408 protein-coding genes, 9 tRNA genes, 1 other RNA gene and 2 pseudogenes (2 of these 420 running past the window's edge) are annotated in these 456,055 nt (G+C 63.9%); 241 read left to right on the forward strand and 179 right to left on the reverse strand.

What is annotated here, in order from left to right; translation table 11 throughout:
- Positions 1-1,165, forward strand: partial view of a UbiA family prenyltransferase gene (locus ACOCG7_RS17985; protein ID WP_073427507.1) — the 3' portion only. 257 nt of this gene lie to the left of the window's left edge; 1,165 of the gene's 1,422 nt are visible here — the last part of the coding sequence; the start codon falls outside the window, past its left edge; it ends in the stop codon at positions 1,163-1,165.
- 69 nt (positions 1,166-1,234) lie between these two features.
- Here the strand turns inward: ACOCG7_RS17985 and ACOCG7_RS17990 are convergent, their stop codons facing one another.
- Positions 1,235-2,179: an NAD-dependent epimerase/dehydratase family protein gene (locus ACOCG7_RS17990; RefSeq protein WP_114162185.1), complete on the reverse strand. Its 945-nt coding sequence runs from the start codon at positions 2,177-2,179 to the stop codon at positions 1,235-1,237.
- A gap of 22 nt (positions 2,180-2,201) precedes the next feature.
- Entirely contained in the window at positions 2,202-2,573 is a 372-nt protein-coding gene (locus ACOCG7_RS17995; protein WP_167449647.1) for an SMR family transporter, read from the reverse strand.
- A gap of 1,123 nt (positions 2,574-3,696) precedes the next feature.
- Between ACOCG7_RS17995 and ACOCG7_RS18000 the strand changes: the two genes are divergently transcribed.
- The 4 genes from ACOCG7_RS18000 (at position 3,697) to ACOCG7_RS18015 (ending at position 9,354) form a co-directional block, all read left to right on the forward strand.
- Positions 3,697-5,262, forward strand: a complete 1,566-nt coding sequence (locus ACOCG7_RS18000) for a hypothetical protein (protein ID WP_114162186.1) — start codon at positions 3,697-3,699, stop codon at positions 5,260-5,262.
- Between the two features lie 749 nt (positions 5,263-6,011).
- The gene (locus ACOCG7_RS18005) at positions 6,012-7,517 is read left to right on the forward strand and encodes a tyrosinase family protein (RefSeq protein ID WP_208645238.1); all 1,506 of its coding nucleotides are present in this window, start codon (positions 6,012-6,014) and stop codon (positions 7,515-7,517) included.
- 243 nt (positions 7,518-7,760) lie between these two features.
- Positions 7,761-8,642 carry an ATP-grasp fold amidoligase family protein gene (locus ACOCG7_RS18010; RefSeq protein WP_073427691.1) on the forward strand — a complete coding sequence of 294 codons (882 nt, stop codon included), beginning with the start codon at positions 7,761-7,763 and terminating at the stop codon, positions 8,640-8,642.
- Positions 8,643-8,850: 208 nt separating this feature from the next.
- A complete protein-coding gene (locus ACOCG7_RS18015) occupies positions 8,851-9,354 on the forward strand; it encodes a M48 family metallopeptidase (RefSeq protein ID WP_083084216.1) in 504 nt (167 codons plus the stop codon).
- Between the two features lie 35 nt (positions 9,355-9,389).
- Here the strand turns inward: ACOCG7_RS18015 and ACOCG7_RS18020 are convergent, their stop codons facing one another.
- On the reverse strand, positions 9,390-11,705 hold the full coding sequence (locus ACOCG7_RS18020; RefSeq protein WP_114162187.1) for an FdhF/YdeP family oxidoreductase: 2,316 nt from the start codon (positions 11,703-11,705) through the stop codon (positions 9,390-9,392).
- Between the two features lie 170 nt (positions 11,706-11,875).
- On the opposite strand from ACOCG7_RS18020, the gene ACOCG7_RS18025 reads away from it, so the two are divergent.
- Positions 11,876-13,318 (forward strand): PLP-dependent aminotransferase family protein, encoded by a 1,443-nt coding sequence (locus ACOCG7_RS18025; RefSeq protein ID WP_073427513.1) that lies wholly within the window; start codon positions 11,876-11,878, stop codon positions 13,316-13,318.
- Positions 13,319-13,340: 22 nt separating this feature from the next.
- Positions 13,341-13,658 carry a transcriptional regulator gene (locus tag ACOCG7_RS18030; RefSeq protein WP_083083328.1) on the forward strand — a complete coding sequence of 106 codons (318 nt, stop codon included), beginning with the start codon at positions 13,341-13,343 and terminating at the stop codon, positions 13,656-13,658.
- Between the two features lie 82 nt (positions 13,659-13,740).
- Here ACOCG7_RS18030 and ACOCG7_RS18035 read toward each other — a convergent pair whose 3' ends face one another.
- Entirely contained in the window at positions 13,741-14,490 is a 750-nt protein-coding gene (locus ACOCG7_RS18035; protein WP_114162188.1) for an SDR family oxidoreductase, read from the reverse strand.
- A gap of 266 nt (positions 14,491-14,756) precedes the next feature.
- Here ACOCG7_RS18035 and ACOCG7_RS18040 point away from each other — a divergent pair, with 266 nt between their 5' ends.
- A complete protein-coding gene (locus ACOCG7_RS18040) occupies positions 14,757-15,899 on the forward strand; it encodes a BMP family ABC transporter substrate-binding protein (protein ID WP_114162189.1) in 1,143 nt (380 codons plus the stop codon).
- 47 nt (positions 15,900-15,946) lie between these two features.
- Positions 15,947-16,489: a nucleoside deaminase gene (locus tag ACOCG7_RS18045; protein WP_208645239.1), complete on the forward strand. Its 543-nt coding sequence runs from the start codon at positions 15,947-15,949 to the stop codon at positions 16,487-16,489.
- A 94-nt stretch (positions 16,490-16,583) separates the two neighbouring features.
- Here the strand turns inward: ACOCG7_RS18045 and ACOCG7_RS18050 are convergent, their stop codons facing one another.
- Positions 16,584-17,177 (reverse strand): lysozyme inhibitor LprI family protein, encoded by a 594-nt coding sequence (locus ACOCG7_RS18050; RefSeq protein WP_114163463.1) that lies wholly within the window; start codon positions 17,175-17,177, stop codon positions 16,584-16,586.
- Positions 17,178-17,394: 217 nt separating this feature from the next.
- Here ACOCG7_RS18050 and ACOCG7_RS18055 point away from each other — a divergent pair, with 217 nt between their 5' ends.
- The 7 genes from ACOCG7_RS18055 to ACOCG7_RS18085 all read left to right on the forward strand — a co-directional run bounded on the left by ACOCG7_RS18055 (position 17,395) and on the right by ACOCG7_RS18085 (position 24,399).
- Positions 17,395-18,201 carry an SH3 domain-containing protein gene (locus ACOCG7_RS18055; protein ID WP_114162190.1) on the forward strand — a complete coding sequence of 269 codons (807 nt, stop codon included), beginning with the start codon at positions 17,395-17,397 and terminating at the stop codon, positions 18,199-18,201.
- Between the two features lie 183 nt (positions 18,202-18,384).
- A complete protein-coding gene (locus ACOCG7_RS18060) occupies positions 18,385-20,694 on the forward strand; it encodes a putative bifunctional diguanylate cyclase/phosphodiesterase (RefSeq protein WP_114162191.1) in 2,310 nt (769 codons plus the stop codon).
- A 224-nt stretch (positions 20,695-20,918) separates the two neighbouring features.
- A complete protein-coding gene (locus tag ACOCG7_RS18065) occupies positions 20,919-21,107 on the forward strand; it encodes a hypothetical protein (RefSeq protein WP_073427696.1) in 189 nt (62 codons plus the stop codon).
- A gap of 137 nt (positions 21,108-21,244) precedes the next feature.
- Positions 21,245-22,645 (forward strand): FAD-containing oxidoreductase, encoded by a 1,401-nt coding sequence (locus tag ACOCG7_RS18070; RefSeq protein WP_114162192.1) that lies wholly within the window; start codon positions 21,245-21,247, stop codon positions 22,643-22,645.
- 58 nt (positions 22,646-22,703) lie between these two features.
- Positions 22,704-23,054 carry a cupin domain-containing protein gene (locus tag ACOCG7_RS18075; protein ID WP_114162193.1) on the forward strand — a complete coding sequence of 117 codons (351 nt, stop codon included), beginning with the start codon at positions 22,704-22,706 and terminating at the stop codon, positions 23,052-23,054.
- A gap of 184 nt (positions 23,055-23,238) precedes the next feature.
- Complete coding sequence (locus tag ACOCG7_RS18080) at positions 23,239-23,814, forward strand: TMEM175 family protein (protein WP_114162194.1); 576 nt, start codon at positions 23,239-23,241, stop codon at positions 23,812-23,814.
- A gap of 96 nt (positions 23,815-23,910) precedes the next feature.
- Positions 23,911-24,399, forward strand: a complete 489-nt coding sequence (locus ACOCG7_RS18085; protein ID WP_114162195.1) for a metallophosphoesterase family protein — start codon at positions 23,911-23,913, stop codon at positions 24,397-24,399.
- A gap of 76 nt (positions 24,400-24,475) precedes the next feature.
- On the opposite strand, the gene proP is transcribed toward ACOCG7_RS18085, so the two are convergent.
- Complete coding sequence (gene proP, locus ACOCG7_RS18090; RefSeq protein ID WP_421380489.1) at positions 24,476-25,978, reverse strand: glycine betaine/L-proline transporter ProP; 1,503 nt, start codon at positions 25,976-25,978, stop codon at positions 24,476-24,478.
- A 647-nt stretch (positions 25,979-26,625) separates the two neighbouring features.
- On the opposite strand from proP, the gene ACOCG7_RS18095 reads away from it, so the two are divergent.
- Positions 26,626-26,928, forward strand: a complete 303-nt coding sequence (locus tag ACOCG7_RS18095) for a DUF1330 domain-containing protein (protein WP_083083335.1) — start codon at positions 26,626-26,628, stop codon at positions 26,926-26,928.
- 83 nt (positions 26,929-27,011) lie between these two features.
- Here ACOCG7_RS18095 and ACOCG7_RS18100 read toward each other — a convergent pair whose 3' ends face one another.
- Both ACOCG7_RS18100 and argA read right to left on the reverse strand, forming a co-directional pair.
- Positions 27,012-27,287 carry an oxidative damage protection protein gene (locus ACOCG7_RS18100; RefSeq protein ID WP_073427523.1) on the reverse strand — a complete coding sequence of 92 codons (276 nt, stop codon included), beginning with the start codon at positions 27,285-27,287 and terminating at the stop codon, positions 27,012-27,014.
- A gap of 56 nt (positions 27,288-27,343) precedes the next feature.
- The gene (gene argA, locus ACOCG7_RS18105) at positions 27,344-28,732 is read right to left on the reverse strand and encodes an amino-acid N-acetyltransferase (RefSeq protein ID WP_073427524.1); all 1,389 of its coding nucleotides are present in this window, start codon (positions 28,730-28,732) and stop codon (positions 27,344-27,346) included.
- Between the two features lie 23 nt (positions 28,733-28,755).
- Between argA and hrpA the strand changes: the two genes are divergently transcribed.
- The gene (gene hrpA / locus ACOCG7_RS18110; RefSeq protein ID WP_114162196.1) at positions 28,756-32,958 is read left to right on the forward strand and encodes an ATP-dependent RNA helicase HrpA; all 4,203 of its coding nucleotides are present in this window, start codon (positions 28,756-28,758) and stop codon (positions 32,956-32,958) included.
- Between the two features lie 198 nt (positions 32,959-33,156).
- Here the strand turns inward: hrpA and ACOCG7_RS18115 are convergent, their stop codons facing one another.
- Positions 33,157-36,087, reverse strand: a complete 2,931-nt coding sequence (locus ACOCG7_RS18115; RefSeq protein WP_244219981.1) for a YadA family autotransporter adhesin — start codon at positions 36,085-36,087, stop codon at positions 33,157-33,159.
- On the opposite strand from ACOCG7_RS18115, the gene ACOCG7_RS18120 reads away from it, so the two are divergent.
- From ACOCG7_RS18120 to ACOCG7_RS18140, 5 genes are all read left to right on the forward strand, one after another.
- Positions 36,071-36,259 carry a hypothetical protein gene (locus ACOCG7_RS18120; RefSeq protein ID WP_244219982.1) on the forward strand — a complete coding sequence of 63 codons (189 nt, stop codon included), beginning with the start codon at positions 36,071-36,073 and terminating at the stop codon, positions 36,257-36,259. The two genes, ACOCG7_RS18115 and ACOCG7_RS18120, sit on opposite strands and share 17 nt — an antisense overlap.
- A 515-nt stretch (positions 36,260-36,774) precedes the next feature.
- Entirely contained in the window at positions 36,775-37,794 is a 1,020-nt protein-coding gene (locus ACOCG7_RS18125) for a beta-propeller fold lactonase family protein (protein WP_073427527.1), read from the forward strand.
- 33 nt (positions 37,795-37,827) lie between these two features.
- A complete protein-coding gene (locus ACOCG7_RS18130; RefSeq protein ID WP_114162198.1) occupies positions 37,828-38,826 on the forward strand; it encodes a sterol desaturase family protein in 999 nt (332 codons plus the stop codon).
- Positions 38,827-39,040: 214 nt separating this feature from the next.
- Positions 39,041-39,874 carry an EI24 domain-containing protein gene (locus ACOCG7_RS18135; protein ID WP_073427529.1) on the forward strand — a complete coding sequence of 278 codons (834 nt, stop codon included), beginning with the start codon at positions 39,041-39,043 and terminating at the stop codon, positions 39,872-39,874.
- Between the two features lie 30 nt (positions 39,875-39,904).
- Positions 39,905-40,735: a competence/damage-inducible protein A gene (locus ACOCG7_RS18140; protein ID WP_073427530.1), complete on the forward strand. Its 831-nt coding sequence runs from the start codon at positions 39,905-39,907 to the stop codon at positions 40,733-40,735.
- A 219-nt stretch (positions 40,736-40,954) separates the two neighbouring features.
- On the opposite strand, the gene ACOCG7_RS18145 is transcribed toward ACOCG7_RS18140, so the two are convergent.
- Entirely contained in the window at positions 40,955-41,419 is a 465-nt protein-coding gene (locus tag ACOCG7_RS18145) for a rhodanese-like domain-containing protein (RefSeq protein ID WP_073427531.1), read from the reverse strand.
- A 438-nt stretch (positions 41,420-41,857) separates the two neighbouring features.
- Here ACOCG7_RS18145 and glnA point away from each other — a divergent pair, with 438 nt between their 5' ends.
- The 4 genes from glnA (at position 41,858) to ACOCG7_RS18165 (ending at position 48,506) form a co-directional block, all read left to right on the forward strand.
- On the forward strand, positions 41,858-43,273 hold the full coding sequence (gene glnA, locus ACOCG7_RS18150; protein ID WP_073427532.1) for a type I glutamate--ammonia ligase: 1,416 nt from the start codon (positions 41,858-41,860) through the stop codon (positions 43,271-43,273).
- A gap of 235 nt (positions 43,274-43,508) precedes the next feature.
- Positions 43,509-44,651, forward strand: a complete 1,143-nt coding sequence (gene glnL / locus ACOCG7_RS18155) for a nitrogen regulation protein NR(II) (protein WP_073427533.1) — start codon at positions 43,509-43,511, stop codon at positions 44,649-44,651.
- A 34-nt stretch (positions 44,652-44,685) separates the two neighbouring features.
- Positions 44,686-46,200, forward strand: coding sequence for a nitrogen regulation protein NR(I) (gene ntrC, locus ACOCG7_RS18160; protein ID WP_073427534.1), 1,515 nt, complete (start codon positions 44,686-44,688; stop codon positions 46,198-46,200).
- Positions 46,201-46,367: 167 nt separating this feature from the next.
- On the forward strand, positions 46,368-48,506 hold the full coding sequence (locus ACOCG7_RS18165; RefSeq protein ID WP_073427535.1) for a prolyl oligopeptidase family serine peptidase: 2,139 nt from the start codon (positions 46,368-46,370) through the stop codon (positions 48,504-48,506).
- Between the two features lie 54 nt (positions 48,507-48,560).
- Here ACOCG7_RS18165 and xth read toward each other — a convergent pair whose 3' ends face one another.
- A complete protein-coding gene (xth, locus tag ACOCG7_RS18170; RefSeq protein ID WP_073427699.1) occupies positions 48,561-49,337 on the reverse strand; it encodes an exodeoxyribonuclease III in 777 nt (258 codons plus the stop codon).
- Positions 49,338-49,524: 187 nt separating this feature from the next.
- On the opposite strand from xth, the gene ACOCG7_RS18175 reads away from it, so the two are divergent.
- Together ACOCG7_RS18175 and ACOCG7_RS18180 are read left to right on the forward strand one after the other, a co-directional pair.
- Positions 49,525-49,812, forward strand: coding sequence for a hypothetical protein (locus ACOCG7_RS18175; protein WP_073427536.1), 288 nt, complete (start codon positions 49,525-49,527; stop codon positions 49,810-49,812).
- A gap of 89 nt (positions 49,813-49,901) precedes the next feature.
- Positions 49,902-49,978: transfer RNA gene (locus ACOCG7_RS18180), tRNA-Met, on the forward strand.
- A gap of 98 nt (positions 49,979-50,076) precedes the next feature.
- Here ACOCG7_RS18180 and ACOCG7_RS18185 read toward each other — a convergent pair.
- The gene (locus tag ACOCG7_RS18185) at positions 50,077-50,775 is read right to left on the reverse strand and encodes an aspartate/glutamate racemase family protein (protein WP_244744345.1); all 699 of its coding nucleotides are present in this window, start codon (positions 50,773-50,775) and stop codon (positions 50,077-50,079) included.
- A 209-nt stretch (positions 50,776-50,984) separates the two neighbouring features.
- Here ACOCG7_RS18185 and ACOCG7_RS18190 point away from each other — a divergent pair, with 209 nt between their 5' ends.
- A complete protein-coding gene (locus tag ACOCG7_RS18190; RefSeq protein WP_310119956.1) occupies positions 50,985-52,277 on the forward strand; it encodes an amidohydrolase family protein in 1,293 nt (430 codons plus the stop codon).
- Between the two features lie 124 nt (positions 52,278-52,401).
- Here the strand turns inward: ACOCG7_RS18190 and ACOCG7_RS18195 are convergent, their stop codons facing one another.
- The 4 genes from ACOCG7_RS18195 to fixL all read right to left on the reverse strand — a co-directional run bounded on the left by ACOCG7_RS18195 (position 52,402) and on the right by fixL (position 59,243).
- Complete coding sequence (locus ACOCG7_RS18195) at positions 52,402-54,510, reverse strand: M3 family metallopeptidase (RefSeq protein ID WP_421379338.1); 2,109 nt, start codon at positions 54,508-54,510, stop codon at positions 52,402-52,404.
- 210 nt (positions 54,511-54,720) lie between these two features.
- Positions 54,721-55,581: a bifunctional methylenetetrahydrofolate dehydrogenase/methenyltetrahydrofolate cyclohydrolase FolD gene (folD, locus tag ACOCG7_RS18200; protein ID WP_073427540.1), complete on the reverse strand. Its 861-nt coding sequence runs from the start codon at positions 55,579-55,581 to the stop codon at positions 54,721-54,723.
- 504 nt (positions 55,582-56,085) lie between these two features.
- Entirely contained in the window at positions 56,086-56,730 is a 645-nt protein-coding gene (fixJ, locus tag ACOCG7_RS18205) for an oxygen response regulator transcription factor FixJ (protein ID WP_073427541.1), read from the reverse strand.
- Positions 56,727-59,243: an oxygen sensor histidine kinase FixL gene (fixL, locus tag ACOCG7_RS18210; protein ID WP_073427542.1), complete on the reverse strand. Its 2,517-nt coding sequence runs from the start codon at positions 59,241-59,243 to the stop codon at positions 56,727-56,729. The genes fixJ and fixL overlap by 4 nt, the downstream gene beginning before the upstream one ends.
- Before the next feature lie 275 nt (positions 59,244-59,518).
- Here fixL and aceE point away from each other — a divergent pair, with 275 nt between their 5' ends.
- The 3 genes from aceE (at position 59,519) to lpdA (ending at position 66,007) form a co-directional block, all read left to right on the forward strand.
- Positions 59,519-62,215, forward strand: a complete 2,697-nt coding sequence (aceE, locus tag ACOCG7_RS18215) for a pyruvate dehydrogenase (acetyl-transferring), homodimeric type (RefSeq protein WP_114162202.1) — start codon at positions 59,519-59,521, stop codon at positions 62,213-62,215.
- A gap of 84 nt (positions 62,216-62,299) precedes the next feature.
- Entirely contained in the window at positions 62,300-63,931 is a 1,632-nt protein-coding gene (aceF, locus tag ACOCG7_RS18220) for a dihydrolipoyllysine-residue acetyltransferase (RefSeq protein ID WP_244744343.1), read from the forward strand.
- A gap of 297 nt (positions 63,932-64,228) precedes the next feature.
- A complete protein-coding gene (gene lpdA / locus ACOCG7_RS18225) occupies positions 64,229-66,007 on the forward strand; it encodes a dihydrolipoyl dehydrogenase (protein WP_244744342.1) in 1,779 nt (592 codons plus the stop codon).
- 321 nt (positions 66,008-66,328) lie between these two features.
- Here lpdA and ACOCG7_RS18230 read toward each other — a convergent pair whose 3' ends face one another.
- Positions 66,329-66,904 (reverse strand): phasin family protein, encoded by a 576-nt coding sequence (locus ACOCG7_RS18230; protein ID WP_083083351.1) that lies wholly within the window; start codon positions 66,902-66,904, stop codon positions 66,329-66,331.
- A 712-nt stretch (positions 66,905-67,616) separates the two neighbouring features.
- Between ACOCG7_RS18230 and pbpG the strand changes: the two genes are divergently transcribed.
- A complete protein-coding gene (gene pbpG, locus ACOCG7_RS18235; RefSeq protein ID WP_114162206.1) occupies positions 67,617-68,795 on the forward strand; it encodes a D-alanyl-D-alanine endopeptidase in 1,179 nt (392 codons plus the stop codon).
- Between the two features lie 102 nt (positions 68,796-68,897).
- Here the strand turns inward: pbpG and ACOCG7_RS18240 are convergent, their stop codons facing one another.
- The gene (locus tag ACOCG7_RS18240) at positions 68,898-69,701 is read right to left on the reverse strand and encodes an IclR family transcriptional regulator (protein ID WP_073427548.1); all 804 of its coding nucleotides are present in this window, start codon (positions 69,699-69,701) and stop codon (positions 68,898-68,900) included.
- 180 nt (positions 69,702-69,881) lie between these two features.
- Here ACOCG7_RS18240 and ACOCG7_RS18245 point away from each other — a divergent pair, with 180 nt between their 5' ends.
- Both ACOCG7_RS18245 and ACOCG7_RS18250 read left to right on the forward strand, forming a co-directional pair.
- Entirely contained in the window at positions 69,882-70,604 is a 723-nt protein-coding gene (locus tag ACOCG7_RS18245) for a (Fe-S)-binding protein (RefSeq protein ID WP_114162207.1), read from the forward strand.
- Between the two features lie 81 nt (positions 70,605-70,685).
- Positions 70,686-72,101 (forward strand): lactate utilization protein B, encoded by a 1,416-nt coding sequence (locus ACOCG7_RS18250; RefSeq protein ID WP_244744341.1) that lies wholly within the window; start codon positions 70,686-70,688, stop codon positions 72,099-72,101.
- A 180-nt stretch (positions 72,102-72,281) separates the two neighbouring features.
- Here the strand turns inward: ACOCG7_RS18250 and ACOCG7_RS18255 are convergent, their stop codons facing one another.
- On the reverse strand, positions 72,282-72,782 hold the full coding sequence (locus ACOCG7_RS18255) for a hypothetical protein (protein ID WP_073427551.1): 501 nt from the start codon (positions 72,780-72,782) through the stop codon (positions 72,282-72,284).
- 268 nt (positions 72,783-73,050) lie between these two features.
- Between ACOCG7_RS18255 and ACOCG7_RS18260 the strand changes: the two genes are divergently transcribed.
- From ACOCG7_RS18260 to iscX, 10 genes are all read left to right on the forward strand, one after another.
- Positions 73,051-73,290 (forward strand): hypothetical protein, encoded by a 240-nt coding sequence (locus ACOCG7_RS18260; RefSeq protein ID WP_073427552.1) that lies wholly within the window; start codon positions 73,051-73,053, stop codon positions 73,288-73,290.
- A gap of 174 nt (positions 73,291-73,464) precedes the next feature.
- The gene (locus tag ACOCG7_RS18265) at positions 73,465-73,962 is read left to right on the forward strand and encodes a low molecular weight protein-tyrosine-phosphatase (protein WP_073427553.1); all 498 of its coding nucleotides are present in this window, start codon (positions 73,465-73,467) and stop codon (positions 73,960-73,962) included.
- A 131-nt stretch (positions 73,963-74,093) separates the two neighbouring features.
- Positions 74,094-74,624, forward strand: a complete 531-nt coding sequence (iscR, locus tag ACOCG7_RS18270) for a Fe-S cluster assembly transcriptional regulator IscR (RefSeq protein WP_073427554.1) — start codon at positions 74,094-74,096, stop codon at positions 74,622-74,624.
- 94 nt (positions 74,625-74,718) lie between these two features.
- Complete coding sequence (locus ACOCG7_RS18275) at positions 74,719-75,942, forward strand: IscS subfamily cysteine desulfurase (RefSeq protein WP_073427555.1); 1,224 nt, start codon at positions 74,719-74,721, stop codon at positions 75,940-75,942.
- 64 nt (positions 75,943-76,006) lie between these two features.
- Complete coding sequence (gene iscU, locus ACOCG7_RS18280; protein WP_073427556.1) at positions 76,007-76,423, forward strand: Fe-S cluster assembly scaffold IscU; 417 nt, start codon at positions 76,007-76,009, stop codon at positions 76,421-76,423.
- 166 nt (positions 76,424-76,589) lie between these two features.
- The gene (iscA, locus tag ACOCG7_RS18285; protein ID WP_073427557.1) at positions 76,590-76,913 is read left to right on the forward strand and encodes an iron-sulfur cluster assembly protein IscA; all 324 of its coding nucleotides are present in this window, start codon (positions 76,590-76,592) and stop codon (positions 76,911-76,913) included.
- A gap of 115 nt (positions 76,914-77,028) precedes the next feature.
- The gene (gene hscB / locus ACOCG7_RS18290; protein WP_073427558.1) at positions 77,029-77,556 is read left to right on the forward strand and encodes a Fe-S protein assembly co-chaperone HscB; all 528 of its coding nucleotides are present in this window, start codon (positions 77,029-77,031) and stop codon (positions 77,554-77,556) included.
- A 111-nt stretch (positions 77,557-77,667) separates the two neighbouring features.
- Positions 77,668-79,539, forward strand: a complete 1,872-nt coding sequence (hscA, locus tag ACOCG7_RS18295) for a Fe-S protein assembly chaperone HscA (protein WP_073427559.1) — start codon at positions 77,668-77,670, stop codon at positions 79,537-79,539.
- A gap of 142 nt (positions 79,540-79,681) precedes the next feature.
- Positions 79,682-80,023, forward strand: coding sequence for an ISC system 2Fe-2S type ferredoxin (fdx, locus tag ACOCG7_RS18300; RefSeq protein ID WP_073427560.1), 342 nt, complete (start codon positions 79,682-79,684; stop codon positions 80,021-80,023).
- 15 nt (positions 80,024-80,038) lie between these two features.
- Positions 80,039-80,236 carry a Fe-S cluster assembly protein IscX gene (gene iscX, locus ACOCG7_RS18305; protein ID WP_007181290.1) on the forward strand — a complete coding sequence of 66 codons (198 nt, stop codon included), beginning with the start codon at positions 80,039-80,041 and terminating at the stop codon, positions 80,234-80,236.
- A gap of 130 nt (positions 80,237-80,366) precedes the next feature.
- Here the strand turns inward: iscX and ACOCG7_RS18310 are convergent, their stop codons facing one another.
- The 5 genes from ACOCG7_RS18310 to ACOCG7_RS18330 form a co-directional block, all read right to left on the reverse strand.
- Positions 80,367-81,116, reverse strand: a complete 750-nt coding sequence (locus ACOCG7_RS18310) for a glycine zipper 2TM domain-containing protein (RefSeq protein ID WP_114162213.1) — start codon at positions 81,114-81,116, stop codon at positions 80,367-80,369.
- Positions 81,117-81,442: 326 nt separating this feature from the next.
- On the reverse strand, positions 81,443-82,999 hold the full coding sequence (lysS, locus tag ACOCG7_RS18315; RefSeq protein ID WP_235004813.1) for a lysine--tRNA ligase: 1,557 nt from the start codon (positions 82,997-82,999) through the stop codon (positions 81,443-81,445).
- A gap of 124 nt (positions 83,000-83,123) precedes the next feature.
- Positions 83,124-84,228 (reverse strand): peptide chain release factor 2 gene (prfB, locus tag ACOCG7_RS18320; protein ID WP_114162214.1). Its coding sequence is split into 2 segments (ribosomal slippage): positions 83,124-84,146 and positions 84,148-84,228, totalling 1,104 coding nucleotides; the frame shifts between segments, so codons are not numbered across the junction.
- A gap of 146 nt (positions 84,229-84,374) precedes the next feature.
- Positions 84,375-86,081: a single-stranded-DNA-specific exonuclease RecJ gene (gene recJ / locus ACOCG7_RS18325; protein WP_073427562.1), complete on the reverse strand. Its 1,707-nt coding sequence runs from the start codon at positions 86,079-86,081 to the stop codon at positions 84,375-84,377.
- Between the two features lie 28 nt (positions 86,082-86,109).
- A complete protein-coding gene (locus tag ACOCG7_RS18330) occupies positions 86,110-87,240 on the reverse strand; it encodes a regulator (protein ID WP_244744340.1) in 1,131 nt (376 codons plus the stop codon).
- Between the two features lie 52 nt (positions 87,241-87,292).
- On the opposite strand from ACOCG7_RS18330, the gene ACOCG7_RS18335 reads away from it, so the two are divergent.
- From ACOCG7_RS18335 to ftsB, 10 genes are all read left to right on the forward strand, one after another.
- The gene (locus ACOCG7_RS18335) at positions 87,293-87,640 is read left to right on the forward strand and encodes a hypothetical protein (RefSeq protein ID WP_073427564.1); all 348 of its coding nucleotides are present in this window, start codon (positions 87,293-87,295) and stop codon (positions 87,638-87,640) included.
- Between the two features lie 320 nt (positions 87,641-87,960).
- On the forward strand, positions 87,961-89,214 hold the full coding sequence (locus tag ACOCG7_RS18340) for a lipoprotein-releasing ABC transporter permease subunit (RefSeq protein ID WP_073427565.1): 1,254 nt from the start codon (positions 87,961-87,963) through the stop codon (positions 89,212-89,214).
- The gene (lolD, locus tag ACOCG7_RS18345; RefSeq protein ID WP_073427566.1) at positions 89,207-89,950 is read left to right on the forward strand and encodes a lipoprotein-releasing ABC transporter ATP-binding protein LolD; all 744 of its coding nucleotides are present in this window, start codon (positions 89,207-89,209) and stop codon (positions 89,948-89,950) included. The genes ACOCG7_RS18340 and lolD overlap by 8 nt, the downstream gene beginning before the upstream one ends.
- 105 nt (positions 89,951-90,055) lie before the next feature.
- Complete coding sequence (locus tag ACOCG7_RS18350) at positions 90,056-90,844, forward strand: TatD family hydrolase (protein WP_073427567.1); 789 nt, start codon at positions 90,056-90,058, stop codon at positions 90,842-90,844.
- A 114-nt stretch (positions 90,845-90,958) separates the two neighbouring features.
- Complete coding sequence (locus ACOCG7_RS18355) at positions 90,959-93,892, forward strand: DNA internalization-related competence protein ComEC/Rec2 (RefSeq protein WP_244744338.1); 2,934 nt, start codon at positions 90,959-90,961, stop codon at positions 93,890-93,892.
- A gap of 125 nt (positions 93,893-94,017) precedes the next feature.
- Positions 94,018-94,815, forward strand: coding sequence for an alpha/beta fold hydrolase (locus ACOCG7_RS18360; RefSeq protein ID WP_073427568.1), 798 nt, complete (start codon positions 94,018-94,020; stop codon positions 94,813-94,815).
- Positions 94,816-95,064: 249 nt separating this feature from the next.
- Positions 95,065-96,738, forward strand: a complete 1,674-nt coding sequence (locus tag ACOCG7_RS18365; protein WP_073427569.1) for a CTP synthase — start codon at positions 95,065-95,067, stop codon at positions 96,736-96,738.
- Positions 96,735-97,589 carry a 3-deoxy-8-phosphooctulonate synthase gene (kdsA, locus tag ACOCG7_RS18370; protein ID WP_073427570.1) on the forward strand — a complete coding sequence of 285 codons (855 nt, stop codon included), beginning with the start codon at positions 96,735-96,737 and terminating at the stop codon, positions 97,587-97,589. The genes ACOCG7_RS18365 and kdsA overlap by 4 nt, the downstream gene beginning before the upstream one ends.
- 172 nt (positions 97,590-97,761) lie before the next feature.
- Entirely contained in the window at positions 97,762-99,045 is a 1,284-nt protein-coding gene (gene eno / locus ACOCG7_RS18375) for a phosphopyruvate hydratase (protein WP_073427571.1), read from the forward strand.
- 118 nt (positions 99,046-99,163) lie between these two features.
- Entirely contained in the window at positions 99,164-99,595 is a 432-nt protein-coding gene (ftsB, locus tag ACOCG7_RS18380) for a cell division protein FtsB (protein ID WP_073427572.1), read from the forward strand.
- 113 nt (positions 99,596-99,708) lie between these two features.
- On the opposite strand, the gene ACOCG7_RS18385 is transcribed toward ftsB, so the two are convergent.
- From ACOCG7_RS18385 to ACOCG7_RS18395, 3 genes are all read right to left on the reverse strand, one after another.
- Positions 99,709-100,089, reverse strand: coding sequence for a hypothetical protein (locus ACOCG7_RS18385; RefSeq protein ID WP_073427573.1), 381 nt, complete (start codon positions 100,087-100,089; stop codon positions 99,709-99,711).
- A gap of 188 nt (positions 100,090-100,277) precedes the next feature.
- Positions 100,278-101,228: an Hsp33 family molecular chaperone HslO gene (gene hslO, locus ACOCG7_RS18390; protein ID WP_073427574.1), complete on the reverse strand. Its 951-nt coding sequence runs from the start codon at positions 101,226-101,228 to the stop codon at positions 100,278-100,280.
- Between the two features lie 63 nt (positions 101,229-101,291).
- A complete protein-coding gene (locus tag ACOCG7_RS18395; protein WP_083083368.1) occupies positions 101,292-101,816 on the reverse strand; it encodes a gamma carbonic anhydrase family protein in 525 nt (174 codons plus the stop codon).
- Between the two features lie 344 nt (positions 101,817-102,160).
- On the opposite strand from ACOCG7_RS18395, the gene ACOCG7_RS18400 reads away from it, so the two are divergent.
- The 10 genes from ACOCG7_RS18400 to ACOCG7_RS18445 all read left to right on the forward strand — a co-directional run bounded on the left by ACOCG7_RS18400 (position 102,161) and on the right by ACOCG7_RS18445 (position 111,311).
- Positions 102,161-103,054 (forward strand): ferritin-like domain-containing protein, encoded by an 894-nt coding sequence (locus ACOCG7_RS18400; protein WP_073427576.1) that lies wholly within the window; start codon positions 102,161-102,163, stop codon positions 103,052-103,054.
- A gap of 86 nt (positions 103,055-103,140) precedes the next feature.
- Entirely contained in the window at positions 103,141-104,025 is an 885-nt protein-coding gene (locus ACOCG7_RS18405; protein WP_244744336.1) for an alpha/beta fold hydrolase, read from the forward strand.
- Between the two features lie 103 nt (positions 104,026-104,128).
- The gene (locus ACOCG7_RS18410) at positions 104,129-104,959 is read left to right on the forward strand and encodes a 3',5'-nucleoside bisphosphate phosphatase (RefSeq protein WP_073427578.1); all 831 of its coding nucleotides are present in this window, start codon (positions 104,129-104,131) and stop codon (positions 104,957-104,959) included.
- 154 nt (positions 104,960-105,113) lie between these two features.
- Positions 105,114-105,749, forward strand: coding sequence for an L-threonylcarbamoyladenylate synthase (locus ACOCG7_RS18415; RefSeq protein WP_073427579.1), 636 nt, complete (start codon positions 105,114-105,116; stop codon positions 105,747-105,749).
- Between the two features lie 47 nt (positions 105,750-105,796).
- Positions 105,797-106,459, forward strand: coding sequence for a site-2 protease family protein (locus ACOCG7_RS18420; protein WP_083083371.1), 663 nt, complete (start codon positions 105,797-105,799; stop codon positions 106,457-106,459).
- Positions 106,460-106,465: 6 nt separating this feature from the next.
- Complete coding sequence (locus tag ACOCG7_RS18425) at positions 106,466-107,668, forward strand: tryptophan--tRNA ligase (RefSeq protein WP_073427581.1); 1,203 nt, start codon at positions 106,466-106,468, stop codon at positions 107,666-107,668.
- Between the two features lie 16 nt (positions 107,669-107,684).
- Positions 107,685-108,290 (forward strand): class I SAM-dependent methyltransferase, encoded by a 606-nt coding sequence (locus ACOCG7_RS18430; protein WP_114163466.1) that lies wholly within the window; start codon positions 107,685-107,687, stop codon positions 108,288-108,290.
- Between the two features lie 43 nt (positions 108,291-108,333).
- Positions 108,334-109,260: a 4-hydroxy-tetrahydrodipicolinate synthase gene (gene dapA, locus ACOCG7_RS18435; RefSeq protein ID WP_073427582.1), complete on the forward strand. Its 927-nt coding sequence runs from the start codon at positions 108,334-108,336 to the stop codon at positions 109,258-109,260.
- 130 nt (positions 109,261-109,390) lie between these two features.
- Positions 109,391-110,530 carry an outer membrane protein assembly factor BamC gene (gene bamC, locus ACOCG7_RS18440; protein ID WP_073427583.1) on the forward strand — a complete coding sequence of 380 codons (1,140 nt, stop codon included), beginning with the start codon at positions 109,391-109,393 and terminating at the stop codon, positions 110,528-110,530.
- Between the two features lie 7 nt (positions 110,531-110,537).
- Complete coding sequence (locus tag ACOCG7_RS18445) at positions 110,538-111,311, forward strand: MBL fold metallo-hydrolase (RefSeq protein ID WP_073427584.1); 774 nt, start codon at positions 110,538-110,540, stop codon at positions 111,309-111,311.
- 109 nt (positions 111,312-111,420) lie between these two features.
- On the opposite strand, the gene ACOCG7_RS18450 is transcribed toward ACOCG7_RS18445, so the two are convergent.
- Positions 111,421-112,119 (reverse strand): Bax inhibitor-1/YccA family protein, encoded by a 699-nt coding sequence (locus ACOCG7_RS18450; protein ID WP_073427585.1) that lies wholly within the window; start codon positions 112,117-112,119, stop codon positions 111,421-111,423.
- A gap of 295 nt (positions 112,120-112,414) precedes the next feature.
- On the opposite strand from ACOCG7_RS18450, the gene ndk reads away from it, so the two are divergent.
- The 17 genes from ndk (at position 112,415) to ACOCG7_RS18535 (ending at position 131,801) form a co-directional block, all read left to right on the forward strand.
- Positions 112,415-112,840: a nucleoside-diphosphate kinase gene (gene ndk / locus ACOCG7_RS18455; RefSeq protein ID WP_006051306.1), complete on the forward strand. Its 426-nt coding sequence runs from the start codon at positions 112,415-112,417 to the stop codon at positions 112,838-112,840.
- 162 nt (positions 112,841-113,002) lie between these two features.
- Entirely contained in the window at positions 113,003-114,154 is a 1,152-nt protein-coding gene (rlmN, locus tag ACOCG7_RS18460) for a 23S rRNA (adenine(2503)-C(2))-methyltransferase RlmN (RefSeq protein WP_073427703.1), read from the forward strand.
- A gap of 216 nt (positions 114,155-114,370) precedes the next feature.
- Entirely contained in the window at positions 114,371-115,480 is a 1,110-nt protein-coding gene (locus ACOCG7_RS18465) for a helix-turn-helix domain-containing protein (protein ID WP_073427587.1), read from the forward strand.
- An 86-nt stretch (positions 115,481-115,566) separates the two neighbouring features.
- Complete coding sequence (gene ispG, locus ACOCG7_RS18470) at positions 115,567-116,898, forward strand: flavodoxin-dependent (E)-4-hydroxy-3-methylbut-2-enyl-diphosphate synthase (RefSeq protein ID WP_244744333.1); 1,332 nt, start codon at positions 115,567-115,569, stop codon at positions 116,896-116,898.
- A 20-nt stretch (positions 116,899-116,918) separates the two neighbouring features.
- The gene (gene hisS / locus ACOCG7_RS18475) at positions 116,919-118,259 is read left to right on the forward strand and encodes a histidine--tRNA ligase (protein WP_073427589.1); all 1,341 of its coding nucleotides are present in this window, start codon (positions 116,919-116,921) and stop codon (positions 118,257-118,259) included.
- 64 nt (positions 118,260-118,323) lie between these two features.
- Positions 118,324-118,953 (forward strand): YfgM family protein, encoded by a 630-nt coding sequence (locus tag ACOCG7_RS18480; protein WP_073427590.1) that lies wholly within the window; start codon positions 118,324-118,326, stop codon positions 118,951-118,953.
- Positions 118,954-119,028: 75 nt separating this feature from the next.
- A complete protein-coding gene (bamB, locus tag ACOCG7_RS18485) occupies positions 119,029-120,174 on the forward strand; it encodes an outer membrane protein assembly factor BamB (RefSeq protein WP_244744331.1) in 1,146 nt (381 codons plus the stop codon).
- Between the two features lie 422 nt (positions 120,175-120,596).
- The gene (gene der / locus ACOCG7_RS18490) at positions 120,597-121,934 is read left to right on the forward strand and encodes a ribosome biogenesis GTPase Der (protein WP_083083376.1); all 1,338 of its coding nucleotides are present in this window, start codon (positions 120,597-120,599) and stop codon (positions 121,932-121,934) included.
- A gap of 143 nt (positions 121,935-122,077) precedes the next feature.
- Entirely contained in the window at positions 122,078-122,314 is a 237-nt protein-coding gene (gene hfq / locus ACOCG7_RS18495) for an RNA chaperone Hfq (protein ID WP_006051315.1), read from the forward strand.
- 30 nt (positions 122,315-122,344) lie between these two features.
- Positions 122,345-123,568 carry a GTPase HflX gene (hflX, locus tag ACOCG7_RS18500; protein ID WP_176035720.1) on the forward strand — a complete coding sequence of 408 codons (1,224 nt, stop codon included), beginning with the start codon at positions 122,345-122,347 and terminating at the stop codon, positions 123,566-123,568.
- Positions 123,569-123,617: 49 nt separating this feature from the next.
- Positions 123,618-124,982 carry an FtsH protease activity modulator HflK gene (gene hflK / locus ACOCG7_RS18505; RefSeq protein ID WP_073427594.1) on the forward strand — a complete coding sequence of 455 codons (1,365 nt, stop codon included), beginning with the start codon at positions 123,618-123,620 and terminating at the stop codon, positions 124,980-124,982.
- A gap of 12 nt (positions 124,983-124,994) precedes the next feature.
- On the forward strand, positions 124,995-125,897 hold the full coding sequence (gene hflC / locus ACOCG7_RS18510) for a protease modulator HflC (protein ID WP_244744329.1): 903 nt from the start codon (positions 124,995-124,997) through the stop codon (positions 125,895-125,897).
- A gap of 44 nt (positions 125,898-125,941) precedes the next feature.
- Positions 125,942-126,133 (forward strand): DUF2065 domain-containing protein, encoded by a 192-nt coding sequence (locus tag ACOCG7_RS18515; protein ID WP_007181354.1) that lies wholly within the window; start codon positions 125,942-125,944, stop codon positions 126,131-126,133.
- Positions 126,134-126,333: 200 nt separating this feature from the next.
- Complete coding sequence (locus ACOCG7_RS18520) at positions 126,334-127,485, forward strand: ATP phosphoribosyltransferase regulatory subunit (protein WP_073427596.1); 1,152 nt, start codon at positions 126,334-126,336, stop codon at positions 127,483-127,485.
- A gap of 202 nt (positions 127,486-127,687) precedes the next feature.
- Entirely contained in the window at positions 127,688-129,034 is a 1,347-nt protein-coding gene (locus ACOCG7_RS18525; protein WP_073427597.1) for an adenylosuccinate synthase, read from the forward strand.
- Between the two features lie 3 nt (positions 129,035-129,037).
- Positions 129,038-129,628 (forward strand): phosphoribosyltransferase, encoded by a 591-nt coding sequence (locus ACOCG7_RS18530; protein ID WP_073427598.1) that lies wholly within the window; start codon positions 129,038-129,040, stop codon positions 129,626-129,628.
- Between the two features lie 286 nt (positions 129,629-129,914).
- Complete coding sequence (locus ACOCG7_RS18535) at positions 129,915-131,801, forward strand: potassium transporter Kup (protein WP_073427599.1); 1,887 nt, start codon at positions 129,915-129,917, stop codon at positions 131,799-131,801.
- A 201-nt stretch (positions 131,802-132,002) separates the two neighbouring features.
- On the opposite strand, the gene ACOCG7_RS18540 is transcribed toward ACOCG7_RS18535, so the two are convergent.
- A complete protein-coding gene (locus tag ACOCG7_RS18540; RefSeq protein WP_114162227.1) occupies positions 132,003-134,354 on the reverse strand; it encodes a Tex family protein in 2,352 nt (783 codons plus the stop codon).
- Positions 134,355-134,526: 172 nt separating this feature from the next.
- Positions 134,527-134,775: a hypothetical protein gene (locus ACOCG7_RS18545; protein WP_244744328.1), complete on the reverse strand. Its 249-nt coding sequence runs from the start codon at positions 134,773-134,775 to the stop codon at positions 134,527-134,529.
- On the opposite strand from ACOCG7_RS18545, the gene ACOCG7_RS18550 reads away from it, so the two are divergent.
- The 3 genes from ACOCG7_RS18550 (at position 134,774) to ACOCG7_RS18560 (ending at position 138,349) form a co-directional block, all read left to right on the forward strand.
- Complete coding sequence (locus ACOCG7_RS18550) at positions 134,774-135,661, forward strand: hypothetical protein (protein WP_235004808.1); 888 nt, start codon at positions 134,774-134,776, stop codon at positions 135,659-135,661. The genes ACOCG7_RS18545 and ACOCG7_RS18550 overlap by 2 nt on opposite strands.
- A 128-nt stretch (positions 135,662-135,789) precedes the next feature.
- Complete coding sequence (locus ACOCG7_RS18555) at positions 135,790-136,008, forward strand: DUF465 domain-containing protein (protein WP_073427603.1); 219 nt, start codon at positions 135,790-135,792, stop codon at positions 136,006-136,008.
- A 64-nt stretch (positions 136,009-136,072) separates the two neighbouring features.
- The gene (locus ACOCG7_RS18560) at positions 136,073-138,349 is read left to right on the forward strand and encodes an ATP-dependent DNA helicase (RefSeq protein ID WP_073427604.1); all 2,277 of its coding nucleotides are present in this window, start codon (positions 136,073-136,075) and stop codon (positions 138,347-138,349) included.
- Positions 138,350-138,503: 154 nt separating this feature from the next.
- On the opposite strand, the gene ACOCG7_RS18565 is transcribed toward ACOCG7_RS18560, so the two are convergent.
- Together ACOCG7_RS18565 and ACOCG7_RS18570 are read right to left on the reverse strand one after the other, a co-directional pair.
- A complete protein-coding gene (locus ACOCG7_RS18565) occupies positions 138,504-138,764 on the reverse strand; it encodes a hypothetical protein (RefSeq protein ID WP_073427605.1) in 261 nt (86 codons plus the stop codon).
- Positions 138,765-138,996: 232 nt separating this feature from the next.
- The gene (locus ACOCG7_RS18570; protein WP_073427606.1) at positions 138,997-140,247 is read right to left on the reverse strand and encodes a cupin domain-containing protein; all 1,251 of its coding nucleotides are present in this window, start codon (positions 140,245-140,247) and stop codon (positions 138,997-138,999) included.
- 32 nt (positions 140,248-140,279) lie between these two features.
- Between ACOCG7_RS18570 and ACOCG7_RS18575 the strand changes: the two genes are divergently transcribed.
- Complete coding sequence (locus tag ACOCG7_RS18575) at positions 140,280-140,822, forward strand: FKBP-type peptidyl-prolyl cis-trans isomerase (RefSeq protein ID WP_073427607.1); 543 nt, start codon at positions 140,280-140,282, stop codon at positions 140,820-140,822.
- Here ACOCG7_RS18575 and ACOCG7_RS18580 read toward each other — a convergent pair.
- The 4 genes from ACOCG7_RS18580 to ACOCG7_RS18595 all read right to left on the reverse strand — a co-directional run bounded on the left by ACOCG7_RS18580 (position 140,802) and on the right by ACOCG7_RS18595 (position 147,361).
- On the reverse strand, positions 140,802-142,178 hold the full coding sequence (locus ACOCG7_RS18580) for a hypothetical protein (RefSeq protein WP_176035724.1): 1,377 nt from the start codon (positions 142,176-142,178) through the stop codon (positions 140,802-140,804). The genes ACOCG7_RS18575 and ACOCG7_RS18580 overlap by 21 nt on opposite strands.
- A complete protein-coding gene (gene mutS, locus ACOCG7_RS18585; RefSeq protein ID WP_073427609.1) occupies positions 142,165-144,852 on the reverse strand; it encodes a DNA mismatch repair protein MutS in 2,688 nt (895 codons plus the stop codon). The genes ACOCG7_RS18580 and mutS overlap by 14 nt, the downstream gene beginning before the upstream one ends.
- A gap of 165 nt (positions 144,853-145,017) precedes the next feature.
- Positions 145,018-146,316: a lysophospholipid transporter LplT gene (gene lplT, locus ACOCG7_RS18590; protein ID WP_073427704.1), complete on the reverse strand. Its 1,299-nt coding sequence runs from the start codon at positions 146,314-146,316 to the stop codon at positions 145,018-145,020.
- A 241-nt stretch (positions 146,317-146,557) separates the two neighbouring features.
- Positions 146,558-147,361, reverse strand: a complete 804-nt coding sequence (locus ACOCG7_RS18595; RefSeq protein ID WP_073427610.1) for an inositol monophosphatase family protein — start codon at positions 147,359-147,361, stop codon at positions 146,558-146,560.
- 398 nt (positions 147,362-147,759) lie between these two features.
- Between ACOCG7_RS18595 and ACOCG7_RS18600 the strand changes: the two genes are divergently transcribed.
- Both ACOCG7_RS18600 and cysE read left to right on the forward strand, forming a co-directional pair.
- Positions 147,760-148,596 (forward strand): RNA methyltransferase, encoded by an 837-nt coding sequence (locus tag ACOCG7_RS18600; RefSeq protein ID WP_244744326.1) that lies wholly within the window; start codon positions 147,760-147,762, stop codon positions 148,594-148,596.
- A gap of 277 nt (positions 148,597-148,873) precedes the next feature.
- Positions 148,874-149,719: a serine O-acetyltransferase gene (gene cysE, locus ACOCG7_RS18605; protein ID WP_244744324.1), complete on the forward strand. Its 846-nt coding sequence runs from the start codon at positions 148,874-148,876 to the stop codon at positions 149,717-149,719.
- Positions 149,720-149,829: 110 nt separating this feature from the next.
- Here the strand turns inward: cysE and ACOCG7_RS18610 are convergent, their stop codons facing one another.
- From ACOCG7_RS18610 to ACOCG7_RS18625, 4 genes are all read right to left on the reverse strand, one after another.
- A complete protein-coding gene (locus ACOCG7_RS18610) occupies positions 149,830-150,627 on the reverse strand; it encodes a UDP-2,3-diacylglucosamine diphosphatase (protein ID WP_073427612.1) in 798 nt (265 codons plus the stop codon).
- A gap of 57 nt (positions 150,628-150,684) precedes the next feature.
- Positions 150,685-151,179 carry a peptidylprolyl isomerase gene (locus tag ACOCG7_RS18615; RefSeq protein ID WP_020065568.1) on the reverse strand — a complete coding sequence of 165 codons (495 nt, stop codon included), beginning with the start codon at positions 151,177-151,179 and terminating at the stop codon, positions 150,685-150,687.
- A 197-nt stretch (positions 151,180-151,376) separates the two neighbouring features.
- Positions 151,377-151,958, reverse strand: coding sequence for a peptidylprolyl isomerase (locus tag ACOCG7_RS18620; RefSeq protein WP_073427613.1), 582 nt, complete (start codon positions 151,956-151,958; stop codon positions 151,377-151,379).
- A 48-nt stretch (positions 151,959-152,006) separates the two neighbouring features.
- Entirely contained in the window at positions 152,007-152,738 is a 732-nt protein-coding gene (locus ACOCG7_RS18625) for a tetratricopeptide repeat protein (protein WP_244744323.1), read from the reverse strand.
- Positions 152,739-153,019: 281 nt separating this feature from the next.
- Here ACOCG7_RS18625 and cysS point away from each other — a divergent pair, with 281 nt between their 5' ends.
- The 6 genes from cysS (at position 153,020) to ACOCG7_RS18655 (ending at position 160,027) form a co-directional block, all read left to right on the forward strand.
- Positions 153,020-154,417: a cysteine--tRNA ligase gene (gene cysS / locus ACOCG7_RS18630; protein WP_244745031.1), complete on the forward strand. Its 1,398-nt coding sequence runs from the start codon at positions 153,020-153,022 to the stop codon at positions 154,415-154,417.
- A 47-nt stretch (positions 154,418-154,464) separates the two neighbouring features.
- Positions 154,465-155,523 carry an endonuclease III domain-containing protein gene (locus tag ACOCG7_RS18635; protein WP_244744322.1) on the forward strand — a complete coding sequence of 353 codons (1,059 nt, stop codon included), beginning with the start codon at positions 154,465-154,467 and terminating at the stop codon, positions 155,521-155,523.
- 123 nt (positions 155,524-155,646) lie between these two features.
- A complete protein-coding gene (locus tag ACOCG7_RS18640) occupies positions 155,647-156,618 on the forward strand; it encodes an acetyl-CoA carboxylase carboxyltransferase subunit alpha (RefSeq protein WP_007181378.1) in 972 nt (323 codons plus the stop codon).
- Positions 156,619-156,659: 41 nt separating this feature from the next.
- The gene (gene tilS / locus ACOCG7_RS18645; RefSeq protein ID WP_244744321.1) at positions 156,660-158,114 is read left to right on the forward strand and encodes a tRNA lysidine(34) synthetase TilS; all 1,455 of its coding nucleotides are present in this window, start codon (positions 156,660-156,662) and stop codon (positions 158,112-158,114) included.
- Between the two features lie 376 nt (positions 158,115-158,490).
- A complete protein-coding gene (locus ACOCG7_RS18650) occupies positions 158,491-159,741 on the forward strand; it encodes an aspartate kinase (RefSeq protein WP_073427618.1) in 1,251 nt (416 codons plus the stop codon).
- Positions 159,742-159,933: 192 nt separating this feature from the next.
- Positions 159,934-160,027: transfer RNA gene (locus ACOCG7_RS18655), tRNA-Ser, on the forward strand.
- Positions 160,028-160,372: 345 nt separating this feature from the next.
- On the opposite strand, the gene ACOCG7_RS18660 is transcribed toward ACOCG7_RS18655, so the two are convergent.
- The 4 genes from ACOCG7_RS18660 to ACOCG7_RS18675 all read right to left on the reverse strand — a co-directional run bounded on the left by ACOCG7_RS18660 (position 160,373) and on the right by ACOCG7_RS18675 (position 163,184).
- Positions 160,373-160,771 (reverse strand): CopM family metallochaperone, encoded by a 399-nt coding sequence (locus ACOCG7_RS18660; protein ID WP_342346025.1) that lies wholly within the window; start codon positions 160,769-160,771, stop codon positions 160,373-160,375.
- 53 nt (positions 160,772-160,824) lie between these two features.
- The gene (locus ACOCG7_RS18665; protein ID WP_073427706.1) at positions 160,825-161,022 is read right to left on the reverse strand and encodes a heavy-metal-associated domain-containing protein; all 198 of its coding nucleotides are present in this window, start codon (positions 161,020-161,022) and stop codon (positions 160,825-160,827) included.
- An 81-nt stretch (positions 161,023-161,103) separates the two neighbouring features.
- A complete protein-coding gene (locus ACOCG7_RS18670) occupies positions 161,104-162,516 on the reverse strand; it encodes a heavy metal sensor histidine kinase (protein WP_421379407.1) in 1,413 nt (470 codons plus the stop codon).
- On the reverse strand, positions 162,513-163,184 hold the full coding sequence (locus ACOCG7_RS18675) for a heavy metal response regulator transcription factor (protein WP_073427619.1): 672 nt from the start codon (positions 163,182-163,184) through the stop codon (positions 162,513-162,515). The genes ACOCG7_RS18670 and ACOCG7_RS18675 overlap by 4 nt, the downstream gene beginning before the upstream one ends.
- 303 nt (positions 163,185-163,487) lie before the next feature.
- Here ACOCG7_RS18675 and ACOCG7_RS18680 point away from each other — a divergent pair, with 303 nt between their 5' ends.
- From ACOCG7_RS18680 to ACOCG7_RS18730, 11 genes are all read left to right on the forward strand, one after another.
- Positions 163,488-163,898, forward strand: coding sequence for a hypothetical protein (locus ACOCG7_RS18680; RefSeq protein WP_244744320.1), 411 nt, complete (start codon positions 163,488-163,490; stop codon positions 163,896-163,898).
- A gap of 88 nt (positions 163,899-163,986) precedes the next feature.
- Positions 163,987-164,337, forward strand: a complete 351-nt coding sequence (locus ACOCG7_RS18685) for a hypothetical protein (RefSeq protein WP_244744319.1) — start codon at positions 163,987-163,989, stop codon at positions 164,335-164,337.
- On the forward strand, positions 164,334-165,785 hold the full coding sequence (locus tag ACOCG7_RS18690; protein WP_244744317.1) for a TolC family protein: 1,452 nt from the start codon (positions 164,334-164,336) through the stop codon (positions 165,783-165,785). Before ACOCG7_RS18685 ends, ACOCG7_RS18690 begins: the two co-directional genes overlap by 4 nt.
- A gap of 1 nt (position 165,786) precedes the next feature.
- Positions 165,787-167,082, forward strand: coding sequence for a copper oxidase (locus ACOCG7_RS18695; RefSeq protein WP_083083390.1), 1,296 nt, complete (start codon positions 165,787-165,789; stop codon positions 167,080-167,082).
- Positions 167,083-167,146: 64 nt separating this feature from the next.
- Positions 167,147-167,497, forward strand: a complete 351-nt coding sequence (locus ACOCG7_RS18700) for a copper-binding protein (RefSeq protein WP_073427624.1) — start codon at positions 167,147-167,149, stop codon at positions 167,495-167,497.
- A gap of 63 nt (positions 167,498-167,560) precedes the next feature.
- Positions 167,561-167,935, forward strand: coding sequence for a copper homeostasis periplasmic binding protein CopC (gene copC / locus ACOCG7_RS18705; RefSeq protein WP_083084234.1), 375 nt, complete (start codon positions 167,561-167,563; stop codon positions 167,933-167,935).
- The gene (locus ACOCG7_RS18710; RefSeq protein WP_073427625.1) at positions 167,935-168,876 is read left to right on the forward strand and encodes a copper resistance D family protein; all 942 of its coding nucleotides are present in this window, start codon (positions 167,935-167,937) and stop codon (positions 168,874-168,876) included. The genes copC and ACOCG7_RS18710 overlap by 1 nt, the downstream gene beginning before the upstream one ends.
- A gap of 335 nt (positions 168,877-169,211) precedes the next feature.
- The gene (locus ACOCG7_RS18715) at positions 169,212-169,559 is read left to right on the forward strand and encodes a DUF4148 domain-containing protein (RefSeq protein WP_073427626.1); all 348 of its coding nucleotides are present in this window, start codon (positions 169,212-169,214) and stop codon (positions 169,557-169,559) included.
- Positions 169,560-169,764: 205 nt separating this feature from the next.
- Positions 169,765-170,394, forward strand: a complete 630-nt coding sequence (locus ACOCG7_RS18720) for a LemA family protein (RefSeq protein WP_073427627.1) — start codon at positions 169,765-169,767, stop codon at positions 170,392-170,394.
- Positions 170,391-171,251, forward strand: coding sequence for a TPM domain-containing protein (locus ACOCG7_RS18725; protein WP_244219984.1), 861 nt, complete (start codon positions 170,391-170,393; stop codon positions 171,249-171,251). The genes ACOCG7_RS18720 and ACOCG7_RS18725 overlap by 4 nt, the downstream gene beginning before the upstream one ends.
- A 1-nt stretch (position 171,252) precedes the next feature.
- Entirely contained in the window at positions 171,253-171,750 is a 498-nt protein-coding gene (locus tag ACOCG7_RS18730) for a TPM domain-containing protein (protein ID WP_244744316.1), read from the forward strand.
- Between the two features lie 72 nt (positions 171,751-171,822).
- Here ACOCG7_RS18730 and ACOCG7_RS18735 read toward each other — a convergent pair whose 3' ends face one another.
- From ACOCG7_RS18735 to hyfB, 7 genes are read right to left on the reverse strand one after another with little or no spacing between them, the layout of a single operon-like run.
- Positions 171,823-172,155, reverse strand: a complete 333-nt coding sequence (locus ACOCG7_RS18735; protein ID WP_073427629.1) for a hypothetical protein — start codon at positions 172,153-172,155, stop codon at positions 171,823-171,825.
- 55 nt (positions 172,156-172,210) lie between these two features.
- Positions 172,211-172,738: an NADH-quinone oxidoreductase subunit B family protein gene (locus tag ACOCG7_RS18740; protein ID WP_244744315.1), complete on the reverse strand. Its 528-nt coding sequence runs from the start codon at positions 172,736-172,738 to the stop codon at positions 172,211-172,213.
- Positions 172,738-174,300 (reverse strand): NADH-quinone oxidoreductase subunit C, encoded by a 1,563-nt coding sequence (locus ACOCG7_RS18745; RefSeq protein WP_421379417.1) that lies wholly within the window; start codon positions 174,298-174,300, stop codon positions 172,738-172,740. Before ACOCG7_RS18745 ends, ACOCG7_RS18740 begins: the two co-directional genes overlap by 1 nt.
- Before the next feature lie 4 nt (positions 174,301-174,304).
- Positions 174,305-175,765, reverse strand: coding sequence for a hydrogenase 4 subunit F (locus tag ACOCG7_RS18750; RefSeq protein WP_244744313.1), 1,461 nt, complete (start codon positions 175,763-175,765; stop codon positions 174,305-174,307).
- Positions 175,758-176,417: a formate hydrogenlyase gene (locus ACOCG7_RS18755; protein WP_083083396.1), complete on the reverse strand. Its 660-nt coding sequence runs from the start codon at positions 176,415-176,417 to the stop codon at positions 175,758-175,760. Before ACOCG7_RS18755 ends, ACOCG7_RS18750 begins: the two co-directional genes overlap by 8 nt.
- Positions 176,417-177,367, reverse strand: a complete 951-nt coding sequence (locus ACOCG7_RS18760) for a respiratory chain complex I subunit 1 family protein (protein ID WP_073427634.1) — start codon at positions 177,365-177,367, stop codon at positions 176,417-176,419. Before ACOCG7_RS18760 ends, ACOCG7_RS18755 begins: the two co-directional genes overlap by 1 nt.
- Positions 177,364-179,385, reverse strand: a complete 2,022-nt coding sequence (hyfB, locus tag ACOCG7_RS18765; RefSeq protein WP_244744312.1) for a hydrogenase 4 subunit B — start codon at positions 179,383-179,385, stop codon at positions 177,364-177,366. Before hyfB ends, ACOCG7_RS18760 begins: the two co-directional genes overlap by 4 nt.
- 418 nt (positions 179,386-179,803) lie before the next feature.
- Here hyfB and ACOCG7_RS18770 point away from each other — a divergent pair, with 418 nt between their 5' ends.
- The 7 genes from ACOCG7_RS18770 to ACOCG7_RS18800 all read left to right on the forward strand — a co-directional run bounded on the left by ACOCG7_RS18770 (position 179,804) and on the right by ACOCG7_RS18800 (position 183,612).
- Positions 179,804-180,565, forward strand: a complete 762-nt coding sequence (locus ACOCG7_RS18770) for a YoaK family protein (protein ID WP_083083399.1) — start codon at positions 179,804-179,806, stop codon at positions 180,563-180,565.
- A gap of 216 nt (positions 180,566-180,781) precedes the next feature.
- Entirely contained in the window at positions 180,782-181,228 is a 447-nt protein-coding gene (locus ACOCG7_RS18775; RefSeq protein WP_073427711.1) for a hypothetical protein, read from the forward strand.
- 73 nt (positions 181,229-181,301) lie between these two features.
- Positions 181,302-181,565, forward strand: a complete 264-nt coding sequence (locus tag ACOCG7_RS18780; protein WP_073427637.1) for an HPr family phosphocarrier protein — start codon at positions 181,302-181,304, stop codon at positions 181,563-181,565.
- Between the two features lie 66 nt (positions 181,566-181,631).
- Entirely contained in the window at positions 181,632-182,399 is a 768-nt protein-coding gene (locus ACOCG7_RS18785; protein ID WP_090518702.1) for a fused MFS/spermidine synthase, read from the forward strand.
- Between the two features lie 82 nt (positions 182,400-182,481).
- Positions 182,482-182,709: a hypothetical protein gene (locus tag ACOCG7_RS18790; RefSeq protein WP_073427639.1), complete on the forward strand. Its 228-nt coding sequence runs from the start codon at positions 182,482-182,484 to the stop codon at positions 182,707-182,709.
- Between the two features lie 177 nt (positions 182,710-182,886).
- Positions 182,887-183,084 carry a ribbon-helix-helix protein, CopG family gene (locus ACOCG7_RS18795; protein WP_073427640.1) on the forward strand — a complete coding sequence of 66 codons (198 nt, stop codon included), beginning with the start codon at positions 182,887-182,889 and terminating at the stop codon, positions 183,082-183,084.
- 183 nt (positions 183,085-183,267) lie between these two features.
- Positions 183,268-183,612 carry a hypothetical protein gene (locus ACOCG7_RS18800; protein ID WP_073427641.1) on the forward strand — a complete coding sequence of 115 codons (345 nt, stop codon included), beginning with the start codon at positions 183,268-183,270 and terminating at the stop codon, positions 183,610-183,612.
- Positions 183,613-183,738: 126 nt separating this feature from the next.
- On the opposite strand, the gene fabI is transcribed toward ACOCG7_RS18800, so the two are convergent.
- Positions 183,739-184,530 (reverse strand): enoyl-ACP reductase FabI, encoded by a 792-nt coding sequence (gene fabI / locus ACOCG7_RS18805; RefSeq protein ID WP_073427642.1) that lies wholly within the window; start codon positions 184,528-184,530, stop codon positions 183,739-183,741.
- 126 nt (positions 184,531-184,656) lie between these two features.
- Between fabI and ACOCG7_RS18810 the strand changes: the two genes are divergently transcribed.
- The 5 genes from ACOCG7_RS18810 to ACOCG7_RS18830 all read left to right on the forward strand — a co-directional run bounded on the left by ACOCG7_RS18810 (position 184,657) and on the right by ACOCG7_RS18830 (position 191,266).
- On the forward strand, positions 184,657-186,633 hold the full coding sequence (locus ACOCG7_RS18810) for an extracellular solute-binding protein (protein WP_244744310.1): 1,977 nt from the start codon (positions 184,657-184,659) through the stop codon (positions 186,631-186,633).
- 56 nt (positions 186,634-186,689) lie between these two features.
- The gene (locus tag ACOCG7_RS18815) at positions 186,690-187,727 is read left to right on the forward strand and encodes a microcin C ABC transporter permease YejB (protein WP_073427643.1); all 1,038 of its coding nucleotides are present in this window, start codon (positions 186,690-186,692) and stop codon (positions 187,725-187,727) included.
- Positions 187,727-188,833, forward strand: a complete 1,107-nt coding sequence (locus tag ACOCG7_RS18820) for an ABC transporter permease (protein WP_244744308.1) — start codon at positions 187,727-187,729, stop codon at positions 188,831-188,833. Before ACOCG7_RS18815 ends, ACOCG7_RS18820 begins: the two co-directional genes overlap by 1 nt.
- Positions 188,830-190,464, forward strand: coding sequence for an ABC transporter ATP-binding protein (locus tag ACOCG7_RS18825; protein WP_244744306.1), 1,635 nt, complete (start codon positions 188,830-188,832; stop codon positions 190,462-190,464). Before ACOCG7_RS18820 ends, ACOCG7_RS18825 begins: the two co-directional genes overlap by 4 nt.
- A gap of 136 nt (positions 190,465-190,600) precedes the next feature.
- A complete protein-coding gene (locus ACOCG7_RS18830) occupies positions 190,601-191,266 on the forward strand; it encodes a C40 family peptidase (protein ID WP_073427646.1) in 666 nt (221 codons plus the stop codon).
- A 186-nt stretch (positions 191,267-191,452) separates the two neighbouring features.
- On the opposite strand, the gene ACOCG7_RS18835 is transcribed toward ACOCG7_RS18830, so the two are convergent.
- Positions 191,453-192,400, reverse strand: coding sequence for a patatin-like phospholipase family protein (locus ACOCG7_RS18835; RefSeq protein WP_244744305.1), 948 nt, complete (start codon positions 192,398-192,400; stop codon positions 191,453-191,455).
- Positions 192,401-192,826: 426 nt separating this feature from the next.
- On the opposite strand from ACOCG7_RS18835, the gene gltX reads away from it, so the two are divergent.
- Both gltX and ACOCG7_RS18845 read left to right on the forward strand, forming a co-directional pair.
- Positions 192,827-194,236: a glutamate--tRNA ligase gene (gltX, locus tag ACOCG7_RS18840; RefSeq protein WP_083083405.1), complete on the forward strand. Its 1,410-nt coding sequence runs from the start codon at positions 192,827-192,829 to the stop codon at positions 194,234-194,236.
- 123 nt (positions 194,237-194,359) lie between these two features.
- A tRNA-Ala gene (locus ACOCG7_RS18845) sits at positions 194,360-194,435 on the forward strand.
- 304 nt (positions 194,436-194,739) lie between these two features.
- Here ACOCG7_RS18845 and ACOCG7_RS18850 read toward each other — a convergent pair.
- From ACOCG7_RS18850 to ACOCG7_RS18920, 15 genes are all read right to left on the reverse strand, one after another.
- Positions 194,740-195,954 carry a M24 family metallopeptidase gene (locus ACOCG7_RS18850; RefSeq protein WP_421380495.1) on the reverse strand — a complete coding sequence of 405 codons (1,215 nt, stop codon included), beginning with the start codon at positions 195,952-195,954 and terminating at the stop codon, positions 194,740-194,742.
- A 95-nt stretch (positions 195,955-196,049) separates the two neighbouring features.
- Positions 196,050-197,204 (reverse strand): hybrid-cluster NAD(P)-dependent oxidoreductase, encoded by a 1,155-nt coding sequence (locus tag ACOCG7_RS18855; protein ID WP_244744303.1) that lies wholly within the window; start codon positions 197,202-197,204, stop codon positions 196,050-196,052.
- A 14-nt stretch (positions 197,205-197,218) separates the two neighbouring features.
- Positions 197,219-198,475: an aromatic ring-hydroxylating oxygenase subunit alpha gene (locus ACOCG7_RS18860; RefSeq protein WP_244744302.1), complete on the reverse strand. Its 1,257-nt coding sequence runs from the start codon at positions 198,473-198,475 to the stop codon at positions 197,219-197,221.
- Between the two features lie 108 nt (positions 198,476-198,583).
- Entirely contained in the window at positions 198,584-199,543 is a 960-nt protein-coding gene (locus ACOCG7_RS18865) for a LysR substrate-binding domain-containing protein (RefSeq protein WP_244744301.1), read from the reverse strand.
- Between the two features lie 128 nt (positions 199,544-199,671).
- The gene (locus tag ACOCG7_RS18870; protein WP_244744300.1) at positions 199,672-200,091 is read right to left on the reverse strand and encodes a cupin domain-containing protein; all 420 of its coding nucleotides are present in this window, start codon (positions 200,089-200,091) and stop codon (positions 199,672-199,674) included.
- A 116-nt stretch (positions 200,092-200,207) separates the two neighbouring features.
- On the reverse strand, positions 200,208-201,236 hold the full coding sequence (locus tag ACOCG7_RS18875) for a GlxA family transcriptional regulator (protein WP_244744298.1): 1,029 nt from the start codon (positions 201,234-201,236) through the stop codon (positions 200,208-200,210).
- A gap of 113 nt (positions 201,237-201,349) precedes the next feature.
- Positions 201,350-202,351, reverse strand: a complete 1,002-nt coding sequence (locus ACOCG7_RS18880; RefSeq protein ID WP_073427714.1) for a LysR substrate-binding domain-containing protein — start codon at positions 202,349-202,351, stop codon at positions 201,350-201,352.
- 212 nt (positions 202,352-202,563) lie between these two features.
- Complete coding sequence (locus ACOCG7_RS18885) at positions 202,564-203,334, reverse strand: pyrroline-5-carboxylate reductase (protein ID WP_244744296.1); 771 nt, start codon at positions 203,332-203,334, stop codon at positions 202,564-202,566.
- A gap of 105 nt (positions 203,335-203,439) precedes the next feature.
- Entirely contained in the window at positions 203,440-204,933 is a 1,494-nt protein-coding gene (locus ACOCG7_RS18890; protein ID WP_244744294.1) for an aldehyde dehydrogenase, read from the reverse strand.
- A 17-nt stretch (positions 204,934-204,950) separates the two neighbouring features.
- Positions 204,951-206,282, reverse strand: a complete 1,332-nt coding sequence (locus ACOCG7_RS18895) for an NAD(P)/FAD-dependent oxidoreductase (RefSeq protein ID WP_244744292.1) — start codon at positions 206,280-206,282, stop codon at positions 204,951-204,953.
- Between the two features lie 4 nt (positions 206,283-206,286).
- Positions 206,287-207,174: a dihydrodipicolinate synthase family protein gene (locus ACOCG7_RS18900; RefSeq protein WP_073427657.1), complete on the reverse strand. Its 888-nt coding sequence runs from the start codon at positions 207,172-207,174 to the stop codon at positions 206,287-206,289.
- Between the two features lie 78 nt (positions 207,175-207,252).
- Positions 207,253-208,548 carry a serine hydroxymethyltransferase gene (glyA, locus tag ACOCG7_RS18905; RefSeq protein WP_114162261.1) on the reverse strand — a complete coding sequence of 432 codons (1,296 nt, stop codon included), beginning with the start codon at positions 208,546-208,548 and terminating at the stop codon, positions 207,253-207,255.
- Between the two features lie 91 nt (positions 208,549-208,639).
- Positions 208,640-209,521 (reverse strand): glycine betaine ABC transporter substrate-binding protein, encoded by an 882-nt coding sequence (locus tag ACOCG7_RS18910; RefSeq protein ID WP_244744288.1) that lies wholly within the window; start codon positions 209,519-209,521, stop codon positions 208,640-208,642.
- Between the two features lie 144 nt (positions 209,522-209,665).
- Positions 209,666-210,559 (reverse strand): ABC transporter permease, encoded by an 894-nt coding sequence (locus ACOCG7_RS18915; RefSeq protein ID WP_083083417.1) that lies wholly within the window; start codon positions 210,557-210,559, stop codon positions 209,666-209,668.
- Positions 210,556-211,845, reverse strand: a complete 1,290-nt coding sequence (locus tag ACOCG7_RS18920; protein WP_244744285.1) for a quaternary amine ABC transporter ATP-binding protein — start codon at positions 211,843-211,845, stop codon at positions 210,556-210,558. Before ACOCG7_RS18920 ends, ACOCG7_RS18915 begins: the two co-directional genes overlap by 4 nt.
- 92 nt (positions 211,846-211,937) lie before the next feature.
- Here ACOCG7_RS18920 and ACOCG7_RS18925 point away from each other — a divergent pair, with 92 nt between their 5' ends.
- Entirely contained in the window at positions 211,938-212,177 is a 240-nt protein-coding gene (locus ACOCG7_RS18925; protein WP_152035334.1) for a hypothetical protein, read from the forward strand.
- 163 nt (positions 212,178-212,340) lie between these two features.
- Here the strand turns inward: ACOCG7_RS18925 and ACOCG7_RS18930 are convergent, their stop codons facing one another.
- Positions 212,341-212,979 carry an FMN-binding negative transcriptional regulator gene (locus ACOCG7_RS18930; protein WP_073427662.1) on the reverse strand — a complete coding sequence of 213 codons (639 nt, stop codon included), beginning with the start codon at positions 212,977-212,979 and terminating at the stop codon, positions 212,341-212,343.
- A 125-nt stretch (positions 212,980-213,104) separates the two neighbouring features.
- Here ACOCG7_RS18930 and ACOCG7_RS18935 point away from each other — a divergent pair, with 125 nt between their 5' ends.
- Positions 213,105-214,652, forward strand: a complete 1,548-nt coding sequence (locus tag ACOCG7_RS18935; protein ID WP_421379442.1) for a PLP-dependent aminotransferase family protein — start codon at positions 213,105-213,107, stop codon at positions 214,650-214,652.
- Between the two features lie 112 nt (positions 214,653-214,764).
- Here ACOCG7_RS18935 and ACOCG7_RS18940 read toward each other — a convergent pair whose 3' ends face one another.
- From ACOCG7_RS18940 to ACOCG7_RS18960, 5 genes are all read right to left on the reverse strand, one after another.
- Entirely contained in the window at positions 214,765-215,085 is a 321-nt protein-coding gene (locus tag ACOCG7_RS18940; RefSeq protein WP_073427715.1) for a pyrimidine/purine nucleoside phosphorylase, read from the reverse strand.
- A 97-nt stretch (positions 215,086-215,182) separates the two neighbouring features.
- On the reverse strand, positions 215,183-215,887 hold the full coding sequence (locus ACOCG7_RS18945) for a hypothetical protein (protein WP_244744281.1): 705 nt from the start codon (positions 215,885-215,887) through the stop codon (positions 215,183-215,185).
- 171 nt (positions 215,888-216,058) lie between these two features.
- Positions 216,059-217,303 (reverse strand): MFS transporter, encoded by a 1,245-nt coding sequence (locus ACOCG7_RS18950; protein ID WP_073427664.1) that lies wholly within the window; start codon positions 217,301-217,303, stop codon positions 216,059-216,061.
- Positions 217,304-217,456: 153 nt separating this feature from the next.
- The gene (locus ACOCG7_RS18955) at positions 217,457-218,386 is read right to left on the reverse strand and encodes a 3-keto-5-aminohexanoate cleavage protein (protein ID WP_073427665.1); all 930 of its coding nucleotides are present in this window, start codon (positions 218,384-218,386) and stop codon (positions 217,457-217,459) included.
- Positions 218,383-218,952 (reverse strand): cupin domain-containing protein, encoded by a 570-nt coding sequence (locus ACOCG7_RS18960; protein ID WP_244744279.1) that lies wholly within the window; start codon positions 218,950-218,952, stop codon positions 218,383-218,385. The genes ACOCG7_RS18955 and ACOCG7_RS18960 overlap by 4 nt, the downstream gene beginning before the upstream one ends.
- Positions 218,953-219,117: 165 nt before the next feature.
- Here ACOCG7_RS18960 and ACOCG7_RS18965 point away from each other — a divergent pair, with 165 nt between their 5' ends.
- Genes ACOCG7_RS18965 through ACOCG7_RS18975 form a run of 3 tightly spaced genes read left to right on the forward strand, consistent with a single transcriptional unit; the run spans position 219,118 to position 221,439 of the window.
- Positions 219,118-219,978 (forward strand): ABC transporter substrate-binding protein, encoded by an 861-nt coding sequence (locus ACOCG7_RS18965; RefSeq protein ID WP_421379449.1) that lies wholly within the window; start codon positions 219,118-219,120, stop codon positions 219,976-219,978.
- Positions 219,975-220,970: a fumarylacetoacetate hydrolase family protein gene (locus ACOCG7_RS18970; RefSeq protein ID WP_421379452.1), complete on the forward strand. Its 996-nt coding sequence runs from the start codon at positions 219,975-219,977 to the stop codon at positions 220,968-220,970. Before ACOCG7_RS18965 ends, ACOCG7_RS18970 begins: the two co-directional genes overlap by 4 nt.
- Positions 220,963-221,439 (forward strand): PaaI family thioesterase, encoded by a 477-nt coding sequence (locus ACOCG7_RS18975; protein WP_244744273.1) that lies wholly within the window; start codon positions 220,963-220,965, stop codon positions 221,437-221,439. Before ACOCG7_RS18970 ends, ACOCG7_RS18975 begins: the two co-directional genes overlap by 8 nt.
- Positions 221,440-221,441: 2 nt before the next feature.
- Here the strand turns inward: ACOCG7_RS18975 and ACOCG7_RS18980 are convergent, their stop codons facing one another.
- Complete coding sequence (locus tag ACOCG7_RS18980) at positions 221,442-222,374, reverse strand: LysR family transcriptional regulator (protein ID WP_073427670.1); 933 nt, start codon at positions 222,372-222,374, stop codon at positions 221,442-221,444.
- 109 nt (positions 222,375-222,483) lie between these two features.
- On the opposite strand from ACOCG7_RS18980, the gene ACOCG7_RS18985 reads away from it, so the two are divergent.
- From ACOCG7_RS18985 to ACOCG7_RS18995, 3 genes are read left to right on the forward strand one after another with little or no spacing between them, the layout of a single operon-like run.
- Complete coding sequence (locus ACOCG7_RS18985) at positions 222,484-223,536, forward strand: aromatic ring-hydroxylating dioxygenase subunit alpha (RefSeq protein WP_244744272.1); 1,053 nt, start codon at positions 222,484-222,486, stop codon at positions 223,534-223,536.
- Positions 223,533-224,483 carry a PDR/VanB family oxidoreductase gene (locus ACOCG7_RS18990; protein ID WP_244744269.1) on the forward strand — a complete coding sequence of 317 codons (951 nt, stop codon included), beginning with the start codon at positions 223,533-223,535 and terminating at the stop codon, positions 224,481-224,483. The genes ACOCG7_RS18985 and ACOCG7_RS18990 overlap by 4 nt, the downstream gene beginning before the upstream one ends.
- Positions 224,484-224,486: 3 nt before the next feature.
- Positions 224,487-225,674: an MFS transporter gene (locus tag ACOCG7_RS18995; RefSeq protein ID WP_244744267.1), complete on the forward strand. Its 1,188-nt coding sequence runs from the start codon at positions 224,487-224,489 to the stop codon at positions 225,672-225,674.
- A gap of 104 nt (positions 225,675-225,778) precedes the next feature.
- Here the strand turns inward: ACOCG7_RS18995 and ACOCG7_RS19000 are convergent, their stop codons facing one another.
- The 3 genes from ACOCG7_RS19000 to ACOCG7_RS19010 all read right to left on the reverse strand — a co-directional run bounded on the left by ACOCG7_RS19000 (position 225,779) and on the right by ACOCG7_RS19010 (position 228,149).
- Positions 225,779-226,678 (reverse strand): SphA family protein, encoded by a 900-nt coding sequence (locus tag ACOCG7_RS19000; RefSeq protein WP_244744265.1) that lies wholly within the window; start codon positions 226,676-226,678, stop codon positions 225,779-225,781.
- A gap of 127 nt (positions 226,679-226,805) precedes the next feature.
- Positions 226,806-227,174 carry a Rieske (2Fe-2S) protein gene (locus ACOCG7_RS19005; RefSeq protein ID WP_244744263.1) on the reverse strand — a complete coding sequence of 123 codons (369 nt, stop codon included), beginning with the start codon at positions 227,172-227,174 and terminating at the stop codon, positions 226,806-226,808.
- A 24-nt stretch (positions 227,175-227,198) separates the two neighbouring features.
- Entirely contained in the window at positions 227,199-228,149 is a 951-nt protein-coding gene (locus ACOCG7_RS19010) for a VOC family protein (protein ID WP_421379460.1), read from the reverse strand.
- 249 nt (positions 228,150-228,398) lie between these two features.
- On the opposite strand from ACOCG7_RS19010, the gene ACOCG7_RS19015 reads away from it, so the two are divergent.
- The gene (locus ACOCG7_RS19015) at positions 228,399-229,397 is read left to right on the forward strand and encodes a fumarylacetoacetate hydrolase family protein (protein WP_083083431.1); all 999 of its coding nucleotides are present in this window, start codon (positions 228,399-228,401) and stop codon (positions 229,395-229,397) included.
- A gap of 29 nt (positions 229,398-229,426) precedes the next feature.
- Here ACOCG7_RS19015 and ACOCG7_RS19020 read toward each other — a convergent pair.
- Positions 229,427-230,238, reverse strand: a protein-coding gene (locus ACOCG7_RS19020) for an IS5 family transposase (protein WP_114161924.1) whose coding sequence is annotated in 2 segments (ribosomal slippage) — positions 229,427-229,899 and positions 229,899-230,238 — 813 coding nt in all. Because the reading frame shifts where the segments join, the coding sequence is not laid out codon by codon here.
- Between the two features lie 114 nt (positions 230,239-230,352).
- Here ACOCG7_RS19020 and ACOCG7_RS19025 point away from each other — a divergent pair.
- The 5 genes from ACOCG7_RS19025 (at position 230,353) to ACOCG7_RS19045 (ending at position 236,005) form a co-directional block, all read left to right on the forward strand.
- Positions 230,353-231,486: an FAD-dependent monooxygenase gene (locus ACOCG7_RS19025; protein WP_244744259.1), complete on the forward strand. Its 1,134-nt coding sequence runs from the start codon at positions 230,353-230,355 to the stop codon at positions 231,484-231,486.
- Between the two features lie 104 nt (positions 231,487-231,590).
- Entirely contained in the window at positions 231,591-232,595 is a 1,005-nt protein-coding gene (locus ACOCG7_RS19030) for an ornithine cyclodeaminase family protein (RefSeq protein WP_244744258.1), read from the forward strand.
- A gap of 52 nt (positions 232,596-232,647) precedes the next feature.
- A complete protein-coding gene (locus ACOCG7_RS19035; protein WP_244744257.1) occupies positions 232,648-233,658 on the forward strand; it encodes a dihydrodipicolinate synthase family protein in 1,011 nt (336 codons plus the stop codon).
- 11 nt (positions 233,659-233,669) lie between these two features.
- Positions 233,670-235,139 (forward strand): NAD-dependent succinate-semialdehyde dehydrogenase, encoded by a 1,470-nt coding sequence (locus tag ACOCG7_RS19040; RefSeq protein ID WP_280519490.1) that lies wholly within the window; start codon positions 233,670-233,672, stop codon positions 235,137-235,139.
- Positions 235,140-235,312: 173 nt separating this feature from the next.
- Entirely contained in the window at positions 235,313-236,005 is a 693-nt protein-coding gene (locus ACOCG7_RS19045; protein WP_073427681.1) for a TetR/AcrR family transcriptional regulator, read from the forward strand.
- A gap of 124 nt (positions 236,006-236,129) precedes the next feature.
- Here the strand turns inward: ACOCG7_RS19045 and ACOCG7_RS19050 are convergent, their stop codons facing one another.
- Positions 236,130-238,340 (reverse strand): xanthine dehydrogenase family protein molybdopterin-binding subunit, encoded by a 2,211-nt coding sequence (locus ACOCG7_RS19050; RefSeq protein ID WP_244744255.1) that lies wholly within the window; start codon positions 238,338-238,340, stop codon positions 236,130-236,132.
- 2 nt (positions 238,341-238,342) lie between these two features.
- Positions 238,343-238,804, reverse strand: a complete 462-nt coding sequence (locus tag ACOCG7_RS19055) for a (2Fe-2S)-binding protein (protein WP_006046916.1) — start codon at positions 238,802-238,804, stop codon at positions 238,343-238,345.
- A gap of 185 nt (positions 238,805-238,989) precedes the next feature.
- Between ACOCG7_RS19055 and ACOCG7_RS19060 the strand changes: the two genes are divergently transcribed.
- Positions 238,990-239,934, forward strand: a complete 945-nt coding sequence (locus tag ACOCG7_RS19060; protein WP_073427683.1) for an AraC family transcriptional regulator — start codon at positions 238,990-238,992, stop codon at positions 239,932-239,934.
- Positions 239,935-240,069: 135 nt separating this feature from the next.
- Here the strand turns inward: ACOCG7_RS19060 and ACOCG7_RS19065 are convergent.
- Together ACOCG7_RS19065 and ACOCG7_RS19070 are read right to left on the reverse strand one after the other, a co-directional pair.
- Positions 240,070-240,156 (reverse strand) — tRNA-Leu (locus ACOCG7_RS19065).
- 186 nt (positions 240,157-240,342) lie between these two features.
- Positions 240,343-240,429: transfer RNA gene (locus ACOCG7_RS19070), tRNA-Leu, on the reverse strand.
- A gap of 303 nt (positions 240,430-240,732) precedes the next feature.
- On the opposite strand from ACOCG7_RS19070, the gene rnr reads away from it, so the two are divergent.
- The 7 genes from rnr (at position 240,733) to ACOCG7_RS19105 (ending at position 247,719) form a co-directional block, all read left to right on the forward strand.
- Complete coding sequence (rnr, locus tag ACOCG7_RS19075; RefSeq protein WP_244744240.1) at positions 240,733-243,234, forward strand: ribonuclease R; 2,502 nt, start codon at positions 240,733-240,735, stop codon at positions 243,232-243,234.
- 159 nt (positions 243,235-243,393) lie between these two features.
- Positions 243,394-244,137 (forward strand): 23S rRNA (guanosine(2251)-2'-O)-methyltransferase RlmB, encoded by a 744-nt coding sequence (gene rlmB / locus ACOCG7_RS19080; protein WP_083083567.1) that lies wholly within the window; start codon positions 243,394-243,396, stop codon positions 244,135-244,137.
- 65 nt (positions 244,138-244,202) lie between these two features.
- Positions 244,203-244,898, forward strand: coding sequence for a ribose-5-phosphate isomerase RpiA (gene rpiA / locus ACOCG7_RS19085; protein ID WP_073426876.1), 696 nt, complete (start codon positions 244,203-244,205; stop codon positions 244,896-244,898).
- Between the two features lie 129 nt (positions 244,899-245,027).
- Positions 245,028-245,357 carry a hypothetical protein gene (locus ACOCG7_RS19090; RefSeq protein ID WP_244744239.1) on the forward strand — a complete coding sequence of 110 codons (330 nt, stop codon included), beginning with the start codon at positions 245,028-245,030 and terminating at the stop codon, positions 245,355-245,357.
- 189 nt (positions 245,358-245,546) lie between these two features.
- Complete coding sequence (locus ACOCG7_RS19095) at positions 245,547-246,761, forward strand: glycosyltransferase (RefSeq protein ID WP_244744237.1); 1,215 nt, start codon at positions 245,547-245,549, stop codon at positions 246,759-246,761.
- 239 nt (positions 246,762-247,000) lie between these two features.
- The gene (locus ACOCG7_RS19100; RefSeq protein ID WP_244744235.1) at positions 247,001-247,300 is read left to right on the forward strand and encodes a type II toxin-antitoxin system HigB family toxin; all 300 of its coding nucleotides are present in this window, start codon (positions 247,001-247,003) and stop codon (positions 247,298-247,300) included.
- Positions 247,297-247,719, forward strand: coding sequence for a helix-turn-helix domain-containing protein (locus ACOCG7_RS19105; RefSeq protein ID WP_073426872.1), 423 nt, complete (start codon positions 247,297-247,299; stop codon positions 247,717-247,719). The genes ACOCG7_RS19100 and ACOCG7_RS19105 overlap by 4 nt, the downstream gene beginning before the upstream one ends.
- A 213-nt stretch (positions 247,720-247,932) precedes the next feature.
- Here the strand turns inward: ACOCG7_RS19105 and ACOCG7_RS19110 are convergent, their stop codons facing one another.
- The 3 genes from ACOCG7_RS19110 to ACOCG7_RS19120 form a co-directional block, all read right to left on the reverse strand.
- On the reverse strand, positions 247,933-248,886 hold the full coding sequence (locus tag ACOCG7_RS19110; protein ID WP_244744233.1) for a glycosyltransferase family 2 protein: 954 nt from the start codon (positions 248,884-248,886) through the stop codon (positions 247,933-247,935).
- A gap of 166 nt (positions 248,887-249,052) precedes the next feature.
- Positions 249,053-249,787 (reverse strand): Crp/Fnr family transcriptional regulator, encoded by a 735-nt coding sequence (locus tag ACOCG7_RS19115; protein WP_073426870.1) that lies wholly within the window; start codon positions 249,785-249,787, stop codon positions 249,053-249,055.
- 1,003 nt (positions 249,788-250,790) lie between these two features.
- Entirely contained in the window at positions 250,791-251,783 is a 993-nt protein-coding gene (locus tag ACOCG7_RS19120) for a DUF1839 family protein (RefSeq protein ID WP_244745021.1), read from the reverse strand.
- A 415-nt stretch (positions 251,784-252,198) separates the two neighbouring features.
- Between ACOCG7_RS19120 and ACOCG7_RS19125 the strand changes: the two genes are divergently transcribed.
- The 4 genes from ACOCG7_RS19125 (at position 252,199) to lepB (ending at position 255,825) form a co-directional block, all read left to right on the forward strand.
- Positions 252,199-252,732, forward strand: coding sequence for a GNAT family N-acetyltransferase (locus ACOCG7_RS19125; RefSeq protein WP_244744232.1), 534 nt, complete (start codon positions 252,199-252,201; stop codon positions 252,730-252,732).
- 408 nt (positions 252,733-253,140) lie between these two features.
- Positions 253,141-253,860, forward strand: a complete 720-nt coding sequence (locus ACOCG7_RS19130) for a FadR/GntR family transcriptional regulator (RefSeq protein ID WP_073426867.1) — start codon at positions 253,141-253,143, stop codon at positions 253,858-253,860.
- Between the two features lie 139 nt (positions 253,861-253,999).
- Positions 254,000-254,998, forward strand: a complete 999-nt coding sequence (locus ACOCG7_RS19135; protein ID WP_244744231.1) for a Gfo/Idh/MocA family protein — start codon at positions 254,000-254,002, stop codon at positions 254,996-254,998.
- 128 nt (positions 254,999-255,126) lie between these two features.
- A complete protein-coding gene (lepB, locus tag ACOCG7_RS19140) occupies positions 255,127-255,825 on the forward strand; it encodes a signal peptidase I (protein WP_244745019.1) in 699 nt (232 codons plus the stop codon).
- A 38-nt stretch (positions 255,826-255,863) separates the two neighbouring features.
- Here lepB and ACOCG7_RS19145 read toward each other — a convergent pair whose 3' ends face one another.
- From ACOCG7_RS19145 to ACOCG7_RS19175, 7 genes are all read right to left on the reverse strand, one after another.
- Positions 255,864-256,523: an amino acid ABC transporter permease gene (locus ACOCG7_RS19145; protein ID WP_244744230.1), complete on the reverse strand. Its 660-nt coding sequence runs from the start codon at positions 256,521-256,523 to the stop codon at positions 255,864-255,866.
- Positions 256,524-256,705: 182 nt separating this feature from the next.
- Positions 256,706-257,509 (reverse strand): cystine ABC transporter substrate-binding protein, encoded by an 804-nt coding sequence (locus ACOCG7_RS19150; protein ID WP_073426864.1) that lies wholly within the window; start codon positions 257,507-257,509, stop codon positions 256,706-256,708.
- A gap of 92 nt (positions 257,510-257,601) precedes the next feature.
- The gene (locus tag ACOCG7_RS19155; RefSeq protein WP_073426863.1) at positions 257,602-258,627 is read right to left on the reverse strand and encodes a quinone-dependent dihydroorotate dehydrogenase; all 1,026 of its coding nucleotides are present in this window, start codon (positions 258,625-258,627) and stop codon (positions 257,602-257,604) included.
- Positions 258,628-258,830: 203 nt separating this feature from the next.
- Positions 258,831-259,655: an arginyltransferase gene (locus tag ACOCG7_RS19160; RefSeq protein WP_244744228.1), complete on the reverse strand. Its 825-nt coding sequence runs from the start codon at positions 259,653-259,655 to the stop codon at positions 258,831-258,833.
- Between the two features lie 114 nt (positions 259,656-259,769).
- The gene (aat, locus tag ACOCG7_RS19165; protein WP_244744227.1) at positions 259,770-260,507 is read right to left on the reverse strand and encodes a leucyl/phenylalanyl-tRNA--protein transferase; all 738 of its coding nucleotides are present in this window, start codon (positions 260,505-260,507) and stop codon (positions 259,770-259,772) included.
- Positions 260,508-260,516: 9 nt separating this feature from the next.
- Positions 260,517-261,062, reverse strand: coding sequence for an NUDIX hydrolase (locus ACOCG7_RS19170; RefSeq protein WP_244744226.1), 546 nt, complete (start codon positions 261,060-261,062; stop codon positions 260,517-260,519).
- Positions 261,063-261,267: 205 nt separating this feature from the next.
- A tRNA-Met gene (locus ACOCG7_RS19175) sits at positions 261,268-261,344 on the reverse strand.
- 250 nt (positions 261,345-261,594) lie between these two features.
- Here ACOCG7_RS19175 and ACOCG7_RS19180 point away from each other — a divergent pair.
- Positions 261,595-262,092, forward strand: coding sequence for a heme-degrading domain-containing protein (locus ACOCG7_RS19180; protein WP_083083573.1), 498 nt, complete (start codon positions 261,595-261,597; stop codon positions 262,090-262,092).
- Positions 262,093-262,102: 10 nt separating this feature from the next.
- Positions 262,103-262,435, forward strand: coding sequence for a DMT family transporter (locus ACOCG7_RS19185; protein ID WP_374709854.1), 333 nt, complete (start codon positions 262,103-262,105; stop codon positions 262,433-262,435).
- A gap of 38 nt (positions 262,436-262,473) precedes the next feature.
- On the opposite strand, the gene ACOCG7_RS19190 is transcribed toward ACOCG7_RS19185, so the two are convergent.
- Both ACOCG7_RS19190 and ACOCG7_RS19195 read right to left on the reverse strand, forming a co-directional pair.
- Complete coding sequence (locus tag ACOCG7_RS19190; protein WP_073426857.1) at positions 262,474-262,872, reverse strand: hypothetical protein; 399 nt, start codon at positions 262,870-262,872, stop codon at positions 262,474-262,476.
- A 113-nt stretch (positions 262,873-262,985) separates the two neighbouring features.
- Complete coding sequence (locus ACOCG7_RS19195) at positions 262,986-263,171, reverse strand: hypothetical protein (protein WP_347143150.1); 186 nt, start codon at positions 263,169-263,171, stop codon at positions 262,986-262,988.
- A gap of 266 nt (positions 263,172-263,437) precedes the next feature.
- On the opposite strand from ACOCG7_RS19195, the gene ACOCG7_RS19200 reads away from it, so the two are divergent.
- The 3 genes from ACOCG7_RS19200 (at position 263,438) to ACOCG7_RS19210 (ending at position 265,602) form a co-directional block, all read left to right on the forward strand.
- Positions 263,438-263,740, forward strand: a complete 303-nt coding sequence (locus ACOCG7_RS19200) for a hypothetical protein (RefSeq protein WP_244744224.1) — start codon at positions 263,438-263,440, stop codon at positions 263,738-263,740.
- 140 nt (positions 263,741-263,880) lie between these two features.
- The gene (locus ACOCG7_RS19205) at positions 263,881-264,165 is read left to right on the forward strand and encodes a DUF1488 domain-containing protein (RefSeq protein ID WP_073426947.1); all 285 of its coding nucleotides are present in this window, start codon (positions 263,881-263,883) and stop codon (positions 264,163-264,165) included.
- Positions 264,166-264,459: 294 nt separating this feature from the next.
- Positions 264,460-265,602: an enoyl-CoA hydratase/isomerase family protein gene (locus tag ACOCG7_RS19210; RefSeq protein WP_244744223.1), complete on the forward strand. Its 1,143-nt coding sequence runs from the start codon at positions 264,460-264,462 to the stop codon at positions 265,600-265,602.
- 56 nt (positions 265,603-265,658) lie between these two features.
- Here ACOCG7_RS19210 and ACOCG7_RS19215 read toward each other — a convergent pair whose 3' ends face one another.
- Positions 265,659-266,084: a hypothetical protein gene (locus ACOCG7_RS19215; RefSeq protein WP_073426853.1), complete on the reverse strand. Its 426-nt coding sequence runs from the start codon at positions 266,082-266,084 to the stop codon at positions 265,659-265,661.
- Between the two features lie 157 nt (positions 266,085-266,241).
- Positions 266,242-266,409, reverse strand: a complete 168-nt coding sequence (locus tag ACOCG7_RS19220) for a hypothetical protein (RefSeq protein WP_159442539.1) — start codon at positions 266,407-266,409, stop codon at positions 266,242-266,244.
- Positions 266,410-266,610: 201 nt separating this feature from the next.
- On the opposite strand from ACOCG7_RS19220, the gene ssuD reads away from it, so the two are divergent.
- Genes ssuD through ACOCG7_RS19240 form a run of 4 tightly spaced genes read left to right on the forward strand, consistent with a single transcriptional unit; the run spans position 266,611 to position 269,981 of the window.
- Positions 266,611-267,771, forward strand: coding sequence for an FMNH2-dependent alkanesulfonate monooxygenase (ssuD, locus tag ACOCG7_RS19225; RefSeq protein WP_073426852.1), 1,161 nt, complete (start codon positions 266,611-266,613; stop codon positions 267,769-267,771).
- A 56-nt stretch (positions 267,772-267,827) separates the two neighbouring features.
- Entirely contained in the window at positions 267,828-268,712 is an 885-nt protein-coding gene (ssuC, locus tag ACOCG7_RS19230) for an aliphatic sulfonate ABC transporter permease SsuC (RefSeq protein WP_073426851.1), read from the forward strand.
- On the forward strand, positions 268,709-269,719 hold the full coding sequence (locus ACOCG7_RS19235) for an ATP-binding cassette domain-containing protein (RefSeq protein WP_244744222.1): 1,011 nt from the start codon (positions 268,709-268,711) through the stop codon (positions 269,717-269,719). The genes ssuC and ACOCG7_RS19235 overlap by 4 nt, the downstream gene beginning before the upstream one ends.
- Positions 269,720-269,765: 46 nt before the next feature.
- Complete coding sequence (locus ACOCG7_RS19240; protein ID WP_073426849.1) at positions 269,766-269,981, forward strand: TOBE domain-containing protein; 216 nt, start codon at positions 269,766-269,768, stop codon at positions 269,979-269,981.
- Positions 269,982-270,017: 36 nt separating this feature from the next.
- Here the strand turns inward: ACOCG7_RS19240 and ACOCG7_RS19245 are convergent, their stop codons facing one another.
- Entirely contained in the window at positions 270,018-270,281 is a 264-nt protein-coding gene (locus ACOCG7_RS19245) for a hypothetical protein (protein WP_244744221.1), read from the reverse strand.
- 283 nt (positions 270,282-270,564) lie between these two features.
- Between ACOCG7_RS19245 and ACOCG7_RS19250 the strand changes: the two genes are divergently transcribed.
- From ACOCG7_RS19250 to ACOCG7_RS19260, 3 genes are all read left to right on the forward strand, one after another.
- Positions 270,565-270,762 (forward strand): hypothetical protein, encoded by a 198-nt coding sequence (locus ACOCG7_RS19250; protein ID WP_073426848.1) that lies wholly within the window; start codon positions 270,565-270,567, stop codon positions 270,760-270,762.
- 108 nt (positions 270,763-270,870) lie between these two features.
- The gene (locus ACOCG7_RS19255; RefSeq protein ID WP_244744220.1) at positions 270,871-271,113 is read left to right on the forward strand and encodes a DUF6566 family protein; all 243 of its coding nucleotides are present in this window, start codon (positions 270,871-270,873) and stop codon (positions 271,111-271,113) included.
- Positions 271,114-271,184: 71 nt separating this feature from the next.
- The gene (locus tag ACOCG7_RS19260; protein WP_073426846.1) at positions 271,185-271,538 is read left to right on the forward strand and encodes a glyoxalase superfamily protein; all 354 of its coding nucleotides are present in this window, start codon (positions 271,185-271,187) and stop codon (positions 271,536-271,538) included.
- A 159-nt stretch (positions 271,539-271,697) separates the two neighbouring features.
- Here ACOCG7_RS19260 and ACOCG7_RS19265 read toward each other — a convergent pair whose 3' ends face one another.
- Complete coding sequence (locus ACOCG7_RS19265) at positions 271,698-271,964, reverse strand: hypothetical protein (RefSeq protein WP_073426845.1); 267 nt, start codon at positions 271,962-271,964, stop codon at positions 271,698-271,700.
- 582 nt (positions 271,965-272,546) lie between these two features.
- Between ACOCG7_RS19265 and ACOCG7_RS19270 the strand changes: the two genes are divergently transcribed.
- Positions 272,547-273,587 (forward strand): methyltransferase domain-containing protein, encoded by a 1,041-nt coding sequence (locus ACOCG7_RS19270; protein WP_244744217.1) that lies wholly within the window; start codon positions 272,547-272,549, stop codon positions 273,585-273,587.
- 142 nt (positions 273,588-273,729) lie between these two features.
- Here ACOCG7_RS19270 and ACOCG7_RS19275 read toward each other — a convergent pair.
- The 4 genes from ACOCG7_RS19275 to ACOCG7_RS19290 all read right to left on the reverse strand — a co-directional run bounded on the left by ACOCG7_RS19275 (position 273,730) and on the right by ACOCG7_RS19290 (position 275,815).
- Positions 273,730-273,805 (reverse strand) — tRNA-His (locus tag ACOCG7_RS19275).
- Positions 273,806-273,894: 89 nt separating this feature from the next.
- Entirely contained in the window at positions 273,895-274,896 is a 1,002-nt protein-coding gene (gene dusA, locus ACOCG7_RS19280; protein ID WP_083083579.1) for a tRNA dihydrouridine(20/20a) synthase DusA, read from the reverse strand.
- Positions 274,897-275,014: 118 nt separating this feature from the next.
- Complete coding sequence (locus ACOCG7_RS19285) at positions 275,015-275,347, reverse strand: hypothetical protein (protein WP_073426842.1); 333 nt, start codon at positions 275,345-275,347, stop codon at positions 275,015-275,017.
- 255 nt (positions 275,348-275,602) lie between these two features.
- On the reverse strand, positions 275,603-275,815 hold the full coding sequence (locus tag ACOCG7_RS19290) for a DUF3820 family protein (protein WP_027798895.1): 213 nt from the start codon (positions 275,813-275,815) through the stop codon (positions 275,603-275,605).
- A gap of 152 nt (positions 275,816-275,967) precedes the next feature.
- On the opposite strand from ACOCG7_RS19290, the gene ACOCG7_RS19295 reads away from it, so the two are divergent.
- Entirely contained in the window at positions 275,968-277,020 is a 1,053-nt protein-coding gene (locus tag ACOCG7_RS19295) for an NADP(H)-dependent aldo-keto reductase (RefSeq protein ID WP_073426841.1), read from the forward strand.
- Positions 277,021-277,504: 484 nt separating this feature from the next.
- Positions 277,505-277,927 (forward strand): hypothetical protein, encoded by a 423-nt coding sequence (locus ACOCG7_RS19300; protein ID WP_073426840.1) that lies wholly within the window; start codon positions 277,505-277,507, stop codon positions 277,925-277,927.
- A gap of 66 nt (positions 277,928-277,993) precedes the next feature.
- Here the strand turns inward: ACOCG7_RS19300 and ACOCG7_RS19305 are convergent, their stop codons facing one another.
- Positions 277,994-278,827, reverse strand: coding sequence for an ABC transporter permease (locus ACOCG7_RS19305; protein ID WP_083083581.1), 834 nt, complete (start codon positions 278,825-278,827; stop codon positions 277,994-277,996).
- Positions 278,828-278,875: 48 nt separating this feature from the next.
- Positions 278,876-279,790: a nodulation factor ABC transporter ATP-binding protein NodI gene (nodI, locus tag ACOCG7_RS19310; protein ID WP_073426838.1), complete on the reverse strand. Its 915-nt coding sequence runs from the start codon at positions 279,788-279,790 to the stop codon at positions 278,876-278,878.
- Positions 279,791-280,066: 276 nt separating this feature from the next.
- Between nodI and ACOCG7_RS19315 the strand changes: the two genes are divergently transcribed.
- Positions 280,067-280,531, forward strand: coding sequence for a universal stress protein (locus tag ACOCG7_RS19315; RefSeq protein WP_073426945.1), 465 nt, complete (start codon positions 280,067-280,069; stop codon positions 280,529-280,531).
- A gap of 93 nt (positions 280,532-280,624) precedes the next feature.
- Here the strand turns inward: ACOCG7_RS19315 and ACOCG7_RS19320 are convergent, their stop codons facing one another.
- From ACOCG7_RS19320 to lexA, 3 genes are all read right to left on the reverse strand, one after another.
- Positions 280,625-281,281 (reverse strand): DUF2939 domain-containing protein, encoded by a 657-nt coding sequence (locus ACOCG7_RS19320; RefSeq protein WP_073426837.1) that lies wholly within the window; start codon positions 281,279-281,281, stop codon positions 280,625-280,627.
- 87 nt (positions 281,282-281,368) lie between these two features.
- Positions 281,369-281,713, reverse strand: a complete 345-nt coding sequence (locus ACOCG7_RS19325; RefSeq protein ID WP_073426836.1) for a hypothetical protein — start codon at positions 281,711-281,713, stop codon at positions 281,369-281,371.
- A 63-nt stretch (positions 281,714-281,776) separates the two neighbouring features.
- Positions 281,777-282,427, reverse strand: coding sequence for a transcriptional repressor LexA (lexA, locus tag ACOCG7_RS19330; RefSeq protein ID WP_073426835.1), 651 nt, complete (start codon positions 282,425-282,427; stop codon positions 281,777-281,779).
- A gap of 332 nt (positions 282,428-282,759) precedes the next feature.
- On the opposite strand from lexA, the gene ACOCG7_RS19335 reads away from it, so the two are divergent.
- From ACOCG7_RS19335 to ACOCG7_RS19360, 6 genes are all read left to right on the forward strand, one after another.
- Positions 282,760-283,800, forward strand: coding sequence for a sulfate ABC transporter substrate-binding protein (locus ACOCG7_RS19335; RefSeq protein WP_244744216.1), 1,041 nt, complete (start codon positions 282,760-282,762; stop codon positions 283,798-283,800).
- A 138-nt stretch (positions 283,801-283,938) separates the two neighbouring features.
- The gene (gene cysT, locus ACOCG7_RS19340; protein ID WP_073426833.1) at positions 283,939-284,835 is read left to right on the forward strand and encodes a sulfate ABC transporter permease subunit CysT; all 897 of its coding nucleotides are present in this window, start codon (positions 283,939-283,941) and stop codon (positions 284,833-284,835) included.
- Complete coding sequence (gene cysW, locus ACOCG7_RS19345) at positions 284,832-285,935, forward strand: sulfate ABC transporter permease subunit CysW (protein ID WP_244744215.1); 1,104 nt, start codon at positions 284,832-284,834, stop codon at positions 285,933-285,935. Before cysT ends, cysW begins: the two co-directional genes overlap by 4 nt.
- Positions 285,935-286,993: a sulfate/molybdate ABC transporter ATP-binding protein gene (locus ACOCG7_RS19350; protein ID WP_073426832.1), complete on the forward strand. Its 1,059-nt coding sequence runs from the start codon at positions 285,935-285,937 to the stop codon at positions 286,991-286,993. Before cysW ends, ACOCG7_RS19350 begins: the two co-directional genes overlap by 1 nt.
- Before the next feature lie 94 nt (positions 286,994-287,087).
- Positions 287,088-288,014, forward strand: a complete 927-nt coding sequence (locus ACOCG7_RS19355) for a CysB family HTH-type transcriptional regulator (protein ID WP_073426831.1) — start codon at positions 287,088-287,090, stop codon at positions 288,012-288,014.
- A gap of 156 nt (positions 288,015-288,170) precedes the next feature.
- On the forward strand, positions 288,171-289,214 hold the full coding sequence (locus ACOCG7_RS19360; RefSeq protein ID WP_073426943.1) for an asparaginase: 1,044 nt from the start codon (positions 288,171-288,173) through the stop codon (positions 289,212-289,214).
- A gap of 145 nt (positions 289,215-289,359) precedes the next feature.
- Here the strand turns inward: ACOCG7_RS19360 and lysM are convergent, their stop codons facing one another.
- From lysM to gcl, 4 genes are all read right to left on the reverse strand, one after another.
- Entirely contained in the window at positions 289,360-289,848 is a 489-nt protein-coding gene (gene lysM, locus ACOCG7_RS19365; protein WP_073426830.1) for a peptidoglycan-binding protein LysM, read from the reverse strand.
- A 544-nt stretch (positions 289,849-290,392) separates the two neighbouring features.
- Positions 290,393-291,301, reverse strand: a complete 909-nt coding sequence (locus tag ACOCG7_RS19370; protein WP_073426829.1) for a 2-hydroxy-3-oxopropionate reductase — start codon at positions 291,299-291,301, stop codon at positions 290,393-290,395.
- Positions 291,302-291,373: 72 nt separating this feature from the next.
- Entirely contained in the window at positions 291,374-292,183 is an 810-nt protein-coding gene (gene hyi, locus ACOCG7_RS19375) for a hydroxypyruvate isomerase (RefSeq protein WP_244744214.1), read from the reverse strand.
- Between the two features lie 106 nt (positions 292,184-292,289).
- Entirely contained in the window at positions 292,290-294,065 is a 1,776-nt protein-coding gene (gcl, locus tag ACOCG7_RS19380; protein WP_244744213.1) for a glyoxylate carboligase, read from the reverse strand.
- Between the two features lie 184 nt (positions 294,066-294,249).
- Between gcl and ACOCG7_RS19385 the strand changes: the two genes are divergently transcribed.
- From ACOCG7_RS19385 to ACOCG7_RS19420, 8 genes are all read left to right on the forward strand, one after another.
- Positions 294,250-295,164: a LysR family transcriptional regulator gene (locus tag ACOCG7_RS19385; protein WP_244744211.1), complete on the forward strand. Its 915-nt coding sequence runs from the start codon at positions 294,250-294,252 to the stop codon at positions 295,162-295,164.
- Positions 295,165-295,344: 180 nt separating this feature from the next.
- Positions 295,345-295,719: a 30S ribosomal protein S6 gene (rpsF, locus tag ACOCG7_RS19390; protein WP_073426825.1), complete on the forward strand. Its 375-nt coding sequence runs from the start codon at positions 295,345-295,347 to the stop codon at positions 295,717-295,719.
- Positions 295,720-295,769: 50 nt separating this feature from the next.
- A complete protein-coding gene (gene priB, locus ACOCG7_RS19395; RefSeq protein WP_073426824.1) occupies positions 295,770-296,069 on the forward strand; it encodes a primosomal replication protein N in 300 nt (99 codons plus the stop codon).
- A gap of 2 nt (positions 296,070-296,071) precedes the next feature.
- The gene (rpsR, locus tag ACOCG7_RS19400) at positions 296,072-296,347 is read left to right on the forward strand and encodes a 30S ribosomal protein S18 (RefSeq protein WP_073426823.1); all 276 of its coding nucleotides are present in this window, start codon (positions 296,072-296,074) and stop codon (positions 296,345-296,347) included.
- Between the two features lie 27 nt (positions 296,348-296,374).
- Positions 296,375-296,827, forward strand: a complete 453-nt coding sequence (gene rplI / locus ACOCG7_RS19405; protein ID WP_073426822.1) for a 50S ribosomal protein L9 — start codon at positions 296,375-296,377, stop codon at positions 296,825-296,827.
- A gap of 157 nt (positions 296,828-296,984) precedes the next feature.
- Positions 296,985-298,370 carry a replicative DNA helicase gene (locus ACOCG7_RS19410; protein WP_073426821.1) on the forward strand — a complete coding sequence of 462 codons (1,386 nt, stop codon included), beginning with the start codon at positions 296,985-296,987 and terminating at the stop codon, positions 298,368-298,370.
- 130 nt (positions 298,371-298,500) lie between these two features.
- Positions 298,501-299,127, forward strand: coding sequence for a DUF47 domain-containing protein (locus ACOCG7_RS19415; protein ID WP_073426820.1), 627 nt, complete (start codon positions 298,501-298,503; stop codon positions 299,125-299,127).
- The gene (locus ACOCG7_RS19420; RefSeq protein ID WP_073426819.1) at positions 299,127-300,137 is read left to right on the forward strand and encodes an inorganic phosphate transporter; all 1,011 of its coding nucleotides are present in this window, start codon (positions 299,127-299,129) and stop codon (positions 300,135-300,137) included. Before ACOCG7_RS19415 ends, ACOCG7_RS19420 begins: the two co-directional genes overlap by 1 nt.
- A 60-nt stretch (positions 300,138-300,197) precedes the next feature.
- Here the strand turns inward: ACOCG7_RS19420 and ACOCG7_RS19425 are convergent, their stop codons facing one another.
- The 12 genes from ACOCG7_RS19425 to ACOCG7_RS19480 form a co-directional block, all read right to left on the reverse strand.
- Positions 300,198-301,004 (reverse strand): SDR family oxidoreductase, encoded by an 807-nt coding sequence (locus ACOCG7_RS19425; RefSeq protein ID WP_073426818.1) that lies wholly within the window; start codon positions 301,002-301,004, stop codon positions 300,198-300,200.
- Positions 301,005-301,150: 146 nt separating this feature from the next.
- Positions 301,151-302,329, reverse strand: a complete 1,179-nt coding sequence (locus ACOCG7_RS19430) for an NlpC/P60 family protein (protein WP_073426817.1) — start codon at positions 302,327-302,329, stop codon at positions 301,151-301,153.
- A gap of 204 nt (positions 302,330-302,533) precedes the next feature.
- On the reverse strand, positions 302,534-304,399 hold the full coding sequence (locus ACOCG7_RS19435) for a PhoH family protein (protein WP_244744209.1): 1,866 nt from the start codon (positions 304,397-304,399) through the stop codon (positions 302,534-302,536).
- A gap of 338 nt (positions 304,400-304,737) precedes the next feature.
- Positions 304,738-305,199: a peroxiredoxin gene (locus tag ACOCG7_RS19440; protein ID WP_073426815.1), complete on the reverse strand. Its 462-nt coding sequence runs from the start codon at positions 305,197-305,199 to the stop codon at positions 304,738-304,740.
- Positions 305,200-305,349: 150 nt separating this feature from the next.
- Positions 305,350-306,246: a polysaccharide deacetylase family protein gene (locus tag ACOCG7_RS19445; RefSeq protein ID WP_073426814.1), complete on the reverse strand. Its 897-nt coding sequence runs from the start codon at positions 306,244-306,246 to the stop codon at positions 305,350-305,352.
- 9 nt (positions 306,247-306,255) lie between these two features.
- Complete coding sequence (locus tag ACOCG7_RS19450; protein ID WP_073426813.1) at positions 306,256-307,320, reverse strand: bifunctional UDP-4-keto-pentose/UDP-xylose synthase; 1,065 nt, start codon at positions 307,318-307,320, stop codon at positions 306,256-306,258.
- The gene (locus ACOCG7_RS19455) at positions 307,317-308,252 is read right to left on the reverse strand and encodes a formyltransferase (protein ID WP_083083589.1); all 936 of its coding nucleotides are present in this window, start codon (positions 308,250-308,252) and stop codon (positions 307,317-307,319) included. The genes ACOCG7_RS19450 and ACOCG7_RS19455 overlap by 4 nt, the downstream gene beginning before the upstream one ends.
- On the reverse strand, positions 308,249-309,289 hold the full coding sequence (locus tag ACOCG7_RS19460; protein ID WP_073426811.1) for a glycosyltransferase: 1,041 nt from the start codon (positions 309,287-309,289) through the stop codon (positions 308,249-308,251). The genes ACOCG7_RS19455 and ACOCG7_RS19460 overlap by 4 nt, the downstream gene beginning before the upstream one ends.
- 6 nt (positions 309,290-309,295) lie before the next feature.
- Complete coding sequence (locus tag ACOCG7_RS19465; RefSeq protein ID WP_073426810.1) at positions 309,296-310,447, reverse strand: DegT/DnrJ/EryC1/StrS family aminotransferase; 1,152 nt, start codon at positions 310,445-310,447, stop codon at positions 309,296-309,298.
- A gap of 225 nt (positions 310,448-310,672) precedes the next feature.
- Complete coding sequence (locus ACOCG7_RS19470) at positions 310,673-311,044, reverse strand: SMR family transporter (protein ID WP_073426809.1); 372 nt, start codon at positions 311,042-311,044, stop codon at positions 310,673-310,675.
- A 25-nt stretch (positions 311,045-311,069) separates the two neighbouring features.
- Positions 311,070-312,818: a glycosyltransferase family 39 protein gene (locus tag ACOCG7_RS19475; RefSeq protein WP_083083590.1), complete on the reverse strand. Its 1,749-nt coding sequence runs from the start codon at positions 312,816-312,818 to the stop codon at positions 311,070-311,072.
- 400 nt (positions 312,819-313,218) lie between these two features.
- Positions 313,219-313,593 carry an Mth938-like domain-containing protein gene (locus ACOCG7_RS19480; RefSeq protein ID WP_083083591.1) on the reverse strand — a complete coding sequence of 125 codons (375 nt, stop codon included), beginning with the start codon at positions 313,591-313,593 and terminating at the stop codon, positions 313,219-313,221.
- A gap of 517 nt (positions 313,594-314,110) precedes the next feature.
- Between ACOCG7_RS19480 and ACOCG7_RS19485 the strand changes: the two genes are divergently transcribed.
- From ACOCG7_RS19485 to moaE, 6 genes are all read left to right on the forward strand, one after another.
- Positions 314,111-315,358, forward strand: coding sequence for a pyridoxal phosphate-dependent aminotransferase (locus ACOCG7_RS19485; protein WP_073426806.1), 1,248 nt, complete (start codon positions 314,111-314,113; stop codon positions 315,356-315,358).
- A gap of 74 nt (positions 315,359-315,432) precedes the next feature.
- Positions 315,433-316,764: a homoserine dehydrogenase gene (locus ACOCG7_RS19490; RefSeq protein ID WP_073426805.1), complete on the forward strand. Its 1,332-nt coding sequence runs from the start codon at positions 315,433-315,435 to the stop codon at positions 316,762-316,764.
- An 8-nt stretch (positions 316,765-316,772) separates the two neighbouring features.
- Positions 316,773-318,224 (forward strand): threonine synthase, encoded by a 1,452-nt coding sequence (thrC, locus tag ACOCG7_RS19495; protein WP_073426804.1) that lies wholly within the window; start codon positions 316,773-316,775, stop codon positions 318,222-318,224.
- A gap of 179 nt (positions 318,225-318,403) precedes the next feature.
- On the forward strand, positions 318,404-319,741 hold the full coding sequence (locus ACOCG7_RS19500; RefSeq protein ID WP_235004785.1) for a molybdopterin molybdotransferase MoeA: 1,338 nt from the start codon (positions 318,404-318,406) through the stop codon (positions 319,739-319,741).
- Positions 319,742-319,767: 26 nt separating this feature from the next.
- The gene (moaD, locus tag ACOCG7_RS19505) at positions 319,768-320,025 is read left to right on the forward strand and encodes a molybdopterin converting factor subunit 1 (RefSeq protein ID WP_073426803.1); all 258 of its coding nucleotides are present in this window, start codon (positions 319,768-319,770) and stop codon (positions 320,023-320,025) included.
- Positions 320,026-320,061: 36 nt separating this feature from the next.
- Positions 320,062-320,538, forward strand: a complete 477-nt coding sequence (gene moaE, locus ACOCG7_RS19510) for a molybdopterin synthase catalytic subunit MoaE (protein WP_073426802.1) — start codon at positions 320,062-320,064, stop codon at positions 320,536-320,538.
- An 18-nt stretch (positions 320,539-320,556) separates the two neighbouring features.
- Here the strand turns inward: moaE and ACOCG7_RS19515 are convergent, their stop codons facing one another.
- Complete coding sequence (locus ACOCG7_RS19515; protein ID WP_073426941.1) at positions 320,557-321,120, reverse strand: group III truncated hemoglobin; 564 nt, start codon at positions 321,118-321,120, stop codon at positions 320,557-320,559.
- 302 nt (positions 321,121-321,422) lie between these two features.
- Between ACOCG7_RS19515 and ACOCG7_RS19520 the strand changes: the two genes are divergently transcribed.
- Together ACOCG7_RS19520 and clpB are read left to right on the forward strand one after the other, a co-directional pair.
- Positions 321,423-321,923, forward strand: a complete 501-nt coding sequence (locus ACOCG7_RS19520) for an Rrf2 family transcriptional regulator (RefSeq protein ID WP_073426801.1) — start codon at positions 321,423-321,425, stop codon at positions 321,921-321,923.
- Between the two features lie 121 nt (positions 321,924-322,044).
- Positions 322,045-324,642 (forward strand): ATP-dependent chaperone ClpB, encoded by a 2,598-nt coding sequence (clpB, locus tag ACOCG7_RS19525; protein ID WP_073426800.1) that lies wholly within the window; start codon positions 322,045-322,047, stop codon positions 324,640-324,642.
- Between the two features lie 186 nt (positions 324,643-324,828).
- Here the strand turns inward: clpB and ACOCG7_RS19530 are convergent, their stop codons facing one another.
- Positions 324,829-325,419, reverse strand: coding sequence for a YidB family protein (locus ACOCG7_RS19530; protein WP_374709855.1), 591 nt, complete (start codon positions 325,417-325,419; stop codon positions 324,829-324,831).
- Positions 325,341-325,922, reverse strand: coding sequence for a ComEA family DNA-binding protein (locus ACOCG7_RS19535; protein ID WP_244744203.1), 582 nt, complete (start codon positions 325,920-325,922; stop codon positions 325,341-325,343). Before ACOCG7_RS19535 ends, ACOCG7_RS19530 begins: the two co-directional genes overlap by 79 nt.
- 301 nt (positions 325,923-326,223) lie before the next feature.
- On the opposite strand from ACOCG7_RS19535, the gene ACOCG7_RS19540 reads away from it, so the two are divergent.
- On the forward strand, positions 326,224-326,754 hold the full coding sequence (locus ACOCG7_RS19540) for a MerR family transcriptional regulator (protein ID WP_073426797.1): 531 nt from the start codon (positions 326,224-326,226) through the stop codon (positions 326,752-326,754).
- Positions 326,673-327,116 carry a carboxymuconolactone decarboxylase family protein gene (locus tag ACOCG7_RS19545; RefSeq protein ID WP_073426796.1) on the forward strand — a complete coding sequence of 148 codons (444 nt, stop codon included), beginning with the start codon at positions 326,673-326,675 and terminating at the stop codon, positions 327,114-327,116. The genes ACOCG7_RS19540 and ACOCG7_RS19545 overlap by 82 nt, the downstream gene beginning before the upstream one ends.
- 152 nt (positions 327,117-327,268) lie before the next feature.
- On the opposite strand, the gene ACOCG7_RS19550 is transcribed toward ACOCG7_RS19545, so the two are convergent.
- From ACOCG7_RS19550 to trxA, 8 genes are all read right to left on the reverse strand, one after another.
- Positions 327,269-328,606, reverse strand: coding sequence for an MATE family efflux transporter (locus ACOCG7_RS19550; RefSeq protein ID WP_073426795.1), 1,338 nt, complete (start codon positions 328,604-328,606; stop codon positions 327,269-327,271).
- Positions 328,607-328,608: 2 nt separating this feature from the next.
- Complete coding sequence (locus ACOCG7_RS19555) at positions 328,609-330,366, reverse strand: ArnT family glycosyltransferase (protein ID WP_073426794.1); 1,758 nt, start codon at positions 330,364-330,366, stop codon at positions 328,609-328,611.
- A gap of 289 nt (positions 330,367-330,655) precedes the next feature.
- Positions 330,656-330,922: a type B 50S ribosomal protein L31 gene (locus ACOCG7_RS19560; RefSeq protein ID WP_073426793.1), complete on the reverse strand. Its 267-nt coding sequence runs from the start codon at positions 330,920-330,922 to the stop codon at positions 330,656-330,658.
- A gap of 164 nt (positions 330,923-331,086) precedes the next feature.
- On the reverse strand, positions 331,087-331,920 hold the full coding sequence (locus tag ACOCG7_RS19565; RefSeq protein WP_073426792.1) for a M90 family metallopeptidase: 834 nt from the start codon (positions 331,918-331,920) through the stop codon (positions 331,087-331,089).
- 14 nt (positions 331,921-331,934) lie between these two features.
- Complete coding sequence (locus ACOCG7_RS19570; protein ID WP_073426791.1) at positions 331,935-333,491, reverse strand: MFS transporter; 1,557 nt, start codon at positions 333,489-333,491, stop codon at positions 331,935-331,937.
- A complete protein-coding gene (locus ACOCG7_RS19575) occupies positions 333,488-334,015 on the reverse strand; it encodes a MerR family transcriptional regulator (protein ID WP_073426790.1) in 528 nt (175 codons plus the stop codon). The genes ACOCG7_RS19570 and ACOCG7_RS19575 overlap by 4 nt, the downstream gene beginning before the upstream one ends.
- 175 nt (positions 334,016-334,190) lie before the next feature.
- The gene (gene rho, locus ACOCG7_RS19580; RefSeq protein ID WP_006048863.1) at positions 334,191-335,459 is read right to left on the reverse strand and encodes a transcription termination factor Rho; all 1,269 of its coding nucleotides are present in this window, start codon (positions 335,457-335,459) and stop codon (positions 334,191-334,193) included.
- 237 nt (positions 335,460-335,696) lie between these two features.
- A complete protein-coding gene (trxA, locus tag ACOCG7_RS19585; protein WP_006048864.1) occupies positions 335,697-336,023 on the reverse strand; it encodes a thioredoxin TrxA in 327 nt (108 codons plus the stop codon).
- A 446-nt stretch (positions 336,024-336,469) separates the two neighbouring features.
- Between trxA and ffs the strand changes: the two genes are divergently transcribed.
- From ffs to ACOCG7_RS19625, 8 genes are all read left to right on the forward strand, one after another.
- An RNA gene (gene ffs / locus ACOCG7_RS19590) (signal recognition particle sRNA small type) lies at positions 336,470-336,568 on the forward strand.
- A gap of 218 nt (positions 336,569-336,786) precedes the next feature.
- Positions 336,787-339,747 (forward strand): DNA polymerase III subunit gamma/tau, encoded by a 2,961-nt coding sequence (gene dnaX, locus ACOCG7_RS19595; RefSeq protein WP_073426789.1) that lies wholly within the window; start codon positions 336,787-336,789, stop codon positions 339,745-339,747.
- A 79-nt stretch (positions 339,748-339,826) separates the two neighbouring features.
- Positions 339,827-340,153, forward strand: coding sequence for a YbaB/EbfC family nucleoid-associated protein (locus ACOCG7_RS19600; RefSeq protein WP_006048866.1), 327 nt, complete (start codon positions 339,827-339,829; stop codon positions 340,151-340,153).
- 268 nt (positions 340,154-340,421) lie between these two features.
- On the forward strand, positions 340,422-341,018 hold the full coding sequence (gene recR / locus ACOCG7_RS19605; protein ID WP_073426788.1) for a recombination mediator RecR: 597 nt from the start codon (positions 340,422-340,424) through the stop codon (positions 341,016-341,018).
- Positions 341,019-341,118: 100 nt separating this feature from the next.
- Positions 341,119-342,378, forward strand: coding sequence for a CaiB/BaiF CoA transferase family protein (locus tag ACOCG7_RS19610; protein ID WP_073426787.1), 1,260 nt, complete (start codon positions 341,119-341,121; stop codon positions 342,376-342,378).
- Between the two features lie 158 nt (positions 342,379-342,536).
- Positions 342,537-343,577, forward strand: a complete 1,041-nt coding sequence (locus tag ACOCG7_RS19615) for an ABC transporter substrate-binding protein (protein ID WP_073426786.1) — start codon at positions 342,537-342,539, stop codon at positions 343,575-343,577.
- A gap of 109 nt (positions 343,578-343,686) precedes the next feature.
- Entirely contained in the window at positions 343,687-344,499 is an 813-nt protein-coding gene (locus ACOCG7_RS19620) for an ABC transporter ATP-binding protein (RefSeq protein ID WP_073426785.1), read from the forward strand.
- 91 nt (positions 344,500-344,590) lie between these two features.
- A complete protein-coding gene (locus tag ACOCG7_RS19625; protein ID WP_073426784.1) occupies positions 344,591-345,415 on the forward strand; it encodes an ABC transporter permease in 825 nt (274 codons plus the stop codon).
- A 176-nt stretch (positions 345,416-345,591) separates the two neighbouring features.
- On the opposite strand, the gene ACOCG7_RS19630 is transcribed toward ACOCG7_RS19625, so the two are convergent.
- Positions 345,592-346,566, reverse strand: a complete 975-nt coding sequence (locus ACOCG7_RS19630; RefSeq protein WP_073426783.1) for an NADPH:quinone oxidoreductase family protein — start codon at positions 346,564-346,566, stop codon at positions 345,592-345,594.
- A gap of 248 nt (positions 346,567-346,814) precedes the next feature.
- Between ACOCG7_RS19630 and surE the strand changes: the two genes are divergently transcribed.
- From surE to rlmD, 6 genes are all read left to right on the forward strand, one after another.
- Entirely contained in the window at positions 346,815-347,573 is a 759-nt protein-coding gene (surE, locus tag ACOCG7_RS19635; RefSeq protein WP_073426782.1) for a 5'/3'-nucleotidase SurE, read from the forward strand.
- A complete protein-coding gene (locus tag ACOCG7_RS19640) occupies positions 347,570-348,703 on the forward strand; it encodes a protein-L-isoaspartate(D-aspartate) O-methyltransferase (protein ID WP_073426781.1) in 1,134 nt (377 codons plus the stop codon). The genes surE and ACOCG7_RS19640 overlap by 4 nt, the downstream gene beginning before the upstream one ends.
- 5 nt (positions 348,704-348,708) lie before the next feature.
- Positions 348,709-349,632: a peptidoglycan DD-metalloendopeptidase family protein gene (locus ACOCG7_RS19645; protein WP_073426780.1), complete on the forward strand. Its 924-nt coding sequence runs from the start codon at positions 348,709-348,711 to the stop codon at positions 349,630-349,632.
- A 12-nt stretch (positions 349,633-349,644) separates the two neighbouring features.
- A complete protein-coding gene (gene rpoS, locus ACOCG7_RS19650) occupies positions 349,645-350,727 on the forward strand; it encodes an RNA polymerase sigma factor RpoS (protein WP_073426779.1) in 1,083 nt (360 codons plus the stop codon).
- 4 nt (positions 350,728-350,731) lie between these two features.
- Positions 350,732-351,508, forward strand: coding sequence for a 3'-5' exonuclease (locus tag ACOCG7_RS19655; protein ID WP_073426778.1), 777 nt, complete (start codon positions 350,732-350,734; stop codon positions 351,506-351,508).
- 170 nt (positions 351,509-351,678) lie between these two features.
- Positions 351,679-353,109, forward strand: a complete 1,431-nt coding sequence (gene rlmD, locus ACOCG7_RS19660; RefSeq protein WP_244744196.1) for a 23S rRNA (uracil(1939)-C(5))-methyltransferase RlmD — start codon at positions 351,679-351,681, stop codon at positions 353,107-353,109.
- Between the two features lie 126 nt (positions 353,110-353,235).
- On the opposite strand, the gene ACOCG7_RS19665 is transcribed toward rlmD, so the two are convergent.
- Entirely contained in the window at positions 353,236-354,096 is an 861-nt protein-coding gene (locus ACOCG7_RS19665) for an outer membrane protein assembly factor BamD (protein ID WP_073426776.1), read from the reverse strand.
- 38 nt (positions 354,097-354,134) lie between these two features.
- Between ACOCG7_RS19665 and ACOCG7_RS19670 the strand changes: the two genes are divergently transcribed.
- The 11 genes from ACOCG7_RS19670 (at position 354,135) to ACOCG7_RS19720 (ending at position 367,717) form a co-directional block, all read left to right on the forward strand.
- Positions 354,135-355,397, forward strand: a complete 1,263-nt coding sequence (locus ACOCG7_RS19670) for an RluA family pseudouridine synthase (RefSeq protein WP_073426775.1) — start codon at positions 354,135-354,137, stop codon at positions 355,395-355,397.
- Positions 355,394-356,251, forward strand: a complete 858-nt coding sequence (pgeF, locus tag ACOCG7_RS19675) for a peptidoglycan editing factor PgeF (RefSeq protein ID WP_073426774.1) — start codon at positions 355,394-355,396, stop codon at positions 356,249-356,251. The genes ACOCG7_RS19670 and pgeF overlap by 4 nt, the downstream gene beginning before the upstream one ends.
- A 698-nt stretch (positions 356,252-356,949) precedes the next feature.
- Complete coding sequence (gene phaC, locus ACOCG7_RS19680; protein WP_073426773.1) at positions 356,950-358,749, forward strand: class I poly(R)-hydroxyalkanoic acid synthase; 1,800 nt, start codon at positions 356,950-356,952, stop codon at positions 358,747-358,749.
- A 146-nt stretch (positions 358,750-358,895) separates the two neighbouring features.
- Positions 358,896-360,077: an acetyl-CoA C-acetyltransferase gene (locus tag ACOCG7_RS19685; RefSeq protein ID WP_073426940.1), complete on the forward strand. Its 1,182-nt coding sequence runs from the start codon at positions 358,896-358,898 to the stop codon at positions 360,075-360,077.
- A gap of 222 nt (positions 360,078-360,299) precedes the next feature.
- Positions 360,300-361,040: a 3-ketoacyl-ACP reductase gene (locus tag ACOCG7_RS19690; protein WP_073426772.1), complete on the forward strand. Its 741-nt coding sequence runs from the start codon at positions 360,300-360,302 to the stop codon at positions 361,038-361,040.
- A 133-nt stretch (positions 361,041-361,173) separates the two neighbouring features.
- Positions 361,174-361,791: a polyhydroxyalkanoate synthesis repressor PhaR gene (gene phaR / locus ACOCG7_RS19695; protein ID WP_073426771.1), complete on the forward strand. Its 618-nt coding sequence runs from the start codon at positions 361,174-361,176 to the stop codon at positions 361,789-361,791.
- 228 nt (positions 361,792-362,019) lie between these two features.
- Positions 362,020-363,411 (forward strand): 30S ribosomal protein S12 methylthiotransferase RimO, encoded by a 1,392-nt coding sequence (gene rimO, locus ACOCG7_RS19700; RefSeq protein WP_073426770.1) that lies wholly within the window; start codon positions 362,020-362,022, stop codon positions 363,409-363,411.
- A 3-nt stretch (positions 363,412-363,414) separates the two neighbouring features.
- A complete protein-coding gene (locus ACOCG7_RS19705) occupies positions 363,415-364,362 on the forward strand; it encodes a sugar kinase (protein ID WP_073426769.1) in 948 nt (315 codons plus the stop codon).
- A gap of 67 nt (positions 364,363-364,429) precedes the next feature.
- Positions 364,430-365,614 carry a beta-ketothiolase BktB gene (bktB, locus tag ACOCG7_RS19710; protein WP_073426768.1) on the forward strand — a complete coding sequence of 395 codons (1,185 nt, stop codon included), beginning with the start codon at positions 364,430-364,432 and terminating at the stop codon, positions 365,612-365,614.
- An 82-nt stretch (positions 365,615-365,696) separates the two neighbouring features.
- On the forward strand, positions 365,697-366,389 hold the full coding sequence (locus ACOCG7_RS19715; protein ID WP_073426767.1) for a hypothetical protein: 693 nt from the start codon (positions 365,697-365,699) through the stop codon (positions 366,387-366,389).
- A gap of 143 nt (positions 366,390-366,532) precedes the next feature.
- Positions 366,533-367,717: a cystathionine beta-lyase gene (locus tag ACOCG7_RS19720; protein WP_073426766.1), complete on the forward strand. Its 1,185-nt coding sequence runs from the start codon at positions 366,533-366,535 to the stop codon at positions 367,715-367,717.
- A 248-nt stretch (positions 367,718-367,965) separates the two neighbouring features.
- Here the strand turns inward: ACOCG7_RS19720 and serB are convergent, their stop codons facing one another.
- Positions 367,966-368,805 carry a phosphoserine phosphatase SerB gene (gene serB / locus ACOCG7_RS19725; protein ID WP_073426765.1) on the reverse strand — a complete coding sequence of 280 codons (840 nt, stop codon included), beginning with the start codon at positions 368,803-368,805 and terminating at the stop codon, positions 367,966-367,968.
- Between the two features lie 361 nt (positions 368,806-369,166).
- On the opposite strand from serB, the gene ACOCG7_RS19730 reads away from it, so the two are divergent.
- From ACOCG7_RS19730 to ACOCG7_RS19745, 4 genes are all read left to right on the forward strand, one after another.
- On the forward strand, positions 369,167-370,420 hold the full coding sequence (locus ACOCG7_RS19730) for a cytochrome P450 (protein WP_073426763.1): 1,254 nt from the start codon (positions 369,167-369,169) through the stop codon (positions 370,418-370,420).
- Positions 370,421-370,550: 130 nt separating this feature from the next.
- Positions 370,551-371,564, forward strand: coding sequence for a Ku protein (locus tag ACOCG7_RS19735; protein WP_421379554.1), 1,014 nt, complete (start codon positions 370,551-370,553; stop codon positions 371,562-371,564).
- A gap of 142 nt (positions 371,565-371,706) precedes the next feature.
- Entirely contained in the window at positions 371,707-374,601 is a 2,895-nt protein-coding gene (gene ligD / locus ACOCG7_RS19740; RefSeq protein ID WP_421379557.1) for a non-homologous end-joining DNA ligase, read from the forward strand.
- Between the two features lie 43 nt (positions 374,602-374,644).
- On the forward strand, positions 374,645-374,947 hold the full coding sequence (locus ACOCG7_RS19745; RefSeq protein ID WP_083083621.1) for a hypothetical protein: 303 nt from the start codon (positions 374,645-374,647) through the stop codon (positions 374,945-374,947).
- Positions 374,948-374,987: 40 nt separating this feature from the next.
- Here ACOCG7_RS19745 and ACOCG7_RS19750 read toward each other — a convergent pair whose 3' ends face one another.
- A complete protein-coding gene (locus ACOCG7_RS19750; RefSeq protein WP_347143595.1) occupies positions 374,988-375,953 on the reverse strand; it encodes a LysR family transcriptional regulator in 966 nt (321 codons plus the stop codon).
- A 145-nt stretch (positions 375,954-376,098) separates the two neighbouring features.
- On the opposite strand from ACOCG7_RS19750, the gene ACOCG7_RS19755 reads away from it, so the two are divergent.
- Together ACOCG7_RS19755 and ACOCG7_RS19760 are read left to right on the forward strand one after the other, a co-directional pair.
- Positions 376,099-377,115 carry a zinc-binding alcohol dehydrogenase family protein gene (locus ACOCG7_RS19755; RefSeq protein ID WP_347143594.1) on the forward strand — a complete coding sequence of 339 codons (1,017 nt, stop codon included), beginning with the start codon at positions 376,099-376,101 and terminating at the stop codon, positions 377,113-377,115.
- Positions 377,116-377,375: 260 nt separating this feature from the next.
- On the forward strand, positions 377,376-377,924 hold the full coding sequence (locus tag ACOCG7_RS19760) for a DUF6013 family protein (RefSeq protein ID WP_073426757.1): 549 nt from the start codon (positions 377,376-377,378) through the stop codon (positions 377,922-377,924).
- A gap of 25 nt (positions 377,925-377,949) precedes the next feature.
- On the opposite strand, the gene ACOCG7_RS19765 is transcribed toward ACOCG7_RS19760, so the two are convergent.
- Positions 377,950-378,756: an ABC transporter permease gene (locus ACOCG7_RS19765; protein ID WP_073426756.1), complete on the reverse strand. Its 807-nt coding sequence runs from the start codon at positions 378,754-378,756 to the stop codon at positions 377,950-377,952.
- Positions 378,753-379,463, reverse strand: a complete 711-nt coding sequence (locus ACOCG7_RS19770) for an ABC transporter ATP-binding protein (protein ID WP_073426755.1) — start codon at positions 379,461-379,463, stop codon at positions 378,753-378,755. The genes ACOCG7_RS19765 and ACOCG7_RS19770 overlap by 4 nt, the downstream gene beginning before the upstream one ends.
- 101 nt (positions 379,464-379,564) lie before the next feature.
- On the opposite strand from ACOCG7_RS19770, the gene ACOCG7_RS19775 reads away from it, so the two are divergent.
- Positions 379,565-382,087 (forward strand): AsmA family protein, encoded by a 2,523-nt coding sequence (locus ACOCG7_RS19775; RefSeq protein ID WP_347143593.1) that lies wholly within the window; start codon positions 379,565-379,567, stop codon positions 382,085-382,087.
- A gap of 111 nt (positions 382,088-382,198) precedes the next feature.
- On the opposite strand, the gene ACOCG7_RS19780 is transcribed toward ACOCG7_RS19775, so the two are convergent.
- On the reverse strand, positions 382,199-382,690 hold the full coding sequence (locus ACOCG7_RS19780) for a hypothetical protein (RefSeq protein ID WP_073426753.1): 492 nt from the start codon (positions 382,688-382,690) through the stop codon (positions 382,199-382,201).
- A 374-nt stretch (positions 382,691-383,064) separates the two neighbouring features.
- Here ACOCG7_RS19780 and ACOCG7_RS19785 point away from each other — a divergent pair, with 374 nt between their 5' ends.
- From ACOCG7_RS19785 to ACOCG7_RS19795, 3 genes are all read left to right on the forward strand, one after another.
- Complete coding sequence (locus ACOCG7_RS19785) at positions 383,065-384,675, forward strand: sensor histidine kinase (RefSeq protein ID WP_310119639.1); 1,611 nt, start codon at positions 383,065-383,067, stop codon at positions 384,673-384,675.
- Between the two features lie 78 nt (positions 384,676-384,753).
- Entirely contained in the window at positions 384,754-385,269 is a 516-nt protein-coding gene (locus ACOCG7_RS19790) for a response regulator (protein WP_073426751.1), read from the forward strand.
- A 109-nt stretch (positions 385,270-385,378) separates the two neighbouring features.
- Positions 385,379-387,352, forward strand: a complete 1,974-nt coding sequence (locus tag ACOCG7_RS19795) for a hybrid sensor histidine kinase/response regulator (RefSeq protein ID WP_073426750.1) — start codon at positions 385,379-385,381, stop codon at positions 387,350-387,352.
- A gap of 109 nt (positions 387,353-387,461) precedes the next feature.
- On the opposite strand, the gene mscL is transcribed toward ACOCG7_RS19795, so the two are convergent.
- The 4 genes from mscL to mfd all read right to left on the reverse strand — a co-directional run bounded on the left by mscL (position 387,462) and on the right by mfd (position 393,961).
- Positions 387,462-387,908, reverse strand: a complete 447-nt coding sequence (gene mscL / locus ACOCG7_RS19800) for a large conductance mechanosensitive channel protein MscL (protein WP_073426749.1) — start codon at positions 387,906-387,908, stop codon at positions 387,462-387,464.
- 89 nt (positions 387,909-387,997) lie between these two features.
- A complete protein-coding gene (locus tag ACOCG7_RS19805) occupies positions 387,998-389,032 on the reverse strand; it encodes a threonine ammonia-lyase (RefSeq protein WP_073426748.1) in 1,035 nt (344 codons plus the stop codon).
- A gap of 56 nt (positions 389,033-389,088) precedes the next feature.
- Positions 389,089-390,327, reverse strand: a complete 1,239-nt coding sequence (gene argE, locus ACOCG7_RS19810; RefSeq protein WP_073426939.1) for an acetylornithine deacetylase — start codon at positions 390,325-390,327, stop codon at positions 389,089-389,091.
- A gap of 151 nt (positions 390,328-390,478) precedes the next feature.
- Positions 390,479-393,961 carry a transcription-repair coupling factor gene (mfd, locus tag ACOCG7_RS19815; protein WP_421379568.1) on the reverse strand — a complete coding sequence of 1,161 codons (3,483 nt, stop codon included), beginning with the start codon at positions 393,959-393,961 and terminating at the stop codon, positions 390,479-390,481.
- A gap of 121 nt (positions 393,962-394,082) precedes the next feature.
- On the opposite strand from mfd, the gene ispD reads away from it, so the two are divergent.
- On the forward strand, positions 394,083-394,799 hold the full coding sequence (gene ispD, locus ACOCG7_RS19820; protein WP_421379571.1) for a 2-C-methyl-D-erythritol 4-phosphate cytidylyltransferase: 717 nt from the start codon (positions 394,083-394,085) through the stop codon (positions 394,797-394,799).
- 39 nt (positions 394,800-394,838) lie between these two features.
- Positions 394,839-395,318 (forward strand): 2-C-methyl-D-erythritol 2,4-cyclodiphosphate synthase, encoded by a 480-nt coding sequence (gene ispF, locus ACOCG7_RS19825; RefSeq protein ID WP_421379574.1) that lies wholly within the window; start codon positions 394,839-394,841, stop codon positions 395,316-395,318.
- Positions 395,319-395,393: 75 nt separating this feature from the next.
- On the opposite strand, the gene ACOCG7_RS19830 is transcribed toward ispF, so the two are convergent.
- The 4 genes from ACOCG7_RS19830 to ompR form a co-directional block, all read right to left on the reverse strand.
- On the reverse strand, positions 395,394-395,912 hold the full coding sequence (locus ACOCG7_RS19830) for a carboxymuconolactone decarboxylase family protein (protein WP_006048914.1): 519 nt from the start codon (positions 395,910-395,912) through the stop codon (positions 395,394-395,396).
- Positions 395,913-395,986: 74 nt separating this feature from the next.
- The gene (locus tag ACOCG7_RS19835; protein WP_073426744.1) at positions 395,987-396,535 is read right to left on the reverse strand and encodes a peroxiredoxin; all 549 of its coding nucleotides are present in this window, start codon (positions 396,533-396,535) and stop codon (positions 395,987-395,989) included.
- Between the two features lie 192 nt (positions 396,536-396,727).
- Positions 396,728-398,077 carry an ATP-binding protein gene (locus ACOCG7_RS19840; RefSeq protein WP_073426743.1) on the reverse strand — a complete coding sequence of 450 codons (1,350 nt, stop codon included), beginning with the start codon at positions 398,075-398,077 and terminating at the stop codon, positions 396,728-396,730.
- An 88-nt stretch (positions 398,078-398,165) separates the two neighbouring features.
- Positions 398,166-398,900, reverse strand: coding sequence for a two-component system response regulator OmpR (gene ompR / locus ACOCG7_RS19845; RefSeq protein ID WP_006048917.1), 735 nt, complete (start codon positions 398,898-398,900; stop codon positions 398,166-398,168).
- 226 nt (positions 398,901-399,126) lie between these two features.
- On the opposite strand from ompR, the gene ACOCG7_RS19850 reads away from it, so the two are divergent.
- From ACOCG7_RS19850 to ACOCG7_RS19860, 3 genes are all read left to right on the forward strand, one after another.
- Positions 399,127-399,456, forward strand: coding sequence for a hypothetical protein (locus ACOCG7_RS19850; RefSeq protein ID WP_073426742.1), 330 nt, complete (start codon positions 399,127-399,129; stop codon positions 399,454-399,456).
- Between the two features lie 198 nt (positions 399,457-399,654).
- Positions 399,655-401,295, forward strand: a complete 1,641-nt coding sequence (locus ACOCG7_RS19855) for a DUF1800 domain-containing protein (RefSeq protein WP_421379581.1) — start codon at positions 399,655-399,657, stop codon at positions 401,293-401,295.
- 71 nt (positions 401,296-401,366) lie between these two features.
- Positions 401,367-402,611, forward strand: coding sequence for a DUF1501 domain-containing protein (locus ACOCG7_RS19860; RefSeq protein WP_421379583.1), 1,245 nt, complete (start codon positions 401,367-401,369; stop codon positions 402,609-402,611).
- Positions 402,612-402,665: 54 nt separating this feature from the next.
- Here the strand turns inward: ACOCG7_RS19860 and ACOCG7_RS19865 are convergent, their stop codons facing one another.
- Positions 402,666-403,490, reverse strand: a complete 825-nt coding sequence (locus ACOCG7_RS19865) for a squalene/phytoene synthase family protein (RefSeq protein ID WP_114162364.1) — start codon at positions 403,488-403,490, stop codon at positions 402,666-402,668.
- 229 nt (positions 403,491-403,719) lie between these two features.
- Between ACOCG7_RS19865 and ACOCG7_RS19870 the strand changes: the two genes are divergently transcribed.
- A tRNA-Leu gene (locus ACOCG7_RS19870) sits at positions 403,720-403,806 on the forward strand.
- A gap of 86 nt (positions 403,807-403,892) precedes the next feature.
- On the opposite strand, the gene ACOCG7_RS19875 is transcribed toward ACOCG7_RS19870, so the two are convergent.
- A complete protein-coding gene (locus tag ACOCG7_RS19875; RefSeq protein WP_083083635.1) occupies positions 403,893-404,174 on the reverse strand; it encodes a hypothetical protein in 282 nt (93 codons plus the stop codon).
- A gap of 450 nt (positions 404,175-404,624) precedes the next feature.
- Between ACOCG7_RS19875 and ACOCG7_RS19880 the strand changes: the two genes are divergently transcribed.
- Positions 404,625-406,100, forward strand: coding sequence for a DUF3999 domain-containing protein (locus ACOCG7_RS19880; RefSeq protein ID WP_114162365.1), 1,476 nt, complete (start codon positions 404,625-404,627; stop codon positions 406,098-406,100).
- 195 nt (positions 406,101-406,295) lie between these two features.
- Here the strand turns inward: ACOCG7_RS19880 and ACOCG7_RS19885 are convergent, their stop codons facing one another.
- The gene (locus ACOCG7_RS19885) at positions 406,296-406,748 is read right to left on the reverse strand and encodes a MarR family winged helix-turn-helix transcriptional regulator (RefSeq protein ID WP_083083637.1); all 453 of its coding nucleotides are present in this window, start codon (positions 406,746-406,748) and stop codon (positions 406,296-406,298) included.
- 107 nt (positions 406,749-406,855) lie between these two features.
- Entirely contained in the window at positions 406,856-408,001 is a 1,146-nt protein-coding gene (locus ACOCG7_RS19890; protein WP_421379588.1) for a glycerate kinase, read from the reverse strand.
- 454 nt (positions 408,002-408,455) lie between these two features.
- Between ACOCG7_RS19890 and tig the strand changes: the two genes are divergently transcribed.
- From tig to hemN, 9 genes are all read left to right on the forward strand, one after another.
- Entirely contained in the window at positions 408,456-409,802 is a 1,347-nt protein-coding gene (gene tig / locus ACOCG7_RS19895) for a trigger factor (protein WP_083083639.1), read from the forward strand.
- A gap of 202 nt (positions 409,803-410,004) precedes the next feature.
- Positions 410,005-410,658: an ATP-dependent Clp endopeptidase proteolytic subunit ClpP gene (gene clpP, locus ACOCG7_RS19900; RefSeq protein WP_007182010.1), complete on the forward strand. Its 654-nt coding sequence runs from the start codon at positions 410,005-410,007 to the stop codon at positions 410,656-410,658.
- Between the two features lie 183 nt (positions 410,659-410,841).
- Entirely contained in the window at positions 410,842-412,113 is a 1,272-nt protein-coding gene (gene clpX / locus ACOCG7_RS19905) for an ATP-dependent Clp protease ATP-binding subunit ClpX (protein ID WP_020065906.1), read from the forward strand.
- Between the two features lie 198 nt (positions 412,114-412,311).
- On the forward strand, positions 412,312-414,735 hold the full coding sequence (gene lon / locus ACOCG7_RS19910; protein WP_073426734.1) for an endopeptidase La: 2,424 nt from the start codon (positions 412,312-412,314) through the stop codon (positions 414,733-414,735).
- Between the two features lie 345 nt (positions 414,736-415,080).
- The gene (locus ACOCG7_RS19915) at positions 415,081-415,353 is read left to right on the forward strand and encodes an HU family DNA-binding protein (RefSeq protein WP_027796408.1); all 273 of its coding nucleotides are present in this window, start codon (positions 415,081-415,083) and stop codon (positions 415,351-415,353) included.
- A gap of 62 nt (positions 415,354-415,415) precedes the next feature.
- Positions 415,416-415,491: transfer RNA gene (locus ACOCG7_RS19920), tRNA-Val, on the forward strand.
- A 363-nt stretch (positions 415,492-415,854) separates the two neighbouring features.
- A complete protein-coding gene (locus ACOCG7_RS19925) occupies positions 415,855-416,454 on the forward strand; it encodes a uracil-DNA glycosylase family protein (protein WP_421379596.1) in 600 nt (199 codons plus the stop codon).
- A 54-nt stretch (positions 416,455-416,508) separates the two neighbouring features.
- Positions 416,509-416,904 (forward strand): DUF488 domain-containing protein, encoded by a 396-nt coding sequence (locus ACOCG7_RS19930; protein ID WP_421379599.1) that lies wholly within the window; start codon positions 416,509-416,511, stop codon positions 416,902-416,904.
- 250 nt (positions 416,905-417,154) lie between these two features.
- A complete protein-coding gene (gene hemN, locus ACOCG7_RS19935; RefSeq protein ID WP_421379602.1) occupies positions 417,155-418,630 on the forward strand; it encodes an oxygen-independent coproporphyrinogen III oxidase in 1,476 nt (491 codons plus the stop codon).
- Positions 418,631-418,690: 60 nt separating this feature from the next.
- On the opposite strand, the gene ACOCG7_RS19940 is transcribed toward hemN, so the two are convergent.
- The 12 genes and pseudogenes from ACOCG7_RS19940 to ACOCG7_RS19995 form a co-directional block, all read right to left on the reverse strand.
- Positions 418,691-418,894, reverse strand: coding sequence for a hypothetical protein (locus tag ACOCG7_RS19940; RefSeq protein ID WP_114162370.1), 204 nt, complete (start codon positions 418,892-418,894; stop codon positions 418,691-418,693).
- Positions 418,895-419,098: 204 nt separating this feature from the next.
- Positions 419,099-420,300 (reverse strand): annotated as a pseudogene (locus ACOCG7_RS19945) (NnrS family protein).
- Between the two features lie 267 nt (positions 420,301-420,567).
- The gene (locus ACOCG7_RS19950; RefSeq protein ID WP_421379605.1) at positions 420,568-421,239 is read right to left on the reverse strand and encodes a response regulator; all 672 of its coding nucleotides are present in this window, start codon (positions 421,237-421,239) and stop codon (positions 420,568-420,570) included.
- Positions 421,236-423,110 (reverse strand): type IV pili methyl-accepting chemotaxis transducer N-terminal domain-containing protein, encoded by a 1,875-nt coding sequence (locus tag ACOCG7_RS19955; protein ID WP_421379608.1) that lies wholly within the window; start codon positions 423,108-423,110, stop codon positions 421,236-421,238. The genes ACOCG7_RS19950 and ACOCG7_RS19955 overlap by 4 nt, the downstream gene beginning before the upstream one ends.
- A gap of 218 nt (positions 423,111-423,328) precedes the next feature.
- The gene (locus ACOCG7_RS19960) at positions 423,329-423,730 is read right to left on the reverse strand and encodes a SirB2 family protein (RefSeq protein WP_421379611.1); all 402 of its coding nucleotides are present in this window, start codon (positions 423,728-423,730) and stop codon (positions 423,329-423,331) included.
- Positions 423,731-423,802: 72 nt separating this feature from the next.
- Positions 423,803-424,582, reverse strand: a complete 780-nt coding sequence (locus ACOCG7_RS19965) for a peptidylprolyl isomerase (RefSeq protein ID WP_421379614.1) — start codon at positions 424,580-424,582, stop codon at positions 423,803-423,805.
- Positions 424,583-424,601: 19 nt separating this feature from the next.
- The gene (gene narI / locus ACOCG7_RS19970) at positions 424,602-425,330 is read right to left on the reverse strand and encodes a respiratory nitrate reductase subunit gamma (RefSeq protein ID WP_421379617.1); all 729 of its coding nucleotides are present in this window, start codon (positions 425,328-425,330) and stop codon (positions 424,602-424,604) included.
- Positions 425,327-426,061: a nitrate reductase molybdenum cofactor assembly chaperone gene (narJ, locus tag ACOCG7_RS19975; RefSeq protein WP_421379620.1), complete on the reverse strand. Its 735-nt coding sequence runs from the start codon at positions 426,059-426,061 to the stop codon at positions 425,327-425,329. Before narJ ends, narI begins: the two co-directional genes overlap by 4 nt.
- Positions 426,062-426,064: 3 nt before the next feature.
- A complete protein-coding gene (gene narH, locus ACOCG7_RS19980; protein ID WP_421379623.1) occupies positions 426,065-427,588 on the reverse strand; it encodes a nitrate reductase subunit beta in 1,524 nt (507 codons plus the stop codon).
- Positions 427,589-427,616: 28 nt separating this feature from the next.
- Positions 427,617-431,423: a nitrate reductase subunit alpha gene (locus tag ACOCG7_RS19985; protein ID WP_421379626.1), complete on the reverse strand. Its 3,807-nt coding sequence runs from the start codon at positions 431,421-431,423 to the stop codon at positions 427,617-427,619.
- Positions 431,424-431,439: 16 nt separating this feature from the next.
- Complete coding sequence (locus ACOCG7_RS19990) at positions 431,440-432,849, reverse strand: NarK family nitrate/nitrite MFS transporter (RefSeq protein WP_310128885.1); 1,410 nt, start codon at positions 432,847-432,849, stop codon at positions 431,440-431,442.
- Complete coding sequence (locus tag ACOCG7_RS19995; RefSeq protein ID WP_073426721.1) at positions 432,846-433,031, reverse strand: hypothetical protein; 186 nt, start codon at positions 433,029-433,031, stop codon at positions 432,846-432,848. The genes ACOCG7_RS19990 and ACOCG7_RS19995 overlap by 4 nt, the downstream gene beginning before the upstream one ends.
- 283 nt (positions 433,032-433,314) lie before the next feature.
- On the opposite strand from ACOCG7_RS19995, the gene ACOCG7_RS20000 reads away from it, so the two are divergent.
- Positions 433,315-434,229 (forward strand): LysR family transcriptional regulator, encoded by a 915-nt coding sequence (locus ACOCG7_RS20000; protein ID WP_073426720.1) that lies wholly within the window; start codon positions 433,315-433,317, stop codon positions 434,227-434,229.
- 47 nt (positions 434,230-434,276) lie between these two features.
- On the opposite strand, the gene mdcH is transcribed toward ACOCG7_RS20000, so the two are convergent.
- The 8 genes from mdcH to mdcA all read right to left on the reverse strand — a co-directional run bounded on the left by mdcH (position 434,277) and on the right by mdcA (position 441,110).
- Entirely contained in the window at positions 434,277-435,209 is a 933-nt protein-coding gene (gene mdcH, locus ACOCG7_RS20005) for a malonate decarboxylase subunit epsilon (RefSeq protein ID WP_421379631.1), read from the reverse strand.
- A gap of 61 nt (positions 435,210-435,270) precedes the next feature.
- Positions 435,271-436,038, reverse strand: a complete 768-nt coding sequence (gene madM, locus ACOCG7_RS20010) for a malonate transporter subunit MadM (protein ID WP_073426718.1) — start codon at positions 436,036-436,038, stop codon at positions 435,271-435,273.
- A 14-nt stretch (positions 436,039-436,052) separates the two neighbouring features.
- The gene (gene madL, locus ACOCG7_RS20015) at positions 436,053-436,448 is read right to left on the reverse strand and encodes a malonate transporter subunit MadL (RefSeq protein ID WP_073426717.1); all 396 of its coding nucleotides are present in this window, start codon (positions 436,446-436,448) and stop codon (positions 436,053-436,055) included.
- An 82-nt stretch (positions 436,449-436,530) separates the two neighbouring features.
- A complete protein-coding gene (gene mdcE, locus ACOCG7_RS20020; protein ID WP_083083653.1) occupies positions 436,531-437,352 on the reverse strand; it encodes a biotin-independent malonate decarboxylase subunit gamma in 822 nt (273 codons plus the stop codon).
- Complete coding sequence (locus ACOCG7_RS20025) at positions 437,349-438,200, reverse strand: biotin-independent malonate decarboxylase subunit beta (protein ID WP_421379638.1); 852 nt, start codon at positions 438,198-438,200, stop codon at positions 437,349-437,351. Before ACOCG7_RS20025 ends, mdcE begins: the two co-directional genes overlap by 4 nt.
- A 5-nt stretch (positions 438,201-438,205) precedes the next feature.
- Positions 438,206-438,514 carry a malonate decarboxylase subunit delta gene (locus tag ACOCG7_RS20030; RefSeq protein ID WP_073426714.1) on the reverse strand — a complete coding sequence of 103 codons (309 nt, stop codon included), beginning with the start codon at positions 438,512-438,514 and terminating at the stop codon, positions 438,206-438,208.
- Between the two features lie 8 nt (positions 438,515-438,522).
- On the reverse strand, positions 438,523-439,449 hold the full coding sequence (locus ACOCG7_RS20035) for a triphosphoribosyl-dephospho-CoA synthase (RefSeq protein ID WP_421379641.1): 927 nt from the start codon (positions 439,447-439,449) through the stop codon (positions 438,523-438,525).
- On the reverse strand, positions 439,449-441,110 hold the full coding sequence (mdcA, locus tag ACOCG7_RS20040; protein ID WP_083083655.1) for a malonate decarboxylase subunit alpha: 1,662 nt from the start codon (positions 441,108-441,110) through the stop codon (positions 439,449-439,451). The genes ACOCG7_RS20035 and mdcA overlap by 1 nt, the downstream gene beginning before the upstream one ends.
- Positions 441,111-441,528: 418 nt before the next feature.
- Between mdcA and ACOCG7_RS20045 the strand changes: the two are divergent.
- Positions 441,529-443,106 (forward strand): annotated as a pseudogene (locus tag ACOCG7_RS20045) (methyl-accepting chemotaxis protein); the annotation flags it as partial.
- 103 nt (positions 443,107-443,209) lie between these two features.
- Here ACOCG7_RS20045 and ACOCG7_RS20050 read toward each other — a convergent pair.
- From ACOCG7_RS20050 to ACOCG7_RS20070, 5 genes are all read right to left on the reverse strand, one after another.
- Positions 443,210-444,208: a transketolase family protein gene (locus ACOCG7_RS20050; RefSeq protein ID WP_114162384.1), complete on the reverse strand. Its 999-nt coding sequence runs from the start codon at positions 444,206-444,208 to the stop codon at positions 443,210-443,212.
- Positions 444,205-445,050, reverse strand: coding sequence for a transketolase (locus ACOCG7_RS20055; protein WP_421379645.1), 846 nt, complete (start codon positions 445,048-445,050; stop codon positions 444,205-444,207). The genes ACOCG7_RS20050 and ACOCG7_RS20055 overlap by 4 nt, the downstream gene beginning before the upstream one ends.
- A gap of 36 nt (positions 445,051-445,086) precedes the next feature.
- Positions 445,087-446,415, reverse strand: a complete 1,329-nt coding sequence (locus tag ACOCG7_RS20060) for an MFS transporter (protein ID WP_073426709.1) — start codon at positions 446,413-446,415, stop codon at positions 445,087-445,089.
- A 183-nt stretch (positions 446,416-446,598) separates the two neighbouring features.
- The gene (locus tag ACOCG7_RS20065) at positions 446,599-447,348 is read right to left on the reverse strand and encodes an SDR family NAD(P)-dependent oxidoreductase (RefSeq protein ID WP_421379649.1); all 750 of its coding nucleotides are present in this window, start codon (positions 447,346-447,348) and stop codon (positions 446,599-446,601) included.
- A 140-nt stretch (positions 447,349-447,488) separates the two neighbouring features.
- Positions 447,489-448,388: a LysR substrate-binding domain-containing protein gene (locus tag ACOCG7_RS20070; protein ID WP_310119569.1), complete on the reverse strand. Its 900-nt coding sequence runs from the start codon at positions 448,386-448,388 to the stop codon at positions 447,489-447,491.
- A gap of 1,114 nt (positions 448,389-449,502) precedes the next feature.
- Between ACOCG7_RS20070 and ACOCG7_RS20075 the strand changes: the two genes are divergently transcribed.
- Positions 449,503-452,364, forward strand: coding sequence for a polysaccharide deacetylase family protein (locus ACOCG7_RS20075; protein ID WP_421379653.1), 2,862 nt, complete (start codon positions 449,503-449,505; stop codon positions 452,362-452,364).
- Positions 452,354-456,055 carry the 5' portion of a tetratricopeptide repeat protein gene (locus tag ACOCG7_RS20080; RefSeq protein WP_421379656.1) on the forward strand. 501 nt of this gene lie beyond the right edge of the window, so the window shows 3,702 of its 4,203 coding nt (coding positions 1-3,702); the start codon lies at positions 452,354-452,356; its stop codon lies beyond the right edge, outside the window. The genes ACOCG7_RS20075 and ACOCG7_RS20080 overlap by 11 nt, the downstream gene beginning before the upstream one ends.

The raw sequence follows: 456,055 nt of genomic DNA on the forward strand, positions 1-456,055 counted from the left end.
CTATCTATGCACGGCGGGTGACCAGCGATTTGCCGAACAGATCGCCTCGCATTTCGGATTCTTCAAAGGCGTGATGGCAAGCGACGAGTCGCGCAATCTCTCCGGCACGAACAAGGCGGGAGCCTTGCTGGCGCGATTCGGTGTGCAGGGCTTCGACTACTGCGGCAATGCTCGCGCCGATGTGCCGGTCTGGAAGCAGGCGCGCAGGGCGATTGTCGTGGGAAACAGGCATATGCAGGCGGCGGCGCAGAAAGTGAATCAGACAACCGTCTTCTTCGAAAGCAAGCGTTCTTTCTTGCGGCTCGCGCTCAGGGAAATGCGCGTTTATCAATGGGTGAAGAACCTGCTGATCTTCGTGCCACTTCTCGCGTCCCATCGCTTCACAAATATCGACACGCTGATCGCAGAGGGCGTGGCGTTCCTTTCGTTCTGTTTTTGCGCGTCGTCCGTGTATCTGTTAAACGATATGCTCGACCTCGATGCGGACAGGCGTCATAGCCGCAAGTGCAAGCGCCCGTTCGCTTCCGGTGAATTGTCGCTGGTCTCCGGCATCTTTCTGATGTTCATCCTGCTGGCAGGATCGGCAAGCCTTGCAGTCATGCTGCCGCAGTCGTTTCAGTTCGTGCTGGCGTGCTATGTCGTCACAACGCTCGCGTATTCGTTTCGCCTGAAGCGCGTGATGCTGGTGGACGTATTCGTGCTCGCGGCGCTTTATACCACCCGTATCGTGGCTGGCGGCGCGGCCGGCGGCGTTGTGCTGTCCGACTGGTTGATCATGTTCTCGGTGATGATCTTTCTCAGCCTCGCGATGGTCAAGCGCTACACCGAACTCGACAAAACGCAGCGGGACGGCAAGGCTTCGGCGGCAGGCCGGGGGTACTTAACCGACGACATGAGCATCGTGCGCTCATTCGGAACGGCAGCCGGCTACGTCGCGGTGCTGGTGCTGGCGCTCTATATGAACTCGGCCGACGTCAAGGTGCTGTATCAGCATCCGCACAGGCTCTGGGTTCTCTTTTGTCTGCTTCTGTATTGGATCAGCCGCATCTGGATGGTGGCGTTCCGCGGGCAGATGCACGATGACCCGATCGTCTTCGCGATCAAGAACCGCGCGAGCCTGTTCGTCATTGCACTGTGCGTGCTGACTGTGCTGGCCGCGATGTGAAGAAGAGGAAAGGGCGTTCCGGAGCGCCTATTCGCGTCTCCGGGGTCTTCGCGTTGTTCTGGCGTGCCACTATTCCGAGCGGGAAAGTCCCGGCCGCGCGGCTGCGCTGCGATTGATGTGGACGGCGATATCCCTTGCGATTCTTGCATTCGAAAACTGCGGGCGCCAGCCAATAGCAAGCGACTCGTCGATCGAGAGGACGTGCTGGAGTTCGAGCATCAGCAACTGTTCGCGCGCGAGCAGCCTGTAACCGGAAAGAGACGATATCCACTTCACGGGAAGCAATGGAATCGCGATTTTTCGCACATGCCGCACGCCAAGCTCCGCTGAGATCTCGTCGATCCACTGGCGAATCGACAGCGGGTCTGGATCGGCGGCATTGAAAAAACCGGCGGCACGCGTTTCCGCGACGCGATAGATCAGGCTCGCCACGTCGAGGACGTGCACCATGTGGATTTTGTGGTTGCCGTGACCGGGAAATGCAACGAGACCGAACTTCGTCATCATGTTGACGAAGCCTCGGAACAGGCCCTCTCTTCCTTCGCCGCCAATGATGCAGGGAATGATCGTGGCCGCCCCCGGCATGGTGTCGACGAACGCCTGGGCAGCCATCTTCGAGCGGCTGTACACGCCTTCGCCACCCATTCTGCTGTGTATGTCGTACTGGTCCTGTCCGGTTTGGCGGTACATCATGCTCGTGCCGACGTGAATGAAATGCGATCCCTGGAAGCGATAGCGCTCGCAAAGGTTCTTCGCCGCCAGCACGTTGTTCCGTTCAAAGAACGACTTTCTGAAGAGAAGGGGGACGCCCTTGGTAACGTATTGAACCGCCGCGCAATTGACCACCACATCGACGTTCGGCAGCGAAGCGGTGAAGGCGGCATCGGCGAGATCGCCTGGCAAGTCGACTGGGCCGGTCCTGTCGGTGGTGGTCACGTCATGAGCGCGCGCCTTGAATTGCTTGACGCACTCGCTACCGAGAAAGCCCGCTGCGCCGGTGATCAGTACTCGCATGATGCGACTCCCTGTTCGATCCTTACGATTTCACAACCAGATAGACACCGACGATGATGACGGCGATGCCCAACAATTTCTGCGCCGACAGATATTCTCCGAACAGATACCACGCGGCTATCGCGTTCACCACGTATCCGATCGACAGCATCGGATACGCTACGCTCACCGGAACCTTGGACAGCGCCACGATCCAGATCGCAACGCTCAGTACGTAGCATGCCAGCCCCGCCATGATGTGAGGCTCGAATCCCACTCTGAAGAGCGCTGAAACGGCTGTTTGGCGACTGAATCCAAAGGCTCCCAGCGCATTGGTTCCCGCTTTCAGCCAGAGTTGCGCCATTGCATTCAGCAGGACGCCGGTCACGATCAGAACAAAGCTCGCAATGCTCACTTATCCTCCGGGAATGGATGCCAGAAATCGCGAGAGATCTCGCCATCCTGTTCGATCAGAAGAAAGACGGAAACGGCGAGCGTGAAGTGAGACCATGATACGTGGCTAATAACGCGGCGCGCGGCATAAATTCCGCATTCACGGCCAAACGTATCGAATAGCGCGGCGCGTGGTTCGTCAAGGGAGTGCCACTTGTGGAAGATGTCCGCTGAACACGATGTGTTGGCGGATTCGACCGAGGCTCGCCGAGAAACGCATTCAACACTGGCGTCAGTACATTGAATGTAATGACAAACGCAGCCGATAGGTCAGTGAAAAAGAGAACATTCTATTTTCAACTTAGCCATATTGCAAAATGGCCCATTACATATCGCCGATTTCGATCTATTTAAAACAACTCGTTGGAATAGGAATGTCTTGTTGCAACCACGGCTGTCTACTCCGGTCGAGTGAGTACAACTTGCCCGGTTGCGCATCGCGCATGGGGAGGCGACCGCGCGGCGGAAGGGTGGCCTCGCTTCGACGAGTGCGCGCCGCCTACCCGGCGGAAAAATAAAGCCCCGTTCCAATAGGGTCGAAGTGCCAATTGAGCGCATCAGTCCTCTGATGATCATAAGAAAGTAGGAATTTTCGCTGCGTCTCAAATTGTTCGAAAGATTCCTGCTTTCTGGCGGAAAAAAACTATTTCCACTGTAATTCAAACCGCATTCCGGGTACGATTTACTCCGTCGCGCCGCATTTGTGAATAACTTACCGAACAGATCCCACGTCGGTCGTCCTTCCGGTGAAACGTTTGCGCCACGCGCGGCTCGCGGTTTGAGCAGCAGATCAATACCGTGTCAGGTCGTCTCCATCGTTTGCACAAGAGATAGTGGACGTGCGGGTAGGCTCGCCCGGAGGATCGGCGACGCTCGCGCGGCGGATTACTGCGTCTCTTCAAACGTCTTTGTCGACCACTAATCAAGCATCAGATTTGTGCGCGCATGCGCAGGACTTTCTTCGCCCTTAGCGTTCCGAGTTAATGGGCGGCGAGTCTTGACGCATCTACTCAATTCGAAAACTCCAGAAAGTTAATACTTGGATTTTTTATCGGGAATTTTCTCGACAGCGGAAATTATTTGACATGGTGAAACGACGTCAATTCATTGGTTGCCTAACGGCTCTTGGTGGCAGTTATCTTTTGAGCGCCTGTGGCGGCGGTTCGGAAGACGGCAACAGCACGGATCAATCAGCCGTCAATAAAGCAACGGCACACGCGGGCACCCCCTCGGCCAGCGGCACCGCAATTCCCCCTGCAAGTTCCATTACCGACAACTCGGGCGCCGTGTGGACGCTGGCGAATGGCTCGGTGTATCGAAACGGCGCGAAAGCCGGCAACACCTACAACGTCGCATTGGTGCTGTACTACAGCGGCGGTGTGTATCACCAGGGCTCCGGCGGCCAGTTCTATTCATGGACCGGCTCGACATGGGTAACGTGCAACGACCCGCGTATGGGCGGCACTTCAGCGGAGGGTACGACGCTCCCTACGTCGCCGTACATTATCGACAAGACGGCCGCGGTCTGGACCCTCGTGAATGGCGTCATTTACAGGAACGGCGCGACCGTGGGCAACACCTACAATGTGTCGCTGGTGCTCTGGTACGGCGGCAAGATCTGGCATCAGGGTTCAGGCGGCCAGTTCTACGTGAACGTGGACGTGCGCAACGTCAAGGCCCAATGGCTGCCGTGCAGCGACCCACGTATCGCCGTTGCTCCCGCGACAGGTTCCTTCTACGGAATGAACGGGCACTGGGATTACACGTACACGCCTACTCAACTGGTCTCGATGTTGAAAGACATGGGCTGTACGACCTATCGCGTCGGCTGCACGGACGACCCGAACCAGATCAATGCCGTCGTCAAAATCGCGCAAGCCTTCCAGTCAGCCGGACTCAAGCTGCTCGTGCTGATCCAGCAAGGTGTGTACGACTCCAGCGGTGCGGTGTTTTCTGGCGAGTCGGCGGCTTATACCCGCGCTTTCGCTTGTGCCAGGACTGTCGCAAACGCAATGAAACCGTACGGCGTGACCATGTACGAATGCGGAAACGAACTGACCCGGCAGAACGCCACGGTCATGAACTTCTCCTACGCGGGTTCGTTGGCGATGGACTTCAACAATACGAACTGGCCCGCCATGCGCGGCGCCATGCGCGGCATGATCGACGGCGTGAAGTCGGTTCAGTCCACGGCGAAGTGCGGTATCAATTTCTGCGTTGCCGATATTGGCGCGGCCGACGCTTTGTGGGAAGGCATGCAACCCGACGGCACGGGCGGTCATCCGAAGGTGCGTTGGGATATCACCACCTGGCACAATTACGATGCGTATGGGGACATTTTCAGAATCGGCTCCGACGGAAACGGCCCCACCTTCGACCTTCCGACGTATTGCAAGGCCCGATATGGCGTGCCTTTCATGATTACCGAATGGAATACCGGCCCGGACCAAAGCGAGTCCTTCCGCGCGAACTACATCACCACGCAATTGGGCGAGTTTTATCAAGCGAGAAAGACGCACAACATTCAGTCCGTGATGTACTACGTGCTGGATAGCGGGAACACGACCTACGGCATTATGATCAACACGGTTCCAATAACCGAGCCGTACAATGCGTTCAAGACCTTCACGGCGGGCCACCCGGACAACTGATCGACGGGTTGTTCATTCGTGACGAAAGACCGGGTCTCCTGCTTCGCGCGGAGACCCGGTTGCGTCGTTTACAGCGTACTCGAGACGCCACTCAACCAGGCGCTCGACCGCGAGCCGCGGTTGTCGAGTCGCGGCCAATGCGAATACCGTCATTCGCAAACCTGTCGCTGTCTTGTCGCTGTCTTGTCGCTGTGAAGCGTCAAAAGCAAGTGCTAAAGAGACGGTCGGCAGGTTGCGGCTTCCTTGAACGGCCCAGCTATCTGGTCTGCCTTGCATCGTCTCGATGCTGCCCGCTCCCGCGCCAGCCCTTCTCTCTCGGCACTCAAAAGCGCTCTGCACACGGAGCTGTTCCGGTCGTCGAACGCACGGCGTTGACAGCCCATACGTCCACCATGCGTCCACCATTTTCGGCCATGCTGTCCAAAACTGCGGATGTAAATTCCTTACGATTTTTTTCAGTCTCCGTTAGGCTTGCTGTGCAGAGACGAGGATCGCGAAAGGCGGCGCTGCCGCACTTTTGCAAAATTATTAATTGAATCCGATTGGCTTGAGGAAGACCGAGGCCGGAGCAAATCCGGCCACGCCAATTGCCTGAACGCCCGCGTTAGAACACGCGAGCGCCGGCGCCAGCTATTGCCATACTGGCAAGCGATATCTCACGACAGCGCAGACCCGTCGCCAAAGATGTGTCCGCGGGACGACACGCAGCCAATGCAAATGCATTGTTGCCGCCATTAAATGGAGGAGTCATGCCGTACGCTACGATAAAGCGCAGAACTTTTCTCGGCGCCGCCGCCACTGCCATGACATGGGCGTCGTTTCCGTTTTTGGCAAGAGCGTCGACTACGTTAGTGATTCGTATCGAATGGCAGCAATTCAAGACGACGCCTCACTATGCTTCATTTCTTAACGCGGTGCGTATCATGCTGGCCAACCCGAACGCGGCCGATCCGAATTCATGGCAGTACTGGACCAACGTTCATATGAACTACTGTCCGCATCGGCAGCCATATTTCCTTGCCTGGCATCGCGGATACCTGTACTACCTGGAGCGTCAGATCAGACTGATTTCGGGTGACAGCGATTTCACGCTGCCGTACTGGGACTGGTTCACCAACCCGAACGTGCCGGCGGAATTCACCGATACGGCAAGCGGTAATCCGCTTTATTGTCCTCGACTCAATACGAACGTCTATAACGCGCTCGACCTGTCGCCTTTCTCGTCGTCGGTCGTGAACTTCCAGCGCGGCACGGCCAATTCATTTGAAGAGAAGTTCGAGACGGCACCGCACAATCCGGTGCACAACATCATCGGCAATTCGATGGCTACCATGCAATCGCCTCGTGATCCGATTTTTTACCTGCACCATGCGAACGTCGACAGGCTTTGGCACGCGTGGGCGCTGCCGGACGGAAGAACCATGCCGGCGCCGACCGATCCGTATTGGGCCGGGACCTTCACTTACGCTTCCGCCTTGACGATCAACAAGGAGCAAACGTACTCTCCGCGTTCCCGGCTCGGCTATGACTACGCCAACACGGCGAGACCCACCACCTTGCCGCCGCAAACACAGGTGGGCCGAATCATTCGGGTGCAGGCGCAAACGACCGACCTTCGAGCACGCCCGCCCGTCGTCAGCTTCTCCCTAAGCTCGGCGCGTGATATTACCTCTGGGCGGCATTCGATCGGCGGCGTCACCGGCGTTGCGCTGAACGAGGCATCCATCACCGTTCGGATTCTGGGAGAGGCCGCCTCGATTAAACCCGTTCAGGACTTGCTTTCGGCGACCGCTGCGTCTTACGACGCGGCCGCGCAAGGCCTGATTGCCCCTTCGACAACGACCGCCACGACGTCCGGGAAATATCGTTCGGTGAAGGTCGTATTCGACGACATCAAACTGACGGCTCGAGGTGCGGCGGGGGGCTATTTCTACAACGTGTACCTCAACCTTCCCGACAACTTCGGCGATAAGGCGGTGCGCGCTCAGCACTTCATCGGCACGCTGGGTCCCTTTGAAATTTCCGGTGCCGCGCATCATGGAGCGGTGACTTTGGACTATCCCGCTACCGCGGCGCTGTTGAAGGCCGTGGATCAAATCTCCCGAGAGTTCTTCATCTCTCTCGTCCGTGTCAATGGTGCGAACGCGCCGAAAGGAACGGTTATCCAGGTGGGCGAGTTACGGATCGAGTTGACTACCGAGCCGGCGTACATCGTGTCGCCGGTTGCTCCTCCCGGCTCCGGCGTGCCTTATTAGGCCGGTCGACAGCGCCGCGCGGTTTGAGGACCATGTATAGGCCTTCCGTGGCGCGTGCTTGCCAGTCAACGCATTGAATACGTTTCGAGTTGTGATCGTTCGCCTGTCAACGCAATAGTCGACGTCTGTGATAACTCAACGATTAAGGAGGCTTCTGTGTCACGTCCAAGAAGAGTCTTTCAAGCGGAAACCGCGTTTCAGGTAAGCCATGCCCTCAATGCACCATTCGGGAGGGGAGAGAGCATTGGCGGGACACCTGTCGGCCTCGAAAGGCGGATAAAAGAGCATGCCAAGGATTTGCTGCCGGATTTTCTCTTCCTGCTACTTTTGCATCGCAAAGAGGTGGGCCGCTTTCCCAATCTCATCAAGCCGAGAACATTCAATGAACGCATTCTCAGGCGAAACCTGCAGCCCGATCCTCGATTTGCGCCGTTGACGGACAAGCTGGCCGTGCGCGACTACGTGGGCCGGATTCTGGGAGAAGAATTTCTCGTTCCTTTAATTGCCGCGCCCACCAGGTTCACGCGCGCGGACTTCGATTCCCTTCCAGACTCGTTTGTCATGAAGGCGAATCACGGCAGCACGTTCGTCGAGATCGTCCGCGACAAATCACGAGAGAGTTTCGAGCGGCTTCACCAGTTGGCCGTCCGGTGGCTATCGACCGATTTTTACAAGGTGGCGCGCGAGCGCCATTACCGGGACATCGAACCGGGGCTATTCTTCGAGACGCTCCTGCTCGATCGAAACGGTCAGGTTCCCGCCGACTACAAGGTGCATTGCTTTCGTCGAAGTGCGGGGCGACCGGTCATGTACATCGTGAAAATCAGCGACCGGTTTGGACCGCTGCCGCGTGGCGATGTGTATGACGCGGACTGGAACCATCTCGACGTAACGATTGGCGAGTACGCGCGCGGCACCACGCCGAGCGCTCCGCCTGATAACCTGGACGCGATACTCGAGGCCGCCGCGAAGCTATCCAACGGCTTCGATTACGTTCGGGTCGATCTTTATGCACCGGACAATGCGCTGTACTTTGGCGAGCTCACGTTTACGCCTGGCGCGGGCGTCGTACCCATGTTTCCCGACCGCGTCGATTTCGAATGGGGCGAACTGCTTATGGAATGAAAGTACGTTTCTCTTGAAACGCGAGGGAGGGGCGAGGGCTCCTGGTTGCCGTTACAGTTGCCCGAGCCTCGACTTCGCGAAGCAACGCCGAACGGTGAGGCCAATGCGTTTAGAATGCGGATCAGCAAAGAGACGGTGTCGTTTCGAATCCACTACCGACACCGATCGCCGCTGCCCCGAAACGCAAAGACCAGGCAAAATGACCGGACTGTCTCACCTGAAATATCTAACCGGCTACCCTCCGGCGCTGCAGGAAAAAGTCAGGAAGCTGATAGCCGACGCGCAACTGGGCCCGTACCTCGCTGAGCGATACCCGAACACACACGACGTGCAAACAGACCGGGCGCTCTACGCCTATTGCGCGGACCTGAAACGCGAACATCTGCGCAGCGCGGAGCAAATCGACAAAGTCACCTACGACAGCAAGCTCGACGTCGTGCGTCACGCATTGGGCCTGCACACCAGCATCTCGCGCGTGCAAGGCGGCAAGCTGAAGGCGAAAAAGGAAATCCGCATTGCCTCGCTGTTCAAATCCGCTGCGCCGGAATTCCTGAAGATGATCGTCGTGCACGAACTCGCTCATCTGAAAGAGAGCGACCACAACAAAGCCTTTTATCGACTGTGCGAGTTCATGCAGCCGGGCTACCACCAGATCGAATTCGATCTGCGCCTCTATCTCACGCATCGGGAACTGACGAAAAACCCGGCCTGACCACACGTGAAGCGTCAAGCATCAAGCCTGAAGCATCAAGCAGCCAGCGCGTCAGCTTCCGCAGCCTTCAGCAAGACCGGAATCGACTTCGAAGTCGGCGTCCCGGCGCCATCCGCCACTGAGGAAAGCGGCACGAGCGGATTCGTCTCAGGATAGTAAGCGCCGAGACATCCGCGCGGAATGTCGTATTCCACGAGCAGAAACCCCTTTACATGACGTTCGATTCCGTCGGCCCATACGCTCGTGATATCCACGCGCTGCCCGGCGGCGAAGCCCAGCATCGCGAGATCTTCCTTGTTGGCGAACAACACGCGCCGTTGGCCGTATACGCCGCGATAGCGGTCGTCGAGGCCGTAAATGGTGGTGTTGTACTGATCGTGCGAACGCGTCGTCATCAAGGTCATCAGGCGCTCGCCGTGCTCTTCGCGCGCGCGATGTATCGGCGTGTCGAGCGCGATCGCGTGCACGATGAACTGGGCCTTGCCGCTCGGCGTTTTCCAGATCCGCTCGCGTGACGCGACACCCAGGTGGAATCCGCCTGGATGCTTCAACCGCTCGTTGTAATTCTCGAAGCCCTCGATCACCTTCGCGACGCCGTCGCGGATCAGCGAGTAATCGGCCGCGTGCGCGAGCCAGTCCACCTTGTCGCTGCCGAGCGTCGCATGCGCCATGCGCGCGACGATTGCAATCTCCGACAGCAGATTGTCCGAGGCCGGCTTGTTCATGCCGTAAGAGATATGCACCATGCTCATCGAATCCTCGACGCTCACGCCTTGCGGCACGCCATTCTGCAAGTCGATCTCAGTGCGCCCGAGTGTCGGCAGAATCAGCGCGTCACGTCCGTGCACGAGGTGGCTGCGGTTCAGTTTGGTCGTGATGTGCACGGTCAGGTCGCACGAGCGCATGGCTTCCCAGGTACGCGGCGTGTCCGGCGTCGCGATCGAAAAATTGCCGCCGAGACCGATGAACACCTTCACCTTGCCGTCGAGCATCGCCTGAATCGTATTGACGACGTCGAGTCCATGTTCGCGCGGCGGCTCGAAACCGTAGACCTCGCCGAGCCGGTCGAGAAACGCGTCGGTCGGTTTTTCCTCGATGCCGACGGTGCGGTCGCCTTGCACATTCGAATGCCCGCGCACCGGGCACAAACCCGCGCCGCGCCGGCCGATATTGCCGCGCATCATCATCAGGTTCGACAGCAACTGCACGGTCGGCACCGAGTTCTTGTGCTGCGTGAGGCCCATGCCCCAAGTGGAAATCACCGCGCGGCCCTTCACGTAGATGTCGGCGAGCTTCAGCACGTCCTCGAACGGCACGCCGGATTCGGCGACGATGGTGTCCCAGTTCTCCGCCCGCAGGTCGTCAGCGAACGCGTCGAAACCCACCGTGTGTTCGGCGATGAAGCCGACGTCCAGCACCCGCTCGAGGCCTGACGCCAGCGCCTCGTCGTCGAGTTCGATCACGCGCTTGGCGACGCCTTTGAGCAGCGCGAAATCGCCGCCGACTTTCGGCCGGATGAACACGGAGCTGATTTTCGTGCTGCCCATCGTGATCATTTCGACCGGATGCTGCGGACTCGCGAAACGTTCGAGGCCGCGCTCCTTGAGCGGATTGATCGACACGATGGTCGCGCCGCGCTTCGCGCATTCACGCAGTTCGCCGAGCATGCGCGGATGGTTGGTCGCCGGATTCTGGCCGAAGATCAGCAGCGTGTCGGCGTGTTCGAAGTCGTCGAGCGTGACCGTGCCCTTGCCGATGCCGACCGTATGCGGCAAGCCGCGGCTGGTCGCTTCGTGGCACATGTTCGAGCAATCGGGGAAATTGTTGGTGCCGTACATGCGCACGAACAACTGATACAGGAACGCGGCTTCGTTGCTGGCGCGGCCCGAGGTATAGAAGGCGGCGCGGTCGGGATCGTCGAGGCGCTCCAGGTGGCGGGCGATCAGGTCGAAGGCTTCGTCCCAGCCGATCGGCACGTAGCGGTCGCGCAGCGCGTCGTAGACGAGCGGGTCGGTCAGACGGCCATGCTGTTCCAGTTCGAAGTCCGACTGCGCCATCAGTTGCTCGACCGTGTGTGCCTCAAAGAACGCCGGCGTCACGCGCTTGCTGGTCGCCTCGGCGGCCACGGCCTTCACGCCGTTCTCGCAGAATTCGAAGGTGGACGCGTGCTCCCGATCCGGCCACGCGCAGCCGGGGCAGTCGAAGCCGTCGGGCTGATTCTGTTTGAACAGCGTGCGGTAATTGCCGCCCGTGACCTTTTCCTTGATCAGATTGATCGCGACATATTTGAGCGCGCCCCAGCCTGCGGCGGGGTGCGTGTACGGTTCGATGCGAGCTTCGGGTTTCTTCATGATGGTTGCCGCGGATACGCTTTGACGAGGCTTTTAAGCCGATACCTGCAAGCCTACTGTGTTCCAAAAGCAGCGCAGCATACAGAAAAATGGAAAGCCGAGGGATACAGTTGTCTGCGTTTTGTCATAGACTGGCGCCTCAACTCACGCTTTCCGTTTGAGCCAGGTCCTTGAAACTCTACGAAAAACTCGCCGACGACATGACCGAAGCCGTGCGCCGTGGCGTGTTCGCGGCGGGCGAGCGGATTTTGTCGGTGCGGCAGGCGAGCCAGCAGCACGGCGTGAGCATCAAGACCGTGCTGCGCGCGTATGCGTTGCTCGAAAGCCGTGGGGTGGTCGAGAGCCGTCCGCAGTCCGGCTATTTCGTGCGCGACGCCGCGGCGAGAGCGGCCAGGGCGGCGGCGCTCGATGAGCCGCGCCTGAGCGGCAAGCCGGCAGCCGAGACCGCGCCCGTGGCCGCCGAGGTCGACGTCAGCCGGCTGGTGCTGTCGACCCTGCGCAGCATCCGCGCGCACGACGCCGTGCCGCTCGGCTCGCCTTATCCCGACCCGTCGCTGTTCCCGTGGCGGCGCATCAATCAGTATGCGAACGCGATCGCCCGGCGTAGCGCGAGCTGGAATCTGATCGACGATCTGCCGCCCGGCAATCCCGAACTGATCCGGCAGATCGCGCGCCGCTACGCCGAGAACGGCGTGCCGGTCGATCCCGGCGAAATCGTCATCACGCTGGGCGCGACGGAGGCGATCAACCTCAGCTTGCAGGCGGTCGCCAAACCCGGCGATACGGTGGCGGTCGAATCGCCGACCTATTACGCGATGCTGCACGCCATCGAGCGCCTCGGCATGCGCGCGATCGAGGTGGCGACGCATCCCGCACACGGCATCGACATCGAGGCGCTGGCTCAGGTGATCGCGACGCAGACGATCGCCGCCTGCATGGTCATGCCCAACTTTCAGAATCCGCTCGGCTTCCAGATGCCGGACGCGCGCAAGCGGCAACTGGTCGACCTGCTCGCCGCGCACGAGATTCCCGTCATCGAGAACGACGTTTATCAGGAACTCTATTTCGGCGACGCCCGGCCTTCGACGCTGAAGAACTTCGACACAAAGGGACTGGTGTTGCATTGCGCGTCGTTTTCGAAGAGCCTGACCGCGTCGTACCGGATCGGCTGGGCGATGCCGGGGCGCTACCGCGCGCAGGTCGAGAAACTCAAGTTTCTCAATACGCTGACCACGCCCTCGGTGCCGCAAGTCGCGGTGGCCGATTATCTGAAGCAGGGCGGCTACGACCGTCATCTGCGGCACGTGCGCAAGGTTTACCGGCAGCAGGCGAGCATCATGACGGCGATGGTGCGGCGGTTTTTCCCGGTCGGCACGCGCATGTCGGCGCCGCAAGGCGGCTACGTGCTATGGGTGGAGTTGCCCGAACGCGTCGATTCGATGCGGCTTTACCAGGCGGCGCTCGCGCGCGGCATCACGGTCGGGCCGGGCATGATGTTTTCGACGCGCGACGATTTTCGCCATTTCATCCGGCTCAATTACAGCTATCCGTGGACGGCGCAGACCGAGGCGGCATTGAAGACGCTGGGCGAACTGGTGGCGCGCATGGCTTGAAAGCAGAGAACGAGGAGACACGATGGAAGAAAGCGAAAACGATGAACTCGATCCGGTGCTGGTCGCCGTGCTGGCGCAACTGTGGCGCGCGCACCGGGAAACGCCCGGCGGCGCATGGTCGCTCGCCAGATTGTCGAAGCAGGCGGCCGTGCCGATGAGCGGCTTGCGCCGGCAGTTGACCGCCCTGGTCGATGGCGGTCTGGTGGATACCACCTTCAACGAGGAAGGCACGGGCACGGCGCGCTTGAGCGAACTCGGCGCGGGCCTGTGCGCCGAACTGTTCGGCGATGGCGAAGCGCCGGACGAGGATCAGGCCGACCCGGCGCCACGGCTTCACTAAGCGCTCGGGCGGCCTGAGCCGCGCCGCCACCGGCAGGCATCGCATATCGACCCTGCCGGGGCCGCCCGCGCCGTGCGCCGCCTTAAAGCTGACTCATGCCGCCATCGGCGATGATTTCCGTGCCGACGATGAACGCCGATTCCGGCGCCGCCAGATGCAGCACGGTCGAGGCGATTTCCTCCGGCGTGCCGAAGCGGCCGACCGGCACCTGGCTGAGAATCTGCGCGGCGGTGGCTTCGAGCGCGGCGGCGTCGAGACCGAGCTTGCCGTAAAGCGGCGTCTGCACCGGCCCTGGGCTCACCACGTTCACGCGCACGCCTTGCGGCAGCAATTCCGCCGACAGCGTCTTCGCGAGCGAAATCACCGCGGCCTTGCTCGCCGCATACACCGACGATCCCGGCATGCCGATATGCGCATTGATCGAGCCGTTGATGACGATCGAGGCGCCGCGATTGAGCAGGGGCAGCAGCGCCTGAATCTGGAAATAGGCGCCCTTCACGTTGGTGTTGAACATCGCATCCCAGAAGGCTTCCTCGACATCGGGGAAGGACGCGAAGTTCGCGGTGCCCGCGTTCACGAACACCGCGTCGAGCCGGATGCCGGCGGCGCCGATCGCGGCGGCCAGTTCATGGGCCGCGGCAACGGAGCCGGCGTCGTTGCGTACGGCCACGGCGTTCGCGCCGAGCGCGGCTTTCGCGGTGTCGAGCGCATCGGCATCGCGCCCGGTGATGACGACGCGTGCGCCTTCGTCGGCGAAGGCCCTGGCGGCCGCGAAGCCGATGCCGCTGCTGCCGCCGGTGACGAGGATCGATTTACCTTGGAAGCGAGTCATTTGATTTCTCCGAAAGAGTGGAAACGGGTTGATGTACGGATAGTGCGCTTCGGGCGGGCGCTTGCCGTACCACTTTGCCGATGTACCCGTTCGACGGAATCGAACGTGTTTGCCCGCGATCAGCATACGCGCCCGGTTATGGCCGGAATAACGAATAAAAATTTTGCCGCTGAAATTGACCTTCGAATATGGCCCCCTATGCTGGAGCCTTGCGCGAGAAGTCCCGCGCGCGGTGGCAGGCACGTTCAAACATCTTCGGAGAATCCATGAAAACAAAGCTGGCGCGGGTGCTGCATCGTTCATTGCGCATCAAAACCATTCGATCCGTTCTTGCCGCGACCGTCGCCGCGACCGTCGGCGCGACCTTGGTCCTCGGCGCCGCGACGGCGGCCGCCGCGACCGCGCAGCCGCTCGGCATCGCCTTCGTCTATCTCGGCAATCCGGGCGATGCCGGCTGGACCTATGCGCATGAACAGGGCGTGAAGGAAGTCGAGGCGAAGTTCGGCGACAAGATCAAGGTGACGCGCGTGGAGAACGTGCCGGAGTCGGCGGATTCGGAGCGCGTGTTTCGCGATCTGGCGTCCAAGGGCAACAGGATCGTGGTGGGCTCGAGCTTCGGCTTCCAGGACTTCGAGCTGAAGGTCGCGAAGGACTTCCCGGACACGCTGTTCGAACACGCGACCGGCTACAAGAAAGCGGCCAACTTCGCCACCTACGACGTGCGCACCTATCAGAGCGCGTATCTCGCCGGTCTCGTCGCCGGCTATACGACCAGGTCGAACACGCTCGGCTTTGTCGGCTCGGTGCCGGTGCCGGAAGTGGTGCGCAACATCAACGCGTTCACGATGGGCGCACGCTCGGTCAACCCGAAGGCGCGCGTGAAGGTGGTCTGGATCAATAGCTGGTTCGATCCGGGCCTCGAAAAGCAGGCCGCGGAAACGTTGATCGGCCAGGGCGCCGACGTGCTGATCCAGAACACCGATTCCACCGCGACGATGCAGACCGCCGAGCAGAAGAAGGTGCATGCGTTCGGCTGGGACTCCAACATGAAGAAGTTCGGTCCGAACGCGCAACTGGGTGCCTGCGTGAGCAACTGGGGCGTGTACTACAGCTATCTGGTGCAGCAGGTGATGGCGGGCACGTGGAACAACGCGCCGGTGTGGTGGGGGCTGAAGGAGAAAGCGATCGACCTCGCGGACATCAACACCGAGGCGGTTTCGCCGGTCGCGCAAAAGGCGTTGAGCCAGAAGCGCGAGGAGATCATCTCCGGCAAGTTCAATCCGTTCGCCGGGCCGATCGCGGATCAGTCGGGCACGGTGAAGGTCGCCGCCGGCAAGTCGCTGAGCGATGCCGAACTGCTGCGTTTGAACTGGTTCGTGCAGGGCGTGGACGGCTCGCTGCCGAAGTAACCGCTCGATCGGCCAGCCAAACCAACCCTCTTCAACGGAGATCGCCCGTGAGCCTGAGCGTCTCGACCGGGGCCGCCGCAACGGCGGCCGAGTATCCGCCGCAGGGTTTGCCGCCCACGCACGAGCAGATCGTGCGGCATCTGCGGCATGCGAGCCGGGTGGCCGAGCGGGCGACGTTGCTCGGCCACCATCCGTTCGGCGCGGTGCTGATCGGCCCGGACCAGGAAACCGTGTTGATGGAGCAGGGCAATGTCGACACGGTGAATCACGCCGAGTCGGTGCTGGCTCGCGTGGCGGCGTTGAATTTCACGCCGGCGTACCTGTGGAGTTGCACGTTGTACACGTCGGTCGAGCCGTGCTGCATGTGCGCCGGAACGATGTATTGGGCCAACATCGGCCGGGTGGTGTTCGGCATGACCGAGAAGCGGCTGCTCGATGCGACCGGCGATCATGCCGAGAATCCGACCATGAGCGTCGATTGCCGGTATGTCTTCGATCATTGCCAGAAGCGGGTCGAGGTGATCGGGCCGGTGGCCGAGGTGGAAGGCGAAGTGATGGAGGTTCAGCGCCGGTTCTGGAACGGCAGATAGCGGTTCCTCTTCGGCTTCAACCGCGGTTGGGTTAGCCGTGCCTGCCGTGCGGGCATGGTTGCAGGGCAAGCAGGCACCAGCACGCTATCTCGGCTTATTGCGCGGCTCCATCGCGCATCTGCGTTCGCGTTTGCGTTTGCGTTTCTATCGGCGAGAGCATCGCCACGCCGCAAAACCAGTCGCCGCCGTGCGGCTTGTACTGCCACTGGCCGGTCTTCTCCCGGAGCAAGGTCGGGCACGGCTCGTTCACCACGATCCCAGGACTTGCCGCCGTGCATTGAAGCATCGCGGTTTCGGTCGGTTGCGCGGCCGGCATCGGCGGTTTGCGCCGGGTGCCCGGTTCGGCGGGTGCGGCCGGCGTTCCCGTCCGCATGCTTTCGAGCAGCCGCCGCAGTTCCTCGATGCGCGTCGAATACCACGTCCCCAGACAATCCGCATCGCGGCAATTCGCTTCCCGCCACGTCCACTTGCTGTCGCTGTCGGTGCGAAAGGCCCGCCGGTCGACGATTCCGCGCCGCGCTTTCCAGTACAGTTGCCCCAAGGTGTCGTCGAGCTTCGAGAGCGCGGGATCGTTGCATATCATTTTCTCGGTGAGCGAGCGCCCCTTGTTGCAGTCGAAACTGGTGGCGTCGGCGTGCGGATGCGTGAGCGTCAGCACGGCGATAAGAAGCGGGCGGAAGATTTTCATGGCGGTCCCGGTGTTGCATGGTTGTTTCATGCAATGGATGATCGGCCGGGACGCCTCGATGCAGAGGCCCGAAAAACGCATGACTTCGGATGAGTGGTTACCAAATCTTGCGCCGTGGGGGCGGCGCGCCTGGGTCTGTCTCAACGGGAACAGCACCGGGACAGCACCGGGGCACAGAGCGGGCCGCGCGAGCGCGGTCCGCAAAACGGGAGCAAGAATGAAACAACACCTCGTTCGATGTATCTGCATGGCGGCCGGTTTGCTGGCGCTGCCGGCCGCGGTCTGCGCGCAGTCGCAGGCCTATACCAACGGCCCGGTCAACGTGCGCGCCGGCCCCGCGCCGGATTACCCGATCGTGACGCAGTTGCCAGGCGGCGTGCCGGTGAGCGTGATGGGCTGCCTCAGCAACTACGAATGGTGCGACGTCGCCGCGCCGAACCTGCGCGGCTGGGTGTATGCGGCGCGGCTCAGTTATCCGTATCAGGGCAGCAATGTGCCGCTGATCAATTACGGCCTGGTGATCGGCCTGCCGATCGTGACGTTCTCGATCGGCAGCTACTGGGGCAATTATTATCGCGGCCGGCCGTGGTACGGCCAGCAATCGCGCTGGGTGCATCATCCGCCGCCGCCGCCGCCTCGACCGGGCGCCGGACGGCCACCGGGCTGGCGTCCGTCGGGCGGGCCGCCGCCGGGACATTCAGGTGGGCGTCCGCCGGGAGATCGGCCACCGGGGCACGTGGGCGGGCGTCCGTCTGGAGATCGGCCACATGGGAACGTAGGCGGGCGTCCGCCGGGCGGCTCGCCGCAAGGGCATGGGGTCGGGCGTCCATCCGCAGATCGGCCACAGGGGAATGCGGGTGGCCGTCCGCCGAGCGGCCAGCCAAGGGAGCAAGCTGGCGGACGACATCAGGCCGAGCCATCGGGCAACCGGGGCGGCGGGGGCGGGCGTCCACAAGGCGGTCCGCCGCCGGGCGGCGCGAACCGGCCGCCCGGCGGCGGCAACAGCGGGAACGGCCGGCAATAACAGCAACGGCGGGGCCGGCTGGCGCTCCAGAAGCGCGCCAGCCATCCGGGCCGCCTCATGCGTCCCGCTCCGCCGTCGGCCTCCCTCGTCGTATGCATCGGGGATTAAAAGTGCACGCGGCTCGCGTAAACCCGGATGCGCCGCCTACACTGAAATGCCGATGTTCGGTTAGGGGGCGTACATATGAGCTGGAAAGCGACATCAGAGAACGCGATGGGAGCGACGCCCGAAGGCGCCTGCCATCGGCCGGATCTGGCCGAGGAGGTGTTGGCGTCCGAGCGCAGCGTGTTGCGGCTCATCACCCGCAACACGCCGCTGCCGGAATTGCTGGAAGAAGTCTGCCGCCGCGCGGAAGCGCTGCTCGGCGGAGGTGCGTCCTGTTCGATCCTTCTGCTGGACGCGGACGGCCGGCACGCGCGAGTGGGCGGCGCGCCGTCGCTGCCGGCGCAGTTCAACGCGGCGATCGACGGCGTCGAGATCGGCCCGCAAGTGGGCTCGTGCGGCACCGCGATGTTCGAACGGCGTCTGGTGGTCGCCGAAGACATCGAAACCGATCCGCTGTGGGCGAACTACCGGCATCTCGCCTTGCCGCTCGGTTTGCGGGCGTGCTGGTCGGTGCCGTTCGAGAACGACGCCGGCGTCGTGCTGGGCGCATTCGCGGTCTATCACCGCACGCCGCGCCGTCCGAGTGTGGAGGAAGAGGCGGTGCTGCGCGACATCGGCCGCAGCGTCGGCCTCGCCGTCCATCACGACACGATGGCGCGGCGCCTCGCGCACAGCGAGGAACATCACCGGATGGTGGTCGATCATCTGAACGAGGGCATCGTCGTGCAGTCGCGCTCGGGCCTGGTGCTGGCTTGCAATCCGAGCGCGCAGCGCATTCTGCGCACCGGTCCGCAGATCGTCGGGCGCAGTATCCGAACCGCGATGGTGCGCGCCTATCACGAGGACGGCTCGCTGGTGAGCGAGGCCGAGCGCCCGACCGTGCAGGTGCTGGCGACCGGCAAGCCGATGCTCGGCGTCACGATCGGGGTGGAACTGGTCGACGGCGATGTCGTCTGGATCACGGAGAACATCGTGCCGATCGTCAAGCCGGGCGAGAGCGAGCCCGGCTCGGTGCTGATTTCCTTCACCGACATCGGGCCGGTGCGCGAGGCGCAACGGCAGCTCAAGTTTCTCGCCACCCGCGATCCGCTCACCGGGCTATACAACCGCGCCTATCTGACCGAGCGCATGCGCGATCTGTTCGAGCCGGGCGGGTCGGCAGGCACGGGCGAGCTTGCGAGCGTGGCGGTGCTGTTCGTCGATCTCGACGGCTTCAAGAAAGTCAACGATACGGCGGGCCACGAAGCCGGCGACGCGCTGCTATGCAGCGTGGCGCAGCGGCTCTCGGCCTGTATCGGCCGCGACGACACGCTCGCGCGCGTGGGCGGCGACGAGTTCGTGATCGTGATCAGCGCTTATGAGAATAGCGGCCAGCTAATCGGCTTCGCGCACCGCATTCTCGACATGATCGCGGTGCCGTTCGCGGTGGCGGGCAACGAGTACTACCTGGGCGCTTCCATCGGCATCAGCCTGTTTCCCGAGGACGGCCAGGACGTGGCCACGCTGATGCGCAATGCCGATTCGGCGATGTACCACGCGAAGCAGCGCGGCCGCAACAACTTCCAGTTCTTCACCGCGGAGCTGAATCAGCACCTGCAACGCCGCTTCATGATCGAGCAGTCGTTGCGGCGCGCGCTCGCCGCCGACGAACTGAGCCTCGTGTATCAGCCGATCGTCGACAGTCATGACGGCGGCACGATCGGCGCGGAAGCGCTGCTGCGCTGGTACAACAGCGAACTCGGCAACGTCTCGCCGGTGGAATTCATTCCGGTGGCCGAGGACTCGGGTCTGATCGTCGAGATCGGCGACTGGGTGCTGACGCGCGCCTGCGAGCAGGTCGCGCAATGGCGGCGCACGCTGGCGCCGGATCTGATCGTCGCGGTGAATCTGTCGCCGCGGCAGTTCAACGACGGTCTGGTGGCGCGGATCGAGCGCTGCCTCGCGCGCTCCGGGCTCGAACCGGCGGCGCTGGAACTGGAAATCACCGAACGTCTTTTGATGAGCGACACCGATACGGTCCTGCCCATGCTGAACGCGTTGACCGCGCTCGGCGTGCGCATTTCCGTCGACGACTTCGGCACCGGCTATTCGTCGCTGTCGTATCTGAAGCGGTTTCCGCTGCATAACCTGAAGATCGACCGTTCGTTCGTCGCGGGCTTGCCGGATCATCGCGACTCCATTGCGATTACCCAGGCGGTGGTGGCGATGGCGCATTCGCTCGGCATGAACGTGACGGCGGAAGGCGTGGAGACAGCGGAGCAGGCGGCGTTCTTGCGGGCGATCAAGTGCGACAAGCAGCAGGGGTACTTCTATAGCCGGCCGGTCGGCGCGAATGCTTACGCCCGCAGCCTGTGCGACGCGCAGGCGCGGCTGGTCAACGTGTCATGAGCGCGTAGGCGGCTCGCGCCGCTATCCCGCTTGCGCGGGCGCACGTGGGCAGGCGCTGGGCAGGCGCAAGCCGCTTCCCGGCACGGAGCGCCGATTGTTCAGTTTCCCAAACAAGTGCCTTCGCGTTCGCGGTATTTATCCGCGACGTCGTTCTCCCTAGAATCCTCCCATCGAAATGGAAGTTGAGCGCGGCGCCACGGCGGTCCCGTGCGATGGGAGCCGTCATGCCAGCCTTGATCAAAAACCAGCTTTACCGGCCATCGGTGGTCTTGCCGATGGTCGCCCTCATGCAAGTCATGGTGTCGCAAGACTTCAATCTCGGCCAGGTCGGCTGGGTCATGGCGGCGCGCGGCGCGCGGGCCGCGCTGCAACGCTCGCGCGAATTGATCTGCGCCGCGCATTGCCACGCCTGAGCGCGGCGACAGGAGAATCGCGCAGTGCCGGTTCGCGGCGCAAAAACGAAAACGCGGTAAAGTGGTAAAGCGGTGACGCGACTTCAGGCGCTGGGCGTAAGATGCTACGACCTGCATCCAGCCTCTGGAGAGTTGCCATGCCACAGCACTTCGACGCAGTTGTGATCGGCACGGGACAAGGCGGCGCGCCGCTCGCCGTGCGTCTCGGTCAAAGCGGCCGCAAAACCGCGGTCATCGAACGCGCGGCCTTCGGTGGAACGTGCGTGAACGTGGGCTGCACGCCGACCAAATCCTATGTGGCCAGCGCCCGCGCGGCGCACGTGGCGCGCCACGCGTCGGAACTGGGCGTGCAGGTGAGCGGGGCGGTTAGCGTCGATCTGGCGGCGGTGAAAGCGCGCAAGGACCGGATCATCGGACAGTCGCGCGACGGCGTCGAGACATGGCTGCGCGGCGCGCACAACGTGACGGTCTTCAACGGCCACGCGCGTTTCACCGGCGCGCATGCGCTTTCCATCAGCGGGCCGGACGGTGCGCTGCTCCACGAACTCAACGCCGACGAAATCTTCGTCAACACCGGCACGCGCGCGGTCGTGCCGCCGCTCGAAGGCATCGAGCGGATTCGTTACTACACCAACTCCAGTCTGCTTGAGCTGACGGAATTGCCGAGTCATCTGGTGATCGTCGGCGCGAGCTATATCGCGCTCGAATTCGCGCAGATCTTCCGGCGCTTCGGTAGCCGCGTGACGGTGCTGGTGCGCGGCGAGCGCGTGCTCACGCGCGAGGATGCCGATCTCGCCGAATCCGTGCAGAAGGTGCTGGCGCGCGAAGGCGTCGAGTTTCGGTTCGGCGTGCAGCCTTCGCGGGTCGAGCCGCATCCGCATCGCGCGAACGAGGTGTGCATCGGCTTCGAGCAGAACGTTCCCGCGCTCGAGGCGTCGCATCTGCTGTTCGCCACCGGCCGCGAGCCGAATACCGACGACCTCGGCCTCGCCGCCGCCGGCATCGCGACGGATAAGCACGGCACGATTCCCGTCGACGGCCAGTTGCGCACCAGCGTGCCGGGCGTGTGGGCCATCGGCGACGCGAACGGGCGCGGCGCGTTCACGCATACGTCCTACGACGACTATCAGATCGTGGCGGCCAATCTGCTCGACGGCGGCGCGCGCAGCGTCGACACGCGGATCATGGCGTACGCGGTGTTCGTCGATCCGCCGCTCGCGCGCGTCGGGCTCTCGGAGGCCGACGTGCGCAAGTCGGGCCGCGACGCGTTGATCGCCACCCTGCCGATGTCGCGCGTCGGCCGCGCCCGCGAACGCGGCGAGACCGACGGCTTCATGAAGGTGCTGGTCGACGCGCAAAGCAAGCGGATTCTCGGTGCGGCGATTCACGGCATTGAAGGCGACGAAGCGATTCACACCTTCATCGACATCATGACGGCGGGCGCGCCGTATCCGACCTTGCAGTACGCCATGCACATTCATCCGACCATCAGCGAACTGGTGCCGACCTTGCTCGACGGACTGAAGCCGATGAAGTGAGCGGCGAGTGTGATCGACGAGCACCATCGACCAACAACACCAGCAGCGAGTCCATGCGATGAAACGCGCAATCCGCAGCGGCAATCTGTTCGACCACGGTGAGCCGGCAAGCTCGGACGAACGAGTCGACGCGCTCGTCGAGCGCGGCGGGGTGACCGTCGAGCGGATCGTATCGACCGGGCAGGCCAGCCCGCCGGGCTTCTGGTACGACAGCCCGCGCGCCGAATGGGTCGTGCTGCTGAGCGGCGCGGCCGCGCTCGAATTCGAGGGCGAACCGCGGCCGCATCCGATGAAGCCCGGCGACCACGTGCTGATCGAAGCGCATTGCCGGCATCGGGTCGCATGGACGAGCGAGACGGAGCCGAGCGTGTGGCTTGCGGTGTATTACCCGGACGGCGCCGCGGATTGAGCGTTGTTGCTTGCGCCGTAGATATGCGTTGTCGGTCGAGAGTCGGCGCGCATGTGTGCAAGCGGTTTGAACCCGCATCGACAAAGCGGCGCGGCATCGCCGATAATCGGCGGCGGCGCGAGCCGTCCGCGGGACGCGGGCGACGCTGTGCGCCCAACCGCATTCATCATCAGGAAACCGACCGATGGGCAAGGGACGCATCGAAGCCTTCAGCGATGGTGTGATCGCCATCATCATCACGATCATGGTGCTCGAACTGAAGGTGCCGGAAGGCCACGATCTCGCCGCGCTGCGCCCCATGCTGCCGGTGTTCTGCGCATACGTGCTGAGCTTCATCTACGTGGGCATCTACTGGAACAATCATCACCACATGTTCCATGCGGTGCAGCGGGTCAATGGCGCGGTGTTGTGGGCCAATCTCCATCTGCTGTTCTGGTTGTCGCTGATGCCGGCCGTCACGCATTGGATCGGCGAGAGCCATCTGGCCTCGTGGCCGACCGCGATGTACGGCGTCGTGCTGTGCATGTCGGCGATCGCCTATTTCATTCTCACGCGCGTGCTGATCCGCGAGCATGGCGGGGACTCGACGCTTGCCAAGGCGGTCGGCAGCGATTTCAAGGGCAAGGTCTCGGTGGCCATCAATCTGGTGGGCATCGCGCTCGCATTCGTCGTGCCGTGGGTCTCGGCGGCGCTCTATACGTTGGTCGCGGCGTGGTGGCTGGTGCCCGACCGGCGTATCGAGCACGTGCTGGAAGCGTAAGCGTGTTGCTGGCGCTCAAGCTCGCACTGGTGCCGGCAGTTTCCAACTGCGAAGCCGTAGCGAACACAACAGAGCCACGTAACTGATACTTGCGTCATGACTGCCCGCACAAAAAACGCTTCCTCCACCCGCGTCGGCCTCATCTCCGACACGCACAACCTCGTGCGTCCCGAAGCGCTGCGCTATCTCGCCGGCTGCGACGCGATCATCCACGCGGGCGACATCTGCAATCCGGCAGTGCTCGAGGCGCTCGTGAAGATCGCGCCGGTCACGGCCGTGCGCGGCAACAACGACATCGGCGAGTGGGCCGCATCGCTGCCGACGCACGCCAGGCTCGCCGTCCAGCAAGTGACCATTCTCGTCGCGCACGACATCACCGATGTGCTTGCCGATCCGCACAGCGAGGGCATCGGCGTGGTGGTCACCGGTCACTCGCACAAGCCGTCGGTCAGCGAACGCGACGGTGTGCTGTTCGTCAATCCCGGCAGCGCCGGCCCACGGCGCTTCAAGCTGCCGGTTTCGGCCGGCATGTTGATCGTCGATGGCGCGCACGCGACGGCGCGATTCGATTCCCTGCTGACATAAAAAAACGGGCCGGCAAACTTGCCGACCCGTTCTGACACATCAGTTCTCAACTACCGCGCTAGCGCGCAACCCGGCATCACGCGCGCGCCGTCGCCGCCGCTGCATAACTTTCGTCCATCTCCGCGGCTTCACGCTCGCCGCGCAGCACCGCATGCGCTTCCGCATGCGTGGCCACGCACTGGCCCGAGCCGAGGAGGGGCTTGCGCGCCGTTTCGCGCAGCGCGATCACCGAGACGATGCCGATCAGCGACGCGCCCATCAGGTAGTACGCGGGCATCATCAGATTGCCGGTGCTGTCGACCAGCCAAGCGGCGACGAGCGGCGTCGTGCCGCCGAACAGCGACACCGAAATGTTGAAGCCGATCGCGAGCGCGCCGTAGCGGATTTTGGTCGGGAACAGCGCCGGCAGCGCCGACGGCATCACGCCGGTAAAGCACGACAGCAGCACGCCGAGAATCATCAGGCCGCCGAACACCGGCAGCACCGTGCCCATGCGGATCAACAGCAGCGCGGGAATCGACAGCGCGAACAGCCCCACGCAACCGAACAGCATGACCGGCTTGCGGCCGATCGCGTCGGACAGACGGCCGGCGGCGAGCGTCATCGGCATCATCAGCACCATCGCGAGCAGCACGAGGAAGAGACCGTGCGTTTCGTTGAAGTGCAGCGTGGCCGACAGATAGCTCGGCAGATACGACAGCGCCATGTAATCGGTCACGTTGAAGATCAGCACGAGGCCCACGCACAGCAGAAGCGGCTTCCATTGCTGCGCGAGCAGCTCGCGAAACGATTGCTTCGGCAGCGACTTGTCCTCGGCTTCGCGTTGCTCCGCCTGCTTTTTGAACGCGGGCGTTTCCTCCAGCTTCATCCGGATGTACAGACCCACCAGACCCAGCGGACCCGCGATCAGGAACGGCACGCGCCAGCCCCACGACAGCAGCGCTTCGTTCGACAGCGCCGCGGTCAGCACGGCAACCGTCCCCGCGCCGAGCACGTAGCCGATCAGCGTGCCGAACTCCAGGAAGCTGCCCATGAAGCCGCGCCGCTTGTCCGTCGAGAATTCGGCGATGAAGGTGGCTGCGCCGCCGTATTCGCCGCCGGTCGAGAAGCCCTGCACGAGGCGCGCGACCAGCAACAGCACCGGCGCGAAAATGCCGATCGTCGCGTAGCTCGGAATCAGGCCGATCGCGAAGGTGCCGAGCGCCATCATGATCATGGTCATCGCCAGCACGCGCTGACGGCCGATGCGGTCGCCCAGCGGCCCGAACACCATGCCGCCGACCGGCCGCACGAGAAACGCCGCGGCGAACGTGCCGAAGGTGGCGATCAACTGCGCGGACGAACTCGACGACGGGAAGAACACCTTGCCGAGCGTGACGGCGATGTAGCTGTACACGCCGAAATCGAACCATTCCATCGCGTTGCCGAGCGCCGTTGCGCCGACGGCCCGCTTGAGGAGTGATTTGTCGACGACGGTGATGTCGTCCAGAGAGAGGCGTTGTTCTTCTTTGTGGTGTCGCCAGAAGCCGTTGCTGGAAGCGGTCAAGGTTAAAACTCCGATGACTGCGACGAAACTCATGATGCGCATGAACGTTCCGCCACGGTTGCTGGAAAAGTGCGTTTCACGAAACCCGCGATGGCGTATGCCTCGTCGCAAGGAACGAAGAAGCGGGGCGCAAAAACACAACGCCCGTGCCTCGCGGATGATTCGCGAAAAACACTCGTCTGGATCGTGCTGACTGTTGCACCTGCGTGGCCGTGGAAGGGGGGCAGGTGCATGAGGACGCTGGGTTGGCCGAAAGCTGGCCCAGGCGCCGCTGGAAGGCTTGAAACGAAAAAGGCCGGTGCTTTATTCGCCGCTGGGGAAACGCGAGGGAACCTCAGGCAGGAAAACGACCGACAAGCCTTCTTGTATAAAAACTGTTCGATTTCAACATGGCACACGCACTGCGCGCCACAATGAAAAGAAACGTTAATGAGGTGAAATGCTGTTGGAACGATGAACATGATAGCACGATGACAGAGGATCGCGCAAACCTTGGGCTCGCGGGGCGTCGAGCGAGGGCGTTCGGGAAGCCGGCGGCGCGGACCGCTGGTTGGTTCCGTAGTGAGATGGAGTGGGGGAAAACTGCGACAGGGTAAAGCTAAAAATGACTGCTGTCCTTGCCGACTACAATGGATGGGTCACAGTCGGCGGTGGGACGACACCGCGAAAAGGATTGCGCCATGACCGCCTATCTGATTGCCGATGTCGATGTCACCAACCCCGCCGTTTTCGAAGAGTACAAACGAGAAGTGCCCGCTACCGAGGCGCGCTATGGCGGCAAATATCTGGGCCGTGGCGGACTGACGAAAATTCTCGAAGGCGATTGGCAGCCGCATCGTCTCGTCATCATCGAGTTTCCGGATATGGCTTCGTTGATGGCTTGGTATGAGTCGCCCGAGTACGCCCCTCTCAAGGCGATCCGCGAAACATGCGCGAGGACGCGGATCATCGCGCTGGAAGGGACTGCGGCCGTCCCGTCGTAGCAACGTCGCCGCCGGCACAAAAAAATCCGCGCACGCGGCGCGGATTTTTCAGCGGCGCAAAAACGCCGGCAAAACGCGAAAACTCACTCCGCCGAGGGCGGCACATAACCCTGCGCCGTATCCGCGCCTTCTCCGAAAAAGAACTTTTCGGTCTGCTTCATCAGATACTGGCGCGCGCGCGGATCGGCCATGTTCAGCCGGTTTTCATTGATCAGCATGGTTTGCTGCTTCAACCACGCCTGCCAGGCTTCCTTCGAGATGCTTTCGTAGATCCGCTTGCCGAGTTCGCCCGGCAGCGGCGGGAAATCGAGACCTTCGGCTTCCTTGCCGAGCTTCGCGCATTGAACCATACGAGTCATGCTGTGCTTCTCCTGTAATCGAATGTGGGGCGGGCAGGCGCTGTATATGGGGCCGTTCAGAGCTGTTTCATCAGCACGAGCGATTTGCGCTGCCAGTTATAGAGTCTGCGGCGGTCTTCGGGCAGGTCGTCGACGGTCACCTTGACGAAGCCGCGCTTGAGGAACCAGTGCTCGGTGCGCGTGGTGAGCACGAAAATGCGCGTGAGGCCGCGCGCCCGCGCGCGTTGCTCGATGCGCTTCAGGAGCCGCTCGCCGTCGCCGGTGCCTTGTGCCTCGGGCGCAACCGTCAGGCACGCCATTTCGCCGATGCGCTCCTGCGTGTACGGATACAGCGCCGCGCAGCCGAACAGCACGCCATCGTGCTCGATCACCGAGAAATGGTCGATGTCGCGTTCGATCTGGTGACGTCCGCGCCGCACCAGCGTGCCGTCCGATTCCAGCGGCTCGATCAGCGCGAGAATGCCGCCGACGTCGTCCGGCGTGGCTTCGCGCAGGCTTTCGAGGTTCTCGTACGAGATCATCGTGCCCACGCCGTCGTGCAGGAACAGTTCGAGCAGCAGGCTGCCGTCGAGCGCGTACGGGATGATGTGCGCGCGCGCCACGCCGCCGCGGCAGGCGCGAATCGAATGCTTCAGATAAAAGCCCGCGTCGCCGGTGACTTCGCCGCTTTCATGCAGCTTGTAGGCGTCGTCGAGCGACAGTTCGCGGATCAGTTCGGCGCCTTCCTCGCCGGCTTGCATCAGGCCCGGCGTTTCGGTCAGGAACACGATCTTGTCGGCGCGCAGCGCGATCGCGGCGGCCGACGCGACGTCTTCCATCGCCAGGTTGAAGGCCTCGCCGGTAGGCGAGAAGCCGAGCGGCGAGAGCAGCACCAGCTTGCGGCTCGCGAGCGAATGGCGGATCGAATCCGCGTCGATCTTGCGCACCACGCCGGTGTGGGCGAAATCGACGCCGTCCAGAATGCCGACCGGCCGCGCCGTCACGAAGTTGCCCGACACCACGCTGATGTGCGCGTGCGCCATCGGCGTGTTCGGCAAGCCCTGGCTGATCGCGGCCTCGATGTCCAGACGTACTTCGCCGGCCGCTTCTTTCGCCGATTCGAGCGCGCGCGCGTCGGTGATGCGCATGCCGTGCGAAAATTCAGACTCCACTCCGTGCAAACTCATCTGCTCTTCGACCTGCGGTCGCGAGCCGTGCACCAGAACGATCTGGATGCCCATGGCCTGCAGCAGCGCGATGTCGGACACGAGCGCATTCAGGAGCCCCTGATGCACCACCTCGCCACCGAAACCGACGACGAACGTCTTGTTTCGGAACGCGTGGATATACGGGGCGACGGAGCGCATCCAGTCGACGAATTGCGCATGCTGTGCGAGGTTTTCCGTTGCTCCGGCGGGGGCCGGAGCGCTCGCGGGCGCGGGGACGAGGTCGGTTTGGGAATTCATGCCGGGGATTATAATGCGCCCCCATGTCGAATGTACCCAAAAGTCCCGCTGCGGCGAACGAGAATGCGGCGCCGGCCGCCGATCAGATGAATGCCGGCGACGCGAAGCGTAGCGATGCGCCGCCCACGCCAAAACCGGCGCGCGAGCCGCGGCGTGCGACGGAAGGCGCGCCGGTGTCGGCGCAGAAAAGCAAGCCGCCGCGCGAGCCACGTGCGCCGCGCGCTCAGCGTATCGTCGAACCCAACCCGATTCCGCCGATCACCTTCCCCGAGGCGCTGCCGGTCTCCGCCCGCCGCGACGAGATCGCCAAGGCCATCGCGCGGAATCAGGTGGTGATCGTCTCCGGCGAGACCGGCTCCGGCAAAACCACCCAGTTGCCGAAGATCTGCCTCGCGTTGGGGCGCGGTCTGGGCGCGGGCGGCGCCGGTCTGATCGGCCACACGCAGCCGCGCCGGATCGCCGCGTCGGCGACGGGCCGCCGCATTGCCGAGGAACTCGGCACGCCGTTCGGCGAAGTGGTCGGCTACAAGGTGCGCTTCACGGACAACCTGTCGCCGGGCGCGTCGGTCAAGCTGATGACCGACGGCATTCTGCTCGCCGAAACGCAAACCGACCCGCTGCTCAAGGCGTATGACACGCTGATCATCGACGAAGCGCACGAGCGCAGCCTGAACATCGATTTTCTGCTCGGCTATCTGAAGGAAATCCTCGTCAGGCGCCCGGATCTGAAGCTGATCGTGACCTCGGCCACCATCGACGCGGACCGCTTCGCGCGCCACTTCGGCAGCGAGGAGAAGCTCGCGCCGGTGATCGAAGTGAGCGGGCGTCTGTATCCGGTCGAGGTGCGCTATCGGCCGGTGGCGGAAGACAGCCCGGCGGTGAAGGCGGCGGAAGGCACGTCCCCGGCGCCGTCGTCGCGCGAATCGCGTGACAGGCCGAAAACTCAACGGGAATTTGGCAAGGACCGCGATCGCGATCTGATGGAAGCGATCGTCGACGCCGTCGACGAACTCTGCCGCGAAGGCCCCGGCGACGTGCTGGTGTTCCTGCCCGGCGAGCGCGAAATCCGCGACGCCGCCGAGGCGCTGCGCAAGCACCATCCGCCGCACACCGAAATCCTGCCGCTGTTCGCGCGGCTTTCCGCCGCCGAACAGGAGCGCGTGTTCCGCACCTCGAACGCGCGCCGCATCGTGCTCGCCACCAACGTCGCCGAAACCTCGCTGACGGTGCCGGGCATTCGCTATGTGGTCGACTCCGGCCTCGCGCGCGTGAAGCGCTACTCGTATCGCAACAAGGTCGAGCAGTTGCAGGTCGAGTCGATTTCGCAGGCCGCCGCCAATCAGCGGGCCGGGCGCTGCGGCCGCGTTGCGGACGGCATCTGCATTCGGCTGTACGAGGAAAGCGATTATCAGGGCCGCGTGCGCTTCACCGATCCGGAGATTTTGCGTTCGTCGCTGGCCTCGGTGATTCTGCGGATGAAGTCGCTGCATCTCACGGCGATCGAAACCTTCCCGTTCATCGAACCGCCGCCGGGCCGCGCGATCGCCGACGGTTATCAACTGCTCAATGAACTGGGCGCGGTCGATGACGATAACGACCTCACGCCGCTCGGCCGCGAACTCGCGCGCTTGCCGCTCGATCCGCGCGTGGGCCGGATGATTCTGGCCGCGCGCGATCAGCAGGCGTTGAAGGAAGTGCTGATCATCGCGAGCGCGCTGTCCGTGCAGGACCCGCGCGACCGGCCCATCGAGGCGCAGGAGCAAGCCGACCAGGCGCATCGCCGGTTCGCCGACGAACGCTCCGAATTCCTGCAGTGGCTGAAAATCTGGAACTGGTTCGAGGAAGCGATCGCGCACAAGAAGTCGAACCGGCAGTTGCAGGACGAGTGCCGCAAGAACTTCCTGTCGCAACTGCGGCTGCGCGAATGGCGCGACGTGCATTCGCAACTATTGACGGTGGTGCGCGAGCACGGCTGGCGTCTGAACGAAGCGGAGGCGACCTTCGAGCAGATCCACCTTGCGCTGCTGACCGGCCTGCTCGGCAACATCGGCCTGAAAGCCGACGACGAACCGTATTACCTCGGCGCGCGCGGCATCAAGTTTTACTTGTGGCCGGGCTCGGCGCTGGTGAAGAAGGCGGGCAAGTGGGCGATGGCCGCCGAACTGGTCGAGACGAGCCGTTTGTACGCGCGCTGCATCGCGAAGATCGAGCCCGAATGGATCGAGAAGATCGGCGCGCATCTGCTGAAGAAATCGCTCTCCGAGCCGCATTGGGAGAAGCGCGCGGCGCAGGTGTCGGCGTTCGAGCGGGCGGTGCTGTACGGGCTGCCGATCTATCACCGGCGGCGCGTGAGCTTCGGCAAGCAGGACCCGGCGCGCGCGCGGGAGCTGTTCATTCGCGGCGCGCTGGTCGAAGGCGAGTTCGATACGAAGCTCGCGTTCTTCGCGCACAACCGCAAGCTGCTCGCCGACATCGAGCAACTGGAGCACAAGTCGCGCCGTCAGGACGTGCTGGTCGACGACGAACTGATTTTCGCCTTCTACGATCAGGCGTTGCCGAAGGGCATTTACACCGGCGCGTCGTTCGAGCGCTGGTATCGCGACGAGGTGAAAAAGAGCGGCCAGCCTGAAGAGAAGCTGCGCCTGCTGTATCTGTCGCGCGACGATCTGATGCGGCATGAAGCCGCCGGCGTGACGACCGATCTGTTCCCGAAGCGCATGACGATGGCGGGCGTCGAGATGACGCTCACCTATCACTTCGAGCCGGGTTCGCCGCGCGACGGCGTGACGCTCGCGGTGCCGCTCTACGCGCTGAACCAGGTCGACGCACGGCGCTGCGAGTGGCTCGTGCCGGGCATGCTGAAGGAGAAGACGCAACTGCTGCTGAAGTCCTTGCCGCAGAAGCTGCGCCGTCATTGCGTGCCGGTGCCGGAGTACGCGGCGGGTTTCGTCGAACGGCACGGCGGGCCGCGCTTCGGCGCGGGCGGTTTGCTCGAATCGCTGATCGCGGATATTCGCGAGCAGACCCAGGTCGCGATGAAGCAGTCGGACTTCAAACTGGAAACGCTGCCGCCGCATCTGTTCATGAACTTCAAGGTTATCGACGAACATGGGCGGCAGCTCGCGATGGGACGCAATCTGTCGCAACTGCGCGCCGAACTCGGCGGGCAGGCGCAGCAGCATTTTCAGAAGATCGCGTCGAGCGCGGCCGGGGCGGCGTTGGCGGGGGCGGGCGGTGGCGGTGTCGCGAGCGCTTCGCCGGTAGCCGCTTCCGCAGGCGCCGCCGGTTCGCCGGGCGGCGGCGCACAGCGAGGCAAGGGCGCGGCGGTGAGCGGTCCCCAAACCGCGCAGCCTGGCGGCGCGCAAGGCACCGCGCTCTACGAAAAACTGACGACGTGGAATTTCGGCAAGCTCCCCGAGTTGCTCGAGATTCGCCGTGGCGGGCAGACCCTGTTCGGCTATCCCGCGCTGGTGGATCGCGGCGCGCACTGCGACGTCGAGGTGTTCGATTCGCCGGACGAAGCCGCGCGGATTCATCGCGCGGGTTTGCGGCGTCTGTTCGCGTTGCAGTTGAAGGAGCCGATCAAGTATCTGGAAAAGAATCTGCCTGGCTTGCGTGAGATGGCGATGCTGTTCATGCCGCGCGGCACCCAGGAGGAGTTGCGCGATCAGCTGATCGACACCGCGCTCGACCGCGCCTGTCTGCAAGAGCCGCTGCCTGACGACGACGTGAGTTTTCATACGCGCCGCGACGAGGGCCGCAGCCGGCTCACCTTATTGGCGCAGGAAATTTCGCGGCTAGTGGGGCAGATCCTTGGTGAATATGCGGGCGTGACCAAGAAACTGGTGCAGGCGAAGTCGTTCACGGCCGCGCACGCCGACATGCTGAATCAGCTCGATGGACTGATCGGCAAGCGCTTCGTGGTCGATACGCCGTATCCGCAGTTGGCGCATTTTCCGCGCTATCTGAAGGGGATCGCGCTGCGCGTCGACAAACTGAAGGCCGATCCCGCGCGCGAGGCCCGGCAGTTCGCCGAGTTTCAGCCGTTGTGGCAGAACTATCAGCGCGCGGTCGCGCAACGCGGCGGCGTGCTGGACCCGCGCTTGTCGGAGTTCCGCTGGCTGTTGGAGGAGCTGCGCGTTTCCCTGTTCGCGCAGGAGTTGCGCACGCCGATGCCGGTTTCGGTGAAGCGTCTGTACAAAGTGTGGGAGTCGATGCAGCGCTGATGGGGCGGCTCGCAGTCGCTCGATGCGGGCGGCTTGCGAGTATGCCGCCAGGCTTTGGCTTAAAAAACGCGCGATGGCGCTCCTTTTGAGAACGACATCGCGCGAAGGGCGCGAGGCTTGTTGTTGCGCGCCCGGGACGACAACGCTTAAACCGTCGCGATGACCGGCTCGATGCGAGCCGGCCCCGCGAATTCAGGCTTACCAGTGCATGCCGGCGCCGATCGCCGCGCCGAACTGGCCGCGCGAGTCGGTCGTGCCTTGCACCTTGTAGACCCACTTGCCCGTTTCCGACAGTTGCGAGACGCCGAGGGCCAACGCCGACTGGCCGGCATACGTGCCGCCCGCCATCGCGACCATGCCGCGACCCGGCAAGACCGCCTGCGGCAAGCCGGCCATCGCCATGGCGGACGCCGTGCCGCCGTACGAATCACGGCGGGCGGAGCGGATCTGGTCGTCGGTATAGCGGTTCGCCTGGCTGAGGGCGCCGCCGACGCTCTGCTGCAACTGATTGACGTTGACCGCGTCGGTGCCTTGCACGCCGGCTGCGACGTTGGTGATCTGACGCTCCTGCCCGGCCGCGCCGACCGATACCGTATTTGCCCGGTCCGCGACCGAACCCTGGCCTAACGCGACCGAGTTCTCGGCGCTGGCGTTGGCGCCCGCGCCGACAGCAGTGGCGTTAGTGGCGCTGGCGTTGGCGGTCGCGCCCAAGGCGGTGGCGTTGGTCGCGCTCGCGACGGCGTTTGCGCCGATCGCGACCGCGTTCGCGGCGGTGGCCTGCGCGCTCGCGCCCGACGCCAGTGAATGCGCGCCCGACGACACGGCGCCTTCGGCATCGCGATCGCCTTCCGCGCTGAAGAACGGATTGGCCGCGTTGATCACGACGTGGTTGACGATGTCGCTGACAGCGCCGCTGATGGCCGTATTCAACTGGCTGACGTTGACCGCGTCGGTGGCGTCCACGCCGTTCGCGACGTTGTGGATGACGGTGCCGCCGGCCGACGCATCGCCGAGCGTGATGCTGCTGTTGTCGACGCTGCCGTCCTCGTTCGTGTCGTACATGACGGCGCCGTCGAGCTTCGCCGTGGTGGCGGCGCCCTGATCGCTGACCGCTTTCAACTGGGCGACGTTGACCGCGTCGGTGTCGGCCGTGCCGGCCGCGACGTTGGCGATCTGGCGTTCGTTGCCGGCGGAACCGACGGAGACGGTGTTGGCGCGGTCGGCGACGGAGCCCTGGCCCAGTGCGACGGCGTTGACGGCGTTGGCGCTCGCCTGATTGCCGAATGCGGCGGCATTCTCAGCCGTGGCGCTCGCCTGGTAGCCGAACGCGGCTGTGTTGGTTGCCGCAGCGCTCGCCTGATAGCCGAATGCCGTCGAGCCTTCCTCCTGAGCCGTAGCGAGGCCGCCGACCGCCGTGCTGAAATCGCCGCTTGCCGCTGAGCCCGTGCCCGCGGCCAAGCTGGCTTGACCCGACGCCAGCGCGCCGCTGCCCATGGCGACCGCCTGCTCGCCGCTAGCGGAGGCGTCGTCGGTGCCGTCATTGGCGCCATTCGCCTTGAAATAGCGAGACGCGTTCTCGCTCGCCGCCTGCAACTGGCTGACGTTGACCGCATCGGTGGCATCCACGCCTGCCGCCACGTTGCGGATGACGGTGCCGCCGCTTGACGGATCGCCGAGCGTGATGCTGTTCCTGTTGATGCTGGTTCCGTCGGTGTCGTACATGACGGCGCCCTCGAGCTTCGCGGCGGTGGCGGCGCCTTCGTCGCTGACCGCTTTCAACTGGGCGACGTTGACCGCGTCGGTGTCGGCCGTGCCGGCCGCGACGTTGGCGATCTGGCGTTCGTTGCCGGCGCTGCCCACGGAGACCGTATTGACCCGGTCGGCGATGGAGCCCTGGCCGATGGCGACGGAGTTGTCGGCGCTGGCGCTCGCCATGTAGCCCAGTGCGACGCCGCCGGCGCCGATAACGCTCGAATACGCGCCGAGCGCGGTCGCGCCGTTGCTGTCGGCGAAGGACGACGCGCCGATCGACGTGGAGCCCGCGGTATTGGCGACGGCGCTTGCGCCGAGCGCGGTCGAACCCACGCCGCCAGCAGTGGCGCTCATGCCGACTGCGACCGCGTTCTCAGCCGTCGCAGCCGCGCTGACGCCTGCCGCGACCGCATTCGTGCCGTTCGCGACGGCGTCGTCAGAACCGGTGGCCGTGCCGTCTGCCTTGAAATAGTGCAGCGTGCCATTTTGCGCGACGGCCTCGACTTTGCCGTCGACCGCCTTCAACTGGCTGACGTTGACGGCATCGGTCCCCGCCGTGCCCGCCGCGACGTTCGTTAAGCGGCGCTCGTTCGCCGCCGAACCGATGGACACCTCGGCGATCGCCTTGGGGGCCTCGATGTCCGTCGCGCCGTTGCCGGTCGGTTGGTAACCGGGCAGAGCGGGGTCCGCCGTCGTGGTGGACCTGGCGCCCAATGCGACACTATCGATGGAGGTGGCCGTGGCCATGTAGCCGATCGCGACGGCTGAGTTCGCGATGGCCGCGGCCGCGGCGCCAAAAGCGCTCGCATAGCCGCCACGCGCTAGCGCGCCCGCACCCAATGCCATTGAGCCCGCACTGCCGACGTCCACGCTGGCCTCATACCCGATCGCGACGGCAAAGTTGGATGCGGCGTTCGCCGATCTGCCGCCGGCGAACGCGGCGGAGCCCGTGGTATGCGCTCCAAAGCCGAGTGCCGTGGACATATCGCCCATTGCCTCCGACGTGGCGCCCACGGCGACGGAACCCTTGCCCGTCGCTCTGGCGTGCGTACCCGTTGCGATTGAATTTTCTTGCACGGTAAGTGCCTGGAAGCCAGTCGCAATCGAGCCGCTGCCCCCGGCGATAGCCTCCGCGCCTATTGCAATCGTGGCGTCGTCGAGCGCTTGCGCAGTGAGACCTGCCGCCAGTGAGCGGGTGCCGTCTGCGCTCGCCCCGATACCTGCCGCCAGCGCGCCGGTTTTGGTCGCGCTCGCGTCCGTATCGGTGGCCGGATCGTTCGGGCTGGCCGTGAAGTAGATCGTCGCATGCGCCGCCGATGCCGCGCCCGCCAACGCTGCCGCGACCAGCACCGCTTGCGCGATGCGCTTCCTGCGCATGGCCGCGGTTCGCTTTTCGCCCGATATCGCAGGTTCCGGCGCCGCCAGCCGCGTGTGGGGTGCTTCACAGCAAACCAATGGGTTCTTCCTGTTCATCTTTTACGAGTCTCCGGGTATTGCTTGCGTGGACGGCGCATGGGCGCGTGTTAATGGAGAAGACTTCATCACCTGAATAAATCGTGCAAAAAATAACCCGCGGACCTTGGCTTTCATGAGTCAGCGTCTTCGGCGTTTTTTGCGTGCACGAAACACCCGCGTCACGCTCATTCGTCCACAGGGATTGGCTGTGTGGGCGATGTAGCGGCGGGATTGTCCAATCTGGCGCTGCGCAAGCGATGTCAGGTAAATCTGAAATTGGCCCGGAAAAATCGCTTTATATTGATGCCTCTTAACTTGAAAAATCTAAAATAGAGGAAATAAGGAATTGAAGAAATTATTCTTATAAATGGATTATTTTATTTGGATATTTCTTGAGTTGTATGAGCAAATCAAGACTCGACGTTTCAGCCGCGGATCCATTTTCCGCGCGTCGCAAGGAGCACGAACCCGCTGCGCCAGGCCGTTCGAGGCGCGATCATCGGAGTCAATCGCGCCCCTGTTTTTTCGCGCGCTGGATACCCGATCCACGTCAACCGCTGGCCGCGGCAAACGTTCTACAATGACAGCCGTTCTCCGAAGTGAGTTTTCATGCGCAAATTTTTCCTTCCCGGCTTGACTGCCACGTTCGCCGCGGGCGCGGCGCTGGTTGCCGCCGCAGGCCTGTTTTCCCCGGCGGCTCACGCCAACAACGTGATCGTGCTCAATTCCGGCGAAGCCACGCTGAGCCTCATCGACGAGACCAGCCGCCAGGTCGTCGGCACGGTGCCCACCGGCAAGGAACCGCATCACCTGATGGTCACGCCGGACAGTTCATCGCTGATCGTCGCCAATTCGGTATCGAACAATCTGATGTTCGTCGATCCGAAGTCGGGCCAGGTGCAGCGCTGGGTCGAAAACATCGAGGATCCTTATCAGATCGGTTTTTCGCCCGACCGCAAATGGCTCGTCACCACCGGGCTGCGTCTGGACAGGCTCGACATCTATCACTACGACAACCAGAACAAACAGATGACGCTGGCGTCGCGCCTGCCGCTCGCGGTCATGCCGAGCCACATGGCGTTCACCAACGACAGCAAGACCGTGTTCGTCACGCTGCAGGTCTCGGGCGAACTGGCCGCGATCGATCTGGCCACGCAAACCGTCAAATGGAAGATGAAGGTCGGCAAGGTGCCGGCCGGGCTATGGATGACGCCGGGCGAGAAGTACCTGCTGATCGGCATGACCGGCGCGGATTACGTCGCGGTGGTGGACTGGCGCAACCAGAAGATCGTCAAGACCATCCAGACGGGCAAGGGCGCGCACAACTTCCGGTCGCTGGCCGACGGCAAGCACGTCGCGGTGTCGAACCGGGTTGCGAGCACGATCAGCATTCTCGACGAGGACACGCTCACGAACGTCGGCGACATTGGCGGTTTGCTGCCTGGACCGGACGACATGGAGCTTTCCGCCGACAAACGCTATCTGTGGGTGACGTTCCGCTTCGCGAAGCACGTCGGCGTGATCGACCTGACCACGCGCAAGCTGGTCCAGACGATTGCCGTCGGCCGTTCGCCGCACGGCATCTATTTCTTCAATCGCGCGCCGGTCACGGCGCCGAACGGCGCCTGAACAGCCGCTAGAATGAAGTAACCGGCCAGCACCATGTTCCATCTCATCTTCTCTTCGCTCGACAGCTTCGTCTCCGCCGTGCAGACGCTGCTGTACGTCGACGTGGTGCAGCCGCTGCTGTTCCGCTTCGATCTGATGGATTACGACGAAGACACTTACGACAGCCTGTACTGGCTGATCGTGGGCGTGTTCGAGGTGCTGGCCATGTACGCGGTGCTGCGGCCGCTCGAGGCGCTGCGGCCGGTGGAGCAGTGGCAAAACCGCAAGGCGGTGCGCGTCGACGTGATCTATACGTGGATCGCCAAGCTCGGCATTCTCAACCTGTTCTTTTTCTTCGCGCTGCAGCCGCTTTTCGACAACGTGCAGGCCTGGTTGCGGCTGCACAACATCGCGAATATCGAATTCGACAATCTGTGGCCCGGCGTCACCACGCAGCCGCTCGTCACGTTCGTCATGTACCTGCTCGCGCTCGACTTCGCGGGTTACTGGTATCACCGCTGGCAGCACCGGGTCGGCGTGTGGTGGGAACTGCACGCGGTGCATCACAGCCAGCAGCAGATGTCGCTGTGGGCCGACGACCGCAATCATCTGCTCGACGATCTGCTGCAGGCGTCGTTCTTTGCGATGATCGCGCTGGTGATCGGCGTGCCGCCGTCGCAATTCGTCGTGCTGGTCGCCATCACGAATCTCGCGCAGAGCGTGCAGCACGCGAATATCCGCCTGTATTTCGGCTGGCTCGGCGAGCGCCTGCTGGTGAGTCCGACTTTCCATCGCCGTCACCATGCGATGGGTTATGGCCATGAAGGGCTGAAATACGGTTGCAACTTCGGGGTGCTGTTCCCCTGGTGGGACATGCTGTTTCGCAGCGCCTCGTGGAGCCGCGACATGGAGCCGACCGGCATCGCCGATCAACTCGACGGCCGCCGCTATGGCGACGGATTCTGGGCGCAGCACTGGCTCGCGTTCGTGCGAATCGCCAGGCGTCTTTCGTCGAAACGCGGCACCGAAGGCGGTGACGCCGCCGCCGTTTGAGCCCCACGCGATTCGAGCCCGATTCGAGCCCGATCTTCGCCCGATTCCCGCCTGATTACTCCTGCGTCACTCCTTCATCACCCGCCGCCGGTTTCCCCGGCGGCGCATCACGTGGTTTATCCTGTCCACGTTTGCGCGCGCTGCAACGCTGTTCTGACCGGCTCGTCGCGCGCTTCCTTTTATCCCATCGTTTGGTTTACCGGCACTGGCACGCATGAATGATCTGTTGCGCTCGTTCGGACGCGCGCTTACAAGCGCGCTCCACCCGCGCATGCTCTGGCTGACCTTCATGCCGTTTTTCGCGGCCACGGTCGGCTGGGGCGTGATCCTGTGGTTTTCCTGGCAGACGCTGATCGGCGCGACCCGCACCTGGCTCGCGAGCTGGTCGTTCACGGCCACGCTCTATCAACTGTTCGACTGGCTCGGCTTTGCGTCGCTGCATGCGGCGATCGCGCCGTTCATCGTGATCGCGATGGCGATTCCGCTGATCGTCGTCACCGTGCTGCTGCTGATCGCCACGCTGTCGATGCCGGCGGTCATCCGTTTCCTGTCGACGCGGCAATTCACCGGCCTCGAAATGCGCCGCGGCGGAACGTGGTACGGTAGCCTCGGCCATGCGTTGTGGACCACCCTGGTCTGTCTGGTGCTGCTGATCGTCACGTTGCCGCTCTGGCTGGTGCCGCCGTTCTTCGCGCTGATTCCGCCGCTGCTGTGGGGCTGGCTGACCTATCGCGTGATGACTTACGACGCGCTTGCGCTGCACGCCACGCGCGACGAGCGTCGCGCACTGGTGCGGCGCTTCCGCCTGCCGCTGCTGCTGATCGGCATCGCCAGCGGTCTGATGGGCTCGCTGCCCACGCTGCTGTGGGTGTCGTCGGTATGGCTGATCGTGCTGTTCCCGGTAATCACCGCGGTGACGATCTGGATCTACGCGTTCATCCTCGTGTTCTCGGCGTTGTGGTTCGGCTACTACTGTCTGCGCGCGCTGCAACGCATGCGCGCGGAAGAGCACGGCGGCGCGCGGCAGACGGCGCCGGTTCCTTATTGATGAATTACTGACTAAGCGAAAGAGGCGGCAATGGCATTTGGCGTCATCATCATCGGCGATGAAATCCTGTCGGGCAGGCGCGTCGACAAGCATCTGCCGAAGGTCATCGAATTGCTGGGCGCGCGCGGACTGTCGCTCGGCTGGGCGGAATATATCGGCGACGATCCCGAGCGCATCACGGCGACGCTGCGGCGCACGTTCGCGTCGGGCGACGTCGTGTTCTCCACGGGCGGCATCGGCGCCACCCCGGACGATCACACTCGCCAGTGCGCGGCGGCCGCGCTCGGCGTGCCGCTTCAATTGCATCCGGAAGCGGCGCGGCTGATCCAGGAGCGCATCCGCGATATGTATCCGGCGACCGCGGCAACGCCGCTCGATCTGGAAACGCCGGAAAACCTGCATCGCCTGAACATGGGCACCTATCCGCAGGGCGCTTCGATCATTCCGAACGGCTACAACAAGATTCCGGGTTTTTCGATCGGCCAGCATCACTTCGTGCCGGGTTTCCCGGTGATGGCGTGGCCGATGATCGAGTGGGTGCTGGATACGCAGTACGCGCATTTGCATCACGCCATGCCGCACGCGGAAAAATCACTGCTGGTGTTCGAGTTGCCGGAATCGCGTGTGACGCCGTTGATGGAGAAGATCGAACGGGATTTTCCGGGCGTGCGGGTGTTCAGCCTGCCGAGCGTGGGCGACGCCGAACGCGGCGGCGTGTATGCGCGGCATCACATCGATCTGGGTGTGAAGGGCGAGCCGGAAGCCGTCGCGGCGGCGTTCGTCAAACTGCGCGAAGGGGTGCATCTGCTGGGCGGCGACATCGTCGAATTGGACGCGGCCGCGGCCAAACCGCGCGATTGATTCGCGGGCTACGCGAGCGAGTTTTTTTCGGCGCTCGTGAGGCCGTGCGGGCACTCTCTCGCCGGCTGTGCTTCATTGTGTAGTCGCCGCATCATCGGCCTGTCACACTCAGCGCCGACGATGCGTTTCAGGCAGGCGTGCGCGCATGCCAATGGCAACCGGCAACCGGCAACGGTCGGCCAACGGGTCAGCCAACCGCGCCAACCGCGCCGTCCGCGATCATGCGCCGATCCACGGCAAGCCGCGAAAACACCAGCCCGACACCGTCTTCCGATGCCCCTGGCCGTCCTTGTCGCCTTCGAAGCCTTCGAGCAGGTCGTACGCCTGGGTGAAGCCGGCCTGGGCCGCGGCGATCGCGGCGAGCTTCGAGCGCGCGGCGCTGCGGCACAGGAAGAGCACCGGCGTATCCGGCGAGGCGACCTGTTTCAACTGATCGAGGAATTCCTGGTTCGGCACCGCGCCCGGATAGCGCGTCCATTCCACGTGCGCGTATTGCCCGTCGCCGACAACCGGCCGACCGACCCAATCGAGTTCGGCGCGCGTGCGCACATCGACGAGACGCGCGCGCGGATCGAGTTGCAGCAGTTCGAACGCCTCGGCCGGCGAGATCGCGCCCGCGTAGGGCAACTGGTTTTCGCCGCGACGCTTTTCCGCCTGGGCGTATAGCTGTTCAAGCGTGCTCATGAGCGTGTCTCTCTCTTGGACCAAATAACCATTCTAGCGCGCAGCGCGAAGCGGAGAGGATCGGCGGGCGCCAGAAACCTTGGGAGTCGCCGCGCAAGTGTAATGTTCTCTAATGGTGCAAAATCTAGAAAATGCACCAAAATAGGTATAACGGCAAGGTCGCAGTTAGGTCATGCACGTTTTCGGTGCCATGCCCGAATCGCCGATTTCGGGGCTGCATGCCATTCGGTGCGCGCATTCCCCGCAAACGCGCGCGCACAATGGGTCTGCGCCGGCTTGGCGCATGCATGGCACAGAAGCTGCTTCATTGCTTCCGATCGACTTGTCCCACAGGCTCGAATGTCCGCCTCGACGAAACCAGGGGTGGACGCGCCGGGACGGGTCAGCTAGATTGGGCGGCGGCTGAACCCGCCGAATTCGTTAATCAGGAGATAGGTTATGAGTAAATCCGTGGCCGACGTCGTGCAACTCGTCAAAGACGAAGACGTCAAGTTTGTCGACTTTCGTTTCACCGACACGCGCGGCAAGGAGCAACACGTTTCGGTGCCGGTGTCGGCATTCGATGAAGACAAGTTCGAAAGCGGCCATGCGTTTGACGGTTCGTCGATTGCCGGTTGGAAGGGCATCGAAGCATCGGATATGTTGCTGGTCCCGGACGCGAACACGGCCTTCATCGACCCGTTCTATGAAGAATCCACCCTCGTGCTGACCTGCGACGTCGTCGAACCGGCGGACGGCAAGGGCTACGAGCGCGACCCGCGCTCGCTCGCCAAGCGCGCTGAAGCCTATCTGAAGAGCACGGGCCTGGGCGACACGGCATTCTTCGGTCCGGAACCGGAATTCTTCATTTTCGACTCGGTCCAGTGGAACACGGATCAGTCGGGCTGCTTCATCAAGATCGGTTCGGAAGAAGCACCGTGGTCGTCGGCGAAGGAATTCGAAGGCGGCAACACCGGCCACCGTCCGGGCACGAAGGGCGGCTATTTCCCGGTCGCTCCGGTCGACACGTTCCAGGACATCCGTTCGGAAATGTGCCTGCTGCTCGAACAGATCGGCATTCCGGTCGAAGTGCATCACCACGAAGTCGCGGGCCAGGGCCAGAATGAAATCGGCACCAAGTTCTCGACGCTGGTGCAACGCGCCGACTGGCTGCAGCAGATGAAGTACATCATCCACAACGTCGCGCACACGTACGGCAAGACGGCTACGTTCATGCCGAAGCCGGTGGTCGGCGATAACGGTTCGGGCATGCACGTTCACCAGTCGATCTGGAAGGACGGCACGAACCTGTTCGCGGGCAACGGTTACGCGGGTCTGTCGGAATTCGCGCTGTTCTACATCGGCGGCATCATCAAGCATGCTCGCGCGCTGAACGCGATCACGAACCCGTCGACGAACTCGTACAAGCGCCTCGTGCCGCACTTCGAGGCGCCGGTGAAGCTGGCTTACTCGGCTCGCAACCGTTCGGCGTCGATCCGCATTCCGCACGTGTCGAATCCGAAGGGCCGCCGTATCGAAACGCGCTTCCCGGATCCGATGGCGAATCCGTACCTGTGCTTCTCCGCGCTGATGATGGCGGGTCTGGACGGCGTGCAGAACAAGATTCATCCGGGCGAAGCTGCCGACAAGAACCTGTACGACCTGCCGCCGGAAGAGGATGCAAAGATCCCGACCGTGTGTGCCGGCCTCGACCAGGCGCTGGACGCACTCGACGCGGACCGCGAATTCCTGACGCGCGGCGGCGTGTTCACGGATTCGATGCTCGACGCGTACATCGAACTGAAGACGGGCGAGCTGCAACGCTATCGTCAGTCGGTGCACCCGATCGAATTCGAAATGTACTACTCGCTGTAAGCGGCAATGGCGCTTCGCCCTTCAAACGGCGAAGCGCTTTGCCCGACGCTCGCGATCGGTCACGAAGGGACGGCGGCGCCGTCCCTTTTTCGTTGGATCGAGCGCAACGTTTGCGATCCGCGTAGGCGACGTTCGCGACATGCGCGTAGGCGACATGCGCGAGCCGCGGGCACCGGGCGACACAAAACGCGCTACACCTGATTTATCACCATCTCCTATCGGCCGGACTGCAAAGATGGTTCTCAAGAATCTGATCAAGGCAAGGAAAGGGCAGGAGCAAACGCTGTCGGACGACGCTCTCCTCGTGAGTTCCGGTTTGCTGCCCGGCTTCGAGGCGTTGCCGACAGTCGTGCTGGTGCTCGAAAAGCGCACGCTGCGTGTCGTGTTCGCGAACCCGTCGGCCGAATCGATGCTGGAGCTTTCGCGCCGGCAACTCACGCAGATGGCGTGGCCGGACATCTTCTCGAATGCGGACGAACTGCTCGCGACCATCTCCGCGATCGCCGCCCACCGTTTTCACGCGACGCATCTCGACGCCGTGCTCGAGCGTCCCGGTCACGAGCCGCTGCACGTGCATGCGATCGTCGGCTTTCTGGAAACGGCGCAGGACTACGTGCTGCTCGAACTGTTCGAGAACGAGCGGCATCTGCGCACCGACCGCGAGGAGCGCATCAACGACCTCACGGCGGTCAACAAGCAACTGATCCGCAATCTCGCGCACGAGATCAAGAATCCGCTCGGCGGGATTCGCGGCGCGGCGCAACTGCTCGAGTTCGAACTCGGCGAGCGTCAGCGCGACGAGTTGCGCGAGTACACGCAGGTCATCATCAAGGAATCGGACCGCTTGCAGACGCTGGTCGACCGCCTGCTCGAACCGCACCGTCATCCGCATATCGTCGGCGACGTGAATATTCACGAGGTGTGCGAGCGCGTGCGCCAGGTGATTCTCGCGGAGTTTCCGCGCGGCCTCACGATCGAACGCGATTACGACGTGAGCGTGCCCGATTTGCGCGGCGACAAGGAGCAATTGATTCAGGCGCTGCTGAACATCGTGCGCAATGCGGCCGAGGCGCTGCGTGAGCGCATCTCGCAAGGCGACGCGCGCATCGAATTGCGCACCCGCATTGCGCGCAAGATCACGGTGTCGAAACGTTTATGTAAGCTGGCACTGGACTTGCATATCATCGACAACGGCCCAGGCATTCCCGAGGAGATCCGTGACCGCATCTTTTATCCGCTCGTGTCGGGGCGCGAGGACGGCAGCGGTCTCGGTCTGACGCTCGCGCAGACCTTCGTGCAACAACACGACGGACTGATCGAAGTGGAAAGCCGCCCGGGCCACACCGAGTTTCAGATTGTGCTGCCGCTCGACTGCTAAACCAAACGCATCTCAAGAATTCTGACCGACCCATATGAAGCCGATCTGGATAGTAGACGACGATCAATCGATTCGCTGGGTGCTCGAAAAAGCGCTCGCCCGCGAAAACTTCGCGACACGCAGCTTCGCGAACGTGCGTGAGGCGTCGGCCGCGCTCGATCACGACAGCCCGCAAGTGCTGGTGTCCGACATCAGGATGCCAGGCGGCTCCGGCCTCGAATTGCTGCAAACCGTGCGTGACAAGGTGCCGGGCTTGCCCGTCATCATCATGACGGCGTTCTCGGATCTGGATAGCGCGGTCGCCGCATTTCAGGGCGGCGCGTTCGAGTACCTCGCCAAACCGTTCGACGTCGACAAGGCCGTCGAACTGATCCGCCGCGCCGTCGACGAAAGCATGCGCGGCGAACAGACGTGGGACGACCGCGTCGCCGATGCACCGGAAATGCTCGGCCAGGCGCCGGCGATGCAGGATATGTTCCGCGCGATCGGCCGCTTGTCGCATTCCGCCGCCACCGTGCTCATTACCGGCGAATCAGGCACCGGGAAGGAACTGGTCGCGCGTGCGTTGCACCGACATAGCCCACGCTCGAACGGTCCCTTCATTGCCTTGAACACCGCCGCGATTCCGAAGGACTTGCTGGAATCCGAACTGTTCGGCCATGAGCGCGGCGCGTTCACCGGCGCGCAGGCCATGCGCCAGGGGCGCTTCGAGCAGGCCGAGAACGGCACGCTGTTTCTCGATGAAATCGGCGACATGCCGTTCGATCTGCAAACGCGCCTGTTGCGCGTACTGTCGGACGGGCAGTTCTATCGCGTCGGCGGCCACAATCCGTTGCGGGCCAACGTGCGCGTGATCGCGGCGACGCACCAGAATCTCGAATCGCGCGTGCGCCAGGGCCTGTTCCGCGAGGACTTGTATCACCGGCTCAATGTGATCCGCTTGCGTTTGCCTGCGCTGCGCGAGCGCAGCGAGGACATTCCGCTGCTCACGCGTCACTTCCTGCAAAAGAGTGCGCGCGATCTGGGCGTCGAGCCCAAGCGCGTGTCCGAAGACGCGCTGGCGTATCTCGCGTCGCTGCCGTTTCCGGGCAACGTGCGTCAGTTGGAGAACCTCGCCAACTGGCTGACGGTGATGGCGCCCGCGCAGACCATCGAGATCAAGGACTTGCCGCCCGACCTCGGTCCCGCGCAAGCCGGCGTGAGCGATCTCGCGGGCGGCGGCGGAGTGCTCGGTAATGGCGAAGCCGGCCTCGCGGCGACGGCGCCGATCAACGGCGCGAGCGCTTCGGCGCAACCGGCCGCGGCCGGCGGCTTGCCGGTCGCGACGCCTGTGAGCGCCTGGGAAGGCGGTCTGCGTACCGAAGTCGCGCGCCTGTTGCGCGAGAACTCGGCCGACGTCATGGACGAACTCGCGCGCCGTTTCGAAGCGGCGGTGATTCGCGAGGCGCTGGATTTCACGCGTGGCCGCAAGGTGGAAGCGGCCGAGCGTCTGGGCATCGGCCGCAATACGATTACGCGCAAGATTCAGGAGCTCAATCTCGAGCCTTGAGGTTCGTGCTGAGGTTCGTGCTTGAAGTTGGCGTGATGTGACGCGGAGCGGTTCGGGTATCGCTCCGTCGTTCGCGGCTTCATCCATGTCGGCGCTGGCGAGCATCGTCAAAGGCGCTTCGCTTCTCGCAGGGCATAATCAACGCTGTTTTCATTCGACAGCCGACGATGCCCGCTTCTCCCGCTACTCGCGGCCCCTTTCTCTGGCCGCTTTCTCCCGATTCCTTTCTGTCGCTCGAAGCGCTCGACGATCCCGCCGCGCTCGCGTGGGTCGACGCGCAGAATGTCCGCACGCGCGCCGCGTGGTGCAGCGGTGCGCAATTCGAGTCGCTCAGGCAACAGCTCGCCGACGCTTATCTGCCGCGCGAGCGTCCGGTCATTCCCGATCGCTGGAAGGATTGGGCCTACGATCTCTGGCAGGACGAGCGCAATCCGAAGGGCATCTGGCGGCGCACCACATGGGCCGCATGGCGCAGCGGCGCGCCCGTGTGGCAGACCCTGCTCGACTTCGACGCGCTCGGCGCGGCGGAAGGCACGCCGTGGGTATGCGTGGAACTCGACATTCTTTACCCGGATGGCGATCGCGCGCTGGTGACGCTGTCGCCGGGCGGCTCGGACGCATTGGTGGTGCGCGAATTCGATATCGACGCCCAACGTTTCGTCGACGACGGCTTCGTGATCGCGAAGGCCGGCAAGCACACCGCGTCGTGGATCGACCGCGATACGTTGTACGTCGGTTGGGACAATGGCCGCAAGACGCTCACGCGCTCAGGCTACCCGCGTGAAGTGCGCCGCTGGACGCGAGGCACGGCGCTGGCCGACGCGCCGGTGGTGTTCAAAGGCGCGTTCGGCGACATCGGCGTCGAAGCGCACTACGATCCGGTCGAACAGCGGCATACGGTGGTGAGCAGCGTCGACTTCTTCGATTCGCACACGTATTACCTCGAGAGCGCCGCGGCTGCCGCCGATGCCTGGCGCCGTTACGACGTGCCCTCGCATGTCGCGGTGAGCGGTTGGCAGGGCTGGCTGCTGCTGGAGCCGCGCCTCGATTGGCATTGCAACGGCGCGCATTACGCGGGCGGCGCGTTGCTGGCGATTCGCGAAGCGGCGTTCCTGCGCGGCGAGCGCGACGTCACGCCGCTTTTCATGCCGACACCGCGAACCTCGGTGTGCGAGTGGACGCATACGCGCAACCATCTGATCGTGTCGTATCTCGAGGATGTGCGAAACCAGACCTTGCTGTGGACGCCCGCGCGAGATGCCGATCAAGAAGGTTGGCATTGGCGGCGGCGCGTCTTTCCGTCGCGCGACGACGCGCAAGCCGAAGTCTCGCCGGTCGAGCCGACGTTGAACGACGAAGTGTTCGTCGATACCGACGACTATCTGCAACCGCCGGCGTACTGGCTCACCGACCTCGCCCGCGACGATCTGACCGGTTGGGAATTGCTCGATCGCTGGCCGACGCAATTCGACGCAACGCCGTTCGCAGTGACGCGCGCGCATGCGGTGTCCGCTGACGGCACGCGCGTGCCGTACACCGTGATCGGGCCGCGCGTCATGCAAGAAGCGTCGCAAGAGGCCACGTCAGAGCGCGCACGGCAACACGCGCGGCCATGCCTGCTCAACGGCTACGGCGGCTTCGCGATTCCCTTGCTGCCGAGCTATCTGACGGGACAGGGCATCGGCTGGCTCGCGCGCGGCGGCGTCTACGTGGTCGCGCATATCCGCGGCGGCGGCGAATTCGGCACGGAGTGGCACACGGCGGCGCAGGGCGAGCATCGGCAGCGTTCGTTCGACGATTTCATCGCGGTGGCCGAGGCGCTCATCAGCACCGGCGTGACGAGTGCCGCGCAACTCGGCATTCAGGGCGGCAGCAACGGCGGTTTGCTGGTGGCCGCGTGCATGGTGCAGCGCCCCGAGCTGTTCGGCGCGGTGGTATGCGAGGTGCCCTTGCTCGACATGAGCCGCTATCACCTGCTGCATGCGGGTGCCTCGTGGATCGACGAATACGGCGATCCCGATGACCCCGACGAAGCGCGCGTGCTGGCCGCTTACTCACCGTATCACCGGGTGAGCGCGGGCGTCGGGTATCCACCTGTATTGTTGACCACCTCGACCGCCGACGACCGTGTGCATCCGGCACACGCGCGCAAGATGGCCGCGCGCATGCAGGCGCTGGGCGCGGACAAGGTCTGGTATCGGGAGAACACGGAAGGCGGGCACGGCGGTTCCGATGAACTGGAGCAGGCCGAGCACGATGCGATGGTGTTCGAGTTTTTGTGGCGCTGTTTAGGCGCTCCCGCTTGAGCGCGACGCGGGTCTGAAAGAGGCCGTTCCAGGGTCTCGCATCGGGCGGCGAGATCAGCCGATTTGCGCGACGACCGGCGCGTGGTCCGACGGCTGATCCCATTTGCGCGGCACCTTGTCGACGTCGCACGACGAGCATGCCTCGGCCAGCGCTTTCGACAGCAGAATATGGTCGATGCGCAGCCCCGCGTTGCGGCGAAACGCGAGCATCCGGTAGTCCCACCACGAGTAGATCTTCTCCGGCTGTTCGAACTGGCGGAACGCGTCGACGAGGCCGAGGCTGATCAGCCGAACGAACTCCGCGCGTTCTTCGGGCGACACCAGATTCTGGCCTTCCCACGCTTTTGGATCGTGCACGTCGCGATCTTCAGGTGCGATGTTGTAGTCGCCGAGCAGCGCGAGTTTCGGATGCAGTGCCATTTCGCTCGCGATCCAGTCGTGCAGCGCGGCGAGCCAGCGCAGCTTGTACGCGAACTTCTCGGTGCCCGGCGCCTGGCCGTTCGGGAAGTACGCGGAGACGACGCGCACGCCTTCGATGGTCGCGGCGATCACGCGTTGCTGCGGATCCTCGAAACCGGGAATGTTCCGCACGATGCTGTCTTCGTCGACGTTCAGCCCCTCGCGCACCAGGATGCCGACGCCGTTATACGTTTTCTGGCCGGCGAACCAGCTCCGATAGCCTTTTTCCGCGAGCTCGGCGCGCGGGAATTTTTCGTCGGGCAGCTTCAGTTCCTGGAGGCACAGCACGTCGGTATGGCTGGTTTCGAGCCAGTCGATGACATGTTGCTGGCGGACTTTGAGGGAGTTGACGTTCCAGGTGGCGATTTTCATGAAATTCTCACGTTCTTGCTGGGCCATTCGGGTTATTCCGGTAGCCCGCATCTTATCGTGCGCGATGGGCGTCCGTGAAAATTGCCGTCGCCGCTGTCGAGCCTAACGGCGGAAAATAAAAGCGTGGAGCGGGCAGGGCGCAGCGTATAGTGGGATCACAATTCGCGCTCACGCATCGGGAGACATCATGGCCGAACTCTATCCAGCCCTCTATAAGAATTTCGAAGTGCATCCGCTGGTGTTTTCGCGGGCGTTCGACAAATTCGACGGCCACAAGCGTCACGCCGAAGGTTACGACGTCGCGGTGCGCGTCTGCCGGCCGGGCGCGATCAGCGGCTCGAAAGCGAGCCGCGTATTTCGTCTCGTGCTGCCGGCCACATTCTCCGATTTCGGTGTCGCCAAACGCAGCGCGAGCCAGTACGGTGCCGACATTATCGACGGCAAGGTGGAAGGCGCCACGGTGCAGGATCTTTGAACGGCTTCGTGCATGCACGCGTCGTTTGAAATAAGTCCGGTGATTGTTTGACGTCTTGCGAGCATCTCTATACAATCCGTTTTCTCTGACGCGGGGTGGAGCAGTCTGGCAGCTCGTCGGGCTCATAACCCGAAGGTCGTAGGTTCAAATCCTACCCCCGCAACCAAGCATTGTTGAAAGCCCGTTGGCGCAAGCCAAACGGGCTTTTTAACTGGTGGCGTCGGTTCTTCATGCAGTGGCATGCCGATTCCTACATGCCGCCATTCACTTCACCTCGACCGCCCATTCAACCGCCGCTTGCGCATGCAACGCGGTCGTATCGAACACCGGCAGCACGGAATCTTCCGGCTTGATCAGCAACGTAATTTCGGTGCAGCCGAGAATCACCGCTTGCGCCCCGCGCGCGGCGAGGTCTTCGATCACACGCTGATACACCTCACGCGAATCGCCAGTGATCTTGCCGTGACACAGCTCGTCATAAATGATGCGGTGCACGTATGCGCGTCCGGCTTCGTCGGGAACCAGCGTGTCGAGTCCATGGCGCTCGCGCAAGCGGCCGGTGTAAAACGTCTGCTCCATCGTATAGCGTGTGCCGAGCAAACCCACTCGCTCGATGCCCGCGGCGCGCAGTGCCTCGCCGGTCGGATCGGCAATGTGGAGAAACGGCACCTCGATCGCCTGCTCGATCGATTCATACACGCGATGCATTGTGTTTGTCGCCAGCATCACGAGATCGGCGCCGCCTCGTTCGAGCCGGCGCGCGGCATCGGCCATCTGCTCGCCGAGCGCGCTCCAGTCGCCGGCGCGCTGGAGCGCTTCGACCGGCGCGAAGTCGACAGTGAGCATCAGGCTGCGAGCGTTGTGGTGGCCGCCGAGGCGCGCCTTCGCGTGGCGGTTGAGCAGCTTGTAGTATTCGGCGGACGATTCCCAGCTCATCCCGCCGATCACACCGATCGTTTTCATCTGCGTGCTCCGTGATTGGATGCATCACGTATGCGTGGACGCGAGGCATCGGCCGTTCGAAAAGCGGAGTATAGGCGGGCACCGGGCGCGCAGCCGGTACGGATTCGCCGCCGCGCGCCGGTACGGCGGTCTCGCTAAAACGCGCGCAAACGGTTTCTGACGCCGATAGAATCGCTATCAGTCAACGAGCGGTCAACAGGGAGCGATACATGGATCTGATCATCCGCCGCGCGATGCTGCCGCGAGGCGCCGCGCCGCAACACACGCAACCGGTCGACATCGGCATCGACGCGGGCCGCATCGTTGCCGTCGAACCGAATCTGGCCGCGAGCGCGCGCGAGGAACTCGACGCCGCCGGCTCCCTCGTCACGCCGCCGTTCGTCGATCCGCATTTCCACATGGATGCGACGCTGTCATACGGCTTGCCGCGCGTGAACGCATCGGGCACCTTGCTGGAAGGCATCGCGCTGTGGGGCGAGCTGAAGCCGGACCTGACGCAAGAGGCGTTGATCGAACGCGCGCTGCAGTACTGCGACTGGGCCGTCGCGCGCGGGCTGCTGGCGATCCGCAGTCACGTGGACGTGTGCGATCCGCGTCTGCTCGCGGTCGAGGCGCTCGTCGAAGTGAAACGCCGTGTCGCGCCGTATCTCGACCTGCAACTGGTGGCCTTTCCGCAAGACGGCGTCTTGCGCAGTGCCGGCGCGTTCGAGAACCTCAAGCGCTCGATTGCGATGGGCGTGGACGTGGTCGGCGGGATTCCGCATTTCGAGCGCACGATGGCCGACGGCGCGCAGTCCGTGCGCATGCTGTGCGAATACGCGGCGGAGCAGGGCTTGCGCGTCGACATGCATTGCGACGAATCGGACGACCCGCTGTCGCGTCACATCGAAACGCTCGCGGCCGAAACGCATCGGCTCGGCTTGCAAGGGCGCGTCACCGGTTCGCATCTCACCTCGATGCATTCAATGGACAACTACTACGTGAGCAAGCTGTTGCCGCTGATCCGCGAAGCGGGTGTCCATGCGATCGCGAACCCGCTGATCAACATCACGTTGCAGGGCCGCAGCGACACCTATCCGAAACGGCGCGGCATGACCCGTGTGCCGGAGATGATGGCGGCGGGCATCAACGTGGCGTTCGGCCACGACTGCGTGATGGATCCGTGGTACAGCCTCGGCTCGGGGGACATGCTCGAAGTCGCGCACATGGGCCTGCACGTCGCGCAGATGACGGGCGTCGACGGCATGCAGGCGTGTTTCGATGCGGTCACGGTGAACGCCGCGCGGATTCTCGGGCTGGAAGGCTATGGCGTAGCGCCGGGCTGCGCGGCCAATCTCGTGCTGCTCGACGCGCGCGATCCGGTCGAAGCGATCCGTCTGCGGGCGGCACGCCTTGCCGTGGTGAGCCGCGGCAAGGTGGTGAGCCGGGCGCCCGCCGCGCGCGCCGCGTTGTCACTGGCGGGGCGTCCTTCGGAAGTGGACTTCAAGCTGCATCGGGGTTAGCCCCGCCGCACAACGCAACGCAGGCGCTGCCGGCGCGCACGAAAAAGCCGGTGCTTGCTCACGCAAGTCACCGGCTTTCTTATCGGTGCAACGCCAACGCGCCGACGGATACTTCAACGCAAGATCAATGCGCCGCAGCGGGCGTCATGCCGTTGTGCCGCAACAAGGCGTCGATGCTCGGCTCGCGGCCGCGGAACGCCTTGAACGATTCCATCGCCGGACGGCTGCCGCCCACTTCGAGAATCTCCTTGCGATAGCGCATGCCCGTTGCCTGATCGAGCACGCTGCCGCTCGTGGCTTGCGCCGCTTCCTCGAACGCGGCGTAGGCATCGGCGGACAACACTTCGGCCCACTTGTAGCTGTAGTAGCCCGCTGCATAACCGCCCGCGAAAATGTGGCTGAACGTATTCGGCCAACGCGAGAACGGCGCTTGCGGCACGACATGAAAACGCTCGTTGATCTCGCTCGCGAGTTCGGTGGCGTTCTTCGTGCCGGCCGCGTCGAAACCGGTATGCAGTTGCATGTCGAACATCGAGAACACGATCTGCCGCAGCGTGCCGAGACCGCTCTGGAAATTCTTCGCGGCGAGCATCTTGTCGAATAGCTCGCGCGGCAGCGGCCTGGCCGTCTCGACGTGCGAAGTCATGTCGCTCAGCACGTCCCACTCCCAGCAGAAGTTCTCCATGAATTGCGACGGCAGTTCGACCGCGTCCCACTCGACGCCGTTGATGCCCGACACGCCCAGTTCATCGACACGCGTGAGCATGTGATGCAGACCGTGGCCGAATTCGTGGAACAGCGTGATGACTTCGTCGTGCGTGAAGCAGGCGGGCTTGCCGCCGACCGGCGCCGAGAAGTTGCAGGTCAGATACGCAACCGGCGTTTGCACGCCGCCGTGCGCGTGCTTGTGACGCCCGCGCGCGTCGTCCATCCATGCGCCGCCGCGTTTGCCTTCGCGTGCGTACAGGTCGAGGTAGAACTGCGCGACGAGGCCGCCGTCCTGATTCTCGACGCGGAAAAAGCGCACGTCGGGATGCCATACGGCCGCTTCGTCGCGACGGATGCGCACGCCGAACAGCGTTTCCGTGACCTTGAAAAGACCCTTGAACACGGTGTCTTCGGGGAAGTACTGTTTGACTTCGTTTTCCGAAAACGAATAGCGCTTCTGACGCAGGCGTTCTGCCGCAAACGTCATGTCCCACGGTTGCAGTTCGGTCATGCCGAGTTCGTTGGCGGCGAATTCGCGCAACTCTTTCCAGTCCTGTTCGGCATGCGGGCGAGCGCGCACGGCGAGGTCTTCGAGGAAGGCCATCACCTGCGCGGGCGATTCGGCCATTTTCGGCGCGAGCGAGACCTCGGCGAAGTTGTTGTAGCCGAGCATGCGCGCTTCTTCCGCGCGCAGTTGCAGCTGTTCGGCTAGCACGGCGGTGTTGTCCCACTCGGGCTTGCCGTTGCCGTATTGCGGACCGAGTTCGGAGGCGCGCGTCACGTAGGCGCGATACACCGCCTCGCGCATCGCGCGATTTTCCGAGTACTGCATCACCGGAAAGTACGAGGGGAAGTGCAGCGTGAATTTGTAGCCGGTTTTGCCTTCGCGTTCGGCGGCTTCCTTCGCGGCTTCGATCACGTCTTCCGGCAGACCGGCCAGTTGCGCTTCATCGCCAGCCTCGACGACGTAGGCATACGCGTTGGTCGCATCGAGCACATGATCGGAAAACGCCTTCGAGAGCGCCGCCTGGCGCTCCTGCAATTCGGCGAAGCGCGGCTTCTGATCTTCCGGCAATTCCGCGCCGGACAAACGGAAATCGCGCAGCGCATTGCCGAGGATTTTCTTGCGCTCGCCGGTGAGCGAGACGAAATCGCTGCTAGCGTGCAACGCCTTGTACTTCTCGTACAGCGCGAGATTCTGTCCGACGCTCGACCAGAATTCCGTGACGCGTGGCAGGTTTTCTCCGTACACCGCGCGCAGTTCCGGCGTATCGGCGACGGCGTTCAAATGGCCCACCACGCTCCATGCGCGCGACAGCGGTTCGGTGGCGCGTTCGACCGGCTCGACCACGTCGGCCCACGAGGCGGGGGTGATCGGTTGGGCGGCGCGCTCGACGGCGGCGGCCGCGTCGGCGAGCAGCACATCGAGGGCGGGCGTCACGTGTTCGGGGCGGATTTCGCCAAAGCGCGGCAGATCGGAGAAATCGAGGAGCGGATTGTCGTGATTCGAGGCGGTAGTGGACATGAGGCTTCCTGTCTGACGCGGGTGAACGGGGTAATCGGGGCGCTTCGACGGGCGCGCGACGACGCTCCGATAAGCGCCCCGATAAGACCGGATAAAGACATTATTGGGGCAGGACACGCCGATTCCAATCCGTCGGCAGACAAATTATCAGATGTCGCGGTTCCTCGCGCGCGAGGAGTGTGGGCGGCGCAACGCGCCGTTGGGGCTTGATTACGCCGTTGCGGCCGCTTCGCGCTCGGCGGCTTCGATCGTGTTGACGAGCAGCATCGTGATGGTCATCGGGCCGACGCCGCCCGGTACCGGCGTGATGTAGCCGGCCACTTCCTTGACGCCCGCGAAGTCGACGTCGCCGCACAGCTTGCCGGCTTCGTCGCGATTCATGCCGACGTCGATCACCGCGGCGCCCGGCTTCACCATCTCGGCGGTGAGAATGTTGCGCAGCCCGGTGGCGGCGACCACCACGTCGGCGTTGCGCGTGTGCGCGGCCAGATCGCGCGTCTTGCTGTGGCAGATCGTGACGGTCGCGCCGGCTTCGAGCAGCAGCAGCGCCATCGGCTTGCCGACGATGTTCGAGCGGCCGATCACAACAGCATTGGCGCCCTGCAGCGGAATCTGGTAAGCGGCCAGCATCTTCATCACGCCATACGGCGTGCACGGGCGGAACAGCGGCTGGCCGGTCAGCAGCGCGCCGGCATTGGCGACGTGAAAGCCGTCGACGTCCTTCTCGGGCGCGATCGCCTCGATCACCTTATGGCTGTCGATATGCGGCGGCAGCGGCAATTGCACCAGAATGCCGTGGATGCGCGGATCGCGGTTCAGTTCGTCGATGCGCGCGAGCAGATCGGCTTCGGGCAAGTCGGCCGGATAGCGGTCGAACGACGAGCCGAGACCGTTGTCGTGGCACGCCTTCACCTTGTTGCGCACATACACTTCGCTGGCCGGATTCGCGCCCACCAGCACCACCGCGAGGCCCGGCTGATGGCCGCGGGCGGTGAGGGCGGCGGCGCGCGCGGCGACGTCGGCGCGCAGGGTCTTGGAAAGGGCTAGGCCGTCGATCAGTTTGGCAGTCATGGTCGGTCGAGATGGGCAGTTTGGAAAGCGGGCGGGGCGCGTACGTCGATGGCGCTTTTCAACCGGAACGGGTCGGCACGTGAAAAGCGCGCGGCGCGAATCGGCGATAAGCAGCGCTGCAAAGTCCGACATTATACCGACCCGCATGACGAGCCACAGGGCGATTCCGGCTCGCGCGAGAGCGCCGCCCTTCCCGTGGCACGGCCGTTGCGTGCGAGGACGAGCGCTGCGCCGATATCCGCGTTGAGCGGCGGCACGGACGCGCGCCGCACTGCTCGCCCGTGCGGCGGGATGGAGCGCGATGGGAGCGATCGGCGAGTGTGCGCAAACGGGCCAACGAGCAACACACGGCCAAGGCGTACCCGGAATCAACGAGCCGCTCGGGCAAAGGCAGAGGGAAAACAGAAGGAAACAGAAGGGAAACGGGGGCGAAGCGGGCCGGACTCGTCGACAGTCCGGCCGTTGAAACTCGAAAACGCCTGGCGGGGAGGCCGCCTGTCGCGCTTATTGTGCTTGCTGCGGCTTGTTCGACAACGCCAGTCGCAGCAGATCCGCGACGGTGTTGACGTTGAGTTTTTCCATGATGTTCGCGCGGTGCGCCTCGACCGTCTTGATGCTGATGCCGAGGTCGTCGGCGATCTGCTTGTTCAGGCGGCCGGCGATGATGCGCTCCAGCACCTGATGCTCGCGCGCGGTCAGCTTGCCCAGCCGTTCGGCGGCGGCGCGCTGTTGCTGCACGCTGGTGCTTTCGCTGCGCGCCTTGTCGAGCATGCGCTCGACCAGCTTGCGCAACTCGGCTTCGTCGAACGGTTTTTCGATGAAGTCCATCGCGCCTTTCTTCATCGTCGAGACCGCCATCGGCACGTCGCCATGGCCCGTCACGAAGATGATCGGCAGCGAGGCGTTGTCGGCGATCAGGCGTTCCTGCAACTCGAGTCCGCTCATGCCGGACATCCGCACGTCGAGAATCAGGCACGCGATCTGGCCGGGGTGCTGATGCGGCTGCCAGGCGTCGATGAACTGCTCGGCGCTGGAGAAGCATTGCACGCGGTAGCCGTTCGCCTCCAGCAGCCAGCGCAGCGAATCTCGCACGGCCTCGTCGTCGTCGACGACAAAGACTGTTTCCTGTGTGGTGACTGGGCTGTTCATAGCTCTCCCGTAACGGTTTGTGGTGTCGGCGCCTGTGACCCGCCGTTGCTCGGGCCGTCAGGCTCTCCAATGGGCAGACTGCAATGGAACGTGGCGCCCGTGATGTGGCCGTCGGACTCGACGTTGTTCACCACCCACAGACGGCCGCGATGCGATTCAATAATCGAACGGCAAATGTTCAACCCCATGCCCATACCGTCGGACTTGGTGCTGTAAAACGGTTCAAACAGACGCTCGGCCGTTGCTTCGTCGACACCCGGCCCCTGGTCGACCACGCTGATTCTGACAAAGCCGCCTTCCAGCCGCACGACCACGCGAATCACCGGATCGACGGCGTCGGGGCGTGCCTCGTGCATGGCTTCGGCGCCGTTCTTCAGCAGGTTGACCAGCACCTGCTCGATCAGCACTGGATCGACGTAGATCACCGGCAGGCGCGAACGCAAATCCGTGACGATGCGAATGCGGCGCTTCCTCGCCTCGAGTTCGGCCAGACCCACGGCATCCGCGACGATATCGGCCACGCGCGTGGCCTGCCGCTTCGGCTCGCTGCGTTTGACGAACTCGCGAATGCGCTTGATGATCATGCCCGCCCGCACCGCCTGCTGCGCGGTTTTTTCAAGCACGGGCAAGAGATTATCAGGCGTCGTTCGACCGGATTTAACCAGTGCAACGGTTCCCGAGCAATAGTTATTGATCGCGGCGAGCGGCTGGTTCAGTTCGTGCGCGAGCGAGGAGGCCATTTCGCCCATCGTCATCAGACGGCTGGTGAACTGCAGCTTCTCGTCCTGCTGGCGCGACAGTTCCTGAGCCTGCTTGCGCGTGGTGATGTCGGTCGCGATCTGCATCTGCGCGAGATGGCCGTCCACCCACTGAATGTACTGGCGGCGCACCTCGAACCATTTCTGGATGCTTTGCACGTAGATTTCCTGCGCGTCGGCGGTGCTTTCGGTCAGCGCCGCGGCGGGCAGACCGGCATAGGTGTCCACCATGTCGATCGAATCGGACGACGCCTGCGAGCTATCGAAGCCGCCGCCCGCCAATTCCAGATGACCGTCCGGGCGAATGCCGAAGAGATGCCGGTAGTAGCGGTTGGCGAACAGCAGTTCGGCCTCGTCGGCGGCCAGCACGGACACCGCGGCGTCGAGGCTTTCCAGGACCGTGGTGAAGCGCTCGTGCGCGGCGGCGAGTTCCTCGCGCGCGCGCTTCGGTTCGGTGATGTCGGTCATCGACGACATCCAGCCGGTTTGACGGCCCGAACTGTCGATCAGCGGCGACACGTACAGGCGCGCATGGAACAGCGAACCGTCCTTGCGGCGCACCCGCAGTTCGAAACCCGAGGAGGGCGCCTTGCCGCGCAGCGTCATGTCGAGCTGGCGCTGCATTTCCGGATACGCGTCGCGCGGCCAGTAGGCGAACGGCGCGGTCTTGCCGACCAGATCGCTTTCGTCCCAGCCGGTCATGCGGCAAAACGCCGGATTGACGTGAGTAATGCGGCCATGCATGTCGAGCACGCGCATGCCGATCAGCACCGAGTTTTCCATCGCACGGCGAAAGAAGGCTTCGGCGTACAGCGCCTGCTGCGCTTCGAAACGTTGCCGCGTGTGTTTCCACAGGCTCCACAAACTCCACAGCACGAAGCACGACAGGCCCGCCACCAGCCAGACCAGCGTGTTGTTGGTGAAGTTGGTCATCTGCGGGAACGCGTACACGCGCACCGAGACGCCCTGGCCCGGCGGATCGAGCGGCAGATCGTAGAACATGTCGCGCGGCAGGCGCGGGCGGGTCGACGTGGTGGTCAACTCGCGGTTGTTCACGTCGATGATCGAGATCTTGTACTTGGCGGACAGCTCAGGCGGAATGTCGTGCTTCAGGATGCCTTCCACCGAAAACACGGCGGCGACGGTGCCGAGAAACTCGCGGTCGCGGAACACCGGCGTTTGCAGCGTGATGTAGCCGTTGCCCAGGTCGTCGTAGATCAACGGCGAGTACACCTGGCGGCGCGTGCTGCGCGCCTCGGCAAACGCGGCTTTCACGGCCTCGTCCATCTGCGAGTCGTTCGGCTTGGCGAGGCGCTGGCCGAACACCGGCAGCGCGGTATTGGGCCAGCGCGGCTGCTGCTGGCTCGTGTACCAGTTCATGTAGAGGATCTCGGGATGCCCCTGCATGATGTCCGTGGTGGACACCTGGAACGAATGCGGGTCGCCGTGGCCGGCGACGAGGTCGCGCGCGAGCGCCTGGATCTGTTCCTGCGCGCCGGTCATGGAAAGGCGGATCTGCTGCTGCGCCCATGCGACGTTACGGTAAAGCGTGTCTTCCTGCTGCTGTTGCTCGCGCCGGTTCAAACTCCACAGAATCAGGCTCATGACGACCAGAAAAACGAGGATCGACAGAAGCGGCGTGAGCAAATAGGAATTCGACCACCATGGTCCATGGTGCCAGCGGGAGGACGGCGTCGAATCCGCCGAATGACCGGCGGTGCGCGCCGAGCGTGCGAAAAGCCGTTCGGTCAACATGCGTGGCATTGTAGCGCAGCGCGTCGCTCGTAAATGGCGCAAAAAAGCGCGGAAACTCACGTTAATCGGAGCAAACTAGCCGGCGTATCCGTCGATCGGCAGTCAAATCAGGTTGCGCCGCAGCAATTTTCCGCATTGTGAGAATCGATCTCGCAATTCGAAAATTTTGTTGCGCGGACGTCGGGACCCTTATTACAATCGGCCGAAGCTGCCGCGGCCGTGCTTCGTCCGCGTCGTCTGTCCAAAGAGCGTTCCTCTATATCCAGGAGACGAGCATGTCCGCTGTACCCGACGAAGTCATGAAATATGTCGCCGCCGAAAAAGACGACGATCCCCAGGAAACCGGCGAATGGCTTGAAGCGCTGGATGGCGTGATTTCTGCTGTGGGCCCCGATCGCGCTCACTACCTGATCGAAAAGCAAATCGAATTCGCCCGTGTGCACGGCGAACATCTGCCGTTCTCGGCGAACACTCCCTACATCAATACGATTCCTGTCTCGCGTCAGGCGCCGATTCCGGGCGACCAGGATCTCGAACACCGCATTCGCTCGTACACGCGCTGGAACGCCATCGCCATGGTATTGCGCGCGGGCAAGGACACGAACGTCGGCGGCCACATCGCATCGTTCGCGTCGGCGGCCACGCTGTATGACGTCGGCTACAACCACTTCTGGCATGCGCCGTCGGCCGAGCATGGCGGCGACCTCGTGTTCGTGCAGGGCCATTCGTCGCCGGGCGTGTACTCGCGCGCGTTCCTGCTCGGCCGTCTGACCGAAAACCAGCTCGACAACTTCCGCCAGGAAGTGGGCGGCGAGGGCATCTCGTCGTATCCGCACCCGTGGCTGATGCCCGACTTCTGGCAATTCCCGACCGTCTCGATGGGTCTCGGCCCGATCATGGCGATCTATCAGGCGCGCTTCATGAAGTACATGCAGGCGCGCGGCATCGCGAAAACCGAGGGCCGCAAGGTCTGGGCTTTCCTCGGCGACGGCGAGACGGATGAACCGGAATCGCTCGGTGCGATCGGCATGGCCGGCCGCGAACGGCTCGACAACCTCGTGTTCGTGATCAACTGCAACCTGCAGCGCCTCGACGGTCCGGTGCGCGGTAACGGCAAGATCATCCAGGAACTCGAGAGCGAATTCCGCGGCGCGGGCTGGAACGTCATCAAGGTGATCTGGGGCAGCCGCTGGGACGCGCTGTTCCAACGCGACAAGTCGGGCGCGCTGATGCGCCGCATGATGGAAGTCGTCGACGGCGAATATCAGACGTACAAGTCGGAGTCGGGCGCGTTCGTTCGCGAGCACTTCTTCAACACGCCGGAATTGAAGGCGCTGGTCGCCGACTGGTCCGACGAGGACATCTGGAATCTGAACCGCGGCGGCCACGATCCGCACAAGATCTACGCGGCGTTCTCGGAAGCCACGAACGCCAAGGGCCAGCCGACCGTGATCCTCGCCAAGACGATCAAGGGCTACGGCATGGGCGAAGCCGGTCAGGCGATGAACATCACCCACCAGCAGAAGAAGATGCAGGTGGATCAGTTGAAGAAATTCCGCGACCAGTTCCGTCTGCCGATCTCCGACGAAGACCTCGTCAACGTGCCGTACCTGAAGTTCGAGGAAGGCTCGAAGGAACTCGAGTACATGCGCGCCCGCCGTCAGGATCTCGGCGGTTATCTGCCGGCGCGTCGCCAGAAGGCCGAATCGCTGCCGGTGCCGGAACTGTCGGTATTCGAGCCGCTGTTGAAGGGCACGGGCGAAGGCCGCGAGATTTCCACGACGATGGCGTTCGTGCGGATTCTCAATATCCTGTTGAAGGACAAGGCGCTCGGCAAGCGCATCGTGCCGATCGTGCCGGACGAGTCGCGTACCTTCGGCATGGAAGGTCTGTTCCGCCAGATCGGCATCTGGAATCAGGACGGCCAGAAGTACGTGCCGGAAGATTCCGACCAGCTTATGTTTTACCGTGAGTCGGAAACCGGTCAGATCCTGCAGGAAGGCATCAACGAAGCCGGCGGCATGTCCGACTGGATCGCGGCCGCGACGTCGTACTCGACGCACGGCGAGATCATGATCCCGTTCTACATCTTCTACTCGATGTTCGGTTTCCAGCGCATCGGCGACCTCGCATGGGCCGCGGGCGACATGCGCTCGCGCGGCTTCCTGCTGGGCGGCACGGCTGGCCGCACGACGTTGAACGGCGAGGGTCTGCAACACGAAGACGGCCATTCGCTGCTGTGGGCCGCCTCGGTGCCGAACTGCATCAGCTATGACCCGACGTTCGGTTACGAACTCGCCGTCATCATGCAGGACGGTCTGCGCCGCATGGTCGCGGATCAGGAAGACGTGTACTACTACGTCACGGTGATGAACGAGAACTACGAGCACCCGGCGATGCCGCAGGGCGAATCGGTAGCGGCCGACATCATCAAGGGCATGTACTCCTTCCGCAAGGCGGAGGCCGACAAGAAGGCGCCGCGCGTGCAGTTGATGGGCGCGGGCACAATCTTCAACGAAGTGATCGCCGCCGCCGACCTGCTGAAGAACGACTGGGGCGTTGCCGCCGATCTGTGGAGCGTGCCGAGCTTCACCGAACTCGCGCGCGAAGGCCATGAAGTGCAGCGTTGGAACCTGCTGCATCCCACCGAAGAGAAGAAGCTCTCGCACGTCGAGAAGCTCCTGAAGGACACGCAAGGTCCGGTCATCGCCTCCACCGACTACGTGCGGGCGCTCACCGAGCAGATTCGCGCGTTCGTGCCGCAGAAATTCGTCGTGCTGGGCACGGATGGCTATGGCCGTTCGGACACGCGTGAAAAGCTGCGCCACTTCTTCGAAGTCGACCGCTACTGGGTCACGGTTGCCGCGTTGAATGCACTGGCAGACGAAGGCACGATCGAACGCAAGGTCGTCGCCGAGGCGCTCAAGAAATACAACCTTGATCCCGCCAAACCCAACCCGATGACCGTCTAAGGCATCATTCCCCGTGTGCCACGGCGTGCGCGCCTGCCCTGATCGACAGGGCGGGGCGCGTGCGCGGCCCAGGAGACACTAACAATGAGTCAAGCGATCGAAGTCAAGGTGCCGGATATCGGCGATTACAAGGACATCCCTGTGATCGAGGTGCTGGTGAAGGCGGGTGATACCGTCGAGAAAGAGCAATCGCTCGTTACGCTGGAGTCCGACAAGGCGACGATGGACGTGCCGAGTTCGGCTGCGGGCGTCGTGAAGGAAGTGAAGGTCAAGGTTGGCGACAACGTGTCGGAAGGTTCGTTGATCGTCGTGCTGAATGGCGCGGGTGCCGGTGCTTCGGCTGCCGCACCGGCCGCCGCGCCTGCACCGGCTCCCGCCGCGGCTCCGGCGCCTGCCCCGGCGGGCGGCGGTCTGCAAGAAGTGAAAGTGCCGGATATCGGCGACTACAAAGACATTCCCGTGATCGAAGTCGCGGTGAAGGTCGGCGATCGCGTCGAGAAAGAGCAGTCGCTCGTGACGCTCGAATCCGACAAGGCGACCATGGACGTGCCGAGCTCGGCCGCCGGCGTCGTCAAGGAAGTGAAGGTCAAGGTCGGCGATACGGTGTCGGAAGGCTCGGTGATCGTCGTGGTGGAAGCGGAAGGCGGCGCGGCTGCGCCGCCGCCCGCCGCCAAACCGGCAGCCGTCGAGAAGCCGTCGGATGCGCCGGTCGCGCCGTCGCCGGCTCCCGCTTCGCCGTCGGCGCTCGCTCAGGCCCCGCTGATTCCGGCCGGCGAAGGCGGGGCGCGTCATCCGAGCCATGCCTCGCCGTCCGTGCGCAAGTTCGCGCGCGAACTCGGCGCCGATGTGACGCAAGTGCAGGGCACGGGTCCGAAGGGCCGCATCACGCAAGCCGACGTCACCTCGTTCATCAAGGGGGTGATGACCGGCCAGCGCGCGGCGCCGGCGGGCGCGGCAGCGCCTGCGGCGGCAGGCGGCGGCGAGTTGAATCTGCTGCCGTGGCCGAAGGTCGACTTCACGAAGTTCGGCCCGATCGATCCGAAGCCGCTGTCGCGCATCAAGAAGATTTCGGGCGCGAATCTGCATCGCAACTGGGTCATGATTCCGCACGTCACGAACAACGACGAGGCGGACATCACCGAACTCGAAGCGCTGCGCGTGCAGTTGAACAAGGAAAACGAAAAGGCCGGCGTGAAGATCACGATGCTGGCGTTCGTGATCAAGGCCGTGGTTTCCGCGCTGAAGAAATTCCCGACGTTCAACGCGAGCCTCGACGGCGATAACCTCGTGTTCAAGCAGTACTACCACGTGGGTTTTGCCGCGGATACGCCGAACGGTCTGGTCGTTCCGGTGATTCGTGATGCGGACAAGAAGGGTCTCGTCGAGATCGCGAAGGAGATGACCGATCTGTCGAAGGCGGCGCGCGAAGGCAAGCTCAAGCCGGATCAGATGCAAGGCGGCTGCTTCTCGATTTCGTCCCTTGGGGGGATCGGCGGGACGAACTTTACGCCGATCATCAATGCGCCTGAAGTCGCCATTCTCGGTTTGTCGCGTGGCGCGATGAAGCCGGTTTGGGACGGCAAAGCGTTTGTGCCGCGGCTCATTTTGCCGATGTCTTTGTCGTATGACCATCGGGTTATCGATGGGGCGGAGGCGGCGCGGTTCAATGCTTATCTTGGGTCGATTCTTGCCGATTTTCGGCGTGTGATTCTTTGATCTTGTGATGGTTGTCCGCGGCGCGGATGGCTTTGTTTAGGTGGTTATCCGCGTCTCTCTGTTGAACCTGTTTTTCTTGTGGTCTATTGGCGTCGCCCTGTGCGGGGCGGCACCTACTTTTCTTTGTACCCCAAGGGCACTTCCTTCGGGGCGTCTTCCAAAGAAAAGTAGGCAAAAGAAAGGCGCGTCCTTGGGCGGAAGGCAAAGGCTGATTCTGCTCAGGGCGCTGCTAGCTTTCGGGCTGCAGACAGGCGGTTTAGCGAGCTTCATCACCGATCAATAAAAGAAGGGGACACTATGAGTCTCGTCGAAGTAAAAGTGCCGGATATCGGTGACTTCAAGGACGTCGATGTCATTGAAGTCAATATCAAAGCGGGCGATGTCATCGAGAACGAACAGGCGCTGATGACGCTCGAGTCCGATAAGGCCTCGATCGAAGTGCCGAGCGATACTGCCGGCACCGTCAAGGAAGTGCGCGTCAAAGCCGGCGACAAAGTCTCGCAAGGCTCGATCATCGCGCTCGTCGAAACGTCCGCGGACGCGGCTCCGGCCAAGGATGCACCGAAGGCTCCGGCAAGCGAACCGGCCAAAGCACCGGCTCCGGCCGCCACGGCGCCCAAGGCCGCCGCGCCCGCTCCGCAGGCCGGTAGCTTCTCCGGCAACGCCGACATCGAGTGCGACATGCTCGTGCTCGGCTCGGGCCCCGGCGGCTATTCGGCTGCATTCCGCTCGGCCGATCTCGGCATGAAGACGGTGCTCGTCGAGCGTTATTCGACGCTGGGCGGCGTTTGTCTGAACGTCGGCTGCATTCCGTCGAAGGCGCTGCTGCATACCGCGCTCGTCATCGACGAAGCCGAAGCGCTCGGCGCACACGGCATCACGTTCGGCAAGCCGCAAATCGATCTCGACAAACTGCGCGACTTCAAGTCGGGCGTCGTCAAGAAGCTCACCGGCGGTCTCGCCGGCATGGCGAAAATGCGCAAGGTCGACGTCGTGACGGGTACCGGCGCGTTCGTCGATCCACATCACATGGAAGTGCAGACCGAAAGCGGCAAGAAGGTCGTCAAGTTCAAGCAGGCGATCATCGCCGCAGGCTCCGAAGCGGTGAAGCTGCCGTTCATTCCGGAAGACCCGCGAGTGGTCGATTCGACCGGCGCGCTGGAATTGCGTCAGATTCCGCAGCGCATGCTGGTGATCGGCGGCGGCATCATCGGCCTCGAAATGGCGACGGTGTATGCGACGCTCGGCGCGCAGATCGACGTGGTCGAAATGCTCGACGGTCTGATGGCCGGTGCCGACCGTGATCTGGTCAAGGTCTGGGAGAAGTACAACAGCAAGCGTTTCGCCAACGTCATGCTGAAGACCAAAACCACCGCGGCCGAAGCGAAAGACGACGGCATCTACGTCTCGTTCGAGGGCGAAAAGGCCCCGGCCGAAGCGCAACGCTACGATCTCGTGCTGGTCGCCGTCGGCCGTACGCCGAACGGCAAGAGGATCGGTGCCGACAAGGCCGGCGTTGCCGTGACGGACCGTGGCTTCATCGAGGTCGACAAGCAGATGCGCACCAACGTGCCGCACATCTTTGCGATCGGCGATATCGTCGGTCAGCCGATGCTCGCGCACAAGGCCGTGCATGAAGCGCACGTCGCCGCTGAAGTCGCGCACGGCGAGAAGGCGTACTTCGACGCGTTGCAGATTCCGTCGGTGGCGTACACCGATCCGGAAGTGGCTTGGGCCGGCAAGACGGAAGACCAGTTGAAGGCCGAAGGCGTCAAGTACGGCAAGGCGGTGTTCCCGTGGGCCGCTTCAGGCCGCGCGATCGCCAACGGCCGCGACGAAGGCTTCACGAAACTGCTGTTCGACGAGGAAACGCATCGCGTGATCGGCGGCGGCATCGTCGGTCTGAACGCGGGCGACCTGATCAGCGAAGTGTGTCTCGCGGTAGAAATGGGCGCGGATGCAACGGATATCGGCAAGACGATTCATCCGCATCCGACGCTCGGCGAATCGATCGGGATGGCCGCCGAATTGTACGAAGGCGTCTGCACCGATTTGCCGCCGCAGAAAAAGAAGTAATGCTGTCGAGCCCGCGCGTTTTCAGACGGGCTCTATAAAAAAACGGCGCGCCCCGCGAAGGGCGCGCCGTTTTTTTTCGCGGCGGGCTGGATGTAGCGTTCGCCGTGCAAGACGGTGGAAACGAACAAACGGCCGCGCGTGTCAGGCATCAACTCAGGAAAAAAATCCCGGCCTTTCGCCGGGCAAACGATACGTTATTCAACGTATCGGAGCGTTCGGCCAATCGAGGCGGGCGAGCGGCAACCGCTCGACGCTGTTGCCTGGAGTAGCGCCGGCCCAACGGGTGAGCTGGACCGGCGTGATGGCGATGCCTGATGAAACTTAAACTGCCTTCTTGGCCGACGAGCGCGATGCTTGCGCAGCGGCTTGCGAAGCTGCCTTCGATGCGGCCGTGGCGGCAGCATTGAAGTTGCTTTCGGCGATTTCGACGGCTTGCTTGGTCGCCTTGTGGACCGTTTCGTACGTGGTGTTGGCGGCAGTGATAGCCGACTTCATCACGGCGACAGCGGTTTCCGAACCAGCCGGCGCATTCTTCGCGACGTTTTCGACGAGCGACTGCACCTTGCGGTTTTGCTCTTCGAATTGCGCTTCAGCGACGCGGGCGAATTCACCTTGGGTTGCCGAGACGATTTCATACACGTGGCGGCCATACGACAGCGCCTTTTCAGCCACCGGCTGTGCAAGGCTTGCTTGCAGGGCCAGCAATTCCTGCGCGTCTTTCACCGACAGCGCGCGTTGAGCATTTTCCTGGCTTTCCGCGAGCGTCGATTTCACGACTTGCAGGTTCAGCTCAACCAGCTTTTCGACGCCTTCGAATGCCTTGGTCGTAAGGCCGAACAGCGTTTCAAAGTTGGCTTTCTGGGCGGCGGCGAATTGCTCAGGGGTCAGCAGAGTCATGGTTTACGCTCCTGGATTGCGGTCTGTCTGTGCGGACCGCATTGGGTTGGTGGCGAGACGTTAGATCGTCTGCCTGGACCGCGATGTTTTGTGCATCGCAGCAATGGTTGCTATTTTAGGATGCCTGTCACGAATGTCAAGCACTTTTTGTGCGTCGCACAATCTTAAGAAGTTGCTGATAAAACAAGAACTTATGCGCGAAGCATGGCCGCAGTATGACCAGGTCGATTTGACATTTGCACCCCACTGGTGCCAGTCGAAATCGGTAATGATTGCCGCGTCACGGGGCTTTTCGTGGTTTCGTCCATCCGACGTAAACCAGAAGGTCTCATGGAACGTTAATGCTTGGTGCTAGTCGAATGCGCGTTGGCGTCTCCAGCAAGCGTTTAACAGCTTGTCGCAAGATCCGGCGTTGTTCCCTTGCGTTTCGCAGAAGCGTTGTGCATCGGCGCTGTGACCGTACTTCCCCTATTAAGGTTGTTTCCGCGTTTGCCGTTATGCTGTAAGAAGCATCCCTTTCCGTGGATGGCGGCAACGGCGAAGCAACGCGTCGGCGATCGTTTTTTTCGATCGAGGCGTGGCACTTATTTGTGTTTTGGCGATCGGATCTTACAAGCCGGTTTAAGGACCGCGTATAAGTGCTTCAAATTGCTAATTTTTCGTTGTTTTACTACACTTGCGGAAACCTCTCGCCGCTCCCTACCGAACACCCATGAAAACCGACATGTTTTCGTCGCTAAAAGTGATCCGCGGCGCGGCCCGCAGCACCGCTCTGTCGGTGGCCGTCTCCATGGTCATCACGGCGGCGTTCGCCGCGCCTGTGAGCGCTTTTGCCGCCACGCCTGCTGCAACCGCAAAAACATCCAAACAAGCCAAAACGGCCAAAAAGCCGGCAGCCGCCAAGGTGTCGAGCAAGTCGTCGAAGGCCGGCAAAGGCGCGACCGTCAAGGCCGTTGCCGCCGACGACGACACGCCGCGCGCAAGCGTCAAGCGTAAGCGCGTAACGTACACGTCGAATGGTCGCCACCATTCGGCGGTGCGCCGCGTCGCCTATGAGCCGCGTCAGCCGACGGTCGGCCAGGCTTTTGGTCTGCACGAAACGCCGGACGCGTTGATGCTGCGCTCGAGCGTCGCCTACGTGATCGATCAGAACACCGGCGAACCGCTCTTCGACAAGAACTCGCGCGCCGTGGTGCCGATTGCGTCGATCACCAAGCTGATGACCGCGATGGTGGTCCTGGATTCGAAAGAGTCCATGAGCGACCAGCTGGAAGTCACCGACGAAGACCGCGACTACGAGAAAAACACCGGCTCGCGCCTGTCGGTGGGTTCGGTGCTCTCGCGTGAAGACATGCTGCATATCGCGCTGATGGCGTCGGAAAACCGCGCGGCCGCAGCGCTGTCGCGTTATTTCCCCGGCGGCCGCCCGGCGTTTCTTGCGGCAATGAACGCGAAGGCGAGGCAACTCGGCATGACCGACACGCACTTCGAGAACGCCACGGGTTTGACAAGCCAGAATGTGTCGAGCGCGCGCGACCTGGTGAAGATGGTCAACGCGGCGTATCAGTATCCGCTGATCCGCAAGTTCTCGACCGATCACAGCTACGAGGTCTACACCGGCAAGCGTTCGCTCGCGTACAACAGCACGAATGCGCTGGTGCGCAATCCGACGTGGGACATTGGTCTGCAAAAGACCGGTTTCATCAATGAGGCGGGTGAGTGCCTCGTCATGCAGGCGACCATTCATGGCCGTCCGATGGTCCTCGTGCTGCTCGACTCGTCGGGCAAATACTCGCGCTTCGCGGACGCCACGCGTCTGCGCACATGGCTGGATAACGGCGGCGACCAGCCGCGCATCACGAGCGCGGACGCCGGCGGCGCCGGCACCTGAAATGCTTCCTTCGGCGGCCGGTTTGCACACTGGCGCCTCCAACGAAAAAGCCTCGCACTTGCGAGGCTTTTTTGTGCGGCAGCGACTTAAGCTGCCGACGGCTTACGCGTGGCTATGCGTATGATCTTGCGAGGCTTGCGGCCGGTAGCCGAGCGACTCCGAAATCATCAGCGCCGTTTGACTGAGCTGGCCGAGCCACGAGTCCTGCAAACGGTCGGCCGGTGCCGACAGCGACAGACCCGCGACCAGCTTGCCGGTGTCGTCGTAAATGCCGGCGGCGATGCAGCGCACGCCCAATTCCAGTTCCTCGTTATCGCGCGCGCAGGCCTGCTGACGCACGTGCGAAAGCTCGCGCTCCAGCTTGGTCAGGTCGGTGATGCTGTTTTGCGTGTGACCCGACAAACCCGTGCGGGTGGCGTAGGCGCGAACGCGGGTGGATTCGTCGGCGGCGAGAAACAGCTTGCCCACCGACGTGAGATGCAAAGGCGCCCGCCCGCCGATGGCCCGCACCACCTGCATGCCGGAGCGTTCCGAATAGGCGCGTTCGATATAGACGATCTCGTCACCCTGGCGTACCGACAGATTCACTGTCTGGCCCGTCTGACGATGCAGTTCGCGCATCGGCGTGAGCGCCGCGTCGCGCACCGACAGGCGTGCCTTCACCAGATTGCCCAGTTCGAGCAGGCGCATGCCGAGACGGTAGGTGCCGGGATCCGACCGGTCGACCAGCCGGCACATCACCATGTCGTTCAGGATGCGGTGCGCGGTGGACGGATGCAGCTCCGTGCGGATGGCGAGTTCTTTCAGGCTGACCGGGTCGCTATGCGCAGCGAGTGCGTCGAGCAAGCGCATCATGCGTTCGATCACCTGGATCGAAGTTTTGGGATCCGGGTTCGTATCGCTCATGGGAGGAATCGGTTGACGCGTCAAACAGCGGAAAACTGATTGTATCTCGTATCGTGAAAAAAGCGAACGCGGTTCGAAGCGCTATTCCAAATTAACGTGGCACGCGTCCTATGCCTTCCGGCCGTTGGTATTGTGCGCCAAACGGCGGATAATCAGGGACGTTTTCCCGAAGGAGGGCTCATGCGAGTCGGATTGTTCGTCACCTGCCTGATCGACCTGATGCGTCCGGAGATCGGTTTTTCGGTCATCAAGCTGATCGAGGGCGCCGGTTTCGAGGTGGTGGTGCCTCCCGCGCAAACCTGCTGCGGGCAGCCCGCATACAACTCCGGCGAACGGCGCATCGCGCGCGACCTCGCGGAGAAAGCGCTGCGTGAGTTCGAACAGTTCGACTACGTCGTGGTGCCGTCCGGCTCGTGCGGCGGCATGATCCGCGCGCACTACGGCGATCTCTTTGCCGACGATCCCGAATTGATGAACCGCTTCGGCCGCTTGCGGCCGAGAGTGTTCGAGCTGACCGATTTCCTCGTCAACGTGGCCAGGGTGCAATTGCAGCCCGGCGAATTCGCGGGGCAGGTGACTTATCACGATTCCTGTTCGGGATTGCGTGAGCTCGGCGTCAAGACGCAGCCGCGCGCGCTGCTCGCGCAAGTGGGCGTGGCGGTGACCGAAATGAAGGGCTGCGAGCACTGCTGCGGTTTCGGCGGCACCTTCGCGGTCAAGTACGGCGATATTTCCACGGCGATCGTCGACGAAAAATGCGCGAACATCAGCGCGAGCGGCGCGGGCGCGGTGGTGCTGGGCGACCTCGGCTGCATGCTCAATATCGAAGGGCGGTTGCGGCGCACCGGCGACACCACGACGCGGGTGTTGCACATCGCGCAGGTGCTCGCCGGCGACGCGTGAAGGCGTGCCGCGTTTCATTCAGCGCGCTTCATTTCGAACGTCTCATCCGAATGCCCGATTCCGAATAAGCACAAGGCCGCCATGCAAGTCCAATCGATGCAGTTCAAGGCTCGCGCGGGTCAGAAACTCGCCGACCAGCGTCTGCAGCAGAACCTCACCAAGCTGTCGACCAAATTCGTGTCGGCCCGCGCCGCGGCCATGACCGCCATCGACTTTCCCGCCACCCGCGCGGCGTTGAAGGAGCGCCGCGATCGCGCGCTGGAAAACCTCGATGTGTGGCTGGAAACGTTCGAACGCGAGGCGACCCGGCGCCGCGTCACGGTGCTGTTCGCCGAGACGACCCAGGAAGCCGCCCGGCTCGTCGGCGACATCGCGCGCCGGCATGACGTGAAGAAGGTGATCAAGACCAAGTCGATGGTCACCGAGGAAATGCGCCTGAACGAGGTGCTCGGTCAGATGGGCGTGCAGTCGATCGAAACCGATCTGGGCGAATACATTCTGCAGATCAACGACAACGAGCCGCCGAGCCACATCATCGCGCCGGTCGTCCATAAGGATAAGGACGAGATCGCCGATCTGTTCGCGAAGACCCACAACCGGCCGCGCCTCACCGAAATCACCGATATGACGCGGGAAGCGCGCGAAGTACTGCGTCCGCATTTCCTGTCGGCGGACATGGGCGTGACGGGCGGCAACTTCGTGGTGGCGGAAACCGGCTCGGTCGTGCTCGTCACGAACGAGGGCAACGAGGGCATGTGCACGGTGATGCCGCGCGTGCATGTCGCCGTCACGGGTATCGAGAAGGTGCTGCCCACGCTCGAAGACCTCGCGACGGCGATGCGTCTGCTGCCGCGCTCGGCGACGGGCCAGGCGACATCGAACTATTTTTCGGTGCTGACCGGGCCGCGCGGCGAGGCGGATCAGGATGGTCCCGAGCATATGTACGTCGTGCTGGTCGACGGCGGGCGCACGGGGCTCATAGGCGGCGATTTCCAGGAGATGCTGCGCTGTATCCGCTGCGGCGCGTGCATGAACCATTGCCCGGTCTATCAGAAGGTGGGCGGCCATGCATACGGTTGGGTGTATCCCGGCCCGATGGGTTCGGTCCTGACACCGAGCTACGTCGGCATCGACAAGGCGCTGGATTTGCCGCAGGCAGCGACCTTATGCGGCGAATGCAATAGCGTGTGCCCGGTGGGAATTCCCTTATCCGATCTGTTGCGCAAGCTGCGTGAGAAGCAGGTGGAGCGGCGTCTGCGGCCGTGGAAGGAGCGTGCGGGGCTGGCGGTGTGGGGTTTCCTCGCGCTGCATCCGGACGCTTATGCGCTCTTCACCAAGGTGGCCGTGCGCGTGCTGGAGCGGATGGGCGGGAAAACTCGTTCGATTGCGAGGCTGCCGTTAGGCGGTGCGGGCTGGACCCATACCCGCGAGATGCCGGCGCCGGTGGGGCGCACCTTCAGGGAGTTGTATGCCGCGCAGCGCAGCCACATCGGCTGAGTAGGCGGCGCGATCTTGTTGCCGAGGGAGCGGCTGTCAGCCGCGAGTCGGCGTCGCTCTCTTGCGACCGGCGCCGTTGGCCCGGCTTTGCTCGCGGCCGGGCGCGGCGCGCGATGCGCCGCTGTGTCGAGCGGAGCGGCCACTGTCGCTCAAGCACGACCGCAGGATTCGTCGGGTGGATCAATGGTCGGTCATTCCACCGGACTGGCGGCCAGGCACGCCCCTGATCACCGGCGCGGCACCCCGTCCGCCGCCGTTGCCAGCCTGTTGCGGAGGTGGAGGCGGAGGACTACCGGCTCCAGGGCGTGCCGCATTCGATCCGCTCGGCCCACCCGGTCCGGCGACAGCGCCTTGTGGCGGCGGCCCGCCGCGAGCCCCTCCGCCGTTCGGCTGACCACGCCCCCCGCCGTTATCGCCGCGGTAGCCGTCGCGGTAACCGTTGTAGGGTCGACCGCGATCGGGATAGCCGCGGTAGCCTCCCCAGTAGCCGGGTCCGTCGTAATACGCCGGGCCATAGTAATTGCCGTAGCCCATGTACACGCTGGTCTGCGGCGCGCCATAGGCGTAGCCGTCATAGCCGCTATAGCCATTGCCGTACATCGGCGTGCCGTCCGGATATACCGCGCAGCCGCTCAGCAACGCAGCGGTGGCGAGACCTACGATTGAAGCAATGCGTTTCATCTGATGGACCGGTGCGAAAGTTTCATGTCTATGAGACCGCTATTATCGCGATACGTCATGCGAGCTTTGTATGCGTTTGTAAGGATTTCTTTTTTGTGCCAACCCGCGCGCGGAGGCGGTGCGCGGAATCCGTCAATTCACTGTTCCATTCATAGCAACGCTGTATCTCGCGCCAGCCGGTTTTTCTCGATTGCGAATTTCTATAGGATTCGAGATGGGAATAGTGAATCACGAGTTCACGCGCCCCTCAATCGGAAGAAACAACATCATGAAAAAGACAATATCGGTGTACTGGCCGCTCGCCATCGTTGTGCCGCTTGCCGCGGCCGCCTATCTGCATATTTGCGGCGATGCCGCTTCGCGCGCCCCGCAGGCGCCGCTCGCTGCCGATCAATTGACCGCGGAACTCGCGCGCGCTGTTTCATACGGCATGGTCGGCGATGCGTCGACGCTGCCGGCAAAGCCGATACGCGCCGTCGCCGCGACGCCGCTCGCCGAAGCGTCCTGAGCGCGACATCTGACGCGATCGAATAAAACAGCAACATGCCGCGCGCTGCGGCGGTAGAAGCAGCGCCTGGCCGAGGCGGCGGGGCGCCCGGCGAGATTCCGCGCGCCTTTGTATAATCGCGGCACCGTTCGCCAACCGTCGTTTCCTGCGCGTCGAAGCGCCTGAAAGTCTCTAATGAAAACCGTGTCCATCTGCTTCGTCTGCCTCGGGAACATCTGCCGTTCACCGACCGCGGAAGGTGTGATGCGCCACCTCGTTGGCGAAGCCAGGCTCGCGGAGCGCATTCTGATCGATTCGGCCGGCACCGGCGACTGGCACATCGGCGCGCCGCCCGACGACCGTGCGCGACATGCGGCCGGCCGGCGCGGTTACAAATTGGAAGCGCTGCGCGGACGCCAGATCACCCCGGCCGATTTCGAGCGCTTCGATCTGCTGATCGCGATGGACGACAAGAACGTCGCGGCCTTGCGTCGGATCTGCCCGCCGGAGCAGCGCGACAAGATCCGACTGCTGATGGAATTCGTCCCCGAGACGGACAGCCGTTGGAGCGGCACGCGCGAAGTCGCCGATCCCTATTTCGGTGGCGCGGACGGTTTCGAGCAAGTGCTGGATCAATGCGAAGCGGCGTGCCGCGGGCTGATCGCGGCGTTGCGTCCCCAGTTGACGGCCTAGTCCTGCGGGGAGCCGCGCCGGACGCATCCAGCAATTAAGCAAATGACCCAAATCGCGACAGGGATACTTGACTAATTCACTCATGTATTTATACTTGACCAAACTTGTCGAGAATTGCGGTTCCCACACATATGAGACTCACCACGAAAGGCCGTTTCGCCGTCACGGCGATGATTGACCTGGCACTGCGCCAGGAGCAGGGCCCGGTGACGCTTGCGGGTATCAGCCAGCGCCAACATATCTCCCTGTCGTATCTCGAGCAGCTGTTTGGCAAGCTGCGTCGCCATGAAATCGTCGAGTCCGTGCGCGGACCGGGCGGCGGCTACAATCTGGCCCGTCGCGCTGAAGACGTGACCGTGGCCGACATCATCATCGCGGTCGACGAGCCGCTCGATGCCACCCAATGCGGTGGCAAGGGCTCGTGCGAAGGCACCAAACAGCACGACGGCCATTGCATGACGCATGAACTGTGGTCGACGCTGAATCAGAAAATGGTCGAGTACCTGGATTCCGTCTCTCTCAAGGATCTGGTCGACCAGCAGCGTGCGCGCGAAGGCGTGCCAACCGTGTTGCGCGACCGGCGCAACGAGGCGCCGGCGGTCGAGCCCGTTCGCGCGGCGCCGAAAGGGCCCAATTCCGTTTTCAACATGGCCGGTTCCTAGGCGCGGTAGCGCGCGGTGTGGCGCGGTGTGAAGCATCACCGCAGCCGGATCGAGAATCCAGAAGCCAGAGCATATGACGTCCCCGGAGCGATACATGAACAACGACATTCCCCACCTGCCCATTTACATGGACTACAGCGCCACGACCCCGGTCGACCCGCGCGTGGTGGACAAGATGATTCCGTACCTGCGCGAGCAGTTCGGCAACCCCGCCTCGCGCAGCCACTCGTATGGCTGGACCGCGGAGCGCGCGGTCGAGGAAGCGCGCGAGAACGTGGCCGCGCTGGTGAACGCCGATCCGCGCGAGATCATCTGGACCTCGGGCGCGACGGAATCGGACAACCTCGCGATCAAGGGCGCCGCGCACTTCTACAAGAGCAAGGGCAAGCACATCGTCACGGTGAAGACCGAGCACAAGGCCGTGCTCGATACCTGCCGCGAACTCGAGCGCGAAGGCTTCGAAGTCACGTATCTGGATGTGAAGGACGACGGTCTGATCGACCTCGACGTGTTCAAGGCCGCGCTGCGTCCGGACACGATCCTTGTGTCGGTGATGTCGGTGAACAACGAGATCGGCGTGATCCAGGACATCGAGGCGATCGGTGAAATCTGCCGTGAAAAAGGCATCATTTTCCACGTCGACGCCGCGCAAGCCACCGGCAAGATCGACATCGATCTGCAAAAGCTGAAGGTCGACCTGATGTCGTTCTCGGCGCACAAGACCTATGGCCCGAAGGGCATCGGCGCGCTGTACGTGCGCCGCAAGCCGCGTATCCGTATCGAGGCGCAAATGCACGGCGGCGGTCACGAGCGCGGCATGCGTTCGGGCACGCTGGCCACGCACCAGATCGTCGGCATGGGCGAGGCGTTCCGTATCGCGCGCGAAGAGATGGCGACGGAGAACGAGCGCATTCGCATGCTGCGCGATCGTCTGTTGCGCGGCCTGTCGGAATTGGAAGAAGTGTATGTGAACGGCGACATGGAAAAGCGTGTGCCACACAACCTGAACATCAGCTTCAATTTCGTCGAAGGCGAATCGCTGATCATGGCGGTAAAGGACGTCGCGGTGTCGTCGGGCTCGGCTTGCACGTCGGCTTCGCTGGAACCGTCGTACGTGCTGCGCGCATTGGGCCGCAACGACGAACTCGCGCACAGCTCGATCCGCTTCACGGTGGGCCGCTTCACGACCGAGCAGGACGTCGACTATGTAATCAACCTGCTGAAGACCAAGATTTCGAAGCTGCGCGATCTGTCGCCGCTGTGGGAAATGCACCAGGACGGGATCGACATCTCGACCATCCAGTGGGCAGCGCACTGACGCGCCGGTTTGTGAACGTCGAATTCATCGAATTGCAGGTTGAAACGAATCAAGGAGTGTGATCATGGCTTATAGCGACAAGGTACTGGACCACTATGAAAACCCGCGCAACGTCGGTTCCTTCGCGAAGGACGACGATGCGGTCGGCACCGGCATGGTCGGCGCGCCGGCCTGCGGCGACGTGATGAAGCTGCAGATTCGCGTCGGCGCGGACGGCGTCATCGAAGACGCGAAGTTCAAGACGTATGGCTGCGGTTCGGCGATTGCGTCGAGCTCGCTCGTCACCGAATGGGTGAAGGGCAAGACGCTCGATCAAGCCATGTCGATCAAGAACACGCAGATCGCTGAAGAACTCGCGCTGCCGCCGGTGAAGATCCACTGCTCGATCCTCGCGGAAGACGCGATCAAGGCAGCGGTCGCCGACTACAAGCAACGCCACGGCGTTGCTGCGGTTGTCGAGGGCGACAAGCAAACCGCGTAAGCGGGCGTCGGGATTCGAAGTGAGCCGGAAGCGGCGGCGCAACGAACGCGCCGCCCGGCATGAGCGATATTTGATGCAGGCAGGGTGGCAGCGCGAGGAATTACCGCGGCGATAAGCCCGAGTGACGAAACGCGGACTGCCCGCACACTGCGCAATGAGAAACGCAATGGCAATTACGTTGACCGAAAAGGCAGCACAGCACGTCCAGAAGTATCTGATCCGCCGCGGTAAAGGCGTCGGGCTGCGCCTCGGCGTGCGTACCACCGGGTGCTCCGGCCTCGCCTACAAGCTTGAGTACGTGGACGAACTCGCGCCCGAAGACCAGGTGTTCGAATGCAACGGCGTGAAGATCATTGTCGACCCCAAGAGCCTCGCCTATATCGACGGCACTGAACTCGACTTCGCGCGCGAAGGATTGAACGAAGGCTTCAAGTTCAACAATCCGAACGTGAAGGACGAATGCGGTTGCGGCGAGTCGTTCCGGGTATAAACCGGAACACTTCCGCGTGCGGCGGACAAAAGGCGGCGCGGGCCGCCTTTTTAGTTTCATCCGCGTTTTTAGACGGCACTCTTGTGCGCTTTCCTGAACGGACCTCTTCTATCCGATGGCCTCGCTGAACGACAGCCACTTCGACCTGTTCGGTCTGCCGGCGCAATTCGCGCTCGACGCAACGACGCTCGATCACGCCTACCGCACCGTGCAGGCCCAGGTGCATCCCGACCGCTTCGCGGCGGCCGGCGACGCGCAAAAGCGCATCGCCATGCAGTGGGCGACGCGCACCAACGAGGCGTATCAGACGCTGCGCGATCCGCTCAAGCGCGCTACTTACCTGCTGCATCTGCGCGGCATCGACGTCGGCGCGGAGAACAATACGGCGATGGAGCCGTCGTTCCTGATGCAGCAGATGGAGTGGCGCGAAGGCATCGAGGACGCGGCCGCGGCGAAAAACGTCGACGCGCTCGACGCCCTGCTGACCGAACTGCGCGACGAAGAGCGCATGCGTTTCACCAAGCTCGGCGCATTGCTCGACAGCGGCGCGAATCAGGCGGCGGGCGAGGCGGTGCGGCAGTTGATGTTCATCGAGCGGGTAGCGTCGGAAATCGACGCGCAGATCGAGCGGCTCGAACACTAGCGATCCGGGCGCGAGCCAACGCCGCGCCAGAACGCAGCCGGAACAGCCATAGCTTTATATCCAGCAACGCGAAAATTCAGGACGGGGCGAAGCGGCCCCGAGAAGATCCAGATGGCCTTACTGCAAATCTCCGAACCCGGCATGGCGCCGGCGCCTCATCAGCGGCGCCTGGCGGTCGGTATCGACCTCGGCACCACCAATTCCCTCGTCGCCGCCGTGCGCAGCGGCGTGCCCGACGTGCTGCCCGACGACGACGGCCATGTGCTGCTGCCGTCGGTGGTGCGTTACCTCGAAAAGGGCGGTCGCCGCATCGGCCGGGCGGCCAAGGCTGAAGCGGCCACCGACCCGCGCAACACGATCGTGTCGGTCAAGCGCTTCATGGGCCGGGGCAAGGCGGAAGTCGAGGGCGCCGAGAACGCGCCCTACGATTTCATCGACGCCCCAGGCATGGTGCAGATCCGTACCGTCGACGGCGTGAAAAGCCCGGTGGAAGTGTCGGCGGAAATTCTCGCCACGCTGCGCCAGCGCGCCGAGGACACGCTCGGCGACGAACTGGTCGGCGCGGTCATCACGGTGCCCGCTTACTTCGATGAGGCGCAGCGCCAGGCGACCAAGGACGCCGCTCGCCTCGCGGGCCTGAACGTGCTGCGTCTGCTGAACGAGCCGACGGCGGCCGCGATCGCCTACGGCCTCGACAACGGCTCCGAAGGCCTGTACGCGGTGTACGACCTCGGCGGCGGCACCTTCGACCTGTCGATTCTGAAGCTCACGAAGGGCGTGTTCGAAGTGCTCGCGGCGGGCGGCGATTCCGCGCTCGGCGGCGACGATTTCGATCACATGTTGTATCGCCATGTGCTGGAGCAGGCGGGCATTGCCCCGCAAACGCTCGCGCCTGAAGACGTTCGCCTGCTGCTCGACAGCGTGCGCGTGACCAAGGAGGCGTTGTCGGACGCGCCGAGTGCAAAGCTACAGGCGACGCTCTCGAACGGCGCCCGGATCGATCTGACGATCGAGGAAGCCACTTTCGAGGCCATCACGCAGGCGCTGGTGCAGCGCACGCTCGGGCCCACGAAGAAAGCGCTGCGCGACGCCAGGGTCACGACGAAGGACATCAAGGGCGTCGTGCTGGTCGGCGGCGCGACGCGCATGCCGGTGATCCGCCGCGCGGTCGAGTCGTTTTTCGGCCAGCCGCCGCTCATCAATCTCGACCCGGATCAGGTCGTCGCGCTCGGCGCGGCGATCCAGGCCGATCTGCTCGCGGGCAACCGCGGCGCGGACGGCGACGACTGGCTGCTGCTCGACGTGATCCCGCTGTCGCTCGGCGTGGAGACGATGGGCGGTCTGACCGAGAAGATCATCCCGCGCAATTCGACCATTCCGGTCGCGCGCGCGCAGGATTTCACGACCTTCAAGGACGGCCAGACGGCGATGGCGATCCACGTCGTGCAAGGCGAGCGCGAGCTCGTCAGCGATTGCCGCTCGCTCGCGCGTTTCGAGCTGCGCGGCATTCCGCCGATGGCGGCCGGCGCGGCGCGCATCCGCGTCACGTATCAGGTCGACGCCGACGGTCTGCTGTCCGTGTTCGCACGCGAGCTGGCCTCGGGCGTGGAAGCGTCGGTGGTGGTGAAGCCGTCCTACGGTCTCGCCGACGACGACATCGCCAGAATGCTCGAAGACAGTTTCTCGACCGCCGAAGTCGACATGCGCGCCCGCGCGCTGCGCGAGGCGCAGGTCGAAGCGCGGCGTCTCGTGGAAGCGACCGACGCGGCGCTCGCCGCCGACGCCGAATTGCTCGACGACAGCGAACGCGCCGAACTCGACGCGCTGTTGAACGCGCTGCGCAACGTCGAGCAAAGCGACGACGTCGACGCGATCGAAGCCGCGACGAAAACGCTCGCCGAGGGCACTGACGAATTCGCCGCGCGCCGCATGAACAAGGGCATTCGCCGCGCGCTCGCCGGCCGCAAGCTCGACGAGATCTGAGTCGCGCCGGCGGCACGCGGGCCGCGAAGCCCGCTAACCCAAACCGAAGCGCGCCGCGCGGACTTAAAAAGTCCGCGTGCCGCCAGTAAAATGGTACGTAGGCTGTTGCGCCGACCGTGCCTCAGACCCAAACGGAAAATGTATGCCTCAAATCGTTGTGCTGCCTCACGTCGAACTGTGCCCGGAAGGCGCGGTGATCGATGCCGTGCCCGGCAAGAGCATCTGCGACAACCTGCTCGATAACGGCATCGAAATCGAGCATGCTTGCGAGAAGTCGTGCGCGTGCACGACCTGTCACGTGATCGTGCGTGAGGGTTTCGCCGCCTTGACGCCGTCCGAGGAAGACGAGGACGATCTGTTGGACAAGGCGTGGGGGCTCGAGCCGGCCTCGCGTCTGTCGTGCCAGGCGATCGTGCCTGAAGAGCAGGATCTGGTTGTCGAAATCCCGCGCTACTCGATCAATCACGCGAAGGAAAACCACTAACAGGAGGATGCAGCCATGAAGTGGACCGATACGCAAGACATCGCGATGGCCCTGACTGACAAGCACCAGGACATCGACCCGCAGCAGGTGCGCTTCACCGACTTGCACCGCTGGGTCACCGAACTGGAGGGGTTCGACGACGATCCCAACCGGTCGAACGAGAAGATCCTCGAAGCGATTCAGGCTGCATGGATTGAAGACGCGGATTACTGAGTTTTCGCCGCCGTCGCGCGATGACTGGCGCGGCGGCCGCGGCAAGGAAAAAGGCGATTCCATCATCGGAATCGCCTTTTTTAAAGCCTGCCTGCCGCAATATCGCAGCCCCACAGGCTGCCGCCAACGCTCAGCCCGCCACGAGCGTGCCGTTTTCAACGCGCACACGCTGACCTTGCTGGAACGGCGGGGCTTCATTGTACGTAAAGTAGCGCGTCTTGCCGTTTTCCATCCGCACTCGCACCGAATAGGAAGTCGTGCTGCGGATGTGCTTTTCGACCGAGTTGCCCGCGAGACCGCCGCCCAGCGCGCCGAGCAAGGTCATCGCGGTACGGCCGTTGCCGCTGCCGAACTGATTGCCGACCACGCCGCCGGCCACCGCGCCGCCGACCGCGCCGATACCGGTGCCGTGGCCTTCCTGACGCACCGCCGAAATAGCGACCACCGTGCCGCACGTGGAGCAGTAAGCCGAGCGCGGCTGCTGCTGCTGTTGCGCATATTGCGGCGCCGCCTGCGCTTGTTGCTGCTGCGCGTACTGTTGCTGGGCGGGCGCCGGAGCAGGGGCGCGTTGCGGCTGCTGTTCAGCCTGTTGTTGAGCGGCTTGCTGAGCGTTCTGCGGCGCGCCTTGTTGCGCTGACTGTTGCGCTGACTGCTGCGCCGATGGATTCGCCGGTGCGGCAGAGTCGATTACGTTCGGCTGCGTCGCCACCTGGGCGGTTTGCGTCTGGTCGGTTTGCGCGCCGTTGCTCGAGGCTTTGGGAAAGAGCCCTGTCATGGCCGCTGTCGCCACGAGACTGGCAATGATGACCGCGCCCGCGGCTGTCGCGACGAGCGGATGGATACGGCGTGGTTGCGTGGATTTGGAATCTGGACTGTCCATACTGGCCTCCGTCTTAAGCAGAGTCGACTGTTATTGAGACTGAGTGTCGGGGCAAATCGATCCCGCGAGGGTTTCAATTTGTAACATGTTGGAGGCAATCATCCCGGACTGACTGCATCGAAGCTCGCGCTGCGCGGCAGGGTGTGCGGATTCCTTCAAGGCTCGCAACAGTTGCTGAGAACACGGCGTGGTCGTCGGGGCGGGCCTTTTACCGATGGTTACAACCATCAACGGCGGCCTACCGGCTTTTTGCGCGCCGCAAGAAAAACGCCCGGCGTCAGTTCAATCGAGCCGGGCGTTGCACTTGATGCAAGGCCGCGCAACGATCAATCCTCGCGGCGCAGATGCGGAAACAGAATCACGTCGCGGATGCTCGGGCTGTCGGTCAGCATCATCACCAGGCGGTCGATGCCGATGCCGCAACCGCCGGCCGGCGGCATGCCGTATTCGAGTGCGCGGATGTAGTCGGCGTCGTAGAACATCGCTTCTTCGTCGCCGGCCTCTTTCTGGTCGACCTGCTTCTTGAAGCGGGCGGCCTGGTCTTCCGGATCGTTCAGTTCCGAGAAGCCATTGGCGATCTCACGGCCCGTGATGAACAGCTCGAAACGCTCGGTGATGCCGGGCACCTTGTCCGACGCGCGCGCGAGGGGCGACACCTCGACCGGGTAGTCGATGATGTACGTCGGCTCCCACAATTGCGACTCGGCGGTTTCCTCGAACAGCGCCAGTTGCAGCGAACCCACGCCGGCATTGAGGAACTGCGGCTGCGACGCGTCCACGCCGAACTTCTTCAACTCGGTACGCAGGAATGCGCTGTCGGCGAGTTGCTCGTTCGTGTATTGCGGCGCGTACTTCTGGATCGCCTGCGTGATCGTCAGCCGGTGGAACGGCTTGGCGAGATCGAGCTCGCGGCCCTGATAGGTGATCGTGGCGGTGCCCAATGCGTCGATCGCCGCCTGGCGGATCAACTGCTCGGTGAAGTCCATCACCCACGTGTAATCGGTGTACGCCGCGTAGAACTCGATCATCGTGAATTCCGGATTGTGGCGCACCGAGACGCCCTCGTTGCGGAAATTCCGGTTGATCTCGAACACGCGCTCGAAGCCGCCGACCACCAGCCGCTTCAGATACAGTTCGGGCGCGATGCGCAGGAACATCTGCATGTCGAGCGCGTTGTGGTGCGTGGTGAACGGCTTGGCCGCCGCGCCGCCCGGAATCGGGTGCAGCATCGGCGTTTCGACTTCCATGAAATCCGCGTCGGCCATGAACTTGCGGATCGACGAGATCGCCTTGGTGCGTGCGACGAACGTCTTGCGCGTTTCCGGCGTGACGATCAGGTCGACGTAGCGCTGGCGGTACTTCATCTCCTGATCCGACAGACCGTGGAATTTGTCCGGCAGCGGACGCAGCGACTTCGACAGCAGACGCAGGTTCGTGCAACGCACCGAGAGCTCGCCCTTGTTGGTGCGGAACAGCACGCCGCGCGCCGCGACGATGTCGCCCATGTCCCACTTCTTGAAGGCGTCGTACGTTTCCTGGCCGACGTCGGCCGGCGTGATGAAGAACTGGATCTGACCCGAACCGTCGCGCACGGTGGCGAAGCTCGCCTTGCCCATCACGCGCTTGAGCATCATGCGGCCGGCGATCGCGACTTCGAGCGGGTTGGCCTCGAGCGCTTCCTTGTCCGCGTGCTCGTACTGCGATTGCAGATCGTCCGCGTGATGCGTGGGACGGAAGTCGTTCGGATAGGCGACGCCGTGCTCGCGCAGTTCGCGCAGCTTTTCGCGGCGCTCGGCGATGATCTTGTTGTCGTCCAACTCGGGCACGACGTTCGGTTGGGCCGCATTAGGCTGCGCCACATTACGCTGGGTCGATTCGGTCATGATGATCTGGTATTCGGTGGCCCGCATCGGATGAATCTCGCGCGGGTGGCCTGCGAGTACGTCGACGAACAGGCGTTAAAAAGATGCGGCGCGGCAATGCGATGCATGCCGCGCCGGTTGCGCTTTAGACGCCCTGTTTCAGGCTGGCGCTGATGAACGGATCGAGGTCGCCGTCGAGCACGCTCTTGGTATTGCTGATTTCGACGTTGGTGCGCAGATCCTTGATACGGCTGTTGTCCAGCACGTACGAGCGGATCTGATGACCCCAGCCCACATCGGTCTTGCCGGCTTCGAGCTTGTCCTGCTCGGCCTGACGCTTGCGGATTTCCGCTTCGTACAGGCGCGATTTCAGCATGGCCATGGCTTCGGCGCGGTTGCGGTGCTGCGAACGGTCGTTCTGGCACTGCACGACGATGCCCGACGGCATGTGCGTGATACGCACCGCGGAGTCGGTCTTGTTGATGTGCTGACCGCCCGCGCCGGACGCGCGGTAGGTGTCGATGCGCAGATCGGCCGGATTGATGTCGACTTCGATCGAATCGTCGACTTCCGGGTACACGAACACGGACGAGAACGACGTATGACGCCCGCCCGACGAATCGAACGGCGACTTGCGCACGAGGCGGTGCACGCCGGTTTCGGTGCGCAGAAAGCCATACGCGTATTCGCCTTCGATCTTGATGGTCGCGTTCTTGATGCCCGCGACGTCGCCCTCGGTCTGTTCCAGCACTTCGGTCTTGAAGCCCTTGCGCTCGCAGTAGCGCAGGTACTGGCGCAGCAGCATCGACGCCCAGTCGCACGCTTCGGTGCCGCCGGCGCCGGCCTGAATGTCGAGGAAGGCGTTGTTCGGGTCGGCCGGATTCGCGAACATCCGGCGGAATTCCATGTCGGCGACGCGCTGTTCGAGCCCTTGCGCGTCCGTTTCGCAGGCGATCAGGGTTTCATCGTCGCCTTCCTCGCGGGCCATGTCGAACAGGTCCTGGGCGTCGCGCAGGTCGTTGTCGAGCGAGGTGAGTTTGCCGACCACGTCGTCGAGCAGTTTCTTTTCCCGGCCAAGGGCCTGGGCGTGCTTCGAGTCGTTCCAGACGTCCGGGTCTTCGAGTTCCCGGTTGACTTCGATCAGGCGACGAGACTTGTCGTCGTAGTCAAAGATACCCCCGTAGGTCGGCCGCGCGCGTGCGCAGGTCCGCCAGAGAGGCTTCGATCGCGTTGAGACGTTCCGCTTCCATGTCGATCTTTTGTGGCTTCGTAAAAAGGGGAAATTATAGCCGATCGGCGCGCCGCGCCGGGCGCTCGCGCGCGATCCGGCGCGCGTTCCGGGTTGATTTTGCAGTGGTTTTGGCGCCGCCGCGCATGCCGGTCGAGCGCCGCGCGACTAGCTTGCCGCGTGCTCGACGATCAATTGCACCCGCGACACGCCGTTCCATGTGTCGCTCGCGAGGCGATAGGCGACGGTGGTGCGCGCGGGCAGCGTGTCGGTGTGGTTGAACCAGATCGCGTTGAAGCGCTGGCGGCCGCGCACGAGTTGCAGCTTCAGATGCTTGTCCTTCACCAGCGCCTGGGACGCGATGTCGAATTCGCCGGAAAACACCGGCGCCGGGAAGCCCTGGCCCCACACGGCGGCGTCGAGCATTTCGACGAATTGCGGCGTGAAGTAGGCGTCCTCGAGTTCGCCGTCGGTCTCGATGGTGCGCGACAGCGCCTCCTCGGAGAGCCATTCGCGGCCGACCGCCTCGAACGCGGCGGTGAAACGCGGCACGTCGGCGGCGGCGAGCGTCAGGCCCGCGGCCATCGCGTGGCCGCCGAACTTGACGATCAGGCCGGGCTCGCGCTTCGAGATCAGATCGAGCGCGTCGCGCAGATGAAAGCCCGCGATCGAACGGCCCGAGCCCTTGACGAGCTGGCCGCTGTCGTCGGCGAGCGCGAACGTGAACGAGGGGCGGTGGAATTTTTCCTTCAGGCGCCCGGCGACGATGCCGATCACGCCCTGGTGCCACGCCGGATTGAACAGCGTGATGGTGGTCGCGCCGTCGGGGTCGATCGTGGAAAGATCGTCGAGCGCCTGCTGCTGCATGCCGGCTTCGATCTCGCGGCGTTCGCGGTTCATCGCGTCCAGTTGCTGCGCGAGGTCCCATGCGCGGCCGATGTCGTCGGTGGTCAGGCATTCGATGCCGAGCGACATGTCGGACAGACGGCCGGCCGCATTCAGCCGCGGGCCGAGCGCAAAGCCCAGATCGAAACCCGACGCGCTGCGCGCGTCGCGCGCGGCGGCGCGAAAGAGGGCGGCGATGCCCGGCTGCATCTTGCCTTTGCGGATGCGCTGCAAGCCTTGCGCGACCAGCACGCGGTTATTGCCGTCGAGCTTGACGACGTCCGCGACCGTGCCGAGCGCGACCAGATCGAGCAGGCCGTCCAGACGCGGCTCGGGATGCAGGTCGTTGAACGCGCCGCGGCGGCGCAATTCGGCGCGCAACGCCAGCAGCACGTAAAACATCACGCCGACGCCCGCGATGCACTTGCTCGGAAACGTGCAGCCCGGCTGATTGGGATTGACGATCGCGCGGGCCGCGGGCAGTTCGTCGCCGGGCAGATGGTGATCGGTGACGAGCACATCGATGCCGAGCGCGTTGGCCGCCTCCACGCCGTCGACGCTGGCGATGCCGTTGTCGACCGTGATCAGCAGATCCGGCTTGCCGGACGCGTTCCTCGCGGCCAGCGCGACGATCTCGGGCGTGAGGCCGTAACCGTATTCGAAGCGGTTCGGCACCAGATAGTCGATCCGGCCGCCGAACATGCGCAGGCCGCGCACCGCGACCGCGCACGCGGTGGCGCCGTCGCAGTCGTAGTCGGCGACCACCAGCATGCGGCGCTTGCCCTCGATCGCGTCGGCGAGCAGCGCGGCGGCGTCCTCGCAGCCCTTGAGTCCGGCGGGCGCCACGAGGCGCGCGAGACCGGTTTCGATTTCGTCCGGCATGCACACGCCGCGCGCGGCGTACAGGCGCGCGAGCACCGGATGCAGGCCGTGACGGATGAGAATTTCGGCGTCGACGGGAGACGAGGCGCGCGTAACGATTCGAGTCATTCGGAAAGGCCGTGGATCAGGCGATCAATCATTCGATGAAAAGCGAGGCGAGCACGCGCCGCCGCCAGAATTTGCGCAGGTCGCCGCGCGTGACCGAGAGCGTCACCGAGCCGGTGTCGCCGCACAAGGTCAGGCCGAGTTCGCCGAGCCGGCCGGATTGCAGCGCGTCGAGCGCCGGTTCGAACCAGTCGCTTTGCAACGCGGCGAAGGCGTCGTTCCAGCGCGCCCAGTCCTGCTGGATGTACGGCGCGGAGAACGGATCGAGTTCGACCAGCGTGGTGGGTTCGGCGTTGCTCGCGGCATGGCTCGTGCTCCCCAACGTGCCGTTGACGGCGGCGGACAGCGCGCCGAACGAAGCCGGCGGCGCGTCGGTCTGCACACCGGCGGTCATCGCGAGACCGCGTGTCGCGGCCGCGTCGGAGAACACCCGCGCGAACGGACTGCGCACCGGTTGCGCCGCGCCTTGCGCATGAAACCAGATCGAGTTGACGGCCGGCAGGCCGCGCGCCTCGCGCGCTTCATTGACCGGATGCTCGAACCACGCCATCTGCACTTCGTTTTGCAGCTTCATCCACGCGCGCGAGCGCTCGCCGGAATGCGCCTCGTGCGGCAGCCAGATTTCGATGTTGCGGCCGCTCGCGCGCAACGGCGACGCGCCCGCCAGCGTGCCGAAGCCTTCGCCGGACAAATACCAGCGCGTGGGTTTGGGCGCCTCGATGCGCACGCCGAGTTCCTCGATCAGCGGCCGGGCGACCGCGAGCAGCGCGCCGGCTTCTTCATCGGACAACTCCAGCGAGGCGGGATCGATCAGCACCAGATGGTCATGCGCGATCCGCACATGCACCGGTTGTACGCACGCCCACGTCGCGTTGCCGGGCTCGCCGCCGTCGGCGCGCAGCATGTAGGGCGCAAGCGGCGCCTCGTCGGCGGCGGCCGCGCCGCTCGGCAGTGCGCCGAACTGGCGCGCCACCCACCGTTCATGCGGCAGCGTGCGCTGAAAGTCCTCGCCGATCACCCGTTCGACCAGCGTGGCGCGCGCAATCAGCCGGTCGAGGGCCGGGCTCTGGATGTCATGTAAGGCGGTGGAGGCGTCCGCGGCGGCGGGCAGCGCGAAGGGCAGGAGGAGATGAAGGCGGTCGGAGTGCATGATGCTGCGCATTGTAGGGCAAAGAGTGCGACTATTCAGACCAAACGCGGACCCGACACGAACCATGCCGCGGACCGTATCGACACTTTCCGGCGCCATGCGAGGGCCGCGCCGATACCAGCAAGCCGCGCGCGGCGGCACCGCGCACATGACGCAGGAGACCGGCATGTCGCGTGAACTGAAAACCGAGCAGGAACTGCTCGCACTCGTCGTCAAGGCGCTCGATGCCAATCCGGCCACGGCCGGTTGGATTCCGACCGGCTTTCACGAGACCGTCGAGGACGAAACCGGCTGCAACTGGGACATCACTCACCTGCATCGCGACCGCAAGGACGCCGAGCTGCGCGACGCGGCGGCGAATCAGGCGGCCGCGCTCATCAATGATCTGAGGGGGCGCTACAACCTGAGTTAGCGTGCGCGGCGGCGTCGCGGGGGGGCGGCGGGGGGCCGCCGCCGGCGAGCGTCCCGCTCGCAAGCCGTTTGCGCGAATCGGCGGCATTGTATGGCAAACTTCGCGCTTGATTGGCGGCGGTGCGGCGTCGGTGGGCGGGCGTCGGAGGCGCGAGCTTTGCCCGGACGCCGGAACGTCATACCGGAACCATCGCGGGTGCCGCGACACCAATGATCACGGCGCTCATGCCGCAAGCATGACCGTCGTCATATCGCGGCTGGCCGCCGTCATCGCGCAGCAAAACGCTCAAGAGCAGCCGAAGAACGCAGAAAAGGATTCGCTTGAAATTTCCCTACGAATGGCAGATTGGCTGGCGCTACACCCGCGCCGGCAAACGCACGACCGGCAACGGCTTCATTTCCTTCATCGCGCTCGTTTCGATGTCGGGCATCGCGCTTGGCGTCGCGGCGCTGATCGTCGTGTTGTCCGTGATGAACGGTTTCCAGAAAGAGGTGCGTGACCGCATGCTGTCGGTGCTCGCGCACGTCGAGATCTTTTCGCCGACCGGCTCGATGCCCAACTGGCAATTGACCGCCCAGGAAGCTCGCCAGAACAAGGAAGTGATCGGCGCGGCGCCTTATGTCGAGGCGCAGGCGCTGCTCACGCGCCAGGACGCCGTGAGCGGCGTGGCGCTGCGCGGCGTCGAACCCACGCTCGAGCCGCAGGTGTCCGACATCGGCCGCGAGATGAAGGGCGGCAAGCTGACCGACCTCGTGCCGGGCGACTTCGGCATCGTGCTGGGCGCGGACCTCGCCACCAATCTCGGCGTGCAGGTCAACGACAAGATCACGCTGGTCGCGCCCGAAGGCACGATCACGCCGGCCGGCATGCTGCCGCGCCTGAAGCAGTTCACGGTGGTGGGCATCTTCGAGTCGGGGCATTACGAATACGACAGCACGCTCGCGCTGATCAACATCAAGGACGCGCAGGCGCTGTTCCGCCTGCCCGCGCCGACCGGCGTGCGGCTGCGCCTGACCGACATGCAGCGCGCGCCGGAAGTCGCGCATCAACTCGCGCGCAGTCTGTCCGGCGACCTGTACATCCGCGACTGGACCCAGCAGAACAAGACCTGGTTCTCGGCGGTGCAGATCGAAAAACGCATGATGTTCATCATCCTCACGCTGATCATCGCGGTGGCGGCGTTCAACCTCGTGTCGTCGCTGGTGATGACGGTGACCAACAAGCAGGCCGACATCGCGATTCTGCGCACGCTCGGCGCGCAGCCAGGTTCGATCATGAAGATCTTCGTGGTGCAGGGCGTGACGATCGGCTTCGTCGGCACGGCAACCGGCGTCGCGCTCGGCTGCCTGATCGCGTGGAGCATTCCGTGGCTGGTGCCGATGATCGAGCATCTGATCGGCGTGCAGTTCCTGCCGCCGTCGGTGTATTTCATCAGCGAACTGCCGTCCGAGCTGATTCCGGCCGACGTCGCGCGCATCGGCATCATCGCCTTCGCGATGTCGGCGCTGGCGACGCTTTACCCGAGCTGGCGCGGTGCGAAAGTCCGTCCCGCGGAGGCGCTGCGCTATGAATGACCGTTCCGCTACGTTACCCATGACCTCTCAGGAAAGCGCGCCGCATCCCTACGTGCTGGAAGCAACCGGCATTTCCAAGTCGTTCGTGCAGGGCGGGCTGAACGTGCAGGTGCTCAACAACGCCGAACTGAGCGTGCGGCGCGGCGAGAAACTCGCGATCGTCGGCGCGTCGGGTTCGGGCAAGAGCACGCTGCTGCATGTGCTCGGCGGCCTCGACGATCCGAGCGCCGGCCACGTCTCGGTGATGGGCAAGCCGTTCACCCGGCTCTCCGAGCGCGAACGCAACGACCTGCGCAATCGCGCGCTCGGCTTCGTGTATCAGTTCCACCATCTGCTGCCGGAGTTTTCCGCGCTCGACAACGTCGCGATGCCGCTGCGGATTCGCCGCATGACCACCGAGGCGTCGCGCCGCGAAGCGCTCACGGTGCTGGAGCGCGTCGGCATGGGGCATCGCGCGAAGCATCGTCCGGGCGAGCTGTCGGGCGGCGAGCGCCAGCGGGTGGCGATCGCGCGCGCGCTGGTCACGAAGCCCGCGTGCGTGCTGGCGGATGAGCCGACCGGCAATCTCGACGGCAGCACCGCCGACATCGTGTTCAACCTGATGCTCGAACTGTCGCAAACGCTCGACACCAGTTTCGTGATCGTCACGCATGATCCTGAATTGGCCGGACGTTGCGACCGCATCATGCGCCTGCGCGACGGCGTGCTTCACGAAGAGCCGCCGGTGCCGGTGTGATCGCCGTGAAGGCGCTGATCGATGATGGGATCGATGCGGGGATCGATGCGGGGATCGATGCCCCGCGCAACGTGAGCTGATACCCCACCACTAGCAAGGCACGCCATGTGGATCGATACGCACTGCCATCTCGACGCTTCCGAATTCGACGCCGACCGCGACCAGGTCGCGGCGGCGGCGCGCGATGCGGGTGTGGGGCGCATCGTGATTCCGGCGATCGGCCGCGAGAACTTCGCGACGGTGCGTGAACTGGCGCACCGGGTCGACGGCGGCGCCTACGCGCTCGGCATTCATCCGCTTTTCACGCCGTCCGCGCAGGAGCGCGATCTCGAACTGCTGCGCATGGAAATCGAGGCGAGTCTCGACGACCCGCGCTTCGTCGGCATCGGCGAGATCGGCCTGGATTATTTCGTCGAGGGTCTCGACGACGCGCGCCAGCAATTCTTCTATAACGGCCAACTGCAACTCGCGCGCGAATTCGATCTGCCGGTGATCTGCCACGTGCGTAAGTCACAGGACCAGGTGATCAAGGGGCTGCGGCGGCATCAGGTTCACCGCGGCATCGCGCATGCGTTCAACGGCAGTTTTCAGCAGGCTCAGGCGTATATCGACCAGGGCATGCATCTCGGCTTCGGCGGCAATCTGACTTTCGAGCGGGCGCGGCAGATTCGCCGCCTCGCCGAGCAATTGCCGTTCGACGCGCTGGTCGTCGAGACCGACGCGCCGGACATCGCGCCTTCCTGGATGTACAAGCAGCGCAACACGCCGGAGCAGATTCCGGGCATCGGCGCGGGCCTCGCGCAACTGCGCGGCATGACCGCGGACGAAGCCGCCCTAGGCACAACGGCTAACGCGCTCGCCGCACTGCCGCGGCTCGCGCTTTCCTCTGCATAATCGAACTCGATGGTTTGAGTCATTCGCGCCGGGCGCCGCTCACGCCCGGCGGGCTCGTCGACGCTTGCGCGCCGAGCGTCGCGTCGTCGTCCGGCGCCGGTTGGCGGAGGGCGAATGCGGGCATGGTGGTGCGGGTTTGCGTTGGGCGTGATGGGGTTGCAGCGGCAGGCCGCGTTGCCGGATTGGCACGAGTGGTGGATGCTCGCGTTGCTCGGCGGCGGCGCGCTAGTAGTGGCGGCTTGGGGATGGCGGGGTGGGTCGTCGGGCGGGGCGCGCGGCGAGGAGGCTGGTGTTGCGCATGACGGTTTGATTCCGGCAAGGGCTGTGGGTGTGGGTGTGGGTGCGGGAATGGGTGTGGATGTGGTCGCGGCTATGAACGTGGTCACGACTGCGGATGTGGCCACGACTGCGGATGTGTCCACGACTACGAATGCGGCCTCGGCTACGCATGTGTTCACGGCTACGAATGCAGCGTCGGCCCCGCATGTGGCTACGGCTACAAATGCGCCTACGGCTACAAATGCAGCCACGGCAATCCATGCGCCCACGGCTGTAAACACTGCCACCGCTGCCAACACGGCTGCGTCCGCGTCTACGCTCGGGCACCCGCTGCGGTTCAGCACACCCATTCGTTCGTTCATCGGCTGGAGCGGCCTGTGGTGTGCCGCCTTCTGCTCGGGCTTCGGCTACGCGGCCTGGCGCGCGGAAGCACGGCTCGCGGTGAGCTTGCCGGTCGCCTGGGAAGGCCGCCATATCGACGTGATCGGCACGATCAAGGGTTTGCCGTCGCGCGGCGAGAAAGGCGCGCGCTTCCTGTTCCAGGTCGAATCGGCCGATGCGCCTATCGCCGCTTTCCCGCGCGTAATTCAACTGTCGTGGATCGCCGACGATGCGCCGGCGCCTTTACTCGAACCGGGCGAGCGCTGGCGCTTGACGGTGCGGCTCAAACGGCCGCACGGCAACGCGAACTTCGGCGTGCGCGATGCCGAAGCGAACCTGCTTGCCCGCAACGTGCGCGCCACCGGCTATGTGAGCGCACCCGCGCATGCCATGCGCTTGCCGGGCCATGCGCGCGGCGTGAGCGTGACCGTCGACCGCTGGCGCGCCGCGTTGCGGGCGCGCATCGACAAAGTGCTCGCCGACGCGCCGCATCGCGGCATCGTGGTGGCGCTCGCCATCGGCGCACAGGATGAGATCAGCGACGCCGACTGGCTGCTGATGCGCGGCACCGGCACGAGTCATCTGGTGGCGATCTCGGGTTTGCACATCGGTATCGTCGCGGGTCTGACGGGCTGGCTGACGGGCGCGTTGTGGCGGCGCTCGGGGTTCATCGGCCGCAACTGGCCGTTGTATCTGCCCGCGCAGGTCGTCGCGGTGACGGGCGGCGCCATGTTCGCCGCGCTGCACGCGGCGCTGGCCGGCTTCAACGTGCCGGCGCAGCGCGCGCTGTGGATGGCGAGTGTCGTCGCGCTGGCGTTTGTCAGCGGCCGCAACCTCGCGCGTTCGATGGTGCTGGCGTGGGCGCTAGGGCTGGTGCTGCTGGTCGATCCGTGGGCGGTGGTGTCGGCGGGGTTCTGGTTGTCGTTCTGCGCCGTGGCGGCGATTCTGTTCGCGATGTCGGGCCGGCCCCGCGTGCGGGATCACGAGCAACGCCGCGCCGAAGAGCGCGAGGGCGGCGAGGCGGCGACCCGGTGCGCGCGTCTGCGCGTCGGCCCGCGCCGCTGGATTCGCGCTTGCGGCGAACGGCTGCGCGACGCCGCCCATGTTCAGTTCGCGGTGACGATCGCGCTCGCGCCGCTCACGGTCTACTGGTTCTCGCAGATTCCGCTGATCGGTCCGCTCGCGAACGCCTTCGCGATTCCGTGGGTGAGCCTGCTCGTCACGCCGGTTGTTCTGGCCGGCATCGCGCTGCCGGCACCGTTCGATGCCTACGCGTTCGGCGCCGCGCACGCGTTGCTCGATCCGCTGGCCGCGGGTTTGCGGATGCTGTCCGGCCCTGCGTGGACACTGTGGCGGCTGCCGCAACCGGACGCGTGGGCGCTGGGCGCGGCGGCGCTTGGCGTGCTCTGGTGCCTGGCGCCGCGCGGCTGGCCGCTGCGCTGGGCTGCGCCGCTCACCTGGCTGCCGCTTGTGCTGCCGGCGCCTTCGGGGCCGCCGCACGGCAGCTTCCGTCTGACCGCGCTGGACGTCGGACAGGGTAGCTCGGTGCTGATCGAGACGGCGCATCACACGCTGCTGTTCGATGCGGGCCCCGGTCCGGAATCGACTCACGCGGGCGAGCGCGTCGTCGTGCCGTTCCTGCAGGCGCATGGCGTGACGGCGCTCGACACGCTGATCGTCAGTCACGCCGATTCGGATCATTCGGGCGGCGCGCCCGCGGTGCTGGACGCGATCGAGGTGCGTCAGATGGTGGCGGCGTTGGCGCCGGAGAATCCGCTGTGGTCGAACGCGCGAGAACGCGGCGCCGAGACGCTGGGTTGCGCGGCGGGGCAGCGCTGGCAGTGGGACGGCGTCGAGTTCGCGATGCTCTGGCCGAATGCCGGGCCGCTGCAAGGCAAACCGAACGCGCATTCCTGCGTGCTGCGCGTGAGGACCGCGCTGGCCGAAGCGGGCTCGTCAGCCGGGCCGGTGCAAACGGACCGGTCGCGCATGGCGGCGCTGCTGGCAGCGGATATCGAGGCGCCGGGCGAACGCGTCCTGCTCGCGCGCGATCGCGGGGCGCTGCGTGCGCAGGTGCTGGTGGTGCCGCATCACGGCAGCAAGACCTCGTCGACTGAGCCGTTCCTCGACTCTATCGATCCGCTCATCGCGCTATTTCAGGTAGGCTATCGCAACCGTTTTCATCATCCGAACGTGGGTGTGTTCGAGCGCTACAAGGCGCGGCGCATCGAGCTGGGGCGCAGCGATACGGACGGCGCGGTGCGGGTCGAGGTCAACCCGGATCGCGCGCCGGACGCCGGAGCCGAAGCCGGCGCGCCGATGAGCGGCGCCGCGTTGACGCTCGAGCGCTATCGCGACACGCAGCGCCGCTACTGGATGGATCGCTGACGGATCGCCGGCCGCACGAAAGAGAAGAAGCGCGGGAGCAACGCGAACAAACACAGAACAAACATGCCGCCAGGCCGCAAGCCGCAAGAAGCCCGCGCGCGAAAACAGAACGGAGAGAGCCACAGTTGAAAAACATCATTCACTTCTCGCATGCGAATGGCTTTCCGGCGTCGACCTACCGGACGATCTTCGCCGAACTCGCCGACGACTACGAACTGCGCTCGATCGAGCGCATCGGCCACGACACCCGCTATCCGGTGACTCAGGACTGGCCGCATCTGGTCGAGCAGCTGCTCGACGACATCGGCCGTTCGTACGAGCAACCGGTGTGGCTGGTGGGGCATTCGCTCGGCGGCTATCTGTCGTTGATGGCCGCGCTCAAGAAGCCGCAGTGGGTGAGGGGCGTGGTGATGCTGGATTCGCCGGTGATCGCCGGCTGGCGCAGCAGCATGCTGCGCGTGTCGCAATGGACCGGGCTCGACGAGCGCCTGTCGCCCGCGGCCGCCACCCGCGCGCGCCGCACGCATTGGGCGAGCCGCGACGAAGCGTGGCGGCACTTCCATTCGAAGCCGGCATTCGCGCGTTGGGACGAGCGCATGCTGTCCGATTACATCGACTTCGGCATTCCGCAAACCTCGCCGGACGGCTCGCGTTCGCTGGCGTTCGACCGCCGCACCGAGTATCAGATCTACCGGACCTTGCCGCACACGCTCGGCGCGCGGCTCGCGCGCGGCGCGCCGGTGCCGGTGGGGTTCATCGCCGGCACGCGTTCGAAGGAAATCCGCCAGGCCGGTCTCGATGCAACCCGCCGCGCGACCGGCAGTCATCTGGAATGGATCGAGGGCAGCCATCTCTATCCGATGGAAAAGCCGATCGAAACCGCGCGCGCGGTGCAGCGAATGTTGCGTGAGCTGGAGCGGTGATTTGACGCTGTAGGCGGGTTGGCCGGCGCATGGAGATACCGTTGCGATGCCGGGCGATGACAGTGAGGTTAGCTCCGCGACTGACGAGCCCAACGCGCCTCGCGCTTCATATCGCCGTGAAACGGTGCAAGATCGGCGCGCGCCGATTGCCGCCGCCGCGGCCTCCCTGGTCGTGCAGGCCGCTCGGATTTTGCTGGGGTTGGGGCCCTGCTTTACGGTATAATCCGTTTTTCCCGCGAGCATCCAGCGATGACCAAATATGTTTTCGTCACCGGCGGCGTAGTATCTTCCCTCGGCAAGGGTATTGCCGCCGCTTCCCTCGCCGCGATCCTCGAATCGCGCGGTCTCAAAGTCACCCTCCTCAAGCTCGATCCCTACATCAACGTCGACCCCGGCACGATGAGCCCGTTTCAGCACGGCGAAGTGTTCGTGACGGAAGACGGAGCGGAGACCGACCTCGACCTCGGCCACTATGAGCGCTTCATCAGCACGAAGATGCGCAAGGCCAACAACTTCACCACGGGCCAGATCTACGAATCGGTGATCCGCAAGGAACGCCGCGGCGATTATCTCGGCAAGACGGTGCAGGTCATCCCGCACATCACGAATGAAATCCAGGCGTTCATCGAACGCGGCGCGGCTTCCGCGACGTGCGGCGAGCCGGACGTCGCGATCGTCGAAGTGGGCGGCACCGTGGGCGACATCGAATCGCTGCCGTTCCTCGAGGCCGCGCGTCAAATGAGCCTGCGCATGGGCCGCAACAGCGCGTGCTTCGTGCACCTCACGCTGGTGCCGTGGGTCGCCACCGCCGGCGAACTGAAAACCAAGCCCACGCAACACAGCGTGCAGAAGCTGCGTGAAATCGGCATCTCGCCGCACGTGCTGCTGTGCCGCGCCGACCGCCGCATTCCAGACGACGAACGCGCGAAGATCTCGATGTTCTCGAACGTGCCCGAAGACGCGGTGATTTCCGTGTGGGACGCGGACAGCATTTACAAGATTCCGCAGATGCTGCACGACCAGGGTCTGGACGCGATCATTTGCGAGGAACTCAAGCTCACGCCGAAGCCGGCCGATCTGTCCATGTGGTCGAGGCTCGTCGAGAAGCTCGAGAATCCGCAGCACGAAGTCACGATCGGCATGGTCGGTAAGTACGTCGATCTGACCGAGTCGTACAAGTCGCTGATCGAAGCGCTGCGCCATGCGTCGATGCATACGGCGACCCGCGTGAACATCGAATACATCGATTCGGAAGAGATCGAGACGAAGGGCGTCGAAAGCCTCAGGCATCTCGACGCGGTGCTCGTGCCGGGCGGCTTCGGCCGTCGCGGCACCGAGGGCAAGATCGCCGCGATCCGCTATGCGCGCGAAGCCAAGGTGCCGTATCTCGGCATCTGCCTCGGCATGCAACTGGCCGTGATCGAATTCGCCCGCGACGTGGTGGGTCTGAAGGGTGCGAACAGCACCGAGTTCGACCAGGAAACCGAAAACCGCGTGGTCGCGCTGATCACCGAGTGGTACGACCGCGAAGGCCGCGTCGAAAAGCGTACCGAGGAATCGGACCTGGGCGGCACGATGCGCCTCGGTTCGCAACGTTGCCCGATCAAGCCCGGCACGATGGCCGAAGAGATCTACGGCAAGGACGTGAACGAGCGTCACCGTCATCGCTACGAGGTCAATAACCGCTTCGTGCCCCAGCTCGAAGCCGGCGGCCTTGTTATCAGCGCCCGCACGCCGAGTGAAGATCTGCCGGAAATGATGGAATTGCCGCGCGGCATGCACCCGTGGTTCGTCGGCGTGCAGTTCCACCCGGAATTCACCTCCACGCCGCGTGACGGCCATCCGCTCTTCAAGTCGTTCGTGGAAGCGGCGCTCGCGCATCAGCAGTCGCGCGTGGAAAAGGAAGTCGGAGAGCAAGCATGAAACTGGGCGATTTCGAAATTGGGCTCGACAAGCCGTTTTTCCTGATCGCGGGCACCTGTGTCGTCGAATCCGAACAGATGACGATCGACACGGCCGGCCGCCTCAAGGAAATCTGCGCGAAGCTGAACATTCCGTTCATCTACAAATCGTCGTACGACAAGGCCAATCGCAGCAGCGGCAAGTCGTTCCGCGGCTTGGGCATGGACGAAGGCCTGCGTATCCTGTCCGAAGTGAAGCGCCAGCTTGGTCTGCCCGTGCTCACCGACGTTCACGCCGAGCACGAGATCGAGCAGGTCGCGTCGGTGGTCGATGTGTTGCAAACGCCGGCTTTTCTGTGCCGTCAAACGGACTTCATCCATGCTTGCGCGCGCTCGGGCAAACCGGTCAACATCAAGAAAGGCCAGTTCCTCGCGCCGCACGACATGAAGAACGTGATCGACAAGGCGCGCGACGCGGCGCGTGAAGCGGGCCTCTCCGAAGACCGCTTCATGGCGTGCGAACGCGGCGTGTCGTTCGGCTATAACAATCTGGTGTCGGACATGCGCTCGCTCGCGATCATGCGCGAAACCAACGCGCCGATCGTGTTCGACGCCACCCACTCGGTGCAATTGCCGGGCGGGCAGGGCACGAGCTCGGGCGGTCAGCGCGAATTCGTGCCGGTGCTGGCGCGTGCCGCGGTGGCGGTGGGCGTGTCGGGGCTCTTCATGGAGACGCATCCCAAGCCTTCGGAAGCCAAATCGGACGGCCCGAACGCCGTGCCGCTGCACCGCATGGCCGAATTGCTGGAAACGCTTGTCACGCTCGACCAGGCCGTCAAGCGCGCGCCGTTCCTCGAAAGCGATTTCAACTGATTCAGCATGCGCGGCGTGTCATGCCTCGCGTGCATGATCTGCCCGTCGGCACGCGGCACATGCACGCAATGGTCGTCGAACGTATCGGTGCGCGAGTTGTCTGCCGGGGAGACCGGCCTGCGCCAGATACAGTGTCACAGTAAAGAATTCAACGTCATTTCTTGAGGAAACCATGAGTGCTATCGTAGATATCATCGGTCGAGAGATTCTCGATTCGCGAGGCAACCCCACCGTCGAATGCGACGTGCTGCTCGAGTCGGGCACGATGGGCCGCGCCGCGGTGCCGTCGGGCGCTTCCACGGGTTCGCGTGAAGCCATCGAACTGCGCGACGGCGAAACCGGCCGTTATAGCGGCAAGGGTGTGCTGAAGGCCGTCGAGCACATCAACACCGAAATCTCCGAAGCGATCATGGGCCTCGACGCTTCCGAGCAGGCTTTCCTCGACAAGACACTGCTGGAACTCGACGGCACGGACAACAAATCGCGCCTCGGGGCGAACGCGATGCTGGCCGTTTCGATGGCCGTCGCGAAGGCCGCCGCCGAAGAAGCCGGCCTGCCGCTGTACCGCTACTTCGGCGGTTCGGGCGCGATGCAACTGCCGGTGCCGATGATGAACATCGTCAACGGCGGCGCGCACGCGAACAACAGCCTGGACATCCAGGAATTCATGATCGTGCCGGTCAGCCAGCCGACTTTCCGCGAAGCGCTGCGCTGCGGCGCCGAAGTGTTCCACGCACTGAAGAAGATCCTGAGCGACCGCGGCATGAGCACGGCAGTCGGCGATGAAGGCGGCTTCGCGCCGAACTTCGGCAGCAACGACGAATGCCTGTCCACCATCCTGCAAGCTATCGAGAAAGCGGGCTACCGTGCCGGCGAAGACGTGCTGCTCGCGCTCGACTGCGCGGCAAGCGAGTTCTATCACGACGGCAAGTACCAGTTGGCCGGCGAAGGCCTGCAACTGTCGTCGGCGGAATTCACCGACTACCTCGCCACGCTCGCGGATAAATTCCCGATCGTGTCGATCGAAGACGGCATGCACGAAAGCGACTGGGCCGGCTGGAAGCTGCTGACCGACAAGCTCGGCAAGAAGATCCAACTGGTGGGCGACGACCTGTTCGTCACCAACACGCGCATCCTGAAGGAAGGCATCGAGAAGGGCATCGCCAACTCGATCCTGATCAAGATCAACCAGATCGGCACGCTCACGGAAACGTTCGCGGCGATCGAAATGGCGAAGCGCGCAGGCTACACGGCCGTGATCTCGCACCGTTCGGGCGAAACCGAAGATTCGACTATCGCGGATATCGCAGTCGGCCTGAATGCCGGCCAGATCAAGACCGGTTCGCTGTCGCGCTCGGACCGTATCTCGAAGTACAACCAGTTGCTGCGTATCGAAGAAGACCTCGGCGATATCGCCAGCTATCCGGGCAAGTCGGCGTTCTACAATCTGCGCTAAATGACTGCAGGTAGCCAAACTGATTGCGCTAACCGATGAGCCGGTTATCCTTCGTTCCTGATTGACCTCGCCGCCCTGCGTATAGCGCAGGGCGGCGCGTATTTATTGTGCTTACTTCATGCGGCTTGTCACTGCTGTCCTGATCGTTCTACTGGTATTGATCCAGTACCCGCTCTGGTGGGGGCACGGCGGCTGGTTGCGCGTGCACGAGTTGCAGCAGCAACTGGCGCAGCAACAGCAGAAGAACGTCGATGCGAAGCTGCGCAACGAGCGTATTCAGGGAGAAGTGCAAGATTTGCAGAACGGCACGGCCGCGGTGGAAGAGCGGGCGCGCTACGAAATGGGCATGGTCAAGGACAGCGAGGTGTTCGTGCAGTTCGTCTCGCCGAATGCGCCGTTGCCGACCGCGAACACACCTTCAGTGACGACTTCCACGCGTGGTGAGATGTCGAGCGCACCGCTGCATATGGTGCCCAATCCGGAATCTCGCGCCAGGCCGGATAGAAAGCGCGGGAGCAAGACCGCGAAAGAGAAGACGGCCCCGCACTGAGCCGTGGCACCGGGTTGTCGCGCTCAGTCGTCGTATCGAGCCGTCGTCACTCGAACCCGCCCGCAACGCACCGCGATTGACTCTTCGCATTGCCTCGTTGCATTGGACTCGTCTTACCAGCCCCAGTACGGCCCGTAACCGACGCCGACACCCGTTCCCCAGCCGTGCCCCCACCCACCGCCGTAATAGCTGCCGTACACGCTGACGGGCGGCGAGTAATAACGCGACCACGCCTGCGCGGCGTTTTCCGCGGCAATGGCCTGGTTCTGCTCGGCCATCACCTGTTGATCGATGGCGTCATAGCGTTGACGCTCTTCCTGCGTAAGCGGCTGGGCGTTGTTGCCCATGCCTGACTGGTCGGCGGGCAAGCGGCTATAAATTGGCGAGGGGCCTGGTGGGTCCATCACGCAGCCGGCTAGCGCAACGCTGCCGCCAATAACCGCCAATACGGCACAGGTGCGCGCCGAACGTATCAACGAAGTGAGGTGGTTCATGTTCGATCTCCGCCGGTCGGATGCCTAAGCAAAACATGCGGGCGTGGCCGCCAATGACACGACGCAATGATCAAAGATACCGCGCCGCCCGAGCCTTGAAAAGACAGCGGACGGCGCGGTAGTTTGCTGCCGTGGACAAGTGACACGCGTTGCCGTGGGGCGGGCGTCACGCCCGCGCCGGTGGGCGTTCAATGCCGTTGTTCGGTGGCCGGCGTCACTCCTTGCGAGAGGGCATTCGCGACGAAAAGTTGCGCCACGTCGACCGGGTCGAATTCGTAGCGCTGGTTGCAGAATTCGCAATGGATCTCCACATGACCGCGCTCTTCGATCACGCCATCCACTTCCTCGCGGCCCAGCATCTTGAGCATCGCGCCGACTTTTTCACGCGAACAGGAGCATTCGAAGCGCGCCGTGGCCGGCTCGAAATGCTGGACGTTTTCCTGCCAGAAGAGGCGACGGAACACCGTTTCCGGCTCTTCCTTCAGCAACTCGTCTTGCGACAGCGTGCCGCCCAGCGTGCAGACGCGTTCCCACGTATCGGCGTCCAGTTCGCCCGGATGCGGAACGATGCCGCCGTCGCCCGGCAGCTTTTGCAGCAGCATGCCGACCGCGCGCTCGGTGTTCGCGGCGAGCCACAGGCGCGTGTCGAGCTGTTCCGAGTGATGCATGTAATGTTCGAGCACTTCGGCCATCGACTTGAGCGGTCCGTCCACGCCCGACAGCGGCACGATGCTTTGATACGGCTGCTGGCCCGGCTGCTTGTCGCGCGGGTCCAACGTAATCACGCAGCGGCCGTGGCCGCCTGCGTTGACCAGTTCGATCAGCGACGTGGCGTCGCCGATCGCGTCGCCCGCTTCGCCGGACAGCTTCGCGGTGGCGCGCATCGACAGATCGGAACTGCACTGCACCACCAGCATTCTGGCCGGGCCGTCGCCGAAAATCTGCATGATGAGCGTGCCGTCGAACTTCAGATTCGCCGACAGCAGCGCGCACGCGGCCATCATCTCGCCGAGAATCGTCCGCACGGGCGCCGGGTACTCGCGCCGCGTCAGCACTTCCTGCCACGTATTGCGCAGCGAAACGATCTCGCCGCGCACCGGCGCCGCGCTGAACATGAATTTTTGCAACTGGTCGCTCACAACTTTTCCTCGGTCGAATGACGCGGCCTAATGCCGCGCCGTGCGCGCCCGCGCTCCGGCTGTTTAGCCGATACGCACGAGCTGCGCCTTGAAATACTCGCGGCGTTCGGCATAGCTTGCCGTGCCGCGCTGCATATTGGCGATATCCGTCTCGCTCAGTTCGCGCACCACTTTGGCGGGCGCGCCGAGAATCAGCGAATTGTCGGGAAACACCTTGCCTTCCGTGACGATGGCGCCCGCTCCGACCAGACAGTTGCGGCCGATCACCGCGCCATTCAAGACCACCGCCTGAATTCCGATCAGCGAGCCTTCCTTGATCGTGCAGCCATGCAGCATGACCTGGTGGCCGACGGTCACGTTCGCCTCGATCTTCAGCGGAAAGCCGGGGTCGGTGTGCAGCACCGCGTTTTCCTGCACGTTGCTGCCCGCGCCGATGGTGATCGGCTCGTTGTCGCCGCGAATCGTCGCGCCGAACCACACGCTCGAATTTTCCCCGAGCGTCACGTTGCCGATGATGTTCGCCGAATCCGCGACGAACACGCTTTCGTGGATGGTCGGGGCGGCTTCGCCAAGCTTGTAAATCGTCACAGTGTCTCCTCTTGATCGGTCGCCATGCGCGGTGCGGCGGGCTGAAAGCTGCCTGAATCGGCGCGTGTCGCCAACGCAACGAGCGCGTCGGATGGTCGAATCGAGTATTGTAAACGGTTGTGTGATTCGGGTGCCTGGCGAGGCGGGCAGGGAAGTGCGAGGGTCACAGGCCGTGTCTTCCTGTTGTGCGCCACTGTTACGCGTGTCGCCGGTTGTGTCCGTGAGCCAGCGTTTTGGACCTCGCCTTGGATCCCGGATTTGGCTTTCCTTCGCTCCTTTCCGGGTCCCGCTGTCATCCTCTCCACCGCAGTCCAACTGCCGTTCCCTTTGCCGATCCGCTTGCCATGATTCGCGCCGCTCCGTCCGCTTCCTCCATGCCGCTCGCCTCCAACGCCGCGAACCGGGCTCGATGCGCACGCACGGCGGCGCTCGCCGCATTGCGCGAAACCGATCCAGTCGCGAAGACGGCCGCCACCCGTGCGCTGTACGCCGCCGTGCTCGACGGCAGCCTCGCATGCTCGCCGGACCTCGAACTCGAAGAGCCGGCGGGCCTGCCGGGCCGTCCGGAGCGGCCCGAACTGGTCGAGCCGCGCAAGCTGGGGCGACGCAGCATGCAATCGCCGCAAGGGCGCGCCGTTCTGCTGCACGCGCTCGCGCACATCGAATTCAACGCGATCAACCTCGCGCTCGACGCCGTGTGGCGCTTCGCGGGCATGCCCGCCGACTTCTACGCGGACTGGCTCAAGGTCGCCGCAGAGGAGGCGTATCACTTCTCGCTGCTCGTCGCGCGCCTCGCGGAATACGACCACGTTTACGGCGATTTCCCCGCGCACGATGGCCTGTGGGACATGTGCGAGCGCACGCGTGGCGACGTGCTGGCGCGCATGGCGCTGGTGCCGCGCACGCTGGAAGCGCGCGGCCTCGACGCCTCGCCGCCGATCCGCGCGCGGCTGCAACAAGCGGGCGATCAGGCGTCCGCGGCGATTCTCGACGTGATCCTGCGCGACGAAATCGGCCACGTACTGATCGGCAATCGCTGGTTCCGTTACTTGTGCGACCAGGGTGGCCTCGATCCGCACGCGACTTACACGCGTCTCGCCGACCAGTATCACGCACCGAAACTACGTGGCCCGTTCAATTTCGAGGCGCGCCGCGACGCAGGGTTCGATGAAGCGGAACTGGCCGCGCTGGCGGGCCTCGACGCTCCCGCGCCTGTTGCGCCCGCAGAGGACGACTGACGGAGCGACCCGTTCCCCAATCGGCAGACGCCGCGCCGGCTATCTCGCTATAATCGAACGACCATTCTTTTCCGGGTGCGCCGTTCATGACTCTCTCCCAATCCGAATTCATCGCCGTGCGCGGCATCCGTCTGCATGTGCGGCGCTGGGGCAGTCCGCGTGCGCCCATGCTGTTCATGCTGCACGGCTGGATGGACGTGGCGGCGTCCTTCCAGTTCGTCGTCGATGCGCTCGGCGGCGACTGGCAGGTGATCGCGCCGGACATGCGCGGCTTCGGCCTGTCCAACTGGCCGGTGGCGGAGCATGGCGGCGGCAACTACTGGATTCCGGACTATCTGGCCGATCTGGACGCATTGCTCGACCACTATGCGCCAACCGGCGAAGTGAATCTGGTCGGCCACAGCATGGGCGCGAACATCGCGTGCATCTATGCGGGCGTGCGGCCGGAGCGGGTGCGGCGCGTGATCGACCTCGAAGGCTTCGGCCTCGCACCGTCGCACCCGGCGCAAGCGCCTGGCCGGCTGCGTCACTGGCTCGACGAGTTGCGCGATCCGCCACATTTGAAGCGCTACGCGTCGCTCGACGAGGTCGCCGGGCGGCTGATCAAGACCAACCCGCGGCTCGATCCGCGGCGCGCGCGGTTTCTCGCGCAGCACTGGTCGAAGCCGGACGCCGAAGGGCGCTTCATGCTGCTCGCCGATCCGGCGCACAAGCTGCGCGGCCCGACGCTGTATCGCCTCGACGAAGTCATGGCCGTCTGGCGCAAGGTCAGTGCCAAAGTGCTGCACGTTGAAGCCGCCAACTCGCCAACGCTCGCGCAGATCGCCGGCGACATTCCGCTCGACGAGTTCAAGGCGCGCTTTCAGGCTTTCCCGGACTGGCGCGAGAAGATCATCGACGAAGCGGGGCACATGGTGCATCACGACCAGCCGGAGCAGGTGGCTGCGCTGATCGAAGGGTTTTGCGCGTAGACGCCTCCAAAAATCCGGGGGATGAGGCACGGCGGCGCGAGATAGCTCCGCGTTCACTTACTGCGTTGCAGTAAAATGAGCGCTGAACTTTTTCAAGACACTGATGAACGCCGACCTCCACTGCCACTCCACTGTCTCCGACGGCCAGTTCGCGCCGGCCGACGTCGCGCGCCGCGCGCACGCGGGCGGTGTGACGCTGTGGGCCTTGACCGACCACGACGAACTGGGCGGCCAGCAAGAGGCGCGCAGCGCGGCGGAAGCGCTCGGCATGGGCTACCTGAGCGGTGTGGAAATTTCGGTTACGTGGGCCTCGCGCACGGTGCATATCGTCGGGCTCGGCATCGATCCCACCAGTTCGGTTCTGATCGACGGTCTCGCGCGCACCCGCAACGGCCGCGCCGCGCGTGCCGAGGCGATCGGCGAACAGTTGGCCACGCTCGGCATTCCCGACGCCTACCAGGGCGCGCTCAAGTACGTGTCGAATCCGGACATGATTTCGCGCACGCATTTCGCGCGCTTCATGGTCGAAAACGGCTACGCCAGTTCCACGCAAGACGTGTTCACCCGTATTCTCGGCGACGGCAAGCCCGGCTATGTGCCGCATCGCTGGGCCAAACTGGCCGACGCGGTGGGCTGGATTCGGGCCGCGGGCGGCGAGGCGGTCATTGCGCACCCGGGCCGCTACGACTATTCGCCGGTCGAATTCGACGCGTTTTTCGCCGAATTCATCGATCTGGGCGGCAAGGCGATCGAGGTGGTGACGGGCAGTCATACGCCCGATCAATACCGCGAATATGCGGATGTCGCGCGCCGTTTCGGCTTCGAGGCGTCGCGCGGCTCCGATTTCCACGCACCCGGCGAAGGCCGCGTCGACCTCGGCACGCTGCCGCCGCTGCCTTCCGATCTCAAGCCCGTCTGGGAACGCTGGCTGTGATCGCGCGCCGTGCCGCGGCGGCACGATACGCGCGAAAGCCGGCCGCCCCTGGCGCGTGCTTTCGTCCGCTTGTTCGTCCGCTTCTCTGTCCGCTTCTCTGTCTGCTTCGCATCCGGTTTCCGTTCGCAGTCATCCGTAGCCATGGTTAGTCATCATGTCCCAATACTTTCGGCTTCATCCTGACAACCCGCAGCCGCGGCTCGTCAAGCAGGCCGTGCAGATCATCAACGATGGCGGCGTGGTCGCGTTGCCGACGGATTCGAGCTACGCGCTCGCCTGCCATCTCGACGACAAGAACGCGGTCGAACGCCTGCGGCGCATTCGCGGGCTCGACGAAAAGCAGTTGCTGTCGCTGCTGGTGCGCGACCTCTCGGAGCTGGCGAATTTCGCGATGGTCGACAACCGGCAGTACCGGCTGATCAAATCGGTGACGCCGGGTCCCTACGTGTTCGTCTTGCAGGCCACCAAGGAAGTGCCGCGGCGCCTGTCGCATCCGTCGCGCAAGACCATCGGCCTGCGGGTGCCCGAGCACGCGATCACGCTGGCGATTCTCGAGGAGCTCGGCCAGCCGCTGCTCGGCTCCACGCTGATCATGCCGGGCGAAACGCAGCCGCTGAACGACCCGGAGGACATTCGCGCGCGGCTGGAAAAACAACTGGATCTGGTAATCGACGGCGGCCCGTGCGTGTGCGAACCGTCCACGGTGATCGATCTGAGCGGCGCCGAACCGGTGCTGGTGCGAGCCGGGCGCGGTTCTCTCGCGCCATTCGGTCTCGAAGAAACGGCATGAACGAAAGCGGACAGACGCACGCAACCGCGTTGTTACAATAGCGAGATATGGATTCTTCCCTGATACAGACCATTGCGGTGTACGCGCTGCCGGTGATTTTCGCGATCACGCTGCACGAAGCCGCCCATGGTTACGTCGCGCGCTGGCTCGGCGACAATACCGCGTACGTGCTCGGCCGCGTCTCCATCAATCCGATGCGGCACATCGACCCGCTCGGCACGATCGCGATTCCCCTGCTGTTGTACTTTGCCACCAGTGGCGCCTTCATGTTCGGTTACGCGAAGCCCGTGCCGGTCGCCTTCGGCAACTTGCGCAATCCGCGCTGGGGCAGCCTGTGGGTGGCGGCGGCGGGTCCAGGATGCAATTTCGTGCAGGCGCTGATCTGGGGCCTGTTCGGCGTCGCGCTCGCGGTGCTGAGCGTCGAGGAGCCGTTTCTCACGCGCATGGCGGGCGCGGGCGTCGGCGTGAACCTCGTGCTCGGCGTGCTCAACCTGTTTCCGCTGCCGCCGCTCGACGGCGGCCGGGTGCTGATGGCGCTGTTGCCGCCGCGGCAATCGATCGCGCTGTCGCGCCTCGAGCCCTACGGTTTTTTCATCGTGATGGCGCTGGTGATGACGGGCACGCTGACGCGTTACTGGTTGAGCCCGCTCGTCACGATCGGCTACGCTGCGATTACCGCAATTCTGACTCCACTCGTTTCGCTTTTTTAAATAACCATGTTCCCAGACCGTATCTTCTCCGGCATGCGGCCCACCGGGTCACTGCACCTCGGCCACTATCACGGCGTGCTGAAAAACTGGGTGCGGCTGCAGTCCGAATACCCGTGTTTCTTCTGCGTGGTCGACTGGCACGCGCTGACGACGCACTACGAAACGCCCGAAGTGATCGAAAAGAACGTCTGGGACGTGCTGATCGACTGGCTCGCCTCCGGCATCGATCCGGCGCAGGCCACGCTGTTCATCCAGAGCAAGGTGCCCGAGCACGCGGAACTGGCGCTGCTGCTCGGCATGAGCACGCCGCTCGGCTGGCTCGAACGCGTGCCGACCTACAAGGAGCAGATGGAGAAGCTGAAGGACAAGGACCTGTCCACTTACGGCTTCCTCGGCTATCCGGTGCTGATGGCGGCGGACATTCTGCTGTACCGCGGCTCGCTCGTGCCGGTCGGTGAAGATCAGGTGCCGCACGTCGAAATGACGCGTGAAATCGCGCGCCGTTTCAACTACCTGTACGGCCGTGAGCCGGGCTTCGAGGAAAAGGCCAGCGAAGCGGCGAAGAAGCTCGGCGGCAAGCGCGCGAAGCTGTATCACGAGTTGCGCAATGCCTACCAGCAGGAAGGCGACGACGAAGCGCTCGAACAGGCGCGCGCGATGTTGCAGGAGTCGCAGAGTCTGTCGATGAACGACCGCGAGCGGCTGTTCGGCTACCTCGAAGGGTCGCGCAAGATCATCCTCGTCGAGCCGCAGGCCATGCTCACGGAGGCGTCGCGCATGCCGGGTCTCGACGGCCAGAAAATGTCGAAGTCATACGGCAATACGATCGGCCTGCGCGAAGACGCGGAAACGATCACGAAAAAAGTCCGCACCATGCCGACCGACCCGGCGCGCGTGCGCCGCACCGATCCGGGCGACCCGGACAAATGCCCGGTGTGGCAACTGCACCAGGTCTACACGGACGAAGCCACGCACGAGTGGGTGCAGAAGGGCTGCCGGACGGCCGGCATCGGTTGTCTCGAGTGCAAGCAGCCGGTGATCGAAGGCATCCTGCGCGAACAGCAGCCCATGCTCGAACGCGCGCAGAAGTACATGGACGATCCGTCGCTGTTGCGCGCGATCGTCGCCGACGGCTGCGACAAGGCCCGCAAGTTCGCCACCGAAACGATGCGCGACGTGCGGGAAGCGATGGGTCTGTCATACAACTGAGCGGCGGGTGCAAGCGATGAATACGCCGGCCGTCTCGCCGCCATCGCACGGAAACGGCGAGCCGTCGCAGTGGGTGCGCCATTGGGCGCACCTGGTCGCGGCGGGCGGCGCCGTGCTGGACGTGGCATCGGGAGCCGGGCGGCATGCGCGCTTTTTTGCGTCGCGGGGTCATCCGGTGACGGCAATCGACCGCGACGCAGTGGCGCTCGACACGATGCGCGACGAGCCGCTCATCACGACGTTCGCCGCCGACCTCGAGGGCGCCGCATGGCCTTTGTCGGACGACGCGAAGTTCGCCGCTGTCGTCGTGACGAACTACCTGCATCGGCCGCTTTTTCCGCAGCTTCTGAACTTGCTCGTGCCCGGCGGCGTACTGGTTTACGAGACCTTCGCGCAAGGAAACGAAAGCATCGGCAAGCCCTCTAATCCCGCGTTCCTGCTCGCGCCCGGAGAACTGCTCGATGTGGTCCGGGGCCGCCTGCGGGTGGTCGCGTTTCAAGATGGTTTTCTCGCGCAGCCGCGTCCGGCTTACGTCCAGCGGATTTGCGCAATTCTCGAAGCGGAGCGCTCAGTCGACACCGCGCAGGCGGCACCCCCGCCTTGTTACGAGTTGGCTGGCTAATCCGCTACAATCGCGGTTTACCTGATCAAATTCATGGCGTTTCATGACTAACGGCAACCAGAGCGGCAATACAGGCAGCAACGACGGGGTCCGGATTCGCGGCAGCATTCCCGCCATCATCACCCCCATGCTTGAAGACGGCAGCCTCGATCTGCCGGCGTTTCGCAAACTGATCGACTGGCATATCGCGGAGGGCACGAATGCGCTGGTCGTGGTCGGCACGAGCGGCGAATCGGCCACGCTATCGGTCGAGGAACACGTGCTGATGGTCAAGACGGCGGTCGAGCACACGGCGGGCCGGATTCCGGTGATCGCGGGCTCGGGCGGCAATTCCACCACCGAGGCGATCGAACTCACGCAGCAGGCGAGGGAAGTGGGCGCGGACGCCACGCTGCAAGTCGTGCCGTACTACAACAAGCCGACCCAGGAAGGCATCTATCGCCACTTCACGAAGATCGCGGAAACCGTCGATCTGCCGGTCATCCTGTACAACGTGCCCGGCCGCACCGTTGCGGACATGAGCAACGAAACCATCCTGCGTTGCGCGCAGGTGCCGGGCATCATTGGCGTGAAGGAAGCGACCGGCAACATCGATCGCGCCGCGCATCTGATCAAGTCGGCGCCCGCGCACTTCGGCATCTACAGCGGCGACGATCCCACCGCGATCGCGTTGATGCTGCTCGGCGGCCACGGCAATATTTCGGTCACCGCGAACGTCGCGCCGCGCGCGATGAGCGAACTGTGCAAGGCCGCGCTTGCCGCGGACGCCAGGACCGCCCGAGAGATTCATCTCAAACTCCTGTCGCTGCATAAGAACCTGTTCATCGAATCGAATCCGATTCCCGCGAAATGGGCGTTGCAGCAACTGGGTCGTGTGCAGGGCGGAATCCGCCTGCCGCTCACGCCGCTCGACGCGCAATACCACGAAGCGGTACGCGGCGCGCTGCGCGAAGCGGGCCTGCTGGGCTAAGCGGACCCACCGCGGCACCCATCAGCGCTAACGAAAGCCTGCCACCGGCATCCCCTTAACCGACGTCGATCCAGCCCACGTTCCCGGCACACAGAACCAGGCACCGCGTTCCAGCATCACGAAGGACCTCATGAAACGTTCCGCACTTTCCCTCCACGCAACCCGCATGGCGGCGCTGGCGCTTGCCCTCACGACGCTCGCCGGCTGTGACACGCTGAACGACTGGTTCGCTTCCGACCGCGTCAACTACAAGGGCGCGGGCAGCGCGCCGCCGCTCGCCGTTCCGGGCGACCTCACCACCACGCCGACCGATCAGCGCTATGTCGCGCCGCCCGCCAATCTGGCACTGGGCGGTGCCACGAAACGCGCGATCACCGCGGCGGGCAACGCCACCGAAGGGCAACCCACCGCGCAAGACCCGTTCGGCATGCACATCGAGCGCGACGGCGACCGCCGCTGGCTGGTGGTCGACGGCCGCTCGCCGGAACAACTGTGGTCGCAGTTGCAGGAGTTCTGGCAGGAAAACGGCTTCGCGCTGAAAACCGACGCGCCGGCCACCGGCATCCTGGTGACCGACTGGGCTGAAAATCGCGCCAATATTCCGGACGACTGGTTCCGCCGCACGGTGGGCAAGGTCATCGACTTCGCGTATTCGTCGGGCACCCGCGACAGCTTCCGCACGCTCGTGTCGCGCGGTGCGTCCGACACCACGGACATCTCGATCACGCATAGCGCGATGGAAGAAATGCTGACGGGCCAGGACAAGACGTCGTCTCGCTGGGAAGAGCGTCCGCGTGATCCGGCGCTGGAGGCGCTGTTCCTCACCAAGCTGATGCAGAAATTCGGCCTGACCGAAGCGCAATCGAAGCAACTGCTGACCGATGCGCGTCCGGCTACCGCGCCGGCCAAAATCGACAAGACCGCGGGCGCGTCGACGCTCGATCTGCAGGAATCGTTCGACCGTGCATGGCTGCGTGTGGGCCTTGCGCTCGACCGCACCAACTTCACCGTCGACAACCGCGACCGCGCAAAGGGGATCTACTACGTGCGTTACGCGGATTCGATGCAGGAACTGAAGAAGGAGGGGCTGTTCGGCAAGCTGTTCTACAGCGGCAGTTCGTCGAAGAAGCCGGGTCAGGAATTCCTCGTCAATGTGCGCTCCAAGGGCGACAGCGTGACGCAGGTCGCGGTGCTGGACGCGAACGGACAAGTGGACAACTCGTCCGACGCGCAACGCATCGTGACGCTGCTGCACGCGCAACTGAATTAAGCGGGCCGTGAGGTTCGCGAGTCTTGGCAGCGGCAGTGAAGGGAATGCGTTGCTGGTCGAAGCGCGCAGCGGCGCCACAACCACGCGCGTGTTGCTCGACTGCGGCTTCTCGGCCAAGGAAGTCGAGCGGCGTTTGGCGCGGCTCGGCGCGAGCGCTGAGGCCCTCGACGCCATTCTCATCACGCACGAACACAGCGACCACATCGGCAGCGCGCTGACACTGGCGCGCAAGTGGTCGATTCCGCTGTACATGAGCTGGGGCACCGCCCGCGCAGTGGGCGCGGACGAAGCCGATGTCGACCTGCAGGTGCTGTGGGGCGACGAGGCGGTGGCAATCGGCGACCTCGGGATCCTCCCTTACACCGTTCCGCACGACGCCCGGGAGCCGCTGCAATATGTGTTCTCGAACGGCGCCAGCCGGCTCGGCGTGCTGACCGATGTCGGCACTTCGACGCCGCATATCAGTTCGGTGCTGAGCGGCTGCGACGCGCTAGTGCTCGAGTGTAATCACGATCTGCGAATGCTGGCGGGCAGCCGCTATCCGCAATCGCTGAAGGCGCGAATCGGCGGCAATCACGGGCATTTGAACAACGACGCGGCGGCGGAGATTCTGGCGTCGCTCGACCGGTCGCGCTTGCGTCACCTGGTAGCCGCGCATCTGAGCCAGCAAAACAACTTGCCGGAACTGGCACAAGCCGCGATGGCGGGTGTGCTGGGCTCGGAGCCCGCCGAAGTGGTGGTGGCTTCGCAGGACGAAGGCTTTGCGTGGCTGAGTCTGTGACGCGCATCTGAGCCGCGTGCGGACGCTGCATTGAAAAAGCCCATAACGATCGCTCGTTATGGGCTTTTTTCCAAGGCGGGCGTTTTGGGCGCCGCGCCTCGAATCATCTTTAGTTGCGGTTGCCGCCGAAAATACCAAGCAGCGCCAGCAGGTTGACGAACACGTTGTAAAGATCCAGGTAGATCGCGAGCGCAGCGGTGATGTAGTTCGTTTCACCACCGTTCACGACGCGCTGCACGTCGAACAGCATGTAGGCCGAGAAGATCACGATGGCCATGACCGAAACCGTCAGCATCAAGGCCGGCAGATGCAGGAACACGTTCGCGACCGAAGCGAGCAGCAGCACGATCACGCCCATGAAGAGCCACTTGCCGAGACCCGAGAAGTCGCGCTTGCTGACCGTGGCGATCGTTGCCATCGAGGCAAAGATCACACCAGTGCCACCAAAGGCGAGCATGATCAGCGACGGCCCATTCGAGAAACCGAGCACGAAGCCGAGGATGCGCGACAGCATCAGGCCCATGAAGAACGTGAAGCCGAGCAGCACAAAGACGCCGACAGCGCTGTCTTTGGTCTTCTCGATGGCGAACATGAAGCCGAAGGCGATCGCGAAGAACGCCAGCATGCTCATGGCGGGGCTGGTGGCGGCGAACAGCGAGAAACCGGTAGCGAGGCCAACCCACGCGCCCAGCACTGTCGGAATCATGGACAGCGCCAGCAGCCAGTAGGTGTTCCGTAGCACGCGGTTACGCGTTTCGACTGTGCTGACCGCGCCAGTGCGGCCAAAGCTATACGGATGTTCGTTCATGGTCTCTCCTTACGTCAGAAGCGTGTTGCGTAGTGGTTGTACAGCGGGTGTACCGAATCGTGCAGTGCCTGCCGGATTTTGCCGCCGGTCGCGCGGTGTTCATTCCTAAGATTGGCGCGGTGGCGAGGAGTTTCAATGGCCTCGAAATCTCCAACAAGGCCTACGCTATCAGCATTCCGGAACTCCTGCTTGAAGCCTTTCAATGCTGTAAGGGTTCAATCGCAATCATACATGGGAACATGCTACAATAGCGGATTCATTTGAATCTGTAACCTCTTAATTTTTTGGAGTTTTTATGGCGATCGAACGCACTTTGTCGATTATCAAGCCGGACGCAGTGGCCAAGAACGTGATCGGCCAGATCTACAGCCGTTTCGAAAACGCAGGCCTGAAGATCGTGGCTTCGCGCATGGTCCACCTGTCGCGCGCCGACGCGGAGAAGTTCTACGCTGTGCACGCCGCACGCCCGTTCTTCAAGGATCTGGTCGAGTTCATGATCTCGGGTCCGGTGGTCGTGCAAGTGTTGGAAGGCGAAAACGCCGTCCTGAAGCATCGTGATCTGATGGGCGCGACCGACCCGAAGAAGGCGGAAAAGGGCACGATCCGTGCTGACTTCGCCGACAGCATCGACGCTAACGCGGTGCACGGTTCGGACGCCGCTGAAACGGCTGCGGTCGAGATCGCGTTCTTCTTCCCGCAAGTGAACGTCTATTCGCGTTGATGCAGATTTGCGCCGTGCGATCCGTGCAGCCGGTCTGGATTAATCGCACGAATCGCCTGGCAAAGTAGTAAGGTAAAAGCAGCAGGAATGGGCGCGAACGGCATTGCGTTCATGCAGCTTGTTGCATGAACGCAGTCTCGCACTGAAATGGCAGGATTCGACATGACGAGCAGTCCCACCGTCAACCTTCTCGACCTAGACGCCCAAGGGCTTGTCGCCTATTGCGACAGTCTGGGCGAGAAGCCGTTTCGCGCCAAACAATTGCAGCGCTGGATTCACCAGTACAACGCAGCCGATTTCGACGGCATGACCGATCTGGCGAAGTCCTTGCGCGAAAAGCTCAAGGGGCGCGCCACGATCTCGATGCCGGGCATCGTCAGCGACCACATTTCGACCGACGGCACACGCAAGTGGCTGATCGACGTCGGCAACAGCAATGCGGTCGAAACCGTTTTCATCCCCGAGGAAACGCGCGGTACGCTGTGCGTGTCGTCGCAAGCGGGGTGCGCGGTCAATTGCCGTTTCTGTTCGACCGGCAAACAGGGGTTCTCCCGCAATCTCACCACCGGCGAAATCATCGGCCAGTTGCGCATGGCTGAATTTGCGCTGCGCGCGTCGCGCGGCACGGCAGGCGGCCGGGCCACGGGCGGCGACGGCAAGGGCGAGCGCGTCGTCACGAACGTCGTGATGATGGGCATGGGCGAGCCGTTGCTCAATTACGACGCGGTGGTGCCCGCCATGCGCCTGATGCTCGACGACAACGCATACGGCCTGTCGCGTCGGCGCGTCACGTTGTCGACCTCGGGCGTGGTGCCGATGATGGACCGTCTCGGCGCCGATCTGCCGGTCGCGCTCGCGGTCTCGCTGCATGCGCCTAGCGATCCGCTGCGCGACATGCTGGTGCCGCTCAACAAGAAGTATCCGCTGCGCGAACTGATGGCGGCTTGCCAGCGCTATCTGAAAGTCGCGCCGCGCGATTTCATTACGTTTGAATATTGCATGCTCGACGGCGTGAACGACAGCGAGGCGCAAGCACGCGAACTGCTGGCCGTGACGCGCGACGTGCCGTGCAAATTCAACCTGATTCCGTTCAATCCGTTCCCGGAGTCGGGCCTCATCCGCTCGAAGCCGGAACAGATCAAGCGGTTTGCACAAGTGTTGATGGACGCGGGCGTCGTCACCACGGTGCGTAAGACACGCGGCGATGATATCGACGCTGCCTGCGGTCAGTTGGCCGGTGCGGTGAAAGATCGCACGCGTCTTGCTGAGCGCACCGGGAAGGCAGCAAAGGTCATCGAGGTTCGCGCCGTGTAATCGTGTCGGCGGGCAGGGCGCCGGCGCTCAGTGGAAAGTTCCACGAGTGCGCGAAAGTCCTGATCGTCAGTCACGGTTGAAAAGAAAGTTTGCAGAAGCGATCGGAAGCGGCACATGGGGCCGCACATTTTGTTATAAACGGTCTGCGATTCGGGCGAGAGGCTTTAGCCCGTCCGGGCGCACAAGTGAAAAAGAATCGACGCTAAAGGATTTGGGATGAGTGAGCCGCAGCACCCGCAGCCGCACGACACAGACATGAACGAAGCCCATCCGGCGCCGGTCGCTCGGACGGTGGCACAGCCTGCGGTGCAACCGGGCCTGGATTCGTTGGCGGCGGTGGGCGCGCGCTTGACCCAGTTGCGCGAATCGAAAGGCTGGACGATCGAAGATGTATCGGCGCGTCTGAAAGTGTCCGCTGCCAAACTGCGCGCGCTCGAATCGGGTGACATCAGCCATCTGCCGGATACGACCTTCGCGCTCGGCGTGGTGCGCAGCTACGCGAAGATGCTCGGCGCCGATCCCACGCCATTTACGCAGGTTTTGCGCCGCGAGAAAGGCGTGCCTGCGCCGGATCTGTCGATGCCGGCGTCGTCTGGCAAGGATTTGCCGCGCGGCCGGGTGTCGTTATCGCTCGGCGGTGGCGGGCAAAAGAGCCGCTCGTGGCTGTGGGGCGTGGCGGCGGTGGTCGTCGCGGTGATTGCGCTCGCCATGTGGCATACCAATGGGGGCGATTCGTCGGCGTGGCTCGCGCGCTTGAAGGCCAGCGCGAACGGCGCCGCCGGTGGCGTGACCGGTGCATCGGGCGCGGTGGCGCAAGGCCAGCCGGCGGGTTCGGAGGCAACGGCGGAAGAGCCTGCAGTCGCGCCGCAAACGCAGGTCGCGGCGGAGAGCGCTGCGTCGGCCACGCCGATGCCCGCGCCGCTGACAACCGGCACGACGGCGTCTTCCGTGCCGCCCGTTACGGCAACAGCGGCGCCGCCAAAGGTGGCTTCGCAGGCTCAAGCGGCGGTTGCGCCGAGCGCAAGCGCACCGGCCGCGGCCGTCGCGAGCGCGTCGATGGCAGCGGCGGTGCCTGCGGGCGCTGCGCTAGTCGCGCTGCGCGTGACGCAAGACAGTTGGTTCAGCGTGCGCGGCCAGGATGGCAAGGAAGTATTCTCTGGCATCGTGCGTGCGGGCGACAGGAAGGAAGTGACGGGCGTGCCCCCTTTCAAGGTCACGGTCGGCAACAAGGCGGGTCTTGAGTCGTTGACACTCGACGGTCAGCCGGTCGATCCGTCGAAGTACGCGGCGGCCAAGGGAAATGTGGCGCGTTTCGCGCTGCCTTGACAGATACGGTATACGCCGCGGCCAACAGGCCTGCGGCGCTTTTTCAATTCAGGCGCGACGTCTTTTGCGTGGCGCATGCGGCGTAAATGGGTCTTTCGATGCAATCCGAAGCTCAATCCCAATCCAGTAGCAAGATAGTTTCGAACGAGCCGGTGTTCGGCGGCCAGGCGGCGCGGCGCAAGTCGCACGCGGTGGACGTCCGTTGGGGCGGCCAGCTCGTCACGATCGGCGGCGATGCGCCGGTGCGTATCCAGTCGATGACCAATACGGACACCGCTGACGCTATCGGCACCGCGATCCAGATCAAGGAGCTGGCGCAAGCCGGTTCCGAACTGGTGCGCATCACCGTGAACACGCCGGAAGCAGCTGCGGCCGTGCCGGCCGTGCGCGAGCAGCTCGACCGCATGGGCGTGTCCGTGCCGCTCGTCGGCGATTTTCACTACAACGGTCATTTGCTGCTGCGCGATTACCCGGCGTGCGCGGAGTCGCTGTCGAAATACCGTATCAATCCGGGCAACGTCGGTCACGGCGCGAAACGCGATACGCAGTTCGCGCAGATGATCGAAGCGGCGGTGAAGTACGACAAGCCGGTGCGTATCGGCGTCAACTGGGGCAGTCTCGATCAGGACCTGCTCGCGAAGATGATGGACGAAAACGCCGCGCGCTCCACGCCGTGGGAAGCGCAGAGCGTGATGTACGAAGCGCTGATCCAGTCGGCGATCGGTTCCGCCGAGCGCGCGGTCGAACTCGGTCTCGCGCGCAACAAGATCATTCTGTCGTGCAAGGTCAGCGGCGTGCAGGATCTGATCGCCGTGTACCGCGAACTCGCGCGCCGTTGCGAATTCGCACTGCATCTCGGCCTGACCGAAGCGGGCATGGGTTCGAAAGGCATCGTGGCGTCGACGGCGGCGTTGTCCGTGTTGCTGCAGCAAGGCATCGGCGACACGATCCGCATTTCGCTGACGCCTGAACCGGGCGCGTCGCGCACGGGCGAAGTGATCGTCGGCCAGGAAATTTTGCAGACAATGGGACTGCGTTCGTTCACGCCGATGGTGATCGCGTGCCCCGGTTGCGGCCGGACCACGAGCACGCTGTTCCAGGAATTGGCGTCGCAAATCCAGACGTATCTGCGCACGCAGATGCCGGTGTGGCGCGACCAATATCCTGGCGTCGAAAAGATGCACGTCGCGGTGATGGGCTGCATCGTCAACGGACCGGGCGAATCGAAGCAGGCGAACATCGGCATCAGTTTGCCGGGGTCGGGCGAAAATCCGGCCGCGCCGGTGTTCATCGACGGCGAGAAGGTCAAGACGCTGCGCGGCGAGAACATCGCGCAAGAATTCCAGCAAATCGTGAGTGACTACGTCGAGCGCCGCTACGGTCGTGTCGAAGCAGGTCGCGCCGAAGCACTCAATTAAACATCGTCGAACGAATACAGATGACTGAACAGAAGAAAAAGCTCGACAAGCTGTCGGGCGTGAAGGGTATGAACGACATCCTTCCGCAGGAAGCCGGGCTGTGGGAATTTTTCGAAACGACCGTCAAATCGTTGCTGCGTTCGTACGGATATCAGAATATCCGTACCCCGATCATCGAGCATACGCAGTTGTTCAAGCGCGGTATCGGTGAAGTGACCGACATCGTCGAAAAGGAGATGTACAGCTTTACCGACGCATTGAACGGCGAAAATCTGACAATGCGCCCGGAGAACACCGCGGCGGTCGTACGCGCGGCGATCGAACACAACATGCTGTACGACGGGCCGAAGCGTCTGTGGTACATCGGCCCGATGTTCCGTCACGAGCGTCCGCAGCGCGGCCGCTATCGCCAGTTCCACCAGGTAGGCGTGGAAGCCTTGGGCTTTGCCGGTCCGGACGCCGACGCCGAAATCATCATGATGTGCCAACGCCTGTGGGACGACCTCGGCCTGATGGGCATCAAGCTCGAAATCAATTCGCTGGGTCTCGCCGAAGAACGCGCCGCACATCGCGTTGAATTGATCGCGTACCTCGAAAAGCACATGAACGTGCTGGACGAAGACGCGAAGCGCCGTCTCTATACGAACCCGCTGCGCGTGCTGGACACGAAGAATCCGGCCCTGCAGGAAGTCGCTCGGAACGCGCCGAAGCTGATCGATTTTCTCGGCGAGGAATCGCGCGCGCACTTCGAAGGTCTGCAGCGCATTCTGAAGGCGAACAACATTCCGTTCACGATCAATCCGCGTCTCGTGCGCGGTCTCGATTATTACAATCTGACCGTGTTCGAATGGGTCACCGACAAACTCGGCGCACAAGGCACCGTGGCGGCGGGCGGCCGTTATGATCCGCTGATCGAACAGCTCGGCGGCAAGGCGACGGCCGCGTGCGGCTGGGCGATGGGTATCGAGCGCATTCTCGAATTGCTGAAGGAAGAAGACCTCGTGCCGGAAGACGAAGGTTGCGACGTGTACGTGGTCCATCAGGGCGACGCGGCACGCGAGCAGGCCTTCATCATCGCCGAGCGTCTGCGCGATACGGGTCTCGACGTGATCCTGCATTGCAGCGCCGACGGTCAAACGGCCAGCTTCAAATCGCAGATGAAGCGTGCCGACGCGAGCGGCGCGGCCTTCGCTGTAGTGCTCGGCGAAGACGAGATCGCCAACGGCACGGTCGGCGTGAAACCGCTGCGCGATACCAATGCTAGCGGCGGTAAAAACGAGCAACATAACGTGCCGGCCGAAGACTTGACCGAATTTCTAATCAATGCGATGGTTGCAACCGCCGAAGACGGCGACGACTGATCGCGATGTCGTTGGGCCCTGGCTCGACACGCACACGTTTCAAGAAAGAGGAAATCGCCGGGCGATGAGTTACCACGACGAACAAGAATCGATTGAAGGTCTGAAAGCATGGTGGGCGCAGTGGGGCAATGCAACCACCTGGATCGTGCTGGTGGCGCTGGTTGCCGCAGCCGGCTGGAACGGCTGGAATTTCTGGCAGCGGCGCCAGGCGGCGGAAGCAGCGGTGCTGTATGACCAGGTGCAGCAAGCCGTGGCGTCGGGCGACAAGGCGAAGATCACGCGCGTCGCCGCCGACATGGAAGACAAGTTCAGCCGCACCGCGTATGCGCAGATGACCGCGCTGGGCGCCGCCAAGGCGCTGTACGCAGCGGGCGACCAGGCGGCTGCGAAAGCGCAACTGCAATGGGTAGTCGATCATGCGAAGGACGAGGAGTTCAAGCAGATCGCCAAGCTGCGTCTCGCTTCGCTCCTGCTCGACGAGAAGGCTTACGACCAGGGTCTCGCGTTGCTCGCCGAACCGCAGTCCGACGCCTTCAAGGGCATCGTGGCGAACGGCCGCGGTGACCTGCTCGCGGCGCAAGGCAAGCGCGACGATGCGCGTGCCGCCTACAAGCTCGCGCTCGACTCGTTGTCGAAAACCGATAGCTCGGCACGTCAGTTGATTCAGTTCAAGCTGGACGCGCTGGGCGGCTGAACGCCGCGTGCAGCGCGCCGCATGCAACGACCAACCGGTCTCCTTTAATTAATCTCCTGAATGCTTCGTCCACCGATGAATCTGCTGAAACGTTACGCTGTGCCCGTTGTCTGTGCGATGACCGTTCTCGTCATGGCGGCTTGCTCATCCACGAAAGACGAGCGCCGCGAGCCGACGCCGCTCACCGAGTTCAAACCCGTGCTCGACGTGCAGCAAGTCTGGAAGACGAGCGTCGGCAAGGCGGGCCGTTACCTGTTCTCGCCGGTCGGGGTGGGCGGTGCGGTGTACGCGGCGGGCGCCAACGGCTCCGTGGCGAAGATCGACGCGCAAACCGGTAAGGACATCTGGCGCGTCAAGCTGCGCGACGATCTCTCGGCGGGTGTGGGCAGCGACGGCACGCTCACCGCGGTGGGCGGACTCAAGGGCGATGTCTACGTGCTCGGCGCGGACGGCAAGCAATTGTGGACCGCGAAGGCGCCGGGCGAAATCATCTCGCCGCCGCTCGTCGGCAATGGGCTCGTCGTCGTGCGCACGGTCGACGGGCAGATCGTCGCGTTCAACGCGCAAACCGGCGAACAGAAGTGGAATTACCGCAACCGCGCGGTGCCGCTCAATCTGCGCGTGTCGTCGGGCATGACCTTCGCGGGCGACGCAGCCGTGCTGGCCGGTTTCCCCGGCGGCGCTTTCGCCGCGATCAACCTGCAGTCGGGCGACAATTACTGGCAGACGCCGGTGTCGTATCCGAAGGGTGTGACGGAGGTCGAGCGTATCAATGACGTGACCGGTCCGCCCACGCTGGTCGGTTCGCAAACTTGCGCGGTGACCTTTCAAGGCCAGATCGGCTGCTTCGACGCGAACTCGGGCCGCGCGGTGTGGGAAAAGGCGTTCTCGAGCACGAGCGGCCTGGCGCAGGATGACCGCGCCGTGGTCGCGCCCGACGACTGGTCGGTGGTGTCGGCGTTCGACGTCAACAACGGCAACCCGCTGTGGAAGAACGACAAGCTGAAAAACCGCGACCTTGGCGTGCCTTTCCTGTTGGGCCATGCGGCGGTGATGGGCGACTACCAGGGCTACGTGCACTTCCTGTCGCGCGACGACGGCACACTCGTGGCGCGTGCGAAGACCGACGGCAGTCGAATTACCGCCGCGCCGGTACTGGCCGGCGAAACGCTGGTGGTGCAGACGCACGACGGCGATCTGTACGGCTACCGTCCGCGCTGATCGCACAGGTTCGGCGTCAAGCGTGCGGGCCGGCTTTGCCGGCCGCACGCGTTTTTAGTGTGTAGCGGAGTCAGTAAAAAATATTCCGCCGGACTGGCTGGTCCGGCAAGTCGGATGAGAACGGCCTACTGGCCATCGGTGGCTGCTTGCGGCGCCACTTTCGGCGCGATCTTCGTCAATCGGTAGAGAATCGTATTCGAACCGACATGCGAGCCGCCGAGCAGGAAAGACTGAACCTGGCGGCCTGATTGGCGCTGCCCATACAGCCAAACCCCCGTCCACCCGGGTGCGCATATTGAGAGCGCAGCCGGAGCTGGTCGAATTCGTGATAATTTTCGTCAAACGCTGCCGTGTAGCGGCCGCATGGCGTCGCTACGCGGGCGGTCGATTTCGATCCCGCGTTTCACCGTGAACAACATCTGATGAAACCCGTTATTGCCCTGGTTGGGCGCCCCAATGTGGGGAAATCCACGCTGTTCAACCGTCTCACGCGCACGCGCGATGCACTGGTTGCCGACCTGCCCGGTCTCACTCGCGATCGCCATTACGGCGAAGGGCGCGCCGGCGATCGGCCGTATCTGGTCGTCGATACCGGCGGCTTCGAGCCGGTCGCGAAAGACGGCATCCTGCACGAGATGGCGCGTCAAACGCGTCAGGCGGTCGAGGAATCGGACGTCGTGGTGTTCATCGTCGACGGCCGCAACGGTCTCGCGCCACAAGACAAATCGATCGCCGACTATCTGCGTAAGACCGGCCGGCCGATTTTCCTCGTCGTCAACAAGGCGGAGGGGATGAAGTACAGCACCGTCGCCGCCGACTTCTACGAACTCGGTCTCGGCGACCCGCGCGCGATTTCCGCCGCGCACGGCGACGGCGTGACGGAAATGATCAACGAGGCGCTCGGCGTCGCGTACGCCGGCCAGCCGGAAGAGGGCGACGAAGAGAAGGCGGCGCGCGGCGTGAAGATCGCAATCGTCGGCCGGCCGAACGTCGGCAAGTCGACCTTGATCAACGCGCTGGTTGGCGAGGAACGCGTGATCGCGTTCGACATGCCGGGCACCACGCGCGATTCGATCTACGTTGATTTCGAACGGCAGGGCAAGCCGTACACGCTGATCGACACGGCCGGTTTGCGTCGCCGCGGCAAGGTGTTCGAAGCGATCGAGAAATTTTCGGTGGTGAAAACGCTGCAGTCGATCTCGGACGCCAACGTCGTGATCCTGTTGCTCGACGCTCGCCAGGATATCTCGGAGCAGGACGCGCACATCGCCGGCTTCGTGGTGGAGCAGGGCCGCGCGCTGGTGGTGGGCGTGAACAAGTGGGACGGTCTCGATCCGCATGTGCGCGACCGCACCAAGGCGGACCTCGAGCGCAAACTAAAATTTCTCGACTTCGCCAAGTTCCATTTCATTTCCGCCGCGGAGAAAACCGGAATCGGCCCGCTGATGCGTTCGGTCGACGACGCCTACGCCGCTGCGATGGCCAAGCTGCCGACGCCGAAGCTCACGCGCGCGCTGATCGATGCAGTCGAATTCCAGCAGCCGCGCCGGCGCGGTCCGGTGCGTCCGAAATTACGTTATGCGCACCAGGGTGGGCAGAATCCGCCGATCATCGTGATTCATGGCAATGCACTCGATGCGATCACCGACACGTACAAACGCTACCTCGAAAACCGCTTCCGCGAAACTTTCAAGCTGACCGGGACTCCATTGCGAATAGAGTTCAGATCATCGACGAACCCTTACGCGGACAAAGGCTGAAACCCGCGTGCATGCTGGCTTTGGCCGCATGGCCAGGTCCCTCGCGCAAAAACGAAAATCGGCTATAGTGTAGCGGTTGACGGCGGATCTCTTTTTCCTTCGTCGTCAATTCAGTCAACCTGCAAAAAAACACGGAGTTTGCTATGAGCAACAAAGGGCAATTGTTACAAGACCCGTTTTTGAACGCACTGCGTAAAGAGCATGTGCCGGTGTCGATCTACTTGGTCAACGGCATCAAGCTTCAAGGGAACATCGAATCGTTCGACCAGTACGTCGTGTTGCTCAGGAATACGGTCACCCAGATGGTCTACAAGCACGCAATTTCTACTGTCGTGCCTGCCCGTCCGGTGAACTTCCACCCGGATTCCGAACAGTCCTAACCCCCGTCGCGGCCGGCGTAGCGTCGCCCGTTGGCGATTACTCCCGGCCGCCTCATTTTGATACCCTCCAATTTGATCAATGCAGCGCTTGTCGGCATCGACTTCGGTAAGATCGATTTCGAAGCCAGTCTCGAAGAACTCAGCCTGCTCGCGCAAAGCGCGGGCGCGAATCCCCTAGTCACCCTCACCGGGCGCCGGGCCAGTCCCGACGCCAAGATGTTCGTCGGCAGCGGCAAGGCCGAGGAACTGCGTCTCGCGTGTGAGGCGAACGACATCGAACTCGTCATTTTCAATCACGCTCTGGCACCTGCGCAGCAGCGCAATCTGGAGCAGGCGCTTAACCGGCGCGTGGTCGATCGCACGAGTCTCATCCTCGACATTTTCGCGCAACGCGCGCGCAGCCACGAAGGCAAGTTGCAGGTGGAACTCGCGCAACTGCAGTACCTGTCGACTCGGCTGATCCGCGCGTGGACTCACCTCGAACGTCAGAAAGGCGGTATCGGTTTGCGCGGCCCCGGCGAGACGCAGCTCGAAACCGATCGCCGCTTGATCGGCGAGCGCATCAAGGCGCTCAAGACGCGGCTCGAAAAATTGCGCCGTCAGCACGGCACGCAGCGCCGCCAGCGCTCGCGCAACCAGACCATGTCGGTCTCGCTGGTCGGCTACACGAACGCGGGCAAATCCACGCTGTTCAATGCGCTGACCAAAGCCCAGGCGTATGCCGCCGACCAACTGTTCGCCACGCTGGATACCACGTCGCGGCGTGTCTATCTCGGCGATGAAGCGGGACAGGTGGTGGTGTCCGATACGGTCGGCTTCATCCGCGAATTGCCTCACCAACTGGTGGCCGCGTTCCGCGCCACGCTCGAGGAAACCATTCACGCCGACTTGCTGCTGCACGTGGTCGACGCATCGAGCGCGGTGCGCCTCGACCAGATCGACCAGGTGAACGAGGTATTGCACGCAATCGGTGCGGACACCATCCGGCAAGTGCTGGTGTTCAACAAGATCGACTCGGTGCCGGAGTTGGCGGCCCGTGGCGAGGCGGTCGAGCGCGACGAGTATGGTAATATTTCGCGCGTCTTTTTGAGCGCGCGCACGGGGCAAGGTCTGGATACATTGCGCGCAGCCATCGCCGAAATCGCTACTGCCGAACCTCTTCCAGATCTTCCCGACGCCCAGGTCGATCTGTCGGAAGAAGACCGGTCGGCAGCACCGCGCGACGACCGCAAGGTCCCAGAACTCGGGCACTGACCCGTTCCAATTGCATTGACCCGCTGTCTACTCTGGTGAACGAACACAGGTGAACGATTACAACGAGCGGAGTATCTGGCTGCGCATGCGCGCCATGCTTTCACTGAACGATCCGCGCTGGGGCCGGGGCGACGGTAACGGCAATGGCGAGCGCCAACGGCCCAATGAACCCAGGCGTCCGCAGAATGGCAAGGACGGTGAAGGCCCGCCCGATCTCGACGAGATGTGGCGCGATTTCAACCGCCGTTTGAGCCGCATGTTCGGCCGCAAGGGCGGCGGTGCGGGCGGTGGCCGTTCCGACAACGGACGTGGCGCGCGCATCGGCGTCGGTATCGTGATCGGCGTGCTGATTGCGATCTATCTGGGCAGCGGCGTATTCGTCGTGCAGGACGGCCAGGCCGCCGTCGTGATGCAGTTCGGCAAATATCGCTATACCGCGGGCCAGGGCGTGCATTGGCGTCTGCCGTATCCGTTCGAGGCGCATGATCTCGTCAATATCGGCCAGATCCGCCAGGTGGAAGTGGGCCGCAACAACGTCGTGCGTCTCGCGAACGTGAAGGATGCGTCCATGCTCACGCATGACGCGGACATCGTGGACGTGCGCTTCGCCGTCCAGTATCAGGTGAAGAAGCCAACCGACTATCTGTTTCGCAGCGCCGATCCGGACCAGAGCGTGATGCAGGCCGCGCAGGCGGCGGTGCGCGGCATTGTCGGATCGCGAAGCACCAACGATATTCTCTATCAGGATCGCGAAGCGATCCGCCAGCAACTGGTGGCCGCGATCCAGCGATCCCTGGATGAATACCAGTCCGGCCTCGCCGTCACCGGTGTGACGATCCAGGGCGTGCAGGCGCCGGATCAGGTGCAGGCGGCTTTCGACGACGCCGCCAAAGTCCGCCAGGAAAACGAGCGTGCGAAGCGCGAAGCAGAGGCTTATGCCGCGGATCTCCTGCCGCGCGCGCAGGCGGACGTGGCCCGCCAGATCGACGAAGCGAAAGCGTATAGCGACAAGACAGTGGCCCAGGCCCAGGGCGACGCCGAGCGCTTCAAGCAGGTCTACGCGCAGTACTCGAAAGCGCCCGCGGTGATTCGCGAGCGCATGTACCTGGAAACCATGCAGCAAATCTATTCGAATACGACCAAGGTATTTGTGGACAGCAAGAGCGGCAACAACGTGTTGTATCTGCCGCTCGACAAGCTGGTCGAGCAGACCCGTCAGCGCGTTGCCGACGCCGCAGCCGCATCGGGCGCCACCGCCACGCCGCCAGCGCCGGGTAGTGCCGCCGCACCATCCACCGCCGCTTCCGCGCCCGCCGCGGTTGCGACGCCGGCGAGCCAGGCCGGGGCCGGCAGCGATCCATTGCGTTCACGCGACTCCTTCCGCAGCCGTACGCGCGAAGACGACGTTCAATAAGGAGCGCACCACATGAACAAGATTATTGCGCTCGTGGTTGCGGTCGTGATCGTGCTGCTCGCCGCTTCGTCGATGGTGTTCGTTGTCGATCAGCGGCATATGGCGGTGTTGTCGTCGCGTGGCGACAGCGCGCCCACGTTGCTCGGACCGGGGCTGCACGTCAAACTGCCGCCGCCGCTGCAAACGCTCACGCTGGTCGATAACCGCGTCCAGTCGCTCGATGCGCCGGACGAAGACCGCTTCGTCACGTCGGACAAAACCGATCTGCTGGCCAATCCGGTCGTCAAATACCGCGTGACCGATCCGCTGAAGCTGATCGCCGAAACGAAGGGCGACGTGCAGAGCTTGCCGGACCGGCTCGCGCTGGTGTCGCGCAGCGCGCTCGGCGATGCTTTCGCCAAATACACCCTCGCCGAGGCGCTGGCCAAACAGCGGGCCGTTGCCGACGAAGCACGCGGCGCGATGGAAAAGGCCGCGGCATCGCTCGGCGTCTCGGTGATCGACGTGCAGCTGACGCGCGTCGATTTCCCGGCGTCGATGGCCGACGCGGTCTACAAGCGGATGATCGCCGCGCGCCAGGAGCTTGCCGCCGACGAACGTACGAAGGGCGCCGCCGAGGCCGGCCAGATCAAGGCCGATGCAATCGTCAAGCAGCAGGCGATTCTTGCGGACGGCTACCGTCAGGCGCAGACGATCAAGGGCGAGGGCGATGCGAAGGCGGCTGAAATCGCCGCCGCCGCGTACGGCAGCGACCCGCAGTTCTACCAGTTCTATCAAAGCATGCAGGCATACCGGAACACCTTCAAGCCAGGCGACGTGATCGTGGTCGACCCGAGCAGCGAGTTCTTCCGCTTCATGCGTGGCCCGACCGGCGCCGCGGCCCCGGACGCTTCCGCGGCTGCGCGCAAACCCTGATAACCGGAACGCCGCGGCATCCGCATCGCGGCCTTTTCATTCGCATGGATATAGCCGGCTCGTTACTGCTCGCGATCGCATTGATGCTGATTATCGAGGGAATGTTTCCGTTCGTTTTTCCGAGCGCCTGGCGTGACACGTTCCGTAAAATAGCGGAACGGCCGCCGCATCAGATCCGCGTCGGCGGACTGATCGTGATGGTGCTCGGGCTGATTCTGCTGTTCATCGTGACCTGAGGCACGCCGCGCTGACGGCGCGGCGCGGCGCCAGTCGCAATCGACGCGTGTTGGCCGCAGAGGGTGATGCTGGTCCCCGTGGGTCTCTTCCGGGGTTCTCCGACGTCCTCGATAACCGCCAGAATCGAGCCGCCGTCCGCCATTCATACTCACTTACCGGCGCACCCATCCGCCGTGTTCAACGTCGTAGGACTGCATCGATGTCGATTTGGTTACTTCCCGAGAATATCGCCGACGTGCTGCCGTCGGAAGCCCGCAAGATCGAAGAGTTGCGGCGCCATTTGCTGGACCGTTTCCGCTCGTACGGCTACGAGATGGTCATGCCGCCGTTGCTCGAGTACATCGAGTCGCTGCTCACCGGCGGCGGCCACGATCTGGATCTGCGCACCTTCAAGCTCGTCGATCAGCTCTCCGGGCGCACCCTCGGCCTGCGGGCCGACATCACGCCGCAGGTCGCGCGTATCGATGCGCACTTGCTGAACCGTCAGGGCGTGACGCGTCTGTGTTACGCGGGCAATGTGGCGCATACGCGTCCGCGCGGCTTGCACGCCACGCGTGAGCAGATCCAGATCGGCGCTGAAATCTACGGTCATGCCGGTCTCGAGGCGGACCTGGAAATCCAGCAGCTGATGCTCGACGCGCTGCGGCTCGCCGGCCTCGCGAAAGTTCGGCTCGACCTGTGCCACGCCGGCGTACTCGCTGCGCTGATCGACGCCGAACCCGCCGCGGCCGAACTGGGCCAGTCGCTCTACGACGCCTTGGCAGGCAAGGACGTGCCGCGTCTGGTCGAATTGACCGCCGGTCTCACGCCGGTCACACGCGACGCATTGCGCGCGTTGCCCACGCTGTACGGCGACGCCTCGGTGCTCGAAGAGGCTCGTGCCCGTTTGCCGAACGCGCCGGCCATCGCTCGCGCGCTCGACGACCTCGCGTTCCTCGCAAGCCAGGTGACGGGCGCTGAAGTGATGATCGACCTGGCCGATCTGCGCGGCTACGCGTACCACAGCGGCGTGATGTTCTCGGCGTATGTCGACGGCGTGCCGAACGCGGTGGCGCGCGGCGGCCGTTACGACCACGTAGGCCTGGCCTACGGCCGCGCGCGCGCGGCAACCGGCTTTTCGCTCGACCTGCGCGAAGTCGCGCGCATCTCGCCGGTCGAAGCCCGTAGCAGCGCGATTCTCGCGCCGTGGCAGCACGACGACGCATTGCGAGTGAGTGTCGCCGCGCTGCGCGATGCCGGCGAAGTGGTGATTCAGGCGCTGCCCGGCCACGAGCACGATCTGGACGAATTCGCGTTCGACCGCGTGCTGGTCGAGCGCAACGGCGCATGGGTCGTCGAGCCGCGCGCGTAAGCGTTCAGGTCGAAATGTCCAAAGGGTATCTTCATCGCATTTCCGAAGGCGTCCGTAGCTTCACCGGACCCGGCGCGGCCTGGGGCCGCGTTACCTTCGGCACACTCACCCATGACGTGCATACCGTTGAGCGGAAACGGAAAAATTCGGAAGGTTCCGCGAAGATAGGTAGAATACGTTTTTAACCAGCTTACGAAACAACATGTCTGCCAGCGCAGTGAATGTGAACCCCGGGCGCAACGTCGTCGTCGTGGGGACCCAGTGGGGTGATGAAGGCAAGGGCAAGATCGTCGACTGGCTGACGGACCACGCTCAAGGCGTCGTTCGCTTCCAGGGCGGTCACAATGCCGGCCACACGCTCATCATCGGCGGCAAGAAAACCATCTTGCGTCTGATTCCGTCGGGCATCATGCATCCCGGCGTCGCGTGTTACATCGGCAATGGCGTCGTGTTGTCGCCGGAAGCGTTGTTCAAGGAAATCGGCGAACTCGAAGCCGCCGGCGTCGACGTTCAGAAGCGCCTGTTCATTTCCGAAGCCGCCACCCTGATTCTGCCGTACCACATTGCCATCGACCAGGGCCGCGAAGCGCGCCGTGGCGCGAGCAAGATCGGCACCACCGGCCGCGGCATCGGCCCGGCTTACGAAGACAAGGTGGCGCGCCGCGGCTTACGCGTGCAGGACCTGTTCGAGCCGGAAGCTTTCGCCGAACGTCTGCGTGAAAACCTCGACTACCATAATTTCGTACTCACGCAATACCTGGGCGTCGCCGCTGTCGACTTCCAGCAAACGCTCGATACGATGCTGGGTTATGCCGACCGTCTGAAGCCGATGGTCACCGACGTGTCGCGCCGTCTATACGACGAAAACGCGGCCGGCAACAACCTGCTGTTCGAAGGCGCGCAAGGCACGCTGCTCGACATCGACCACGGCACCTATCCGTTCGTCACATCGAGCAACTGCGTGGCGGGTGCAGCCACCGCAGGCGCGGGCGTGGGTCCGCAAAAGCTCAACTACATTCTCGGCATCACCAAGGCATATTGCACGCGCGTCGGTTCGGGCCCGTTCCCGAGCGAGCTGTACGACGCGGACAACGCCGCCCGTCAGGAAGCGATCGGCCTCGAACTCGCCACCGTCGGCAAGGAATTCGGTTCGGTCACCGGCCGTCCGCGCCGCACCGGCTGGCTCGACGTCGCCGCGCTGCGCCGCTCGATCCAGATCAACGGCGTGTCGGGCCTGTGCATGACCAAGCTCGACGTGCTCGACGGCGTCGACGAAGTGAAGCTGTGCGTCGGCTACACGGTCGACGGCAAGCACGTCGATCTGCTGCCGCGTGGCGCATCCGAAGTCGCGCGCTGTGAGCCGATATACGAAACCTTCGCGGGCTGGAAGGAAAGCACGGTCGGCATCAAGGAGTGGGACAAGCTGCCCGCCAATGCGCGTGCGTACCTCTCGCGCGTGCAGGAAGTCGCAGGCATTCCGATCGACATGGTGTCGACCGGCCCGGATCGCGACGAGACCATTCTGTTGCGTCATCCGTTCAAGGCTTAAGCCATGGTGCAGGGTGTACCCATGATTGCGATGAAAGATCCGCGCAACGACGACAAGAACCTGTGGGTCGGCTGGGACGAGTATCACCGGCTGATCGAACTGCTGGCGCTCGCCGTGCACGAGTCGGGCTGGAAGTTCGACAAGATCCTGTGCCTCGCGCGCGGCGGTTTGCGTGTCGGCGATCAGCTCTCGCGCATCTACGATCTGCCGCTCGCGATTCTCGCCACCAGCTCGTACCGCGAAGCGGCCGGCACGGAGCAGGGCGAACTCGACATCGCGCAATACATCACGATGACGCGCGGCGAGTTGCACGGCAACGTGCTGCTGGTCGACGACCTCGTGGACTCGGGCGTGACGCTGGCGCGCGTGCAGCAGCATCTGAAGGAACGTTACCCGGCTATCACCTCGGTGCGCTCGGCGGTGCTCTGGTACAAGGGCTGCTCGAAAGTAAAGCCCGACTATCACGTGCAGTATCTGCCCACCAATCCGTGGATTCATCAACCGTTCGAGGAGTGGGACACGGTTCGTCCGCACAACCTCGGCGCGTGGATCAAGCGCGGCACGGCGCAAGCACAGGAGTCGCCGGAGGCGTGATGCGCACTTCGGCGTCGTACCTGTCGGGTCGCACCCAGAAAACGGAGTCCGGTTGGGCTCCGTTTTTTTGTGCGCGCCGTGCGCATATCACCGCGTGGCGCCTCGCCAACGGCACAATGCCACACACTGCGGACCATACGCCTCGGGCGGCAGACGCACCCATATCGCAGTGCTACACTGCGCGGACCATCCACGTGGTGTATCCACAACAAGCCGGGCGGCATCGGGCGAGCAGTTTAGAATAGCGCTCGTTTTTTCCGCTCAGGGAACGGATTTCCACACGTTTATGACAGATACCAATCACGTGCACAAACAGCCTCTGCCTTCGCTCGCGATTGCAGCGATCGGAGTGGTGTTCGGCGACATCGGCACGAGCCCGCTGTATGCGCTGAAAGAGGCGTTCAGCCCGTCACACGGTATTCCTCTCACCGAGCAATCGATCCTCGGCGTGATATCGCTGATGTTCTGGGCGATCGTGATCGTCGTCGGCGTGAAGTACGTGTGGTTCGTGATGCGTGCCGACAACAACGGCGAAGGCGGCGTGCTCGCCCTGATGGCACTGGCGCTACGCTCGCTCGAAGATAAATCGAAAATGGCCGGCTTGCTGATGATGCTCGGCATCTTCGGCGCCTGCATGTTCTACGGCGACGCGGTGATCACGCCGGCGATTTCGGTGATATCGGCGGTGGAGGGCCTCGAAATCGCCGCGCCTAATCTGTCGCATCTGGTGGTGCCGCTCACCATCGTGATCCTCGTGCTGCTGTTCTGGATCCAGCGGCACGGCACGGCGATGGTCGGGCGCCTGTTCGGCCCGATCATGCTGGTATGGTTCGCGGTGCTCGCGGTGCTCGGTATCTGGCACATCACGCAGTCTCCGAACGTGATTCGCGCACTGAACCCGTACTATGCGTACACGTTCATGGCCACGCACGTGTTGCAGGCTTATGTCGTGCTCGGCTCCGTCGTGCTGGTGCTGACCGGCGCGGAGGCGCTGTACGCCGACATGGGCCATTTCGGCGCGAAGCCGATCCGCATGGCCTGGTATGCGCTCGTGATGCCGTCGCTGGTGCTCAACTATTTCGGTCAGGGTGCGTTGCTGATGCATGACCCCAAGGCCATCGAAAACCCATTCTTTTTGCTCGCACCGGATTGGGGCGTGCTGCCGCTCGTCGTGCTGTCCACGGTGGCGACCGTGATCGCGTCGCAAGCGGTGATTTCCGGCGCGTATTCGTTGACGAGCCAGGCGATCCAGCTTGGCTACGTGCCGCGGATGAAGATCCTGCACACGTCGGAACTGGCGATCGGTCAGATCTACGTGCCGGTGGTGAACTGGATGCTGCTGTTCATCATCTTGTGCATCGTGATTGCGTTCAAGAGTTCGGATAATCTTGCCGCCGCATACGGTATTGCGGTGACGGCGACAATGGTGATCACGACCATCCTCGCGTGCGTCGTGATGGTGAACGTGTGGAACTGGAACAAGTTCCTCGTGGCGTTGATCATCGGCGTGTTCATGGTGATCGATCTAGGCTTTTTCGGCGCCAATCTGCTGAAGGTCGAGGAGGGCGGCTGGCTGCCGCTCGGTATCGGCGCGTTGCTGTTCTTCCTGCTGATGACCTGGTTCAAGGGCAGGATGATCGTCAAGGAACGCACGGCCGCCGACGGCATTCCTCTCATGCCGTTCCTGCAAGGTCTGCTCGCGCACCCGCCGCACCGCGTTTCGGGCACGGCAATCTATCTGACCGGCAGCGATACGCTCGTGCCCGTGAGCTTGCTGCACAACCTGAAGCACAACAAGGTGCTGCACGAACGCACCATCTTCCTCACGTTCGTCACGCGCGACATTCCGTACGTGAACGACGCCGAGCGCGTGACCGTCAAGGACATCGACGGCGGTCTGTATCTCGTGAAGGCCGCGTACGGCTTCAATGAAACGCCGGATGTGAAGGCCGTGCTGCTCGAGGTGGGTCGCACGCACGACATGACCTTCGAGATGATGGACACGTCGTTCTTCCTCGCGCGCGAAACCGTGGTGCCGACGCAATTGCCGGGCATGTCGGTATGGCGCGAACGGGTGTTCGCATGGATGCATCAGAACGCCGCGAAGCCGACCGACTTCTTCAGTATTCCGGCCAATCGGGTGGTGGAGTTGGGGACGAAGATCGAGATCTGACGGCGGCGCTGCCGCTGAATGTTGAGCGCCTTTATGCCGAAGGCGCGCGCAACAAAAAGCCCACGCATTTGCGTGGGCTTTTTGTTGGAGGGTCGGGTTCGTGGCGCGGCTCATCGCCTTGTCGCGCCAACGCTCAACGCATGACGCTCAGCGCGTGAACGCATTCAGCGCATGAGCGAATCACGCACCGAACGCGCGAACTTACTTCTGCTTGAGCTTGGCGAAAGCCGCGGCCATTGCGCCGCCCGTTTCCGGCTCGCGCGAGCGCGGCTGTTGCGCGCCGCGCCCGCCGCCACCCGATCGGCCAGGGCCGCCGCGGTCCTGCTGGGCACCGCTACCGCCGCGCGGCGCCGCGGCTGCGCCGAACTCGTCGGCGAGACGCATGGTGAGTGCAATCCGCTGGCGCTTCACGTCCACCTCGAGCACCTTCACCTTGACGATCTGCCCGGCCTTGACGACTTCATGCGGGTCCTTGATGAACTTGGTCGACATGGCCGATACGTGCACGAGACCGTCCTGATGCACGCCCACGTCGACGAACGCGCCGAAGGCCGCCACGTTCGTCACGACGCCTTCGAGCACCATGCCCGGCGTCAGATCGCTGACCTTCTCGACGCCTTCGCGGAACGTCGCGGTCTTGAACTCGGGACGCGGGTCGCGGCCCGGCTTTTCGAGTTCGAGCAGAATGTCGCGCACGGTCGGCAACCCGAAGCGGTCGTCGACGAATTCGCTCGGCGACAGGCCGCGCAGCGCTTCGCGATTGCCCAGCACTTCACCAACGTGCTTGTTGATTTTCGCGAGCATGCGTTCGACGACCGGATACGCTTCCGGGTGCACCGACGAGCGATCGAGCGGATTTTCGCCGTTGTTGATGCGCAGGAAGCCTGCCGCTTGCTCGAAGGTCTTGTCGCCCAAACGCGGCACCTTACGCAGATGTTCGCGCGACGGAAACGGACCGTTCGCGTCGCGATAGTCGACGATATTGCGAGCCAGCGTCGCATTCAAACCCGACACGCGGGCAAGCAGGGCGACGGAGGCGGTGTTCGCATCCACGCCGACCGCGTTCACGCAATCCTCGACCACCGCGTCGAGCGAGCGGGCCAGTTCGCGCTGGTTCACGTCGTGTTGATACTGGCCGACGCCGATCGCCTTCGGCTCGATCTTGACCAGTTCCGCGAGCGGATCCTGCAGACGGCGTGCAATCGACACCGCGCCGCGCAGCGACACGTCCATGTCGGGGAATTCCTTCGCCGCCAGTTCGGAGGCCGAGTACACCGATGCGCCGGCTTCGGACACGACGATCTTCTGCAACTTGAACTCCGGATGACGCGCGATCAGTTCGCTCGCGAGCTTGTCCGTTTCACGCGATGCCGTGCCGTTGCCGATGCTGATCAACTCGGCCTGCGTCTGCGCGCAGATGCGCGCGAGTTTCGCGATCGAGCCGTCCCAATCGCGGCGCGGCTCGTGCGGGTAGATCGTGTCGGTGGCGAGCACCTTGCCGGTGCGGTCGACCACCGCCACCTTCACGCCGGTACGCAGGCCAGGATCGAGACCGATCACGGCCTTGGGTCCAGCGGGCGCGGCCAGCAGCAAATCCTTCAGATTGCGCGCGAACACGCGAATCGCCTCGTGCTCGGCTTCATCGCGCAGATTGGTCAGCAGTTCGTTCTCGAGGTGCGGCTGCACCTTGACGCGCCAGCACCAGCGGCACACGTCGGAGAGCCACTTGTCGGCCGGACGGTTCTGATTGGCGATGCCGAAGTGGCGCGCGATCAGCGCCTCGCCCGGATGCGGCACCTGCGCGTCCAATTCCTCGCCGAGGCCCAGCTTGACCATCAGCACGCCCGCGTTGCGGCCGCGGAACAGCGCCAGCGCGCGATGCGACGGCACGGTCTTGATGGTCTCGGCGTAATCGTAGTAATCGCGGAATTTCTCTTCTTCCGCGTTCTCCTTGCCCTCGACCACTTTCGACGACACCACGCCCTGGTTGAACAGGTAGTCGCGCAGCTTGCCGAGCAGGTCCGCGGTCTCGCCGAACTGTTCCGAGAGGATGTCGCGCGCGCCGTCGAGCGCGGCCTTGACGTCGGCGACGCCTTTCTCGGCGTCCACGTAGGCGGCCGCTTCGGTTTGAGGGTCGAGCAGGGGATTGGCGAGCAACGCGTCGGCGAGCGGCTGGAGGCCGGCTTCGCGCGCGATCTGCGCGCGCGTGCGACGCTTCGGCTTGTAGGGGAGGTACAGGTCTTCCAGCACCTGCTTGCTGTCCGCGCCTTCGATCGCGCTGCGCAGCTCGTCGGTGAGCTTGCCCTGTTCGTCGATGCTGGCGATGATCGCGGCGCGCCGGTCTTCCAGTTCGCGCAGATACAGCAGGCGTTCCTCGAGATTGCGCAACTGCGTGTCGTCGAGATTGTCGGTCACTTCCTTACGGTAGCGGGCGATGAACGGAACAGTCGCTCCTTCGTCGAGAAGTTGCACCGCGGCCGCGACCTGGCGCGGCTGGACGGACAGTTCGGCGGCGATGCGCTGTACGATCTTGAGTGCTACGGTTTCCGTCATAAGGTCTTGATGTTCCTGCGGACTCAGTCTAAGGCCGCGCGCTGATTGCAGAGGCGGGGCGCGTGGAGGGCGCGTCGGGCTGCGCGCCGCGGCCTGGTTGCTAGAGCGGGGCATTTTGCCATAAATGCCGGAGGGCTCAACCGCGGGGTGATAGAATTTCGGGCATGTTCCGCTAACCTTCTACGACGTTGCCGACCTCCTTGTCATTCAACCGCCTGGGCTCCTGCTTGGTCTCTCGCTTGTCACAACCGTTGACGTTCCTGTTGCCGCATTTGCAGCCGCTCATGGCGCGACTTTTGACAGGCTCGCCGCTTAGCGCGCCGAGGTCGGCGTCGCGGTCCGCGTCCAGATTCGGGCTCGTTTCCAATGGAGTGTTTTCCGGGTCGTGCGCATCGTGCGTCATGGCGGCAATGCTCGCCATGTCCGCGCCCGCTGCGGCGCAATCCGCAGCGCCGCTGGGCAGCAGCGCGACGCTGGCGGCGAGCGGTCCCGCAGCGGCCGCCACCGCGTCAGGCGTGCAGGCAGCCGGCGCGACAGGCGGCCCGAGCGCCGTCGGCGCGGATGCGGCATCCGACACCGCATCGCTGCACAGCGCATTCGACTCGCGGCAGCGGGTCCTCGATCAGCGCTCCGAGGAAAACAACTACCGCTATGCCGTCGCCGAACACAACTGCTACAGCAAGTTCTTCGTCAACCGCTGCCTGAACAAGGCGCGCGACAGCATGCGCACCGTGCAGGCCGACATTCGCAAGGAGCAACTCGCGCTCGACGGCGAACAACGCGCGTTGCGCGCCCGCGAGCGCGACGAACGGGTAGCGCTCAAGCGCGCTCAGGACGAAGCAAGCGCGCCCGAGCGCGCGGCGCAAGACGCGCGCAACGCGCAGGCGTATGAAGAGAAGCAGCGTCAGCACGAGCTCAACCAGGCGCAGCGCAACGCCGAGGCGCCGCAGCGCAGCGCCAACGAGCAGGCGTATCAGGAGAAGCAGCGTCAGCATGCACTGGAGCAGGCGCGGCGCGGCATCAGCCCGTCGCAAGCCACAGCTAATCAGAAGGCTTACGACCAGAAGCAGAGCGACTTCCAGCGCAAACTCGAGCAGGCGCGTCAGCAGGGCGCGCAAAAGGCTCAGGAGCGCACTCAGAAGCAGCAGAGCTTCGAGAAGAAGCAGGCCGATGCCGTCCAGCACAAGGCCGACGTCGAGGCACGCCAGAAGCAGGCTGCCGAGAAAGCCGAGCAGAAGCGTCAGGAACAGTTGAAACAGCAGCAGGAACTCGAGCAGCAAAAAAAGCAGCAGCAACAGCAGCAGTAGACGTGCTGTAGTGGGCTCGCGCAAGGTAGTAGCGGGGCCGCAGCCGTCGTAACGCGTTTTAAGCCGGACAGCAACCTCAGGCATCGGGCCGCACACGCGGTCCGCGCCGCAGACGAGAGGAGGCGAGCATGCGCGATCAACATCACGTCATCGACGCGAACACACTTCGCGACCGCATTCTGCAACTGGAATCGGAGCACAGTGGGCTCGATCGTTTGATCGACCGAATGTCGGATGAGCCCGGCATCGACGACTTCGAGTTGCAGCGCCTGAAAAAGCGCAAACTTAAGGTCAAGGACACCATCATCTTGCTGCAATTGCAGCTCGAACCGGACGCACGCGCCTGAGTTCGCGGCCTGGCAGGCGCCGGGCGCGCGCCGCGCGAGCCGGACTTTGCAGGAAGCGCTTGCCTTGAATTCACCGCTTGAAACTTCATCCCGTGCGACGAACGACGATCCGTCCGGCGGCGGCACGCCGCAAGTCGGCATGCCGTCGGCGCGTCCTGCCGCGTCTGCATTGAGCGCCGCATTGAATCCGCGCCGCGTCGCCGAACTGGACGAGATCTTCGCCGAGAACGGCTTGCTGGCGCGTCAGATCGACGGCTATCGCTCGCGTGCCTCGCAGATCGAAATGTCGCGCGCCGTCGCCGCCGCGATGGAAGCCTCGGGCCGTGCAATGCCGGAGCCCGCGATGTTCGACGCGCAAAAGCGTCCGGCGCGGCGTCTGCAGTCCCAAGCCGGCGATGCGGCGGCCGAGGTCGCTGCAAGCGATGAATCGAACGCACTCGACGGCAGCGAAAATACGCTGATCGTCGAGGCGGGCACAGGCACCGGCAAGACCTATGCGTATCTGGTGCCGGCCATGCTGTGGGGCGGCAAGGTGATCGTCTCCACGGGCACCAAGCACTTGCAGGATCAGCTCTTCCAGCGTGACATTCCGACGGTGCGCGACGCGCTCGCTGTGCCGGTGTCGGTGGCGATGCTCAAGGGGCGCGCGAACTACCTGTGCCATTACTATCTCCAGCGCACCGCGGATAACGGCCGTTTGCCGTCGCGCCAGGAGACCTCGTATTTGCAGGACATCGTGCGCTTCGCCAAGATCACGCGCACCGGCGACAAGGCGGAACTCGCGAGCGTGCCCGAAACGGCAGCGGTGTGGTCGATGGTCACCTCCACGCGCGAAAACTGTCTCGGCCAGGAGTGCCCGCACTACAAGGATTGCTTTGTGATGCAGGCGCGCCGCGAGGCGCAGCAGGCCGATATCGTGGTGGTCAATCACCATCTGTTTTTCGCCGACATCATGTTGCGCGATACCGGCATGGCTGAATTGCTGCCCACGGCCAACACCGTCATCTTCGACGAAGCGCATCAATTGCCGGAAACCGCCACGCTGTTTTTCGGCGAGACGCTTTCCACCGCGCAGTTCCTCGAACTCGCCCGCGATTCGGTGGCCGAGGGCCTCGGCCACGCGCGCGAAGCGGTCGACTGGGTCAAGCTCGGCTCGACGCTCGAGCGCGCCGCGCGTGATGTGCGGCTCGCCTTCAAGGAAGACTCGGTGCGTTTGTCGATCGGCCAGTTGCCCGACGATCACCCGCTATTCCCCGCACTCGAAACGCTGGACACCGAACTCGGCGCCTTGACGTCCGCGTTGGCGAATCAGGCCGAGCGAGCTGAATCGATCGGCGCGTGCTTGCGCCGGGCGCGCGAGTTGCAAGGCGTGCTCGCGGGCTGGACCACGCCGCCCACCGCGAGCGAGCGCGAAGCCGCCGACGTCGCGTCTGAGGACGGCAAGACCGGGCGCGCCGACCCGAATGAAAAGGTGCGCTGGATCGAAGTCTTCGCTCATACCGTGCAGTTGCATGAAACACCGCTGTCCGTCGCGCCGATTTTTGCGAAGCAGCGCGCCGGCGTGCCGCGCGCGTGGATCTTTACATCGGCCACGTTGTCGGTGCGCGGCGACTTCACCCACTACGCTGCGCAGATGGGCCTGAACGCGAAACGTTCGATGACATTGCCCAGTCCCTTCGATTACCCGGCGCAAGGGCTCCTGTATGTGCCGCGCAATATGCCGCAGCCGTCGTCGCCGATGTTCACCGACGCCGTGTTCGACGCCGCGTTGCCCGCGATCGAAGCATCGGGCGGCGGCGTATTCGTGCTATGCACGACGCTGCGCGCGGTGGACCGCATCTCGGCGAAGTTGCGCGACACGATTGAAGCGCGCGGCTGGAACAACCCGCTTCTCGTGCAGGGCGACGCGAGCCGCACCGAGTTGCTCGATCGCTTCCGGGCATACGGCAATGCGATTCTGGTGGGCAGCCAAAGTTTCTGGGAAGGCGTGGACGTGCGAGGCGATGCGCTATCGCTGGTGGTGATCGACAAACTCCCGTTCGCGCCGCCTGACGATCCCGTTTTGTCCGCGCGTCTCGATGCGCTCACCAAGAAGGGCTTGAGCCCATTCGCCGTCCATCAACTGCCGCAGGCCGTGATCACGCTAAAGCAGGGCGCGGGCCGTCTGATTCGCGCTGAGACCGATCGCGGCGTGCTGATGATCTGCGACACGCGCCTCGTCGACAAACCGTATGGGCGCCGCATATGGCAGAGCTTGCCGCCATTCAAACGCACGCGGGAGATCGAAGTGGTGCGCGAGTTTTTCGAAGAGAATGAAGATAACGCGGCGCGCGATCGATAAGCCTTTCGGCATTGAGCGAATACCGCTGTAAAAAACAGCGCTCAAATGACAAAACGCCACGGATGTGAATCCGTGGCGTTTTGCTTTACCGCCCGGGAAATCGCGACGATCTCCCGATGCGGCTTTCGCCCAGAGGCGAACCCTACGCGACAGCTTACTGGCTTGCGCCCGAAGCCGGAGCAGCAGCCGAAGCAGCAGCGCCTGCATCCGAAGCAGCGGTCGTAGCCGAAGCAGCAGCATCGCTCGCAGCAGCAGCCGCACCCGAAGCAGCAGTAGCGGCGTCCGAAGCAGCAGCAGCCGGTGCCGAAGCAGCAGCTGCGTCGCTAGCCGGGGCAGCGGCTTGGTCGTTGCTCTTGTTGCATGCAGCCAGTGCCACGGCTGCCAACAGGGATGCTACGAGGAGGGATTTCTTCATGATCACGTCCTTTTATGGTTAAAGGTAAGCAACAGCGCAAAATAATACCGGTAATGTGCTCCAACACCGACCTGGGCCGCTGGTGGAGACGCTCTTTTCACGAGCTGGAATCTTCCCTACGGCTTGGGCGGAAATTATATGCACTTTCGTACTGACAATCCATAAATCCGGGGTCAATACGTTGTCTTTCTCATACAAAATTTCTACTGTACGGTATAGCAGGCCGGCGGAGTTACGCAAACTCGCCCACTTGTATCCAGCCCGCACAATACCACTCGTGTAGCAGTGCTGTCACCGACGAATCGTGCGAGAGTGTTACAAAGCGTTTCGCACTCAGACACCGGTGGTCAGCGAGGTCAAACAGCCATTTTTTTGCGCCATCGAATGCCGTTTCCTCTCCATTTACGAAGAAAAAACGGCGGTTGTACAACAAATTAGTCTTGCGGTCCAGCCTGACACCTAACTTCGATGCCTGAGCGACGAAACGTGCTTCATTGAGCGGTCTTTGTGGGGGATCAAAGACCACACTCGGCTTCGGTTCACTGAGATATGTACCCAGGAACGACGCGATGTCCTGCTCATTCCATTTGATGCGCGCAAGGATCGCGCCAACCCTTTCGATCAGCGCTTGGGGCAACGCCGCGGGACGGTCGACAGCGGGCTGGCCCGGATCGCGATATAGCGCTCCCGCGTAGCCCGTTGATTCGCCGCGCTCGGCGAGATGATAGAGGAACTGCGCGGTCAACTCGCTCGCCGAAGGTGCGCGAAAACCGATCGAACACGTCATGCATTCGCCTTCGGCAACGCCGTCATGAGCGATGTGCGGCGGCAAATACAACATGTCGCCTGGCTCGAGCAGCCACTCCTCTTCCGGTTGGAAGTTCTGTAAAACCTTCAAGGGCAAACCGGGCTGCAGTGTCAGATCTTTCTGCGCTCCAATACGCCAGCGACGCTTGCCTTTTACTTGCAAAAGAAACACATCGTAGGAATCGAAGTGCGGGCCCACGCCGCCGCCGTCGGTCGCGTACGAAATCATCAGGTCGTCGAGACGCGCGTCCGGCACGAAGCGAAAGCGATCAAGCAACGCGCGTGCGCGGTCGTCGTAAAGATTGACGCCTTGCACGAGGAGCGTCCATGCACGCTGCTTCACCGACGGCAGTTCGTCGGCCGCGAACGGTCCGTGTTCCAACTGCCATTTGTTGCGAAAGTGGGTGATTAGCCGCGCTTCGGCTTCGTCGCGATCCGCCAGTTCGAAAAACTCCTCGCGCGAGAGCGGCGCCTCGACGTTCGGAATCGCCTGGCGGATCAGGAAAGGCTTTTTTTGCCAGTACCGGCGCATGAATTGCGACGGAGTCAGGTTGCCGAGTAGCGGCGTGGGCGTGTCGGGCGAGGGTGGAAGAACAGGAAGCGCGGGCTTTGAAGTCGATGACGAATTGCGTGCCGCAGCAGCTTCGGCAGGGTGGTCAGTGGGCCGCTTGGGCATCGTATAATGTGAGTTGTATTCTGGAGAGTCGAATGAAAATCGCAAAGAACACCGTCGTGTCGGTCGCTTACAAGCTGTCGGATGCGCAGGGCAACCTGATCGAAGAAAGCGACGAGCCGATGGTCTATCTGCACGGCGGCTATGATGGCACGTTCCCCAAGATCGAGGAAGAGCTCGACGGCCACGAGGCCGGCTTCGAGACCCAGATCCAGCTCGAGCCGCAAGATGCATTCGGTGAGTACGATCCGGATCTCGTGAAGATCGAGCCGCGCAATCGCTTCCCGGAACCGCTCGAAGTCGGCATGCAATTCGAGGGCACGCCGGAAGAGGGCGACGAGGATCTCGATTCGCTGGTCTATGTCGTGACCGACGTCGCGGAAGACAAGGTCGTGCTCGATGGCAATCATCCGCTCGCGGGCATGGCGCTGCGTTTCGCACTCACGGTGAAGGACGTGCGTCCGGCTACCGAAGACGAAATCCAGCACGAGCATGCGCATGGCGCCGACGGCCTCGAAGTCCTCGATGAAGACGACGACGAAGCCGACGAAGGCAAGTCAGGGCCCACGCTGCACTGAACTCGCCGGCATGCCGGGCATGCCCGAAGAGGCGGCGCCCGGCGCGTGCGGCAAGACGGCGGAGGCGGGCGGTGCCGACATGGCAGGCCCGTATTCGCCGATTCCCTCGTTGTCCGGCATGCGTGACTGCGGGTCCGGTTGAGGCTGCCCCGGCGTCTGAAAGAGCGGCGGCAATTCCGAGGCTGGACCGAGCGCGGGCACAGCCGGCATCGAGGCCGCCGGCTCGTCGCGCGGCATGACCGGCTGCGCAGCGGGCATCGGCATTTGCCTCGGCACGTCGCGAACGCTCACGCGGAACGGCGGTTTCCTGCCGAGATCCGCTTCAATCTGAATCCACTGGTTTTGACGATCATGCGGCGCGAGCGCCACACGCGTGAGGTTCGTCACCAGCATCCCCTTGTCGTTGCGTAGCGGCTGATCGATCACGAAGCCGGCGCCCGCGCGCTCGTCGTCGCAATGAATCACGAGCACTGGTCCGCGGAAAATCTGTGCGAGTTTGACGAGGCTGCGTTTGAATTCCAGAAAACCGTCGCGGCGCACGTTGCGCGTAAAACGCAGCCACGCGAAACGATCGGGCCGTTCATAACGTTCAGGGTCCGGGTCGCCTTGGATGAACACGACGATCGCGCGTGCGTCGCGGCGCTTTGCGAATTCCCCGGCGTGCTCGAGCCAGAACGCATTGGCGATCACGCGATCTTCGAATTCGCCGTTGCGCCCGCCCGCGGTCAGATAATGATTGTTTGGACTCGGCACATTCAGGCCGACGAACACCGTACCGCCCACTTGCCAGCGCACGTTCTCGCGATACGGACGAAAGCGTGACACTTCACTTTCGCGCGTCAGCGCAATCGGATTCTGGCCCATCGAGGTGGCGTCGGAGAAGAGCGTTTGACGCAACTGGTCGAGCCGTTCCACCGGATCGAAGCCGCCGGCTTCGGCGGACCCGCAGTCGGCCCAGTCATGTTGACCCGGAATGAAGAAGAGGGCGGGCCGTGACGTTTCGAGCAGCGCGTGGCGACGCTCATACAACGCATCGCGACAGGCTTCCTTCGCGCCCTTCAGATTGCCGTCGTAGACGATGAACGACACGTCGCGCTCGCGACCGATTGCATCGATCAGGCGTTGCGTGGGCGCTTCGTCGGCCGCGCTTTGCATCGTGCCCGCGATGACCGCGAACGAATAGCGTGGCGCTTCGGCATGCGCGGGCGCGGCGAACGCGAACGGCGCGCAGAGCACCAAAAGTGCGCGCAGCGCGGCCGGCGCTACGAGGCCGCCCATGAGCGAGAGGACGAGACTCAGCGCCGCGCGGGATTCGCGCGGGCGCGGCCGGTGGCTCCGTGCGTCAATGATCCGCATCCGGCGCGGCGGCCAGTTCATGCAGTTCGTATAGCAGATCGAGCGCTTCGCGCGGGCGCAGGTCGTTCGGATCGATTGCGCGCAAACGCTCGACAAGCGCTTGTACGGCAGGCGATGCGCTCGCCGCGTCGGGCCTGGCATCGCGTTCGTCGTCGGCATCTTCGAGCAGCATCGGCGGCGCGGCGAACAGGTCGAGTTGCGGCGCGGGTTGCGCCGCCGATTGCTGTTCGAGATGCGCGAGGTGCTTGCGCGCCGCGCGAATCACCGCGTTCGGCACACCGGCGAGTTGCGCGACCTGCAAACCGTAGCTCTGATTCGCCGGGCCTTCGTTGACCGCATGCAGGAACACGATGCCGTGCGCGCCATGCTCGACCGCCGACAAGTGGACGTTGGCCGCACTCGGAAACTCGGCGGGCAACTGGGTCAATTCGAAGTAATGCGTGGCGAACAGCGTATGGCAATTGTTGTGCGCGAGCAGATGCCGGGCGATGGCCCAGGCGAGCGCGAGGCCGTCGAACGTCGACGTGCCGCGGCCGATTTCGTCCATCAGCACGAGGCTTTGCGGTGTCGCGTCGTTCAGGATCGCGGCGGCTTCCGTCATCTCGACCATGAAGGTCGAGCGGCCGCCGGCCAGATCGTCGGCCGCGCCGATTCGCGTGAAGATGCGGTCGATCGGTCCGAATGCCGCGCGCCGCGCCGGCACGTAGCTGCCGACGTACGCGAGCAGGGCGATCAGCGCGGTCTGCCGCATGAAGGTTGATTTACCGCCCATGTTCGGGCCAGTGATCAGCAGTAACTTGCGTTCGGGCGTGAGGGTGCAGTCGTTGGCGATGAACTGCTCGACCTGCGCTTCGACTACCGGATGGCGGCCCTGTTCGATGTCGATGCCGGCGTCCCGCGAGAACGTCGGCGCGACCCAGTCGAGCGCGCGAGCGCGTTCGGCGAACGCCGCCAGCAGATCGAGTTCGGCGAGCGCCGCGGCGACGCGCTGACAGTCGGGGATGAAGGGCAGCAGCGCTTGCAGCAACGCGTCGTAAAGCGAACGCTCGCGGGCCAGCGCCCGTTCCTGCGCGGACAGCGCTTTGTCCTCGAAGGTTTTCAGCTCCGGCGTGATGTAGCGCTCGGCGTTCTTCAGCGTCTGACGGCGGCGATAATCGTCGGGCACCTTGTCGGTCTGGCCGCGCGTGACTTCGATATAGAAGCCGTGCACCTTGTTGTACTCGACGCGCAAATTGCCGATACCGGTGCGCGCCCGCTCGCGCGTTTCCAGGTCGATCAGGAATTGGCCGCAGTTTTCTGAAATATCCCTGAGTTCATCCAGTTCCGCGTCGTAGCCGCGCGCGATCACGCCGCCGTCGCGCACCATCGCGGACGGCTCCTGCGCTACCGCGCGCTGAAGCAGTTCGACGCACGCTTGTGGCGGCACGAGCGACGCGTCGATGCGCGCGAGCGAATCCGCATTGGACGAAACGGCCGCGAGTTGCGTGCGCAACTCGGGCAACGCGATGAATGTGTCGCGCAGACTCGACAGATCGCGCGGCCGCGCCGACAGCAGCGCGAGACGCCCGGTAATCCGCTCGATGTCGGAAATCTGCCGCAACGCGCCGCGCAGCGAATCGACGTCCGTACCCGGCGGCGCCTCGAGCAATGCGCCGATTGCCTGCTGACGCGCCTGCGCCACGGCGGATTCGCGCGGCGGATGATGCAGCCAGTGACGCAGCAGGCGACTGCCCATGGTCGTGCAGCACGTATCGAGAAGCGAACACAGCGTGGGCGATTCCGTGCCGCGCAGTGTTTCGGTGAGTTCCAGGTTGCGGCGCGTGGCGAGATCGAGGCCGATGTACTCGGATTCGTATTCGACCTTGAGGCTGCGCACGTGGCGCAATTGCTGGCCTTGGGTGGCCGCCGCGTACAACAGCAGCGCGCCCGCCGCGCCGCATGCGCAGGTCAGCGAATGAGCGCCGAAACCGTCGAGGCCCGCCACTTCCAACTGGTCGCACAGACGCTGCGTGCCGGACGCGATGTCGAAGTGCCAGGCCGGTACGCGGGTGAGGGCGCCCGCATTGACGGGCGGCGCCCAGCTAACCGAATCGGAGGGCGTGTCGGCCACCAGGATTTCCGCTGGACGAATCCGCTCGAGCGCGGCCGCGACCTGGTCGGGCGCGACTTCCGCGAGGCGCAACGCGCCGCTCGCCAGATTCAGCCACGCGAGTCCGACGCTTGTGGCGACGCCGCGGCGATTGTGCGCGACGCACAGCGCCATCAGGTACACATCGCTCTTATCGGACAGCAGCGCGGCGTCCGTCAGCGTGCCGGGCGTGACCACGCGCACCACTTTGCGCTCGACCGGACCTTTCGACGTAGCCGGGTCGCCGATCTGTTCGCAAATGGCGACGGATTCGCCGAGCTTCACGAGCTTGGCCAGATACTGTTCGACCGCGTGATGCGGCACGCCCGCCATCTTGATCGGATTGCCCGCCGACGCGCCGCGCTGCGTGAGCGTGAGATCGAGCAGACGCGCGGCTTTTTCCGCGTCTTCGAAAAAGAGTTCGTAGAAGTCGCCCATCCGGTAGAACACCAGCGTGCCCGGATGCTCCGCCTTGATGCGCAGGTACTGCTGCATCATCGGCGTGTGCTGGGCGACGTCGTTGGCTGCTGCGGTTTGAATACCCATCCCAAGTGTCTTTTGCGTTAGCTGTTCAGGGCGTGAGTTTAACCTGCCGACGCCGCGAGCGGACCCTGGCCGAACGGCCGATCGGCTGGGCAGACCGCAGGCCGACGCGACAATCGCCGCGTGCACCGGGCTGTGGTCGCCGCTCGCCGCGACGCCGTCACTCTGTCACTCTTCCACCAGCGCGCGCATATCCACCGTGCGTTCGTTCGTCGCGCTGCGCCGTTTGGCCAGCCACATCATCAGCGTGATGAAGCAGCCGAACACGACAATGATCCATTGCGCCGGCATTTTCGCGGTGAGCAGCAACGCGTACACGCCGAGCATCAGCAGCACGGCCAGGTTCTGGTTGAAATTCTGCACCGCGATCGAATGTCCGGCGGAAAGCAACGTCGCGCCGCGATGCTGAAGAATCGCGTTCATCGGCACGATGAAAAAACCGGATAGCGCGCCGAGCAGGATCATCAACGGATAGGCAAGCAGGATATAGACCGGTGCGACGTACGAGCCGATGTGAATGCCCGCGCCGGCGGGAAACAGGTCCTTGTTGTAGAACGCCATCGCGATCGCCACCGCGCCGGTCAGAATGCCGACCGGCAGCACGCGCAACGAACCGCGCAACGGAATGAAGGCGGCCGCGGCGGCCGCGCCGAGCGCGATGCCGAGCCCCGTGACGCCCTGCATCACCGCGGCCTTCGACAGCGACAGCCCCAGGTTCACGTTGGCCCATTTGAGCACCAGCAACTGCAGCGTCACCGCGCCGCCCCACATCAGCGTCGTGACCCACAGCGCGATCTGCGCGAGCTTGTCGGCCCACAGCACGTGAAAGCAGTGATGGAAGTCGCTGACCAGCTTGCCCGGCTCGGCGAGGCGGTTCGGATAGCGCGCGCCGGTATCGGGAATGAAGACGTTGATGGCCGCCGCGATCGCATAGGTGATCATCACCGCGAACATCGCCAGATCGGCGGAGGAGCGGATCAGCGGCAGATGCGCGTGCGCGACGAATTTATCGGCGAAGCTGCTAATCAGTGCGCCGCCCACCATCGTGCCGACGATGGTCGACAGCACGGTGGCCGATTCGAGCCACGCGTTCGCCTTGACGAGTTTTTCCGCGGGCAGCAGTTCGGTGAGAATGCCGTACTTGGCCGGCGAATACGCGGCCGCGCCGAAGCCGACCACGCCGTACGCGATCATCGGGTGGACGCCCGCGATCATCATCAGGCAGCCGCTCGCTTTCAACGCATTGGAGATGAACATCACGTGCCGCTTTTGCAATGCGTCGGCGAATGCGCCCACGAACGGTGCGAGCAACACGTAGGAGACGGTGAAGAATATCTGCAGCAGCGGCGTGACCCAGGCGGCCGAACGAATCACCGATAGCAACGCGATGGCGGCGATCAACAGGGCATTGTCCGCGAGCGACGAAATGAACTGCGCCGCGATGATCGTGTAGAAGCCTTTTTTCATGAAGCGGATGGGAAGCTGCGCGCAAATCTGGCGCAAAGCGGGGTCGGTGAGGATGCGCGAAACGCAGCCGGCAAGCGGACGGGCCGGCGCGGCTTCCCGCTTTGTAGCACGAACGCGTGCGGCATGCAGGCTCGCAAACACAAAAGCGGCCGAAGCCGCTTGTGTGTTCAGGTGCGTCGCGTTCCAGAAACCTTGACTGAACGGCACGAGCCGGCCTTGACAGCCGGCTCGGCAAGACGCCTTAAGCCGGTTGTTGGCGCGTGCGGCTGTAGCGCGACAGGATCGGGACCATCTGCGCATAGATCTTCGGGTTGCCCGCGACGATTTCGCCGACGTGCAGGAAGTTCGAATCGCCCGTGTAGTTGCCGACCAGACCGCCGGCTTCCGTGATCAGCAGGCTGCCCGCGGCGACGTCCCACGCATTCAGGCCTTGCTCGAAGAAGCCGTCCATGCGGCCGGCCGCGACATTGGCGAGATCGAGCGCGGCGGCGCCCGGACGGCGCAGGCCGGCGCAAGCCGTGGTCATTTCGGCGAACTGGCGGCCATACGCTTCAAGGCCATCCGTTTCGCGGAACGGGAAGCCCGTGCCGATCAGGCCGTCGGCCAGCCGGTCGCGCTTGCCCACGCGGATGCGGCGGTCGTTCAGGAACGCGCCGCGGCCGCGCGAGGCGGTGAACAGATCGTTGCGGGTCGGATCGTAGATCACCGCCTGGGTCACGATGCCCTTGTGGGCGAGCGCGATCGACACGCAGTAATACGGAAAACCGTGGATGAAATTGGTGGTGCCGTCGAGCGGATCGATGATCCACTGAAATTCGGATTCGTTGTCCGACTTGCCGGATTCTTCCGCGAGGATCGCGTGCTCGGGGTAGGCGGTCTTGAGCGTGTCGATGATCGCCGCTTCGGACGCTTTGTCGATCTCCGTGACGAAATCGTTGTGCTGTTTCTTGCTGACCTGGATGAGATCGAGATCGAGCGATGCGCGGTTGATGATCTGGGCTGCGCGGCGCGCGGCCTTCACAGCGATATTGAGCATGGGATGCATGAGACTGGATCCTTGTGCCGGGGCAGCGCGGCTGCTTGCCGGAAATTGAGCGCTAAGCGTGCGCTGATTGGGCGCCACCGAGAGGCGCTGAAACAACACGGAACGCCCGCCCGATACAGGACCCGGTGCGCATTCCGCCGACGGAGACGAATTGAATAAGAACGAGGCGCCCATGCATGGCCGGACGCGAATCGCGCTATTTTACCTGAGTCCGGGCGTCGAGGCGGTGCGCTTTGCATGGGGTGTCGTCGGAAATGCGCCGCGCGGCCCGGAACGCGCAAATTCGCGCGGCGTCCTTGCGCAAGCCGTGCCTTCGATTCATCCGCATCCACGCGCAATTCGGAGCCGCAGCGGGGTTGGCGCTACCATACGCGTTCTTTAGCTTGCAGAACGCCACCGTGGACCACACCCACTATTCTTCCGATCCCGCCGTGGCCGAGTTGCGCGGCGGCTTCACCTCGACGCGCTTCGTGCTCGTCGAGCCGAGCCATCCGGGCAATGTCGGCGCGGCGGCGCGCGCGCTGAAAACCATGGGGTTCTCGCGTCTCGTGCTGGTGTCGCCGCGCGTTGCGCACGTGCAAAGCGATCCGGAAGCCATCGCGATGGCGAGCGGCGCCGACGACGTGCTGGCGTCCGCGCATGTCGTGCCGACGCTCGCCGAAGCCTTGAGCGGCGTGCATTGGTCGGTCGCGCTGACCGCGCGGCTGCGCGAATACGGACCGCCCCAATGGACGCCGCGCGCCGCGGCCGGTGTCGCGCGCGAACAGGCGGGGCATGGCGAGATCGCGCTGGTGTTCGGCAACGAGCGCACGGGTCTGTCGAACGAGGACGTGGAGCGTTGCAGCGCGCTCGCGCATATCCCGGCCAATCCGGCCTACAGTTCGCTCAATCTCGCGCAAGCCGTGCAGGTGCTGGCGTATGAATTGCGCACGGCCTATCTGTCCGCGGATGAAGCATCGAGCGCGGCGTCCGCAGTGGCACTAACGGCTGCGGGGCAGGGCGAGCCGGTCGGCCCGCGGGCGGCGAGCGACGAAATCGAAAGCATGTTCACGCATCTGGAAAGCGCGCTGGTTGCGCTCGACTTTCTCGATCCCGCCAATCCGAAGAAACTGATGTCGCGCTTGCGCCGCCTCTTCGCGCGTTCCGGGTTGGAGCGTGAGGAAGTCAATATCGTGCGCGGCATCGCCAAGCACATTCTGTTGAAGACCAAACGTCCCGGCGGCGACGGCGCGTAAGGACGCATAAGCGCGAGGCGCGGACGGCTTCCCGATAACGCAACGTGAAGCGCGAATCGCGTGCCGCGAATTCGACGTCGACTCGTCCCGCCACCTTGGCCGTTCTCCAAACGCCGACCTTGCCGGCAGCGTGGACTTCCGGCAGGTTTCGCGCAATCGCCCTACAATCGCTCGAAACGTTCTAAGCAAAGCTGCGGATCTGCTATGCAGCACCGCCCCGCCGCGCGTGGCTTCGCCGCGCCGGAGGTTTATGGTCCCCCCCAATACCGTCCCTGCCATGTTCAAGAGACTTCACGAAGACATCGCCACGATCCGCGAGCGCGATCCCGCCGCCCGCAGCGCCTGGGAAGTCCTGACGTGTTATCCGGGCCTGCACGCACTCGTATTGCACCGGCTCGCGCATGCATGCTGGCGGGCGCGGCGGCGCTGGCTCGCGCGCTTCGTCTCGCAGATGGCGCGCTTCATGACGGGCATCGAAATTCATCCGGGCGCGACCGTTGGCCGGCGCGTGTTCATCGATCACGGCATGGGCGTGGTGATCGGCGAGACCGCCCAGATCGGCGACGACTGCACGATCTACCAGGGCGTCACGCTCGGCGGCACGTCGCTCACGCGCGGCGCGAAACGGCATCCCACGCTCGAGCGCGGCGTGATCGTCGGGGCGGGGGCGAAGGTGCTGGGCGGCTTCACGATCGGTGAGGAGGCCAAGATCGGTTCGAACGCGGTGGTCACGAAGCCCGTGCCGGCGCGCGGCACGGCGGTGGGCAATCCCGCGCGGATCATCGTTCCGGCGGCGGCAGCCGTCGCTTCGGCGGCGGATTGCGCCGCGTCCGATACTGGATCCAACGGTGCGGCCCGCAACGCAAAACACGCGACGCAAAGCAGCGCGTTCTGCGCGTACGGCATCACGCCGAATGCCGACGACCCGGTGTCGCTCGCGATTCACGGCCTGATCGATCACGCCGCGACGCAGGCGAAGCGCATCGATGAAATCGTCGACGCGCTGGAGCGGCTGGGCACGAGTCTCGAAGGACTGCAAGGCGCCGATGCGGCGCTGCTCGATCTGCGGCGCCTGTCGGCCGCGATTGCAGGAAAGGAGGAAGGGGTGGCAGCGGAGCGCTGAGGGTGGGCGCCCGCGGTGCGAATCAACGAACCGCACGTGCGCACGGGAGCGTTGCCGTAGCCGCCGGTGAGCGCACGCGAGCGCGCTCGATGACGAGGAGGGCGCCTCGTTCAATCCAGCGGCAGCGCCCGAATTCCTTCGGCGTCGACGCGCAAATACCCGCCACGGCGCTCGCCGTGGTCGAGATCCCAATCCGGCAGCACCCAGCGCATGCCGCCCGGCTCGCGATGCCGCGCCGGCCGGTGCGTGTGTCCGTGGATGATCGTCGCCGCCCTCGACGACTTGAACAGCGCCGCGACGCCCTTCGGCGTCACGTCGTACTTCGGCGAGACCGGCCGCGAGCGGCCTTGCTCGCTTTTCAGGCGCATGTTTTCGGCGAGCGCCTGGCGCCAGCGAAACGGCCATGCGAGAAACAGCATCTGCGCGAAACCGCTGCGCGCAAAGCGCCGGAACATCTGATAGCCGCGGTCCGCGGTGCATAAGCGGTCGCCGTGCGCGAGCGCGATGCGCGTGCCGAATGCGGTGATCACGAACGGATCGGGCAGCCAGATCGCGCCGGCCGCTTTCATGAAGCGCTTGCCAAGCAGAAAATCGCGATTGCCGTGCATGATGTAGAGCCCGATGCCGCGCTCGGACAACGTGTGCAGCAGCGCCGCCATGCGCGCCGCGAATGGCTCCGCGAGCATGTCGTCGCCGATCCAGTATTCGAACAGGTCGCCGAGAATGAAAACCGAATCGGCCTGTTCGGCGGTGACGTGGATAAAGCGTTCGAAGGCGGAAACCGTATGCGGAATCGCCTCGCTCAAATGAATGTCGGAGAGGAAAAAAAACGGGCGTGCGGCGTGCGGGCGTTTGCCCTCGCCAGGCACGCCCGCGGCGACGCTTCGCAGCGGCTTTTCTTGCAGCATTGAAGGTGCCTGATGTCAGTTCAACGAGTGGGTGCCGAGTAGGTGCCGGGTTGGCGCTTAGTCGACGATCACGGCCTTTTCGATCACGACGTCGTCGACCGGCACGTCCTGATGGAAGCCCTTCGAACCCGTCTTGACCTTCTTGATCTTCTCGACGATGTCCATGCCTTCGACCACCTTGCCGAACACCGCGTAGCCCCAGCCTTGCGGCGTGGGCGACGAGTGGTTCAGGAAGTCGTTGTCGTTCACGTTGATGAAGAATTGCGCGGTTGCCGAGTGCGGATCGTTGGTGCGGGCCATCGCGACCGAGCCGTTGACGTTCTTCAAACCGTTGTTGGCTTCGTTGTTGATCGGCTCGGCCGTCGGCTTCTGCTTCATGCCCGGTTCGAAACCGCCGCCCTGGATCATGAAGCCGTCGATCACGCGGTGGAACACCGTGTTGTCGTAGTGGCCGGCCTTCACGTAGTTGAGGAAGTTTTCAACCGACTTCGGCGCCTTTTCAGCGTCCAGTTCGAGTTTGATGACGCCGTGGTTCGTATGCAGTTCAACCATGATGGAATCCTTTGATGAACGGGGTGGGTAAAAGACGCGGCGAGTCGTCATAGGAAGTTGACGACGGGCCGCGCCGGGGCGTAGGGTCGGCGCTGACGCGCTTGCACGCGATGCTTCGTGCGGCTGCCTGACTGGCAACTCCGGTGCGAACCTCAGTGCAAAGCCTGGTGCGAGCTCCTGTGCGAACTTTCGTGCGCTTACTTGCCGACCACCGTGGCCGACTCGATCACGACCGCCTTTTGCGGCACGTCGCTCATCGGGCCGCGCGTGGTGGTGGGCGTGCCTTCGATCTTCTTCACGACCTCCATGCCGGACGTGACCTTGCCGAACACCGCGTAGCCGTTGCCGTCGGGATTCGGATAGTCGAGGCCGGCGTTGTCCACCGTGTTGATGAAGAACTGCGCGGTGGCCGAATTCGGGTCGCTGGTGCGCGCCATGGCTAGCGTGCCGGCCATGTTCTTCAGACCGTTACGGCTTTCGAGCGGAATCGGCGCGCGCGTGGGCTTCTCGGCAAAGCTCTGCGTGTAACCGCCGCCCTGAATCATGAAGCCGCGAATCACGCGATGGAAAATCGTGCCGCTGTACTGGCCGGACTTCACGTAGTCGAGGAAATTGGCGACTGTCTTCGGCGCTTTCTCAGGATACAACTCGACGCGGATGTCGCCTTCCGATGTCTTGAAGAGGACGGACGGATGCGCGGCTTGCGAACCGGACTGGGCAAATGCGGGTGCGTTTGCGATCAGGGCGGCGCTGCCGAGCGCCAACATCAACCATTTCATGAAAATCCTCGGGGTTGGAAAAAACGTGGTGCCGGATAAGGGACGGCTTTACCGCGACGGCGCCATGTAAGGCGGCATGGCGAGCGAGCCGTTCGCGCCGCCGTACTGGAAGCTCGGCGTTTCCGTGATGTTCGACGTGGCGCGCGCGGTGTAGTCGTCTTGCGGCGTGACGGCGGCTTTCTTCGCCGGCTTTGCGGTCTTGGGCGGCGAGACGATATTCTGGATGTCTGTGAGGCGCTGCGTGGTCGTGGCGCTTACTTTGCCGAGACTCTGCGCGTGACGGTAGGCTTCGTTGGCCATGCGCAAGTACAGGTCGCCGAGGTTCTCGTACGCGAGACCGTAGCCGGGGTTCACCTTGGTCGCCGTTTCGAGCGCGGCGCGCGCCTCGGTATAACGGCCGTGCTTCGCGTAGAGCGTGGCGAGGTTGTTATACGGCTCGGGCAACTCGGGGTAGGTTTGCGTGAGTTCGGTGAACGCGGTGATCGCCTCGTCGTCGCGATTCAGGTGGGCCAGCACCGTGCCGCGCTTGAACTTTGCCTGCGCGTCCTGCGGATGCGACGCGATGCGCGCGTCGAGCTGGGCGAGGGACGCTTCCCAGTTCTTCTGCGCAATCGACGCGTCGATCTCCGGCGTGTTGTCGCGCACGGCGGGGCCTTGCGGCATCGGCGCGGCTCGCTGCGCGTATGCCGCGGTGCCCGGTGCAACCGTGAGAGCGACGGCGCAAAAGGCCGTCGCGGCGAGGGTCGCAGCGCTGCGCGCGCGGCCGCTGGAAGGTTTCATAGGCTCGGGTCTGGATGTTATACTCCGAGCCATTCTAACAAAAGGTCTGCGCGTTCCGTCGAACCGCCGGCTGTCTTTTCGCCACTCGTGGTCGTCTCCGCCTTGATCGTAGACTGAGCGCAACCTGACTTGCAGCCCGAGCGCCGCACCAGGTGCACCGGTTTGCTGCTGTGCGTGTTGCTGTACAGAGCGCACCCGTCGTCTTTTCGCGGGGCACGTCATGTACCAAGCCGCGGCACGAAACACATTGCGGATTTCTTTCGGCCCACGCACCGCTCTCTATGGAATCACTGCGCATCTACAACACGCTCGCGCGTGACAAGCAAACTTTCGTGCCGCTGCAAGAGGGCGTCGTGCGGATGTACGTCTGCGGGATGACCGTGTACGACTATTGTCACGTCGGTCATGCGCGGGTGATGGTCGTGTTCGATATCGTGCAGCGGTGGTTGCGCACGCTCGGTTACGAAGTGACCTACGTGCGCAACATCACGGATATCGACGACAAGATCATCCGGCGCGCGGTCGAGAACGGCGAGACGATCAAATCACTGACCGACCGCTTCATCAACGCGTTGCATGAAGACGCGGACGCGCTCGGCATCGAGCGGCCCGACCTCGAACCGCGCGCCACCGATTTCATTCCGCAGATGCTCGGCATGATCGAGACGCTCGAGGCGAACGGCTACGCGTACCAGGCGAGCGACGGCGACGTGAACTACGCGGTGCGCAAGTTCGCGGGCTACGGCAAGCTCTCGGGCAAGTCGCTCGAAGACCTGCGCGCCGGCGAGCGCGTCGCGGCCAACGACGCGAAACAAGACCCGCTCGACTTCGTGCTGTGGAAGCAGGCGAAGCCCGACGAGCCCGCCGACACCGGCTGGGATTCGAAGTACGGGCGCGGCCGTCCCGGCTGGCATATCGAATGCTCGGCGATGGGCTGCACGTTGCTCGGCGAGCGTTTCGACATTCATGGCGGCGGGCAGGACCTGCAGTTTCCGCACCATGAAAACGAAATCGCGCAAAGTGAAGCCGCTACCGGCCAAACCTTCGTCAATTACTGGATGCACAACGGCTACGTGCAGATCGACAATGAGAAGATGTCGAAGTCGTTGAATAACTTCTTTACGATTCGAGAAGTTTTGGCGCAGTACGATGCCGAGGTCGTGCGGTTTTTTATCGCACGCGCGCATTACCGTTCGCCGTTAAATTACAGCGACGTGCATATCGACGACGCCCGCAACGCCCTCACGCGTTTGTACACCGCGCTGAAGGACGTCACGCCGGACGGCGCCGCGCTCGACTGGAACGAAGCGCATGCGCAGCGTTTCCAGGCAGCAATGAACGACGACTTCAACACGCCGGTTGCGGTATCGGTGCTGTTTGAGTTGGCAACTGAAGTAAACCGCACGCGCGACCCCGCGCTGGCCCGTCAGTTGCGCTCGCTCGGGCGGGTGATCGGACTGCTCGGCCGCGAGCCGCGTGCATACCTGCAGCAGGCAGCGGGGGCAGCAGCCGAAGGCGCGCTCGACGCCGCCGCGATCGAAGCGAAGATCGCCGCGCGCGTGGCCGCCAAGCAGGCGAAGGACTATGCGGCAGCAGACCGGATCCGGGCGGAATTGCTCGAGGCCGGCGTTGCACTTGAAGACAAACCCGGCGGATTGACCGAGTGGCGGCGCGTGTGAGCGCACCTCGAGCTTCCCTTTGATCGACTCGCCAGGCAGGAGGCAGGATGGCAACGGCCACGAAGACGCCGGCTAAACGAGCCACGTCTCAAACAAACGCGGCAGCCGCGGCAAAGTCGACACGAACGTCGGCTCGCGCGGGCAGCAGCGCGGTGAAGAAAGTATCGTCGAAGGCCGCTGGAGCGCCGGCGAAGACCGGCGCGGGCGCAACGAAAAAGGCCGCCGTCAAACGCGCGCTCAACGGCGCATCGGCGCATGCCCATGCGCCTGTGGCGAAGCGCGCCAAAACGCCGTCGCGTACAGTGCGGGCAAAAAGCAATGGAGCCTTGCGGCCCGAACTCGCGGGCGACGTGCAGGAACTCGCGCGCGACACGCACGAAGGCGAAGTCGTGCGCAAGACGCGCGTGTCCTCGAATGCGGGCGGGCCAGCCGCCGGCGCAACCGAAGTGGCGGTGCCGGTGCAGATCGGCGGCCTCACGCCTGAAGTCACGCGTCCGGCGTATTGGGACAAGGCGTGTGCGGACCTCGTCAAGCGCGATCGTATTCTGAAGAAACTGATTCCGAAATTTGGCCCGGTGCATTTGCTGAGCCGTGGCGATCCGTTCGTCACGCTCGCGCGTTCGGTGGTCGGGCAGCAGATTTCGGTGGCGTCCGCACAAGCGGTCTGGGCAAGAGTCGAGGCGGCGTGTTCGAAGCTCGTGCCGCAGCAGTTCATCAAGCTCGGTCAGGAAAAGCTCACCGCGTGCGGGTTGTCCAAGCGCAAGGCGGAATACGTGCTCGATCTCGCGCAGCATTTCGTCTCCGGGGCATTGCACGTCGGCAAGTGGACCTCGATGGAAGACGAGGCGGTGATCGCCGAGCTCACGCAGATTCGCGGCATCGGCCGGTGGACCGCGGAGATGTTCCTGATCTTCAACCTGTCGCGCCCGGACGTCCTGCCGCTCGACGACCTGGGCCTGATCCGCGCGATCAGCGTCAATTACTTTAGCGGTGAACCGGTTACGCGCAGCGAGGCGCGCGAGGTCGCGGCAAACTGGGAGCCGTGGCGCACCGTTGCCACCTGGTATATGTGGCGTAGTCTTGATCCATTGCCGGTCGATTACTGAAAAACAGGAAGTGACGCCTTTCAGAAACTATCAATTGTAAAAAATTGATAGTTGCGAGATGGTTTTGATATCGGCGGGCGCGGTTAGAATACGCGCTGCCGGTAAGTCCAAGGATTACAAACAATGAAGACCACCTTTCTGGATTTCGAACAGCCGATCGCTGAACTCGAAGCGAAGATCGAAGAATTGCGCTTCGTGCAGGACGATTCGGCCGTCGATATTTCGGAAGAGATCGAGCGGCTGTCCAAGAAGAGTCAACAGCTCACCAAGGATCTGTACGCGAACCTCACACCCTGGCAGGTTTCGCAAATCGCCCGTCATCCGCAACGCCCGTACACGTTCGATTACGTGAACGAGCTGTTCACCGACTTCCATGAGTTGCACGGCGACCGCAATTATGCGGACGACCTGTCGATCGTCGGTGGCCTCGCGCGTTTCAACGGCCAGGCCTGCATGGTGATCGGCCACCAGAAGGGGCGCGACACCAAGGAGCGCGCGCTGCGCAATTTCGGCATGCCGCGTCCCGAGGGCTATCGCAAGGCGGAGCGTCTGATGCGTCTTGCCGAGAAGTTCGGCTTGCCGATCTTCACGTTCATCGACACGCCGGGCGCGTATCCCGGCATCGGCGCGGAAGAGCGCGGCCAGTCCGAAGCGATCGGCCGCAATCTGTACGTGATGGCTGAGCTGAAAACGCCGCTGATCGCCACGATCATCGGTGAGGGCGGTTCGGGCGGCGCGCTCGCGATCGCCGTTGGCGACAGCGTGCTGATGCTGCAATTTTCAACGTATTCGGTGATCTCGCCGGAAGGCTGCGCGTCGATTCTGTGGAAGAGCGCCGCCAAGGCGCCCGAGGCGGCGGAAGCGCTCGGCCTGACCGCGCATCGTCTGAAGGCGCTCGGCCTGATCGACAAGATCGTCAACGAGCCGCTCGGCGGCGCGCATCGCGATCCGAAGGGCATGGCCGCCATGCTGCGCCGCGCACTTGCCGACTCGCTGCGCCAGTTCCAGGGCATGAGCATCAACGACCTGCGTCAACGCCGTTTCGAACGGCTGATGTCGTACGGCAAGTTCAAGGAAACGACGCCGGGTGCCTAAGCCCGCGCGCGTTCACTTTCGGCGCTTCGCGCGCTAACGACGTGACCTCCACCGCCGACTCTCCCGCCGACCGCCTCGTTCTAGAGGCGGTCGGCGTTGCGCTGTCCGCGTTGCCTGCAAGCGCGCGCATCGCGGTGGCGTTGAGCGGAGGCGTCGATTCGAGCGTGCTGCTCGATGCGGTTGTGCGCGTGGCCGGCGCGTCGCGTTGTGTGGCGCTGCATGTGCATCACGGCTTGAGCGCGCGCGCCGACGAATGGCTAGCGCATTGCGAGGCGTTCGCGCGCGAGCGCGGCGTCGAATTCGAGGCCCAGCGCGTCCAGGTCGCGCACGATTCGGGCGTGAGCGTCGAGGCCGCGGCGCGCGATGCGCGTTATCGTGCGCTGGACGCCATGTGCGCGGCACGCGGTATTCACTCGCTATGGCTCGCGCAGCACGCGGACGATCAGGCTGAGACCGTCTTGCTGCAACTGCTGCGGGGAGCGGGCCTCGCGGGTCTCGCGGCGATGGCGCCGGAGTACTTGCCGGCGGGTGCGTCGGCACTGCGCGTGCGGCCTTTGCTTCATCTGCTGCGCGCGCAACTCGAGCAGTATGCGAACGCTCGCGCGCTGCGCTGGATCGACGACGAATCGAACGCGGATACACGCTACGCTCGCAATGCATTGCGCCATGAAGTGACGCCGGCGCTGGCCGTCCACTTTCCTGGTTTTCGCGATGCGCTTGCACGCACGGCGGCGCATGCCGCGTCGGCGCAGCGTCTGCTCGACGCGCTCGCGCGCATCGACATGGAGACGGCGTCACGCGACGAAGGCCGCGCGCTCGCGCATGACGTGCTGCTAGCGCTCGACGACGATCGCGCGCTCAACCTGATGCGTTACTGGATGCGCACGCTAGGACTCGTGGCCGCGTCGAGCGCGCGAGTTGCCGACGCGCTGCGTCAACTGCGCGAAGTGGGTGAAGCGGGCGAAGGGCATGGTCTGCGAATCGATCACGCGGGTCATGCGTTGCGCAGTTATCGCGGCCTCGTCTATTGGGAAGCGGGCGATAGCAGCGAACCCGCCGACGAAACCGCGCTCGCCGCGCGTGCCGTGAGCGAACTAGCGTGGCAAGGGGAGGCGGCCTGGCGCTTGCCGCAATGGCGTGGCACGTTCGTGTTCGCCGATGCCGCTGCTCCTACCGATGCCGCGGCAACTCAGGACGACACCGACACGATTCCCACGAGCGTTTTGCGCCGCGCTGTGTTGAGCGTGCGCCCGCGCAGTGGCGGTGAGCGCATGCGCAAAGGCGCTTTACCGGACGCGCCGAGCCGGACCTTGAAGAACCTGTTCCAGGAGCGCGGCATTCCCGCGTGGAAACGCGACGTGCCACTGCTTTACGTCGGCGACGAATTGCTGTTCGTGCCCTTGCTCGGCGTCAACCGCGCGGCCTTGCCCGAAGACGCGAACGTGGCTGAACCGCGCGTCACGATCATCTGGCGCGAAGACCTGCTGCTTGTCTGACCGGCCGGTCGGACATCCCGGTTGTCGCTCCGGCGGATCCCGAAATAGGGCGCAAAACCGCATGAAACAAGCCTTTGCAGCCCTTATTCCTGGTCTCGCGACGGCCGTTTCGGCTTGTCTTTTTACGCCCGATCGGGTACTTTAGCTTGTTTGCCCGGCCCGCTTTTGCCGTCGCTTTTGTCGTTTTGCCGATCGTGTTGCGTAGTTTCCGGTAAGCCATTAGCGATCATTCACGGGCAAATCCGCGCGTGCTGCACGCGCGCTGCATCTACGCCGCCACACACTTTGCCGTCGTTCCAGAAACGTTGCGCTGTCGTGCTTGTGTGCGGTCGTCTCCAGCGCGCCAGCGCGGTTTCTCCTCCAGTTCAGAACGACAATGGCACTCATCGTACATAAATACGGCGGCACCTCGATGGGCTCGGTCGAGCGCATCAAGAACGTCGCCAGGCGCGTCGCGAAATGGCACAAGGCCGGCCACAAGATGGTCGTCGTGCCGTCGGCAATGTCCGGCGAAACGAACCGCTTGCTCGGTCTCGCGAAAGAAATCACAGGCCAGCCGAGCCCGCGCGAACTCGACATGATCGCCGCCACCGGCGAGCAGGTCAGCTCAGGTCTGCTCGCCATCGCGCTGCAGGAAGCCGGCGTCGAGGCGGTCAGCTACGCCGGCTGGCAAGTGCCGGTCAAGACGGATAGCGCGTTCACTAAAGCGCGCATCAGCGAAATCGACGGCGAGCGCGTGCTGCGCGATCTCGACGCGGGCAAGGTGGTGGTGATCACGGGCTTTCAGGGCATCGACCCCGACGGCCATATCACCACGCTCGGCCGCGGCGGTTCGGACACGTCGGCGGTCGCCGTCGCGGCTGCGTTGAAAGCCGATGAGTGCCTGATTTACACGGACGTCGACGGGGTCTACACGACCGACCCGCGGGTGGTGGAAGAAGCGCGTCGCCTCAATCGCGTGACGTTCGAAGAAATGCTGGAAATGGCCAGCCTGGGTTCAAAGGTGCTGCAGATCCGCTCGGTGGAATTCGCCGGCAAATACAAGGTTAAGACGCGCGTGCTGTCGAGCCTGACCGATCCGCTGATACCGCTCGACGCTGAAATGAAGTCGGGCACCCTGATTACTTTTGAAGAAGACGAGACCATGGAAAAAGCAGTCATCTCGGGCATCGCGTTTCAGCGCGACGAAGCTCGCATCGCCGTGATGGGTGTGCCCGACAAGCCGGGCATCGCGTATCAGATTCTCGGTCCGGTGGCGGACGCGAATATCGACGTCGACATGATCATCCAGAACCAGAGCGTCGAAGGCAAAACGGCGTTCACGTTCACGGTCGGCCGCGGCGACTATCAGCGCGCCATGGACATCCTCACCGGCCAGGTGAAGGGTCATGTGCAGGCCGAGCAGGTGCTGGGCGATCCGAAAGTGTCGAAGGTTTCGGTGGTCGGCGTCGGCATGCGTTCGCACGTGGGTATCGCGAGCACGATGTTCCGCACGCTGTCGGAAGAGGGCATCAACATCCAGATGATTTCGACCTCCGAAATCAAGATTTCGGTGCTGATCGACGAGAAGTACATGGAGCTCGCCGTGCGCGCGCTGCATAAGGCATTCGAACTGGATCAGGCGTAATTTGCCGGCAATCGCGAGGCGCACGAACACGCCGCTTTGGTGGTTTCTGCGGTGCGCGCGGCCAATGTGAACGAATTGCGTCGGCGGTGACGAATCTGGCACGAAAACTGTGCGGTAGACATTGACCTTCGCGGTTCGGCCCGCTATTATCTTGGCTTCGTCGCGCTGACTCCCTGCGCGACCGAAAGTTTGGGAGACGTGGCCGAGAGGTCGAAGGCACTCCCCTGCTAAGGGAGCATCTGGGCCAAAACCTGGATCGAGGGTTCGAATCCCTCCGTCTCCGCCAAAGCGGAACAAAAAGCCCCGTAAGTCTAACCGCTTACGGGGCTTTTTCCTTTTGTGGTCCGCCGATGCGTTCCATCAGTTCGGCTGGTGCTGTAAAAAATAAAGCGTCCCTTCGTTGCCGACTCAGCGCTGCCCGGTAACAGACATTACAATCCCGTTCCATTAACCCGGGGGCACAAAATGAAAATCGCGATTATCTGTCTCGCCTTGTTTGAGCGGTTGCGCTAGCTGGAGCAAGCAACCGACCATTGGCGGATATTCGGTCGGCATTTGCTGCATCAGCAACTGACGACAGCCTGAGCGGGAAAATTGCGCGTGGACAGCGTTGGAGGATGACGCGGTTTCGTCACTTCCCGCCGTGCTTCGCCTGCCACCGTTGCATGAACGCGATTTCATCATGCTGCGCCTTGATGATGTTCTTTGCCAGGCGCCTCAGATCGGGATCCTTGCCATATTTCAACTGCACCTTGGCCATCTCGACGGCGCCTTCGTGGTGCGGAATCATATGCGACACGAAGTCCTTATCGGCATCTCCGGTATAGGGCGGCGAGCTCATCTTCGCCATCATCTCCTTGTCCGCTTTCTCGAAGGCCGAGGTCGAGGAATTCGAGCCTGCATCCGCGGAGGCGGACATATCCATCCCGTGCATCGATGCGCCTTGTTGCGCGGAGACGGAAAATGTCGCGACGCCGAATGCCAGGCCCATGCAAAGAGATACGGTGCGAAGGACGTAAAGCTTTTTCATCTTCAAACTCCTTGGATGAGTCATTTTCAGCACGCGTGGCGCTGATGCCGATGCTACGCGCCGAGCGTCGGATGAAATCCCGCCTCTTCGATCACGGCGAGCAGACGCTCGGGCGGCAACGCCGAATCGATTTTCACGACTTTGGCGGCGACATCGATCTCGAGCTTCGCTGCGGGATCGGCATGAGTGACCGCGCGCGTGATCGAATTGGCGCATCCGCCGCATGACATGTCCTTCACCTGGAATTCCATTTTTTTGCTCCGGTAATCAAACAGAACACTCAGTTTGAACCTTCCCACGACGGTAAAGTCAAGCAGCCGCGCGCGTCGCATTCAGACCGCAATCTCACGCCGAAAATACAGCGTGAAGGTCGTGCGATCAGCGGAACTCGCGACGTCGACCTTGCCGCGATGCAATTCCATGATCGACTTGACGATGGCAAGACCCAAGCCCGCATTGCGCGCCGAACCGTGCCGCGCGGCATCGACCCGATAGAAGCGCTCGAAAATCCTGTCGGCATGTTCCTGAGGAATCGCCGGCCCATGATTGGCGACTTCGATCGCGACATATTTCGGCGAATCGTACAAGCTGAGTTCAACCGCGGTCCCGGCAAACGCATGGTCGAGCGCGTTCGATATCAGGTTGCTCACCGCGCGGCGCAAGAGCGTCGCGTCCGCGAACAGCTGGGCGTTCCCTTGCACGACGAAATGCACACCCGCTTCCTCGGCGAGTCCCTGGAAATACGACGCGAGCCGGCGCAATTCGCTTTCGGCGTCGAGTTCGACCATCTTGATGTGCTGCTGCGCGTTGTCCGTGCGCGCGAGAAACAGCATGCTCTCGATCATCCGTTGAAGCCGCTCGCATTCCTCGATATTCGAGTCGATGAGCGCTTCGTATTCGTCGGTGGTTCGGGGGCGCGACAACGTGATTTGCGACGAACTGATCACGTTGGCGAGCGGTGTGCGCATGTCGTGCGCGAGGTCGGACGAAAACTGCGAGAGACGCACGAACGCGCGTTCGAGACGGTCGAGCATGCGATTGACGGAGAACGCGATGTCCTGAAGCTCGATCGGTCCTCCCTGAATATCCAGCCGCTCGCTGAGATTGTGAGCCTCGATGCGCGAGGTTTGCCTCCCGATGCTTTTGACCGGTGAAAAGCCGCGTCGCGCGACCGCATAACCCAACGCGCCGACCAGCGCCGCCCCGACCGCGACCGCCAGCCAGATGTCGATCCGATAGCTTTCCAGGAGCGATTGCCGTTCGGCGGCCGCGCGAACCAGCAGCACGTGAACCGATTCGCCGGACGGCAGCGTTTCGTCGGCAAACACGCAGCGCGACGGACCGATGCCGGCCGGTCCGCAGGTGTACGGTTCGTTCGCACGATGCGCGGCGGGCGCAAGCCAAAGGTTCGCCGACGGCTCGTCGGAATGCTGAAGGAGGAGCGTGCCTTGCCGGTCGAAAATGGCGAGATAGACGCCCGGATGAGACAGCAACACCTCGTGGAACACGGACGGGTTATCCCGCAAGGCCCGAGTTGAACCGGCGTCTCGCGCCAACTGTAGAAACTGGCTGAGCTTGCCGGTGATTTCGATGTCATCGCGTCGTTGCAACTCGGTCGACAGCGCGTTGTACAGGAACGCACCCGTCAGCGCGAACACCACGATCGCGGCGGCGGAGAAAGCGAGCGTCAACCGTTTCAGCAACGAATAGGAACGGGGCGAACGACGGCCGGCCACCGTCGTCACGAGCGGTCCTCGAGCACATAACCCATGCCCCGCACGGTGTGCAGCAGTTTCTTGTCGAACGAGTTGTCGATCTTGGCGCGCACGCGTTTCACGGCTACGTCCACCACGTTGGTGTCGCTGTCGAAGTTCATGTCCCAGATCTGCGACGTGATGAACGTGCGCGTGAGCACCTCGCCCTGGCGTTCGGCCAGCAACTGAAGCAGCGCGAACTCCTGGGCGGTGAGGTCGATGCGGGTGCCTCCCCGATGGACCCGGCGCTTGATCAGATCCACTTCCAGGTCGGCAATGAGCAGCACGTCGCGCGCGCCACGCGGTGCGCGTCGCAACAGCGAGCGGATGCGAGCGAGAAACTCCGCATAGGCGAACGGCTTCGAGAGGTAGTCGTCGGCGCCGAGTTCGAGGCCTTCGACCTTGTCTTCCACCGTGTCTCGCGCCGTCAGGAGCAGAACGGGCGTTTGCTTCTGTTCCCGCAGCCGCTTGAGCACCTGGAAACCATTCAGCTCAGGCAGCATCACGTCGAGCACGATCAGATCGAAGTCTTCGTGCAAGGCGAGAAAGAGGCCGTCCTTGCCATTGTCGGCGAGGTCGACCGTGTAGCTTGCCTCCGTCAGCCCCTTGCGGAGATAAGACGCCATTTTCGGTTCGTCTTCGACTATGAGTATCCGCATGGCAGGTGGTGGTGTAGTAGGTATGTGCCGGTCGCCGGTCGCCGGTTCCCGACACGACGAGTCTAGTGCACGCAGCGTAGTGGGCGAAAGGTAGATCGAACATGGCGGCAAAATGACATTGTGTTCATCTTCGATCGAGTCTGAAAATTTGGTCATGTTGCAGCCATGCCTTCGTCACGCCGACGCAATTAAGCTTCGAGGCGTATCTGCGTTGAGCCGTTGCCGCTTTTCCCGCGCGACGGCCGTATCCGCACCGATTCCAGCCTTACGGCCCTCCCAAACTGCGTGCTAGACTCCATTTCCATGTCGTATTGGCGCAAACTCTTCGTCATCGTGCTGCTCATGCTGAGCCTTCCGGTTCAGGCGTTCGCGGCCGTCTCCCTGAAATGCGAGTCATCGCATATCAGGAGCGAAGTTGCGCCCATGCAGCATGCCGAGATGGACGCCCCCGCTCACGATCATCATATGCATGAGCTGACGATGGCCGACGGCGGCGATCACGACGATCATGGCCACCAACACCGCGGCGCGCATCATGCCCACAGTTGCGGGACCTGCGCGTCCTGCTGTCTGGGCGTCGGCTTGTTTGCGCTTCCCGCCGTGGCGGCGCCCGCCGGCATCGCTCACTTCGCGGTTCCTCTTCCTCCGTCGGTTCACGTCGCGTCGTTTCTGACGAGCGGCATCGAACGACCTCCCCGCATCTCCCTCGTCTAGTCCTTCGTCGCGGCCTCGGCTGCGATGCGCAATTTCGTCCTGAAGGCCGTGCTTCGGCCATCCAGATGACTGACGACGAGAAAAAATCATGCGAATGTTTATCGCGGCGCTGCTCGGCGCGGCGGCATTGTTGCCGGCGCTCGTGCAAGCCGACACCCCACATCCTGACCCGTCCGACGCCTTCGCGTCGGTGCCCGCGCTCAGCACGCCGTCCGTCTTTGCGGACTATCGGGCCTACCGGGACGAACCTGCGCCCAGCTGGCAGGAACTCAATCGCGCGGTGATGAATTCATCGGCGATGAAAGGGATGAACCACGGCGCCAAGCCGGCCGCCGGCGCCGGGGCCAGATCCAACGAACGCGGCAACGACGGCGAACACAAAGAACACAAACCACCCAGCCAACACGAACACAGCACCCACGAGGGACCGGCCAAATGAGCTCGCCACTTTTTTCGGGCGGCCGCATCGCGGCGCTCGCCGTTGCGCTGACCTTGCTTGCCGGCTGCACGACATTTTCGAAAGACGGCGGCTTCAATACCGTATCGACGACCGCCTCCGAACGTCTTGCGAAAGACGCGGTGCTGGTGAAAACCGACGAGGACCGGGACGCCGTCGCGAAGCGAACCCAGGAACTGCTGGCCAAGCCCTTGAGCATGGACGACGCGGTCCAGATCGCGTTGCTGAACAACCGCGGCTTGCAAGCCTCCTACGCGGAGCTCGGCATTTCGGAGGCCGATCTCGTGCAGGCCGGACGCCTGCCGAATCCCGGTTTCAGCTTCAGCCGCACGCACGGCGGCAACGAACTGAGCATCAGCCGCACGTTCACGCTCGGCGTGCTGGGTGTCCTGACGCTGCCGCTCGCGACGAAGATCGAGAGCCGCCGCTTCGAACAGACGAAGCTGCTCGCCGCGGACGCGATGCTCAAGGTGGCCGCCGACGCACGACGAGCCTACATCGGCGCGGTGGCCGCCGAGCAGGCCGCCGCCTATGCCGCGCAAGTGAAGGATTCGGCGGAGGCCGGCGCCGAACTGGCGTTGCGGATGCAACAGGCGGGCAACTTCAGCAGGCTCGACTACGCTCGCGAGCAGGCCTTCTATGCGGACGCCGTCGCGCAACTGGCGAAAACGCGGCAGCAGTCGGTGTCCGCGCGCGAAAAGCTCACGCGCACGATGGGTCTGTGGGGTCCCGGCACGCAGTACGCGCTGCCCGAGCGCCTGCCCGATCTGCCGAAAGCGCGCCCCGAGTTGAACGACCTGGAAAGCTTTGCAATGCAAAACCGGCTGGACATCCAGGCGGCGAAGCTGCAAACGCAGAGCGTCGCGTCCTCGCTGGGCTTGAGCAAGGCGACGCGCTTCATCAATGCGCTGGACGTCGGGTATCAGAACAACTTCACGACTTCCGACGGCCGCGAGCAAGGCTACGAGATCAGCGTCGAGATTCCTCTTTTCGACTGGGGCAGCTCCAAGGTGGCGCGGGCCGAGGCGATTTACATGCAGTCGGCCAATCGCGTCGCCGAGACCGCGATCAACGCACGCTCGGAGGTCCGCGAATCGTATTCGGCCTACGTGACCGATTACGACGTGGCCAAGCACTATCGCGACGAGGTCGTGCCGATCCGCAAAACCATTTCCGATGAACTGATGCTTCGCTACAACGGCATGCTCGCGAGCGTGTTCGAACTGCTCGCCGATTCGCGTGACCAGGTCGGCGCGGTGAACAGCTATATCGATGCGCTGAAGGACTACTGGCTCGCGGAAACCGACTTGCAGCAGGCGGTCGGCGGCCGTTTGCCGCCGCTCGCGGTGGCTTCGGCGCAATCAGAACAACCCGCGCCAGCGGCGCCGGCGGCGCAACCCGCGTCGTCCACACATTCCGAAGGTAAATGACATGCTGTCACGTCGAAATTTTCTTGGCGGCTCGGGGGCCGCGCTGTTGGGCGCGGCGCTCGTCAGCAAGGCCGGCGCGGCCTCGTTGCCCGAAGCGCCCATCATGAGTAAAGCCACCACGCAGCCGCCGCTCGCGCCGCCGAATGGCCGTCCGTACACGCCGGTGGCCACGCTGAACGGCTGGTCGTTGCCGTGGCGCATGAAGAACGGCTGGAAGGAGTTCCATCTGATCGCTGAGCCGGTGGTGCGCGAATTGGCGCCGGGCATGAAGGCGAACCTCTGGGGCTACAACGGCCAGGCGCCGGGCCCCACCATCGAGGCGGTGGAAGGCGACAAGGTCCGCATCTTCGTGACCAACAAGCTGCCGGAGCACACCACGGTTCACTGGCACGGGATGCTGCTGCCCTCGGGCATGGATGGCGTCGGCGGCCTCACGCAGCCGCATATTCCGCCGGGCAAGACCTTCGTCTACGAGTTCCAGCTGGAGAAGCACGGCACCTTCATGTACCACCCGCATGCCGACGAGATGGTGCAGATGGCGATGGGGATGATGGGCACCTTCATCGTCCATCCGAAAGACCCTGGCGTCATGCAGGTGGACCGCGACTTCGTGTTCATCATGTCCGCGTACGACATCGATCCGGGCAGCTTCACGCCGCGCGTGAACGAGATGACCGACTTCAACATGTGGACCTGGAATTCGCGGGTCTTTCCGGGCATCGACCCGTTGCCGGTGCGTGCGGGAGACCGCGTGCGCATCCGCTTCGGCAATCTGACGATGACCAATCACCCGATCCACCTGCACGGCTATCACTTCGAGGTCGCGGGCACGGACGGCGGCTGGATTCCGCCTGCCGCGCGCTGGCCGGAGGTCACGGCCGACGTCGCGGTCGGCCAGATGCGCGCCATCGAATTCACGGCCAACCGTCCCGGCGACTGGGCGTTTCACTGCCACAAGTCGCATCACACGATGAATGCGATGGGCCATCAGGTGCCGAACCTGATCGGCGTGCCGCAAAAGGATCTCGCCAAACGCATCAACAAGCTCGTGCCGGACTACATGGCAATGGGCAGCACGGGCGGCGCGATGGGCGAGATGGAAATGCCGCTCCCCGACAACACGCTGCCGATGATGACCGGCACCGGTCCGTTCGGTCCGCTGGAAATGGGCGGCATGTTCACGGTCGTGAAGGTTCGCGAGGGACTGGGGCGCAAGGATTATCGCGACCCCGGCTGGTATCGGCACCCGAAGGGAACGGTTGCTTACGAATACACCGGCGAGTTGCCGGACAGCTGATTTTTTGTGTCGCCGGACCGGGCGGTCCGGCTCAACTTTTCATTTCAACGCAGGAGAAAGAGTGATGAAGAACGTATTGGCATCGATTGCGCTTGGCTGCGCACTGGCCGTTTCCGCATCGGCCTATGCGGCCGGCGACATGGGCAACATGGACATGGGCGGCAGCGCCGCGAAGCAGGGCGGCGACGCGAAAGCGGGGATGTCGCACGGAGAGGTCAAGAAGGTCGACACGTCGGCCGGCAAGCTGACCATCAAACATGGCCCGCTGGACAATCTGGGCATGGACGCGATGACGATGGTGTTCAAGGTCAAGGATCCCGCCATGATTTCGCAGGTCAAGCCCGGCGACAAAATCGACTTCGTGGCTGAGGAAGTCGACGGCGCGCTGACGGTGGCGAAGCTGCAAAAGAAGTAAGGATTCGCAGGGTGCCCCGTCACAGGGGCTACGCCTTTTTCGATCATCAGGATGCACAAGAACATGAACATATTCACTCGCAAACAACTACTCGGACTGGCCACGGCGACCGCCGTCGCGTTCGTGCCGATGGCGGCGTTCGCGCACGGCAAGCTGGAGAGCGCCGTGCCCGCGTCCGGCAGCACCGTCGATGCGGCGCCCGACGCGCTGCGGCTCACCTTCAACGAAGACCTGGAGGCCACCTTCAGCACGGTGAAGGTGTCGGACGCGAAGGGCGCGACCGTGAGCAAGGAGAAGGCCAAGGTCGACGCGGCGAATCCGCGGATGCTGACCGTTGCGCTGCCGAAGCTCGCGTCCGGCACTTACTCCGTGCAGTGGGCGGTCATGACGCAAGACGCCCACAAGACCAAGGGCACGTACGCGTTTCAGGTGAAGTGATGAACGACGGTCTCCTCGGCGTCCTGCGGCTCGCGTTCGTTGCGTTGCAAAACCTCGGCTTTGCGGTTGTCGTCGGCGTGATGCTCAGCGACCGATGGCTCGCGCGCAGCACGTCCACGTGGCAGGTGGGCGTGAGCCGGCGGCTCGTCGGCGCATTGCGTATCGCGTCTGTCAGCACACTGCTGTCCAGTACGTTTGCCTTCTGGATTCATTGCGCGTTGATGAGCGAGTCCACGCTTGTCGAAGCCTGGCCCGCGGTGCGCTCGATGCTCGTCGAGACCGGGTTCGGTCACGCATGGTTCGCCGGGGCCGTGCTCATGTCATGCGTGGTGGTTCTTTCGTTTATGCAGACCGGCAAGTCGATCCGCTTCGTGCCGGCAATCTGGCTGGCGCTGGCGGGCGTCGCGCTGGCCCGCAGCAACGGCGGACATCCTGTGGATGCCGGCGCCTTCAGTCTGCCGGTATGGGCGGACTGGATCCACCTGCTTGCGATCAGTGCGTGGGTCGGGCTCGTGCTGGTGACCACGTATATCGTCGCGCCACGTTTCTTTAACGCGCCGGGCAGCGAGCGCGTGAATAGCGCCGCGTATATCCAGTCCCTGTCGGATGCCGCGACGCTTGCGCTGGTTGTTCTGTTTATCACGGGCGCCTATAACGGCTGGCGCGGCGTCCGGTCGCCGGAGGGACTGCTCGAGTCCGGCTATGGGCAGATGCTCATGCTGAAACTCGCGCTGGTGTTCGTGGCGGCCGCCCTCGGCGGGCACAATCGTTTCTTCGAGATGCCGACACTGCTCGCGTCGCTGAAGAATGTCTCGTCCGCCTTGCCGGTGAAGCCTTTGAAACGCTTCGCCGCGGTGCTGCATGTCGAGTCGGTGGTGTTGGCCGGTGTGCTGGTCGTGGCTGCGGTGCTGGTTTCGAGTCCGCTGCCCGGCGCGTCGTAGTTCGTTTCAACGCGTTTTTTGTTTCACGTCCACGCAGATGGTCATCGCCGCCGGGTCGATGAAGGCCGCATGTATTCCTTGATCGGCCCGAGGTACGGCCATCTTTTACGGGACCCGAGGGCATGATCTCGGGTCCTTTTTTTTGCGCCGCGCACGACGGGCTCGGTGCTATCGGCCGATCGACATCGACTGACGTTGGCGCGGCGAACGCCTTGTTGTTCGGATGACCAAATAGTCATTTCGCCGTCACCGGTCGTTCAGACGCCGCACTCCAGAATGGAACCTGTTCGGAATCAACTCTTACCGGTTCCGCGTCGTTCAGGAGAAAAGTAACCATGTCGTCCAAATCCATCTCTATCGTTGCCGCGCTGATTGCCGCAACGCTCGCCACGTCCGCGTTCGCTGATGCCGACCACGACTACCCCAAAGCCTCGGTTTCGACCGCGTTGCCGCCGGCGAGCAGCGCGAGCCCGTCGTCATCGAATGTGACGACCGCGATCACTCCGGTTGCCCAGGCGCCGCGAGGAAAGACCCGGGATGAAGTCTTGCAGGAACTGATTCAAGCGCGGCGCGCGGGGTTGATCCCGTCCGGTGGCGCCGACTATCCGCCGAGCGAAGCAACGATTGCGCGCAATCTGGCGCGACTGGAAGCGGCGCCTCAGAAGTGGGCCACTCAGCCGTAAGGCCATTCGTGCGATACAGTCGCCGCGCAACGGGATGATCCCGGCGGCGCGGCACTGACAATTCGTTGAGCCAGGTCAAATTGCGCAGGCAGGGGCGATCGCAGCATGGAGGGTGCAAGCATCGGCCAACGCACGGCATATCCAAACCGCATGCCCCACTGTTTGGTCTATCATCGAAATGCCGACAGAACACTGGAGAAACAGAATGCGCAAGGTATGGCGGGTCCTGGCTGCGCTGCTTGCGCTAAGCCTCGCGGGTTGCGGCTACAACACGCTGCAAGTTCAGGATGAACAGATCAAGGCGAGCTGGTCGGAAGTCGTCAATCAGTATCAACGGCGTGCGGACCTGGTGCCGAATCTGGTGAACACGGTCAAGGGCTACGCTGCCCAGGAACGGGACGTGCTCATCCAGGTGACTGAAGCACGGGCTCGCGTCGGCTCGGTTCAGGCCACCGCCGAGGTGCTCAACAATCCCGAGGAATTCGCGAAGTTCCAGGCCGCCCAGGGGCAACTCACTTCATCGCTCTCGCGGCTACTGGTTGTCTCGGAGAACTATCCGCAATTGAAATCGGACGCGAATTTCCGCGATCTGCAAGCGCAACTGGAGGGCACGGAGAACCGCATCACCGTCGCCCGCAACCGGTACATCCAGGCGGTCCAGGCCTATAACGTCACCATTCGGTCGTTTCCCTCCAACCTCACGGCGAAGGCGTTCGGCTATCAGGAGAAGCCGAACTTTTCGGTCGCCAACGAGCAGGAAATCGCCAGGCCGCCGCGGGTCGACTTCAGCGCCGCGCCGGGTAAGGCCCAGCCAGCGTCGGGAGCCGCCAATTGAATGCGCTCAAAGCCCTCATGGCGTTGCTGATCGGCGTCGCGCTGTGGGGCGCCTCGGGGGCGATGGCCGAGGTCGCGGTGCCGCCCTTGACGGCACGCGTCACCGACCAGACCGGCACGCTCACCCGCGAGCAGGCAGGCGCGCTCGAACAGACATTGCAGGCCTTCGAAAGTAGAAAGGGCACGCAGATTGCGGTGCTGATCGTGCCCACCACCGAACCGGAGACCATCGAGCAATATTCGATGCGCGTGGTCGAGCAATGGAAGCTCGGGCGCAAGAAGGTGGACGACGGCGCGTTGCTGATCGTCGCGAAGAATGACCGCGCGCTGCGCATCGAGGTCGGTTATGGACTCGAAGGCGCGCTCAACGACGCGGTCAGCAATCGGATCATCAATGAAATCATCGTGCCGCGATTCCGCCAGGGCGACTTCTATGGCGGCATCAACGCGGGAGTCGATCAGATGATCCGGGTGGCCGACGGCGAGTCGTTGCCGCCCCCGCAATCCCGCAACGCGGGTGAGCCGCCCAACATCTGGCGCTATGCGCCGGTTATCTTCATGGTGGCGATCGTGTTCGGCGGCGTGCTGCGCGCCATGTTCGGACGCTTGCCCGGCGCCGCGGTCGCGGGCGTCGGCGTGGCGGTGATCGCCTGGCTGTTGGCGGCCGGCCTTCTCGCGACAATCGCAGCCGGCGTGATCGCCTTCGTGTTGACGCTCACCAGCGGCGGGATCGGAAGCTACGTCGGCGCATACGGTCTCGGGCGTCGTGGCGGCGGGTCGGGGCGCGGCGGCCGCGGCGGCGGATTCGGCGGCGGCGGCGGCGGTTTTGGCGGCGGTGGCGCGTCGGGCAGGTGGTGAGATGAACATCCAGCGAACCCTCAAGCATCTCTTGACCACCCATGCGAAGGTCAACGCGGCGTTTTCTCGCGACACGCTGGCCGCGATCGAAGAGGCGATCAAGGCATGCGATGCGCAACACGCCGGCGAGGTCTGCTTCGCCATCGAAGGCGCGCTGCCGAGCCTCGCGCTCTTCAACGGGCAATCGGCGCGGGACCGTGCCGTGGAAGTGTTCTCGCAATTGCGCGTCTGGGATACCGAGCACAACAACGGCGTGTTGATTTACGTGCTGCTTGCCGACCGCGACGTCGAGATCGTCGCCGATCGCGGCGTGCATGCGAAGGTCGGTGAAGTGCAATGGCAGGCGGTTTGCCACACGATGGAAGAGGCTTTCCGCCAGGGAGCCTACCGCGAGGGAGCGATCGGCGGGATTCAGGCGATCGCGCAGCTTCTGAAGCAGCACTTTCCCGCGCAGCGCGACTTCATAAACGAATTGCCGGACACGCCCGCGATATTGTGATCGCGCTGCCGCTGCCGCTGTCCCTCGCGCGGTAGCGATCGGCCGCCGACGCGGGCAGCACGAATCAGAAAATCAGAACCGGTCGGCGCGCACCAGCGCAGCGAGCCTCGCTCGTTCCTGCGCCACGTCGGCCGTCTGCTGTTGCGGCCAGTCGAGCACCACGCCGTCGTCGAGCGATTCGCGCACCAGCGACGAATAATCCCATTTGTGCAGCTTCCCGGATTTCATTGCATCGGCGACGTCATGCCTGAGTGGCACAGGGAAGCTCGCGTAGGCCGCCGAGAGCGCCGCGTACTGACGCGCGTCGATTTCGGCGGATGAATGAAACAAGGCCCAGCTCACGACGGCGATGATCGCCATCAACGGCACTACGGTGTAACGCAGGATGAATTTGATAGGTGTCATGCGGTGATGTGTTGCGAAGCTACTGGGAAATGACGATGTCCGACGTGCGCCTCGATCACGGCGGAACAGGCGCGCGTTGGGCACGAAGCGTGGTGAGGATACCCCTCAGAATGTCGATGGGCGGCGGCGGACAGCCGGGGATCGTCACGTCGACGGGAAGAAGCTTCGAGAGCGGCCCGCACACCGCGTAGCTGTCCTTGAACATGCCGCCCGTGCACGCGCATTCGCCGACGGCAACGACCAGTTTCGGATGAGGCGTCGCCTCGTAGGCCTGCCATACCGCTTCCTTCATGTTGAGCGTGAGCGGACCGGTGACGAGCAGCATGTCCGCATGACGCGGGCTTGCGACGAAGCGAATGCCCAGGCCCTCGATGTTGTAATAAGGGTTGTTGAGCGCGTGGATTTCGAGCTCGCACCCGTTGCAGGAACCCGCATCGATCTCGCGGATGCACAGCGCCCGACCGAGCACGTCGAGGATGTCCTGCTGAAGCCGCCGGCTTTCCGTGCGCCACGCGTCGTCGCCTTCGGGCACGCGCAGCGTTGGCGTGTCGGTTCTCGCCATCTGTTTGATGAGTTGCCACATTACAGGTCGTGCCCCGCGTAGTTCAGATTGAACGACTTGTTGATCAACGGGAAATCGGGAACGATGTTGCCGATGATCGCATGCTCCAGCGCGGGCCAGTTCTGCCACGACGGGTCATGGCAATGGCAGCGCGCGATGGTGCCGTCGCCGGCGGTTTCGAGTGCGACGAACACGTCGCCGCGCCAGCCTTCTATCCAGCCCACGCCACGCGCCGGCGCGGCCTTGGGTTCACATGTCGCTGCAATCTCTCCGTCCGGCAGATCGGCGAGCAGCGCATGGATGAGCCGGATCGACTCATGGATCTCGCCGAAGCGGACCATGACGCGGGCGGCCACGTCACCCCGTTCGTCGCCGATCACGCGCACCTGAACTTCATGATAGGGCGCATAGGGATGATCGGCCCGCACGTCGACCTTCCGACCGCTGGCACGCGCGGCGAGTCCGCAGACGCTGAAGTGCTCCGCCACTTTCGCGGCAAGGATTCCCGCGCCCGCGAAGCGATCCTGCAGTCCCGATTGATCGTCGTAGATACGCTGCATCACGCGGACCTGCGCGTCGATCTGATCGCACTGCGTTTGCAGCGCCGCGACGGCGCGTGCATCGATTTGCGCCGCGATGCCGCCGGGGACGATCTGGTCCATCAGATAGCGGTGCCCGAAGACGCGGTGGTTCAGCCGCAGCCAGTCTTCCTTCAAACGGGAGAACTGCGCGAGGCCGTATGCGAATCCGGCGTCGTTGCCGAGCGCGCCGAGATCGCCCAGATGATTGGCGATGCGCTCGCGTTCGAGCAGCAGCGCACGCAGCCATTGCGCGCGCGGCGGAATCAGCACGCCGAGCGCCCGTTCCACCGCCATGCAATACGCCCATGAGAACGCGACGGTCGAGTCGCCGGCGATCCGGCCCGCGAGACGATGCCCGAGCAACAGAGGCGTTTGCTGGAATAAACGTTCGATGCCTCGGTGCGCGTAACCCAGGCGCTCCTCCAGTCGCAGCACTTTCTCGCCGACCACCGAAAAACGGAAGTGCCCCGGCTCGATCACACCCGCGTGGATCGGACCCACGGCGATCTCATGCACGCCGTCGCCCGCGACCGCCACGAACGGATAGTCCGCTTCACGCGACTCGAACCGTTCCGTCCCGGAATGCAGCTTCCGCAGCGGATGATAATCGGCGGGCCAGTTGCCGTGATTGAGCCACGGCCTCGCGTCCCCGGCGTTTATCGCACGCAGTCCCAGCAGATCGTGCACGGCGCGTTGCATGCGCACCGCGCACGGAAAGATCGGCGAAAGGTCCGGGTAGCCGCCCTCGATGCCGGGCGGCAATGGAAGCGGCAGTTGAACCCACAGGAGGCCGTCTTCCACTGCATAGGCCGCGGAGATCGCGAACGAGCCCGCCGCTTCCTCGGCGCCCCACAACGAAATCAGACGGCCGCCCGTTGCGCGCGCCGTCGTGGCGGTGCGGGTCCACGTGTCGGCGTCGACGCGCGCGAGAAACGCCGACGACGTGCCCGCGAACCCGGCCAGGCGGACGAGATTGGCAAGACCGAATGCCTCGATGCGCATGTCTTCACCCCGCGATCATGGCCGCCGCCTGCCGATACCACGTCGCAAGATAAGGCGGAATGTAGAGTCCCAGCATCAAGCTCATGCCGAGATGGACGAACACCGGCAGCAGCGCCGGCGGATGTTCAAGCACCTTGGCCGTGGTGTCGCCGAACACCATGCCCTGCACGCGCACGAAGATGGCCGCGAACGCCACGGCCAGTCCGAGCAGCAGGAAGGGCGTGGCCCACGGCAGCGTGCGCATCGCCGTGGTGAGAATCAGGAACTCGCTCGCGAACACGCCGAACGGCGGCATGCCGAGAATCGCGAGCGTGCCGAGCATCATGCCCCAGCCGACAGTCGGGCTCACGCGCAACAAGCCGCGGATGTCGTCGATCGCCTGGGTGCCGGCCTTTTGCGCCGCGTGTCCGACGGTAAAGAAGATCGCGGACTTCACGAGCGAATGCACCGTCATGTGCAGCAGGCCCGCGAACGTTGCGATAGGACCGCCGAGCCCGAATGCGAACGCCATCAAGCCCATGTGCTCGATCGACGAATACGAAAAGAGCCGCTTGACGTCTTTCTGCCGGAACAGCGAAAAAGCGGCGATCAGCACCGAGACCAACCCGAAGCCGACCAGCAGATGTCCCGGCAGGCCGTTCTGCAATGCGCCATCGGCCAGCACCTTGCAGCGCAGCACCGCATACAGCGCGACGTTGAGCAGCAGCCCCGACAGCACGGCCGAAATCGGCGTGGGTCCTTCGGCGTGCGCGTCGGGCAGCCAGTTGTGCATGGGCACGAGGCCGACCTTGGTGCCGTAGCCGATCAGCAGGAACACGAACGCGAGCGAAATGATGGTCGGGTCGAGACTGCTCTTGACCGCGTTCAGACTGGTCCAGAGCAGCGCGTCGCCGCCGCCCAGTTGCCGGCTCGCGGCGAGGTAGAGCAGGATCGTGCCGAACAGCGCCTGCGCGATGCCGACGCCGCACAGAATGAAGTACTTCCACGCGGCCTCGAGGCTTGCCGCGGTGCGATAGACGCTCACCAGCAGGACCGTCGCGAGCGTGGCCGCTTCCATCGCGACCCACAGAATGCCCATGTTGTTGGTGAGCAGCGCGAGCAGCATCGCGAAGATGAACAGCTGATACATGCTGTGGTAAAGACGCATGCGCGGGGCCGTCATCTTGCCGCGGTCGCGCTCGATGCGCATGTACGGCCGTGAAAAGATCGACGTGGTCCAGCCGACGAAGGCCGTCAGTGCGACGAGGAACACGTTGAGCGGATCGACGAAGAACAGCTTGCCCAGCGCGAACGCCGGCCCGTGCGCCACGGTTTTCGCGGCGAGCAGCGCGGCGGCCGCGAACGTGAGGAAACTGAAGCCGACGTTGAGTTCCGCCGCGACATGATGCTGGCCCACGAGCGCAAGACAGACGCCCGCCAGAAGCGGGATGGCGAAAACCAGCAGCAGGATCCAGGCTTCAGTCATCTTTTAGTTTTTCGAGGTGGTGAATGTCCAGGCTGTCGAACTGCTCGCGAATCTGGAACATGAACACGCCGAGGATCAGGATGCCCACCAGCACGTCGAGCCCGATGCCGAGTTCGACGATCATCGGCATGCCGTTGGTCGCCGCGGCGGCGGCAAAGAACAGGCCGTTCTCCATCGATAGAAAGCCGATCACCTGAGGAATCGCCTTCGCCCGCGTGATCATCATCATGAACGATAGCAGCACGCAGGCGAGCGCGATGCCGAGCGTGCCGCGCGCCACCGACGAGGCGAGCTGGCTGACCGGCGAGGCGACGTTGAACGCGACGATCACGAGCACGATGCCGATCAGCAGCGTGGCGGGAATGTTGAGGAGCGACTCCACGTCCGTCCTGACGTTCAGGCGCTGCACGAGCCGATAGAGTATCCAGGGGATCAGGCCGACCTTGAGCACGAGCGTGAGCGCCGCGGAGATGTAGAGATGCACGTCGGCGGTCACGTATCCGAGGATCACGTTCGCCGACACGAGCGTCACGCCCTGCAGCGTGTAGAGGTGAATCAGCGACAGGATGCGGCGTTGGCTGAGCATCGCGAACGACAGCAGCAGCAGGATCGCGGCCAGGAAATTGATGATCTGCGTGGCGAATCCGTGCATCACGCCCCCAGCAGAAAGTGAACCAGCATGCCGATGACGGCCAGCAGGAACGCCGTGGCGAGAAACTCCGGCACGCGGAAAATGCGCATCTTGGCGTTGGTCGTCTCCACGATCGCGAGTGCCGCGCCGCCTATCGACAGCTTGACGAACAGCGTCGGTATCGCGAGCAGCAGCGCCAGCGGACTGCCGGCTTCCGCGATGCCCCAGGGAACGAACAACGCGAGGCCGATGCACGAGTACGCGAACAGCTTGAGGCTCGCGGCCCACTCCATCAGCGCGAGATGCCGGCCGGAATATTCGAGGATCAGCGCCTCGTGGATCATCGTGAGTTCGAGGTGGGTGGTCGGATTGTCGACCGGCAGGCGCGCGTTTTCCGCGAGCGACACCATCGTGAACGCGATGCCCGCGAACGCGAGGCTCGGATAGATCGCCAGTTCGCGATGGCTGAGCGTGGCGACGATGCGGGTCAGCAAGGTCGACTGCGTGATCAGCGACGCCGAGAACAGCACCATCAGCAGGGCCGGCTCGGCCAGAAAGCCGACCAGCATTTCGCGGCGCGCGCCGAGCGTGCCGAACGCGGTGCCGATGTCCATCGCCGCGAGCGAGATCGCGACGCGCGCCAGCGCGAACAGGCCCACCAGGGCGATCGCATCCGCGGCGGGCGAGAGCGGCAGATCGGTGGAAAGCGTCGGCACGATCGCGCAGGCGAGCGTCATGCAGGCCCAGACGACATACGGCGCGCCGCGGAAAATCGGGCTCGCATGTTCGGCGACGACCGACTCCTTGTTGAACAGCTTGTGAAGCATCCGGTAAGGCTGCCAGATGCTCGGCGCACGGCGGTTCTGCAAGCGCGCGCGGCAGATGTTGATCCACCCGGTCAACAGCGGCGCTGCCGCGAGCGCGAGCAGGATTTCGAGGCCCTGGGAGAGCAATCCGGAGAGCGTGATCATCGTCTCACCAGCATCAGCAGGACGATCAGCACGAGAAAGCTGTGCATCAGATAGACGGCGATGCGGCCCGTCTGAAGCAAGCCGGCCAGCGCCGCGATGCGCTTGATCAGCCGTTCGAGCGGCTCGTAAATCAGCGCCCACGCGCGATCGGTCACGCTCACGCTGTATATCGGCTGGCTGTCGAATGGCGAAGGCAGCCGCCGTTCGATCCTGAAGAGCGGCGCGAAGATTTCCCGGATCGGCTGCCCGAAGCCTTCCGCCGTGTCCTGCATGCGCGCGGTCCCGAACGGATAGCCGCAGGCCCAGGGCGCGGCCCGCCGCAGGCGCCCATGGTAGAGACGCCGCACCAGCAGCCACGCGAGCGCGCAACAGGCAAGGAAGAACAGCAGGAACACCGCCGGCATGTAGCTGGCCCGGTCCACGCTAGTGGGCGCGAGCAGCAGCCAGCCATTGCGTGCGACGGCCGGCCCGATGCCGGCGTCCACCAGCATCCGCGTGACGCGGTCCAGAACGGCCACGAATTGCACCGGCAGCAGTCCGAGCAGCACGCATATCGCGGCCAGCCATGCGAAGCCGACCCGCTCCCACGGCGTGGCGTCTCGGGCCTCGCTCAGCTTCGCCTCGCGCGGCTGGCCGAGAAAGACGATGCCGAAGAACTTGACCATGGTGTAGCCCGCGAGCGCGGCCACGAGCGCGATCAGCGCGGCGACGAGCGGCACCACCATGTTCAGGAACGGGTCCGGCAAACCCGGCGTGAACAGGAAGCTTTGCAGCAACAGCCATTCGGAGACGAAGCCGCTCAACGGCGGCAGCCCCGCGCTGGAAAGCGCGCCGACGAGCGCGGCCCATGCGGTCCAGGGCATGAAACGGATCAGGCCGCCGAGACGCCCGAGGTTGCGCTCGCCCGTGGCATGAAGCACGGAACCGGTGCCGAGAAACAGCAGACTCTTGAAGGCGGCGTGGCTCGCGATCTGATAGAGCAGGGCCGTCAACGACAAGGCCGCGAGCGCCGTCATTCCGTACGCGCGAAACAGGATCGCGAGCCCCATGCTGACGAACATCAACCCGATGTTGTCGATCGACGAGTACGCCAGCAGGCGCTTCATGTCCGTCTGAATCGCGCTGAACACGACGCCGAAGAGCGCGGAGAAGAGCCCGAGTATCAGCATGAGCACGCCCCACCAGGCAATCTGCACGTGCAGCAGATCGAACACCGTGCGCAGCACGCCGTACAGCCCCGCCTTGAGGACGAACCCGCTGAGCAGCGCCGAGACCGGCGAGGGCGCCGCCGGATGCGCCTCGGGCAGCCAGACGTGCAGCGGGACAATGCCCGCCTTCGTGCCGAAGCCGAACAGCGCCAGCACAAACGCGACCGACGCCCAGAACACGTCCAGATGCTGCGCGCGCATGTTGGCGAACGTGTAGTCGCCGGTATTGGCTTGCAACAGGCCGAAGCACAGCAGCAGCGCGAGCGCGCCGACGTGCGAGATCAGGAAGTAGAGCCAGGCCGCCCGGCGGATGTCGGCGAAGCGGTGATTGGTCATGACGAGGAAGGTGGCCGATACCGTCATGGTTTCCCATGCCACCATGAAGCAATAGGCGTCGTCGGCGAGCAGGAGGAGCGCCATGCTGGCGAGGCACACGTGATATTCGAAGCACAGCAGGCCCGGCGGCGTGCCCTCGCCCTTGCGGAAGTAGCCGGCGGAGAAGGCGCTCACGCCCGTGCTCACCACGCCGAGCACGCACAGGAAATAGGCGGACAGGCCGTCGAGCCGAAGATGGAAGGGCAGGTCCGGCAGCCCGAGCGGCAGGACGATCTGCCGGGGACCGGCAAAGGCGCCCGCGAGGCCGAGCCCGCATAGCAGCAGCCCGAACACCGCGCCGGCTGGAAACAGCCCGTGCGCCACCACGCGGGTGCGGCGCAGGCTCGCCAGCCCCGCGACCCCGATGACGAGCCAGCCCGCGATCACGAGCAGCACGTAGTGGATGACCAGCGGGGTGAACTGCGCGTGTTCCATCGACGTTGTCTCCAATACCGTCAAAGGTTCTGTTCAGCGGGCAGCGTGTCTGATGAAGAGTATCCCGAAACCGCCTCCAGCCGGTGACGATCTTCCATTTCGTTGACATGGCGGCATGGCAAGCGGCTCGTGATGCGGCGCGCTGTTCACCGTCAGTGGCGCTGTTTCGCTGGAGGACATCAGGTTAGCAGTTGATGATAATTGCGTTATCATCCTAGCAGTTTTATCGTTCCAGTTCCACGCGCGATGACCCGTCGGTGCGCGCATAAAGTGCGCCGCGAGTGCGCCGCGTCGGTTCCGCGCATTGGCAATGCGACCTTGCCGCGCGCGTGGAATGTCAGAAGCTCCAGCTTGCCGCGCCGGTCCCTCTCACGCCCAACGCGCGGTTCGGACGGGCGAATCTTCGAATCGATACCCAATGCCAGCACACTATTTCCGCGCTCTGACGGGAAAGGACCGCAGCGCCGAGGCCAACAGGCAGCTCGGCTTCTCGCTCGCGTTCGTGGCTGGCGCGACCAATGCCGGTGGTTTTCTCGCGGTGAAGCAGTACACGTCGCATATGAGCGGCGTGATATCCGCGATCGCCGACCAGGCCGCGCTGGGCGACCTGTCGCTGGCGCTGGCGGGTGTCGGATCGCTGCTCTCGTTCCTGCTGGGCGCCGCCTCGTCGTCCGTGCTCGTCAATTGGGGGCGGCGCAGGCGGCTGAACAGCCAGTACGCGTCGCCCTTGCTGATCGAAGCCGTTCTGCTGTTGTGCTTCGGGCTGCTCGGCAGCCATCTGGCCGTATGGGAAACCCTGTTCGTGCCCGCGGCCGTCGTGCTGCTGTGCTTCATCATGGGGCTGCAGAACGCGATGATCACCAAGCTCTCCGGCGCGGAAATCCGCACCACTCACATGACGGGCATCGTGACGGATATCGGTATCGAGCTCGGCAAGCTGTTCTACTGGAATTCGTCGAAGGCAGGGCCGGCGGAGCCGGTCGTGCTCGCCAATCGCGCCAGGCTGAAGGTGCATCTGACGATGCTTGCGATGTTCTTTGCCGGCGGCGTGACCGGGGCGATGGGCTTCAAGCACATTGGATACGCCTCCACCGTGCCGCTCGCGGGCATGCTGATCGTGCTCGCCATCGTTCCTTTCATCGACGACCTGCGCGAGCGCGTTTATCGCCTCGACCGATAGGCGGGGCGCCGGGGGAAGCGGCGCTTTTCGTGCGCAAACGCCCTCGGAACCGCCAGCCGGCACCGGCGGACAAGCCACTGTTCTATGATAATGTCGTTATCATTGACTTATCCTGGTATGGTAACAATAATGCGACTCTCGGGCGAGAGCCTTGTCGGTCCCGTTTCGGGTTCAGGTGAGACGAGGAAAATGCCTGCGTACGGCATGGGGGTGAACGTGATTAATGCAGGTGTTCCGCTGCTGTCGCACGACTACACGCATCTCTATCTGCGGGACGTCATGGGGCAGCGCGGGCTGATCGTCGTCGGCGTGGGCAAGGCCGGCGAACGTGGATTCCAGATGCTGTACCGCTTCTCCAATATCTGCGACCGTCTCGAGCAATGCGGGATCAATGTGATCTTCGTTTATCAGAAGGAGTCGGCCCGTCACGTGCAGGACACGACCTCGCTGTTCGGCGCCCGCTACCGGCAAAGACCGTGTCTGTTTCTGGACGACGACGGCAAGTTTTTTGTCGGCCCGCCGCGTCCAAAATCGCTTCGCGCGATCTATCTGGATCGCGAAATGAAGCGGCTCGGCGCGGCCGAGTTCGCGCTGCGGGACGAAACGTGGGACGCGCTACTGCAGGCGTTCTTCGCGCAGGCGGCGGCAGGGTCGATGCATTGAGCCAGGGCGCGCGGGGAGCGCGCCCTGGCGGCACGACACGACGCGGGTTGGAATCACATACGAGGGGGGCGGAGTGGTCGAAGCATCGGTTCAGGTGGATGGGCGCTGGGGTTTGAACGCGCACCAGTCGGCGCGGCTTGCCGTCAATGCCGCACGATTCGCCTGCGATATCGTCTGCATGGCGAACGGCCGGTCCGTCAATGCCAAGGACGTCATGTCGGTCATGTCGCTGCGGGTCAAACGGGGCGCGCATGTGCGCATTCTGGCGACGGGGCCCGATGAGATCGTCGCGCTCGAGACGCTGTCGGCCATCGTGCAGTCGCAGCAATCCTGCTGAGCGGCCAATGCGAAAGAGCGCACGCATCCCCGCCGAATGCCGCCGCGGCGAATTCCGGCCACAGCCATGAACAGAAAGAGAAAGGCCAGCAAGCCGCTGGTCATACAGAACGATCGGATCGTTTCACTGTACTTCGATGCGCGCGGCGTGCAGAGCACGATGTTTCGGCATGACCCCTATGCGCTCGCGCTCGGCTACACGCGCACCATGATGGGTTTTCTCCTGTTGCGGCCGGCCCCGCGCCGCATTTCGATGATCGGTCTGGGTGGCGGATCGCTGGCGAAATATTGCTACCGTCATTTGCCGGAGACGGCCATCACTGCCGTCGAAATCAATCCGGAGGTGATCGCGCTGCGCGACCAGTTTCATCTGCCGCCCGATGACGAACGGTTTCGCGTGGTATGTGCGGATGGCGCGCGGTTCGTCACCGGAACGGATCACCGGCCGGACGTTCTGCTGGTCGACGCTTTCAACGCCGACGGGTTGCCCGCCGAACTGGGCAGTACGACGTTCTACGAGGCCTGCCGTCGCCGTTTGAGCGATGACGGCATGATGGTGGCGAATCTCGTGACGGACGAGCCGGACTTCCAGCGCTATCTGCGCGCTCTGAGGGAAGTCTTCGCGAACGCGGTGGCTCTCGCGCCGTCGGAGGGCAGCCAACATAACGTCACCGTGTTTGCATGGAAAGGAGCCGGGCAGGTTCCATCTCTTGCCGCGATGCTCGAACGGGCACGCGTACTCGAGCCGCGACATGCGGTCAATCTGCATGCCACGGCCACGCGCATCGAATACGGCAAAAGATTTGACTGGAATCGATACGGGCAGCCGCGTTGAGCGTGTTCGTCCGCGAGGCTTCAACGATCGGCCCCGCTTCAATGCCCGCCTTATCGAACGGGCGCATTCTCAAGGAAAGCAGATGACAGCAGAAAGCGATAATCAAAGCAGTACCCTGACTCATGCCGCCAGTTGGGCGCTCGAGCGGCTTGCGCGGCAGCGATATGGCCGCGACGCGCCGGCGCTGAACTGGTCGGTTGCACAGGAATTGCGTAACGCGGGATATGTGTCGGTGCCGGCGAACGGGCGGGGCGCTGTGTCGATTACCGAGGCCGGCCAGAACTACCTGCGCGCCAGGGCCGTGCGCTAGCAGCGCGCAGTTTGTTTTTCTCGAAGTGCTTCACGGCCGCATGATGACGGCGTATGAGCGAGTGGCCTGAGAAGCCGGCGGCGCGTGTGGCGTTGATGAGGCTTCGATGGTGGTGACTCGCATCGCGCCGTGTATTATAATCAAATTAACATATCTGAACTGGACGCCGCTCTCATCATGGAAACGAAAAGCGCTCGACTCACGATTCTGATCGACCCGGTGAAGAAGGAAGCGTTCGAGAAATTGTGTGCCGCGCAGGACCTCACGCCCTCGCAAGTGGTGCGGCAATTGATTCGCGAATACCTCGAACAGCATGGCGTGACCTACAAGACGAAGAGTGTCATCGGCGCTCGCCCACGGCGAAAGAGCGAATGAACCGGAAGGTCTCATTGCGTAATATGCGCCCTGTTCTTCATCGAAATTCCCCCGCTTGTAACCAGACGTAACCCAGCAGGCGGCACCGCGATCTCGTGCATCAGTTATTACAAACTTGAAATACGCGGACTGCCGCCTTGCGCTATATTTCGCCCAACAACACATTCGTCAAAAGGGTGATCGATGAAGTCCGTTCGTCTTGTTCCGCTTCTGATCGGGGTTTTCGCATTGGGCGCATCGGGTGCGGCAATGGCTGGTAGGGTCAACATCGGCGTCAATATCGGCATTCCCGCTCCGGTTTATGTCGCGCCGGCGCCCGTCTACGCACCGCCGCCGCCGCCGCCGCCCGTCGTGTATCAGCCGGCGCCAGTGTATTACGGCGCTCCGGCGGTCGTGATCGGCTGGCATGGCGACCGCTACTGGGACGGCCGCCGCTACTGGGCACGGAACGACTGGTATCGCCATCATCCTCCGGGCCGTTACGATTATGGCCGCAACCACTACGACAATCGGCGCGGCTGGCATTAAGCGTTCAGACCGCGGTCGATGTCGCCGCGGAATCAGAAAACCGCCCGGAGCGAATCTCGCGCCGGGCGGTTTTTTTTGCGCGAGCAATACCTTCGGCCATGCGCCCATGCGGCACAAGCAACAGAGTTATTCGGCCACGGCGGCCATTCCGCCCACCACTGCGCTAAAGCCGCTGTCCACGTGAACGATCTCCGCCGTCACGCCCGCCGCGAGATCCGACAGCAGGAAGGCCGCGGTATTGCCGACCTGTTCGATCGTCACGTTGCGCTTGAGCGGCGCGTTCTGCTCGACGAATTCGAGAATCTTGCCGAAGCCCTTGATGCCGCTCGCGGCCAGCGTCTTGATCGGCCCCGCTGAAATGCCGTTCACGCGCACGCCCTTCGCGCCGAGCGACACCGCCAGATAACGCACACTCGCTTCAAGCGACGCCTTGGCGAGACCCATCGTGTTGTAGTTCGGAATCGCGCGTTCGGCGCCGAGGTAGCTCAGTGTGAGCAGCGACGCGTCGGGCGTGAACATGGATTGCGCGGCCTTGGCGAGCGCCGGAAAGCTGTATGCGGAGATGTCGTGCGCGATGCGGAAGTTCTCGCGCGTCATGCCGTCGAGAAAGTCGCCCGCGATCGCTTCGCGCGGTGCAAAGCCGATCGAATGGACGAGGCCGTCGAGGCCGTCCCAGCGCTCTTTCAGCGAGGCGAAGAGGGCGTCGATCTGCGCGTCGTCGGCGACGTCGCAGGGGAACACCAGGTCGCTGCCGAATTCGGTGGCGAACTCGGTGATGCGGTCCTTGAAGCGCTCGCCGACATAGGTGAACGCCAGTTCGGCGCCTTCGCGCTTGCAGGCTTGCGCGATGCCGTATGCAATCGAACGGTTCGACAGCAGGCCGGTCAGCAGGATACGTTTGCCAGCGAGGAAGCCCATGAATTCTCCTGATAAGGTCTGCGCTTCGCGCACGCGAACGTGATGCGTTCGGAACGTACGGATAGCGCGGGTTTATTAGGTAGAATTCTCTCACATTGCTCTTGCCCATTGACCAACAAGGCCCCTATGACAACTGGCTCGCGACGGGTTCAAACGCCTCACGCGCTTCGGCGCAGCGTGATTCACAGACTCTCGCGTGTCGGTCTACCGGTTGTGCCTCGTTTGCGGAATTCATGGCGCGCGGCATGCGCCGTAGCGCTATCCGGCGCGTTGGCGGTAGCTGGGCTGCTGGTGGCGCCGCGGGCGCAGGCCGTTCATGCGATCGCGCAATATGGCGAGCCGAAATATCCGGCGAACTTCAAGCACTTCGACTACGTCAATCCCGATGCGCCCAAGGGCGGCACGCTGGTGCTCGCCAATCCGAGCCGGCTCACGAGCTTCGATAAGTTCAATCCGTTCACATTGCGCGGCAACACCGCGCCTGGCGTGAACGCGATGTTCGAAAGCCTGACCACCGGCAGCAGCGACGAAGTGGCGTCCGCGTACGGGCTGCTTGCGGACGACATCAACGTTGCGCCGGACGGCCTGTCCGCTACCTTTCACATCAACCCGAAAGCGCGCTTTTCGAACGGCGATCCGGTGACCGCCGAGGACGTCAAATTCTCGCTCGACACGCTGAAAAGCCCGCAAGCCGCGCCGCAATTCGCGTCGATCTTCGGCGAGATCACGCGAGCGGTGGTGGTCGATCCGCATACGATCCGCTTCGAGTTCCATCAGCGCAATCGCGAGTTGCCGTTGCTCGCCGGCGGCGTGCCGGTGTTCTCGCGCAAGTGGGGCATGAAGCCCGACGGCAGCCGTACTCCATTCGATCAACTGGCGTTCGAAAAGCCGATCGGCAGCGGCCCTTATCTGATAGAACGGTACGACAACGGGCGCACGATCACGTACCGGCGCGACCCGAACTACTGGGGCGCGGCGCTGCCGGTGCGGGTCGGCACGAACAACTTCGATCGCATCGTCTACAAGCTGTATTCGGATAGCACCGTGCGGCTCGAGGCGTTCAAGGCGGGCGAGTACGACGCGATGGTCGAGTACATCGCGCGCAATTGGGTGCGGCGCGACGTCGGCAAGAAATTCGACAGCGGTGAACTGATCAAGCGCGAATTTCCGCAACATAACGGCACGGGCATGCAAGGCTTCATGCTGAACACGCGGCGCCCTTTGTTTCAGGATGTGCGCGTGCGCAAGGCGCTCGACCTCGCGCTCGACTTTCAGTGGCTGAACCGTCAACTGTTCTACAACCAGTACACGCGCATCGACAGTTTCTTTGCCAACACGGATTTGCAGGCCAAGGGGCCGCCTTCGCCGGGCGAGCTGGCGCTGCTCGAACCGTGGCGCGCGAAGCTCGATCCGGCCGTGTTCGGCCCGCCGCCGAAGCAGCCGGACACCGATCCGCCAGGCTCGCTACGCGCCAATCTGCTGCAGGCGCGGGCGCTGCTGCAACAGGCGGGGTGGACCTATCGCGACGGCGCATTGCGCAACGAGAAGGGCGAGCCGTTCCACTTCGAGATTCTCGACGACTCCGGTTCGTCCGCGCAAATGGAGCCGATCATCGCTACTTTCATCCGCAATCTGCGGAAGCTGGGCATCACCGCCACGTTTCGCGTATCGGATTTCGCCGTCTATCAGAAGCGTCTGGACGCATTCGATTTCGACACCACCACCATCCGCATGCCGGATGTGCAGGTGCCGGGTTCCGAGCAGATCGACCGTTTCGGCAGCAAGGCCGCGGATACCCACGGTTCGGACAACATGATCGGGCTGAAGTCGCCGGCGGTCGATGCGATTCTCAACGCGCTCGTGCATGCGCAGACGCGCGAGCAACTGGTCGACGCGACGCACGCACTCGACCGCGTGCTGATGCATGGCTACTATGTGGTGCCGCACTGGTATAGCGCGACGCATCGTGTCGCGTTCAAGCGCGGCCTCGCGTGGCCGAAAACCTTGCCTCTGTACTATGGCGCGGAGGGCTGGATCACGTCGACGTGGTGGTTCGCGCAGCCTCAGCCGCCATCACCGTCGCCATCGTCGTCGCAACCGTAACCGCAGCCGCGCGGAAGCGCCCATCCACTTACCGCCTCGCACCGGAAACGTCGACTATGTGGAGCTACATCCTCAAACGCCTGCTGCTGATGATCCCGACCTTGCTCGGCGTGCTGACGCTGACCTTCGCCGTGATCCAGTTCGTTCCGGGCGGCCCGGTCGAGCAGATGCAGCACGAGTTGCGCAAGGGCGCGGAGGGCGGCTCGCCGTTCGGTCTGCGCGCGCATAACGGCGTCGACGCGCAGCAGGTCGCGCAATTGAAGGCGCTGTATGGCTTCGACAAGCCGCCGCTCGAACGCTACGTGCTGATGCTCAAGCGCTTCGCGACGTTCGACCTCGGGCAGAGCTATTTCCGCCATCAAAGCGTCTGGTCGCTGATCGTCTCGAAGCTGCCGGTGTCGATCAGCATCGGCTTATGGACGTTCTTTCTGACATATCTGATATCGGTGCCGCTGGGCATTGCGAAGGCGGTGCGCAACGGCTCGCGCTTCGACATCTCGACCAGTCTCGTCGTGTTGATCGGCTACGCGATTCCGGGTTTCGTGCTGGGCGTGCTGCTGCTCGTGCTGTTCGGCGGCGGCACGTTCCTGCAACTGTTTCCGCTGCGTAACCTCACCTCGGACAACTGGGCGCAACTGAGCCTCGGCGGCAAGATCGTCGACTACCTGTGGCATATCACGTTGCCGATCACCGCCTCGGTGGTGGGCAGTTTCGCGGTCGTCACCATGCTCACCAAAAACGCGTTCCTCGACGAGATCCGCAAGCAGTATGTGCTGACGGCGCGCGCCAAGGGCTTGTCGGAAAAGCGCGTGCTGTGGAAGCACGTGTTTCGCAATGCGTTGCTGCCGCTGATCGTCGGTTTTCCGGCGGCGTTCATCGGCGCGTTCTTCACCGGCAGTCTGCTGATCGAGACGCTGTTTTCCCTCGACGGCCTGGGCCTGCTGTCCTATGAATCGGTGGTGCGGCGCGACTATCCGGTGGTGCTCGGCACGCTGTATCTATTCACGCTGATCGGTCTCGCGACCAAACTGATCTCCGACCTGTGCTATGTGTGGGTCGATCCCCGCATCCAATTCGAACAACTGGAGCGCTGATGAATCGAGCCCGCCTTTCCGCCGATGCGGCGGCGCGCACCGAACCGGCTCGCGCGTTCGTGTCGCCTTCGCCCGCGCGCCGCGTGTGGCAGCGTTTTCGCCAGCAGCGGCTTGGCTACTGGAGCCTGATCGTGTTCGTCGCCGCGTTCGCGGCGAGCCTCGCCGGTCCGCTGTGGTCGAACGACAAGCCGCTGGTGGTGCGCTACGACGGCCATCTGTATTTCCCGATGTTCAAGACCTATGCCGAGACCACCTTCGGCGGCGATTTCCCCACGCCCGCCGATTATCTCGATCCGTATATCAAGCAGCGCTTCGACGCGCCCGGCAACTTCGCGTTGTATCCGCCGAACCGCTACTACTACGACACGCTGAACTACTTTTCGAAGGCGCCGAACCCCGCGCCGCCCTCGCGTGAAAACTGGCTCGGCACCGACGACCGCGGCCGCGATCTGTTCGCGCGCTTGCTGTACGGCTTTCGCGTGTCGGTGGAATTCGCGCTGGTGCTCACGCTGATCGGCACGGTCATCGGTATTGCGGCGGGCGCGGTGCAGGGTTTCTTTGGCGGGCGTGTCGATATCGTCGGGCAGAGGCTGATCGAAATCTGGAGCGCACTGCCGGAGCTTTATCTGTTGATTATTTTTTCGTCGATCTTCGAGCCCGGATTCATTTTGCTGATCGTGCTGCTGTCGCTGTTCGGCTGGATCGGTTTGTCCGATTACGTGCGCGCGGAGTTTCTGCGTAACCGCAACCAGGACTATGTGCGTGCCGCGCGAGCAATGGGGCTGTCGAACTGGCAGATCATGTGGCGGCACGTATTGCCCAACAGCCTGACGCCGGTCATCACGTTCCTGCCGTTTCGCATGAGCGGCGCCATTCTGGCGTTGACGAGCCTCGACTTTCTCGGCCTCGGCGTGCCGTCGCCGACCCCGAGCCTCGGTGAACTGCTCGCGCAAGGCAAGGCGAATCTCGACGCGTGGTGGATTTCGTTGTCCACCTTCGGCGTGCTGGTCGCGATGCTGTTGCTGCTGACCTTCATGGGCGACGCGCTGCGCAATGCGCTCGACACCCGCATCTCCGATGCGATGCGCGCCGGAGGCAACCAGTGAGCGCCACGGTCGATAACAGCGCAAAAGAGGCCGTCACGCGGCCGCTGCTCGAACTCGAACATCTGCACGTGACGTTCGGCGACACGGTCGCGGTGAACGACGTGACGCTCGCGATCCAGCGCGGCGAGCGCGTGGCGCTGGTCGGCGAATCGGGCTCGGGCAAGAGCGTGACCGCGCTGTCGATCCTGCGCCTGCTGAACGACGCGCAAGTGAGCGGGTCGATCCGTTTCGACGGCGAGGACCTGCTCGCCAAAAGCGAGCGCGAGATGCGCGGCATGCGCGGCTCGGACATCGCGATGATCTTCCAGGAGCCGATGACGGCGCTCAACCCGCTTTACACGGTCGGCGATCAGATTGCGGAGACCATCGTCGTGCACGACGGCGTGGCGGCGGGCGAGGCGCGCAAACGCGCGGTCGCGCTGCTGGGGCGCACCGGCATCGCGGAGCCGGGCAAGCGCGTGAACAGCTATCCGCATCAACTCTCGGGCGGCCAGCGGCAGCGCGCGATGATCGCGATGGCGCTCGCCTGCCGGCCGCGCCTGCTGCTGGCCGACGAACCGACCACCGCGCTCGACGTGACGATCCGCGCGCAGATTGTCGACCTGCTGCTCGAATTGCAACGCGATGAAGCCGAAAAACGCGGCATGGCCGTGCTGCTGATCACGCACGATCTGAACCTCGTGCGCCACTTCGCGCACCGCATCGCGGTGATGGAGCGGGGCGTGCTGGTGGAAAGCGGGCCGGTCGAGCGCGTGTTCGAGTCGCCGCAGCATCCGTACACGCAGCGTCTGCTGGCCAGTCGGCCGCAGCGCACGTTGGTGCCGGTGCTGCCGATTTCGCCGGTGCTGCTCGAAGCGCGCGAGGTGTCGGTCGATTTCAAAACGAAGCTGCCGGGTGTGAGCGGCTGGTTCCGTTCGGGGCGTTTTCGCGCGGTGGCGGATGCGACTGTGTCCGTGCGCCAGGGCGAGACCTTGGGGATCGTCGGCGAATCGGGTTCCGGCAAATCGACGCTCGCGATGGCCTTGCTCGGTTTGCAACGCACCGCGCACGGCGAGATCGAATTTCAGGGCAGGGCGCTCGGCAGCTATCGCGGCGCCGAGCAGACCGCCTTGCGCTCGAACATGCAAGTCGTCTTCCAGGACCCGTTCAGTTCGCTTTCGCCGCGCCACACCATCGAGCGGATCGTCGGCGAGGGGCTCGCGCTGCACCGCCCGCAAATGACGCCGCAGGCGCGCCGCGACAAGGTGGTTTCGGTGCTGCGCGAAGTCGGCCTCGACCGGACGGTGCTGTGGCGCTATCCGCATGAATTCTCCGGCGGCCAGCGTCAACGGATCGCGATTGCCCGCGCTCTGGTGCTGGAGCCGCGCATCCTGGTCCTCGACGAACCCACCAGCGCGCTCGACGTTTCCATCCAGCAGCAAGTGCTGAAACTACTCGCCGGATTGCAACAGAAGTACAACCTCGGCTTCGTCTTCATCAGCCACGATCTGGCCGTGATTGGAGCGATGGCGCACCGCGTCGCGGTGATGCAAAACGGTTCGATCGTCGAAAGCGGCGCCGTTGAGCAGATTTTTGCGACGCCCGCGCATCCTTACACTCGAAAGCTGCTGAAAGCGGCGCTTGACCATTGATTTTGCACTCTTTCACCAATTGGGTGCGTGTCTCGATTGTATTTTTCTATTTGTTTTGACACGTGAATACTTACTGGCTAGTATCGACCAAACTTTTTCCGTAGACCCTTGTTTTTTAGGCAATAAATACCGACCAATGCAGCACAGAAACCTGACCCAGGCTTGCACGCGCGTCGTCGCCGGGATGTTCATTGGCGTCTTGATGGCAGCAGCTCCCGGCGCTTTCGCCGACGAAGTAAGCAGTTTCAATCAGAATGCCTCATATTCGACCCTCAACGGGTCGAATTCGTTATCTTCCCCGAATTCGCGTGCGGCCGCTCCCGGGAGCGACAGCGGCGCCAAGTCGTTCCTTTCCGGCATGGCCGGCAAGGCGGGCGACGTGGTCGTCGGCGCGCTGAACATGATCGGCGTGCGCTACCGCTGGGGTGGCAATACTCCCGATTCGGGACTCGATTGCAGCGGTTTCGTCCGCTACGTGTTCCAGGACACGCTTGGCATGGCGCTGCCGCGCCGCGCCGAGGAAATGAGCCGGGTCGGCGAGAAGGTGCGCGTGAGCGACCTGAAGCCGGGCGATCTCGTGTTCTTCAACACGATGCGCCGCACGTTCTCACACGTGGGCATCTACATCGGCGACAACAAGTTCGTGCATTCGCCTTCCACGGGCAGCACGATCCGCGTCGACGACATGGATAGCGGCTACTGGGAAAAGCGCTTCACCGGTGCACGCCGGATCGAGACGTCCTATCAGGACGGTCAGGATCTGCGCACGCGCGTGAACGCGGCGATCGGCGGCAATAACTGATTTTGATCTGTTGCGCCGGCGGTTCTGGCGCGACAACAAAAAGCCTGCTTCGTTTGAAGCAGGCTTTTTGTTGTCTGGAAGGCGGGGGGTTGTGACCGTATCGTGTCGGCGCGGGCCTTGCGGGCCGCGCAGTCCAGCCGTAGCCGCCGCGCGCCGCCGGTGTTGCCTGACCCAGGCACCGCCTGCCTACACCGCCGCGCGGCTCACCGCCAGCTTGCGCTGCAATTCCGGCATCATCTTCGCCACGGCTTCCTCGCCGGCCAGAATCGCGGCGTTGCGTTGCGAGAAATCGCTGCCGCTCATGGCGGCCAGATTCGGCCGGATCACGACGTCGGCGTACTTGTCCAGTTCATAGGCCTTGATCGTCTGTCCCATGATCGTGAAGGTCTGCATCAGCACGTCGAAGGAGCTCGCGGTCAGGCCGCTTTCCGGACGCTGCGAGATGTCCACGGCGATCACGAAGTCCGCGCCCATCTTGCGCGCGAACGAGGCGGGCACCGGGCTCACCAGGCCGCCGTCGACGTATTCGTGGCCGCCGATCTTCACCGGCTCGAAAATCGACGGCACGCTGCACGACGCGCGCACGGCGATGCCGGTATTGCCCCGCTGGAACAGGATCGGCTGGCCGGTTCTCAGATCGGTGGCGACCACGCCGAGCGGCTTCACCATCTTTTCAATCGGACGGTTGTTGAGCGTCGTGTTCAGGTAGTTCTGCAGCGCGATGCCTTGCAGGAAACCTCGCGTGCGAAACGGCATGGCCCAGTCGCTGATCGACGCTTCGTCCATGGTCAGCGCCAGCTTGTTCAGCGCGAAGCCGTTCATGCCCGACGCGTACAGCGCGCCGACCACCGAGCCCGCGCTCGTGCCGGCCACCAGATCGATCTGGATGTTGCGCGCCTCGAGCGCCTTGATCACGCCGATGTGCGCGAAGCCGCGCGCGGCGCCACCGCCTAGCGCGAGCCCGACGCGAATCGGCCGCTGCGGTTTGTCGAGCGGCGGCGTGGTCGCCGCGGGCATGCCGGCGACCGGCGTGCGGTCGGTCTTGCTGCCGGTTGTGCCGCACGCGGCCAGCACCGTGGCGGCCGCCGCCAATGTGAAATGGCGACGGGCGAGGCGAGGGGATGACGGTTTCAACGAGTTCTCCAGCAACGGCACGGGCGGCGGGATCAGCGTGAACCCGTGCCGCGATCAGGCGGGTAGTCACATACGAGGATCGCCGGCGGCGATGCCATGCGCGGCGGTTCTATCCCCGGCCGCGGCGCGCGCACATCATAAATCAAAGCGCCCGATGCGCGGCGACCCGGTAATGAAACGTTGCAGAGGAAGCGCTCGGGTGCCGTGAATTGCGTCGCGCATGCCGCTTGCGCGCTGGTTCCACCGCCTCGTTGGCCATTCGGACGAGGGCGGGCAACTCGCTAGCCGCAGGTATAATTCGCCTCTCGCATTTATTTCCTTCGTGTCCGTGCGCGGCGTTTTTCTGCCGCATGGGCGCGGTCCGCTGCCGCGCCTGGCTGGCGATGTTTGCCGAGGCGCCGGCGCCCGTCTTCCGAGTAACCGCTAATGACCACCTCCGTTCGTACCCGTTTCGCACCGAGTCCCACCGGCTTCATCCACCTCGGCAACATTCGCTCCGCGCTCTATCCGTGGGCGTTCGCGCGCAAGATGAAAGGGACCTTCGTGCTGCGGATCGAGGATACCGACGTCGAGCGCTCCACCTCCGAATCCGTCGACGCCATTCTCCAGGGCATGGAATGGCTCGGCCTCGATTTCGACGAAGGCCCGTTCTACCAGATGCAGCGCATGGACCGCTATCGCGAAGTGCTCAAGCAGATGCAGGACGCGGGGCTCGTGTATCCGTGCTACATGTCGACGGAAGAACTGGACGCGCTGCGCGAGCGTCAACGCGAAGCCGGCGAAAAGCCGCGCTACGACGGCACGTGGCGCCCCGAGCCGGGCAAGGTCCTGCCGCAGCCGCCGGCGGGCGTGGAGCCCGTGCTGCGCTTCCGTAACCCGCTTACCGGCGTGGTGGCGTGGGACGACGCGGTGAAGGGCCGCATCGAGATCTCGAACGAAGAACTCGACGACCTCGTGATCGCTCGCCCGGACGGCACGCCCACCTACAACTTCTGCGTGGTGGTGGACGATCTGGACATGCGCATCACGCACGTGATTCGGGGCGACGATCACGTGAACAACACGCCGCGTCAGATCAACATCCTGCGCGCGCTGGGCGCCGAGCCGCCGGTGTACGCGCATCTTCCGACCGTGCTGAACGAGCAGGGCGAGAAGATGAGCAAGCGCCACGGTGCGATGAGCGTGATGGGTTATCGCGACGCAGGCTATCTGCCGGAAGCGGTCGTCAATTATCTGGCGCGTCTGGGCTGGTCGCATGGCGACGCGGAAATTTTCTCGCGCGAGCAGTTCGTCGAATGGTTCGATCTCGAGCACCTCGGCAAGTCGCCGGCTCAGTACGACCACGACAAGCTGAACTGGCTGAACGCGCACTACATCAAGGAAGCGGACAACGCGCGCCTCGCCGGGCTTGCCAAGCCATTCTTCGCGCAGTTGGGCATCGATGAAGCCGCCGTCGCGCAAGGCGCGGATCTGGCCGCGGTGGTGGGCTTGCTGAAGGATCGCGCGTCCACGGTGAAGGAAATCGCCGAAAACGCCGCCATGTTTTATCGCGCGCCGGCGCCGGAGGCCGACGCATTGGCGCAGCACGTCACCGACGCGGTGCGTCCGGCGCTCGCCGATCTGGCGGCCGCGCTCAAGACGGTGGAGTGGACGAAGGAAGCGATCGCCGCCGCATTGAAGGCGACGCTGGGCGCGCACAAGCTGAAGATGCCGCAACTGGCGATGCCGGTTCGTTTGCTGGTGGCGGGCACCACGCATACGCCGTCGATCGACAGCGTGCTGCTGCTGTTCGGGCGCGATGTCGTCGTGGGCCGTATCGAAAGCGCGCTGGCCTGAAGCGCGTTCAGGCCGTGCATCGAAAGGCCTTGCATGCGGCTCCTGAAAAAAACGCACGCAATTGCTCAAAGGGTATTTACAAAGCGAAGATTGGCCTCTAGAATTTCGTTTCTGTTCTGCAAGGGGGGTATAGCTCAGCTGGGAGAGCGCTTGCATGGCATGCAAGAGGTCAGCGGTTCGATCCCGCTTACCTCCACCATCAGAACATTGCCAACATGCTGTACAGCATCAGAAGTCCGAAAGCCCTGAGAAATCGGGGCTTTATTTTTTTCTGAGGTCGGTAGGAACATATAACAGGCCGCAAAAGGGCACGGGTTCCCGCCAAGACTCCTGCCGCGCCAGCATTCGCTGAGAGCGCCGAAAATTCACCGTTGCGCCAGCCTCCCGACCGATCACCAAGCAGACGAGAAGATGCCGCCGGCACGGCTCATGAATCGCCATGCGAGCCCGTGTTTTCTGGTGCCACGACATCCGTGTCCGAACCAGCGCCGCTCCCGCCGACCTCAAAGCCAGCCGGTTTCAAAGCTGCACGAGGTGAGCGGCACACAACCGCTGTCAGTGACGACCACCTGCTGCTCGAGCTTCACGCCTTGATTTCCTCCTTCCGCGCCGATATAGCTTTCGACGCAAAGCGTCATGCCGGTTTCGAACTGACCGTCGTAGCCAGCGCTTTCCCAATCGACCTGATGCGCGATGGACGGATACTCGTCGACCATGCCGATGCCGTGCGCCACGCAGCTATATCTGTTCTTCAGATATAGCGCCGGGATCTTCCAGGCCCGTTCCGAGAACTCCCGGAATGTCATGGCTGGGCGCAACAGGTCCATGTTGAAATGAACTTGTGAATAGGCAGCCTCATAAAGCTTGCGCTGTTCGTCGGACGGCCGGGTATGACCTACCGTCCATGTCCGGGAGATATCCGAGCAGTAGCCGTTCGGTCCGACCATGTCGGTATCGAACGCCAACAACTCACCGTGTACAAGAATCCTCGAGGAGCATTCTTGCATCCACGGATTGGTCCGGTCTCCGGATGCGAGAAGACGCGTTTCGATCCATTCGCCGCCATGCCGGATGTTCTCGTGGTGAAGGTTTGCCCAGAGATCCTGTTCGCTCATGCCGGGCCGAAGCTCGCGATGCATGCGCTCGATCCCTTTCTCGCACGCGCGCAGGGACTCGTTCATGAGCACGAGTTCGCCCGACGACTTAACCGTCCGGGCCATCTCCATCATGGCTTGTCCGTCCAAAAGAGTCAGCCCGTGCTGCGTCAGGCAGGCAGCGCCGATGGGGTCGAGCCGGTCGACCGCCAGTCGGCGCTCGTTCGGCGCACGTCTGCCGAGCGCATCGACAATCTCGGCGCCCCACGCGTTAGCGCGGCGCTCGGCTTCCGGGCCCGCGCTGAAGAAGGTCCAACCGACCGCGCTGCGCATTTCGAGGTCCAGACTCAGGCCATCCCACACATGCTCGCAACTGTGAAACTCCCAGGCGATGACACGACCGTCGGCGAATACCATCACGTATCGCGACGGGTTGCGCCCCGTCCAGACTTGCATGTTCGACGTGTCCGTTGCGTAGCGGATATTCACCGGGTCGTACAACAATATCGCGGGGCAGTTGTTCTTATGCAGTTGTTCCCGCACCCGGGCCAGCCTGTAGGCCCTGACGTCGATCAAAGTATTGCTCGTTCGTTTCAGATCGGCGGGCGTACTCGCATCGATCATCTCGCTGCAAGGCATGGGGACTCGCTTTGTCGGAGTGCAACGGTCGCCGCGGAACATTCAGCATGCGACGTTGCGCGCTTCATGGGAGGGGCCAATCAGAGTTCCAGCACCAGATCGGAGGTCGGACGGCTGCAACACAGAAGGCGGAAACCTTTCTGGACTTCCCTGTCGCGAATCCCGCCGTTGTGACGCATATCCACCGTGCCTTCGAGTACCCTGGTTTTGCAGGTACCGCACATACCCTGGCTGCAAGAGGATGCGATTGCAACGCCTGCTTTTTTTGCCGCGGCAAGCACGGTTTCCGACGGGCTCATCGTGAACGTTCTGGAGGAGCGGGCCAGCTTGACCGTGACGGTTTCCCGAACCGCATCGCTCTCTTGCAGGGCAGACGCAGGGGCAGACGCAGCGGCGGACACCGGTGCGACACCTGCTGAGATATCGAAACTTTCCTGGTGATAACGCGCCGGGTCGTGACCGCCTTCGCGCAGCAGATTCCTTACCGCACCCATGTAGCCCGCCGGACCGCAAGTGAACACCTCGCGCTCCGCGTAATCAGGAAGCCATTCCGCGAGGAGCTGAAGGCTCAATCGGCCCGTCGCGCCGGCCCAAGCCTCGTCGTTGCCGATTCCTTCGCATACGAAGAAGAGGCGAAACCGAGGGGAGAGTTTGGCGAGTCTTTGCAGTTCCTCGCGAAACACGATATCGGCAGGCGTTCTTGCGCTGTGCACGAACGCGATATCGCGGTCGAGCCCGAGGTCGATGCTCGCGCGCGTCATCGACATCAGCGGCGTCACGCCGGAACCCGCCGACAGGTACAACGACTTCGAGGCACGCGAGGCGGTAGGCGTGAAAGTGCCGGACGGACCATACGCTTTCAACTGACTTCCCGGCTTCATATTGTCATGAAGCCAGTTGGACATGATTCCCCCCGGAACCCGCTTTACCGTAATGGAAAGCAGATAGGGACGCGTGGGCGGCGAGGAAATCGTGTAGCAACGTTCGACCGATCGTCCTTGCACATTCGCCGCGACCGTCATGAACTGACCGGGCTCGAAACGCACGGGCAAACCATCGCTCGCGCGAAACTCGAAGCTCTTGACGTCGTGCGTCTCGTCGACGACGCGGCAGCACGTCAGCGTCTGCTGCTCGCTACTGGGCCAGAGCCTGCCGCCACTCTCCCACGTGTCGGGATCGGACAGTCGGTCGGCGGCCGCGGGTTCGGCGTCAAGAATGCTTTCAACGGAGTTCATAGCGCTCATTCCGCTCAGATGCCGTGTGCGCTCAATCGGGCTGCATACCAGCGCGAGAACTGCTCCACGTAGGTTTCCGTGAAAGGCGAGAACAAGCCCGGCGAGTAGGCGGGATCCTGAGTGCCTTCGTGCGTGATTTCGACGAGGTGTTTATCCTGCATGTTTGTTGCAACCCATACTTCGGTGAGATCCGGGACCTTGTAGTCCACGCCCTCGACGGCATCCGCGTGAACAAGCCACTTCGAGCGCACCAGCGTCTTGTCCGGCGCGAGAGGAATGATGTAGCTGATCACCGCATGATCGCTCATGACATGCGTCCACGAATTGTGTGTCCAGAGGTGCGTATCGCCGAGATCGCGCCGTTCGAGATTTCCCAACAGCCTGGTGCTGGCGACCTTCGTGCTGATGGTCTGTGATTCACCGTTACCGGCGATGACGAGTTGCTGCGTTCTGAACTGGGTGACCGCATCTTCGTCCAGCCGCTCGACACTGGCGCTGGTGAATCCGTCTCGCTCCCAGCTTGCCTGACATGCCGCGTTGCGCGCCTTGTACGCTTCCAGCGCACGCAGCGATTCTTCGCTGAGATTCTCAGGACAGAAGCCGAAGTCTTCCGGCAGGAACGATGCCGTCAATTCCGGATGAGTGGCCTGGCAGTGGTAGCACTCGCGATTGTTTTCCATCACGAGTTTCCAGTTGCCGTTTTCGATGATTTCCTGCTCGAAGGCAATCCTGGTGTTTTGCAGGTCATACGGTGCGAAACGCGGTGTCATGGTCTCTTCGAGCTTCGAGATGTCCTCGGGCGCATGCTCGTCGAGACAAACGAAGATGTGCGTGCCGACAATCCTCGTATGAACCGGCATCAGGCCACGGCAGCTCGGGTCGAAGTCCTTTCCCATGTGGGTAGCGTGGCGCAGGCTTCCGTCGAGATCGTACGTCCACTGATGATACGGGCACACCAGCATGCCGACCGTCGACTTCCCGGCCTCTTTCAGACGTGCGCCGCGATGTCGGCAGACGTTGCGATAGGTTCGGGCGTTTTCGTCGTCGTCGCGCACGATGATGATCGAGGCCTTGCCGATATCCACGGCCGACACATCGCCCGGCTCCGGCACATCCGCCGTGACGCCGACCAGAATCCAGTGCTTGTGGAAAAAGATCTCGACGTCCGTTTCGAAAACGTCGTGGCGGCCAAAGAGCTCGCCGGGCATGCCGTGACCGGGCTGACGGCTCCGGATCAACTCACCATGGGTTTTGAATCGCACTTCGGACATCGCCTTTCTCCAACGTTCAGGTATGTCGGGACTTCGATTGTTCCCGCTATGACTTGAGTATTGGATTGCCGAAAAACAGCGTCAATGCGCTTTATTTTCGGCCTGGCATTACTTTGGATTATGCGAAAGCCCGGCCGCTTCGCGGTGGATGGAATCCTGCCGAAGCCAGTCGATAAGACCTTCGATTGCAGGGGTGAGGGTGCGCCCATGCGGCACCACGACGTAATATGAATCGCTCACCTTGAACGAGGCGACCGGCAATCGGATCAGCTCACCTGCCTCGATAAGATCGTGGACCAATCTTCCCCAGCCAAGGGCGATGCCCTGCCCGTAGCGCGCGGCCTCGATGGCGTCCGTATAAAGGCTGCAGCGTAGGGCAAAGTTCAATCGCACCGGCCCGAAGCCCAGAGCGTGAAACCACGCTTCCCATCCCATCCAGCCTTCCGAGGTGGAATCCGACTCGATGAGAGCGGCGTTGGCGAGTTCTTGCAGCGACGCTGGCGCGCCCCGCGATTCCACCCACTCGCGCGAACAGACGGGGAAGACTTCCTCGTCAAAAAGCAGGGTTGCGGAGCCGTCGCCCCAACGTCCGTTTCCGAACCGAACGGCGACATCGACCTCCTTGGGTCGGAGGTCAGCGTTGAACATCTGCGTCGAGATGCGGAGTTGAATATCCGGTTGAGTCTTCTTGAGCGAAGCCAGCCGCGGCAAGAGGCGAAAGTGTGAAAACGCGGACGTTGCCGCAAGCACCAGTTCCTGCTGGACCGGTCCGCTCGACAACCGGTCGAACACACCGGCGATTTTCTGCATCGACTCGGCGACCACGAGATACAGAGCTTCGCCTTCCTGAGTGAGCTCGATGGAACGATGCAGACGATTGAAGAGCCGAGTCCCGAGCGTTTCTTCAAGAAATTTGACCTGCCGGCTTACCGCTGCTTGCGTCACCCCGAGTTCATCGGCGGCCAGAGTAAAGCTGCCATGACGCGCGACCGCCTCGAACTCGACGAGCGCCGTCACGGAGGGAATCAGCCGCCGGTATCCCTTGGTCCGTGCGCCTGTCGGTTTCATTTCGGCCCCTCCAGTCAAAAAAACAGGGCAGCAGTGTCTGATTACTTTCGCAAAGGCATGACGAGCGGCTTTGACGATGTTCGCCCAGCGTGCCGCCCGCCGCCTATGAACGCCATGGTCCGCGTGACTCAGACGCGCGTGGCTGGCGATTGAGAAACTATCGTCGACCCCGTATGAGCAACGACCAGTACCGTACAGCCCGCTTGCGAGGACGTACTATGCCGCGAGCCGGCCGCGTAGCATACCGTCTGTCCCGGCAGGAAATCCGTGCCGTCGTCATCGGTGAATACGCCGTCGAGAACAAGGATCAACTCGGTCGAGTCGTGCTGGTGTTCGAACGAGCGCGCTCCGGGTTGCAGACGCATCCAGTAACTGCTCCAGGCGCCATTCTCATCATCGGCGACAGGAATCCAGAGAAAGCCGGGCAGCACTGTTGCGCCGATTTTCATAGGCTGCCAGTCGCGCTCGTCAATGGAGTAACAGCGTCGCCCATTCTTGACGTTCAAGCCAAAAAGAACTGTTTCATCGTGCGCGTGCCCGGTAATCATGTTCTGCCGTATCCATTGTCTGTCAAAGGGGACCCCCTGCCTGTCGCGCCTCGGCGGCGCGCTGTCGGGGAAGTCGGTGCACCTGCATTCCACGTTCACAAGCCCAACTGGCAGCGCTACCCGGAGTCCAGCGCTAGCGCCTCGCTCTGCGGTCGAGCCACCCGATAGGCATGCGGCGATTGGCCATATTCTTTACGGAACTCGCGGCCAAGATGCGAGGCGTCGGAGAAGCCGCAGGACGTCGCAATATCGGCCACCGTTCGGTCGGAACTCGTCAGCAGCCAGGACGCCGTCCGTATACGAATCTGCCGCCCGTACGCGTGCGGCGATTTACCCGTTTCCGCGGCAAACAGCCGCTCAAGCTGTCGGACGGACATATCGAGACGCCGGGCAAGTTCTCCCAGGCTCAACGGCTGACCCATGTGCTGTTCCATCAACAGGATCGCGCGCCTTACCTTGTGGTGCGTCGCGGGTTCGAGTCCCGGAGGGTGCGGCTGCGGAGCATTGCCTTTCTGCGCATCGTCCACAAGCATGATGCGCAGCGCCTTCTGCACGACCGTGGCCTCGACGTGCCGCAGCAGTATGGCCGCTGCCACGTCAATCGAGGCCCGTCCGCCTGAGCAGGTAATCCGCCGTCTGTCGATGACGAACAGCCGGTCCGCAACGAGATTGCGTTCGTCAACGCCGGGAAAGCGCTCGACGAAATCCCAGTAGTGGAACCAGCTCACGCATAGGCGGTAGCCGTCCATCACCTCGGCACGCATCAAGGCGAACACCCCTGTGCAAATGCCGACCAGGGTGGCGGACGTTTGCGCCGCGTCACGAATGAACTGGAGCGTGGCTTTGCTTGCGGACGGCCCCGAGTGCAGCAGGCCGCCGACGATCACGACGTAATCGAAGGACCCGGCTTCCTCGAAGGTTGTCCACGGCGCGACCTGGATTCCGCAGCTTGCCCTGACGGGAGTAAAAGACTCGCCGACGATGCTCCACGAACAGCGGACCGGCCTGCTCATGTCACCTTCGTCGCTTGCCAGCCTGAGAAGGTCGACGAAACCGGAAAATGCGGTCAACGTGAAATTGGGCAACAGCACGATTCCAAAGCGAAGCGGCCGGACGGTTCCGGGATGAGTGGGGTCGCTGAACATGGGACTGCCTGCATTAATGCTCTGGAAGCGCTCTAGATGCGCTCTGGAATCCGGCCAGGAGAATCGTCTTTCGACGGACCTGCTCATGCTGTTCGAACGGTTGCGAGCGAAAGCTACCTGGTAGTCTCCGCTTCGACGCCTCGCCATTCGCGCATCATCGCGCCGACTTCCTCACCGAGCCATTCACGGAACTGCAAAGACTCTGGTCGAAGCTTCGCGTTCTTATGCGTGATCAGGTAGTGGTGACGGTCGTGGAACTCGAGCGCGTCACGCACCGGCCGAATCAGACGGCCCTGTTCGACCTGGCGATGGACAAGATGATGCCAGCCGAGCAGGGTGCCTTCGCCCGCTTCGGCCTGGGCGACGAGGAGTCGATAGTCGTTACTCTCGAAGTGCTCGTTTTCCGTGAGCCTGTCCGAGCCATCGCCTTGCTGAAACCAGTTTCGCCACACGCGCCAGTCGACGTGTTCACACACCTGGGCCCGTCCCAGCAGCGAGAGGTTCAACGTGGGCTGCGACAGCAGATCGAGCGGCTTCAACGACTGTCCGCGAAAGTGTTTCTCGAAGAACGGCTGACTACAGACGGGATACACCACGTCGTGGAAGAGCGGCTCGACTTCGTACTCCGGTTCGCGCGGCGGATTCTTGGTAATGATGACGTCAGGTTGCATGAGTTCATCCAGTTCCATGAAATGCTCGGTCACCATCACGAGCAATCTGATGTCCGGGAACCGTCTGCGGAACTCGGGCAGCCTGAACGACAGCCACAAAGCCGAGAACGTATGCGAGACGCAAATGGTCAGCGCGCGCTTGTCCGAGCGACGCACCGCCTCGGCTGCTTCCGCGATATTCATGATCGACAGATACGATGCGTTGTAGAGAATGCGGCCCGCATCGGTGAGCGCGATGTGCCGCCCGGTGCGCTCAAACAGGGCCACATCTAGCGAATCCTCGAGTTCCTTGATTTGCCTGCTGATTGCGGCCTGCGTGACGCATAGCACTTCCGCCGCCTGTGTGAAGCTTTCGTAGCGCGCCGCGGTGACGAAGCATCGCAGTGCCCGTAACGACGGCATCTGGGCGAGGAGTCGGTCCGCGAATAAATGCTTCTGTTGCATCGTTGTCACCTTTTTCACGCGCAAGCGCGGTGCTGTCCGAAGACGGTGGATCTACGCCGCTCTATTTTTTCTCGGTGCAAGGCGGCCATCCGTCATGAGGCAGGAGCATCTCGATCGGAATAGTTTGCGAGTCTCCCTGCTCGTTGGCAAGAGAGGTCAACCCGAGGTCAGGCCTCTCCTCAGGCGGCGTTCTGCGTGGCGAAAACGTGGCGTTATGCGCGGCCTTGGATCCTCATCAAAACCCGGTCGAGGGCGTCGGCGAAATGTGCATACGTACCGCGTTTCGAGAGCTCGTCGTGAACCTGTTCGTTGATGCCACCCGGCGTCATGGAGTGCTCGATCAGCTCAGTAAACGATCTTTCACCTCGCGTTGTGTCGTGCGCGAGGCCGACAGAATAGCCCGACAGAAATGAGCGAGCGGCATCGTCATCCAGCCCTTGGCGGACCAGCCACGACGCCTGGGCTTCCAGCACCGCATAGAAACTCGCCATCGTCGCGGTGACGGCCAACAGTGCATCGAACCTGGCTTCGTCGTCGACTTCGACCGCCTGTCCCAACGCCGAGAACAAGGATTTCGCAACGTGGTCCGCGGGACAGATCGCCGTGCTTCCCTTGCCCTCGGCAACTGCCGGCAGCGGTATCGCGCGAACGACCTTGCCCTGCGCGCGGACGAGCCTGCGCACCTCATCGATCGAGATGCCGGCGATGAAGCTGACGACATGATGGCGCGCATCAAAATGCAGTTCGCTCAGCACGTCGGCAGCGATTTGCGGCACGACGGCAAGACAGACGACGTCGGATGCTTCCAGTACGTCCTGATTGCTTTCGCATACCTGCACTCGCTTATCGAGAGCGGCAAGCGCCGCTGCGGTCTGCGCATTGCGGGGCGACAGCGAAATGCGCTCGAGCGGAAAGTCGAACCGAAGCAATCCGGTAACGACTGCCTGCGTGATGGCGCCGGTCCCGATGAATCCAAGTCGCATGGGGTCTCACATAGCGTTGAAGTGCGGCAGCGTCAAACGCCGTCGCGCCCGGAAAGTCAACACCCCGGCGTGACAGGCCGGGGCTCCCGATCGAGTGGAGTTGCATTAGTCCAGCTTTAGCCAGGTGGTTTTCAGCTCGCAATACTGATCGTGCGCGTAGACCGATTTATCACGGCCGCCGAAGCCCGATTGCTTGAATCCACCGAATGGGGTGGACAGGTCGCCCTCGCCGAAACAGTTCACCGTGACCGTACCCGCCCTGATGCGGGCGGCAATCTTGTGAGCGTTGTTGACGTTGTCGGTCCATAGCGATGCGGCGAGTCCATAGCAGGTGTCGTTGGCAATCCGGACAGCCTCGTCGATGTCGGCGTATTCGATGAAGCAGACGACGGGGCCAAAGACTTCGTCGCGGGCGATGCTCATCTCTGGCGTGACATGGTCGAAGATGGTCGGCTCGACAAACCACCCGCCGGTCTCGGTCAATGTGGCTTTGCCGCCGCACACGAGGCGCGCGCCTTCCGCTTTCGCTTTCTCGATGTGGGCGAGTACTTTTTGACAGTGCTTCTCTTCGATCAGGGAACCAAGCTTGACCTCGGGGTCGAGCGGGTCGCCCGTCTTCCATCCCGCCAGAACGGCCAGGACCTTGTCGAGCAACTCGGTTTTTGTTGTCGAAGGAACCAGAATACGGGAGCCCGCGCTGCAGTTCTCGCCCATGTTCCAGAACGCGGCAGCGACTGCCTGCTCCGCGACAGCATCCAGGTTCGCGACGTCGGGCAGAACGACTTGAGGGTTCTTGCCGCCACATTCCAGCACGACTCGCTTCAGGTTCGTGTCCGCCGAGTAATGGAGGAACCGCTTGCCGGTTTCCGTCGAACCCGTGAAAGCAATCAGGTCGACGTCGGCATGGCGGCCCAGGGCCTGGCCCGCGCTTTCGCCAAAGCCGGTGACGACGCTGAAGACACCTTCGGGCACGCCGGCTTCCCTTGCCAGGTCGGCGATGCGCAGTGTGGAAAGCGATGTCTGCTCGGCGGGTTTCACAATGACGCTGTTGCCGACGGAGAGCGCCGGGCCGATTTTCCAGGCAAGCATGAGCGCCGGGAAGTTCCACGGCAGGACTGCACCCACGATACCAATCGGCTCGCGCGTAATCATGCTCACGACGCTCGCGCCCGACGGCGACAGCGCGTCGTACCGCTTGTCGGTGACTTCCGCGTGCCAACGGATACAGGCCGCCGATTCGGGGATGTCCAGTGCCATGCACTCGCTGATCGGCTTGCCCGCTTCGAGTGCTTCGAGCAGCGCCAGTTCCTCGGCGTTTTCCTCGATGAGTTGCGCGAGCCGCAGAAGCACCGACTTTCGTTGGGCAGGCGCGGCCTTCGACCACACGCCGGACACGAACGCATTCCTTGCCGCCGCTACCGCCCGGTCGACGTCTTTCGCGTCGCACTTTGCAATATCGGCCAGTACTTTTCCCGTCGAAGGATTGAGTGTCTGGAACGTTTCGTTCGCCGCCGCCGGACACCGTTGCCCGGCGATAAACGCTCTGCCATCGACTGAGAGGGTTTCAGCTTTCTGCTGCCATTCCTGATAAGTCGTCATGTTCTGTCCTCGCAAATTTAAAGCTCGGCTCCCGCCGAAAATTCCTTCATCCAGATAGCCGCTGACACCGCTACGTCCGCGATCGGGCGGACCGGCAGCGAGCGCGGATGCGGCTGGTTCAAAAGCTGGCGAACGAGTTCATTGGATTGGCCGAGTGCGTATTCGGCGATGAGTTTCCCGGATGCCGACCCTCTGCTCAGACCGAGGCCATTGCATCCGATCGCCTGGAAGACGCCATCGTCCCTGCATCCGAACAGCGCGCCGTTGTTCGCGGACAGACACAAGGGGCCGCCCCATGTGTATTCCAGTTCGACGTCTTTCAGCATCGGAAAGCGCCGATCGAACGACCGTTGATGCATGGTCTTCGCCTTCGCCAGGTCAGCCTGCGAAAGTTCCAGGCCAGGTCGAAAGGCGAAGTGGTTGCGAACGCAGATACGGTCGGTAATCAGACGGCGAATGGTCGAGCCCATCGGATCGGCGGGAATCAGTGCCCATGACCGCGTGCCGCCGAGTCGCCCGACTTCTTCCGGGTTCATTACCCGTGTCATGGACGCAAACGTATAAACAGGCAGCAGACCGTTCGGATGCCCGCCGAAGGTCGCCGCATACGCGTTGGTGCATAGAATCACGCGCTTCGCGACGATCTTGCCGCTGTCGAAGCGCAGTACTTTCGACAGCCCCTGGTCTTCGATGCCCTTGACCGCGCTCAGCTCGAAGACCTTCGCGTTCTCCGGCAACGTTGCCGCGAGACCGCGCATGAGCGCTGCCGGCTGAACCGTGCTGCAACCCGGCGTAAAGAGCGCGCCCTGATAAAAGTTCGTGCCGGTCACTTTAGCGATGGCGGTCTCGTCCAGCCATTGAAAGGCTTCGTCGATGCGAGCAAGCCCTTCAGCAAAGTGGGTCAGTGCGGCGTGGCCTTTCCTGTTCACCGCAGCATGAAACTTGCCGTCGTCCCGCCAGTCGCAATCGATGTTGTATTGCTTGACCGTCGAGCGCACATAGTCAATGCCGTGACGTTGAAACCGAACATCGGCCTTATCGGTTTCCACACTGCGCGAATAGCTTTCACTGCTGATGTCGTGTGGCAAATCGATAAAGAACCCGGAATTTCGTCCCGCCGTGGTGCGCCCGATACGGTCCGCTTCGACCAGCGCTATTGTGGCGTCAGGCGCAAGCTCCGCCAGACGCCGCGCGGCGCACAGCCCCGTAATACCGCCGCCGACGACGACCCAGTCATATCGATGCCCGGAAGACACCGTATTGGCGGGGGAGGGCGGCGGCAGACTTTCCCACCAGCCGTTCACGCCATCTGGCGCCGGGAACCGCACGAATTCCAGTTTCGAGGCCATGCGTTTACTGCGCGTTGCGCAACATGGGTTGAACGAGCTTCGCAAAATCGCCACGCTCTTCTTCAGTGAGCGTGCCGAGCGGCGCGCGCGCGATACCGACTGGCGTGCCGGCGAGTTCACAGCCGTAGCGAACGTATTGAATGAATTTGCCGCTGCGCTCCAGCAATTCGAGTACGGGCAGCAGTTGCGCCATCAGCTTGCGGCCCGTTACGAAGTCAGCTTGCTCGACGCATGCGTCGAAGAGCGCGGTATGCGCTTCGGGCAGGAAGTTGGAAGCACCCCCGACCCAGCTCCTCGCTCCCCATGCGAAAAACTCGAGCGCCTGATCGTCCATGCCGCAGCTCAGTACCAGCTTGTCGCGGAAATGCGTGGCAAGGTGATGCAGACGCGAGATGTCGCCGGTGCTTTCCTTCATCGCGATGAAGTTTGGCCGTTCGAGCAGCGTTGCCAGAACGCCGTTGCTGATTTCGGTCCCGGTGCGCGCCGGAAAGTTGTACAGCATGATCGGCATGTCGAGACTGTCGTCCACCTTCAACATGTGGTTCAGCAGTTCTTCCTGCGTCGGCTGCGCATAGTACGGAGCGGCAAGCAGCAACGCGGACAGGCCGGCCCGCCTGGCTTCCTGACCCAGGCGAATGACTTCCTTCGTCGTGGTCGCATTGATGCCGGCGGTCAGATACGTCTTGCCGCCTGCCGCTTGCGCCACGGTGTTGAAGGTCCGAACCCGTTCTTCGAAACTCAACGCGTAGTACTCGCCCGTGGTCCCGCCGACTCCAAGGCCCGAAACCCGGCCTGCGAGATTGGCGGCATGTTTGCCGAGTAGATCATGGTCGATCTCGCCGTCCGCCTTGAACGGTGTGACTAGTGGTGTATGTACGCCCTCGAAGCTCATTTGGAATTCTCTCTCGAATAAAAGATGCAAAGCGCTGCCCGGATAGCCGGCAAGAATCGCAGGCGTATCGTGGGCCGGCTACACAAGTGCCTCGGCATGCGAGTAAATCGGAAACTGGTTGCACAGATCTCGTACGCGGCTGCGGACCGCGCGTTCGACCTGATCATCTCCGTCGGGCTCCCGTTCGAGCGCCGACAGCACCTCCAGAATCATCTGGCCGACCTGCTCGAACTGATCGGTGCCGAAGCCTCGGGTTGTTGCAGCGGGCGTGCCGAGGCGGATTCCCGAGGTGACAGTCGGGCTTTGTGTATCGAACGGAATCCCGTTCTTGTTGCAGGTGATGCCCGCACGTTCCAGCGCCTTTTCAGCCTGGGTGCCGGTGAGCCGCTTGCCGCGCAAATCGACCAGCAACAGATGGTTGTCGGTTCCGCCAGTGACGAGACTCAGGCCGCCCGAGGTCAGGACGTTGCCGAGCGCCTGGGCGTTACGCAGCACCTGGTCGATATACGCCGTGAAATCCGGACGAAGCGCTTCACCGAATGCGACCGCCTTGCCCGCTATGACGTGCATGAGCGGGCCGCCCTGCAGGCCGGGGAATACAGCCGAGTTGATTTTTTTGGCTATGTCGCCGTTATTCGTGAGAATGAAGCCGCCGCGCGGCCCACGAAGCGTCTTGTGCGTCGTGGACGTCACCACGTCGGCGAATCGAACCGGGTTCTCGTGCCTGCCTGCCGCGACGACCCCGGCAATGTGCGCCATGTCGACCATCAACAATGCGCCCACGCTATCGGCGATTTCGCGGAACGCGGCAAAATCCAGCGCGCGCGGGTAGGCCGAATAACCTGCGATGATGAGCTTGGGGCGATGCTCGTCGGCAAGCCGACGGACCTGCTCGTAGTCGATGCGATACGTTTCGGGATTCACGCCGTACTGGACCGCGTTGAACCATTTGCCGGAAAGCGCGGGACGCGCGCCGTGCGTCAGATGTCCGCCGGCGTCGAGCGACATGCCCATCACCGTGTCGCCCGGTTTGGCCAGCGCGAGCATCACCGCGCCGTTTGCCTGGGCGCCCGAATGGGGTTGCACGTTCGCGTATTCGGCATCGAACAGCGCTTTCACGCGGTCAATGGCGAGCGCCTCGATCCTGTCCACGTGCTCGCAGCCACCGTAATACCGCTTTGACGGATACCCTTCCGCGTATTTGTTGGTCAGCACGGTGCCTTGCGCTTCCATTACCGCAGCCGAGACAATGTTCTCGGAAGCAATCAATTCGATCTGGGTTTGCTGGCGACGCAACTCCAACGCAATCTCCGATGCGATGACGGGGTCACGGCTCTGGAGAGTTTCAGCAAAAAAGCGTGAGTTCTCGTTCACGTGGTCACTCCGGAATTAAATCGTGTAAGACAAGTCATGCCACGCCGCGAGCGGCAATGAACCCTTCCGCTCACGGCGAGAACAACGTGATCTATTGCTGCAACCAGGCCTTCAACTTTTCCGGATGCGCGTCGACGAATTTCCTCGCTGCCGTCGCATAGTCGTTCGTGGCGTTGCCCTCGAACTCGATGGCCTCGACGTCAGCGAGAGTCAGCTTGAAATGCTTGAAGAAGACGTCCGCCCGCGGAAACTTGCTTGCGAACTGTTTGGACGCGAAGGCGTGAACCTGCTCCTCGCCACCCAGCGTACCCTTGGGATCCTTGAGATAACGCATCTGCCATTTCTGGAACAGCCAATGAGGGCTCCAGACCGTGGCGACAATCCATTGCTTCGACTGGTAAGCTCGCTGCACGCCTGCGAGCATGCCTGCTTCGCTCGACGATTGCAGGTTGTAGCCATTCAGGTCATAGGCCTTGATGGTTTTCTCGGACGCCTGCATCAAGCCGCCGCCGGGCTCGATACCCTGCACGGTGCCATTCAGCTTGCTCTTGACGTCGGCTTTCTCCAGGTCGGCAATCGACGAGAGCTGGGCCTCGGGAATGTATGCCGGCACTGCCCAACCGTTCTTGCCGCCGGTATAGATGATGCCGACGTCGTCCATATCGTTCTTGTACTTTGTGTAATACGCTGCGTGCGTCACCGGCAGCCAGCCGCCCACCATGATGTCGAGGTCGCCGCGGGCGACGCCCTGGTACTGAATGCCGATATCGGCCTGAACAAACTGCACCGGCTGCTTGAGGTTCGTCTCCAGAGCGTACTTGGCGACATTGGCGACGGCCAGTACATCCGCCCAGTTCGTAACCGCCATCTTCAGCGGTTCGGCCGCGACTGCCGGCCCCGCACCGGCAGCCAGGGCAACGACCGCCGACACCGCCAGTTTCATAACGAGCGACTTCAATACATTGCTGTTCATGCGCTACTCCTACGAGATGATGAAATCTTCTTGAAAATTCGACTGCTGCTGCAATAGCGTGTCGGGTCTCCAAACTCGCTAATGCCCAATACCTGATGTCTCTGGCGATCGCATCGCATCGCATGCCCGATGCGATGCTGCCGGTCAAGTGCGCGCCGCGGCATGTGTGCCGGCCTTTGCCGCTCCCGTGCCGGGCGTGACCCGTTTGACTTTCTTCTTCGCCTTCACGCCAAAGCTCTCCGTCAAGCGGTCGAGTACGATGGCGAGCAATACGACACCGAGTCCGCCTTCGAAGCCGATCCCGATGTCGAGACGCTGAATACCGCTCAGCACGTATTCGCCCAGCCCGCCGGCGCCAATCATCGACGCCACCACGACCATCGAGAGCGCCATCATGATGGTCTGATTCACGCCGGCCATGATTGAAGGCAGCGCATTCGGCAACTGGATTTTCCAGAGAAGCTGCATGTCCGTACTGCCGAAGGCGCGGCCCGCCTCCAGCAGTTCCTCGCGCACCTGCCGGATACCCAGGGTCGTGAGCCGCACGACTGGCGGCATGGCAAACACGATGGTGGCGATCACCGCCGGCACGCGCCCCAAGCCAAACAGGATGACCGCCGGGATCAGATAGACGAAGGCGGGCATCGTCTGCATGAAGTCGAGCAGCGAGCGCAAGATCATTTCCACCCGTTTGTTGCGCGCTCCCCAGATGCCGAGTGGCACGCCCACCACCAGGCTGAAGAAGGTCGCTGCGATGACGAGTGCCAGGGTCGAGACGGTTTGAGCCCACAGACCCATGTAATGAATCGCGAGAAGCGCAAGGCCGACGAAGACCGCAAACACCACACCGCGCCGCCACAACGCAAAGGCCACGAGAATGACCAGCATTGCAACGAAGGGAATCGCGGCCAGTCCGTCCTGCAATAGCTTGATGACCGCGCCCAATGAGGCGGAGAAAGCGTCGAAACCGCCCCGGAAATGCTGAAAGAGAAAATTGACGCCGTCTTCTGCGAATTTCCCGATGACTGACGAGTTCATGCTGCTCTCCGTTCCATAACCTGCTTGAGTATCGTCCGGCAGGACACCACGCCCGCGAGCTTTCCGGCCGTGTCGGTGACGGGTACGTCGTGCTCCTGGCTCAATGCAATCGCAGCCAGTTGATGCAAATCCGCATCCAGCGAAACCGCATTCACGTCCCGGAGCAAGGCGTCACGCACGGGGCGCGTACCGCTCTTATGCAACGAGGCCGGCGTGACGCAGCCCTGGTATCGACCCGATTCGTCGCAGACATAGCCGCATTCGACGCCGCTATCGATAAGCTGATTGAGGTAACGTTCCGAGGATGTGCCGACGTCGCAGGAAATGAGACCCCGGTCCACCTTTGTCATCAGGCTGGACGCCTTGAGGAAGCGGGATACGTCGACATTGCGGAAGAAGTCCCGCACGTAAGCGTCCGCGGGCGACTGGATAAGTTCAGCAGGCGTGCCGACCTGGATCAGGCAGCCATCCTTCATGATGCCGATCCGGCCGCCAATCTTGATGGCTTCTTCGATGTCGTGTGAAATGAAGACGATTGTCCGCTGCTCTTCTTTCTGAAGCCGCAGAAGTTCGCATTGCATTTCGAAGCGGATCAGCGGGTCCAGCGCCGAGAACGCTTCGTCCATCAGAAGCACGGCGGGATTCACGGCAAGCGCGCGTGCGAGGCCTACCCGCTGCTGCATGCCGCCGGATAGTTCGCTGGGAAGCAGTTTTTCGTACGAGCCGAGGCCGACTCGCGTGAGCGCGGTACGCGCGATTTCGTAGCGCTGCGCCTTCTTGATGCCGGCCACTTCCAGCCCGTACGCGATGTTGTCGAGGACCGTGCGGTTCGGCAGAAGCGCGAATGACTGGAACACCATCGCCATCTTCTTGCGGCGCACATCGCGTAATTCCAACGTGGACATGGGCGCAATGTCGTGGCCTTCGAGAATGACCTGGCCCGACGTCGGCTCGATCAGCCGGTTGAGCAGTCGAACCAGCGTCGACTTGCCGGAACCCGAGAGGCCCATGACGACAAAAATCTCGCCCGCCTTAACGCTGAGGCTGACGTCGTTGACAGCCACCATGTTGCCGGTTTGCTCGAAAATCTCGTTGCGGCCAAGGCCTTGCTTGATCAAATCGGCGGCACGCTCGGGCTTCGGCCCGAAGATTTTCGACAGGTTTTTAACCGTAAGAATGTCGGTCCCGGAAACCGCGACATGTTTGGCAGTCGCTGCAACGTCTTCCGCTTCCATTGTGCCCGGGCTCAACACATCTCCCGGCGCAAATGTCAGGTTAGGGTTCATTCTGTCTTCCCAACTGGCGAGTTCAAGAAATCAAGCCCGCGACCTATGAAAGTTGCAAGGCAGCCGGGCGAACAGCAAACACGATTCGTCGAATGAAAAGAAGCACTATGTCGACCGTGCGCTGCCACCTCTGCTTGATGGATGAATCGCAGCGTATTCAAGCCAATTTGATCGATCCAGCTACATTTTCTGCGGGCTTTTCCCTACTTTTGGTAATGCAGGTGGAGCCGGCAGTGCTGGTGAAAGAGGAGCCTCAGACGGGGCGGGCCCGTGCAGCTTCATTGAAGGGTTTGCGCAGAAAGCGGAGTGCCGGCCCGGCCTTTGATTATTGAACGCGGAACCCTGTCGTACGGGAATGTCCTGGGGTTCGGCGACTGCTTTGCATAACCGAAGGTAGGGCAAAGCATGAACAAAGCGTGATGGGATAGGGCGGTTTGGTTTCGCCATAAACCATTGCCCGGCTTATGCCGGGCAATTCGACAGCAGCGGAGCGGGTTACTCCGGCTTCCTGGCGGCCTCGGCCAGCATGGCATCGCCGATCTGAAAGTTCTCGCGCGCCCTGAGCGCTTCGCCAGCACCTCGAATATCGCGTGCGTCCTTGTTCTGGGCAAGCTTGCTCTTGCCGACCAGTCGCGTGATGTCGATCCGCAGGCCGACGATCGACTTGAGCAGGGTATCGATGTAGTCCCTCGGCGCGTCGGCCATCTTCCAGGGTTTGGGTTGCGAAGCCTCATGCGTGCGGGTCAGCCGGGCCACCACGCCGCGCACGTATTGCTCGTCATCGTGAACGGCGATGCGTCCATACGCATGGACGACGACGTAATTCCAGGTGGGAACCTGCCGGTGAAACTCGTGTTTGCTCGGATACCAGGTCGGGGAAATATAAGCGTCTCCCGCACGAAAGACGACGAGCACTTCATCGCCGTTCGCGACGTCCTGCCATACCGGATTGGCCCGCGCGACGTGCGCGCGCAGGACGCCCAGCTCGCCTTCGGCCGCCGCCAGTTCGAATGGAAGATGGTTGGCGTCGAGCCCACTGTTTCCATGCGTAATCAGCGTTCCGAACGGATGTTGCGCGATGTGCGCGTGCAGAATCTCGGTGCGAGGTTCATTGAAATCGGCGGGTATGTACATGTCGGTTCCACTAGCTGGCGGAGGTGTTCGAAGGCGATCGGATCGAAAGCCGTGTGGACGCATTATGTTGAAAAACTGGTTTATCCTACAGATCCAGTTTAGATCGATTTCATAGGACCAGAATCATGGCGAGAACGGCGCGGGCCGCGGAAATTCCGTCGATCGGCACCCTGGACCGCGCGGCGGGCAGCCTCAGCCGTCAGGTCGCGCAGGCGTTGCGAGAGGCGGTGCGCACTGGGAATATCCAGCCCGGCGATGCGTTGCCGTCCACGCGATTGCTGGCGGCTTCGCTGCAAGTCTCGCGCGGCACGGTGATCGGGGCTTACGAGCAACTGATCGCCGAGGGCTTTCTGGAATCGAAGGGGGGCGCCGGCACGTGCGTCGCGCAAGCACTCGCCGAGCCGCGACAGGCAACCGAACCGCGTGCGGCCCGCCGGCGTATCGCGCGGACCAGCCTGCCTGAGCCCGCCGCGGCATTTGCGCGGATCGCGCAGGAATTCAGGCCGCTGCCGCCGGTGCCGTTTGCGATTTCCGTACCTGTCGGTTTGACCGCGCCCGCCGACATCTGGCGCCGGCTCGGCAACCGTCTGCGTGCCAGGGGAGCTGGCGCGCCGGCTGGATACTCCGATCCGCTTGGGGCCTTACCGCTGCGTGAAGCGATTGCCGACTATGTGCGCAAGTCCCGCTCCGTGCGCTGCGAACCGGGTCAGGTCATCGTTACCAGCGGTACTCAGCAGGGACTCTTTCTGGCGAGCCAGGTGTTGCTGGGTCCGCGCGATCAGGTCTGGGTGGAGAACCCGGCCTACCGTGGCGTTACCGCGATACTCGAAAGTACGGGGCATGGCGATGCGATGATTCGCATACCGGTCGACGCCGAGGGCATCGATGTCGAAGCGGGGATACGGGCGGCGCCTCACGCGCGGGCCGCATTCGTCACGCCGTCGCATCAGTATCCGCTGGGCATGCCGATGAGCATGGCTCGGCGCAGCGCCTTGCTGGCCTGGGCGCGTGCAAACCACGCATGGGTCGTCGAGGACGACTACGATAGCGAACTTCGCTACCAGGGCTATCCGTTTCCGTCACTTCAGGGACTGGACCCCGACCGGGTGATTTATCTCGGCACGTTTAGCAAGGTCCTGTTTCCGTCGTTGCGCTCGGGTTATGTGATCGTCCCCGACGATCTGGTCGATGCTTTCTGCGGCGCGCGTGTGCTGATGGACCGTCATCCGCCGAACGCCGATCAGCATGTGCTGGCGGCCTTCATGGCCGAGGGCCATCTGGAGCGCCACATCCGCAGGGTTCGCAACGTCTATTCAGACCACCGGGCCCAGTTGATCGAGACGCTGAACGCGCTGCTTCCGAATGATCTGGCATGGCTGGAGCCGGGCGACCAGGGCATGCATGTGGTCCTGTGGCTGGCGCAAGGCATGGATGACCGCAAGGTGGTCGAACTGGCCGCGCGGGCCGGAGTCGCCGTGCGGGCCGTATCGCCGATGTTCGCGCCGGGAACGGCGCGGCCCGGCCTGGTCCTTGGATTCGGCGGATTCAGCAACGCGCAAATGAAGGCGGCTGCGCAACGTCTTGCCGAGGTGATTATCGGCGTGACAAAGCCACTCAAACGAAAACACGCCGCCCTACGAAAAGCAGCCACGCGAAGTGGCCCAAGTCGATAGAAAGCGCAGCCATTAGGCTTACGCGCTGCGTGGTCGGAGCGGGCTTATTCCGTGGCCCCGGCGCATGCCTATGAAGCCGCCTTCATCGCCGCGCGTCATGCGCCCATTCGATCTACAGATAGCTGCAGACGTAGTCGAGGGTTTCGATCACGTCGATATCGAAGCGGCTCTTGCCGGGCACCGAGAACGACTCGCCCGCGCCGTACGTCCGCCACTCGTCGGTGCCTTCGAGGCGAATGCGGCATTGGCCCGCCTGCACCTCCATGATCTCCGGCGCGTCGGTGCCGAAGTTGAGCACGCCGGGCAAGATAACGCCGAGCGTCTTGCGCGTGCCGTCGGCGAACAGAACGGTGTGCGACACGCACTTGCCGTCGAAGTAGACATTGGCGCGTTTGACGATGGAAACCTGATCGAATTGCGTTGCGGCCGTCATGGCGGTCTTCCTTTGGGTGTGGATGAATGCGTTGCGCCGCGCGTGCCAAGCGTCGGCGAAAGCCGCCATCATACAGACGGCCCGCGAGCCCCGACGTCTAGTCCACCTGGAACCAGCGACCGGAATTCGGGCACACGTCGGCTCGTTCGCCATCGAGCCGGACTTGCTCTTCGTCCGGTTGCGGCGAAACAGGAGGGGCGATATCGAATGCAATGTTGAGCGCCTGCCCGACATGAGCCTCTTCGACAGGAAGCTCCCAGGTCAGGAATATCTGCAGCCAGTCCTGGTCCGGCGGGAAGTCGGCGGCATCGAAGCCCGAGCGGCCGCGCCGGATGACGCCATGAGGCTGGCCAGTGTCGAATATCACGGCCGTGCCGCGGGTCAGGGGAATGCGCAGGTCCAACGCGGGAAAATGCAGATCCAGCCCCTTGTCCTCGCTCATGAAGAGATTGCAAAAGGCCGCTCCGCCATATTGCGCGGCGTCATGGTGATACCGCGCGCCGCGGCAGGCCATGAGGGCGATGTCACTGGCGGCGAGCACCTCGGGCAGCCCTAGCCCGGACGTCCAGTCGGACATGGCCTCGACGCAGCGCGCGTAGTCCGGCCAGCGCATCCGCGCTCGCGCCAAAGGCATGGGCTCGACGTCGCCGGGGTCCAACCGCATGTGCATCGACGTCTCTCTTTGCCAATCCGCCAGCAGACGCGCCGGGGGGGCGGGCACGTCGATCGTGTCCGTTAACACGATATCGCTCACGCGCCGACTGCGGATGGCGTCGCCGCTCCGGAAATAAGAGGTCAACATGTGTCGCACACGATGCGGTTGAAGGGAACGCGTTTTTGCACGGGCTATTGTAACGAGTCGAAGGGCTCGCTTGAGCCGTCTCCATGCCATGCGTCGGTGTCGCCTTGTTCATGGCACGAAGGACGTCGACGCGGCGACTGCCGGCGCAGTCGCAGACGTGTGATCGAACGATCAGCCGAGCGGAACGCGGTTCACCTGCGCCGCATGCACCGATCCGCTGGGTCCGCGTTTCGCGAGTGTCAGGATCAGGACCGCGACCGCCGTGCCGGCGCAGGCCACCGCCAGCCACGCGACCGCCTGGATGAGTCCGCCGGCGAACCTGGCGACTGATTCGACGATGAGCGGGCTCAGGAAATTGCCGAGGAAAAACGATCCCATATACCCGCCGGTCGCTCGACCGCTTTGCGCGAACGGCACGCGCGCCAGCGTCCACGTGCCGAGTAGCGGCAGCGCCATGCCCGCCCCCGCCGCGGCGAGAAAAGCGCCCGCGACCGTCGCGTTTGCGCCCGCGCACGATGCGATGACAAAAAAACCCAGCGCGAGCAGCCCGAAGGCGATGACCAGAAGCCGGTTGATAGGCCAGCGGGCGAGCCGGTGAAACGCAAACGAACCCACCGGAATGCCCGCATTGGCGATGGCGCCGCCGAACCCGAGAATCGCCGGTGCCGTGACGCCGCGCTCGCTGAGCAAAAAGCTGATCTGCACCGGCACGACGAAGAACATGACCGACGCGAAAAGGATCAGCAGACAGAGAAGGCCGATCTCGCGCCACGGAAACGGCAACTTCTGCACGGGAGCATGCTCGACGTGCGTTTTTTCGCCGGGTTCCCAGATCATCACCGCGATAAACGGAAGGAACAGGATCGCGCATCCATAGACCAGGAACGGCGTGCGCCAACCCGCCGCCAGGCTGCCAAGCCCGCCGCCCACGGCGAACATCAAGGCGGCCACGACGGAGGCCGACGCGTGCTGCATCGTCAGCCACTTCTGTCGCCGCATACCGGAGAAATAATTGGCGACGAGCGCGGTGGCGATCGTGACGATCGCCGCTTCCGCGAGACCGATCACCGCGCGCGCGGCGACGATCGCGTACAGGCTCGTCAGCCAGAACGGCAGGACGCCGGCCACCGCGTAGATCGCGACCGCGGCCAGATAAAGGCGCTTGCGTCCGAACGCGTCCACCAGCGAGCCGACTAGCGGACTGAACAACGCGATCATCAGCGCGGGAATGACCAGCACGATCAGCGTCAGCACGTCCGCATGCGGAACGCCCGCATAGTCGTGCCGCATCTGCGGAAGCACGGGGGCGATCAGCACGGCGCCGGTCGAAGAGAGCCAGCAACTGGCCATCAGGAGCCAGCCGTGCCGCGCACCGGCGACGCGTGCCGGCCGGGCTTCAGGGGAAAGATGAGTCATGTTCGTCTCCAACGTTCTTGTATTGGCTGCTCCTGACGCGGGGCGTCGGGCAATGTGTCGCCGTCCGCGGACGGAACGACGGACATCGAACGCCGGATCGGGATCGCTGCCGGTTTCACGCCGGCGACCGGGGGCGATCCCTGTCCGGTATGGCTAGAAGGCCACCTGGTCGTGGCCCTTCAGATCGAGCATCCGTCTCGCTTCGTCCGGCGAGGCGATCTCGATGCCCAGTTCGCCGAGAATCCGGCGAATCTTGCGCACCTGGTCGGCGTTGCTTCGAGCCAGCTCGCCGCGGCCGATATACAGGCTGTCTTCGAGGCCGACCCGGACGTTGCCGCCCATCAGGCTCGCCATCGTCGCGACAGGCATCTGATGCTTGCCGGCCGCCAGCACGGACCAGTGGTAGTCGTTGCCGAACAGCCGGTCGGCGGTGCGCTTCTGATGCAGCAGGTCCTCGGCGTGGGCGCCCATCGCGCCGCGCAGGCCGAACACGGTCTGCACGAAAAGCGGCGGCTTCACGAGACCCTTTTCGAGGAAGTACTGCAGCGTGTACAGATGGCCGACGTCGTAGCACTCGAATTCAAAGCGCGTGCCGCCGGCTTTTCCGACATGCTCGAGAATCCACGCGATGTCGTCGTAGGTATTGCGGAAGATCAGCCCGCGCGTGCCCTTCAGGAACGGCACTTCCCAGTCATGCCGCCATTCGCGCTCGCGTTCGGCCATCTCCGACAGTACGAGGTTGAGCGAGCCCATATTGAGCGAGCACATCTCGGGCTTGAGCGCCCGGCCTGCCGCCGTGCGCTCCTCGATGGGCATGTTCGGACCGCCGCCGCCCGTCGAAATGTTGATGACGGCGTTCGTCGAGGACTTGATGGCCGTGACGAAGCGCCTGAAGATTTCGGGGTCGCCGGAGGGGCGGCCGTCCTCGGGATCGCGGGCATGCAGATGAATGATCGAGGCGCCGGCCTCGGCGGCCGCGATGGATTCGGCTGCGATCTGCTCCGGCGTGACCGGCAGAAATCGCGACATCGAGGGTGTATGAGCGCCACCCGTCACCGCACAGGTAATGATCGCCTTGCTCACAGCGGCTCTCCTTCGACGAGATCGAGCAGCACGAACGCCATCCGGCACGGCTTGTCCGAGCGGTTCGCCCAACTGTGACTGGTCGCGCGCTGGATCAGCACGTCTCCAGCGCGCATGAGTGTTTCGCCTTCGTCGAGCAGCGCCCAGATTTCGCCTTCGAGCACGATTGCGTAGTCCAGCGACTCCGTCTTGTGAAACCAGAAATGCCGTGCGTCGGATTTGCCGCGCACGCCGCTGTCGTCGAGGAATTGCTTGAGCTGCGCTTCGTCGTAGTTGTTGTCAGGCGGAAAATCGACGACGCGTAGCAACGAGCCGCCCTTCGAATGGAACGCGAACGCGCGACCGGCCGGCGCGGGATCGTCGCCGGGTGCGCGCGCTTCGCCGGTTGCCCACACGACGTGCGCAAGCGGCAGCCCCGGCCGGTTTGTCCGGTTCGGCGTCGGTCCATCCGACACGAAGCAGGACTGGCCCCGCGTATTGGTGCCCGTGACGATCCGCCTGACCGGGCGATACGTGTCCGTCTCCGCCTGCTGCTGCAAGCCCTGATTGTTGACCAGCGTCTCCATGTTCTCTCCATTAACGAGTCGTATCGTATCGTTAATGAGCCGGAGTTGCCTGTCAATAGGGAAAAGGATTAGGGATGGTTAGCGGTTTTTGGCTAGGTTTGAGCTTGACAAATATGAACGGTCCGTTTTGTAATGTGGGCAATCAAATGACAACAGCCGGGATTCATGGAGACAGAGAAAATTCGCGTGATGTGGTTCGTGCCGCCGCTGCTTGCACTCGTCGCGAGTCACGACGAGCTGGCCATCGCGGTTCACGCCGATCGCAACCGTTCGTCGGATGAGCAATTCGACGCGCTCGTGGCCGGAAGCGTGGATGCGGTCGTGACTTCGATGGACAACGTCATCGGCTGGAACGGCCGCGTGGGTCCGCGAGACTTTCGCGTCGTCGCGCAGATCGAGCGAACCACGCCGTTGACGGTGCTCGCGAGGCCGCAACTGTGCAATCTGCGGGATCTGCACGGTGCGAACCTGCTGGTCGATGCGCCGGACAACGGCTTCGTCGTTGCGCTCAGGGCCATGCTGCGCGATGCGGGCGTACCGTCCGATGCGGTGCGCCTGACGCCCGCGGGCGGCGTCAAGGAGCGCTTCGACGCGCTCGTGGCGGGACAGGGCGACGCAACCTTGCTAGGGCCGCCATTCGATTCGATGGCGCAAGCGGCGGGGCTTGCCTGCATCGCGAGCGTGCAGGACACGTACGCCGGTTTTCCCGGGCAGGGCGTCGTCGTGCGCCGGGGCGGCGCGGCGAACGCCAGGGTCGCCGCGTGGCTGCGAGCGCTGGAACGCGCGCGCCGGCGCGTTGGCGAGCGCGCGGAATTTGCGAGGCAGGCGGTGCTGGCGGCCGGTTTTCCGGACGCGGTTGCCGCTGCGATGATCGCGCAGAACCCGGATTCGCTGCGTCCATCGGCAGAGGGCGTCGCGCTACTCGTCGCGCACCGTCGCTCGCTCGGTCTGGTGGGTGCGGACAATGACTATTCGACCATCGTCGATGATTCGATGGTCGAGCAATACATGGGGGGACAGAAGTGAAGCAATACGCGCTCGGAACGTTTTCGGTGGCGGACGCTGCCCGCTTTGTGGGCTTCGTCGTGAATGATCGCGTGGCTTCGCTTGCCGAACTGGCAGCGCGTCATGGCGAACGCGATCTGGCAAACGCGCCCGGCGTGCTCGCGCTTCTCGACGCCTGGTCGGCGAGCGAGCCCGCATTGGGCCGTCTCGCCGCGCAGGTCTCGGCAGAAGAGGGCGGCTGGCATGCGCTGTCCGATTTGCAGGCTCACCCGGCCATCGATCTGCCGCGGCAGATTTTTTGCACCGGCGCGAATTACCGCAAGCATGTGGTCGATCTGACGGTGGATGCGAAGGTCGGTCCAGAAGGACTCGACGAGGCCGGCCTTCGGCGCTGGGCGGAAGCCATGATGGATGAGCGGCTCGCGAACGGCGAGCCTTACGCATTCACGAAGCCGGTCTCCGCGGTCTCGGGGGCGTTCGATCCGCTGGTGCTGCCGGTCACGACAGTGAAGCCCGACTGGGAGCTGGAGCTGGCCGTCGTCATCGGTCGCGGCGGCTATCGGATTCCCCGCGAGCAGGCGTTGGACCACGTGGCGGGTTACACCATCGCCAACGACATCTCCGCGCGCGATCTGATTCCACGCACCGACTACAAGATGCTGGGCACCGACTGGCTGCGCTCGAAGGGACAGCCGGGCTTTCTGCCGCTCGGACCGTATCTGGTGCCCAAGGCATTCGTTCCCGACCCGCATCGTCTGCGAATGCGGCTCACGGTGTCGGGGCAAGTCATGCAGGACGAGACGACCGCCGACATGCTGTTCGGTATCGAGCGGCAGATCGAATACATTTCGCGCTATTCGCGGCTGTTGCCCGGCGACGTCATCTGCACCGGCTCGCCGGCCGGCAACGGCACGCACTACAACCGTTTCCTGCGCGACGGCGATGTGATGGAAGCCGAGATCGAGGGACTGGGCCGTCAACGACAAGTGTGCGTCGCACAACGACATGGCTGACGTGATCGAACCGACGCTACGTCGAGACAATCCCGATCGCGCCTTGCTTCACGAGCTTCTGTCCGCGCAAGCGAGCAACGTCACGCTCGACATGAATCCCGCGTTGACCTCGCTGCGCGCCACCTTGCTGGCGGGCAGCGCGGAGGGGCTGTCGCTCCGCTTCACCGCGCCGGACCAATCGGTGCAAGGCAATGGCGTGGTATCGGGCGGAACGCTCGCCTCGATGCTCGATCTCGCGATGGCCCTGGCGCTGCTCGCCAGGCTGCCGCACGGCCGCACGTGCGCAACGATCAGTCTCACGGTCGACATGATCGAGCCGGGATACGTGGGCGACTTTATCGCCGACGCCCGCGTCAAACGTCTGGGCGGGCGCGTCTCGTTCGTGGAAGCCGACCTTTACGATGCGACGGGAACGCGCCGCGTCGCAAGCGCCACCGCGCCGTTTGCGGTGTTCGATGTGCGGGGCTGACTTCAGGCCTCGTCGTCCGCGATATCCGGATAGCGGTCGAACGTTTCCTTGATGAGATGGCGTAGCCAGATGTTGGCGGGATCGTCGTGGAATCGCGGGTGCCAATGCTGGCGGAGGGCGAACGGCGGCAACGACACCGGCGGCGGCACCATCCTGATCGTGCCGAGCCGCGCGAACACGTTGCCGAGTTCGAGCGGCACCGTGGCGATCAGATCCGGCTGCGCGTCGATCAGATGCGGCACGACCAGAAAGTGCGGCGTGGTCAGATAGACGTTGCGCTTGATGCCGTATTCGTCGAACGCGCTGTCGTAGGCAGCGCTCGCCCGGCCGGTCAGCGAGACGACGATCTGGGGCATGCGCTCGAACTGCGCGCGGCTGATCGTTTTGCCGACCGCCTTGTTGCGCACGCTGACCATCGTGACGAAGGTGTGCAAGAACAAGCGTTGCTGGAATAGTCCATCGGGCGCCGCGCGCACGGAGCCGAGCGCGAGATCCGCCTCGCCGGCCGCGAGCGTCGCCTCGATCTGTTCGAGCGGCACCTGCACGGACCGCACCGCACAGTTAGGCGCAATCTTGCGCAAGCGGCGGATCAGCGGCGGCAGAAAAACCAGTTCGCCCATGTCGGTCATGCTGAGCACGAACGTGCGGCGAGCGCTGGCCGGATCGAAGTGCGCCTGCGAAACGACGCGCTGCCTCAACGCCGTCATGACCTCGGTAATCGTCGCGCCGAGCAGCAAGCCTTTCTCAGTCGGCTGCATGCCGGCCGACGTCTTGATGAATAACGGGTCTTCGAAAAACGTTCTGAGCCGGTTGAGCCCGTGACTCATCGCGCCTTGCGACAGCCCGACTTCGGCGGCGGCGCGCGTGACGCTGCGCTCCCTCAGCAGGGCGTCGAACAGCACCAACAGGTTGAGATCGAGGTCGCGGATATGCATGGCGTGCATTCAGGGAATTAGTCCCATTAGGTTGACGCATGATCCGGGCAAACCTATCGTGGCGTCAAGCGTTGAACAAGACGCGCTATAACGAATCAGGAGACAAGCGATGTTCATCAGGAACACCTGGTATGTGGCCGCCTGGTCGCATGAGGTCGAGGGCGCCGAACTGTTCTCGCGCACCATCATCGGCACGCCCGTTCTGCTGTATCGGAAGGAAGGCGGCGAGGTCGTCGCGCTGATGGATCGCTGCTGTCATCGCGGCGCGCCGTTGTCGGTCGGCCGGCGTGAAGGCGATTGCGTTCGTTGCATGTATCACGGCCTCAAATTCGACAGCAACGGAGCCTGTGTCGAAGCTCCGGCCCAGGAGAGAATTCCGCCGCAGGCCAGGGTCAGGCAGTTTCCGGTCGTGGAGCGTTGCCGCTGGATCTGGATCTGGATGGGCGATCCCGCGCTGGCCGATCCGGCCACGATTCCCGACACGCATTGGGTCGACGATCCAGCATGGCGCTCGCTGCCCGGCTACATTCACTACGACGTCAACTACCTGCTGATCTGCGACAACCTGCTGGACTTTTCGCATCTCCCATTCGTTCATCCGACCACGCTGGGCGGAGGCGAGGACTACGCAGCCAGCCAGCCGAAAGTCGAGCGACTCGAAGACGGTGTGCGCATCACGCGGTGGACACTCGACACCGAGCCGCCGCCGTTCGCCAAAGCCGTCCGGGCGTGGCCGGGCAAGGTCGACCGCTGGAACATCTACGACTTCACGGTGCCGGCGGTTCTGCGCATGGATTCGGGCATGGCGCCAACGGGTACTGGTGCGCCCGAGGGCGTTCGTGTCGGCGCGGTCGAGTTTCGCGGTTGCCAGGCCCTGACGCCTGAAACCGAAAACTCGACGCACTATTTCTTTGCTCATCCGCACAATTTCTCGCTCGATCAGCCCGACGTGACGCGTTCGATTCATCAGGCGGTGGTCGACGCCTTCGACGAGGACCGCGACATCGTGACGGCTCAGCATCGGAATCTCACGCTCGATCCCGGCTTCAGGATGATGGCGTTCGGCATCGACGCGGCCCTCTCGCAGTTTCGTTGGGCCGTGAACAAACGGATCGAGGAAGAAGGCGCCGCAGCGGCGCGGAAGAGCGAGGCCACGTCGTGATCGAAGTCGTCGTCGAGAAAATCGCGCGTGCGGCCGAGGGCATACTCGACATCGAATTGCGCAGACCGGATGGGACGAACCTGCCGGCATTCGATCCGGGGGCGCACGTCGACGTTCACTTGCGCGAGGGGCTCGTGCGTCAGTATTCGCTGTGCAATGACCCGATCGATCCGACACGCTACCGCCTCGGCGTCAGCCGAAGTGCGGCGTCGCGGGGCGGATCGGCGTACCTGCACGATGCGCTGCGGGCCGGCGACACGCTGCGCATCAGTGAGCCGCGCTCGCTTTTTGCGCTCTCGGCCGAAGCGACCTGTCATCGCTTCATCGCCGGCGGCATTGGCATCACGCCGATCCTCAGCATGATCCGCTGGTGTGAGCGTCATGCGCTGCCGTGGCAATTGAGCTACTGCGTACGCTCGAGAGCACACGCGGGGTTCCTGGACGAGTTGCTCGCGCTGGGCGGTGACATTCGTCTCCATGCCGACGACGAGGCAGCGTTGCCGCACGACGTGAGCGGCATGCTCGCTGACGTGAAACCCGCCGAGCATGTGTACTGTTGCGGACCAGGCGGGCTCATGGACGCAATCGCGGCGCGCGCTCGCGACCTGGGCATCGGTGCGAATCGCGTTCATTTCGAGCGATTCGCGGCTTCAACGGACGAGCGCGAGCGCGGCGGCGAGAAGCTGTTTACCGTCACTCTCGCGCGGAGCGGCGCGCGGTACACGGTAGAGCCCGACGAATCGATTCTCGATTGCCTCGAACGGCATGGTCTGACGCCTGCGTTTTCCTGCCGGGAAGGGCTTTGCAGAAGTTGCGAGACGGCGATCGTGTCGGGGAAGGTCGATCATCGCGACTATGTACTGAGCGCCGAGGAGCAGCGCGAGGGCAAGTCGCTCATGATTTGCGTGTCGAGAGCGACGACCCAGGAGCTGGTGATCGATCTCTGAGCCATGACCGGAACCCGCGATAACGCGCAATGGCCGCTTTATATCTGCTGCTTTGGCAGCATGGCCTCCATGCGCATGTGCGATTCGATGCTGCCCGTTCTTGCGACGGCGTTCGCGGTCGGCGCCGATCGCGCCGCGCAGACCATAGCGTCGTTCGCGCTCGCCTACGGAATCTGTCAGCTAGGCTCGGGGCCGCTCGGCGACCGGCTCGGAAAAATGCGCGTGATCGCGCTCGCGGCGGTGGTTTGCGCACTCGGCAACCTTGGCGCGTGCTTTGCCGGCAATCTGGACGAACTGCTTGCGGCGCGGTTTTTTTCGGGTGCGGCGGCGGCAGGCATCGTTCCGTTGACGATGGCGTGGATCGGCGATCACAGCGCGGACGGCGAGCGCCAGGCGGCGCTCGCGCGTCTGCTCGGCGCTACCGTGCTCGGCATGATCGCGGGGCAATGGGGCGGCGCGGCGCTGGCTTCCTCATGGGGGTGGCGCACTCCGTTCGTGTCGATCGCGGCGGTGTTCGCGCTCGGCTGGCTGGCGGTGCGAAGCGTGTCGCCGCCCATCGCGCGAGACACCCCGACGAAACAACCGGCGTTCGCGCGCCGGACGATCGGGATGCTCGGCGCAAGCCGGGTTCGCATCGTCTTGCTGGTGACTTTCGTTGAAGGCGCCTTTGCGTACAGCGCATTGGCATTCTTGCCGACCTACCTCAGCACGTCGTTTGGGCTGTCTTCGTCCACGGCGGGATTGATCGCATCGAGCTACGGCGTGGGAGGGCTGCTCTTCAGTCTGAGCTCGAAGCGCGTGATACGGCGTTTCAGGGATGCGCGGCTTGCGCGAGTGGGCGGGCTGCTGCTCGCAATCTCGCTGGTCGCGCTTGCGGTCTCGCCGTTCTGGTGGCTATCCGTCCCAGCCTGCATGCTCGCCGGATTCGGTTTTTACGCCCTTCACAACGTCTTGCAGAACCATGCCGCGCAGATGGCCCCGCAGGCGAGAGGCACGGCCGTTTCGCTGTTTTCGTGCGTGCTCTTTCTGGGGCAGTCGTTCGGAATCGCGTTGGGTGCGCGGTCGCTCGCTCATGCTTCGGTACGCATCCTGTTCGCTGTCTGCGCGGTGGGGCTGCTCGTCCTTGCGCTCGTCTTCGCGCATCTGTCGACGCCCAGGCGTGCGCCGCAAACGTCGCGGGTCCCGGAATAAGCGGGCGGCTGCAATGCCATGGCGGCGCCTTGATGCGCGACACAAGCGAGACGCGAGCAGCACAAAAATCGGGCGATGCAGCCGCAACGCCCGACTTCATGCCGCTAGAACTTGACGTACGCGTTGAGCCACAGCGTATTGCCGTAGGCGGCATTGCGCGCGTAGATCTGATGCTGCCAGTGAAGCACGGCGCCCCATTTCTGCGTGCCATAGCCGACCTGCGGTCCCAGCGTCAACTCGTTGGTGCGATGTCCGTCGCCGAACGCGGACTGGCCGTTGATCTTGTCGTCGTTGAGCTGGGTATTCACGTATCCGCCGACACCGACGAGCCAGTTCTGATTGATGTGGTAATTGAGGCCGTAGTCAGCGGTAAGCTGAACGCCCGACTGATAGTGCGTCGCCGAATTCACGCTGCTATAGCTCAGATTGATCTTGGAGCTGAGCTCGATCTGCTGGAGCGGCATCCAGGTAAACGCATAGGCGAGATAGAAACTCGTGACGTTGCTTCCCGGATTGAACAGACGGCTCTTGTCGTACGAACCCCACGGGGCGACGACGTCGAGTTCGACGGTCTGCAGATAGTGCGGCGATTGCCAGCCGACGAGCATGCCAAACAGCGGATCGGCGAATCCACGCCCGCCGCCGGAGATTCCAAACGACGGCAGGTGCAAGGTGCCGTCCACATAGGGAAGCGCAGCCTGGACGGCGATGGTGCCGCCCAGAATGGTCGGCGTTTCGAACACATGAACCGCTCGCAGCGAATGGGCCTGCAGCCCGCCATTGGCGCCTTGCGGATTGCTGTTGCCGCCGCCGTCGCGTAGCGACGTCATGTTCTCGAATTTGTTGTAGGTGTAGAGATAGGTTCCGGGGCCGCCAAGCAGTCCGCTCATCACGGTCATGATCCCCGACGGATAGCTGCTCGTGCCGTTTTCGAGCGCGAATGCAGGGCTCTGGGCGAGACCCAGCGCGGCGCACGCGACGCCGTAAAGTTTGTATCGTTTCATTGCCGTGTCTCCTGTATTTATAAGGATTTTGATTTGTGCCGCGAAGTTATTGCGCGACGAACACGCTCTCGTTGGCGTGCAGTCAGCGATACCGGACGACGTTTCGCGAGGGTCGCCGGTGCGTTTGTCAACGCGGCATCGGCAAGAGCGCGCTGACGTACCTGCCTTCTTCAATCCTCAAGGCGACCGCCTGGAGGTGCTGGCCCGCGCAGGGCCCCGATACGCACAGGCCGTCATCAAGCGTGAATTTCGCACCGTGGCTGTGGCAAACGATGTGGTTCGCACCCTGGTCGAGATAGGCGTGCTTTCGCCACGGCAGAGAAGCCCCGGGCCAATGCGGACACGAATTGATGTAGCCGCGCAGGAGCGCGTGCCGGCGCACGACGAAGAGGTCGTCGACGCCGCGTCCTTGCAAGTCGAATCCGCGTGCGCCAGTCGGCGCAAGCGCGTTCAACTCGCACAGGCGGACCCATTGGGCAGTGCCCGAATCCGGCATGGCGACCTGCGTTCAGGCTTGCTTTCAGGACTCTGTTCGGGATTGCGTCGGGGGCGGCCCTCCGGGCGCCCACGTCTCGCGCAACTGGAAGAGAAATTCCTGCGAGTTCTCCGCGATGGCGGGGGCGACACGCGGAACCCAGGAGTCGTCGAGCTGATCCATGTCGGCGTCGTATTCGATATGGCAACCCAGCGGACTATTGAAGTACCAGAACCAGTTCGAGCCGAACCGGTGACGGCCTGGTCCCCAGAACGATTCGTAACCCTTGGCCGCGAACGCGTGGCCTGCTCGCAGCACCTCCGACGGACCGCCCATGTGGAACGTGAAATGTTCGCAACCCTGCATGGCCGGCGGCGTCTTGATGAAGAACAACGTGTGGTGATCGAGGGTGCCCCGCGGGCGCAGGAACGGGCCGATTCCGGTGAAGCGGTCGTTGACCCGGAAGCCGAGCCGGTTCACATAAAACGCCTCGGCCTTGTCCGTGTCGGGCACGAAGTAGACGACGTGCGAAAGCGTCCTGGGAAGCGGCGGCGGTTCGTCGCGATTCGCCGGCGAACCGGTGACGTTCAGTGCGCGCTGCGCATCGCCGGGCGCGTTGATCTGCTCGGCCGCGAGCGTTGGCGTTCGACGCACGGAGAGTTGAAACCCGAGGAGGAATCCCGAGTCGTCGGTCGCTTCGATCGAGCCGTCCGCCAGAAATTTGACTTCGCGGTCCCTGGCCAACTCATGCGCGATTTCGTCGAGTGCGGCTCGATCCTCCACACCGTAGATCGTTTTGCGTAGCTGATTGCTCGTCGGCAGCGTCCACTTCGGCAGCGCGGGGTCGTCCTTGTGGCGAATCACGACGCCCGTTCCGTCGAGCGCCTCAAACGCGCCATCGCCTTGCGGCGTCAGTCCGTAGTCGGCGAGAAAGCTCGCGCAGCTTGCGACGTCGTCGACGCCGAAAACGAGTGTGTCAGGTCCAAGGATTCTCACTTTAAGCGTCCTGTCGAAAGAGAAAGGTGATGTCGGTTAATACGATACGGTTCGGATCATAATATTCCGCTTGCTTCGAATAACGCAAGAGGCGTTCGGGTTTCCACATGGTTTTTCAGCATGAGGAAAAACCCTCGCTTACGATACGCGGCGTATCGTATATATAATGAAACGGTCACTAACGAGGATGCGTGGGGTTAGGCCGGGAAGGCCGGCATAGCCGCTGTATCCAGAAACTGGAGCCGAACAATGAAGCTGGGTCGCATCGCTGTGAACGGTCCGGATGGGGATGTCGCCCGTCTGGTGCTGGTATTGCCGGAAGAAGGGCGCGTCATCGATCTGAAGCGCGCGTCCGTGCTGGCGCTGGAGAAACAGGGCGCGACGGGAGAATCGGCGCGCCGGCTGTCGGAGGCGCTCTTTCCCGGCAGCATGTCGGCGGCGATCGGCCTCGGCGAGCGGTTTCTCGACGCTGCCCGCCGCGCGGACAAGGAGCGCCCGGACGAAGCGTCGATCCCGATCGCAGAGGCGAAGTGGCTGCCTGCCACCGATCCCTCCGTTGTCCGCGACGGCTTGACGTTCATCGGACACATCAAGGGCTTTCACGAGAAGATCGGGCACAAGCCGCATGAGAGCCTGCTGAAGGTGCCGGGCTATTTCAAGGGGACGCCGCATACCGTCATCGGTCATGATGCGGAGGTGCCGTGGCCGGGCTATATCGGGCATATGGATTACGAGCTGGAACTCGGCTACATCATCGGCCGGCGCGGCGGTAATCTGAGGCCGGAACAGGCGCGTCCCTATCTCTTCGGCATCACGGTGTTCAACGACTTCAGTGCCCGCGATCGCCAGTCGATCGAAATGCCCATCCAGATGGGGCCGACCAAGTGCAAGGACTTCGCCTATGGAGTGGGGCCGTGGATCACGACGATCGACGAATTCGCCGACCTCGACGCCATTCCCATGGAAGTGCGCGTCAACGGCGAGACCTGGGGCAAGGGCACGAGCGCGAACAAGCTCTGGAGCGTCGACGAACTGATCGCGTGGGCGAGCCTGGGCGAAGTGCTGGAGCCCGGCGACGTGATCGGCTCGGGCACGATGGGCGGCGGCTCCGCGCTCGAACTCGATCGCAGGCTTCAGCCCGGCGACGTGGTGGAACTCGAAGTGGGCGGCGTGGGCATTCTGCGCAACCGGATGGGCCAGCCGCAACCGGGATTGTGGTGGCCGCAGGAGCGCGCTCCGTTCATGTGAGTTGACGCGACTAAGAAGCTGTTGCGAAATTAGTTAAACCAAGGCTTGAGGCGCGTCCAGCAAATCAAGGCGCAAGCTAACGAGAGGAAAGCCTCGTGGATATGGGCGTAGCGTTCATAGCGAATCTTCAGGCGTCGAAACGAGTGAAGCCAGGCAATCGAGCGCTCGACTTGCCAACGCGTTTTGCCGAGTCCGCTGCCATGGGGCGAGCCAATTTTTGCGAGCACGGGCGTGATGCCACGTTCGCGCAAGCGCTGCCGATGTGGCTCGGAACTGTAGCCCCGGTCGCCCTGAACGATTTGCGGCTTGTGCAGGGGACGTCCCCGTTTGCCCCGGATATGTGGAATGGCCTGGACCAGTGCATCGAGCTGCGTAATGTCGTGGCGGTTTGCGCCGGTCAGGATGACCGCGAGCGGGATGCCTTGCGCGTCGACGATGAGGTGGTGCTTGCTGCCGAGCTTGCGCCGGTCCGTGGGATTCGGGCCGGTTTTTTTCCCGCCAGCATGGCGCGAATTGATGAGCTGTCGACGATGGCACGCGTTAAGTCGATTTCGCCACGGCGGCGCAGTTCGGCCAGCAGCGTTTCGTGGATACGTTGCCAGACACCGGCCTTCTGCCATGCGACGAGCCGTCGCCAGCAGGCGGTGCCTGAGCCGCAACCCATTTCCTGCGGCAGCAGGTTCCACGCAATGCCCGAGCGCAGCACGAACACGATGCCAGTCAGCACTGCTCGGTCTGGCGTCGGTTTGCGGCCCGCGTACTGGCGATTGCGCGGTGCTCGCGCGGGCAGAAGCGGTTCGATGAGTGACCACAATTCGTCGTCTATGAGTTCTTTAGGCATTGCTTCCTGTCAGGCAAAACAAGACAAGAAGTTAACACCAAGTCAGAAAAGTTTAACAGACCCAAAACTTAATTTCGCAACAGCTTCTAAAACAAATTTCAAGGAGACACAGTCATGGCTTCGCAGCACAAGGTGCTTGTCGTCGGCGGAGGGATCAGTGGCATGACGCTCGCTCACGGACTCGCGCGCGCCGGTATGGACGCGAGGGTCGTGGAGAGCGGCCACCGGATGGATCAGCAGGGAACCGGCATTTCCCTGCTTGGCAACGCGTTGCGCGCACTGGATCGCGTGGGGCTCGCCGACAGTTGCATGGCGGCGGGCTCGGGATGGGACACGGTCAGTGTGCGCAACGACGCGGGCGAGATCGTGAACGAGCGGCGTCCGCCGCGCATCTTCAGGCCGGACGCCCCCGGCGCGATCGGCATCATGCGGCCGAAGCTGGCGGAGGTGCTCGAAGGGCAGGCGCTCGCGAGCGGTGCCCGGATCGACTATCGCACGACCGTCGAGGATATCGAGCAGGACGGCAACGGCGTCTCATATCGACTGTCGACGGGTGAAACGGGGCGCTGCGATCTGCTGGTCGCCGCGGACGGAACGTATTCAAAGACGCGTTGCAAAGTATTCGGCGGCGAGTATCAGCCGGCTTATGCGGGACAAGGCGCGTGGCGCTTCACGGTGGAGCGGCCCGCGGAGTTCGACGGGCTCGTGCTGTACAAGCACCGGGACGGCCGCGCGGTGGGTGGCCTGCCGCTCTCCGACAAGCTTTGCTACTACTTCTTCCTCGAGAACGCCAAGGTCCACGCGCATATGGCGCAAGACAGGCTGAGCGAGATGTTCAGGGAGCGTCTGGAGGGTTTTTCGGCGCCCGATCTTCTCGCGGCGATCGGGCGTTGCGATGGCACGCGCTACATCAGTTACCGTCCGTTCGACATCCTGTTCATGCCGCAGCCGTGGCATCGGGGGCGAGTCGTACTGGTGGGGGATGCCGCGCATTCGGTCACACCGCAGTTGACGTCCGGCGGCGGCATGGCGATCGAGGACGCGGTCGTGCTGATCGAGGAACTGAGCCAGCGCACAAGTATCGACGATGCACTCGTCGCCTATGGGCAGCGTCGTGGCGAGCGGGTGAAGCGGGTGTTCGACATCTCGCTGGCCATCTGTCAGGCGGAGCAGGACCCACACGCGGACGGACGGCGTGCCGTCGAACTCCTGTTCGAAGGTTATGGCGTGCTCGCCCAGCCGTTCTGAGCGCGGAACCTCGATTCCGGAGCGGGCATTGGCTCTGCGCAAGGACGCATCGACGCGTGCTGCCGGCGGGCCCGGTTCTTTCAAATCACTCTTTATTGTTTGCCATGACCGCCACCTCGTTTGCTCCGGTATTCGTCTCCAGCGACACCGCCAAGGCCGTCTTCGACTGGACGGATGCGATACGCGCGCTGCAGTCGGCCTATGCGCGGCCGGTTCCGCCGAAATCCGCCCCGCCGCGCACCGTGGCGGCCGCCGGCAAGACCTGGCTGCGCACGCTGCCGGCCGTGCCGGTGGGCGGCCGCTACTACGGCGCCAAGATCATGGGCATGGCGATGGACGCGGCCGCGCCCGGCGTCGAATACGTGATCGTCCTGTTCGACCGGGAGACCAGCCGCATCGCCGCGTTTGTCGACGGCAATCTGGTTACCGGCTATCGCACGGCCGCCACCTCGGCTGCCGCACTCGACCGGCTGGCGCCTCGCGGCGCCGCGCGCCTCGCCGTGCTCGGCAGCGGCCTCGAAGCGACGATGCATACCCGTGCCATCGCCAGCGTGCGGGATCTGAGCGAGGTCGTCGTGTTCAGCCCGACACCCGAGCGGCGCGCCGCGTTTGCGCAAGCCGTGACACGCGATCTCGGCGTGCCCGCGCGCGGTGTGGCGTCGGCGCAAGAAGCGGTAGACGGCGCCGGGATCGTGCTCGCCGCGGCGCGCGCGAGGGGCGAACAGCCGATTCTTTTCGGCGACTGGCTCGAGCCCGGCGCGACCGTCGTATCGATCGGCTCGACCATTCCCGAGCAGCGCGAGATCGATGTCTCGGTCGTCGCTCGCAGCGACATCATCGTGTGCGACACGCTCGAGGAAGTCCTGGAAGAAACCGGCGACATGCTTGCCGCCCACGAAGCCGGCATCGCGTTTCGCGACAAGTCGTTCAGCCTGACGGATCTGATGAGCGGAGCAATCGATGAGCGCCTGAAAGACGCCCGCACCCGGATGTACAAGTCGGTGGGCGGCGGGCTGCAGGACATCGTGGTGGCGGAACTCATCCTCGACAAGGCAATCGCGGCCGGCCTCGCGACGCCGCTGCCGATCGAATTCGAAACCAAGCGCTAAGCGCACACCAGGACACGCGGCATTCAATAGCAACGCAAAAAAGGAGCACAGGATGGCCCGCTACACCCGAAACGAAGCGCGCGAATGGGCGCGTGAGCATCTCGTTGGCGTCGCCAACGTGACCATTCCGACGATGACATCGGACTTCAGGCGCATCAACGAAAAAGCCGTCCGCCACGATGTCGAACTGGCGATCGAGCACGGCTTCGTCGGCTCGCTTTCGTGCTCGGAAGTGGCGATCACGCAGGCGCAGTACGGCGAGTTCTGCGCCATCATGGCCGACCAGGCCGCGGGCCGCCTCGTGATCGTGCATCACGCGGTGTTCAATACGCTGGAAGACAACATCGAGGCGATCAGACTGGCGGAGGCGGGCGGCGCCGACCTGGTGCTGCTCGGCTATCCCCCGTACTTCTATCCGAAGTCCTACGACGAAGTGTTCGAGTACACGAAGGCGATCTGCGCCGCGACGAATCTCGGCGTGATGGTGTTCCCGCTGCCGGCCTGGGGCTTTTCGCGTTTGCATCCCGCCGATATTCCGCTGCCGGTGCTGCGCCGCATGGTGGATGAAATTCCCAACGTGGTCGCGATCAAGGCCGAGGGCGGCCTGCCCTACATCATGTCGGCGATCGAGGTGCACCGCGAATTCCACGAGGAAGTCGTGATTTCGTCTCCGCTGGAATACGAGTACGTACCGCTCGCGCAGGTGATGGACATCCCGTTTTGCGGCACGAATTATTCGGCCTATTACGGGCCGCTGCTGCCACGGATTCACAAGCTGATCCGCGCGGGCGAATACGATCAGGCCACGCAGCTCTGGTACAAGATGGACCCGGCGCGCAAGGCGTTCGCCAGCCTGCCGATCGCGGCCAACGGTCTGCTCAACCGGATGTTGTGGAAATACCAGGCCTGGTTGCAAGGCTACAACGGCGGCCCGATGCCGCATCCGACCCAGCGCGTGTACCAGCGCGACATGACCGTCTTGCGCAAGGGCCTCGAAGCAGCGGGCCTGAATCCGACGAGCGATCCCGACGAGGCCTTCTTCGTCGGCCGCCATCCCGTGTGAGACCGACCGACATGAGTGAATTCATCGCGCTACCTTTGAAGGACCCCGGCCTGCTGAGGCAGGCCATGCTGATTGACGGCGAATGGGTGCCCGCCGACAGTGGCGAGACGCTGGAAGTGCGCAATCCGGCGACCGGCGAACGGGTCGCGCGCGTGCCGAATGGCGGCGCGAACGAGACCCGCCGGGCAATCGCCGCAGCCGAGCGCGCGATGCGGGTGTGGCGCAAGGCGTTGCCCAAGGAGCGCGCCAAGGTATTGCGCACGCTATACGACCTGATGCTGGCGCACATCGACGATCTCGCTGTCATCATGACCGCGGAGCAGGGCAAGCCGCTCGTCGAATCGCGTGGCGAAATCCTGTATGCCGCGGGTTTCATCGAGTGGTTCTCGGAGGAAGCGAAGCGCGTCTATGGCGACATCATTCCGCGCAATGTCGACGGTCGTCGCATCCTCGTGCAAAAGGAGCCGATCGGTGTATTCGCGGCGATCACGCCGTGGAATTTTCCTTCCGCGATGATCACCCGCAAGGCAGGCCCGGCGTGGGCCGTCGGTTGCGCCGGAGTGATCAAGCCGGCGAGTCAGACGCCGCTGTCCGCGCTCGCATTGGCGGTGCTTGCCGAGCGCGCCGGTCTGCCGCCGGGCGTTTGCAATATCGTCACCGGCTCGGCTCGCGCCATTGGCGGGGAGCTCACTGCCAGCGCGGTGGTCCGCAAGCTTTCGTTCACCGGTTCGACGGAAGTCGGCGCGCAACTGCTCGCGCAGTGCGCGCCGACCATCAAGAAAACCAGCATGGAACTAGGCGGCAACGCGCCGCTTATCGTGTTCGACGATGCCGACGTGGATGCAGCGGTAAAAGGCGCGCTCGCCGCGAAGTACCGCAACGCGGGGCAGGCTTGCGTCGCGGCCAATCGCATACTGGTGCAGTCGGGCGTCTACGACCGTTTCGCGAGGAAGCTGGCCGAAGCCACCGCCGCCCTCCGCGTGGGCAACGGCATGCACGAGGGTGTGGTGCAGGGGCCGCTCATCAACGAGGACGCCGTTCGCAAGGTCGAGGAGCATATTTCGGACGCGCTGCGCAAAGGCGCTCGTGTGCTGACAGGTGGCAAGCGCCACGCGCTCGGCGGCTGCTTCTTCGAACCGACGGTGTTGGCCGACGTGTCTCGCGAGGCCGCGATTTTCAACGAGGAAACCTTCGGACCGGTCGCACCGCTGTTTCGCTTCGACACGGAAGACGAGGCAATCGCGCTAGCCAACGACACGCCGTTCGGTCTCGCCTCCTATGTGTTCGCCCGCGACGTGGGGCGCATTTTCCGTGTCGTCGATCGACTCGAGTTCGGCATGGTCGGCGTCAACGAGGGCTTGATCTCGACGGAGGTTGCGCCGTTCGGCGGCGTCAAGAACTCGGGTCTGGGTCGCGAGGGCTCGAAGTATGGCGTCGATGATTACCTTGAAATCAAGTATGTGGCGCTCGGCGGGCTTTGACGGCGGTGGATCGCGTCGGTAGGCATTGCCGTCCAGGCGGGAACGCCGCGGCTGGCGTGCTTCTTCGAGTTGGACAGGCAAATAGGATACGATGTGTCTTATAATTGCGTGTTGCGCGGTCCGCGCTCGCGGCACATCGAGGCGATCTTGCCAACCGACTTTCCGTTACGCCAATGAAGACAAACGCTCAGCCTCCTGTTACCGCATCCTTCACCGCACGAGGCGTCGGCCGACCGCGCAGCGAGGAAACGCGTACGCAGATTCTTGCGGCGACGGTTCGTCTGCTCGAGACGCGCACGATTCAGTCGATCTCCATCGAGGCCATCGCCAAGGAGGCCGGTGTCGGCAAGGCGACGATCTACCGCTGGTGGAATTCGAAGGCGCTCGTCGTGATCGATGCGTTCATCGAGCACCACCTCGTCAAGACGCCGATGCCGCGGAACTTGCCGCCCGGCGAGGCCATTGCGGCGCATCTTGTTTCGCTGATTCACGAATACGCCGGATGGTCCGGCAGGATCGTCGCGCAGATCATCGCGGAAGGTCAGGCCGATCCCGCTGTGCTGCGCGAATTCCGCGAGCGGTTTCACTATGGGCGTCGGGCGCTCGTCCGCGAAATGCTCGAGCAGTGGCGCGGTTGCGCGCGCATTCCCGTGCCGCCGAACATCGAGACGCTGAGCGAGATTCTGTATGCGCCGGTCTACATGCGCCTGCTGGTCGGAAACGGTCCGCTCGACGACCATTTCGCGCAGGAGCACATCAGTTACGTCTACACGTTGCTGGGCGTCGACGTGCCGGACGTGGTGCAACTGCGTGAGCAGATGAAGCGGAAAGCGCCCACGAAAAAGACGGCGGGTGCCGCACGCTGAGGCGTGGCGTGTGAGCGCCACGCGCTTGTGACCCGCTTCGGTTCGCCGGTCCGCCCATCAAGCAAAAAAAACGCCGCTCCCGGCAGGGAGCGGCGCTCGTCGAACGGTTTCGCACAAGCGACCGTCAGGCGCTTTTTTCCGCAACGGCCGGAAACGGCAAGCTGTGAAGCCGTTTGCCCGTGGCCGCGAAAATCGCGTTCGCGACCGCCGGCCCGACCGGCGCGACACCCGGCTCGCCGACACCCGTGGGCGCCTCGCCCGACGGCACGATATGCACCTCGACCTTGGGCATCTCGGCGATTCGCAGCACCTGGTAGCCGTCGAAATTGTTCTGCTCGACCTTGCCGTCCTTCAGCGTGATCGCGCTATGCAACACCGCGCCGAGACCGAAGCCGATCCCGCCTTCCATCTGGGCGGCGATCACATCGGGATTGATCGGCGTGCCGCAATCCACCGCGCACACGACGCGCTCCACCTTCACGTTACCGTCCTTGTCGACGGAAACTTCCGCGACCTGCGCGACGAACGTCTTGAACGCCTCGGCCACCGCGATGCCGCGCCCGCGGCCTTTCGGCAACGGTTTGGCCGGGTCCCAGCCCGCTTTCCGGGCGGCGAGTTCGAGCACGGCCCGCATGCGCGGTTCGTGCGCGAGCAGATCGCGGCGGAACGCGAACGGGTCCTTGCCCGCGGCGTGCGCGGCTTCGTCGATGAACGCCTCGACCGCGAATGCCGTGTGCGAGCTGCCGACTACCCGCCACCACAGCACCGGCACGCCGGTCTGCGTGGTCGTCAGTTCGACCGAGATGTTCGGAACCGCGTAGGCCATGTTGGCGGCGCCCTCGACGGACGTCGCGTCGATCCCGTTCTTGACCATGAAGCTCGCGAACGGCGTGCCCGCGAGAATCGACTGGCCGACGATCCGGTGCCGCCAGCCGACCAGCTTGCCGTCCGCGCTCAGGCCCGCGTCGAGCTTGTGGAAGTACATCGGGCGGTACAGGCCGCCGTGGATGTCGTCCTCGCGGGTCCACTGCAGCTTGACGGGCGTGCCGTTCGCGCCCAGCGCCTTGGCGATCGAGACGGCCTCGACGATATAGTCCGAGCGCGCGTTCGCGCGCCGCCCGAAGCTGCCGCCCGCATACAGCGTGTGGATCTTCACCTGCTGCGGGTCGAGCCCGGCCGTGTGCGCGGCATTGCCCTGGTCGACGGTCTGGAACTGGTCGCCGGCCCAGATCTCGCAACTGTCGGCGGTGAGCTTGACGACGGCGTCGAGCGGCTCCATCGGCGCGTGAGCGAGATAGGGGAATGAATAGGTGGCGGAGATCTTCTTCGCCGCGCCGGCGAGCGCCTGCGTCGCATCGCCGTCCTTGCGGGCGGATGCGCCGGGTTGCTCCGCGAGTTGCCGGTATTCGGCCATCATCGCGTCCGAGCTGCGCTTCTCGGCCTTCGAATCGTCCCATTCGACCTTCAGCGCGTCGCGGCCCTGCTTGGCCGCCCAGAAGCCCTTGGCGACGACCGCGACGCCGCCCGGCACCTGCACGACCGAGACCACGCCCGGCACCGCTTTGGCAGCCGACGCATCGAACGACTTGACCGTCGCGCCGAACAGCGGCGGACGCTGCAGCAACGCGACCAGCATGCCGGGAAACGTCACGTCGAGCGTGAACTGCGCGGTGCCGTCGGTTTTCGGCGGGACATCGACGCGCGGCACCTGGTGGCCGATCAGACGAAAATCCTCCGGCGATTTCAGCGTGACCTTGTCAGGCACTGGTAGCCGGGCCGCGGCCGACGCGAGCGAGCCGTAGGTCGCGCTCCGGTTCGTGGCCGCGTGATGAACGCTGCCGTCGCGCGTCGTCAGCTCGGACGCGGGCACCCGCCACTGCGCGGCGGCGGCGGAGACCAGCATCGCGCGCGCTTTCGCGCCGGCCTCGCGCAGTTGCATCCACGAGTTGGACATCGCCGAACTGCCGCCCGTGCCCTGCATCGTGCCGAACGCGAGATTCGCGTAGCGCTTGGCGTCGGCGGGCGCGCTTTCGACACGCACGTCCTGCCAGTTCGCATCCAGTTCCTCGGCGACGATCGTCGCGATGCCGGTGTACGCGCCCTGGCCCATCTCGACGTGTTTCGCGATGACCGTCACGCTGTTGTCCGGCGCGACGCGCAGGAAGGCGTTGGGTGCGAACGCCGCCCCGGGCGTCGTGGCGGCGAGCGCGCGGCGGCCCGTGCCCGCCCACTCGAAGCCGATGGTGAGGCCGACCGCCGCGACCGCGCCGGCTGCTTTCAGGAAGGTCCGGCGCGACGGGCGCACGGCGTCCGTGAGATCGAGATCGGTGGTCATGGTCAGGCCTTCAGGGTGGCGGCGGCTTCGTGAATGGCCGCGCGGATGCGGGCGTAGGTCGCGCAGCGGCACAGATTGCCGTTCATCGCGGCGTCGATGTCGGCGTCGGTAGGCGTGGCGTTGCGTTCGAGCAAGGCGGTCGCGGACATGATCTGCCCGGACTGACAGTAACCGCACTGCGGCACCTGCAGCTTGACCCATGCGGCCTGGATGGCTTTGGCGGGCCGGCTTTCGATGCCTTCGATGGTGGTGATGCGCTTGCCCGCGACGGCGGCGAGCGGCAGCACGCACGAACGGGTGGCTTCGCCTTCCAGATGAACCGTGCAGGCGCCGCATTGCGCCATGCCGCAGCCGAACTTCGTGCCGTGCAGGCCCGCGTTCTCGCGGATCGCCCAGAGAAGCGGGGTAGTAGGATCGGCATCGAGCGTAACGTTCTTGCCGTTCAGGACAAACGATGTGGACATGGAACCTCTCCGTGGGGAAAGCCCGAACTTGGCGCCGGGTGTACGCGGCAGTGTGACCGAGCACGCGCCGTTGTGCTTACACGATCCTGCAAAAATATTGAACAATGCTGCAAATCGAGCGGCCCAACCGTGGCTGCGCGGCAGGCGCCTGGGTATGCTCGATCTCGTCAACGGAGTTCATGCGTATGAAACAGAATTCTTCCTGGCTCGATCCCGCCGAGGCGCGCGAAACGGCTCGCCGCGAACTCGCCGCGCTCGTCAGCCGCTTCGCGCCAACGGACGGCGCGCATCAGACGGCGATTCCCTCGCTGGCCTTCTACCGATACTCGGCGCCCGTCGATCTCGGCTGCGGCGTGGCGAGTTCCGCGTTCGTGTTCGCGGCGCAAGGCGCCAAGCGGGTCGTGGTCGCGGGGCAGGCTTACGACTACGATCATCTGCATTGCCTCGTGACGTCCGTCGATCTGCCGATGACGTCGCGGGTCACGCGAGCGTCGTCCGATGCGCCTTATCTGTGCGTGAAGCTCGCGCTCGATCCGCAGTGCATCGCCGAACTGGCGACGCAACTGCGTCTGCCGGAACCGGGCGCCGTGTCGGCGGGCGAGGGCATTGCCGTGGGCTCGTTGTCGGCGCCGGTCTTCGACGCGGCGCTGCGGCTCGTGCGCTTGCTCGATACTCCGGATGACATACCGGTTCTCGCGCCGCTCATCGAGAAGGAATTGCTCTACCGGCTGATGACGAGCGAGCAGGGCAAGCGGCTGCGGCACATCGCCGTGAACGGGAGTCAGACGTACCGGATCGTGCGTGCGATCGAATGGATCCAGAATCACTACACCGAGCTTTTGCGGGTGGAGATGCTGGCGCAGGAAGTGAATATGAGCGTGTCGTCGTTCCATCATCACTTCAAGAACGTCACGACGCTGAGTCCGCTGCAGTATCAGAAGCAACTGCGGCTGCACGAGGCCCGGAGATTGTTACTGGGGCAGAACGGGGATGTCGGCTCGGTGGCGATCAAGGTCGGGTATGACAGCCCTTCCCAGTTCAGCCGCGAATATAGCCGGCTGTTCGGGGCGCCGCCGCTTCGCGATGTGGTGCAGTTAAGGCGCCGCAACGGCGTGGGGTACGGAGAGTAAAGCCGCGCTTCGATGAAGCGAGCCCGTTTCCGTCCGCGAGAAGCGACAGGCAACAAAAAACCCCGTAAGACTGTGGTCTTACGGGGTTTCTCGATCTACTTCGCAAACTATATCGGCTTACGCCGTAACAACTGTTGGTGCCCAGGAGAGGACTCGAACCTCCACGGTGTTGCCACCGCTAGGACCTGAACCTAGTGCGTCTACCAATTCCGCCACCTGGGCACGTTTTCAAGCTAGACAGCTATTTTATCGGGATGATGCAGCCTGTCAATCCCTGCCAACAAACAACTTGCTTCGTCAATCACCCCGATCGGATCGGGCAGCGGCTCGTGCCGCGAAGCCATGCTTCAAGCGTCTCACACAAAAAGTAAAGCCGCCTAAAAATGCCAGGCGGCTTTACTTTGAATCTGGTGCCCAAGAGAGGACTCGAACCTCCACAGTGTTGCCACCGCTAGGACCTGAACCTAGTGCGTCTACCAATTTCGCCACCTGGGCAGGTGATGAACAGCAAAGAACGCCATTATAGCGACAGATTCACCCCTGTCAAGCGTTTCTCAAAAGTCGCTTAAACGACGCGACCGTGCGTCCGCATGCGCCCCGCAGCGACTATTGACGGGCCGCAAGGCGCGCGAGACGGGTGTTAGAATGCCTCGCATAGTTCGTTGGCACGGTGCACACGCCCGTCGGACTCAGCCTTGAACGAGCCGGACCCGAGCAGTCTTTCCAGTGCAATTGCAAGTGCAACTTAAGCGCAATTTCAACGCTTCTTAAGCCGAGCCATATCGCCGACCGACGTCCATGCAACGAGAAAAAACCATCGACAAGCCCTTGAGCAAATTTCCGTATCCGATCCCAAGCCGCGAAGAAATCCTGGGCGTCCTGCGCACGAGCGAAGCGCCGCTTGCCGCGAACGAGATCGCCGAAGCATTGTCGATCAAGCGCCAGGAGCGCGAGGGATTTTTCAAGCGCTTAGGCGCGATGGAGCGCGACGGCCAGATCCGGCTCGATCAGCGCAATCTCTATCAGCTGACCCATCCGTCGAACTTCGTGGCGGGCCGCGTGCAAGGCCATCGCGACGGTTACGGCTTCCTGATTCGCGACGACGGCCAGGACGATCTGTTCCTGCCCACCGGCGAAATGCAGAAGGTCATGCACAACGACCGCGTGCTGGCGCGCATCGTCGGCTACGACCGGCGCGGGCGTCCGGAAGGGCACATCGTCGAGGTGACAGACCGCGCCAACAAGCGCGTGATCGGCCGTCTGCTGAACGAGAACGGCGCGCTGATCGTCGCGCCCGAAGACAAGCGCATCGGCCACGACATTCTGATCACGCAGAACACCAAGAAGGCCAAGGTCGGCCAGGTGGTGGTGGTCGAGCTGACCGATTTCCCGAGCCGCCATTCGCAGCCGCTCGGCCGCGTGGCGGAAGTGCTCGGCGATATCGACGACCCCGGCATGGAAATCGAAATCGCGGTGCGCAAATACGGCGTGCCGCACGAGTTCAGCCAGGCCGCGCTCGACGAAGCATCGAAGCTGCCCGACGAAGTCCGTCCGGTCGACGCGCGTCATCGCATCGATCTGCGCGACGTGCCGCTCGTCACGATCGACGGCGAGGACGCCCGCGACTTCGACGACGCGGTGTACTGCGAGCCGGTTCAGGTCGGCCGCGGCGAGGGCTTTCGCCTGATCGTCGCGATCGCGGACGTCTCGCACTACGTGCATCCGAAAAGCGGGCTCGACGCCGACGCGATCGAACGCAGCACCTCGGTGTATTTCCCGCGCCGCGTGATCCCGATGCTGCCGGAGAAGCTCTCCAACGGCCTGTGCTCGCTGAATCCGAACGTCGACCGTTGCGTGCTGGTGTGCGACATGATCGTCACCACGCGCGGCGAAGTGAAGGCGTATCAGTTCTACCCCGGCGTGATGCATTCGGCCGCGCGTCTCACGTACACCGAAGTCGCCGCGGTGCTGAAGAACACCAAGGGTCCCGAGGCCGCGCGCCGCGCCGCGTTGCTGCCGCAACTGCAGAATCTTTACGGCGTATACAAGTCGCTGTTCGCGGCGCGCCAGAAACGCGGCGCGATCGACTTCGATACGACCGAGACCTACATCGTCTGCAATGCGCAGGGCAAGATCGAGCAGATCGTGCCGCGCACCCGCAACGAGGCGCACAAGCTGATCGAGGAATGCATGCTGGCCGCGAACGTCTGCGCGGCCGACTTCCTGAAGCGCAACAAGCATCCGGGGCTGTTCCGCGTGCACGCCGGCCCGACCGCCGAGAAGCTCGAGAACCTGCGCACCTTCCTGCGCGGCATGGGCCTCACGCTCGCCGGCGGCGAGACGCCGCACGCCAGCGACTACGCCGCGCTGATGGCGCAGATCCGCGAGCGGCCGGACGCGCCCATGCTGCAAACCATGTTGCTGCGCTCGATGCAGCAGGCCGTCTACAGCCCGGAGAACATCGGTCACTTCGGCCTCGCGTATGAGGCGTATGCGCACTTCACGAGTCCGATTCGCCGTTATCCCGACCTGCTCACGCACCGCGCGATCTACGCGATCCTGCAGGGCCGCAAGTACCAGCCCGAACCGGCGCAAGGCATCGAATTGAACACGGCGCTCTCGCCGCGTGCCCGCGCCATGCAAAAGGCCGACGACGAAAAGCGCGGCCGCGTGCGCGGCAACAACGTGGCGATCTGGGAAGAGCTCGGCCTGCATTGCTCGGCCAACGAACGCCGCGCCGACGAAGCCTCGCGCGACGTCGAAGCATGGCTGAAGTGCTATTTCATGCGCGACAAGCTCGGCGAGGAGTATGGCGGCATGGTGAACGGCGTGACGTCGTTCGGCATCTTCGTGCAGCTCGATTCGCTCTTTATCGAGGGCCTCGTGCATGTCACCGAACTCGGCTCCGACTACTTCCAGTACGACGAGATCAAGAACGAGTTGCGCGGCGAGCGCACCGGCATCCGTTATCGCCTGTCGGATCGCGTGCGCGTGCAGGTGAGCCGCGTCGATCTCGACGCGCGCAAGATCGACTTCCGTCTCGTGCGCGATACGCCGATCAAGCCGCCTGTGAATCGTACGCCGCTCGCCGACAAGTCGTCCGGTGAAAACGGCGGCGCACGCGTGCGCGTGCTGCCGCCGATCGAAGGCGCCGTGCCGGCGCCGGTCGGGCGGCGCAAGAAGGCGGCGCCCGCGCAGTCCGCGGCGGTGCAGGAAGCGCGCGCCGCGCGCGGCGCGGCGAAGAAGCACGGCGCCACGGCCAAGCCGGCATCGAAACCGCAGACGCGCAAGAAGCGCTGAAGCCGCATCACGGCTGACACCGCGCGCATCGGGTGCGTCAAGACGCACCGGTTGCGCGCGGTCTGCATTTCTTCGCCGGGCAGGCAAGCGCGGCACGCAACTCGTATTCATCACAGCAGCGCGTATTGAAGGCGCGCTCAATCAAAGGTTGTATCAGTCATGGCACGTCTCAAGGTTCTATACGGTTTTCACGCAGTGACCGCGCGCATCCGGCACGATGCGTCGACAGTCGAGGATGTCTATTTCGACGCGACGCGCAAGGACCGGCGCATGACCGAATTCCTGCACGCGGCGAAAGAAGCCGGCGTGCGTCTGATCGCCGCCGACGAAACGCGTCTGTGGGGACTCTCGCATACCGAGCGCCACCAGGGCGTGGTCGCGCGCGCGAGCGACATGCCGCTCGCGCAGAACCTGGCCGAACTGCTCGACGGCATCAACGGTTCGCCGTTGCTGCTGGTGCTGGACGGCGTGACCGATCCGCACAATCTCGGCGCGTGCCTGCGGGTCGCCGACGCGGCCGGCGCGCACGCGGTGATCGCGCCGCGCGACCGCGCGGTGGGTTTGAACGCAACGGCCGCCAAGGTGGCGAGCGGAGCGGCCGACACCGTGCCGTACATCACCGTCACGAACCTGGCGCGCGCGCTGCGTGAATTGAAGGACGCGGGCGTGTGGATCGTCGGCACGGCCGGCGAGGCCACCAGGAGCCTCTACGACACCGAGCTCGACGGTCCGGTGGCCCTCGTGATGGGCGCCGAAGGCGAGGGCATGCGCCGCCTCACGCGCGATACCTGCGATGTGGTGATGCAGATTCCGATGGCGGGCACCGTCGAAAGCCTGAACGTCTCCGTCGCGAGCGGCGTGTGCCTGTTCGAAGCGGTGCGGCAGCGGTCGGTGAAGAAGTAATTGCAGGCGGCGCTCATGTGCCGCTCCGGTAAACTAGCCGTTTTTACTGCTCGCCAGCATTTCCCATGACCCAAGACGAACTCAAGCAACTGGTCGGCCAGGCCGCCGCCGATTATGTGAACGCCAACGTGCCCGAAGGCGCGGTGATCGGCGTCGGCACCGGCTCCACCGCGAACTGTTTCATCGACGCGCTGGCCGCCAGCAAGGCACGCTATCGCGGCGCGGTGTCGAGTTCGCTCGCCACTACCGCGCGCTTGCAATCGCACGGCATCAAGGTGCTCGATCTCAACGAAATCGACTCGCTGCCGGTCTACGTGGACGGCGCCGACGAAATCGACCACAGCGGCGCGATGATCAAGGGCGGCGGCGGCGCGCTGACGCGCGAGAAAATCGTCGCCTCGGTGTCGGACGTGTTCGTCTGCATCGCGGACGCAAGCAAGCTCGTCGAGACGCTCGGCAATTTTCCGCTGCCGATCGAAGTGGTGCCGATGGCGCGGACCTCCATCGGCCGCCGCGTCACGGCGCTCGGCGGCGTGCCGATCGTGCGCGTCACGAAAGAAGGCGTGCCGTTCATTACCGACAACGGCAACGAGATCATCGACGTGAAGGGATTGCGCATTAGCGATCCGCGCACGCTGGAAATGCATGTGAACGCATGGCCCGGCGTGGTGACGGTGGGGCTCTTCGCGGGCCGTGGCGCGAATCTGTGCCTGCTCGGCTCCGATAGCGGCGTCGAGACGATCGAGTTCAGCAGGACCTGAGCGTACGCGCTCGTCTCTTGTCGCCGCATGCGGGCCGGTTTCGACAGGCCCGCTTCAAAAGTTCTACCCGCACCCCGTTGCAACGACTCGCATTAGCGCGCGACCAGTCCGATGCGCTTGCATCCTCCGTTGCAAACGCCGATCCACCGAAAATTCCGTTTGCGCGTTCGCAAGCGCCTGCGCGGCGCGCAATGCGCCGATCGCGTCGGCCAGCGCGACCCCATCTCCGGTTTCACCAGCCAGCCATTGCTCCGCTGCCGCGCAATCCCGGTCACGCCTCTGGCGGCCGCGGCGATCACCGGGCGTGCCGCCATTCCTTCGACGATCATTCGCCTGAACGGCTCAGACACGGCAGCGCATGCGCGCGCGTCGACGCTGTTGCGCCGGACGTGGGCGAACGAAAAGGGGCGTTGGATCAATCAGCGCCCGCCGAACCATCAGCGAGGAGCGGGCAAATGACGAGGCATCGATCATCGGCCGCATAGGAACGCGAAGCAGCGGGATGCAGGTTCGCAAGAGGCTAAGCGCGGGTCTTCATTATTCGCGTGCTGTCGTGCGTTGAATGTGGGCACGCGCACGCACAGCAAACGGTGTGCCCCATACACTCGTTGCAATGGCCATGGGGCGCTTATCTAAAGGTGGGATGTCATGAGAGTGGCGATCGTGCACGACTGGCTGGTCGCACCAGGCGGCGCGGAGAAGGTCCTCGAACAGATCGTCGAGTGCTTTCCCGACGCGGATATTTTCACTCTCGTCGATTTCCTCGAAGACCGCCGGCCGCTCGGCGGCAAAGCTGTCACGACCTCCTTCATCCAACGCCTGCCGTTTGCGCGGCGCTGTTATCGCGCGTATTTGCCGTTGATGCCGCTCGCCGTCGAACAGTTCGATTTGTCCGGCTACGATCTCATCATCACGAGTTCCCATACGGTCGCCAAGGGTGTGCGGGTTCGCCCGCATCAGACGCACGTGAGCTACGTGCATTCGCCGATGCGCTACGCGTGGGACCTGCAACATCAGTATCTGCGCGAGGCCAATCTGACGCGCGGGCCGAAGTCCTGGGTCGCGCGCATGCTGCTTCATTATGTGCGCGGCTGGGACGCGAATTCGGCGAACAGCGTCGACCGTCTGATCGCGAACTCGCATTTCGTCGCGCGGTGCATGATGAAAACTTACCGGCGCGATGCGGCCGTGATTCCGCCGCTCCTCGACGCAGGCGAATTCGAACTGTGCACGCACAAGGAAGACTTCTATCTGACCGCCTCGCGGAACGTGCCGTATCAACGCATCGAGCTGATCGTCGAGGCCTTCAACGCGACGCCGCACCGTTCGTTGATCGTCATCGGCGAGGGCCCGGAGATGGCGGCGATTCGTGCCAGGGCCGCTCCGAACGTGACGATTCTCGGCCCTCAGCCGTTCGCTGTTCTCAAGGATTATCTGCAACGCGCGCGAGCCTTCGTGTTGGCCGCCGAGGAAGACTTCGACCTCCTCGCGCTGCAAGCGCAGGCATGCGGCACGCCGGTCATCGCATTCGGCAAGGGCGGGGCGCTCGAAACGGTGGTGCCGGTGGGCGACGCGCATCCCACGGGCGTCCATTTCGCGCGCCAAACGGTCGTGTCGTTGCTCGACGCAATCGGGCGGTTCGAACGGCTGCGCGAGCAGATCACGCCGGCGGCCTGCCGCGCGAATGCCGAGCGCTTTTCGCCGGCGGTGTTTCGCCGCGCCTTCATGGCGGAAGTCACGCGCACGATCGCGGCGCGCGGCCGGCGTCGGCGGATCGGCCTCGTGGAGCGCATCGAACCGGTGGCCATCGCGGATATCGCCTGGCCAGGCGAGCCGGCGCAGGAAAGCAGTTGGGGACGTTGACGCGCTCGACTGCGGTCTCGCGTGGTTTGGCATCAATAGAAGAAGAGGTAGTTCGTCTCTTTGTTCGCGGGTTGCGAACTTCGCAGTTTGCGAATAAAATGGTTTTCGTCATACCGCTGTAGGTCGTATCCGGGTGCCTTGGCTATGCCATCCGGCTAGCTATCGGCACCCCTCCGCTGCGTTTAGCCTTGCAGGCAGATCGCGCATGTTCAGTGCGCGAATACGTGCGAGGAAATACGATGCGGGTCATTTCGAAGAAAGCGTTGCTGGACTTTATAAACAGACATCCGGGGGCGCGCGGTGCGCTATTGACGTGGTACTCACTGGCGCAGGCTTGTCTCGCGTATGGCTATAACGACCTGAAGCAGACGTTCGCCGGCGTGGATTACGTGCCGCCGCAATACACGGTTTTTAACGTAGGCGGCAACCGGTTCCGCATCGTCGCGGCGATTCACTACAACAGGCAGTCGTTATTCATTCGTCATGTACTGACGCATGCGGAATACGACCTTTGGACGAGGAAGAATCTAAACTCATGAACGCCGATCGCCTCCCGGGAGCTTTTCCCGACATCGCGCAAACCTGGACTGCGCTGCAAACCCAATTGCCGATCACGCCCATTCGCAACGAAGAGGACTACCAGAAGATGGTGCGGCTCGCCAACTCGCTGGCCGACCATCTGAACGGCAACGAAGAGGATCCGCTTGCCGATCTGTTCGCGATCGTCACCGACCTGATCGAAAGCTGGGAAGCGCACAACGTGACGATCCCGAAAGCGGAGCCGCGCGAGGTGTTGCGGCATCTGCTGGAAACGCACGGCCTCAAGCAGAAGGACCTGATCGGCATCGCGTCGCCCACCGTGGTGAGCGACATTCTCGCAGGCCGGCGCGCCATCAGCAAAAAGGTGGCGAAGGCGTTGGCGCAGCGTTTCCGTACGGACGTCAGCGCGTTTCTGTAAGAGCGGCGCCGCGCGCAGTGTCGACGGAAAAGAGAGCGGCGCCTGGTTACGGCGCAGCCCCCTTTTTTGCGCGGCATTTCGTCGTGATGCGTTGACGCGTTTTATCGCGGCATGGGCGTATCGAACCGGTCTCCGGTGGGATAGGTGCCCACATACGCGCAGCGGCCTTGCCTCTTTTTGTGAGGCCGCGTGTGAGGCCGCGCGTCGGTTCGCTCAGCGCGCCGCCTCCTGCCATGCCCCGCGCATTGCGCGTAGGCCCACTCGCCATTTGCGAAGCGCAAGCGCCACGCCGCCGCGCTCGAATGCCAACGACAATGCGCGCAGGAACCCCGGGTCCGCGCGATCGCCGATCAGCGTCGAGTAAACGACGAAGGCCCATCTGCCGTGCGGCGTCAGGTATTCGCACATGATGAGCCGGAGATTGAATGACGCGTTATAGAAAGCCGCGTCGTTGAATGTGAAGTGTTGATCGTCATCGCTGCGCTGCGCGGGAAAATGCTCGACCAGCAGCGACGGGTCGTAGATCAGCGTCCAGCCGCGCCGCTGCACGTCCAGACTGAAGGCCATCTCGCAGTGAGCCTGCGCGCCGGTGCCGCGCAAGCGCGAGTCGAAGCGCAGCGCGCCGATCGCCTCGCGGCGAAACGCCATGTTCACGCCCTTGAGCACCTGAACCTTGCGCGCCTTGCCGTGGCCGATATGGTGATTGCCGATGGTCCGGCCATACCAGCGCACGAGGCCCACGCAGGGCTTCTGCCCCTGCGGAATGCCGTTGCGTTCATGCACGATGTCGCGTCCGCCGAGGCCGCCCAGCGCCGGATCGTTTTCGAAGGCGCGTGCGATGCGCGCGACCCAGTCGGGATGCGGTGCGGCGTCGTCGTCGGTGAAGCAGAGCACGTCGCTGCTCGCGCTCTCGATGCCGAGGTTGTATGCGGCGACCACGCCCGGGTTGCGCACCAGCACGATCCAGCGGCGCGGGTCGGGGCGCGTCGCGTCACGGGTGCGCAGCCAGTCGAGCGTCGCGTAATCGTCGTGACGCACGACCACGATCACCTCGTCGGCGCGGCGCTCCTGCGCGTCGAGCGCCGCGAGGCAGCGCGCGAGGTCGGCGGTGCGCCGGTACGTCGGCACGATCACGGAGACTTTCACCAGCGGTTCGCGTAGTGGCATGGTCGGAATGCGTTGTGGCCGGCAAAGCCGCCGCACAGGGTGGCGGGCCTCGCAATGCGCATCGTGTGAGCGAACCCGCCTCGCGCGACCACGAAGCGCGCGTCGAGGCATCGCGCGGTATTCCTGAACCCGGTCGACCCAGTGCGGGAGTCGAATGATTCAACGCTTACTCGACGGCCTCGGCCTGGCGCAAGCGCGGCAAAAGGCGGTCGAATTCGCGCTTGACGAGGCCGTAGCATTCGCATGCGCGCGCTTCGAGTCCCTTGCGGTCGAGCACCTTGATATGGCCGCGGCTGTGATGGATCAGCCCTTCGTCGTGCAACTTGCCGGCCGCTTCGGTGATGCCCTCGCGGCGTACGCCGAGCATGTCGGCGATCAGTTGCTGCGTGACCGTCAGATCGTTCGACGCCACCCGGTCCACTTCGATCAGCAGCCAGCGGCACAACTGTTTGTTCAGCGCATGGTGGCGATTGCAGGCTGCGGTCTGCGCGACTTGCGTGAGCAGCGCGTGCATGTACAGCAGCATCAGGCGGCGCAGAAAATCGGAGCGGGCAAATTGCTGCTTGAGCGCCTGCGCGTTCATGCGATACGCGAAGCCGGCGCATTGCACCTGCACGCGGTTCGGCATGGTTTCGCCGCCCGTGAGCACCGGCACGCCCGTCATGCCCTCGCGGCCGACCGCGGCGATTTCCACCGAGCTGCCGTCTTCCATCGTCGAGAGCATGGAGATGATCGCGGTGGTGGGGAAGTAGACGTGATGAATGCGTTGACCGGAGTCGCACAGCAGTTGCTCCGTACGCAGATGAACCAGTTCGAGATGCGGAGCCAGCGCTTGCCATTCGTGCGACGGTAATGCACCGAGCAAATGGTTGCCGTGCAGATCTGATTGGAGTGTCAACATGATCGGTCCTCGCGTGGAAGCCGCGTGCCGCGGCTTCCTTGTTTTTTGATCCGACGCCTGCATCCTTTAAAACAGCGCTGCCCCGCGAGCAACGAAGAGGATGAACAGGATCGGCCCCGTCTTGGCCTGATACGCACCCGCAGTTGTTGTCGTTCGCGGCATGCTGTGTTGCGCTTTGTTCTTAGCGAGGAGCGTGCCAATGATCGGAAAAGTGAGTGCTGGTGCGGCACAACGAACATAGCCTTAGCGATGCGCGAAGCCAAACGTGTCTTTTTGTTTCAATTCTGTACAGCGCCGGCCTCGCGCGCCGTCGCCTCGCGGGGCAGGGTTCTTCGAGCCAAGTCCTTGATCGGACTGGCTTAGATGCGCTCGGGCGCGGCTTCAAGCGAGCCGTCTCGCGGCGGCAATGGCCTCTCGATGGGCGTGGTGAAGGCGCGTCCGGGATGTGCCGGAATTGATTCAGATGTGTTCAGTACACTGCGTGCGCTGTCGTACGGATCGTCTTTTTGACGGCTCGGAAGTCGTGAAAAAACCAACAGTGATTCCGCAGGCCAGACAGGGGGCTGCGTGTGACGCCAGGTATTAGGCAGGTCGCGACCGCATACCCGGATCCGTCGGACATTTAACCCTGAAGCGTGGCGGATAACGCATTGACCGCGCGCACTTCGCCGGGGGCGCCGCGCATGTTGCGTCCGCGTTAAACGCGCGGTCGGTTGCGTGCGCAATGAATCGTTCGGGGAACGAGAGGAAATGGAGGAAACAAACGGCACGACGCAGGAGCGATTCGGCGCCGGACACTCCACGCCGCCGTTGCGTAGACAGACGGGTTCGAACCGCGCGTGAAACGTTTGCGCGCGCTCGTCGAGCAGACGAATATCGAGGGCGTTGAGGCCATCGACGGCCCGGATGGCCCGGATGGGTTGCCGCGCTCGCGCGAGGCCGTGCCGCGCGCTTTCAGGTCGGCCCCGTGGCATCTCTCAAGCCCCGAGCGCGAGACGGCGCGTCACAACACCAGCGCGGCGAGCGGCGGCAGCGTCTTTTCATACGCGCTTTCTAGTTCGTCGAAGCAGTCTTCGCACAGATCGCGGCGTGCGCGTGCGATCGCGCGCAGGAGCCGGAACTGCATCGCCATCGACTCCGACGCGATGCTCTGCGCCGCCGCCGGAATCGATGCCGGAATGTCGAAGCCCTGTGCGGTCAGCCACAGCAGATACTTCGAGAGAAACTCGAAGTTCGCGCCGAGTTGTCGCGTCAGATTGAACGAGTACGGATGGAAGAACGCCTCGCCGCGTTCGAGCAACGTCTCGAGATGCGCGGGAAACGCGGCACGCCATTGCGAAATCGGATTGGCGAGCGGCCGGCGGCGCAGATGGGCGCACAACGATTCCGCCGACGCGTCCGCGAGCGCGGTGCCTTCCAGTGCCGGGCGCGCCTGCTTGGCGAACTCCACATAAGGAAGCAGCAGATCGGGCTGCTGCGCGAATTGCGGCAGCTTGCGGAACACGCCGTCGTAGTCGTCGCCGTCGAGCCGGTGATAGCCGGTGTTGTGAAAATAGCCGAGGCGGCGCGCGGCGGGGTCGACGAAGTCGATGCCCACGATGGTTTTCGAATGCTCGCGCCGGTACGACGTGACGCGCGTGTTCGGCAAGTAGTAGCCGTCCACGTCGACGAGCACCGTATGGCCGCGCGAGGTTTGCGCGAGCACGCGCGCTTCGAGCGAATCGTAGATGGCCAGCTCCTGTACCTGGGTGCCGTAGAGCCGGTCGAGATCATCGAGCGGAAATTTGATGAACGTGAACTGGTCGCCTTCGAAATCCTGCGTGACGGTGAAGCCGAACGCCGCGCGCGGCTCGAGTCCGAAGCCGTGCAGCAGTTCGATCCACAAATCGACGTAGCAATGGGTCTCCTGCCATACGCGCTCGCCTTGATGCAACGCGTGCTGCGCGTGCTGGCGCGGCCGGGTTTCAGGCGCGGACGTGCCGCGTTGAGCGGGCATCGTCGCGAGCGAGGATAGACCGGCCGGTTCGAAAAGGATGCGTCGCGATGCGTTATTCATGGCGGGTGGCCCGTGTCGTTTTCAACGGCCTCGAATCGGGCAGGCGTCTAACGAACACATCGGATCGTTTCTGACGCCTGGGCGTGCATGGGTGCTTATCGAGGCGGCTGACGCCATTACTGCGCATCGCTCGGACAAGGCGCGCCTCGTCGCCGCGTTTTGCTGTGCGTGGAGTCTGGTGCCGAGGCTGTCGCGAGGCCGCGCACGATGCCTTGTATTAGACGAAGTGTCGAAGCCGAACGTCGGTGCGATGCCGCACGGAAACACGCCTATGGCGGACGTACCGTGTAGTCACGACAACGGACCGGCGCGCGAAGCCCCGCGTCGCTGAACTCATTGACCGCAAGGGAACGTGATGAACTGGAAAACGCTGGAATTCGAGCAGCTTTCGGCACGCGAGTTGTATCTCATCCTGCGGGCGCGTAGCGCGGTGTTCGTCGTCGAACAGGCGCACGTTTGTCTCGACGCGGACGCTCGTGACGAACACGCGTTGCATGTGTTCGCGGCGGACGACATGACGCGGTCGATGCCGATCCTCGCCTATGCACGCCTGCAACCAGGCGACGCCGAAGATCCGGACATCACCATCGACAAGGTACTCACGAGCCCGCTGCGGCGTGGCGACGGCACCGCCGAACGGCTGATGGAGCGCGTGCTGCAGACGATCGCCGAGCGTTGGCCCGGCCACGCCGCGCGCGTGAAGGCGCCGCTCGGCTTGCGCGACTTCTACGAGCAATTCGGCTTTCGCAAGACCGAGGGGCCGTACCTCGCGCATGGCGTGCCGTTCATCGTTCTGACGCGCCAGTTGCGCGGCAACCCGCTGCGCTTCGGCATGCGGCCGCGCGAGCGCGGCAGCGCGGCGGACATCGACACCGTCGAACTGTTGTGATGGGGCGAAGGCCGATCGCACCTTCCACCACACGATCTGAATCATGGGGATCGACAGAACTCAGCGCCGCGCGCTGTCCGATCCGTAAGTCTTTTTCGGCCTGCCCCTAGCCGCCATTCGCTCATGGGTCAGACAATTCATCCGATTGCGTGCGTCTTCGCACGATGCAAGTAGTTCGAAGCAGGCACGCTTGACACGCAAGCTTAAGGTCCGTCAAAAGGTCCGGCGTTACACAGAAGAAACAATTCTTCAGAGGGATAACCCTGTCAGGAAGTCCCCCAACTGGCGCAACCGTTTTGAAGCTAGCAACGTATCGAAAGAGCATAACGATGTCGATATAGAAGAAACATAAGGGCCGTTTTATCAACAGGCTACGCGGGGATCAACACCGCTTCGGGGAGAGTCGTCATGGATCAGGCAAACAAGGATCGATCGTTGGTCAGCAAGGTGATGGATGGACTCGTCACAGGGATCGTCGAGGAGAAATACGGCGCCATTCTGCCGCCGCAGGATGTGCTGTCGAAGGAGTTCGACGTCAGCCGCACCGTCATGCGCGAGGCGCTGTCGATGCTGCTCGCGCGCGACATGCTGGACGTGCGGCCGAAGATCGGCACGCGCATCCGGCCGATGAGCGACTGGCGCATGATCGACGAGGACGTCGTGAGCTGGCGTTTTCGCGCGAAGCCCGATCCGCTGTTCGTGCGCGACGTGATCGAGTTTCGCAGCCTGATCGAACCGCGTGCGTCGGCGCAGGCGGCCGCGCGCGGCAGCGCGGCGGACATCGCGGCGCTGCGCGAGGCGTTCGAGGCGTTCCGCGCGATCCGCCCGAACGAGCCCGGCTATCAGGAAGCCGACGAGCTGTTCCACACCCGCATCGTGATCGCGAGCGGCAATCAGTTCTTCAAGCAGATGGCCGCGATCATTCGCGGCGCGCTGTCGACGGTCAATCCGATCGTCAACCAGAAGGAAGGCGCATGGGAGGGCGCGGTGAGTGCGCGTCAACGCGTGGTCGAGGCGATCGAACGGCGCGATCCCAAAGCAGCGGAAGCCGCGTCGCTCGCCATGATCGACCACACCGCGGAAGAGATGGGCAGCACGCTTTCCGAACCACCGCCGGTGCGTGGCTGAACGCCGCGGCACGCCGGCTTCTTTCCTAAGAGACCTTGCATGACGGACGGTGCGCTCATGGGCGCGCGCGAAAGTGCGCGACGTGGGCAACGTGCGCGACAATAGCGCCTGTTCTGAACTGCACGGATTCGAAGGAACGATGACAAACCCACCGCAGGAAACCCTCGCGAACGACGTGATTCGCTGGGGAATCGTCGGCACGGGCCGCATTGCCCGCCGTTTTGCTCAAAGCCTCGCTCATGTGCCGCAGGCGTCGCTCACCGCGCTGTGGTCGCGCCGAGCCGAACCGGCCGCAACCTTCGCCGCGGAATTCGGCGGCGAGGCGTGCGCGAGTTTCGACGCGCTGCTCGCGAGCGGTATCGACGCGCTCTATATCGCCACCATCCAGGACAGCCACGCCGACTACGCGGTCGCCGCGCTCGAAGCGGGCCTGCATGTGCTGTGCGAGAAACCCGCCGCCATCAATCAGCCGCAACTCGAACGCGTGCTCGATGCCGCGCGCGCCGCGCAACGGCTCTTCATGGAAGCCATGAAGCCGCCGTTCTATCCGCTCTACCAAAAGCTGCGCGCGCAGCTCGCCGCCGAACCGATCGGCGAGGTGGGGCTCGTGCGCGCCGGCTGTTCGGTGCCGGGCGTGCCGGACGATCATCCGTCGCTGTCGTTCGAGCATGCGGGCGGCGCGCTGCTCGACATCGGCGTCTACGAAATGTTTCTCGCCGTCGACTGGCTCGGCGTGCCTCATGAGGTGCAGACGCTCGGACGGCTCGGCCCGACCGGCGTCGATACGTTCGCGAGCCTGAACAGCCGGCATGAGCGCGGCATCGCGCAACTGTTCTGCGGCCTCGATCTGCACGGCAAGGGCGATGCGCTGTTGATGGCGAAAGGCGGGCATGTGACGATTCACGAGCCCTGGTGGAATCCGTCGCGCGCGACGATCCGTTACGCCGACGCTCATGTGGTCGAACTCGACGAGCCGTTCGAAGGCGGCGGCCTGAACTATGAGACCGCGCATTTCTGCGAGCTGATTCGTGCCGGGCAACTGGAGAGTCCGGTGATGCCGCATGCCACCTCGCTGCGGATGATCGCCATGGCCGATGCCGCGCGCGCCGCGCTGGGGCTCAGGTTCGCGGGAGAGTGAGGGGCGCGTTAAGGGCAAGTGAAGGGCAAGTGAAGGTTAGCGGTGGTACGATTTGCGCGCGCATGCAAGGCGCAAGAATCGTCCGCATGTCCGCAGCTTTCGAACCTCTTCCATGGGAGCCGTCCACGATGCGCATGCTCGGAAAACTTTGGCGCGACAACAAGAGTCTTGTCGCGTTTCTCTTCCTGATGGTGCTGTTTCGCAGCGCCGTGGCCGACTGGAATAGCGTGCCGAGCGGCTCGATGCTGCCGACGATCCGCGAAGGCGACCGGATCTTCGTCGACAAGATGGCCTACGATCTGCGCGTGCCGCTCACGCATATCGCGATCGCGCATCTGCACGAGCCGCAGCGCGGCGATATCGTCACGATCGATTCGTCGGTGGCGCATGACTTGATCGTCAAGCGGCTGATCGGCTTGCCCGGCGACAGCGTCGCGATGCGCGACAACGTGCTGTATGTGAACGGCGTGCGCGCCGATTATCAGCCGCTGAAACTAAAGCCGCTGCCTGGCGACACCGCTTCGCCCGGCGACTATCTGACCGAACGCTTCGAGGGCGTCGCGCATACCGTGCGGCTCGCGCCGAATGCGCCGAGTCCGCGTGACTCGTTCGGGCCGGTGATCGTGCCGCCGGGCGAATATCTGATGCTCGGCGACAATCGCGACAACAGCGCCGATTCGCGTTACTTCGGTTTCTTTCCGCGCAAGGAGTTGATGGGCCGCACGCGCCGCGTGGCGTTCTCGCTCGACCCGGATCGCTACTACGCGCCGCGCTTCGAGCGCTTCGGCGCGCCGCTGGACCCGGTGTCGCCCATGGCGAGCCGTTAGCGAAGCATGAGTGAGCCGCTAGCCGACGCCAGCGTTGCTCAGTGGCGCGAGGGCAGCGCGAGGCGCCGCTCGTACCAGCGCTGCACCCATTCGAGCAGCTGGCACAACACCCAATAAATCGCGGCGGCCGCGAGATACAGCGGCAGCGGCTGATAGGTCGACGCAATGATTTCCTGCGCGCTGCGCAGCAGTTCGGTCACGGTAATCACCGATACCAGCGAGGTGTCCTTGATCAGGCTGATCAAGCTGTTCGACAAACTCGGCACGGCAATGCGCAAGGCTTGCGGCGCGACCACATAGCGCAGCGTCTGACGGCGCGAGAGTCCGAGGCTGTAGGCGGCGAGCCACTGGCCGTTGTGAATGCCGAGGATCGCGCCGCGCATGCTCTCCGACAGATACGCCGCCACGTTCGCCGACAATGCGATCACGCCGGCCGGCGTGGGGTCGAGTGAAATGCCGAAACTCGGCAAGCCGTAATAGATCACGAAGATCTGCACGAGCAGCGGCGTGCCGCGCATCACGCTCACGTAGAGGCGCGCGAGCCAGTTGAGCACGCGGTTGTGGCTCACGCCCATCAAGGCGAGCACGGCGCCGGCAAGCAGGCCGAAGAACATCGACAGAACCGCGAACTTGACCGTCAGGATAGCGCCCTGCGCGAGCACGGGAAGCGATTGGACCAGCAGGGAAGTGATGGACATGAGCGGAAGTCGGGTTGGCGCGCAAAGCGCACATCATAAACTTGAGCGGGGGGCGGGGCGGAGGGCGGGGCGGAGAGCGAAGCGCCGTTGACGCGCAACGTGGACCGCAAGCAAAACCGCGCGACACAAAAGCGAAGGGCGGCACCATCGCCGATGCCGCCCTTCGGTTTACCTCGCGCCCGTTACTTGATCGGCTTGCTGACGTCGATGCCGAACCACTTGTCCGAGATCTTCGAGAACGTGCCGTCCGCTTCGAGCTGGATCATTGCTTCGTCGATCGCCTTGGCGAACTTCGGATTGCCCTTTTTGAACGGAATGCCCGACGGGTTGCCCGCGCCGACGGTTGCGCCCGTGCGCAGCGGCAGTTGCGAGTTCTTCAGCAGATACGCGAGCATCAGGCGGTCGTTGAGCGCCGCGTCCAGCCGGCCGGCGGCCAGATCACGCAGGTATTCGGGCGCGCCCGGATACGTCTTCACGTCGATGCCCGGCACCGACTTCGCCATGTCCATGTAGTTGGTGCCCAGACCGACGCCGAGCTTCTTGCCCTTCAGTTCGTCGAGCGATTTGAACTGGCGCGAGTCGTCCTTGCGCTGGATCAGTTGCGCGGCCGAGTACGTGTAGGCCGGCGAAAAGTCGAGCGCCTGCTTGCGCGGGTCGGTAATGCCGACCTGGTTGACGATCACGTCGAACTTGCCCGCCTGCAGACCGGCGATGATGCCGCTCCATTCGGTCGTGACGAATTCCGGTTTCACGCCGAGTTTCGCCGCCACCGCCCTGGCGATGTCGACGTCGTAGCCGACCAGTTCGCCCGACGGCGCCTTTGAATTGAACGGCGGGAAGGTGCCCTCGAGACCGACGCGCAGCGTGCCGCGTTGCTTGACCTGATCGAACAGATCCTCCGCGTGCGCGGTGACGGAAGTAACGGCGGTGAACGACGCGCCGATCAGACCGGCGACGACAACCTTTTTCAGCAAGCCAAATTTCATCGTGTTCCTTTTTTGTTCGCCTGGCGTTTTAGCAGACGAAAGCTTAACAAAGCAGACTATCGAAACCAAAATACCGTTTGTTCATGCCTATATTACTGACGCAGCGCCCGCACGCATTCGCCCACCAGCGCCGGCCCGCGATAGATGAAGCCGGTATAGAGCTGCACCAGCGAGGCGCCCGCCGCGATCTTCGCGCGCGCGTCGTCGCCTGAGAAAATCCCGCCGACGCCGATGATCGGCACGGTCTCGCCGAGTTCGGCGCGCAGCTTGCGGATCACTTCATTCGACGCGTCGAACACCGGCTTGCCCGACAGGCCGCCGGCCTCGTCGCCGTATTGCATGCCGGCGACCGCCGTGCGCGAGAGCGTGGTGTTGGTCGCGATCACGCCTTCGAAGCGGTGGCGCAAGAGCGTGTCGGCGATCGACTTCACCTGTTCGTCGTCGAGGTCCGGCGCGATCTTCAGCGCGAGCGGCACGAGCTTGCCGTGCATGTCGGCGAGACGCTGCTGCTTGTCCTTGAGCGCCGCGAGCAGCGCGTCGAGTTCGCCCGCGCCTTGCAACTGGCGCAGGTTCTTCGTGTTCGGCGACGAGATGTTGACCGTCACGTAGCTCGCGAACGGGTACACGCGTTCGAGGCAGTACAGATAGTCGTCGGCGGCGCGCTCGATCGGCGTGTCGGCGTTCTTGCCGATGTTCAGCCCGAGAATGCCGCGATAGCGCGCGGCCTGCACGTTCTTCACGAACTGGTCGACGCCCGCGTTGTTAAAGCCCATCCGGTTGATCACGGCGTTCGCCTGCGGCAGACGGAACATGCGCGGACGCGGATTGCCCGGCTGCGCGCGCGGCGTCACCGTGCCGACCTCGATGAAGCCGAAGCCGAGCGCGGCCAGACCGTCGATGCACGCGCCGTCCTTGTCGAGCCCCGCGGCGAGCCCGACCGGATTGCGGAACGTCAGGCCCATCACGGTGCGCGGCGCATCCGGCACGTGCGGCGCGAGCACGCCGGCGAGGCCGGCGCGGCCGGCCGCGCCGAGCATGCGCAAGGTGAGGTGATGTGCGTCTTCCGCGTCCATGCGAAAGAGTTGGGCGCGTACGAGCGGGTAGAGGGAGCTGAACACGGGACGAAGCCGGGCGGCCAGAAAATGGGAACCCGCTATTTTACCGGCTTTGGGGTTTCAGGGAGACGCGTTGGAAAGCGGGCATGCGCCGTTTCATTGCCTGGCCGGTGGGTGGCGAAAGTAGTGCGATAGCCGTCGCTCGCATGGCGCAGGGGCCGGGCGGCTTGCGAACGTACTCGCGAGCCCGGCGTGCCACCAGATGGTCAAGGCCTGAGCGGTCCGCCGCGCCTGCCGTGAATCGCCAGATCGACCGGCGGCAGATCGACGCCGTTCGGATCGAGCACTCGCCACGCGCCGTCGATCAAGCCTTCGAGCGGCCGGAAATTCGCTTTGTACGCCATCTTCGGACTCTCGCGAATCCAGTAGCCGAGGTACACGTAGGGCAGCTTCAGGCTGCGCGCCTGCTCGATCTGCCAGTAGATGTTGTAGGTGCCGAAGCTGGTGTGCGGCAGTCCCGGCTCGAAGAACGTGTACACGGACGAGAGTCCGTCGCCGAGAATGTCGATCATGCTGATCATGCGCAGGATGCCGGGCGCGTCCGGTTGATTCGGCAACGGCTCGCGGAATTCGACCAGCCGCGAGTTGATCCGGCTTTGCAGCAGGAACTGCTCGTATTGATCGCGGCTGTCGCGATCCATGCCGCCGCCCGCATGCCGCGCCGACTGATAGCGCATATAGAGCGCGTAATGCTCTTCGTCGTAATGGAGCGGCGCCACGGTGGCGACCATCTCGCCATGCTTTTTCCAGACCCGCCGTTGCGTGCGGTTCGGCTCGAACCGGCCGACCGGCACGCGCACCGGCACGCATGCGCGGCAACCGTCGCAATAGGGGCGGTAGGTGAACACGCCCGAGCGGCGGAAGCCCGCCTTGACGAGGTCGGTGTAGACGTCGGAGTTGATCAGGTGACTGGGCGTGGCGACTTGCGAGCGCGCGATGCGCCCATCCAGATAACTGCAGGGATAAGGCGCCGTTGCATAAAATTGCAGCGCCGAAAGCGGGGAAAGAGGCAGCTCGTTGGGATGAGTCACGTTGGCAGCTCTCGAAGCGTCTCTGTGATGCAAACCCGGCGCCTTGCGGTTGACGACCCGCGGCTCGTGATCCGCGGCTCGATGGGCGGCGAATCCGGATTCGGCCTGATCTTCCTACGCCGCTCGCGCGAGCACATCGAGCAGCGCGGTCTTGTCGAAACGCCATGGAATCGGCGGTGCCTCAACAGCCGCGCGAACATGCGCGATGAACGCCTTGCGCGCTATCTCGCGACCGCCGAGCGACGCCAGATGCGACGTGTTCTGCTGGCAGTCTATCATTTCTATTTCGTGACGGCGCAAGTGCCCGACAAGCGCGGCCAGCGCCATTTTCGACGCATCGGTGACGTCCGCGAACATCGATTCGCCGAAGAACATCTTGCCGAACGACACGCCATACAAACCGCCCACGCGCTTGCCCTCGAACCACGTTTCGATGCTGTGCGCATCACCGATCCGATGCAGCGACGAATACGCCTCGACCACGTCCGCGGTGATCCAGGTGCCGCGCTGTCCGCGTCGCGGCGCCTGCGCGCACGCGCGCATGACGGCGGCGAAATCATGGTCGACGCGAATCTCCCAGGCGTCGTCGCGCAACACCCGCCTGAGCGTCTTGCGCAGCGACGGCGATACCTTGAATTCGGCGGGGACGAGCACCATGCGGGGATCGGGGCTCCACCACAACACGGGTTGACCGTCGGAGTACCAAGGGAAGATGCCGCGCCGGTAGGCGTCGATGAGGCGCGACGGCAGCAGGTCGCCGCTCGCGGCAAGCAGGCCCGGTGCGCCGCTCGACGCGCCGAGCGCACGCTCGACGGGCGGGAACGGATCGTCAGGTCCGAGCCAGGGAACCATGCGCGCCGCTCAACCTTCGCGCAGCGAGCGGAAGATGTCGCCCGTGTGCAGGCCGAAGCTGCCGGCGGCGCGGTCGGCGAAGAAGAAACGCAGGGTCTGGCCGACGGTGGGGAAGGCGATCTCGTCCCACGGAATTTCGTGTTCCTCGAAGAGTTGCACTTCGAGACTTTCCTCGCCGGCGGCGATGTCGAGGTCGAGCAGCCGCGCCATGTAGAACAGATGCACCTGATGCACGTGCGGCACGTTCAGCAGCGAGAACAGGTTCTGCACCTCGACGCGCGCGCCGGCTTCTTCCAGCGTTTCGCGCGAGGCGGCCTCGGCCGTGGTTTCACCCATTTCCATGAAGCCTGCCGGCAGCGTCCAGTAGCCGTAGCGCGGTTCGATCGCGCGACGGCACAGCAGCACCTTGTCGTCCCACACCGGGACGGTGCCGACCACGTTGCGCGGATTCTGATAGTGCACCGTGCCGCAACCGCCGCAGACGAAGCGCTCGCGGTTGTCGCCCGGCGGAATGCTCAGGCTGACGCCCTGGCCGCAGACAGAACAGAATTTCATAGGAAGGGGACGAGAAAGGGTGATAGGAGTTTATCACCGGGACGGGGGTTTTCTGACCTCGGCGATGGCCGGGTTGGCGATGCGGTGGCGAGCGCGGCACCGTGAAGAAACATCGCGACGAAACGCGGCGAAATGGCGGCGGAAAACAAAAAAGGCCTGCCGGTTGGGCAAGCCTTCAATGTTGTTTTCGACGTTTCGAGACACTTGGTTGCGGGGGTAGGATTTGAACCTACGACCTTCGGGTTATGAGCCCGACGAGCTGCCAGACTGCTCCACCCCGCGTCCGTCGAAGAAAAGATTATAGAACAATGCGGATGGCCGTGCAATAGCTATTTAAGAGCCGGCTTCAATCGTGAGTGCGCACCGCTGGCGGTCAGTCTGCGTCGCGCTTCGAAGTCGCGGCGCGCACGGCGGGCGTCGCATGCGGGCAGGCCGTCGCAAGGGGCTGCGCTAGAATCGGGTTCTCTTTCGCGCGGCGCCCCCAGGCCTTCATTGCCGGCGCACGCTCCAACTCTTTCCTTGCTCGAACCTCATGGACATCGCTCACGATCTGCAGGTGATTACCGCTCAGGAACACGCGCTGGTGTTCCCACGATTCGACGCCGACCGGGCATGGCAGGTCGGCGCCTATCTGCACGAAGTCGCCAAGGCGCGCGGCATCGCGGCCGCCATCGACGTGCGCACCTTCGGTCAGCCGCTGTTCTTCAGTCTGCTCGACGGCGCGACGCCGGACAACGTCGACTGGGCGCGCCGCAAGGGCAACACGGTCGCGCATTTCCGGCGCAGTTCGTACGCGATCGGCCTGAAGATGCAACTGGCGGGCAGCACGCTCGCCGACAAGCACGGCTTGCCGGCCACCGAATACGCGTCGCACGGCGGCGCGTTTCCCTTGACGGTGGCGGGCGCCGGCGTGATCGGCTCGATCACGGTGTCCGGTCTGCCGCAGCGGGCCGATCACGAACTGGTGGTGGAAGCGCTGTGCGCGCACCTCGGCCTCGACTACGGCAAGCTCGCGCTTGCAAAGGCCTGAGGCGATGCGCGTGCCTCCTTATGCGTTGCTCGGCATCGCCATTGTTGCCGAAGTGATTGCGACCTCGGCGATGCGGGCGTCGGAGGGCTTCTCGCGGTTCGTGCCGTCGGCGGTGGTCGTGCTCGGCTACGGCGTCGCGTTCTATTGCCTGTCGCTCACGCTCAAGAGCATTCCGGTCGGCATCGTCTACGCGGTGTGGTCGGGCGCCGGCATCGTGCTGATAACACTGGTCGCGCTGCTGCTGTATCGCCAGGTGCCCGACGTGCCGGCCGTGATCGGACTCGGACTGATCATTTCGGGCGTCGCGGTGCTGAACATGTTTTCAAAGATGCAGGCGCATTGAATCGTCGCCTGCATGAGCCTGCATGAACGCGCCCGGCGTTATTTGCAGCGCACGATCATCGAACGGTTCTTCACGTTGGCCGACACGACGTTCGTGATGCTGCCGCCCGCCATGCCGCCTTCGTCGTTGTCTTTCGACACGATGTCGTAGCCGGTCGCGCCGCAGGCGTTGCCGGCTTGCACGTAGCACGAGGCCCAGCTGGAAGCGGCGTCGGCGCCGCTGCAGTTCACGGCGAATCCTGTCTGGCCGTTCGGCAGGTTGATCAGCGAAGTGGTGTTCGACGATGCGCAGCCGCCAAGCCCCGTTGCCAGCAAAACAGCGGCGGGCAGGGCGGCAAACCGGGACGCCCGGCGGACCCGAGCGAGCGCTACGCTGGCTCGCAGTCGCTGCAAGCGGCCGGCGCGGACAACGAGGCCCAAGTGCGTCATGAAATGCATCGTGATGTTTTCCTTTCAAAGAGAGATCGCGGCCCGCCAGGTACACAGAGAGTGCGCCTGCCCGGCTAGGGCATGTCGATCGTGGTGCCCGCCGCGCCGACCAGTCGACGGCTTTACGTGCCGTTTTCGGTGGCGGCGTCTTTCCAGATGCCGATGGCTTTCGACATGTCGATGCCGTGGCTTTCCGCATAAGCAAACCATGCGTTCGCCGCCTCCTGCTCCGGTAATTCGTGGTTCCGCAGAAAATATTTTCCCATATTGCGCTCGCTGGACTCGAAACCGGGTGACTGCTTCAGCATGGACCATGCCGACAGTCCGTTCGACCGGCGCATGCCGAACAAGTGCGAATCGGCGTCTCGCGCCGCTCGCAACGGGTCGTCGGCTTGCTGACGCCGTCACCGCATGCAGGCCGCAGAACTTATCGCCTTGAGGCGCGCCTTACTGATTGACCTGCCGCGAGCGCATGCATGCAACGGCCCGTTCAGATTCACGCGGGCTCGATGCGCTACGGCGGCAGCGTCCGCTTATCACACACAAAGCGATACACACAACGAGGAGAGCGAACATGGCTGAACGGGTCAGTGGCCCTTATCGCGGCTACTACATCAGCGCCGCCGCGCGTCTCGTGCCCGCGGCCGACGCGCCGGCCACGGGCGCCGGCGTCGGCGTTGACGCAAAGGGCGCCGCCAGGAGCGGCACCTACGTCGGCACGGTGAGTCTCGCCGAACTCGGTCCGGACGATCCGCATCGCATCGAAACCCTGCTCGAACTCGGCGACGCACAGCGCTTCGGCAGCGAGGAAGAAGCGCTTGCGTTCGTCGAACAGGCCGCGCGCGATTACGTCGACCGTCTGCTCGGAGGCCATTGATGGCGGCGCGTGAGGTCGAGCAGGACGCCCCGCCAGGCTGGACCTAGGTCCGGCCGCGCGAGTACCATATCGGGGTTGTCCGGAGCCGGCCGGTTCTCGCCGGCGCCGGTTTCCTGCCGGATACTTCTGATGAGGCGACCATGGAAATTCGGTTTCCCGCGGACGCACCTGCTTACCGCGACTCCAATCTGACCGTTGTGTTTCCCGCGCTGGTGGACGGCGAAACGGTGCCGTGCGCCATTTCGGTCGAAGCGCTCGAAGATCACTTCGGCGCCTACTCCGAGGATCCCGAAGGCTGGATGCGTGCGTTCGACGCCGGGCGTCGGCGTATCGAGGCAGTGGCGCGCGAGCACTTGCAGATCAGCAACGGCACGCCCGTGCTGCTCAAGAGCGGCCACTTTCCGCCGGGTAACGCGGCGGGTTGAGCGGGCCCGATGCGATTTCATGCGTCGCATCCAACGCCTGGTGGGACGTTGTTGGCAGGTCGTTGGCAGCAAGCATGTCGGCCGAGCAAACGGGCGGCGCACGGGCAACGCTCCGCTGACCTAGCCGTCGATCCAAAGTCCGCCGGAACGCCGGCAAGAACCGACATCGGGACGGCTGCAGAACGGCATAACCGCATAACCGCCAGGCCGCCGAACCCGCCGCCAAGGTCAAATCATCGAGTGCGTGATAACGTTCAATCCCAATTCACTTCGCGCCAGCCCGCCTAGCACTCCATGTCCATTTCCACCTCGCCCGCCGTCAGCGACGAAATCGCGACTTACGTAGCCAACCGCATCGGCTTCATCGAACTGGAGAGGCCGAAGGCGCTCAACGCGCTCTCCACCGGCATGATTCGCGCGATGCACGCGGCGCTCAACCAATGGCGCGAGGATCCCGACGTGCTCGCCGTGGTGGTGCGCAGCCAGCACCCGCGCGCGTTCTGCGCGGGCGGCGACGTGCGCTTCCTGTACGAGTCGGCGCAGCGCGGCGAGCAGGACCCGCGCGACACGTTTTTCATCGAGGAATACCGGCTGAATCACGCGATTTTCACGTATCCGAAGCCGTATATCGCGTTGATGAACGGCGTCGTGATGGGCGGCGGCATGGGCATTTCTCAAGGCGCGCACCGCACGGGCGGCCTGCGCGTCGTCACCGATTCGACGAAGATGGCGATGCCCGAGACCCGCATCGGGCTCTTTCCCGATGTCGGCGCGAGCTGGTTTCTGGCCCGCACGCCGGGTGCGATCGGCCGTTATCTCGCGGTAACCGGCGAGGCGATCGGCGCGGCCGACGCGCTTTATGCGGGTCTCGCCGACACCTACATCGAGGACGCGGCGTTGCCCGCGCTAGTCGACACCTTGCGCGGCGAACTGTTCGAGCGAGGCGCGGACGTGGTGGCGTGCGTCGAGCGCGAGACGTCCGCGCATCGGGTCGTGCCGGAGCCCGACGCGTCGCCGCTCGCCAACGCGCGCGCGTTGATCGACCGGCATTTCGCGTTGCCCGAACTCGCGCGGATTCTCGCTTCGCTCGAACGGGCGCGCGATGGCGACGCCGATCCCGATGCCGCCGAATGGGCCGAGCAAACGATCGCCGTGTTGCGCGAACGCTCGCCGTTGTCGATGGCGGTATCGCTGGAAGTGGTGACGCGCGCCGAGGGTTCGATGGCCGACGTGCTGCGCGGCGATCTCGATCTGACGCGCTCATGCTTCTTGCATGGCGATACGATCGAAGGGATTCGCGCGCGCATCATCGACAAGGACAACGCGCCGCGTTGGCGTTTCGATCGTATCGAAGACGTGAGCGCCGCCGAGGTGGAGAAAATGTTCGAAAGCCCGTGGCCGGCCAACGAACATCCGCTGCGCGAATTGCGCGGTTAGGTTTCGGCGTTATTTCGGCGTTATTTCGACATTGACGTTCGGTCCGCTCGGCCCGCTCAGTCGTCGTACTCGCTTGCCATGAACGCGCGCATGAACACCAGCGCGCCCCAGCCCCACATCGCATTCGCCGCGAAACCCACCGCGAGGCGCGGCAGCATGTTGCCGCTCGGCCAGATGCCGCGCAGCGGATCGACCACGAACACGCTCGCCGCCGTCAGCGCGACGCCGCCGAACACGAAGGCCGGCACCCACGGCGCGCGCCTCTCCGGCGCGATGCGCAAGAGCCACGCCATCAGCACGGCCCAGAACGCGCTCCAGATCGCGTTGGCGATGAATTCGGGCAAACCGAGCGGCAAAAACGGCGCGGTCGAAAACCCGGTCGGATCGATCAGCCCGGCTGCGTGCAGCAGCGCCAGCGTCGATTCATGAAAGAAGAGGGATGCCAGAAAACCGGCGACGAACGGCAGGATGAGTTTTTGCATGCATTGCACCGCCAGGGTACAAGCGGTGCGGTTCGCATGGCCTGTACCGGATTATTGGAAACGTGCGCCATTATATCTATGGGTACCCGCTTTCCCGCGTGCATCGAGCGCAACATCCGTATGCTTTAGCGTCGGGCTAATCACGGAAGTGGAAAACCTAAGCTAAAAAAAATCGTTCAAAAGCCGCGGCCCGATCCATAGACTGTTTCTCCATGCAGACGGCGTTTGCCGCCGTCGCCCGTTTAATCGCGCGCATGACGCGCACGTCTCTGTCGAGGGAAGCCGTCGCGATGTCCTGTCTGATGCCGATCTTCAGCCGCGCCACGGCGCACGCGCGTTCGCGGTCGCGCCGCCGATACTAAGCCGCAATACCAAGCCGCCAAGCCGCGCCAGGCGCGGCACTTCCGTCTCCTTTGCGCCTGCTTCACCCGGCCGCGCGCCGGCGGGATGCGCGCGGCCGGCGTGTGCGCGGGCGCTTCACGCACCGTCTCCAATCAACGCAGTTTCGAACAGGCAGGAGCAGCAAATGAATGTGTTCTGGTTCATTCCGACTCACGGCGACAGTCGCTATCTCGGTACGTCCCAAGGCGCACGCGCAGCCGATTACGACTACTTCCGGCAGATCGCGATCGCCGCCGATACGCTCGGCTACGAAGGCGTGCTTCTGCCGACGGGCCGCTCGTGCGAGGACGCATGGGTCGTCGCGTCGAGCCTGATCGCCGCGACCCAACGCCTGAAGTTCCTGGTGGCGATCCGTCCGGGCCTTTCGTCGCCGGGTCTCGCCGCGCGCATGGCGGCGACCTTCGACCGGTTGTCGAACGGGCGTCTGCTGATCAACGTCGTGACCGGCGGCGATGCGGCGGAACTGGAAGGCGACGGCGTGTTCGTCGATCACGACACGCGCTATGAAATCACCGACGAATTCCTGCACATCTGGCGCAAGCTGCTTGCCGCTTCGCATACCAACGACGCGATCGCGTTCGACGGCAAGCATCTGAGCTCGAAGGGCGGCAAGGCGTTGTATCCGCCGGTGCAGAAGCCGCATCCGCCGCTGTGGTTCGGCGGTTCGTCGGCGGCGGCGCACGACATCGCGGGCGACCATATCGATACCTATCTGACGTGGGGCGAACCGCCCGCGGCCGTCGCGAGGAAAATCGCCGACATTCGCGCGCGCGCCGCGGCACGCGGCCGCACGATCCGGTTCGGGATTCGTCTGCACGTGATCGTGCGCGAGACCGAGGAAGAAGCGTGGGCCGCCGCGGACCAACTGATCAGCAAGCTCGACGACGACACCATCGCACGCGCGCAGGCCTCGTTCTCGAAGATGGATTCCGAAGGGCAGCGCCGCATGGCCGCGTTGCACGGCGGCAAGCGCGGCGGGCGCGCCGAACTGGAGGTGTATCCGAATCTGTGGGCGGGCGTGGGGCTGGTGCGCGGCGGCGCGGGCACGGCGCTGGTCGGCAATCCCGAGCAGGTGGCCGCGCGCATGAAGGAATACGCGGACCTCGGCATCGAGACGTTCATTCTGTCGGGCTATCCGCATCTGGAAGAGTCGTATCGCTTCGCCGAGCTGGTGTTTCCGCTGCTGCCGAACCGGCAAAGCAAGACTTCGAATGGACCGCTGTCGGGGCCGTTCGGCGAGATCGTCGGCAACAACTATCTGCCGAAGGCGGCGAGTTCCAGTTGAGCGCGCGTGCCGCCGACGGCGGCGATGCTCATCGATAAGCAATGAGGAAAGTGATCATGGCTCAATCCAGTTTGAATGCCGATGCAGGCGGCGGCGTTGGCGCGAATGCGCGTGCGAATGCGGACCCAAGCTCGGCCGCGAATGCCCGCGGGATTCTCGACGTGTTGCGCCGCGCCGGCGCGCATCTCGCGCCCTGGCTCGCGCCGCTCGCGATTCTGCTCGCGTGGGAATTTGCCGCGCGCAGCGGGATTCTGTCGACACGCGTTCTGCCCGAACCGCTCGCGGTCGTGAAGGCCGCGTGGTCGTTGGTTCAGTCCGGTGAAATGTGGGCCGACGTGAAGGTCAGCACGTGGCGCGCGGTATCGGGCTTCGCGGTCGGCGGCGGAATCGGACTCGTGCTCGGCCTCGCGACGGGGCTCTTCAAGCCCGCCGAGATCGCGCTCGATTCGACCGTGCAGATGGTGCGCAACATCCCCGCGCTCGCGATGATTCCGCTCGTGATTCTGTGGTTCGGCATCGAGGAAGAAGCCAAGCTGTTCCTGGTTGCGCTCGGCGTGTTCTTTCCGATCTACGTGAACACCTTTCACGGCATCCGTTCGGTGGACGCCAATCTGATCGAAATGGCGCGCAGTTACGGCGTGAGAGGTTTCGCGCTATACCGGCACGTGATTCTGCCGGGCGCGTTGCCGTCGATTCTGGTCGGCGTGCGCTTCGCGTTCGGGCTCATGTGGGTCACGCTGATCGTCGCGGAAACCATCTCCGCGCAGTCGGGCATCGGCTACATGACGATGAACGCGCGCGAATTCCTGCAAACCGATGTGGTGGTGGTCGGCATTCTGCTGTACGCGGCGCTCGGCAAGCTCGCCGACGTGCTGGCGAAGAGCCTCGAGCGCGTCTCGCTGCGCTGGCACCCGGCTTATCAACGAGGAGCGAAAGTATGAGCGCAACGACATTGTCGGCGTCGTTCGGCGGCATCGCGGGCAGTGATCTGGAAGCCGAACTGGAACAGCCGCGCACCGTCGATCACGACGCCGGCGAAGCCGCGAGCTTCGAGCGCGCGGATCAGGTGCGCGATCTCAAGCAGGGTCGCGAGCACGCGGGCCGGTTGCCCCCGGCGGGGGCGCTCGCGCGCGACGACGCGCGCCGTCGCGCCGACTATTCAGTGCAATTGCGCGGCGTCGGCAAGCAGTACGGCGAGCGCAAGGTGTTGTCCGATCTGGATCTGTCGATCGAGCGCGGCAGTTTCGTCGCGATCGTCGGCCGCAGCGGCTGCGGGAAATCGACCTTGCTGCGGCTCGTCGCCGGTCTGGAAAAGTCCACCTCGGGCGTGCTGGAAAAGCGCACTGAAGATGGCCGTCCGCTCGACACGCGCATCATGTTCCAGGACGCGCGCCTGTTGCCCTGGAAGACCGTGCTGCAAAACGTGATGCTCGGCCTCGGCCGCGGCGCGCGTGAGGACGCGCGCGCCGTGCTCGCCGAAGTCGGCTTGCTCGAACGCGCCGACGATTGGCCCGCGCGGCTTTCGGGCGGCCAGCGGCAGCGCGTGGCGTTGGCGCGGGCGCTCGTGCATCGGCCGCAATTGCTGCTGCTCGACGAGCCGCTCGGCGCGCTCGACGCGTTGACGCGCATCGAAATGCACGCGCTGATCGAACGCTTGTGGCGTGAGCATCGATTCACCGCGCTGCTGGTGACGCATGACGTGCATGAAGCGGTGGCGCTCGGCGACCGGATTTTGCTGATCGAAGACGGGCGCATCGCGCTCGATCAGCCGGTGCCGCTCGCGCGTCCGCGGGCGAGCGCATCGGCGGGCTTCGCCGCGCTCGAAGACCATGTGTTGCAACGGGTATTGAAGACCGCGCCGAACGACGACGCGCTGTCTTATCGTGCGTACGACGCAGTTAACGAAGGCCGTCTCACGCGGCCGACAGACGTCCGTTGGGCCGTCTGACCTTCCTTGATCGACCGTTTCGATCGCTTTCCTGGAGTCACTCGATATGAGCATTTCCGCTATCAACGTACGCAATCAGTTCAAAGGCAAGGTCAAGGAAATCATCCGCGGACCGGTGGTGTCCGAAGTCGATGTGGATACGCCGTTCGGTATCGTCACCTCGGTCATCACCACCCGCTCGATCGACGAACTCGAACTCAAGGTCGGCTCGGAAGTGGTCGCGCTGGTGAAGTCGACGGAGGTGTCGATCGCACGTTTGTAGAACCGCTGACGAAAGCCGCTCCCGCGCGCGCCGGCGCTACTTCGCGTTTGCGCCGCTGGCGGGCGGCTCGTGCATCATTTTGTCGTTGGTCGGATGGCGCGGACGCTTGATCGGCATATTGTCCGGATTGCTCGAACCGCCCGACCCCGAGGCCGATTCAGGCGGCTTCACCATCGAGGCGGTGTCGCTTTGCGTCGGTTGCTTTGATTGCGTCGTTTGCGCGAACGCCGTCGCGCCGCTCGCTACGAACACCGCGAGTGCGACGCCCGCGGTCAGCGCTGTCAATCTGCTTCGCTCCATTTCGTCCTCCATTGCCATGCCGCCTGCTGGATTTGACGCGGCCACGTTCGTGCGACTCGCGCTCGCGAGGAAAATTCGCGCGGGCCGCATCGCGCTGCGGTTTTCATGCGCCCACGGCATCAAACGCAGGGCATAACGCGGGACACACGCCGTGGAGCGCGTCGCCGGCCAAGCGATAACAGGCACGCAATGCGTATGCCCATCGCGCTGCGTCGACGTATCCGCACCTGCATACGCCCTCGAAACTTGCTAGGATGAATTGAACAAGTCGACGGAGACGGCCATGTCGAAGTCATTGAGTCCTGAAGCGGTCGAAGCGTTGCGGCGCCTGAACGACGTCGGCGTCGGACAGCACGCGCCGAAGTTCGCGCAGTCGGTCAAGGCGGAATTGCTGGCAAGCGGCCTGGTCGCCGAGGCGGGCGACGACGAGGTCGAGATCACCTGCAACGGCCGGCAGTATCTGTCAGGCGATTGCGATTGATCCGTCGGCGATAAGCGGACGCGGGCCGGCGCAAGTCGCGAGCCGTACGCTCGCCGGCTGGACGGGCTTGGCCGCCGTCACGTCGCCTGCAATCACAAGGAGGCGGGCATGGAGCCGAAAGGCATCGACGTGGGCGATTACCAGGAGCGCTATCAGGACTACGACATCGAGGTCGCGGTCGAGCAGGTGCTCACGGGTGTCAAGGCGCATTTCAGGGTGCTGCGGGGCGACGCGGTGGTGGTCGACTGGCGGCTCGTCCATATCGACAGCTTATGGTCCACCGAGCACGCCGCCGCCGAAGCGGGCTTCCAGGCCGCGCGCGAAGTGATCGACGCGGGCCTCGCGACCTGAGCACGGGTGCGTGAAATCGCGGGCGCGTTCGATTAAGCTGGCTGTCTCGTCGTCATTTGCAGGAGAGCGCTGTGCATCTCGCGCGTGCCATCCCGATCATTCGTATCTTCTCCGAGGCAAAAGCGAGAGAGTTCTATGTGGACTTTCTCGGCTTCACCGTCGAATGGGAACATCGGTTCGAAGACAATTTTCCGCTCTACGCCCAGGTGCGCCGCTCTGACCTGGTTCTGCATCTGAGCGAGCATCATGGCGACGCGACGCCGGGTTCGACGATTTTCGTTCCCGTGCAGGACATCGACGCGTTGCATGCCGAACTTCAGGGCAAGAACTACAAGTACGCGAAACCGGGCGTCGAGGCGCTGCCGTGGGGAAGGGTGCTGGAGACGGTCGATCCGTTCGGTAACCGGATCAGGTTCTGCGAGTAGCCAAGAGCGCCACGAACGGAGTCGGGCTGCGTAGTAACGATGCCGCTCGCCGGTGTTGCGGGCGCAATGCCGCGTAAACGGAAGCGGGCGCCGGCATTCATCATGCGCGGCGCCCGCTTCAATCACTGCCCGTGGCGGGCAGTGATCGGCCAGGCGTGCTTAGTGGCCGAAGAACACCGATTGCGGGCCCGAAACCGGTTCACGCGTACCCGATTGCGACGACACGTTTTGCACGCCGCCGTAAGCATTGGATTCAGCGTTAGCGCGTTCGGCCGCAACGGTCTGCGCGTTCTGGCCTTGTTGCGAGGCCGGTGCGCCGACCGACGGACGGTAGAACGGCGCCGGGCCGTAGCCGCTCGCGAAAGCGGGGGCGGCGATCGAGGCGGAAACAGCAACCAACAGGGCGGCGATGAGCTTGGTCTTCATGGTATGACTCCGATAACGTTTCGACTTCAGTTCAGGAAGACGTCGCGACAGAGGCCGGGAGGTGTGTCTGCAACGTCGATGTGGAGCAGTGTATACCCCTACTATCGAAAATTTGTGCCGATAATCTGAAATTACTATTCTCGATACTGGAATAATCTGTCAGGCGCAGGGGCGACAAGCCTGCGCGGCGTTTCGACCCCGGTTGGCAAGGCTTTTCGTACCTGAAAAACCAGATTGGGAGCGCGGTTTATCGGAGGGACTTCGCGCCAACGTTACTGATGCCCAAGACATATATCGGGCTGTCATTCCGGATCACCTAACAATAAAAAACGGGTCGACGGGTTTTCACAGTGCCGTTCGCGAAATTCCGCTGTTTGCGTTTTTCGGCGCGACGATGACAAACGATTAAACAGGTGCAACGCTCAATAAAAAATAAAAAACCACACAACTCATGTGCCGCACTGCTTTTCGCCATTTTCCTGGTGGATGCCTTGAAAGTCGGAAATCGCTCATCATTTGTCGCGCGCGGTTTCGCGCAGTGAACTAGACTTGCCGCTAGAACAAAATCTAAGGGGATCGGGCATGCAGAGGCGGGAGAAACTGCTTTTTAATCTCGATGTTTCGAAATTGGTGGGCATTGAAATCGGCGCGCTCGACAAACCGTTCATCCAGCGAAATGACGGGAATATCCTCTACGTCGACTATACCGACCGTGAGGGCCTCGTCGAAAAATACAGGCAGGACCCCAACGTTAATGTCGAAAATATCGTCCGCGTTGACGCGATATGGGGCGAAAACACCCTGGCTGACGCCGTCGATCATCGAAAAGTTGATTATGTGATCGCCTCGCACGTCATTGAGCACGTGCCCGACCTCATTACGTGGCTCGCCGAACTTCGCAGCATTCTGAAAGACACCGGCGAAGTCCGTTTGATGATCCCAGACAGGCGGTTCACGTTCGATTATTTACGCGAGGAAACGCGCTTCGCGGATGTCGTGAACAGCTTCCTGTTGCGAGCCCGTGTTCCGCAGCCTCATTCCGTGCTGGATTTCCTGTTGAACGCAGTTCGGCTAGACTGCGCCGCCGCATGGGACGGGGAGATTGAAACTAGCAAACTCGTAAAATTTCAGACGTTCGAGAATGCAGTAAAGATAGCGCGGGACGTCCTCGATAACGGTACATACCATGACGTGCACTGTTGGGTCTTTACGCCAAAATCGTTCGGCCGTTTGATGGCGCAAATGGCGGATGTCGGATTGCTCGATTTTGCGTGCGACCGCTTCCACGACACGGAGAAGTACACGTTCGAGTTCTTTGTATCGCTGCGCCCGTCAAGTGACCGGCGTCTTATTGCCAGGTCATGGCGACGCATGGCTGAGATGGCGAAAGACATGCCGGATTCCGCAACGCACGCGTGCGGAGATGCCACGCCTCAAAAGCGAGACCCCGCGAACTGCACTTATACGATGGACGAAATCCGCGCGATGAAAACTACCGTGGAACCATTGGATCTCGACCACGGCATCAGTGCCGAATGGGCATATAGCCGTGATCCGTTAGGGTGGGCGCATGCCACCCGCTCCTCACATATGACGCGAAACGATGTATCCGGCGACACGTGAGGGTAGGCCACTTCGCGAGCCGGGCGAAACCAGAAACACAAAAGCCGCGGAAGCGCCGGAGTAGATTCCCGAAAACAAAAAGCCGTTCCGAATATTCCGGAACGGCTTTTGAATGTCTAACTTTTGAAGCGTCTGAATTCTTTGGGGTGGCTGATGGGGCTCGAACCCACGACAACAGGAATCACAATCCTGGACTCTACCAACTGAGCTACAGCCACCACTGACATCTGCTTGGCTTGCCTAAAAAACATGGCTCGCCGACGAAGAAACGAGATTATACGAACAAGAATCCGACTTGCCTAGTCCTTTATTCAAAAATTTCGACTGGCTCGCGCAGATGCTGTCTTGCCTCGTCGAAAATCGACAGGTCGCGTGCAGCCAGCCGTTTGCTGTCGGATAACACACGACGCCATCCGCGTGCGCCCGCCTCGCCGCGATAGAGGCCGAGCGCGTGGCGCGTGATTGCACCGAGATACGTGCCGCGCGCCATTTCAGCCGCGCAATAGTCGATCAGCTTCGCTTCGACCTGCTCGCGCGTGAGCGGCGTTTGCGCCGAGCCATAAAAGCGTGCATCGACGTCGGCCAGCACATAGGGATTGTGATAAGCCTCGCGCCCAAGCATCACGCCGTCGACGTGTTGAAGATGCGTTTCCACTTCGTCGAGCGTCTTGATGCCGCCGTTGATGATGATCTCCAGCTGCGGGAAATCGCGCTTCAGTCGATACGCGTAGTCGTATTTGAGCGGCGGGATCTCGCGGTTCTCCTTGGGGCTCAAGCCCTTGAGAATCGCGTTGCGCGCATGCACGACAAAGACGTTGCAGCCGGCGTCCGCGATCGTGCCGACGAAATCGCGCACGAAGCCATACTCCTCGACCGCGTCGACGCCGATCCGATGCTTGACCGTTACCGGCACCGACACGGCATCGCGCATTGCCTTCACGCAGTCGGCGACGAGTTGCGGCTCGTTCATCAGACACGCGCCGAACGCGCCGCGCTGCACGCGCTCGGACGGACAGCCGCAGTTCAGATTGATCTCGTCGTAGCCCCATTGCTCGCCCAGCTTGGCCGAACGGGCGAGGTCGTCAGGCTCGCTGCCGCCGAGTTGCAACGCGACCGGCGCTTCTTCCGGCGCAAACGCCAGATGACGCGGCACGTCGCCGTGGAGCAGCGCACCGGTCGTGACCATCTCCGTGTAAAGCCACGTATGGCGCGAAATCATGCGATGCAGCGAGCGGCAGTGACGATCCGTCCAGTCCATCATGGGTGCGACCGAAACGCGGCGCGGACTGGGAGTTTGAACTGAAGACATGGCGGCCAGGCGGCTTGAATCAAAATGCGATTTTACCGCAAGGCACCCGATGTCCTGGCTCGCTTACCGATCCGTTTATCGCGCTGGCGGAGCGACCCAGATGCGCGACCCAGCCGCGTCAATGCCAACGACCCCCACGCCCGCCGCCGCTCCATGAACTTCCGCCGTGGGAGCCGCCATATCCACCGCCGTGCCAGCCGTTCCCACCGTGCCAGCCGCCACCACCGTGGCCGCCATGCCAGCGCCCACCGTCGCCGCGGTAATAACAGCAGGACGAGCCGCCCCAGATGCCTATCGTGCCGTACACCGGTTGGTACGGCGGCCCGTATGCGTAACCGTAGCCGGGGTAATAGGATTGACCGTAGGCGTAGTCATATCCCGGCGCGACCGCGCATCCCGCGAGACTCGCCACTACAGCCAATAGAGCCGTCGATGCAATCAGCTTGCTCACGATCTTCTCCTTCGTGGATAAGGATCAGAAAGATCGTGCGTAAGAGAGTTCAGCGGCGGTTGTGTCCGCAAGTTACCGCCGTCGCGCGTCATTGGGCGTGCACTATCGCTGCACCCCGGTTCAACGCCATGACAGCAAGGCAAGGCCGCGAACTTTTCGCGCCTCAGCGGTTCTCCGCGTCGTAACAGTTAGTTAAATTTTTCGAGCCGCAACCCTAGGCGCGCTGTCACGTTCCCATCAGACGAAAGCTTCGCCTCAGCGCTTGCGCAAAGGCTCGATGAGGGACGACAAACCGTTGTGATCGATCTCGTGCATCAAGGCGAGCAGCCGGCCGATTTCGCCCGGCGGAAAGCCCTGGCTCGCGAACCAGTTCAGATAGTGGCCGGGCAGGTCCGCGATCACACGGCCTTTGTACTTCCCGTAAGGCATCACGCGCGTGACCAGCAGTTCGAGGTGTTCGGGATTCATCGTGGGGAGATCGACGCAAAAATTATTGAGCGCGGCTGAGTCGACAGAGCCGGTTGGCGCTGTTCGAACGGCATTTTAGCCGTGCTGCACGCATGACGCCGGCGTGGTAACGTCAGCGCTTTCCGTTCATACAAATCAACAGGACAAGTTCGATGGAATACCGCAGACTCGGCGACTCCGACGTGCAGGTCAGCCTGATCGGCCTCGGCACCATGACATGGGGCGAGCAGAACACCGAGCAGGAAGCGCATGCGCAGATCGACTATGCGCTCGACCACGGCGTCAACCTGATCGACACCGCTGAAATGTACCCGGTGCCGCCGCGCGCCGAAACGCAAGGCTCGACGGAGCGCTTCATCGGCACGTGGCTCGGGCGGCATCGCGGCGCGCGCGAGAAGATCGTGCTCGCCACCAAGATCGCCGGCCCCGCGCGTCAACCGCACAACCCGCGACATATTCGCGGCGAAGGCAATCAGTTCGACCGTAAGAATCTGACGGAAGCGCTGAACGACAGCCTCACGCGCTTGCAAACGGATTACGTCGATCTGTATCAATTGCACTGGCCGGATCGCAGCACGATGACGTTCGGCCGCACGGCGTACCCTTGGGTCGACGACGCGTACACGGTGCCGATCGAAGAGACGTTGTCGGTGCTCGCCGAGTTCGTGAAGGCGGGCAAGGTGCGGCACATCGGCGTGTCGAATGAAACGCCGTGGGGCGTCGCGCAGTTTCTGCGCGCGGCCGAAAAGCTCGGCTTGCCGCGCATCGTCAGCATCCAGAATCCGTACAGCCTGCTCAATCGCACCTACGAAGTGGGGCTCTCCGAATACGCGCATCGCGACAACATCGGCTTGCTCGCTTATTCGCCGCTGGCCTTCGGCTGGCTGTCGGGCAAGTATGAAGGCGGCGCGCGGCCGGCGGGCGCCCGCATCTCGCTGTTCGAGCGCTTTCAACGCTACAGCAAGCCGCAATCGATCCAGGCGACCACGCGTTATGTGGAACTGGCGAAACGTCACGGCTTGTCGCCCGCGCAATTCGCGCTCGCGTTCGTCAACAGCCGGCCGTTTTTGACCAGCAATCTGATCGGCGCCACGTCGCTCGATCAGCTGAGGGAAAACATCGCGAGCGCGGACGTCAAGCTTCCGGTTGAGGCGCTCGCGGAAATCGATGCGCTGCACGAGTTGCAGCCGAACCCGGCGCCTTGATGGAGTGGCCTGGGCGCGTTGCCTCGTGATCGATTCGAGCGACGCGCCTGAACGTCGTCGGAACGTGCCCCGGCCTCGTTGCCGGGATAGTGATGTGGCGTGGGGTTGCGTGGGTTGGTTGCGCCTTGCTTCAACGCCATCGCGTTCGGCGAATCTTTCGCTTCGCGCGCCACCGCACACGGCTTCGGACAGACGGCGGCAATCAAGCTCGCCAGCACCGTTTCAAACGATGCGAAGCATGCGGCAAACCATCGGAATTGCTGCAGGCGCCGCGCTCGACCGGCGCTTCAAAACCAAATCTCCCAAGCCGGAACACGAATCACGACCTAAACTGTGGTGGACGGGGCGGGCTGTCGGACCGGGCCGCGCGGATCGCCATGCCGGGATGCACGCCAATGGTAGGATTCAGCCCGAAAAACGGCGAGCGGCGGCGGATCAATGCGGCGTGCCGCCTACAACAGAGCGATAGGACTCAGGACATCGAATGGCGCAACAAAAAACAAACCCAAAACTCGAGCAGGCGCTGACGCGCGGGGACCTTGCAATTCGTCAGGCGAACTCGGCGCGCGCGACCGCATTGCTGCGTGCATTGGCCAAGATGATCGTCGACGCTTCCGCGACGATCGGCGTGGAGGCGTTCACGCTGATACCCGACGGCGACAAGATTTACGATCCCGCCGACGGACTATGGCCGCAGGAATTGCTGATCTCGCTCGACGGTCCTGTCGAAGAGGCGGATCCCGATGAGCTTCGCACGGTCAGGCTGATCGCCGACGACCCAGGCACGGTGTTTCGCGTTGAATGGCAGCGCGCCGACGGCAAGATCGGCCGCCAGGATGGCGGGCCGTTCGCGACGGTCGCGTTCATCTCCGACGTGGATATTCCGTGGACGGACGACGAGGACTGAGAACAGTCCATTCGCGGCGGGCGACAGGAGCGCGCCGTCCGCCGCCGTGTTGGAAATAACCCCGCGCTACTTCATCATCCGGCGCCGGAACAGCACCGCCGAGACGACGAACCCACCCACCGCATACACCGCCAGCACCGCGACGTGCAAAACCGCGTCCTCGACGGGCCGCCCGAGCATTGCCGGGCGAATCAGATCGACGGCGTGCGCGAGGGGCAACACCTGGGTCGCGGCACGCGCGGCGGCGGGCAGTTGCGAAGCGGGAAAGAACACGCCGGAGAGCAACAGCATCGGCGTCAACACCAGCGTCTGATAAAACATAAAGAAGTCATACGATGGCGCGAGTGCCGTCACCACCATCGCGATACTGGCGAACGCGAGCCCGGTCAGCACGATGACCGGCAACGCCAGCAGCATCGACGGAAAGTTCGCGTAGCCGAGCGCGCCGGCCACCAGCATGATCGCCGTGCCGGACAGCACCGACTTACTGCCCGCCCAGATCACTTCACCGAGCACGATGTCGCCGAGCGTGAGCGGCGTGTGCATGATCGCCTCCCAGGTGCGCTGCACGTGCATGCGCGAGAAGCCCGAGTACATCGACTCGAAACTCGCGGACATCATCACGCTCGACGCGACCGTGCCGGCCGCCAGAAACGCGATATACGACACGCCGTCGACGTGTCCGACCATCAGGCCGAGCCCGAAGCCGAGCCCGAACAGATAGATCATCGGATCGGCGAGATTGCCGAACATCGAGGCGATCGCGAGCTTTCTCCACACCAGATAGTTGCGGCGCCACACCGCAATCCAGTTCACGGCGTTCGCGGGCAACGCGGCGAACGGTTCCTGCCTCGACGGTGCGTCGCCGTTGCCGTGTGTTTCGTAAGTGCGTGCGTCCATTGCGTGTCTCGTGCGGTGTCGTTGTAGCCGTAACAGATTTGCCCGGCGTCAGTCCTGCATCTCGCGGCCGGTGAGCCGCAGGAACACATCTTCCAGATTCGCCGGACGATGCAGATAGCGCAGGTCGGCGCGTTGCTTGAGCCGCGCATGCACCGGCTGCGCGTCGTTCACATAGCAGAAGAGCGTCTCACCGCTGATCTCGGTTCGCTCGACAAGCGGCGCCAGTTCGTCGCGCAACGCAACCGGGTCGGGACCGAAGATCTCGATCACGTCGCAGCCGATCTCCGACGCGATCAACGTGCTCGGCGCGCCCTCGGCGATCTTGCGTCCTTCCTCGATCACGCACAGCCGGTTGCAGAGCCGCTCGGCTTCTTCCATGAAATGCGTGGTCAGCAGGATCGTCTTGCCGCGCGCGAGCAACGAGCGCAGCCGCTCCCAGATCAGATGCCGCGCCTGGGGGTCGAGGCCGGTGGTCGGTTCGTCCATGATCAGCACGTCGGGGTCGTTGACGAGCGCCCGCGCGAGCGTCAGGCGCCGCTTCATGCCGCCCGATAGCTCGCTCACGCGCGCATCCGCCTTGCTTTCGAGGCGCGCGAATTCGAGCAGCGACGGCACCATCGCGCGGCATTGCGCGGCGCTCAGTCCGAAGTAACGGCCGAACACCAGCAGGTTCTCGCGCACCGTGAAGTCGGGATCGAGATTGTCGAACTGCGGCACCACGCCGACGCGCGCCCGCGCCACCCGCGCGCGGCGCGGAATCGGCTCGCCGCACAGGCGGATCACGCCGGCATCCGGTGCGGCGATGCCGAGCAGCATGCGCAGCGTGGTGGTCTTGCCCGCGCCGTTGGGGCCGAGCAAGCCGAAGCATTCGCCGGCATCGACGTGAAACGAGAGCCCGTCGACGACTGTTTTGTCGCCGTAGCTTTTCTTGACCTGCTGGAATTCAATGGGGGCTTCGGGCATGGGATCGATGGAGGTTCCGGGAAAAACTCGCCGATGGTGCTAAGGGCCGGGAAGGCCGTCTATTCTAGGGCATCGGCGAGTTGCCGTCGGCGAGCCCGCAGCCGTTCCGAGCGCGTTTCTTGCACTGCCGCAAACCTCGCAAGACAGCCTCGATCCCGATCAAAACCCCGCACGCTCCGGATCGGTGCGCACTTAGCGTTTTCCATCCCTTGCAAGCTGAATTGCGGCGCACCATGATTCATGAAGACCGCGCTTTTCGCGGGTAGGGAGAAAATCATGGCGAGCTACAAGAAAATCCTGCTGTGCTACGACGGCTCGCGCGAAGGCCGCAAGGCGTTGCGTTGCGGCGCCGACCTGGCGTTGGATCTGAAGGCGGAAACGCATCTGTTGTCCGTGGTCGACATGCGTTCGAGCATTGCGCAAAGCGCGGGCCTGCTGACCGATGTGGCCTGCGGCAGTTTCGAGAAGACCGCCCGCGACATTCTGCAGGAAGGGGTGGACTGGCTCACCGAGCGTGGCGTGACCGCGCAAGGGCACTTTGCGTTCGGCCATCCAATCGACGAGATCGCGAATCTCGCCAACGAGTTGAACGTGGACCTCGTGGTGGTCGGTCACCGTTGCCGCACCGGTTTGTCGCGATGGTGGATGGGCGCGGGCAATACGCCGTTGCTCGACCGCGTATCGTGCAGCATCCTGGTGGCGTGTTCCTCCGCGCAGGAGCAGCAGCAAGCGGCGGCTTGATGCGCGGGAAGTGTGGCAAGTGTGGCGCGTGGCCGAGTGCGGTCCTGACAGGAAAACGGTTGCTCTTCCAGCTCCGTTCATGCGAACAGACAATCACTCATTCAAATTGACAGCGCTCAGCTTCCAGGTGAGCAGGCCTTCACGCTGGAAGATCGCCGAATAACGTGCGTCGCCGGCGCCATGCCGGTAAGTAACGACGAACTGGTTGAGGCCGCGATAGCCCGCCGTGGTTTCCGGCGGCTGCGGCGGCGCGGCGTTCTTGTTTGCCGCGCTGTTGGCCGAGCCTCCCGCGGTGGGCGATGCAGGCACGGGCGCCGGCGCGGGTGTTGCGGGCGGATTGTTGGCCGCGGGCGGAGCAGGCGGCCGCTCGCCAGGATTGCCGCGCGGCGGCATGCCGTTCAGCAATGCCGCCACGCCGTCCGGCGTCGCATAAGCGTTCACCAGCGGACCGATCAATGCCACGCCGATCATCGCGCCGATCGCGGCTAATGGATTGCCGTTGCCCTGCGCGTCGAGCCGGCGTGTCAGCAAGCCTGTGACCTCCTGCTTCAGGCTCTCGCGCAACGCGGGAAAGTCGACGTATTGATTGACGGTTTGCGCGTCGCGCGCGTCCGCCGCGCGCTTGAGATTATTCAGCGCGATATACGGCGACGCGTAGACGAACCCCAGCGCGGCGATCACCACAATCACAACCAGAGTGACGATCAAGGGCCGGTTGGCGCCGCGCTTCGTGCGTGTCGAAACTGCCATCGGGTGGGACTCTCCATCGCGTTTGATCTAGCGTGGACCGTGGCCACGCAAAAACGATCCCACGCGACAACGGTATCTGAAAGCCGATCAGGACTCGAATACGGCGCCGTGCACGTTGGCCTCGTCAGCGATGCAGCGATCGATCATGCGGCATACGGCCTCCATGGTGCCGACCATGATGAGCCGCGACGGCCCGTGATAAACCCGAACCGGTGCGCGCCGCTCCGGCTCCGCCATATTCAACCCGGCATTCAACGACACGCGGGCAAAGGCGGGCAACGACGACGGCAAGCTCGATACCCCGTCGGGCGAGTCGAACAGCGATGGCGTGCTGACCGCGGGCGCTCCGCTCACTGAGCAGGGCACCAGCTTGCGCAGACGGCGCAGACGACCGAACTGGCGAAAGGGCAGCAGGCGGGCAAGGCGTTCCATGAGTCTCTCCAGGCGATTCAACGTTGGGGCGGCTGCGATCCGGCGAACCGGCGAGCGGGCGGGTTAAAACTCTCCGGGGCGGATCAGCCCCACGGCGATACCCTCCAGCGCGAAATCCGCGCTGCCGGTTTCAACGAAGATGTTGTCGTAATCGGGGTTCTCGGCGATCAGCTCGATACCGTTTGGCCGGCGCTTCAGGCGCTTGACCGTGACGTCGTCGCCGAGCCGGGCGATGATGATCTGGCCGTCTTTCGCCTCGCTGCGCTTTTGCACCGCGAGCAGGTCGCCGTCGAAGATGCCGGCGTCGCGCATGGACAGCCCGCGCACTTTCAGCAGGTAATCGGGCTTGCTCGAGAAGAGCGCCGGGTCGCATGCGTAATGCTGCGAGATATGTTCCTGCGCGAGTATCGGGCTACCCGCGGCGACCCGGCCGATCAGCGGCAACGACAGTTGCATGATGCTCGCGTGCGGCAGCGTGAACTGGTGCGGCGAGTCTTCGGGGCTGGTGAGAAGGCGTATGCCGCGCGATGCGCCGGCCGCCAGTTCGATGACACCCTTGCGAGCGAGCGCGCGCAGATGTTCTTCTGCCGAGTTGGCCGAGCTGAAGCCCAGTTCGGCGGCGATCTCCGCGCGGGTGGGCGGAAAACCGGTGCGTTCGATGGCCCGGCGGATCAGATCGAAAACCTGCTGCTGTCGTGCGGTGAGTTTTGTCATGGCGCCACTGTATGTATGAACAGGTGGCTGTATTTTTATACAGTATCCGGCGCAATTCAAGCTTTACTTTAAGTTCGTGCGGGCAGGCGACGAAGTGGAGTCGTGGAAACGTCCGAACCGGACGCTCCAACACCCGTTTTCGTGCCGCAACGCCTTATCTGGCTGTCATTACCACTTTTGCGTATTAAAGAATGAAGAAACATTATTTTTAATGATGAAAGCCCTTCGATAGACTGGCCTCCAGTTGGCGCCACGCACGCGTGGCCGCACGCAGACGACGCAAAACAACATCACACGCCGTTTCAACGGACCACAACGCGGAGAAAGTTGGCATGAACCATCGACACACGGGGCTGGCAGGCAAGACGAAGAAACTGATCGCGGCGCTCGCCTTCGGCGCGGCAGCCGCGCTCGGCGTCGCGGGGCAGGCGCACGCCGCCGACACGACGCTGCTGAACGTGTCCTACGACCCGACGCGCGAGCTCTACCAGGACGTCAACCAGGCGTTCGGCAAGGAGTGGAAGGCAAAAACCGGCGAAACGATCACCTTCAAGCAGTCGCACGGCGGCTCGGGCGCGCAGGCGCGCTCCGTGCTCGACGGCCTGCAGGCGGACGTCGTGACTCTCGCGCTCGCCTACGACATCGACGCCCTCGCTAACAAGGGCCTGCTCGACAAGGGCTGGCAAAAGCGTCTGCCCGACAACGCATCGCCGTACACGTCGACGATCGTGTTTCTGGTGCGCAAGGGCAACCCGAAGCACATCAAGGACTGGGACGATCTGATCAAACCGGGCGTGTCGATCGTCACGCCGAACCCGAAAACCTCGGGCGGCGCGCGCTGGAACTACCTCGCGGCGTGGTCGTATGCCGCGCATCAGCCGGGCGGCAACGACCAGAACGCGAAGGAGTTCGTCGGCAAGCTCTATAAGAATGCCGGCGTGCTCGATTCGGGCGCGCGCGGCGCGACCACCAGCTTCGTGCAACGCGGCATCGGCGACGTGCTGATCGCGTGGGAAAACGAAGCGTTCCTGTCGCTGAAGGAGTTCGGCACGGACAAGTTCGAAATCGTCGTGCCGTCCGTGAGCATCCTGGCCGAGCCGCCGGTTGCCGTGGTCGACAAAGTCGTCGACAAGCGCGGCACGCGCAAGCTGGCCGAGGCGTATCTGAACTTCCTGTACAGCGAGCAGGGCCAGGAGATCGCCGCGAAGAACTTCTACCGGCCGCGTTCGAACAAGGTGCCGGCGGAGTTGACCTCGAAGTTTCCGAAGCTGAAGCTGTACACGGTGGACGACTCGTTCGGCGGCTGGACGAACGCGCAGAAAACGCACTTCGCGGACGGCGGCGTATTCGATTCGATCTATCAGCCGCAGTAAGACCGCCGGTGCCGGCAACGGCATCGACCGAGCGACGCGGCAACGCGTCCAATCCGGGCGCGCCCCAGTGGCGCGCTTTGGCCAGCCAGGGCCCGGCGGCCAGAACACGCAGGCGTGAACCCTGAAAGAGCATTGAGCATGACGACGTTGACCTTCCGAAAACCGAGCGCCTTGCCCGGTTTTGGCCTGACACTCGGCATCACGGTGGCTTATCTGAGCCTCGTGGTGCTGATTCCGCTTGCCGCAACCTTCCTCAAGACCGCGACGCTCGACTGGGCGCAGTTCGTGCGCGCGGTGAGTTCGCCGCGCGTGCTCGCGTCGTATCGCCTGACGTTCTTCTCGGCGTTGGGCGGCGCGCTGATCAACGCGGTGTTCGGCTTTCTGGTGGCGTGGGTGCTGGTGCGCTACACGTTTCCGTTCAAGCGCATCGTCGATGCGGTGGTCGATCTGCCGTTCGCTTTGCCGACCTCCGTGGCCGGCATTTCGCTCGCGGCCGTGTACGCGGGCAACGGCTGGATCGGGCAGTTTCTCGAACCGCTCGGCATCAAGATCGCATTCACGCCGGCGGGTGTGCTGGTTGCGCTGACGTTCATCGGCTTGCCGTTCGTCGTGCGGACCGTGCAGCCAGTGCTCGAGGAGTTCGAGCGCGAACAGGAGGAGGCGGCCGCGTGCCTCGGTGCGTCGCGCTGGCTGACGTTTCGCCGCGTGGTGTTGCCGTCGGTGTTTCCGGCCCTGCTGACGGGCTTCGCGCTGGCGTTCGCGCGCGCGCTCGGCGAATACGGCTCGGTGATTTTCATCGCCGGCAATGTGCCGATGAAGTCTGAAATCACCTCGCTGCTGATCATCACCAAGCTCGAGCAATACGACTACGCGGGCGCCACGGCATTGGCCGTGGTGATGCTGGTCGTGTCCTTCCTGATGCTGCTGTTCATCAATACCTTGCAGTGGTACTTGCAGCGCCGCACCGGGCGCGGCGGCGCGGGCCCGGCGCCGGCCCCGGCAAGCGTCGCGGCGATCGGCGGAGGTGTGCGATGAGCCGCCATTCCGCCGACGGCGCGCATCGTGTGAATCGCGCGGATGGGACGGATCGGGCCGCCGTCGCCGTCGCGCCGCGCGCGCCGCTCAACGTCGCGCGCCGGCCCGATCCGGTGACCGAACCGCCGGTGGTGCGCTGGATCCTGACCGGGGTCGCGTTGCTGTTTCTCGCGCTGTTTCTCGTCGTGCCGCTCGTCGCCGTGTTCTATCAGGCGTTGAACAAGGGGCTCGGCTTCTATCTGGAATCGCTCGCCGATCCCGATGCGCTGTCGGCGATCAAGCTCACCGTGATCACCGCGGCGATTGCCGTGCCGCTGAACCTCGTGTTCGGTCTCGCGGCTTCCTGGTGCATCGCCAAGTTCGAATTCCGCGGCAAGGCGCTGTTGACCACGCTGATCGATCTGCCGTTCTCGGTTTCGCCGGTGATCTCGGGCTTGATCTACGTGCTGCTGTTCGGCGCGCAAGGCTGGTTCGGCCCGTGGCTGCAAGCCCATGACGTGCAGATCATCTTCGCGGTGCCGGGCATCGTGCTGGCGACGATCTTCGTCACGTTCCCGTTCGTCGCGCGCGAACTGATTCCGCTGATGCAGGCGCAAGGCAACGACGAGGAAGAAGCCGCTCACGTGCTCGGCGCCTCGGGCTGGCAGATTTTCCGCCGCGTCACGCTGCCGAACGTCAAGTGGGGCCTGCTGTACGGCGTGATCCTGTGCAACGCGCGGGCGATGGGCGAGTTCGGCGCGGTGTCGGTGGTGTCGGGCCATATTCGCGGCCAGACCGACACGATGCCGCTGCACGTCGAAATTCTCTACAACGAGTACAACTTCTCGGCGGCGTTCGCGGTGGCGTCGGTGCTCGCGTTGCTCGCGCTCGTCACGCTGGCGCTCAAGCTGCTCGCCGAGCGGCATATGTCGGCGGAACTGTCGGCGGCGCGCGACGTGCCCGCGTATGCCGGGCCCGTCACGCCGGCGCCGGCTTCACAGCCTGGTTCACAGCCTGGTTCGCAGCCTGGTTCTGAGCCTGGCTCGCGGACCGCTTCACAGACCACCTCGCAATCCGTCAATGCATCGCAGCCACACCCGCTCAAGCAAGGAGAGCTGTAATGGGTATCACCGTTCGTAACCTGCAGAAGCGCTTCGGCGATTTCGTCGCGCTCGATAACGTCTCGCTCGATTTCCCGCCGGGCGAACTGGTTGCGCTGCTCGGGCCCTCGGGTTGCGGCAAGACGACCTTGTTGCGGGTGATCGCCGGGCTCGAATACGCGGACGGCGGCCAGGTCGTGCTGCAAGGCCAGGACGTCGCGACGGTCGGCGCGCGCGAACGCGAAGTCGGCTTCGTATTCCAGCATTACGCGCTGTTCCGTCACATGACGGTGTTCGAGAACGTCGCGTTCGGTCTGCGTGTGAAACCGCGCAAGGAGCGTCCCTCGGAAGCGGTGATTCGCGAGAAGGTGCACGAACTGCTGAAGCTCGTGCAACTCGACTGGCTCGCGCAACGGTATCCGTCGGAGCTGTCGGGCGGCCAGCGGCAGCGGATCGCGCTGGCGCGCGCGTTGGCCGTCGAGCCGAAGGTGCTGCTGCTGGACGAACCGTTCGGCGCGCTCGACGCGAAGGTGCGCAAGGAATTGCGTAGCTGGCTGCGGCGTCTGCATGACGATCTGCATATCTCGACGATCTTCGTCACGCACGATCAGGAAGAGGCGCTCGAAGTGGCCGACCGCATCGTCGTGCTCAATCGCGGGCACGTGGAGCAGGTGGGCAGTCCGCAGGACGTGTACGACCATCCGCAAACCTCGTTCGTCTACGAGTTTCTCGGCGCGGCGAACCGCCTGCACGGCAACGTCGATTCGAGCGGCTTCGTGGTCGACGGCGCGGCGCTGCCGGTCGCGATCACCGCGGGATTCAGCGGGCCGGCCTTCGCTTATGTGCGTCCGCACGATCTGCAGTTGTACCCGCAGGCGGCCGGTCATCGCGAAGGCATCGTCGTCGACGTGCGGCGCGTGGTGACGCTGGGCGGCTCGGTGCGGGTCGAACTCGCGGGCCGCGAAGGCAACCTGCTCGAAGCCGAACTCGATCGCGAAGCGTGGCGCGATCTGCAACTGGCGGTCGGCGATGGCGTGACCGCCGTGCCGCGCGCATTGCGCGTGTTTCCGGCGCAATGAATGACGTCGTGAAGCCCGCAGTGAAGCGGGCAACGACCCCCGGCGTTTCGATCGAACTCAAATAACTCACTCTGGCTGAACCGGAGACATACAGATGAACTTCCAGCAATTGCGCTTCGTGCGCGAGGCCGTGCGCCAGAACATGAATCTGACCGAGGTGGCGAACGTGTTGTACACGTCGCAGTCGGGCGTATCGAAACAGATCAAGGATCTCGAGGACGAACTCGGCGTCGACATTTTCATTCGGCGCGGCAAGCGTCTGACGGGGCTCACGGAGCCGGGCAAGGCTGTGCATCAACTGATCGAGCGGATGTTGCTCGACGCGGAGAATCTGCGCCGCGTCGCGCGCCAGTTCGCCGATCAGGACAGCGGCCACCTGGTGGTGGCGACCACGCACACGCAGGCGCGCTATGCGTTGCCGAAGGTGATCCGTCAATTCACCGAGGTGTTCCCGAAAGTGCACCTGGCGCTGCGCCAGGGCAGCCCGCAGCAGATCGCGCAGATGATCATCAACGGCGAGGCGGATATCGGCATCTCGACCGAGGCGCTCGACCGCTTTCCGGACATCGTCACGTTTCCGTGCTACTCGTGGCATCACGTGGTGGTCGTGCCGAAGGATCATCCGCTCGTGGGCCGTGAAAATCTGACGCTCGACGAAATCGCCGAATTCCCGATCGTCACGTATGACCAGGACTTCACGGGCCGCTCGCACATCGACCAGGCGTTCGCCAAGGCAGGCGCGTTGCCCGACGTCGTGCTGACCGCGATCGACGCGGACGTGATCAAGACCTACGTCGAACTCGGCATGGGCATCGGCGTGGTGGCGGCGATGGCCTACGATCCCAGGCGCGATACCGAACTGGTGGCGCTGGATACGCAGCATCTGTTCGAGGCGAGCACGACGCGGGTCGGTCTGCGCAAGGGCGCGTTCCTGCGCGCGTATGCGTATCGGCTGATCGAGATGTTCGCGCCGCAGTTGAACGAAGCGGAGATCGCCGCGCAATTGCGCGAGGCGGTGTGAGGTTGGCGCCGGATCCTTGAGGTCCGGCGCGAAGTGGCGCTGAATCGTTCGCGGGCGATGCGCGAGCGTTGGCGCCCAGCATCGCTAATCCAAAACGAACGGCCATCCGTTTTTTCACGCATCGCGGCGCGCGGCGCATCGCTTACAATCGGCGCCATGAATACTCCGACTTCCTCTTCCGCGACGCCTTCAAACCAGGGCGTCACACCGACGCTGCCGCGCATCGCCGTGCTCGCCACCGGCGGCACGATCGCCGGGACCGCGGCGGACGCCGCCAACACCTCCGGCTACCAGGCGGGCGTGGTCGGCGTCGATCAATTGCTGGCGGCGGTGCCGGCTTTGTCCACGGTGGCGCGCATCGCGCCCGAGCAGATTGCCAGCATCGACAGCAAGGACATGGCGCTGCCGCTCTGGACCACGCTCGCGCAACGCATCAACGCGCTCCTCGCCGAAGACGACATCGACGGCGTAGTCGTCACGCACGGCACCGACACACTCGAGGAAACCGCCTATCTGCTGCATCTGACCGTCAAGTCGGACAAGCCGGTCGTGCTGAGCGCGGCGATGCGTCCGGCGTCCGCGCTCTCCGCCGATGGTCCGCTGAATCTGCTGAACGCCGTGACGGTCGCGGCGCACGCGGGCTCGCGCGGGCAGGGTGTGCTGGTGGCCTTCAACAACAAGATTCACAGCGCGCGCGACGTGGTGAAGACGAGCACGTATGCCGTCGACGCATTCCACTCGCCGGAGATCGGCGCGCTCGGCTGGGTGCAGGACGGGCGGGTCGAATTCCAGCGCGGCGTGGTGCGTCCGCATACGCTCGCGACCGAGTTCGTGATCGGCGCGAAGTGGCCGCATGTGGAGGTCGTCGCGAGCTATGCCGGCGTCTCACGGATTGCCGTGGATGCGCTCGTTGCCGCCGGCGTGCGCGGCATCGTGGTGGCCGGCACGGGCAACGGCTCGATCCACGCGTCGCTGCAACAGGCGTTGGCCGATGCGGTCTCGCAAGGCGTCGCGGTGGTGCGCTCCTCGCGCGTGGGTTCGGGGCACGTGATGCGCAACGGCGCCGCCGCCGATGACGCGCTTGGTTTCGTCAGCGCGGGCTCGCTGAATCCGTACAAGGCCCGTGTGCTGCTGATGCTGGCATTGGCCGCGGGTGGCACGGGGCCGGTTGCGCTGCAAAAGGTCTTCGATACGTATTGATGCGGTAACGGTCACGGCCACACGCATGATCGCGCAATGAAAACGCGGCGCTCGAGTTGATGACTCGAGCGCCGCGTTTTTCGTTTTTACCGCTGCTTTTACCGCTGTTATTACCGCTTGCTGCAATGCTTACCGCAACCGCGGGTTACTGCGGCGGAATCACCAATACCTGACCCGGATAAATCTTGTCCGGGCTCTTCAGCATCGGCGTGTTGGCCTGGAAGATCACGTCGTTCTTCGCGCCGCTGCCGTAGTACTTCTCCGCGATCTTCCACAGATTGTCGCCGGGCACGACGGTATGAAACTGAGTGGGCGCAGCCGCGGGCGTGGTGACGGTCAGTTGATCGTCCACCTTGTCGACGTTCTGCACGTTGCCGGCCGCGACGAGAATCTTGTCCTTGGTCGGCTGATCGGCCGCCTCGCCGGACACGGTGACGGTGTGGCTCGTGCCGTCGTATGCGACTTGCAGATTGGTGGCGTCCAGACCCTGGGTGCGGATATATGCGGCGATCGCGTCGCCCGCTGTTTTATTCAACGCGGCAAGGTCGGGCGCGGCAGGCGCGGCTTGTGCCGAGGTCGAGGCGGCGCCGAACAGTTTTTCGCCGGCTTCCTTGATGAAACTGAGAATACCCATGGATCACACTCCTAACGTGGCGGCGCAAGAATACTTTGCGCACGGGTTGTGCACTGGTTGCGAATCGGGCGAATGAAGCGAAAGACGCGCGCTGCGAAGAGCGGCACGGGATGCCTGAAACGCAAGCAGGCGGACTCAAGGAGTGTAGGAGAAAAGCGCGAAGCGATGTGTCAAAAAAGGTGCGCCGGGGTGCTTGCAGTTGCAAGCAAATGCAAGCAAGCGTGCAAGCGAATGCCCAAGCGAACGCGCAAGCGGAGGTGCAGCAAGCGGCGTGCATGATGCACCCCGCCGCGAGACATTGGCGGAAAAAGCATGACGATGATCCGACAGCCGGACACCCGACGACGACGTCTGACCGACCAAGGCTTCCCCGGCGCCGCCGGGTGCCGCTGCGGACCCCACTGTGCCGCTCTCAGCCCAGAGCGACACGCTTTGTCCGCTGCGCCGCGCATGTCGCGCGACGCAACGGACGCCCCACCTGCGATTGCCGTGACGACGAAGACCGAGCCGACGAAGCCGCGGTCAAGGCAACCCGCATGACGACTCAAGCAGCCTTCGCCGCGCTATCCGGCGCTTGCGCGACTTCGTAGTTCGCCATGATTTCCAGAGCGCGCACCATCGCCGAGTGATCCCATGCCTTGCCGCCGTTCGCCGCGCACACGCTGAAGAGTTGCTGCGCGCTCGCCGTATGCGGCAAGGCGATGCCGAGCTTGCGCGCGCCGTCGAGCGCGAGGTTCAAGTCCTTCTGATGCAGTTCGATACGAAAGCCGGGATTGAACGTGCGTTTGGTCATGCGCTCGCCATGCACTTCGAGAATGCGCGACGAAGCGAAGCCGCCCATCAACGCCTTGCGCACGCGTTCGGGATCGGCGCCCGAGCGCGATGCGAACAGCAGCGCTTCGGCCACCGCTTCGATGTTCAGCGCGACGATGATCTGATTGGCGACCTTGCAGGTTTGACCCGCGCCGTTCTCGCCGATCAGCGAAATGTTCTTGCCCATCAGTTCGAACAAGGGCTTGGCCTGCGCGAACGCTTGTTCCGGACCGCCGACCATGATCGTCAGCGTTGCTTCGCGCGCGCCGACTTCGCCGCCGGACACCGGCGCGTCGAGGTAATCGACGCCGAGCGCATTGATCTTCTTCGCGAATGCCTGCGTATCGAGCGGGGAGATCGAACTCATGTCGATCACCAGCTTGCCCTTCGTGAGACCGGCGGCGACGCCGTCGTCGGCGAATAGCACGTTGGCGACGTCAGGCGTGTCCGGCACCATGATGATGACGATGTCGGCGGCTTGCGCGACAGCGGTCGAATCGGCGACCACGGTGGTCGTTTTGCCCAGATCTTCCGGCACCGGGTACGCGCCGTTCACGAACAGCGAATGACCGCCCTTGATGAGGTTGCGCGCCATGTGCGCGCCCATGATGCCGAGGCCGATGAAACCGATCTTTGCCATGTGTCTGAATCTCCAGTGTTGTTGGGGCGCCCGAGGGACTTCCTTCCGGGCGCGACGCGCCTGATCGTTCGATCAGACAGCGGCGTGGGCCGCGCCGCGCGCCTGCCCGGCCATGCTGCGCAACCAGCCGAGGCCGGCCGTCGTGGTGGTGCGCGGCTTGTACTCGCAACCGACGTAGCCGTCGTAGCCGAGCGAATCGAGCAGATCGAACAGGAACGGGTAGTTGATTTCGCCGGTGCCCGGTTCGTTGCGCCCCGGGTTGTCGGCGAGCTGGATGTGCGCGATGCGCGCCAGGTTCTTCGTGATCGTCGCCGCGAGTTCGCCTTCCATCCGTTGCATGTGATAGATGTCGTATTGCAGGAACAGATTGTCCGAAGCCACGGCGTGGATCACATCGAGGCCTTCGGCCGAACGGTTCAACGCGAAGCCGGGGATGTCGTAGGAATTGCACGGCTCGACCAGCAGCCTGATGCCGGCCTTCTTCAATTCACCCGCGGCAAAGCGCAGGTTCTCGACGATGGTCGAGCGCGCCTTGTCCGCATCCACGCCGGCGCTCGGAATGCCGACGAGGCAGTTCAGTCGCGGCACCTTCAAGGCTCGTGCGTATTCGATCGCGCGGCCGACGCCTTCCTGGAACTCGCTCACGCGATCCGGCAGACACGCAATGCCGCGTTCGCCGGCTTCCCAGTTGCCCGCGGGCAGGTTGTGCAAGACGAGTTTCAGGCTGTTCTGCTGTAGACGTTCGCTCAGCTCAGCGATCTGATACGGATAGGGGAACAGGAATTCGACGGCGTCAAAGCCCGCGTCCGCGGCGGCCGCGAAGCGGTCGAGGAACGGGACTTCGTTGAAGAGCATGGTTAGATTCGCTGCGAATTTCGGCATGATGCGGGGTCTCGCTGGTCGGTCAGTGGAATGACTTCGTGAGGCGCTTTCACAGCGTCGGGTCGCTACGCTGCGAAAGCCCTCATGTGATGCAAAGTCGGGAAACTCAGTCGGCGATGCTGATCGCGGTCGGTGCGTCCTCGCGCGTCGCGGCCAGTTCCTCGAACTCGTTGATCGCGTCGATCTCGGTGCCCATCGAAATGTTGGTCACGCGTTCCAGAATCACTTCGACGATCACCGGCACGTTGAACTCGGAGAGCATCGCCTGGGCCCTTTGCAAGGCAGGCTTCAGTTCTTCAGGCTTGAACACGCGGATCGCCTTGCAACCCAGGCCTTCGGCCACCGCGACGTGGTCCACGCCGTAGCCGTTGGTCTCCGGCGAATTGATGTTCTCGAAACCGAGCTGCACGCAGAAATCCATGTCGAACGCGCGCTGCGCCTGGCGGATCAGGCCGAGGTAGGAGTTGTTCACCACCACGTGTACATAGGGCAGATTGAATTGCGCGCCGGCGGCCAGTTCCTCGATCATGAACTGGAAGTCGTAGTCGCCCGAGAGCGCGACGATCGGACGTTGCGGGTCCGCCGCGCGCACGCCGAGCGCGGCCGGAATCGTCCAGCCGAGCGGGCCGGCCTGGCCGCAGTTGATCCAGTTGCGCGCCTTGTAGACGTGCAGGAATTGCGCGCCCGCAATCTGCGACAATCCGATCGTGCTCACGTAGCAGGTGTCGCGGCCGAACACCTGGTTCATCTCTTCGTACACGCGCTGCGGTTTCATCGGCACGTTGTCGAAGTGTGTCTTGCGATGCATCGTGCGCTTGCGTTGCTGGCAATCGGCAACCCACGCGCCGCGGTCCTTCAGTTTGCCGGCCGCCTTCCATTCCTTCGCGACTTCGACGAACAGTTCGAGCGCGGCCTTCGCGTCCGACACGATGCCGAGGTCCGGGCCGAATACGCGCCCGATCTGCGTCGGCTCGATGTCCACGTGCACGAACTTGCGGCCTTTCGTATAGACCTCGATGCTGCCGGTGTGACGATTCGCCCAGCGGTTGCCGATGCCGAGCACGAAGTCGGAGGCGAGCATGGTCGCGTTGCCGTAGCGGTGCGAGGTTTGCAGGCCGACCATGCCGGCCATCAGCGGATGATCGTCGGGTATCGCGCCCCACGACATCAGCGTGGGGATCACCGGCACGCCGATGGTTTCGGCGAACTTGACCAGCAGATCCTCGGCGGCCGCGTTCAGCACGCCGCCGCCCGAGACGATCAGCGGCTTGTCCGAGTCGTTCAGCAAGGTGAGGGCGGCTTCGATCTGCTTGCGCGTCGCCTTGGGCTTGTAGACGGGCAGCGGCTCGTAGGTGTCGATGTCGAATTCGATTTCGGCGAGCTGCACGTCGATCGGCAGATCGACCAGCACCGGGCCGGGACGGCCCGAGCGCATCAGGTGAAACGCCTGCTGGAACACGCGCGGCACCAGCGCCGGCTCGCGCACGGTGACGGCCCATTTGGTGACGGGCTTGGCGATCGATTCGATGTCGACGGCCTGAAAATCTTCCTTGTACAGACGCGCGCGCGGCGCCTGGCCGGTGATGGCCAGGATAGGAATGGAGTCGGCCTGAGCGGAGTACAAACCGGTGATCATGTCGGTGCCGGCGGGGCCCGACGTGCCGATGCACACGCCGATGTTGCCGGGCTGGGCGCGCGTATAGCCCTCGGCCATGTGCGACGCGCCTTCGACGTGACGCGCCAGCACGTGGCTGATATTGCCTGCCTTGCGCATGGCCGAGTAGAACGGGTTGATCGCAGCGCCCGGAACGCCGAATGCGGTGTCGATGCCTTCTTTTTCGAGCACCAGCACGGCTGCGTCGACGGCTCTCATCTTGGCCATGAATGTCTCCTGAATGTCTGTGGTCTGTGGCGGGCGCAATCCGCGGATGAAGCTGCAACGAATTTGCGAATCAAGCGTTGTCGAATGCACTTTAGGCCTGACCTAAAGGTTTGATAAGATCAGTTCGGGTCGCTTATTTCGAAACAAAAAGTATGGAATGGCGCGAGGCCGGCAGGAGACAGACATGGACCGCTTCAAGCAGATCGAAACCTTCGTGCGCGTGGCGGATGCGGGTAGCCTGGCCGCCGCCGCGCTGGAAGAGGGCGTGTCGCCGGTGATTCTCGGCCGCCGGATCGATGCGCTGGAAAAGCGCCTCGGCGTGAAGCTGATGTACCGCTCGACGCGCCGTCTGGTGGTCAGCGAGGAAGGCGCCGCGTTTCTGGAGCGCTGCCGCGGCCTTCTCACCGAATGGGACCAGGCGGAAAACGAGTTGAGCGCCGGACGGCGCGCGGTGAACGGCCATCTGATCGTGTCGGCGCCGGCCGCGTTCGGGCGCAAGCACGTCGCGCCGCTCGCCCCGGCCTTTATCGCCGACAAGCCGGAATTGCAGGTGTCGTTCAATCTGACCGACCGCGTCGTGGATCTGGTGCGCGAGGGCTACGACCTGTCGATCCGGATCGGCGGGGCGGTGGATCCGAACTTCGTCGCGGTGAAGCTGGCGTCGAACCGGCGCGTGGTGTGCGGCACGCCGGAATATTTCCGCCAGCACGGCAAGCCGAAAACGCTCGAGGATCTGCCGCGCCACAATTGCCTCGCCTTCAATCTGCAAGGGGGACAGAACCGCGGCTGGTATTTTCGCCGCAACGGCAAGCTGGTGACCGTGCGGGTAGGCGGCTCGCTCGACTGCAACGACGGCGAGCTGCTGCATCGCTGGGTCTCGGAAGGGCTCGGGCTCGGCTGGCGCTCGACATGGGAGATCCAGCAGCAACTCGCGCGCGGCGAACTGGAAACCGTGCTGGACGAATTCGCGCTGCCCGACTACGACATCCTCGCGGTGTATCCGCAGCAGCGTTACGTGCCGGCGAGGGTGCGCTATTTCATCGATTATCTGAAAGAGGTGTACGCGAGCGAGGATTACTGGAACCGTCCGGCCTATTGACGGATGGCTCCAGCCTCGGGTTTGCGGCGCTAAACCGTTGAAAACACACCTGATTCGCGCGCCGCAATAACGGGATATCTTGCAGCCCGGCCCCATTCGGGTTACACTCTTCGGCTTCTCACTTGCCACACCGGTTCCGACGCCCGGGTGGCTTTAATCCACAAGTCCACAGGAGTGTGTATGCGTCATTATGAAATCGTCTTTATCGTGCACCCCGATCAGAGCGAGCAAGTGCCCGCCATGATCGAGCGCTACAAGACCACGATCACCTCGCACGGTGGCCAGATCCACCGTATCGAAGACTGGGGCCGTCGCCAACTGGCCTACATGATCGAGAAACTCGCGAAGGCTCACTACGTCTGCATGAACATCGAATGCGACCAAACCACGCTCGACGAGCTGGAGCACGCATTCAAGTTCAACGACGCCGTTCTGCGTCACCTGATCGTCAAGATGAAGAAGGCCGAAACCGGCCCGTCGCCGATGATGAAGGAAGTGCAGCGCGAAGAAGCCAAGAAGTCGGCTGCCACGCAACCGTCCGAAGCGCAGGCTTAAGACACACTATTTAAGCTACCAGAACAAGCGTCGCTCTCGTCAAAGGGCTCATGAACCGGCTGCAACTCACGGCCAGCGTCGTCGAACGCGAACCGGTGCGGTACACCCCCGCCGGCGTTCCGATTGCAGGCTGCACGTTGCACCACCGCGCGGAAGTCGTCGAAGCCGGCATCACCCGGCAAGTCGAACTGACCATGCAGGCGGTAGCCGCGGGTGAGGCGAGCGGTAAGCTGGAAAGCTGCCAGATGGGCGTGGAAACGCTCTTCACAGGCTTTCTGGCGAAAAAGCACCGCAACGCAAGAACTCTGGTATTTCACATCACAGCATTGCAGGACATTGGAAAGGACTGAACATGGCCCGCCCGACTGGTAAGAAATTCGACAAACGTCGTCAGCAACAAAATCCGCTCTTCAAGCGCAAGAAGTTCTGCCGTTTCACGGCAGCCGGTGTCGATCACATCGACTACAAGGACCTCGAAACGCTGAAGGACTTCATCGGCGAAAACGGCAAGATCACGCCGGCGCGTCTCACGGGTACGAAGTCGCACTATCAACGCCAGCTGGACACGGCAATCAAGCGCGCACGTTTTCTCGCGCTGGTGCCGTACACCGACCAGCACAAGGCCTAACCCGACGACGCGATAAGGAGCATCCGCATGCAAATCATTCTTCTGGAAAAAGTCGTCAATCTGGGCAACCTGGGCGATATCGTGAAGGTCAAGGACGGTTACGCACGTAACTTCCTGATCCCGAACAAGCAAGCTCGCCGTGCAACGAAGGAAGCTTTGGCCGAATTCGAAGTGCGCCGCGCCGAACTCGAAAAGACCGCCGCTGAAAAGCTGGCTGCCGCTCAGGCTCAAGGCGAAAAGCTGGCAGGCTCGACGATCCAGATCGGCCAGAAAGCCGGCGTGGACGGCCGTCTGTTCGGCTCGGTGACGAACGCGGACATCGCCGAGGCGCTCGGCAAGCAAGGCTTCGCGGTGGAAAAGGCGCAAGTGCGTCTGCCGGAAGGCCCGCTGAAGATGGTCGGCGACCATCCGGTCCAGATCTCGCTGCACACCGACGTTGTCGTCGATGTGACGGTGTCGGTTCTGGGCGAGCACGTCTAAGCATCGTCTGACATCTGCCAGGACGTTGTGCTGGCAAATGGGATAGGAGGCAGGGGCCGGGTGACCGGCCCCTGCCTTTTTTATGCCCGTTTTCGATGTCTCGAAGTATCGGTTTTTAGATTTCCCTCGGCACGCATTTACCCGATAATTCCTCTCCATGAACGCACCGTCCAAAGATCCCCAACTCGAGTCGCTGAAAGTCCCGCCGCATTCGATCGAGGCCGAGCAATCGGTGCTGGGCGGCCTGCTGCTCGACAACGCGGCTTGGGACCGCATCGCCGATTTCTTGTCGCAGAGTGATTTTTACCGCTACGACCACCGCCTCATTTTCGAGCACATCGGCAAGCTGATCGCAGCGACGCGGCCGGCCGACGTGATTACCGTCTATGAAGCGCTCGGCACCGCGGGTAAAGCCGAGGAGGTCGGCGGTCTCGCGTACCTGAACGCGTTGGCGCAGAACACGCCGAGCGCGGCCAATATTCGCCGTTACGCGGAAATCGTGCGCGATCGCGCCGTGCTGCGCCGGCTCGTATCGGTGGCCGACGAAATCTCGGCCGACGCATTCAACCCCCAGGGTAAGGAAGTCCGGCAATTGCTGGACGAGGCCGAATCGAAGGTGTTTTCGATCGCCGAGGACGGCGCGCGCGGCACGCAGGGTTTCCTCGAAATCGGGCCGCTGCTGACGCAGGTGGTCGAGCGGATCGACACGCTCTATCACACCGCCAATCCGAGCGACGTGACCGGCACGCCAACCGGCTTCGTCGACCTGGACCGCATGACCTCGGGCATGCACGGCGGTGAGCTGATCATCGTCGCGGGTCGTCCGTCGATGGGTAAAACGGCGTTTTCGATGAATATCGGCGAATACGTGGCGGTCGAATACGGCTTGCCGGTCGCGGTGTTCTCGATGGAAATGCCGGGCTCGCAACTCACCATGCGGATGCTGGGTTCGGTCGGCCGGCTGGATCAGCACCGCATGCGAACCGGGCGCCTGACCGACGAGGATTGGCCGAAGCTCACGCACGCCGTGCAGAAAATGAGCGAGGCGCAGATTTTCATCGACGAAACCGGCGGCCTGAACCCGATGGAACTGCGTTCGCGCGCGCGCCGGCTGTCGCGCCAATGCGGCAAACTCGGCCTGATCATCATCGACTATTTGCAACTGATGAGCGGCTCTTCGACCGGCGAAAACCGCGCGACCGAGATTTCCGAAATCTCGCGTTCGCTCAAGAGTCTCGCCAAGGAACTCGACGTGCCCGTGATCGCACTGTCGCAGCTCAACCGCGGTCTCGAGCAGCGCCCGAACAAGCGGCCGATCATGTCGGACCTGCGCGAATCCGGCGCTATCGAGCAGGACGCGGACGTGATCCTGTTCATTTACCGGGACGAGGTTTACAACCCCGACAGTCCCGACAAAGGCACGGCCGAGATCATCATCGGCAAGCAGCGGAACGGTCCGATCGGTCCGGTGCGCCTCACGTTCCACGGCCAATATACGAAGTTCGATAACTTTGCGGGTGCGCAAAATTTCTACGGCGAGTGACGCCCAGGAAGTAAAGCGACAACTCACGCGCCTGTTGTAACGGCGCTTTCACAAGTGCGGCATCCACCCCGGAACGGTACAATATGGCGGTTTTATGTCAGCCATTACGTGACCAATTTCCGGGATCCCAATGTTCGGTCGATTCATGCCCACCGAGGGCAAGTTCTTTGAAATTTTCAATGCGCACGCAAAGTGCATCGTCTCGGCGAGCCACGAACTCGAGCTGCTGATCGACAATCTGCAAGACGCCGAAACCCATAAGCAAAACGTGCAGAAAGCCGAGAAGGCTGCCGACAAGCTCACGCACGAAACCATCGACCTGCTGCACAAGACCTTCATCACGCCGCTCGACCGCGACGAGATCCACAAGCTGATCACCACGATGGACGACATCCTCGATCTGATGGAGGACGTCGCCACCGCCATTTCGCTGTACGACGTGCAGGCGGTGACCTCGGAAGCGAGCCAGCTGGCGCACATTTGCACGGCGACCTCCGAGCGCGTGCAGTTCGCCGTCAGCCTGCTGTCGGACATGAAGCAGGCGAGCCAGATCCTGAAGGCGTGCGAGGAAATCGACCGTCTGGAATCGGAAGCCGACCGCGTGCTGCGCTCGGCCATGTCGAAACTCTTCCGCGAAGAAGACAACGTCAAGACCCTGATCAAGCTGAAAGCGATTTACGAATTGCTCGAAACGATCACGGACAAGTGTGAGGACGTAGCGAACATCATCGAAGGCATCGTGCTGGAAAACGCATAATGCAATCGATACAACTCGCTATCTGGGTCGTCGCCGGCCTGGTCGCCGTCGCACTGATTTTCGACTTCATGAACGGCTTTCACGACGCGGCGAATTCGATCGCCACGGTCGTCTCCACCGGCGTGCTGAAGCCGCAGCAGGCGGTGGCCTTCGCGGCGGCATTCAACGTCGTCGCGTATTTCGTGTTCCATCTCAAAGTGGCGGCGACCGTCGGCAAGGGCACGATCGATCCGAATATCGTCGACCATTACGTGATTTTCGGCGCGCTGGTCGGCGCGATCGGCTGGAACGTCATCACCTGGCATTACGGCATTCCGTCGAGTTCCTCGCATGCGCTGATCGGCGGGCTGGTGGGCGCGGCGCTCGCCAAGTCGGGCTGGGACTCGCTCAATTTCGACGGCCTGATGAAGACGGTGACTTTCATCTTTATCTCGCCGCTGCTCGGTTTCGTGCTGGGATCGTTCTTCATGCTGGCGGTGTCGTGGCTGTATTTCCGCACGCCGCCGAGCAAGGTCGACCGGCGTTTCAGGCGTCTGCAACTGCTGTCCGCGGGCTTATACAGCCTCGGCCACGGCGGCAACGACGCGCAGAAAACCATCGGCATCATCTGGATGCTGCTGATTGCAACCGGCTATGCGTCGTCGATCGCGGAAGCGCCGCCGCTATGGGTGATCGGCGGCTGTTATCTGTCGATGGGCCTCGGCACGCTGTTCGGCGGCTGGCGGATCGTCCGCACAATGGGCCAGAAGATCACCAAGCTCAAGCCGGTCGGCGGGTTTTGCGCGGAGGCGGGTGGGGCGATCACGCTGTTTACCGCCTCGGCACTCGGCATTCCGGTGTCCACCACGCATACGATCACCGGCGCGATCGTCGGTGTCGGCGCCACGCAGAAGCTGAGCGCGGTGCGTTGGGGCGTGGCCGGCAACATCGTCTGGGCGTGGATCTTGACGATTCCGGCTTCCGCTGCCCTTGCCGCAGCCGGCTGGTGGCTCGGCCACCACTTTCTGTAAGCGCGGGGCGGTCTCGCCGCCTTCCGCGCAATTCACATACAGCGCTTTGAAGCGCGCCGTTCAGATCAGCGGCGCGCTGGCTCCGTCCATCGGGACGATCGCGCCTGTCACATAGCTCGCGCGGCGGCTCGCCAGAAACAGCGCGACGTCGGCGATTTCTTCCGGCTTCGCAAAGCGTCCGAGCGGCACTTTCGCCTGGCCGCGCGCGAGCGCCTCCGTGTTCTCGATGCCCTGCTGCGTCGCCTCCAGGTTGACCGCTTCCTCGACGCGTTCGGTCAGCGTGGAGCCGGGGTTGATCGCGTTGATGCGGATGCCGTAGCGCGCGTAATAGTGAGCGAGGCCGACAGTCGCGAGCATCAGCGCGGCATTCGCGGCGCCGCCGGCGATATGGATATCGCTGGGAACCTTGCCGCCCATGCCGATGATGTTGACGATCGTGCCGGGCGCCGCGCCGCTGCCGGTTTTCACGCGCTCGGCCATGCGGCGCAACACTTCCTGCTGCGGATAGATGTAGGGGAAATACTTCGCTTCCATGGTGGCGCGGAACGCGTCGGCGTCGAGCGTTTCCGGGTCATAGCGGCGGGCGGCGCCCGCGCTGTTGATCAGTACGTCGATCGGGCCAACCGCGGCGCTGACTTCCTCGACGATATCGGCGGCGCTGTGCGGCTCGTGCAGATCGGCGCGGGTGCGGTGCACGTGCAGACCCTCCTGTTTCAACTGCTCGTAAGCGCGCGCCAGATTGGCGGGGTCGCGCGAGACGATCGCGACTCTGGCGCCCTCCAGCGCGAATGCACGGGCGCAGGCAAGCCCGATTCCCTTGCTGCCGCCCGTGATCAACACCACCTTGTCTTTGAGCCCGAGGTCCATTGTTACCACCCGCTGTCGGAAGAAATATCGGTGACGATAGCAGATCGGCGCGCGGGGCGTGATGCGTTGGCTCGTGGTGCGGCGCGCTGTGCATGGTGCTCGGCTCTCCTCCGATTGCGGGACGCACAGCCGAACTGAGCAGCCCCTTAGAAGTTGCCGTTAGCGAAACGGGCGATGGGGTCGTCGTTGGTTTGCGAAGGAGCGGGGGTGCCGCGCGAGGCCGTCGAGGCGCGCATGATCTGTACGTCGCCGCCATCGGCACCCGCTTGCTGGGCCTGGCGGGCGGCCACCGAAGCGGGCGGCGGCGGTTCGAACGCATCGGCGGCGGCGTCGATCGGGTCAGGCGTCCGGCTGCCCGATGTCTGCTGGCCAGTGCTTGCGGTGGTCGCCGATTGAGTCGCGGAGCCCCCGGCGGCGTCGTAGACACCGGCTTGAGCCGCGGGAACAGCCGCCGGGGATACCGCGCCTGCCGCTCGCGCCTGGATCTGCGCGGCGCTCATGCCGGGCGGCGGCGGTTCGAACGCGTCAGCTTGCGGCGCTGGCGCTGCTGTCACGACTGCGGCGGCCGATTGAGCGCCCGCGCTCGATGGAGCACGAGACGCCGTCGCGATGCGGCTCGCCTGTTGCGGCGCGGTGGCGCCGGCCGCGTAAGCCGGTGAAGTCTGCGTTGCCTTCGCCGGCGCGGCCGCCGGGCCCGTCGACGCCATCGACTCGCCCGGCACGACGCGCTCGGGCTGCGGCGCCGAGGCTTGATAGTTCGGCGTATCGAACGGGGTCGGTTTCGCGGCCGGCGCGGCCACGCGACGAATACCGTCGAAGCGCTTGGCCCAATACGGATTGGTCAGGTAATCGAGCCGCACGGTGCCGCCCGTCGACGGCGCATTGACGAAGCGCAGCTTGCCGACGTAGATGCCGACGTGCGAGTGCGCGCGCCCCGTCGTATTGAAGAAAATCAGGTCCCCCGGCGCGATTCCGTCCGGCTCGATCGATTCGCCGCGCCCGCTCATGTCGGCGGTGGTCCGCGGCAGATTCACCGATGCGGCGCGCGCGACCACGTAGCGAACCAGGCCGCTGCAATCGAAGCCGCTATCCGGCGTATTGCCGCCCCAACGGTAGGGGATGCCGACGAGACTCATCGCCTGGATCGAGATTTCCTCGCGGCCCACGCTGTGATCGACGAAATTCGGAAAGCCCGGGGGCGGCGCGCGGTAAGCGCCATTCGCGACCGCCACCGACGAACCCGACCCGCGCGACGTCTTCTGCGGCGCGCCGGCACAGGCGGCGAGCAGCACAACGGTCAGCAGCGAAAAGGCGAGTCGGCGCATGAGGACGACCGAGCGGTAAACGCTCGTTTAATGGCAAACGATGTCGGGATGGTAGCCCGCACTGCATGGCTGCGGCAAGAATTCCTGATAAATTACTTGAAGTTCGTGCGCTAAGTGTGGCCAGAACCGAACGCGCGGCGCATGAAAAAGCCGCGTCCGGAATGCTCCGGACGCGGCTTGGATGTCACGCCAATGCGCTGAAACTTAAAGAATTTCCGACGCGTAGTCGGCGAGACGGGAGCGTTCGCCGCGCGCCAGCGTCACGTGGCCGCTGTGCGCCCAGCCCTTGAAGCGGTCGACCACATAGGTCAACCCCGAACTGCCTTCCGTCAGGTAAGGCGTGTCGATCTGCGCGATATTGCCGAGACAGATGATCTTGGTGCCCGGACCCGCGCGCGTGACCAGCGTCTTCATCTGCTTCGGCGTCAGGTTCTGCGCCTCGTCGATGATCAGATACTTGTCCACGAACGTGCGGCCGCGCATGAAGTTCATGCTCTTGACCTTCAGGCGCGAGCGGATCAGTTCCTGAGTCGCGGCGCGGCCCCATTCGCCGGCGGCATCGTCGGTTTTCTGCAGGACTTCGAGGTTGTCGTCGAATGCGCCCATCCACGGCTGCATCTTTTCCTCTTCCGTACCCGGCAGAAAGCCGATGTCTTCGCCGACCGGCACCGTCGCGCGCGTCACGATGATCTCGTTGTAGCGCTTGTCGTCGAGCACCTGCGCGAGACCGGCCGCGAGCGCGACCAGCGTCTTGCCGGTGCCCGCCTGACCCAGCAGCGTGACGAAGTCGATTTCCGGATTCATCAACAGGTTGAGTGCGAAGTTCTGCTCGCGGTTGCGCGCGGTGATGCCCCACACGTTGTTCTTATGATGACCGTAATCGCGCAGGGTCTGCAGCAGCGCCGTCTTGCCGTTCAGTTCGCGCACCAGCGCATGAAACGTCGGCTCGCCGTTCTGCGGTTCCAGATAAACGAACTCGTTGACCAGCATCGAGGCGCACAGCGGCCCCGTCACACGGTAATAGGTGGTGCCGGTTTTCGTGTCCTGCCAGCTCTCCATGCCCTTCGCGTGCCTGGTCCAGAAATCCTGCGGCAGCGCACGGATGCCGGAGTACAGCAGATCGCTGTCCTCGAGCACCTGGTCGTTGAAGTAATCCTCGGCGGGCAGGCCGAGCGCATGCGCCTTGATGCGCATGTTGATGTCTTTCGACACCAGCACGACCTGACGGTCCATCCGGTCGCGCTGCAACGCTCGCACGACGCCGAGAATCTGATTGTCGGCCTTGCCTTCCGGCAGGCCTTCGACCGGCTCGATGGCGGTGAGCTTGGTCTGGAAATACAGACGCCCGGACGCCTCGCGGCTGCCCAGACGCGCCAGCGAAATGCCGTCGGACATGTTGCCGGCGTTCGCCACCAGCGCGTCCAGCGTGCGGCTCACCTGGCGAGCGTTGCGCGCGACTTCCGACATGCCCTTTTTGTGGTTGTCGAGCTCTTCCAACGTCATCATCGGCAGATAGACGTCGTGCTCCTCGAAACGGAACAGGCAGCTTGGATCGTGCATCAGCACGTTCGTGTCGAGCACGAAGAGCTTCTGCATTTCGAGCGTGCCGGTGGCGGCGCCGCGCTTCTTGCCGGTGCCGCGCGTGCCTGGCGCCGTGACGGCGGGCGCGCTCGCGGCAGGCTGTTTCGCGCTCGGCGCGCGCGCGACGACCGGCTGTGCTTCGGCCGCGGGTGCAGCCGGCTCCGCCTGCGGACGAGCGGCGGGAACCGGTTGCAGCAACGCGGCCTTCTGCCGCGATTTCCGGCCGGGCGCCGGCGCGGCTTGCGCGGCTGCGGCGGACGAAGCAGGGGCAGCCGGCGACGCCGGCACGGGCCGCAAGGTGGTCGCGGCATTGGCGGCATGCGCCATCGGCGTGGCGACATTGGCGCGGCCGTAATCGGCCGGCTCCGCGTTGTCCCCGTCGCCAGCCTGTTTCTTCGCGGCGGAGCGCGCCGGCGTGGCGGCCTTGGCCTTGTATTCGTCAGGCGGCAGGAGATTGCCGAGCTTGCTGGGGGGGGTAGGCAAAGGCATGGTTTCCCTCGAAAAAGTCGGGTCACATATCGTGCGCCGCCTGTCGCATTCTGCCGGTGCGCGTGAGTGCGCACGCAGTTTGCGCCCGGAGGCGCGCATTCGGTCTAGAGATGCCGGTTCGCCTGGTCTTCGATCGGCTCCTTAACGGAAACGCGCGGCCGAGTGAACGAACGGCCGCGCGCAATTAAAAAAGCCGCCGCCCCGGCGTACGGGGCAAGCGGCTCGCCTACGGTCATCGCGTTGCGCCTCACGACTTCGACAAGACCACTGTCAAGTCCGGCACAGCCGCGGAAGGAATGGGGTGGACAGGCACTCATTGCGGCCCAATATAACGCGCCTCACAGCGCTTGTACAGCTTCCAGAATGTCGTCGACATGCCCTGGCACCTTCACGCCGCGCCACTCCTGGCGCAGCACGCCTTCAGCGTCGATCAGGAACGTCGAGCGCTCGATTCCCCGTACTTCCTTGCCATACATTTTCTTCATTTTGATGACGTTGAAGAGCGCGCACAGCGTTTCTTCAGGGTCCGAGATCAGCGGGAAGGGCAGTTCGAGCTTGGCCTTGAAGTTGTCATGCGAGCGCAGGCTGTCGCGCGACACGCCGAGAATTTCGGCGCCGGCCTTCTTGAACTTCGGATACAGATCGCGGAATTGCAGACCTTCGGTCGTGCAGCCCGGCGTGTTGTCCTTCGGATAAAAATACAGCACCACCTTCTTGCCCCGCAGCTTGGACAGCGTGATCTCGCCGCCGGTAGCGGGGGCGGTGAAGTCGGGGATGGGTTGGTCGACTGCGATGGGCACGAGGTTCTCCGGTTGTTATGGCCGGCGCCGAATGGATGATTGCTGGCGGCGTCGGCCTGGCATCGATGCTTGTGGGGGAAAGTGAACCGCGGCGCGGGCACGTTTTCGCGCGGCGCTCAGGGTCGTCGGAGCCGGCTGCTGGTCGGCCAGTCAGGAGGGCTGGACGATCAACTCGCCGGAGCGGCCTGGAATTTCGCCCCACGTGACAGGGTACGTGGGCAGCGTGCCGCGGTCTAGCGTGGCGTGGTAATCACCCATGGTCGCAAAGGTATGGCCTTGCGCGCGCCAGCCGTCCAGCAGCTGCTCGAAAATCGGGGCGAGCTTTTGCCCTTCGAGTTCCGCGTGCAGCGTGAACACCTGATCGTGCGGATTGTTCTCGGTATGCTTCAACATCCATGCGGCGACGTTGTGCTCGTCGACGCCGTCCACGCCGAGCACTTCGTCGAGCGTGGGCAGCGTGGTGGGCATCTGCACGTGTGCAAGCGTCTTGCCGCCCACCACCGGCAGATACGGCGAATGGCCGCGACCGTCGGACGCGTAGCGCATGCCCCAGGCGTCGATCTGTTCGAATGCGTGGCCGTTCATCTGCCAGCCGGCCGCGCCGTGCGTGACGGGCGGCGTGCCGAACACCTCGATGAAACGGTCGTGGCTTTTCTGCATTTGCGCCGCGGTCCACGCGCGGTCTTTCGAACGCACGTTGTCCTGCCAGTACACGTGATCCCACGTATGAATGCCGCATTCGAAGCCGGCTTCATGAATCGCGCGCATTTCCGCCGACGCCCGCGCGCCGATGTCGGGACCGGGCAGCAGCACGCCGTACATCAGTTGCCGGATGCCGTAGTGCTCGACCACCGAGGTGCGCGACACCTTCTTCAGAAAGCCCGGCCGCAACACGCGGCGCATCGCCCAACCGGTGTGATCGGGCCCGAGGCTGAAGAGGAACGTGGCGCGCGCCTTGAAGCGGTCGAAGATGCGCGCGAGATTCGGCACGCCTTCGCGAGTGCCGCGCAGCGTGTCGACGTCGATCTTCAGGACGATACGAGCCAAGGATCGGCCTTATTGCTGTTCGACGAGCGCGCGTGCTTCCGCGACGTGGCCGCGATACGCTTCGAAAATCTTGCGCAGCGCTTCGTCGAAGGTCGACTTGGGCGCCCAGTTGAGTTCCTGCATCGTGTTGTCGATCTTCGGCACGCGGTTCTGCACGTCCTGGTAGCCCGCGCCGTAGTACGCGCCCGACGATGTCTCGACCAGTTGCACTTTCTTCGCGGTCTCGGCGTACTCCGGGAATTCGGCGGCCAGCGTCAGCATCTTGTGCGCGAGCTCGCGCACGGAGAAGTTGTTGGTCGGGTTGCCGATGTTGTAGATCTTGCCCGTCGCCACCCGGTTCTTGTTCTCGATGATCTTCATCAGCGCGCCGATGCCGTCGTCGATATCCGTGAACGCGCGCTTTTGCGCGCCGCCGTCCACGAGACTGATGTTCTCGCCGCGCACGATATGGCCGAGGAACTGCGTGACCACGCGCGAGCTGCCTTCCTTCGGCGTGTAGATCGAGTCGAGTCCCGGGCCGATCCAGTTGAACGGACGGAACAGCGTGAAGTTGAGGCCCTCCATGCCGTAACCCCAGATCACGCGGTCCATCAACTGCTTCGAGCACGCGTAGATCCAGCGCGGCTTGTTGATCGGGCCATACGACAGTTGCGATTCTTCGGGATCGAACTGCTCGTCCGCGCACATGCCGTAGACCTCGGACGTGGACGGAAACACGAGGTGCTTGCCGTACTTGACGGCCGAACGCACGATCGGCAGGTTCGCCTCGAAATCGAGCTCGAACACGCGCAGCGGCTGCTTCACGTAGGTGGCGGGCGTGGCGATCGCGACCAGCGGCAGGATCACATCGCACTTCTTGATGTGATACTCGACCCACTCCTTGTTGATCGTGATGTCGCCTTCGAAGAAGTGCATCCGCTCATGATTGAGGAGGTCGCCCAGACGCTCGGTTTGCATGTCCATCCCGAAGACTTCCCAATCGGTGGTTTCGAGAATGCGTTTGGACAGGTGATGGCCGATGAAGCCGTTCACACCCAGAATCAGGACTTTTTTGGCGAAACCTTCGGTTTTCATGAGTGACGGGGAGTTTGGATGAGCTGGGCGAATTCGGCCGGCGTGAGAACGGTTTCGTGGCCGTCGTGCTGGTGCCGCAATTCGTGGATGGCGATTGCGCGACCGTCGCCGCATATCGCGAAAACGGCATTATCGCTTACGTGCAGGCCAGGGGGCAAATCCGAGCGGAGCGCGCCCGGCACGGCCAGACGCGCGCGAGCGACGATGAAACGCCGCCCGCCGAGGTCGGTGAAAGCGCCGGGATAGGGCGGCGCGACCGCGCGGATCAGGTTGTAGACCTGCTGCGCGGGCTGCGTCCAGTCGATGCGGCCGTCTTCCGGCTTGCGTCCGCCGTAATAACTGCCTTGCGACAGATCGTTCGGCAGATGCGGCGCTTCCCCCGCCAGCAGCGCCGGCAGTACACGCCACAGCGTTTGCTCGGCGGCGACCGTGACCTTGTCGAATACTTGCGCGGCGGTGTCGTCGGGCAGGATCGGCACGGGCGTTTGCGCAATGATCGCGCCGGCGTCGGGCTTCGCGGCCATTTCATGCAGCGTCGCGCCGGTCTCGGTTTCACCGTGGATCACCGCCCAGTTGGTCGGCACGCGGCCGCGGTATTTCGGCAACAGCGAGCCGTGCATGTTGTAGGCGCCGCGCGCGGCGAGCGCGAGCAGGTCGACCGGCAACATGTGGCGATAGTAGAACGAGAAGATGAAGTCCGGCCGCGCGGCGCTCACCGCGGCGCGCAGTTCCGGGCTCTTCGGATCCGCCGGCGTCACGACCGGAATGCCGTGCTCGGCCGCCACCGTTGCGACGCTGCCGAACCAGATGTTTTCGCTCGGGCTGTCTTCGTGCGTGACGACCAGCGCCACTTCGACGCCGCGCGCGAGCAGCACCTGCAGGCAGCGCACGCCGACGTTGTGATACGCGAATACGACGGCGCGCGGTTTCATGGATTGGGTCCCTGATTGACTGGCGCCGATTGCACGGCCTGCACGACCGTTTGACGCGGCGCCTCGCTCACGGCGGCGCCGTCGCGCTGCTCGAGAATGGTCTGCACCAGATAGCGCGGACGCGCGCGCACCTGCTGATAGATCCGGCCGATGTATTCGCCGAGCAGCCCCAGCGCGAAGATGATCACGCCGAGCAGGAAGAAGGTGATGGCGAACAGCGTGAACACACCTTGCACTTCCGCGCCGATGATGAAGCGGCGAATCAGCAGCAGCACGAAGAGCGCCGCGGACCCGAGCGACAGGATCACGCCGATGAACGACAGCCACTGCAGCGGCACCACCGAAAAGCCGGTGACGAGGTCGAAATTCAGGCGGATCAGCGAATACAGCGAGTACTTCGATTCGCCGGCGAAACGCTCTTCGTGCGCGACTTCGATTTCCACCGGATTCTGCGCGAAGGTATACGCGAGCGCCGGAATGAACGTGTTGATCTCGCCGCAGCGATTGATCGTGTCGATGATGTGACGGCTGTACGCGCGCAGCATGCAGCCCTGGTCGGTCATCTTGATGCGCGTGATGCGCTCGCGCAGGCGGTTCATCGCGCGCGAGGCCTTGCGGCGCCACAAACTGTCCTGGCGTTGCAGGCGAATCGTGCCGACGTAGTCGAAGCCTTCGCGCATCTTGTTGACCAGCTTGCCGATTTCCTCGGGCGGGTTTTGCAAGTCGGCGTCGAGCGTGATGACGATCTCGCCGCGCGACTGCTCGAAGCCCGCCAGAATCGCCATGTGCTGACCGTAGTTGCCGTTCAGCAGGATCACGCGGCTCGTGTCGGGCCGCGCGCGGAACTGCTCGGCGAGGAGAGCAGCGGATTTGTCGCGGCTGCCGTCGTTGATGAAGATCACTTCATACGACGTGCCGAGCGCATCGAGCGCCGGGTAGAGGCGCGCGAATAGCGCGGCCAGCCCGGCTTCCTCGTTGTACACCGGAATGATGATCGACACTTCCGGCGTGACGGCGCGTTGTTCCGTATAAATCATTTCCGCTTATTTTCCGTATTGTTCGCAAATTTCATTGACCGCGCGGCAGACCCGCGCCACGTCGCCTTCGTTCATCAGCGTGAAGAGCGGCAGCGTGACGTTGGTCGCGCCGAAGCGCTCCGCGTGCGGGAACATCCCTTCCTTGAAGCCGCGCGCCCGGTACAGCGAGAACAGGTGGATCGCCGGATAGTGCACGCCCGAGCCGATGCCGCGCTCCTTCAACTGTCCCATGAAACCGGCGCGGTCGATCGAGAGTTGGTCGAGCGGCAGCGTGATCTGGAACATGTGCCAGTTGCTGTTCTCGAAGTCCGCGAACGGCAGGCCGACGCCGAGCTTGACCGCCGCGCCGCCTTCGAACCCGGCGAAATACGCGCGGACGAGTTTGCGGCGCTGCGCGAGAAAGCGCTCCAGATGCGGCAACTGCCCGAGGCCGACGCGCGCGGCGACGTCGGTCAGGTTGTACTTGCCGCCCAGCACGTCGCAATCCATGCCGTCGAAGCCGGTGCGGGTGATGCCTTGCAGACGGTACTTTTGCGCGAGGACCGCTTCTTCCTCGTTGTTCAGCACGAGCGCGCCGCCTTCGATGGTGGTCAGGTTCTTGTTCGCGTGAAAGCTGAACGAGACCATGTCGCCGAGCTTGCCGATGCGCTCGCCTTTCCACGTCGAGCCGAATGCCTGGGCCGCGTCCTCGACCACGCGCAGCTTGTGGGCGCGCGCGATGCCGTAGAGGCGGTCCATGTCGACCGGCAGGCCCGACAGATACACCGGAATGATCGCCTTGGTGCGCGGCGTGATGGCCTTTTCCAGCAGATCGAGGTCGATGTTGCGCGTGATCGGATCGATGTCGGCGAACACCGGCGTCGCGCCGGTTTCGTAGATCACGTTGCTGGTCGAGACCCACGAGGCGGGCGTGGTGATGACTTCGTCGCCTTCGCCCACGCCGGCGATGCGCAGCCCGATTTCGAGCGTCGCCGTGCCCGAGTTGAACGTGCGCACCGGACGGCCGCCGCAAAATTCGGAAAGCGCCGCCTCGAACTTCTGATTCTGCGGACCGGTGGTGATCCAGCCGGAGCGGAGCACGTCGGCGACGCCCTGGATCGTTTCTTCATCGATCTCGGGTTTGACGAACGGCAGGAACGGGAGTGTTGACTGGGTCATGAATGCATGGCTCGATGAAAGGGCGCAGCCTGAAAACGCGAAAAGCACGACTGCGCAAATCCAGGGTGGCGGCTAAAAAGGGCGGTAACCGCACAGCATAACGCGGTCAACCTTACATTTTTCTTGGCCGGCGTGACGCCCGGCTTACGGTATTTTGTGCCACGCATTCCCGCCACGGCAGCGCCGCGAGTTCGCGGAGCCCGGCCGGGCCGCGTTGCCGGCAACCTAGCTGCGCGCCAGCACCACCACACCGATCAGAATGATGCCGATGCCCACCAGCTTTTGCACCGACATCACCTCGCCGAACAGATACCACGCCGCGAACGCGTTGACGACGTAGCCGAGCGACAGCATCGGATAGGCGATCGACACGTCCACCCGCGACAGTCCCACCACCCAGACGACCACGCTGATCACATAGCAGGCGAGCCCGCCGATGATCGGCGGCTGGGTCGCGAGACGAAAGGCGATGGGCAGGATGTTCGCACGGCTGAATTCGAAGTGTCCAACGGCATTGGTTCCGGCTTTGAGCAGCAATTGCGCGCCGGCGTTCAACGTCACGCCGGCAAGGATGCAAAAGAGGGAAATCGGGTTCATCGAACGGTCTGATCCTGATATGGGGTCATTGTTGCGGTTTTTCCACCGGCGCCGCGGCATTCGGCGCCGGGGTGGGCGCCGCTCCAGCGGACGCCGCCGGCGGCTTCGCCACCACCACCCGGCGCGAATCGCGGGCGATCACCTGCATCGGCAGGCCTTGCTTCAGAAGCCGGTCGTAGATCGGCGGCGGGATCAGCGCGAGCGCGTAGCGCTCGGCCTTCCAGCGCTCGATCCAGGCGTCGATCGACGGCAGCCACTTGTGCGGCTCGACGGATATCCCGAACGCCAGTTCGTCGGGATGCTCGACCATGATCGTGGTGTGCCCGATGTAGAACGGCAACGTGTGATCGAGCACGCCGACCGAATAGAACGGCGTATCCGCCGGCAACTTCGCCATCTCGGCCTTGATCGCGGGCGCGAGCTGCGCGCCGGAACTCAGCCGGCCGAACACGTCGTGACCGGTGCCGGCGATCGTGCCGAGCAACAGCCACGCCGTGGCGAAGGTCACGATCGTGCCAAGGCTGCCGGCCCGGCTGCGGCGGTTCAGCCACAGCGCGGCGAGCGTCAGCACGAACGCGACGGCGAGCGCCGCCAGCACCCAGCCGCGGTATTCGGCGTACAGCTCGGCCGGATTGCGCTCGCTGCCGAAGCGCGACAAAAACAGCGCGGCAAACGCGGCCGCCACAAGAAAGAGCGCATAGCCGGCCAGATGGCGGCGCAACTGGTCACGCGTGACGAGCGGCAGATACATGCCGATCACCAGCGCGATCGGCGGGGCGATCGGCAGCGTGTAGGACAGCAGTTTGGAATGCGACGCGCTGAAGAACAGGAAGATGAACGCTGTCCACACCAGCATCATCGTCACCGGGGCGAAGCCGTTCGGCTGGCGCGGCAGGCGCCATGCGTGGCGCACGCTCTGCACCGTGATCGAAAGCCACGGCAGAAAGCCCACCAGCAGCACCGGCACGAAGTAGTAGAAGGCTCCGGGGCGGTTCTGTTCGGGCGTCAGGTAGCGCCTGAACTGCTGAACGATGAAAAAGAAGTTGAGGAATTCCGGATTGCGCTGCTGCACCAGCACGAACCACGGCGCGACGATCGCGAAGAACACGATCAGGCCGCCGATCAGGTGCAGGCGCTTCCACATCGCCCAGTCGCGGGCGATCAGCGTATACAGCACGAGCACCGCGCCCGGCAGGATCACGCCGACAAGACCCTTGGAGAGCACGGCGAGCGCCATCGCGCCCCAGCAGACCCACATCCATGCCCGCGTGTGGGCGGTCGGCAGATTGGGGCGCTGCGCGAGCAGCAGCGCGCACAGCGTCAGCTCCATCCAGAACGACAGGCCCATGTCGAGCGTGTTGAAGTGGCCCATCAGGTTCCAGTACGGCGAAGTCGCCAGCACGATCGCCGCGAACACGCCGGTCGCCGCGTTGAACACCCGCGCGCCGGTGAAGCCGATCAGCAGCACGCCGGCGAAGCCGGTCAGCGCGGTATAGAGCCGCGCCTGCCATTCGCCGACGCCGAACCACGCGAACGTGAGCGCGTTCATCCAGGTTTGCAGCGGCGGCTTCTCGAAGTATTTGTAGCCGTTGTAGCGCGGCGTGATCCAGTCGCCGGTGACGAACATCTCGCGCGCCATTTCGGCGTAGCGGCCTTCGTCGCTCGGCAGCAGATGGCGCCAGCCGAGCGGCACGAACCAGATCACGGCGAGGGTCAGCACCAGCAGCAGGATCGTGGTGCGATTGAGCGCTAGCCTCGACGGCGTATCGTTCATGGAATCTCAACCTTTTTGGCGACGCCGCATGCGCGGCGACGCGATGTTGTTTGGAAATGGCGATCGGCGATGCCGGGGCCGACTGTCCGCGAGACGGCTGCGGGAGCGGCTGCATGAAGCGCCGCGGGCCGCCTGGGCGGCTCGCCGGCTACCGGAGAAGCGCTGGGTTCCCGCGGCGGTCAGCGCCTCATCGGCTGTGCCAGTGCACGGCGCTCACGCGGGTCAGGGCCCTGCTCTGGGCGCCGGCACGCCACCGATGGCGCAGCAGTGTACGTTATCGGCCGTGACGCGGCCAGGGCGACGAGGCCGTTCGGCCGCCCGGAACGCGTTGGATATCGCGCATGGCGGCGCGTGCCGGCATCACGATGCCACGAACGACGAGGCGCTGACGCAGGCGTCGCTAAGCTTCGATCAGCAACGCCGCCGCGACTTTGCGGCCTTCGGCCATCAGGATGTTGTAGGTGCGGCAGGCGGCCTTGAAGTCCATCGTTTCCACGCCGATGCGTTTGGCGGTCAGCGCGGCGGTCAGGCGCGGATGCGGGAAGCGCAGCCGCTCGCCGCTGCCGAACACCACCACTTCGGGCGCGGAATCCACCAGCATGGCGAAGTGCTCGGCGCTCAACTGGTCGAACGAGGACACGGGCCAGGGGATGACAGGCGCCTCCGGCAGCACGAGAAGGCTGCCCGAATGGCGCACCAGATTGATTTCGACATAGTCGGCGCCGTAACCGGTGACGGTGTTGAGGGCGCCGCTTGCGTCCTGATGTAATTTCAAATCGGTTTTCCGAAGTCGTCGTGAGACATCATGCGTGTTAGCGGCCTGACCGGACGCAGCCGGGCGAGGGCGAGTCGACGCGAATGGAAGATGCGAACGTGACAGAAGCGGCCGAAAAGCCTTGCCGTTGCGCCTGGCGCATTGCGGAAGTCGGCCCAAATCCGCTAAATTATAACTTTTTAGCCGCCTGGCGGCGCCCCCGCTCAAGTGCCGTCTCAGGCGCCGTCACAAGCTGCGCTGAGCACACGGGCGCGGCCAACCGGCTACCTGCCTCGGTTTTTGCTCCGCTGTTCGTCCGTATTTCGTCGGGTTCTCGTCTGTTTGCCGGTGTTTTGCCGGTGTTTTGCCGGCGCATCGGCGCAACCCCCGCGGGCGCCACCCGGCCGAAAAGGCGGCCGATCCGCGTCTGACGGTCGTCGCCGGGCGCGCCGCGCCCGACGTCCCATATCGGCGAACTTGCCCGGCCCGGCGTCGCCGCCTCCGCTTGTTCGCCCCCAGGCTCATTAACCAGGATGAAGTGCCCGCCGTGAAACCGATTCTCAAATCCAACAAGTTGTTGAATGTCTGCTACGACATTCGCGGGCCCGTCCTCGAACATGCGAAGCGGCTCGAAGAAGAGGGCCACCGCATCATCAAGCTGAACATCGGCAATCTCGCGCCGTTCGGCTTCGAGGCGCCCGATGAAATCATTCAGGACATGATCCTGAACCTGCCGGGCTCGTCCGGCTATTCGGACTCCAAGGGTGTGTTCGCCGCGCGCAAGGCGATCATGCATTACACGCAGCAAAAGGGCGTGCACGGCGTCGAGCTGGACGACATCTACATCGGCAACGGCGCCTCCGAACTGATCGTGATGGCGCTGCAGGGGCTGCTGAACGACGGCGACGAAGTGCTGCTGCCCGCGCCCGACTATCCGCTGTGGACCGCCGGCGTGAGCCTGTCGGGCGGCACGCCGGTGCATTACATCTGCGACGAGTCGAACGGCTGGATGCCCGACCTCGACGACATCCGCGCGAAGATCACGCCGAACACGCGCGCGCTCGTCGTCATCAACCCGAACAACCCCACCGGCGCGCTGTATTCGGACGAACTGCTGCTCGGCCTGATCGAGATCGCCCGCCAGCACGGCCTCGTCATCTTCGCCGACGAGGTCTACGACAAGATCGTCTACGACGGCAAGGTGCATACGTCGGTCGCGGCGCTCTCCGAAGACGTGCTCACCGTCACGTTCAACAGCCTCTCGAAGAGCTACCGCTCCTGCGGCTACCGCGCCGGCTGGATGTTCATCTCGGGCCTGACCGGCGAGAACCGCCGCCACGCGAAAGACTACTTCGAAGGGCTCGGCATTCTCGCGTCCATGCGCCTGTGCCCGAACGTGCCCGGCCAGTACGCGATCCAGACCGCGCTCGGCGGCTATCAGAGCATCAACGACCTGATCGTGCCGAGCGGGCGCCTGTACAAACAGCGCCAACTCGCGTATGACATGTTGACGGCGATTCCCGGCGTGAGCTGCGTAAAGCCCGAAGCCGCGCTGTACATGTTCCCGCGCCTCGACCCGAAGATCTATCCGATCCAGGACGACCAGCAGTTCATCCTCGATCTTCTGCTGGAAGAGCGCGTGCTGCTCGTGCAGGGCACCGGCTTCAACTGGAAAACGCCGGATCACTTCCGCGTCGTGTTCCTGCCGAACGTCGACGATCTCGCGGACTCGATCAACCGGATCGCGCGCTTTCTCGACGGTTACCGCAAACGTCACACGGCCTAGCGCACAATAATGCGCATGGCGCGCCGCGCCGGCACCCGTTTCCTTTTAATCACCTACTCGAAAACACACGCTGCATGGAACCGATCAAAGTTGGACTGCTGGGCTTCGGCACGGTAGGCAGCGGCACCTTCACGGTACTGCGCCGCAATCAGGAAGAAATCAAACGCCGCGCGGGCCGCGGCATCGAGATCGCGCGCATTGCCGTGCGCAATCCCGCCAAGGCGAGCGCGGCGCTCGGCGGCGCGGCCGGCACGGTGGCGTTGACCGACGACTTCAACGCGGTGGTGGACGATCCCTCGATCGCCATCGTGGCGGAAATGATCGGCGGCACGGGCGTCGCGCGCGACCTCGTGCTGCGCGCGATCAACAACGGCAAGCACGTGGTCACGGCCAACAAGGCGCTGCTCGCGGTGCACGGCACGGAGATTTTCGAGGCGGCGCGCGCCAACGGCGTGATGGTGGCGTTCGAGGCGGCGGTGGCGGGCGGCATTCCGATCATCAAGGCGCTGCGCGAAGGGCTCACGGCCAATCGCATCCAATACATCGCGGGCATCATCAACGGCACGACGAATTACATCCTCTCGGAAATGCGCGACCGCGGCCTCGACTTCGCGACCGCGCTGAAGGCCGCGCAGGAACTGGGCTATGCCGAAGCCGATCCGACCTTCGACATCGAAGGCGTGGACGCCGCGCACAAGGCGACGATCATGAGCGCGATCGCGTTCGGCGTGCCCGTGCAGTTCGACAAGGCTTATGTGGAAGGCATCAGCAAGCTCGCCGCGATCGACATCAAATACGCCGAGGAACTCGGCTACCGCATCAAGCTGCTCGGCATCGCGCGCCGCACGGATAAAGGCATCGAATTGCGCGTGCATCCCACGCTGATTCCCGAGAAGCGTCTGCTGGCGAATGTGGAGGGCGCGATGAACGCGGTCGTCGTGCATGGCGATGCGGTCGGCGCGACGCTCTATTACGGCAAGGGCGCGGGCGCGGAGCCGACGGCGTCCGCGGTGGTTGCCGATCTGGTCGACGTGACGCGCCTGCACACGGCGGACCCCGAGCATCGCGTGCCGCATCTGGCGTTCCAGCCGGACAGCCTGTCGAGCACCCCGATCCTGCCGATCGACGAAGTGACGAGCGGCTACTACCTGCGCCTGCGGGTCGCGGACGTGACCGGCGTGCTGGCCGACATCACGCGCATTCTCGCCGACACGGGCATTTCGATCGACGCGCTGCTGCAGAAGGAATCGGAGCAGGTCGACGCGAACGGCAAGGGCGAAACCGACATCATCCTGATCACGCACGAGACGGTCGAAAAGAACGTCAACGCCGCGATCAAGACCATCGAAGCGTTGAAGACCGTCGTCTCCCAAGTCACGAAGCTGCGCATGGAAGCGCTGAACTAGGCCGAACTATGAACTACCTCTCTACGCGCGGCGCCGGAGCCGGCGAGCGCCATACCTTTTCCGACATCCTGCTGGGCGGTCTCGCGAAAGACGGCGGCCTGTACCTGCCCGCCGAATACCCGCGCGTGACCGGCGACGAACTCACGCGCTGGCGTACGCTGCCGTATGCCGATCTCGCGTTCGAGATCCTGTCGAAATTCAGCGACGACATTCCCGCCGAAGACCTGCGCGCGCTCACGCGCAAGACGTACACGGGCGAAACGTACTGCCACGTGCGTGACGACGAAAGCGCCGCGCAGATCACGCCGTTGAAGACGCTCGGCGTTGAGAACGGTGCGCCGCTGTCGCTGCTGGAACTGTCGAACGGTCCGACGCTCGCGTTCAAGGACATGGCGATGCAGTTGATCGGCAACCTGTTCGAGTACGCGTTGGCGAAGCACGGCGAGACGCTGAACATTCTCGGCGCGACCTCGGGCGACACCGGCAGCGCCGCTGAATACGCGATGCGCGGCAAGCAGGGCATTCGCGTGTTCATGCTGTCGCCGCATAAGAAAATGAGCGCGTTCCAGACCGCGCAGATGTACAGCCTGCAAGACCCGAACATCTTCAACCTCGCGGTCGAAGGCGTGTTCGACGATTGCCAGGACATCGTGAAAGCGGTCTCGAACGATCATGCGTTCAAGGCGAAGTACAAGATCGGCACGGTCAACTCGATCAACTGGGCGCGCGTCGTCGCGCAAGTCGTGTACTACTTCAAGGGCTACTTTGCCGCGACGAAGTCGAACGACGAACGCGTGTCGTTCACGGTGCCGTCGGGCAATTTCGGCAACGTCTGCGCGGGTCACATCGCGCGCATGATGGGTTTGCCGATCGAAAAGCTGGTGGTCGCCACGAACGAAAACGACGTGCTCGACGAATTCTTCCGCACCGGTATCTACCGCGTGCGCAAGGCGGTGGAGACGTATCACACCAGCAGCCCGAGCATGGATATTTCGAAGGCGTCGAACTTCGAGCGCTTCGTGTTCGATCTGCTGGGCCGCGATCCGGCGCGCGTGCTGCAACTGTTCCGCGACGTCGAGGAGAAGGGTGGTTTCGACCTCGCGGCGAGCGGCGACTTCGCGCGCGTGAAGGAATTCGGGTTCGTCTCCGGCCGCAGCAGCCACGACGATCGCGTGGAAGCGATCCGCGACGTGTTCGAGCGTTACGACACGATGATCGACACCCACACGGCCGACGGCCTGAAGGTGGCGCGCGAGCATTTGCAGCCGGGCATTCCGATGATCGTGCTGGAAACCGCGCAGCCGATCAAGTTCGGCGAGACGATCCGCGAAGCGCTGCTGCGCGAGCCGGAGCGTCCGGCCGCGTTCTCGGGTCTGGAGGCGCTGCCGCAGCGTTTCGAGGTGTTGCCGGCGGACGCGCAGCGCGTGAAGGACTACATCGTGGCGAACACGGGCGAGTAAGCACCGGCGAGCGTGAGCTTCGCGGCTCACGCAGCTTCGTCCGATGCAGGCACGGCGCTCGTCGCGAATCGTCGCGGCGGACGCCGACCACCGAACAACCCCGCCATCGCGCCAAGGCGCCCATGCCGCCGCCATCGACCGCTACAATATTCTTTTCACCCGCGGCTTCGAAACCACCGATGTCCACCACCACGCCCCGCGCGCCGATGCTCGCCACCGCCGAAGCGTTGGCGACCTTGCTTGGCGCCGCCAGCCCGATCGCGGGCACCGAGACGATCCCCACGCTCGAAGCGCTCAACCGCGTGCTGTCCGCCGACGTCACCTCGCCGCTGGACGTGCCGCCGATGAACACCAGCGCAATGGACGGCTACGCGGTCCATGCCGCGGATCTGACGGCGCACGGCAACCGCCGCTTGCCGGTGTCCCAACGCATCCCGGCCGGGCACGCGCCACAGCCGTTAAAACAGGGCACGGCGGCGCGCATCTTCACGGGCGCAACGGTGCCGCCGGGCGCCGACGCCATCGTGATGCAGGAACAGGCTGAAGCCGCCGGCGAGGAAGTCACGCTCCTGCACAGCCCCCAACCCGGCGAATGGATCACGGCTCAAGGCGCGGACATCCGCAGCGGTTCCATCATTCTCCCGGCAGGCACGCGGCTCACGCCGCAGGCCTTGGGGCTCGCGGCGTCGGTAGGCTGCGCCGAACTCCAGGTGCGCCGCCGCGTGAAGGTCGCTGTTTTTTTCACCGGCGACGAGCTCACCATGCCGGGCGAGCCGCTCAAGCCGGGCGCGATCTACAACTCGAATCGCTTCACGCTGCGCGCGTTGCTGGAAAAGCTAGGCTGTGAAGTGACCGACTACGGCATCGTCGCGGATCGGCTCGACGCCACGCGGGCCACGCTGCGCGAAGCCGCGCAGGCGCACGACCTCATTCTGACCTGCGGCGGCGTGTCGGTCGGCGAGGAAGATCACGTGAAGCCGGCTGTCGAGGCGGAAGGGCGCCTTGCGATGTGGCAGATCGCGATGAAGCCGGGCAAGCCGCTCGCGTTCGGCGCGGTGCGCCGGGTGGCGGGACAGGCGCCGGAGAATGCGGGCGGGTTGGCTCGGACTCAGGCTTCGGTTTCCGCTTCGGCTTCAGCTTCGGCTTCGGCGCAAACGCCGGCATCGGCTTCAGCGGAAACCTTTTTCATCGGCTTGCCCGGCAACCCGGTCTCCAGCTTCGTCACGTTCCTGCTGTTCGTGCGGCCGTTCATCCTGCATCTGGCCGGCGTGCGGACGGTCACGCCACGAGCGCTGACATTGCGCGCCGATTTCACGCAGAGCAAGGCCGACCGCCGCAACGAGTTCCTGCGGGCCCGCATCAATCAAGCCGGCGGCCTCGATCTGTTTCCGAATCAAAGCTCGGCCGTGCTGACTTCGACCGTCTGGGGCGACGGCCTGATCGACAATCCGCCGAACCACGCGATCAGCGCCGGCGAGACCGTGCGCTTCATCCCCTTTTCCGAATTGCTGAACTGAGGCCGGCAAAAAGCCGGCGGTATCCGATGAAGATTCAACTCCGCTATTTTGCGAGCGTGCGCGAAGCGCTCGACACGGCCGACGAAACGGTCGATGTGCCCGACGGCATCGCGACCGTCGGCGACGTGCGCGCGTGGTTGCGCGCGCGCGGCGGCATCTGGGCCGACACGCTCGCCGAAGGCCGCGCGCTGCGAATGGCCTGCAACCACGTGATGACCGGCGCCGCCACGCGTATCACCGAGGGCTGCGAAGTCGCGTTCTTTCCGCCCGTCACCGGCGGCTGACGCGCCGGAACGCCGCTCACCGCATAGGAGCCAGAGATGCCCGTTCGAGTCCAGACGGAAGATTTCGACCTCAGCGCCGAGGTCGCCGCGTTGCGCGCGCGCAATCCGAAGGTCGGCGCGGTCGCATGTTTCGTCGGCACGGTGCGCGATCTGAACGACGGCAGCGCGGTCGAAACGATGGAACTGGAGCATTACCCCGGCATGACGGAGAAGTCGCTGGAAGCGATCGTCGTGAGCGCACGCGAGCGTTGGCCGGGCATCGAGGTGCTGATCGTGCATCGCGTCGGCAAGCTTTATCCGCTCGATCAGATCGTGCTGGTGGCGACCACCGCAGCGCATCGCGGGGACGCCTTCGCGTCGTGCGAATTCGTGATGGACTATCTGAAGACCCAGGCGCCGTTCTGGAAGAAAGAGAAGACCGAGGCCGGCGAGCGCTGGGTCGACGCCCGCGTGACCGACGACGCCGCGCTGGCCCGCTGGGGCCTCGAATCGGGCAATCAGGCCGAGGATTGAACCCTTAGCCCGCGCGCGTCATTCGTCGCGCCCCTCGTCGGGCCCCTCGTCGCGCCCCCGGCCAATGATCCGCGTGGGAAATGGCTCGCCGCGCGGGCGGGCGGCGTGGTCGTCGCCATCGTCGCGAGGACGCTTCGGCGCCACTCGGTCCAGCAACGCCTGTTGTTCCGCCGGAATCTGGTAGTCCCAGCCGAAGCGGCTCAGTTGCAGGCTCTGCGCGATGCGCAGCGCCGGTTCCATGAAGCGGACCGCCGCGGCCGGCTGGTAGCGCGACTCGACCGTATCCAGAAACAGATACAGCCAGCGGCTGAAGTGCTCGGGCTCGACGCCCTCGAGCGGCTGATGCGCCTGCTGCACGTTGCCGCGGTACTGCTTCGCGCCCAGCACGAGGCTCGCCCAGAACGTGCACATTTTCGGCAGATGGTCGTCCCAGCGGCCCGCCAGCGTCGCTTCGAACACCGGACCCAGCAGCGGATCGGCGCGCACGCGGTCGTAAAAGCCGTAGACGAGTTCGCGAATATTCGCGTCAGTGGGTTCGGCGGCGCGCTCGACAACCGGCGCGGCGGGGAAAGACGGGTTCATGCTGGTTTCCAGAAAATGCGGTGCTTCGTCGCGGCCCGCCATACGCGCCGTCGAATGGCGGAGAATCGCTCGCGGCGTAGTCAGACGAAACAAAGTAAATCGGCAATTTCCGCTTATCGGGCGAACGGCTTATGCGGAAAACGCTACCATTACTGCCGAACGACAAACTCCGCGCCGTCAGCGCAGAATAACAAACTATGCGTAGCGCCTGCATGTTATGACCAGGCGACGGCACCGGCAACCCTTGCATCCACGCGGTTATCCCCGGATCGCGGCTTGCGCTCACCGCGGCACCTGCACTTATGAGACTCACCGACTATACGGATTACTCCCTGCGCGTCCTGCTGTATCTCGCCGTCCGTCGCGAGGGACTATCGACGATTCAGGACATTTCGAATGCGTACGGAATCTCCAAGAACCATTTGATGAAGGTCGTGCAGCAACTCGGCGAGCTCGGCTGGGTCGAGACCGTGCGCGGACGCAACGGCGGCCTGCGGCTCGCCGAGCGCTCCATCGGGCTGAGCGTGGGCGAGGTCGTGCGCGCCACCGAAAGCGACTTCGCGCTGGTCGGCTGCCTGCCGGATCAGCACGGCGAGCGCCGCGACTGTGTCATTACAGCGCAGTGCCGGCTGCGAGGCGCGCTCGAAGCGGCGCGCAACGCCTTCCTCGCGGAACTCGACCGCCATACCATCGGCGACATGGCGCAGCCGCACGGCGCGCTCGCCGCGCTGCTCGGCCTGAGCAACATCATTCCGATCGTGCCCGCCGCGCCGACGGAAGAGAGCCCCACGCCGCTGACGTGAAGCCGGCGGGGCGATTTTCCGTCGCATCGAGCGTTAAATAGTTGCCGCTGAATGCAGAAACCCGCTTGAAACCTGCCTAAAACGCCTCATTTTGGTGGTAATCGAAATTGGAGGTCTCTTGATGAGAATCGACAAACTCACCACTAAATTCCAGGAAGCGCTGGCGGATGCGCAGAGCCTGGCCGTCGGCCACGACAATCAATACATCGAACCGGTTCACGTTCTGGCGGCGCTCGTCGCGCAGCAGGACGGTTCGGCGCGCTCGCTGCTCTCGCGTGCCGGCGTGCACGTACAGGCGCTGCAAACGGCGCTCGCCGATGCCATCACGCGGCTGCCGCAAGTGCAGGGCACCGACGGCAACGTGCAGATCGGCCGCGAACTCACCGGTTTGCTGAACCAGGCCGACAAGGAAGCGCAAAAGCTCAACGACACGTTCATCGCGAGCGAGATGTTCCTGCTCGCGATCGCCGACGACAAGGGCGAGGCCGGCCGCCTCGCGCGTCAGCACGGCTTGTCGCGCAAGTCGCTGGAAAGCGCGATCGCCGCGGTGCGCGGCGGCTCGCAAGTGCACAGCCAGGACGCCGAAAGCCAGCGTGAAGCGCTGAAGAAATACACCATCGACCTGACCGAGCGCGCGCGGGCCGGCAAGCTCGATCCGGTGATCGGCCGCGACGATGAAATTCGTCGCTCGATCCAGATCCTGCAGCGCCGCACCAAGAACAATCCGGTGCTGATCGGCGAGCCGGGCGTGGGCAAGACCGCGATCGTCGAAGGTCTCGCGCAGCGTATCGTCAACGGCGAAGTGCCCGAGACGCTCAAGGGCAAGCGCGTGCTGTCGCTCGATATGGCCGCGTTGCTGGCGGGCGCCAAGTATCGCGGCGAGTTCGAGGAGCGGCTGAAGGCCGTGCTGAACGACATCGCGAAAGACGAAGGGCAGACCATCGTCTTCATCGACGAAATCCACACGATGGTCGGCGCGGGCAAGGCCGAGGGCGCGATGGACGCGGGCAACATGCTCAAGCCGGCGCTCTCGCGCGGCGAACTGCATTGCGTGGGCGCCACCACGCTCGACGAGTATCGCAAGTACATCGAGAAGGACGCCGCGCTGGAGCGCCGCTTCCAGAAGGTGCTCGTCGACGAGCCGACGGTGGAAGCCACCATCGCGATCCTGCGCGGTTTGCAGGAGAAGTACGAGCTGCATCACGGCGTCGATATCACCGATCCGGCGATCGTCGCGGCGGCCGAACTGTCGCATCGTTACATCACGGACCGTTTCCTGCCCGACAAGGCGATCGATCTGATCGACGAAGCCGCGTCGAAGATCAAGATGGAAATCGACTCGAAGCCGGAAGAGATGGACCGGCTCGACCGTCGCTTGATCCAGTTGAAGATCGAACGCGAAGCCGTCAAGAAGGAAAAGGACGAAGCGTCGCAAAAGCGTCTGCAACTGATCGAGGAAGAAATCGAGCGGCTCGATCGCGAATATTCCGATCTCGAGGAAATCTGGACGGCGGAAAAGGCCGCGGTGCAGGGCAGCGCGCAACTGAAGGAAGAGATCGACCGCACGCGTGCGGAAATCACGCGCCTGCAACGTGAAGGCAAGCTGGAGAAGGTCGCTGAATTGCAGTACGGCAAGCTGCCGGGTCTCGAGGCGCAATTGAAGGAAGTGACCCAGGCCGAAGCGAAGGAGCAGAACAACCCGACCCGTCCGCGGTTGTTGCGCACGCAGGTCGGCGCGGAGGAAATCGCCGAAGTCGTGTCGCGCTCAACCGGCATTCCGGTGTCGCGCATGATGCAGGGTGAGCGCGAAAAGCTGCTGCAGATCGAGGAAAAACTGCACGACCGCGTGGTCGGTCAGGATGAGGCGATCAGCGCGGTGGCCGATGCGATCCGCCGCTCGCGCGCGGGTCTCGCGGACCCGAACCGGCCGTATGGTTCATTCCTGTTCCTCGGGCCGACCGGTGTGGGCAAGACCGAGCTGTGCAAGGCGCTGGCGGCGTTCCTGTTCGATTCGGAAGATCATCTGATCCGCATCGACATGAGCGAGTTCATGGAGAAGCACAGTGTCGCTCGCCTGATCGGCGCGCCGCCGGGCTACGTCGGCTACGAGGAGGGCGGTTATCTGACCGAAGCGGTGCGCCGCAAGCCGTACAGCGTGATCCTGCTCGACGAGATCGAGAAGGCGCATCCCGACGTGTTCAACGTGCTGCTGCAAGTGCTCGACGACGGCCGCATGACCGACGGCCAGGGCCGCACCGTGGACTTCAAGAACACGGTGATCGTGATGACCTCGAACCTCGGTTCGCAGGTGATCCAGTCGATGGTCGGCGAATCGCAGGAAGCGGTGAAGGACGCGGTCTGGGAAGAAGTGAAGCTGCACTTCCGGCCCGAGTTCCTGAACCGGATCGACGACGTCGTGGTGTTCCATGCGCTCGACCGCTCGAACATCCAGTCGATCGCGCGGATTCAACTGCAGCGTCTGCATGAACGGCTTGCCAAGCTCGACATGCAACTGGTGGTGTCGGACGCGGCGCTCGAACACGTCGGCAAGGTCGGCTACGATCCGCTGTTCGGTGCCCGGCCGTTGAAGCGCGCGATCCAGCAGGAGATCGAGAACCCGGTCGCGAAGCTGATTCTCGCCGGCAAGTTCGGTCCGAAGGACGTGATTCCGGTCGAACTGGAAAACGGCGAGCTGGTGTTCGAACGCGTCGTGCATTGAGCGACGCGAGTGCGCGGGGGAACGGCTGCGAAACGGCGGCAAATCGGCGCCGATTCGAGCCGTTTCCAGCCGGCGCGACATTAAAAAAAACGGCAACGAAGGTGACTTCGTTGCCGCTTTTTTATTTGCCACGCTCTTGCTGCTCAGACAGTGCGAGGCGTGAGGTGAACAGCAGGGTAAAAGCGCTTAGGCGGTGCCCTTGCCGAACAGCGCCGTCAGGCCGCCAAGCGCGCCGAGTACGGTGGTGGCGTTCAGCTTGCCCTCGGCCGGCACTTCGCCGTCAGGCGTGGCCGCATTGACGACGTGCGGCAGGATCTGTGAGAGCAGGCCGCTGACCTGATCGGGCTGCACGCCGGCTTTCGCCGCGAGGTTGGTGACGGTTTCAGAGCCGAGCACGCCTTGCAGCGCCTCGGCGGCGATCGGCTGGTTCTCGCCGTTGCTGACCCACGACGACACGATGTCGCCGAGGCCCTTCTCCCGGAATCGCTCGATCAGGCCGTTCAGGCCGCCCGGCTGGTTGTTGACGAATTCGAGTGCGGCTGCGACCAGCGCTTGCTGGCCGCCGCCTTCGGGCGATTTACCCATCAGGGAACCGATGGTGTCGAGTAGGCTCATGACGGTCTCTCTTGAATGCCGACGCGTGCTCGACGGGTCGGCGGGTGAAAACGCCGCGCGGTTGCGCGGCGCCGTTGGGGGCGTTACGCGCCGCCGGAGGCTGCCGCGGCCGATGCAGCCTTGCTCTTCCTCGCCTTCTTTTTGGAGGTCTTGGCGCCGGATGCGTCGTCCGGCGCGCTAGCCGCGGCTGCCGGCGCGGACGCGGCCGCGGCTTCGGACGCCGCGGCCTTGCTCTTCTTCTTCGACTTCGACGGTTTCGCGCCGGATGCCTCGGCAGGCGTAGCCGGCGCGGTGCTCGCGGCCGTGGCCGGCGCGGCGGTAGTGGCTGCCGGCGCCGCCTTGGTGCTCGCGGCGCCGCTCGACTTCGTGGCTGGCTTCGCGCCGGTAGGCGGCGCGGAGGAGCCGTTGATGGTCAGACCGGCCCCTTCGAGATTGACCACCGATTTGCTGCCGATGCCCTTGACGCGCGCGGCGAGATCGTCGGCGTCCTTGAACGGACCGTTTTTGGAGCGTTCCTCGATGATCGCCTTCGCATGCGCCGGGCCGATACCCTTGACCGATTCGAGCGCCGCCTGGTCGGCGGAATTTACCTCGACGGCCGCCGCGAATCCGGCCGATAGCGACAACGCCAACGCAACGCAAAGCATCAAAAGCTTCTTCAGCATGGCAAGCACTCCATTGAGGGCAGAAAAGTCAACCGGGGAACGGGCGGCGCATGCTGTTAGCGGGCGCCGCGCTTAAGCATAGGACAAATGCGCGCCCTTATTTGCGAACGCCGACGAGTTATACCGATCGATTCGTGACAAGTAAATCAGTGCGGACAATCTTTAAACCTTTTGCCTATCGATTAGGCTCTTGTGAGCTTATCGATCAAATACATCGAAAAGAAAATATGCCGGCGCCGACAAATGACAGCGTCGCGCGCTTGACTTAAAGTGCACTCGAAGTCCTAACCTGAGTACCGTCATGTCAAAAGCACTCACCATCGGGCAGGTCGCACAGACCATCGGCGTCTCCACCCATACGCTGCGCTACTACGAACAGGCCGGCCTGATACGGGCGGTTGGGCGAACGCGGGCGGGGCATCGCCTGTATTCGCCGGCCGACCTCGACTGGCTGAAGTTCGTGATGCGTCTGAAAGCGACCGGCATGCCGATCGCCGGGATGCAGGCCTTCGCGGCGTTGCGCGCGGAAGGCCAGCCTACGATGGACGCCCGCCGCCAGATGCTGGCGGCGCACCGGGACGCGGTTTTGGCGCGGATCGACGAGTTGCAGAGCAACCTCGGCGCGATCGTCGACAAGATCGCCTACTACGAGGCCGCGATCGATGCCGCCGCGCAGGCGTCCACCGGGTGCGATCCGACACGACAGACCGACGCAACTCAATCGCCTTCACATTCGGAAAAGGACTCGCCATGGAACACGCAGAAAACGACCGCTACACCCGAGGCTGGAACAAACTCAAGGAAATCGACGGCTCGGCCGGCGAACAGGTGATCGCCGCGCTCGCGCCGATCGCGCCGGATTTCGGACGTCTGCTGCTGGAGTTCGGCTTCGGCGACATCTACAGCCGGCCGCAACTCGATCTGCGCGCGCGGGAAATTGCAACGATCGCGTCGCTGGCCACGCTCGGCTGTGCGCAACCGCAGTTGAAGGTGCATATCGAGGCGGCGCTGAACGTCGGCTGCACGCGCGAGGAGATCGTCGAGGTGTTCATGCAGATGGCGCTGTATGCGGGTTTTCCGGCGGCGCTCAATGCGCTGTTCGCGGCGCGCGAGATTTTCGAGCGTCACGATCGGGCGAACGGGGCGGAATTGCCGGAAGGAACGCGAGTGGCGGAGGAGGCGCGCGCCGCTTGAGATTGCCGCGTGGGCGGGCGCGTGGCCGAGGCAGCGCGCCGCTTTGGATTGCCGGATGAGCGGGCGGCTGCTTCATGTAGCCGCTTCAGATAGCCGCTTCAGGTAGCCGCTTCATGTAGCCGCTTCATGTAGCCGCTTCAGACCGCCGCTTTTTATCGCCGGCTCACCGCTCGCCAGTACATCAGCAGGCCGATGCCCGCAATCGCCAGGCTCGCCGTATTCGCCACCCAGAAACCGCGCGCGCCGGTCAGCCATGACGGCGTGAAGCCGCCCACGTTGAAGCCGAGCAGATAGCCGCCGCCGAGTCCCACGCCCCACAACGCGAGCGCATAGATGACGGTCGGCACGACCGCCACCTGATAGGCGCGCAGCACGAACGCGGTGGTGATCTGCAAGGCGTCGAACAGGTGATAGCCCACGACGATCAACACCAGCGGCAACGCCGCCGCCGCGACCTGCTTATTCGTCGTATAGCCTTCGATGATGTACGGCCGCAACACCAGCACGATCGCGCCGTAACAACTGGCGATCGCGACGGCCATGATGATGCCGTGCCGCGACAGCGTGCGCGCCGCTTCCGGGCGATGCGCGCCAAGCGCCTGGGCGACCAGCGTCGACGAAGCAATGCCGATCGCGAGCGGCGTCATGTACAGCACCGCGCCGATGTTGCCGGCGATCTGATGGCCCGCGAGCGTCGTCGTGCCGAAACGCGCGATGAAGAGCGCCATGAAGGTGTACGAGGTGACTTCGATCAGATACGACAGGCCCATCGGAATGCCGAGACGCAACTGCGCCGCCTGGCGCCGCCACACCGGCCAGCAGAAGCGCTCGAAGATCCCGAATGGCGTGAACACGTCGACGCGCGTCAACACCAGCATGCCGACGGCGGCAAGTCCCCAGTTGATCGCGGTGCTGGCGAGCGCGCAGCCGGGACCGCCCATCGCCGGCACGCCGAGCCCGCCGAAGATGAACCACGTATTGAGCGGAACCTTGAGCAGCAGCGCGCCGATTTGCAGGATCATCACGAGCCGCGGCTTGCCGACGCTATTGGTCAGCGAACTGTAGACGCGAAACGCAAGGCTCGCCGGCAAGCCGAACGACAGGATCCGCAGGTACGCGATCGTGCGCTCGTGCAGCGCTTCGGGCACCCGCGCGAGACGCAGCATCGGCCCCGGAAAATAGAGAATCAGAAAACCGAGCACGGTCAACGCAAGCGCGAGCCACAGCGCCTGGCGCACTTCCTCGCCGATTTCCGCGTAGCGGCGCGCGCCGTACAACTGCGCGGCAATCGGCTGGAGCGCGGTCAGAATGCCGGTCAAGCCGATATAGACGGAAATGTAGATCGACGAGCCGAGGCCGAGCGCGGCCAGATCGACGGCCGAATAACGGCCGACCATCGCCGTGTCGATCACGCCGAACGCGATGATCGCCAGTTGGCCGATCAGCACGGGCCATGCGAGCTCGGCGATTTTCCGTACGTCGGCGAACATGCTCAGCCGGGATTCTTGCGCCAGCCGCGGCGTTTGACGACCGGCGGTTTCGGGCGGTCGATACGCACGTAAAGGCGAAAGCGTTCGTCGCGGTCGGCCACGCGGCGGCCTTGCCACACCAGCTTCCAGACGAAGTTCGACATCGCGCTCGGCTCGCCGAAGTCCTGCGTGTCCTGGCGCAGGATCACGTCACAGTCCTGGTCGAACGAGAAGTGCATGTCGCCGAAGTAGGCGAAGGTCGCAATCTGCGCATTGCCCAGACGCACCGGCGAGATGCAGGTGTAGTCCTCGGGCAGATGGCTCGCGATCTGCTGGGCGACATCCTTATAGGTCCGGCTGTAGTTGACGACCGGCAGCCACAGCGTCATCAGCAGGACCCACATCAGCGTCGTGCCGGCGCTCGAGAGCACCACGCTGCGCCACAAGACTTTCGGATGACGTGCGAGGCGCCATTGCACCAGCACGAACCAGCAGACCGTCACGGCGACGGCGCACACGAACGACAGGATCTTGAACTGCGGCGCGAAACCCGGCGCGAGGCGCGCGAGGTTGCGCGCGAGCGGATACGGAAAGCCGGTCAGCCCGGCGATGTACACCAGCCACACGAAGCTGCCGAGGATCGTGAAGCTCAGAAGCGCGAACCAGTCGATCGCGTTGATCGCGCCGCGTTTGAGCGTGGGCAATGCGAAGGTGGCGAGAACCGCCAGCGCCGGCAGCAGCAGCATGTAGAGCCGGTTCGACTGATGGCTTTGCAGCACGACCAGCACCAGCAGCGGTCCGATGACCGAGAGCGGAATGGCCACGTGCGGCGCGCGCCGCAGGCCGGACCAGCTGAACCATGCCCACAGCGCCAGCGGCCAGGCGGGCCACGTGAAGAGCGGCAGGTTCTTCAGCGCGTACGCGGTCACCGAGCCGGGCGGCCCGGCGAACGCGTTCAGGCTGACGTGCAACCATTGATGCAGATACCAGACGGCGTCCTCGGGAAACGCGGCGAGCGCGGCGATCGGCCACGCGATCGACAAGGCGAGCGCCACCGGCAAGCCGGCCAGCAGCAGCCAGCGCGAGCGCGCCTCGCGCACGATTAAGGTCATCGAGAGCGTGCCGAGCAGCAGCGCGCCGACCAGCACCGGGCTGCTCGCCAACGTGACGAGACCGAGCGCGAGGCCCCAGATCAGCGCGCCTTGAATCGGCTTGTCGATCATGCGCACCAGTCCGTACACGAGCATCGCGATGCCGACGAACTGCGCCAGTTGCGGCGTGGTTTCGTGGCCACGTTCGGCGAGGCCGAAGCAGGCGAGCAGGATCAGCAGCGCGCCGTCGGCGAGCGTGCGGCCGTAGTCGCGCGGTTCCGGCTCGCCGCCGAACGCATATTTGAACGGCTGCACCTCGGCGCGCCGACCGAGCAGATAGGCGGCATACCAGACGAACGCGCAGCCCGCGCAAAACAGCAGACCCGTGAACACACGCGACGCGTTGCTCGCGTCGACCCACGGCGCGAGCGCGCGGATCGCGCTGGCGCCGAGCCAGTAACCGAGCGGACCGTCTTCCGTCAGGTACTTGCCGACCAGATTCGGCAGCAGCCAGTCGTGGACACCGCCGTTGGCCATCGTCCACATGACGCCGAAGCCGGCTGCGTCCTCGTTCTTCCACGGATCGCGGCCGAACAGACCGAACGACGCATAGACGATACAAATGGTGAGCAGCAGCCAGCGCGGCAACGCACTGGTCGCGGAGGCAGTGAGGCGAACGACAGGTCTCATGCGGTGTGTGGGTAACGGGTAAGCGGTGCAGCCGGGACCGGACGGAATGTCCGGCTGGAATGGCCAATTTGGAGCATCCGGCATTGTAGTCGTGCCGTGCGATGCGCGTCACGGCCGGTAACGGCTCGCAACGTGGGTGGGTAAGCTGTAACAACACCGGCACGGAAGAGCCGGGACGTGACGAACATGCACCCTGGGTAGAGCAACAGCTCCGGCGACAAAAAAGGGCAGCTCGCGCTGCCCTTTTTTGCTGCTGCGTGGCCGGCAAACAGCCGGCGACGAGGCGGTATTACTTTGCTGCTGCCTTGCCGGTAGCGCGCGTGCCGAACTTCTTGTTGAACTTCTCGACGCGGCCTGCCGTGTCCATGATCTTTTGCTGGCCGGTGTAGAACGGATGCGATTCCGACGACACTTCGATCTTGGCGAGCGGGTAGGTCTTGCCGTTGAACTCGGCGGTTTCACGCGTCTGGATGGTGGAGCGCGTCACAAACTTGAAGTCGTTCGACATGTCGATGAACAGGACTTCGCGGTAATCGGGGTGAATGCCTTCTTTCATGGTCTTTCCTTTGATCTGGCGGTAGCCAACCCGCGTGCAGCCGCTATGAGCGCGGACCGCATCTAGGCGCGAGCCACTTGCCTATGGTCGAAAAACGGCGATTATGCCAGAAAATCAGTCGCTTGACGACTTTCCCGCAGCTTTTCGCCGGCAGTGAGAAGCGCTCAAGCGGGACCGAACGTCACGCCGACGCGCGCCGGGTCCTGCCGGTAATAGCGCGCGAGCAGCCGGTAGAGCTCCGGATATTCCGCCTCGAAGGCCTGCGGCTTCACGAACAGCGCCTCGCTGCAAACGGCGAAGAATTCCGATGGATGATCCGCCGCATACGGATCGATCAGGCAATCGCGCTCGAAACGCGCCCATCGGCGCTCCGGCACCGCGTCGACTTTGGCGCAGAACTGGTCGTAAGCATGGTCGAACACGTCCGCCCATGCCTCCGAATCGAGCGGCGCGTGCCAACGGCGCATGAGCGGCGGGTGGCCGTCCGCCTCGCCGGTCAGCATGTCGATCTTGTGCGCGAATTCGTGGATCACGACGTTATAGGCCTCCGCGCCGTCCGTCATCTGCGCGTCTTCCCACGACAGCACCACCGGTCCGCCTTCCCATGCTTCCCCGCTGGCGTCCTGTTCGACTTCGTGCACCACGCCGTCTTCGTCCTCGACGGTCTTGCGGATCACGAACTCGCCTGGATAGACGATCACGCCGACCCAGCCGCGGTACAGATCGAGGCTCAGGTTCAGCACCGGCAAACAGGCTTGCGCGGCGATCGAGACGGTCATCGCGTCGGTGAGTTCGAGCTCGTGCGCGGTCGAAAACTCCTTTTGCGCGATGAAGAGGCTCGTGAGCTCACGCAGACGCGCGAGGTCGGGCGCCTCCAGGTGTGCGAGAAACGGCAAGCCGTCGAGCGTGGCTTGCCACAGCGCGTCGTCGATCGCGTAGTCGCGCAGCGCGCGGTGGCGGCGGCGCGCGCCCAGCCATTGAGTGAGTTTCGAAAGCATGGCCTGATGAACCTTTAGTCGATCTGTCTTTGCCATGCGGCAAAGAGGCCGCCGCATATCGCCACGCCGATCAGGAAGTAGAAGCCGTCCAGCGAGGCCAGGAAGCTGGCCTGCCGCGCGACGCTCCGGCTGATCTCAACCAATGCAAGCGAGTGCGCCTCGGACGCCGGGCGGCCGGCGGCGGCGAAACTTCTCGTCAACGCGGCAAGCGAATTCTGGAACACCGGATTGTACGGATTCACGAACTCCGCGAGGCGAGCTTGATGCAGCGCCTGCCGATGCTGTTCGACGATGATCGCCGAGGCCGTCGCGAACGAGATCGTCAACTGGCGGACGATGTTTTTCAACCGGTAGCCGTGCGTGAATTCTTCGATAGCGAAGATTCTAAACGTCAGATTGGCGACCGGCAGCACGATGAACAGCAACAGCAGGCCGCGTAGCAGGAGCGGTGCGAACAGCGCCGACTCGCCGACGGCCGGCGACATGCGCGTCATCCATGCCGCGGTCAGCGCGGCTACCGCGAACCCCGACACGATGATCCACTTTTTGTGCGGCAACAGCTTCGCATAACGCAGATAGACGAACAGCGCGCTCGCGGAAATCAGCGAGGTCACGCCGACGAGTTGACCGGTGTTGTCGACGGGATAGCCGAGTCCGCCCTCGAGGAAGCGCGAGATCAGATAGCCCAGCACCGTCGAGATGTAGTAATAGAACATGTACAGCACGAGTCCGGCCTGGAACACCTTTTCGCGCAGCGCGTGCAGTCGCACGAGCGGCGAGGGGTGGTGCCACTGGTGATACGCGAACCAGCCGAGTGCGACCAGGCCCGCGACCGTCAGCAGGATCAGTTCGGGCGACGCGCTGAACAACTGGAAGCGCACTTGCTGCATCACGATCTGCAGCGCGCCCTGCGCGAATGCGAATACGATGTACGGCCAGAAATGCGCTGAACCGCGTTCGTCCGGCAGGCGGTTGCCGGAGTCGGGCAGCGCGAGCAAAGCCAGCACGGCGAACAGCAGGCCCACCGGCGCGGTGCATGCAAAGAGCGCGCGCCAGCCGAAATGCGCGATCAACTGGCCGCCGATCAGCGGCGCGAGCGCGCTGCTCAGGACGATCAATATAAGAAACGCGCGGGTAGCCGCGGGCCGCTGCCGCGGCGTGAAGCTCATCTGAATGAGGATGCGGCACGTGCCCATCATCGGGCCGATGAAGTAGCCCTGAACACCGCGCACCAATGCGAGTTCGATCGACGATTCGCACAGCGTCGCGGCGAGTGCTCCGGCGGCATAGAGCAGCATGCAACCGGCCACGTAGCGACGATAGCCGAAGCGCTCGACCCACCATTGCTGCTGGAGGATGCCGAGCACGGCCGCGATCGCATAGGCGCTCGACGCCCACACGAGCTCGTCGGGCGAGGCGTTGATGCCGCCCGCGATATAGCTCGTGAAAAACGAAAAGATCGCATTGTCGAAGTAGTCGAGGCCGGTGACGACGGCCAGCACCCAAGGAAAGAAATCGCCGCGCAGCTTGTCGACGCTGAACAGCGGCGCGCGGGGCGATGCCGAACTCACGATTGTCCGCCGGACTTGCGCGCGCGCTTGGGCTTCGCAAGCAGCGCATCCGAGGATTTGGCGCGGGCGCTGCGGCGTTGTTCGAGGAGCGCGTCCGCATTTTCGCCGGCGAGGCGCCGTTCCAGATAGTCGAGGTCAGGGCTCAGTTCGGCGCGCAGCTTCTGCGCTTCCTTGAGGTCGCGGCGCATGGTTTCGATGCGCGCGTCGAGCGCCGCGACCTGCTGTGCGATGGCGTCGCGAATCTGCTGGAGTGATTCGGTCGAAAAACGGTGGCCGCCCTCGACGGGTTCGAGCGGGCGCTTCAGCATTTCAGTGATGCCGTGCAGCGAGAAGCCGAGGGAGCGCAGACGCAGAATGCGGCCGAAGCGCTTCAGGTCTTCGTCGTCGTACAGCCGGTAGCGGCCCCCGCTGCGGGTGGGCGAGACGAGGCCGCGTTCCTCGTAGTACTTCAGCGTGCGCGGCGTGACGCCGAGGCGTTCGGCGGCTTCGCGCACGGTGAGCAGGGCGGATGAATCCTTCGGCATACGCTTGAATGAACGTAACGGGGTGCTCGTATTGTACTGCAACGTGTACGTTCACGTGCAGGTTGCCGGGCTGCACGTCCTTTTGAGCGCGGACGAAAAAAAAGCCGCTCGTTTTTCGACGAGCGGCTTTCTGAAGGAGGCGGCATGTCTGCCGCGACTGTTGCTGCGCGAGGCTTTAGCTGCCGCCGCCGCGCCGCATCATGTCGAAGAATTCGGAGTTGCTCTTGGTCTGGCGAATCTTGTCGAGCAGGAATTCCATCGACTCGACTTCGTCCATGTCGTGAATGAACTTGCGCAGCACCCAGATCTTTTGCAGAACCTCGGGCTTGATCAGCAGTTCCTCGCGGCGCGTGCCGGACTTGTTCAGGTTGATCGACGGGTAGACGCGCTTTTCAGCAAGACGGCGCTCGAGGTGCACTTCCATGTTGCCGGTGCCCTTGAACTCTTCGTAGATCACGTCGTCCATGCGGCTGCCGGTTTCGATCAGCGCGGTGCCGATGATGGTGAGCGAGCCGCCTTCCTCGATATTGCGCGCGGCGCCGAAGAAGCGCTTCGGACGCTGCAGCGCATTCGCGTCGACACCGCCTGTCAGCACCTTGCCCGAGGCCGGCACGACCGTGTTGTATGCACGCGCGAGACGCGTGATCGAGTCGAGCAGAATCACCACGTCGTTCTTCATTTCGACGAGGCGCTTGGCTTTTTCGATCACCATTTCGGCGACCTGCACGTGACGCGCGGCGGGCTCGTCGAACGTGGAGGCGATCACTTCGCCGGCCACCGAACGCTGCATTTCCGTCACTTCTTCGGGGCGTTCGTCGATCAAAAGCACGAACAGCACGACGTCAGGATGATTCTGTTTGATCGCATGCGCGATGTGCTGCAGCATCACGGTCTTGCCGGACTTCGGCGAAGCTACCAGCAGGCCGCGTTGGCCCTTGCCGATCGGCGCGATCATGTCGATGATGCGGCCCGTGACGTTTTCCTCGCCACGCATTTCACGTTCGAGCAGCAGCACCTTGTTCGGATGCAGCGGCGTGAGGTTCTCGAACATGATCTTGTGCTTCGAGGCTTCCGGCGGCTGGCCGTTGACCTTGTCCACCTTCACCAGCGCGAAATAGCGCTCGCCGTCTTTCGGCGTGCGCACTTCACCTTCGATCGTGTCGCCCGTATGCAGGTTGAAGCGGCGGATTTGCGACGGGCTGATATAGATATCGTCCGTGCTGGCGAGATACGAGGTTTCCGGTGAACGCAGGAAGCCGAAGCCGTCCGGCAGCACTTCGAGCGTGCCGTCGCCGAAGATCGTGTCGCCCGTTTTGGCTCGTTTTTTTAGAATGGCAAACATCAATTCCTGTTTGCGCAGGCGGTTCGCACTTTCGATCTCGAGGCCATTGGCCATCTCGATCAATTCGGACACGTGCAGAGTCTTAAGCTCGGATAAATGCATACGGAGAACCCGCAGGAGAAGGTGCGACGAAATGAAATCTGGGAGGAGAGTGAGCGGAACCGCTCAAGGACTTACACGTCTTCACGACGTTTTGCGGATTCTAGCATAGCACACGCCAACTGCCGTCAGCGCGACGACATGGCATCTTTCTCGTTGAGCGTGTTGTCGGTAGACAACACGCTCAATACCGGCGCGGGGCGGTCTGGAGAGACTTGCCGCGTGCCGATGCGCGCCGCTTTACAGGTTGCCGTCGAGGAACGCGGTGAGCTGCGACTTCGACAATGCGCCGACCTTCTGCGCGGCGACTGCGCCATTCTTAAAGAGGATCAGCGTGGGAATGCCGCGCACGCCGAACTTGACCGGCGTCGATTGATGTTCGTCGACGTTGATCTTGGCGATTTGCAGGCGATCGGCGTAATCCTTCGCGACTTCGTCGAGGATCGGCGCGATCATCTTGCACGGACCGCACCATTCAGCCCAGAAATCGAGCAGCACGGGTTTATCGGATTTCACGACGTCCTGTTCGAACGATGCGTCGCTAATATGCTTGATTTGTTCGCTCATTGTATGAATACCTCTATCGGTTCGAGGCCCGCCTGAATTGCTCGCCACGATACGTCAAAACCCAAGGAAACTTCTGTTCGCTTTGCCGCAATCGGAGCCTTGCCGACACAGCCCGGAAAACGCGAAGACCCGGTTCCCGAATGTGCGGAAGGCGCGCGGTTGCGGGTCATCCGAATAGCAGTTTAGCTTAATTCGCTATGCGTTGCCGGGGGCGATAGTACTCGTCAGGGGCAGTGGGGCCGACGACGGCTGCCGATGAAGTGCCACCCTCTTTCACTAGCCACGACATCCCCCATCTGGTGACGCTTGCGGCAAACATCAAGTGGCGTCGACGCCCGTCGTGGGCAGAGCGATACGTGATGCAAAGCTCGCGATTCGACGTGCCAATGCGGCTTTGGCCGTATTAACAGTCGCGCGACGATCCAAGCGGTGATAGAATGTTTCGTGACGGGCCTCCTCGCATGGAGGGATGGTCAACCTGGTCAGGTCGGGAACGAAGCAGCCACAGCCGTTTTCCACCAGTGCCGAGGGTCGGGCTCGTCACCTTCCTTTTTCTGTCTTCCTCTGCCTTACCCCCAACTCCGGTTTTGTCCCAGCGTTTCCGCTGTGCGAATTGCATGCCGTCATGCCGTGGTAGCGTCGTCCGCGCACTTCATCTATTTTTTTCTATCGGTCCGTTAGCCACTTTCAATGCGGCGGCAACGTGCGTTCGCATGCCGTCTGATTCGGTTTTGCACGGCATCGTTACTGATACAATTTCCAGATGACCTATCAAGTTCTCGCACGCAAATGGCGGCCGAAGGATTTCGCTTCGCTCGTCGGACAGGAGCACGTGGTGCGCGCGCTCACGCACGCGCTCGACGGTGGCCGTTTGCACCATGCCTATCTGTTTACCGGTACGCGCGGCGTCGGCAAAACCACGCTGTCGCGCATCTTCGCCAAGGCGCTGAATTGCGAAACCGGCGTGACCTCCACACCGTGCGGCGTGTGCCGCGCGTGCCGCGAGATCGACGAAGGGCGCTTTGTCGATTACGTGGAAATGGACGCGGCGAGCAATCGCGGCGTCGACGAAATGGCGGCGTTGCTGGAGCGCGCGGTGTACGCGCCGGTCGATGCGCGCTTCAAGGTCTACATGATCGACGAAGTGCACATGCTGACCAACCACGCGTTCAACGCGATGCTGAAGACGCTGGAAGAACCGCCGTCGCACGTCAAGTTCATTCTCGCCACAACCGATCCGCAGAAGATTCCCGTTACCGTGCTGTCGCGCTGCTTGCAGTTCAATCTGAAGCAGATGCCGGCCGGCCATATCGTCTCGCATCTCGAGCGCATTCTCGGCGAAGAGAAGGTGCCGTACGACGCCCAGGCGCTGCGCCTGCTCGCGCGCGCGGCCGACGGCTCCATGCGCGACGCGCTCTCGCTGACCGATCAGGCGATTGCCTACTCGGCCAATCAGGTCAATGAAGAAGCCGTGCGCGGCATGCTCGGCGCGCTCGATCAAAGCTATCTGATACGCCTGCTCGACGCGCTGGCGGACGGCGACGGCGCCGCGGTATTGTCGGTGGCCGACGAGATGGCGCTGCGCAGCCTGTCGTTTTCGACGGCGCTGCAGGATCTGGCGAGCCTGCTGCACCGTATCGCGTGGGCGCAGTTCGCGCCGGCGTCGGTGCTGGACGAATGGCCTGAAGCAGGCGATTTGCGCCGTTTCGCCGAAGCGTTGAGCGCGGAGCGGGTGCAATTGTTCTATCAGATCGCGACGATCGGCCGAAGCGAACTGGGGCTCGCGCCCGACGAATACGCCGGCTTCACGATGACGCTGCTGCGCATGCTGGCGTTCGAGCCGGCGCCTACGGGCGGCGGTGGCGGCGTGGGCGGTGCCGCGCGTCAGGCGGGTCAGGCGGGCGCGGGCGGCGCGCAGCGCGCCGGCACGCCGGCAGTGGCCGCGCAGCGCGGCGCGGCAGGTTTGCCGGCAACGGCTGCCGCAGCGGTCGCGCAGCCGGACGCGCGGGAAACGGCCAGCGCTGGCGCGGCGGTCCGTGACTCGCAGGTTTCGGGTGCGATGACGGAGAAGGGCGCCGTCTCTGGCGTGTCCACTAAAAGTGCGGCGCCTGCCGAGGAAACCACCGGTGCCGTTCAGGCGCAAGCTGCGGTGGGCGGCGCGCGACCCGTGCATGCGAATTCCGCCGAAGGCACTGTAACGGCGCCAGAACCGAAAAATATTGCCGAAGCGACTGACGTCGATGAGTCGGCGCCGGTTTGTGATCCAGTGAACTCAGCGCCAGCGCCTATAGCGGACGGCGCGAATGCCGAGTCAGCGGCAGCGGCGGCCGACGTAACACCCGCGGCGTCGGCACCGATGGCAACCGGCGCCAGTTCGGCGGCAGTTGCGCCGTTGCCCGAGGGGATACCCACCGCATCGACACCGACGGCAAATGACGCCAGTTCGGTGGCAAACGTTGTGCCGGTGCCCGAGGTGACGCCAACGGCATCGACCCCCATGCCAACCGATGCGCCGGTGTCCGAAATCGCGCCTGCTGCGCCCGCACCCATGGCAACCGGCGCCAGAGCGGCGCCAGCGGCTGACGCGACACCCGCGGCCCAGGCATCCACGCCCACTCAGCCCACCGCAGCGCGAGCGTTGGCTCCGTGGGAAGACGCGCCTGCCGAGCCGGCAGTCAACCAACCGCCTCGAGCAGCCGGCCCCGATGACCCGACGCCTGCGTCCGCGCTCACCGCACCGGCCGCAGCCGCCGCCGGAGGCACGGAGCAAGTCGCGGCGGTAGCGGCGTCGCGAGAACGGGAACCACAAACCGCAGCCGATGCGCCACCGCGCCGCGCGGGCGGTGCGAGCGCCGCACTCGATGTCTTGCGCAGCGCGGGTCTGAAAGTATCGTCGGACCGTGGCCGCGCCACCCCCGCAGCGTCCGCGAAGCCCACCGCTTCAGCCGCGCCCAAACCCGCCGCGCCGCGCGTGGTCGTTCCCGTGCCGACGCCCGGCGCCGCGCGTCGCGCGCCGCAAGATGCCGCGCCGGCTGCACGCGCGCCGTCGTCAGCGGTGCCGGCCCAGCGCAACGGCACCGGACAGAACGGCGTCGAGCGGAACGGCTCGCCGATGCCGCCGTGGGACGACATGCCTCCCGACGATTACCTGCCGCTCACGGCAGCGGACGAAGGCTATTACGGATTGCCTGACGACGATTACATGCCGGTATTCGACAGCGGCCCCGACGACGTCCGCGTGAACGCCGCACCCGCACCGGCGCCGGAGGTCGATGAACGTCCGCTGCCGCCCGCCGTGCCGCTCGATCCGCTGGGCTTCAAGGGCGACTGGCCGGCGCTCGCCGTCGACCTGCCGCTCAAGGGCATTTCGTATCAGCTCGCGTTCAATAGCGAACTGATGGCGCTCGAAGGCAACACGCTCAAACTCAACGTGCCGGTGCCGCAGTACGCGGAAGCCTCGCAGGTCGCTAAACTGAAAGCGGCGCTCGCCGAAAAGCTCGGCCACAATGTCGACGTGCTGGTCGAGGTCGGCGCGGCGCGCCGCACAGCGGCCGCGCACGACGCCGCCATGCGCGCGCAGCGTCAGCGGGAAGCGGAGCGCGAGATCGGCGCCGATCCGTTCGTGCAGTCGCTGATCCGCGAGTTCGGCGCGAGCATCGTGCCCGGCTCGATCCGTCCGATCACGCCGGACGCGGGTCAGAACGGCGCGCCGCCGGCCCACTGATTCGCCTCGCCCAATAACACTGAAGCGCCCGAGCGCGCCCGATTCACCGAATTTCACGCTATCACGAAGGAGCACGTCCATGATGAAAGGCCAACTCGCCGGGCTGATGAAACAAGCCCAGCAGATGCAGGAAAACATGAAGAAGATGCAGGAGCAACTCGCGCAGATCGAAGTCGAGGGGCAGTCGGGCGCCGGTCTCGTGAAGGTGACGATGACCTGCAAGAACGACGTGCGCCGCGTGTCGATCGACCCGAGCCTGCTCGCCGACGACAAGGACATGCTGGAAGACCTCGTCGCCGCTGCATTCAACGACGCCGTGCGCAAGGCCGAAGCCACTGCTCAGGAAAAAATGGGCGGCATGACCTCGGGCCTGCCGCTGCCTCCGGGCTTCAAGCTGCCGTTCTGAACCCGCGGCGCTCGACGCGGCGCGCGTGGCTGCGGTCATGCCGCGCCGCTGCGTAAGCTGAACGCGAGCCGCGCGCGCTTGCCATGCGCGCCGGCGCGCTCGGGGCGATCCCGCGCGCCTGTCCGGCACGCAGTCAGGAATCTCGACGCAGCGGACGCAGAAACGAAAGCAGTAGAAGCAACCCAGGCAGCTTAGGCAACGCAAGCAAACCAGACCCTCACCGAGTCAACCGCATACCGCGTAACACCCACTTCGACGCCGATTCCGCATGAAACAACCTTCCGCCTTGTCGGCGCTCGTCGAAGCGCTGCGCGCGCTGCCCGGTGTCGGGCCGAAGTCCGCGCAACGCATGGCGTACCACCTGATGCAGCACGACCGCGAGGGCGCCGAAAAGCTCGGCCGCTCGCTGCTGTTCGCGACCGAGCATCTGCAGCACTGCGAGAAGTGCAACACGTTCACCGAGGCGCAAATCTGCGAGGTCTGCCTTGATGCCGCACGCGATCCCACACTGCTGTGCGTCGTCGAAACACCCGCCGACCAGATCATGCTCGAACAGACGATGACCTATCGCGGTCTCTATTTCGTGCTGATGGGACGCTTGAGCCCGCTCGACGGCATCGGCCCGAAGGAGATCCATTTCGACCGGCTGGTCAAACGCGCGTCCGACGGCGTGGTCAAGGAAGTCGTGCTCGCGACCAATTTCACGAACGAAGGCGAAGCCACCGCGCACTACCTCGGGCAGACGCTCAAGGCGCGCGGTCTTGCCGTCACGCGCCTCGCGCGCGGCGTGCCGGTGGGCGGTGAACTCGAATATGTGGACGCCGGCACGATCGCCCGCGCGATGCTCGACCGTCGTTCGATGTAGCACGAGGCTTCCGCCGCCGCACGCAGCTTCAGCGAGGCGAGGCATCGCCGCCTGATGCGCTCCACCACTGCACACCTCGAAGACAGAAGAAAGGAGACACATGAGCGTCACCCCTGAATCAGACACGAGCGCCGCGCATGAAGGTCAACCCGATCAAGCCACCCGACCCGGCCCGCTTGCCGGCGTCAAGGTGCTGGAACTCGGCACGCTGATCGCCGGCCCGTTCGCCGCGCGCTTTCTCGGCGAATTTGGCGCGGACGTCATCAAGATCGAGGATCCCAAAGGCGGCGATCCGCTGCGCAAGTGGCGCAAGCTCTATCCCGAGGTGGGCGGTACGTCGCTGTGGTGGGCGGTGCAGGCGCGCAACAAGAAATCCGTCACGATCAATCTGAAGGCCGAAGAGGGCAAGGAGATCGTGCGGCGCCTCGCGAAAGAAGCGGATATCGTTGTCGAGAATTTCCGGCCGGGCTTGCTGGAGAAACTCGGGCTCGGTTACGACGTGCTATCCGCGGAAAATCCCGGCCTCGTGATGGTGCGTCTATCCGGCTACGGCCAGACCGGGCCGTATCGCGACCGGCCCGGCTTCGGCGCGATCGCCGAATCGATGGGCGGCTTGCGTCACATTACCGGCTATCCGGATTTGCCGCCGCCGCGCATCGGCATTTCGATCGGCGATTCGATCGCCGCGCTGCACGGCGTGATCGGCGCGCTAATGGCGCTGCATCACAAGCAGGTGAACGGCGGCAAGGGGCAAGTGGTCGACGTCGCGTTGTACGAGGCCGTCTTCAACATGATGGAAAGCGTGGTGCCCGAGTACGGCGTGTACGGCATGGTGCGCGAGCGCACCGGCGCATCGTTGCCCGGTATCGTGCCGTCGAATACGTATCCGTGCCGCGACGGCAGCATCGTGATCGGCGGCAACAGCGATCCGATCTTCAAGCGGCTGATGGTGGCGATCGAGCGCGACGATCTCGCGAATGATCCGGCGCTCGCGCACAACGACGGCCGCGTGCCGCGCACCCAGGAGATCGACGGCGCGATTGCCGCATGGCTCGCGACGCGCACCATCGACGAAGCGCTCGCGGTGCTGAATGCGGCCGACGTGCCGGCCGGCCGCATCTACAGTGTCGCGGACATGTTCACCGATCCGCAGTACATGGCGCGCCAGATGATCCAGCGCTTCAAATGGCAGGACGGCCAGGACATCACGCTGCCGTCGGTCACGCCGAAGCTCTCGGAAACCCCCGGCGAAACGCGCTGGCTCGGTCCCGAACTGGGTGAACATACCGATGAAGTCCTACAGTCGCTAGGTTATGATGCTGACCACATTGCAAGCTTGCACGCGCAACAGATCGTTTGAATGAGCGCGTGCCCGGCAAGGCCCGCCGCGCGTGACCAGCGACGGCGTGCGCAACTTGCCGCACGCGGTGACGCGAACCCGAACGCGGGCATGGCGCCCACGAACGCCGCGGCAAGAAGAGAAAAAAGCTGAACAACGAAAGCTGGAGACTACTCGACATGCAACGCAGAACCTTCCTCGCCGGAACCGCCGCGCTCGCTGGCGCCACGCTCGCCACCACCGCGCCGCTCGCTTTCGCGCAGGGCAAACCTGAAACCACCAAGGTGGCGATCGCCGTCGGCGGCAAGAACCTGTTCTATTACTTGCCGCTCACCATTGCGGAGCGCCGCAACTACTTCAAGGAAGCAGGGCTCGACGTCGAAATCTCCGATTTCGCCGGCGGGTCACAAGCGTTGAAGGCAGCGGTCGGCGGCAGCGCGGACGTGGTGTCCGGCGCGTTCGAGCACACCTTGCTGCTGCAGGCGCAAAAGCAGTCGTTCCGCGAATTCGTGCTGCAAGGGCGCGCGCCGCAGATCGTGCTCGCGGTGTCGAAGAAGACGATGCCGAACTACAAATCGATCGCTGATCTGAAGGGCAAGAAAATCGGCGTGACCGCGCCGGGTTCGTCGACTTCGATCATGGCGAGCTTCGTGCTCGGTAAGGCGGGGCTCACCGCGAAAGACGTCGCGTTCATTGGCGTCGGTGCGGGCGCCGGCGCGATCGCCGCGTTGCAGTCCGGCCAGATCGACGCACTCGCCAATCTCGATCCGGTGATGACCAAGCTCGAGCGCACCGGCGAGATTCGCGTCGTGTCGGACACGCGCACGCTCGCCGACACGCGCAGCGTATTCGGCGGCGACATGCCGGCAGGGTGCCTGTACGCGTCGCAAAGCTTCATCACGAAGAACCCGAACACCACGCAGGCGCTCACCAATGCGATGGTGCGCGCGCTCAAATGGCTGCAAACGGCAACCGGCACCGAGTTGATCAACACGGTGCCGGAAGGCTACCTGCTCGGCGACCGCGCGGTGTATCTGGACGCGTGGCAGCACGTGAAGGAAGCCATGTCGCCGGACGGGCTGATGCCCACGGACGGCCCGGCGACCGCGCTGAAAACCTTGCAGGCGTTCGACCCGAACGTGCAAGGCAAGCCCATCGATCTGTCGAGAACCTGGACCAACGACTTCGTCAAGAAGGCGTTGGCCACCGTCAAGGCATAAACCAGGGGCAGGGAGGGACGAGCGCGACACGCGCCGCGTTCGTCCCGAGCAAGCGGCCCCTGACTGTCGACGTCACAAACCGAAACCGATCCTCGAAGCGAGCCGAACGATGACCGTTGCCGCCCTGGCGCTCGAAAACATCACCTGCACGTTCGCCGCGCGCGACAACCGCGCGCAGCGCTATACGGCCGTGAAGGACACCACGCTGCGCATCGCGCCGGGCGAGTTCGTCTCCGTGGTGGGCCCGACCGGCTGCGGCAAGTCCACGCTGCTGAACGTCGGCGCGGGCTTGCTGGGGCCGTCGTCGGGCACGGTCAGCGTGTTCGGCGAGCCGCTCAAGGGCATCAACCGGCGCGCCGGCTACATGTTCCAGGCGGACGCGCTGATGCCGTGGCGCTCCGCTATCGACAACGTCATGGCGGGCCTCGCGTTCCAGGGCGTGCCGCCGGCCGAAGCGCGCGGCAAGGCGGACGAGTGGCTCAAGCGCGTCGGCCTCGGCGGTTTCGGCGACCGCTATCCGCATCAACTGTCGGGCGGCATGCGCAAGCGCGTGGCGATGGCGCAGACGCTGATTCTCGATCCCGACATCATCCTGATGGACGAGCCGTTTTCGGCGCTCGATATCCAGACGCGCCAGCTAATGGAAAACGAGCTGCTCGATCTGTGGGCGGCCAAACGCAAAGCCGTGCTGTTCATCACGCACGATCTCGACGAGGCAATCTCGATGTCGGACCGCGTGGTGGTGCTCTCGGCCGGGCCGGGCACGCATCCGATCGGCGAATTCACGATCGATCTGCCGCGTCCGCGCGACGTTGCCGAGATTCGCGCGCATCCGCGCTTCGTCGAATTGCACGCGCAGATCTGGAGCGTGCTGCGCGATGAGGTCCTCAAGGGTTACCAGCAGCAACTGACCGCGGTTTAACCGCGCGTTCAGCGCTTCGCGCCGTTGCGTTCGGTCGTCGCGTTCGGCATTTGCGCTTATCGCTAATCAATCGTCCAAGGCAAATCGAGACATGTGGAAGACGTTGCGCCCGAACCGGGCGAATCTGGTGATCTGGCAATGGCTGCTGCTCGTGCTGTGCTTCGCGCTCTGGTACGTGCTGACCAGCCCGACGCTGCTGCCGGCGTTCTATTTCGACGACCCGAACAAGGCCGCGTTCTTCTTCGGCGAGCCGCAAAAGGTGTTGCAGCGGATCTGGGAATGGTTCACGGGGGGTGAGATCTATCTGCATCTGTGGATCACGCTCGTCGAGACGGTGCTCGCGTTCGCGCTCGGCACCGCGTTCGGGCTCGGCGTCGGCTTGTGGCTCGCGCTCTCGCCGCTCGCGAGCGCGCTGTTCGATCCGTACATCAAAGCCGCCAATTCGATGCCGCGCGTGATTCTCGCGCCGATCTTCGGGGTGTGGTTCGGCCTCGGCATCTGGTCGAAGGTGGCGCTCGGCGTCACGCTGGTGTTCTTCATCGTGTTCTTCAACGTCTATCAAGGCGTGAAGGAAGTGAGCCCGGTCGTGCTCGCCAACGCGCGCATGCTCGGCGCGAACCGCAAGCAGTTGCTGCGCTTCGTCTATCTGCCGAGCGCGATGAGCTGGGTGTTTTCCAGCTTGCACACCTCGGTGGGACTGGCGTTCGTCGGTTCGGTGGTGGGCGAGTATCTCGGCTCGGCGCGCGGCGTCGGCTACCTGATTCTGCAGGCCGAAGGCACCTTCGATATCAATACCGTGTTCGCGGGGATTCTCGTGTTGACCGCGTTCGCGCTGATTCTCGATGCGCTTGTCGGCATCGGCGAGCGGCGCCTGATGAAGTGGCAACCGAAGACGGGCGATACGGAGAAGTTGTAAGCGTTCGAGGGCGGGGCGCTGACAGGCGCGCCGGCCTCGACGAGCATCGCATTCAACCAGCGCGCGGCTGAACAAGTGCAAGCCACAAAAAACGGCGCGCGGTTCGCGAGCCGCACGCCGTTTTCCTTTGCCGCCTGGACGGCCGCCGAACGAAACACCGCTCAACCACCCGACACCTACGGCGTAATCACCACCTTGCCGATCACGCGACGCTCGGCCATATCGCGCAATGCACGGCCGGTATCCTCGAGCGAATAGCGCGCCGACACGTACGGCTTGAGCTTGCCCTCGCGGATCCAGCCGGTCATCTGCTCGAACGCGGCGTGATTGCGCTGCGGCTCGCGCCTCGCGAAGTCGCCCCAGAATACGCCGACCACGCTCGCGCCCTTGAGCAGCGTCAGGTTGAGCGGCAGCTTCGGAATCTCGCCGTTCGCAAAGCCGACCACGAGATAACGCCCGCGCCAGCCGATGCTGCGAAATGCCGGCTCCGCATAGACACCGCCGACCGGGTCGTAGATCACGTCCGGGCCTTTGCCGTCGGTGAGCGCCTTGATGCACTCGCGCAGGTCCTCGGTGCCGTAATTGATGGCGGCGTCCGCGCCATGCTTCACGCAGACGGCGAGTTTCTCGTCGCTCGACGCCGCCGCGATCACGCGCGCGCCGAGCGCCTTGCCGATCTCGACCGCCGCCAGCCCGACGCCACCGGCCGCGCCCAGCACCAGCATCGTTTCACCCGCCTGCAACGCGCCACGATCGACCACCGCGTGATGCGACGTGCCGTAGGCCAGCGTGAACGCGGCGGCCAGTTCCAGATCGACATCGTCCGCGAGCGGCACGCACGCGTCGACCGGCGCCAGCGCCTGCTCGGCGAAGCCGCCCGAACCGGTGAACGCCACCACGCGCGAGCCCGGCTTGAACCGCGTGACATCGGCGCCGACCGCCCGCACGATTCCCGCGACTTCCGAGCCGGGCGTAAAGGGCAGAGGTGGTTTGAACTGGTATTTGTTTTCGATGATCAGCACATCGGGAAAATTGACGGCCGCGGCTTTGACGTCGATCACGACGTGGCCGGGCGGCGGCTGGAGGTCCGGCAGATCTTCGACCACCAGGCTTTCCGGTGGCCCGTATTGCTTACAGCGAATCGCGCGCATCGTGTCTCCGTATCGATCAGCGTCCCGCACGGGGACTTGCTTCGGGGCGTTGCAATCCTATCGAGTGTAAAACAATCCGCACGACCGTACGGTTGTGGCGCCGCGCACGCGCTCGCAACGCGATCCGAGCCGGCTCAAACCTGGTTTAAACCCGACCCGAGACCGCCCACCCCGGACAATCCGCCCGTGCATTGCAGACCGGGCGCGGTGTCGTTCGCGCGTCTTCTTTCCTCGGTTACAATCGCCGCATGCGAATCCTACTCAGCAATGACGACGGTTATCTGGCGCCTGGTCTTGCCGCGCTTCATGAAGCGCTCAAGCCGATCGCGGATGTCACCGTGATGGCCCCCGAACAGAACTGCAGCGGCGCGTCGAATTCCTTGACGCTGTCACGCCCGCTCTCGGTGCTGCGTTCGGCGAACGGTTTTTACTACGTGAACGGCACGCCTACGGACTCGGTGCATATTGCGCTCACGGGCATGCTCGACCATACGCCGGACCTCGTCGTTTCGGGCATCAACAACGGCCAGAACATGGGCGAGGACACGCTTTATTCGGGCACCGTCGCCGCCGCCACCGAGGGCATCATGTTCGGCGTGCCGGCCATCGCGTTCTCGCTGGTCGACAAGGACTGGGTGCATCTCGAAGACGCGGTGCGCGTCGCCGCCGAGATCGTCGCGCATTACCTCGCGCAGCCGCTGCCGGGGCATCCGCTGTTGAACGTCAACATTCCGAATCTGCCGTATGAGCAATTGCGTGACTGGCAGATCACGCGTCTGGGCAAGCGGCATCCGTCGCAGCCGGTGATCCGCCAGACCAACCCGCGCGGCGAGCCGATCTACTGGATCGGGCCGTCGGGCAGCGCGCGCGACGCGAGCGAAGGCACGGATTTTCATGCGGTCGCCAACGGCCATGTGTCGATCACGCCGTTGCAGCTCGATCTGACCCACACGCAAATGCTGCCCGCCGCGCGCGACTGGGCGCGCGCCGGCAGCAGCGCTTCATGACGAACGAGCGCGCGAAGCGCTTTCCGCTCGGCCTCGAGGACCTGGTGCGCGAACCGCGCCGGCCCGAAGGCCGTCCGGGAGAAATCCGCGCGGCGGCATTCGCCGCGAGCGCGGCGCTCAACGCTCGCAAGCCGTCGGCGAAAAACGCGTCATCCGCTTCGTCGGTGAAAGGCGCTCACACCAAGCCGGTTCAGGCCAAGCCAGTTCAAGCCAGGACGCCCGAGGCGCAAGCTCCGGCCCAGGCGAAGTCGGAGGTCAAGGCGCAGGCCAGGCCGCCAGCTCAGCCTCAAGCAAGGGGGCCGGCCCACACCGCGGTCAAACCTCAGTCCAAGCCGCAGCTTCAATCGCAACCCAAACCCCTGGCGAAAGCCGCCGCGCAAATCCTCGCACCGCGCACCGCGCCCAACGGTGCGCCGTCGAGTAAGCCCGCCGCCAAACTCAGCGACCGCGCCGCCGCGCCGAGCGTCGCCCTGAACGGCGCCCTGGCGCTGACTTCGGAACGGGTTCGCGAACGGATGGTCGAACGCCTGCGAGCGAACGGGGTCACCCATCCGCGCGTGTTGAACGCGATGTCGGTGGTGCCGCGCCACATGTTCGTCGATCCGGGGCTCGCGGCCCAGGCGTATGAAGATGCCGCGCTGCCGATCGGCCACCATCAGACCATCTCGAAGCCCTCGGTCGTCGCGCGCATGATCGAACTCGCGGCAGCCGGCCGCGCGTTGAACAACGTGCTGGAAATCGGCACTGGTTGCGGCTATCAGGCGGCGGTGCTGAGCCAGGTCGCGCGCGAGGTGTATTCGATCGAGCGCATCAAGCCGTTGTCCGAGCGCGCGAAGATAAACTTGCGTCCGCTGCGCATTCCGAACATTCGGCTGCACTACGGCGACGGACGATTGGGCTTGCCGTCGGCGGCGCCGTTCGACGCGATCGTGATCGCGGCGGCGGGACTCGACGTACCGCAGGCCTTGCTTGAACAACTCGCGATCGGCGGCCGTCTGGTCGCGCCGGTCGGCTCGCAGGAGGGGCACAGCCAGGTGCTGACTCTCGTCGAGCGCCTCGGACCCGCGCAGTGGCGCGAGTCGCGGCTTGATCGCGTTTTCTTTGTACCCTTAAAATCCGGAGTGATTTGACACCGATGAGTATGTTGCGCGCGATGCAAAGAACCACACTGAATGTCCCCATGACCGTAACCCAGCGTAGCGTGTGCGTGCTCGCCTTGTCCCTGTTGATGACGGCCTGTGCATCCCGGCTCGATCAGGCGCCGGTCGTCGACCGCTCCGGTGGCGGCGTGCTCGGCACGCAGGCAGCGCAGCCGGCCGTGCCGCTCGGTCCGCCGCCTCCGGGTTACTACCGCGTGAAGCCTGGCGATACGCTGTACCGGATCGCGCTGGAGAACGGTCAGAACTACCGCGATATTTCGGCGTGGAACAATCTCACCAACCCGAATCAGATCGAAGTCGATCAGTTGCTGCGCGTGGTGCCGCCTGGTGCGAATACCGCGGCCTTGACGCCGGGCGTTGCCACCGCGCCGATCGGCAACAGCGGCGCCGTGCAGACCGCGCCGCTCAGCAGCACGCCGCCGTCGAGCGCTGCCGCGGCGCCGCCGATCTATGGTTCCAGCGCGAATAACGCGGCGCTCACGCCGCCGGCCACGCCCGGCGCGGCCAGCGACTCGACGGCCGGCGCAAGCGGCAACGTCGCATTCTCCTGGCCGGTGCGCGGGCCGCTCCTCGGCACGTTCAACGATTCGACCAACAAGGGCGTCAACATCGGCGGCGCTGCCGGCGACGCTGTCAAGGCATCGGCGGACGGACGTGTGGTTTATGCAGGAAATGGGCTGCGTGGTTACGGCAATCTCATTATCATCAAGCATGACGCAACTTATCTCACCGCATATGCACACAACCGCTCTTTGATGGTAAAAGAGGGGGACGCGGTGACGAAGGGGCAGAAGATCGCTGAGATGGGGAATAGCGATTCCGACCGTGTGATGTTGCATTTCGAAGTTCGCCGGCAGGGTAAGCCGGTCGACCCACTGAAGTATTTGCCGCCGCAATAGAGCGATACGACCATGCCGAAATCGAAGCGCCGCCTGCCGCAAGCCGAATCTGAGACGATCAGCCGTGCCACGTCCGCTTCGGTGGAGGAAAGCAGCGCTTCGGAAGCGGAAGACGAGATCGCGGAAGAGCGCGAACTCGACGATCGCCAGGGCGGCGCGGAGGAAGCCGTCGACGCCCGCGAAGGTGCGAGCGAGGTCGTGCCCGACGCCGACGATTTCCGCGCGCTCCTGCAAGCCGAGTTGACGGCCGACACGATCCAGCATTACCTGAACCGGATCAGCGTCAAGCCGCTCCTCACCGTCGAGGAAGAGCAGAAGTATTCGCGGCTCGCGAAGGCGGGCGAGTTCGACGCCCGGCAAGTGATGATCGAGCGCAATTTGCGGCTCGTCGTCAGCATTGCGAAGGGTTATCTGAACCGCGGCGTGCCGCTGCTCGATCTGATCGAAGAGGGCAACCTCGGCTTGATGCACGCCATCGAGAAATTCGACCCCACGCGCGGCTTCCGATTTTCCACTTACGCCACGTGGTGGATCCGTCAGAGCATCGAGCGCGCGATCATGAACCAGGCGCGCACCGTGCGTTTGCCGGTTCACGTGATTCGTGAACTCAATCAGGTGCTGCGCGCCAAGCGCCATCTCGAAAAGAATTCGATGAATTCGGGCGAGGCGGCCGAGCGCCGCGACGCCAGCATCGACGACATTGCCTATCTGACCGGCAAAACCACCGACGAAGTCACCGACATTCTCGCGCTCAACGAGCACACCGCGTCGCTGGATGCGCCGCTCGACCTCGATCCGGCGAGCAGCCTGCTCGATCTGCTGTCCGACGACCAAAGCCAGTCGCCGGACGCCGAAGTGCAGCATCGCGAACTGGAAACCCTCACGCGCGCATGGCTCGCGCGCTTGTCGGACAAGCATCGTCATGTGATCGAGCGCCGCTTCGGGCTCAATCACATCGAACCCGCCACGCTCGAGGAACTGGCCGACGAAATGGGCCTCACGCGCGAACGTGTGCGCCAGATCCAACAGGAAGCGCTCGTGCGGTTAAAGCGCTTCTTCGCCTCCAACGGCGTTCGCAAGGACGCCGTTCTCTAACCTGATGACACCGATTCTTGTTTTCGACATCGAGACGATTCCCGATGTCGCCGGCATCCGCCGCCTCGAAGATCTGCCCGCCACGATGAGCGACGCCGAAGTCGCCGAGCACGCGTTCGCCGCGCGCCGCGAAAAGACCGGCAGCGATTTCCTGCCGCATCATCTGCAAAGGATCGCGGCGATTTCCTGCGTGTTCCGCGACAACAACGGTTTCCGGGTGCGCTCGCTCGGTACGCTCGCGGACGGCGAGGCGGCGCTGGTGCAGTCGTTTTATCGCGTGATCGAGAAGTACACGCCGCAACTCGTGTCGTGGAACGGCGGCGGGTTCGACTTGCCGGTGCTGAATTACCGGGCGCTCGTGAACGGTATTCCCGCCTACCGTTTCTGGGATCTCGGCGAGGACGACCGCGAGTTCAAGTGGAACAACTACATCAGCCGCTACCACGCGCGCCACACGGATCTGATGGACGTGCTCGCGATGTATCAGGCGCGCGCCAACGCACCGCTCGACGCGCTCGCCAAGATGTGCGGCTTCCCCGGCAAGATGGGCATGGACGGCAGCCAGGTGTGGCATGCGTACCAGCAAGGCCGCGTCGAGGAAATCCGTAATTATTGCGAGACCGACGTCGTCAATACGTACTTGCTCTATTGCCGCTTCCAGTTGATTCGCGGCGCGTTTTCGGCTGAAGAGTATGCTGACGAAATCAATCTGGTCAAAAATGCGCTGGCGCTGGAAACGGCGCCGCAATGGGCCGAGTATCTGGCGGCATTCGAACAGTAATCCGCTTTCGGGCAGGTGACGAAGCGGTTCGGCGCACGCTAATCACAATAGAAGCGCCTGGCGCGCGTCATGCCCGTCCTTGCCGTGCCGGGCCGCCGCAACCGCGGTTGGCAACCGCGGCGCTTCGTCTACAATCTCGCCTTTCCCCAAAGTTTGTCAGGAAGTCGCAGGTGTCCCGAACTGCCCCCCATCGTCGCTCGCCCAAGCGCCCGTCCAAGTACCACAAGGCCCCCGCTTCGGCGCCGGCGCCCGTCATTACCGGTCACGAGCCGATCATCGAAATCGTCTCGCTCGATATGGAAGCGCGCGGCGTCGGCCGCGTCGAAAGCGAGGACGGCACGCCCGGCAAGGTGATTTTCGTCGAAGGCGCGTTGCCCGGCGAACGCGTCAGCTATGCCACGCATCGCAGCAAGCCGAAGTTCGAGCAGGCGGAAGTGGTGCAGGTGTTCCGCGAAAGCGTGATCCGCACGACGCCGAAATGCCGCTACTTCGATATCTGCGGCGGCTGTTCGATGCAGCATCTGGATATTCGCGCCCAGATCGCCGTCAAGCAGCGCGTGCTCGAGGACAATCTTCAACATCTCGCGAAGGTGCGCCCGGAAACGGTGTTCCGGCCGATTCACGGACCGTCCTGGGGTTATCGCTATCGCGCGCGTCTGGCCGTGCGTTATCTGCCGGAAAAAGGCGGCATGCGCATCGGTTTTCACGAGAAGAAGAGCAGCTACATCGCCGACATGAAGACCTGCGAGGTGCTGCCGCCGCACGTCTCCGCCATGCTCATGCCGCTGCGCTTCATGGTCCGCAAGCTGTCCATCTACGACCGCATGCCGCAGATCGAGGTCGCGGTCGGCTCATCGGTCACCGCGCTGGTACTGCGCAATCTCGAGCCGCTCACCGCCGCGGACGAACAGGTGCTGCGCGATTTCGCCGACGAGCACAAGGTGCAGTGGTGGCTGCAGCCGAAGGGGCCGGACACGGTCACGCCGTTTTATCCGCTCGACGCGCAGCTCGACTACACGCTGCCGGAATACGGCATCCGCATGCCGTTCAAGCCGACCGACTTCACTCAGGTGAATCACGCGATCAACCGCGTGCTGGTGAGCCGGGCGCTGCGGCTGTTGGCGCCGGCGCGTACCGACCGCGTGCTCGATCTGTTCTGCGGAATCGGCAACTTCACGCTGCCGCTCGCGCGGATTTCGAAGGAAGTCGTGGGTATCGAAGGCAGCGAGGTGCTGACTTCGCGTGCGCTCGCCAATGCGGAATTGAACGGCGTGGCGGGGCATACGTCGTTCGCCTGCCGCAATCTGTTCGAAGTCACCGCCGACGACATGCGCGCGCTCGGCCACTTCGACAAGTTCCTCGTCGACCCGCCGCGCGAAGGCGCGCTGGCGGTCGCCAAGGCGCTCGCGGAAATCGCGCAGAGCGGCAATGGGCCGCTGCCGGGTCGCATCGTCTATGTATCGTGCAATCCGGCGACGCTCGCGCGCGACGCCGGCCTGCTCGTGCATGAAGCCGGCTATCGGCTGGTGGGCGCGGGCGTGGTGAACATGTTCCCGCACACGTCGCATGCGGAGTCGATTGCGTTGTTCGAGCGGAATTGAGCGAGTTCGTTGCCGGCCCGCGCTGGATGCAAGCCGGGCGGCGGTCTTTGCGCCAGCACAAACAAAAACGCCACGACCGAAGTCGTGGCGTTTTTGTTTCCCGCTAAATTCCGGGTGTCGTGCGGCTTAGAACTGCCACCACGATTTTTCCTTACCCGGCCTTGCATGGCCCGTGATGTACGGGCTGTCCGGGAAGGTGCCGGCGAGAATGCGTTTGGTGTCGTCGGCCAGTTGCGGCTGGTTCAACCTCTGGTACGAGAGCATCATGATGTGCAGCGCGTCTTCGATAGCCGGTGCGTTCTTGTATTCCGTCAACGCCAGTTGCGCGCGGTTGATCGCGGCGACATAGGCGCCGCGGCGGTAGTAGTAATCCGCCGCGTGAACTTCGTGCGACGCCAGCGCGTTCACGATATAGCGCATGCGTTGCGCGGCGTCCGGCGCATACTTGCTGTTCGGATAATGGTCCACGACGACCTTGAACGCGTCATACGACTGACGCAGCGACTTGGGATCGCGCTCGCTCATGTCCTGGCCGGAGAAGCGGCCGAACAGACCCAGGTCGTCGTTGAAGTGGATCATGCCCTTCAGGTAGTACGCGTAAGCGATGTCCGGATGATCCGGGTGCAACTGGATGAAGCGGTCGATCGCCTGGTCGGCGGCGGCGTTTTCGTTGTCTTTCCAGTTGCAATACGCAACGTTGATCTGTGCTTGCTGTGCGAAGTGGCCGAACGGATCGCGGCCCTGGAGCATTTCGAAGTACTTCGCGCACTTGCCGTAGTCACCACCGGTCAAGGCGTCGTTCGCCTCCGTATATAATTTGTTGTTGTTCCACGTTGCCGTTTCGTCGGTCTTTTCCGGCAGGCCGTGACAAGCCGCGACAACGACGACCGCCGCGGCACACGCAATGTATCCGGCCACTTTCCGGGCCGCCTTCTTGATGGCCGCCAAATTGATCGCCGCTTTAGTGATGGTGTTCAAGGCTCGCATTTTCCAGTCTAGCTTTACGTCCAGGTGACCCAGACTCAATGACCCGCTCAAATACTCCAGGCGCCGCAACCGGCGCCGGGAATAGCAACGAAGATTATAGCGTAAGCGCTGACCCCTCCGACGCGTTGGGCGTCGATTCCCTCGACGACGATCTGGGCACCGATGCGCTTGCCGCCGCCGGCGCGCAAAGCTTGGTGCCGACCGTGGCGAGCCCCGTGGCGGACGAGTCGCCGCGCAGCGTCGTGGTGCCGGACGAACTGGCCGGCGAACGCCTCGACAAGGTGCTGGCGCGGGTATTTCCCGAGTTTTCCCGCAACCGCCTGCAAAGCTGGATCGAAGCCGAGCGGGTGCGTATCGACGGCAAGCCGGCGAAGATTCGCCAGCCGGTGCCGCTCGGCGCCACCATCGAACTGGTGCCGGATCTGCTGCCCGAGCAACTCGCGTTCACGCCCGAGCCGGTGCCGCTCGACATCGTGTACGAGGACGACACGCTCGTGGTCATCAACAAGCCCGCCGGCATGGTGGTGCACCCGGCGGCCGGCAATTGGGGCGGCACGCTGCTGAATGGTCTTTTGTACCGCTATGGCGACGCGGCCGCGGGCTTGCCGCGCGCGGGCATCGTGCATCGCCTCGACAAGGAAACCTCCGGGCTGATGGTGGTCGCGCGCACGCTGGAGGCGCAGACCGACCTCGTGCGCCAGTTGCAGGCGCGCACGGTGAAGCGCCGTTACCTCGCGCTGGTGTGGGGCAACATGCCGGAAGAGGGCACGATCGACGCGCCGATCGGCCGCGACCCGCGCGAACGCACGCGCATGGCGGTCGTGACGGGCGCATCTGGCAAACCGGCACGCACGCATTTCCGGCGCGTCGATACGGCGATCTGGCAGCGGCAGCCGGTTACCGCGATTCACTGCGACCTCGAAACCGGCCGCACTCATCAGATTCGCGTGCATTGCGCGCATATCGGCCATCCGCTGCTCGGCGATCCGGTGTATGGGCGCGCACGCGGCAAGCGTTCGGTCACGCCGCTGCCGGACGGCTTCGCGCGCCAGGCGCTGCATGCATGGCGGCTCGGTCTGGTTCATCCGCGAACCGGCCGCACGATGCAGTGGCGCGCCGACGTGCCGGAAGACATGGCGGCGCTGTCGGCGGCGCTCGGTCTCGGCCGCGACGATGCAGGCGAATTCGACGGGACGTACTATGAGGAAGAGGGCTATGAAGCGTCGCTCGACGAGGATGCCGACGAAAACGGCGAACTCGATCACGACACCGACGAACACGACGAGGACGGTCACGCATGAGCTTGCCTGCGCTGAGCTTTGACGACGTTGTGCAACCCGCATGGAATGTGTCGCCGCGCGTGCGCGCGCTCGTCACCACGCGCGACGGCGGCGTGAGTCGACCGCCGTTCGGCCGCTGGCGCAACGGCGCCGACCAGCCAGGCGGCCTGAATCTGGGCCTGAAATCCGGTGACGATCCGGCCGCGGTCGCCGCCAATCGCGAGCGGCTGCTGCGCCTCGTTGGCGTCAGCGAGGCCGCGTGGCTCCAGCAGATTCACGGCGCCGACATCGTGCGCGCCGAAGACGCGCTCGCGCAGGCTCATGCGAGCGGCACGCCGACGCGGGCCGACGCCAGCGTCACCGATCGCGCGGGCACGGTCTGCGTAGTCATGGTCGCCGATTGCATGCCGGTGCTGTTGTGCGACGAAGCGGGGCGCGCGGTGGGCGCGGCGCACGCGGGTTGGCGCGGGCTGGCGGCGGGCATCGTCGAACAGACCGCGCGGCGCGTGGCGGAGCTGGCTGGTGTGCACGCCGGTGCATTGCACGCATACCTCGGTCCGGCGATCGGACCCGATGCGTTCGAGGTCGGCCCTGATGTGCGTGACGCCTTCATGAACGGCGTCGACGGCACGCAACGCGAGGCCACCGCGAACGCGTTCGTCGAGCATCCGCAAAACGCGGGCAAATATCTGGCCGATCTCGCGGCGCTCGCGCGCTTGCGGCTGCAGCGGCTCGGGGTGACACGGATCGTCGGCGGTGACCTTTGCACGGTCACGCAACGCGAACGTTTCTACTCGTATCGCCGCGATCGCGAGACGGGCCGCATGGCGGCGCTCATCTGGCTCGACGGTGAGGCGCAGACGATCGCCGACTAGCCCTGCGCATGAGCGCGACTGGCACGCTCGCTGCCAGGGCAACGCGACCGAAGTCCCGCGTCCACGCGTGGCATGCGAGGCGCCTCGGTTATTCAACTGCTGAGGCGCGAACCGTGGCATCGAATGGCGTTTCGGACGTTGAGCACGATCATGAAGCCGTGCCGCCAGCGACCTCTGCGCGGCTCTCCCACCGTCCCTGGCAGCATGCATATGCGGGTTTGTTCCGACGCGCGGCGCGCTTTTTTGCTGCGCTGCCGGAATTCGCCGCACTGCGCAAATCCGCCGCTGAAAGTTGGTTCGGGCGAATGGATAAATGCCCATAAACTCATGCGACATAGGAGGTTTTTTCGCTTGCGGCCATGCTCGTTGATTCATGACGCAAAAGCGCGATCTGCTACACAGGGAAAACGATAATTAAAAAACTATCGCACTGCGGCAAAATCGGGAACAAGCATTGACATGCCTTGCGATGGGGAGCAAGAATGTTCCTCACGAGCTCCTCGTACATAGGACAGGGCGTGACGAGGTCGCGAGCAATCGCCCACGTGCGCATGAACCTGCCTCTCAACCCGTCCGCAAGGACTTACCGGTCAAAAGCAGGTATGGCAGCATCACATTCCTCAGCTTCCCCCAGCACGGACTCCCCGAAGGAGAAAACGCAGCAGGCCGGTACGAGCGGCGCTGCGCCGGCCGCCGGCATGCAGCAATTATTCAACGCCTGGATGAACGCATGGCGTTCGCTCGGCGCGGCCCCCGGCGCGAACGGCACGCCTTTCGCGGTGCCGCCAATGCCGTCCATGCCGCAGATGCCGTCCTTTCCGGGCATGCCCGACTTCAGCAAGCTGGCGGCGGGAACGATGCCGTCAATGCCTTCATTCGCCGGTCTCAACATACCGAGCGCCGCGATTCCCTCGGAGCGTCTGCAGAAACTGCAAGCCGACTATTCGCGTGAAGCGATGGAGCTGCTTCAGCAGGCCGCCACTTCCACCAGCAAGGCTCCGGAACTCAAGGACCGCCGTTTCAGTTCCGACGCATGGAGTTCCACGCCGGCCTATGCATTCACGGCCGCCTGGTATCTGTTGAACGCGCGTTATCTGCAGGAAATGGTCGACGCGCTCGAAGCCGATCCGAAGGTGCGCGAGCGCATCCGTTTCGCCGTTCAGCAATGGACCGCCGCGGCGTCGCCGAGCAACTTCTTCGCACTCAATCCCGAGGCGCAGAAAACCCTGCTGGAAAGCCAGGGCGAGAGCTTGCGGCAGGGCGTGATGAATCTGCTCAACGACATGCAGCGCGGCAAGATCTCGCAGACCGACGAATCGCGTTTCGTGGTCGGCGAAAATCTCGCGAACACCGAAGGTTCCGTGGTGTTCGAAAACGAGCTGATGCAGTTGATCCAGTACAAGCCGCGCACGGCCACCGTGCGCGAGCGGCCGCTCCTGATCGTGCCGCCTTGCATCAACAAGTTCTACATTCTCGATCTGCAGCCGGAAAACTCGCTGGTCGCTCACGCGCTGGATTCGGGGCACCAGGTGTTTCTGATTTCGTGGCGCAATGCGGACGCCTCCATCGCGCATAAGACGTGGGACGACTATATCGGCGAGGGCGTGCTCACCGCGATCGGCACGGTCAGCCAGATCAGCGGCCGCGAGCAGATCAACACGCTCGGTTTCTGCGTGGGCGGCACGATGCTCGCCGCGGCACTGGCGGTCGCCGCGGCACGCGGCGAACATCCGGCCGCGTCCATGACGCTGCTCACCGCCATGCTCGATTTCTCCGACACGGGCGTGCTCGACGTATTCGTCGACGAGGCGCACGTGCAGATGCGCGAGCAAACCATCGGCGGCAAGAACGGCGCGCCGCCGGGGCTGATGCGCGGCATCGAATTCGCCAATACGTTTTCGTTCCTGCGCCCGAACGATCTGGTGTGGAACTACGTGGTCGACAATTACCTCAAGGGGCGCACGCCGGTGCCGTTCGACCTGCTCTACTGGAACAGCGATTCGACCAGCTTGCCGGGTCCGATGTACGTCTGGTATCTGCGCAATACGTATCACGAGAATCGTCTGCGCGAGCCGGGTGCGTTGACCACCTGCGGCGAGCCGATCGACCTCTCGAAGATCGACGTGCCCACCTTCATCTACGGTTCACGCGACGACCACATCGTGCCGTGGCAAACCGCCTATGCATCGGTGCCGCTCCTGAGCGGGCCGATGAAATTCGTGCTCGGCGCGTCCGGTCACATCGCGGGCGTCATCAATCCGCCGGCGAAGAAAAAGCGCAATTACTGGACGCTGGAAGGCGACGTGAAGACCCTTCCCGAAAGCCCGGACGAATGGTTCGACGCGGCTACCGAGGTCCCCGGCAGCTGGTGGCCCGAATGGACCACGTGGCTCGATCAGTATGGCGGCAAGAAGGTGAAGCCGCGCGCCAGCCTCGGCTCAGCTGAGTTTCCGGTAATCGAGCCGGCGCCTGGGCGTTATGTGCGGCAGCGGGAGTAGGGCTTTTGCGCGGGCTTGGCGCGCCCGCCCGGCGCTTTTCGCGGTGCGAGGAGCGTCGGTTCGAATCGGCAAGGGCGTGGGAACAACCAGATTTTTAACTTGACGGGCTGCGGCGCATTCGACCGACGTGCCCGGAGGACATGGAAATGACTGATGTTGTGATCGTATCGGCCGCTCGTACGGCAGTAGGCAAATTCGGTGGGTCGCTGGCGAAGATCGCCGCGCCCGATCTGGGCGCCGCGGTGATTCGCGCCGTGCTCGAGCGGGCCGGTCTGAAGCCCGAGCAGGTCAGCGAGGTCATCCTCGGTCAGGTGTTGACGGCGGGCTCGGGCCAGAACCCGGCGCGTCAGTCGCTGATCAAGGCGGGGCTGCCCTCGGCCGTGCCCGGCATGACGATCAACAAGGTGTGCGGCTCGGGCCTGAAGGCCGTGATGCTCGCAGCCAACGCGATCATCGCGGGCGACGCGGACATCGTGATCGCCGGCGGTCAGGAAAACATGAGCGCGGCGCCGCACGTGCTGCCGGGCTCGCGCGACGGTTTCCGCATGGGCGACGCGAAGCTGGTCGACTCGATGATCGTCGACGGCTTGTGGGACGTCTACAACCAGTATCACATGGGCGTGACGGCGGAAAACGTCGCCAAGGAACACGGCATCACCCGTGAGCAGCAGGACGCGTTCGCGGCGCTGTCGCAGAACAAGGCGGAGGCCGCGCAAAAGTCCGGCCGTTTCAACGACGAAATCGTGCCGATCGAGATCCCGCAACGCAAGGGCGAGCCGCTGCGTTTCGCGACGGACGAGTTCGTGCGTCACGGCGTGACGGCCGAGTCGCTGGCGAGCCTGAAGCCGGCCTTCTCGAAGGAAGGCACGGTCACGGCGGCCAATGCGTCGGGCCTGAACGACGGCGCCGCGGCGGTGCTCGTCATGTCGGCGAAGAAGGCGGAAGCACTGGGCCTCACGCCGCTCGCGCGCATCAAGGCTTATGCGAACGCGGGCGTCGATCCGAAGGTGATGGGCATGGGCCCGGTGCCGGCGTCGCGCCGTTGCCTCGAGCGCGCGGGCTGGTCGCCGGCCGACCTCGACCTGATGGAAATCAACGAGGCGTTTGCCGCGCAGGCGCTCGCCGTGCATCAGCAGATGGGCTGGGACACGTCGAAGGTCAACGTGAACGGCGGCGCGATTGCGATCGGTCATCCGATCGGCGCGTCCGGTTGCCGGATTCTCGTCACGCTGCTGCACGAAATGCAGAAGCGCGACGCGAAGAAGGGTCTCGCGTCGCTGTGCATCGGCGGCGGCATGGGCGTGGCGCTGGCGGTCGAGCGCGCCTGAGAGGCACGTCCATAGATGCCGGACGTGGCGCGGTAAGCGCCGTAAGCCGGCATCGAGCATGAGCGTTGCCGCGCGTCACATTGCAGCCGGTGGCATTGCAGCAGGTGGCGCGCGTTCAGCAGTGGCCTCGTCGGCCGGTCGCCCGGCGGCAGCGGAGATGAAGCAAGGACGAGGGAAGAGGCAGCCGGTCGGCGCCTCGAAAACGATAATGGAGTGTAGGTTATGACACAGCGAATTGCGTACGTAACGGGCGGGATGGGCGGCATCGGCACGAGCATTTGCCAACGGCTGCACAAAGAGGGCTTCAAGGTCGTCGCGGGTTGCGGCCCGAACTCGCCGCGCCGCGTGAAGTGGCTCGAGGAGCAGAAGGCGCTGGGCTACGATTTCATCGCGTCCGAAGGCAACGTCGGCGACTGGGAGTCCACCAAGGCCGCGTTCGACAAGGTCAAGGCCGAAGTCGGCGAGATCGACGTGCTGGTGAACAACGCCGGCATCACGCGCGACGTGGTGTTCCGCAAGATGACGCATGAAGACTGGACGGCGGTGATCGACACCAACCTCACGAGCCTCTTCAACGTCACCAAGCAGGTGATCGACGGCATGGTGGAGCGCGGCTGGGGCCGCGTCATCAACATTTCGTCGGTGAACGGGCAGAAGGGCCAGTTCGGCCAGACCAACTACTCGACCGCGAAAGCCGGCATTCACGGCTTCACGATGTCGTTGGCGCAGGAAGTGGCCACCAAGGGCGTGACGGTCAACACCGTGTCGCCCGGCTACATCGGCACCGACATGGTCAAGTCGATCCGCCCGGACGTGCTGGAAAAGATCGTCGCGACGATTCCGGTGCGCCGTCTCGGTCAGCCGGACGAAATCGGCTCCATCGTTGCGTGGCTCGCCTCGGACGAATCGGGTTTCTCCACGGGCGCGGATTTTTCGCTGAACGGCGGTTTGCATATGGGCTGAGTCACGGCGCGCCGCTCACAAGGCAGCGCGCTTCGGCTCGGATGGTTCCGGCGGCGTCTCGCCTGCGCAATGACCCGATTGCGCAGCCGGCAAGACGCCGTTTTCGCGCGCAACTCGCGCTCAAAGGCGTTACATGACTACTACTACAAAGAAAACAGCCGAACGACTGATCAAGAAATATCCGAATCGTCGGCTCTACGATACCGAGACAAGCACGTACATCACGCTGACGGACGTCAAACAGCTCGTGCTCGATCAGGAGGATTTCAAGGTCATCGATGCCAAGAGCAACGAGGACCTGACGCGCGCCATCCTGTTGCAGATCATTCTGGAAGAGGAGAGCGGCGGCTTGCCGATGTTCTCGTCGTCGATGCTCTCGCAAATCATCCGTTTCTACGGTCATGCGATGCAGGGCATGATGGGCACCTATCTGGAGAAGAACATCCAGGCCTTCATCGACATTCAGGCGAAGCTCGCCGACCAGTCGAAGAATCTGTACGAAGGCAAGGCGATGAATCCCGAGGTCTGGTCGCAGTTCATGAACATGCAGGCGCCGATGATGCAGGGCATGATGACCAGCTACATCGAGCAGTCGAAGAATATGTTCGTGCAGATGCAGGAGCAGATGCAGAACCAGGCGAAGACGATGTTCGCCACGTTCCCGTTTCCGCCGGGCGGGCCGGGCAATGCGGCTGCCGCGCCGGGCGCGCCGGCCAATCCGCAAAACAATCCGGAGCCGGAGAACAAGTAAGGGCGTGAGCCGGACCAATCGGCGGCCGGCGGGCGTCGATTGCGCGCAGCGCGCCCAGCCGCGCCGCGCGATTGCGCGGCCATCGGCACGGTACAATAGCGGGTTGATTGCGCGGGGCGTCGCGGAGTGTTTCTCGCAGGTGGGTCGCTCGTGACCCTTGAACCTCGCTTGCCTCGACGCGCCGTCCCCATTGTCGCCATCGCCACCGCTATACGCCGGACCCCACCTATGTCGCAAACCCGTTCCCCCGCCACGCCGACGCCTTCCGTTCCGAAGGTCGGATTCGTCAGCCTCGGCTGCCCTAAAGCTTTGGTCGACTCCGAGCAGATCATCACGCAGTTGCGCGCCGAAGGTTACGAAATTTCCGGCACTTACGACGGTGCCGACCTCGTGGTCGTCAACACGTGTGGCTTCATCGACGAAGCAGTGCAGGAAAGCCTCGACGCGATCGGCGAGGCGCTCAGCGAAAACGGCAAGGTGATCGTCACCGGCTGCCTCGGCGCGAAGAAAAGCGCGAGCGGCTCAGGCCTGATCGAGGAAGTGCATCCGAAGGTGCTGGCCGTGACCGGCCCGCACGCGGTGGGCGAGGTGATGCAGGCGGTGCACAACCATTTGCCGAAGCCGCACGATCCGTTCGTCGATCTGGTGCCGGCCGCGGGCGTGAAGCTCACGCCGCGCCACTACGCGTACCTGAAAATTTCCGAAGGCTGCAACCACCGCTGCACGTTCTGCATCATCCCGTCGATGCGCGGCGACCTCGTGTCGCGCCCGGTCGCCGAGGTCATGCTCGAAGCGGAGAATCTGTTCAAGTCGGGCGTGAAGGAACTGCTGGTGATTTCGCAGGACACGAGCGCCTATGGCGTCGACGTGAAATACCGCACCGGTTTCTGGAACGGCAAGCCGATCAAGACGCGCATGACCGATCTGGTCGGCGCGCTCGGCGAACTCGCCGCGCAATACGGCGCGTGGGTGCGCCTGCATTATGTGTATCCGTATCCGAGCGTCGACGAAGTCATTCCGATGATGGCCGAAGGCCCGTATAAGGGCCACGTCCTGCCGTATCTCGACGTGCCGTTCCAGCACGCGCATCCCGAAGTGCTCAAGCGCATGAAGCGTCCGGCCAATGCCGAAAAAGTGATGGAGCGCGTGAAGGCCTGGCGCGCGGCATGTCCCGACCTGACGATCCGCAGCACGTTCATCGCCGGCTTTCCGGGCGAGACCGAGGAGCAGTTCGAAACGCTGCTCGATTTCATCCGCGAGGCCGAACTGGATCGGGTCGGCTGCTTCGCCTATTCGCCGGTCGAAGGCGCCACCGCCAACGAACTCGACGGCGCGTTGCCCGACGAAGTGCGTGAAGCGCGCCGCGCGCGCTTCATGGAAGTCGCCGAGGAAGTGTCGGCGAAGCGCATCGCAAGGAAGGTCGGCAAGACGCTGAAGGTGCTGGTCGACGAGATCAACGCCGACGGCGGCATTGGCCGCACCGCGGCGGATGCGCCGGAGATCGACGGCGTCGTGTATATCGCGCCGACCACGAAGGCGTCGAAGCGCTACAAGGTGGGCGATTTCGTCTCGGTGAAGATCACCGGCGCCGACGGCCACGATCTGTGGGGCGAGGTATAAGCGATGACGGCAAGCCTTCATATGCCGGGAACCCATACCCCGGACATCCTCGCGCTCGGCGAGGCGATGATCGAATTCAACCAGTCGGCGAAAGACCAGCCGAACTATCTGCAAGGCTTCGGCGGCGATACGTCGAACTTCTGTATCGCGGCCGCACGGCAGGGCGCGCGGACCGGCTTCGTGTCCGCGGTCGGCAGCGATCATTTCGGGCGTTTGCTGATCGATCTGTGGGAGCGCGAGCAGGTGGACACATCGCTCGTGCGCGTCGATGAACGCGCGTCGACCGGCGTGTATTTCGTCTCGCACGGTCCCAACGGCCATGCGTTCGACTATCTGCGCGCCGGCTCCGCCGCGAGCCGCTACGCGCCGCACGATCTGCCGCTCGAGGCGATCGCCGCGGCCAAGGTCGTCCATCTTTCCGGCATCAGCCTTGCGATCAGCCTGAGCGCTTGCGACGCGGTGCTGGAAGCGATCGCGCATGCGCGCGCGAACGGCGTGCGCGTGAGCTTCGATACGAACCTGCGTCTGAAGCTGTGGCCGCTCGCGAGAGCGCGTGCGGTGATGCTCGAAGCGATCCGTCAGACCGACATCTGCCTGCCGAGCTGGGACGACGTCACCGAACTCACCGGCTTGACCGGGCGCGACGAGATCGTCGATTACCTGCTGTCGCACGGTCCGCGCGTGGTCGCGCTCAAGCTCGGCAAGGAAGGCTCGTACATCGCGACGCCCGACGAACGGCGTGTGGTGCCGGGCCACCTCGTCAACGCGGTCGACGCAACCGGCGCGGGCGACTGCTTCGGCGGCGCGTTCATCGCGCGCCTCGTCGCGGGCGACGATCCCTTTGAAGCGGCGCGTTACGCGAACGTCGCCGCCGCGCTGTCGACGCAAGGTTATGGCGCGGTTGCGCCGATTCCTTCGCGGGCCACGGTCGAACACATCCTGGCGGGCTGATCGCAACGTACCGCGACGTGCGGCCCGCCAAGGCACATTCATCTCGGAGACTGAAGAGGAGCGAGCGATGCAACGGGACGTAGTGGTGGTGAGCGGTGTGCGTACCGCAATCGGCGGTTTTGGCGGCAGCCTGAAGGATTTTCCGCCGACCGATCTCGGCGCACGCGTCGTGCGTGAAGCGCTGGCGCGCGCGAACGTTTCGGGCGACGAAGTCGGTCACGTGGTGTTCGGCAACGTCGTGCATACCGAAGCGAAAGACATGTATCTGGCGCGCGTGGCCGCGATCAACGGCGGTGTCGCGCAGCACGCGCCCGCGTTGACGGTGAACCGCCTGTGCGGTTCGGGCTTGCAGGCGATCGTGTCGGCCGCGCAAAGCGTGCTGCTCGGCGACGCCGACATCGCGATCGGCGGCGGCGCGGAAAACATGAGCCGCGCGCCTTATTCGATGCCCGCCGCGCGCTTCGGTCAGCGCATGGGCGACGCGCGCCTCGTCGACATGATGGTGGGCGCGCTGAACGATCCGTTCCAGTCGATCCATATGGGCGTGACCGCCGAAAACGTCGCGCGCAAGTACGACATTTCGCGCGAGGCGCAAGACGCGCTCGCGCTCGAATCGCATCGCCGCGCGGCCAATGCGATCACGAGCGGCTACTTCAAGGAACAGATCCTGCCGATCACGATTGCGTCGAGGAAGGGCGACGTCGTGTTCGACACGGACGAGCACGCGCGCATGAACGCCACGCCCGAAGACTTCTCGAAGCTCAAGCCGGTGTTCGCGAAGGAAAACGGCACGGTCACGGCCGGCAACGCATCCGGCATCAACGACGCCGCGGCCGCCGTCGTGCTGATGGAACGCGGCGTGGCCGAGCAGCGCGGCATCAAGCCGTTGGCGCGCCTGGTGTCGTATGCGCATGCCGGCGTCGATCCGGCTTATATGGGCATCGGCCCGGTGCCGGCCACCCGCAAGGCGCTGGAGCGAGCCGGGCTGACGGTCGCCGACCTCGACGTGATCGAGGCGAACGAAGCGTTTGCCGCTCAGGCGTGCGCGGTCAGCAAGGAACTCGGCTTCGATCCGGCCAAGGTCAATCCGAACGGCTCGGGCATTTCGCTCGGCCATCCGATCGGCGCGACCGGCGCGCTGATCACCGTCAAGGCGCTCTACGAATTGCAACGGGTGGGCGGCCGTTACGCGCTCGTCACGATGTGCATCGGCGGCGGGCAGGGCATCGCGGCGATCTTCGAAAGAATCTGAGGCTCGTCGGGAATGCGCGGAACGCATGCCGTCACAGGTATCGGGCAGTGTCAGCAATAAGTCAGCAATAAGGAAGAAACGGATGCGGGAATTGGAAGCGATGTCGCGCGCGGTGCGTCGGCGCGGTTGGACGGCCGCACAAGGGCACTTTCTTCGGCGCGTGCTCGGTGCCGCCGCCTTGCTGTGTGCGGGCGCGGTGGCTTGGGTGCCCGCGCAGGCATGGGCGGAAAGCGACGCCGTCAAGGAACTGGCGGCGCCTGCGCCGATTCAGTTGCCGCTCAAGCCGAGCCCTGAATTCGCCAGATTTCCGCGCTACGCCGGCATGCTGGGCGCGCGTCAGATCGTGCTGCGGCTCGGCGCGAAAACCGACGATCCGTCCGGCGTGCACGGCGAGTATCAGTACACCGATAGCGGCGAAGTGATCCTGATCGCGGGCGATCGCGACGGCGACACCCTCGAAGTCGAGGAGTCGAACGACGGCACGCATATCACCGGCAATTGGGTCGGCAGGTTCGCCGCCGACGGCTCGGTGGCGGGCGAGCGGATGAACGTCGACGATTCCGATCCGCAGCCGTTCGATCTGAAGCGGCTGGCAGCGGGGCAGGCGGTGCCGGCTGCCGGCGCGCCGGCGATCGCGGCGATCACAGCGAAGAAGGCCGTCGCGGCGCCGCGAGACCCGGTCGGCGGCGCTGTGGCTCCCCCCCATGGCGCTTCGGCGGCTGCAGCCGGCGGTCACCCCGTGGGCGGCGTCAGCAACCTGCAAACCGGCGAGTGAAGCCACTGCCGCGCGAGCCGGACGGCTCGCGCGCTCAAGCTCAGGCGACATGCCGCCGGCTCGTCTACTCTTGCGGGTACGGCGCGCGCGGCCCGACGCGGCGCGCCTCCATCATTTTTGTCAGCTTCTAATTCGATCTCACCATGACGCAATCCAAACTCAAACGCGCTCTGCAAACCCGCATCGTGCATGCCGAGGACCAGCTCACGCCGGGCTTCGAGTCGTTCTCGATGCCAGTTACGCGGGCCTCGACGGTCGTGTTCCCCGACCTCGCCACCATGCGCGCGCTCGACTGGAAAAACGACGCGCAGTGGCGCTACGGCCTGCACGCCACGCCGACCTCGCTCGCGCTGGCGCAGCGTCTCGCCACGATCGAAGGCGGCAATCACGCGCTGCTGCAGCCCTCGGGTCTGTCGGCGATTTCGAATGTGTATTTCGGTCTCTGCAAGGCCGGCGACGACGTGCTGATTCCCGATAACGTCTACTCGCCGAACCGCGATCACGGCGATTGGCTGGCGCGCGATTTCGGCGTGACGGTGCGCTACTACGACCCGATGATAGGAGCGGGCATCGCCGCTCTGATCCAGCCGAACACGCGCCTGATCTGGCTCGAAGCCCCCGGCTCGGTGACGATGGAAGTGGCCGACGTGCCCGCCATCACCGCCGTGGCGCGTGCGCGCAACGTCGTCACCGCCATCGACAATACGTGGTCGGCCGGGCTCGGCTTCAAGCCGTTCGAGCACGGCGTCGACATTTCGGTGCAGGCGCTCACCAAGTATCAATCGGGCGGCGGCGACGTGCTGATGGGCGCGACGATCACCGTCGAGCGCGACTTGCACCTGAAGCTGAAGGCGGCTCGCATGCGCATGGGCATCGGCGTGTCGTCGGACGATTGCTCGCTGATTCTGCGCAGCCTGCCGACCATGCAACTGCGCTTCGCACAGCATGACCGCGCGGCGCTCGGCCTCGCCAACTGGCTGAAGACTCGGCCCGAGATCGCCGCCGTGTTGCATCCGGCGCTCTCCGACTGTCCGGGACACGAGTTTTTCAAGCGCGATTTCACGGGCGCGGGCGGCTTGTTCTCCGTGGTGTTCGACGGCCGGTATAGCGCGGCGCAAATCGATACCTTCTGTGAGTCGCTCGAACTCTTTTCGCTCGGCTGGAGCTGGGGCGGCGCGCACAGTCTCGCGATGCCTTACGAGGTCGCGTCGATGCGCGCCGAAGGGCAGTGGCCGCACCGCGGCACGCTGGTGCGTTTCTACATCGGCCTGGAGGAAGAAGCGGATTTGCGCGCGGATATCGAACGTTGTCTGACGGCGCTTGGGTAGACTTCCGACGCTCTCGGCCGGTCGTCGAGCAACCCCGTCGAGACGTGTTCCCGATGGGGTTTTTTCTTTGTCGATATAGCCATCGAGCCTGGCCGTTCGGCTGAATGTTCAACCTTCCATCACGCCGCTACGATGGTGCGCATCCCGACTAACGGTTGCGGCACGATGGTGAGCTTCGATGAAACTTTTCTTCTGGATGCGCTTCTGATGCTGGCCGTCATCGCCACGGCCAGCGCAGCACATCGGCATTAGAACAGGCGCAGCAGCCCGTCCAGTCCCACGAAATTGAAGGCCACGCTGGCCGCTTCGCGCACCACGGGCTTCGCGCGGAATGCAACGGAAAGTCCCGCTGCGGCCATCATCTTCAGATCGTTCGAGCCGTCGCCCATCGCGATTGCGCGGGTCGGCTCGATGCCCAGTTGGGCACAGGTCTCGCGCAACATCGCTGCTTTCACGTCTGCATTGACGATCTCGCCGATTACCTTGCCGGTCAGCTTGCCGTCCACGATTTCGAGCGTGTTCGCACGCGTGAAGTCGAGGCCGAGACGGGCCTTCAGCTTTTCGGTGAAGAACGTGAACCCGCCCGACACCAGCAGCGTTTTCAAACCGGCGGCCTTCGCGCCTGCAAGCATCTGCAGCGCACCCGGCGAGAGTTGCAGCCGTTCTTCGTAAACGCGCTCGAGCGCGCTTGCGTCGAGGCCCTTGAGCAGCGCCACGCGGCGCGTCAGGCTTTCGTTGAAGTCCTTGATCTCGCCGCGCATCGCGGCCTCGGTGATCGCGGACACTTCCGCTTTCAGTCCGCAGAAATCGGCGATTTCGTCGACGCATTCGATCGTGATCAGCGTCGAATCCATGTCCATCGCGACCAGCCCGAAGTCTTGCAACTTGCGGCCCGCTTCGACGAACGCGTAGTCCAGTTGATGCGTGCCGCAATACACGTCGAGGTCGGCGCGCTGCGCTTCGCTTGCGCCGGCGATGCGGATCGCGTTCGCGTCGATGGCGGCGGCATGCGTACCGCGCGCGAGCGCGACGAGCGTTTTGTGATGATCGGCGGAAAGAGGCGCGGGACTTTGGATGACGAGGTTCATTGGCGACGCGAGTGACGCAGGACAGGACGGGCGCGCGGCGCGCGCGGAAAATCCCGCTATTGTAACGGTTCGACGAGGTGCGCCACGGCGGCCCGCCTATGCAATCCCTCGGCAGCCGGTTCATACTGACGAGCCAACGCAGCCAACGCAGCCAACGCAGCCAACGCAGCCAACGCAGCCAACGCAGCCAACGCAGCCAACGCAGCCAACGCAGCCAACCATGCCCGCAGCGCCTGGACGCGTCGAGCCTGTCTGTCGCCGCGCATCGCGCGCGGTAAGTTGCGCAGGGCAGACAGCGGCGCGAGTAGCGTTGCGCAAACCAGGCGCAAAATCAAAACCACGACAAGCACGGAGACAACGCATGCCCCCCGCGACCACCAGCGACGCAGCCGCCCTCGCGCGCGACTTCGATTTGCGCCGGCTCAGTCCCGAGTTCTACACAAACCCCTATCCGGTCTACCACGCGCTGCGCACGCATGAGCCGGTCAAGCGCATGCCCGACGGTTCGCTGTTTCTGACGCGCTTTCGCGACGTTCAAGCGGTCTACCGCGATGCGAAAACCTTCAGTTCCGACAAGACCGTCGAATTCAGGCCGAAGTACGGCGACTCGCCGCTTTACGCGCATCACACGACGAGTCTGGTGTTCAACGATCCGCCGCGTCATACGCGGGTGCGCAAGCTGATCGCCGGCGCGTTGACGGCGCGCGCGATCGCCGCGATGGAGCCGGGGCTCGTACGTCTCGTCGACGGCTTGCTCGACGCCGCCGCCGAACGCGGCCGCATCGATCTGATCGGCGAATTCGCGTCGGCGATTCCGGTGGAGATCATCGGCAATCTGCTCGACGTGCCGCATGCCGAGCGCGCGCCGTTGCGCGACTGGTCGCTGGCGATACTCGGCGCGCTCGAACCGTCGCTCAGCGACGCGCAACTCGAACGCGGCAATCGCGCGGTGAGCGAATTCGTCGACTATCTGCGCCGCTTGGTGGCGCAACGTCGGCGCGAGCCGGGCGACCCGCTGCACGACGTGCTCACGCGTCTGATCCAGGGCGAGGAGGGCGGCGAGCAATTGTCCGAAGCCGAATTGCTGCAAAACTGCATCTTCATTCTGAACGCGGGGCATGAGACGACGACCAATCTGATCGGCAACGGCCTCGTCACGCTCGCCGAGTGGCCTGAACAGCGCGCCGCGTTGCTGCGCGAGCCGTCGCTGATCGAATCGGCGGTCGAGGAATGTTTGCGTTTCGAGAGTTCGAATCAGCTCGGCAACCGCATGGCGGCGCTCGACGCCGAAATCGGCGGCGTTCCCGTGGCGCGCGGCACGCCCGTCACGCTGTGCATCGGCGCCGCCAATCGCGACCCGGAGCAATTCGCGGAGCCGGACCGCTTCGATATCCGCCGCGCTCCGAACCGGCATCTGGCGTTCGGCTTCGGCATTCATCAGTGCGCCGGGCTGTCGCTCGCGCGGCTCGAGGCGCGCATTGCCATCGGACGCTTCGTGCAGCGCTTTCCGGCCTATCGGCTGCACGGCGAGCCGACGCGCGGCGGTCGCGTGCGGTTTCGCGGCTTCGCCGAAGTGCCGGTGGAACTCGACCCGGCGGCACGCCGAACGCCGTAGCTTTTGCCGACGCGGCGCAAGACTTACAGCCGATGCGCGGCGCGCCCGGCATCGCGGCGTCCCGCGTCAGCGCAAAACCCGTGGCACGCTTGCTGCTTCACGTAAAGACCTGGGCCTTGGGGAGCGCACGATGGCACACATGATCTGGAAGGGCGCAATCAGCTTCGGCCTCGTTCACGTGCCGGTGCAGTTGTACCCGGCAACGCAGTCGGAGAAGGTCGGCTTCAATCTGCTGGATAAGCGCACGATCGACCCGGTCGGCTACAAGCAGATCAACAAGCGCACCGGCAAGGATGTGACGCGCGATAACATCGTGCGCGGCTTCGAGTACGAAAAGGACAAGTACGTCGTGCTCTCGGACGAGGAGATTCGCGCGGCGAATCCCGAGTCGACGCAGACGGTGGACATCCTTGCGTTCGTCGACGCCGCCGACATCTCGTTCCTCTTTCTCGACACGCCGTACTTCCTCACGCCCGATCGCAAAGGCGAAAAGGTCTACGCGTTGCTGCGCGAAGCGATGAAGGCGTCGGGCAAGGTCGGCGTGGCGAGCGTCGTGCTGCACAACAAGCAGCATCTCGCCGCGCTGATTCCGCTCGGTCCGGTCCTCGCGCTGAACACGCTGCGCTGGGCCGCCGAAGTGCGCGACTTCGACCAGTTCAAGCTGCCGGCCGAAGGCGTGAAGGCGGCGGGCGTCAGCGCGCGCGAACTCGACATGGCGAAAAAACTGATCGACGACATGAGCGACAAGTGGGATCCGTCGCAGTACCACGACACCTTCCGCGACGACATCATGGCGCTCGTCGATCGCAAGATTCGCGCGGGCAAGACCGAGGAAATCACGGAGGTCGAAACGCCGCGCGAGTCGCGTCAATCGGCGGACATTCTCGATCTGTCCGATCTGCTCAAGCGCAGCCTGGGGCGCGGCAAGGGCAAGCCGGCGTCCGGTGGACGCAAGCGTGCCGCGGACGATGAGGAAGCTGAGGCCAACGACGAAGAGGCCGACGAGGATACCGATGCCAGCGCCACGCCCGCTCGCAAGAAGCCGAAGACGACGCGCGCGACGCGCGGCGGCGGCACTCGCGCCGGCGGCCGTTCCAGCGCCAAGACCGCGCCGGCGGCCCGCAAACGCCGCGCGGCCGCGTGAGCACGGAGCGCCCGATCCTGGAGGTTAGAAAGAGGAACCGCGAGAGGAACCGCGAGAGGAACCGCGAGAGGAACAGTGAGAGGAACAGTGAGAGGAACAGTGAGATGAACCGCGCCACCCAACCCGCGATGACGTCATCCCCATGAACGACAGGCTCGATCTCTACAACCGCAAGCGCCGCTTCGACGAAACGCCGGAGCCCGCGGGCACGAGCGCACGCAAGCGCGCCGGCCGCAAGACGAGTGCGCGCGAGTCGAACGAGGCGCTGTCCTACGTGATTCAGGAGCATCACGCACGGCGGCTTCACTACGACTTCCGGCTCGAACTGAACGGCACGCTGCTGTCGTGGGCGGTGCCCAAGGGGCCATGTCTGGACCCGTCGGTGAAGCGGCTCGCCGTGCATGTCGAGGATCATCCGGTCGAGTATGGCTCGTTCGAAGGCGAGATTCCGCCTGGCAACTACGGGGCGGGCACCGTGATCGTGTGGGACCGCGGCACCTGGGAGCCGGTCGGCGGCGCGGCGCAGGCGGCCAAAACCTACGCGGCCGGCAAGCTCAAATTCATCCTGCACGGCGACAAGCTGCACGGCGGCTGGACGCTGGTGCGCAGCCACATGCGCGGCAGCGGCGACAAGGAGCAGTGGCTGCTGATCAAGGAACGCGACGACGAAGCGCGCGATGAAAGCGAGTACGACATTCTGAAGGAGCGACCCGGCAGCGTGCTCGATGGAAGCGCGCCGGCGCAGAAGGGCGCGAAGACGGCGAAACGCGCGTCCGCGGCGAAGGAAGCGACGAGCACGAGCCGGACCGGCAGGAGCGCCGCCGCCAGGACCGCTTCATCGAACCGCGCGAGCCGCGGCGATCCGAAACGACCCGACATCGTGGCGACGCGCAGCGCGCAGTCGCTGCGTGAGCTCGCCGTGTCGCCGTCGATCGAAGGCGCGGTCGAGGCGAAGCTGCCCGCCACCTTCAAGCCTCAACTGGCAACGCTGGTCGACAGCGCGCCGCCCGGCGATCAATGGTCGTATGAGATCAAGTTCGACGGCTACCGCGTGCTGGCGCGCATCGACCACGGCACGAAGGGCGGCGCGGTGAAGGTATTCACGCGCGCGGGCAACGATTGGACCACGAAGTTCAGCAAGCAGGTCAAGGCGCTCGAACAGATCGACCTCGAAACCGCATGGCTCGACGGCGAGGCGGTGGTGCTGGACGAGAACGGCGTGCCGAGTTTCCAGGCGCTGCAGAACGCGTTCGATTCGAACCGTCCGCAGGACATCACCATCTATCTGTTCGACGTGCCTTTTCTGAACGGTTACGACTTGCGCGGCGTGCCGCTGCAACAGCGCCGCGCGATCCTGCGCGCGTTGCTGGAAGGCGTCGACGACAACGTGCTGCGCTTCTCGAACGATTTCGAATTCAGCGCCGAGGACCTGCTCAAGAGCGCATGCGACATGGCGCTCGAAGGCATCATCGGCAAGCGGCGCGACAGCGGTTATATGTCGGGACGCTCGTCCGCGTGGATCAAGCTGAAGTGCCGGCGTCGCCAGGAGTTCGTGATCGGCGGCTATTCGGAACCGTCCGGCAGCCGCGCGGCGTTCGGCGCGCTGCTGCTCGGCGTTCACGACAGCAAGGGCAAGCTGCAATACGCCGGGCGCGTCGGCACGGGCTTCGACGCCGCGTTGCTGCGTTCGGTGAAGAAGGAGCTCGACGCGCACGAAACCCAACGCATGCCGTTCGCGGCCCCGCCGCGCGAGCGCAGTCGCACGCCGGTGCATTGGGTCGAACCCGTGCTCGTCGCCGAATGCAACTTCGCCGAGTGGACGAGCGACGGCATCGTGCGCCAGGCGTCGTTCGTGAGTCTGCGCAACGACAAGCCGGCGAGCCAGATCGTCAAGGAAGCACCCCGCAAAGGAGCCGACGTGCAACAGCAAACCGATACCGCGTCCGCCGCCGCGCCGAAGAAACGCGCGGCGCGACGGGCCGAAGCAAACGCCGTGTCCGAGCCGGATGACACGCGTGCGAAGCAGGCAGGAAAAACCTCCGGCGCCAAAACCTCGGCCGCCAAAACCGCAGCCGCCAAAACCGCAGCCGCCAAAACCGCAGCCGCCAAAACCGCCACGGCGAAGTCAAAAGCCGCCTCGACTGCCTCCGAAGTCGCCGGCGTGCGCGTCTCTCACCCCGATCGCGTGATCGACAAAAGCACCGGCACGCGCAAGATCGACCTCGTGCGGTACTACGAATCGGTGGCCGACTGGATGCTGCCGTATCTGCGGGACAGGCCGGTATCGCTGGTGCGCGCGCCCGAGGACATCGGCGGCGAGCTGTTTTTCCAGAAGCACAGCCAGAAGCTGTCGATCCCGAACATCACGCAGCATCCCGGGCTCGACCCCGGCCATCCGCCGCTGATCACCGTCGAAACGATCGGGGCGCTGGTGGGCGCCGCGCAAATGGGCACCGTCGAGTTTCATACCTGGAATGCGGTGGCGTCGAACATCGAGAAGCCCGATCGCATGGTGTTCGATCTCGACCCCGACGCGTCGCTCGGCTGGGAGCGGATGATCGAGGCCGCGCAGCTCACGCGCTCGCTGCTGGAGGAGCTCGGTCTCACGTCGTTCTGCAAGACGAGCGGCGGCAAGGGACTGCATGTGGTGGTGCCGCTCGCCAGGCAGGCGGGTTGGGATGAAGTGAAGGGCTTTTCGCAAGCCGTCGCGCAGCATATGGCGGCCACGCTGCCGAAGTACTTCAGCGCGAAGATGGGCGCGCAGAATCGCAAGCAGAAAATTTTCGTCGACTATCTGCGCAACAACCGCGGGTCGAGCACGATCGTCGCGTTCTCGGCGCGCGCGCGGCCGGGCATGGGCGTGTCCGTGCCGCTGTCGTGGGACGAAGTCGCCAGCACCACGGCCGGCGATCAATGGAATATCGAGAACCTGCACGAGCGGCTCGCCGACCTCGCAGGCGACCCCTGGGCGGACTACCCGACGACGCGTCAGCGGATTACCGCGGCGATGAAAAAACGTCTGGACGGCGCGAAGTGAGCGCGCTGCCGCCGTTCTCAACGCATACGCAAAGGAGCAAGCCATGAAGACCGCACCGCAATCGTCGGACGGCGACAAGCAAGCCGATCCGCATGCCCGAAAGCATCCGCGTTCGTTGGAGGACGTGGCCGCGCCGCTGCCGCATGAAACCGATCAGAGCCCGGAATCGCAGCACGAGGACGATCCGCGGCGTGTCGGCAAGCAGGCGCATCGCGACATCGAACGGGGACTGCGGGATACCGACCGCCGCGGCGGCGGCGACTATCAGCAAAAGACGCAGAACGACGCGCACGCCGATGTGAACTCCGAGGGCAAGGCGGGAGGCGGCGGGCGCGGCAAGCGGTGATCGCCGCAGTGATCACAGCAGTGAGCGCAGCGGTAATCCTTCAGCGAGCCCCGCCGCTCGGCTCGGCGTCCCAATACGGCGGATCGCCGAAATGCGCCGCGAGGAATTCGATGAACGCGAGCGTCTTCGGCGGCACGAACGCGCGGCTCGGATACACCGCCCAGATCGCCACTTCCTCGGCGAGCGGATACGCGTCGAGCACGCGCACCAGTTCGCCGCTGCGCAGATAGGGCGCCACGTCCCAGGTCGATTTGAGCGCGATGCCGAAACCGGCCAATAGCGCGTCGCGAATCACCTCGCCGTTATCAGTGACGAGCCGACCGCTCACGCGCACGTCGAGCGGGCCGGCGGGCGTCATGAACGCCCAGTCGCGCTGGTCCGACAGGATCATGCATTCGTGCCGCGCGAGATCCGACGGATGATGCGGCGCGCCACGCGCGGCCAGATAAGCGGGCGCCGCGCACAGCACCCGGCGGTTGACCGCCAGGCGCCGCGCCACCAGCGATGAATCCTTGAGCACGCCGACGCGGATCGCCACGTCGATTCCCGCGTCGATCAGATCGACCAGGTGATCGGTCAGCCGCAAATCGACGCTCACGCCGGGATAGCGGCGCAGAAATTCGCTGATTACCGGCGACACGTGCTGCCGCCCGAACGAGGACGGCATCGACACTCGCACGCGCCCCTGCGGTTCGGCCTGCGCGCGGCCCACCGAGGCGCGCGCGGCGGCGGCCGCGTCGAGCAGCGCCTCGGCGCGCGTCATGAACACTTCGCCGTCCTGCGTGAGACTGATGCGGCGAGTGGTCCGGTGCAAAAGCCGCGCGCCCAGCAGCTTTTCCAGTTGCGCGATGCGCGAACTCGCGACCGCCGCCGACAAACCGAACTCACGGCCCGCCGCCGACACATTGGCGAGCAGGGCGGCGCGCACGAACAACGCGACGTCGAGCAGATCGAGCCGTTCGCGTTCAGTGGAAGGTGCATGGGCGGATGGAGCAGGACGATTCATTCTTCTGAAATTCAAAAAGATGTTTCAGTCATTATGACGGTTTTATAAAAATAAGAAGGCGCCTAGGATGACGCCGATGGGATCGGTTGCCGTCGCCGTCCCCGATTCTCAAGCGCATCTTCATCCGAACCAACAGGAGCTTCTTATGAAAGCCGTAGGTCTCTATCGCTACTTGCCGATCGATCAAGCCGAAGCGCTGGTCGATGTCGAGATCCCGCAACCTCAAGCCACCGGCCGCGACCTGCTCGTGAAGGTCGAGGCGATCTCCGTCAATCCGGTCGACACCAAGGTGCGCGCGCCGAAAGACACGGTCGAAACGGCGCCGCGCATTCTCGGCTGGGACGCCGCCGGCACCGTGGTCGCGGTCGGACCGGAAGTCACGCTGTTCAAGGTCGGCGATCCCGTGTTCTACGCCGGCAGCATCACGCGGCCGGGCGCGAACAGCGAGTTCCATCTGGTCGACGAGCGCATCGTCGGGCGCAAGCCGGCGTCGCTCGATTTCACGCACGCGGCGGCGCTGCCCCTGACCGCGATCACCGCATGGGAAGCGCTGTTCGATCGCCTCGGCGTATCGCCGCAAGGCGCGGATGAAGGCCGCACGGTGTTGATCGTCGGCGGCGCGGGGGGAGTCGGCTCGATCGGCATTCAATTGGCCAAACAACTGGCGAAGCTGAAGGTGATCGCGACGGCCTCGCGTCCCGAGTCGGCGAAGTGGGCGACGGAGCTGGGCGCGGATCACATCGTCGATCACTTCGGCGACATGCCCGCGCAGTTGAAACAGCTCGGCATCGGGCAGGTCGATTACGTGCTGATATTCAACGACACCGACCGCCATGTCCCCGCCGCGGCCGAGGTCGTCGCGCCGCAGGGCGGCATTTGCACGATCGTCGAAAACAGCCGGCCGGTGCCGGTCGAACTGTTGAAGGCGAAGAGCGCCGCATTCCATTGGGAGTTCATGTTCACGCGTTCGATGTTCGGCACGCCCGACATGATCGAGCAGCACAAGCTGTTGACGGAAGTGGCGCGTCTCGTCGATGCCGGGACGTTGCGCACCACCGTCGGCCAGCAGCTCGGCAAGATCGACGCGCAGAATCTGCGCCGCGCGCATCGACTGCTGGAAGAAGGCCGCGCGATCGGCAAGCTGGTGCTGACGGGCTTCTGAAGCGTCGCGATCGGCCGGCAAAAAACGGCTTGCCGCAAGGGGGTTAACACCCGATCCGCGCGCAGCGCGCGCGGCGTCGCTTGGCGTTAGACTGGCGGGGCATCATGCAAAAACAGTTGCGTGTCTCGCGGCCCGGCTGGTGAATGCGCAAGCACCCATCGACCCGGCATGAACCTGCAGAGCCACGATGCTTCGCTCAGGCGGTAGCACCCACGCAGCACTCACGCGAGCGCGCAGCGGCACAACAACGAGGTGACAGTATGAGCTACCGCTTCAAACTCTCCGCCGTTTCAGTTGTCGCTTCTCTCGCTTGCGCGTTCGTGCCGGCGGCCCACGCGGCCACGCCGATCACGGTGACGTCGCAGTCCGCGCCCGACGGTCCGATCCGCTACACGGTTCGCGTCACGTCGAAACAGTTCGGCAATTCACAGGAAACCCGCACGATCCGCTCCGGCGAATCGGACGACTTCACGTGGAAAACCGTACCGCCGGGCGGGCCGGTTCCGGTGAGCGATGCGTGCCCGAGCTATTCGTCGCTGCCACTCGACACCAACGGCGCGATGATCCGTCAGACGCAGATCCGCTTCGCGCCGGTGGTGGCCAGCGACGGCACCGCAACCGTGCAACTGAGCTTCCAGGCGCGCACGCCGCGCGGCGTGAAGTCGGTGACGAGCGGCGGCAAGACGCTCCAATGTCCGAACGACGTGGCCGTCAGCCAGATTCTGCGCTTTACGATGCCGACCAACGGCAGCACGAAGAAGCTCACGCTGGCCGACGGCACCGAAGTGACGGTCAGCGCGAAGCGTTGAAGCCCCGTCCGCGGCGAGCCGGCATTCAGCGCGGCGCCGCGGCGCGCTCCACCAGCCGCGACGACAGAAACCGGTGCTCCGCCGAAAAGAGCCGCCGGTACGTGAGCAGCACCGCGCCGACCGTCCCGAGCGCCGACGCGGCGGCGATCAGAAACATGATCACGATCTGATAACGCACCGCCTGCAACGGCGACTGGCCGGCCAGCACCTGGCCCGTCATCATGCCGGGCAGGCTCACCACGCCGACCACGGCCATCTGGTTCAGCGTCGGCATCATGCCCGCGCGCACCGCCTGGCTCGCCGGCGCCCGCGCCGCTTCCCAGCGCGTCGCGCCGAGCGCGAGCGCCATCTCGACGCGGTCGCGCCGCGCGGTCAATTCCTCGGTCATCCGTTCGATGCCGAGCGAGACCCCGGTCAGCGTATTGCCGAGGATCATGCCGAGAATCGGAATCGCATACTGCGGCTCGTACCACGGATGAATGCGGATCACGACGAAGAGGCCGATCGCGGCGACGAGCCACGAACTGAACCCGATCGACAGCACGCTATCCGCGCGCTGTCCGGCATAGGAGCGGCTGCCGCGCTGCGCGCCCGCGAAGCCGGCGATCAGCGTCATCACGATCATCAGCGGCAACACCACGAACCAGTGGCTGTAGCGGAACACCCAGCCGAGCACGTAGCCGATCGCGACCAACTGCACGACGGTGCGCAGCGCCGCCCACGCGAGCTTGCGTTCGAGATCGAGCTTGAGCGCCACCGACACCGCGCCGTTCACGACGATCAGCAAGGCCGCGATCGCGAGGTCCCAGAGACTCAGGGTTTGCAAGGTCATTGGCGGAACGCCTCCTGCGCGGGCGTGACCGTGGGTTCGTCGAGCATGCCGGCGCGCATTGTCAGACGCCGCTCGCTCATGCGCGCGGCCTGGGCCGGATCGTGCGATACCCAGATCGACGCATGCCGGCCGGGATCGGCATCGAACCAGGCGCGCACCAAACCCTCGATCGCATGCGACGACTCCGGGTCGAGCGACGCGGTGGGCTCGTCGAGCAGCAGCACTTCCGGCGCAAGCTGCAACACGCGAATCAGCGCGACGATCTGCGCCTCGCCGCCGGACAGTTCGCTCGCGCGTTTGTCGAGAAAATCGTCGCCGCGGCCGGCCGCTGCCACGAGACTTGCCGCTCGCGCGCGATCGAAGCGCACGTCGCGATAGGTGCGCAACTCGAACGGGTAGCGCAGATTGTCTTCAACGCTGCCGTCGAGCAGCGCGGGCCGCTGGCGAATATAGGCGACGTTGCGCCGGTAGCGCGGAATCGCCGCGCGTTCGACCGGCCTGCCATGCCACACGATGCGCCCCGCATCGAGCGGATCGAGCAGGGCGAGGGCGCGCAGCAACACGCTCTTGCCGGAGCCCGACGGCCCCGTGATCGCGACGCGGTCGCCCGCATGCAACGCGAAGATGGTGGGCTGCAGCAGCGTCTGGCCGCGCAAGGCGTCGCGCCGGACGATGCCGTCGGCGAGCACGAACGGAACATCGGTCATGAGTCGTAGGGTGGAGAGTGGGCGTCATGTCGAAGGCCGTCGTTCGGGCACACTACGTGCTGGGCGAAGGGCAACGCAGAAAAAATAGCGGAGCCCCCTCGATGGCAGCGTGGAGCACGACCGGAAGACGGATCGGGAAAATCATCGCATGGCTGCTGGCGATCATCGTCATTCTGATTGTCGCGCTGACAGTTTTTCTCCTGACGTTCGACTGGAACCACGCGCGGCCTTACGTCAACGACAAGGTCACGCAGGCGATCGGCCGGCCGTTCGTCATCAACGGCGATCTGAAAGTGGGCTGGCGGCATCCGGTCGGCGAGACCGGCTGGCGCGGCTGGGTGCCCTGGCCGCGCTTTTCGGCGACGAACATCACGGTGGCCAATCCCGACTGGGCCAAACAGCCGCATTTCGCCACGCTCGACGAGATCGACTTCCAGGTCAAGGTGCTGCCGCTGCTCACCCGCGACATCGTGATTCCGGCGATCAATCTGGTGAATCCTTCCGTCGATCTGGAACGCCTGCTCGACGGGCGCAACAACTGGACCTTCAAACTGAAGCCGCGCGAGCCTTCCGAGTGGAAGCTCGATCTGCACGATATCGCGTTTGAGAAGGGCAACATCGCACTGTCCGACCAGCAGAAGAAGATCGACGTGCAGACGGTCGTCGATACGCTCGGTCAGCCGATTCCGCTCGGCGAGGCGATCCGGCAGCAGGAAGCGGCGTCGCGCCGTGCGTCGGCCGAGGCGGTCGGCAAGTCGGGCGCGAACAAGCTGTCCGCGCAGGCCAATGCTCAGGCGGCGTCCGAGGCTTCGGCGGCCGCGGCGGCGGCCGCGTCGGGGGCTGCGTCGACCGACATCAAGGCGTCGGGCGCGACGGCGGCCACGGGCGCTTCGGGCGCGTTGATCGCGGGCGGTTCGAAGGGCGCGAGCCAGGCGGCGAGCGCGAGCGTCGGCGTCGGCGCTAGCGCTAGCGCGGAAACCAGCGCCGCCGCGGCGGCCTCCGTGCCGGCCTCGAGCGCCAGTGAAGCCGGCGACGCGGGCGGCGCGAAACCGCAGATGCCGTCGTATGCGATCGGCTGGACCGTCAAGGGCACCTACAACAAGACGCCGGTGGCGGGCAGCGGCAAGGTGGGCGGCGTGCTCGCGTTGCAGGACGCGAACCGGCCGTTCCCGGTGCAGGCCGACGTGAAGGCGGGCGATCTGCATATCGGTCTGGTGGGCACGGTCACCGATCCGGCGCATCTCGCCGCGGTCGATCTGCGCCTCTGGCTGCAAGGCAACAGCATGTCGCGGCTCTATTCGCTGACCGGCGTGACCTTGCCCGACACGCCGCCTTATGCGACCGAGGGGCGTCTCATCGGGCAGTTCAAGCAAAGCGGTAACGTCTTCAAGTATGAAAACTTTACAGGCCGGGTGGGCGGCAGCGATCTGAACGGGTCGCTGATCTATACGGCGCGCGAGCCGCGTCCGCTGTTGCAGGGCGAAGTGGTGTCGCATCTGCTGCAATTCTCGGATCTCGCGCCGGTGATCGGCGCGGACTCGAACGCGAGCAAGGCCAGGCGCGGCGATGCGAAGATGCAGCCGGCAAACAAGGCGCTTCCGGTCGAGGAATTCCACACCGACCGCTGGAAGGCGATCGACGCCGACGTGAAGTTCTCGGGCCGGCGCATCATCAAGAACGTGGACCTGCCGATCACGGACCTGTACACCCATATCGTGATGACCAATGGCGTGCTCTCGCTTGAACCGCTCAAGTTCGGCGTGGCGGGCGGCTCGCTGGCCTCCGACATTCATCTGGACGGCAGCGCGATGCCGCTCAAGGGCCGCGTGTCGACGTCGGCGCGGCATCTGAAGCTCAAGCAGTTGCTGCCGAACTTCAAGACGATGCAGAACGCGCTCGGCGAAATCAACGGCGACGCCGCCTTGACCGCGACCGGCAATTCACCGGCCGCGCTAGCGGCGACCTCGAACGGCGAGGTGAAGGCGCTCGTCACCGACGGCACCGTGAGCCGCCTCCTGATGGAAGCGGCGGGCCTGAACGTGGCGAACGTCGTGTATGAAAAGCTGTTCGGCAATCGCGACGTGAAGATCAATTGCGCGGCCGCCGATTTCGTCGCCACCAACGGCGTGCTCGATTCGCGCGTGTTCGCGCTCGATACGGGCGACGCGGTGATTGACATCGACGGCAAGGTGAATCTGCGCGACGAGTCGATGGACCTCGGCGTGCATCCGCATACCAAGGGGTTCCGGGTGTTTTCGTTGCGCTCGCCCCTCTATGTGAAGGGGACCTTCAAGGACCCGCACGTGGGCGTGAATCCGGCCGCGCTGGCGCTGCGAGGCGGCGCGGCGGTCGGGCTCGGTCTCGTCAATCCGTTCGCGGCGCTGATTCCGCTGCTGGCGCCCAGCAACAACAAGCCGCTGCCTTGTGCGCGCTTGCTCGCGCAGGTGCGTCAGGCGCCGACGGCGCCGCCGCCCGGGGTCAAGCAGAAGCCCAAGGCCGCCATTTCGCTCGAGGGCGCGCCGGTGAATAAATCATCAGGGGAAGCTTCGTCGCCTGCCGCGACCGGCAAGAAGCAGCCGGCGGTCACGGCGCCGGCGAGCGCGGTTGAATACAAGGGAAGCTGAGACCCACGCCGCTTGCGAACCGACAGCGGCGTTGCCAAGGACGAGCGGGTCGATGTGAAAAAGGCCTCGGGAACAGGCCTGTAAGAGGCCTGTATGAAGAACCTGCCTCGGCTATCTCAGCGAGCGCGGAGCGGCGTCTCCAGCGGCATCTTGCCGACGAACCCCGCGACGGGCACCGATGCGAGTGGCGCCGAACTCCGTCAGGATCTTGCCGCGAGCCCGGCTGGCAAACACCAGGAAGCCGAAGCCGTCGGCCTCGTACCAGTAGCCGCCGTTCTCCAGTCCGTCGAGCGGTTGTTCCAACGCGTTGGTGATGGATTCGATACAGCGCCGCCGCAACTCGGCCGGCGCGGGATAAGGCGGTTGCGCACCGCGCACGCTGCACAGGAGCACATCGAGTCCGGGCAGCACGTGTGCATAGAGCACCGGTTCGTCTTGCGCGCGAGCACGCGCAATCTTGGTGTCGAGCTGGCCGAACGGCTTGAAATGCCGTAGTACCGCGAGGAACGACTCATCGCCGTCCACCTTCGCGCGTCTACGCTTTTTCGGGAAGGACATAAAAATTCGCCTGAAAAAGAATTGCAAGAAACGCAGCGTCCTCATGCGACAACTCCCGGCTTCGCGCGCCGCACGTCGATCTTTTATAGCATACGACAAGGCTGGATTCACGATGATTCGACGTCTGCGCCGTATCACCTTCTCCCGCACGAATCATGCCGAACCGCCTCGCCGCGCGCTTTCGCTTCCCAGCACATCTGTTTCCATCATAGACGCACGAGGCGCCGAAAAAACATCTCACACCAATAAAAAAGTCGTTTTTGTGTGGGCCGGGCGCCTCTTGCGGCTACGTTGAAATATCTCTAAATCACGCCGATAATGGCCCGTCCGGCCGCGTCGCACTCGCCGCTCTGGCGGGCGCGACCGGTCCTCCTGAGTTGCCGCGGCTTGAATGACCCTTCGCGACCCTTCGGGCGAACATGAAACTATTCACCAAGGGGCTGCTGCTGATTGCGGTGCCGAGCGTGGTCGAACTGGCGCTTCTCGGCTTCGTCTTCGATACCCAGGAAGAGACGGCGCAGGCCGCGCGATGGGTCGCCAACAGCAAGCAGATCCTTTATCAGTCGTCGGCCCTCGTCGATCCGTTGCTGCGTCAGGCCGCGCGCGTGCGCACCGGCATGGCGGTCGGCGATCCGTCGTTCATCGACCGGCATACGGTATGGATCGATCTCGGCGACCGTCTTCAGAAACTCGACGCGCTGGTCGGCGGCACGCCGCAGCAGGTCGAGCGAGTACGCAAGATGCGGCAGGCGGTCGACGCCTATCGCGCCCAGGCCGTGATGATCTCGCAGGCGCTGCACGAGGGGCGCGGCGTGGCTTCGTTCGCGGCGCTCGAAACCGGCGCGCTGCCGCGCCAGGTCGCGGTGTTTCGCGACGAGCTTGCCGCGTTCGGCAACGAGGCGTCGCGGCTCGACGCCGAACGCGGCGCGGCGCTCGCGCGGCGGCGCGAGCGCCAGCAATACGCGCTGATCGCGGCGGTGCTGGGTTCGATGCTGATCTGGGCGGCCACGGCGGTGGTGTTCGCGCGCAACATCGGCCGGCGGCTGGAAGTGTTGACCGATAACGCCGAGCGTCTGGGCAACGGGCGGCCGCTCGCCGCGCCGCTGTCGGGCAACGACGAAATCGCCGCGCTCGACACGGTGCTGCACGAGACAGGCGCGCGTCTCGCCGAGGCCGACGTGCAACAGGCCACGCTGAAGGCGCGGCTCGAGGCGCGCGCGAAGGAACTTGCGGTGGTCAACGAGGAATTGCGCCAGGAGACGCAAGACAACGAAATGTTCATCTACAGCGTGTCGCACGATCTGCGCTCGCCGCTGGTGAATCTGCAAGGCTTTTCGAAGGAACTTCAGGTGTCGTGCGACGAGCTGGACAGCATCGTCGATGCCGCCGGCTTGCCGGAAGCCGAGCATCGGCGCATGGCGCATATTCTGAAAGGGGACGTGCGCGAGTCCTTGCAATATCTGCGCACCGCGGTGACGCGGGCCGCGGCGATCATCGACGCGCTGTTGCGGATTTCGCGCGCCGGCCGGCTCGAATACCATTGGCAGCGGGTGAGCGTCGGCCGCGTGGTGGGCCGGGTGGTGGATGCGCTGGAAGGCGCGATCGGTCAGCGCGCGGCGTCGGTCACCGTGCGCGAGTTGCCGCCCGTGTGGGGCGACCCGACGGCGATCGAACAGATATTCAGCAACCTGATCGGCAACGCGCTCAACTACCTCGATCCGGCGCGCACCGGGCGCATCGAGATCGGTGCGCTGGAGCCCGATCCGGTCGATGCGACCGACCCGCGCGCGGTGCGCATGCGCACTTACTACGTGCGCGATAACGGCCTCGGCATTCCGGCCGCGTATATGTCGAAGGTGTTCCGCGCGTTTCAGCGTCTGCACGGCGACGTCGCGAACGGCGACGGCATCGGTCTCGCGGTGGTGCGGCGCATGGTGGAGCGGCACGGCGGGCGCGTGTGGGTGGAGTCGGCGGAAGGCGCGGGGTCGACCTTCTTCGTCGTGTTGCCCGAGCAGCCCGCGCGCGCCTGATGCGAGACGGGTCGCGGCAACGGGACACACCGCGGAAACGCCATGAACATAGATACGGATCGTTAGCACGGAGGGCGTATGAGTCACGGGGAAACGGTCGGCATCGTGCTGATCGAGGATGACGACGGCCATGCCACGCTCGTCGAGCGCAATCTGCGCCGTGCCGGCGTTTCGAACGGATTCCTGCGCTTTCGCGACGGCCAGCAGGCACTCGATTACTTTTTCGGCCCCGCGCCGGCCGAGGCCGCTGCCAGCGGCGCGGGCGGCGGCGCCTCCGAGCCCGCGGCGAGCGCTTATCCGTCGCGCGACGATCTGACGAATTTCGTCGTGCTGCTCGACCTGAAGATGCCGCGAGTGGACGGCTTCGAAGTCTTGCGGCGTCTGAAAGAGTCGCCGCGGACCGCCGCGGTGCCGGTGATCGTCCTGACCACCACCGACGACCCGCGCGAAATCGCCAGGTGCTACGAGCTGGGCTGCAACGTGTACATCACCAAGCCGGTCGAATATGACGCGTTCATCGAAGCCGTGCGCCGGCTCGGCTTCTTCCTGCAGGTCGTCAAGCTGCCGCCGGGCCATCGTTTCGCGGTGCCTTGAGGTAACGTTCATGTGAAGCCGCACAGCCGCCGCTGGAAGTCACCTGAAAGTCACCCGAAAGTCGCTCGTGACAACATAACCACCAGACCTAGCCTAAAAGAAGATTCGCATGATCGAAGACGTGTCCACGCTGCCCGCCGCCTATGTGCTGGTCGTCGACGACGACGAAGGCATTTTGCGGCTCGCGCGCAAGTCGCTGGAGCGCGCCGGCTGCCGGGTAGCGATCTGCGCCAGCGTCGAGGCGGCCCACGAGCGGCTCGGCGCGGGCGGCCCCGATTTGCTGGTGCTCGACTATCAGCTCAGCGGACCGGAAACCGGACTCGACTTCTTTCGCCGCTTGCGCGCCGAAGGCGTGCGGATTCCCGCCATTCTGGTGACCGGCTTCACCGACGAATCGCGCGTGATCGAAGCGCTGCGCGCGGGCGTCTCCGACGTCGTGCCCAAATCCGGCGAATACCTCAATTACCTGCCCGAGGCGGTCGAGCGCGTGCTGTCGCAAGTGCGTTTGCAAAAAGCGTCGGACGAAGCCTTGCTGTTGCGCGACCGCGAACAGCATTACCGCACCTTGTCGGAGACGCTGCCGCATCTGGTGCTGACCTGCAACGCCACGGGCGACTGCGACTTTCTCTCGAAGCAGTGGTTCGACTACACCGGCCTGCCCGACAACAGCTCACACGGCCTCGCGTGGCTGGATGCCGTGCATCCGGACGACCGCGAGGAAATCCGCCGCACGTGGCTCAACACGGTGGCGAACAACGCGGGCGACTACCAGCACGAACTGCGGATCCGCCGCCACGACGGCGAATACCGCTGGTTCGACGCGCGCGTGGTGGCGATGCGCGACGCCGAGGGCAAGGTCAGCAAATGGTTCGGCAGTTGCACGGACATTCATTCGCAGCGCGAGGCGATCGAGGAGCGCGAACGCCTGCTTGCCTCGGAGCAGGCTGCCCGTCAGATCGCCGAGGAAGCGAACCGCGCCAAGGACCGTTTTCTGGCGATGCTCTCGCATGAGTTGCGCACGCCGCTCACGCCGGTATTGGCGGGCGCGAGCGTGCTGGAGATGATTCCCGATCTGCCCGATCAGGCGCGTGCGAGCGTGCGCATGATTCGCCGCAACGTCGAGCTGGAGGCGCGGCTGATCGACGACCTGCTCGATCTCACGCGCGTGGCGAACGGCAAGCTGCGTCTGTCGCTGGAAACCGTCGACGTGCACGACGTGATGGACAGCGTGCTCGAACTTTTCCGCAGCGAGATCCAGGTCAAGCAGCAGGACGTGCACGTGCACAAGAACGCGAAGCACCATTACGTGCTGGCCGATCGCGCGCGCTTGCAGCAGATGCTATGGAACCTGATCCGCAACGCCGCCAAGTTCACGCCCGATGGCGGCCACATTTACGTGCGCACGCGCGACGAACGCATGCAGGTGCAGATATCGGTCGAAGACACGGGCATCGGCATCGAGCCGGAACAGATCGGCAAGCTCTTCAACGCGTTCGAGCAGGGCGACCAGAACATGACACGGCAATTCGGCGGCCTGGGCCTCGGTCTCGCGATCACGAAGGCGTTGACCGATGTGCACGGCGGCACCGTCACCGCGCAGAGCCCCGGCGCGCATTGCGGCGCGACCTTCACGATCACGCTGCCGACCGCCGCTGCGCCGGCCGGCACGCCGTCCGTCGCCGTGCCTGACGAAGTGCATGCGGCCGGCCTGCTGAACATCTTGCTGATCGAGGACCACGTGGATACCGCCGAGGTGATGGCGCAACTGATTCGCAGCCTCGGCCACGAAGTCACGACGGTCGGCCGCGTGGACGATGCGTTGGCCGCCACACAGTTGCAGCGCTTCGATCTGGTTGTCAGCGACGTGGGCTTGCCCGACGGCACCGGCCTCGATTTCATCAAGGCGTTCCGCGAGCATTCGGATGCGCCGGCGGTCGCGTTGACCGGCTTCGGCACGGATGAAGACGTGCGTCGTTGCTTGAGCGCCGGCTTCACTTCCCATCTGACGAAGCCCGTCAATTTCGGCCAGTTGGAGACGATGATCGAGGGCGCGGTGAACCGAAAGGCGCAGCAAGGCGCTTAGGGGTTGCGCGTAGCGCCCGGCATGAAAGTGGACAGCGTGAAAAAAGGCCTGTTGCGACAAATCGCAACAGGCCTTTTTATTGGCGCCGCCCGATCCGCGGGTTCGCGGCCTAGCGCGGCGAGTTCTTCAGTGAATCGCGGATTTCACGCAGCAGCAGCACGTCTTCCGGCGGGGGCGGCGGCTCTGCCGCTGCGTCCTCGGCCGGCCTGCGCAGATTGTTGATGAACTTGACCATCAGGAAAATGATGAACGCGAGAATGACGAAGTTGATGGCCACGGTAATGAACGAGCCGTAGCCGAACACCGCGACGCCTGCCGTCTGCAGATCTTTATACGACTCGGGGCTGCCCTTGAAGCTGGGCGGAATATCGCCGAGGCGAATGAACTTGTTGGAGAAATCGAGGCCGCCGGTGGCGACGCCGACAACCGGCATGATCAGGTCTTTAACAACGGAATTGACGATGGTGGAAAACGCGCCGCCGATGATCACGCCGACTGCCAGATCCACCACGTTGCCCTTGAGGGCGAATTCTTTGAATTCCTTGACCATGCTCATTGAGGTTCCTCCCGAGAATCGATAAACGAATCATACCAACGTCGGACGAATAGGCGAGTGCTTCGGGCAGGGAAAACGAGGCGCGGTCTTTAGCCCGGAAACTGTGACTCGCCGTGGCGGGCGCGTTCGATATGCGCGGCAAAACTGACCGGATCGGTGTTGGTGCCGCACAGCAGCACGCCCACCCGTTTGCCTTGCAGCTTTTCGCGTAGCGGTCCGAGCAAGCCCGCCGTGGCGGCGGCGCAGGCGGGCTCCACAGCCAGCTTGAGTTGACCGAACAAGGTCAGCATGGCCGCGCGCAACTGGTCGTCGGAAACGGTGACGAGATCGTCGATATGACGGCGGCACAACTCGTAGCTGTATTCCTCGGTATGCGGCGACATCAGCGAATCGGCGATGCCGTGCATCTGGCCCATCTTGACCGTGTGATTGGCCGCAAAACTCCTGCCCATCACATCCGCGCCCTCGGGTTCGACGCCGTACACATGCACGCGCGGATTCGCGAGCCGCATGGCCGTGGCGACGCCCGCGGCGAGACCGCCGCCGCCGATCGGCAGGATCACCGCTTCGAGGTCGGGCGTTTGCGTGACCCATTCATAGCCGAGCGTGGCCGAGCCCAGCACGGTGCGATAACCGTTGAACGGATGCACGAAATAGCGGCCTTCCTCGGCCTCGATACGGCGCACCAGTTCGAACGCCTCGGCGATGTTTTCCGCGAACACGATCTCGGCGCGATACTGCCGGCACAATGCCACGCGCGCCGGGTTCGCCGCGCGAAACAGCACGACCTTCGCGCCGATGCCAAGACGCATGGCCGCATACGCCACCGCCACCGCGTGATTGCCGCCCGACACGCAGGTCACGCCCGCGCTGCGTTGCGCTTCGTCGAGTGCCAGCAGGTTGGTGAACGCGCCGCGCGCCTTGAAGCTGCCGCCCGCTTGCAGCAGCTCGAACTTGAAGTTCACCACCGTGCCTTCCATCGACGGAAAGTCGAGCCTGTCGAACACCGGCGTTCGCGCGACCCACGGCGTCAACGCGAAGTGTTGCGTCGCGATGTCGTCGAGCGTGGGGATCGGCTCGCCGTCGATCGTGTGGTCGGTATGCAGTGGCGTGGCGGTGGACATGGCGGGGGCGCTCGTTCGTTTGGTATGGGTGAAACGGTGCGTGGCGGCGGACGGTTTCAGTGTGCGTGCGCCTCGACCGACATGCTGTGAATGAACTTGTGCAGGAAGCGCTCGCATGCCACGAGCTGATCGAGCGCGACGAATTCGTTGGCCTTGTGCGCCTGCTGGATGTCGCCGGGGCCGCATACGATGCTCGGAATGCCCGCCAGCGAAAACAGACCGGCTTCGGTGCCGTACGCGACCTTGCGTTTGTCCTGATCGGCGGTCAGGGCGCGCACGAGTTGCGTGATCGCCGCCTGTTCCGATGAATCGAGCCCCGGCGCCGCGGCGATCCTGGTGATCTCGATGGCCGCCGACGGATGCTCGCGCAGCATCTTCGGCAGCAGCGTTTCGCGCGCGTACTGATCGATGCGCGCGAAGATCGGTTCGGGATCGAGCGTGGGCAGGTTGCGGAATTCGAACTGGAATTTGCATTCGGCCGGCACGGTGTTGATCGCATTGCCGCCGACGATCGTGCTGGTCTGCGCGGTGGTGAAGGGCACGTCGTACAGTTCGTCGAACGGACCTTGCTCGCGGAACTGATCGGCCATGTCGCGGATGTAGCAGATCAGGCGCGCGGCGTACTCGATCGCGTTCAAGCCCTTCGGCGTGAGCGACGAATGCGCGGCCTGGCCGCGCACGCAGCACTGGTAAGCGTTGATGCCCTTGTGCGCGACGATCGGGCGCATGCTGGTCGGTTCGCCGACGATGCAGCCGTCCGGCTTCACGCCGCGCTTCATCAGGTCCTGAATCATGAGCGGCGCGCCGGCGCAGCCGACTTCCTCATCGAACGAGAGGGCGAGGTGGATCGGCCTTGCGAGCTTCGCGCGCTGCATGTCGGGCACGAGCGCCAGCGCCGCGCCGATGAAACCCTTCATGTCGCACGTGCCGCGGCCATACAGTTTGTCGCCGCGAATTTCCGGCTTGAACGGATCGCTGTCCCATTGCTGGCCGTCCACCGGCACCACGTCCGTATGACCCGAGAGCACCACGCCGCCGTTGGTTTCGCCGTCGTGCGCGGGGATCGTCGCGAACAGGTTGGCCCATTTGCCGCTCGCGTCGTGCGTGAGCGTGGCTTCGATGCCGGCCGCGCGCAGTTCGTCGCGCACGGTTTCGATCAGGCCGAGATTCGGGTTGCGGCTGACCGTGTCCATCGACACGAGACGGGTGACCCAGGGAAGCGAAACCGGCGACGAAGCGTTCTGTGCGGAAGCGGATAGGGAAGAGGGCTGCGCTGATTCAGCGACATGGGACATGACGGACTCCGGCATTTGAGTCTTTCGATCATATCCCAAAATATGCCCCTTTCGTGCGCCGCGGCGCGCGTTTGCGCGTTGCAACATGAGCAAAAACGCGGGACGTGGCGCGTATTCCCGAACTTCGAGCGATCGGCGCCGAAAGCGGACGTCAGCGCGCGGCGACCGGGGCCGCGGTGCCGCGGCTCGGCGCGCCGAGCGCGCGCAGCGTTTCCTTCACCGTCGCGACGCGTACCGCCAGATCGGGGCTGCGCGTTTCGATACGCAGCTTGTCCTGGCCCGCGAGCTTGATGTGCTTGTGTTTCTGCACCATCTCGATGATCCGCATCGCGTCGACCGGCGGGTTGGGGATGAACTGCAAACCAATCACGGCTTCGCCCGCGTCGATCTTCGAAATGCCCAACGGCTTCGCCGCGAGCCGCAGACGATGCGTCTCCACCAGCGCGTGCGCTTGCGGCGGCAACTTGCCGAAGCGGTCGATCAGTTCTTCCTGAATGCCGTCGATCGAATCGTTGTGTTCGCAGTTGGCGAGGCGCTTGTACAGCGACAGACGCTCCTGCACGTCGCCGCAATAGTCCGCGGGCAGAATCGCCGGCGCGTGCAGATTGATCTCGGTGGTCGCGGCGAGCGGCGCGGTGAGGTCCGGCTCCTTGCCTTCCTTGAGCGCCTTCACGGCGTCGTTCAGCATGTCGGTGTAAAGCTGGAAACCGATCTCGTGAATCTCGCCCGACTGCTTGTCGCCGAGCACTTCGCCGGTGCCGCGAATCTCCAGGTCGTGCATGGCGAGATAGAAGCCCGAGCCGAGTTCCTCCATCTGCTGGATTGCCTCGAGCCGGCGTTGCGCCTGCTTGGTCAGACCTTGCGGATCGTGCACCAGCAGATACGAATACGCCTGGTGATGCGAGCGGCCCACCCGGCCACGCAACTGATGCAACTGCGCGAGACCGAACTTGTCGGCGCGGTGAATCAGGATGGTGTTGGCGGTGGGCACGTCGATGCCGGTTTCGATGATCGTCGTGCACAGCAGCACGTTGGCGCGCTGCGCGACGAAGTCGCGCATCACGCGCTCCAGCTCGCGTTCGTGCATCTGCCCGTGCGCGACCGCGAGGCGCGCTTCGGGCACCAGGGCTTCGAGCATCTGCCGGCGATTCTCGATCGTCTCGACTTCGTTGTGCAGGAAGTAGACCTGGCCGCCGCGCTTCAACTCGCGCAGCATGGCCTCGCGGATCACGCTGTCTTCCTCGCGGCGCACGAAGGTTTTGATCGCGAGGCGCTTTTGCGGCGCGGTGGCGATCACCGAGAAATCGCGCAGACCTTCGAGCGCCATGCCGAGCGTGCGGGGGATCGGCGTGGCGGTGAGCGTGAGCACGTCGACTTCCGCTCTGAGCGCCTTCAATGCTTCTTTCTGACGCACGCCGAAACGGTGCTCCTCGTCGATGATCACGAGCCCGAGCCGCTTGAACTGCACATCGGAGGAGAGCAGCTTGTGCGTGCCGATCACGATGTCGACGCTGCCTTCGTTGATCTGCTGGATGGCCGCGTTGACTTCCTTGGTCGACTTGAAACGCGACAGTTCGGCGATGCGCACCGGCCAGTCGGAGAAACGGTCGGAGAAGGTTTGCGTGTGCTGTTCGGCGAGCAGCGTGGTGGGCGAGAGCAGCGCCACCTGCTTGCCGCCCATCACCGCGATGAAGGCCGCGCGCAACGCCACCTCGGTCTTGCCGAAGCCGACGTCGCCGCACACGAGCCGGTCCATCGGCTTGCCGCTCGTCATGTCGCCGATCACGGCGGCAATCGCCGCGGCCTGATCGGGCGTTTCCTCGAAGCCGAAGCTCTCGGCGAACTTCACGTAATCCTTCGGTTCGAGCGCGAACGCATGGCCCTCGCGGGCGGCGCGGCGCGCGTACAGGTTCAGCAGTTCGGCCGCGGTGTCGCGAATCTGTTGCGCCGCCTTGCGCTTGGCCTTTTCCCACTGGCCGGAGCCGAGCGAGTGCAGCGGCGCGCTTTCGGGATCGGCGCCGCTGTAGCGCGAGATCACATGGAGTTGCGCGACCGGCACGTAGAGCTTGCTGTCGCCCGCGTATTCGAGGTGCAGGAACTCGGTTTCGCCTTCGCCGAGATCCATCGTGACGAGACCCATATAGCGGCCGATGCCGTGCTGCGAATGCACGACCGGATCGCCCACCTTCAACTCGGACAGATCGCGCACCATCGAATCGACGTTGCTCGCCTGTTCCTGGCGGCGGCGTCCCGCGCGGCGCGCGAGCGGGCCGTATAGCTCCGTCTCGGTGATGATCGCGATGCCGTCGAGCGGCACGGCAAAACCGTTCGCGAGCGGCGCGACGCCCAGCGAGAAACGCTCGTCGCCGGTGAGCCAGTCCTGGAAGCTGTCGCTCGAAACGGGTTTCAGATGATTGTCGACCAGCAGTTGCAGCAGCGTTTCGCGACGGCCCGCCGATTCCGCGGCGAACAGCACGCGGTTCGGCGTGGTCTCCAGATAGGCGCGCAAGGCCGCGACCGGATCGTCGGCGTGACGGTCGATCGCCAGATCTGGCAGCGGCAGCGACCAGCCGCCGCCGGCGTTGCCGGGCAGCGCGAGCCGCGCGAACGGCTTGGCGAACGTGAAGAAGTCCTCATCCGACAGAAAGAGACGCTGTGGCTCCAGAATCGGCCGGTCGCGATCGTGCGAGAGGAAGTTGTAGCGCTGCTTCGTGTCGTTGGTGAAGCGCCGGATCGCGGCGTCCAGATCGCCGACGAACGCCAGTTGCGCGCCTTCGGGGAGGTAGTGGAACAGCGTCGCGGTTTCGTCGAAGAAAAGCGGCAGATAGTATTCGATGCCCGCGGACGGCACGCCGTTGCCGATGTCCTTGTAGATCGACGCGCGGCTCGGATCGCCCTCGAAGGTTTCGCGCCAGCGGCTGCGGAATGCGGTGCGCGCGGCTTCGTCGAACGGGAATTCGCGGCCGGGCAGGAGGCGCACGTCCTTCACCGGATAGAGGCTGCGCTGCGTGTCGGGGTCGAAGGCGCGGATCGAGTCGACCTGATCGTCGAACAGGTCGATGCGGTACGGCAAGGGCGAGCCCATCGGGAACAGATCGAGCAGCGAGCCGCGCACGCAGTACTCGCCCGGGCGCACCACCTGGCTCACGTGCTCGTAGCCGGCGAGCGTCAATTGCGCCTTCAGCCTCGCTTCGTCGAGACGCTCGCCTTGCGAGAACGCGAACGTGTAGCCCGCCATGAACGACGCCGGCGGCATCCGGTAGAGCGCCGTGGTGGCGGGCACGAGCAGGATGTCGCAGCGGCCCTCGCCGAGATCGTGCAGCGTGGCGAGGCGCTCGGAGACCAGATCCTGGTGCGGCGAAAAGCTGTCGTAAGGCAGCGTTTCCCAGTCGGGTAGCAAGCGCACGCGGGCCTCGGGCGCGAAAAAGCCGATTTCCTGCGACAGACGCTGCGCATCGACCGCGCTTTCGCACACCACCGCCAATAGCGGCACCTTCTCGCGATAGGCGAGATGGTAGCGGGCGATCAGCAGCGCGTCGGACGAGCCGTGCGTGCCGTCGAAGACGAAACGCTGGCCGGCCTTGACGAGCGCGACGGGCGGGGAGTATTGCGATGATGCGGCGATGTCTGGCATAGAAGAGAAAAGGCGGCCTTGGGCTCACACGTGACCGGCAAGTTTACGCGTGTCGGGGCGTGGATGCGAAGGACCTATTATAAAATCCGTCCTTTACTTTCACTTCGCGGCATCCGCACTCGTGACTTCCCGTCTATTTGCCCTGATTCCGTGCGCCGGCACCGGCAGCCGTTCCGGCGCCGCGATGCCCAAGCAATATCGCACCGTCGCCGGCCGCGACATGCTGCATTATTCGCTGGCGGCGTTCGACGCGTGCAGCGAGTTTGCGCAAACGCTGGTCGTGATCGCCGCCGACGACCAGCACTTCGACGCCCGCCGCTTCGGCGGCTTGCGCTTCGCGGTGCGCCGGTGCGGCGGGGCGTCGCGCCAGGCGTCGGTGCTGAACGGGCTGCATGCGCTCGCGGAATTCGGCGCGCGCGACGACGACTGGGTGCTGGTGCACGACGCCGCGCGGCCGGGCATCACGCCCTCGCTGATCCGCACGCTGGTCGGCGCGCTGAAGGACGACGCGGTCGGCGGCATCATGGCCTTGCCGGTGGCGGACACCCTGAAGCGGATCGACGCCGCCTCGACCGACGGGCGGATCGCCCGCACCGAGGCGCGTGACGGCTTGTGGCAGGCGCAGACGCCGCAAATGTTCCGCATCGGCATGTTGCGCGAGGCGATTTTGCGCGCGCACGCGGACGGTCACGATCTGACCGACGAAGCAAGCGCGATCGAATGGCTGGGCCATGCGCCGAAACTCGTGCAGGGCAGCTTGCGCAACTTCAAGGTGACTTATCCGGAAGACTTCGATCTGGCCGAGGCGATTCTCTGCCGGCCCGCATCGGCTTCCTGATTCGACGACTTCAAATTTCAATTACCGGACTCGACGCAGATGGATTTCAGAATTGGGCAGGGCTATGACGTGCATGCGCTGGTGCCGGGGCGTCCGCTGATAATCGGCGGCGTGACGATTCCTTATGAGCGCGGATTGCTCGGGCATTCGGATGCGGACGTGCTGTTGCATGCGATTACCGACGCTATTTTCGGCGCGGCCGCTATGGGCGATATCGGCCGGCATTTCTCCGACACCGACGCGAAGTTTGCCGGCGCGGACAGCCGGGTTTTGCTGCGCGAGTGTTTTGCCCGCGTGACGGCCGCCGGATTTTCCATTGCCAACGTGGACAGCAGCGTGGTGGCTCAGGCGCCGAAGCTCGCGTCTCATATCGAAGGCATGCGGGCCAATATCGCGGCTGACCTTGGCTTGCCTGTCGAGCGGGTCAACGTCAAGGCCAAGACCAATGAGAAGCTGGGTTATCTCGGGCGAGGCGAGGGGATCGAGGCGCAGGCCGTGGTTCTGTTGCTCAAGAATTGAGCCGCCGGGCAGGCCTTCAAACGAAGGCGCGCGGCGGCGCAAGTAATCGCCGCGCCGCGCGTCGTCAACGCGTTTTTATTCCGCGGCAATGCACTGCGCCGCGGCATTGATCACCGCCGCAATACGCCCCACGTCGCGCAATTGAGTGGTGCTCATGCCTTCGGCCACCAGTGTGTCGAAATGCGATTTCACGCAGAAATGGCATTTGCCGATAATCGACGCGGCCAGCGCATACATTTCAAACCGCCGCTTATCGACCCCGCCATGCGACGCATAGGCATTCATCCGTAATTGCGCCGGCTGCGATTTCAAATCCGCGTTATCCGTCATTTCCACATACGGATACCAGACGTTATTCATTCCCATCAACGCCGCGGCAGTCAGCGCGCCATTCGTTTCTTCCGGAGATAAAACCCCGGCGTTGCGAATCGCATTCACGATGACCGTGCTCTTCGCGGCGAACGCCGCCGCGAGCGCCACGCCGACCGCGTCGTTGCCTTCCAGCGAAGAGCGCGCAATCGTCCCGTCCAGATTCAGCCGAATGTCCTTGGCGTAGTCGGGCACGAGCGCCTTAATCGAAGATAAGAATTCCATTGGCATCTCCTATCAAGTTGTCGATAAAAAAGCCCGCGGCTTTTCCAAGCCTGGCGGGCTTCCGGCGCCACGGCTTACAGCGTTGCGCCGCCGACCGCGCGGTTGCACGGGCAGAGTTCGTCCGTTTGCAGGCCGTCGAGAATCCGCAGCACTTCTTCCGGGTTGCGGCCGACGTTCAGGTTGTTGACCGAAACGTGCTGGATCGTGTTGTCCGGATCGACGATGAACGTGGCGCGCAGCGCGACACCGGCTTCCTTGTCGCGCACGCCGAGCTGGTCGATCAGTTCGCCCTTGACGTCGCCGAACGAATAGTGGTTCAGCTTGCTCAGGTCTTTGTGCTCGCGGCGCCATGCCAGCTTCACGAACTCGTTGTCGACGCTGCCGCCCAGCAATACCGCGTCGCGCTCCTCGAAGTCCTTGGCCAGCTTGCCGAACTCGACGATTTCCGTCGGACAGACGAACGTGAAATCCTTCGGATAGAAATAGAGGATCTTCCACTTGCCCGGAAACGACTGCTCCGTGATCTCTTCGAACGCCGAGATGCCGTTTTCTTCGTGGTTGTTGAAGCCCGGCTTGGCAGCCGTGACGGTGAACGCTTCGAGTTTGTCGCCAACAGTTTTCATGCGAATGCTCCTTCGTGTGTTGGAAAAAACAGCATGTTTGAGGCTATCAGCTCGTCATCGCGAGCGCGTTGCAAGGTTTTCAACTATAGCTCTATTGAACTATCCGTTCAGTAGTTTTTCACTAACAACCCGGATAGTTATTATTCAACGCGGATGACTGGCGGTTCCGGCAGCGCGCCCGGCTTGACGCGGTCAAACGCCTTTCGCGAGCGGGAACTCGATCGTCACCTCGAGCCCCGGTCCTGGCGTGCGATTGCGCAGACGCAGCGCGCCGCGGTAGCGGCCCACCAGGCGTTGCACAATTGCCATGCCAAGGCCGGTGCCGTTCGCCTGGGTGCGCGCGGAATTCACACGATAGAACGGCCGTGTGACAAGCGCTAGCTGGTCTTCCGGAATACCTGGACCTTCGTCGACCACCGAAAGTTCGACCCGTGAGTGCGACACCCGCGTTTCCAGAATCACGTGCGGAATGCCGTCACCGTCGCTCAAACCGTACTTGCGCGCGTTCTCCAGCAGATTGCCGACCACGCGCCGCATATCGGTTTCGTCGGCTTCGATCACCGCCGAGGGCGCGAGGCGCGTGATCAGCCGCATGCTGTCCTCGCTTTGCATCCGCGCGGCCAGTTCTCCCGCGATCACGGACAGGTCGACCGGTTCGGGCACCCGCTGCACCGGGCGCGCGTAATCGAGGAAGCGGCCGATGATCATGTCCATCTGCTCGATGTCGTCGACCATCGCGTCCTTGGTCGCCTGGTCGGACGGGCTCATTTCGGTTTCCAGCCGCAGCCGCGCGAGCGGGGTGCGCAGATCGTGCGAGATGCCGGCGAGCATCAGCGCGCGGTCGGCCTCGAGCTGTTCGAGGTCCTGCACCATCTGGTTGAAACTGCGATTGGTTTCGGCGGCGACGCCCATGCCGCGCTCCGGCAACGGCTCGGGCGACTGGCCGGAGCCGACCTTGCGTGCGGCCATGGCCAGCCTGGCGAACGGCCGGTTCACGAGACTCGTGATGAACGCCGCGCCGAACAGCGACAGCGCGAGCGCGAACACGCCCCAGCCGGCCCATTGCAGGCCCGTGGCGTTGTCGAGCTGGTCGCGGTCGAGCGCGACCCAGTAATCGTCGTCGTCGATCTTGAAGCTGATCCACACGCCGGGGATGTCGTTCACGCTCTGGGCAATGATGGTGTCGTCGCCCAGGCGCCCGCGAATGTCGTGTTCGATCAGCCGGTTTAGCGACTCGTCGGGCTGGAGCTTGTACTTGTCCGTGGTTTCGCGCGGATACACGCGGACCCCTTCATTGCTTTCCAGATCCTGCAGCAACGCGCGCCGCAGGTCGGGATCGGAATAGAGGAGCGCGGTGCGCGTGAGCTTGACGATGGCGACCAGTTGCAACGCCACGCGCTGCGCGCGCGGCTCGCGTTCGATCACGCGAAAGCTCTGAAACCAGGCGGCGAGACTGACCGCGATCAACAGCGCGATCAACAGAAAGGTCCGCCAGAAAAGGCCGCCGAACGCGAGCGTCAGGAGGCGCCGGTCGATCCGCATGGGCCCTTCTTATCTGGAACTATCTTGCATGGGACCAGAGTAAGCGCTAAAGCGCCAACTCCAGTCGACACGGGAGGCGAGAACAAACTCAGGCTGCACCGTCGGGAATGAACACGTAGCCGAGACCCCAGACGGTCTGGATGAAACGCGGGCTCCCCGGATCGGGTTCGATCAGCTTGCGCAGACGCGAAATCTGCACGTCGAGGCTGCGGTCGAACACTTCATATTCGCGGCCGCGCGCGAGTTCCATCAACTTCTCACGCGAGAGCGGCTGACGCGGGTGGCGCGCAAACACTTTCAGCACGGAGAACTCGCCGGTGGTAAGCGGAATTTCCTGGCCGGCCTTGGTGAGCGTACGGGTGGCGAGATTCAGCGCGAACTCGCCGAATTCGAACACTTCGGTGGTTTCGGACGGCGCGCCCGGCAACTCCGACGGCGACTGGCGGCGCAGCACCGCATGAATCCGTGCGACCAGTTCGCGCGGATTGAAGGGCTTGGGGAGATAGTCGTCGGCGCCCATCTCGAGACCGACGATACGATCGACGTCTTCACCCTTGGCCGTCAGCATGATGATCGGCGTGCGGTCGTTGCTGCCGCGCAGGCGGCGGCAGATCGACAGGCCGTCCTCGCCGGGCAGCATCAGATCCAGCACCAGCAGATCGAAGCGCTCACGCACCCACAGCTTGTTCATGGATGGCGCGTTCTCGGCAACATAGACGTTGAAGCCCTGTTCACCGAGGTAACGGCGCAGCAGATCGCGCAGGCGTGGATCGTCGTCGACGACGAGGATTTTCGAAGGGTTTTTGGTTTCCATGGTCGGCATCTTAGCGCGATTAGAAAGTGGTGCGCGGTTGCATCATTTATCGGGTTACAGTCAGTTACAAAATTTACCCGCCATGTGGCACGACGTAAAGCATCGACCGTTAGACTCCTTTACTGAATGCGGCTGTTCGGTGGATACTTCACTCGACTAAAACTCACGCGCCCGGCTCGTTACCGGGTTGTATACGCATTGAGGTAGCCGGTTGCCGCGCCACGAAGGGAACAACATGAAGGGAGGGGTTTGGCCGAATGTGCGTCTACGGGTGATTGCACTGGCGGTAGCCGGTACGATTGCAGGCTCACTGGCACCAACGCTCGCCCATGCCCAGCCTTCCGCCGACAGAGCTGCGAGTGAGCACGCGTCCAGACCCGCCAATCCGCGGGCAAACCGCCGCAACGCGAGTAACGCCGAACGCCCCGCCTCAGACGCGATGTTGCGCACCGCGATTCCTTCCGATCTCGATCAACATCGCCGCGACGGCCATATGACGCCCGACGAGCGGCGCCTCCTACGGCAGCATATCGAAGACGCCGTGCGCGAGCTGTATAAGCGTTAGTCAGTTTATGTGACGGTCGCCGCCTGGCTGCCGCGCGGCTTTCACGTCTGGGTTCTCCAGCCCTTGGCTCGCGCGAAAAATTTCGTTGCACTTCTCTCGTCAACTTTGTCATCCGTTCTACCGTTGAGTGGCGAGGACGCGGCACCTGACTGCCTGCGCGATTGCTGCTACTTGACATTCCGCCAACCCGGATGACCGATGACCCAATTTCTCACAGGTGGAAATCGCCGCGGATGGTTTGCCATCGCCGTCATCACGCTGGCGGCGACGTACGGTTTGCAGACGGTGGCCGTCGCGCAGCAGAGCCGGCCTCGCGTCTCGCACGTCAAACATCGCACGCCGGCCCCGGCCTCCGCTGCGTCCGGCATTGAACAAAACATCCTCGCTGTGGACGACGCGCGCTTCTTCCTGATGCGCGTCGGCTTCGCGCCGGACAGCGCCGAACTCGCGCAATACGTTGGACTCACGCGAGCGCAGGCCGTCGACAAGGTGCTCGCAACAGCACGAACCGAAGCTGTCACGCCGCTGCCCGACTGGGTCTTCGAACCGCTCCCGACACGTGAAGCGCGCAAGGCGTGGACCGCCGAGCAGCGTCGCGACGAGCAGCGCTTGCGTCGGCAGCGTTACGAAACCTTGCGGGCATGGTGGGTGCGCGAGATGCTGGTCACGCCGTCGCCGCTGACCGAACGCATGACGCTCTTCTGGCACAACCATTTCACGTCGGGGCAGGACAAGGTTCAGTTTCCACAACTGATGGCGCGGCAGAACCTGCTGCTGCGCCGGGAGGCGCTCGGCAACTTCGGCACGCTGCTGCACGAGGTCGCGAAAGACCCGGCGATGCTGCAGTATCTGGACGGTGCCAGCAATCGCAAGGGCAAGCCCAACGAAAATTTCGCCCGCGAAGTGATGGAGCTATTCACGCTCGGCGAAGGGCATTACACGCAGCGCGACGTTTCGGAAGCGGCGCGCGCCTACACGGGATGGAGCCTCGATCCCGACACGCTGGCGTATCTGTGGCGCGCCAACCAGCACGACGACGGCGAAAAGACCGTGCTCGGCCAAACCGGTTCTTTCGACGGCGATCAGGTGCTCGACATTCTGCTCGCACGGCCGGAAACCGCCACGTTCGTCACGACCGGGCTGTGGCGTGAATTCGTCTCCGATACGCCGGATCCGGCGCTTATCGCGCCAATCGCCGCGCAGTTCCGCGCGAGTCATTACGAGGTTGAGGTGGCGTTGCGCGGTCTCTTCATGAGCGACGCTTTCTGGGACGAGGGCGATCGCGGCGTGCTCGTGAAGTCGCCGGCGGAATTCGTGGTCGGCACGCTGCGCGCGTTCGACATCGGTTACGACAACACCGCGCCGTTCGCCGCCCAGATCCGCACGCTCGGCGAAAACCTGTTATACCCGCCGAACGTCAAGGGATGGCCCGGCGGCGCGACATGGATCAACAGTTCGACGCTGCTCGCGCGCAAGCAATTCGTCGAGCAACTGTTTCGCGCGACCGAAACCGCCGGTCCGCGGCGCATGAGCGATTCGATGAACGCAAACGGCGAGGCGAGCGGCAGCGCCGCGCCGCGCGACATGCGGACGAATCCGCCGATGCAGCGCGCGACGGCGCGAGGCGCTCGGGATGCCAGGGGCGGCGTGCGCTTCGACATCGATAGGTGGCTCGCACAGTACAACACCGCGCCGACGGCGAAACCGGGGCTATCGGCCGAGCTACAACTTCAGCACGCGGTCTTGCCGCTTGCGCCGGTGAACGCGATCGACACCGATTCCACCGCGAGCGCTTATCTGGAAGCGCTGCTGATGGACCCGACGTATCAGCTCAAGTGAGCGCGAACCGCTGAAATGAACGGTCCGGCGGCGAGAGTGTGACGCGCCGTGACAATCGAACGAGGTGCAGTATGAAACGACGCAGCTTTCTCTCGATGGCCGCAACCGCCGGCGCGTCGCTCTGGCTGCCGAGCGCATCCGGCGCGCAAATGGCCGCGCCGGACGCGTCGCCCTATCGCGGCTACGGCAACCTGTTGATTCTTGTCGAGCTGAAGGGCGGCAACGATGGTTTGAACACCGTGATTCCGTTCGCCGATTCCACTTACTATCAGCTGCGCAAGAACATCGGCATCAAACGTGAGCAGGCGATTCAACTCGACGAGCGCACCGCGCTGCACCCGTCGTTGCAACCGCTGATGCCGCTTTGGCAGAGCCGGCAACTGGCGATCGTGCAAGGCGTCAGCTATGCGCAGCCGAACCTCTCGCATTTCCGCTCGATCGAGATCTGGGACACCGCGTCGCGTTCCGACCAATATCTGCGCGAGGGCTGGCTCACGCGTGCGTTCGCGCGGACGCCGGTGCCCGCGGGTTTTGCCGCCGACGGCGTGGTCATCGGCAGCGCCGAAATGGGGCCGCTCGCGAATGGCGCGCGCGCCATCGCGCTCGTCAATCCGGCGCAGTTCGTGAAGGCCTCGCGTCTCGCCACGCCGGTATCGCTGCACGAGCGCAATCCCGAACTGGCGCACATTCTCGAGGTCGAGAACGACATCGTGAAAGCCGCCGACCGTCTGCGTCCCGCTCAAGGCCTCGCGGCCATGAAGACCGCGCTCCCAGGCGGCGCGTTCGGCAGTTCGATCAAAGCGGCGATGCAGGTGCTCGCCGCCGCGGGCGCCCCGAAGGAAGCCGCCTTTGGCCGCACGCAGCAAGGACAGCCCGGCAACGGGCAGGGCGTCGCGGTGATCCGCCTGACGCTCAACGGTTTCGATACGCATCAGAACCAGCCGGCTCAACAGGCGGCGCTGCTCAAACAACTCGCGGAGGGATTCGCTTCGATGAAGTCGGCGCTCGTCGAACTCGGCCGTTGGGACGATACGCTGGTGATGACCTATGCCGAGTTCGGCCGCCGTCCGCGCGAGAACCACAGCAACGGCACGGACCACGGCACCGTGGCGCCGCATTTCGTCACGGGCGGACGAGTGCGGGGCGGTCTATACGGTGTACCGCCGGAACTCGGGCGGCTCGACGGCAATGGCAATTTGCCGGTCGGCGTCGATTTTCGACAGCTTTACGCGACCGTGCTCGGGTCGTGGTGGGGGCTCGACGCGTCGGCGATTCTGCAGCAGCGTTTCGAGCCGCTGCCCTTGCTGCGCGTCTGACGATGACGGGCCGCGCTTCATCGGATTCAACCCGCGGCCGTTGCAAGGTTCAAGCTATCTGGCGCGCCACGCGATCCATAGCTTGCGAATCGGCGTCAGCGCGATACGTTGATGCAGCACGTGATAGCCGTCGCGTTCGATTTCATCCAGCAGCGCCAACGCGAGCGCCGCTTGCGCGAGCAGCGTGCGCTGCGAGCGGCGCTCGCCGGTGGGCACCGCGGCGAGTGCGGCATGCAACGCATCGCCGGCGCGCTTCGTCTGGAAGCGCATCAACCCGGTGAACGCGTCGGAATACTTTCGGTTGATCAGATCGGCGGCGGTGACGTTAAAGCGCTGCATTTCGTCGATCGGAATGTAGATGCGGCCGTGGCGTGCGTCATTGCCCGTTTCGACCACCAACTGCGCGAGCAGTAGCGCCTCGCCGAGCGGAGCCGACCACGTCGACGCATGCGCGGCGTCTTTCGCCGTGGCCCGCGCCACCAGCGACGCGAAGGTGCCGCCGACGCCTTGTACATAGCGTCGCAGGTTCGGGTAGTCGAGGTAGCGCGCCTGGTCGAGGTCCATTTCGAAACCGGCAAGCAGCGCCTGCAACGCGCGGGACTCGTTCTCCACGTCCGGCAGATAGGCCGCGAGCGCCTTGGACACCGGATGCGACGGCGCGCCCGAAGCCAGCGCGGCGATTTCGTTTTGCCACCATGCGAGCTTGGTGCGGCCGATGGCGGGATCGCTTACCTCTTTCACCGTTTCCTCGAACTCGCGGCGCAGCGCGAACAGCGCGGTCAAAAGCGGCTGGCTTGTGGCGGGCCCCTGCCGAAGCGCATAGTAAGTGCTCGATCCGGGCGGTGCCGCTTTTTGCTGGCAATATTCGTCGAAATTCACTGGATTGGAATGTGGGGAAGAGCGGGCGAAGGGGGAGGCGACTGGAGCACGGCGTGCGCGCGCCAAGCCAAAAATTGTAGCATCGGCGCCCTTCATGCGGACGGCCGGCCAGATGCAGACAAGCGCGAATCAATCGGTTAGAATCTCGCGCTTACGCTTTTGGGCGCGTGTTTTTATGCGCACAGAGCATGCAGGACATCGGGCAGGGCGCACAGCGGCTTGTCCGGCTGCGAGGGTGGCGAAATTGGTAGACGCACCAGGTTTAGGTCCTGACGCCCGCAAGGGTGTAGGGGTTCGAGTCCCCTCCCTCGCACCAGGTATGTGAAGCGGATGTAGCGGAGAACCCCGTCGAGTCTTTGGACCGGCGGGGTTTTTTGTTTTTATGTGCGCTTTGCGCGACGCTCAGACGCCCGGCGGCTGTGCTTGCGTGCCCGGCAACTCAGCCTGCGCCGCGCCTTCGAGAAAACGGCGCGTCGATTCGAACGCCTGCAGCATCGGCTCCGGCCACGGCGTTTGCAGCATGACCGCCTGATGGTTTTCGAACGCCGACGACAGTAGTTTCGCCAGTTCGGGCGAGCGCAAATGACGCAGCAGCACGCTCACGGCAATCGCCGTGGCCTGGCTCGCGCCCGCGGTCTGGAGTTCCGAAGCGGTGAGGGCGGCGACCTGTTTGTTGATGTCCACTGAAAACTTCCTTGGATGAAGATGGGAGATTGAAGGGCTCGGGGGCCGGTTCCGGAATTTTGACATGCCTGGCCGGTTGCCGCGAACGTGGCAGGTTCCCGTGCTTGCGGCGTTCGAGATGGTGGCGAGGGTTTTCCGGCTGCTCGATCCGGCGAGCGATAGATGGCTGGCTATCAAGTAAGCGCAGCTGCCGTACCGATCCGATGTCATGTCGAACGCGACGCTCACGCAAGCTTCGGTATCGATACTGTCAACAGCCTGCGCACCCGGCATAATGATCCGGGCGACGCGCTGCTTACGGCGGTCGCCGTCAAACTGTTTCTGTTCGAATTGTCGCCTCTGGCGGGGAGTCGAGCGGATCGTATCGTTTATCGGCATTGGCCTGACGTGGCTGCCGATCGGCTGTCTCTCGCCGATGCCGCCCAATGCCGTGGTTCTGGAAACCGAGCAATGAAGCGTGTTTTGATCCTGACGGGCTGGTGTCTTGCGATCGCGTGCGTGTACGCGCCCGCGCAAGCGAACGCGGCCGAGCATTTTGCGCGGCATTTCGCGCTCGATCTCGAAGAGGGCGCCGCGTATTACAGCGTGACCCTGCCGGCCGCCGTCTACGCGGCCAGCCAGCGCAATGATCTCGGCGACCTGCGCGTGCTCGACGGAGCGGGCGAATCCGTGCCGTATGCGCTCGACGCGCCGCGCGAGCCTGCCCGCAAACCGCCCGCGTTGCGTCCGGCGCGCTGGTTTCCGTTGCGGACAGCCGCTCGAGGCAGCACCGGCGCGCCGCTCGGCGTCACGATCGCGTCCGACGGCTCACTGCGCGCGACCGCGGCGCCGCCCGGCCGCGCGCAACACGACACGGACCTGATCGATGCCGGACACGCGCCTCGCACAGGGCGGGTCGACGCGTTGGTCGTGCGTGTGCGGGACGACAATTACCAGGGGCGCGTCACCGTCGAATCGAGCGAGGACTTGCGCAACTGGCAACCGGCCGGCGATGCGCAACTTCTCAAGGTCAGCTACAACGGCGGCACGCTGAGCCAGGACCGTATCGAACTGGACGGCGAGCATGCGCGCTATCTGCGTTTGCACTGGCTCGACGGCTCGCCTTACGTCGAATCGATCGACATCGAAGTGCAGGCGGCCGGCGCCGCCGAGGCGCGGCGCGCGGACGCGCAGCGCATGTGGCGCGAAGGCATCGTCGCCCACGCGGGCCCGAAAGCCGGCGAGTATTTCTTCGACACGGGCGGCCCTTATCCCATCGACCGTTTGCGCCTGAATCTGCCGCAGCCTAATACGGTGGCGCCGGTCGTCGTCTATTCGCGCGCGGGTTTGGGGTCGGCCTGGCGCCAGGTTTCCAGCGCGACGCTGTATCGCCTGCATAACGAGGCGGTCGAGCAAAGCAATCCGCCGTTGGAGCTGGCGTCCGACACGGATCGTCAATGGCGCGTGGTGGTCGATACGCGCGGCGGCGGCTTGGGTAGCGGCGCGTTGACGGTCGCCGCGGGCTGGCGTCCCGCGACGCTGACCTTCGCCGCGCGCGGGGGCGCGCCGTACACGCTGGCGGTGGGCAGCGCGGCGGAGGTGTCGTCGGCGGTGAGCACGGAAGCGCTGGGAATGGGCGCCTCCTCGGTTACCGCGACAGCGCGGGTGGGCAGCGCGTTGTCCGCTGAGCAACGCGATGCGCAATCCGCGGGCAGGCATCCAGAAGCGTCGCGCCGCTATTTGTTGTGGGCGGCGTTGTTGCTGGCTGTCGGGTCGCTCGGTGCGATTGCATGGCGGCTTGCGCGCGGAGCGCGGGCTCAGGCTCAGGTGGGCGCGGCAGCCGGTAGGGGCAGTGAAGCGGCGCCCGGCGGGTCCGGCGCGGCGAGCGTTGCGCCTGGCGAGCCGAGCGCGAGCGACGCCACCGGTCACCTTGACGGCAAGGCATGAGCGCACGCCCACGAATCAGGACGAAGAGTCGCGCGGACCGCGAAGTCGCCCGACTTCGGCGCGCGCAGTGCCAGGCGGTGTGCGCAACGGAAGATGAGCGCCTCGCACAGCAAATGGATCGCACAGTACGGATAGCGCATAACCATTACAGCATTGCGCTACCAGGAATCAGTGCGTGCGACCGGCACCGCGCGCTCACCCGTCGTTCGCCGTCATCGTATGGATGACCTTATCCAGCGCGTAACCGAATGCGATCTTTTCCTGCTCGTCGAGACAGTCGAACAGGTCGTCGTTCCATTTACGCGCGATCGGCATCACCTTCCGATACAGCGCACGCCCCTCCGCGGTCAACGACACCAGCACGACGCGGCCGTCGTCCGCGCTCGGCTCGCGCTTCACGAGCCCCTGCCTGATCAGCGCCTCGGCTGCGCGGCTCGCCTGACTTTTGTCGAGATTGGCGTGCCGCGCCAGTTCCATGATCGAAAACGGTCCAAACGAGCCCACCGACGCAATCACGCGCGCTTCCGGCAAAGTCACGCCGAGCTTCTGCTGGTAGCGCTCGCTGATGCCGCGCTCGGCGAGCTTGTTCAGCACATGCAGACGGTACGTGAGGAACTGTTCGAGCCCGGCTTTGGCGGTGTCCTTCATGGTCTTCCCGTAATGTGTGGCGCGAGTGCTTCGGCTGACGAGAGTCGTTCGATCAGAGTGCCTTGATCGTTGCGGCGACCGTGCCCGACGGCCACTGCGGACCGTACTCAGCGCGCGCCGTACTTCAGGCGCGTCAACTGTTCGGCTTCGTCGGCGAGCAAACGCGCCGCGTCGTTGATCGCGGCCTCGAGCGTGATGGGGCCGGGCGCCGGCGAGAAGCAGCCGCTGAAGTACTCGGCAAGCCGGGGCAGTGCCGCCGAGTCGACCGCGCCGGAGAGCAGCGTGGCCGGCACGCCCGCCGCCCTTGCATGACGGCAGGCGATGAAGGGCGCCTTGCCGTGCAGCGTCTGGACGTCGGAGCGGCCCTCGCCGGTGATCAGCCAGTTCGCGCCTTCAAGCGCTGCGTCCAGGCCGATTTGCCGCGCGACGGTTTCCGCGCCGGGCTCGAACCGCGCGCCGAGCATATGCAGCGCGAAGCCGAGGCCGCCGGCCGCGCCCGCGCCTGGCTGATCGCGCGCCGATCGCCCGAGCGCCCCTTCCAGCAGATCGGCAAAATGGGCGAGGGCGGCGTCGATCGGCGCAATCTGCTCCGGCTTCACGCCCTTTTGCGGACCGAACACAGCCGTCGCGCCGTGCGCACCGGTCAGCGGATTGTCCACGTCCGACATGGCCACGAACTCGGTGTCCGCGAGTCGTGCGTCCAACTGCGAGACATCAAGGCGCGCGACGCGCGCCAACTGTTCGGGTGAGGCGTCGAGTTCCTTGTCCTGGGCGTCGAACAGTTTCAGGCCGAGGCCGGCTAGCAAGCCCGCGCCGCCGTCGTTCGTGCTGCTGCCGCCGAGCGCGACGAAAAAGCGCCGCACGCCCGCGTCCAGCAGCGTGCGAATCGCTTCGCCCATGCCGCGCGTGCCGCGCGCCTCGACCGGCACGCCCATGCCCACGGGATCGGTAATGCCGACGACCTCGGCCGTTTCGACGATCGCGCTGCCGTCGGTCAGCAGGCCGACAAGCGCTTCGCGCACCGGACCGGCCGCGCCACGCACGCTCAGCTTGCGGCGTTCGCCGCCGCTCGTGAGCATGGCGTCGAGCGTGCCTTCGCCGCCATCGGCCATCGGACAGATGCGCACGTCGGCGTCGAGACGCGCGCGCAGGATGCCGGACGCGATCGCTTGCGCGACCTGCTCCGCGCCAAGCGAGCCTTTGAAGGAATCGGGAGCGATGACGACGACAGGCGAGGACGGCGAATTCGGCATGGTGTCTCTGAATGGTTGGAATCGTTGCGAAGGCGGGGAACAGGCGGAAACCGGAGGCGAACCCCGAGTGCGTCCGTAAGCTTATCAGCATGGGCGCGCCGACTGAATATGTCGAAAGGCATAGGCGGAATCGCCGCGGCAAGCGGTTGTCATGGCGCCTGTCGGGCTTGTTTTCGCATGGCCGCGTGGTGCCGGCGGCAAGTTGGAGCCGAAATAAAAACTGGCTCGAAACAGCGTGGAAAGCGGCCCGAACACCGAGAAAAGGGCGCGCAATCATCGAATCCCGGTTGATCGCACAAATAGTTTGCTAAAATATTCGGCTCTTTGGACCCAACCGTGCTGCCGGCGGCCTGCAAGCCCGCGGCGCAGGCGCGCAATCGACGCGAAGCGACGTCGAAAAGCGGCACGGAGAAGATAACTGATTCGCTCGAATAATTTTAGGACGATTGAAGCCATGGCTAACGTTGTTGAAAACCTCGGCAAGCTCGAACGCCGCGTAACGATTTCCCTGCCGAAGGATGCCGTGCAGAAGGAAGTGGACTCGCGTATCCGTCAACTCGCGAAGAACGTGCGCATGCCGGGTTTTCGCCCGGGCAAGGTGCCGCTCAAGATGGTGACGCAACAGTACTCGGGCCAGGTGGAAGCCGAAGTGCTGAGCGACAAGGTCGGCAAGGAATTCTTCGACATCAGCCGCGCCGAGAACCTGCGTGTGGCCGGCCAGCCGAGCTTTGCGCCGAAGTCCGACGTCGCCGAAGGCGACTACGCGTTCGACGCGACCTTCGAGGTGTACCCTGAAGTGAAGTTGGGCGACGTCGCCACGGCTGAAATCGAACGCACCACCACCACCATCAGCGAAGCGGAAATCGACCGCACGCTGGAAATCCTGCGCAAGCAGCGCGTGCATTTCCACGCTCGCGGCGAAGCCGGCGAGCATGGCGACGGCGGCGCGGATACGGCGGCCAAGGAAGGCGATCGCGTGACGGTCGACTTCGTCGGCAAGATCGACGGTGAAGTGTTCCAGGGCGGCAGCGCGGAAGACTTCGCGTTCGTGCTGGGCGAGGGCCGCATGCTGCCGGAATTCGAAAAGGCGGCGCTGGGCTTGACCGTCGGCGCATCGAACGAATTCGACCTGAAGTTCCCGGACGACTACCACGGCAAGGAAGTGGCGGGCAAAACGGCGCAATTCACGATCACGATGAAGAAGATCGAATGGCCGCATCTGCCGGAAATCGACGCGGACTTCGCGAAGTCGCTCGGTATTGAAGACGGCGATCTGACCAAGATGCGCGCGGAGATCAAGGACAATCTGGAGCGTGAAGCCAAGCGCCGCATGCAAGCGATCGTCAAAAACCAGGTGATGGACGCGCTGCTGAAGATTTCGGAACTCGAGGTGCCGAACGCGCTGATCGAACAGGATCAGGAACGCCTCGTCGCGATGGCGCGTCAGGATCTGGAGCAACGCGGCGTGCCGAACGCCAAAGATGCGCCGATCCCGGCTGCCATGTTCAAGGAGCAGGCGGAGCGCCGCGTCAAGCTGGGCCTCGTGCTGGCCGAACTGGTCAAGGCCAACGATCTGCAAGCCAAGCCGGAGCAGATTCGCGCCGAAGTGGACGAGTTCGCGAAAAGCTATGAAGACCCGAAGGAAGTCGTCCGCTGGTATTATTCCAACCAGCAACGTCTTGCCGAAATGGAAGCGTACGTCGTTGAAGCCAACGTCGTCGATTTCGTTCTCAGCAAGGCCAAGGTGACGGACAAGGAAGTGAGCTTCGAAGAACTGGCAAGCGCAACGGCGCAAGCGTAAGCGTCGCTGCAACGGCGTGCCGGCTGTCGGAGCGACGGCCCGCACGCCGTTTTTTCGTGCTGTGAACGTGCGTGGCGTCCTGCATGACGTCTGTACTGGCGTGCGCTTCGCCTTGCACTGACCGCATGCTTGAATACGGGCTGACTCACCACAACCTGTCTAGCATCCATAGTTAGAATATTTCCAGACAAGGATCCATTGCATGACCTTTCGCGCCCAAATGCTGGACACGTTGACCTCCCAGTCGTCCCGGGATCTCGAAGCGCAGGCGCTCGGACTGGTGCCGATCGTGGTGGAAACGAGCGGCCGGGGCGAGCGCTCGTATGACATCTATTCGCGTCTGCTCAAGGAACGCATCGTGTTTCTGGTCGGTGAAGTGAACGACCAGACGGCGAACCTCGTGGTTGCCCAAATGCTGTTTCTCGAAAGCGAGAATCCGGACAAGGACATCAGCTTCTACATCAACAGTCCGGGCGGCTCGGTTTCGGCCGGCATGGCGATTTACGATACGATGCAGTTCATCAAGCCGGACGTGTCTACGTTGTGCATGGGACTCGCGGCCAGCATGGGCGCGTTCCTGCTGGCGGCGGGTGCGAAGGGCAAGCGCTTCGCGCTGCCGAATTCGCGGGTGATGATTCACCAGCCGCTGGGCGGCGCGCGTGGTCAGGCGTCGGACATCGAAATCCAGGCGCGCGAAATTCTGTATTTGAAGGAGCGGCTGAATCATCTGCTCGCGCACCACACCGGCCAGCCGGTCGAGCGTATCGCGCGCGACACCGACCGTGACAATTTCATGTCCGGCGATGACGCGCAAGCTTACGGTCTGGTCGATCAGGTGGCGCATAAGCGTCCTTGAACCGGTGCGAGTTTGCCCCGAAATGGGGCAAACTCGTCATCGGACCGGTTGTGAAATAATCAAGACTCGTCCGAGCGCCTGCGGCAAACGCCGTCATCTGGCTCATTAGCCCTGCCGCGCCCAACTGCGAGGCGGGGGCAAACGGCGTATCATGTAATCGAGTGTCCGGAGGCTCACACATCTATGGCGGACAAGAAAGGTTCTAACAGCGAGAAGCTGTTGTATTGCTCGTTCTGCGGCAAGAGCCAGCATGAAGTCAAAAAACTGATTGCAGGCCCGTCGGTGTTCATCTGCGATGAATGTATCGACCTGTGCAACGAAATCATCCGCGATGAAGCTGCAGGCGCCGGCATCGAAGCGGGCTTGTCCAAGTCCGATCTGCCGAGTCCGCAGGAAATCCGTGAAATCCTCGATCAGTACGTGATCGGTCAGGAGCGCGCGAAGAAGATCCTCGCGGTTGCGGTATACAACCACTACAAGCGCCTCAAGCATCTCGACAAGAAGGATGAGATCGAGCTGTCCAAGAGCAACATCCTGCTGATCGGCCCGACCGGTTCCGGCAAGACCCTGCTCGCGCAGACGCTCGCGCGCCTTCTTAACGTCCCGTTCGTCATTGCCGATGCCACGACGCTGACGGAAGCCGGCTACGTCGGCGAAGACGTCGAGAACATCATCCAGAAGCTGCTGCAAAACTGCAATTACGAAGTGGACAAGGCTCAGCGTGGCATTGTCTACATCGACGAAATCGACAAGATCAGCCGCAAGTCGGACAACCCGTCCATCACCCGCGACGTTTCGGGCGAAGGCGTGCAGCAGGCTTTGCTCAAACTGGTCGAGGGCACGATGGCGTCGGTGCCGCCGCAGGGCGGACGTAAGCATCCGAATCAGGACTTCATCCAGGTCGACACCACCAACATTCTGTTTATTTGCGGTGGCGCATTTGACGGACTCGAGAAGGTCATCGTCGATCGTACCGAGAAAACCGGGATCGGCTTCGGCGCAAGCGTGAAGAGCAAGCAGGACCGTGACGCGGGCGAAGTGCTGCGCGAAGTGGAGCCGGAAGATCTGATCAAGTTCGGTTTGATTCCGGAACTGATTGGCCGCCTGCCGGTGGTCGCCACGCTCGGCAAGCTCGATGAAACGGCGCTGATGAAAATTCTGGTCGAACCCAAGAACGCACTGGTGAAGCAGTATCACAAGCTGTTCAATATGGAGCGCGTCGAGCTGGAAATTCGTCCGGCCGCGTTGCAGGCTGTCGCCCGCAAAGCGATCCGTCGCAAGACGGGCGCGCGGGGTCTTCGCTCCATCCTGGAACAGGCGTTGCTTGACGTCATGTACGATCTACCGCAGATGAAAGGTGTTAGCAAGGTTATCATCGACGACAACGTTATTGACGGTGACGGCAAACCGCTGCTGATCTACGAAGACGCGCCAAAAGTGGCGGGTTCGAACTGATCGGCTTCGGGTTCTGCAAAAAGCCGTTCATGGCGACGTGAACGGCTTTTTCGTTTATCGTGTGGTCAGGATGCTAGTTTTCACTATGGAGTCACTGAACCTTCGGAGTCACTGAACTTTTCCCACACGCGGAGGCTTGCAATATTTTCTGCCGGCCTCACCTATCGAACGAACTGATTCCACTCATGGGGAAATGAAATGTCAGGAACCCAACTCCTTCCGCCGGAACGCATTACGCTCCCGCTGCTCCCGCTGCGTGACGTAGTCGTCTTCCCGCACATGGTGATTCCGCTCTTCGTAGGCCGCCCGAAGTCGATCAAGGCTCTCGAAGCAGCGATGGAAGGCGGCAAGCACATCATGCTCGTCGCCCAAAAAACGGCTGCGAAAGATGAGCCGACCGAAAAGGACATGTACGAAGTAGGGTGTGTTGCCAACATCCTCCAAATGCTCAAGCTGCCCGACGGCACCGTCAAGGTGCTGGTCGAGGGCTTGCAGCGCGCGAAGACGCTTTCCATCGAAGAACAGGAAACGCAGTTTTCGTGCGAAGTCATGCCGCTCGAACCCGACCACGCCGACAGCGCTGAAACCGAAGCGCTGCGCCGCGCGATCGTGTCGCAGTTCGACCAGTATGTGAAGCTGAACAAGAAAATCCCGCCCGAGATCCTGACGTCGCTGTCGGGTATCGACGAGGCGGGGCGTCTGGCCGACACCATCGCGGCGCATTTGCCGCTCAAGCTCGACCAGAAGCAGCACATCCTCGAAATGTTCCCGGTGATCGAGCGCCTCGAGCATCTGCTCGCGCAACTCGAAGCCGAGATCGACATCCTGCAGGTGGAAAAGCGCATCCGTGGGCGTGTGAAGCGCCAGATGGAAAAAAGCCAGCGCGAGTACTACCTGAATGAACAGGTCAAGGCGATCCAGAAGGAACTCGGCGAAGGCGAGGAAGGTGCGGATCTCGAGGAACTCGAGAAGCGCATCACGGCTGCTCGCATGCCGAAGGAAGCCAAGAAGAAGGCCGACGCCGAACTGAAGAAGCTCAAGCTGATGTCGCCGATGTCGGCTGAGGCGACCGTCGTGCGCAACTACATCGATACGCTGATCGGCTTGCCGTGGCGCAAGAAGAGCAAGGTCAACAATGACCTCTCGAATGCGGAGCGCGTGCTCGACGAAGACCACTTCGGTCTCGAGAAAGTGAAGGAACGCATTCTCGAGTATCTCGCGGTCCAGCAACGCGTCGACAAGGTGAAAGCGCCGATCCTGTGCCTCGTTGGGCCTCCGGGTGTCGGTAAGACGTCGCTGGGTCAGTCGATCGCTCGCGCCACGAATCGCAAGTTCGTGCGTATGGCGCTCGGCGGCGTGCGCGACGAAGCCGAGATTCGCGGTCACCGTCGCACGTACATCGGTTCGATGCCCGGCAAGATTCTGCAAAGCCTGACCAAGGTCGGCGTGCGCAATCCGCTCTTCCTGCTCGACGAAGTCGACAAGATGGGCCAGGATTTCCGCGGCGATCCGTCGTCGGCCTTGCTGGAAGTGCTCGATCCGGAACAGAACCACACGTTCGCCGATCACTACGTCGAAGTCGACTTCGATCTGTCGGACGTGATGTTCGTGGCGACATCGAACTCGCTGAATATTCCGCCGCCGTTGCTTGACCGGATGGAAGTGATCCGTCTGTCGGGCTACACGGAAGACGAGAAGGTCAGCATCGCGCAACGTTATCTTTTGCCCAAGCAGAAGAAGAACAACGGCCTCAAGGAAGGCGAGGTCGATGTAACGGAAACCGCGATCCGCGACATCATTCGTTACTACACGCGTGAAGCGGGCGTGCGTTCGCTCGAGCGTGAAATTTCGAAGATCTGCCGCAAGGTCGTGAAGATGCTTCTGCTGAAGAAGGCGGAAGGCGCGGTGAAGGTCGACGGCAGCAACCTCGACACTTTCCTCGGCGTGCGCAAGTACGACTTCGGTCTGGCCGCCAAGGAAAACCAGGTTGGCCAGGTCACGGGTCTCGCGTGGACGGAAGTGGGCGGCGATCTGCTGACCATCGAAGCCGCGGTGATGCCGGGCAAGGGCAATGTGATCCGCACGGGTTCGCTCGGCGACGTGATGAAGGAATCCGTCGAAGCCGCGCGCTCGGTGGTGCGCTCGCGTTCGCGTCGTCTGGGCGTCAAGGACGAGGCGTTCGAGAAGCGGGACATTCACATCCACGTGCCGGAAGGCGCGACGCCGAAGGACGGTCCGTCCGCCGGTATCGCGATGACAACCGCGCTGGTGTCGGTGTTGACCGGTATTCCGGTGCGCGCCAACGTCGCGATGACGGGCGAAATCACGTTGCGCGGCGAAGTCCTGCCAATCGGCGGCTTGAAGGAAAAACTGCTGGCGGCGCATCGCGGCGGCATCAAGCTGGTGCTGATCCCGGAAGAAAACGTCAAGGACTTGACGGAGATTCCGGACAACGTGAAGAACGCGATCGAGATCGTGCCGGTCCGCTGGATCGACAAGGTACTCGAGTTGGCGCTCGAACGTGTGCCGGAGGCATTGCCGGAAGAAGAGGCGAAGCCCGCTACGCCGGTTGCGGCGGAGCCCGGCAAAGACGCCGGCGCGACGGAAGTCGTGAAGCACTAAGGCAAAGCCAGCAGCGAAAGCGGCTTGGTGGAGCAGAAACCCGCGGACTTGTCCGCGGGTTTTTTATTGCCCAAACAGCCTGCGGCGCGGCTCATGAACGCACGCTTTCCCATCTTTTGGGCAAACGACAGGTTGCGCCTTCCAACGGTTGCGTACGCATCGGTCGAACGCAAAATCTGCTTATTCGGTGAGGCTTCGAGAGCCGCCCGAATCAGGCTCAACCCCGCTTGACACAAGGCTTTCGGCCAATTCTAATGAGTCCGCCCGGCGTTGCCCGCCGGCCCGCGTGATGTCAGGCGCTGTAGAGCGCCGTCACGATTGCCATGAACATTCTCGGGGGTTGGAATGAATAAAACGGAATTGATCGATCACATTGCACAGCAGGCCGATATTTCGAAGGCTGCGGCAGGCCGTGCGCTCGATGCGGTGATCGGTGGGGTCAAAGGTACGTTGAAGAAGGGCGGTTCAGTGACGTTGGTCGGTTTCGGCACCTTCGCGGTCGGTAAGCGTACGGCGCGCACAGGGCGCAATCCGCGCACCGGTGACGCCATCAAGATAAAGGCAGCCAAGGTTCCCAAATTTAGGCCTGGCAAAGCCCTAAAGGATGCGCTAAACTAGCGGGCTCGCTGCTTGAGGTTTTGTAAAATCAGGCAGCCTACGGAAGTAATGAATAGCGAAGCGGGTGCTTAGCTCAGTTGGTAGAGCGGCGCCCTTACAAGGCGTAGGTCGGGAGTTCGAGCCTCTCAGCACCCACCACCGTTTCGCGATTCGCGCCGATCAGGTCGCGATCCTATCCGCTGCAGTACTCTAAAACCCGCGTGGCTATTGGCTCCGCGGGTTTTTTGTCGTCGCTGGATCTCGCGATGGTCCGTTGAATGCCGGCGCGGACCACGCCGATAGCGGAGTCGATTCCCGTCACGATGAATGATCCCGATGATGATCGTTGCATCGACCATATCGAATACTTACGGCCGCGGGCTCGACGATATGCGATCAGATCCGGCATCAGCGGGTGTGACCGGGCGTCTCCAGTCCGCAGCATCGCTGCGGCGTATGCTACTGCAATACGCGTGGCAAACACCATGCATGACGCCAATCTGGAAATGACGTGGCCGCACAATGAACAAAGACTCGTGTTCCTCGCTCGATTCGCTTCTGGCTGACGTGCGTGCCTGCCGGGCATGTGCGCCGCACTTGCCGCTCGGTCCTCGCCCGATCGTGCGAGCCGGGGCCGACGCGCGCATTCTGATCGTCGGACAGGCGCCGGGCGCGCGCGTGCACGCATCGGGCATTCCGTGGGATGACGCGAGCGGCGACCGTCTTCGAAACTGGCTCGGAATCGACGCCGCCACATTTCACGACGAGTCGCGCTTCGCGATCATTCCGATGGGATTCTGTTATCCGGGACGAGGCAACGGCGGTGACAAACCGCCGCGTCGCGAGTGTGCGCAACTCTGGCTGGACAGTCTGCTGGGAAAACTGCCGGACATTCAATTGACGTTGCTCATCGGCCAGTATGCGCAACGGCATTTTCTCGGCGCCCGCCGCAAGGCTTCGCTGACTGAAACGGTCAGGGCATGGCCCGAATACGCGCCGGCGTTCGTTCCGCTACCGCACCCGTCGCCACGCAACCAGCCGTGGTTTCAACGGCACGCGTGGTTCGAAAGCGAAGCGCTTCCGATGTTGCGCGAGAGAATCGCGCAACTCATAGGAACATGACCTGAGACGAGCCGGGTAATCTGTATGGACACACCTATTCGAACGGAGCAAGGAATGCCGCATTCGAACCGCGACGGGTTGAGGATTTTCATCAAGAGGGCGTATGAGGATGCGGCGCAGGATGATGGCTATCGCGTCCTCGTGGATCGGCTCTGGCCTCGCGGTCGCAGCAAGGAGAGATTGGCGCTCGACCAATGGGCGCGCGACATCGCGCCAAGCGCCGCCTTGTGCGAATGGTTCGGACACAAGCCGGAGCGATGGGAAGTCTTCCAGCAACGCTATCGGCACGAACTCGATGCTGAGGAACTTCGAGGACGCATGCGGTCGCTCCTGGCTGATGCGAAGGGACAACCCATTACGCTGGTGTACGGCGCGAAGGACGAGGAGCATAACCAGGCCATCGTGCTGCGAGACGTCCTCGCGCATTTCGCGGCGGAATCAAACCGCTAAACCTTTCGGATCCACCACGTATGCGCGGGCGGCACGCTTGCACGCAAGCTGTAGTCCGTGGAGTCTGTAAGTCGCATAACGTACCTATAAAGTAGGCCAGTTCCATATCTTCGTCCGCCTCGCGCTTCCACACGACAGCGGCGATGACGAGTGGAGCAGCAGCGTTGCCGGAACCGCCCTTCGCTGACATAAATCAAGGCTGTCCAGATTCAAGACCGGACAATCAGGCAACGATTGCCGCACATGCCGTATGTGCGGATATATTCCCGTCAACAGGAATCGATATGCCACAACCTCCAGAGAGGGGGATGCTCCCGTGAATGCGCCGCTGCCCCTTGCCGGCTCCGCCCTCGACATCGAGATCTCCGAAACGCTGATTCGCCGGTTTGACAATCTGGGTCCGCGTTACACGTCCTACCCGACGGCTGACCGGTTCGCGAGCGATTTCGACGAGCGGTCCTACCGAACGTACCTGGGCGAACGAGCCGAGGCCGCCAGCAATCCGCCGCTGTCGATCTACGTGCACCTGCCGTTTTGCGAGTCGCTGTGTTACTTCTGCGCCTGCAACAAGATCATCACCCGCGACCACGGCAGGGCGGTGGAATATCTGCGCTATCTCGGCCGGGAGATGGATCTGGTCGTGCCGCATCTGGGCCGCGACCGCCGCACGCAGCAATTGCATCTAGGTGGAGGTACACCGACGTTTTTCAGTCTCGCGGAACTCGCGCAGCTAATGGATATGCTGCGAGGCCATTTCGATTTCGCACCGGAGGCCGAACTCGGTGTGGAAATCGACCCCCGCACCGTGGATGGCGCCACGCTGTCCGCATTGGCCGCTCTCGGGTTCAACCGCACGAGCTTCGGCGTGCAGGATTTCGATCCTGCGGTCCAGCAGGCGGTGAATCGCATCCAGCCGCTCGGCATGGTGGAGAAGGCGCTGGCCGCAAGCCGCGATGCGGGCTTCCAGTCGGTGAATGTCGATCTCATCTATGGCCTGCCGCGACAGTCGCTTGCGAGTTTCAATAGCACGCTCGACCATATCATTCGTTTGTCGCCGGACCGTATCGCGCTGTACAACTATGCGCACCTGCCACAACGGTTCAAGGCGCAACGGCTGATAGTCGATAGCGAGTTGCCCTCGGCGGAAGAGCGTTTGGGCATATTCGCCCTGTCCACGCGGCAGCTCCTCGAGGCCGGATATGTTTACATCGGCCTCGATCATTTTGCAAAGCCGGAAGACGAACTGAGTCGCGCGCTACAAAACAAAAGCTTGCATCGCAATTTCCAGGGCTATACCACCAGGGCGGAATGCGATCTGATCGGTTTTGGCGTATCCGCTATCGGGAAGGTCGGCAGTTCCTACAGCCAGTCGACGCGCTCTCTGCAAACGTACTATCAGCATCTGGAAGAAGGACGATTGCCCGTTGAAAAAGGATGGGCGCTGAGCCCCGACGATCTTCTGCGCCGGGAAGTCATCATGACGCTGATGTGCAGCATGCCGCTAGACTTCGACCGGATCAATCGGGTTCACGGAATCGATTTTGCCCAGTATTTTTCGCATGAACTGGCGAGGCTGCAACCCTACGAGGAAGCCGGACTGTTGAAAACGGATGCGCATGGAATCTCGGTTACGGCAAAAGGACGTCTGTTCGTGCGCGCCATTGGAATGGTGTTTGACCGGTATCTCGGCCAGCCGACCGCGTCATCCTATTCGAAGCTGATCTAGAGAACCGGCATCGAGCGACATTGTCAGGATCGATCTCCGTAGGGAGCCAAACCATCCGGATCAATGGAGTCCATACCGCGCCACCGCTTGCAGGATCGCTTGCCCATGTTCGGTCAAGTGAACGCGCCTCGTGTTCGGCGCGATCTGTTCGAACGTGGCGAGCCGGCGTTCGAGTAGTACTTCGAGGTCGGCGTGACTCAGGTCATGGTGATCGGTTGCGCTCCCGACCAGGATGAGCGCGGCAACTTCATGCGGACTGAGCATGGGCTTCTCCTCGAAGACAAGGAATCTCATTGAAGCCGAACGTGGCAGTGTTCGACTGCGCGCATCGGCACGCCGTGGGCGAGCCCCACTGGAACCCGGGCGAAACAGGAATCATCGGCTTCAATAAACGTATATTCATAGTAGTTGTTTCGATCCGATGATCGACGTGCATTTTGTCGCATGCCAATGGCCGGAGAGCGCATGTCAACCGGGCTTTCCATCCACACGTGGTGAAGTCAGATAAGGCACGTATTTGAGCAGATAAACGACCAGCGCCGCGGCCCAGCACACGCCCGCTGCGTCGACCCACGCGCGGCCGTTGCACTATTGGCTAACCACGGCCCAAAGACACGCAGAAGGGCGGCCGCGATCATCAGCCAGTAGCTCGCGATCTCCGCGCGGCCCGCGACGAGCATGCGCCCTGTATGACCGAGCGCCGTGCGCGTGATCATCGCGATGATCGCGCATCCCATGGCCCCGACCGTTAGCGCGTGAATCGCAAGAGAGTGCGGCACGATGCCCATTGCCGCCAGGGCGAGCATCACGAGGCCGACGGGAATCCATGCATAGGCTGCGTGAAGAATCCAGAGAATCGGGCGTGAAAGGACTCGCCACGAATGCCAGCCCGCGATTCTCGCCGCGTGGACCGCGGCGGCGATTCCGGCGCTGGCGACAATCAACGCGGAGGGCGCGGCGAGGGCATCCGCGAGCAACGCCACGATGACGGTGGGCGTGGCGAGCATTTCAACGAACTTCCAGCGTTTCGCCGTGAATCCAGGCATCGCGTTCATCGTGAACATCGGAATCACGCGTCCGGCGATGACCGTCACGAACATGATCGCAAGTCCGGTTGCCGCATACGCGGCGCGCAACGCGAGGTCCGCGCGGCCGTGCCCCAGCCACCAGTGGGAAAGTCCATTCAGCAAGCCGAGCGCGGCCAGCGCCACGGGCAGAAACAGATTGCGGCGATTGCGGGCGGCGAGCAACACGCGCAGCAGCACGACGGCGGTAACAGGCAAGAAGGCGGTGTCGATTAGCGCGGCGAGCGGCTGCGGACCGAACCACATCAGCACGCGGCCGCCGGCCCACAGCAGCCAAAGCCATCCGAGCGACGGCCCCCGCAGCGTATCGAGCGAGGTCCACGCGCGTACCGCCGTGAGCAGAAAGCCGACGACGATCGCGGCGACGAAGCCGAAGATCATTTCGTGGACATGCCACATCATCCCGTTCATCGCGGTCGAGCGGCCCGCGACGGGATAGCCGTGCAGCGCGAGCAGCCACAGCACGACGGCGATGACGCCAAAGCCGGCGCCGCCCAGATAGAACGGCCGAAAGCCGAGCCGCATAACCGGCAGAGTGTCGGCATCGCGCGACGCATTCAATGAAGCGGGTTCACCGATCTTCATCATGCTTCTCCAAAGATAGACCTTGCGCACATCTTAAAGCGCGTTCCGTTCGGATTTCGTGTTCCCACGCTGAGATTGTTGACATGACTCAGGTGGACACGTCGAAGCGTCGTAGACACTGATTTCCGCATGGCTCGGAGGCCGTCGGGAAGTCAGGAGATCGCCGCGAATTCCCGAGGAACGCGCGCAGGGATGCATGAAAGAGATCGTGAAGCCTGGTTGCAGACTCACCCGCGCGCGTGTCTGCATGTCCCACACGCGCCGCGATCAGGCTGCCCGAGCGACCGCATAGGCTGCCGCTTGCACGCGCGAACTGAGCTTTAACTTTCGCAGGATGTGCTGCACATGGATCTTTACCGTCGCTTCGGCAATGTTCAGCGCTCGTGCGATTTCCTTATTGGTTTTGCCCCGCGTGATATAGCCAAGAATTTCGTCCTCGCGCGCGGACAGGCTATGAATCGGGTCCTGCTCGGCCGATGCTTCCTCCACCTTTGCCGCGCTTTGTAGTGACTGAAACGCGGTCACCAGCTTGCCGGTCATCTCGGGGCTGATCGCCGATTCGCCCGCCATCGTTCTGACGATCGCGGCGGCCATGCCGTCGCTGTCCACCGTCTTGAGCAGATAGCCGCGCGCGCCGCTACGCAGCGCGGCAGCCAGATCGCGCTCGTCCTCGCTGACAGTGAGCATCAGCACCTGAGCCCGCGGCGCCGCTTCCCGCAATCCCGCGATTGCGTCCACGCCATTCACGCCCGGCAGATGATTGTCGAGAAGAATGATATCCGGTTGCGTCTCGGCGGCGCGTCGATAGGCTTCACCGGCATCGCCGGCCTCGGCCACCACGACGAATCGCGAATCGACCGTCAGCAGCGCAATCACGCCACGCCGGAAAAGCGAGTGGTCGTCGACCACGAGAACGCGAATCTGTTTATGTTCGGTCATGCTGCCAGTCTCCTGCGTTCGGGTAGCGTCAGCACGATGCAGGTGCCCGAGCCCGGCACCGACGCAATGTCGACGCCGGCGCCGATGCGCTCGGCCCGTTCGTGCATGATGCGCAAGCCCACATGCGTTTCGTCCTGGGCGGTGGCCTCCGTCGCGAAGCCGCAGCCGTCGTCCCGGACTTCCACGCGCCACTGCGGCGTCTGCTGGACGTCCAGCCATACTTCGCGCGCGTGCGCATGCTTGCGCACGTTGGACAGCGCTTCCTGCACGACATGCAACACCTGCACTTGCACGTCGGCGGGCAACGGAACACCCGTACCTTCGATTGACAGATGCGTGATCAGCCCCGTCTGGTGCTCGAACTTTTTCAGGGTGGTTTGCAGCGCGGGAACGATGTCCTCGGCGTTGGTGCGGGTACGGAAGTGCATCAGCAATTCCCGCACGTCGGAGAGGCTTTCGTGAATGCCGGCCTCGAGCTCACCGATCGTGCGTTCCGTGCGCGGTGCGTCGGCGTCCTTGAGCGCGCCGCGCAGCAGGGCGGTCTGGATTTTCATGAAGGCGAGGCTTTGCGCGATGGAGTCGTGCATTTCCCGCGCGAGCAGGCTTCGCTCCGCGGCAACGGCGGCTTCACGTTCGAGCGCGCCGGCCCTGAGCCCTTCGATCGCGACAGCGAGATGGCTCGCCATCGTCTCCAGCAACGTGCGGTCTTCGCCACTGAGCGCGGTGGGGGCGCGGTAGAACAGATCCATCTCGCCGATCATGCGGTCCTGCAGTTGCACCGGAACGCTGATGACGGTCGTGAAGCCCGCTTGTCCGCAGTCGCGCAGCAGTCCCGCCCCGTCAAGCCGGATCGGGATCACGCGCGTGTCCGCGTGGGCCACGGACTGGCCGCAATGGCAATCGCCCGTCGGAATGCACTGTTCGCGGTCGATCACGTGGCGGGGCAGGCCGTCCGACGCCACCAGCAGATAGCGCAGGTTCGCTTCGTCGGACCAGCGAATCGCCGATGCATCCGCCTTCGCGGCGCGTCTCACCTGCCTCGCGAAACCATCGGCCAGTTCATCGAGCGTCGAGGCGTGCGCCGCGAACGCGCTCGCTTCGTACAGCGCGGTCAATCGCGCATGCTGTGCGGCGAGCCTCACCGTCTTCTCCTCGACCTTGACTTCGAGATTCTGGTAGAGCTCCTGCAAGGTTTCCGTCATCTGGTTGAAGCCTTCGGAGACGGCGCCGAACTCGTCGCTCGACTCCACCGCGATCCGCGCCGACAGATCGCCTTCGCGCACGCGCGTGAGGCCGGATCTGAGCCGCTCAAGCGGATTGAAGACGAACAGATACGCCGAGTAGAGCAGCGTTACCGCACTGGCGATGGTCAGGCCGACCATGAGAACCTGCAGCAGGTTCAGGATGGTGGTCAGATAGGCGAGGCGCACTTCGATCGCGGAGACGAGCACGTCGATGTGTCCGACAAAGGCCTCGGCCTGCTTCGCGGCCTCGCTCGGGTCCGGCGCGGGCGAGGCGGTCCATGCCGCCCGTACTATTTGCCAGGTACGCTGCACGTCGGCGAAGGCGGCTGTCGAGCCCGCATCGCGCGGCACGAGCAAGGGCCGCGATGGATCGCCGTCGCGCAACAGGGCGACGCTTTGCTCGAACTGGTCGACCTGCGTCTTCGCCAACAGCGTGTCGCCACGCGCAAGCGTCTGCGCGAGCCGCCACGTTTGCATGCGCATGCGGCCCGCTTCGTTGACGGCGGCCGCGCCGCCCTCCAGTTGCCAGCTTGCCCAGAGCGTGTAGCCGATGGAAGCGAACGCCACCAGCAGCAGCGTGCCGCCGATGATGCCGAGCTTGGCGGCGAGTGTCCGGAATCTGCTCATGTGGGTTCCTGGATCGCTCCAGACGGTTGAAACGGGTCGCCCAGCGCCCGAAAGCTTAGGCGATATAGTCACCGGCGGTGCACCTGAAAGAACTGATCCAGATCAATTCGAAGCGTGTTCCACGGTTCCGGTATGGCGAGGCGCCGCGCCGCCTTCGTCGATGCTTTTGCGAAAGCCCGCGCCGGGCGATGCGCGGAGAACCGGAAAGGAAATCACGACTACCAGCGCCCCGGCAAACCGAGCGGATCGTGCGTGAGTGCAATCGACGCGATCAGCAGGTACAGGCTGATCGCGCCTCCGTAGAAGGCGCCGCGCACGACCATCGCGCGTCCGCGCTTGACGGCGAGCGAACCGGCCACGATGTATAGCAGGAGCAGCAGAAGCTTCGCGCCGAGCCACACGTCGCGCGCGGGGTTCAGGCGCAGCATGAGCCACAGCGTGACGCCGGCGGCCAGCAACAGCGAGTCGATGACATAGCTGAGGATTCGCCAGTGACTGCGCATCGGCCAGACCCGGCCCGTCAGCACGGCCGCGCCGCGCGCCGCGAAAAACGCGCCGCTGCAACCCACCAGCGAGACATGGCTGAATTTAAGCAGCGGATAGAAGTCGATCAACGGCATGCCGCTCCTCCGGCGAAATGCAGAGCCGGCACAACCGCGACAGCCGCGACAGCCGGACGGATACTGAAAAGACTACTGGACGAGGGGCGTGGCCGCGGCATCGAGGTCCACGCACGCGATAGCGGCCCGGCCCGCGAGCACGCTGACGTACTGGCGCAGCGCCGTGGCGAAGGTCTGCTGGCGCAGCGCCTGCGCGACCGCCTCGCGCACCGCCTCGAAGGCGGGCACGGCGCCGGCGTCCCGCTCCATGATCTCGACCACGTGCAGGCCGAAACGGCTGTGCACGAGCTGCGGCAATACGCCGATGTCCGGTCGGCCGAACAGTGCTTTGGCGAACTCGGGCGCGCATTCGTCGGCGCGCAGCCATCCCAGGTCTCCGCCCGCGCCGCCGCTCGGACAGTTCGACAGATCCCGCGCCGCGCGAGCGAAGCGGTCGTCGGCTGCCGCATCGTCGCAGCGCAGATCCAGCAGGCACGCTTCGGCGCGCTTGCGCAGCGCGCCGATATCGACGCCGGGCGTGACGGCGAACAACACATGACGCGCACGCACCCGCTCGCCGACGGCGTAGCGGTTCCGATGCGCGGCATGGTAGCGGCGGCAGGCGTCCCCGGTCGGTTCAGGCAATTGCAATGCGCGCTCCAGCAAGGCGTCGATCGCCTCGGAGGCGGCGACGCTGATGGCGCCGTCGGCGGGCAGCGGGTCGTCCGCGGCGAGCAGACCGGCCTCGATGGCGGACTGGCGCAGCAGTTCGATGCACGCACGCTGGCGTAAATCCTCGGCGGACAGCATGTCGCTGCCGCCATGCAGCGCAACCCCATTGACGGTTGCGACGGCGGACAGATTCTCTTGCATGTTTCGATCCTCCTGCGAGTCAGATTCGGCGACGCGGCTGTTGATGACCGGCCGGCACGTTCAGGCGCCGCGAGCGCACCAGCTGATAAGGGCGCACCAGATACGCGACCGATGCGAAGCCGCTCCACACATGGACCAGCCGGCTGAACGGGAACAGCAGGAAGATCGTCATGCCGAGCACGATATGCACCTTGAACGGCCACTCGACCGCGAGCAGGACGCTCGCGTCGGGGCGGAACGTCACGATGCGCTGCGCCCAGTCGGCGAGCGCCAGCATGGTATGCGCATCGCCCCGGTCGGCGAACGAGTAGGGCAGCGTGAGCAGGCCGAGGCAGAGTTGCACCCAGAGAATCACGAGAATCGCCAGATCGGTCCGCCGGCTCGTGAGACGGATGCGCGGATCGAAGATGCGCCGGTGCAGCAGCACGCTCAGACCGGCGAAGCAGATCAGGCCGGCCGTCCCGCCCGAGATGATGGCCAGCAGTTGCTTGTGCTGCGCGCTGATGAACGGCTCGTAGAGGAAATGCGGCGTCAGCAGGCCCACCGTGTGCCCGAACAGCAGGAACAGGATGCCGATGTGAAACAGGTTGCTGCCCCAGCGCAATTGGCCCGCGCGCAGAAGCTGCGATGAATCGCTCTTCCACGTGTACTGATCGCGGTCGAAGCGCGCGAGACTGCCCAGCAGGAACACGGCGAGGCAAATGTATGGATAGACGCTGAAGAAGAAGTTGTGCGCGGCGATGTTCATGTGGACGCTCCATGCGCGGATTGACCGTGTTGACCGGGTTGACCATGTTGCGGCTGGCGTAGCGTTCTGACGATACGCACGGGTTGCGATTCGCCGGGACTGCGTTGCCCCTCGGATGAACAGCCGCCAAAGGCGGCGGGCTCGCTCCACGTCTCATCGAGCAAGGGCTCGGCGGCCACCTCGACGAGCTTCGTCGGTTCGCCGGCCAGATCGAGCAGCGCGGCCAGCACGCAGGCGTAGGCGCTCTCGCGCCTCGTCAACGCGCTGAAGATGCTGCGCAGGATGTGCGCGATCTCCCGCAAAAAATCGGCGGCCGCTAGCGGCGGTTGCGTCGACGCGTATTCCAGCACCACGGTTAGGTGGTCGGGCAGTTCGCCGGAGGCGAGATACAGACCCGCTTCCTCATAGGTCTTGATCAGATCGATCATCGCCGGGCCGCGGTCGCGCGAATCGCCGTGAACGTGCTCGAACAAGTGCAGCGCGGTGCCGCGTCCCCGGTCGAAGAGGTCGACGTAGGCGGCCTCGGCGTCGAAGCCCGTGGCGTGCAGAAGCTGATCGATCAACGCATCGAGTTCGGCGAGCCGCGCGGCACTCAGCGTGCGCTGTCCGTGCAAGGCCGCGCGCAGGTCGGGTAGATGTTCACGCAGCGCCGCGTCGGGATAGTCGAGCAGATGCGCGAGCACGCGTAGCGTCGTGGCATGCGCGGCGGAATGAAGGGCTTGAGTGGACATCGTTCAGACCTCGGCCTTGATGGGAATGGTGCGCTTCTTCTCGCTGCCGAACAGGCTCGTTTCCGTCACGCCATCGGAGCAGCCGTTGCCGAAGCTGAACCCGCAACCGCCGCGCACGTTGAAGGCGTTCTCCGCATACTCGCGGTGCGTGGTCGGAATCACGAAACGGTCTTCGTAATTGGCGATCGCCATCGTGCGGTACATGTCTTCCACTTCCCGAGTGCTGAGACCTACCTGTTGCAGCGCGGCGTGGTTTTCCCAGCCGTCCACCTGTTTGCCGCGCTGATAGGCGCGCATGGCGAGCATCCGTTCGAGCGCGCGCACCACGGGTTTCGTGTCGCCCGCGGTAAGCAGGTTCGCGAGATATTTGACCGGAATGCGCAACTGGTTCACGTCGGGGATTTCGCCGTTCGCGCTGACGTGGCCCGCGTTCGCGGCAGCGGTGATCGGCGAGAGCGGCGGCACATACCAGACCATCGGCAGCGTGCGGTATTCGGGGTGCAACGGCAACGCCACTTTCCAGTCGAGCGCCATCTTGTAGACCGGGCTCGCGCGCGCGGCGTCGAGCCAGTTCTCCGGTATGCCGTCCTTGCGGGCCTGTTCGATCACTTCAGGATCGTGCGGGTCGAGAAAGATGCCGAGCTGCGCCTCGTACAAGTCCTTGTCGTGCTCGACGCTCGCGGCCTGTTCGATGCGGTCCGCGTCGTACAGCAGCACGCCGAGATAACGGATGCGTCCGACGCAGGTTTCCGAGCACACCGTCGGCTGTCCAGCCTCGATGCGCGGATAGCAGAAGATGCATTTCTCGGCCTTGCCGCTCTTCCAGTTGTAGTAGATCTTCTTGTACGGACAGCCGCTCACGCACATGCGCCAGCCGCGGCACTTGTCCTGGTCGATCAGCACGATGCCGTCTTCCTCGCGCTTGTAGATCGAGCCGGACGGGCACGATGCGACGCATGCCGGGTTCAGGCAGTGCTCGCACAAGCGCGGCAGATACATCATGAAGGTGTTTTCGAACTGGCCGTAGATGTCCTTCTGGATGTCGTCGAAATTGCGGTCCTTGCTGCGCTTGCTGAACTCGCCGCCGAGAATTTCTTCCCAGTTCGGTCCCCAGACGATCTTCTCCATGCGCTGACCGGTAATCAGGCTGCGCGGCCTGGCGGTCGGCGCCGCTTTCATTTCCGGCGCGCTCTGCAGATGGTCGTAGTCGAACGTGAAGGGCTCGTAGTAGTCGTCGATCTGCGGCAGGTTCGGATTGGCGAAGATGCGCATCAGCAGTTTCCACTTCGCGCCCTGGCGCGGCGCGATCGAACCATCGGCATGGCGCACCCAGCCGCCGTTCCATTTGTCCTGGTTCTCCCATTCCTTCGGGTAGCCGATGCCCGGCTTCGTTTCGACATTGTTGAACCAGGCGTATTCCACGCCCGGCCGGCTCGTCCACACGTTCTTGCAGGTCACGCTGCAGGTATGACAGCCGATGCATTTGTCCAGGTTCAGCACCATGCCGATCTGTGCGCGTATTTTCATGATTTGGCTCCTTGGGACCGGCGATCGATCAGGGGTTCTCGCCCTGGGACTGATAGGCGCGCGCGAGTTCGTCGCCGCGTGGGGTATCCAGCCAGTCGACGTCTTTCATCTTGCGGACCACGACGAATTCGTCGCGGTTGGTGCCGATCGTCCCGTAGTAGTTGAACCCGTAGCTCAGTTGCGCATAGCCGCCGATCATGTGGGTGGGCTTGAGCACGATCCGGGTGACCGAGTTGTGAATGCCGCCGCGTACCCCGGTGATCTCCGAACCCGGCGTATTGATGATCTTTTCCTGTGCGTGATACATCAGCACCATGCCGGAATTGACCCGTTGGCTGACCACCGCGCGCGCCGCAATCGCGCCGTTGATGTTGAACAGCTCGACCCAGTCGTTGTCCTCGACACCGGCGCGCTTCGCGTCGTCTTCGCTGAGCCAGATCACGGGGCCGCCGCGATTCAGCGTGAGCATCAGCAGGTTGTCGCTGTAGGTGCTATGAATGCCCCACTTCTGGTGCGGCGTGATGAAGTTCAGGACGATCTCCGGGTGACCGTTGGGCTTGACGTGATGCATGCCGCCCGTCGCCTTCAGATCCACCGGCGGACGATAGCTCGAGAAGGCCTCGCCGAACGCGATCATCCACGGATGATCCTGGTAGAACTGCTGGCGTCCGGTCAGCGTGCGCCATGGAATCAGTTCGTGAACGTTGGTGTAGCCGGCGTTATAGCTGACCGTTTCGCTTTCGATGCCGCTCCAGGTCGGCGAACTGATGATCTTGCGGGGCTGCGCCTGCACGTCGCGATAGCGGATCTTCTCGTCCTCGCGATAGAGCGCGAGATGCTTGTGCTCGCGGCCGGTGGCTTTCGACAGTGCTTCCCAGGCTTTTACCGCCACATGACCATTCGTTTCAGGCGCAAGCTGCAGGATCACTTCGCAGGCGTCGATATCGGTGACGATGCGCGGCATGCCTTTGGTCGCACCATCGTCCTGGGTGAGACCATTCAACTGGCCGAGTTGCGTCACCTCGGTTTCGGTTTTCCACGCAATGCCCTTGCCGCCGTTGCCGATCTTGTTCATCAACGGACCGAGCGCGGTGAAGCGCTTGAAGACGTTCGGGTAGTCGCGCTCCACCACGGCGATCTGCGGCGCCGTCTTGCCGGGGACGAGATCGCATTCGCCTTTCTTCCACTCCTTTACCTCGAAGGGTTGCGCGAGTTCCGCCGGCGAATCGTGCATCAACGGCGTCAGCACGACATCGCGCTCGACGCCGAGATAACCCACGCAGACCTCGCTGAAAGCCTTCGCGAAACCCTTGTAGATTTCCCAGTCGGAACGGGCTTGCCAAACCGGATCGACCGCCGCCGAGAGCGGGTGAATGAACGGGTGCATGTCGCTCGTATTGAGGTCGTTTTTCTCGTACCAACTCGCGGTCGGCAGGACGATGTCCGAATACAGGCAGGTCGTGCTCATGCGGAAGTCCAGCGTCACCAGAAGATCGAGCTTGCCCTCCGGCGCCTCGTCGTGCCATTCGACCTCGACGGGGCGCGCGTCGTCGCGGCCCAGGTCCTTGCCCTGCACGCCGTTTTCCGTCCCGAGCAGATGCTTGCAAAAATACTCATGGCCCTTGCCCGACGAGCCGAGCAGGTTCGAGCGCCACACGAACATGTTGCGCGGCCAGTTTTGCGGCGCGTCGGGATCTTCGCAGCTCATCTGCAAGCTGCCGTCGCGCAGCCCCTGCACGACATAGTCTTTCGCTTCCATGCCGTGCTCGGCCGCCTGCTTCGCCACCTGCAAGGGATTGGTCTTCAACTGCGGTGCGCTGGGCAGCCAGCCCATGCGCTCCGCACGCACGTTGTAGTCGATCATGCTGCCGCCATAGAGACGCTTGTCCGCGAGCGGCGAAGCGATTTCCTCCATGTTCAGCTTTTCGTAGCGCCACTGGTCGGTGTGCGCGTAGAAAAAGCTCGTGCCGTTCATCTGCCTCGGCGGACGGATCCAGTCCAGCGCGAAGGCGAGCGCGGTCCAGCCGGTTTGCGGGCGCAGCTTTTCCTGGCCGACGTAGTGCGCCCAGCCGCCGCCGCTCTGGCCGATGCAGCCGCACATCATCAACAGGTTGATTACGCCGCGATAGTTCATGTCGGCGTGATACCAGTGATTCATGGCCGCGCCGATGATCACCATCGAGCGGCCGTGCGTCTTGTCCGCGTTGGCGGCGAATTCGCGCGCCACGGTGACGATCTGATCGCGCGGCACGCCGGTGATCGACTCCGCCCAGGCCGGGGTGTACGCGGCATTGTCGTCGTAACTGGCCGCGCCGCTGCCGAGGCCGCGGTCGATCCCGTACTGCGCCGCTTGCAGATCGAACACGGTGGCGACCAGCGCTTCGCGCGTGTCGCCTTCCTTGCCGAGACGCAGGCGCACCGCCGGCGCCTTGACGTGATTGATCTGTCCGTTCAGTTCATTGGCGGTGAAATGCGGTGACGCAACGCCGCCGAAGTAGGGCAGGGCGATATCGACGATCTCATACGGTTGCGAGCCGTCTTCCAGCACCGAGAGCTTGAGCGTGGCCGCCTCGCCGTGACGCGCTTCCTTGTCCTCCAGATTCCACTTGCCGGCGTCCTCGCCGCCTTCCGCGCCCCAGCGAAAACCGATCGAACCGTTGGGCAGCACGGCACGCCCGTTCGTGTCGAACGCGATGGTTTTCCATTCGGGATTGTTCGATTGCCCGAGCTTGCCGTTGAAGTCGCTCGCGCGCAGATAGCGGTCCGGCACCAGGGTCTCGCGCCCGTCCGGCAGCGTGTGCGCCTTGAGCATCACGAGCATGGGCAGGTCGGTGTAGCGCCGCGCGTAGCCGTCGAAGTATTCGCTGCGCGTCTTGAAGTAGAACTCGTTGAGCGCGACGTGACCCATCGCCATCGCGAGCGCCGCATCGGTTCCCTGCCGCGGATGCAGCCAGAGGTCGGAGAGCTTCGCCACTTCGCTGTAGTCGGGCGTCACCGCGACGGTTTTCGTGCCCTTGTAGCGGACTTCGGTGAAGAAGTGCGCATCGGGCGTGCGCGTTTGCGGAACATTGCTGCCCCACGCGATGATGTAGGACGAGTTGTACCAGTCCGCCGATTCCGGCACATCGGTCTGCTCGCCCCAGATTTGCGGACTGGCCGGCGGCAGGTCGCAATACCAGTCGTAGAAGCTCATGCAGACGCCGCCGATCAGGCTCAGGTAGCGGCTGCCTGCCGCATAGCTGACCATGCTCATCGCGGGAATCGGCGAAAAGCCGATGATGCGGTCCGGGCCGTGCTTCCTGATCGTATAGACATTGGCGGCGGCGACGATCCGGTTCACCTCGTCCCAACTGCTGCGCACGAAGCCGCCCATGCCGCGCACCTTTTGATAATCGCGCCGCGCCTCGGCGTTCTCGACGATCGAGGCCCACGCCGCGACCGGATCGCCCTGCGCCTTCAAGGCGGCGCGCCAACGTTCGAGCAGGCGTCCGCGCACCATCGGGTATTTCACGCGGTTCGCGCTGTACAGATACCACGAGTACGACGCGCCGCGCGCGCAGCCGCGCGGTTCATGATTGGGCATGTCCCAGCGGGTGCGCGGGTAATCGGTCTGCTGCGTTTCCCACGTGACGATGCCGCCCTTCACATAGATCTTCCATGAACAGGAGCCCGTGCAGTTCACGCCGTGCGTGCTGCGCACGATCTTGTCGTGGGCCCAGCGATTACGGTAAGTGTCTTCCCACGTGCGGTCTTCGCCCGTGGTGACGCCGTGACCGTCCGCGAACCGCTCTTTGGGGAGCGCGAAGTGGGTCAGTCGGTCGAGAAAATGGCTCATGGAACAGGCTCCGGTTTCAGCAGGGCATCGGCGCGTTGCGGCGGGCGTAGTGCCACCACGTCACGGCGATGCACACGAGATAGAAGGCGATGAACACGTACAGCGCCGCTTGAGGGCCGCCGGTGAGGGCAATGGCGCTGCCATAGCTCTTGGGGATGAAGAAGCCGCCGTAGGCCGCCATCGCCGCGGAAAATCCCAGCGTGGCCGCGGCCTCAGTGTTGCCTTCCCGCGTCGCGCGCTGCACCGCTTCGCGGTTCGCCGGGTCGACCTCGCGCAGCCTGGAGGTGAGAAAGATCACCGGGATCATGCGGAACGTCGAGCCGTTGCCGATGCCCGTGGTCAGGAACAGCACGAGAAAGCTGCCGAAGAAACCCGCGAAGCTGCCCGCCGAGGCGCCGCTCGGCAGGAAGATCAGCACGCCGCCCACCGCGCACGCCATCACGACGAAGTTCCACAGCGTGACGCGCGCACCGCCCAGCTTGTCGGCGAGCCAGCCGCCGAAGGGGCGCACCGCGGCGCCGACGAGCGGTCCCAGCCACGCGTAGGCGAGCGGATTCACACCGGGGAACTGGCTCTTGATCAGCAGCGGAAAGCCCGCCGCATAGCCGATAAACGAGCCGAAGGTCCCGAGGTACAGCACGCACATCAGCCAGTTGTGCTTGCGCCGGAAGATCACCGCCTGTTCGGCGAACGACGCCTTCGCTTCCGCGAGATCGTTCATGCCGAACCATGCGGCGAGCGACGCCAGGGCGATCCACGGCACCCACACGAAGGCGGCGTTCTGCGTCCACACGAGCGTGGTCTGTCCGGCCTTGACGACGCTTTGCGGGTCGCCGGCAAAGATGCCGAAGATGCCGGCGGTGACCACCAGCGGACTCAGGAACTGCACGACCGACACCCCCAGGTTGCCGAGTCCCGCGTTGACGCCGAGCGCCGAGCCCTTGCGCTCCTTCGGAAAGAAGAAGCTGATGTTCGCCATGCTCGAACTGAAGTTGCCGCCGCCCAGGCCGCACAGCAACGCGAGCCCGAGCATGGTCGGATAGGTGGTGGTGTTGTCCTGCACCGCGAAACCGATACCGATGGCGGGGATCAACAGCGAGGCCGTCGAGATCGCCGTCCAGCGACGGCCGCCGACGAGCGGCACCATGAACGAATAGAAGATGCGCAGCGTCGCGCCGCTCAGCGCGGGCGCCGCCGCGAGCCAGAACAACTGGTTGGTCGAGTAGCGGAAGCCGAGCGTCGGCAGACTTACCGCGACGACGCTCCACACCTGCCAGATGGCGAACGCGAGGAACAACGCGGGGACCGAGATCCACAGGTTGAGCCTCGCGATCGCTTCGCCTTCACGTTCCCAGAACGCCTTGTCTTCGGGGGACCAGATCGCGAGCGTGCGGCCTGGCCGCGATGCTATCGGCCGGGAGTTCATTGCAATTCTCCTGTTGGACGGTCGGCCCGCCCGGGGGTGTCCGGGCGCGGCCGTGTTGCGTGCTGTCGCAGGTCCATCACGAAGCACGCGAGCCAGATCGCCACCGACAGGCAGAACATCAGCACGGCGGCGTCCTGCAGTGGCCAGCTCTGGTCGAAAATCGGGTTAGGCAAGGGATTCATGATGTGACGCCGCTCGAATGGTTGAGCACGATTGTGGGCGGCGGGGGTGCGGATGAATATCCGTCGAGTGGGGGTCACGCGCGAGGCATTGGAACTATGCCGTCACGGTTGGCCGTAGTTCGAAAGAACTAGCGGGCTTCGCAATCGTCATCGGATTGAGATGGATCAACCGGCAACGCCGCGATCCGGTGTTCGCGTGAGCGGGCGAATGCGGGGTTAACGCTATTTGTGCAGCGCTGGCGCGAGCCGATAATGGCCTGTTTCCACCTGCCGAAGCATCGAGATGCGCGACCGAATCGACGAGGAGATCACTTTTCGCAAGCTGGAAGTCCTGCTCGCTTTCATGGAGACGGGGAACCTGTCGAAGGCGGCCGAGGCGTTGAACGTCAGTACCGTCAGTGTTCATCGCGCGCTGCATTCGCTCGAACAGGGTGTGCGATGCGCGCTCTTTCGGCACGAAGGCCGTAATCTGAAATCGACCGAAGCGGCGCAGATGCTGGCCGACGTCGCGCAAGAAGTGCTCACCACCATGTCCGACGGCATTCGCGCGACGCGCGAGGCGGCGGGCTATTCGTCGGACCGTCTGAAGATCGGCTCGCTTTACTCGCTGACCATCCGGGCCGTGCCCGGCATCGTCATCGACATCAAGGTGCGGCGTCCGACACTCCAGGTCGAACTCGCGCTCGGCTCGAACGCGGAACTGCTCGACAAGCTCAAGCGGGGTGCGATCGATGCGGCGTTGATGGCCTTGCCCGACGCCGATCCGGAGATCGAGTCCATTCCGCTTTTCGAGGACGACATCTTTTTCGCGGCGCCGGCCGGTTCACCGTATGCGAATCAGGAGGCCGTCGATCTGTGCGACTGCCGCGACGAGACCTTCGTTTCGCTGGGCGAGGGCTTCGTCACGTATCGCGGTTTTCTGGAGGCGTTTCGCGTCGCGGGCTTCACGCCGAACGTGACCATGCGAGTCGGCGATATCTTTTCGTTGATGAACCTGGTGAGCGGCGGAGTCGGCTATACGCTGTTGCCGGGCCGCGTGCGCGGCGTGTTCGGCGACCAGGTGCAGTTCATTCCGCTCAAGCCGCAATTTTTGATGCGTCAGACCATCGGCGTGAGCTTTCTGCGCGCGCGCGAACGCGATCCGAACCTGCTCGCGCTGATGGCCGTTTGCCGGCTTCGCACGAGAAGCGTCATCTGAGGTTAGAAAACTGAGGCGGCAACCGAGGCGTCGCCCGACGCTTCACGTCATTCGCGCGCCCGTTCCCGTTCGATCAGCGCTTCAACGTCACGCAGCGCCGTCTCGCTGCAACTCACCGCAATGCCTTCGCCGAAGATCGCGCAACTGAGCCGCGTCAGCACGTTGGCGGGCGGCATCTCGACCGCGAGCCGCGCGCCTCGCTCCCACGCGAGCCTGATCGTGTCGTGCCAGCGCACCGGCCGCGCCATGTTGCCGGCAAGATCGGCCGCGAGGCGCGGGCCGTCGAACAGCGGCCGCGCGACGCTGCTGCTCAGATACACGACGCGAGGCGCTTGCACGGCTACCCTGGCGAACGCATCGGCGAGTTCGGCCGCGGGCTCGTCGAGCAACGCGCAATGGGACGGCACCGCCACGTCGAGACGCTCGCAGCGTTGCGCGCCGTGTTCGCCCGCCAGCGTTGCGAGTTCGTGCATGGCGGCGTGACTGCCCGCCACCACCATCTGCGTCTGCGCGTTGATGTTCGCGAGAAACACCGGCATGGCCGCGCTGTTGACTCGCGCGATCAAAGGTTCGAGCGCGCGTTGCGTCATGCCGACGATCGCGGTCATGCCGTAGCCGCCCGGATAGGCGCGCTCCATCAACTGCCCGCGCAAGGCGACGAGCCTCACGGCGTCGGCGTAATGAAGCGCGCCGGCGCTCACGGCGGCGGGATAGGCGCCGATCGAAAGGCCCGTCACGAGGTCGGGCTCGTGACCGCGGGCCCCCAGAACGCGCGCCTGCGCGACGCCCGCGATCAGCAGGCAAAGCTGCACCGCGGTGGTGGAGCGCAGCGCATCGGCGGTGTCGAGCGCGCGGACGTCGTAGCCCAGCGTGTCGCTGGCCTCCTCGATCGCGCGAGCGGCCGCGACGTGATCCGGCAGCGCGCGCAGCATGCCGCTTCGCTGCGAGCCCTGGCCGGGGAAGGTGAACAGCACGCTCATGAGGCTTCTCCGTGGCGCATCATGCACGCCGCACTCTGCACGCCGCGCTCGCTCGCGCGTTTCACGCGGCCATCAGCGCTCGGGTCGCGAAGAACAGCAGCGAAGGTCCGAGCAGGCAGCCGATGCCCGTGTGAAACGTCGCGATCAGCGCGCCATACGGCACGAGCCGCCGATCGGTCGCGGCGAGTCCGGCGCTCACGCCGCTGACGGTGCCGGCGAGGCCGCCGAAGATCATCGCGGAGCGGGGCGTCTTCAGTCCCATGAAACCCGCCGCGATCGGCGTGCCGACCATCACGATGATCGCCTTGATGAGGCCCGTCGCGATGCTGAGCGCGATCACGTCGGAGCTTGCGCCGATGGCCGCGCCGGTGACGGGTCCGACGATATAGGTGACCGCGCCCGCGCCGATGGTCGTCATGCTGACCGCGTCGGTGTAGCCGAACGCGTGGGCGATGCTCGCGCCGACGATGAACGGCAGCACGGTGCCGAGCAGCAGCGACACCACGCCGATGAGCCCGGCCTTGCGCGCCTCGGTGGCCTGCACCTCGAAGGCGGTCGCGACGATGGCGAAGTCGCGCAGCATCGCGCCGCCCATCAGGCCGACGCCGGTGAAGAGCGGCAGGTCCGCGAGGCCTTTTTGTCCGCCGGTGAAGACGCCGCCGAAATAGGCCAGCACGAGGCCGATCACGATCGCGATGGCCGAGCCGTGCACGCGCCCGAAGGTCAGCTTGCGCGAGATCAGCGACGACACCCACATGATGAGGCCGACCAGCGCGAACGAAGTCACAAGGCCGTTCTGGATCAGAACTTTATCGAGCATATGCAACATGATGGTCTCCTGCCTCAGATTTCTTCGAGTTTCGGCGCGCTGACGAGCGACGTGCTGTCGCTCCCGGTGCGGGAAAGAACGGCAATGCAGCACGCGCAGACGGCCACCGCGCCCAATGCCGACAGCAGCGCGACCGGACCGCCCTTGAGCGCGGCCACCACGTTCTGATTGGCGGCCATCGCCACCACCACGGGGATGTACATCGCGCCCCAGAAGCCCACGCCCGCCTCGGTTTCCTTCGGCAACAGCCCGCGTCCGTGCAGATAAAGGCGCAGGAAAATCAGCAGCAGCATCGCAATGCCGACGCCGCCGACATTCGTCTTGACGCCGATCGCGAGCCCCAGCAGGTCGCCGAGGAAGAGTCCCGCCAGATGGCAGAACGCAAGCAGCGCGGTTCCATAGATGATCATTTCGTGTCTCCTGTCATACGTTTAATGGCTTCTTACGAGCCGGTGCGTGAAGCGGGATGGGCGGGGATGGGGTCGGCGCGGTTCAGCGCCACTGCTCGCGCAGCTTGCGGCGCACGGTCACCGAGCTTGCGCGATGCGCGCTGCCGAGCCGGCTGCCAAGGCCGCGCGACGGGTCGGCGCGAATCTCGTCGAAAGCTTCCTGCAACGCCTTTTCGACAGCGGATTGATCCGCGCCGTTGGGCGCATCGGCGTTCCTCACGCTCAGGAGCTTCCACAGCAGCCCGAGCGACGCATAGTTGTCGATGTCGTAGGCCATCGGCGGCACGCGTGCCGTGAACGCCTCCAGATCGGCTACCGAGCGTAGCGTAACCCGCGCGGCGGATTCCTTGCCCATCGCGTGAACCATGACCTGCGAATCGGCGAGCGCGATCAGGCGGTTGGCCTGATAGCCGTGCGCGAGAAACGCGCCCGACATCGCCCGTCCGACGATCAGCCCGATCACCGGATGACCGGCGAGGCGCGCGCTCGCATACGCATCGGCGGCGCCGGCGAGCGCCTGGTGAATGCCGTAGGCTTCCTCACGCCGTCCGTAGGCCTGGCTCGCGACGTCGATCACGGCGACGATCGCGCGCTTGTCGTGGTCCTCGCGGCCGGCATCGGCGTCGATCACCTCGCGCACCGCTCGCGCGATCTCCCAACCCTCGATCAGTCCGACTTCGCCGCTGCGTGCGCGCGGGAACGCGTTATCCGGGTCGGGCACCACCGCGATGAAGCGCGCGGGATGCTCGCCGAGCCGCGCATCGACGACCCGCACCGAAGGCGGATAGCCCGCCTGCAACGGCGCGCTGTAAGTGAGCGCGTCGAGCCAGACCGCGCCGCGCTTCGAAAGCTCCTGTGTGCTCATGACCTGAACCCCTTGCTGTAGATGGCGGCCGCCTGTTGCGGGGTGACTTGCGCTTCGGGATCGACCTCGGCAAGCCGTTGCAGAAAGCCGGCCACGCATTCGCTGCGGCACGCCTCGGGACGTCCCGCGCGAAACCGTTCGATGACGGCGGCGCGGATCGCGCCGGCGTCGTCGGCGGCGTACACGTCGACCAGCCCCGTGCGATGGCGTTGCTCGCCGCCCGTGAAGCTCCAGATCATCGGACGGGCGCGCGAATCGAATTCGGCGATGCCGGCCTCCTGCTCGATGACCGTGGGTCCGTTGAGTCCGAGGCGCGCTTCGCGCGTGGCGATCAGGTAGCTGCACAGGCCCGCCGCGATCGACATGCCGCCGTAGCAGCCGATCGGTCCCGCCGTGATGCCGATCACCGGCTGATAGCGCCGCAAGTCGACGATGGCGGCGTGAATCTCCGCGATCGCCGCGAGCCCGAGATTCGCTTCCTGCAAGCGCACGCCGCCCGTTTCGAAGAGAATCACGGCGCGCATCGGAATGCCGTTGCGGTTGTCCTCGGCGGCGAGTTCGAGGCTGCCCGCGATCTTCGCCGCGGACACTTCGCCCATGCTGCCGCCCTGAAAGCCGGCGTCGATGGCGAGCACGACCGCGGGCTGTCCGTCGAGCTCGCCTCGCGCGACCACGGTGCCGTCGTCGGCCTGCGTCACGATGCCTTGCCGCGCGAGCCACGGCGAACGCACGCGCTCGAACGGATCGAGCAGTTCGCTGAAGGTGCCGGCGTCGAGCAGTTGTTTCGCGCGGCTGCGCGCGTCGAGTTCGATGAAGCTCTGGCGTTCCAGCAATGCCTGTGTGTCCATGATCGTCATGCTCCGCCGGTTGTCGCCAGTTGTTCCAGCACCTGGCCGATGCGCATGCGCACGACGGCCGGCGTCGCGCCGGAATCGTTGATCTCGATCTTCGCGGCCGGCAGCGTGCCGTCGCCGAAGATGCGTTCGAGCACGGCTTCCCAGACGCGGCCCATGCCATCGACGGAAGTCGTGATGTTCACCACGGTGCGCGGCGAGCCGTTCGCCTCGAGCAGCACTTCGAGGTCGCCCGACGCGACCACGCCCGCCAGCGCGCGGCCTGGCGCGGGTTGCCCCGCCGGGAATTCGAGGACGATGGTTTCCATATGCGTTCCTAAGCCTGCGTCGTAGGAGCGGCTTCGCGGTGAAGCCGGTTGAGAAAGAGGGCGGCGGCGAGCAGATCGGCTGCGCCGCCGGGCGACACGTGCAGTTCGACGAGCCGCCGGTCCAGCAGCTTCAGGTGACGGCGGCCGGCGAGCGACGCGGCGCCGCCGAGCGCCAGCACGCGCCGCGCGCCGTCCTGCAACTCGACGAGCGCGCCGGGGCCGCCGCGTGCGAGCACGCAGGTATCGTCGAGACTCGCCATGATCGCGAGCAGCGCGTTCAGGCGCGCGGCCGTCTCGCTGTCGCCGCGCCGGCGCGAGCGTGAGAGTTCCGGCAGCGCCACGTCAACGACATGCGGAAAGCCGGCTTGCGCCTGGCCGCGCGCGCCGCCCACGTTGTAGTCGAGGCATGCCCGCTCGCCCTTGTTGCCGGTCAGCGCGGGCGCGTGGCGGTCGGGCAGACGCGCGAGCGCTCCGGCGCGCGCGGCGATGGCGTGTGGCGTATGGTCGACGGGGTCGGCGGGGTCGGTGGGGCCGGCCGCCGCGGCGGTCACGAGCAGCCCGAGCGCCCAGATCGCACCGCGATGGGTGTTCACGCCCTGCGTCGCGTCGAGCATGCGCGCTTCGCCGTCGCGCCCGATCGCGCCGATGCGCTCGCGCAGCGACTGCATACGTTGCAGCGACTGCATCGGCTGCATCTCCAGGCCCGCGCGCGCCAGTTCGGTGAAGGTCGGCTGCAATGCAAGCGCCGACACGCACATCAGTTCCCAGTCGAGATCGTGATGCGCGCCGCGGCTGCGGATGTCGACGAGTCCCGGCTTCGGCGCGAGCGTGGCTTCCTCGATCAGCGCCGCGATCACGTGTTCGCCCAAACGCCCGGCGAGATCCGGTGTCGCGCGTCGCGCTCGCGCTACTGGCATGGCGAGGGTCTCGCGCATCACCAGCTCCTGAACCGCGCCGGCGGCTCATACAAACCGTCCGACCAGTCGACCAGATCGGCCATGCTCTTCGCGGCCAGCAGCGAACGGGTGGCTTCGCCGCGCTGAATGCCGAGGTCCTCCGGCAACGCGACGAAGCCGTCGCGGCGCAGCGTCGCGAGTTTGTCGGCGCTGCTCGTGAGGCCGATGGGCGTCACGCCCGCGACCGCCGCGATCATCTCCTTGCGATGTTCGAGCGAGCGCGCCTTGTACAGATAGGCGATGCCTTCCTCGGTGAGCACGTGCGTGACGTCGTCGCCGTAGATCATGACCGGCGCGAGCGGCATGCCGGACTCGCGGCCGACGTCGACCGCATCGATCGATTCGACGATGGTGGGCTGCCCGCCCGCCTGGAACGTCTCGACCATCTGCACGACGAGCTTGCGGCCGCGCTCCAGCGGACTGTCCGTTTGCAGCAGATCGAGCCACGCGGGGGTGGCATGGCGCCGGCCATGCGGATCGTGGCCCATGTTGGGCGCGCCGCCGAAGCCGGTGAGGCGGCCATGCGTGACCGTCGACGAGTTGCCGGCGCCGTCCATCTGCAAGGTCGAGCCGATGAACATGTCGACCGCGTATTGCCCGGCAAGCTGGCACATCGCGCGATTGGAGCGCATCGACCCGTCGCGGCCGGTGAAGAAGATGTCCGGCCGTTGCGCGACGTAGGCTTCCATGCCCAGTTCGCCGCCGAAGCAATGCACGCTCTCGACCCAGCCGGTTTCGATCGCGGGGATCAGCGTCGGATGCGGGTTCAGGGTCCAGTGCTTGCAGATCTTGCCCTTCAGGCCGAGCTTCTCGCCGTAGGTCGGCAGGAGCAGTTCGATCGCGGCCGTGTTGAAGCCGATGCCGTGATTGAGCGACTGCACCTGGTGCCGCTCGTAGATGCCGCGAATCGCCATCATCCCCATCAGCACCTGAACCGGCGTGATGAGGCGCGGATCGCGCGTGAACAGCGGCTCGATGAAGAACGGCTTGTCCGACTGCACCACGAAGTCGATCCACGAGCCGGGGATGTCGACGCGCGGCAGGTCCTTCGGGTCGTCGACGATCTCGTTGACCTGCGCGATCACGATGCCGTCGCGAAACGCGGCGGCTTCGACGAGGGCGGGCGTGTCCTCGGTGCTCGGACCCGTGTAGAGATTGCCTTGCCGATCCGCCTTGTAGCCGGCGACCAGCACGACGTTCGGCGTCAGATCGACGTACAGCCGCCCATACAGTTCGATGTAGGTATGGATCGCGCCGATCTCGAGGATGCCGTCCTGCAGGAACTGCGAGATGCGCAGGCTTTGCGCGCCGGCGAAGGCGAAATCGAGTTTCCTCGCGATGCCGCGCTCGAACAGGTCCAGATGCTCGGCGCGGCTCACGCTCGGAATGATCAGATGCAGGTCGTGGACGATTTCCGGGTCCACTTTCGCCAGCGAGCGCGACAGGAAATCGGCCTGCTTCTGGTTGTTGCCCTCGACGACCACGCGGTCGCCGGGGGCGATCAGGGCTTGCAGGACGTCGACGATACGCTCGGCGGGGAGAACCGCGCCGTCCGCGATCGCTGCGACGCGCGCGAGCCGGCGATGCTTTTCCGCGCGGCGGGTGGCCCAACGGGATGAGGACTGACTTTGACCGGACATGTGCGCTCTCGCTCAGGACATGAGGCGAGTCTAGGGAGCGGGGTATCCCGGTTCAATCACGTTCGGGACGCGTCTGTTATCCCAAGGGTAACGATCTGGCGAGCCGGGCGCTGAAACCGCGCCGGGACGGGGCCGGCGGGGTCCCGATCGTTGTCCTGGGGTTTTCCCAGACGGCCGCGCGTATGGGACAACAACGAGGACAACAACGAACCCGCATTGCCAGATCGCACCCCGTCGCGCGGGGTGGCGCCGGGTAAGCCCCATCGCTCCTGAACCCTGACGCAAACGATTGGCGGGCGCATCGGCATTCAAGGACCGTTGTGATGCAGCCGACATAGCAACAAGCACCAGGGCAGCAGGTGATGGCCGCGCAGGGCGGCGAATATGACGAAACCGGCGAACGGTGGAGGTATGAAGCATGAATTCCAGACAGATGACCGTACGGGCGAAGCTCACGACGGCGTTCAGCGTGCTAGCGGCGATGGTGCTGGGGGTATCGGTGCTCGCGCTCGTTGCATTGAACGATGCGAACGAGCGCTTCTCGGATTACGTGAGCGGCATTAGCGCCCGCGCGGAGGTGGCCGCGAAGGTGCGCACCGCGGTCGACCGGCGTGCGATCGCCGCGCGCAATCTGGTGCTCGTGACGAAGCCGGCGGATCTGGAAATCGAAAAGGCCGCCGTGAACCAGGCGCACGCGGACGTGCAGGCTCGGCTCAAGCGACTCAAGGAGATGATCGCGAACGCCGGCGATGCGAACGAGGCGGCGCGCGCCCTGGTGGCCGACATCGACCGGGTCGAGGCCCAGTACGGGCCGGTCGCGCTCGCGATCGTCGACGCCGCGTTGAACAAGCGGCACGAGGAGGCGATCGCCATGATGAACGAGCAATGCCGTCCGCTGCTCGCGGCGCTCGTCAAGGCGACCAATACGTATAGCGAATTCACCCGCAACCGGGCCCAGGCCCTGATGCAGGAGTCGGCCCAACACTACGCGACGCAGCGCATGCTGCTGATCGGCATCTGCCTCGCGGCAATCGGCGCGGCGCTCGTCGCGGCATTCCTGATTACCCGCAGCGTGACGCGCGCACTGGGCGCGGAGCCGGCTGCGCTGGGCGAGGTGACCCGGCGCGTGGCCGGCGGCGATCTCGGCTCCGTGCCGGGCGCGCAGGCCGCGCCGCGCGGCAGCGTGCTCGCCTCGATGGGCGAGATGCAGGCGAGCCTCGTGAAGCTGATCGCCCAGGTGCGGACCTCGGCGGACAATATCGCCACCGGGTCCAGCCAGATCGCCTCGGGCAACCAGGACCTGTCGTCGCGCACCGAACAGCAGGCGTCGTCGCTGCAGGAAACCGCGTCGAGCATGGAAGAGCTCACGTCCACGGTGAAGCAGAACGCGGAGAACGCGCAGCAGGCGAGCACGCTCGCCGCCAATGCCTCGGAAGTCGCCCTGAAAGGCAGCGCCGTGGTCGGACAGGTCGTGGAGACGATGACCGACATCAGCGAGAGTTCGACCAAGGTCGCGGATATCACCGGGATCATCGAAGGCATCGCGTTCCAGACCAACATCCTCGCGCTCAACGCGGCGGTGGAAGCCGCGCGTGCCGGCGAGCAGGGCCGCGGCTTCGCGGTGGTGGCGAGCGAGGTCAGAAGTCTCGCGCAGCGTTCGTCGAGCGCGGCCAAGGAGATCAAGGACCTGATCAACGCCTCGGTGCAAAAGATTCACAACGGCTCGACGCTCGCGGGCGAGGCGGGCAAGACGATGGCCGAAGTCACGCAGGCGGTGGCGCGGGTGACCGACATCATGGGCGAAATCGCGGCGGCCTCGGGCGAGCAGAGCCGCGGCATCGAGCAGGTCAACGTGGCGATCACGCAGATGGACGCGGTCACGCAGCAGAACGCCGCGCTCGTCGAGGAAGCGGCGGCCGCGTCGACCTCGCTGGAGGACCAGGGCCGCCAGTTGACCGAGGCGGTGGCGTTCTTCCGTCTCGACGGCGCGCGCGCGTGAGGCCCGGCGCGTAAGGCGCGAGGGGGGCGGCGAACCGCGCCGTGGTTCGCTCGCGCCCGTCATGGACAGCGGAGCGAAACCCCAGCCGCGATTCGCTCGCTCAGGCCAGCCACGTTTTGATCGTGGCGGCCATCGTGCCGGTCGAGATGCCATAGCGGTCGTGCAGCGTGGGCAGCGCGCCGGCGGCGAGGAACGCGTCCGGCAGCGCGATCTGCCGGAACGCGGGCGTGACGCCCGCGCCGAGCAGCGTGCCCGCCACGGCTTCGCCCAGCCCGCCGATCACCGTATGGTTTTCGGCCACGACCACCATGCGGCCGGTGCGTTTCGCTTCGCGCAGAATCGTCGCCGTATCGAGCGGCTTGATGGTCGGCACGTGCAGCACGCCCACGCCGACGTTGTCCGCTTCGAGCGCCTTCGCGACTTCCAGCGAGCGCATCGTCATGATCCCGGACGAGATCAGCAGCACGTCGTTGCCGTCGCGCAGCAGCTTCGCCTTGCCGAGCTCGAAGCGATAGTCGTATTCGTCGAGCACGGCGGGCACGTTGCCGCGCAACAGGCGCGCATAGACGGGGCCGTCGTGCGCGGCGATCGCCGGCACCATCTGCTCGATGTCGAGCGCGTCGCACGGATCGATCACGGTCATGTTCGGCATCGCGCGCATCAGCGCGAGGTCCTCGGCGGCCTGGTGGCTCGGGCCGTAGCCCGTGGTGAGCCCCGGCAGCGCGCAGACGATCTTCACGTCGAGGTTGTCCTCGGCGATCGCCTGATGGATGAAGTCATACGCGCGGCGCGTCGCGAACACCGCATACGTCGTGACGAACGGTTGCGCGCCTTCATGCGCGAAGCCGGCCGCCGCGCCCATCAGCAACTGCTCGGCCATGCCCATCTGGTAGTAGCGCGCCGGAAATTCCTTCGCGAAGATGTGCAGGTCGGTGTACTTGCCGAGGTCGGCCGTCATGCCGATCACGTTCGTTTTCGTGCGCGCCAGTTCGGCGAGCGCATGGCCGAACGGGGCGGAGCGCGTGAGCTGGCCTTCGCCCGCGATCGACGCGATCATCGCGGAGGTTTTCAGGCGCGGCTTGTTCTGGATCGTGCTCATGCTTGCCTCCCGGCTTCGAGTGCGTCGAGCGCGAGTTGCCACTCGTGCGCATCGACGCGGATGAAATGGTTCTTCTCGCGTTCCTCGAGGAACGGCACGCCGCAGCCCATCTTCGTATCGCAGACGATGATGCGCGGTTGCGGCTTGTCGTGACGGCGGGCGCTATCGAACGCGCGCTTCACTGCGTCGATGTCGTTGCCGTTCACGCGCTGCGTGTACCAGCCGAACGCTTCCAGCTTGTCGACCAGCGGCTCGAACGCCATGACCTGCGTCGAGGGGCCGTCGGCCTGCTGGTTGTTCACATCGACGATGGCGATGAGGTTGTCGAGCTTCCAGTGCGCGGCGGACATCAGCCCTTCCCAGATCGCGCCTTCGTCGAGTTCGCCGTCGGAGAAGAGCGTGTAGACGAACGAATCCGAGCCCCGATGCTTCAGACCGAGGCAGCGGCCCACCGCGATCGTCAGGCCCTGGCCGAGCGAGCCGCCGGACATTTCCATGCCGGGCGTGTAGCTCGCCATGCCCGACATGGGCAGACGGCTGTCGTCGCTGCCGTAGGTTTCGAGTTCGTCGGCGGGCAGGATGCCGGCTTCGAAGAGCGCGGCGTAGAGCGCAATCGCGTAATGCCCGTTCGACAGCAGGAAGCGGTCGCGTTCGTCCCATGCGGGATCCTCGGGGCGGTAGCGCATGGCGCCGAAATAGGCGACGGCCAGCACGTCCGCGATGTCGAGTGCCTGGCCGATATAGCCCTGGCCCTGTACTTCACCCATCAGCAGCGCGTTTCTGCGGATGCGGTACGCGCGCTCGGCGAGCGTGGCGTCCTCGGTAAGGGTTGCGTTGTCCATGTACGACTCCTTTGATATCGAGAGATGTCCGGTCTTTCAGCGGTTGACGGACCTGGCCGGCACGAGGAACACGAGCAGGGCGCCCAGCGTCACCGCGATCGAGATGAAGATGAGGCCCGCGGTGGATTTGCCGGTGAGATCGTTGAGCCAGCCGACGATCGCGGGCGAGAAGAACCCGGCCAGATTGGCGAAGCAGTTCACGGCCGCGATGCCCGCCGCGGCGGAGATGCCGCCGAGCAGCGCCGTCGGCAGGGACCAGAACTGCGATGACGACGCGAGGATGCCGGCCGCGGCGATGCTCAGGCAGACGATCGAGGCCGCGACACTGCCGAGCAGCGGCAGCGTGGCGAAACCCGCGGCGGCGATCAGCATCGGAATCGCCAGATGCAGGCGGCGCTCGTGAAAGCGGTCCGCGCTCATGCCGACCAGCGGCAGCGCGACGATCGCGCACAGATACGGAATCGCGGTGAAGATGCCGACCCACAGCGGGTCCGCGACGCCGGACTTGCGAATGATGGTGGGCAGCCAGAATGTCAGTCCGTACTGACCGAGCACGACGCAGAAGTAGATTGCCGCCATCAGCCACAAACGTCGGTCGCCGATGAAGGCCTTGATCGACAGATGCGCGGTCTTGTGCGCGTTGTCGCCGGCGACGTTGCGCGCGAGCAGCGCCTTCTCGGTATCGGTGAGCCATTTCGCGTGGGCGATGCCGTCGTCGAGATACAGCAGGATCGCCACGCCGAGTACCAGCGACGGCAGTGCTTCGAGCAGGAACAGCCACTTCCAGCCGGCCATCGAATAGACGCCTTGCAGCGAGTGCATGATGAGGCCCGACAGCGGGCCGCCGATGATGCCCGCGAGCGGAATCGCCATGAAGAACAGCGACAGTGCTTTCGCGCGGCGCGCGGAGGGAAACCAGTACGTCATATAGAGGATGACGCCGGGCGCGAAGCCCGCTTCCGCGACGCCGAGAAGAAAGCGCAGCACGTAGAAGACGGTTGGCGATTTGACGAACACGAAGCTCGCTGAAATCACCGCCCACGTGAGCATGATGCGGGCGAGCCAGCGGCGCGCGCCGACCTTGTGAAGAATCAGATTGCTCGGCACCTCGAAGAGGAAGTACCCGAGAAAGAAGATGCCGGCGCCCATGCCGTACACCGTTTCGCTGAAGCGCAGGTCGCTCAGCATTTGCAGCTTCGCGAAGCCGACGTTGACGCGATCGAGATAGGCGCCGAGATAGCACAGCATCAGAAACGGAATGAGCCGGCGGCTGACCTTGGCGTAGGTTTTGGCTTCGAACGTCGGCGAGTCGCTACGGGAAATCGCATCGCCCGTGACGGGCGGCGCGCTGTATCTGGATTTCATGGTTGTCTCCTGTCGACGAGAGTTGGCGCTTCAGCGCCTTACTCTCGTCCCATGCTTTGCGGTCGATCGGAGTTGGCGCTTTAGCGCCTTACTCCGATCCCATGCCAAGCTGTCGCGCCCCGGGTTGTCCCAGGTGCACGCGAACCCAAGCCGCGCAAAAACGCGGCGCTATTTAGTAGTGATTTAGTGAATCAGCATGCCGCCGTTCACATCGAGTGTGACACCCGTCAGGTAACTCGACAGGTCGCTCACCAGAAACAGACAAGCGTTCGCGACATCGGCGGCGTCGCCGAGACGTCCGAGCGGAATGCCCTTGATGATCTCGACGCGCATCTCCGGTGTGAGCTTGTCGCCCGTGATGTCGGTCTGAATCAGACCCGGCGTGATGGAATTGACGCGAATGCGGTTCGGGCCGAACTCGCGCGCCATCGCCTTGGCGAGTCCGAGGACGCCGGCCTTCGCGGCACTGTAGTGCGGGCCGCCGAAGATGCCGCCGCCGCGCTGCGCCGACACCGACGACATGCAGACGATGCTGCCGCCGTTCTGCTCCTTCATCGCGGGAATCACGGCTTGCGACATATAGAGCGTGCCGCGCAGATTGACGTCGACGATCGCGTCGAAGTCCTTGCCGCCGATCTCCAGCGTGCGAACCGGCTGCGTGATGCCGGCATTGTTGACGAGCCCGTCGATCCGGCCATAGCGCTCCAGCGTGGCGCGCGCGGCCGCGACGCAGGCGGTCTTGTCGGTCACGTCGCACGCGAGTCCGAGGTGTTGCGCGCCGAGGTCGGCGGCCGCCGCCTGCGCGTCCTGCTCGCGCAGATCGAGGATCACCACCTGCGCCCCCTGGGCGGCAAGCGCTTTCGCGGTTGCCTTGCCGATACCGCGGGGCGATGCCGCGCCCGTCACCATGATGATTTTGTTCTCCAGCAACATCGCTTGTCTCCTGAGTGTTGATTTGATGCCTGAAGTGTCGGCTCGCGGGCCGGCGGCATCAACGCGGAAACGCTCAACAATGGCTGAGAAAAATTCAGGTATTCAGGTGTGTCGACTGTGGCGGGCGCGAAGCGCTCCGACTATCGCCGAGCCGCGGAAGAGGCGGCGGCCTCGCGCTCCATCCACGCAAGAAACCGCTCGACGCGCGGCAGTTCCGCGTTCTGCTTCGGGTAAACCAGGTGGTGCGCGCCGACCTCGACCGCGCAGCTATCGTCGAACACTGGGACGAGCAGGCCGTCCCTGATTTTCACCGACGCGAGCATGAGGCTTTCGAGCGCGATGCCGAGGCCGAGCGCCGCCGTTTCGATCGACATGTACGAGCGGTCGAAAGAAAAATCGAACGTCTTTTGAGGCGCGGACACGCCCGTTCTGCCGAACCATTGCTTCCACTGGACGAGCGGCGTTTCCGAATAGATCAGACGATGCGCCAGCAGATCCGCCGGCGTGTTCACGGGATGCCGTTCGAGATACTTCGGCGCGGCCAGCGGGGCAATGAACTCGCCCCGGATGGTTTTCACTTCCAGATTGCTCCAGTTGCCATAGCCGTGACGGATGTCGATGTCGTAGTAGCCGTTCGAGAAAGACACGTTCTCGTACGAGCAGGCCAGATTGAGCTGGATGTCGCCGTTCGCCTCCTGAAAGGACGACAGCCGCGGAAGCAGCCACATGAGGCCGAAGCTCGGGCTCGAATGCACGCGCAGGATGTCCACTTCCTTGCGGCTGGACGCACGTTCGGTCGCGCGGCTGAGATCGGCCAGCGATCCCGTTACATCGGAGAGATAGCGCTCGCCGGTCGGCGTGAGCACGAGGCCGCGCCCGGACCGCTGAAACAGCGGCTGGCCGATGATCGACTCCAGATTGCTGAGTTGATGGCTCACCGCCGAAGCGGTCAGGCCCAGTTCCTCGGCCGCGCGATTCACGCTTTTGGTTCGGGCCACGCTTTCGAACGCGATGATCGCCTTGAGCGGTGGGATACGCATGGGGAATTTTTCAGTTGCGGGTGAAGGGCAGACGAATGAAAGCGGCTTGACATGCATTATCCGTTTTTCGCTCCCGAAGCGCGATCGAGGCGGGGTGAGTTTGCCCGAGGCGCGAGCCGCTAGTGCCGCTCGCTTGGTCCGATTGGATGACGATGGGTTGGCTTTGGAATCCCGCAAACGTTTTGCGGGTTTTTTATTATGTTTGGCCGGTCGGCCGAGGACCGGCGAAAATCCCGCCAAAATTTAACGTTTATCCCTCTAATCATGTTTTTTTGGGCTTTATCGCGTCATTCGAAAAACACCAGAATTTGCGAAGTCCAAGGGCAGAGCGAAGCGATCCGGCGCAGTGCGCGAAAACAAAATTAATTTATGAAGCGGAAAGCTTTTAGAAGGAACGCGGATCAGAAAGTATTGGGGCGATCGGCCCGCGCCATGTCTCATTAGAGCCTACGGAAAATCGCGCTTTATTGCCCAGGTATCAGGCAATTATTGCCTGAAAACGATTCTGCTCGATAGCGGGAGGTAAGAATAGCCGAGCCACGGCCCACCGCGCTTCGCTCTTGCTCGGCGACGGAACGTCCCGTCAACGGCCCACCCAGGCGGCGGGAGTTTCGCTTTTATGCACGTTTTTTCGCCGATCCGCGAACCTTGCAATTGGATTGCGCACCGCGTGCTTTGCATGACCGCCCGCCAAAAATTTCAAATGCTTTCAGCTCCGTTAACTTTTGTCAAATCCATGGCTTGCTTAAACATTGCCTCTCGCAGCGGTAAAACGTTTGCGAGGTTCTGTTTGCTGGAAATAGCCAGCAGGTTATTAAAGTTTGCCTGGTTTTGACCATCTCAACGCCATGCTTTCAACCACAGAATAGTGGTGCGCTTGAAAAAAAGAGCTATTAGAATGCGCTGCCTGGACGAAAGGCGCTCATTAACGGGTAGATGGGCGATGGCGGCCGTGTTCGACGCGGATCGGTAAAAGCAATAAAACCGAAGAAGAAATCACATGACCTTGGGGATTCAAACGATATTCGAAGCACGGCCGGCGCTTTGCGATGCACCTCGGAACATGTCGGGGCCGTCGCGGCAAGAGCGGAAAACGGCCCGTCCACGCTTCGTCATGCGCGCCTTGAGCCGCGCGGTTGTCGCGGTGCTCGCTTTGGGCGGCGCGAATGCGATCGCTCAGCCGGCACAAGCGCAGTTGCAACCGCAACCCGCGCCGTTGTCCGCGCAACCGCAACCGCAACCGCAACCGCAACCGCAACCGCAAGCTAAACCGCAAGCGACCGAACCGCATCGCGCGCCATCAGTCAACCTCGCATTCTTCGACGGCGCCAACGTGCCGGTCGATCTGTTGCAGGCCTTCGACGCCGTCGTCGTCGATCCCGCGCACGGTTTCGATCCGTCCGCGCATCCGTTGCGCCATACCGCATGGCTCGCGCGCACGCATGCGGATGCCGCCGCAGGCACGCCGGCCGCCTTCGTCGCGAGCCAGATCGAGCCGCTGTGGCAGCGCGGTTTTCGCGGCTTCCTGCTCGACACGCCGAACGCCCTTGCCGCCATCGACGCGATACACGCGGCGCATCCCGACGCGCGCCTCGTGATCGGCGGCGCCGACGCGCTGCAACTCGCGATGCCGCATGCCAACGCGCTGTACGCGGTGGCCGGTCCGTCGCTCGTCAGCGGCGTGAGCGCGAACGGCGCGTTGCAGACCGTCGTGTCCGCGGACGAGCGCGCGGCGCGCGTCGCCGGCGCGCAAGCATTCATGCAGCAGACCGGCGTGCCGGTGGTATCGATCGAATACTGCCCCGCGGACGATCGCGCCTGCGCCCGCAACACGGCCGCGCAGGTGGTGGCGACCGGCGTCACGCCCTACGTGACCGACGTGGCGCGCGGCGTGGTCGGCATCGGCGCGATCGAGGTGCTGCCGCGCAAGGTGCTCGTCGTGCAGGACACGGGCGACGATCTGCTGCTCGACGAAACCCCCGGCGTGCGCGATCTGGCGACGCCGCTGAACTATCTCGGCTACGACGTCGAGTACGCGAACGTCAACGACACGCTCCCCGGCGACATCACGCCCGACCGTTATGCCGGCGTCGTCGCGTGGCTGCAGGGCAGCGGCACGCAGGACAGCGCGGTGTGGCGCGCATGGGTGGATGCGCGCATCGCGTCGCACGTGCCCGTCGCGTTTCTCGGCCAGTTCGGTTTCGACGCGGCCGAGGACGAAGGACGCGCGCTCGATCTGCAAGCGGTGCCGGGTCCGTTCAGCGACAAGGTGGAGGTGGTCTCGCGCGATCCGATGGTCGGCTTCGAGATCGATCCGAAGCTCGGCCCACGCGATCTGACGGGCGTGCGGGTCGGCGCGGCGAGCCGGCCGCTGCTGCGCGTGACGAGCGGCCAGGCGACCCTCGACCCGATCGCGATCACGCCGTGGGGCGGCTTCGCGATGAGCCCGTACACGGTCGTCTCGCTCAACGGCATCGACCAGGAACGCTGGGCGATTCAACCGATCTCGTTCCTCACCGCCGCGTTGCGCCTGCAGCGCATGCCGTCGCCGAGCGTGACGACGGAGAACGGGCGGCGTCTTTTCATGTCGCACGTCGACGGCGACGGGTTCGCGTCGCGCGCCGAATTTCCCGGCGCGGACTACTCGGGCGAAGCGCTGTATCAGCAGATTTTCACGCGCTACAAGGTGCCGATGACGCTCTCGGTGATCGAGGGTGAAGTGGGGCCGACCGGCCTCTATCCGAAAATCTCGCCGCGTCTGGAAGAGATCGCGCGCAAGATGTTCGCGCTGCCGTATGTCGCGATCGGCACGCACACGTACTCGCATCCGTTCGACTGGGGCAGCGTGGATGCGAAGACCGGCGAGCGCGTGGACCGCGGCGGCGGCGACACCGCGTTTTCGCTGGTCATTCCGAACTACACGTTCGACATCGACCGCGAAGTGACGGGCTCGATCGATTACATCAACACGCGTCTCGCGCCGCCGGGCAAGAAGACGGCCATCCTGCAATGGCCGGGCAACTGCAAGCCGCCCGCGCTCGTCGTGCGCAAGGTGTATGCGGCGGGCGTCGCGAACGTGAACGGCGGCGACACCGTCATCACGAAGAGCGCGAGCAGTTGGACCAACATCGCGCCGATCGGCGTCGACAAGGGGCCGGGCGCGTACCAGGTGTATGCGCCGAATCAGGACGAGAACGTCTACACGAACGACTGGCTCGGCCCGTTCTACGGCTTCACGCGCGTGCTCGAAACCTTCGACATGACGGACAAGCCGTTGCGTTTCAAGCCGATCGATCTGTATTACCACATGTACAGCGGCACGAAAGTCGCGTCGCTGCGCGCGCTTGATCAGATTTTCACGGCGGTGCTCAAGCAAGCCGTGCTGCCCGTGCAGATGACCGACTACACGCAGAAGGTGCTCGACTGGCGTTCGTTCGCGGTCGCGCGCGCGGTGCGTGGCGAGCCCGATGCGGATGCAGATGCAAATGCAAATGCAAATGCAAATGCAAATGCAAACGCAGATGCCGGAAAGCCTGCGGGCGGCGACTGGATCGTGCGCGGCAACGGCGAGGTGCGCGAGTTGCACTGGCCGCTGTCGAGCGCGCCGGATCTGCGCGCGTCGGCCGGCGTCACCGGCTATTCGGCGGGTCCGGACGGCACCTATATCCACATCGCGGACGGCGCGGCGCGGGTGTCGTTCAACACGACCGATGCGAAGGCGGGCGCGTTGCCCTACATCGCCGAAGCCAACGGTTTCGTGCGCAACTTCAGACGCAACGCCAACGGCATGTCGTTCGAATTCGGCGGCTACTACCAGCCGTTCGTCAGGCTCGCCAACGCGCGCGGTTGCAGCGTGAGCGTCGCGGGACGCGCGGTCGCCACCCCGCGCGACGGCGCGGGCGTGCGCTTCGATACGCCGGCCTCCGCCGGTTTGCAGGTGAACTATCAGCCCGTCGAGATTGCCTGTGAGCGCTAAACGTCCCCGTATCGCACCGACCTGGCTCGTCTGTTTGCTGGCGGGCGTCGTGCTGCTGACGATCTACGGCGTGTCGCCGCGCGGCGGCTTGCGCCAGCGCGTGGCGTCGGTCGGCGCGCCCAGCGAATTGAGCGTCGCGTATCTGGAAGCCTGGTCGAAAGTGCGGCCCGACAACGAAGAGTTCCTGTCCCTGCTCGGCGCGCAGTATTCGTATCTGGGCCGCACCGCCGATACCGAGCGGATCGCCGCGCGCATGGATGCGCTCGGCACCGACGACATGCGCCGCGGCGCGACCATGCTGCGTCTTTCCGTGGCCGAGCAGCGCACCTTTGCGATTGCCGAGGACGATCCGCGGCGCGCCCGCGAGTTGAACGATCTGCGCGCGCATCTGCAAGAGGCGGCCAGGCTGCAATGGGCGCCGAAGGATCTCGAATGGCTCGCGCAGCGCGCGGCCGGCGTCGGCTTGCCCGATCTCGCGATGCAGCTTTACGCGCGGCTGTCGGCGCACGATCCCGATGGCCGCGCGAAGTGGGACACGCAGATCACGCGTTACGCGCTGCAAGTGGGCGACTATCGCGCGGCCGCGGACGCCTGGTTCCGTCAGCAAGCGGCGGCGCGCACGCGCGACGAGCAGCGCCGTTGTTTCGTGGCCGGCGTGCGCGCATTGCAGTCGGGCAATCTGCTGGACGAAGCGCTCGCGGCGGCGGACGCGCATGGCGCCGGGCTCGCCGACGACCCGGCCACGCTGGTGGTGTTGCTGAATCTGGCGCGCGCGGCGAATCGTCCGCAAGCCGTCGATCGCTACGCGAAGATGCTGGCGCGTTATGCGTCGCTCGGGCCGCGCGATGGGGCGAGGGATTTCGCGCCGCGGCAGCAGCTCGCGCAGTACGCGTATCGGGATGGTCCTGTGGCGCAGGGGGATGGTTTCGCGCTCGCGAGTTTGCGCGCGGCGATGCGCGGCGATGTGCGGGGGCGGGGCGCGGTGGGTGTGGTTCGCGTCGCGGCTATGGGGGAGGTGGCGGGTGTAGGCAGCGCAGCTAGCGGAGCCAGCTTAACTAACGCAGCCAGCCAGGCCGACAAAGCAAGCGGAGCTAACACAGCAAGCATAGCTAGCGCAGCAATCGCAGGCAACAAAGCAAGCGCAGCTAGCACATCCAGCGCGGCGAACCCCCAAACCCTCGCCATCGCCGACACCGTATTCCAGGCGTTCGTCGAATCCGGCGACCTGCCGAATGCGCAGAAAATCGCCGCGCAACAGGTGCAGCGCGATCCGCGTTCCGCGCTGTGGGTCAAGCGTCTCGCGCAGGTGGCCGAATGGAACCGCGAGCCCACGCTGGCGCTGAAGTCGTGGCTCGAATACGCGCAGGTGTCGAACGATCCGGTCGGCTGGCGCAACGTGCTGCGCATCGCGCCGATGCTCAACGACGACGAAGCGTATCTGGTCGCGCTGGTTCATCAGGCGCGCGCCACGCCCGGCGATATGAAGCTGGTCGATAGCGTCACCGCGACCTATGAACGCCTCGGCCGTCCCGACGACGGTCTCGCCTTCCTGCGCTCGCTGCCGCGCGGCGTGAATGATACGAACGGCGCGAATGATACGAACGGCGCGAACGGCGACGCGATCGATCAGCGCATAGGCGGCCTCGCCGAACGCGCGGGCCACGACGACCAGGCGCTCGCCACTTACCGCGCGGTGCAGGCGCGTCATCCGAACGACGCGACCGCCGCATTACGCACCGCGAGCGTGCTGTATCGCCAGGGCGACTATCGCGCATCGCTGGCCGCGTTGAGCGCCGCGCGCGCCGGCGCGAAAGACAGCGACCCGATCTTCTGGCGCAACTACGCCGAACTCGCGCGCCTGCTGCAACGCGACGGCGACGCCAACGAAGCGTATCGTCACCTGCTCGCGAGCGGTGCGGCCACGCGCGAGGACCTCGGCGAAATGACGGACTTCTACGATCCGTATCCGATCGACGCGGGCCGCATCGCCGAATTGCGTTTTCACCGCGAGCACAGCGCGCGTGCGTTGCGCGACGCGATCTATTACTACCTCGACGCCCAGGCGCTGGACCGCATCGCCACACTGCTCGCGAACCTCACGCCCGACGAGCGCAAAACCGCCGAAGCGTCGCCCGCCTTGCTCGGCGTGCGCGCCGAATACTATCGCCTGATCGGCCAGCCCCAAAACGCGCTCGCCGATCTGAAGCGCGCGGTCGATCTGCCGGGCGCGGGCGCCGACGTGAACGCCGCCTATCTGTGGACGCTCGTCGACTACGGCAGCGACGCCGACCTGCGCGCGGCGCTCAAGCGCTGGCGCGGCAGCGCGGCGCAAAGCTCGGCGCTGTGGGGACCGTTCGCCGCGGCCGAAATGCGCCTGAACCGGCCGGTCGCCGCGCTCGAATATCTGCGCCGCCAGGCGGGCATGATGTCGCGCGATCCGCTGTGGCTGCTCACCTATGCCGACGCCCAGGAACAGTCGGGACACGCGGGGCTCGCGTGGACGATCCGCAAGAAGGTGTGGCTGCAATTGCAGAGCGAACAGGCGAGGTTCGTGGAAGAGCGCGGTGTGTCGCGTGTGTCGGGCGCAGCGAACGCAACGAGCGCGTCGAAGGTGTCGGGCGTGTCGAACGCGTCAAGCACGCCGGGCGTGTCGAGCACATCGAGCGTGTCGAACGCATCGAACGCGTCGAGCACATCAACGCGCGGCCGCATCACACGAGACGCCGAAGCAGCGGCCGATCTGCGCGGCCGGCGCGTGACATTGTCGACGGAATTCGCCACCGGCGACGTCTCCGCCGCATTGCTCGACGACCTCATGTCGGCGCACGCGACGCCCGCCGACCTCGCGCAAACGCGCCGCACGCTGATCGGCAACGTGAAGGGTCTGCCGGGCGGCGCGCCGATGCAAGGCGCCGATCTGCCGCAAAACGCACGCTTGCGCGGCGCGGTCGCGAAGGACGTGGCGATCGCATGGGCGCTGTCGCACGAAAGCAATCCGCTGGCGAAGCGCTGGCTCGCGCAGCAGTATGCCGAGCGCCTGTCGCGTCCCGCCGACGCGCGCCTGACCATCGCGCTGGCCGAGAACGACGTCGGTGAAATGGAGCGCCTGCTCGACCAGGAACGCTCGCGCTTGCCGATCTACGACCGCATCGACGCGACGATCGCCGTCGATCATCCCGACCGCGCGCAGCAGCTTGCCTTCGACGCGCTCGGCGGCGCGCCCGAGGACACGGAACTCCATACGCGGGTCACGGAGACCGCGCTCGACTGGCCGCAATCGCTCGACGCGAGCGTCACCAACTACGTCGAGCATCCGCTCGATTACGTCGAGGCGACGCTCGCGGGCAGCCGCAAGATCGCCGAGCGTTATCTCGTCGGCGTGACGGCGGTCCAGCATTTCCAGCATTCGACCGACATCACGCAGCTCGTCAACGTGCCTTCGGTGGACCGCTGGCTCAACATCTACGGCGAGCGGCGCACGCGCGATACGTCGTTCACGATCACGGGCGGCCGGCGCGTCGCCTCCGCCTCGTTCTATACGCTCGACCTGGCCGGCGAGGTGGGCCGCAACTCGGCGCTCACGCTCGGCCTGCGCGCGGGCCGCAACCAGGTCGCCGACGAAACCCAGGCGCTGCTGGTCGGCGGCATGAAGGACAACCTGATCGGCGACCTCACGTATCGGATGACGCAG

The organism is Paraburkholderia sp. DD10 (assembly GCF_049177125.1).
GTDB lineage: Bacteria > Pseudomonadota > Gammaproteobacteria > Burkholderiales > Burkholderiaceae > Paraburkholderia > Paraburkholderia terricola.

Coding starts and splice junctions, on each gene's coding strand:
- ACOCG7_RS18120 (WP_244219982.1), top strand. CDS start 36,071: ATGCGCTTCCTGCGCATGGCCGCGGTTCGCTTTTCGCCCGATATCGCA.
- lysS (WP_235004813.1), bottom strand. CDS start 82,999: ATGACCGAATCGACCCAGCGTAATGTGGCGCAGCCTAATGCGGCCCAA.
- ACOCG7_RS19120 (WP_244745021.1), bottom strand. CDS start 251,783: ATGCCCGCTCAACGCGGCACGTCCGCGCCTGAAACCCGGCCGCGCCAG.
- ACOCG7_RS18545 (WP_244744328.1), bottom strand. CDS start 134,775: ATGGCGAGCATTGCCGCCATGACGCACGATGCGCACGACCCGGAAAAC.
- ACOCG7_RS18365 (WP_073427569.1), top strand. CDS start 95,065: ATGACCAAATATGTTTTCGTCACCGGCGGCGTAGTATCTTCCCTCGGC.
- ACOCG7_RS20000 (WP_073426720.1), top strand. CDS start 433,315: ATGCGCGACCGAATCGACGAGGAGATCACTTTTCGCAAGCTGGAAGTC.
- ACOCG7_RS19860 (WP_421379583.1), top strand. CDS start 401,367: ATGAAACGACGCAGCTTTCTCTCGATGGCCGCAACCGCCGGCGCGTCG.
- mdcH (WP_421379631.1), bottom strand. CDS start 435,209: ATGAGCGTGCTGTTCACCTTCCCCGGCCAGGGCTCGCAGCGAAGCGGC.
- ACOCG7_RS19990 (WP_310128885.1), bottom strand. CDS start 432,849: ATGAACTCCCGGCCGATAGCATCGCGGCCAGGCCGCACGCTCGCGATC.
- ACOCG7_RS19770 (WP_073426755.1), bottom strand. CDS start 379,463: ATGACCGATGTTCCGTTCGTGCTCGCCGACGGCATCGTCCGGCGCGAC.
- ACOCG7_RS18745 (WP_421379417.1), bottom strand. CDS start 174,300: ATGCGCATCGAGGCATTCGGTCTTGCCAATCTCGTCCGCCTGGCCGGG.
- ACOCG7_RS20050 (WP_114162384.1), bottom strand. CDS start 444,208: ATGAGCACGATCCAGAACAAGCCGCGCCTGAAAACCTCCGCGATGATC.
- ACOCG7_RS18000 (WP_114162186.1), top strand. CDS start 3,697: ATGGTGAAACGACGTCAATTCATTGGTTGCCTAACGGCTCTTGGTGGC.
- phaC (WP_073426773.1), top strand. CDS start 356,950: ATGCAGCAATTATTCAACGCCTGGATGAACGCATGGCGTTCGCTCGGC.
- ACOCG7_RS19370 (WP_073426829.1), bottom strand. CDS start 291,301: ATGGCAAAGATCGGTTTCATCGGCCTCGGCATCATGGGCGCGCACATG.
- clpB (WP_073426800.1), top strand. CDS start 322,045: ATGAGAATCGACAAACTCACCACTAAATTCCAGGAAGCGCTGGCGGAT.
- ACOCG7_RS18065 (WP_073427696.1), top strand. CDS start 20,919: ATGCCAGCCTTGATCAAAAACCAGCTTTACCGGCCATCGGTGGTCTTG.
- ndk (WP_006051306.1), top strand. CDS start 112,415: ATGGCGATCGAACGCACTTTGTCGATTATCAAGCCGGACGCAGTGGCC.
- ACOCG7_RS19830 (WP_006048914.1), bottom strand. CDS start 395,912: ATGGAATTCTTATCTTCGATTAAGGCGCTCGTGCCCGACTACGCCAAG.
- ACOCG7_RS19190 (WP_073426857.1), bottom strand. CDS start 262,872: ATGCATTTCATGACGCACTTGGGCCTCGTTGTCCGCGCCGGCCGCTTG.
- ACOCG7_RS18530 (WP_073427598.1), top strand. CDS start 129,038: ATGGTGCAGGGTGTACCCATGATTGCGATGAAAGATCCGCGCAACGAC.
- gltX (WP_083083405.1), top strand. CDS start 192,827: ATGACCACCTCCGTTCGTACCCGTTTCGCACCGAGTCCCACCGGCTTC.
- ACOCG7_RS18425 (WP_073427581.1), top strand. CDS start 106,466: ATGTTCCCAGACCGTATCTTCTCCGGCATGCGGCCCACCGGGTCACTG.
- ACOCG7_RS18830 (WP_073427646.1), top strand. CDS start 190,601: ATGCAGCACAGAAACCTGACCCAGGCTTGCACGCGCGTCGTCGCCGGG.
- bamB (WP_244744331.1), top strand. CDS start 119,029: ATGAATCTGCTGAAACGTTACGCTGTGCCCGTTGTCTGTGCGATGACC.
- pgeF (WP_073426774.1), top strand. CDS start 355,394: ATGAGCTTGCCTGCGCTGAGCTTTGACGACGTTGTGCAACCCGCATGG.
- ACOCG7_RS18330 (WP_244744340.1), bottom strand. CDS start 87,240: ATGCGCAGCATCATGCACTCCGACCGCCTTCATCTCCTCCTGCCCTTC.
- ACOCG7_RS19885 (WP_083083637.1), bottom strand. CDS start 406,748: ATGAAGGACACCGCCAAAGCCGGGCTCGAACAGTTCCTCACGTACCGT.
- ACOCG7_RS19520 (WP_073426801.1), top strand. CDS start 321,423: ATGAGACTCACCGACTATACGGATTACTCCCTGCGCGTCCTGCTGTAT.
- clpX (WP_020065906.1), top strand. CDS start 410,842: ATGGCGGACAAGAAAGGTTCTAACAGCGAGAAGCTGTTGTATTGCTCG.
- ACOCG7_RS19705 (WP_073426769.1), top strand. CDS start 363,415: ATGACGGCAAGCCTTCATATGCCGGGAACCCATACCCCGGACATCCTC.
- ACOCG7_RS19005 (WP_244744263.1), bottom strand. CDS start 227,174: ATGCCGGATTCGGGCACTGCCCAATGGGTCCGCCTGTGCGAGTTGAAC.
- tig (WP_083083639.1), top strand. CDS start 408,456: ATGGCTAACGTTGTTGAAAACCTCGGCAAGCTCGAACGCCGCGTAACG.
- ACOCG7_RS18925 (WP_152035334.1), top strand. CDS start 211,938: ATGAAAAGAAGCACTATGTCGACCGTGCGCTGCCACCTCTGCTTGATG.
- mdcA (WP_083083655.1), bottom strand. CDS start 441,110: ATGTCCGGTCAAAGTCAGTCCTCATCCCGTTGGGCCACCCGCCGCGCG.
- ACOCG7_RS18740 (WP_244744315.1), bottom strand. CDS start 172,738: ATGTGGCAACTCATCAAACAGATGGCGAGAACCGACACGCCAACGCTG.
- dusA (WP_083083579.1), bottom strand. CDS start 274,896: ATGTCTTCAGTTCAAACTCCCAGTCCGCGCCGCGTTTCGGTCGCACCC.
- ACOCG7_RS19715 (WP_073426767.1), top strand. CDS start 365,697: ATGCGGGAATTGGAAGCGATGTCGCGCGCGGTGCGTCGGCGCGGTTGG.
- nodI (WP_073426838.1), bottom strand. CDS start 279,790: ATGCCCGAAGCCCCCATTGAATTCCAGCAGGTCAAGAAAAGCTACGGC.
- ACOCG7_RS18820 (WP_244744308.1), top strand. CDS start 187,727: ATGAATCGAGCCCGCCTTTCCGCCGATGCGGCGGCGCGCACCGAACCG.
- ACOCG7_RS19540 (WP_073426797.1), top strand. CDS start 326,224: ATGTCAAAAGCACTCACCATCGGGCAGGTCGCACAGACCATCGGCGTC.
- ACOCG7_RS18660 (WP_342346025.1), bottom strand. CDS start 160,771: ATGAAAAAGCTTTACGTCCTTCGCACCGTATCTCTTTGCATGGGCCTG.
- iscA (WP_073427557.1), top strand. CDS start 76,590: ATGGCAATTACGTTGACCGAAAAGGCAGCACAGCACGTCCAGAAGTAT.
- ACOCG7_RS18400 (WP_073427576.1), top strand. CDS start 102,161: ATGATTCGCGCCGCTCCGTCCGCTTCCTCCATGCCGCTCGCCTCCAAC.
- ACOCG7_RS19940 (WP_114162370.1), bottom strand. CDS start 418,894: ATGCTCAGTCCGCATGAAGTTGCCGCGCTCATCCTGGTCGGGAGCGCA.
- argE (WP_073426939.1), bottom strand. CDS start 390,327: ATGTCCCATGTCGCTGAATCAGCGCAGCCCTCTTCCCTATCCGCTTCC.
- ACOCG7_RS19560 (WP_073426793.1), bottom strand. CDS start 330,922: ATGAAAGAAGGCATTCACCCCGATTACCGCGAAGTCCTGTTCATCGAC.
- ACOCG7_RS18965 (WP_421379449.1), top strand. CDS start 219,118: ATGGAGACAGAGAAAATTCGCGTGATGTGGTTCGTGCCGCCGCTGCTT.
- ACOCG7_RS19055 (WP_006046916.1), bottom strand. CDS start 238,804: ATGTCCACATCGTTTGTCCTGAACGGCAAGAACGTTACGCTCGATGCC.
- ACOCG7_RS18910 (WP_244744288.1), bottom strand. CDS start 209,521: ATGAACAGCAATGTATTGAAGTCGCTCGTTATGAAACTGGCGGTGTCG.
- ACOCG7_RS18275 (WP_073427555.1), top strand. CDS start 74,719: ATGAACAACGACATTCCCCACCTGCCCATTTACATGGACTACAGCGCC.
- rho (WP_006048863.1), bottom strand. CDS start 335,459: ATGCATTTATCCGAGCTTAAGACTCTGCACGTGTCCGAATTGATCGAG.
- ACOCG7_RS18610 (WP_073427612.1), bottom strand. CDS start 150,627: ATGCTGCAAGAAAAGCCGCTGCGAAGCGTCGCCGCGGGCGTGCCTGGC.
- ACOCG7_RS18785 (WP_090518702.1), top strand. CDS start 181,632: ATGAACAGAAAGAGAAAGGCCAGCAAGCCGCTGGTCATACAGAACGAT.
- gcl (WP_244744213.1), bottom strand. CDS start 294,065: ATGGCCAAGATGAGAGCCGTCGACGCAGCCGTGCTGGTGCTCGAAAAA.
- ACOCG7_RS19450 (WP_073426813.1), bottom strand. CDS start 307,320: ATGAAAACCGAAGGTTTCGCCAAAAAAGTCCTGATTCTGGGTGTGAAC.
- ACOCG7_RS18515 (WP_007181354.1), top strand. CDS start 125,942: ATGGATATAGCCGGCTCGTTACTGCTCGCGATCGCATTGATGCTGATT.
- ACOCG7_RS18935 (WP_421379442.1), top strand. CDS start 213,105: ATGGCGAGAACGGCGCGGGCCGCGGAAATTCCGTCGATCGGCACCCTG.
- ACOCG7_RS19015 (WP_083083431.1), top strand. CDS start 228,399: ATGAAGCTGGGTCGCATCGCTGTGAACGGTCCGGATGGGGATGTCGCC.
- mscL (WP_073426749.1), bottom strand. CDS start 387,908: ATGAGCATGGTCAAGGAATTCAAAGAATTCGCCCTCAAGGGCAACGTG.
- ACOCG7_RS19630 (WP_073426783.1), bottom strand. CDS start 346,566: ATGCGCGCGATTCGCTGTAAGCAATACGGGCCACCGGAAAGCCTGGTG.
- ACOCG7_RS19640 (WP_073426781.1), top strand. CDS start 347,570: ATGACGAACGAGCGCGCGAAGCGCTTTCCGCTCGGCCTCGAGGACCTG.
- ACOCG7_RS19995 (WP_073426721.1), bottom strand. CDS start 433,031: ATGAATCCCTTGCCTAACCCGATTTTCGACCAGAGCTGGCCACTGCAG.
- hscA (WP_073427559.1), top strand. CDS start 77,668: ATGGCCTTACTGCAAATCTCCGAACCCGGCATGGCGCCGGCGCCTCAT.
- copC (WP_083084234.1), top strand. CDS start 167,561: ATGAACATATTCACTCGCAAACAACTACTCGGACTGGCCACGGCGACC.
- cysT (WP_073426833.1), top strand. CDS start 283,939: ATGACGACGTTGACCTTCCGAAAACCGAGCGCCTTGCCCGGTTTTGGC.
- ACOCG7_RS18080 (WP_114162194.1), top strand. CDS start 23,239: ATGGGCAAGGGACGCATCGAAGCCTTCAGCGATGGTGTGATCGCCATC.
- surE (WP_073426782.1), top strand. CDS start 346,815: ATGCGAATCCTACTCAGCAATGACGACGGTTATCTGGCGCCTGGTCTT.
- lexA (WP_073426835.1), bottom strand. CDS start 282,427: ATGACAAAACTCACCGCACGACAGCAGCAGGTTTTCGATCTGATCCGC.
- ACOCG7_RS19050 (WP_244744255.1), bottom strand. CDS start 238,340: ATGACCACCGATCTCGATCTCACGGACGCCGTGCGCCCGTCGCGCCGG.
- ispF (WP_421379574.1), top strand. CDS start 394,839: ATGGATTTCAGAATTGGGCAGGGCTATGACGTGCATGCGCTGGTGCCG.
- ACOCG7_RS19850 (WP_073426742.1), top strand. CDS start 399,127: ATGAAGGGAGGGGTTTGGCCGAATGTGCGTCTACGGGTGATTGCACTG.
- fixL (WP_073427542.1), bottom strand. CDS start 59,243: ATGTTGACCGAACGGCTTTTCGCACGCTCGGCGCGCACCGCCGGTCAT.
- iscX (WP_007181290.1), top strand. CDS start 80,039: ATGAAGTGGACCGATACGCAAGACATCGCGATGGCCCTGACTGACAAG.
- ACOCG7_RS19205 (WP_073426947.1), top strand. CDS start 263,881: ATGGAAATTCGGTTTCCCGCGGACGCACCTGCTTACCGCGACTCCAAT.
- ACOCG7_RS19415 (WP_073426820.1), top strand. CDS start 298,501: ATGTTCGGTCGATTCATGCCCACCGAGGGCAAGTTCTTTGAAATTTTC.
- ACOCG7_RS18650 (WP_073427618.1), top strand. CDS start 158,491: ATGGCACTCATCGTACATAAATACGGCGGCACCTCGATGGGCTCGGTC.
- ACOCG7_RS19410 (WP_073426821.1), top strand. CDS start 296,985: ATGAACGCACCGTCCAAAGATCCCCAACTCGAGTCGCTGAAAGTCCCG.
- ACOCG7_RS19170 (WP_244744226.1), bottom strand. CDS start 261,062: ATGAAATTCTGTTCTGTCTGCGGCCAGGGCGTCAGCCTGAGCATTCCG.
- ACOCG7_RS18540 (WP_114162227.1), bottom strand. CDS start 134,354: ATGACGGAAACCGTAGCACTCAAGATCGTACAGCGCATCGCCGCCGAA.
- ACOCG7_RS19195 (WP_347143150.1), bottom strand. CDS start 263,171: ATGCTGAAGCAGTCACCCGGTTTCGAGTCCAGCGAGCGCAATATGGGA.
- ACOCG7_RS18620 (WP_073427613.1), bottom strand. CDS start 151,958: ATGAAATGGTTGATGTTGGCGCTCGGCAGCGCCGCCCTGATCGCAAAC.
- ACOCG7_RS18700 (WP_073427624.1), top strand. CDS start 167,147: ATGAAGAACGTATTGGCATCGATTGCGCTTGGCTGCGCACTGGCCGTT.
- thrC (WP_073426804.1), top strand. CDS start 316,773: ATGAACTACCTCTCTACGCGCGGCGCCGGAGCCGGCGAGCGCCATACC.
- ACOCG7_RS18735 (WP_073427629.1), bottom strand. CDS start 172,155: ATGACACCTATCAAATTCATCCTGCGTTACACCGTAGTGCCGTTGATG.
- ACOCG7_RS18850 (WP_421380495.1), bottom strand. CDS start 195,954: ATGATCGATGCGAGTACGCCCGCCGATCTGAAACGAACGAGCAATACT.
- glnL (WP_073427533.1), top strand. CDS start 43,509: ATGGTTCTCAAGAATCTGATCAAGGCAAGGAAAGGGCAGGAGCAAACG.
- ACOCG7_RS19325 (WP_073426836.1), bottom strand. CDS start 281,713: ATGGAACGCCTTGCCCGCCTGCTGCCCTTTCGCCAGTTCGGTCGTCTG.
- ACOCG7_RS18930 (WP_073427662.1), bottom strand. CDS start 212,979: ATGTACATACCCGCCGATTTCAATGAACCTCGCACCGAGATTCTGCAC.
- ACOCG7_RS19925 (WP_421379596.1), top strand. CDS start 415,855: ATGAACAAAGACTCGTGTTCCTCGCTCGATTCGCTTCTGGCTGACGTG.
- ACOCG7_RS18915 (WP_083083417.1), bottom strand. CDS start 210,559: ATGAACTCGTCAGTCATCGGGAAATTCGCAGAAGACGGCGTCAATTTT.
- ftsB (WP_073427572.1), top strand. CDS start 99,164: ATGCGGCTTGTCACTGCTGTCCTGATCGTTCTACTGGTATTGATCCAG.
- moaD (WP_073426803.1), top strand. CDS start 319,768: ATGAAGATTCAACTCCGCTATTTTGCGAGCGTGCGCGAAGCGCTCGAC.
- ACOCG7_RS19305 (WP_083083581.1), bottom strand. CDS start 278,827: ATGGACGCACGCACTTACGAAACACACGGCAACGGCGACGCACCGTCG.
- ACOCG7_RS19575 (WP_073426790.1), bottom strand. CDS start 334,015: ATGCCGAAGGATTCATCCGCCCTGCTCACCGTGCGCGAAGCCGCCGAA.
- priB (WP_073426824.1), top strand. CDS start 295,770: ATGAACCGGCTGCAACTCACGGCCAGCGTCGTCGAACGCGAACCGGTG.
- ACOCG7_RS19950 (WP_421379605.1), bottom strand. CDS start 421,239: ATGACCGAACATAAACAGATTCGCGTTCTCGTGGTCGACGACCACTCG.
- ACOCG7_RS19720 (WP_073426766.1), top strand. CDS start 366,533: ATGACGCAATCCAAACTCAAACGCGCTCTGCAAACCCGCATCGTGCAT.
- ACOCG7_RS18005 (WP_208645238.1), top strand. CDS start 6,012: ATGCCGTACGCTACGATAAAGCGCAGAACTTTTCTCGGCGCCGCCGCC.
- ACOCG7_RS18810 (WP_244744310.1), top strand. CDS start 184,657: ATGACAACTGGCTCGCGACGGGTTCAAACGCCTCACGCGCTTCGGCGC.
- ACOCG7_RS18125 (WP_073427527.1), top strand. CDS start 36,775: ATGCGCAAATTTTTCCTTCCCGGCTTGACTGCCACGTTCGCCGCGGGC.
- ACOCG7_RS20030 (WP_073426714.1), bottom strand. CDS start 438,514: ATGGAAACCATCGTCCTCGAATTCCCGGCGGGGCAACCCGCGCCAGGC.
- ACOCG7_RS19430 (WP_073426817.1), bottom strand. CDS start 302,329: ATGCGCCGACTCGCCTTTTCGCTGCTGACCGTTGTGCTGCTCGCCGCC.
- ACOCG7_RS18685 (WP_244744319.1), top strand. CDS start 163,987: ATGCGAATGTTTATCGCGGCGCTGCTCGGCGCGGCGGCATTGTTGCCG.
- folD (WP_073427540.1), bottom strand. CDS start 55,581: ATGACTGCCAAACTGATCGACGGCCTAGCCCTTTCCAAGACCCTGCGC.
- ACOCG7_RS18385 (WP_073427573.1), bottom strand. CDS start 100,089: ATGAACCACCTCACTTCGTTGATACGTTCGGCGCGCACCTGTGCCGTA.
- ACOCG7_RS18550 (WP_235004808.1), top strand. CDS start 134,774: ATGTCCGCGCCCGCTGCGGCGCAATCCGCAGCGCCGCTGGGCAGCAGC.
- bktB (WP_073426768.1), top strand. CDS start 364,430: ATGCAACGGGACGTAGTGGTGGTGAGCGGTGTGCGTACCGCAATCGGC.
- ACOCG7_RS20060 (WP_073426709.1), bottom strand. CDS start 446,415: ATGAAATCCAGATACAGCGCGCCGCCCGTCACGGGCGATGCGATTTCC.
- ACOCG7_RS19150 (WP_073426864.1), bottom strand. CDS start 257,509: ATGAAATTTGGCTTGCTGAAAAAGGTTGTCGTCGCCGGTCTGATCGGC.
- ACOCG7_RS18060 (WP_114162191.1), top strand. CDS start 18,385: ATGAGCTGGAAAGCGACATCAGAGAACGCGATGGGAGCGACGCCCGAA.
- ACOCG7_RS20065 (WP_421379649.1), bottom strand. CDS start 447,348: ATGTTGCTGGAGAACAAAATCATCATGGTGACGGGCGCGGCATCGCCC.
- rpsF (WP_073426825.1), top strand. CDS start 295,345: ATGCGTCATTATGAAATCGTCTTTATCGTGCACCCCGATCAGAGCGAG.
- moaE (WP_073426802.1), top strand. CDS start 320,062: ATGCCCGTTCGAGTCCAGACGGAAGATTTCGACCTCAGCGCCGAGGTC.
- ACOCG7_RS18795 (WP_073427640.1), top strand. CDS start 182,887: ATGGAAACGAAAAGCGCTCGACTCACGATTCTGATCGACCCGGTGAAG.
- ACOCG7_RS19610 (WP_073426787.1), top strand. CDS start 341,119: ATGAGCGTCACCCCTGAATCAGACACGAGCGCCGCGCATGAAGGTCAA.
- rpiA (WP_073426876.1), top strand. CDS start 244,203: ATGACCCAAGACGAACTCAAGCAACTGGTCGGCCAGGCCGCCGCCGAT.
- ACOCG7_RS18230 (WP_083083351.1), bottom strand. CDS start 66,904: ATGACTCTGCTGACCCCTGAGCAATTCGCCGCCGCCCAGAAAGCCAAC.
- ACOCG7_RS18145 (WP_073427531.1), bottom strand. CDS start 41,419: ATGAGCACGCTTGAACAGCTATACGCCCAGGCGGAAAAGCGTCGCGGC.
- cysE (WP_244744324.1), top strand. CDS start 148,874: ATGTTCAAGAGACTTCACGAAGACATCGCCACGATCCGCGAGCGCGAT.
- ACOCG7_RS18720 (WP_073427627.1), top strand. CDS start 169,765: ATGCGCAAGGTATGGCGGGTCCTGGCTGCGCTGCTTGCGCTAAGCCTC.
- rlmN (WP_073427703.1), top strand. CDS start 113,003: ATGACGAGCAGTCCCACCGTCAACCTTCTCGACCTAGACGCCCAAGGG.
- ACOCG7_RS18680 (WP_244744320.1), top strand. CDS start 163,488: ATGTCGTATTGGCGCAAACTCTTCGTCATCGTGCTGCTCATGCTGAGC.
- ACOCG7_RS18890 (WP_244744294.1), bottom strand. CDS start 204,933: ATGACGACTTATCAGGAATGGCAGCAGAAAGCTGAAACCCTCTCAGTC.
- ACOCG7_RS19765 (WP_073426756.1), bottom strand. CDS start 378,756: ATGACCTTGCAAACCCTGAGTCTCTGGGACCTCGCGATCGCGGCCTTG.
- ACOCG7_RS18575 (WP_073427607.1), top strand. CDS start 140,280: ATGAAAATCGCAAAGAACACCGTCGTGTCGGTCGCTTACAAGCTGTCG.
- ACOCG7_RS18625 (WP_244744323.1), bottom strand. CDS start 152,738: ATGAAACCTTCCAGCGGCCGCGCGCGCAGCGCTGCGACCCTCGCCGCG.
- ACOCG7_RS19690 (WP_073426772.1), top strand. CDS start 360,300: ATGACACAGCGAATTGCGTACGTAACGGGCGGGATGGGCGGCATCGGC.
- ACOCG7_RS19535 (WP_244744203.1), bottom strand. CDS start 325,922: ATGCTGAAGAAGCTTTTGATGCTTTGCGTTGCGTTGGCGTTGTCGCTA.
- ACOCG7_RS18615 (WP_020065568.1), bottom strand. CDS start 151,179: ATGGTTGAACTGCATACGAACCACGGCGTCATCAAACTCGAACTGGAC.
- ACOCG7_RS19685 (WP_073426940.1), top strand. CDS start 358,896: ATGACTGATGTTGTGATCGTATCGGCCGCTCGTACGGCAGTAGGCAAA.
- ACOCG7_RS19790 (WP_073426751.1), top strand. CDS start 384,754: ATGAGTCACGGGGAAACGGTCGGCATCGTGCTGATCGAGGATGACGAC.
- ACOCG7_RS18975 (WP_244744273.1), top strand. CDS start 220,963: ATGGCTGACGTGATCGAACCGACGCTACGTCGAGACAATCCCGATCGC.
- ACOCG7_RS18420 (WP_083083371.1), top strand. CDS start 105,797: ATGGATTCTTCCCTGATACAGACCATTGCGGTGTACGCGCTGCCGGTG.
- serB (WP_073426765.1), bottom strand. CDS start 368,805: ATGAACCTCGTCATCCAAAGTCCCGCGCCTCTTTCCGCCGATCATCAC.
- ACOCG7_RS19210 (WP_244744223.1), top strand. CDS start 264,460: ATGTCCATTTCCACCTCGCCCGCCGTCAGCGACGAAATCGCGACTTAC.
- ACOCG7_RS18690 (WP_244744317.1), top strand. CDS start 164,334: ATGAGCTCGCCACTTTTTTCGGGCGGCCGCATCGCGGCGCTCGCCGTT.
- ACOCG7_RS18430 (WP_114163466.1), top strand. CDS start 107,685: ATGAATACGCCGGCCGTCTCGCCGCCATCGCACGGAAACGGCGAGCCG.
- ACOCG7_RS19060 (WP_073427683.1), top strand. CDS start 238,990: ATGAAACAGAATTCTTCCTGGCTCGATCCCGCCGAGGCGCGCGAAACG.
- xth (WP_073427699.1), bottom strand. CDS start 49,337: ATGAAAATCGCCACCTGGAACGTCAACTCCCTCAAAGTCCGCCAGCAA.
- ACOCG7_RS18250 (WP_244744341.1), top strand. CDS start 70,686: ATGCAAGTCCAATCGATGCAGTTCAAGGCTCGCGCGGGTCAGAAACTC.
- ACOCG7_RS19780 (WP_073426753.1), bottom strand. CDS start 382,690: ATGAGGACGCTGCGTTTCTTGCAATTCTTTTTCAGGCGAATTTTTATG.
- ACOCG7_RS19545 (WP_073426796.1), top strand. CDS start 326,673: ATGGAACACGCAGAAAACGACCGCTACACCCGAGGCTGGAACAAACTC.
- ACOCG7_RS18715 (WP_073427626.1), top strand. CDS start 169,212: ATGTCGTCCAAATCCATCTCTATCGTTGCCGCGCTGATTGCCGCAACG.
- ACOCG7_RS18950 (WP_073427664.1), bottom strand. CDS start 217,303: ATGACTCATCTTTCCCCTGAAGCCCGGCCGGCACGCGTCGCCGGTGCG.
- ACOCG7_RS18055 (WP_114162190.1), top strand. CDS start 17,395: ATGAAACAACACCTCGTTCGATGTATCTGCATGGCGGCCGGTTTGCTG.
- ACOCG7_RS19915 (WP_027796408.1), top strand. CDS start 415,081: ATGAATAAAACGGAATTGATCGATCACATTGCACAGCAGGCCGATATT.
- hflC (WP_244744329.1), top strand. CDS start 124,995: ATGAACAAGATTATTGCGCTCGTGGTTGCGGTCGTGATCGTGCTGCTC.
- ACOCG7_RS18945 (WP_244744281.1), bottom strand. CDS start 215,887: ATGTTGACCTCTTATTTCCGGAGCGGCGACGCCATCCGCAGTCGGCGC.
- ACOCG7_RS19290 (WP_027798895.1), bottom strand. CDS start 275,815: ATGAATCCCGAACACCTCGAACTGCTGGTCACGCGCGTGATGCCTTAC.
- fixJ (WP_073427541.1), bottom strand. CDS start 56,730: ATGAACAGCCCAGTCACCACACAGGAAACAGTCTTTGTCGTCGACGAC.
- mutS (WP_073427609.1), bottom strand. CDS start 144,852: ATGGGTATTCAAACCGCAGCAGCCAACGACGTCGCCCAGCACACGCCG.
- dapA (WP_073427582.1), top strand. CDS start 108,334: ATGACTAACGGCAACCAGAGCGGCAATACAGGCAGCAACGACGGGGTC.
- ACOCG7_RS20070 (WP_310119569.1), bottom strand. CDS start 448,388: ATGCGTATCCCACCGCTCAAGGCGATCATCGCGTTCGAAAGCGTGGCC.
- mfd (WP_421379568.1), bottom strand. CDS start 393,961: ATGCCAGACATCGCCGCATCATCGCAATACTCCCCGCCCGTCGCGCTC.
- ACOCG7_RS18980 (WP_073427670.1), bottom strand. CDS start 222,374: ATGCATATCCGCGACCTCGATCTCAACCTGTTGGTGCTGTTCGACGCC.
- rnr (WP_244744240.1), top strand. CDS start 240,733: ATGCAACGAGAAAAAACCATCGACAAGCCCTTGAGCAAATTTCCGTAT.
- der (WP_083083376.1), top strand. CDS start 120,597: ATGAAACCCGTTATTGCCCTGGTTGGGCGCCCCAATGTGGGGAAATCC.
- ACOCG7_RS19245 (WP_244744221.1), bottom strand. CDS start 270,281: ATGGAGCGAAGCAGATTGACAGCGCTGACCGCGGGCGTCGCACTCGCG.
- ACOCG7_RS19250 (WP_073426848.1), top strand. CDS start 270,565: ATGTCGAAGTCATTGAGTCCTGAAGCGGTCGAAGCGTTGCGGCGCCTG.
- ACOCG7_RS19095 (WP_244744237.1), top strand. CDS start 245,547: ATGAGAGTGGCGATCGTGCACGACTGGCTGGTCGCACCAGGCGGCGCG.
- ntrC (WP_073427534.1), top strand. CDS start 44,686: ATGAAGCCGATCTGGATAGTAGACGACGATCAATCGATTCGCTGGGTG.
- ACOCG7_RS18085 (WP_114162195.1), top strand. CDS start 23,911: ATGACTGCCCGCACAAAAAACGCTTCCTCCACCCGCGTCGGCCTCATC.
- ACOCG7_RS19665 (WP_073426776.1), bottom strand. CDS start 354,096: ATGCGAGCCTTGAACACCATCACTAAAGCGGCGATCAATTTGGCGGCC.
- ACOCG7_RS18095 (WP_083083335.1), top strand. CDS start 26,626: ATGACCGCCTATCTGATTGCCGATGTCGATGTCACCAACCCCGCCGTT.
- iscU (WP_073427556.1), top strand. CDS start 76,007: ATGGCTTATAGCGACAAGGTACTGGACCACTATGAAAACCCGCGCAAC.
- ACOCG7_RS19265 (WP_073426845.1), bottom strand. CDS start 271,964: ATGAAGACCAAGCTCATCGCCGCCCTGTTGGTTGCTGTTTCCGCCTCG.
- ACOCG7_RS19360 (WP_073426943.1), top strand. CDS start 288,171: ATGAATACTCCGACTTCCTCTTCCGCGACGCCTTCAAACCAGGGCGTC.
- ACOCG7_RS19135 (WP_244744231.1), top strand. CDS start 254,000: ATGACAAACCCACCGCAGGAAACCCTCGCGAACGACGTGATTCGCTGG.
- ACOCG7_RS18770 (WP_083083399.1), top strand. CDS start 179,804: ATGCCAGCACACTATTTCCGCGCTCTGACGGGAAAGGACCGCAGCGCC.
- ACOCG7_RS19030 (WP_244744258.1), top strand. CDS start 231,591: ATGACCGCCACCTCGTTTGCTCCGGTATTCGTCTCCAGCGACACCGCC.
- lon (WP_073426734.1), top strand. CDS start 412,312: ATGTCAGGAACCCAACTCCTTCCGCCGGAACGCATTACGCTCCCGCTG.
- ACOCG7_RS19295 (WP_073426841.1), top strand. CDS start 275,968: ATGGAATACCGCAGACTCGGCGACTCCGACGTGCAGGTCAGCCTGATC.
- ACOCG7_RS19490 (WP_073426805.1), top strand. CDS start 315,433: ATGGAACCGATCAAAGTTGGACTGCTGGGCTTCGGCACGGTAGGCAGC.
- lepB (WP_244745019.1), top strand. CDS start 255,127: ATGCGCATGCTCGGAAAACTTTGGCGCGACAACAAGAGTCTTGTCGCG.
- ACOCG7_RS19255 (WP_244744220.1), top strand. CDS start 270,871: ATGGAGCCGAAAGGCATCGACGTGGGCGATTACCAGGAGCGCTATCAG.
- ACOCG7_RS18115 (WP_244219981.1), bottom strand. CDS start 36,087: ATGCGCAGGAAGCGCATCGCGCAAGCGGTGCTGGTCGCGGCAGCGTTG.
- ACOCG7_RS18580 (WP_176035724.1), bottom strand. CDS start 142,178: ATGCGGATCATTGACGCACGGAGCCACCGGCCGCGCCCGCGCGAATCC.
- madL (WP_073426717.1), bottom strand. CDS start 436,448: ATGATCATCTATGGAACCGCGCTGCTTGCGTTCTGCCATCTGGCGGGA.
- ACOCG7_RS18860 (WP_244744302.1), bottom strand. CDS start 198,475: ATGTCCGAAGTGCGATTCAAAACCCATGGTGAGTTGATCCGGAGCCGT.
- ACOCG7_RS19315 (WP_073426945.1), top strand. CDS start 280,067: ATGGCGAGCTACAAGAAAATCCTGCTGTGCTACGACGGCTCGCGCGAA.
- ACOCG7_RS18730 (WP_244744316.1), top strand. CDS start 171,253: ATGAACATCCAGCGAACCCTCAAGCATCTCTTGACCACCCATGCGAAG.
- glnA (WP_073427532.1), top strand. CDS start 41,858: ATGAGTAAATCCGTGGCCGACGTCGTGCAACTCGTCAAAGACGAAGAC.
- ACOCG7_RS19200 (WP_244744224.1), top strand. CDS start 263,438: ATGGCTGAACGGGTCAGTGGCCCTTATCGCGGCTACTACATCAGCGCC.
- ACOCG7_RS19785 (WP_310119639.1), top strand. CDS start 383,065: ATGAAACTATTCACCAAGGGGCTGCTGCTGATTGCGGTGCCGAGCGTG.
- ACOCG7_RS18240 (WP_073427548.1), bottom strand. CDS start 69,701: ATGAGCGATACGAACCCGGATCCCAAAACTTCGATCCAGGTGATCGAA.
- ACOCG7_RS19600 (WP_006048866.1), top strand. CDS start 339,827: ATGATGAAAGGCCAACTCGCCGGGCTGATGAAACAAGCCCAGCAGATG.
- ACOCG7_RS19550 (WP_073426795.1), bottom strand. CDS start 328,606: ATGTTCGCCGACGTACGGAAAATCGCCGAGCTCGCATGGCCCGTGCTG.
- aat (WP_244744227.1), bottom strand. CDS start 260,507: ATGGTTCCCTGGCTCGGACCTGACGATCCGTTCCCGCCCGTCGAGCGT.
- ACOCG7_RS18875 (WP_244744298.1), bottom strand. CDS start 201,236: ATGTTCAGCGACCCCACTCATCCCGGAACCGTCCGGCCGCTTCGCTTT.
- ACOCG7_RS18750 (WP_244744313.1), bottom strand. CDS start 175,765: ATGACTGAAGCCTGGATCCTGCTGCTGGTTTTCGCCATCCCGCTTCTG.
- ACOCG7_RS18920 (WP_244744285.1), bottom strand. CDS start 211,845: ATGAACCCTAACCTGACATTTGCGCCGGGAGATGTGTTGAGCCCGGGC.
- lplT (WP_073427704.1), bottom strand. CDS start 146,316: ATGAAAAAAGGCTTCTACACGATCATCGCGGCGCAGTTCATTTCGTCG.
- lpdA (WP_244744342.1), top strand. CDS start 64,229: ATGAGTCTCGTCGAAGTAAAAGTGCCGGATATCGGTGACTTCAAGGAC.
- ACOCG7_RS18035 (WP_114162188.1), bottom strand. CDS start 14,490: ATGACTCGCTTCCAAGGTAAATCGATCCTCGTCACCGGCGGCAGCAGC.
- ACOCG7_RS18260 (WP_073427552.1), top strand. CDS start 73,051: ATGAAAAAGACAATATCGGTGTACTGGCCGCTCGCCATCGTTGTGCCG.
- ACOCG7_RS18405 (WP_244744336.1), top strand. CDS start 103,141: ATGACTCTCTCCCAATCCGAATTCATCGCCGTGCGCGGCATCCGTCTG.
- ACOCG7_RS18355 (WP_244744338.1), top strand. CDS start 90,959: ATGCGGGCATGGTGGTGCGGGTTTGCGTTGGGCGTGATGGGGTTGCAG.
- lysM (WP_073426830.1), bottom strand. CDS start 289,848: ATGGGTATTCTCAGTTTCATCAAGGAAGCCGGCGAAAAACTGTTCGGC.
- ACOCG7_RS19130 (WP_073426867.1), top strand. CDS start 253,141: ATGGATCAGGCAAACAAGGATCGATCGTTGGTCAGCAAGGTGATGGAT.
- cysS (WP_244745031.1), top strand. CDS start 153,020: ATGGAATCACTGCGCATCTACAACACGCTCGCGCGTGACAAGCAAACT.
- narJ (WP_421379620.1), bottom strand. CDS start 426,061: ATGTCCACTCAAGCCCTTCATTCCGCCGCGCATGCCACGACGCTACGC.
- ACOCG7_RS19045 (WP_073427681.1), top strand. CDS start 235,313: ATGAAGACAAACGCTCAGCCTCCTGTTACCGCATCCTTCACCGCACGA.
- ACOCG7_RS19615 (WP_073426786.1), top strand. CDS start 342,537: ATGCAACGCAGAACCTTCCTCGCCGGAACCGCCGCGCTCGCTGGCGCC.
- hfq (WP_006051315.1), top strand. CDS start 122,078: ATGAGCAACAAAGGGCAATTGTTACAAGACCCGTTTTTGAACGCACTG.
- ACOCG7_RS19235 (WP_244744222.1), top strand. CDS start 268,709: ATGAGCGCAACGACATTGTCGGCGTCGTTCGGCGGCATCGCGGGCAGT.
- ACOCG7_RS19750 (WP_347143595.1), bottom strand. CDS start 375,953: ATGAATCGTCCTGCTCCATCCGCCCATGCACCTTCCACTGAACGCGAA.
- aceE (WP_114162202.1), top strand. CDS start 59,519: ATGTCCGCTGTACCCGACGAAGTCATGAAATATGTCGCCGCCGAAAAA.
- ACOCG7_RS18190 (WP_310119956.1), top strand. CDS start 50,985: ATGGATCTGATCATCCGCCGCGCGATGCTGCCGCGAGGCGCCGCGCCG.
- ACOCG7_RS18265 (WP_073427553.1), top strand. CDS start 73,465: ATGAAAACCGTGTCCATCTGCTTCGTCTGCCTCGGGAACATCTGCCGT.
- ACOCG7_RS19000 (WP_244744265.1), bottom strand. CDS start 226,678: ATGAAACGATACAAACTTTACGGCGTCGCGTGCGCCGCGCTGGGTCTC.
- ACOCG7_RS18960 (WP_244744279.1), bottom strand. CDS start 218,952: ATGGAGACGCTGGTCAACAATCAGGGCTTGCAGCAGCAGGCGGAGACG.
- ACOCG7_RS18800 (WP_073427641.1), top strand. CDS start 183,268: ATGAAGTCCGTTCGTCTTGTTCCGCTTCTGATCGGGGTTTTCGCATTG.
- ACOCG7_RS19805 (WP_073426748.1), bottom strand. CDS start 389,032: ATGTCCACCGCCACGCCACTGCATACCGACCACACGATCGACGGCGAG.
- ACOCG7_RS19105 (WP_073426872.1), top strand. CDS start 247,297: ATGAACGCCGATCGCCTCCCGGGAGCTTTTCCCGACATCGCGCAAACC.
- ACOCG7_RS19420 (WP_073426819.1), top strand. CDS start 299,127: ATGCAATCGATACAACTCGCTATCTGGGTCGTCGCCGGCCTGGTCGCC.
- ACOCG7_RS18165 (WP_073427535.1), top strand. CDS start 46,368: ATGCCCGCTTCTCCCGCTACTCGCGGCCCCTTTCTCTGGCCGCTTTCT.
- ACOCG7_RS19470 (WP_073426809.1), bottom strand. CDS start 311,044: ATGAACCCGATTTCCCTCTTTTGCATCCTTGCCGGCGTGACGTTGAAC.
- ACOCG7_RS18815 (WP_073427643.1), top strand. CDS start 186,690: ATGTGGAGCTACATCCTCAAACGCCTGCTGCTGATGATCCCGACCTTG.
- hyi (WP_244744214.1), bottom strand. CDS start 292,183: ATGCCGAAATTCGCAGCGAATCTAACCATGCTCTTCAACGAAGTCCCG.
- ACOCG7_RS18985 (WP_244744272.1), top strand. CDS start 222,484: ATGTTCATCAGGAACACCTGGTATGTGGCCGCCTGGTCGCATGAGGTC.
- narH (WP_421379623.1), bottom strand. CDS start 427,588: ATGAAAATACGCGCACAGATCGGCATGGTGCTGAACCTGGACAAATGC.
- ACOCG7_RS18675 (WP_073427619.1), bottom strand. CDS start 163,184: ATGCGGATACTCATAGTCGAAGACGAACCGAAAATGGCGTCTTATCTC.
- ACOCG7_RS19355 (WP_073426831.1), top strand. CDS start 287,088: ATGAACTTCCAGCAATTGCGCTTCGTGCGCGAGGCCGTGCGCCAGAAC.
- ACOCG7_RS20035 (WP_421379641.1), bottom strand. CDS start 439,449: ATGCGCGAGACCCTCGCCATGCCAGTAGCGCGAGCGCGACGCGCGACA.
- ACOCG7_RS18895 (WP_244744292.1), bottom strand. CDS start 206,282: ATGGCCTCGAAACTGGAATTCGTGCGGTTCCCGGCGCCAGATGGCGTG.
- ACOCG7_RS19300 (WP_073426840.1), top strand. CDS start 277,505: ATGGCGCAACAAAAAACAAACCCAAAACTCGAGCAGGCGCTGACGCGC.
- ACOCG7_RS18175 (WP_073427536.1), top strand. CDS start 49,525: ATGGCCGAACTCTATCCAGCCCTCTATAAGAATTTCGAAGTGCATCCG.
- ACOCG7_RS18335 (WP_073427564.1), top strand. CDS start 87,293: ATGCCGCGGACCGTATCGACACTTTCCGGCGCCATGCGAGGGCCGCGC.
- ACOCG7_RS19025 (WP_244744259.1), top strand. CDS start 230,353: ATGGCTTCGCAGCACAAGGTGCTTGTCGTCGGCGGAGGGATCAGTGGC.
- ACOCG7_RS18140 (WP_073427530.1), top strand. CDS start 39,905: ATGGCATTTGGCGTCATCATCATCGGCGATGAAATCCTGTCGGGCAGG.
- ACOCG7_RS18520 (WP_073427596.1), top strand. CDS start 126,334: ATGTCGATTTGGTTACTTCCCGAGAATATCGCCGACGTGCTGCCGTCG.
- hscB (WP_073427558.1), top strand. CDS start 77,029: ATGGCCTCGCTGAACGACAGCCACTTCGACCTGTTCGGTCTGCCGGCG.
- ACOCG7_RS19215 (WP_073426853.1), bottom strand. CDS start 266,084: ATGCAAAAACTCATCCTGCCGTTCGTCGCCGGTTTTCTGGCATCCCTC.
- ACOCG7_RS19960 (WP_421379611.1), bottom strand. CDS start 423,730: ATGCCGTTGATCGACTTCTATCCGCTGCTTAAATTCAGCCATGTCTCG.
- ACOCG7_RS18880 (WP_073427714.1), bottom strand. CDS start 202,351: ATGCAACAGAAGCATTTATTCGCGGACCGACTCCTCGCCCAGATGCCG.
- ACOCG7_RS19335 (WP_244744216.1), top strand. CDS start 282,760: ATGAACCATCGACACACGGGGCTGGCAGGCAAGACGAAGAAACTGATC.
- ACOCG7_RS19425 (WP_073426818.1), bottom strand. CDS start 301,004: ATGGACCTCGGGCTCAAAGACAAGGTGGTGTTGATCACGGGCGGCAGC.
- ACOCG7_RS19755 (WP_347143594.1), top strand. CDS start 376,099: ATGAAAGCCGTAGGTCTCTATCGCTACTTGCCGATCGATCAAGCCGAA.
- ACOCG7_RS19735 (WP_421379554.1), top strand. CDS start 370,551: ATGGCACACATGATCTGGAAGGGCGCAATCAGCTTCGGCCTCGTTCAC.
- ACOCG7_RS18195 (WP_421379338.1), bottom strand. CDS start 54,510: ATGTCCACTACCGCCTCGAATCACGACAATCCGCTCCTCGATTTCTCC.
- ACOCG7_RS18865 (WP_244744301.1), bottom strand. CDS start 199,543: ATGAAACCGACAGGCGCACGGACCAAGGGATACCGGCGGCTGATTCCC.
- ACOCG7_RS18255 (WP_073427551.1), bottom strand. CDS start 72,782: ATGAAACGCATTGCTTCAATCGTAGGTCTCGCCACCGCTGCGTTGCTG.
- ACOCG7_RS20075 (WP_421379653.1), top strand. CDS start 449,503: ATGCGCGCCTTGAGCCGCGCGGTTGTCGCGGTGCTCGCTTTGGGCGGC.
- ACOCG7_RS18070 (WP_114162192.1), top strand. CDS start 21,245: ATGCCACAGCACTTCGACGCAGTTGTGATCGGCACGGGACAAGGCGGC.
- ACOCG7_RS19985 (WP_421379626.1), bottom strand. CDS start 431,423: ATGAGCCATTTTCTCGACCGACTGACCCACTTCGCGCTCCCCAAAGAG.
- iscR (WP_073427554.1), top strand. CDS start 74,094: ATGAGACTCACCACGAAAGGCCGTTTCGCCGTCACGGCGATGATTGAC.
- ACOCG7_RS18635 (WP_244744322.1), top strand. CDS start 154,465: ATGGCAACGGCCACGAAGACGCCGGCTAAACGAGCCACGTCTCAAACA.
- hisS (WP_073427589.1), top strand. CDS start 116,919: ATGACTGAACAGAAGAAAAAGCTCGACAAGCTGTCGGGCGTGAAGGGT.
- ACOCG7_RS19730 (WP_073426763.1), top strand. CDS start 369,167: ATGCCCCCCGCGACCACCAGCGACGCAGCCGCCCTCGCGCGCGACTTC.
- ACOCG7_RS18640 (WP_007181378.1), top strand. CDS start 155,647: ATGAAGACCACCTTTCTGGATTTCGAACAGCCGATCGCTGAACTCGAA.
- ACOCG7_RS18075 (WP_114162193.1), top strand. CDS start 22,704: ATGAAACGCGCAATCCGCAGCGGCAATCTGTTCGACCACGGTGAGCCG.
- ACOCG7_RS19515 (WP_073426941.1), bottom strand. CDS start 321,120: ATGAACCCGTCTTTCCCCGCCGCGCCGGTTGTCGAGCGCGCCGCCGAA.
- ACOCG7_RS18020 (WP_114162187.1), bottom strand. CDS start 11,705: ATGAAGAAACCCGAAGCTCGCATCGAACCGTACACGCACCCCGCCGCA.
- ACOCG7_RS19475 (WP_083083590.1), bottom strand. CDS start 312,818: ATGAACGATACGCCGTCGAGGCTAGCGCTCAATCGCACCACGATCCTG.
- hemN (WP_421379602.1), top strand. CDS start 417,155: ATGTGCGGATATATTCCCGTCAACAGGAATCGATATGCCACAACCTCC.
- ACOCG7_RS18885 (WP_244744296.1), bottom strand. CDS start 203,334: ATGCGACTTGGATTCATCGGGACCGGCGCCATCACGCAGGCAGTCGTT.
- dnaX (WP_073426789.1), top strand. CDS start 336,787: ATGACCTATCAAGTTCTCGCACGCAAATGGCGGCCGAAGGATTTCGCT.
- ACOCG7_RS19855 (WP_421379581.1), top strand. CDS start 399,655: ATGACCCAATTTCTCACAGGTGGAAATCGCCGCGGATGGTTTGCCATC.
- ACOCG7_RS18900 (WP_073427657.1), bottom strand. CDS start 207,174: ATGAGCTTCGAGGGCGTACATACACCACTAGTCACACCGTTCAAGGCG.
- ACOCG7_RS19620 (WP_073426785.1), top strand. CDS start 343,687: ATGACCGTTGCCGCCCTGGCGCTCGAAAACATCACCTGCACGTTCGCC.
- ACOCG7_RS18695 (WP_083083390.1), top strand. CDS start 165,787: ATGCTGTCACGTCGAAATTTTCTTGGCGGCTCGGGGGCCGCGCTGTTG.
- ACOCG7_RS18555 (WP_073427603.1), top strand. CDS start 135,790: ATGCGCGATCAACATCACGTCATCGACGCGAACACACTTCGCGACCGC.
- ACOCG7_RS18595 (WP_073427610.1), bottom strand. CDS start 147,361: ATGCATCCCATGCTCAATATCGCTGTGAAGGCCGCGCGCCGCGCAGCC.
- ACOCG7_RS19760 (WP_073426757.1), top strand. CDS start 377,376: ATGAGCTACCGCTTCAAACTCTCCGCCGTTTCAGTTGTCGCTTCTCTC.
- ACOCG7_RS19555 (WP_073426794.1), bottom strand. CDS start 330,366: ATGAGACCTGTCGTTCGCCTCACTGCCTCCGCGACCAGTGCGTTGCCG.
- phaR (WP_073426771.1), top strand. CDS start 361,174: ATGACTACTACTACAAAGAAAACAGCCGAACGACTGATCAAGAAATAT.
- ACOCG7_RS18535 (WP_073427599.1), top strand. CDS start 129,915: ATGACAGATACCAATCACGTGCACAAACAGCCTCTGCCTTCGCTCGCG.
- ACOCG7_RS18525 (WP_073427597.1), top strand. CDS start 127,688: ATGTCTGCCAGCGCAGTGAATGTGAACCCCGGGCGCAACGTCGTCGTC.
- ssuD (WP_073426852.1), top strand. CDS start 266,611: ATGAATGTGTTCTGGTTCATTCCGACTCACGGCGACAGTCGCTATCTC.
- rlmB (WP_083083567.1), top strand. CDS start 243,394: ATGGCACGTCTCAAGGTTCTATACGGTTTTCACGCAGTGACCGCGCGC.
- ACOCG7_RS18665 (WP_073427706.1), bottom strand. CDS start 161,022: ATGGAATTCCAGGTGAAGGACATGTCATGCGGCGGATGCGCCAATTCG.
- ACOCG7_RS18710 (WP_073427625.1), top strand. CDS start 167,935: ATGAACGACGGTCTCCTCGGCGTCCTGCGGCTCGCGTTCGTTGCGTTG.
- ACOCG7_RS20055 (WP_421379645.1), bottom strand. CDS start 445,050: ATGGACAACGCAACCCTTACCGAGGACGCCACGCTCGCCGAGCGCGCG.
- ACOCG7_RS18100 (WP_073427523.1), bottom strand. CDS start 27,287: ATGACTCGTATGGTTCAATGCGCGAAGCTCGGCAAGGAAGCCGAAGGT.
- rplI (WP_073426822.1), top strand. CDS start 296,375: ATGCAAATCATTCTTCTGGAAAAAGTCGTCAATCTGGGCAACCTGGGC.
- ACOCG7_RS19795 (WP_073426750.1), top strand. CDS start 385,379: ATGATCGAAGACGTGTCCACGCTGCCCGCCGCCTATGTGCTGGTCGTC.
- fdx (WP_073427560.1), top strand. CDS start 79,682: ATGCCTCAAATCGTTGTGCTGCCTCACGTCGAACTGTGCCCGGAAGGC.
- ACOCG7_RS19500 (WP_235004785.1), top strand. CDS start 318,404: ATGTCCACCACCACGCCCCGCGCGCCGATGCTCGCCACCGCCGAAGCG.
- ACOCG7_RS19125 (WP_244744232.1), top strand. CDS start 252,199: ATGAACTGGAAAACGCTGGAATTCGAGCAGCTTTCGGCACGCGAGTTG.
- ACOCG7_RS18450 (WP_073427585.1), bottom strand. CDS start 112,119: ATGAACGAACATCCGTATAGCTTTGGCCGCACTGGCGCGGTCAGCACA.
- ACOCG7_RS19835 (WP_073426744.1), bottom strand. CDS start 396,535: ATGAAAACTGTTGGCGACAAACTCGAAGCGTTCACCGTCACGGCTGCC.
- rpsR (WP_073426823.1), top strand. CDS start 296,072: ATGGCCCGCCCGACTGGTAAGAAATTCGACAAACGTCGTCAGCAACAA.
- ACOCG7_RS19385 (WP_244744211.1), top strand. CDS start 294,250: ATGGACCGCTTCAAGCAGATCGAAACCTTCGTGCGCGTGGCGGATGCG.
- fabI (WP_073427642.1), bottom strand. CDS start 184,530: ATGGGCTTCCTCGCTGGCAAACGTATCCTGCTGACCGGCCTGCTGTCG.
- ACOCG7_RS18135 (WP_073427529.1), top strand. CDS start 39,041: ATGAATGATCTGTTGCGCTCGTTCGGACGCGCGCTTACAAGCGCGCTC.
- ACOCG7_RS18995 (WP_244744267.1), top strand. CDS start 224,487: ATGACCGGAACCCGCGATAACGCGCAATGGCCGCTTTATATCTGCTGC.
- rimO (WP_073426770.1), top strand. CDS start 362,020: ATGTCGCAAACCCGTTCCCCCGCCACGCCGACGCCTTCCGTTCCGAAG.
- ACOCG7_RS19965 (WP_421379614.1), bottom strand. CDS start 424,582: ATGCAAGAGAATCTGTCCGCCGTCGCAACCGTCAATGGGGTTGCGCTG.
- ACOCG7_RS19625 (WP_073426784.1), top strand. CDS start 344,591: ATGTGGAAGACGTTGCGCCCGAACCGGGCGAATCTGGTGATCTGGCAA.
- ACOCG7_RS18565 (WP_073427605.1), bottom strand. CDS start 138,764: ATGAAGAAATCCCTCCTCGTAGCATCCCTGTTGGCAGCCGTGGCACTG.
- ssuC (WP_073426851.1), top strand. CDS start 267,828: ATGGCTCAATCCAGTTTGAATGCCGATGCAGGCGGCGGCGTTGGCGCG.
- ACOCG7_RS18790 (WP_073427639.1), top strand. CDS start 182,482: ATGACAGCAGAAAGCGATAATCAAAGCAGTACCCTGACTCATGCCGCC.
- ACOCG7_RS18855 (WP_244744303.1), bottom strand. CDS start 197,204: ATGAACTCCGTTGAAAGCATTCTTGACGCCGAACCCGCGGCCGCCGAC.
- ACOCG7_RS19955 (WP_421379608.1), bottom strand. CDS start 423,110: ATGAGCAGATTCCGGACACTCGCCGCCAAGCTCGGCATCATCGGCGGC.
- ACOCG7_RS19930 (WP_421379599.1), top strand. CDS start 416,509: ATGCCGCATTCGAACCGCGACGGGTTGAGGATTTTCATCAAGAGGGCG.
- ACOCG7_RS19240 (WP_073426849.1), top strand. CDS start 269,766: ATGAGCATTTCCGCTATCAACGTACGCAATCAGTTCAAAGGCAAGGTC.
- eno (WP_073427571.1), top strand. CDS start 97,762: ATGAGTGCTATCGTAGATATCATCGGTCGAGAGATTCTCGATTCGCGA.
- ACOCG7_RS19145 (WP_244744230.1), bottom strand. CDS start 256,523: ATGTCCATCACTTCCCTGCTGGTCCAATCGCTTCCCGTGCTCGCGCAG.
- ACOCG7_RS18310 (WP_114162213.1), bottom strand. CDS start 81,116: ATGGACAGTCCAGATTCCAAATCCACGCAACCACGCCGTATCCATCCG.
- ACOCG7_RS17990 (WP_114162185.1), bottom strand. CDS start 2,179: ATGCGAGTACTGATCACCGGCGCAGCGGGCTTTCTCGGTAGCGAGTGC.
- pbpG (WP_114162206.1), top strand. CDS start 67,617: ATGAAAACCGACATGTTTTCGTCGCTAAAAGTGATCCGCGGCGCGGCC.
- ACOCG7_RS18185 (WP_244744345.1), bottom strand. CDS start 50,775: ATGAAAACGATCGGTGTGATCGGCGGGATGAGCTGGGAATCGTCCGCC.
- ACOCG7_RS19115 (WP_073426870.1), bottom strand. CDS start 249,787: ATGTTGACACTCCAATCAGATCTGCACGGCAACCATTTGCTCGGTGCA.
- ACOCG7_RS19350 (WP_073426832.1), top strand. CDS start 285,935: ATGGGTATCACCGTTCGTAACCTGCAGAAGCGCTTCGGCGATTTCGTC.
- narI (WP_421379617.1), bottom strand. CDS start 425,330: ATGAACATCGCCGCGCACAACTTCTTCTTCAGCGTCTATCCATACATT.
- mdcE (WP_083083653.1), bottom strand. CDS start 437,352: ATGAGCACACAGGAGCTTTCGAAGCGCGGCGCGGTCTGGCTCGACGCG.
- ACOCG7_RS18410 (WP_073427578.1), top strand. CDS start 104,129: ATGAACGCCGACCTCCACTGCCACTCCACTGTCTCCGACGGCCAGTTC.
- madM (WP_073426718.1), bottom strand. CDS start 436,038: ATGTTGCATATGCTCGATAAAGTTCTGATCCAGAACGGCCTTGTGACT.
- ACOCG7_RS19880 (WP_114162365.1), top strand. CDS start 404,625: ATGAAGCGTGTTTTGATCCTGACGGGCTGGTGTCTTGCGATCGCGTGC.
- bamC (WP_073427583.1), top strand. CDS start 109,391: ATGAAACGTTCCGCACTTTCCCTCCACGCAACCCGCATGGCGGCGCTG.
- hrpA (WP_114162196.1), top strand. CDS start 28,756: ATGTCGAATGTACCCAAAAGTCCCGCTGCGGCGAACGAGAATGCGGCG.
- ACOCG7_RS18350 (WP_073427567.1), top strand. CDS start 90,056: ATGTGGATCGATACGCACTGCCATCTCGACGCTTCCGAATTCGACGCC.
- ACOCG7_RS19565 (WP_073426792.1), bottom strand. CDS start 331,920: ATGCTTTCGAAACTCACTCAATGGCTGGGCGCGCGCCGCCGCCACCGC.
- clpP (WP_007182010.1), top strand. CDS start 410,005: ATGACCTTTCGCGCCCAAATGCTGGACACGTTGACCTCCCAGTCGTCC.
- trxA (WP_006048864.1), bottom strand. CDS start 336,023: ATGAGCGAACAAATCAAGCATATTAGCGACGCATCGTTCGAACAGGAC.
- ACOCG7_RS19180 (WP_083083573.1), top strand. CDS start 261,595: ATGGACATCGCTCACGATCTGCAGGTGATTACCGCTCAGGAACACGCG.
- ACOCG7_RS18755 (WP_083083396.1), bottom strand. CDS start 176,417: ATGCACGGATTCGCCACGCAGATCATCAATTTCCTGGCCGCGATCCTG.
- ACOCG7_RS19890 (WP_421379588.1), bottom strand. CDS start 408,001: ATGCCGAATTCGCCGTCCTCGCCTGTCGTCGTCATCGCTCCCGATTCC.
- ACOCG7_RS18480 (WP_073427590.1), top strand. CDS start 118,324: ATGAGTTACCACGACGAACAAGAATCGATTGAAGGTCTGAAAGCATGG.
- ACOCG7_RS19035 (WP_244744257.1), top strand. CDS start 232,648: ATGGCCCGCTACACCCGAAACGAAGCGCGCGAATGGGCGCGTGAGCAT.
- ACOCG7_RS19465 (WP_073426810.1), bottom strand. CDS start 310,447: ATGACCCAGTCAACACTCCCGTTCCTGCCGTTCGTCAAACCCGAGATC.
- ACOCG7_RS18760 (WP_073427634.1), bottom strand. CDS start 177,367: ATGATCACGCTCTCCGGATTGCTCTCCCAGGGCCTCGAAATCCTGCTC.
- ACOCG7_RS18245 (WP_114162207.1), top strand. CDS start 69,882: ATGCGAGTCGGATTGTTCGTCACCTGCCTGATCGACCTGATGCGTCCG.
- ligD (WP_421379557.1), top strand. CDS start 371,707: ATGAACGACAGGCTCGATCTCTACAACCGCAAGCGCCGCTTCGACGAA.
- recR (WP_073426788.1), top strand. CDS start 340,422: ATGAAACAACCTTCCGCCTTGTCGGCGCTCGTCGAAGCGCTGCGCGCG.
- argA (WP_073427524.1), bottom strand. CDS start 28,732: ATGAATTCCCAAACCGACCTCGTCCCCGCGCCCGCGAGCGCTCCGGCC.
- ACOCG7_RS19435 (WP_244744209.1), bottom strand. CDS start 304,399: ATGCCTTTGCCTACCCCCCCCAGCAAGCTCGGCAATCTCCTGCCGCCT.
- ACOCG7_RS19455 (WP_083083589.1), bottom strand. CDS start 308,252: ATGAAACCGCGCGCCGTCGTATTCGCGTATCACAACGTCGGCGTGCGC.
- ACOCG7_RS20025 (WP_421379638.1), bottom strand. CDS start 438,200: ATGGACACACAGGCATTGCTGGAACGCCAGAGCTTCATCGAACTCGAC.
- ACOCG7_RS19110 (WP_244744233.1), bottom strand. CDS start 248,886: ATGCCACTACGCGAACCGCTGGTGAAAGTCTCCGTGATCGTGCCGACG.
- ACOCG7_RS18050 (WP_114163463.1), bottom strand. CDS start 17,177: ATGAAAATCTTCCGCCCGCTTCTTATCGCCGTGCTGACGCTCACGCAT.
- rpoS (WP_073426779.1), top strand. CDS start 349,645: ATGCCGAAATCGAAGCGCCGCCTGCCGCAAGCCGAATCTGAGACGATC.
- ACOCG7_RS19645 (WP_073426780.1), top strand. CDS start 348,709: ATGAGTATGTTGCGCGCGATGCAAAGAACCACACTGAATGTCCCCATG.
- ACOCG7_RS18415 (WP_073427579.1), top strand. CDS start 105,114: ATGTCCCAATACTTTCGGCTTCATCCTGACAACCCGCAGCCGCGGCTC.
- ACOCG7_RS19320 (WP_073426837.1), bottom strand. CDS start 281,281: ATGGCAGTTTCGACACGCACGAAGCGCGGCGCCAACCGGCCCTTGATC.
- ACOCG7_RS19270 (WP_244744217.1), top strand. CDS start 272,547: ATGCAGAGGCGGGAGAAACTGCTTTTTAATCTCGATGTTTCGAAATTG.
- ACOCG7_RS19040 (WP_280519490.1), top strand. CDS start 233,670: ATGAGTGAATTCATCGCGCTACCTTTGAAGGACCCCGGCCTGCTGAGG.
- hyfB (WP_244744312.1), bottom strand. CDS start 179,385: ATGGAACACGCGCAGTTCACCCCGCTGGTCATCCACTACGTGCTGCTC.
- ACOCG7_RS19670 (WP_073426775.1), top strand. CDS start 354,135: ATGACCCGCTCAAATACTCCAGGCGCCGCAACCGGCGCCGGGAATAGC.
- ACOCG7_RS19775 (WP_347143593.1), top strand. CDS start 379,565: ATGGCAGCGTGGAGCACGACCGGAAGACGGATCGGGAAAATCATCGCA.
- ACOCG7_RS18130 (WP_114162198.1), top strand. CDS start 37,828: ATGTTCCATCTCATCTTCTCTTCGCTCGACAGCTTCGTCTCCGCCGTG.
- recJ (WP_073427562.1), bottom strand. CDS start 86,081: ATGACTCGAATCGTTACGCGCGCCTCGTCTCCCGTCGACGCCGAAATT.
- kdsA (WP_073427570.1), top strand. CDS start 96,735: ATGAAACTGGGCGATTTCGAAATTGGGCTCGACAAGCCGTTTTTCCTG.
- ACOCG7_RS19655 (WP_073426778.1), top strand. CDS start 350,732: ATGACACCGATTCTTGTTTTCGACATCGAGACGATTCCCGATGTCGCC.
- lolD (WP_073427566.1), top strand. CDS start 89,207: ATGAATGACCGTTCCGCTACGTTACCCATGACCTCTCAGGAAAGCGCG.
- ACOCG7_RS18040 (WP_114162189.1), top strand. CDS start 14,757: ATGAAAACAAAGCTGGCGCGGGTGCTGCATCGTTCATTGCGCATCAAA.
- ispG (WP_244744333.1), top strand. CDS start 115,567: ATGGGTCTTTCGATGCAATCCGAAGCTCAATCCCAATCCAGTAGCAAG.
- aceF (WP_244744343.1), top strand. CDS start 62,300: ATGAGTCAAGCGATCGAAGTCAAGGTGCCGGATATCGGCGATTACAAG.
- ompR (WP_006048917.1), bottom strand. CDS start 398,900: ATGCCGACCATGGAAACCAAAAACCCTTCGAAAATCCTCGTCGTCGAC.
- ACOCG7_RS19460 (WP_073426811.1), bottom strand. CDS start 309,289: ATGATTTATACGGAACAACGCGCCGTCACGCCGGAAGTGTCGATCATC.
- ACOCG7_RS18870 (WP_244744300.1), bottom strand. CDS start 200,091: ATGATTACCGGGCACGCGCACGATGAAACAGTTCTTTTTGGCTTGAAC.
- ACOCG7_RS19100 (WP_244744235.1), top strand. CDS start 247,001: ATGCGGGTCATTTCGAAGAAAGCGTTGCTGGACTTTATAAACAGACAT.
- ACOCG7_RS18030 (WP_083083328.1), top strand. CDS start 13,341: ATGGAAGAAAGCGAAAACGATGAACTCGATCCGGTGCTGGTCGCCGTG.
- ACOCG7_RS19840 (WP_073426743.1), bottom strand. CDS start 398,077: ATGCGGATCGACCGGCGCCTCCTGACGCTCGCGTTCGGCGGCCTTTTC.
- ACOCG7_RS19745 (WP_083083621.1), top strand. CDS start 374,645: ATGAAGACCGCACCGCAATCGTCGGACGGCGACAAGCAAGCCGATCCG.
- cysW (WP_244744215.1), top strand. CDS start 284,832: ATGAGCCGCCATTCCGCCGACGGCGCGCATCGTGTGAATCGCGCGGAT.
- proP (WP_421380489.1), bottom strand. CDS start 25,978: ATGAGTTTCGTCGCAGTCATCGGAGTTTTAACCTTGACCGCTTCCAGC.
- ACOCG7_RS18465 (WP_073427587.1), top strand. CDS start 114,371: ATGAGTGAGCCGCAGCACCCGCAGCCGCACGACACAGACATGAACGAA.
- ACOCG7_RS18940 (WP_073427715.1), bottom strand. CDS start 215,085: ATGACGGCCGCAACGCAATTCGATCAGGTTTCCATCGTCAAACGCGCC.
- ACOCG7_RS18570 (WP_073427606.1), bottom strand. CDS start 140,247: ATGCCCAAGCGGCCCACTGACCACCCTGCCGAAGCTGCTGCGGCACGC.